This is a genomic window from Pedobacter aquatilis (genome assembly GCF_032678405.1).
In the GTDB taxonomy this organism is placed as follows: Bacteria; Bacteroidota; Bacteroidia; order Sphingobacteriales; family Sphingobacteriaceae; genus Pedobacter; species Pedobacter aquatilis_A.
Map to the genome: position 1 here is coordinate 1 of NZ_JAVTSJ010000006.1, position 446,424 is coordinate 446,424.

Sequence of the window (446,424 nt, forward strand, 5' to 3'; positions counted from 1 at the left end):
ATCATCTAAGGCATCTAAGGGCAACTAAGTGTTTGATGCCGGGGAAATTGTTAACCCGGTTTTCGGTTTCATATTATTCATCGAAGCAAGGGGCATTGAAATCTAAACCTGATGGACGCGGAAATCCTTTTTGGCCTGGCCGGGCTTGAAAAGCCGTCAAACAAGCTACCAAAAGATTGAAGCAAACAGCAGGGCTAAACTCCCCATGGAAGACTTACAACCGTTTACTAATATTTAAGGCGGTGATATCAACGATTAGTTTTTCTATAGTTATGCTTGAAAATTGAGTAAATAAAAGCTTTTAAGCTATTTAACATTTTAGTCGATACAATTAATATGTTTGTCGATACTCTTAGTGCTGTACTGTTTTAGCTCGTTTAATAAAGCTACCTTTAAAATCAGGTAAGCTCTGTATTGCCTTTGCTCTTGCTTATAAATAAAGCTTAAAGTTTGAGCGAAAAAAATTGCCAACTGAATAAAGGCTAACCAAATATTGCAAGACAGAATCACAAAAATAAATCATAAGATAAATTAATAACCTAACCAATTAGCCCATGAGAAACAGACACTAGAAACAACTAAAACCTTTTAGTAGGTTCTTAAAGGCGTAAAAAAAGCCGATGGTGTTGACGCACCAATCGGCAAAAGTTCAGCCTTAAATTCCACAAATCGATGAAAATTAATGTAATGTTAAACTAAACTTAACAAAGATATGAAATATTATAATGGGTCGGCAATAAAGCCCTGGCCACATTATTGTAAAATGATACTGCTATCAGTATTTGTTTTCGTAATTGCTTTTCCGGCGATCAATAGCGCAAGCGCCAGAACAGTTTCCAGATATAATACAGCACCTGAGCGATCGATAAATATCCTCAAACAAAAAAGAATCAGCGGAAAAATTACCGATAGTAAAGGAGAGCCACTTGTTGGTGTAAGCATAAGGGAGAAAGGTACTACCAACGGAACATCATCGGATAGTGAAGGACGCTATGCGCTTACCGTGCAGGATAAAGCTATACTCCAGTTCTCATTGATAGGATATAAACCTTTAGAACAATCGGTAGGTACATCTGCTGAATTAAATGTTCGTTTATCAGAGGAACAAAATGACCTTGTTGATGTGGTAGTAGTAGGTTATGGAACACAGCGTAAAGAGGATTTAACTTCGGCGGTTACCAATATTCAGGCGAAAGATTTCAATCAAGGAGCTAACCGTAACCCTCTGGATTTGATCCAGGGAAAAGTTGCCGGATTAACGGTTACACGTTCTGGTGGAAACAATCCTAATTCAAGCCCATCTATACAATTAAGGGGCGTTACATCTATTAATGGTGATATCAGTCCATTAATTGTTATTGATGGTATACCTGGCGGGAATATGGATTTACTTCAGCAAGATGATATAGAATCGATATCGGTTTTAAAAGATGGCTCTGCAGCTGCTATTTACGGTACAAGGGCTAATGGTGGGGTAATTATTATTACCACTAAAAAAGGGAAAAAGGGCCCCGTTCTTTACGATTATTCAACCTATTTTTCGAAAGATTTTGTAAGCCGCAGACCTGATTTTCTTACAGCTGCTGAATATCGCGAACTGATTGCCCAGGGCATTATTGATAAACAATATGATCACGGTTCATCTAATGACTTTTACGATATGTTATTAGATAAAAATAACCTGAGCCAGTATCATAACCTATCCTTATCGGGTGGTGGAGATAATTCATCTTACCGTGGAGCTGTTTTTTACAATGATTTAAATGGTATTGCTCTTCAAAATGGGCGTAAAAATTATGGGGGTAGGTTAAGCTTTAACCAGAAAGGTCTTCAGGAAAAACTTACTACACAGATTAACCTGGCAACAAACTTTAATGAAGCGAATTTATTAGGTGGTGGAACAAGCTTTGAGAGTGCATTAATCCAAAACCCAACAGACCCACTCTACAATGCTGATGGAAGTTACTATGAGGATGCAACAATCGCGAATCAAACGGCAAGGTTAAATCAGGAAAAAAGCCTAAGAGACCAGCAAACTACAGCCATTGATGGAAAGACAACTTTGGAAATCGTTAAGGGACTTAAGGCATCCATATTTGGCTCTTATCAAAGAAACGCTTACATCGACAATGTATACTATAGTCAGGATTCAAGAAGTTCTGTTAAAGGCACGCTCAATAGTACAGCAATAAACGGGACGGGTTATGCAAGTAAATCTACCTATCTGGAAAAGAATTATACGGTAGAGCCAACGCTCGAGTACAATACGGTTATTGCTAAGGATCATACAATAAGTGCAATAGCAGGATATAGCTACCAGTACAATGTAAGTGAGGCATTTAATGCAGCAACAGCAGGTTTTGCCAACGATGTTTTTGAAGAAAATAACTTAGGTGCAGGAACATTTCTAACAACTGGTAAGGCAAGTATTGGCAGTAGCAAATCGGATAACCGTTTAATTGCCTTTTTCGGCCGCATTAATTATAACTATAAAAACCGCTATCTGGCGCAATTTGTACTCCGCCATGAAGGTTCTTCAAGATTTGGTGAAAACCATAAATGGGGTAATTTCCCGGCTGTTTCCCTTGGCTGGAATATTACCAATGAGAAATTCATGGAAAATCAGAAGCTATTTCAAAGTCTTAAGATTCGTGGTGGATATGGTGTAACCGGAAATCAGGGTATTGGTAATTACAATTCAATTGTAACCTTAAGTACAGGTAATTACTATGTATTTAGTGCTGATGCCAACGGCAATGAAACCTGGAGCCAAACCTATGGCCCAAGTAAAAATCCAAATCCCGATTTACGTTGGGAAAAGAAAAAGGAGCTTAATATCGGTTTAGATTTTAGTATGCTAAAAAATCGTTTAAGTGGTTCAATTGATGTTTATGACCGAAAAACTGTTGATTTACTTGCGAGTTATAATACACAGCTTCCGGCTTATATTCAGTCGACTATTTTTACCAACGTAGGTTCTATCCAGAATAAAGGTATTGAGCTAAGTTTAACCGGAAATATTATTGAAGGCAAGGATTTTAGCTGGATTTCGACAATTACAGGAAGCCATCAACGCAACAAAATGATCAGTTTCTCTAATGATGTTTACAATATCGATTATATGGAATTTGGTTCAATTGGCGGTAATGGTGCGCTTGGTAACGCCATCCGTACAGTTGCCGGAGGAGATTTAGGTGAGTTTTATGGAAAGCGATTTGCTGGTTTCAATGCTTCAGGACAATGGTTGTTTTATAAAGCAGATGGATCGGTGGTAACCTCTGATAAAATCACGGATGCAGATAAAACCGTAATCGGAAATGCAATTCCGAAATACTATGCATCCTGGTCAAATACTTTCAGGTATAAAAAGCTTGATCTTACTATTTTCTTCAGGGGTAAGTTCGATTATGATGTACTTAATACGAGTGAAATATCTTACGGTAACCAGCGTAACTTACCAAACAACGTACTTGCCAGTGCATTTACAACCAACGCAGCACTTAAGGATACTTATCAATACTCAGATTATTACCTCGAAAAGGGCGATTTCGTTAAACTTGACAATGTAACCTTAGGCTATAACTTTAATCTTTCTACGAAGTTTATCAGAAACCTGAGAATGTATTTCAGCGCCAGAAATGTCGCTACGATTACCGGTTATAAAGGCTTAGATCCGGAAGTTGAGGATACCGGATTAGGTGGCGGTATAGAAAGCAGAAGTGTTTATCCGCGAACCAGAACATTCACTTTAGGTTTAAACATCGGTTTTTAATTAACTAGTTATGAAAAATTTAATCAACATAAAAAATATATTATTTGTGGTTTTGGTTTTATTCAGCAGTTCTTGTACAAAGCTTGATGAAACAGTATACAGCTCAATAACCTCTACCAATTTTTATAATAACCCTAATGAAGTGCTGTCTGCCGTTTTGCGTCCTTATACGCATGCAAATGCATGGGCGGCGCCTACGAGCCAAAGGAGTTATTACAGACTGAATGAACTTTCTGCCGACCAACTAGCCTGGCCAGTTAAGGGAATACATGGTTATGATAATGGCGATTGGATCAGACAACATTATCATACATGGGTAACAAGTGAAGATAACATTTGGAATCCCTGGAGTTTAATGTACACCGGAATAGGCTATTGTAACGATCCCATTAAGAACCTGCAGGAATACGATCTTGACCGAATGGGCATTACGGAAGCACAACGTAACCAGTACATTGCGGAACTAAAAGTATTACGTGCCTGGCATTACCTTAAACTAATGGATCTTTATGGGAATATTCCTGTTGTAACTGTCGTGGGCGAACCATTAAGTCCTCCTACACAATCGAGAGCCCAGGTATTCAGTTTTATTGAATCGGAGTTAAAAGAAAATGTTGGATTGCTACCGGTACTTTCCCAGCAATATGTTGGAAGAATTACCCAGGCAGCAGCTTATTCAATGCTTGCAGAACTTTATCTTAATTCATTGGTATGGACAGGAACCGAGCGCTGGGCAGATTGTATCAGTGCTTGCGATAAAATTATATCTGGTGCTGCAGGTGGTCAGGGTGGTGGCGTTGCTACACTTGATACTGATTTAACAACCACTTATAAAAACACCAATACTACGGCATCGAAGGAGAATCTTTTCGTTATTGCTTATAATTATCAGTTAACAACAACCAGGTGCGGCTGGAACAGTGATTTTTATCATTTTAGCCAGCAGTATATTTATGGTGGTGCATCGAATGGTAATGATGGTGTAGTGGTAATTCCGAGTGCTTATGATGCTTTTGCAAGTAATGATAAGCGCAAAACAACCTGGATGTTAATTGGTCCTCAGTATTATTATACCGACCCGACAAAGGCTGTTACCGGAAGCTACGAATACAAAAATCAGCAACTTGTTTTTGTAAATAATATACAACGTAACAGTGAGGGCAGCATTGTTTCCAACATGAACACCGGTGAAGAAAACAGTGGCGCCAGGTTTAATAAATACAATCCTGGCCCTTCTACCGATGCCAATTATTGGAGTAACGACTGGGTTTTATACCGTTTGACAGATATCTATTTCTACAAAGCAGAAGCACTGATGCGTCAGGCTGGAAATGTGGCTACCACAGAAGCTGTAAGTTTGATTAATGCCTGTCGGAAAAGAGCGTTTTCCGATGCTGACTGGAGCACTGCTGCTTATACAACAACATCGTTAACCATGGATGAGTTGTTAGCAGAGCGTGGCCGTGAATTTATTTTTGAAGGAAAAAGAAGAACGGATTTAATCCGTTTCGGAAAATTTACAACCGCAAGCTGGTGGGACCATACGCCAACAGGAAATGCTAATCTGAATATTTTCCCTATTCCCCAACGGCAAATAACCGCCAATAAAAACCTGGTTCAAAATCCAGGTTATTAAAATACCATCTCCATTACTTGTGCTTGCTGATAATGGAGGTTTTTATAGTGTTGCATCATTAACTTAATGATTTGCAAGCTTTCCTAAGCCTTAGCTGTTCAGCTAAGGCTTATTTATTTAGCGGTATAAAGCACTAAGGATACAATCCATTAACTGCTTTTTTAAAGCATTTATCTGTTTTAGGTATATAGGAGTAAGCTCTTCGAGAAGAATCCCTTCGTTAGAAACGGATATTTTAATAAGCGGCTCATCAAAAACCAGCGGTATGAAGTATTCAAGTGAGCAGGATTCTTTTTCTAAAACTTCAACCTGATGTTCCTTTATAAAATCTTCCGGCACCAATTCCAGATAACAGGTAGTAATGAGTGCTATATTTTGTTCGTTAGAATAACCAGCTTTCTTTGGAAATAGCCGTTTTCGGTTATTTCTGCTCAATGCCATCCGTTCTTCGATATGAAATCTTTTCCAAAACCAAAGAAAGTTTTCGAAATACAGCCTTTTAACAATTTCAGGTAATTCCGGATTTTGCGTGTACTTTGTAAATAGCATGGCAAAATGCTTTATCCAAACATGCCTTCCTTTTTCAAGCGAGCCAGAAAGTAGATTTAAATCTGATATCGCTTCGTATAATTGTACATCTTGCTGGGCCTCCCCATAAATCTCTTGTGCTATTGCCTTTAATTTATCGGCAAATTCTTCCAGCCCCGTGTTAATGTTCATTTGTGTGTGTTGTTGGTAATAAGAACGAATACCCTGATTAGCGTAAGTAAGTATTCATCTTATATGGGTGGCTAATTTATGATTTTGCAGTTAACTTTTACTGTGTTCGGAAATAAGCTTGCCAACCTCACGAATTCGTTACTTTCATCATTTTAGTTGAAACAATTTTGAAATAGAAAAACAATGTTATGCGCTTTTCATTCTTGCCCTAAACTATATGTAACTGGACTCATATATCAGATTTAGGATAAAAGCAGTAATTTTTAAAAATCGTGTAAGTGTATGATTTACACTATTATCCCGCACAACCACTTGTTTTTATTTAAATTAATTCTAAATAACTTTGTAAAACTAGCCCCTGTCTTTTATATTTGCAGAAAATTTAGGTTACGCTTTTACAGACGTTCGCCTAAACCAAACTAAATTATGATAACGACAGCCTGTTTATTATTGCTTTTTGCCTTTGAAATTTTATACCTGACATCCAAACAGTATAAGCAATCGAATTCTCCTTTTTGGGTAACTACAATTATCGCTAAACCAAAACAGTTCCGCTTAGGCGCTGCAATTCTGTTCATTATTGGGGGTGCTTTAATAATATGCAACATGGGATGGGCAAGCGGCTTCGTGGCTTTAATCGTTGCTGTTATGGCAGCGGGAAGTTTAGTAGTTGTTCTTCAACCTTTCCGATATATAGGTTTAATAAGTCTTTCTGCGCTTTATGCGGCAGTTTTGTTATTAGAAATTTTCATTTAAATTATTTATGCCCGCGAACAAGAAACACCTGACCAAATCTCCATGGCTTAGGCTAGCAAAAATCCTTACCGGAACCATTGGTGGCTATCTGGTTATGTTTACTTTTCATTTATTACTATGCAAAATCTTTCCAAAAGAGAACGTAGTAGCAACTTCTTTCATTACGGGTTATACGCTATGGGCAATCCTACTGCTCGTTGCTTTTTTAGGTAAGAAAGTTTGGAAAGTAGCCGGTATTTACCTGGTATTAACACTTATTTTTTCGGGCGCATATTTAATCGTATAAAATGGATAACAGAAAATACAATATATATTTCCATACGCATACCATCAGTGGTATCATCATTTGTGCATTACTCTACGTTATATTCTTTGCAGGCTCCTTTTCTTTCTTTAAGGAAGAGATCAGCGCCTGGCAAAAAAATACATCTTACACGCAGAACCGTAAAACTGTAAGCAGGGATTTTGACCACATTCTTGATTCGCTTTCACAAAAAAATAAATTGCAGGGTCGCGATTTTGATTTTTTCCTGCAGAAACACGATATGGGTGCTTATGTAAGTATGAGCGCTTCTAACGATACGACCTTAAAAAAGAAACCAAAAGCTAAACCTTCAGGACCAGCTAAAAAACGTGGTGGCCGTGGCAGAGGAGGTGATGAGGATTCAATGTATTTTAATTATGATTTCGCTCAACAAAAAGCTGGCGATTATGCCGATGCTTATGATATGGGTGAATTCCTTTATCGTTTACATTTTCTTGCGCAATTAAATGTTGTGCCGATCAGGCTTGGTGCACCTTTTGGCTATCTCTTAGCAGGAGTGGTTTCCTTTCTTTTCCTCTTTGCACTTATAACAGGTTTGATGCTGCATTGGGATAAGATATTTTCAAACTTTTTCACTTTTAGGCCGTGGTCTAAATGGAAAACTCTATGGACTGATTTGCATACTGCAATTGGAGTAATTGGCTTTCCCTTTCAACTTGTATTTGCTGTAACCGGTGTGGTATTGATTGCCAATGTATTTTTAATAGGTCCATACACCAAATATTTATACAAAGGAAACAGTGCAGCGATTTACCAGGATCTGGAGTATAGCGATTCTACTAAATTTGTTTACAGCTATAAGCCTCTACAAACTAAATTCAGCATTAATGATTTTGTTGCACAGACGACAAAAAAATGGCCGCACAGCAGGATTGCTTCTTTACAAATAAAGAATTATGGCGATTCGAACATGCACGTTATCCTAACAGCTAAACCACATGCTCAGGAGAGTTTCTCTGGTACAGGGAAAATCTTGTATCGTGTAAGTGACCAAAAGATTTTAAAGGAAATTTCACCGGTTAAAAGTTCTACTTATGTGGATAAGGTGAGGAGTATGATTTATCACCTTCACTTCGGAGATTTCGGAGGAAAACCACTACGCGTAATATTTTTTGTATTGGGTATTATGGGCTGCCTTGTGATTATTTCAGGTATATTAATTTGGCTGGTAGCCAGAGATAAAAATAACATCCCAAAAAAGAAAAGGGTCTTTAACTTCTGGACAGCTAATGTTTTTATGGCTTCCTGTTTAAGTATGCTGCCCGTTACAGCTTTCACCATGACGAGTTTGCTTTTCATGGAAAAACCTGGCCAGTCGGATATTTTTCATCTGTATTTTTATAGCTGGTTAATATTAGCGGTTTATTTTATCGTCAGAAGGAACCTGAGCATAACGAATCATCAAACATTGATTCTCTCTGCTTTATCTTGTATTGTATTGCCTTTGGCAGATGGGATAAAACGTAACAATTGGTTCTGGAATACCTTTAACCAGGGCAAATTTGATATTCTGTTTATTGATTTGCTATTCCTGATTTTGGGAATTATATCGATTGTTGTGCTTATTAAAATGAAGCAACATGAAAAGTTAAAAACTGTAAAAGCTTAATCCAGAAAAGAATAATTAATCAGAATATGAAATAATTTAACAAACGCATTTAAGTACCGGAAATAAATAAGTGCAAAACTGATTTGAGGTAGTAATACCAATAAAAAACCGGATGGCTGCAACCATCCGGCTAATCATTTGCTTTAAGGCAAACAAACTTCTAACGTCAATTAAAAGTAATGCAAATTAAGAAAAATTTGTTGATCGGAATATTTATTATTCTTTGCTCAACGGCTTATGCCCAAACGGGTTCCCTGGGTGGAACCGTCCTCGATGAAGCTGGCAAACCCCTGCCCGGAATCGCTGTTAAAATTAAAAACAGCAAGCTTTTTGCTCTTTCTGAAAATAATGGTAGCTATTTTATCGGAAAAATTCCGGAGGGAAAACATACCGTTCTTTTCAGCGGTGTTGGCTTAAAAAATCTCGAGAAAACAGTATCGATTCAGAATGGGGAACAAAGCACACTGGATGCTAAAATCCTTACTGATGCCCAGCAAATGGAAACGGTACAGGTTTACGGTAGGACCAAGGCTGAGGAAACTAACAGACAGGCTTTCAATGTAACCGCTATTGATGCCAAGAAACTTTACAACAGTACACTCGATATTTCAAGTGCTTTGGATCGCGTGTCGGGTGTAAGGGTTCGTGAATCTGGCGGTGTCGGGTCTAATTTTAATCTTTCTTTAAATGGTTTCTCCGGTAACCGGATCAGGTATTTTATCGATGGGATACCGATGGATAATTTTGGTTCTTCATTCCAGATTAACAACATTCCCGTAAACCTTGCCGACAGGATAGAGGTTTACAAAGGGGTAGTACCAATGTGGCTTGGCTCTGATGCACTGGGAGGTGCTATAAATATTGTAACTGCAGAACGTGCCGGAAGCTATCTTGATGCATCTTATTCTTTTGGTTCATTTAATACCCACAGAACCGTTTTAAATCTAGGTACAACGACCAAAAGTGGTTTCACGGTACAGATAAATGCTTTTCAGAATTATTCTGATAACAATTATAAGGTTAAGGTTGATGCTGCAGACATTAATACCGGCGCTTATACTGTAGATGCAATGGTAAAGCGTTTCCACGATACTTACCATAATGAAACTGTTATTGCCAATGTTGGGGTGGTAAATAAATCATATGCCGACAAACTTTTATTAGGCGTTACACTTGGACAAAACTATAAGGAAATACAAACAGCGGCCAGGATGGTGGCTGTTTATGGTGGTTTCCATACCAGGGGAAACATTATTATGCCTAGTTTAAAATATCGTAAAGCTAACCTTATAAAAGGCCTTGACCTTACCTTAAACGCCAACTACAATCTGGGCCGCGAGAAACGTATCGATACTCTTAATGGTAGGTTTGACTGGTACGGGAATTTCAAACCTATTGGTACCAACGGTGAAAACTCACGATCGTTATATAACTACCAGAATAATAATGGCCTGGTAACGGCAACCGCAAATTATGCAGTTTCCGAACGCCATAGTCTGGCTTTAAGCAATGTGTTAAACCTTTTCAACAGAAAAGGTTACGACGAGCTGAGACCATTAAATACTACTGATGAAGCCCCTAAAAGAACCAATAAAAATATTCTTGGTTTAGGCTACAGCTATGCGATAAGGGATAAGTTCAGTGCTACTGCATTTGGAAAATATATTTATCAGAATATCGTAACCACAAACACAGGCATTAATCAGCCGCCGATAGAGAAAATTGGCTATGGAACGGCCTTGACTTATTTCTTTAGCAGAAACTTCCAGGTTAAGGCATCGTACGAACTTGCAAACAGAATGCCTGAAGCAAATGATATTTTTGGTGATTTGGTGAATCAGGAAGGTAATCCAAATCTTAAGCCAGAGCAAAGCGACAACTTTAATTTAGGTTTTAGCTATGACTTTGCCCTAAATAAAATCCACCGTTTCGGTATTAATGCAAATGGAATTTATCGCTACGCAAACGATTTTATTTACACCCGTTTAAATAGCAACCAAAGTAAGTACGTTCCTGATAACAGGGATGGTGTACGTACCTATGGTGGAGATGCCGAAATACGGTACTCTTATAAAAACTGGCTTAATGCCGGTATTACAACAACCTACCAGTATTTGCAGAACATGCAAAAGGTAGAGGCTGGTTATACCGGGGTTAGTCCGCTTTACCTCGATCAGATGCCAAACATTCCCTACCTTTTTGGCAATGCCGATGTATCGGTAACACTAAAAGATTTGGGTAAAAAAGGTAATAGTTTAAACATTGGCTATAACCTCCTTTATGTACACGAGTTCTACTTGTATTGGCCAAGTTTAGGGCAGCAAAAGTATAATATTCCACAACAATGGGCACACGATGTGAACGCCGTTTACAGCATGGCAAATGGTCGCTACAACATTGGTTTGGAAGCAAAAAATATTACAGATGCCTTCCTTTACGACAACTTCAGCTTACAAAAACCTAGCAGAGCATTCTACTTAAACATCAGATATTTCTTTAATAAAAACCGTAATTAACATGAAAGTAAATTTTACAAAAGCTTTTGCTGCATTGGCATTAGCAACGACAATTGTTTCCTGCTCAAAAAAATCAGATGATGCGGTAGCAGAGAACCCAGGTAATTATATTTTAACCGTTACGCCTGTAGCTTCAACCGCTGTAGCAGATTATTTACTAACAGCAAGTAACCTGGAGAGCGGAACAATCTCAACGGCAGGTAATGGTATTGAGCAGGATGGAACATACAGGTATTATGTTACACACAATAACAAATTTTTCAGTATGTTATATGGCCAGGGTAACCCGGGTGCTGTTACCACTTACAATATTCAAGGTGGAAAATTAACTAAACTGTCAAACTTCCAAACGGAAACTGTTCAGGCATTTGCGCCTGTTAACAGCGACATTTTGTTAACTAAACTACCAAGATCTATTAATGCAACAGGTTCTACAGTTGCTACCTGGTACCAGGTTAATACCAATAGTTTATTAATCAGCAGCACAGGTACGGTTGATGCTTTGGCTCCTGGAAACAATGGAGAAATTGCTCACTTTAGCTGGTTGCAGCAAGTGGGTACAAAGGTATACGCTCCATTTTTCAGCATTAAAAACTCAAGCTTTTCAACTGATTTCCCTGATGAAGCATGGATTGCCGTTTATTCATACCCAGGTATGCAGTTGGAAAAAACCATTAAAGATAACAGAACAAGTTTTATCGGCCGTTATTTTACTAACGGATTAGGTGTTGTTGAAAACGGAGATACCTATGCCTTCTCTTCATCTGTTGCTACAAACGATTCTAAATTTACATCAACAAAACCATCAGCAATTACCAGAATTAAATCAGGTACAACTGAGTTCGATTTAACCTATTTCTTCAATTTTGAAACAGCATTGCCTGGTTATTACATCACCAACTGGATTTACTTAGGCTCAAATAATTTTGTAGCGCAGGTTCAGCCGATTGCTTCGAAAGGTGCTTATACCGCAGGTATAGAACTGGCAATTGTTAATGTTGTTGATAAAACAATTAAAAAAGTAACAGGCTTACCGGCTGATGTTAAGAGTATTACAACTAATAACTACACGCCAAAAGATGGTAAAACAGCTTATTATGGTGTAAACTTAACCAGTGGAATTGGCTATATCTATAAAATCGATGCAGCTACAGCTACTGCAAAACAAGGTTTAAAGGTTGAGGGTGGTACAGTTACTGCTGTACAACATTTAGACTAGTATATTTTATACACTCCTGTCGAAGGCAGTTAGATTTTCTAACTGCCTTTTTATTTAATAAGTATTCTGCTATTAGAGCTTATCTAGCTTAAAATAGCCCAAGTGGATTTCATCTTCCGTTTTATCCAAAGTTTCTTCAATAACAATGTGATAAATTTCCTTTTGATCAGGGGTAAGGATATCCTCGATTTTATAAATGTCATCTACATCGACGCCATATTTTTCGTCGATATGCGAATTGGCTCCTTTGATAGAATTTGTTTTAAAGAAAATGGTTTTCTTAGCATCCTTTACTGCATTTGCACGATTATCCTGAACACTTAAAACAGTGTAATGTTGCTCTTCCAGTTTACCAGATTGATAACCACCGAGATTAATGAAAAATAACTTACGCTCGGAGTGCATAGTGGCTTCATTCCTGGGAATTACTTTTACGTGATAACCATCAACATAATTTACTTCCCGCCAGCCATCGATATGGATACTGTTTCCTGCTTCGGGCCAGAAGGCTTTTATTTGAGGAACCAGTTCTTTTAAATTAGTGGCTATTGCAAAGAAATAATCATGTTGTTCTACATTTCTTCCTGGTGCTTTTGAACCTAATAAAAGCATGAAAAGCTTTTGGTTGTATTGCTGATCTATTTCCATTGCCTCTTTAACAAAATACAAACGGATCAGTTTTCAAAAATCGCTTTCGCAATTCTTGCGGATGCGGCTTCACAAAAATCGAGACCCGAATAATCAGGGTTATAGCCACCAATGTAAGGTACGGCCATCATAAAAATGCGTTCGTTCAATGCATTATACTTATCAACCACCTGAAAACTATCATTAATGGCAATGCCCGGCACATTCAGAAAGTAATCGCCCTTTTCATCTTTAACGATTTTTTTATTTGTTTTGGCGGCTACCATTCCGTTTTTATTATGCTCAAACTTTAACCTGGCTGCCGTTACGGTTTCTTCGCTAATTAAACTTTTATAAGGTAAATCATTTAATGATAAATGCGGCTGGCCAACGCAGTTAATGAACGTTTTGTAACGAATAGTTCTTCTGATGCCTGATTCATCGGTAAAATGATAAACGATTCCACCCTCAACTTTTGGTTCCTCTTCTCCGTCTTCCCCAACCGAAATAATTTCCAGAACGCCAGCTTCATGTAGTGCCAGCAATTCTTCAACAGAGCTTTGCGGTACAAAAGCTATTACAATCGATATTAATGGCATCAATGTTTTTTGCAGCCTCAACATATCCTCGGCCGAAAAGTACTTCGCAGGATAATTCATCGCGAAGCTTAAAACTGCAAGCAATTCTTTCCAGTAAACAGACTCTTCTTTATCAATCGATTCTTCAGCTTCAAAATATTCTGCCTTAAAAAGTTCAAAAGGATCACTGTTTGCCCGCTTATCCATTACAATAGCAACAAATTCTTCCATGGTAAGCGCTTTAATTATCTCGTAAAACTGAGGGCGTTTTTCTTTGAAGAGTTCCTTGAAATTCCGTTCGAAAACAAAATCGAGCGATAAAAAACCATTGTTTTCTGATTTGTTTTGTTCTACTTCCTCTTTGCTCAAAATCGAATCCTTTAAAAGATGTGGATCTTCCAGATGAAATCTCACTGCTGGCAGCATCCCGTTTCGGGAATGCATAACAAGTTTAAAATCTTCACATTCTACCGACCTTTCAAATAACAGCTTTTCATTTTCTGTCAATTTAAAATGACCATTACTGCGGGCTAAAGTCCTTATGGCATCGATGGCTGTTAGTGAAGAACCTTTTATGGCGATAGGATGATTGGCTTTAAATTCAAGCTTTGATGGTGGGTAAGGCGAGTCAAAATATCCTGGAATTTTACCTTCAAATTTTTCAGGCCAGCGGTGGCCCGTACAGATAACGGCCTTATCATATTCAAAGGAAGAATTATCACTACACTTTACAATAACCTTGTTTCTAACGGGATGATCTACAATATCCACAATCTCCTTATTGGTGTAAATCTCTATCGAAATTCCCTTGTTATCGGCTTCTTTTTTTAATAAATCAAATTGAGCCGATAAATACTGGCCGAAAAGCAAGCGAGGCATTACTTTGTAATCATTAAACTTTTCTGGATTGATGTTGAAACGATTGAGTGTTTGCGCTGGTAATGTGCCAATCCATTCTTCTACCGAAGTAACAAGTTCCGGAATTTCATTGCCCGAAACATTTGTAATATGTTCAGTGTTTGCTCCTGCCTTACTGTAGGGCATTCCTGCACCAAGTTGTGCGCTTTTTTCAAAAATATCGATACTAATATCTGTTCGGCCTGAATCTATAAGCCGTTTAAACATAAAAAGACCACTCGGACCACCTCCGATGATAACTATATTGTTGTTTTTTTTCAATGATTTAGCGTTTAATTGCTGATGAATAATTCAGATAACCTTTTCTGCAGAATAAAGTTTTCCTGAATGTAAATATCACGTTAGGCATTAAGTAAAACGTTTTATAGTAGCAGAATCGATATGATATTTGTATATATTTGTTTAAAGCCTTTTTAACCAGATAATTCTTAACCTTTTATGAAAATCAAATTATCCTTAACTGTATTATCACTTTTAGTTTCCTTTAAACTTTTCAGTGCTCCAATCGAACTTTTATCGCCCGATAAGAAAGTAAAAATAACAGTGAATTTAAAAGGTAAAATAACTTATTCGGTTAATGTTAATGGCGACAAAGTTCTTGAAAATTCGTTTCTGCAACTTGCTTTAGGGACCGAACAGTTGGGTGAAAATCCACAACTTTTAAAGAAGGTGATTTCAGCACATAACGAAGTTTCAAAACCTGTAGTTCCATTAAAGAACAGCACTGTAGAGAATAAGTATAACCTTTTGCGAATGGATTTTAAGAAGGATTACAGTGTAGAATTCAGGGCTTACAACGATGGAATAGCTTACCGTTTCATAACCAATAAAAAAGATTCAGTAATTGTTCAAAATGAGGATGTGTATATTGAATTTGCAAATGATGTTACTTCGGCATACCTGGAAACAAAGAGTTTTATGACCTCTTACGAGATTCTGTATCAGAACAAAAAATTGAATGATGTTGATGCACAGAAAATGAGTGTGCTGCCTATACTCTTCAATGATAAGAAATATAATGTTCTGCTTTCGGAAGCTGATTTATATGACTATCCGGCAATGTTTGTTAAAGTAAAGGATGGTAAATCAGTCAACTCGATTTTTCCAAAAGTACCCGAGGTTTATGCGCCAAATGGTGATAGGAATCTGAAGATTGTTAAAGAGTACGATTACATAGCAAAAACCACAGGAAAGCGTTCTTTTCCCTGGCGTTTTATGGTCATATCTGATAAAGCCGAAGCTTTACCTGAAAACCAGATGGTTTATAAGCTTTCAACAGCTAATCAGCTAAAAGACTTTTCGTGGATTAAACCTGGTCAGGTAACCTGGGAATGGTGGCATAATGCTTACGTTTATGGTGTTGATTTTAAGTCGGGTTATAATCAGGATACTTATAAATACTATATCGATTTCGCATCAAAATTTAAAATTCCTTACATCATTATGGATGAGGGCTGGGCGAAAACGACGTTAAACCCTTATGAGCCTAATCCAACCATAAACCTGCAGGAACTCATCGCCTATGGCAAGCAAAAAAACGTAAAAATTGTTTTGTGGTTTACCTGGCTCGCTGTTGAGCAAAATCCTGATGTGTTCAAAAAACTTGAAGAATGGGGAATCGCTGGAGTAAAGGTAGATTTTATGGACAGGAGCGACCAATGGATGGTGAATTATTACACAAAAGTGGCTAAGGAAGCCGCGAAGCATCATATACTGGTTGATTTTCATGGCGCTTTTAAACCTGCCGGGTTAGAAGTAGCTTATCCGAATGTACTTTCTTATGAAGGTGTAATTGGAATGGAGCAAAATATCTGGGGCGGTTTAGCAACACCGGCAAATAATCTTTTTCTGCCTTTTTTAAGAAATGCGGTTGGTCCGATGGATTATACCCCAGGTGCAATGCGTTCGGCTCACCCGAAAGATTATAAAGCTAACTGGATCAATGTAATGAGTATCGGTACGCGGGCACACCAGGTTGCCATGTACATTGTATTCGAAAGTGGTTTTCAGATGCTCGCTGATAATCCTGTTAATTACCTTCGGGAACCTGAAACAACCTCTTTTATAACCAGTATTCCGGTAACCTGGGATGAAACAAAAGTACTTAAAGCCGAAGTTGGTGAATATATAGTTACTGCAAAACGTAAAGATGAAGAATGGTTTTTAGGTGCTATGACAAACAGTACGGAACGTAAACTGGAGATTAAAACAGATTTTCTGACTAAAGGCAAAAACTATGAATTAACTTTAATTAAGGATGGTATAAATGCCGATTTTCAGGCGATGGACTTTAAAAGACTCACAATTAAACTAAAAGCTGGCGATCCGATTAGTATTGATATGGTTAAAGATGGAGGTTTTGCAGCCCGGTTAGTTCCCTTAAATTAACTTTACTGATACATATCGCTTAATTTGCTGTAGATGGAAAATATTCATTAACTTATTATAATCTAATCATTTATCTTAATCTTTATGCGCAATTCAATTATTTTATTCTTGTTGATATTTACAGGTGTAAATGCCAAAGGCCAATCTGCCAAAGACTATAAATTCGGTCACTATTACACAAAAAAAGGCGATAAAATTTCTGGATTTCTTTATTGCTCTTCCAACTTAAATTCTTTGGTGTATAAGCAAGATAGTGAAACGCCACAGCAAACTATTAATCTTGATGATGTGCAATCTGTTGTACTTGCATCAAGCAATGATAGCCTTGTAGTAAAAACACAAGATAATAAATCGGGTAAAAAATACCTGGCCACGCAGGTTGCTTCAACACCTGAGATGAACTTTTTTTGTAAATATACTGTTTATACTACTGCAGGTTCTCAGAGCATGAGTATGAGTGCAGCGCCAACAATGGCTGCTTCATCAGGCAGAGGTATTTACACGAATACCAATTCATTTTCGAGCGCTTCAGGTGTAACCGGTGTAGACGAAGCTTATTTTTATGAAGCTGGTGATACTACCTACGAATTGACAAAGAAAAACTACATTGATATCCTAAGTAAAGCCTTTGCTGATAACCCGGTACTAATTAAACAACTTCAATCTAAATATTTAGGATTTAATGATTTAGGTTTGATTTTTAAAAAGTACAACGAGAATAAAAAATCTGCTTCATCAAAATCATAAACTACAGGCGGCACCATAAATAAATAGGGTGCCGCTTGTTTTATCTACTTATTTACAAGGTTCATCTACTTTGGTTAGCCGTACAAAACAAATGTTGTTCATTTGGGTTTTATTGTTGAGTTAGGGAAATTAGCGCTTTCAAAAAATTACCTGAACTCTTTAAATTAATCATTATGAGTCAGGGAAGAACATCGGTTCAAATCGAATCAACAAATAAAATTATGGCAACATTTCTTGTTGCTCTATTGGTTTTTATCATTTTTACTTATCTTTTTGCACTAATAGAGCCACAAAGCCTCTGGATACAATATCTTGAGCAAAAACTAATTGCTAAAAACAGTTAATCTATTCCAAAATAAAAGCGGCATAAATTTCTTTATGCCGCTTTATAAATCATTTTTTAAGAGAATAACTCCTGTTCATCCCTGTTCTCTGTTGGTATTTTCTTAAGGAAATCATCAAATGATGATCCTATATTGTCTGAATAAATTCCATAGGCATCTAAAATATAGCCTATTTCTTTGTCTTCGTCCTCTGTTAAATAGAGTACAGAATTATCCGCAGGGTCAGAATCACCTTCAAAGCGGTATGTTTTAACAATCGTTAAATCTTCAGGTTTATAGATTTTACCTTTCTGGCTTTGCATTTTGCCATGATCGGTCATCTTTAACTCATTATCTTTTCCTTTCAGCCTCAATTTCTCCAGAATTTGACTCAAAGTGTTCATTGCAGTTGGCTGTTCCATTTTTTTAGATTTTTAGTAATGATTAAACAAGTAGTAACTGGAAATGGTTTTGCTGATTTTATTATATCGAAAACCAAATGAAAATCAATATGTTAATTGATAAACTAAATTTTTATAATATGAAAAAATATCTTCTAACAGTAGCCGTAGCAGGATTAGCATTTTTAAGTGCCTGTACAAAAACCGATAAAGAAATAGCTTCGGCTACATTAACTGAAACAGCTGATAATTCAAAAACAATTGGTACTGCGAAATTTTACGAGCTGAGTGATGGTAAGATTAAAATGGATCTGGAAATAAATTATGCTGCCCGTGCTGATAGTAATGTTGCTGTTCATTTTCATGAGCATGGCGATTGCGGTAATATGGGTGAAAACACACATGGTCATTGGAATCCAACAAAAGAAAATCACGGGAAATGGGGCTCTGCAGCTTACCATTCGGGCGATATTGGCAACATAATGCTGGATAGTAAGGGACATGGAGCCATTTCGGTAACAACTGACCGATGGAGTACGGCTGAAGGCGACATTAAAAATATAATTGGCAGAGGTATAATTGTTCATGGCGGAACTGATGATTATACTACTCAACCCACAGGAAATTCTGGTCCGAGGGTCGGCTGTGGTGTAATTGAAGCTATTAAATAACTGCCGAGATTGAATAAAACGAAGCGGTGAATAAAATTATCGCTTCGTTTTTATGTAATTTACTGCCCATTGTCATCATGTTTAAAAAACCTAAACATTATGGCAAATCTCGAAGTTTCCAGTAACAGCAAGGCTGTAAAGGGAAGAACTAAAAAAGAAACCCCAAAAGTGGATTTAACCGCTATGGTTGATCTGATGTTTCTGTTAACAACCTTTTTCATGTTAACGACCACGCTTTCAGAGTTAAAGGCTGCGGATGTAGCTAAACCTATTCCGGCAGATGTAAAAGATCCCTATCCGGCATCAAGGACAATGACAATTTTGTTGGGAAAAAATGGTCAGTTAGTACATTATATGGGTGAAACAAAAAGTGCAGTAATGAATGTTTGTAACTTACAGCAAATTGATAAGCAGATTACTGCAAATAAATTAAATGTTGCAAAAACCCACAATAACAGTCCGGGGAAATTTATGATCGTAATTATTAAGCCTACGAAAACAGCTACTTATAAAGATTTTGTAGATGTGGTAGATGAAATGAAGATAAATGATATAAAATCTTTCGCTATCGATGATGAGAATGTTTTAACGATGGAAGAAAGTTTTATGAAAAGAAAAGGTATATAATTTAAAAAGCCCCGATTTTTCGGGGCTTTTTAATTATAATGTTGTTATTAAATGCCGAAGGCTGCTTTAACTTTATCTACGAAATCTAATTTTTCCCATGTAAATAATTCAACGGTTACACTTTTTTCTTCACCATTCGGAGTTCTGAAAGTCTTGGTAACTGTTTCAGGTTTACGGCCCATATGGCCATAAGCTGCGGTTTCGCTATAAATTGGGTTTCTTAATTTTAAACGTTGCTCGATGAAGTAAGGACGCATATCAAAAATAGCTTCTACTTTCTTGCTGATTTCACCGTCAGTTAAATTAACCTTAGCTGTACCATAAGTAACCACATTAATTGAAGTTGGTTTTGCAACACCGATCGCATAACTTACCTGAACTAAAATTTCATCAGCTAAACCTGCAGCAACTAAGTTTTTAGCAATATGGCGTGTTGCATAAGCGGCGCTTCTGTCTACTTTACTTGGGTCTTTACCCGAGAAAGCCCCGCCACCGTGTGCACCTTTTCCACCATAAGTATCAACAATAATTTTTCTTCCTGTTAAGCCTGTATCGCCGTGTGGGCCACCAATTACAAATTTTCCTGTAGGGTTGATGTGGTATGTGATCTGGTCGTTAAACAAATGAGCATACTGCGGATATTTAGCCTTAATCCTTGGGATTAAAATAGAAATCAAGTCTGATTTAATTTTAGCAAGCATCGCGGTTTCTTCATCAAAATCATCGTGTTGAGTAGAAATTACAATCGCATCAATTCTTTGTGGCTTATTATCATCAGAGTATTCTAAAGTAACCTGCGATTTCGCATCAGGGCGTAAATAGGTGATTTCTTTATTTTCTCTTCTCAGGTTAGCTAGCTCGATTAATAAAGCGTGAGATAAATCAAGCGCCAAAGGCATGTAATTTTCAGTTTCGTTAGTAGCGTAACCGAACATCATTCCCTGGTCGCCGGCACCTTGCTCTTCTTTCGTCGTTCTGTCTACACCCTGATTAATATCCTGTGATTGCTCATGAATTGCAGATAAAATACCGCAAGAATTTGCTTCGAACATATACTCGCTTTTGGTGTAACCAATTTTCTTGATTACGTCACGGGCAATTTGTTGAACATCAAGGTAGGTTTTAGACTTTACTTCACCGGCTAAAATAACCTGTCCTGTAGTAACTAAAGTTTCGCAGGCAACCTTCGATTCTGCGTCGAAAGCTAAAAAGTTATCAATTAAAGCGTCAGAAATTTGATCGGCAATTTTATCCGGGTGACCTTCAGAAACTGATTCTGATGTAAATAAATACGACATTTACTAAATAATTAGAATGAAAATAAACAATTTAATAAGTGCTAACAACTGCCTGGAACAGGTCTTGCTTGTGTAAAGGAAGGCATTAGCAATTTTTTTAAGTGGTTGCAATCCGGTCCCGATGATGCGGGATAGCAAATCAATCCACTTTTAATGTTGCAAAATTAGCATATTTTCTTTATTTCAAAAATTATAGATTATTTTGTATTCTCATTCTAAAGCTTTGCAAGTCAAAACAAATATTCTATTCGTAATCAATCCGATATCAGGAGGAAAGGCTAAAATTCGTATTCCTGCGCTTATTGATAAATATCTGGATAAAGAAAAGTTTAATGCTAACTTCCTTTTGACAGAATATCCCGGGCATGCAACAGAGATTGTAGAAGAAGCGATCGCCAAAAATTTTGACATAATTGTGGCAGCCGGGGGAGACGGAACCATTAATGAGGTTGCTTCAAAAGTGCTTGAGCATGGTAAAATCCTTGGTATTTTACCGCTGGGTTCGGGTAATGGCCTTGCAAGGTTTTTAAATATACCTCAAAATTTAAAAGAAGCTATTTTGTTAATCAACCGGCTTAAAACCGATAGAATTGATTCAGCCTACTTCAACAATAAGTGTTTTTTCAATTTGGCGGGGATGGGTTTCGACGCCCATTTAAGTGCAGCATTTTCAAAAGATAAGAAAAGAGGCTTGGCAGGCTATGTAAAGTTAAGTTTAAAAGAGGTTTTCAGTTATAAAGATGAAGTTTACCAGATTAATATCGATGGTGTTGACTATGAAAGAAAGGCCTTCGCACTTACCATTGCCAATTCATCACAATATGGAAACAATGTTTACATCGCACCCGATGCTTCAGTAAAAGATGGTTTACTGGATGTTTGCATTATTAAACCGTTTTCGGTACTAAAATTACCAGTGCTGAGTTATGTTATGTTAAAGGGATCAGCAGAAACTTCAGATATGATTGAAATCATAAAAGGTAGAAATATTAAAATTTCAAGGGAAAAGGAAGGCCCGGTTCATGTTGATGGGGAACCTTTAAAAATGGGAAAGAAAATCGAAATAAATATAAACCCTCTTTCATTACACGTAATAGTGCCCTAACTTCCCATTCAATATTATGAAACAAAAAAAGAATAGCTTAAGCGATTTAGGTGGAATTATGTATTCTACAAATCCTGATTTCGAATATGAACAGGAAACAGATGATACGGTTACTTTACCCAACCAACAACAGGATTTAAGGGTAATGCTCGATAAGAAAAATCGTGGAGGTAAAGCCGTAACCTTAATTACAGGTTATAAAGGAAAAACGGAAGATTTAGAAGTTTTGGGCAAAATGCTTAAAAATAAATGTGGTGTTGGTGGCTCTGTAAAAGATGGTGAAATTCTTATTCAGGGTGATGTTCGGGATAAAGTAATGCTTATTCTTCAAAAAGAAGGTTTTAAAGCTAAAAAAGCTGGTGGTTAAATCGATGCCTTAGTGTATTTTTTTAATTTTTTTATCGCTTTTTAAATTGATTTAGTAATCTGATTATCAATTATTTAAATCATAGTGTATAAGCTACAATATGTAAAAAAAGCATTTAAAATATTTGATTCTTCCATAAAAATCTCTTTACATTTGCTCCACTAACTAACTTATTGTTATGAGCAAAATTGAACTGCAATCGCCAGATTTAAGCTACTTAAATCTACAGGATGAGGTATGTGTAAAATATCAGCTTTCAGCCGCTGAATTGGTTAAAGAAGCACTTCAAAATAATGAAGGGGTTTTAGCTTCTTCAGGTGCACTGGCTGTAGATACAGGCAAGTTTACCGGGCGTTCGCCTAAAGACAAGTTTATCGTTTATGACGATATTACGGCCAACAATGTTTGGTGGGGCGATATCAATATCAGATTCAGTTCGGAAAACTTTGATAATCTCTTCAATAAAATGACTGCTTGGTTTAATAACAGAACTGTTTATGTTAGAGATGCTGAAGCATGTGCAAATCCGGATTACGCTATTTCGATAAGGGTTATAACAGAAACAGCTTATCAAAATCTTTTTGCTAATAACCTTTTTATCCGTCCTGATGAAAAAAACTTAGGAAAAACACCTGAGTGGACAGTTATTGCTGCGCCAGGCTTTTTGGCCAACCCCTTGGTTGATGGAACAAGGCAGGAAAACTTTTCTATTATTAATTTCACCAGGAAAATGATCCTGATTGGAGGGACAGGCTACACCGGGGAAATCAAAAAAGGTATATTTTCAGTTTTAAACTTTTTGTTACCTATATATAAGGATACACTTTCAATGCATTGTTCGGCTAATGTTGGAATAGATGGAGATACTGCCATATTCTTTGGCCTTTCCGGAACAGGAAAAACCACGCTGTCTGCAGATCCTCAACGGGCATTAATAGGAGATGATGAACACGGTTGGAGTGAGGATACTATTTTTAATTTCGAAGGAGGCTGCTATGCAAAGTGTGTTGATTTGACGTTGGAGAAAGAACCACAGATCTATAAAGCGATAAAATTTGGCTCTTTGCTTGAGAATATAAATTTTTACCCAGATAGTCATGATGTAGATTTCTCAAACATCGGCAAAACGGAAAATACACGTGTAGCTTATCCGATAGAGTATATTGATAATGCTGTTTTACCTTCGATAGCATCGGCACCAAAAAATATATTTTTCTTAACCGCCGATGCCTTTGGTGTGCTTCCGCCAATCTCAAAACTTAGCACAGAACAAGCTATGTTTCACTTTATGAGTGGCTATACGGCTAAAGTTGCAGGTACAGAAGCTGGCATTACCGAACCACAGCTAACTTTTTCAGCATGTTTTGGTAAAGCATTTTTGCCATTGCACCCTTCGAAGTATGCTGATTTGCTGGGGAAAAAGATTAGAGAGCATAATGTTAACGTATGGCTGGTAAATACAGGCTGGACCGGCGGGCCTTATGGCATAGGTAAACGTATGAAACTGAGTTATACACGTGCCATGATCACTGCCGCAATGAACGGAGGCTTGTCTCATAATAACTATAAGCAGCACCATGTTTTTAAATTAATGATGCCTTTACATTGTCCTAACGTTCCGGATGAGATTTTAGATCCATCTAAAACGTGGAGCAACCAGGAAGAATACTTCATAAAAGCTTATGAATTGAATAATGCTTTCGCAGAAAATTTTAAACAATTTGGAGAGGTGAAAACATCAAAAGTTGCCGAAGAAGCGTTAAAATTGTGTTAAATGCACTTTAAAATGCATTTTTTGGCCAAAAAATTTGCAATTCGATTTTTTTTTAGTTTTTATTGTGCAAGAATTGCCTCCGGCTGAGGCAATTTTTTTGTTATATACCCAGGCGATAAGCGGAAAACTAAAAAGTTAAGTAACGATTTAATTGTTTATTGATTTATTAATTTGTAATTTAAAATCAATTTATAAATTTGTTTTCGCAACAAAAACAGGTAGACTTACGTTGTGTGTAATACAAAAGAAAAAAACAGCTAAAAATTAAAAACAAGAACTAAAACTAAAAATTAAAAAAAATGGCAAACGCACCAAAACCAACAACTGTTAAAACTGAAAGCTCTTCAAGTGCATCAAATGTATTTGCGACATTTGTTATTCCAATTTGTATCATCATCGGATTCATCATCTGGAGATTCGTATTGGGAGCTTCTGATAACTTCATCGGAGGAGACAACAACAACTTACCATTACCAAACAACTATCCAGGTACAGCTTTTAAAGGTGGTCCGATTGTAGCGATCTTAATCGGTTTACTTTTAGTGGTTATCGTGTTCTCTATCGAGCGTTTAATCGTTATTGGTAAAGCAAGTGGTAAATCAAGTTTAGATACTTTTATCGTTAAAGTTAAAGGTTTCTTAAATTCAGGTAACATCGAGGCTGCAAAAGCAGAATGCGATAAACAACAAGGTTCTGTTGCAGCTGTAATTAAATCAGGCTTAAAAAAATATAGCGAAGTTGAAGCTGATACTAACATGGATGTTGAGCAATCAATCGTTGCTATTCAGAAAGAAGTTGAAGAAGCAACTGCTTTAGAAATGCCAATGTTAGAGCAAAACTTAACTGTAATTGCAACTTTAGTATCGATCGGTACGTTAATCGGTTTATTAGGTACAGTAACAGGTATGATCCGTGCCTTCGCTGGTTTAGCTAACTCTGGTGCTCCAGATCAGTCAGCATTAGCGGTAGGTATCTCTGAGGCCTTAATTAATACGATGACTGGTATCGCAGTATCTACTTTGGCTATTATCATGTATAACGTATTAACTTCTAAAATTGACAAGTTAACTTACGCAATCGACGAAGCTGGATTTAGCATCGTTCAAACATACGCTAGTTCGCATAAATAAGAATTTTGAAAAAATTTTTACCGGCTTTATGGAAAACCGGAAAAAAGATCATCATTATTAAAAACTAGTAAAAATATTATGCCTAGAATAAAAGTTAAAAGAACAAGTACGATAACAGATATGACCGCCATGTGCGATGTGGCGTCATTGTTACTTACTTTCTTCATTTTGACTGCTACGGCAAGACAACCTGAGCCATTGGCTGTTTCTACACCTTCATCTACGTATGAGTTTAAGGTGCCAGTAGAAAACAACGCGATTTTAACAATTGGGCAAGGGAAAGTTTTCTTCGAAGTAGCAGGACAAAAAGTAAGAGCAAGAACATTAGAACTAATGGGCGAGCAGTACAAAATCACTTTCACGCCACAAGAGCTTAACCGTTTTTCGGGAATTTCAAGCTTTGGTGTGCCGATTCAAAGCTTAAAGGCTTTGATCGCAATGAATGGTGCTGATCGTATGAAACCTGGTGTTCAGCCTGGTATCCCTGCCGATTCAACTGATAATCAGTTAAATTCATGGGTGTTAAATGCTCGTAAAGCCACTAAAGAGCTTAATAATCAGGATATGCGTGTTAGTATCAAAGGTGATGCTAAAGAGGAATATCCTGTGGTTAAGAAGGTTATTGATGTACTTCAGAAACAAAAAGTTAACAAGTTTTTATTGGTAACTAACTCTGAAGCTAAAAAGAAGAAATAAGAAATGGCAGAATTAAACACAGGTGGGAAGAAAGCCACCCCAAGAGTTGATATGACTCCAATGGTTGATTTGATGTTTCTTTTAGTAACATTCTTTATCTTAACCACTGTAATTTCTACGCCACAGGCAATGGATATTACCAAACCGGATAAAGACGATAACTTACCGGAAAATAGGTTAGCCTTAAAAGCAACCAAAACCATGACTGTTTTGTTAGGAAAAAACAATAAGATAGCTTGGTACATGGGTGAGGCTGGAAAAAGTGCTCCAACAATTGAATCATTTTCCGGAATTGAAGAAACAATCATCAAGAACAGAAAAAATTCTAACGAAACTGAAAAAGATCCTTTTGTTGTTTTAGTTAAACCAACTTCAGGTTCAACGTTTCAGAACTTTGTAGATATGATGGATGAACTTGAGATTTTAAAGGTTAATGCCCGTCAGATTGATGACGACAATATCCTTGACAATGAAAAGGCGTTCATGAAAGAACAAGGTATTTTATAATTAAAAGTCAGGAATTATGTCGAAGTTAGATATATTTAGAAAAGAATGGCTGGAAGTCGTTTTTGCTGATAAGAATAAAGCTTACGGTGCTTACCAATTGCGTAAAGGTAGTGCCGGTAATACAACAAAGGCGCTTTTATACGGTTCGGTTGTATTCTTAATTTTGTTCTTTTCTCCAAAAATTTACAGCCTTATAAAAGGCTCTATTCCAGAGGAAGAACAGTTAAAAGCACAAGAAGTTGTGTTAAATCCACCTCCACCAGTAAACCCTGAAACACCTCCACCGCCACCGGTAGAGCCACCGCCACCAAAAGTGGATCAGGTAAAAATGCCACCTCCGATTGTAAAACCGGATATCGAAGTTCAGGATGAGCCACCTACCGTTGAGAAACTGAAAGAGGCAGACCCAGGACAAAAAGATATTAAGGGTGACCCTACTGCTGATATCGTAATCGCAGAACCTGTTGGTGAAGGGCCGAAAAAAGAAGCAGCAGTTGCTGTAGATGATAACAAAGTTTATGACTTTGTTAGTATCGAGAAAGTTCCTGAATTCCCAGGAGGTATGTCTAAGTTCTATGCATTCTTGCAGAAAACAATGAAATATCCGCCAATGGCTCAGGAGAATAACGTTCAGGGTAAAGTTTGGTTATCGTTCGTTGTAGAGCGTAACGGTGAGCTTACCGATATCGTGGTAACACGCGGTTTAGGTAGTGGTACTGATGAAGAAGCTAAACGTGTACTAAAAGCTAGTCCACGTTGGGTTCCAGGTATCCAGAACGGTAAGCCTGTACGTGTAAAGTACAACATCAACATTAACTTCACACTTCAGTAGTAGATGTTAAATTTTGATATTTTTAAGCAAAAATCGCCTAAACAGCGGTTTTTGCTCATTTTAGGCCTAATCATGTTCTTGTTTTATTTATTCATAGGCTTTACCTGCATATTCTGGAAAGACCTGCCGCTAAATATCGCACGGCCATATAAAATAGGTATCGGAATATTTTTAATAATTTATGCTTTTGTAAGATTATTAAGCCTTGGAAGGCGAGACTAATTATTAATGAGAAACATCCTTTTATTATTTATTGCATTATTTTTTTTCTCTTGCAAGCGTAAAGAAAAACAGGGCGTGGTTAAAGAAACCCGTACCAGTGGAACGTTAAAAATACTTGTAGATGAAAGTGTTGGCCCTATTGTACAACAAGAAATTGATGTATTTAAAATAGACTATCCACAAGCTAACTTTATTACCACTTACAAGCCTGAACTCAAATTACTTCCTGCATTTCTAAATGATACGGTAAGGGTAATAGTATTACCGAGATTACTTACAAAAGAAGAGGAAAAATATTATACACAAAGGAGTATAAAGGTCAATACTTCACGCTTTGCAGTGGATGGTATCGCTTTAATTAGCAATGTTAACAATATTGACAGTACAATTAACGTTAAAGACGTTGTAGATGTATTACAGGGTAAAGGCTCGGGGAAGAAATTAGTATTTGATAACGCTTATTCCAGCACGTTTCAGTATTTTAAGCAATTGGCTAATATCAGTCAATTTCCTTCAAAAGATGTTTATTCAAAAAACTCAAGCAATGAAGTAATCAAACTTATTGCTGAAGATAAAAATTTTATTGGTATTTTAGGCGTTAATTGGCTTTCTGATAAGAATGCAGAATTTTTGAAATATCGTGATAAAATCAGGATGCTTGGCGTTAAAAACCTTAAAGGTAAGCCTGGCGATGATAAATATTATCAGCCGACACAACCAAACTTAATAAATGGGGATTATCCCTTTTTAAGAAATATAAATATTATGGATTGTGAAGGCAGAGACGGTTTAGGCACGGGGTTTGCAGTATGGTTAAGAAGCCAACGGGGGCAATTAATTGTACTTAAATCGGCATTGGCACCGCATAAATTAATGCCAAGAGAATTAAATATAACAAAAAAAGAATAAATTGGACCACGATTGTTTTATACAATCAAATTAAAAAAACAGAGTATCAAATGAAGGTTGCATCTTATGTAAACTTTATAACCATTAAAAAACAGATTAAAGAACTATGAAAATTTTAAAGAAAGCAATAACCTTAAATGTAGGTTTGGTGTTGATGGGTTCTGCAGTTTTTGCTCAAAATTTAAATGACGCGAAAAAAGCCATTGATGCTGAGCAGTATCAGAAAGCATCATCAATGCTTAAAGCTTTGGTAAACTCTCAGGCGTCTAATGGTGATAATTTTTATAACCTTGGGTTGGTATACTTGAAAACAGGTTATATCGATTCGGCAAGAGCAGTTTTTAACAAAGGTATCGCGGCAGATGCAAAAAATGCTTCAAATTATGCTGGTTTGGGCGAAGCAGATTTGTTGTCGAACAATCCAACTTCAGCGAAAACAAATTTTGATAAAGCGGTAGCTGCAGCACCGAAAGATTATAAAACTTATTTAGCAATTGGTAAAGCATATTTAGCACAGGATAAACCTGGCGATGATGTGTCTAAACCTGATTTTGCAAATGCTTTAGCAAATCTTACAAAAGCAGATGAGCTTGATGCGAAAGACAAAGATGCTGAAGTGTTTATTGGCTTAGGTGATGCTTACGCCTTACAAAAGAAAAACTCTGAGGCGATTGGACCATATTTCCGCGTAGGTGATATTGACCCAACCAACAGAAGAGCTACAACGCAGGTTGGTAAAATGTACAAAGAATCTCGTGCATTCCAGGAAGGTGAAGAAGAATTGAAAAAAGTAATTGCTGCTGATGCAAATTATGGTCCGGCTTACCGTGAATTAGGAGAATTGTACTTACAGTGGAGTAGCTTTGGTACCGATAAGGAAAAAGCAGCAAAGGCGGTTGAGTTCTATAAAAAATACCTTGATTTAACAGATAAATCATTAGAATCTCAATTGCGTTATATGCAGTTCTTGTTCTATGCAAAAGATTACCAGGCATTAGAGCAGGTTGCATCATCAATTCAGGTTCCTGCTAACGATCCAAAAGGTGTTATCGTTTCAAGATTAAAAGGCTGGTCTGCTTACGAGAATAAAAACTATCCTCAGGCATTGACCAATATGACTGAATATTTCGCTAAACAAAAAGACACTACAAAAATTTTAGGTTTCGATTACCTTTATTTAGGAAAATCACAGTTAAAAGCTGGCCAGGATAGTTTAGCGTTAATCAACATTACCAAAGCTGTAGCTAAGGATTCGACTAATGCCGATGCATTATCGGAAGTTGCGAAAAGCTTATATGATGCTAAGAAATTTGCTAAAGCAGCATCGGTTTATGAAAAAGCAATTAAAGCTAATCCAAGTGGTAAAGGTTCATTGTATAACTATTACTATAATGCAATGGCAAACTATTTTGATTACGGTGCAAAATACAGCGCTAAGCAAAATCCTTCGAAAGATATTTTAGTTAAAGCTGATTCTGCAATTGCTAAAGTGACTCAGATATCTCCAGACACTTATGATGCTTACTTAACCAGAGCACGTATAAACAGTTTGCTTGATGATGATAAAGATCCTAAAGGATTAATGATTCCTTATTACGAAGAATATATCAAAAAAGTAACAGAAAAGCCAGAGTTGGCCGCTCAGCCTGCTTATGCAAAACGTCTTTCAGAGGCTTATGATACAATTGGCGGTTATTACTTCTATAAAGATAAAGCAAAAGCAAAAGAATATTTTGATAAGAGTGTAGCAGTATATCCTAGCGGTACATTTGCTGCGGCAAAATTAAAAGAGTTGGCTGCTCCTGCTCCAAAAGGAAAAACAAAATAGTTTAAATTTTAAATAATTTAGAAAAGGCAGAGTTTGGTTACTCTGCCTTTTTCTTTTACTTTTGCATCAGAAATTAATTATTATGCAAGCACAAAGTTCATCAATAGATTTTTTACCAATTATTTTTCAGGTAGTGGTTGCCCTGGGTTTTGTTGTTACAACATTAGTTGCAACGCATCTTTTAGGCCCGAAACGCAAAACAAGCGATAAACTTGAAACATTCGAAGCGGGTATCAAATCGATTGGTAATGCCCGTCAACCCTTTTCTATTAAATATTTTGTAGTAGCTATACTATTTGTACTTTTTGATGTTGAGGTTATCTTTATGTACCCTTGGGCAGTTAATTTCAGGGCTTTGAAGATGGATGGTATGATAGAAATGTTCATTTTTATGGGGACATTGCTATTAGGCTTTATCTATGTAATTAAGAAGAAAGTTTTAGACTGGAACTAGGTATTTTGTAAGTTTCACTATACGTATTAGCTATTCATTGGTGTTCAATTTAAGGTTTATATAACGTGTGTAATAACTACACTAAAGCTATTGAAATTTAATTATTTAGAAAGGTTCTAAATCAAGCGAAGCTAGTTTATTTGCCTTTAAAATATTGTAGATTTGTTGCTCATTCTGTAAAGGGATGAGCATTTTTTGTTTATAACATGAGTGAAATTAATATAGTTGATGCGCCTCCAGGAACCGAAGGACCTGGCTATTTTGCCACTTCTTTAGATAAAGTGATTGGATTGGCACGGTCAAATTCATTATGGCCGCTGCCGTTTGCTACTTCGTGCTGCGGTATTGAGTTTATGGCAACAATGGGTTCTCACTACGATCTAGGTCGTTTCGGTGCAGAACGTTTGAGCTTTTCTCCTCGTCAGGCCGATGTTTTAATGGTGATGGGTACTATTGCAAAAAAGATGGCTCCGGTATTAAAACAGGTTTATATCCAAATGGCTGAGCCACGTTGGGTAATGGCTGTAGGGGCTTGCGCAAGTAGTGGCGGTATCTTCGATACTTATTCTGTTTTACAAGGTATTGATGAAGTTATTCCTGTTGATGTTTACGTACCAGGTTGCCCACCAAGACCAGAGGCTATTCTGGATGGTTTCCAACGTATTCAGGATTTGGTTAAAAACGAATCTGGCAGAAGAAGAAACTCTGATTATTACAAACAACTTTTAGGTCAATACGGCATTAAATAATGGAAGAAACGACGCTAAATAACGACATTCACGTAAAGCTTACTGAAAAGTTTGGCGAAAAAGTTACAGCTGTTTCTGAGCCTTATGGTTTGTTAACCTTTGTAACCTATAAAGATGTTATCGTAAATGTACTTTCACATCTGAAGAATGAATTAAAGTTTAATTTCCTTACTGATATCACTGCTGTGCACTACCCAGGTAAAGACCACGGTATTGCAGTTGTGTACCATCTGCATAATATGGTAGAAAAAGTAAGGATCAGGATTAAAGTTTTTATTTCAGAGCAAAATCCAACAATCCCTACTGCAACTTCGGTATGGAAAGGTGCTAACTGGATGGAGCGTGAAACTTACGATTTGTTCGGGGTTAAATTTGAAGGCCACCCTGATTTGCGCCGTATTTTAAATATGGACGATTTAGGTGTACACCCGATGTTGAAACAATATCCATTGGAAGATCCGAACAGAGTAGATAAAAAAGACGAATTTTTTGGAAGGTAATATATATGAATCATAACCATCCGGTATTTACAGATAATGACCCGCAAAGTGAGCTGGTAACCTTAAACTTAGGTCCAACCCACCCTGCAACACACGGCGTTTTCCAAAACGTTTTGCAATTAGATGGCGAACGTATTGTTAGCGGCGTTTCTACAATAGGTTACATCCACCGTGCCTTTGAAAAAATTGCTGAACATCGCCCTTTCTATCAGATTACACCACTTACTGACCGTTTAAATTATTGTTCTTCGCCTATTAACAACATGGGCTGGCACATGACGGTTGAGAAGTTACTGAATATTAAAATCCCAAAACGCGTAGATTATCTGCGTGTTATTGTAATGGAGCTTTCCCGTATTGCTGATCATATTATTTGTAATACGATTATTGGCCAGGATACAGGAGCAACAACTACATTCCTTTATTTGTTCCAGTTTCGTGAACATATTTATGAGATTTTTGAAGAGGTTTGTGGCGCTCGTTTAACAACCAACATTGGTCGTATCGGTGGTTTTGAAAGAGATTTCAATGATATCGCTTTTGCAAAAATCAACAAGTTTTTAAAGGAATTTCCGGTTGCATTAAAAGAGTTTGAAAACCTGTTAACGCGTAACCGTATTTTTATCGACAGAACTGCTGGTGTTGCGGAAGTAACAAAAGAAACAGCCCTTGAATATAGCTGGACTGGTCCGCTCTTGCGTGCAACTGGTGTAGATTATGATGTACGTGTAAGTGATCCATATTCTTCATATCAGGATTTTGACTTTGAAGTTCCGGTAGGTACCAGCGGCGATATTTACGATAGATACCTAGTTCGTAATGAAGAGATGTGGCAAAGTGTTCGCATCATTGAACAGGCGATGACTAAGCTAAAAACAGAAGAAAAAGGCATTTTCCATGCTGATGTTCCTGATTTCTATCTTCCGCCAAAACAAGAGGTTTATAATAATATGGAAGCATTGATTTACCATTTCAAAATTGTGATGGGTGAGATTGATGCACCAAAAGCAGAAGTTTATCATGCTGTTGAAGGTGGTAATGGAGAGTTGGGTTTCTACCTGATTAATGATGGTGGCCGTACGCCTTACCGTTTACACTTCCGCAGACCAAGTTTTATAAATTACCAGATGTTTGCGCCAATGAGCGAAGGAATGTTATTGTCTGATGCCATTATCAACATGAGTAGTATGAACATTATTGCAGGAGAATTAGATGCTTAAAGTAGAAGAACAAACACCTGTAGTGTTTTCATCAGAATTGCTTGCCAAATTTGATGAAATAAAAAGCCGTTATCCGGAAGGAAAACAAAAATCAGCTTTGTTGCCATTATTACATTTGGTACAGGCAGAATTTCTTTGGGTGCCTACATCAGCCATGGATCAGGTTGCTGAATATTTAAATATCCAGCCAATTGAAGTGTATGAAGTAGCAACATTTTATACCATGTACTTTTTAAAACCACAAGGTAAATATGCTTTGGAGGTTTGCCGTACAGGACCTTGTTGTTTAGTAGGTGCTGAGAAGATACTAAGTCACTTAGAGGATAAATTAGGTGTGAAAGAAGGAGAAGTTACTGCAGATGGTTTATTCAGTTTCAGAGGAGTTGAATGTTTGGCAGCTTGTGGTTTCGGACCAGTATTACAGATTAGTCCTGAATATACTTTCTACGAAAACTTAACTACAGAGAGCGTAGATAAATTGATTGAAGATTTAAAAAATAAATAAGATTTGAGAAACCAGATTTGAGATTTGAGAACGGCAATTTGTCTAAAAACTCACATCTCACATCTCATATCTATAAGCAATGAGTCGCAAATTATTACTTGAGCATATAAACGTACCAGGCATCAATACACTTGAGGTCTATCGCCAGAAAGGCGGGTATCGTGCTGTAGAAAAAGCCCTGAAAACTTTAACACCTGAAGATATCGTTGAAGAAGTGAAGAAATCGGGCTTACGCGGTCGCGGTGGTGCGGGTTTCCCTACGGGAATGAAATGGAGTTTTTTGGCTAAACCTGAAGGCGTTGCACGTTATCTGGTGTGCAATGCGGATGAATCAGAGCCGGGAACTTTCAAAGACCGTTATCTGATGACGCACATTCCTCATGCACTAATTGAAGGCATGATTGTATCTAGTTTTGCGTTAGGTGCAAATACTTCGTACATCTATGTTCGTGGTGAAATGATGCCTCAGATCCGCATCCTGGAAAAAGCAATTGCTGAAGCCAAAGCCGCGGGTTGGTTGGGTAAAAATATTTTAGGTTCAGGTTATGATCTTGAACTATATGTTCAGCCAGGTGGTGGTGCATACATTTGTGGTGAAGAAACCGCATTGCTAGAGTCGCTTGAGGGTAAACGTGGAAATCCAAGAATTAAGCCACCATTTCCGGCAATTGCTGGTTTATACGGCTGCCCAACGGTTGTAAATAACGTAGAATCAATTGCCGCTGTTGTTCCGATTATTAACGATGGTGGTGATGAATATGCAAAAATCGGTATCGGTAGAAGTACAGGTACAAAATTAATATCTGCATCTGGAAATTTAGTTAAACCAGGTGTTTATGAAATTGAATTAGGCTTGCCAGTAGAAGAATTTATCTATTCGGATGAATATTGTGGTGGTATTGCAAACGGAAAACGTTTAAAAGCAACAGTTGCAGGTGGTTCATCTGTACCGGTATTGCCAGCTAATCTAACTTTGAAGTTAGCCAATGGTGAGCCTCGTTTAATGAGTTACGAGTCTTTATCAGAAGGTGGTTTTGCAACCGGAACAATGTTAGGTTCAGGTGGTTTCATCGCTTTTGATGAAGATCAGTGTATCGTTCGCAATACCTGGAATTTCTCTCGTTTTTATCATCATGAAAGTTGTGGCCAATGTTCGCCATGCCGTGAAGGTACTGGCTGGATGGAAAAAGTGTTACACAAAATTGAACACGGTAACGGTACAATGGAGGATGTTGACCTGCTTTGGGATATCCAACGTAAGATCGAAGGAAATACCATTTGTCCGCTTGGCGATGCGGCTGCATGGCCAGTAGCGAGTGCAATTCGTCATTTCAGAGATGAATTTGAGTGGCACATTAAAGAACCGGTTAAAAGTCAGACACAGAATTATGGTATTGCAAACTATGCAACACCAATTGAAAAAGCTCCGGTAACGGAAGAAAAATAGATTATCATTAACCATGAGTGAAAAAGTTAAGGTTACGATAGACGGGATAACAGTAGAGGTTGACAATGGTACTACCATCCTGAATGCTGCAAGGCAAATAGGTGGTGACATTGTTCCGCCAGCAATGTGCTATTATTCTAAATTACAAGGCAGTGGCGGTAAGTGCCGTACCTGTATTGTTAAGGTAACAAAAGGTTCGGAGAAAGATCCACGCCCTATGCCAAAGCTCGTAGCATCATGCCGTACAACGGTAATGGATGGTATGGAAGTGCTGAATATTACTTCGCCTGAAGTTTTGGAGGCTCGTGCAGGTGTAGTAGAGATTTTGTTGATTAATCACCCTTTGGATTGCCCGGTTTGTGACCAGGCGGGAGAGTGTGATTTACAGAATTTAGGTTACGAACATGGCTTACAAAAAACGCGTTACGAGTTTGAACGCCGTACTTTTGAGCGTATCGATATCGGCGATAAGATCCAGTTGCACATGAACCGTTGTATTTTATGCTACCGTTGTGTATTCACTGCAGATCAGATTACCAATAAACGTGTTCACGGTATCTTAAATCGTGGAGATCATTCAGAAATTTCAACCTACATCCAGCAAGCTGTTGATAACGATTTCTCAGGAAACGTAATCGATGTTTGTCCGGTAGGGGCTTTAACAGATAAAACTTTCCGTTTTAAAAACCGCGTTTGGTTTACCAAACCAGTTGATGCTCACCGTAACTGTGACCATGAAAAATGCAACGGTAAGGTAACACTTTGGTATAAGGGAGCGGATGTGATCCGTGTTACTGCACGTAAAGATCAATTTGGAGAAGTAGAAGAGTTCATTTGTAATACTTGTCGTTTTGATAAAAAGGCAACTTCTGACTGGACTATTGAACATCCAACACACATAGATGATACTTCAGTTATTGCATCTAACCACTACGAAAGATTAAAACCGCTTCCTGTAATTAACCCTAATGCGGCTTTACAGGCAGCAAATGAAGTTGAATTTCATAAAACAGCTAAGTACTAATGGATATTGCATTTATCATAGAGAAGTTTATACTGGTAGCCGTAATTTTTGGTATCAGTTTGGTAATTGCCATGTATTCTACTTACGCTGAGCGTAAGGTGGCTGCTTTTCTTCAGGATCGTTTAGGTCCTGACAGAGCTGGTCCTTTTGGGATTTTGCAACCTTTAGCCGATGGCGTGAAGATGTTTATGAAAGAGGAAATTATTCCTACCACATCAAACAGATGGTTGTTCATCCTGGGCCCTGGTTTAGCTTTACTTTGTGCCTGTATTGGTACAGCTGTTATTCCATGGGGAAGCCCAATGGAAATTGGAGGTAAAGTTGTGCCGCTGCAGGTTACTGATATCAACGTAGGTGTTTTATACATTTTTGGTGTAGTATCATTAGGTGTTTATGGTGTAATGATTGGTGGATGGGCATCAAACAACAAATACTCTTTATTGAGTGCAATCCGTGCAGCATCACAGAATATCAGTTATGAAATTGCGATGGGATTATCCATTATCGCTTTGCTTTTGATGACCAATACGCTTAGCTTAAAGGAAATTGTTGCGCAGCAACATGGCTGGCACTGGAATGTTTTATATCAGCCTTTAGGTTTTATCATTTTCATGGTATGTTCTTTTGCTGAAACTAACCGTGCACCTTTCGATTTACCTGAGTGTGAAACCGAGTTAATCGGTGGTTATCACACGGAGTATTCATCAATGAAATTAGGTTTTTACCTGTTTGCTGAATACATCAACATGTTTGTATCATCGGCGGTAATGGCAACCTTATATTTTGGTGGATATAACTATCCAGGTATGGATTATATGGCTACATTGTTAGGGCCAACCTGGGCACCACTATTTGGAACAGCAATTTTGTTTGCTAAAATATTTTTCTTCATCTTTTTCTTCATGTGGGTACGTTGGACAATCCCTCGTTTCCGTTACGATCAATTGATGAACCTGGGCTGGAAAGGCTTAATCCCCTTAGCTATAGCCAATATTATAATAACTGGAGTTGTGATTGCGATTATTGAGAAGTTTTAATTATGGAATCATTAAGTAATAAGAAAAAAGTACTCGAACAAAAGCCGTTGAGCCTTATGGAGAAAATGTACCTGCCTGCAATTGCAAAAGGTATGAAGATTACCATAAGTCACTTATTCAAAAAAGAGGCTACTGTAAGATATCCAGAAGTGGAGCGTGAATTCTCGGCAAACTTTAGGGGAATGCACTCGCTTAAGCGCGATGAGAATGGTAAAGAGCGTTGTACTGCCTGCGGTTTATGCGCTTTATCATGCCCAGCAGAAGCGATTACAATGATTGCTGCTGAACGTAAGCCAGAAGAGAAGCATTTATATCGCGAAGAGAAATATGCGGCAACTTATGAAATTAATATGTTGCGTTGTATTTTCTGCGGATTATGTGAAGAAGCTTGCCCTAAAGAGGCAATCTACTTAGATGGACCAATTGTACCTGCAGATTATTTACGTAAAGATTTTATTTACGGAAAAGATAAACTGGTAGAAGCTCCATTGGAGATGAAAAAATAATTAAACAATGCCGTCATTGCGAGGAACGAAGCAATCCTTAACGCAACGATAATTAATAAGATTGCTTCGTGCCTCGAAATGACGAGGAGTAAAAAAACAAATTAATGGGTACACAAGTATTCTATTTCGTAGCCACATTAAGTATCATCTTTTCGCTGATGGTGATTTTTGCAAAGAATCCGATCCATAGCGTATTATACTTAATTCTTACCTTTTTCACATTCACGGTACATTACGTATTGTTGAATGCCCAGTTCTTAGCCGTTGTAAACTTCATTGTTTATATGGGGGCTATTATGGTACTCTTTCTCTTTGTACTGATGTTATTGAATTTGAATAAGGACACTGAACCTGTAAAATCACCATTAATCAAAATAGTTGGTGTAATTGCAGGAGGATGTTTAATTGTAACTTTATTCGGCTCGCTTAAAGCGGCAAGCATTACAAGTCCTTTAACCTTAAAAAATCCTGGCTTAGGCTTAGTAGAAAATTTAGGTAAAGAGCTTTTTGGTCCGTTCTTATTACCATTCGAATTATCATCTCTGTTACTATTGGCGGCAATGGTTGGAGCAGTTTTATTATCTAAAAGAGATGAGGTAGAAGCATAATGGAAAATTTAACAACACAAATGGCAGGCGTTCCGCTAAATCACTACATCTATCTATGTGCGATTATTTTCACAATTGGTGTAATTGGTGTATTGACCCGTAGAAATGCAATCGTAATTTTTATGTCGGTAGAGTTAATGTTGAATGCAGTAAATCTGCTTTTAACTGCTTTCTCTGTACATAGCAACGATCCATCAGGACAGGTTTTCGTATTCTTTATCATGGCACTTGCAGCTGCAGAAGTAGCGGTTGGTTTGGCTATTATCGTTATGGTATATAGAAATACAAAATCAATAGATATTAATGTTTTAAACCGCCTTAAGTGGTAAATATATAGTAAGAATGAGCATAGAACAATTGATTTGGTTGGTTCCGTTACTTCCTTTTTTAGGATTTGTAATTAATGGACTGGGCAGAAAATCTTTATCTAAAGGACTTGTTGGTATTATTGGAAGCGGAGTAATCCTTGCAGCTTTCGCCATCAGCGTAGTCATTTTCTTTAGTTTACAAGGCGATACACAAAAATCTCACGAAGTATTTTTATTTGACTGGATTAGTGCAGGTACATTGCATATTCCTTTATCATTCCTGGTTGATCCATTAAGCTCAATCATGCTTTTGATTATTACTGGAATAGGTTTTTTAATCCATTTATATTCTACCAGCTATATGCATGATGACGAGGGTTTTGGTAAGTTTTTCGCTTATTTAAACCTGTTTGTATTCTTCATGCTTTTATTAGTATTAGGCTCAAACTACATTGTGATGTTTATCGGTTGGGAAGGTGTAGGATTATGTTCTTACTTATTAATCGGTTTCTGGTACACTAACAGTGCTTATGCATCAGCTGCTAAGAAAGCTTTTGTGATGAACCGTATTGGTGATTTAGGCTTTTTATTAGGTGTGTTTTTAATCTTCACCACTTTTGGTAGTGTTGAATTTGCTAAAGTTTTCCCTCAGGCAGCAAATATGCTACCTGGACAAAATACTTTGTTTTTAATCACAGTATTACTATTTATTGGTGCCTGCGGTAAATCGGCGCAATTGCCATTATTTACGTGGCTACCTGATGCGATGGCTGGTCCAACTCCGGTTTCGGCTTTGATCCACGCTGCAACAATGGTAACTGCAGGTATCTATATGATTGCACGTTCAAGTGTATTATTTGATTTAGCGCCATTAACGCAACACATTATTGCCATAGTGGGTATAACAACTGCATTAGTAGCTGCCATCATTGCGTTAACTCAAACAGATATCAAAAAGGTATTGGCATATTCAACTGTATCGCAATTAGGTTATATGTTTTTAGGCTTAGGTGTTGGTGCGTATACAGGTTCATTTTTCCATGTATTAACTCATGCGTTCTTCAAAGCATTATTATTCTTAGGTGCTGGATCGGTTATCCACGCCATGCACCATGAACAGGATATGCGCCACATGGGTGGATTGAGAAAAAAACTTCCTGTTACTTTCTTAACCATGATGATTGGTACAATTGCAATCGCAGGTTTACCACCTTTCTCAGGTTTCTTCTCTAAAGATGAGATTTTAGCAAATGCCTATCAGGCCAGCCCAATTCTTTGGGGAATTGGCGTGCTTACCGCATTCTTAACTTCTTTCTATATGTTCAGAATGATGTTCCTTACTTTCTCAGGAAAGTACAGGGGTACCCATCACGAAGAAAGCCATGTGCATGAGTCGCCTAAGGCGATGACCCTACCACTAATTATTTTAGCTGTTTTGGCAGCTATTGGCGGATCAATTAACATTCCGCATGTATTTGGTGGACATGAATGGTTAGCACACTGGTTATCGGGTGCTGGCGCTGCACAACACGAGCTGGAATTAAGCCATTCGACTGAATTTACATTAATGGGGGTTTCAGTAGTAGCAGCGATTGTTGCTTTACTGTATGCTTACACAAGGTATGTGAAAGGAGCCCGGGTGCCTGTTGCTGATGAGGCACCACGTTCGGCCCTTGCGAAACTATCATACAACAAGTTTTATTTAGATGAGATTTACGATTTCATCATTACAAAACCATTGGATGCTTTCTCTAAATTTTTCTACAAAATTGTAGATACGAAGATTATCGATGGCATTGTAAATGGATTAGGCTGGAGTACAAACGAGGCCAGCAAAGGCGTTCGTTTATTGCAAAGTGGAAACGTAGGTTTCTACATATTTATGATGGTTGCTGGTATCATCGCATTGCTTGCTTACACATTTTATTACATATAAAAAGGGTTCAAAATTAAATAATGGAACAACTTTTACTACTTATATTTCTTCCGCTTTTAGGTGCTATTATTACAGCATTTGCGGGTAAGTCGGCTAAAATCATTTCAACTGTCGTTTCAGTTGCATCGTTATTGCTGGCTCTGTTTATTGCATGTAACTTCATTCCGGATGCTACTACGCAGTTTGAGGCTAATTTACCATGGATTACCGATTTAGGCATACACTTCCATGCAGGCATTGATGGTATCAGTATGTTGGTCGTTTTGTTAACCAACTTATTAATTCCGATCATTATCCTATCGAGTTATAGACATGATTATAAAAATCCATCGGCTTTTTATGCGCTGATATTATTTATGCAAAGTGGATTATTGCTTGTTTTTACAGCGATGGATGCTTTCTTATTTTACATCGGATGGGAAGCAGCATTAATTCCAATCTATTTTATCTGCGCTTTCTGGGGTGGAAAAGATAGAATTCGTATTAATATGAAATTCTTCGTTTATACGATTGCAGGTTCGTTGTTTATGTTGATGGGAATTATCTATTTGTATCTACAAAACCCAGCTCATAATTTTGAGATTGCTGAATTTTACAAATTAAGTTTAGATAGCACACAACAAGGATGGATTTTCTGGGCTTTCTTTATTGCATTTGCGATAAAAATGCCGGTTTTTCCTTTCCATACATGGCAACCCGATACCTACACCGCGGCTCCAACTCAAGGAACCATGTTATTGTCTGGTATCATGCTTAAAATGGGTATTTATGGAGTGATCAGGTGGTTATTACCGATTGTACCTGCAGGTGTTCAGGACTGGTCATGCCTGGCCATGGTGCTTTCTATCATTGGTATAGTTTACGCATCGCTCATTGCATTCACACAAAAAGACGCAAAACGTTTAGTAGCCTATTCATCAATTGCGCACGTTGGCTTAATCGCCGCAGGTATATTTGCTTTGAATCAGCAGGGTATGCAAGGTGCAATGGTGCAAATGTTGAGTCATGGCATAAACGTGCTAGGTTTATTCTTTGTATTGGATATTATTTTTTCAAGAGTAAAAACAAACAAGATAGAAGAATTAGGTGGTATAGCAAAAGTTGCCCCTCAATTGGCCATCACATTCCTGATCATTGTTTTAGGAACAGTAGCTTTACCAGGTACAAATGGTTTCATTGGTGAATTTTTATTACTAATGGGCGTATATAATTATGGTATCTGGGCAGCAGCTATAGCTGGTTTAACCATCATTTTCGGAGCCGTTTATATGTTGCGTACTTACCAAAATGTTATGCTTGGCAAAACCAACGAACTTACGCTCACGTTCACCGATATTCAGGGATCTGAGAAATTAGTTCTTTACATCATTTGTGCATTAATCATTGTATTTGGTGTTTATCCAAAACCATTGTTGCACTTAACAGAGGCATCTGTACAACATTTATTAGAACAGGTAAATCAAAAATTAACATCAGTAAAATAAGCAATGAATATTATAATAACCATTAGTATAACCGCTTTTATTGTTCTTTACGCAGGTTTGTTTAAAGCAAATAAAGCATTATTACCGCTTACCGTTGTTGGCTTGCTTACTGCATTGGGTTTTACATTCTGTGCCTGGAACGGTAATGCCGTTCACTTCGGCATGATGCAGACAGATAACTTTGCCTTAGCCTTTTCTGGTGTTTGTATTGTTGGTACACTCCTTATTTTTTTACTAACGCAAAATTACTTTCATTCCAAAAGTGATAACATTGCGGAGTATTATACCTTAATTCTTTTTGCCCTTGCAGGAATGATTATGATGGTATCGTATAAAAACATGGCGATGCTGTTTGTGGGATTAGAAATTATGTCGGTAAGTTTATATATCCTTGCGGGTATACGTAAAAAGGACTTCGCATCCAATGAGGCTTCTTTAAAGTATTTTTTAATGGGGGCATTTTCAACAGGTTTCCTATTATTCGGTATTACCTTACTTTATGGTGCTACAGGTTCATTTGATTTGGATAAAATTCAGGCATACCTGGTTGATAATAGTAAGGCAATTTCTCCGATTTTTTATCCAGGTGTTATTCTGATGATGATTGGTTTATGTTTTAAAGTTGGCGCTGCACCTTTCCACTTCTGGACTCCGGATGTTTATGAAGGCGCACCAACATTAATTACTACTTTCATGAGTACTGTTGTTAAAACTGCTGGTTTTGCTGCTTTCTTAAGGTTATTTGCTGATGCCTTAGCTCCGCTTCATGATTTCTGGGTTGGTCCACTCGTTGTTATTGTTTGCCTTACTTTATTCATTGGAAACGTTACAGCTTTGTTTCAGAAAAATTTCAAGCGTATGCTGGCGTACTCGAGTATTTCTCATGCAGGTTATCTATTGTTTTCACTGGTTGTAATCGGTGCAAACTCCCAAAATAATGTATTGGTTTATGCTGCTGCCTATACCTTTGCTTCGATTATTGCATTTGCTGTATTAATTCTAGTTAAACAGAAAACAGGAAGCGATAGTTTCGATAGTTTTAATGGTTTAGGAAAGAAAAATCCTTTAGTTTCATTAGCGCTAACAATTGCTATGTTATCATTGGCTGGTATTCCTTTAACTGCAGGCTTTATTGGTAAATACCTGATGTTCCTGAATGTTATGGACGAATATCAGACACTTTTAGTGGCTTTTGCAATTCTAAATGCTTTGGTTGGTTTTTACTACTATTTTAAAGTAATTGTTGCTGTATGGTTTAAAGATGGCGCAGAAACTGAGCTTTCAACACCTGGTCAATATAAAGTAGTTTTATTGGTATCAGTAGCAATTACATTAATTCTTGGTGTTTATCCTGCAATAATTTTAAACCTGATATAGGTATACACTTGTTAGATAATTATTTGTAGTTTTACGAATAATTGAATATGCACGATTTTTGGAATAACCTGCATCACCTGATTTCTCCCGAAAAATTATTGAGGGAAGGCGGTTTCTATCTCGTTGTATTCGTGATATACGCCGAAACGGGTTTGTTTTTTGGTTTCTTCCTTCCTGGCGATTACTTGTTATTTTTAGCCGGAATGTTTGTTGCTACTGGAAAACTTGATGTTAACATCGTTATTCTTCTTGCTGGTTTATGTGTAGCCGCAATTTCAGGCAATTTTACAGGTTATTGGTTCGGACGTAGAACAGGCCCTTTATTGTATACCCGAAAGGATAGCTTCTTTTTTAAAAAACGTTATCTAAAAGCAGCAGAAGAATATTACCATAAACAAGGCGCTTTTGCATTAATTATGGGCAGATTTGTTCCAATAGTAAGAACATTTGCGCCAATTTTTGCTGGCGTGGTTAAATTAGATTTCAAACGATTTGCCTTTTACAATGTTGTAGGAGCAGTACTTTGGATTTGTTCACTAACCTTGTTAGGCTATTTTTTAGGCCGCAGTTTCGAAAAACAAATTAACGATTACTTATTATATATTATTATTGGCTTTATCCTTATCACAACTATCCCATTATTGATTACCTTTGTAAAAAGTAAAGTGAAAAGTCCTGAAGAGGAAAAGACAGATTTAAATTAAAATGGCAAAAGACGAAACTCACGCTTGGCACAGCGTATCTCCTGGTAAAAACGTACCAGAAATTGTAAATGCAATTATTGAAATTCCAAAAGGCTCAAAAGCCAAATATGAAATAGATAAAGAATCAGGATTAATTAAATTAGACAGAGTTCTTTTTTCTTCTGTAATGTACCCGGCTAATTATGGTTTTATTCCGCAAACTTATTGCGACGATAAAGACCCTTTAGATATTTTAGTACTTTGCTCGGTAGATGTTTATCCAATGACATTAATCGAAGCTAAGGTTGTTGGTGTAATGCACATGGTAGATAATGGTGAGCAAGACGATAAAATCATTGCAGTTGCCGCACATGATATGTCGGTAAACTACATTAACGATTTAGATGAATTACCTCCACACCAAATGAAAGAGATTGTTCGTTTCTTCCAGGATTATAAAGCTTTAGAAGAGAAAAACGTAACGATTGAACATTTATTAGGTGTTCGTTATGCACATAAAGTAATAAAAGAAAGTATAGAACTTTATAATACAACATTTAGAGAACTTGTTTAATGGATTTACCCACGGTCTGTTTATTTTTAAATTCTGAACTAAGCTCAATTTTACCGGCTAACGTTGTTTTAGTTGCACTACAAGAACCTGATACAGGTAGTGTTGGCTGGAGATTGTTCTTTGCACTATTTTTAGTGTTATTAAATGGTTTTTTTGTAGCAGCCGAATTTGCGATTGTAAAAGTTCGTGCTTCACAGATTGAAATTAAAGCAAAAACAGGAAGCCGTGTAGGTAAAATGGCTAAAACCATCATCCACAACCTGGATGGTTATTTAGCCGCCACACAATTGGGTATAACGCTTGCATCACTCGGTTTAGGTTGGGTAGGTGAAGGCGTTATGCATACCATCTTTAAAAATCTTTTCGATAGTTTACATTGGGGATTAAGTGATGCTACAATCCATACGGCTTCCACTATCGTTGCATTTTCACTTATTACAATTATGCATATTGTATTTGGAGAACTTGCTCCAAAATCATTTGCCATACAACGCCCCGTGGCTACAACCTTATTTGTTTCCATTCCGTTGCAAATCTTTTATGTTGTTTTCAGGCCATTCATCTGGACATTAAACAGCCTTGCCGCAGTAATTCTTAAACCCTTTGGTATCGATACCTCTGCTGGTCATGAATCTATTCATAGTACTGAAGAATTACAGTACCTGCTCGATCAGGGAAAAGAGAGCGGTGCACTTGATAATAATGAGCACGAGCTGATTAAAAATGTTTTTGATTTTAATGAACGTGTTGTAAAAAATATCATGGTGCCCCGAACCAAAATTTCGGGAATTGAATTAACTTCTGCAAAAGAAGAAGTGATAGATACCATCATTAAAGAAGGTTATTCCCGTTTACCGGTTTACGATGATATTATGGATAAAATTGTTGGTATTATCCATGCCAAGGATGTTTTACCATTAGTAGCTTCCGGTAATCAGCATTGGACTTTAAACGACATTATCCGCAAACCTTATTTTGTGACGGAAACTAAGAAGATTAACGATTTGATGAGTGAGCTGCAAAGCAACCGTATTCAGATTGCTATTGTTTTAGACGAGTTTGGTGGAACTGCGGGTATGGTTACCCTTGAGGATATTGTTGAAGAGCTTGTTGGTGAAATCCAGGACGAATATGACGAAGAGAAACCTTTGGTAGAAAAAGTATCGGAGAACGAATTTATAGTTAATGCCTTTGCTACGGTTTACGATGTAAATGAGCATTTACCGCACGATTTGCCTGAAGATGAAGATTTTGATACTGTGGGCGGATTGGTTTCCCATATTTTCGAGCGCATTCCTGAGGTTGGGGAAAGCAATGAATCTTATGGTTATCTGTTTACCATCCTTAAGAAAACAGAACAAAATATCGAAACAATTAAATTAGAATTGGTTTTAAATAAAGAAGATCAGGTTGATAATCACTAATTTCAACTATGCATATTTTTTATACGCCCGATATTACCCCCAACACCTATACACTTAATGAAGAAGAAAGTAAGCATTGTGTCAGGGTTTTACGTTTGCCTGTTGGCGCTCATGTAAACCTTGTTGATGGCAGGGGTGGCTTTTATACCGCCGAAATTATTTCTGATAATCCTAAGAAGGTAATCCTCTCTATTCTTAATACGGAACAGGAGTTTCATAAGAGAAACCACTATCTGCACATTGCTGTTGCGCCAACTAAGAATATCGATAGAATTGAATGGTTTTTGGAAAAGGCGACCGAACTCGGTATTGATGAAATTACACCGATTATTTCTGATAGGTCTGAGCGCAGAATTGTTAAGGAAGACCGGCTTAATAAAGTAATCACTTCGGCGGTTAAGCAATCCATAAAAGCATACCATCCTAAATTAAATGATGCAATTTCTTACGATGCGTTTATGAAGATGCCATTTGAAGGAGATAAATTAATTGCCGATTGCATTGAAGGTGATGAAAAAAAATACATCTCAGATCTTGTAAAACCACATCAAAAGTATTTAATTCTTATCGGACCCGAAGGAGATTTTACACCCGACGAAGTTAAATTGGCTTTGAATAAAGGCTTTAAACCATTAACTTTAGGTGAAAACAGATTGCGAACAGAAACTGCTGCACTCGCTGTTTGTTTTGAAATCAATTACCTTAACCGTTAACGAGTTTGAAGTTTTCAGTTTTTAATTTTCAGTTTCCAAGATTCCGAACATTGGCTTTAGCCTTCGTTCTTTTAGCTTTCTGCTTTGGCCTTTCTGCTTTCATTCCGCCAACCTACCGAATGGCTAAGCTTAAATACAGTGGTGGTGGCGATTGGTATGCAGATCGGACTGCGCTCCCGAACCTGATTGCTTTCTGCAATTCCAATCTCAAAACAAATTTTTATCCGGAGGAAAGCATAGTTGAAGTTGGTTCGAAGGAACTTTTTAATTATCCGTTTGTGTACATGACAGGACATGGAAATGTTATTTTCAGCGGACAAGAGATTAAAAACCTTCGACAATATTTAATCGGAGGAGGCTTTTTGCATATTGATGATAATTACGGTCTTGATAAATTTATCCGACCTCAAATGAAAAAGGTTTTTCCCGAACTTGATTTTGTAGAGTTGCCCTCCAATCACGCTTTGTATAATCAGAAGTTTAAATTTCCAAATGGTTTGCCCAAAATTCACGAGCATGATAATAAGCGCCCACAAGGATTTGCATTAATATATAAAGGAAGGATTGTGTGCTATTACACTTATGAGTGCGATTTGGGTAACGGTTGGGAAGATTTTGGAACATATCCTGAAGACACACAGGAAACGCGTTCAAAGGCGCTGAAAATGGGCGCTAATTTAGTTCAGTATGCTTTAACCCAGTAATTATGTATAAAGTAAAAGTTAATGATAAATTCCATTTTGAGGTGGATAATAAAGATTCTGGTATTTTGCTAAACAATAAGCAGCTAGATGTTGACTTAAGGGATTTGGAAGGTAATATTACCAGTGTTATTTTCGAAAATAAGTCGTTTAATACCGAGCTGGTTGAATTAAACAGGGCAGAAAAGACTTGTACAATAAAAGTTAACGGAAACATTTATAAAGTGGATATAGAAGATCAGTTCGACCAGCTATTAAAACAGCTTGGGCTTGATAACCTATCTGCAAATAAAATTGCTGAAATTAAGGCACCGATGCCTGGTTTAGTTTTAAATGTGAAGGTAAATGAGGGAGAAGAAATTAAAAAGGGTGATAATCTGCTGATATTGGAAGCCATGAAAATGGAGAATATATTAAAGTCTTCCGCCGATGGCGTAATTAAAAAGATTCTGGTTAAGCAAGGTGACAAAGTGGAAAAGAATCAGATTCTTATTCAGTTTAATTAATAGATAAAAACTTGTTCAATAAAAAAGTCCCGATTTTCGTCGGGACTTTTTTATTATTTTTTAGGATTAAAAGCCTTTGGTTTTGCTTGTTTAAAGTTTCGCTTACCAGCGGTACTTATTTCTGGAGCACCTAACATCGTCATGGCGCAACGGAAACCGACTTCTGCCGATGCTTCATCTTGCTGTAAGAACCTACGTGTTGCAGGGTTTAACCAGTAAGGCATATCGTTCCATGATCCACCTTTATAAACTCTTGATTTATCATTAACCAAAGAAACACCTTCTTCATTTAATAATTTATTTTGTTTATCACGGTAACCTCTTTCATCCGCCTGATATGAAGTTACAGCAGCACTAGGGTCTGGAGATTTAGCAATCGAATCCGCTCTTTTAGCTAAGGCTTGTTTTTCTGCCCATGTTAATTTCTTACCAGAGTAAGCATTTTCTTTAATAGGTTTACCATACTTGTCTAAGGCAATTTTACCATTCGCTGCATCAGCAAGCTGTTTATCTTGAAACTGGTTACCGCGATAAGGGTTAAAGGCTTCAGCATCGGTAAATGTACCCGTACGATAAACATCATTTACCCACTCGTTAACATTTCCGGCCATGTTGTACAAACCAAAATCATTTGGATTATAAGAAAGTACAGGAACGGTTAAATCACCTTTATCATTTAATGAACCACCAACACCCATGTAATCTCCAGGAGCTCTTTTAAAGTTGGCCTGAATTAAACCCCTTGTTTTTTTGCTGGCTGAGCTTACGCCCAAACCATTCCAAGGATAAATTTTATTCTGGTTAATGTTTTCATACTCTGTATTACCAATTAAGCCTAAAGCAGCGTATTCCCACTCAGCTTCTGTGGGTAAGCGATAAGGCTGCATAATTACACCATCCTCTAGTGTTGCATTTCTTGTTGGTACGCCACCTTTTCCACCTGCAGCACCTACAGAGGCACCGGCTTTGGCGTTATAGTCTTTTGGCGCATTCTTACCTTTATCATCATACTGGCCATTCAAATAAGCATCAGTATTAAATGGTTTATCAGGTCGGGCTGCAGCTGTTGCGCCAGTGGTTGTATTACCCCCACCAGCTTTGTTATTAGCGGCAAGCGTTTTATAATCTGTTAGAATACCTTTCTGACGTAAAATATATTCGTTAGCCTGAGAAGTTCTCCACTCACAGAAACGCGATGCCTGCTCCCAGCTTACACCTACAACAGGATAGTCTCTATATGCCGGATGTCTTAAATAGTTATCTACATAAGGCTCGTTGTATGATAAAGCACGACGCCAAACCAATGTATCAGGAAGTTCATTGTAATAATATTCACGATCTTCAGGGTAGCTAGTTCTAATCCAGTGTAAATATTCTAACCAATCGGTATTAGAAACTTCAGTTTCATCCATATAAAAAGAAGGCACTGTAACCTGTCTTTTGTAGTTATAAATATTTGGCTCAACACCTGCAACTTCAATTGCACTACCGCCAACAATCAATACACCACCTTCAATAGGAATTAAACCTGGGCCAGGTGCACGCTTGTATTTACTCGCTACGGAGAAACTGCTGTAAGTTTTGTTATTCTTATCAGCATAGGGGATTCCTGTTTTACTAGAAACACCACCTTTGTTTCCTCCACACGAAGAAAGGATGGCAGCAAATGCAAAACAAGAAAAAGAATATAGTAATAGTTTTTTCATAAAATGCTATAACATGAAATAAGGCTTATTCAAACGATAAATTTACGGAAATTTATATGATTTAGTAAAATTTGTGTTAATAAATGTTTTGAATATGTTTTTTTAAGCAAAACGTATTAATTATCAATGTATTGTGTGTGCGATGAAATACTTTTGAAAATAGAAATTTAAGGGATTTCAATGTAGATAAATTGAATAAATTCTGAAAAAAAGAACAAGAAAATCGTTTTAGAAATACTTTGAACAGAACATAGATTTAAGCGCATTACAATCCGTTTTAAATTGCGTAGTTTTAGTTAGTAAAAATTTCTAAAATCGTAAGTTTACTGTAAAATATAACTTCAGCTATTACGTTTGATAAATATATTCTACAAAAATATTAACTTACCAAAAATCTTAAACTACGTACCTTTAAGGATGAATTTCAAGTATATCAGTAAACTTGCTTTCTCTGCATTGTCTTTTGCTTTGGTTTTCGGCAAAGCAAGCGGGCAAGCCACAATTTCTGGTACCCAAACCAATGGGAGCGAGGCTAATAATATTGTTACTGCTGTACCATTTTTATTGATAACACCTGATGCCAGGGCAGGCGCTATGGGCGATGCTGGTGTTGCTGTTCCAGGTGATGTGAATTCGGCGAGTATAAATCCGGCTAAACTTGCATTTTTAGATAAGCCATACGGCTTTGCACTTTCTTATAGTCCGTGGTTAAAAAGTCTTGTGCCTGATATTAATCTTGCTTATTTAGGTGGCTTTTATAAACTCGATGACAGAAATACCATTGGTGCTTCTTTAAGATATTTTTCTTTAGGTCAGATTCAGCTAACAGATATCAATCAACAGGATTTAGGTATTTCAAACCCTAATGAACTTGCTTTTGATGTTACATTCGCCCGTAATTTTGGAAAAGAATTTTCTTTAGGAAGTTCGCTCCGATATATTTATTCTAATCTGGCTTCAGGACAATTTACCTCTACAGGTCAGGTTCGCGGTGGAAATGCGCTGGCAGTAGATATTTCTGGCTTATATAAAACATCGACAACTCTTTTCGATAAAAATGCCATCCTTTCTGCAGGCGCCAACATTTCAAATATCGGTACAAAAATGAGCTACTCTGATGGTGGACAAAGTTATTTTCTTCCTACCAATTTAAAGCTTGGAGGAGCGGGAACTATTGCAATTGACGATTTTAATACGTTTACATTAGCTTTAGATTTCAATAAGCTATTGGTGCCTACACAACCGATTTACGATTCAAATAATAACATCATAAGTGGAAAAGATCCTAACCGATCTGTTCCTGCAGCCATATTTGGTTCATTTTCTGATGCTCCAGGTGGTTTCAGTGAAGAATTAAAAGAAGTTGGCATTTCAACAGGGTTTGAATATTGGTATAACCAACAGTTTGCAATACGCGGTGGGTATAATTATCAAAGTCCGCAAAAAGGCGATAGCAGATATTTTACATTAGGAGCTGGTTTAAAGTATAATGTGTTTAATATTGATTTCGCTTATTTAATTGCAAACGCACAATCGAGTCCACTGGCAAATACTTTACGCTTTAGTCTTCTATTTAATTTCGGCGAGAAAAAGATATTAAAGTAAGCGTAGTTCAGATTATTTTGGCAATTTCGTGCCGGTAATTTAACAATCAATTTTTATGAAAATCAGAGTAGGCTTTGGATTTGATGTTCATCAGTTAAAAGATCAGCATCCTTTCGTTGTGGGTGGTGTTAAACTTGAACATCATAAAGGTGCCTTTGGCCATTCAGATGCCGATGTGTTATTGCATGCAATATGTGATGCGCTTCTGGGCGCCGCAAATCTTCGGGATATAGGTTTTCATTTCAAAAATACTGATGACAGATGGAAGGGGATCAGCAGTATAATTTTACTGAAAGAAACAGTTAAATTATTGAGCGAAAAAGGCTGGCAGGTTGGCAATATTGATGCGATGCTTTGTCTCGAAGCCCCAAAAATAAATCCCCATATTCCTGCCATGCAGGAAAATATTGCGGCAGCCATTGGAATTTCTACTGAAGAAATTTCAATCAAGGCAACAACAAACGAACTAATGGGGTTTGTTGGCCGTGAAGAAGGCGTAGTAGCCTATGCAGTTTGCCTGATCGAAAAAGTTTAATCATCTTAAATCTTATCGTCAATAATTAAGGAAGCAACACAATTACGTTGTTGCTTCCTTAACGTTTCCTGTTCTCTTCAATGTTCCCCAGGTTCCCAGTTCGCCTTTTATCGCTTTGCGGAAGGAGCGGAATAAAACAACATACATTAACTGTCTCCAGAAAAACCGCTGAGGGAATAAGTAAAGCAGGTTTTTGAATTTTTCATTCTCCATTTTAAAGGCAATGGCAGCAAAAATCATGTCAACCAGAATAAAGATCAGGTAATAAAATAAAACCTGTCCAAATCCATTATGCAAACTTAAAATCCCTGTAAAACCAGTTAATGTTAAGTTGTTAATTGCACTTAGTGAAAACAGGCCGCTTATTAATGAAATAAGCATAAAGAAATCTGCTAGTGGAGAAAATAACGGCAAAATAATCTGGTATATCAGAATATTTGGCATGCCTACCATTCCGAAATAACCATATTTTTTATTCAGCAACGTTTTTCTGTTTTTCCAGAAACTTTGTAATACACCAAAACTCCAGCGGAAACGTTGTTTTAACAACATGTTCACAGTTTCGGGAGCTTCAGTATAAGCAATTGCCGCATCGCAGTTCTTAACTTTGTATCCGGCTTTTAAAATCCGCATGGTTAAATCACAATCTTCCGCAAGGGTATCAGTTGTGAAAGCACCAACTTCTAAAACAACATCCTTACGAAATGCGCCAATTGCACCAGGAACAACAGTTATGGTATTTAGTAAATCGAAAGCACGACGGTCCATATTTTGTGCCGTAATGTATTCAATTGATTGCCATTTGGTAATAATATTGTGCGTGTTCCCAACTTTCACGGTTCCGGCTACAGCTGCAATTTTAGGGCTATAGAAATAACGCATCAGTTCGGTCACAGCATCAGTTTTTAGTTGCGTATCTGCATCGATACAAACTATATAATCTGCGCTGGCCTTAGTAATACCAAAGTTAAGGGCGGACGCTTTTCCTCCGTTTTCTTTGCGGTAAACCTTAACTTGAGGATGATTCCCAAAATGCTGACTGATAATTTCGTAGGTCTTATCTTTTGAACCATCATCTACGAAAATCAATTCAAAATTCGGATAGGTGGTTTTTAACAGACTGTTAATTGTTTGTAATGCAGTAATTTCTTCATTATAAGCAGGAATAATAATACTTACCTTTTCCGTTGGATTCTGGATTAGTTTATGGATATTTTGCTTAGCTCTTTTGCGCTGTTTTATCGCCAGATATGCAATGAAGAGTGTTCTCAGGATTGCCAAAACAATGGCTACACTAAAAATAATGTTCAGAACAAGGTTTCCGTAATAGAAAAAGCTGATGAAGAAATAATCGCCGGAGCCTAGAAAGCCACTATTAGCACTTGATTTTACTGCGGGCATTAATTCTGATCTTTTTTTGCCCATTAAATCACCTACCGTTGTAAAGGTGTATCCTTTTTGTTTAAAATATTTGATGATTCTTGGTAAAGCAGCCACTGTCGCCTCACGGTTTCCACCTGCATCGTGCAATAAAAGTATATTTCCGTTATTCTGTTGTTTAACTACATCGTTAAAAATCTGGTCGGCTGTTTTTCCAGGCTCCCAGTCTTCCGGATCGATTAATTCGCCAATGTTGATGTAGTTTTCTTTTCGGCTTTGCGCCACTGGCAAAATCTCAGAAGTGTTTTGTGGCTCTGCATCGGCATTAAATGGTGCCCTGAAAAGAATTGTACTGTGGCCGGTAACCGCTTCTATTAACCTCCGTGTTGCGTTTAATTCGAACTTTACCCGGCGAGGGCCAACTGAAGACATATCCGGATGGAAAAAAGTATGATTACCGATTTCATAACCTTCATCATATTCCTGCTTCAGCAGTTCCATGTTTTTCTCAGCCATAATACCTACAACAAAGAAACAGCCTGGAACACGCTCTTTTTTAAGTATGCTCAATACCTGTGGTGTATAAACCGGATCCGGTCCGTCATCGAAAGTCAGTGCTATTTTTTTATCAGCTTCACCAAACCTTTTAATAACATACTGCGTTGGAAGGCGCATATACTGCTGGTTAGCGATGGTAAAGTCATCTTTATTTAAGGTAAACCTAACCGCACCAGGGTTTGGCGTAGAAATTAAGTCAAGGATTTCACCATCGCCAATGTACGCAATGCCACCCATGGTTAATGGTGATATTTTGCGTAAATCCACCGGATTTTTCTTGAGCGAATCCAGGCTTAAATCTTTAGAAATAAACTGCCATAATCGCTTATCTTCCGAGCCTAAACGCCATAATGCGATTCCCGCAATATCCCAGTCATCAGCCTTGCGTATTAAATTAAAATTAGTAGCTGCATCAGTGAAATATACTTTGTGGTTGATACCACTACCATCTTTATAGCTGAAATTTAAATTTGCTGAAGCAGGATCGAAGTTTACGCGGCTTTTATAATTTACAGCCGTAGTCATTGCTGTTTCATAAGTAACAGAAGTGCCTATACTTTTTTCAGGCCAGTCGTAACCATAACAGGCTAATGCTAAAATTACCTTACTGGCATCCATTTTACTGCAGATATCATCTAATTTTTCTTCCACCCATTCCTGGTGAGAGATGTCTCCTGCATTACTGTCTTCCGAGTGCTGATCGTAAGCCATTAGAACAATATAATCATTATAGTGCTGTAAAACTTCCGGACTGTAATCATCATTTTCAGGAGAAATATCTTGCGATACAATAAGGTTTTCGGCGTGAAACTGCGCATATAAATTTTTCATGAAAGCGTTAAAGCTATCACGGTTCTGGAGGTTTAATTCTTCAAAATCTATATTGATCCCCTTATAACCATATTTCTTAGTAATGCCGATCAGGTTGTAGATCAATTTTTGCTGTGCAGGCATATCGTTTAACAACCTTCTTACTGCTTCACCATCCCAATGATCTTTGTTGAAGTTAGATACAACTGCAATGGCTGATTTTTTCCCTTCGTGAATTACGCGTAAAGCAGCTGTGTCGGCTTTATCAACAATGGAATCGCCGTTGAGGAAAAAAGATTCTGTGGCCACCATATCAAGATGGCCTATATTTCTTTTTAAATCGGGAAGTGATTTGGCAACAGTGCCTGCCCAGCTCACATAGAAGGCCATGTTAATGCGCTTGTTATTGCCATGACGGGTAAGAATTCTCTGCTCCCGATCTTTTTTTATTTTTTGCAGCTTTGATTTCTCAATAGAAAAATCTTTGTATTGTTGAGACCTTTTTAATTTTTCGAGTTGCTTTTCAGTTAGTGGTCCATTTGTATTAATGTAGGGTAAGTTCGGATATTGAACCGAAGACAGGGTAAAGGCCACGCAAATTATTGCGCCAATGAAAACTAAAAAGAAGGAACGGCTTACCCAAGTAAAAGCGTACCAACGTCTTTTGGTTTCAGTTTGAAATATTTGTTTTCCGGACATTTTTTTCGTTTCTGATTTATGTAACAAATATGATGATGCAAAATGAAGATTTTATGAAAACTAGCTTCTAACGGTAGGAGGATGACTTTTTATAATCTTCATGGTGTTAGCACAAATTTGGGGTCAAGACAAAAGATACAAAAAAGCCGGCAAATTTTAAAAAAGATGCCGGCTCAAAATATAGATTATAAACCTGTATTATTCCTCTAAATAGCCAAACTTACCTTGATTGTAATCGGCTATAGCCTGATGTATTTCAGCCTCAGTATTCATTAAAAACGGGCCGTATTGATTAATGGGTTCATCAATTGGTTTTCCACTTAAGATTAAAACAACACTGTTTTCAAGTGCTTCGACATTTATAGCTGTTCCCTCGTTTTCAAAGTAAACAAAGTTGTCAGCAATAGCTATTTCTTTACCATTGATTTTAATTGAGCCTTCAATAACCATGAAGCCGGTATTAAAATCGGCGGGGAAATTAAAATTGGCTTTTCCACCTTTATTCAATCTGGCATTATAAACCTCGATGGGTGTAAAGGTTTTTGCAATTCCATTAATACCGTTATAATTTCCAGCTATGATTTCAATTTTGCCACCATTATCAGGCAAAATGAAATTGGCCATATCAGCTTGTTTAATCGCCTGATATTTGGGCTTGCTCATTTTGTCTTTCGCAGGCAGGTTAACCCAAAGTTGCACCATCTGAAAAGGACCTCCCTGTAAGCTGTAATTCTGTTCGTGATACTCTTTATGTAAAATACCACTTGCCGCTGTCATCCATTGTACATCGCCGGGGTAAATAACGCCACTGTTTCCGGCACTATCATGATGGGCAACAGCCCCATGATAGGAAATCGTTACAGTTTCAAAACCGCGATGCGGATGAACGCCAACTCCCCTTGGTTCCTTCCTTGCTGAAAATTCTATTTTAGAACCATAATCCATCAGGAAAAACGGGCTCATTTTTATTTTATATCCCCCTGGGAAAAAATTGTGTACCCTAAAGCCATCACCAACCATGTGTGGCGCAGGTGCTTTTAATACACTGGCTACTTCTTTTGTTTCCATTACCTTTAATTTTTTAAGGCATGGGGTTAAGCGCATAGTGATTTATGCGCTTAACTCAACGCTCTATGCTTGTTTAACGAACTGTAATTCGCCTAAAATACGTACTTCTTCACTTACCATAACACCACCAGTTTCTAAAGCGGCATTCCAGGTTAAACCAAAATCAGAACGGTTAATTTTACCGCTTAAAGTAAAACCTGCTTTTGTATTTCCCCATGGATCTGTAGCAATACCGCCAAATTCTGCTGTTAATTTTACAGGTTTGGTTTCACCTTTAATGGTCAAATTACCTTTAACGATGTAGTCACTGCCATCTTTTTCAACCGAACTTGATTTGAATTCGATGTGTGCAAATTTTTCTGCATCGAAGAAATCGCCGCTTTTTAAATGATTATCGCGATCGGTATTTCCGGTGTCTATTGAATCGATATCTCCTTTGAAAGAAATTTCACCGTTTTCGAATTCATCACCTTCAGAAGTTAAATCTGCTGTGAAAGATTTTAAGCTACCTGTTACAGTAGTAATCATTAAATGTTTTACTTTAAATTGTAATTCGCTGTGGGTTGGGTCTAATACCCATTTTGTAGTTGCCATATCTTTTTGTTTTTGAGCTGTTTAATATTAACAACACAAAAGTACAGCACTAAGTTTAACCGATTATTGATGTATGATAATTAATGATGGAATCAGAAAGCGACTGAGTTACAGCGTAGGTAATTGCTCTTATGAGTTCCTCCAAAAATCAATTAGCCCTAAAATGTTTATTGGCAAGTTCTTTTCTTACGCGGCTTAAGGATTCGGGAGTAATGCCTAAGTAGGAGGCAATCATCCATTGTGGAACGCGTAAGGTAAGATTTGGATAGAGCTTTATAAAATCGAGGTATCTTTCTTCGGCAGTTGCACTTAAAAGCATATTAATTCTTTTCTGCATAAAGCGGATAGAATTGTTGAGCAAACGTGTATGCATGGGCTGCAGGCATGGAACCTGCACTGCGGCCTGCTCCATAAAATCGTTTGGCATAATAACTACCTCAGTAGCTTCAATGGCATCAATAAAGAAAATTGATGATTCATTATTCATACTGTTACGATCAGAAATAAGCCAGTTTTCAGGGGCGAACTGAAGAATGTGTTCTTTACCTTTGGCATCAACAGAATAAGCCCTTAACAAGCCTTTACAAACAAAAAAGCCATGTTTGGTAATATCGCCGGTGTATTGGATGATCTCGTTTTTATCAAATTTCCTGATTTTCAAATCGCCCGAAATACTGTCAAATTGTTCATCAGTTATTTGTATTTTTTCTTTAAGGTAGTTTTTAAACTGATCAATCATAAATACAGAAGCTTACTTTTTTGCTGGTTTGATGTCAGAAAAATCCACATCACATTTGCAATTTCCACCGCAGCCATCTTTCTTTACCTGTAAAGATTTGTAAACCAAACGGCCAACATATACCAATGCGATTGCAAAAAGTAAAAATACTAAAATCGTTTGCGTATCCATAATACAAATATAAAAGCTTTTAATGCTTAGGCTGTTCAGTTTAATGTAAATTATTGGATTACAAGCAAGAAGTTATTTCTCCATAAAACCAACAGTGCCGCCAACCCAATCAAAATCTGCATTGTAGCGTACACCTATCATTTTACCCCTGCTTAGTCTGGCTAAATTTATGCAAAGCTGTGGTTCGCCTCCATCAGGCCATAAATACATCATTCGTATTTCAGCCTTAACACCACCATCAGGCGATTGGACAGCGGGTTCATAATTTACTTTTCTTTGCAGAATCCAGTTTTCGGGATCTGAGATGTTTTTGATATCCGCTTCGGTAACATCGATTATTACGCCCATACCGGCAAAAGAGAAAAGTGGTTTTAAAACATAATTTTCTAAATCTGCCGGAATATTTTTTATTTCATTCAGGAAATTTGTTTCTGGTACAAATTCGCTTTTTAGGAAAGGCATGGTGAATTTGCTTATCCTGTAAAACCAGTTTGGGTGTGTTACCCATTCCACATCAAGTTCTTCACGGGGGTCGAAACTGTTTTTAAAGATTTCTGTATTGCCCGCAACTTCGTCAAATATGAGGCGGTTATAAATTCGCTTCAATTGAATTTTTCGGCCATTTTCCTCGTAAAATAATTGTTTCCCTTCTTTTTTAATTCCTTCGAGCGCCAGTATTTTAATGCCTAAAATTTTTTGGGTTACAAAAAAATCAATTGCCGTTTTCTGATTTGGAGCATCAACATCCATTAAGGCAACTTCATGTGGTTGGTGTTTTCCAATAATTACTTCACTGAGCAGTTTAATATAGGTTTCACGATTAAATCCTTTAAGAAAGTAATCTACTGAATCATCAATATTAAAACTTTGCTTAAATGTGTTAGCCAAATGGGATTGAAAGCCATAAAGCGATGGAAAGCCCTGCATTTCAATTAGCATTGGTGTTAATTCACCTGCTTCGTTTTTACAAATGCCAAAATCAAAAGTTAAAAAATGGGGTTGCTCATTCTCATTAGGCACATTCCAGTCTTTTGGTATTGAGTTTCTGGTTAATTCCTTGAAGTTCGGCTGTTGGATTAGTTTTATAATTTCTTCTCCTGCTGCAATTAACTTTTCTTTTAAAGCCCTTGGCACAAAAACAGGTGTTTCTGCAACGCGGAAAGGGATTTGAGGATAACCTTTTTGTAGTTCAGCCAAAAAACTATGGTACTTATCCTCAGTAAATTGCTGATTATATTTTTGACGTTGACCAGGTATCATAATATTATCTTTAAAAACTCGTCATTGCGAGGCACGAAGCAATCTAAATTGATAGAGATTGCTTTGTGCCTCGCAATGAAGAATGCATGAAATCAACTTAATAATTGTTTCTACGCTTCCTGTAAATTTCCTATCGCTTTGCTTAAAAAATTAGGAAGAATAACACTTTGAGTGAGCACTATTCTATCCGGATCATCTAAACTGTTCAGCATGTCGAAATATTTTGCTTCGCCATGTGTATCGATAATTACCTTTTTCTTCTCATCTTGTAGAAGGTACATTTTCATGCCCACCGGGTCGGCTTCGGGATGAAACTGTGTACCAATAATTTCATCAGAAAAACGAATCGACATCATGCATCTTTCCAGATTAACATGCTTGCGTTCTTTCTCTATGGCTAAAAGTTTTGCTCCTTTTGCTTCAAAGGCAGCCAAATCGGGTTCTATTACCTGCCAGTCCCTGCTATCGACTGAAAAGAAAGGATTGGTAATGCCCTGAAAAATTTCATCTTTTTCGCCATCCTCAGTTAAGGTTATTGGAAAAATTCCAAATGCATTCGAACGCCTTTCTGTTACATTTCCCAGTGCGTATTTCCGGCAAGCCAGCTGAAAAGAATGGCAGATTAGAAAAGCATATTTTTTCTGCTCATCATTCGCGGCATTAAATACCTCAATATGATCTAAAAGGTTAAAAAAATCATTTTCCCATTTTTCGCCTTTGCTTTCGATAGGGCTACCTGGACCACCACTGGAAATATAGGCATCATATTCAATGCCTGGAATTTCACCTTTTTGCCTTAAATCGAAAATATCGAAGGTAAGGTTAATGTTGTTATCGTTTTTAAACCAGGATAAAATTTCCTGAATTCCCCGCATACCTTGATTAGGTGCGCCGTTATTCATGTCAATAACGGCTACCTTTAAATCTCTTTTATCCATTGTTAAATTACTTTGCACCTATAAGTGTTTGAGTAGTAATGTAGTCTACCACCGATTCAAAGTTACCGGTTTGTTGGTAAACAGCCAACTGCCTGTCTGCACCTGTGCCATGTTCAAGTATTTTATGAACGTAATTTAAATCATTTCTACAGCCTAAATCATCAACAACATCATCCACGAAATCGAGCAGTTCGAGTACCAGGTTGCGACAGTTTACTTCCATTTCTTTCCCGAAATCGATTAAATTTCCATCAATACCATAACGGGCTGCCCGCCATTTATTTTCATTAATTAAAGCACGGGAATAACTGATAAATTCCATATTCTGCAAGCGAAGTTTGTAGAGTTTGGCACATAAAGCCTGAAACAGAGCAGTAAAAGCCATGGTTTCATCAATTAACATGGGGCAATCGCAAATGCGGAATTCAACTGTATCGAAAAAAGGATGCACACGGATATCCCACCAGATTTTCTTCGCATTATCCATACAATTGGTTTTGATGAGCAACTTTACGTAGTTGTCATAGTCTTCAATGCTGTTAAAAATATCCGGGATTCCTGTCCGAGGAAACTTATCGAAAATTTTAGTACGGAAGGATTTGTAGCCGGTGTTTCTGCCCTCCCAAAATGGAGAATTGGTTGATAAAGCAAATACGTGCGGCAGAAAATATCTTACCTGATTGGCAATGTGGATAGCCAGCTCACGAGACTGAAAGCCCACATGGACATGCAATCCGAAAATTAAATTCGAACGTGCCGCTTCCTGCAATTCGTTTACAATTTCGTTATAACGCGGATGCTCGGTAATCAATTGTTTTTCCCAGTGTGAAAACGGGTGTGTGCCTGCAGCACCGATTCTTAAACCTTGTTCGCCTGCAAGTTGAGAAACCGTAAATCGCAATTGCGAAATTTCTTTACGGGCTTCTTCGGTGGTTTTGCAGATGCCTGTTCCAACTTCTACAACAGCCTGGTGCATTTCTGCTTTTACCTGGTCTTTATGTATTTTTTGTGCGGCTTCAACAATTTTTTGGTCATGAGAAGTAAGTTCCCTGGTAACGGGATCAAGTACCATGTATTCTTCTTCTATGCCCAGCGTAAATTCATTCATTGTCGTAATATTTGGTTAAATCCCTTTTTATTTCTTTGGAGCAGCTTTTTTAGCAGCTGCAGTTTTTGGTTTTGCAGGCGCTTTCTCTGCTTTTTCTTTTGGTGCTACGGTTTTTGCTGCGGCTCTTGTTATTAAAGGTTTGCCGGCAACCGATGCCTTGATGTATTCACCCCAGGTTAAGTTGTCTTGTCCTGGTTTTTGTGCTTTTGCTCTTTCAATGGCGTAGTTAGCAGTTGTTTCTACTACCCAATCGAAATTTTCCTGACCAACACTTTTTATATCGGCATCGGGTGCAGGGTTACAGAAATCAATGGCAATAGGTACCCCATCTCTAACGGCAAACTCAACGGTATTAAAATCGTAACCTAAATACTGGCATAATTTCAATGTGTATTCCTCTACTTTTTTTAACAATTTTGGGTCTGGCGCTTTGCCATCTACTGCATAACGCAAATGATGCGGGTTACGTGGCTCGTATTGCATAAGGCGTACATGCTTACCGCCGATGCAATAGCACCTGAAATACTCATCAAAAATAATTTCTTCCTGCAATAACATTACCAGTTGCTCGGTTCCGCTATGTTTATCGAAGAAATCTTCTTTATCATGAAGTTTATAAACATCTCTCCATCCACCACCGTCATAAGGTTTCATATAGGCAGGAAAGCCAACATAATCAAAAATGGCATCCCAGTTTAAGGGCATGGCTAAGTTTGAAAACGATTCGCTGGTTGTTCCTGTTGGATGTTGACGTGATGGAATCAATGCTGTTTTAGGAACGGGAACGCCAATTTGTTCAGCAAGTGCATTGTTGAAAAACTTTTCATCTGCACTCCACCAAAAAGGGTTATTAATTACAGCCGTTCCGGTAATTGCGGCGTTTTTTAACGATGCACGGTAAAATGGTACATCCTGCGAAATGCGGTCGATAATTACTGCATAATCCAACGGACTATTTTGAAGTATCTTTTCTATTTTAACAGCTTCGGCAGATATGCCTTTTTCAGCTTTCTGGTTAATTCGTGCTACAACGGCTTCAGGAAAAGAGCGCTCCTGGCCAAATAAAATCCCTATTTTTTTCATTGGTTGTATATGTTTTAGAGGTTACGAAACTATCATGGCTTTTTTTGCTGATTGTATGAAAATCATGATTGCTTCATTAAGTTTAATTGTATAATGGGGCAAATTGTTTTAAGTAACTAAAGTTGTGCGATATAGTTCGGGAACATTTCTCTCCAGATTGGCCAGTCATGGTCGGCATTTGGCCTGATATCCAGCCAATGGTTAATTCCTTTCTGGTTCAAAATTCCTGACAACCGCTCGTTATCGGGTTTACACATATCCCTGTCGGTAGTGCCAAGAACAATTTTCATGTAATGCAATTCAGGATTGCTATTGTTCATGATGTAATCAACCGGATTATTAAAATAAACATCGTCGTTATAAAAACCATCAAGCTGGCCGGTGATATCAAATGCGCCACTCATGCTAAACATATGGCTCACCAGCCAGGGGTGCCTGAATGCAAAATTGGCGGCATGATATCCGCCGAAACTGCAGCCGGTGGTAATAATCTTACTGTGTCCCGTTTCGTGCCTGGCTAAAGGCGCAACTTCTTCTAACAGGTATTTATCGTACCAGATGTGGTTTTTAACCCTGTCGGCGGGATGGATGCTTTTGTTGTACCAGCTTTGTTTATCAATCCCATCGGGGCAATAAATCTTTATTTTCCCTTCGTTGATAAAACCTTCAACCGAGTCAATCAGTTTGAAGTCTTTGTTTTCGAAATACCGCCCCATACTTGTTGGAAACAGCAGAATAGGGATACCGCTGTGACCAAAGATGAGCATATCGATATCAGCACTTAAATTAGGGCTGTACCATCTTTTGTATTCTTCTTTAACCATATGTAAAATTGAATGTTTTAAGATAGAAATTTAATTCTACAAAATGAATTCGAATGCGGTAAAATAAAAGGTAGAATGTAAAAATTGGTAACTGATAATTAATAGTTTAACAGGATTTGTACCTTTGCCGAAATTCTGAGGCGTTGCCAGGTGATAGGGGATTTGAATATTATGTACACAACAATTTTATCAGTAAAAGTTAATACCAGTAATTTTAAGATACCATCTGCTTATTTGAAGCATGAGGTTGAAATAGATATTTATGCACCCGAGGGTATATTGGGTAATGAAAAAATAGAGCTTCTTTTATTAAACGATGGCCAGGATGTGGCTAAGATGGATTTTGTTAAAATCCTGCAAAATGCACACCACAATAAAAGAAACCACAGGTTAATTGTAATTGCCATTAGGGCATCGGCAGATCGCTTGATGGAATATGGTGTTGCAGGAGTACCTGATTTTAAAGGTCGTGGGGCCAAGGCTAATTTATATTCTGATTTCGTAATTAAAGAGCTTTTACCTTTTGTTAAAAAGAAAATTTGGATGCCTGTGTCTGGTAAAGTTGCATTTGGCGGTTTCTCTTTGGGCGGTTTATCTGCTTTTGATATTGCCTGGAATAATCCTTCTGTTTTTGATGCGATTGGCGTTTTCTCAGGCGCTTTCTGGTGGCGTAAAAAAGATCTAACGGAAGGCTATACCGATGCCGACAGGATTATGCACGCCATGATTGAGGCTTCATCTACAAAGAGGGATATGAAATTCTGGTTGATGACCGGTACCGACGATGAAAAGGCTGACCGGAATAAAAACTTTATTATCGATTCTATTGATGATACAATTGATGTGGTAAAGGCACTCCTGAAAAAAGGTTATAAGCGACCTGAAAATATTTTCTATTATGAAAAAGTGGGCGGCAAACATGATGTGTCAACCTGGGAGAATGTTATGCCTGCATTTTTAGATTGGGCTTTTGAGGTTTAATATAATCTTAAAAACACATCCTCTTTTTAGCATTTTTATTTGTTTCTCCGGAAATTTAATTTGAATGTTAAGTAGTCCAATTTGTTCTTATAAACTTATCATAGCTCAGGCAATATATTTAATCAAATAACTGAACAAAGTAAAAGGGGCATAATTTCTAATGATATCACTCTTTTAACGAACTAATGCAGTCAGTGATCCCTTTTCTAGTTAAAAATGAGATAATTGCAACATTATCATAGCATTAAATAGTTGACTATATAGTAGAAAATCAATTTTTAAACACTATCTTTGCGCCAAATTTGAGGCGCATTTTATGCAAAAGATTAGAAATATAGCTATTATAGCACACGTTGACCACGGTAAAACCACGTTGGTTGATAAGATTTTACACTCTTGTTCTATTTTTCGTGACAACGAACAAACAGGAGAGTTGATATTGGATAACAACGATTTAGAGCGTGAGCGTGGCATCACCATCGTATCTAAAAACGTATCTGTTCAATACAAAGACGTAAAAATTAACATTATCGATACACCTGGTCACGCGGATTTCGGCGGTGAGGTAGAGCGTGTTTTGAAAATGGCCGATGGTGTACTTTTACTTTGCGATGCTTTTGAAGGTGCAATGCCTCAAACACGTTTCGTAACACAAAAAGCTTTAGCATTAGGTTTAAAACCAATTGTGGTTGTAAACAAAGTTGATAAAGAAAACTGCCGCCCTGAAGAGGTTTATGAGCAAATTTTCGAATTGTTCTTTAACCTTGAAGCAACTGAAGAGCAATTGGATTTCCCGGTTATTTACGGTTCATCAAAACAAGGATGGATGAGTACTGACTGGCAAAAACCAACAACAGATATTTTTGCTTTGTTAGATGCTGTGGTAGAGAATATTCCTGCTGCACCAATTAACGAAGGTACTTTACAAATGCAGATCACTTCGTTGGATTATTCATCTTTCGTAGGTCGTATTGCAATTGGCCGTGTTCACCGTGGTACAATTAAAGAAAACCAACCGGTTACTTTAATCAAACGCGATGGCAAAATTGTTAAATCAAGAGTAAAAGAACTTTATACTTTCGAAGGTTTAGGTAAAGTAAAAACTACTGAAGTAAGCTCTGGCGATATTTGTGCCGTTGTAGGTATTGATGGTTTTGATATTGGCGATACCATTGCTGATTTCGAAAATCCGGAACAATTACCAGTAATCAGCATTGATGAGCCAACAATGAACATGTTGTTCACCATCAATAACTCTCCATTCTTTGGTAAAGAGGGTAAATTGGTAACTTCTCAGCGTATTAAAGACCGTTTAATTAAAGAAATGGAGAAAAACTTGGCGTTGAAAGTTGTTGAAACTGCCTCTCCAGATTCATGGTTAGTATATGGTCGTGGTATTCTCCATTTATCAGTATTAATCGAAACTATGCGTCGTGAAGGTTATGAATTACAGGTTGGACAACCACAGGTAATTGTTAAAGAAATCGACGGTAAAAAACATGAGCCTGTTGAAACTTTAATCGTTGATGTTCCTGCTGAAGTTTCTGGTAAAGTAATTGAATTGGTAACGCAACGTAAAGGTGAGTTATTGATAATGGAGCCAAAAGGCGATTTACAACACTTAGAATTCGAAATTCCTTCTCGTGGTATTATCGGTTTACGTAACAACGTATTAACAGCAACTGCTGGTGAGGCGATTATGGCACACCGTTTCAAAGCTTACGAGCCTTGGAAAGGTACAATTCCTGGTCGTTTGAATGGTGTATTAATCTCTATGGATAAAGGTACTACTACCGCTTATTCAATTGATAAATTACAAGATAGAGGCCGTTTCTTTGTTGATCCGGGTGTAGATATTTACGAAGGACAAATTTTAGGTGAGCACATCCGTGATAACGACTTGGTAATTAATGTTGTTAAAGGTAAAGCACTAACCAATATGCGTGCATCAGGTACTGATGATAACACACGTATTGCACCAGCTATTAAATTCTCTTTAGAGGAATCGATGGAATATATCCAGGCTGATGAATACATTGAAGTTACACCAGCAAGTATGCGTTTACGTAAAATTTTCTTAACTGAACAAGAGCGTAAAGTTAAAGGAAAGCAATTTGCTTAATCGCTAAATCCCTAATCGGGAATTTAAAATATAGAAAGCCTCCTTATAAAGGGGGCTTTTTTTGTTGGCTCGGGCCTGTAATTTAAGGTACCTGGGGTAGTCAAATTTTTGCTTATGATACTTTTGTAGCTCAAAAAAAATTAATCAATCGATTGATTTTTTGTCAGGTGTTTTTCATAAAACTTCCGGGAATAGAAAACTAACAATTACGTGGCAATTCCTTTTTGGGATGAATCTAAATTTGTATTGTTAAACTAATCAACCCTATGATTAATAAGATCTTATCTCGAATCGGGATTTTTTTATTAAATGCACTTTCTCTTTTACCACTATTTCTACTATATAGATTAGCTGATACTTTTTATTTATTGATTTTTTACGTGTTCAAATATCGTAGAAAAGTGGTTAAGGAGAATTTATATAATGCCCTGCCTGATAAGTCATCTAAAGAGCTTAATGCAATAGAAAAAGAATACTATAAATTTTTGTCATCGCTTTTTGTAGAGGTAATAAAGATGAAAAGCATCTCAAAAGCGCAATTAAATAAACGTGTAAAATTTAAGAACAAAGATTTGGTTGAAGCTTATTTGCAGAATAATGAAAGCGTGCTCTTTTGCTCATCACATTATGGCAATTACGAGTGGGTCTGTATGGCAATCGGCTTAAATTTCTCTGGTCAGCATTATCCTATTTACAAGCCATTGAGCAGCGAATTGTTCGACAACTGGTTTCTTAACATGAGGAGCAAATTTGGCAACAATATGGTTTCCATGCGCCAAACGTTAAGGGCTGTACAGGCAAGTAAAAATGCCGCAAGCATGTTTACATTTGGCAGCGATCAGGCGCCATCAAGAGAAGAATCTAACTACTGGACAAATTTTTTACATCAGGAAACTTCTGTTCAGCTAGGTGTAGAGAAGATCGCCAGAAAAACTAACCGTCCTGTATTTTATTTAAAGATAAATTATTTAAAAAGAGGCTACTATGAGGTTGATTGTGTGCCGATTTGTCTTAATCCTAAAGAAACAGCGGAGTTTGAAATAACCGAACTTCACACCCGGTTTTTAGAAGACATGATTAATGAGCAGCCAGCCTACTGGCTTTGGAGCCACCGAAGGTGGAAATACAAACCTGAAGTAAAGCTACCTAAAGTTGATTTAAGCGACTTAAATAATGAATCGCTCCTCAGTCATTCATAAGCCACATAAATCTCTTGAGTTAAATCAGGTTTAAGAATTATATTTACGGTTAAAAGGCTCCTGATGAAAGTTTTTAAAAGAATATTTTTAACTGGAATTATCTTCATTTTAATTACTGGAGCTGCGTTATTCATCTGGCATCCTTATTTGATGAGGGTTTTAAGATATCGAACGCCCGATGCAGAAACATACAAGGCTTTTCCACAGGCCGTTGTACACAAAAGTGATAGTGCATTCCATTTTGTTCGTCCTGTTAAGATGCGGAATGATATTGATACCCTTCAGGTGATGGATGGAAACAATACAGCTATTCCTTTTAATAAATATTTTGAAAACGGGAAGCTCAAAGCATTTCTTGTAATAAGGAACGATAGTGTTTTATACGAGAAATACAGCAAAGGTTATAGCGACAGCACTTTAACTACAATTTTTTCAGGTGCCAAAAGCATGGTTTCCATTATGCTGGGGAGGGCACTTGCCGATGGAAAAATTAAAAATCTGAATGATAAAGTGACGCAGTATATTCCTGAACTAAGGGCAAATGCCGCTTTTAAGGATATAAGGATCAAACATCTTTTAGATATGAAATCAGGGTTGGAATTTCAGGATGCATTGGGCGGGGTAGTAAAGGCTTTTTTTTCTGACGAGGCTAAATATTATTATACACACGATATGAAAGCGGAGCTGAAAGAGGTTAAGCTCGTTAATAAACCCGGAACAGTGTGGAAATATAAAAGTATTGACCCAATTTTACTGGGATGGGTTTTGGAAAGGGCTACAGGCAAAACAATAACACAGTATTTTGAAGAAAATATCTGGCAGAAAATTGGCTCGGCATACAACGCAAGCTGGGGTTTGGATCATCCTGATGGTTTAGCCAACACCGCAAGCCGGTTTCAGGTAACAGCCATCGATCTGGCAAAAATTGGCAGGTTATATTTACAAAAAGGTAAATTTAACGCTATCCAGGTTCTCCCTGAAAATTGGGTGAATCAATCGGTAAGCATTGGAAACGAAAAACCTGCATCAGCAAAAGGCTGGCAGCAATCAGCCCACCATTATTTATGGTGGATTCCGCAGCAAGGCGATAAAGGTGATTATGCCGTTGAAGGGATGCTTGGACAAAGGCTTTACGTTGACCCTGTAACGAATACCATTATCGTGCAGTTTGCTACACACGGTGCCGGCAATTATCCATACCGGAAAATAAGCAGGTATTTAGCAGGTTTACCCTTTAACTATCCATAACTAAAATATTAACCACCAAGTGAAAAATTTTAATAAGAAAATTAAAGTTATACCGTTTACTTTGTTCGTTTTGCGCTCAGTTTAAAAATCTTTGCTGTTAAATTTTTAAAACATTACATTGCTTCATCATGGAAAACAGTGATGTAAAAATTTCGAAAAAGAAGCCGATTTTTCCGGTTACGCCTGCCTTACAGAAATACCTCCGCCTTTACCAGCGCGAGGCAAGACTGCCAATTTCTTATAACGATTTGATGCAGTTTAACGAGGCCTTTCCACTAATGGATAAATTTGGTAAAGATTCGCTTTGGGAAGGACCAATTTATGCCCAGGATTTAATTGAAAACCTGCATAATGGCTTAAAAGAAATCTATGCTAATTTAAAAGCTTCAGGAAATCTGCGGATTGTTGAACATAAATACATCGATAAAATAGAGTATTGCACATTTGGTAATACCCATCCTTTCCGAATCAGAATCGTAAACCGGTTAAATGATGTTTACGATTATTTCTATATTAAAAAAGCTGATGCCTCACGGATTTACGGACTTGAACTGGAAGAAATTTTATCGCCCAACCAGGTAAATTATTTAGTGGATGGCGATACACTTGTAGAAGAACACATAGCTGGTATTCCGGGTGATGTTTTTACCAAAGGGCAACTTTACTCGCCTGAGTTTAACCCAACACGAATTGCAAAAGAGTTTGTAAAGTTTAATGAGCGCTGTTTAATTATGCTTTTGGGCGATATGCGGGCGTATAATTTTGTTGTTCAGATTACGCCCGATTTCGATGATATTCAGTTCAGGATAAGGGCCATAGATTTCGATCAGCAGTTTTATGAAGGAAATCTTAAAGTTTATCTGCCCCAGTTTTTTAAAGAGAACTTACCTTATGTAAAAATGAGTATGGAGCAACTTACTGAAAAAACGGTTTTGCAATACCAGCAGGAAGAGCGTTCGTCAATCGTTCATAGGGTCAGAAGTGAACGCCATAGGCTTACCGATTTGAGGGACGTATCGAATACGGATGCTTTAACTACACCCGAAAATATCGAATTACTTAAACAATCCATGTCAGATTATTTTAAAGACCAGAATTATCTGAGCTGCAAAACAATGACTGATATCATTGAGCTGAATATTAAAAACATAATCAGGCAGGTTAAGCTGTAATAAAAACGGCCGGTTTATCAGAACCAGCCGCCTTTTGAGTAATTTAGGAGAGCGCTCAAAGCGTTTTAGGCATGTTGCCCCTCATGTACACCTTCTGCAAATTCCTCCACTATTTTATCGTTAAATGCAGGTAAATCTTTCGGTGTACGACTCGTTACCAGACCCTGATCTACCACAACCTCCTCATCAAACCAATCAGCCCCAGCGTTAATCAAATCCTGCGATATATTTTTTACAGATGTAAGTTTTCTGCCCTTAACAACATCAGCATTTATTAAGGTTTGTGGGCCATGGCATATTGCTGCTACAGGTTTTCCAGCCTCGAAAAATGCTTTTACAAAAGAAATTGCTTCCTCATTTACTCGTAAATGATCGGGATTAAGCACGCCGCCAGGCAAAACCAAACCGTTATAATCATCGACATTTGCTTCTGCTATTGTTTTGTCAACCTGTACTTCAATAGACCAGTGGTCGTGGTTCCAGGCTTTAATTTTACCACTTTTTGATGAGATGATGTGGACCGTTGCTCCCTCTTCTTTTAACCTTTTTACCGGCTCTGTTAATTCTACTTCTTCAAATCCGCTTTCTGAAAGCACGGCAATATTGCGGTTACTTAATTGTCCCATAATCTTTTCTGTTTTTAATAAGTATATATTAAAGACAGTAGTTATGGGAAATTTGTTTTTGGAAAATTGTATTGGCCCCTGATTTTAGTCATTCAGAGGCACGAAGAATCTCTGGGCGATGAATGCTAAATCTTAAAATAATACAGTACAAGTATTTTGGAAAGGGGTTAATAACTGCGAATTCTTCACCTCGTCAGAATGACAATCAAGATGCTGGAAAGTATTAGCTTAGCTTCAGCACTAAAGTAATTTGCCCGTAATTCTAAAAGAATTACGGGCAAATTACTATCGCATTTCCTAGTCATTAGTTCTTCTATTCTTGAGGAAGTAAAATGTTAGGTTACCCGCAATCACAAAATGATTAAGAATATTTGGTATTAACCCATAATATTTAGTGAAAATATGAAATCTCTCTTTTAAGCTTTCACGATGTTTTTTCTTGCTCATACCGCCAACAAGGTATTTTGCTACATAACGGTGAACGTTTACAATGTTTGATGACTTTTTAGCAGCCTTTATAATCCAATCGATATCCGAACTGTATTTGTATTTTAAATTATAAGGAACAATGATGCTTCTTTTAATATATATGGCCTGGTGGCTAATGCTCATGCCGAAACGGAAGCTTCGCCAGTTAAATTCCTCAGGAGCCTCATGGCGTCTTCTACCTAAACTTTCCCAGTTGTCGTTATACATTTCTGTTTCACCGTAGTAAATATCTGCGCCTTCGGCTGATGCAAAAACATCTTCAACAGTATGTTCATCATAGATTTCATCACCAGAATTCATAAACAACACATAATCGCCCGTAGCTAAGTCCAGGCCTTTATTCATAGCATCGTAAATCCCTTTATCGGGTTCTGAAATAATTTTGCTGATAGATGATGAATAACTATTCACAATAGCCAGGGTGCCATCTGTTGATTGACCATCGATAATGATATATTCTATACTTTTATAAGTTTGATTTAAAACAGATTTTATCGTTCGCTCGATATCGCGAACATTATTATACACAATTGTGATTACAGTTAATTTAGGCAAGGTTAGCTATTTTTGGGTTACTGTAAATTTAATAAAGATTGGTTGTATTTTGGTACTTAGCCCGGAAAATGAAATTTCGTAAACACAAATTTATTTTGGCTGCAAATCAATAAGTGTTTCGTAAAGGTGAATGTGCTCTGCAGCGATAACTTCTTCTGAGAAATCGGTTAAAATACCTAAACGTGCTGCTTTATGTAATTCTTCTTTATTTGGGCGATGGTAAAGCCATTCAATGCCATTGGCAAGGTCGGCAGCATTTTTATATTCTGCTAAGTAACCGTTTTTATGGTGTTTAACCATATCCGGAATCCCACCGGTGGTAAAGGCAATTACAGGTGTAGCACAGGCAAGGCTCTCCATTACTGTATTAGGCAGGTTATCTTCTAATGATGGCGTAATAAAAGCATCGGCTGCAGAATAACATTTTGCCAGATGTTCATCTTTATTAATCGTGCCCAGAAAAGTCGTTTTGAATGGGAATTCCGGCATTTCAGCATTTTCTTTGTTCCCGAAAATAACCAGCTCTATTTTCGATTTATCAATACCTTTACGCTTCGATAAAATTTCAAGTGCTTCAATAAGGTATGGTGTTCCCTTATGCTTATCGTTCTTTGATGGCATAAATCCGCTCATTAATACGAATTTTTCAGGGTCAATTTTCAGGACTTTTTTTGCCTCTGCTTTAACATAAGGTTTAAAGATATTCGTTTCGATAGTATTTGGAATAACCGTTGTGCTGCGGGTGCCCAGTAAACTGCTGAATTTAACTGAAGCGGCCATCCAGTTACTTGGTGCTACGATATGGAAATTTAATTCGCTGTAAGCTTTTTGTTTTCGTAGCCAGGTTTTGTTCGAGATATCGTTTTTACCACTAATTTTTAAGATCGGGCAGTTACCGCATTGCTGGTGAAAGTTTTCGCAGCCATAGCGTACATGGCAGCCGCCTGTAAAAGCATTGCTGTCGTGGAAAGTCCAAACTATAGGTTTTTCAAGTTCATCAAGCTCTGCTAAAAATTTCGGTGTTAAAAAACCATGATTAACCCAGTGCAAATGAATTATATCTGCACTTTTAACATCGGGATGGTTCTTTATCGAACGTCCGAACCATTGCAGGCTAAATGGTGTTTTTACCGATTTGCTTAACAATTTGGCATAATATCTTTCTGAAAGAATATTGTAAACGGCTTTAGCTTTTTGGAAAGGCGACTTGCTGAAGGTATCAATTTTTGGGTTTTGCCCGAACTTGTAATACACCAAAACTTTCGAATCAATACCGCTGGCTTTTAAAGCATCACTCAGGCGTAAACAGGCTCTCCCTGCTCCACCGTTTCCATCATACGTATTTAGGTGTAAAATCTTCAAATCAGTTCAAAAATACATTTTATTGTTTACGAATATAAAATCTGTTGTGTAATTTCATCCTAATATTTTATTGCATTTTATTGAAGGATGGAGCCTTTGATGATTAAAATAATTATTAAGAAAAATTAATGATTATTTTAATCATTTCGGGTTCAGCTTTCCAAAGCCAAACAAACAAAATCATGATTAAAACCCTGTTAAAATCGCTCGCGGCAATAGCATTTTTGTTGCCTATTAACTCCTTTGCACAAGGTCAGACCTATTTTGCTGCTTATCCTGCTTTAACGCCCGATGCGCAAACAATAGTATTCAGTTACGATGGCGATATCTGGAAAGTTCCTGTTAAAGGTGGGCTTGCATCGAGAATTACGGCCATGCAGGGCGAAGAAATTAATCCAAAAGTATCACCTGATGGTAAATGGCTGGCTTTCTCATCTAATCAGTTTGGTAATTACGATGTGTATATCATGCCAATGGCTGGAGGTGATATTAAACAATTAACTTTTAATGATGCATCTGACGAAGTTGATAACTGGAGCTGGGACTCGAAAACCATTTATTTTACCTCGGGAAGATTTAATTCTTTTTCGAGCTATAAAGTTGGTATAAACGGCGGAACGGCAGTACGTTTGTTTGAAAACTATTTTAATACAACCCATCATATTGCAGAGGCGCCTGATGGAGAATTATTCTTTAGCGACACCTGGGAAAGCTATCGTTTTGCAAACAGAAAGCATTATAAAGGGGCTTATAATCCCGATATACAGTCGTATAATCCTAAAACAAAGGCGTATAAACAATATACTAACTACATTGGTAAGGATTTCTGGACAAGTGTAGATTCGAAAGGTAATATCTTTTTTGTTTCAGATGAAGCAAATGATGAATATAACTTATACACTTTTACAGGAGGCAAGAAAACTGGACTGACTAATTTTGATTCATCCATAAAGCGCCCGTTTGTTGCCGCAAATGGAGCAACGGTAGTTTTCGAAAAAGATTATCAGCTTTACACTTATGATGTAGCAACAAAGAAAGCTGAAAAAGTAAACATCAGTACCTCAAGAAACCAAGTTTTAACAAAAGCTCAGGAATATGATGTTAAGGGAAATATTTCGGCTTTTGACGTAGCGCCTGATGGTAAAAAAATTGCCTTTATTTCGCGGGGTGAACTGTTTGTGAGCGATGCCGACGGTAAATTTATCCGTAAAATTACCAACAGTGGCGAGCGGGCAATGCAATGTAAATGGCTTGCAGATAATAAAACTATTTTGTTTTGCCAAACCTGGAACGGTTATCAAAACTGGTTTACCATTACCGGAGACGGAAAAGGAACAATTAAACAACTTACTAAGGATAAAGCTAACGACAGGGATATTACGCTAAATAAAAGCCGTACTATGGGCGTTTATTTAAGTGGTAGAAATGAACTTAAACTTATCGATTTAAAAACATTTGAAAGCAAAACGCTGGTAACGGATGAGTTTTGGGCAATTCAGAATTCCACTCCAAATTTTTCTCCTAATGATGAGTATGTGCTATTTACTGCCTACAGGAATTTTGAACAAGACATTCTTGTTCACAGCATCAAGGGTAATAAAACAATCAATTTAACCAATACAGGTGTAACTGAAACTGCGCCGGCATGGTCGCCAGATGGAAAATACATTTACTTTACGAGCGCCCGTACGGAGCCGTTTTATCCTTCAGGAAGCGAAAATGTTCACATCTATCGTATGGCACTGAATAACTACGATGCACCTTACCGTTCAGATAAATTTGATGATTTGTTTAAGGAAACTGCTCCTGAACCAAAAGATGTAAAACCTGCGGTTGTTGATAAGAAAAGTGCAAAAGCGGCTGATACCACCAAAAAGAAAGCAGATGCTAAACCTACGCCGAAACCTGCGAGCGTGATTACCATCAATACGCAGGATATTCTGGATCGTGTTGAACTGGTGAGCCCAGGTTTTGGAAGCCAGTTCGGTACCGATGTTTTTGCAAAAGGAGATAAAACCTACGTTTTCTATTCTTCTAATCACGAGGGAGGAAAAAGCGCACTTTATCGCACAACAATAGAACCTTTTGAAGCAAATAAAACGGAGAAAGTTAGCGATGGCGGTGATTACAGCATAATTCAAGTAGGTGAGAAGTATTTTACACTAACCGCTGGCGTAATCGGAAAGTATAATCTCGATGGAAATAAGCTTGATAAAATTGACCATGCATACAAATTTGCAAGGAATTTAAATGCAGAATTTAACCAGATGTTCTACGAAACATGGGTTGGCCTTGATGAGAATTTCTATGATGAAAATTTCCACGGTGTGGATTGGGAAAAAATGAAAACCCGTTATGCTGCATACCTTCCTTATGTAAACAACAGAAGTGATTTAAGGATTTTATTAAATGATATGCTTGGCGAGTTGAATTCTTCGCACATGGGCTTTAACAGCTTTGGTGCTGAAGAGCGCAAAAATCTAAATTACATTACCAATCAAACAGGAATTATGTTTGATAATGAAAATCCCTATAAAGTTGAAAGATTAATAGCGAAAGGCAGTGCTTCGTTCAATGGTGTAAATATTCAGCCCGGCGATATTTTAAAAGCCGTAAATGGTATACAGGTAGATGATCAGGTAGATCGTGATTTTTACTTTAGCAAACCATCGTTGGATAAGGAAATGACTTTAACCTTATCTCGCGGAGGCAAGGAAATCTTTGTAAACATTCACCCTCAAAATTCGAACTCGTTAAGAAATAATCTGTATGATGAATGGATTGCTAAAAACCGTCAGAATGTGAATAAATGGGGGAACAACCGCATTGCATATTCTTACATGAAAAATATGGGTTCTGGCGAGCTTGAGCGTTTTATGCTCGATATGGTAGAACAGGAAGAAAATAAGGATGCTATCATCTTAGATTTACGCTATAATACCGGTGGAAATGTTCATGACGCAGTATTGAAATTCCTATCACAACGCCCGTATTTAAAATGGAAATACCGTGGTGGTAAAATGGCTCCTCAAAGCAATTTCGGCCCGGCCGTAAAACCGATTGTTTTATTGGTTAATGAACAGTCGTTAAGCGATGCCGAAATGACCGCTGCAGGATTTAAACAACTAAAACTTGGGAAAATTATCGGTACTGAAACTTATCGATGGATTATTTTTACTTCTGCCAAAGGTTTGGTAGATGGTTCTTCGTATCGTTTACCATCATGGGGTTGTTATACCATGGACGGAAAAAACATCGAGAAAGAAGGTGTAAAACCAGATATTTTCGTTAAAAATACATTTGAAGACCGGCTTGCTGACAAAGATCCACAATTGGAAAAAGCAGTTGCCGAAATTTTGAAAGATTTGAAATAAGCTAATTGCTCAATTGTTTGAACTGGTTAATTGTTGATGTAATCTCCACATTCACAATTAACCAATTTATCATTTTTACAGTTAACCAAATTTTCCGTTTCTTTGAGCTTTGGAATCAAATTAAAACATGGCAAATTTATTAACCGACAGGGCTTTTTGGGTAAATTATTGGGAAAGTAAAAAAGGACTTGCTGTTCAACTGCCATCAAACTACCTGTTTCATCGCCAGCTGGCGGATATTATCGAAAAAAATAAAGTTAAAAATGCAATTGAACTGGGTGGTTTCCCGGGCTATTATGCTGTTTTTTTAAAAAAATATTTCAAAATTGATGTCACGCTGCTTGATTATTTTGTTCATCCGCCAGTAGTTAAAGAACTTCTGGAAAAAAATGATTTAACTGAAAAAGATATTAATATTATTGAAACAGATTTGTTTAATTACCAACCAGCACAGCAATATGATTTGGTATTGAGCTGCGGTTTAATTGAGCATTTTAACGATACTGCTGATATTATTAACCGCCACATTGCATTTGTAAAACCTGGTGGAACACTGTTTATTACTTTGCCGAATTTCAAGGCTTTTAATGGCTGGTTCCAGAAAAACTTTGATAAAGAGAATTACGATAAGCATAACATTGATAGCATGAATCCGGATTTGCTAAAATCAATTTGCGAAAAAGCAGGTTTGAAGGATGTAAAATCAGGTTATTTTGGGAAATTCAGCGTCTGGTTAGAAAATGAGTCACAGAAATCTGCTGGTGTAAAGCTGTTTAAGAAATTAATATGGTTAAGCGGAAAGGTTTTTACAAAAATTATCCCGTTCGAAAGTCAAAGTTTATCACCTTATATTATATTAGAGGCTAAGAAAATTTAACGCTCTATGTCTATAAGTTGGGGTTACTCACCCAAAGTTGAACAGTTCATCCCATTGGCCGATTTTCCGGTTGATAAATACCTGATTATTGCAAGACAAGCCATCGAAAACCTCGGCTGGAACTTAAGTCATGTATCCGAAACAGGTGTAATCGCTTACACGCCGATATCATTTCAATCCTACAGTGAAGAAATTTCAATTCGCATTCATGGCAATTTTGCCATTGTTAAAAGTGAATGTGTAGGCATACAGATGTGGTTTAATGATTATGGGAAAAACAATCAGAATCTTGAAAAATTTTTTCATGAGTTCGAATATGTGCAGTTTCAGCTAAAGGATGTCTGGGAAGAAAGCCTGGTAAAATTCCACGAGTTTGCCGAGACACAGGATGTTGATTATTTTGAAAAGGCACCACTGGCAGCAAAGAATAAAATAAAAAATATACTTTATGTTTTTTTACCTCAAAAAGGATATTTCGTAGCACCTGTCCTGGTAATTATCAATATTCTATACTGGTTTTTTAAAAAGATAATTACCGTTATTTACGCCGGGTTTCTTTATCAACAGGCATTAAAAACCAATTCCAGGGAAAGCTTCATTTATAAAATGGATGAATTGCTGTTGACTTTTGGGGTAAACAACAGGCATTTGGTTTTGGATGGGCAGGTATGGCGTTTAATTGCACATCAGTTTGTACATTACTCTTTTGTGCATTTATTTTTTAACATGTATGCGCTGGTGTATATCGGTTTAATGATTGAAAATAAACTGGGGTGGAAAAAATTTCTATTCATTTACCTCTTCAGTGGAATTTGCGGCGGCTTAACAAGTTTGTTGTTTCACGAGGAAGGTGTTATGATGGGCGCATCAGGAGCAATTATGGGGTTATTCGGCGCATTTTTAGCTTTGTTGCTTAATAAATCATTTGAAAAGAATGCTACTAAATCTTTATTAATTAGTACCGCAATAGCGACTGCGATTATTTTATTCAATGGTGCTGTCTCAAAGCGAACGGACAATGCTGCACATATGGGCGGTATTATTTCTGGTTTTATGCTTTGTTATATTTTAATCGCTGATTTCAACTTTGAGCCATTTAAAAAACCAATATTTAAATATGGTTTTTCCGTATTGCTGATTTTAATATATAGCGTAACAATATTCCTTACCACACCCAATTACCAAACGGAAAAATATAAGCGGTTAAAGTATGACTTTAGTAAGAACCTGTTAAATTTTAATAATGTTTTATACCTTAAAATTGATTTAACAAAAAGTGAAAAAATTAGTCAGATTGAGGAATACGGAATTAAAGAAGGGCAAAAAAATATTGAGATAATAAAAAAAATGCAGCCTTTAAACCTCAAAGCGATTGATGCCTACGATAGAAAAATGAAGACCCAAATTGCAGAAAAGTCTCTTAGTGTGGCAAAACTAATGCGAAGAGATATTCATGCCGATAGTCTTACGAAATACAGTAAACAAACCACCAGGGAAATTGAAGCGCTTTTATTGTTAACCTATAAGTTAAGGGATAGCATGAATAATGCAATCAGATAATTAACCGGTTTTCTTATAAATTCCAAATTCGCTTAAGGTAACACAAACTGGCGATTTGGTGATGTTTAACCTTAATTTTGATGTAGTTACTGGTTCGTCAAGTTTGATTAACCTCTTTGCTCCAATACTGGTTCCGTCGTAAATTTTTTTCCAGGTATTATTTTCGAAAACTTCGATGTTATATTCCTCAATTCTTTGGCCCAAAGGGATGTATTCCTGTAAGCTAATAATATCAAAAGTTTTTGGCGATTTTAAATCGATTACCAAGTTGGCTGTATGTATCTTGTCGGCAGTTGCCCAATAGCTTTTGTTGTTTTGATCTAAAAGGTTAATTGCATTGAAACTTTTGCCACGGCTATTACTTGTCGTAATCTGAGCGCCTTTAGCCAGGTTATTTGCAAAAGTGTGTTTAACCATATCGCCAAAGGTTTTTAAGGCTTCCACATCATCATCATGAAGTTGCCCACGGGTGTCGGGAGCTAATCCGAGGTCTAAACCAGCTCCATGCCCCACGCTTTTTAGGTAAAGATCAAATAAATATTCCGGTGTTTTAGGTTTTTCTGAAGGGTGATAAAACCAGCCTTTTCTTAAAGGTACATCACATTCGGCCGGCATCCAGAATTTACCATTCCGAATACCTGTCGGGCTTTGCGGGTAATTTGCCTGGCCGGGAACAGCCACATTTTTTCCTTCAGGGGGTAGTGGTGTGAAAGTTGCCCAGCTGGTTTCTCCGGCAAAACCATCTTCGTTACCAACCCAACGGATATCTAAACCAATATCGCTGAAAATATTAGCCATAGGCTGCATTTTTCTTGTGATAGCCCAGGTATTATTCCAATCATAATAGGTTGTGTTGTCAATAGAGCGTTTTTCTTTGGCGCCACCATAGTAACCATCGCCACCATTTGCACCATCGTGCCAGCTCATAAAAAGCGCACCATAGTTACTGTAAAGTTCTTTAAGTTGTGCCTGGTAAATGGCCAGGTATTCTGGTGTGCCATATTTAGCATTGTTTCTATCCCAAGGCGAACAATAAACCCCAAACTTTAAACCATTTCTTCGTGCAGCCTGTTCAACTTCTTTAACCAGGTCTCCCTGGCCATTTCTAAACGGGCTTTTCGTAATGTTGTATGCTGTTGTTTTTGTTGGCCATAGTGCAAAGCCATCGTGGTGCTTGGCAACCAGAATTATACCTTTCAAACCTCCGGCTTTTGCAACTTTAATAATTTGTTCGGCGTTAAAATCTGATGGATTAAAAGATTTAGGATCAGCATCACCAAATCCCCATTCCTTATTTTCGAAGGTGGTTGGTGTAAAATGAATTAATCCATATACTTCTGTATCATGCCAGGCTAACTGTCTTGCCGATGGTACAGCTCCATAAGGCTTTGGAGCGGTTTGAGCATAAGCAAACGAAGAAATGAAAAAAAATGCAGCAAGAACAAACTTCATATTTAAATTATTTGGTAATCTAAAGTACAAAGAAAACAGATTTTAAAATTAAATCATTTTAGCTATTTATTCAGTTTTTCTATCAGGAATCGCTTAAGCCGATCCCAGAGGTTTCCTTTTCTGTTGGTGAGAAAATTTTTCACAATTTGATAAACCTGTGGATTTTCCTCAATCACCTTCGGAAATTCAGTTATTGGTTTTGGATTAATGATGACGTTGTAGATGTCGTTTATGCCGGAATGGACACCGGTTCCATCATGACCAATGTTGTTTACCAGCGACTGCGATGGATTGAGCGTTAAACCACCTTTCAAAAAAATAGATGCATACCAGCGTATTGCCCAACTGTTGTTTTTCCCGTTTTTGAATTCCATCATTTGTTTCCAGAAATTCATTGTGCCATCAATAGCAAAAGCAGCCTTTTTCTTATTGTCGAACTGATTTAAAAGGGTATCGATATTTGGCTCGAAATGGTTCCATGCCCTATCCCAGGTGGCCCATCCCCAGCTTGTTGCAGCCCTGTAAAAAAATGACTGCGGGAGGTTTTCAGCTTTTAAGGGATACATGTATGCTCCGATATGCATCACCTTTGGTTCATTCTGATAGTAATTTAAGCCTTCATTGAAATAGGTTAATGTATGTGGCGAGGTTACTAAATCATCTTCAAAAACGATAACCCTGCCATAATCTTTTATCAGTTGGGTAACACCGGCAATAACTGAATTTGCAAGCCCGGCATTTTCCAATCGCTCGATTACTTTAACGGATTTAAAGCCTTCTGTTTTGTTTATTATTGACCGTACCTCAGCAACTTTTGCTTCATCTTGTTGCGTTTTAGCTCCATCAGAAAAAATATATAACCTGCTTTCTGCCGCCAGTTCGTTTTGTTGTAAAAACTTTAAAGTACGCTCGGTATGCTGCGGGCGGTTATAAACGAAAAGTGCTATTGGAGCAAGGTTTTGCATAATGTCGTATTACTAATAAAAGATGTAGTGGCGTTAAGAATTAGATTGCTTCATCGTACCTCCTCGCAATGATGTATCTTTTATTGTCATTGCGAACCGAAGCCTTTGGAAGGTGTGGAATGGGTGAAGCAATCCCATTTTAGTAATTTAAAATATTTGTAAGTTAGAATCTGATTTTCTGGTTAAAACGGTATAAGCGTTGGCAAATTGCTCCTGTTTTTTTCTTCCCAGAAGATTTCCCAATGTTTTTTTTATTCGATATTCCAGCTCGATTTTTAGGTTTTTACTGAAAGTTTTAGGTGCTTTTTTATTAACAAACTCATTAAATTTAACTGTTTCAGTTGCGGTCATTGAAACTTTATCTTCTAAAATCTCCAGTCCCTCGCTTTGCAACAGAAATCTTAACGATGTAGGCGTATACATATTTATATGGCCGTAATCTAAGAAGTGCTTCATTCGGGTGTCAACGCCAAAACGGTAATCTTTAGGAACCTCAACTACAATGTATTTTGCAACCCTTTTTAATTCCCGAAGTAAAATGCGTTCGTGTTCTACGTGTTCAAGCACATGGGCTAAAATCACCAAATCAAAAGTATCATCCTCATAAGGGATTTTGTAGCCATCAAAAGTTTGTACTTCCTTTAAAAGTGTAAGTTTGCGATCCTTTATAATATCAACACCACTCTGGGCAATTTCCAAAGCGTAAAATTCCGGTGCAAAGTGCCAGTCGTTAAGAAAATGCAGAATGCTTCCGTCGCCTGCACCAACCTCTAAAACCTTTTTTGGCTTTATTTCTTTGCAAACATCAACAATATTCTGTGCTTTATATTTAGCGCCAAGCATGCGCCAGGCCACATCACTATTGGTATAAAAGTTATCGTAGGCTGTTTTTACTTCTTCGCTAATCATAGGTTGTAAATTCTGAAGGTTAAATGCCTAAACAGTTTTCCGATTTGTAAAATACTGAGGTTGCTTTCTCATAAAACAAGCCTGGAGAAATACCACTGAAACTAATTTCTTTAAAACCTTGCGCTTTCAATAGGGCCCTGGCTGGTTGGTAAACTTCACGTTCACTATCATCTAAAACCAAAACGCCATTTGCTGTTAAGGCTGCAACACTATATTTACAACAGTTCACCCTGTCGCGGCCGTCCACAATAATAATGTCGAATTTCTTGTCAAGCAAGGTAGCCTTTTTTGCGTATTCGCCATCTCGTTCCAGGTTGCAGAAAATCATTTCTGCATTTGCCGGACTGCTGTTTTTTACATTGTCGAACCAACCCTTATCGTGCTCAACAGAAGTGACAGATCCTGCTCTTTCCGCATAAAAAATGGTTGAACTTCCGGAGCCATACTCGAAAATATGCTGTGTTTTATTTATCCTTTCTTTGATAAAATCGATAAAGGAATAGGTTACCCATGGAAGCGCTTTACCTTGCCCGTCTACTGCCTGTTTTTTGTCGAAGGCAGTGAACCAGCCAATGCTGTTAAGGTAGCCTTTATGTCCGTATGATAATAATGCCTTAAGCCTGTTTGGCTTGGCAATTAGGTTTGTTAATGCTTTTAGAGTACTCAACGTTTAAATATTTTTTGAAATGCCGTGATCAAAAATAATGATTTTAACATCATTATACCTTGTTGGCGAAGTTTAGGAATAAATAGTACAAAGAATGCAGAAACAAAGTATGCTATAACTGTTGCAATAGCTGTCCCCATCATCCCCATTTTAGGAATTAAAATAATATTTAGAATAATGTTTACGATTGCTCCTAACCCAGTTCTTATGAATGATAAGTGGCCAAAATTTTCGGCGATCAAAAATTGACCGCTAGCGACACCAAGAAAGACAAAAATTGAACCCCAAACATGAACAGATAGAACTTTCGCTGCAGCAATATACTCAGGTTTATAGAGTTTGTAAATAAGGGGTGAAGCAAAGGTTATAAATAAAGCAAAGCTTAAACTTAGCCAAACCATTAAGTCGTAGAGATTCTGCAATCGTTTCTGGTATCGCTCTTTATCATCTCTTCTGGCATTCAAAATAGCGGGGAATAATGATGATACAATCGCAATAGGAACAAAATTTAAAGCTTCACTAAACATAACAACTGTATTATATGCTCCCGCTTCTGCAATTCCATGTTCGCCTAATATCTGTTTAAGCATAATTTGATCCACTCGCATGTATATGGAGACCATTATTCCGGAAACGATAAGTGGCCATGAGAGTGAAAGTAATTTTTTTGACAATTTCCAATCACATGTCCATGCCAAAATGCTTCTTCCTTTTTGATTGTAAGAAATGACATAACCAATTGATAATAAAACTGTATCAAATAGGTAGGCGAAGAAAAATAATGTGAGGTTTGAGTGCGTGAGAATTAAACAAACTTTTATCGCTGCGGAAACAAGATTGCCAATTATTTGAACCTGCATTATATATTTTGATTTAACCTCTGATTGAAAGTATGAATCAATCACGGTGAAGGATTGAAAAATCCCCATAAAGGATAAAAGAAATATATACCCAAATTTGATTCCTTCGAGCGGATAAATTGACCAGGAAATATATATAAGTGGAATACAGATTAGACCTGCAATTGATTTCATTGAAAAAGCAGAACCAAGAATACTATCTCTTCTTTCCGGGAACTGATGAAGCTCCTTTACGATAAACTGATCAAGCCCAAGACCAGCTAAAGCTGCAAAAAGAAATACATATGATACAGATGTCGTTAAAATCCCATTTCCATAACTGAGAAGATAATTGGCTACTGCAATACTACTAAGCATTTTAATTGCTAAACTTCCAACTTTACCAATTAAAAGCATACCGGTATTTTTAAAATACTTCTTTAGTGCTTCCTCATCAAAACCTTTTATGGTGGGTAATTTCATTAACGCAAAGATGTAAAATTTAAATGCTTTGCTGAAAACTCTTTTCTATGCGTACCAGCTGCTTTATGTGATGCTTTAAATGTACTTCGATAAACCTTAACCATTGCTTTGCGTTTAAGTAACCCAATCGCGGATGTTTGGTTTTGCTGGTCACTTTAGCATCTTTAATTAAAGGATAAGCCTCTTCCAATGCTTCTTCGAATTCGAGGATAAAATCCATCGCATCGGTTTTGCTTATTTTTTTCACCCTTGAGGCCAGTCTTTTCGGAACTTTATATTTTTGTGCTGGAGGAAGGGCGCCGAAAAACAAAATCAGTTTTACGGCAAAATGTGTAGGTTGGTTTTCGCCTTTGTCCTTTGCTGCATTTTCCAGTGCAATTAAAGAAAGCAGGCTTGAATCAAAAATATGCGAATAAACTTCGCTGTAGCTCCAGCCTTGTATGGGAGGTACCAATTGAAAAACATCATCAGCATAAGAAGAAAGTTTTGCTTTATAAGCATCAACAATCTGGTGTATGGATCTTTTAACTTTGCTGGTGTTCATTTTGCCGAAAGTTTAAAATAAAGTTAATAATTCTTCCAGGTGAATGATTTCCTTTTTAATTTCCTCGGGTTTTTCTTTTTTCATCGGATTAAAAAAGATGGCGTCCATACCAAAATTCATCGCACCATAAATGTCGGCTTCTAAACTGTCGCCGATCATTATACTTTCTTCTTTTAGTGCCCTGGCTTTATCCAGTGCATACTCGAAAATGATCGGGTTTGGCTTGTTTACCCCTACATCTTCCGAAATGATAACATTATTGAAATATGGATTTAATCCCGAAAGGTTCATTTTAGTAAGCGTAGTTTCTTTGAAACCGTTGGAAATAATATGGAGTGTATATTTTTCTTTTAGATAACCCAGTACGTTTTCTGCACCTTCAAAAAGATTGGTTTTGGTTGGTGAGATATTAACATAGTCATTTTCAAACTGCTGCGGAACAGCATCGGGATGAATGCCCATTTGAATAAAGGTTTTTCTAAATCGTTCCGATCGCAGAAAATCCTTGGTGATTTTGCCTAAATGATAATCCGCCCATAGTTGATGGTTGTTCTCCGTATATGTGGCGATAAAATCTGCGCAAGAATTTAGTCCAAGCTTATTCAGGTTATAAGTATTATAGAGTTCCTGTAAAGTTTCTTCTGCATTTCGGTCAAAATCCCAGATGGTATGATCCAGGTCGAAAAAGATGTGTTTTTTGTCGTTCAAAATCTAAATTTTCTATGGTAGGATATGAGCTGTTAAATCTTAAGGTCTCAGTTATACTTTTTCTCCGTAAGCTAAATCTCCTGCATCACCCAAGCCCGGCACGATATAAGATTTACTGGTCATTTCTTCATCAATTGCGCCAAGCCATAATTTGGCCTTAGGTAAGTTGGCTTTTACATGCGCAACACCTTCTGTGCTTGCTATTGCAGCTACAATATGCAGTTCTGAGATTTTATACCGGTTAATTAATTCTTTGCAGCACATTACTATACTTTGGCCGGTAGCTAACATCGGATCGGCCATAATTAAAACCCTGCCTTCCAAATCGGGAGTAGAAATGTAATCCATCTGGATAACGAAATCACCACTTTTTTTCACTTTCCGGTAAGCGGAAATAAAACAGCATTCGGCCTTGTCGAAAATATTGAGCAGGCCTTGTTGTAATGGTAATCCGGCACGGAGAATAGTTGCTAGCACTGGTTGTTGTTCCAGAAAATCACATTGGGAAGTACCGAGTGGTGTAATTACTTCTTTTGTGGTAAATTTTAGGGTTTTACTAATCTCATAAGCAAAAAACTCGCCGAGGCGTTCAAGGTTTTTTCTGAAGCGCATGGAGTCTTTCTGGATGTTTTCATCGCGAAGTTCGGCGATGAAGGTATTGGCAATAGATTTTGTTTTGCTTAAGTCGAATGTCATAATGTTCAGATTAGCCTGCGTATTTTAACATTTCGTTAAAAACGGCTTTCCATTTTTTAAATTTAGCATTTTCTGATAGATTTTTGAGTTGCCAGCTGCTATAAAAGTGACCATCAACGAGTTTTATGGCATCAATAACATCACTTATGGTTTTAGTGGCATCAGTAACATTTTGATAATGAACGGCCGAGTCGCTTATTGAATAGGATTTTACATTTATAGGGGTTACCTTTTCAAGTTGCAGATCGTACCAGTTAAATGGCGTGCATGTGCCGGCCCTGAAGCCAACTTTGTCTGCATAACCCATCGAATAATCTGAGGTAATACCGGCAGAGAGTAAGTGCAGGTAACAGGTTGGTAATTTTAAAACGTCTAACTGCTGACTTTTTAGGTTTATTGAACTGTTTTGAAGTTTGCCAAGTTTCACTAAACCGGCTTTTAAATAGCCAGACTTTTCTTTGCTGGAGGTACATGGCCTGAGCAAACCGATTTGTTTTTCCTTTAAAAATGCAGCGCTGTTGTCGAAAGTTAACCGGCTTTTATCGTCGATAGGGAAATCTACAAAATAAAGCGGCTGGCTTTTTAAATTCAGCCGGTCTAATCCGGCAATAACTTCTTCAGGGTTTATGCCAAGGCCGGTTACGTTGTCGAAGATGGTACTTAAAAATTTGTGTTTCCTGTTAAATACCGAACTGAAGATGAATTTTGTTTTAGGCAGAAAACCCGTTGGGATGTCGGGTTGGAGTGTGAAATTAATCGTTGGCTGGTGATGGAACCTTTTTTCATGAAATTTAAAAGATGGATGTTTCTTTTTAATCATGTTTTTTAAAATCAATGCCCATTCATCTATTATCGGTCTTTTTAAGATCTTCCATTTATGCTGAAAACTGTTTTTGGCCGTAAAATCAATATCTGATTTTGCTTTGTGAAGGTATTCCTCGTATCGGCTTAAAATAAAAAACGAGGCTGCAAAAACATCAAAGGGCAAGGCCGATTCCGCAACCGGAAATGGTGCAAGATAATCGCCAAAAGAAATCGTTTTAAGCTTAAGTTCCTCAACTTTGTTGGCTAATAGTAAAGATGTGTTTTTAAAAAACAACTCATCGCCCAAAGGCTTATCAGCATAGCTTATTCTGATGTGCTCACTTTGTGAAAAATGCTCAATATTTCCTGTAAACTCAACTTCGGCTTTTAAAATATCTTTAAAAATAAAGTTAAAAATGTACTTTATTCTTGGTGTAAGAAGCGGGGAAAAGACAATTATATGCATAACTTATTTAACAATAGGGAGCGTGTAAACTAAGATAACAAACAATTTATCCTGCCAATTATTGCCTTTTCACTTGACCTAAACAAAGGAAGGGAACTAATAAAATTAATGTATTTAAGTCCCCTTTTTTATATCTAATACAAAAATTACATTTAAAAGTTTGCGGTGAAACTTTTATCAGGATAGAGGATTTTGGTGCTTTTTCTTACCGGCCCTTTAACAATATGGACAATACTCATCTGATCGTCAAACATATCGTATAAAATCGTACTGCTTACTTCTACGGTTTTTGGTGGAGTAATTTTTTCTACTTCAAGGTAAATATTGGTGGCCTCATGGTCGATTTCATAACCGATATAGTTTAAATTTACCGGTTTGCCATTGGCTTTAACCTGTAAGTGGCTGAGCATATATTTTTTTACCAGGGCATCCATCTGGGTTTTCATGGCAGGGCTACTCAGGTCGGTTTTTTGCTTGTAAAGTTTTACCAGAATGGCTTCAAAATCGTCGCTGAAAATTCTCGAGCTAATCTCAAGCGTTTTATCTTTACCGTTTATGTTTACTTCGGTTGTACTTACATGAAGCGGATGTTTTAGCGCTTTTGTGCTTATGCCAAGTGCAAAAACTAAAAATAAGGTAACAAATTTGGTATTTAACAAATGCATTTTGCCGATTTTATCTTTTTTATAATTAAAACTTTAATTTTAAGCGTTCAAAGCTACTAAAGCTTCGCTCACAAAGCTAATTTATTATAAATGCCGATACAAGATTTCATCTTTTACTTCAAATTGGGGTGGGAACATATTATAAGTGCCGATGCTTTAGATCACCAATTGTTTATTTTAGCGCTTGTTGCTATTTATAGTTACAGAAACCTGAAACAGGTACTGATTTTGGTAACAGCTTTTACAATCGGCCATTCGCTAACCCTGTTTTTAAGTGTTACCGATGTTATCCGTTTTGAAAGCAAATGGGTGGAATTTTTAATTCCTTGTACCATTGTTTTTACGGCAATAAGTAATTTGTTCAGGAAAGATTTTTCTTTAAAATCGGTAAGGATAAATTACTACCTGGCGCTGGTTTTTGGTCTGGTACACGGAATGGGTTTTGCAAATTCCATCAGGATCATGCTGGCGAAAGACCAGAATATAGGCTGGGGGCTTTTTGGTTTTAATGTGGGTTTGGAAGCTGGACAAATTTTCGTAGTGATGATTATTTTAGCGATCACTTTATTTATTTTTAATTATACCAAGATAAAACGCCGCGATTGGGTATTGTTTTTATCGGCAGCCGTATTTAGCCTGGCTTTACAAATGGCTTTGGAGCGAATCCCTTTTTAACATAACATAAACAATGAATAAATTATTTACATTAACAGGCCTGTTGGCTTTTGCAGGCAGTTTGGCAATGGCGCAAAACATTCAAAACAACCCGGGGAGCAACCACGGGAACAAGTTTGAGCAGTTGGGTACCATTTTGCCAACACCAAATGAGCAACGTACGGCCAGCGGAGCACCAGGCGTGAAATACTGGCAGCAGCGTGCTGATTATAACATTAAGTGTTCACTTGATGAAAAAAACTTATTGCTTACAGGAAGCGAAACGGTTACCTATACTAATAATTCCCCCGATCCGCTAACTTATATCTGGCTACAGCTTGATGAAAATGAGCATAGTACTAATAAAAGTGCCAATTACCAGGATGCAACAAAAATGCCTGCAACCGGAACAACACAAAGTATCGATAACTTAAGCTCAAAAGAAAACAATGGTTTCGGTATTAACATCGTGAAGTTAACGGATGCTACTGGCAAAAAGCTAAGTTATACTGTAAACAAAACGATGATGAGAATTGATTTGCCAGTTGCTTTAAGAACAGGACAGAAATTTATTTTCAATATCGATTGGAATTATAAGATTACCGACAGAATGACTGTTGGCGGTCGCGGTGGCTATGAATTTTTCCCAGCAGATGGCAACTACCTCTTTACCATGACACAGTGGTACCCACGTCTTTGTGTATACAGCGATTTTCAGGGCTGGCAAAACCATCAGTTTACAGGAAGAGGCGAATTTGCCTTGACTTTTGGTGATTTTAAAGTGCAAATGACCGTTCCTGCAGATCATCTTGTAGGTTCTACAGGCGAATGTATTAACTACAGTGCGGTTTTAAATCCGGCGCAGTTAAGCAGATACAATTCGGCTAAAACCGCAACTGCCCCGGTAGAAATCCAAACACTTGCCGAAGCTAAAACTGCAGAGGGTAAGAAAGCGGCAGGTACTAAAACCTGGGTTTTTCAGGCCAACAATGTTCGTGATTTTGCATGGACATCTTCACGTAAGTTTATCTGGGATGCAATGCCTCAGAAAATTGCTGCAAATAATAATACTGTAATGTGTATGAGTTTTTATGGTAAAGAGGCCTATAATCTTTACAGCAAATTCTCTACACGTGCTGTAGCGCATACCATTAAAACTTATTCTGATTTTACCATTCCTTATCCTTATCCGGTTGCGCAAAGTATAGAAGCGGCAAACGGAATGGAATACCCAATGATTTGTTTTAACTACGGCCGTACAGATGCCGATGGAACATATAGTGAAAGCACTAAAAATGGTATGTTGGGCGTAATTATTCATGAAGTTGGACATAACTTCTTCCCAATGATTGTAAATAGTGATGAACGTCAGTGGACATGGATGGATGAAGGCTTAAACTCATTTGTAGAATATTTAACAGAAGAACTTTGGGATAATACTTTCCCAAGCAAAAAAGGCCCGGCATACACAATTGTAGATTACATGAAATTGCCAAAAGATGAGCTTGAACCAATTATGACCAATTCGGAAAATATTGCCCGCTTTGGCCCGAATGCTTATTCAAAACCTGCAACAGGTTTAAACATCCTTCGCGAAACCATTATGGGCAGAGAGCTTTTTGATTATGCGTTTAAAGAATATTCAAGAAGATGGGCTTTCAAACATCCGCAACCGGCAGATCTTTTCCGTACGATGGAAGATGCAAGTGGTGAAGATTTAGATTGGTTCTGGAGAGGCTGGTTTTACGGGACTGAACCTTGCGATATTTCTTTAGATACCGTAAAATTTGCTAAAGCAGATTTCCCGACAACTATTCCTGAAGCAAGAACAAGAATGGTTAAGATTGATAGACCCGCTGTAAATGCCTTTCAGGATATTTCTAAAATCAGAAACCGTGAAGATAAAAAAATCAGTTTCTACGCAGATAAAAACCCTGCAGCACAGGATTTTTACTACAAATACGACAGGGGCTTAGTTTCGGTTGATACCACTACTGCTATTAAAACACAAGCTGCTTTGCCTCTGGATGTTGTTCCTTCAAATGAACAGCAGAAATACGAGAATAAATTTTTCTATGAGCTGGATTTCAGTAATAAAGGTGGTTTAGTAATGCCGATTATCGTTGAGTTTACTTATAAAGATGGAACGAAGGAAATCGACAGAATCCCAGCGCAGATATGGAGACACAATGAATTAAAAACTTCCAAATTCTATGTGAAGGATAAAGAAGTAGAATCGATTTTAATTGATCCGCTTAGAGAAACTGCAGATATTGATACATCGAATAACACCTGGGGCGGGAAGGCTAAAGAAAGCAAATTCAAGGTTTTCAAAGCAAAGGCAGCCTCATCTGTTCGCGGCCAATCGGTTGGTTTAAACCCAATGCAGAAAGCTGCAGGTAAATAATCTTACCAAAGAAATAAAAGGAAAGGCCCGGCTATTTTAGCCGGGCCTTTCCTTTTATTATAACTTTTACTGACTTTAAGCTGTTTAGTCTTTGTTACCGAAATCGTATATTTGATACACCGATGAAATTCAAAATCACCTCCGCATATCAACCTACAGGCGATCAGCCAGGCGCAATTAAACAACTTGTAGATGGCGTAAATGCAAATGAACATTATCAAACATTGTTAGGCGTTACAGGTTCAGGAAAAACCTTTACCGTAGCCAATGTTATTGAGCAAACACAAAAACCAACCTTAATCCTGAGCCACAATAAAACACTTGCGGCCCAGCTTTACGGAGAGTTTAAAAATTTCTTCCCTGAAAACTCTGTTAACTATTTCGTTTCGTACTATGATTATTATCAGCCCGAAGCCTTTATTGCCTCAAGCAATACTTACATCGAAAAGGATTTAAGCATTAACGAAGAAATCGAAAAATTGCGGTTACGCACTACTTCTGCTTTAATGAGTGGGAGGAGGGATATTATAGTAGTTTCCTCAATTTCCTGTATTTATGGTATGGGAAATCCTGATGATTTTTCGCGAATGGTTTTCCGTTTTGGCGTAGGTTTAAGAATTTCTCGAAATGCTTTCTTACATAGCCTGGTCGAAATTCTATATTCAAGAACAACGACAGAATTTAAGCGTGGAACTTTCAGGGTAAAAGGCGATACTGTTGATATTTTTCCAGCTTATCTGGACCATGCTTACCGGATTTCTTTTTTTGGAGATGACATTGAAGAACTTTCAGCAATTGATCCTGTTTCAGGAAAAACCTTGGAAAAAATGGAAGATATGGCGATTTACCCTGCGAATCTTTTCGTTACACCAAAAGACAGGTTTAATCAATCTATCTGGGGAATACAGGAAGAACTTGAAATCCGTAAAAACCAACTCATCGCTGATAAGCACCTACTGGAAGCAAAACGCCTTGAAGAAAGGACAAACTTTGATATTGAGATGATGAAGGAATTGGGTTATTGTTCAGGTATCGAAAACTATTCGCGCTTCTTTGATGGCCGTTCTCCAGGAATGCGCCCTTTCTGTTTGTTAGATTATTTTCCCGAAGATTACTTAATGGTAATTGATGAAAGCCATGTAACGGTTCCGCAAATCAGGGCGATGTATGGTGGTGACAGATCGAGGAAATTATCGCTGGTGGAATACGGCTTCCGCCTTCCGGCTGCTTTAGATAACCGTCCGCTTAATTTCACCGAATTTGAAGCTTTGGCACCACAAACAATTTACGTGAGTGCAACCCCTGCAGAATACGAACTCGAAAAATCAGAAGGTGTTGTGGTTGAACAGGTGATTCGCCCTACAGGATTATTAGATCCAGTTATCGAAATCAGGCCGGCAATTAATCAGGTTGATGATTTACTTGAAGAAATTGATGTTACCATAAAACAAGGTGGACGCGTTCTGGTTACTACGCTTACCAAGCGAATGGCAGAAGAATTAACAAAATACCTGGACAGGTTGAATATAAAGACCCGCTATATCCATTCGGAAATTAAAACTCTTGAACGGGTAGAAATTCTGAGGGGCTTACGTTTGGGAGAATTTGATGTATTAGTAGGGATTAACCTTTTAAGAGAAGGGTTGGATTTACCTGAAGTAACTTTAGTGGCAATTTTAGATGCTGATAAGGAAGGTTTCCTGCGTTCGGAAAAATCTTTGATTCAAACTATTGGCCGGGCGGCAAGAAATGATAAAGGACGCGTAATCATGTATGCCGATGGCATAACGGAAAGTATGGAAAAAACGATTTCAGAAACAAACCGACGCCGGGATATTCAGATTGCCTATAACCTCGAAAATGGCATTACACCTTTAACTGTTGGTAAATCGCGTGAGGCAATTCTGGAACAAACGGCCGTGCTCGATTTCTCTCAAAAGGCAAGTGACAATAAAGCTAGGGCTTATATCGAAAATGCAGAAGTTAGCGTTGCAGCTGATCCTATTGTACAATATATGGGAAAAGCTGAACTTCAGAAAGCAATTGATAATACCAGAAAAGATATGCAAAAAGCTGCAAAGGAAATGGATTTCTTGCAGGCAGCAAAACTCAGGGATGAAATGTTCGCCCTGGAAAAAATGTATAACGAGAAGTTTGGTAAATAGCCGTTTATCAGTATTAACAATTATATACTTTCTGGCCATATTTTAAATTTATAAATGAAACTCATTAAAGTATTCTTTTACTTCATAGTCCTTTTGACTGTAAAAAATGTTTCGGGCCAAAATGTTATTTCGCTCCCGCTTGCCGGCAATGCCTTTAGCTCTTATCATGTAGATGAAGGAAAAACAATTACAAACGATGGTCTTGTAAACTGGACTGATCCGAAAGAATATTTTACAGCGTATATCAGAATTTCTAAACCCGGTCTGTTAATTCTTTCAATTAATGAAAAACCTTTGATTGAGGGAGAGTCGACACTTGAATTTTCGATCAATAAACAATCGAAAAAGGTTTTGTTTGAAGAAAAAAAAGCCTTTAATGGTAAAATTGGTGAGTGGCAGATTAAGGATACAGGTTACGTAGCGATTCAAATTAAAGGGCTCAAAAAAAGTAAAAAGTATTTTCCTTCAATCAAGAATTTAAGCCTTTCAGGTTCTGCTTTAGCTGGAAAAACTGCTTTTGTAAAAAACAATGAAGGTAATTTTTTCCATTGGGGAAGGAGAGGGCCATCTGTTCATTTAAATTACATTCAGCCTAAAGCAGTAAATGCAGAGTGGTTTTATAACGAAGTAACGGTTCCTGCCGGAGAAGACTTGTTGGGTTCTTATTTTATGGCCTGCGGTTTTGGCGAAGGATATTTCGGTATGCAGGTAAACGGGCCCAGTGAAAGACATATTTTGTTCTCGGTATGGAGTCCTTTTAATACTGATGATCCTAAAAGTATTCCTGAATCGCATAAAATTAAGATGTTAAAAAAAGGCGAAAATGTCCATACAGGAGAATTCGGAAATGAAGGATCAGGTGGGCAGAGCTACTTAAATTTCCCCTGGAAGGCAGGGAATACTTACAGGTTTTTGCTTCACGGCGAACCTGGAACTAAAAAGGCAAAGCCAAATGCCACAGATGGTACAGTTGATATCGTAACAGAATTAGACAGTACAACCACTTACACAGCTTATTTCTATGCGCCTGAAACAGGTAAATGGCAGCTCATCGCCAGCTTTAAACGCCCGAAAACGCAAACTTATTTAAGCCGTTTTCATTCTTTTCTGGAAAATTTTATTCCAGAGCAAGGCGATAAAACACGTAGCGTTTTTTTTAACAATCAATGGATGTGCGATGATAAAGGCAACTGGACAGCGTTGGATACAGCAAGGTTTACTACCGATAATACCGGAAATAAAGGTTATCGGATGGATTTTGCCGGGGGTGAAAAAAACAATGCATTTTATTTGAAAAACTGTGGATTCTTTAACCTTTATACCATTCCAAAAACTACTTTTGTAAGGAAATTAACCGGAAATAAACCTGAAATAGATTTCAGAAAGCTTCCTTAAGTAAATATGGACGGACAAAACAGAAAAGATATATACCCAGGCTTAGAAGTAGGGATAATCCTTAAAAAGGATCAGCGAAGTGGAAATGTTACCTATGGCATTGTTAAAAATTTATTAACTTCAGCTGATTTCCATTCAAGAGGGATAAAAGTAAGGCTCGAAGACGGGCAGATTGGAAGAGTTTGCGAGATTGTTGAAGATTAATTATTTGTAATCAAATTGCAATTAATCCGTTAAAAAGTAACAAAATAAATTTAGCTACGTCTATATTTGTACTAAACAGAAATAAGAATGCCATTAATTAAATTCCTTTTCATAGCCGTATTGGTACTGTGGGTAATCAGAATCCTGATCCGTTTATTGTTACCTATGCTTTTTAATAACCTAGCCGGTAAAATGCAGCAGCAGGCAAGCGGACAGGCACAGCAACCTAAAAGAAAACCAGAAGGATCTATATCAATTGATTATATGCCTCCAAAATCAAATCATGGAAATGCAGATAAACTCGGAGATTTTGTAGATTACGAAGAGATTAAATAATTAAAAGTCCTGATGAAAATCAGGACTTTTTTGTTTATAAAAGCTTCACTGCCAGACATATTTTCCAATAATGGGATTATGCTTTTAAACCTTCAAGCTTAAAATGTCGTGAAAAGCGTCTTCCATTTTGGCGTATTGAAAAGTAAATCCTGAATTTATTAACACAGCTGGTTTTACCCATCTGCTTTTTAAAATTAACTCTGTTTCTGTACCTATAATTTTTGCACCGATTTCGAGTAACCAGGTTGGCGTAGGTATTCCAAAAGGAATCCCATAGGCTTTTCTAAGTATTTTCATCATGGCGGTATTTTTAACGGCATTTGGAGCTGTGCAGTTTACAATTCCTTCAATTTCCTGATGGTCAGTTAACCATTCAATACTTTTAGCAACATCTTGCTCGTGTACCCAGCTTACGTATTGTTCCCCATTACCTTGTTTTCCGCCCATTCCGATTTTAACCAGGTTAAGTAGTCTCGGAAATGCGCCATCCTTTCTCCCCATAACAATGCCCATTCGTAAGGCAATTTTTCTGGTTTCTGGAATATTGGTTTCAAAAAATGTTTGCTCCCAGATTTTGCATACATCAATTGAAAAACCATAACTAATATCTCCGGTAAGTTCATCCTGAAACCTGTCTTCTGCGTGACGATAAATAGTTGCAGAAGTAACATTGATGAATAACTTTGGTGGTTTAGTCAATCCCTGCAAAACGTTATTTAACAAGCGTGTTGGCAATACCCTTGAGTCGATAATTGCAGTTCTATTCTTTTTTGTATACCGGCAGTTTACATTTTTACCACAAAGATTAACGAGTAAATCGGCGCCCTCTAATTCCTTAGCCCATAAACCTGCTGTTTTTCCATCCCAGACAAATGTTTTGATATTGGCTTCATTTGCTTTGGAATTTCTGGCCAGTATAACCACTTCATCAGCCATATGGCTGAAATGTTTTGCCAATACACCTCCCAGGTAACCATTGCCGCCTGCAAGAACTATTTTGCTGTATTTCATGTCAGTAAATAAAAATGATTCCTAAAATAACTATCCTGTAAAATACCCAGCTAATACTCATGAGTAAGCCAAGTTTTAAAATCCTGCTTCTTCGTAAGTGCTCCAGAAGCATTAAACTTGCAATCAATAAAAAATATAAGACGTAAAATGTAGGAGGTGCTTGTAGCCATTTACTTAAAACTAACGGAAGAGCCAGTAGTAAACTTCCTGCAAACGAAATAGTCATCATGTTTCCCAAGTAATCCCAAAGCTTTTCTCTTTTATAGCATGTGATGATCACACCTTGAAAAATGATTTGACCTCCGCAAATAATGTATTCACGGTATTTACTGCCTAATGGCACAAAATCTGTCAGCAGCTGTGCATAAGCAGTTAAAATGTATGCTGTTAAAAACCAGGTAAATAATAAGAAGGCAATCCGGTAATTGAGTTTAAAATCTGGCTGTATAACATCTTTTTTCACTTCAGCCGGAATAATGATTTTCCTGTTGTATGAGATAAAAGCATAAACTTTTTTCATTAACCATAGAAATGGGCCAAAACCAAACAATGGTTTAAAAAAAGGTATTGAATTGCCTATAATTTTAAACAAACTATTTATTCCATAAATTACTTCACCAGTTGCAGTATTTACCAAAGCAATTTCGTTAGCAGCCCGCTTTTTGTCGACCATCGGGCAAATGTGCGCAGGTGTATTCTGATAAGCCGCCCGCCCATTAACTGGTAGCATGTTTAACCGTGTGAATGCCTTTGTGTAAGCGTGGCACATCGGACAATCCTCATCAAAAAGTATCACATGATTTTTTAGTGTTTTCATGATATTTTATTTTTAGAATTTTCAGTAAATAATGAAATATTGTTTGAAAAAATAAGACCATTTAAGGTCTATTTGTATCTATCACCATTATATCTATTTAAACACTTTTAGTATTGAGCCCCAGAACCAGTTTTCTTCAGCTTTTAGCATAGTTTCGATCGTTTTATCAGCGTTTTTCGCTAGCTTATTAATATCTGCTACTGATTTTTGAAAAGTCTTAAATTCTGGGTCTTTTTCATCGCCGGTTACAGCAGATAGTTCCCCAAGCACTTTTAATATGGGTTCAAGTTCACGCTTTTTACGTTCTTTGGCTACCTGACGGGCAATATTCCATACATCTTTATCTGCAAAAAAATATTCTTTTCTTTCGCCGGCTTTATGCTGTTTTTCAATTAGTCCCCAACCGATTAGATCACGGAGTGTCATATTCGCGTTCCCTCTCGAAATGCTCAGCTGTTCCATTATTTCCTCGGTGGTAAGTGCCTCCGCTGAAATTAATAAAAGCGCATGAACTTGTGCCATCGTTCTGTTAATACCCCATTCAGAACCTATTTTGCCCCAGGCCTCAATAAATTTTAATTTTCCTTCAGCTAATTCCATGACCAAATATATATTAATTTTTTAAACTTTCAAAAATTATTGAAAGTTTATTCATTTTGCCTGATGTCATCTGTAAACATTTGCCAGTCTTTGCCTTTTTGATTTAAAGCGGATAACAAATTCATCTGGCTTGAATCGAAATATACGGATAGTTTAAGTACAGGTAAAGCCAGTTCTGGTTTAAACATAGTGCCGGGAGCAAAGCCTGCTTCGTTGTTTTTTGCCCTGTCTCTGTCGAATTTTACAGTTGTGTTAATATATTCTTCATGCTGTTTTTCACCTTTAATGTAAGGTATAAGCCAATCGACAGACTTTTTAATTGACGAACCCTTGGGCGATTGATAAGTATAAAAATTTTCTCCGCCCGCACGTTTTATTAACAATGCAAGGCGTAACATCGGTTCTAAATCATAGATGTGATAATGCATGGCATCACGTTCCTTAAAATCAAAACTTGTTCCATCTTCATTCAAATTTACTTCGATATGCTTTTTTAGGCGTTCAATTGTCCAGTTTATAAACTCCAGGTTGTTTAAAGCATAGCCAATTTCGCCAACTATTTTTAAACGGTGTGCATTCCAGTTATTAATACCGGTGCCCTGGTTTCTGTTCATTCGCTTACTATTAATTTCAGCTAAAGCCGTCGCTTTTAACCATGCCGTGATTAAAAATTTATCTTTTGACGGAATATCATCCTTAATCAAATCATAAGCTTCGATGGCCTTATCCAGGTTCGTATCATCAATCGGATCTCCATTTGGTGTGTTGACTCCTGCCCAGGCTATCAGAAATTCATCAGCCTTGCTCAGGTATTCTTTATTGCCGGTAATTTTGTATTGTAGCGCCAGGACATACATCTTGTTCATATCGCGTAAAGCAACTGCAGTACGTTCTTTTTTCGGGTTGCCACGCAATAAGCCTTCCGTGCGTATGGTATCAACAGGATTTGGTAATTCGCTAAGGAAATCATCAGCCGATTTAGCAAAATTCAGGTAAAGTTTTTTTGCTTCAGGATTCTGATTTATTTTTTGCTTCAGGCTTTTTATTTCGGCTGAATTTAAACTAACCAACTGTGCAAAACTGGTGCTGATCAATATTGAAAAAAGAAGGGTAATTGCAGTGAATTTCATGATGAATATTCTGGATGAACAATAGCGATTATGCAAATCTAAATTTTTAATCTAAAGGCATTCAATTTATTCCTTTAATATACCGTTCAAATTTTTATTTTTGACGTTCGTTTAAACTTAAACAAACCTTAATGAATAACTGGTTTAAAAACAATGGCACTCATATAGCCATTATTGCAATTTTCGTAGTCATTTGTTTTGCCTACTTAAGCCCTGTTTTACAGGGTAAAACGCCTACACAGAGCGATGTCATCCAATCGCAGGCTATGCAGAAGGAGATTATGGATGTAAAAGCGCAGACAGGCAAAGCACCACTCTGGACAAACCAGATGTTTGGCGGTATGCCGGCTTTTCAAATCTGGGTTCCTTATGCATACAATGGTGCAACTTATGGTATTGCTTTAATAACGAAAGCATTGCCTAATCCCGTTGGCACGGTTTTGTTACTGTTAATCGGTTCTTATTTCCTGTTTATCGTATTAAAGGTAAATCCATGGCTTGCTGCAGCAGGAGCTATCGCTTTTGCCTTTACAACCTATAACTTTGTTCTCATTTCCAGTGGGCACAGCAGTAAAGCTTTAGCAATAGGCTTTTTTGCGCCTATAATTGCCGGTATCATTTTAACAATGCGGGGCCGGTATTGGTATGGGGCCAGTTTAACGGCATTGTTTCTGGCGCTTGAAATCAGAACCAACCACGTACAGATGACATATTATCTGATGCTTTCTATCCTGATTTTTGTTGGCGTAGAATTGTTTAAGTCAATAAAAGCTAAAACTTTACCATCGCTCGCCAAATCAATAGGCTTCCTGGCGCTATCTGTTATTTTAGCTGTTATGATTAATGCTGGTTTGCTTTGGTCGACTGCAGAATATGCAAAAGAAACAAACCGTGGCAAATCAAATTTAACGGTTACTGCGGCTGCGGGTAAAGATACAGGCATGTCAAAAGAATATGCTTACCAATGGAGCCAGGGTGTTGGCGAAAGTTTTACTTTCTTAATCCCCGATTTATATGGAGGTGCAACCGGTGTTGATGAATTGGTTAAACCTGAGAGCAATATGTATAAGGCTGTTTCTGAAGTTACAGGAGGTGATCCTGGTCAAACAGATAATGCAATCCGTTCTTTGGCTCAAAACTTTAACATGCAACAATACTGGGGCGATAAACCATTTACACAGGGCGGTTACTACTTTGGTGCAATCATCTGTTTTCTTTTTGTATTTGGATTATTCATTGTTAAAAACCAGCTTAAGTGGTGGATTTTAATTACAACAATTCTTTTCATGTTGCTTTCATTCGGAAGACACCTTCCTTTTGTTAGTGATCTGTTTTTCGATTATTTCCCGCTTTACAATAAGTTCAGGGCAGTAGAATCTATTTTGGCCGTGGTAGGCCTGGTAGTGCCGATTCTGGCAATCCTCGCGGTTAAAGAAATTCAGGAAGGTAAAACTGATCAGAAAATTTTGGTTAAAAAGCTTACCTGGTCGGCGGGTATAGTTGGCGGTATTTCGTTAATTATCGCGATCGTTCCAACCTTGTTTTTCAGTTTTAAAGCGGAAAATCATGCAGAAGCTGTACAGGCCCTTACTCAAGCACTTCAGAATAATGCAGCCATCGCACAAAAAATAGCAAATGGCCTGGTTGAAGATAGAGTTTCGATAGGACGTAGCGATGCTTTCCGTTCATTTATTTTTGTAGCCATTGGTTTTGGTGTTGTGTGGGCATTCATCACCAAGAAAATGAATATGCAACTGGCATTCGGATTATTAACTTTCGCTGTTTTAATTGATATGTGGCAGGTTGATAAGCGATACCTGAACAACAAAAGCTTTGAGGCAAAACGTGATCTTTCTGATTACTTTCAGCCGCGTGATGTAGATACTTTTATTGCTGCCGATAAAGATCCTGATTTCAGGGTTTTCGATATGTCTATTGCAACATTTTCTGATGCAAGTACTTCTGCATTTCATAAAACTATTGGTGGTTACCATGCTGCCAAATTGAAGCGTTTTGACGAACTTATTCAAAACCAGTTTTCGAAAAGCATCAACCAGGATGTATTGGATATGTTGAATACAAAGTACATTATCTCACAAGACCAGAAAACTGGTTCTTATAAAATGCAGCGCAATCCAACTGCTTGTGGTAATGCCTGGTTTGTAGAAAGTGTTCAGTATGTTAAAAATTCGGATGAAGAAATGAAAGCCATAAGCAGCTTCGATGCTAAGAAAGAAGCGATTGTTGATGAGAGTTATAAAAACTTAATGAACAGTAAAATTTTAGGCACCGGACAGGAAGGTTTCATTAAATTAACAAACTATAACCCTGATCATTTAACTTACGAATACTCAACTTCTAAAGATGTAGTGGCTGTATTCTCTGAAATTTACTACAACAAAGGTTGGAAAATGTATATCGATGGTGTAGAAAAACCATATTTCAGGGCTGACTACGTTTTACGTGCTGCACAACTTGAAGCTGGTAATCACAAATTGGAATTTATTTTCCACCCAACCTCATATTATACCGGAGAGAAAATCTCTTTGGCAGGGTCAATTTTATTGGTACTGGGTTTAGGTTTCGGCTTTTATTCGGAAAACAAAAAGAAGAAAGTAGCCAAGGCATAACCTGAGCTACTTATATTTTTCTAAAATACCCTTAGCGAAAGCGCTAAGGGTATTTTTTTTGTCATTTCAGTAGAAATATTAATCGGGTGATTAAATTTAACAATGTCGTAACATTTGTTTGATATACAGAGTCTTACCTTTGTTTTAAAATCAGGTGATATGTTAGAGTCATTCTTTGCGATTTGTCTTTTAATCGTTGTTATTTACTTTTTTAGTCCTTTTGAGGTAAAACTCGATGAGGAAGAAGAATGGTAAAATAGCTTTATTGTTCTTAAACTGCTTTTTCAAAGCGGTAACAAAATCACTCCCCCTTAAAATTCTTAATTATGGATAAAAGAAATATTGATGTAGTTGTTATATCAGATGTGCATCTTGGTACATATGGTTGCCATGCTAAAGAGCTTTTGAAGTACCTTAAAAGTATTAAGCCAAAAATGCTTATCCTTAATGGCGATATAATAGACATCTGGCAGTTTAGTAAAAGCTACTGGCCAGAGTCGCACATGAAAGTTATCCGTAAGCTCATGAAATTTGTTTCGGAAGGAGTAGAGGTACATTACTTAACCGGTAACCATGATGAAATGCTTCGTAAATTTGATGGAATGGAAATGGGTTCTTTTCACCTGGCCAATAAACTTATTCTCGAGCTTGACGGGAAAAAAGCCTGGTTCTTTCATGGCGATGTTTTTGATTTTACCATGCAACATTCGAAGTGGCTTGCTAAGATGGGCGCAGTTGGCTACGACACACTGATCTTATTAAACAGTTTTGTAAACTGGGTATTAAACGCTTTTGGAAGGGAAAAAATGAGTTTCTCCAAAAAAATTAAAGCCAAGTTTAAAGATGCCGTTAAGTTTATTAATAGCTTTGAGCAGGTAGCAGCAGAACTGGCCATTGAAAAGGGTTATGAGTACGTAGTTTGCGGCCATATTCACCAGCCTGAGAAAAGGGAGATATCTGCCGAACATGGAAAGGTTACCTACCTGAACAGTGGTGATTGGGTCGAGAGTTTAACGGCATTAGAGTACAACCATAAAAACTGGACTGTTTTTAAATACGATCATAAAGATTTTATGAAGGATGAAACTGATGAGGGAATCCTTTCTGATGCTGAAGATTTGAAAAGTAAACTTGATATAAATTTACTTTTAGAGAATATTAAATATGAAATTGCCCGATAATTTTAGATATTCGGACATTATCAGATGAAAATACTTTACGCAATTCAAGGCACCGGCAACGGACATATCAGCAGGGCAAGAGAAATTATCCCATTGCTTCAAAAATATGGCGAACTCGATATATTGGTGAGTGGGACGCAGGCCGATGTAAAATTAAGCCAGCCGGTTAAGTACCAGTTGCATGGTTTTAGTTTTATCTTCGGAAAAAAAGGAGGCGTAGACCATTTTAAAACCTGGTTGAATATGAATCTCTTCCGTTTCCGGAAAGATATGAAACAGCTTCCGCTTAAAGATTATAACCTTATTGTTAACGATTTTGAACCCGTAAGTGCATGGGCCTGTAAGCTGCAGGGCATAGAATGCGTTTCATTAAGCCATCAGGCTGCATTTAAATCAAAAAAAGTTCCCCGTCCACGAACCATCGATTGGGGAAAAGTTATTCTTAGCCACTACGCACCCACTAAATACCACATAGGGTTTCATTTCGACAGGTACGACGACTTTATTTATACACCCGTTATCCGTTCGGAAATCAGAAAGCTGGAAAGTAAAAATCTCGGTCATTACACCGTTTATCTGCCCGCTATTGATGATAAACATTTGGTAAAATTACTGGTGCAGATATCCGAAGTGAAATGGCAGGTTTTCTCTAAACATAATAAAGTAGGCTATCAGGAGCAGAATGTAACTGTAGCGCCGGTAAACAACGAAAAGTTTAACCAAAGTCTCGCCACCTGCGAAGGACTTTTCACCGGAGGTGGTTTTGAAGGTCCTTCTGAAGCACTTTACCTGGGCAAAAAATTGCTGGTTGCACCAATGCGTTTCCAGTTCGAACAGCAATGTAATGCTTATGCCTTAAAACAGTTTGGTTTGCCTGTTATCTGGGGGAGCAATAAAAAGTGGTTGCCCATTATAAAACAATGGGTAGAAAACCCACAGCAGTATCAATTTAACTTTCCTGACGAAACAGAGAAGATTATCGACGATATGGTGAAAAAGTACGCCCGTCTTTAAGCATAACCCTTTCAGCTTTCAGCTTTTTATCTTTACTTTGCCAATTCTACTAAAGGCATGATTAATCAGTTCAGAAAGTTAAATCCGGTAAATCTAATATTGCTGCTGGCATATACATTTTTTATGCGCATGGTGATGTTTTATGAGCTTCCTGAACAGTTGAATTTCGACTTTCTGGAACCTTTCGCCAGGCTGCTGATCAACATCAATTTAGAAAAAGCATTCTCCCCTTCAACAAATGTTTTTTTTGCTGCGGTTTTAATTTTTGTTCAGGCCTTAATTTTTAACCGCGTTATTAATAACCATAACCTTTTGGCCAAACCAAGCTTCTTGCCAGCTTTATTGTTTGTAACCGGAGCGAGTTTGTCAAAGGAACTTATGGTACTAAATCCCGCACTGATTTGTAATTTCTTATTGATATGGCTTATTGATAAGTTTTTAAAGCTTAATAAGAGCGTTAACTCCATTACCACGGTGTTTGATATCGGTATGATAATCGCCATTGGCACTTTGATTTATTTTCCTTTCATGGCCATGCTGATCATGATTTTCCTCTCGCTGTTACTCTTCAGATCCTTCAACTGGCGGGAGTGGGTTGCCGGTGTAGTAGGGTTTTTAACTGTATTTTTCTTTCTTGCAGTATTTTATTTCTGGAAAGATAACCTGCCTTACTTTTATCAGATCTGGAAACCGCTTGGAAATAAATTCCCTTCAGTATTTAAAATAAATTACAACGACTACCTTGTGCTTATCCCCGTTGCAGTTATTATGGTGCTCGCATCGTTGCAACTCAGGGAAAACTTTTTCAGAAGTTTTATCAGTACCCGTAAAGGCTTTCAGATGTTGTTCTTTATGTTTCTGGTTGCCGCCTTAAGTTTTTACCTCAAACCAGGCTTCCGTACATGGCACTTTTTACTTTGTGTACCACCCGGAGCAGTGCTTCTTGCATATTATTTTAGCAACGCAAAAAAAAGATGGTTTTACGAAACACTCTTTCTTTTATTCGTAATTGCTGTGCAGTACTTTCTCTTTGTTTAACCTTTTTTAACAAAATGATTCCTCGAAACTTGTTAAAGATTAATAGCTTTGTGGCATGATTGTGGAGTTTCCGGACTTTTCAGCACGGTATAGTGATGTTGATTCAATTGATTCTTGTTTATATAGATGCATAATTTAAGTATTGATATTGGTAATACTTTAACCAAGATTGCAGTTTTTGCAGGCAGGGAAATTATCCATTATCACCGTTTTAATAAGCTAACGGTAAACGACTTGAAGATGCTGGTTGGAGAGTACCAGGTTACAAAATCAATTATTAGCACTGTTGATGAAGAAATTGATGCCCTCGAGTTTTTTCTAAAGGAGAAAACCAGGTATAATCGTTTTTCAGCTTTGCTTACAAATGGCGTGCAAAACAAATATAAAACGCCTGCAACCTTAGGATTAGATAGGTGGGCTGCTATTTTAGGAACCAATGCAATATTTCCTGATGTTTCAAGTTTGGTTATTGATGCCGGGACTTGCATCACATACGATTTGCTTAATGCCCGAAGAGAGTATTTCGGCGGGAGCATAAGTCCGGGGATAAACATGCGGTTTAAAGCTGTGCACGAATTTACCGGAAGATTACCATTGGTAAACTGGGATGCAGAAGCAGCTATCCCGGCAGGAAGAGATACCCAAACCGCTATTCAAAACGGTATTTTACAAGGGGTAATGAATGAAATTACAGGGTTTATAGCCCTCAATAATAAAGAGGAAAGTGCCTTAAAGGTTATTTTAACAGGTGGAGATGCTGATTTCTTGTTTAACCAGTTACAAAACAGCATCTTTGCGCCACAAATAATAAAAGATTCCTATTTGGTATTAAAAGGATTAAATGAAGCTATTGCAGATTAAAATGTACAAAAGAATAAATTATATTGCAGCCATACTCGTTCTAGTTTGTGGTTTAAGTGTTAAGGCACAGGTTACCACATCATCACCATATTCGAGATATGGACTTGGAAATGTTAAAGGTTCGTTATTGCCACAATTAAGGGCCATGGGGGGTATTTCTACTGCAGTTAGCGCCATTAACGGGTTTAATTACATTAACATGCAGAATCCGGCTTCTTATTCGAGCATTAATTTAACTACAATAGATGTAGGGATGAGCGCCAGCATTACAAGTTTATCAAGAAATAACCTGTCAGAATCTAGCTTTAACTCTACATTCAGCCATATTGCTTTTGCAGTTCCTGTAACAAAAAAATCGGCTTTAAGTTTCGGTGTACTACCATATTCAGATTTAGGCTATAACTATAAAAATACCGTTCAAGTTGATACCCTTTCTGTAGATCAGCTTTATGAAGGTGAAGGCGGTTTATCAAAAGCATATTTTGGTTATGGTTATAAGTTTGGTGATCACTTAAGTATTGGTGGTAATGTTGAGTATATTTTCGGTAATTTATTAACTACCCGTGCAACGGAATATACTGCTGCTGGTGCCGTTAATGCCAAATTGCAGAATAAAAACAGTGTTGGGGGCCTTAACTATTCTTATGGTATTCAGTATAATTTTAATTTGGCACCTAAAACATCAATGACATTGGGTTATTCTGGTAGCACTGCCGGTAATATCAGTTCAAAACAATCATTTTACGCCACACAATATACACGTGATGCCAGTGGGAATGAAAATACCGCACGCGATACCGTAAGTTATACTGTTAATGCAAAATCGAACCTTACGCTGCCTTTAACGCATAATTTCGGTATTTCCATTCAGCAAACAGATAAATGGCTAATTGGTGCCGACTTCAGAATGAGCAAATGGTCTACAGTTAGCATTAATAATGTTAATCAGGGTCTGCAAAACAGTTGGGGAGCATCTTTGGGTACACAGTTCACACCTGATATTACTTCCTATAACAGTTATTTCAAACGTGTTGATTATCGCTTAGGGCTTAGCTACGATAAAACTTACATTCAAATTGGTAGCCAGGATATTAAGCAGATGGGTGCCTCCATTGGTTTTGGCTTCCCGCTGCCTTCTGCAAACGGCTTGTCTTTCTACAAAATTAACTTTACAACAGAGGTTGGTCAGCGTGGTACTTTAACCAATAACCTTGTAAAAGAACAATACATCAACTTTCATTTAGGCTTTACGCTGAACGATAAATGGTTCCGTAAGTATAAAGTAGATTAATGGCTTCGAGGGCTTTTTTATATGGCTTAATTCTACTGTTGCCACTTTTCATAGTGTCGTGCGGAGATGATGATATGAAAAAGGCCAGTGCCGTAAGTAGCCAGAAATCAGCCATTACCAGAGACAGGACTATTGGTGTTGAAATTATCTATAGCGACTCTGCGAGGGTAAAGGCTAAAGGAAATGCCCCGATTATGGATAAGGTAACCAATGCAAACGGTACAACTTATCAGGAAATGATTAAGGGCGTTAAAATTGATTTCTTTAACGTTAACCAGCCTGGCGTAATTGATGGTACGCTCATCTGTGACTATGCTGTCAGGAAAGAATGGGAGCAAAAGACCTTTTTCAGGAAGAATGTCATCGTTAAAAATGCCAAAGGTGATACCTTTTCTTCAGAGGAACTTATATGGGACGAGGCTAAGAAACTCTTCTATTCTACACAGAATGTTACGGTAAAATCAATCGATGGAAATATTCTGAATGGTGTCGACTTCAAAGCGCCTCAGGATTTCAGTACCTACGAAATCAATACCGCTACCGGACAAGGCGTTTTAAAAGATGCAATAGTGCCTTAAAAACACTTTTTTTTAGTCTTCTATTTACTTAAAAATTAAACAGTTGATAAATAAAATTTTGTATTTTCTTTTTTAAGGCAAATTTGTATCTTGCGCCCTCTTAAAAAAACTAAATAATATAAAGTACAATATGGGATTAATGACATTTTTGCGTAACCGTGCAGGCTATATACTGGTCTTTGCTATTGGTTTTGCAATTGTTGCATTTTTAGTAGGCGATGCAATTAACGTGGGTAAGCCTTTTTGGGCCGCAAACCAGAAAACGGTGGGTTCGGTTGACGGAAAAGATATCAGTATTGATGATTTTGGCCCGAAGGTAGAGCAAAATTTAAATCAATTTAAACAACAATACGGCGGAAGTGCAAATGCACAGATGCAGGCGATGGCTGTAGATCAGGCATGGAATGCTGAATTAGCCAGTGTTTTGTTAACTAAAGAATACGATCGTTTAGGTTTACAGGTTTCTCCTGATGAACTTGTTGATTTATTGGTAGGAAAAAACCCTAGCCAGTTAATCAAACAATACTTTACAAATCCTCAAACCGGTCAAATCGACCGTATGCAGTTAAACAGCTTCTTGAAATCTAAAGATCCTCAGGCACAAAGCCAGTCTGCATTATTGCAAACTGAAGTTACTAACCAGGCTTTACAACAAAAATATTCAAACTTAATCCGTAATTCGGTTTATGTAACTTCATTAGAAGCAACAGATGAATATAACAATCGTAATAAACTGGCCAACTTTAAATATGTAAGTCTTGATTATACATCAATTCCAGATGCATCTGTTAAATTAACCGATGCAGATTACACTGAGTATTACGATGCAAACAAAGCCCGTTTTAACAATCCTATGGAATCACGTACTTTTGAGTACGTAACCTTCAGCATTAAACCAACGCAGGCTGATTCGTTAGCGGTTAAAGCACAAATAGAAAAACTTGCTGCTGATTTTAAAATAGCTAAAAGCGATTCACTTTTCGCAGCAATTAATTCTGATGTTAAAGTTCCTTTTACCTATATCACTAAAGGTAAATTAGATCCTGCGGTAGATTCAGCAGTATTCTCATTGCCTGCTGGGAGCTATTATGGCCCGGCTTTATCTGGTAATTCTTATAAAGTTGTTAAGGTTGTAGCAACCCGTTTCTCTCCTGACTCAGTAAAGGCAAGCCATATTTTAATCGACCCTGCTAAAGTTGGTGGTGAAGACAAAGCCGTTAAATTAGCCGATTCATTAAAATCAGTGGTTGCCAAAGGCGGTAACTTTGCAGAACTGGCAAAAACTTTCAGTGTTGATGGTTCGAAAGATAAAGGTGGTGAGTTGGGTACTTTTGCACGTGGTGCTATGGTTCCTGAATTTGAAAATGCTGCATTCGACGGAAGTGTTGGTGATTTGAAAGTGGTTAAATCTCAGTTCGGGATTCACCTGATTAAAATTGAAAAACAAATTGGTTCATCAAAAGTGGCAAAACTTGCTTATGTTGAAAAAGCATTAGCTGCCAGCAGCAAAACACAGGCGGCTGCTTATAAAGCTGCAAGTAATTTCCTTTCAGAAGTTAAAGGAAATGATTTTGCAAAACTTGCTGAAAAAGATAAACTGAAAATTGCTGTAGCTGATAAAATTACTGCAACACAAGGTTTTGCTCCAGGTTTAGATAACCCACGTAAATTAATCCAGGATGCTTATGGCGCTGATAAAGGTGATGTGTTACCTGAGATATATACCATGGGCGATGCTTATGTTGTAGCCCGCTTAACAGATATCAGACCAAAAGGAACCTTACCTTTAGATGCTGTTAAAAAAGAAATCCAGCCAATGGTGTTAAATGCTGCTAAAGCTAAATTGCTGAAATCTAAGTTCGAAGGAGCAGGTAAAACCAGTTTAGATCAGGTTGCTGCTAAAGTTGGCCGTTCGGTAATGCCGGTTCAGAATATCGTTTTTGCTAACCCGATTATTCCAGGTGTTTCTCAGGAAAATAAACTTGTAGGTACTGTATTTGGTGCGCAGCCAGGTAAAGTTTCTGCACCTGTTGATGGTGAGCGTGGTGTTTATGTATTCTCAGTTGATGGGTTTACAAATCCTGCCCCTATCGCCAACATGTTCAAACAAAAAGAAACAATGATGTTGAGCTTAGGTCAGCGCTCGTTAGGTGCTGCTTTCCAGGCTTTACAAGATAATGCGAAGATAAAAGACAATCGCGTGAAATTCTATTAATTAGAAATTACGTAATTTTGTAACCGTTCTGATGTTAAGTCAGAACGGTTTTTTTATTTAGAGGCTATGGAAATTCAGGAAAACTTTGTTAATAAGGTTGCTAACAGTGGTTTAATTACTTTAAACCTCGAAGATTATTATCATTCTGGCGAACGCATTGTTTATGATATCAAGGAAAATCTTTTCCATGGATTAATGCTTAGAGAAAAAGATTTTCGTGAGTTTATTAAGAACCACGACTGGTCACAATACCAGGACAAGAATGTTTCCATTATCTGTTCGGCCGATGCAATTGTCCCTACCTGGGCTTACATGCTTCTGGCTAATCGCCTAAAACCTTTTGCAAACGAAGTGGTTTTTGGAAATCTTGATACCCTGGAGGCTGTAATGTTTTCAAAGGCACTGGCAAAGATTAATCCTCAGGATTATGCAAACGAGCGTGTAGTGATTAAAGGCTGTGGTGATATCGACGTTCCCGTAGCTGCATATGTAGAAATTACAAACCTGCTTACGCCTGTGGTTAAGAGCATTATGTTTGGCGAACCTTGTTCTACAGTTCCCGTATTTAAAAGAAAAGATTAATTTTTGGTTTGCTTTTTGCATATCTTGTCTTGATAACTGCAAATAAGGTATCTTTAATGTAGTGTCGGCACAATTGAAACAGACAAAGCAAATGAAAAGGTTATTAATAATTATGGCGTGTGCTTTAAGTACACTAACGGCTTCTGCGCAGGAGTTGCCGCTCAAAAAAGAAGCGGTTTTTCAAGAAGGTGAAGTTTTGAATTATAAGTTACGCTACGGCTTCATTACCGCTGCTGAAGCAACAATTAAGGTGCAAAATTCTGATTTGAAGTTCGACAATAAGCCAACATATAAGCTTACCGTTGATGCACAGACATCGGGAACATTCGATGTTTTTTATAAAATAAGGGATCATTACGATTCTTATATCGATAAAACTGATTTACTGCCTTATTTCTATCAGGAGAATATACGTGAAGCAAGCTATAGAAGGCAGGATAAAGCCCGTTTTACACAAGATGCTAAAAAAGTAGTTTCGAACAGGGGTACATTTACGACGCCCACAACGCAAACCTTCGATTTAGTATCAGCTTATTATTTTGCCAGGAGTCTTGACATCAGCAAGCTTAAGATAGGCGATAAATTTAAATTGAATTATTTCCTTGGCGATGAAATTTCGGCGCTGGAAATTGAATATATTGGCAAGGAAACCGTAAAGAGTAAGCTCGGAAATATCCGTTGCTTGAAATTCAGTCCATCGATAAAGCCCGGAAGGATTTTTAAAAAGGATAGCCGTTTGTATCTTTGGGTAACCGATGATGGGAACCGGGTGCCCGTAAAGGCCCAGGTAGAAATTTTGGTTGGCGCTGTAACGATGGAATTAAAATCGGCCGAAGGTTTAAAATATGCATTAGCAAAAGAGTAATGATGATAGAAGTAGAACAGGTGCTGGTGCACGAAGATGTTTTAAAGGAAAATTTTGTTTGTAACCTCAGCAAGTGCAAAGGGATTTGTTGTGTTGAAGGAGATTCAGGGGCACCGTTGGATAATGATGAGAAAGTTATTCTTGAAGAAATTTATCCTAAAATAAAGCATCTTCTAAACGATAAAGGGATTAAGGCTATCGAAGAACAGGGTGTTTATGTTGTAGATGAAGATGGCGATTTAACAACCCCATGCGTTGATAAAAATAAGGAATGTGCTTATGTGCTTTTTGAAGGCGGTATTACTAAATGTGCCATTGAGAAAGCCTATGAACAGGGGATTGTAGATTGGCAGAAACCCATTTCCTGTCACTTATATCCAATCCGTATTACAAAATATCCTGAATTCGAAGTTTTAAATTACGACAGGTGGCACATTTGCCATGATGCCTGTACTTTTGGCCGCGAATTAAAGGTTCCGGTGTATAGTTTTTTAAAAGGACCACTTATCCGTAAATACGGTGAGGAATGGTATAAAGAACTTGAAAATTCTGTTAAGACACTTTAGTTTTCTAATTAAGTACGCTTAAAAAATCAGTTAACTAATAACTTTATTAAAATCAGATCAGGTTTCTGGTAATCTTTCCTTTGATGATGTAAAGGGAAGTAATGCTTGCTTTTTCGATTACTGTATCGCCTTTAAAATTTGGATTAGATGAACGGAGGATAAGTTTAGCCTTATCGCTATGTTCAAAAAGTAATTTTATACTTCTTAGCTGATTCGATTTTTCGTTAGTCATAATTACATAAGCTTCGCCCCATTGCAAAACATCGTAATTGGTAACCTCCCGAACGGCTATAATTTCACCTGAAGCATATTTTGGATACATACTATCGCCATAAACAGGCAGATATGCCGTGCAATCATTAAAAGGTTTATAATTTACAAAGTAATCTGCTTTTTCTTCTTCAAGTATTAATGTATCAATATCTGATAAACTAACATCAAAATAAGGAACGCCTTCTTTGCTTTCTGATACTACGGGACCTCGCTTATTAAAAGGCTCTCCGGTACCCGTTTCAAGCCATATTCTGTTTACATTAAATCGGAACTCCAACTTATCCTTGACACTTTCCGATATACCCATTCCCCCACGTCCCCGTAATATGTCTGAGAGTGAACCTGCTTTGATCTTCATTGCATCAGCAAAATCTTTTTGCGTTTTAAATTTTAACAGATCAATTAAAATTTTTAACCTTTGATTTTCAGTCATTTACATTTAAATAATAAGATTAATCTAATTAAAATTAGATATTCTTACTTCTTTTAGCTATATTAGTTCTGGAATACAGTTAGTCAATTTAAATAATTTTTTAAGATTATGAATAAACTAAGTACAAATTTTATCTCCAAAAAGCATAAGCGTTTTCAGGATACCTGCCCTTACCTGTTAAATGATGAGTACCTGGAAAATCCCTATCTCGAGATCGAATCATTTTTTAGTGCATTCAGCCTGGGTGAGTACAAAAGAGATTTAAAAAAATGGTTTAAAGCAGTTTTAACCGAAAAGAACCGGTTTAAAAATACAGGTGCTTTAATTTTCTTTTACGAACAGCTCATCCGTTTAATTCATGCCAGCTATGTTATTGCGCAAAGCGATTTAAAATATCCAAGGGATAAACCTTACAGCCACAAAGCCGATAGTTTTGGCAGTTGGATTTTGTTTACGCATGAAGCAAATGAATCATTGAGTATAAACACAGATGTAGCATATGTTATAACTGAACTAAATACTAAGGATAAGGCGAATCCAATGCGCTATTTAAGGACGCACCTGACATTTAAAAAAGTAAAATGGATCAGATATGGTTTAAAAGAATGGCTTCAGATTGGTTTGAGCAAAAAGAGTAGCATTGTTGATGCAGATGAACGTATCATCTATCCTTTGTATGAACAATTGGAGAAGCTGCTGGAAATATGCTTTCTTCTCTTAATGCTTGTCTCCCAAACAAATGCTGGATTAGATTTTCCTTCAGAAACTGATTGACAATTGTATCATCCGTTTCAAAGTTTAACCATAAATAAGTTACATAACTGCCAACCTAAATTGTTTATTTCCAATAACTATCTTATTTTAGCCGATTGAAAATGCATTTATCCTCATAAAGTGAAAAAAATATTAATAACCGGTGGTGCCGGATTTATCGGTTCCCATGTAGTGCGCCGTTTTGTAACCAATTATCCTCAATACGAAATCGTAAACCTTGATAAGCTGACCTATGCTGGCAATCTTGCAAATTTAACTGATATCGAAAATAAACCTAATTACAGGTTTGTAAAAGAAGATATTACGGATGCTGCTGCAATGAATGCTTTATTCAAAGCAGAAAACTTTAATGCCGTGATTCACCTGGCGGCTGAAAGCCATGTAGACCGTTCAATTACTGACCCTACAGCTTTCGTAATAACAAATGTAATTGGTACGGTTAACTTGCTAAATGCTGCCCGTGAATATTGGAAGGGCGACTATGATAAAAAACGTTTTTACCATGTAAGTACAGATGAAGTTTACGGCGCTTTGGGCGAAGAAGGTATGTTTACAGAAACAACAGCATACGATCCGCACAGTCCTTATTCAGCATCTAAAGCTAGTTCCGACCACTTTGTTAGGGCGTATCACGATACTTATGGTATGGATTGTGTAATTTCAAATTGTTCAAACAACTATGGTTCTCATCACTTTCCGGAGAAATTAATTCCTTTGGCCATAAATAATATTAAGAACAACAAACCTGTACCTGTTTATGGTAAAGGAGAAAATGTTCGCGATTGGTTATGGGTTGAAGATCATGCCCGTGCCATCGATGTTATTTTCCATAACGCTAAAACCGGTGATACTTATAATATCGGCGGCCATAACGAATGGAAAAACATCGATTTAATTAATTTACTGTGCACCATCATGGATGAGAAATTAGGTCGTGAAAAAGGTACATCGGCTAAACTAATTACTTATGTAACCGACCGTGCAGGCCATGATTTAAGGTATGCTATTGATTCTTCAAAATTACAAAACCAGTTAGATTGGGTGCCAAGTTTGCAGTTTGAGGAAGGTTTGGCAAAAACAGTTGATTGGTATCTTCAAAATGAAGATTGGTTAAATAACGTAACATCAGGTAATTATCAGTCTTATTACGAACAACAATACAGCAATAAATAATGGAAATTCAGGAAACGGGATTAAAAGATTGTGTGATTATTAAACCAAGGGTTTTTGAAGATTCGAGAGGTTACTTTTTTGAAAGTTTTAATAAAAAAACATTTGAAGAAAAAACAGGCTTATCAGGTAATTTTGTTCAGGATAACCAATCATTTTCATCATATGGCGTAATCAGGGGCCTACATGCCCAGGCTGGCGAGTTTGCGCAGGCTAAGTTGGTTCGTGTTTTAAAGGGTGAGGTTTTAGATGTTGCTGTTGATATCCGTCCGGGCTCACCAACCTATGGCAAACATATATCTGTTAAATTAAGTGCCGAGAATAAATTACAACTATATGTACCCCGTGGCTTTTTACATGGGTTTTCGGTATTAAGTGAAACGGCTGAGTTTTTTTATAAGTGTGATAACTTTTATGAAAAATCTGCTGAAATCGGCATTATGTACAACGATCAGGATTTGGCCATCGACTGGATGATTCCGGCTGAGAAAGCTGCTATTTCTGATAAGGACTTAATTTTAAATACTTTTGCTTCTTTAAATGGCTAAGATATTAGTAATAGGTGCTGGCGGTCAGCTGGGGCAATGCCTTAAAACCGTAGCAGAGCGAAAAGGGATTACAGATATTGTTTTTCCGGCAGAAAAAGATGCAAATATCTTGGATGCTGCGCTTTTAAACACTTTGTTAGAAAAGGAAAAACCTGCCTTTGTAATTAACTGTGCGGCATATACTGCAGTAGACAAAGCGGAAGATGAGCTTGATTTATCAAAAGCAATAAATGAAACTGGTGCTGCCTATCTGGCTACTGCCTGTAAGGCAAACCAGACTACTTTAATCCATATTTCTACCGATTTCGTTTTCGAAGGGAATGAAGTAAAGCTTTTAACAGAGGATGATGTAGCTAAACCTATTAATGTTTATGGTGTAACTAAGCTCGATGGAGAAAGTGCTGTTATCGCTAATGTAGATGAACATTTTATTTTGCGCACGAGCTGGTTATATTCAGAATATGCCAATAACTTCGTAAAAACAATGCTGAAGCTCGGAGCAGAACGTGATGAGCTAGGCATTATTGCCGATCAGGTGGGTACTCCAACTTATGCAATTGATCTGGCCAACGCTATTTTTGAAGTTATTGATTCGGGAAGCGAAGCTTATGGTATTTATCACTATAGCAACGAAGGCGTAACTTCCTGGTTCGATTTCGCAAAAGCTGTATTCGATATCAGTGGTACAGAGGTAAAGGCTAATCCGATTCCTGGTGCTGCATATCCAACAAAAGCAAAGCGCCCGGCGTTTTCTGTAATGGATAAAACTAAAATTAAAAAAACATTTAATCTGACCATTCCGTACTGGAGAGACAGTCTAGTTGAATGTATCGCTCAAATTAATAATCAATAATCAATCTTCAAATATGAAAGGTATAATCTTAGCTGGTGGCAGCGGAACACGTTTACATCCATTAACACTTGCATGTAGTAAGCAAATGATGCCGGTGTATGATAAACCAATGATTTATTATCCCTTATCAACCTTAATGCTGGCTGGTATCAAAGAAATTTTAATCATTTCTACGCCCCATGATTTACCAAATTTTGAGAAACTTTTAGGTGACGGTAGCTCGCTAGGTTGCAAATTCAGCTATGCCGTACAGGCTGAGCCAAACGGGCTTGCCCAGGCATTCGTGATCGGTGAAGAATTTATCGGTAAGGATAAAGTTGCCTTAGTACTTGGTGATAATATCTTCTATGGTGATGGAATGGCTAAATTGTTACAAGCCAGTTCAGATCCTGAAGGCGGTGTTGTTTTTGCTTACCAGGTTTCAGATCCTGAACGCTATGGCGTAGTAGAGTTTGATGAGAACAAAAAGGCAATTTCAATTGAAGAAAAGCCTGAAAAACCAAAATCTGATTATGCGGTACCAGGTTTATATTTTTATGATAATGATGTAGTAGAAATCGCCAAAAATATTAAACCATCTCCAAGAGGTGAATATGAAATTACTGATGTAAATAAAGTTTACCTGGAGAGAGGTACCCTAAAAGTTGGTGTTTTATCAAGAGGAACGGCCTGGTTAGATACAGGTACCTTTACTTCCTTAATGCAGGCCGGGCAATTCGTTCAGATTATCGAAGAACGTCAGGGTTTAAAAATCGGATGTATAGAGGAAATCGCCTATCGCATGGGCTTCATCAGTGGAGAGCAATTAAAGGCAATCGCAACACCGCTGGTAAAAAGTGGTTATGGTGCTTATCTGCTCAAACAGATCAAATAACGTTTAAAAAATAGTCAGCTTAAAAGGCTCCTGTAATTTACTTACAGGAGCTTTTTTTTGAAAAAAGTTCTTGAATAGGCAGTATTTTTCTGATTAATGATAAGCTTTCAGAGGGGGATAAAAGGGATTTTAGTCGGACTTTGGTCGGGTTTATGACAATTCTACCCGAGCAAACTGTTTCTCAAAACAGAATTAATTATGTATTTCATATAAAGTTTTATTAAATTAGTACTAATCATCCCATAATCTTAAAAGTTATGGCGATATTAAATGAAGGAATTAACGGTGGTTTCACCGGTAAAGTTGGAAGCGTAATCGGCTACCAGCTAAATGGAAAATGGGTAATCAGAGGCTTGCCAAAGTTTAGCCAGAAGAATAAAATCGGGACAGCGAAACAACAGGTTTGTCGTAAAAAATTCACCCTAATGCAGCATTTTCTTGCTGGCGTATTCTACTATATTAAAACTGGTTTTAACCTCGAGTCTAAACGCAGGGGTATCTCTGCGCATAACGCCGCCAAATCTTTTAACATGATCAACGCCTTTAATGAGGCAGGTGAAATTGACTATTCAAAGATTATCCTCACATATGGTGTACTGGAACAGCCAAATGTCCCAAAACATTATATTGATGATTCCGGATTACACTTTAGCTGGGAAATAAATTCAACCGGAGGTAACGGGCGTACCACCGACCAGGTAATGGTTTTAGCTTATAATAAAACGAATAAGCGGGCTGATTGCATTTTTAGTGGTAACCGGCGATACATTGGTAAGGAAACGCTGGAAATACCCAACTTAACAAAAGGCGATACCTTTCATACCTGGATTTCATTTATCAGTGATGACAGGACTTCTATATCAATAAGTGTTTATATAGGCCAGATTACATATTGATCTACACAAAATTAGAAATGAAATTAATAAACCCTTTAAGTCACTTTAAGAAAGACCTTCAAAAAGGCATTGATTTATCTATCTTTGTTATTATTTAAGCACGAATGGATAAAGTAAAACAAATTGCGGTTATTGGATTAGGTTATGTTGGTTTACCATTAGCGATCGAGTTTGCAAAGAAATATCCTGTAATTGGCTTCGATACGAGCGAAAAGCGGGTAACAGCCCTCAACGCTGGCTTAGATATTACGAAAGAGGCCAATCTCGATGAACTTAAGCTGGTATTGGAGAACACCGATAAGGGGAAAGGCTTAAAATTTAGTTCGCACCTGCCCGATATAAGCGCATGTACTGTTTTTATTGTAACCGTGCCAACGCCCATCGATCATTTAAAACGCCCGGATTTAGAACCTTTGCTAACAGCATCGAAAATGCTTGGGATTGTTCTAAAGAAAGGAGATATCGTTATTTATGAGTCAACGGTGTATCCGGGCTGTACAGAGGAAGATTGTGTGCCTGTTTTGGAAAAAATATCCGGTCTGGTTTACAATAAAGATTTCTTTTGTGGATATTCTCCTGAAAGGATTAATCCCGGAGATAAGATCAATACACTCACTAAAATTAAAAAGGTTACTTCGGGTTCAACACCTGAAATAGCCCTAACCATAAACGAATTATATGCAAGTATAATCACTGCCGGCACACACCTGGCGCCCAACATTAAAGTTGCCGAAGCTTCGAAGGCCATAGAAAATGCGCAACGTGATGTTAATATTTCGTTTGTTAACGAGCTGGCCGTAATTTTTGATAAAATGGGGATCGATACAGCAGATGTACTTGCTGCAGCTTCAACAAAATGGAATTTTCTAAATTATAAACCCGGACTGGTTGGTGGCCATTGTATCGGTGTGGATCCATACTACCTGGCCCATAAATCAGAGGCGCTAGGCTATAAACCCGAAGTTATTTTATCCGGCAGGCGGGTAAATGACAATATGGGCATGTTTGTTGCTAATAAGGTGATCAAGATGATGGTGGCACAAGATAAAACGATCAAGAACTCGAGGGTGCTTATACTAGGCTTTGCCTTTAAAGAGAACTGTCCGGATGTGCGCAATACACGCGTGATTGATATTTATAAGGAGTTTAAGTCTTTTTCAATTGAGGTGGATGTTTATGATCCCTGGGCCGACCCTTTTATTGTAAAAGAGGAGTATAATATTTCGCTCTTAACCGAAAAGCCAGCGGCAGTATATGATGCAGTGGTTCTGGCTGTTGCCCATCAGAAGTTGCTTGAACTTGATTTTGCCTCTTTTAAAGCAAATGGTGCTATTATTTTTGATACAAAATCTTTTATTGATCGGAAATTAACAGACGCAAGGCTATAATAAATATATTTTATATGCCGGTTTGTATTTTAACAGGCAAAAATTATTCAGTATGTTTGTTGGCTTAAAATCTATGAATTAATATATGAAAGTTGCTCTTATTACTGGTGTTACCGGGCAAGATGGCGCTTATTTAGCTGAATTTTTGTTAAAAAAGGGTTACTTCGTTCATGGAATTAAACGGAGAACTTCACTTTTTAATACAGATCGGATTGATCATCTTTATCAGGATCAGCATGAAAGTAACGTCCGTTTTAAATTGCATTACGGCGATTTAACGGATTCAACTAATTTAATCAGGATTATTCAGGAAACACAACCTGACGAAATTTATAACCTGGCTGCTATGAGCCATGTTCATGTAAGTTTTGAAATGCCAGAATATACTGCAAATGCTGATGGCATTGGAACTTTGCGCTTACTTGAAGCCATCAGGATTTTAGGGCTAACGCAGAAGACTAAAATTTATCAGGCCTCTACTTCAGAATTATATGGGCTGGTTCAGGCTGTCCCACAAAGTGAAAACACACCTTTTTATCCCCGCTCGCCTTATGCGGTTGCAAAAATTTATGGTTATTGGATTACAGTAAATTACCGTGAAGCCTATGGTATGTTTGCCTGTAATGGTATTTTATTTAATCACGAGAGTCCCTTACGTGGAGAAACCTTTGTAACCCGTAAAATTAGCAGGGCAGCCAGTAAAATTGCCTTGGGACTTCAAAATTGTCTGTATTTAGGAAATCTTTCAGCACAAAGAGATTGGGGCCATGCAAAAGATTATATAGAGGCGATGTGGCTAATCCTTCAACAGGAAAAACCTGAAGATTTCGTTATCGCAACAGGGATTACGACTACCGTAAGAGATTTTGTAAGAATGAGTTTTGCCGAACTGGGAATCGAAATCGAATTCTCGGGTAAAGAGGAAAATGAAAAAGGCGTAATTATCAATGTGGAAGAAGAAAGAGCCATTGTTTTAGGTTTGAATTTGGATAACCTGAAACCAGGACAAACGGTAGTTCGGGTTGACCCAAAATATTACCGGCCAACAGAGGTTGATTTGCTTTTAGGTGACCCAACCAAATCAAAAACACAATTGGGCTGGCAACCTAAATATGATTTGCCTGCTTTGGTAAGTGATATGGTGATTTCCGACCTCCATTTGATGAAGAAAGATGAGCACCTGAAGTCGGGAGGTTTTAAAACTTTAAATTATTTTGAATAATAAAGTGATGCTAAATGCATTACATACAATATCTATGAAACAAAAAATATTCCTCTTATTATCCTTCTTTTTTTTAACGTTATTCACTGCCTCTACAGCGCTTGCACAGAGCAATTATGCTAACCAGAAGGTAGACGAATTATCTGATGCGCAGATTAAACAATTGATGCAGAGGGCCGAATCACTAGGTTATTCTGATGCACAACTGGAGCAGATTGCTGCGGCTCAGGGTATGAAGCAGGAAGAAGTTACCAAGTTGCGTGCAAGGGTTGAAAAAATCAGGAAACAAGGTGCCTCTTCAAGCCCTGTTAAAACGGCTACAAATAATAATACATCTTCTGGTGGTACGGACAGGCAATATGTTGGTGGGGTTGATACAACCTCGACTGGACAGCCTACAAAGCAGGAATTAATTGATAAAGCCTTTAATGATTTAAAACCCAAGGTATTTGGTTCAGAATTATTTAAAAATACCAATATCACCTTCGAACCTAATTTACGAATGGCCACACCGGCAGGTTATGTTATTGGTCCTGATGATCAGCTATTGATTGACATAACCGGTGATAATGAAGCGAATTATGATCTTAAGGTTAGCCCGGATGGCTCAATCAGAATTGAATATGTTGGCCTGGTTAAAGTTGGTGGCTTAAGCATTGAAGAAGCCCGTTCCAAGATAAAAAGTCTGATGTCTGGAACCTATCCTGCATTACGTTCAGGCAGAACAAAACTGGCCATTAACCTTGGCAATATACGAGGGATTAAAGTGGTGCTGAATGGACAGGTGACAAAACCAGGTACTTATACCTTATCATCTTTATCGAGCGTGTTTAATGCACTTTATGCCGCCGGTGGGCCAAATGAAAATGGTTCTTACCGAAAAGTACAGGTAGTAAGAAATAACAAAATTGTAGCGACAGTCGATTTTTACGATTTAATCATCAATGGAATGCAAAAGGGAAATATTCGTTTGCAGGACCAGGATGTGATTAATGTGCCGGTATATGAAAACCGAGTTGAAGTGGTTGGTGAAGTTAAAAACCCGGCAATTTTTGAAACCATAAAAGGCGAAACCTTTCAAAATGTTTTAAATTTTGCAGGTGGTTTCTCAAATGTCGCTTATCAGTCGGCGGTAAAGGTTTTTCAAAATACAACACGTGAACGAAAAATATCAGATATTTTTGCGGCTGATTTTAATACCTATATTCCCAAAAACGGTGATAAGTTTTTTGTGGAGCCGATTCTGGATAGGTTCGAAAACAGGGTAGAGATTAGTGGTGCTGTATTCAGACCAGGTTATTTCGAACTGGAAAAAGGTATGACTTTAAAACAGTTAATTCAAAAGGCTGATGGTTTAAAAGAAGATGCATTCATGAGCAGGGGCTATATTTCCAGATTAAATCCTGATAATACTTTAGCGCTAGAATCCTTTGATGTTGCTGCCATTATGAATGGAAGCCAAACCGATATTTCACTTAAAAGAGAAGATAAGATTACCATTTCATCGATTTTTGATTTAAGGGAGGAATACAAAATTACCGTACAGGGAGAGGTGAGACAACCTGATCAGTTTCCTTATGCAGTTAACATGAGCCTGGAAGATGCAATACAAATGGCAGGTGGTTTTAAAGAAGGCGCCTCACCAAACCGCATCGAGATCTCAAGAAGGGTTAGAAACAGCGATCTTTTATCAACCGCTGCCAGTACGGCCGATGTTTTTACGATTAATATTGATAAAAACTTGAAACTGGTATCGGATACTACTTTCAGGTTACAACCATTTGATATCGTATCGGTAAGAAATGCCGAAGGCTATGTGGTGCAAAAACAGGTTAAAATAGAAGGAGAAGTATTGTATCCGGGTACTTATACCATTAAAAGTAAGGATGAAAAAATATCTGATTTAGTAAAAAGGGCAGGAGGTTTAACAGCGCTCGCTTATACGGATGGCGCATCTTTAAAAAGATCGGGTAAGGATACTTCTTTATTCAGGAGTCAGAAAGATTCCCTTAATAAGGAGTTACAACTAAAGCGTGCCAGGTATGGAAATAGCTACACAGATAAAGATGATAATCAGGAAGATAGGGCTTCTTTGGAAAAAAAATCTGAGGATAGGGCCAGAATTATGAATTTGCAGCGACTCACCCAGTCAGGTGTCGATACCACTTCTTTTAGCAAGCAACCACAGGTTGTTGCTTCTGATATGGTGGGAATTGATTTAACCAGAATTCTGGAATCTCCAGGAAAAAGGTACGATTTACTGTTAGAAGACGGCGATGTGATTAAGGTGCCCAAACAATTGCAAACCGTTAGGGTGAGCGGAGAAGTACTAAACCCAAATAACATTGTATTCAAATCCGGTAGAAGTTTTAAAAGCTACGTAAATGGTGCTGGTGGTTTTACAGCCAATGCCTTGAAAGGCAGTGCCTATGTGAAATATGCTAATGGTTCTGTAGAAGGCGCCAGAAGTTTCCTGTTTTTTAACAACTATCCAAAGATTAAACCTGGAGCTGAAATCTTAGTGCCAAAACGTGCAGAAAGAGAACGTATCTCTGCGCAAGCCTGGATAGGAATTGGTACTGGTTTGGCTTCTTTAGGGGCTATTATTGTAAGTTTACTACGTTAATTAATTCATTTAATATAAAATGACAACAGAGATTCAGGAGAATAATGTGAATGAAAAAAGCGAAGAAATTTCTCTCAAAGAACTTATTTTGAAATTTTTACAATGGTGGCGTTATCTCTTATCAAAATGGCTGCTTATCGTATGCTTTGGTTTGTTAGGCGCTATTTTGGGTTTTTACTATGCGTATTCAAAAAAGAGAGTCTATGTTGCAACAACAACTTTTGTATTGGAAGATGAGAAAAGTGGTGGTGGATTATCTAACTTGGCCGGCCTAGCATCTTTGGCGGGTTTAGATTTAGCAAGTAGCGGCGGGGGTATTTTTCAAGGAGATAATATTCTAGGGCTTTATAAATCTAGAACTATGATCGAAAGAACTTTATTAGCAATTGTTTACGTAAACGGAAAGAAAGAATCATTAGTGGAACACTACGTCCATTTTAATGGTTTAAGAAAAAAATGGACAAGTAATCAAAATTTAGAGAAATTGAATTTTTTTCCTGACAGTTCGCAAGCTGAGGTTGGCTTACTTAAGCAAAATAGATTAAGAGATAGTATTATTTCGGTGATAGTGTTTGATATTAATAAAAATTATCTATCTGTAACCAGGCCTGATAAGAAGTTAAGTACTATTCAAGTTGATGTAAAAGCAACGGATGAGTTTTTTGCCAAAACATTTAATGATGAACTGGTTAAAAATGTAAATGAATTTTACGTAGCCACTAAAACAAAAAAAAATTTGCAAAATGTTAAAATTCTACAGCATAAAACCGATTCGGTGAGATCTGTAATGAATGGTGCTATCTACTCTTCTGTGGCGATTTCTGATGCCACACCCAACTTAAACCCAACCCGACAAATTCAAAGGTTAGCTCCATCACAAAAATCTCAGTTTTCGGCTGAAACAAATAAAGCCGTTTTGGGTGAAATGGTTAAGAATCTAGAACTGACAAAACTGGCACTGTTAAAAGAAACGCCGTTAATACAGGTAATAGATAAACCTATTTATCCACTTATAAGTGAAAAGTTTGGAAAATTAAAGGGAGCAGTTTTAGGTGGAATTATATTGGGATTGTTAACTTGTGCAGCCCTCATCTTTAGGCGCATAATAAGTAATTCGCTCGTTTAGATAACGGATTTATTTGTGCCTATACACTAACCAGAATGGTTCATTAAATTTAATACTTCAAAAAAAATCAAAATATTGAAACGGAGATCCAGCTTACTCTTTTTAGTAAGAATAATCAAACTATTAGTTGGTATTATGAGTCTATCATTAACAGCAAAATATTTTGGGGTTAGCATTGATAAAGATGTATGGCTACTTTCCTTATCTGCAGTACTGTTTCTAGATATGGCTGTCTGGGGGCCCATCAATGAGACTTTTAGGTCAAAATTTATTTTTTTAAGAGGCGAAGTTGGTGAAGAGCTTGCACTCCAAAAAACGCGATCATTATTATTTTTTAGTTTTATTATATCAATTGGATTAGTCTGCTTAATACTTATATTTCCAGAATTTTTAGCTAAAATCATAGCACCAACTTATTCTGGTGAGAAATATCATAAATTAATTAATATGATAGTAACAGCAGCACCAATTCTTCTTATTACACAGATGTCTGCCATATATGTTAGCATATTGAATGCATATGAATCATTTTTTATTCCAGAAATTACTGGTTTTGCAACATCTATTCTTAATTTGATTTTGTTAATTTTGTTGGCACCTAAAATAGGTATTTATTCGATAGTGATTTCTTACTATATAGGGTCAATTCTGTTGCTTATTTTGTTATTTATTCAAATAAGAAGAATGAAAATTCCTATTTGGGTAGGTTATAATGTTAAGTTCGCTGATTTCAAGATTTTTTTCATGTTTGCATTACCATTTTTTCTCCCATACTCATTTGGACAAATTTCAGGTGTTTTGGAGAAAACTCTTGTGAGTACAATTGGAATTGGTAATGTCTCTGCATTGGATTATTCCAGAAAGTTTACTGACATATTTGTGAGTGTATTAACAAGTGTTTTGGTAACAATGCTGATTCCTGTTTTGTCCTCTAAATTCGTTGAAAGTAAGCCAAGAGAATTTTCAGCTAACTTCATGCAGATATTTCAGCTGGGAATTCTTTTATTATCTATTATTATTCCAATATTCACATCAGCATCCCCATTTATTGTAGATATTTTTTTTAATAAAGGCAAAATTTCATCTGACACGTTGACAGAGATCAGTAAATTAACAATGTTATATAGCTGGAGCACGTTTCCGGTATTTGTATATTTAATTTTTGGGATGGCTTTGTTGGCATCTGGACGTGGTAAGAAATATGCATTTTATGGTATGTTGGCGCAGATTTTTTCAATTTTTATAAACTTGGCATTTGTGAAAGTAGTGGGGATTTTTATATTTCCTATTTCACTTTTGATCTCCCATATGATTTCAGGAATGATTATGGCCTATAAATTTCCTTTTAAAAATAGAGCTATAGTAAAACTGTTTTTTAAATATATTATAATATTAATATTAAATACTGTAGCCGTATACTTTTGTAGTAAAATCATCCAATTTGGAAACGGGCAGTTTTTACAAATTGTAATTAATTCGGCAATTACTTTTATACTACTACTATCATTTATATATCTTCTTAATTTGGAAGAAAAGAATACAATTAATTTGTATTCCTCAAAACTCATAAGCAAATGGAAAAATTTTTAACTCTCTTCCCGAATGCAGAAAATGTGCATTTGACAAAAGATGTAGGAATGATTCCATTTGTCTTGAATAGAGAATATAAATACGATGCATCAATAGCTTGTTTCGAGAATGGTGATTACCCATACTTAACAACAGATGTTAACGGATTAAAACAAATTTTCATAAAACAAATTTTCAAAAGTGAGTTATTAAATGTCGGTTGGTTTTTAATACGAAATTTTAGGAAATTCAATGTGTTGCAATGCTATCATATTTCTAAGAATAGCATTTTTTACCTTTTACTCTTTAAAATTTTACATTTAATCTCTATTTCTAAAAGCTCAACTTACTTAAAGTTTGACTTAGATGATTCTATTAAAAGCAAAAAGTTAAGTAGAATGTCAATTTTTTTGTTAAAACGAATTGATCTTTTAAGCGTGGAAACCAAGGATTTATGTGATTATTTAAATACCAAAGCCTTATTTAATGGTAGAGTAAAATATGTGCCTAATGGTTATTTTGACTCAAAAGCGAGGAATGTTATTGAGTTTAATTCAAAGGATGATACAATTATAACAGTTGGGAGAATTGGTAGTGAGCAAAAAAATAATGAACTTTTATTAGAGGCGTTTAAAGTTTTTTCGAGAGAAAATGAGAACTGGAAATTGGAATTAATTGGGCCGATTGAAAAAAACTTTCAACCCTACATCAAAGTTTTTTTTGAAGAAAACCCTTCCTTAGTTTCAAGAGTTTTTTTTATTGGTAATATATCGGATAGAGAGATTTTACAAGCTAAATATGATAAAGCAAAAATATTCATATTAACATCTCGCTGGGAGGGCTTTCCTTTAGTGTTTTTAGAGGCAATTAAGTCCGGGTGCAGCTTGATCTCGCCAAGATTTTCATGCGCAATAGATGTTACAGACAACGAAGCTTACGGTTCATTATTTAGCCGTGATGAAAACCCTAGGCTTTTAGCAAATAGGATTTTAGACTTGGTAAACGATTCAAATAAACTAGAGACTGATTGCTTGAAAATTCAGGAATTTGCACAAAAGAAATTTTCTTGGTTAAAAATTTGTGCTCACATAAATATGTTGCTTAATCACTTAGCTAAAAATTAAAGGTTATGGACATATCAATTATAATTGTTAACTATAATACAAAAGATTTACTTAAAAATTGTATCGACTCAATTTATACTCATACCCATGGTGTAGAATTTGAAATCATTGTAGTTGATAATGCTTCATCTGATGGTTCGCAAGAATACATTAAAAATAACTTTTCTGATATAGTTTTAATTTGCTCAGATAATAATTTAGGTTTTGGCCGGGCTAATAATTTAGGTGTTAAATATGCGAAAGGTGAATTCTTATTTCTTTTGAATTCTGATACTCTATTAGTGGAGAATTCGATAGAGAAATTGCTGTCTTTTTTTATTAAACATCAACATAAATTAAATATTGGTGTAGTAGGAACTATATTAGTTGATGAGCATTTAAAAAATAATGGATTTGGTAGTGATTTTCCAACTTGTGCAAAAGAACACAAAAAAAATTTACTTACGGTTCCATTTTTGAAGCACTTTGTTAAAAATTCTCCAGAAAGAGTTTACGATTTTGGTAATGAATATTTTGAAATTGATTATGTAATTGGTGCAGATATGTTATTAAAGAAAAGCTTATTTGAAGAAATGGGAGGTTTTTCTGCTGAGTTTTTTATGTATTTTGAAGAGTCTGACTTACAAAAGAGAATCAGTAAATTAGGATATCATCAATATATTTTTACAAAAACTAAAATTATACATCTTGAGGAAGGAAGTGGAAAGGCAATTAATAATTATTCTAATAAAAAGAGAATAATCACAAATCAAAGTCGAATTATTTATTTAAAGAGAAATGATGCACAAAATTTTTATAAGTGCAGCTTAAGTTTTACAATTATTTTATTTTTAAATTTTTTTAATCATAAATATACCTTTAAAGAGAACATTCTATATTTTAAACAAGTGTTAAAAGTGCTATTGAAGTAGATAATTTTTTATGAATATTTTAATTTTAGGTTCATCTGGTTTTATAGGAAAAAACCTAGTTACTAATTTGTCGTGCGATAATGATGTTTATATTGCGAAGATCGACGAGGATGATTTACTTTTGATTGAAAAAATACAAAAGGCAGATGTTATTATAAATGCGGCTGGTGTTTCTCGCTCAGAATTTGAAGATGACTTTTTTCGATACAATATATACCACTCTCAAAGACTTTTTTCAATCATAAATAAATTTGAGAATAAAATGTATATATATTTTTCATCAATTCATTTCGGTGTAGATAGTTTGTACGGTTTTAGTAAAAGATATAATGAATTTTTACTCAGAGAATCAGATTCTAAGCATAAAAATCAATTTCTATGCTTAAGAATTCCAAGTATATTTGGACCTGGCGTTAAGCCAGATTATGTTTCGGTTGTGGCAACTTTTTGCAATAATGTTGCAACGAAAAGGAAAAGTGAAGTTATTGATGGTAATAAAATTCTTAGTTTATTATATATTGATGACTTAATAAATTTTATAAAGGAAAAGATAAACAATAGATCCATTGGTTTTGAATTAGTTGATTTTTTCCCCTTTACAGTAGAGATAACCGTTAATGCTTTGTTTGAAACAATAAACGCCATTGGTATTAACAAAACAGATACTATAAAAGAAAATAAATTCTTAAATAATTTATCTAAAACATATAACTTCTATAAATAGATATGAATACAGCTTTTTTGAAAGATAAAACAATTACTATTACCGGCGGAACAGGATCATTTGGTTCTACCCTGTTAGATTTTCTAAGCGATAGTGAGGTCAAGAAGATAAAAATAGTTTCTAGAGATGAAACTAAACAAGATATTTTAAGAAAGAAATTCCCAAGCGACAAAGTTGAGTTTATTATCGGCGATATTAAAGATCGAGAATCACTTTTTGGTTCTTTTGAAAACTCTGATTATGTTTTTCATGCAGCCGCTTTAAAGTATGTGCCTTCTTGTGAGTTTTTTCCATATGAGGCTGTTAAAACCAATATTATTGGCTCAAATAATGTTTTGGAGGTAGCTCGACTTGTAGATGTTAAAAAGGTTGTAATGTTGAGCACGGATAAAGCAGTGCAACCAATAAATGCAATGGGTATGTCGAAGGCAATGATGGAAAAACTGACTTTTACATATGGTTTGAACCACAAAAACACTGTTAAAACAATTTATAATGTTACTAGATATGGTAATGTTATGGGATCCAGAGGGTCCGTTATACCGCTTTTTATAGATCTTCTTCTGAAAGATAAAGAATTAACCGTTACCGACATGAATATGACGAGATTCATGATGTCGTTACAGGAATCTGTTAATTTAGTTCTTTATGCTTTAGAACATGGTACTCAAGGTGAATTGTTTGTGCAAAAGGCACCAAGCGCTACAATTGAATGTCTAGTTGGCGCTTTGGAATTAATTTTTAATAAAAAGGCTAAAATAAAAACAATAGGCTTTAGACATAGCGAAAAACTTCATGAAACATTGTTGTCAGCTGAAGAAGCTACAAGATCTTCAAGTCATGATGAATACTTTAGGGTAAAACCAGATTTAAGAGATTTAAACTACTCTAATAATAATGCTATTGAAAGTTCATCTTTAGTTCCATTTGATTCAAGTAATACTAAAATACTGAACGTAGATGAATTAGCTAGATTATTACTTAAACAGGATTTCATCAGCAAGTTTTTAAACTAAGTATTTTCAAACTTATCGTAATAGATTTTTTTGCCTGTTAACATAAATGATAAGAACTATCTAAGTGCGAAAGTAAATATTGTCTTATATCTGATAATATTTTTATTTAAAAACGTAAATTGAATATGAAAAAAATATTTATTATAGGTTCCGATAGCCAGTACGGAATGGAAAGGAGCTATAAGTCAGCATTAGAAAAATTGAACTTTGATGTTGAAATTCTAGATTTTAATAAAATTTGCAACTCTTTTATTCCAATAAAATTTTTAAAAAAGATAGGACTCTATCTTAATATTATTCCAGCGATAACTAGAGCAAATCATGTTGTTTCAAAACGAGTATTTTCAGAAAGGCCACATGCGATAATTGTATTTACGCATGTGAGGATTAATCCTGGGTCTATAGAATATTTTAAAGATTGGTGTGATAATGTTTTTTTCTATTGGCCAGATTCCATCGTTAATATGTCAAGTTCAATATTCTCCAATTTAAAACATTATCATAAGGTTTACACACATTCCGAAAGAAACGTTGAAATTTTTAAAAAATATGATATAACTTCTTATTGGTTACCTTTCGCTGGAGATACTTTAATCTCTGAACAATATAGTCCAAATACTGAACTCAAGAAAGAATATGATTTTTCCTTTATTGGAGCATATAGACCAGAAAGATTTGAAGCCGTTAATACATTATTAAGTAATTTTGAAAATAGTAAGTTTTTAGTTGTGGGACTTGGTTGGGAAAAATTAGATTTTATCAATCGAAAAAACCTCATAATTGTTAATAAAATGGTGAACCTAAATGAGTTCTTAAATTACTCTTCAAAAAGTAAAGTTGCTTTAAATGCTATAGATCACTTGAATTTTCCGTCATCAAATTTAAGGTTTTTTGAAATTGCACTTTCCTCTGTGCCTCAAATTTCGACCCACATCCCTGAGTTTGATGATAAATTTAAACATGGAATACACGTTTATTACTACAAAAATCAAAGAGAATTAGTTGAAGTAGCAGAATACATTTTAAATAATTATGATGAAGCTCTAAATACTGCCAGAGAATTCAGGAAAAGTATAGATTTTGAGAATAATTATCTTACCAGATCATCATATTTGGCTAATCATTTTTTATAAATCCTTGCCATATTTTTTTGTGGTAATTCACAAGTTAAAATTTATAAATCAACCTCAAAATAAATTATTTTCAATTTCAAATAATCATTTAATAATTAGTAGTGGCTGTTTATATTTTTACTTTTATTTTATTCAGCGTCTTTTCTTACTTAGAAGTGCGTGTTAATTTGACTGAAAGTAGTAAGAAAGCATTATATTTTACAGCATTTTTCTTGATCGTAGCTCAAGTGGGATTAAGATGGGAAACCGGCACTGATTGGGTTCCTTACTATAAACATTTCGAGGCTGCAATTTCAATAGATAAAGTTTTATTAGATGTTTTATTAGGTTTTGAAATTGGTTATGGATACTCAGTTTTTTTAATTCGTTTTTTAACAGATAGTTATACTGTTTTTTTATTATTGCATGCTTTAGTCTATTATCTCCTGGTATTCAAAGCTAATAAATTACTCAGTCCGTATCCGCTTATTTCTATTTTTATATTTTATACGTCAACAATGGGCATTTTAGGCTCAAACAGACAATTAATAGCTTTATCTATTTGTCTGTATTCCTTAAAATTTGTTCTAGACAAGAAGCCTTTAAAATTTCTATTTTCAATTGCAATAGCATTTTCTTTTCATACTTCAGCACTTTTCTTCCTCATATATTATTTTTTAAATAGGGATTACAAAAAGTATTTAGTGGTTTTATTTTTGTTATCGGCAATAGTAATTGGAAAGTCAAGCATACCGACCTACGTTTTCTCTAATTTTGCTAATTTTTTAGGGGGAGCAGCCTCTGTAAAAGCAGAAGCGTATAGTGATAATGAATTGTCCGCAACATCATTAAGTTTAACAGGATTAATAAGAAGATTATTATTTTTTGCCTTATTCTTATTTAATTATGATGCAATAGTTAAGAAATGGAGTGCTTATAAAATATTATTTAATGGTTATTTATTTGGATTGGGTATATATTTTTTGTTTAAGGATACATTCATAATTTTAGTGGGAAGAGGAAGTTTCTACTTTAATGTAATGGAATGTTTCTTGCTTGCAAGTCAGTTATTAATATTTAGATATAAAAAAGATAAGAGTTACATTTTAATAATTCTTATAATGTACGCAATTCTTATTTTTTTTCAGTCAATATCTGAATTTCCAAATCTATTTCTTCCATACAAGGGTATATTTATCAATGAAGATTTTCGACGTGAGGGGCTCTAGTAGTCAGTTAAATATACAATATCCATAATTTAAGCAATTCAACTTTATAAATTTAATGTATGATTAAAAATAAAGAACTTATTATTTTTTCATTTGACTTTCCTCCTTCAAACGGTGGTATTGCAAGACTATGTCAAGAAATCGCTGCTGGTATGAAACCATATTATGAGAGAGTCCGCGTTTTAACACGAGAAAAGGAAGGTGTCAATATTCCATATAACATTGAGCAAGTTGAAATAATTACCTTACCTCATAGACGATTTTTATGCGAAATCAAGGCGATAATATTTTTATCTAAATTAAAAAATAAATACAACTGTGATATTTTATGTGGAACATGGCATCCCGAAGCAATATTATCTTTGGTTTCTGGCTTTAAAAATGTTTTCATTTTGGGACATGGAGCAGAATTTACAAGTGGAAGTTCATTATTCAGAAAAACAATTTGGCTACCACTGTACTCCAAAATAATTCTGAGCCAAGCAAAATTAATAATCGCAAACAGTAGATACACCAAGAAATTAGTTCATAAAATAGCCCACTCTGCAAGTTGTGAGTCATTGCCACTAGGTGTAAACCACAATTTTTTTAAGCCCGATTTTACCTTACATAAGGATAATAAATGTTTAAGGATTTGCACAGTTTCTAGAATTGAAAAATTTAAAGGTCATGATTTTGTTGCACGTGTATTATCGAAAATAAATGAAAGCCATCCTAATATGGTTATATGGAATGTGGCTGGTACTGGAGGTTATCTAAATGAGATAGTAAAAATAACTCATGGTTTAGGTATTGATGAAATAGTTAAATTTCATGGGTATGTAAAAGATGTAGATTTACCCAAATTTTACAATGAAAATGATTTATTTCTTCTTTGTACTAGAGAGAGTGTTAACGATGTTAATGTGGAAGGCTTTGGGTTAGTTTTTTTAGAAGCCCAGGCATCCGGGATTCCTGCTATTGGAACTAAAACTGGAGGCATTGCTGATGCGATACATGTGGACAATGGAGGGTGGTTAATAAGTCAGGATAATGAATTAGAACTGTATAACCTTTTAATAAATCTGTTAAATAGTAAGGCTATTGTAAATGAGGAAGGATTTAAGGCTAGAAAACGAATTGAAGAAATGTGCACTTGGGAAATCTACTGTAGGGATTTGGCAAAATTGATGAATTAGTGTTAATCTTATTCATGTTATATTTTGATTGATAAAAAAATAAAGTTATAATGGAACGAATTAATAGGTCGTTAATCAGTGTAGTTATACCTGTCTACAATGCATCTAAAACTATCCTTAACACTTTAGAGTCTGTTAAAAATCAGACATTTAAAGATTTTGATATAGTTGTTGTAAATGATGGCAGTACTGATAACTCTGACAGTATTGTAAATGATTTCATATTAAACAATCCAATGCTTGAAATTAACTACATTGTTCAAGAAAATGCCGGCGTTTCTGCTGCAAGAAATTGTGGTTTGAAGTTCGCAAGCGGCAGTTGGATAGCACTGTTAGATAGTGATGACCAGTGGTTACCAACTAAGCTGGAGCGTCAAATGGAAGTGATCAAAGCAAATTCGGATATTGAATTTCTTGGTACTAGTAGAAATGGAGAAATTATTAAAAGTAATGTCCTAAACAAAGAATCAACTTTGACCAAAATTGATGCAAAATATTTATTGCTAAGAATGCTCTTTATTACACCAACAATAATTTTTAAAAGGGAAATTTTGAATGATGTAAGCGGTTTTCCATCGCATCAGAATTTCTGTGAAGATGGAAATTTTTACATCAGGATATGTAAAAGAGGTCATAGCTATTTTTTAAATGAAAGTTTAGTCATAACTGGAGGTGGAAAAGCCCACTTTGGGGAAAAAGGACTTTCCAGTAATCTTTGGGGGATGGAAATTGGTGAGCTTCAAAATATTAAACTAGCATGTGAGCTAGGGATAATTAACAATATTCAATATCCATTTTTTGTAAGCTTCTCATTATTGAAATACCTCAGACGTGTAGTCATTGTAGCAAAAAATAGTATGTCTAAACCTTCAAAATAATAATTTAGTCTTGGAAAAAAAAATAAAAATATTGAGGGTTGTTACCCAAGCTGAAGTTGTTCCCTGGCATCTAAAAAATTTTTTAGATAGATCTGTTAACGATTACACGATTTATGTTGCAGGTAATAACGTGTCTCGTTATAAAGCAGAATACCCTTTGATAAACTTTATTGACGTAAAAATAATCAGAAAGTCTTCACCCTTTCACGATCTTATAGCCCTCATCAAACTTATTCAAATTTGCATCAAAATACGGCCAGATATTGTTCATTCTATAATGCCAAAATCTGGTTTTTTGACTGCATTAGCTGGTTTCTTTACATTAATTCCTATTCGAGTCCACACATTTACTGGTCAGGTTTGGGCAACGAAATCAGGTATTGCTAAAACCTTATTAAAGTTTATGGATAAGGTAATTTTCTATCTTAATACAAGATGTTTAACGGATAGTCCATCCCAATCTACATTTTTGGCTAACTCAGCCTTTTTGCGAAAAGGTCAACAAATACATTGTTTAGGTAAGGGTTCATTATCTGGTGTAGATTTGGACAGATTTAAACCTGCATCATCTGATGACAAAATAAATTTTAGGCAAAGTATTGGTTTAAAGCCAAATGACTTTGTATTTGTATTCTTGGCAAGAAAATCAGTTGTCAAAGGAATCGTTGAGTTATTTGCAAGCTTTGAAGTCTTTCATTCAACAAAAGATGTGAAGCTTCTGTTTATAGGCCCAGATGAGTCTAATGGAGTATTAAAGGAATTATATGATAAGTATCAAAATATTTCTGATCAAATTATTAGTTTAGACATCGTTAAAGAACACGAAAATTACTTAAATGCCAGCGACGTGTTATGTTTACCAAGTAGCAGTGAAGGATTTGGAACAATTGTTATAGAGGCTGCTGCACTCAAAGTACCTACTATAGGTTTTGATATTGTAGGACTAAGCGATGCTATTGAAAATAATCAAACTGGCATATTAGTACAATTTAAAAATGTTACTGCTTTTTCTGATGCGATGAAAATGTTATACGAGAATCAAACGAAATTTCATGAGTTGAGAGAGAATGCACGAGCAAGAATTTTAAAGGATTTTTCAGCCGATGCCATTTATAATTTACAAAAAAAATTTTATCAATCTTTATCCAAATAGAATATATGATTATCGCAATTACCGGGGCAACAGGTTTTATAGGAAAAAGGTTAGTGAATCATCATTTAGAGCTTGGTCATGAGGTTAGAATTTTAAGTAGGAAAAAAATAAACAGTCTATCCCCCAAGGTCAAACTTTATAATGGACATCTTCTAAGCGATGGAGAAACTCTTAAAAAATTCACTCACAAAGTTGATGTATTATATCATTGTGCAGCAGAGATTAAAAATAATAGTTTGATGTATGAGGTAAATGTGTTAGGAACAAAAAATCTTTTACTCGCTGCAAAATCTGAAGTAAAACATTGGGTCCAATTAAGTAGCACAGGTGTCTATGGACCTTTGTATAATGGCATTATTGATGAAAAGCAAATTCCTAATCCTAAAAACGACTATGAAGGCTCTAAATTAGAGTCAGACAAGTTGGTCATGAAGGCCGGTAAGGAAAAATGGTTCACTTATACTATAATCAGGCCCTCTAATGTTTTTGGCCCAGATATGACCAATCAATCCTTATTTCAATTAATAAAAGCTATTGACAACGGTAGATATTTTTATATTGGTAAAACTGGAGCTAATGCTAATTATGTTTCGGTTGAAAATGTAATCGAAATACTATATCAAGCGGCAACAAATAAATTGGCTATAGGAAAGATTTACAATATTTCAGACCAATTGCCTTTAGAAAAATTTATTGAAGCAATAGCAGATTTTCTAGGTAAGCCCAAGCCAAAACTTAGGATGCCAAATTTTTTCATGAGACTCATTGGTTTTATAGGCGATGCTATTCCTAGTAGCCCTATTACAACCTCAAGAGTAAGAGCGCTAACAAATAGGGTTTCGTATAGTAATGATTTGGTTGTACATGAACTAGGTTATCTGCCGAAAGTTGATATTTTAAGCACATTAAAAAAGATGGTAGAAGTATATAAAGAAAACAAAATTTAACAATCTTATAATACCAAATTATGAATGCTTACATAACTGGTTCAACTGGCTTCGTTGGGAAGCACTTATCAAAATACCTTAATGATTATGGCTTAGATGTTAAGGCTATTAACAGGCAAGAATTGAATGAAGCGGATAAACTATTTTTCACAAAGGATTCTAGCATAATACATTTGGCTGGTAAAGCTCATGATCTAAAAAGAACCGCGAAAATAGAAGAATATTATGAAGTTAATTTTGAGTTAACTAAAACGTTATATGATGCGTTTTTGAAATCAGAAGCAACTATGTTTATATTTGTTAGTTCTGTTAAAGCTGTTGCCGACTCACTCAATAGCCCATTAACAGAGGAGGTTATAGCCAATCCAAAAACACCTTATGGGAAATCTAAGCATATGGCTGAAAATTATATAATTAATCAGCCATTGCCAAATGGTAAGACCTACTATATTTTGCGACCTTGCATGATTCATGGACCTGGTAATAAAGGGAATTTAAATCTTCTATATAAATTTGTTAAAAAAAGTGTTCCCTATCCATTGGCATCCTTTGTAAATCAAAGATCGTTTTTAAGCATTGAAAATCTATGTTTTGTAATTGCTAATATGTTAAAAAAAAATATTCCCTCAGGTGTTTTTAATGTTGCAGATGATGTAGCATTGTCCACTAATCAAGTAGTTGAAATTTTAGCAAATTCAATGAATAAAAAACCTAAACTATTGGCAATCCCTCAAAGTTATATTCGCCTTTTGGCGAGAATAGGCGATATATTTAGATTACCATTAAACAGTGAAAGATTGTATAAGCTAACAGAAAATTATGTAGTCAGCAACAAAAAAATTAAACAAGCCCTTAATTTGGAATTGCCCATCTCAGTCGAACACGGCTTAGCAATCACTGCTAAATCATTCGAAGCTTAATCTATGATTCTAACTAATAATAATATCCTCATTATGGCAGGCGGAGTTGGCTCACGCTTTTGGCCTAGAAGCCGTGACCACTTTCCTAAACAATTTATTGATATTTTAGGTTTAGGAAAATCATTGTTGCAACTCACTTATGAACGCTTTCTAAAAATTTGCCCAAATGAGCAGATTTACATTTTAACCAATGCAGACTATGCTGGCTTGGTAGAAGAACAACTTCCTGAAGCTCTACAAAAAAATATATTGTTAGAGCCAAGTAGAAATAATACGGCACCTTGTATCGCTTATGCCAGTTATAAAATAGCAAGGACTAATCCAAATGCAAATATAATCGTTGCACCTTCCGATCATCTGATCTTAAAAGAAGAAGAATTTTTAATTAAAGTTATCCAAGGATTGGCTTTTACTGAAGAGAATGATGCATTATTAACCTTAGGTATAAGTCCAACACGTCCTGATACTGGTTATGGATACATAAAGTATTGTGATGAGCAAGGAGCAATGAACAAGGTGCAAGGAATAAAGAGCAAGGTGCAAAGAGAAGAAATAAAGAAAGTAACGGCTTTTATGGAGAAGCCTTCGCTTGAAAAAGCACAGGCATATTTGCAAAGTGGCGATTACGTTTGGAATGCAGGTATCTTCATTTGGTCGGCAAGTGCGATTAAAAATGCTTTTGAAAAATATGCTCCAGAAATCGCATCTATATTTGAGAAAGGGAATGAATTATACAATACAGATGAAGAAGTAGCATTTGTTTTAGAAAATTACCCAACAACTCCGAACATTTCAATCGATTATGCTATATTGGAAAAAGCGGATAATGTTTACACAATTCCTGCTGATATTGGATGGTCAGATTTAGGTACCTGGGCATCTTTACATAGTGTTGCCCAGAAAGACGAACAGAATAATGCCATCAGTTGTGCACATTTAAATATCTCAGAAACTGCAGATTGTTTAATCCAGCTCCCTGCCGGGAAAGCCGCAGTAATTAAGGGCTTGTCGAACTTTATCGTGGTAGACGATGGAAAAGTATTGTTAATTTATCCTAAGTCTGATGAGCAGGAAATCAAACAAGTTGCCTCAGCAATGGTGAAAGCATTTGGAGATGAGTACAAATAATTACTATCGAAATCTTATTTATTGTTTTGGGTTAAGTAAATAATTTAAGCTATTAGGATTTGAATTCTTTATCTTCGCGGTTTTAAGAAACTATGACATCAACCTTTGCTTTTATGATTCTTGCCGGGCTTTTTCTCCTGGAGGTGACTTATTTCAAGATTGCTGATCGTTTCAATATCATAGATAAACCAAATGAAAGGAGTTCCCATAAAAACATTACTTTAAGAGGTGGCGGAATTATCTTTTGTTTGGCCGGATTAATTTACTTTTGTCTATCTGATTTTCAGTACCCATATTTTATAGCCGGTTTGTTTGCAATAGCAACAATTAGTTTTATAGATGATATACTAACCTTAAATAACAAGGTACGGCTTAGCATTCATCTTATAGCTGTTTTACTTATGTTTTATCAATGGAATCTTTTTGAACTTAACTGGTATTGGATTCCTGTAGCTTTGGTTTTTGTGATCGGAACCATTAATGCATACAATTTTATGGATGGGATTAATGGTATTACAGGTGCTTACAGTTTATTGGCCATAGCTTCTCTGTATTTTATCAATAAGAAAATTGTACAATTTACTTCTTCAGATTTATTGATTGTTGTTGGTTTATCTTTATTAGTTTTTAACTTCTTCAATTTCAGGAAAAAGGCAAAATGTTTTGCAGGAGATGTAGGGAGTGTAAGTATCGCGTTTATCATCATTTTTTTAACCGGACAATTGATTTTAAAAACAGGAAATTTCAATTATATACTACTTTTGCTGGTTTATGGTCTGGATGCTGTAATCACAATTATTTTTAGGGTAATTCGTAGAGAGAATATTTTTGAAGCACATAGAAGCCATTACTATCAATATCTGGCTAATGAAAGAAAATGGCCACATCTACTGGTTTCGGGGTTATACTTTTTAGTACAACTGGGGACAAATATCCTACTATTTATGGTAGTAAAAGATTCTGCTCTCCTCGTCATTTCTTTAGCTATTATTTCCGGTATACTGTTCGTTTCTATACGTTTCTTATCAGAAGGAAAGGTGAAGCTTCTTGGTATTTAGTGTATTATTTCACAATCAAATCAAAATCTACCCTGATTTTTTAAAGGTTAATTTTACATTTTATTTGTTTTATGGCATCTTAATTGCGAGTTGTAATAAAGTAAAGAAATATAAATTTAGCAGTAAAAATATTATATTTATCTTTACGTGAAATATAGCCTATTGAATTTTGTTTACTCAAATTAATATTGTTCCACGCTGGATTATTTTTCTCTTAGATCTGGCGATTTGTACAGCTTCAATGATTTTTGCCTATACTTTAAGGCATAATCTTGATCTTACTTCTGTAGATATTCCTGAACTGGCAAGGAATCTGCTAATTTTTGGTGTTATTAACTGTGCTGTATTCCTGCATATAAAAACTTTCGCCGGAATTATCAGGTATACCAGTGCCCAGGATTCTTTTAGGATATTGGTTGCAGTAGTCATAGGAAACGGAACTTTTTTTGTGCTCAATCTTATTGCGATTACGTTTTTTAAGTTTCCAATAATTTCCCATATTATTCTCATCACAACCGGCCTTTGTAGTTTTTTGTTTCTGATTGTTTACCGGGTTTTAATCAAATACTTCTTCATGTATATCAAAAACCTTAAACTGGATAAGGTGAAGGTAATTATCTACGGTGCAGGTGAAGCGGGTTTAGCAGCAAAAAGAACTTTTGATCATGATGGCATGGTTAACAAAACAATTGTTGCCTTTATTGATGATGATGAGCGTAAGGTTGGTAAAACCATTGATGGTGTAAAAATACTGGATGCGAATAAATTAGGTAGCCTGATTGCTGAACACGAACTAGACGAAATTATCTTTGCTTCTTATACCATTCCCGAAGAACGCAAAGACTTGGTGATCGATATGTGCCTGGAGAATGATATCAAGATATTAAATATTCCTCCCCGCGATGTATGGACAAATGGTAAGCTGCAATCAACACAAATACAAAAGTTAAACATCGAAGATTTGCTGAACCGGAAATCAATAGAGATTGATATTGAAGGTATAGGCAATATGCTTGATAATAAACGCATTTTAATTACCGGTGCAGCGGGTTCCATCGGAAGTGAAATTGTGAGGCAGCTTTCTAAATTCGGTGTAGGTTTAATCATTATTTGCGACCAGGCTGAATCGGCTCTACATGAACTTTATCTTGAATTGGAAGAAAATAATAAAAATAAAAACTTTCATGCCTTTATTGGCGATGTAAGAGATGAACAAAGAATGGAGGTACTGTTTAATACTTACAAGCCACATTATGTTTACCATGCTGCTGCTTATAAACATGTACCATTGATGGAGGATAATCCTGCGGAAGCCATCAAAGCAAATGTTTTAGGTACTAAAACAATTGCAGATAAGGCTGTTAAATATGGGGTTCAAAAATTCGTTATGATTTCTACTGATAAAGCAGTAAATCCTACGAACGTAATGGGTGCTTCAAAAAGAATTGCAGAAATTTATGTGCAGGCCCTGAGTAATTCATTAAGCCAGGAGAATTTTATATTTAGCAATGGTTTGAGTTATATCAATGAGCTTGAAGTAAAACCAATTACAAAATTCATCACCACACGTTTTGGTAACGTTTTGGGGTCAAATGGCTCAGTTATCCCAAGGTTTAAACAACAGATAGAAAAGGGTGGACCAGTTACAGTAACTCATCCGGAAATTACCCGTTATTTCATGACCATTCCTGAAGCGTGTCGGTTAGTGCTGGAAGCTGGTTGCATGGGTAAAGGTGGCGAAATTTTTGTCTTTGATATGGGGAAATCTGTCAAGATTGTAGAGTTGGCAAAAAAAATGATCCGTTTGGCAGGCCTTGAGCCTAATGTAGATGTCAAAATTGAATATTCAGGATTACGTCCCGGAGAAAAATTGTATGAAGAACTACTGAATGATAATGAAAACACTATGCCAACACATCATCAGAAAATAATGATCGGTAAGGTTAGACAGTATGTTTTTGACGATGTAGTTAGTCAGATCAGTGCACTTATTTTATCTGCAAAAAATAATAACGATCGCCAGGTGGTGATCAATATGAAAAAGCTGGTTCCAGAGTTTAAGAGCAAAAATTCAGTTTTCGAAGAACTAGACCATATCTCTTAAACGAAAATACTTTATGAGAAAATTAATTGGGGTTGTATTGGTTTGCCTTTTGTTTTGGGGTTGTGCCAAAGAAGTTAAAAATGAGCAGGAGGTTTATTTCAATGATTTTGAAACCAGTAACCTCACCGGCTTATTGTATGGGCAAATAGAAACCTATAATGGTACTAAAGTATTAGGCCGATACAATTCATCGGGGTTTGATTTAAACTTATCTGATCTTCCGAAGCACAAATTGGTGGAAATTTCTTTCGATTTATATATTCACGACAGCTGGGATGGCAATAAAACCAGCAATGGAATAGATGGGCCTGATATCTGGAAATTTATGGTAGATGGAGGACTTTATATAAATACCACATTCTCGAACACGGATTGTAATACCCCGGGTTTATGCCAGCCACAATCATATCCGTCAGATTATCCAAATGCTAATAATAACCCAAAGTCAGGTGCATCAAACATTACTTTACCGGGTGTTTGTAATTTGTCAGGCAAAATTGGAGGTACTACACTTTATAAGATTACTAAAGTGATAGAGCACAATAAGTCCTCATTATTAATGCAATGCCGCGATCAACTTGTTCAGACGAATGCTTCAGACCCTAAATGTGATGAAAGCTGGTCGGTGGATAATATCAGGGTTAAAGTAATCAATTTATGAGAAAACTAATTTACCTTTTTATATCAGGTTTATGCCTAACTGTAATTAAAAGCTATGGGCAATCCATTCCTGTAGGTTCGGTTGCTTTGGAAGATTATTACAGAAGAGCACAGCTGGCAGGCAAGTTAGATTCAACAGTATCATTTACCGTTCGTCCGATTTTACCTAAAATTGCCTTTCGAACAAAGGATGCTGAATATCCGGATTCGACGGAAAACAGGTATAATCTTTTAGATGCTGACCATTCGGGTGTTTCAAAAGATGGAAAATTTAAGTGGCAGCTGTTGCCGATGGGGATACTTTTGCAGGCAAATTCGCACCACCCATACGGCTGGAATGATGGCGCAATGATTCCTGCGAAAGGTATCCAGACTTTACTTACTGGTGGCATTTATGCTGAATACGGGTTATTATCTGTTCAGTTTAAGCCTGAAATAGTAATGGCTGCAAATAGCAGTTTTGATACATTTGATAAAGATCATTATCCAATTATCACAGCCCGTTATTACGACTTCTACAATAATATTGATTTACCTGCACGCTTTGGTAACGCAGGTGTAACAAAAGCCTACTGGGGGCAAAGTAGCATTCGTTTAAATTACAAGGCATTGTCTTTTGGTTTATCAACCGAAAATTTATGGTGGGGGCCGGGGATGAGAAACTCGTTGTTAATGAGTAATACTGCGCCTGGATTTAAGCATTTAACCTTAAACACCAGAAAACCCATAGCAACACCAATCGGCTCATTCGAAGGTCAAATTATAGCAGGAAGACTTGAAAATTCTGGATATGGGGTCTTAGAGCCTGAAAGCGAATATTTAGGGCAACCACTTTATGTAGCGAAACCGAATGATTGGCGTTATTTAAGTGGTATGGTTTTTACCTGGCAACCAAAATGGGTACCAGGATTATTTCTGGGCTTGACACGCAGTGCCCAGCAGTATGGCAATAGTTTAAATAGTTTTGGCGACTATCTTCCGTTTTTTGGATCTAAAAGTCAGTCGGCAGCTACCGAAGCAATTAATAAACGCGATCAGCGAAACTCATATTTTATGCGCTGGTTATGGGCTGAGGAAAATGCAGAAGTTTACTTTGAGTATGGTAGGAATAATTACTCAGGCGATTTAAATGATTTAATACTCGAGCCAAATGTTTCAAGAGCATATATTTTTGGTGTCCGTAAATTATTTCCCTTTGGATCGCGAAAAGATGAGAACCTGCTGTTAAGTGCTGAAGTTACGCAAATGCAGGAAACAAACATTTCAAAAGTGATGAACCTTGATAGCTGGTATACGAGTAAAAACATCCGGCAGGGTTATACCAATCGTGGGGAGGTTTTAGGTGCCGGTATAGGCCCGGGCGCTAATCACCAATCAGTTGAAGTGAGCTGGGTAAAAGGATTAAAAAGAATTGGCTTGCAGTTGGAACGCTATGTACATAATAATGATTTTTATTATTACGCTTATGTAGATTCGCAAGACTGGCGCAGGCACTGGACAGATTTAAGTATAGCTGCCAGTGGAGAATGGAATTACAAAAACTTTATTTTCAACGCTAAACTTCAGGGCATTCAATCCTTAAATTATCAGTGGTATTTATTTCAGGCACCTGATCAACCTTATATGACACCAGGTAAGGATGTTTTTAATTTACAGGTACAGATAGGGCTTACCTACCGTTTCTAAACAAGCTTAACGATGCGAAAAATATTAAATATAATATTGCTGTTTATTTTTGTATTTACCTCGAATAAGGGTTTTTCACAAACAATTCCTGTAGGTAGCACTGTTATTGAAGATTATTACAGAAGATTGCAGCTATTGGGTAAGCTGGATTCCAGTATCTCTTTTAGTAACCGGCCGCTATCTACCGAAGCTTTAAATCAAGCAGATATTTTTAATCCTGATGCTGAGGAAACTTTGATAAAATCATCAGGTCCAATCAAATTTGCCAATGGAAGGGGGCTTTTTCAAATTCTTCCATTCTCCTGGCAGCAACAAATTAATAGCCATCATCCATATGGCTGGAATGATGGGCCAATGATTCCTGCAAAAGGGTATCAAACAATGATTAGTGGTGGTTTTTTTGTGAAATTTGGTCCTTTAAGTATTCAACTTAAACCGGAATATGTTTATGCACAAAATGCGGCCTTTGAAAGTTATGGCGATAACAGATCAGATACTGAGCTTTCATCATATTATTTAAACAACTATAATCTAATTGATGCTCCTGAGCGTTTCGGAAATCGCAGCTATAGCAAATTAGGTTGGGGACAAAGTAGTATCCGTTTAACTGTAGGGCCTGCTTCTTTAGGTTTGTCAAATGAAAATTTATGGTGGGGGCCAGGTATTAAAAACAGCCTGATGATGAGTAATAATGCCAAGGGATTTAAACACGTTACCTTAAATACGGTAAGACCTGTCAAAACTTATATCGGTTCTTTTGAAGCGCAAATCATTGGCGGGCGATTAGAAGCTTCAGGGTTTTCTCCTTTGGAAAATACAAAATTATCAGATGGTAGTTTAGTCTATTCAAAACCAAGAGATGACTGGCGCTATCTTGCAGGTTTAAACATCAATTATCAGCCTAAATGGGTTCCAGGCTTATTTTTAGGTTTTACACGAACATTCATGTCCTATGGCCCGGATTTGCAGGGATTGGATGATTATATTCCATTTTTTATTCCTTTTCAAAAAAATCAGATTGGCAATGGAGCAGGAGATGATGGCAATGCAAGAGATCAGCGTACATCGCTTTATGCCCGATGGTTATTTACTAAAGCGCATGCAGAAGTTTATTTTGAATACGGCTTGAATGATAATTCCTATAATTTCCGGGATTTTATTGGTTCACCAGATCACTCCAGGTCTTATCTGTTCGGCTTGCGAAAGATGGTGCCGCTGAAAGAGAGAGAAGATGAATTCATTCTCTTTGGTGCAGAACTCACTCAAATGTCGCAAACTATCGACGGACTTTTATTAAGGAATGCATCTGGTTTCTATTACCATAGTGAAGTTCAACAAGGCTATACAAATAATGGTGAAGTTATCGGTGCTGGTAGTGGTACCGGAGGGAATTTGCAGTCATTTGAAGTGAGTTGGGTGAAAGGGATGAAAAAGTTGGGGTTTTCTTTTGATCGATTGGAACACAATCGGGATTTCTATGATAGTGCTGGTTTTGGTAGCGCAAAAGGAGGTAGTCGTAATTGGGTTGATTTAGCTCTTGCTGCTGAAGGAACCTGGAATTATAAAAACTTATTATTTAATGCTAAAATTCAAGGTATTAAATCGCTAAATTACCAATGGCGGCAGAAAGATTACACCGAATCACAATATTACATTCCGCACAATACGGTATATAATTTTCATGGTGAACTAGGAGTGGCCTTTAGATTTTAGCCGCTCAATTGTAAGATCAGGCAGGATTCTTTAATTTTCCTCGTCTTGTGTGATTCTTAGCGTAGTGAAGAATCCGCAAGCAATAAAAATTGCCGTTAAAATGCTACATAATAATGAGGTGGCAGTTACAGCGACTGTAATAGTAGTTTATAGATCATTCGTGTATCAGAATGGCAGTTTGAATAATAAGGCTAATCTTTTCTCTTAACAAGCAAGAACAGGCAATAAAAGGCACCTATAAATAAGCCGCCAATCGCAATGCCCATAACCTTACTCATTTTATTTTTCTTTAAGGGCATTTCAGGTTCATCTACAATCTGAAAAGTAGGCGTTTCTTGCATGAGCATGGTTCTGCTTACTTCGAGGTTTTTAATAATCTCTGAATAAATGGTTTGAAGTACACGTTTGTCACGCTCCTGAAGCTCTGAACTAACGCCTATGGTTGCATAAGCTGGGTTTGCATCTAACATTACGGCATTTGCTCCGGCAGCGGAATAAGTCTTTTTATTTAAGAGTTTTCCTATACTATCTGCACGGCTTTGTAGCCGGTCAACGTTTGTTCTTAACCTTTTTGTTTTAGTCTGGATATAAAAGAGCGTGGCCTCATCAATTAACCTTGTACATACCAAACTGGCAAGTTGTTCATTTTTTAATGTTGCTGTTAAAGCAAAGAAGCCTAGTTTTTTATCAGGCTTACTTACCGAAAGTTCTTTTTCGGTTAATTTCTTCATTATTTCATGAAGCAAACTATCCTGCAATCTCGTGTATTTTCTGGTGTCGGGCGGAAACATGATGGTTTCCTTTTTTGTGTTCGCCTTAATATCTTTCCAATCTTCTTTCAGCTTGTAAGCATCGGCATATTTATCAGCCAGGGTGTAGGTTCCATTGCTGTCTAAAGGTGTGAGAATAGTTTGTTTAACCATTTTTTCACTCATCAGAAGCTGAAGAACATTATCACCTGCGAGTACACCACTGGTTCCTCCGGTTAAGCCGCCTATATCAATACCCATCTGGCCTGCCAGTGAAGATAATATACCGCCTCCACTAGATTTGCCTTCTTCCACAACGAATGTGAGTTTGGCTGTATAAGTAACAGGCCAAAAATAAGCAGCTACTAGCCCTAATATACCTCCAATTAATCCAATAATTAAAATCCTGATTTTGAATTTCCAAAGATAATCTAAGTCCTTTTTTCGGGCCGCGATCATTTTTGCGAAAGAAAACTCTTCCTCAATATTGGTATATTTTGTTTTATTTTCAGCAGGCTGCATAATTATTTGAATAGAATGGCTATTAAACTCACTAAGCCGGTAAGTGCCGAAGCAATTGTGGTAATCTCTGCAAAACCAAGTTTGTTTTTTCCTGATTTTTCAGGTACAACAATCTGGCTTCCTGCTGTTACCTTAGGATAGTTTTTAATGAAAAGAAAACTTTTAACCGGTGCATTAATTCCATTTGCATATTTAATGTAAGCTCCTCTTAACCGGGCATTCTCCGTTATCCCTCCGGCAGCATCTACATAATATTTGAAATTCGAATTCGCATATCTCAAAAGTTGTGGGTTGTTAACAGAGCCGGTAACTTCTACAAAAGGAACATTTTTAGGTATAAATAAGCTATCACCTGGCATTAATACCGTAGCGTCTTTTGCTTGCCGCTTACGTTTACCCGTTAAATCCATGTCAACCCTTAAACCATTACGATACACCTGTGTGTTTTCTAATGAGCCCATAGGTGTTATGCCTCCAGCCCGTTTGATAAATTCAATGCCGGTTTCGTCTCTTCGTTGTTGTGCGTAATCGCCAGGAAATAAAACTTCTCCCCTGATTTTAACATTTCCTATGGTTCTGTAGTTAACCAATCGCGGAACGTAGATGTAATCAAGCGGTTCAAGTAAAAAGTTGCCAGTAGAAGATGCTAAAGCAGAATCGAGATTAAGTGTAATAATGGTTACCAGCTTATTAGAAAGTGTATCAGTGGTGTCTTTTATCAGTCTTGAAATTTCAATACGATGGTTTGCCGCATCATTCTGAAAGCCTTTAGCCATGCTTACCACATCAGCTACACTCATGCCTTTTCTATATTGGAATGTTCCGGGCGCCCTAACATATCCGCCAATGCTAATAGATGATTCATCCCTTAAGTCTTTGGTTGACATGATAAAAACAGAATCTTCCCGAACTAAGGCAATATCCTGATCCGTACCTGACATGATATTTCCTAAATTGAAGGAGATCATTTCCTTCTCCAGATCGGGTTTAATTCTTTTGATGTATCCGTTACCAAGTACGGCATCGTCTCTTAAGCCATCAGCTTTTGCTATAAGTGATTTTAAGCTTATTCCCGGGCTTAACTCAAAAGTTCCGGGCCTGTAAACTGCACCATCGATTACAACTCTGTTTGCAAAGCGTTCTAATACGGCTCCAAAATATACAGAATCTGCATTTTTTAGGGTATACCTGTCGAACATATCGGCAGGTATATCTTTTACACTTCTTTCTTTTTCTCCAACTTGTGTCACTTTCGCGATGCCCTTATAAGCCAGGTCGCCAAAGCCTCCAGCATAAGTTATCAGATCGCTTAAAGTTTCTGCCGGTTTTAATTCATAAATACCAGGTCTTTTTACCGCACCATCAATTGCTACGCGGGTAGTATAAACAGGTATTCTGATAACATCCTGATCGCGTAAGCTAACGTTATCACTTTGGATTCCTTTTTGCAGAAAATTGTATAAATCAACAACCTGAATAACTTTATTATTTCTAATGAGTTCAATTTTTCTTAACGAACCGCGAGGCGATGGTCCGCCGCTTTGATATAATGCATTAAATAATGTAGATAATGACGATACCGTGTAAGTTCCAGGGGTTGCAACATCACCTATTATGGTTACCCTGATACTTCTCACTGTTCCTAAATTGATGTTCAATTTTGTTTGCCCTGAAGCTAAAGCCGGATAAGCTTTAACCATCTTTGATCTGATTTGTGATGTCGCCTGATCTATACTTAATCCATTAACATATACTAAACCTGCATATGGGATTTTTACATTCCCATCGGGAGAAACCTTGGCATTGGTTGTACTTTCGTTTAAACCTGTTAACATGATGGTTAACTCATCATCAGGGCCTAAAACATAACTTTTTGGCGTTGCTATCCTGATGTTTGGTTCGAATTTTAAATTAGGATTACTGAAAAATTCATATCCGTAAACTGGGTTATTCTTTCTTGCTGGTTTAGGATCAGGAGACCTTGTGGTATCGCGGTTAGCCGGTGCTTGTGGTTTGGCTGCCTGAGTTGTTGTCGTATTTTTCGCGGTTTTTCCTCCGGCCTGAACCTGAGCAAGGCGCTCCTTATATTTATCAACTTCTGCAGGGTCCATTCCCTTGGCGACTAAAATTTTAACAGCTTCAGCTTCTGTTATACCTGATGCTTCGAATCTTTTAGAGATTTCGAGTATTTGGGCATCAGAGAGTTGTTCTACCTTAACTTTACTCAAATTATCAGTAGAAATAGTTTGAGCCGACAATTTTGCATTAAATAGGGAGAAACCTAAAAGTAAGGTACAGAGGATAAATTTAAAGCGCATGAATCGAATTTTAGTTTTAATATAACTGCAAATATAAGTTAAAATTTAAATGCATCCTTTATGGCTTAACGCTTATTTATTGTTAAATCATACCGAACGTATCAGCTTAATTTGATGTATAAGTTTTCTCAAAAATATGGAGGATGGCTTTTGTAAAGCTGTTCAGCGAAAATAAAGTGTCTATTCTTATTTTACCTTGCTTACCCATCGCCAGGATTTTTTCTTTATCATCCAGTAATTTCAACATTAGTTGTGAAGAAACTTTATCATCGTTGTAAGGAATCAGAATCCCGGTTTCTCCATTGGCAATCATTTCGGTAGCACCACCGTGATTTGTTGCAATTACAGGCTTGGCGCTTGCCATTGCTTCTAAAATTACCGTTGGAAAAGGATCTGGTAAAATGGAGGGCAAGACAAAAATATCAACAGCATGTAATAGCTGTGGGATATCTGTTCTGTAACCCAGATAAAAAACCGAGTCTGATAGTTTTTCATCACTGATTCGGTTGATGAGTTTATCAACAAGCGGTTCGTAACCCGGGAAAGCATCTCCTGCAATAATAAATTTGGTTTCGGGCTTTTCTTGAAGTATTTGTTTGGCAATATCCAGAAAATAATCCTGACCTTTCCAGTGATTTACCCGGCCAATCATTCCGATGAGCATTTCATCGGGACTAATATTAATTTCTTCACGCAAAGAACTGTTAACCTGCTCGTAAACAGTAGTGTCGATACCATTGTAGATTCTTGTGATTACTTTATTAGCGATATATTTTTCCCAATGATTTTTAACTGCATCAGATACAACGATAATACTATGACTGTATTTACCAAGCATAATACCTAAAATCCTGGTAAATAGCTTAGGTTTGGTAATAATCTCGTGAATGTGCCAGATGTGCTTCAGTTTTTTCTTTTTAGCCAGAAAAGCCCCGATTAACACACCTGTTGTATTTGAATAAACCATATCAATTTGGTTCTCATCTATAAGTTTACTCAAAGATTTCCAGGCTTTGCGGATTACTGAAATGCGGTTTATAATGCCTGAAAAGGAAAGGTATTTTCTACGCAAGATACCCAAACGTATAATACGGACTTCTACACCTAATCTGTTAAGTTCGCCGACCAATGGACCATTTTCAGAAATTACTACGATTGGTTTGTGTTTGCCGTCTGCTAAAATCCGGGCAACAATAGAAAGAATTTTGCTGCCGCCATAAAGGTCTGATGAAGCACCAAGTATTAGTATATTCATCAGTTTATATTGTTTTTATAAATTTTATCACTCCGCTCCGGTTTTTACACTCAATTTTCAAAAATATGTCTTTTGCCTTTAATAACCGCTATATCAGCGCATTTTATTAAGTACATGACTGTTTCTGCCCTTTTGAATTATATTATTGCCTTTCTGAAGATTTCACATAACTCATCAGCCGTTTTATCCCAGGAGAAAAACTTCAGACGCTCCTTACCTTTTTCGATCATTTCTGACTTAGCGTTTGGGTTAACGAAAAAGTATTTGATTTTTTTCGCCAGATCTTCAGGGTTATAAGGATCGAATGTTATTACGGCATTGCCACCAACTTCTGGTAAGCAGGTGTTATTGGCCACTAATACAGGTAAATTATGCTGAAAAGCCTCCAGAATAGGCAAGCCAAAACCTTCGTTTATCGATGGGAAAAGATATAATTCTGCATTTTGATAGTAAGCTGCCAAATCCTCATCTTTTACGTAACCCGGCATAATTACATACTCTTTAAGCTTATATTCTTCGATGGTTTCAAATAGTTTACGGCTTCCATCCATATCGTTTTTGGGGCTTATCTGGCCACATAATATCAGCGAATAATCGGTAAAACCCTGTGTTCTTAAACGGTATAAAGTTTCGACCAGATAAGTAAGGTTTTTTCTTTTTTCAAAAGTCCCGATGTGTAAGAAGTACTTATTGGTTTTCAGGTTACCATCCTGGCCTTTAGTAGGGAAATTGTTTTTAACAAAAGTTTTCGGAGCTTCTCCAATGACAACAATTTTATCTGGATTAATTCCTGAGAAATGTATTACCCGCTCTCTGGCGTAAGCAGTAGGCGTAACGATATAGGCCGATTTATTTGCAGCTTTGACACCGGTTTTATGGAAAATTTTGAGCCAGTATCTATTATAATGTTCAGGATATTCCCAAAAAAAAGCATCATGAAATACCGGAATGGTTTTATAGCCAAGATTGAGATAAGGGACAAAAAAGTCGGTACAAAAAACGATATCACAGCCATTTATTAATGCCAGGATTGGGAGTGAAACCTGTTTCCAAAGCAAAAAACGCAAATGCTCGGTTATTTTAAGTATTTTATTTCGACCCCGGTATACCGGAAAAGGGCTATCGAAAAAGCGAAATTCAAAACCTTCTTTCCCCTTTTTAAATGCTTTGCAAATTTCTTCCAGATAGGTTTTTGTTCCTGTTTTGGCAATTTTTAAGTCCCGTATATCAATACCGACTATGATAGGTTTTGCCATTTCACTTCTTTTTTAACAGTTTAAGCATTTCATCTTTGTATGCGAGGGTTATGCTGTCCCAGTTGTATTTTTGCGTTAAACCCAAATTAACGGTTTCTTTTAATCTCTTTACTGTTTCCGGATGGTTTTCGAGATTTTCTAAAACCCGGACTACATCATGTTCATCTTCATTGAAGAATAAACCGAATTTACCATCGCTTAACATTTCCCGGTTAAAAACTGTATCCAGGGCAAGAATTGCACAATTATTTGACATGGCTTTGAGCATAGCAGGATTCGTGCCACCATATTTATGGCCATGGATATAAGCATACGCATGCTGATAAATTGCCATTAGCTCTTCCTGATCTTTTATATAACCCGGAAAAATTAATCGTTCGTTTTGCATGGCTTTTAAATCAGAAGCATATTTATCGCTATAAGGTACATCACCAACCACTAATAATTTCTTCTTTGAGTTTGATTTAAGGAAACCTTTAATAATGAGGTCGGCATTATTATCGGGTATCAGGCGCCCAACGATCAGGTAATATCCGGCAGATGTTAAGCCTAGTCTTTGTAACCTGTTTTCATTTGCCTGATTGAATTTTGGTGCACCGTAGGCAATCACCTTAGAATCCTGATTAAATTCTTTAAGGTATACCTGCCTCATGGCTTCGGCATCGGTAATAATTTTATCGTAAAGTTTGGTTGCCAGTTTAGCGGCCCAATAAAAATACTTTGCACCCAGGCCTTTCCATTTTGGGCGGAGCCACTCCAGTCCATCCACATTGATCATGGTTTTCTTACCCCTTAGTTTAGGGATCCAGCCCATTGGTCCTGCAGCCAGGTTAACAACCAGTAATACATCAGCTTTGCTAAACGATGCGTGTAGTATCGACAGAAATGAATGGATAATTTGATTTAAAGATTTTTGAGGCAATGTTGGTATATAATGAAGTTTAATTCCATTTACCTCTTTTGGGCGCTCGGCAAAAAGGTTTTTCTGGCAATAAACATGCACTTCAACGTTTTGGTTTACCAGGCGTTCGCTTAATTCTTTAACGAAGGTCTCAAATCCTCCATAAACATATGGATATCCTCTCGAACCAATAATTGCAACTCTCATCTAAACTTATTTCTACAATGCAAGGATAATTTTTCTTAAATCATTGCAGGTTTAATCACCATCAAAAGTAAAAAGAAATTCCTTTCCTCAAAACAATCATTGAATTGCTATCCGCTTAAATTGGTTCAGAAAAGGACAGGTTATATCAGTTTTTTAATGCATAATACCTGATTATGCCACCTTTGTTAAATGCTGCCGCTATTAACTCAAGAAAAATGGCAAGTGGTAAGGCAAATAATAAACCTAACATTAAAGGAATAGTCTTCTTCCTTTTTAAATCGGCAATTAGAAAACCCTTGTAGCCGAACCACGTAAAAATAGTTTGCACCATGCCAATAATCCCTAAATGAAGTGAAAAGTATGAAGATGATTTTATCGTGCAATCATATCCTTCGATGAGGGTTTTTAAAATGGGAGGTGTAAAGTGGCTTATATGGCGTGGAACATCTAAATGAAGCCATTTATTCCCAGCCCATTTAGACTGCCAGCTGTCAAAATTCGGCACTTCTATTATGAGTAAGCCTCCGTCCTTTAAATTATCACTGATCAGGTTGCCGAGAAAATTTTCGGAGAGATGAATGTGTTCCAGTACATGGAACATGGTAAGTGTATCAAACTTTGTATTGAAAACGGAACCTGATTTATAGTAGTCGGTATTAATATCAAGCCCAAATTGGGTTCTTGCGTAATTTGCTCTTGGCACCGAACTTTCAACTCCTTTAACACTAAAGCCCTGTTGTTTTGCAAATTGTAGAAAAAGGCCTTTGCCAGAACCAAAATCGAGGATAGTGGAAGGAATTGGCTTATATTTTTTAATTTTATTTAAAACCTGGTTATACTCTAGCTCTTGTATTTTGTAGAATATGGTCTTTTTAGTATCCTGAACAGCATAATCCTTGTCATCATAATAGCTTTGTATATCAATCTCATGATCAAACCAGGTGAAAGCATGCCCGCAATTGTGACATTGCTTAATCTGGTATTCCCCGTCTGTGCTGTTATTTATCATAAAAAGCACAGGGCTTATCTGTGTTTGATTATTTAAACAAAGCGGACAAGTTTTATTAATCATAATAAGTTGAAGATGCCTAAATTGGGTTCAGCCGACAAACTTATAAAAAATATACCAGCAAATTTGCTAAAAGCTCAGGCCTTTTCAGGAGCCTGGATATAAGCCTGGGATTCTTCAGAATCGATAACTGGAACTTTGGTTGAGATTATACTAACAAATAAACCCGAGAGAAACCACATTAAATAAGAGGTATAAGCAGATGATTCTATCTCAGATGTTAAGGAAGGGATTATAAAGCCAATTTTTATGAGCAGTATGGCAAGGCAAATTTTCTTTTCTTTTCCATCTAACCTGTAAAACCATTTAATACTTTCTTTAATAATACAGAAGTAAATGGAAAGGTACAGCAGCAAGGCAATTATACCTGCCTGGACACCAATAATGATGTACTGATTTTCACCTCCGATATTCTCACCCAGTGTGCCTCCAATGCGTCCTGACGAACCCAGGCCCAACCCCAAAGGATTTGATGCAATAGCCAAAGCACCCTGAACCCACTCTACCACGTGCCCAACACTGGAAGGATTACTGAAATTAATGGTGTTTATAATTACCATTTGTAATCCATCGTTTTGATCTTGTTCTTTGGTAAGCAGGTAGATAATATAAATTGTAATTATTGCCCCAATAAGATGAATGCTATGATAGATATATTTTCTTCCCGTAAATATTGAGTAGACGTAGAACAGGATAAAATAACTGATAAATGCTGAACGTGAAAATGCAAAGATGATGCAGGTTAGGGTTGCGGCAAGGGAGAGATAACCATAGTTGTCAAGTTTTAACTTATTGTTTTCAGTGGTATACAATGCAGCAAGTACGGCCAGTGCAATTACCGTTGCAGATGCAAATTCAAGAGGGTTGGCAAAAAAACTTGCAAAACGCTTGTAACCTCCCTCTGATTCGAAAGTCCAGGTAAGTCCGTAATTTCCGCTAGGCTCAAAATTGAAGAAATAAAAATTGTAATCTGCATAGCCTGTAATGGTTTGCAGGTGTCGGTCGGCAGCTACTTCAGTTAATAAAACTGCCGCTGCGGCTATCGAAAGTAATAATATATAGTGAAAGTATTTGCTGATGTAAATCTCGCCTGGTTTAAATAATCGGCCACAGAAATATACCAAAACAAAAAAAGATAAGGTTTTGAAAGCCATTATTTTCTCGCCAATGCCCTGTTCGCCTACAGGCAGAAAAACGTATAACAGTGTGTACCCGAAAAATGTCAGTATCAGGTAATCAATATAATGAAACCTTATTTTCCGTTTTAAATTCCAGATGCTTAGCCCGAGTACGATAATTACAAATACCTCTTTCAAAGACTGCAAAAAAGGGATAAGGCTTTTGAAACCAAGTAGAAAGGTTACTGAAAGTACTGTTGTGTAGATGGATAAGCCGAAAATGAGAAATAGAATAAACCCATCCTTTTTACCTTGAATGATATCAGATAAGGCAAGAATAAACGCAAAAATATATACCAGGGGAAATATAGCTATCATACCCAAACCTGATTTAACGGTGTAAATAAGCCTTCTCTTACACCTTTAAATAAAAATTGTGCTTTCTTTTTTCTTCGTCTTATTAAAAAATAAATATATAAGGCGATATAATAAGGTGCATTATATGCGAAATTTAGTAAATAAAAAAAAGGATTTGCATAACGACGTAAAAACCAGATTTTATTCCTTGAAACATAATAGTGGATAATGGGGCTTAAAATACCTTCACTGTTTTTTTTCTGCTTACCAGAAACACCAGCCTCGTGGTAAATTTTAGATAAAGGAAAATAATCAAGGTTGCCAGCTTGTTTAAGGCGAAAGGACAGGTCTACATCCTCATAATATAGAAAGAACCTGTTGTTAAATAAACCGTATTGTTTTAATGCACTATTCCGAACAAGAAAACAACAACCTGTAAGCCATTCTACCTTTTCTGGCAGTTGTAGTTGCCTGCGTTTTTGCTGGTTTTTAGAATAGGTAAAACCAAAAACCTGATTAAAAAATGATCCGCCGTTCCATAATCTTGTTTTATCAGCAAGGTAATAAATAGCTGGCTGTACGGCTACCGTTTGATGATTTTTCTCCAAATGGCTAATGAGCGGGCTCAAGAAATCTTCATCAGTTTCAGTATCATTATTTAATAAGAGCGAAAAAGTATAACCTTCCTGTATACTGTACTCCAGAGCCTTATTATTGCCTTCTGCAAAACCCAGGTTGGTTTTGTTATCGATATAAATAAGGGAAGGGAAACGTTTTTTTAATATAGCCAGCGAGTCATCAGTTGAACCATTATCAGCAATAATTAAATCATAATCAGTCCCATTACAATACTTCATAACTGATGAAATACAACTGCTAGTATATTCATAAGTATTCCAGTTTAATAAAATAATGGCTACTTTTTTAGGCATCTTGCTTAGTCGATTTTCTTAACACATACTCGTACATGATTAATGCCATACCATCAATCAATACGGTATAAATTCCAAACCATTTAAACAGGCCTTGAGTAACCAGAAACCAGGCTGTAAACGCCGATATTACGAGGAGTAAAATGGCTATCCTGAATATGGATAAGGTATCATTTTTTAAGAGTAACTCGAGTACATTTAATACATTCAGTGCTGCAAGAAAAGGTACAAAAGCCATTATCCGCAGAAAGTTTATTGCGTCCTGGTTGTGATCACCGGAAAGAAGTTGCACAACAAATCCAGGCATTAAAAATAAAACCAGCGATAATAACAGAAACATAAACGAAATCAGTTTTCCCATTTTAACCTTATAATCTTTCCAGGAAGAAAAACTCTCTTTATACAGGTGAGCGGCCTTCGGATAAATGGCATTGGAAACAGAAATGATTAATATTCTTGATGATCCGATAACTTTATCGCACAATGAATATGCACCAAGCCATAAAGGACTTCCCCATTTGGCAAGTGAAAAAATCATTAACGATTGCTGCAAGTGAACCGAGATATTATTAATGGTTAGAAAGAAATTATCGCGTGTAATTTTTAATATTTCTTTTTGCTGCGGGAACTGAAAGTTGAGCTTATATTTTATGATAACTAATACCAAAAGACTTCCATAAGCGATTGAACTTGCCATACCAATTATGAAATTAACCCATTCAGAATCTTCAGGCCCTTTAATCAGGATTACCACAGCCAGTATGACAGCCACTTTGGAAAACAAATTAGCAATATTGTATAATTTTAACTTTTCGGTACCAAGAAAAAAGAATAAGGGGTTTAATACTTCAGCCAGCACAATTGGTGTAGAGAGCAGGATATAGGTATAATAACGAATGTTTGCCCAATGCAGAAAAAATAATAGTGCACAATATCCGGCGAAGATCATTATCCTTATCCATAATGTATTGCTAAATATCCTGTTTAAATTCTTATAATCGTCTGAAAATGTGGCAATGTCCCTTATTCCAGATTGATTTGTTCCGTAATTGATTACTATCGATGAAAGGCCCGAGAAAGTATTTGCCAGCATTACCATTCCAAAATCTTCTATACCAATTATCCGGGTAATAATCGGATAGATCAAAAGTATAAGCAATGTATTGGAAATCTGAATACTACTCAAATTCAGGAAATTTGATATTATTCTTGTTTCTTTTAAACCGCTGATGAAATTTGATAGAACTTGCTTCAAAATTTATTGGAAGATGTTTGGCAAATTTATAATAATTTAAGAACATTCCGCCCAATTAAAAAGTTTTGCTTTTAGGCAGCTAGATTGGCTTGTTTTTTGTTGTAAGGCGGATGAATTGCTGCAATGCCCATTTGCATCAGCTCCTGAACAGGCAAATTATCGGTATTCTAAACAAGCTGGCTATATTTGGCAAAATTTTACATAGTTAATGATTGAAAGTAACAGTACTTATTTTAAGACGATAAGTATTCTAATAGACCTTCTTCTGGTAAACCTTTCCGGCTACCTTGGTTATGTGCTTACTTATGGCACTTTTGGCATGTCGGATGGGCGGGGAATTAATTTTATACACATCCTTCTCATTAATTTTGTGTGGTTTAATGTTACCCAGATAACGAAATTGTATCAGGATATGTTTGTTAAAGATGCTATCCCTACCATTAAACAATCATTATGGAGCTTGTTTTTTTTCGGTGTGATCATTTTTCTGTTAGTTGTTTATCTTAAAGATTTCAGTGTTTCTTACCGTTTATTAATTTATACCGGGGTGATTTTTTCCCCAATCTTTTTAGCCGGCAAAATTGTGTTTCTACTGTTGAGACGTTCGAGCAGGGCAAAACTCATCAATTATAAGAAAGTTGTTATCGTTGGGGCTGGTCCTTTAGGCCTAGATCTGAAAAACCACCTGGAGAAAAATACGCATTTAGGTTATAAGGTTGTTGGTTTTTTTGATGATGATCCTGCTAAACTTAATCAAAATCATGTAATTGGAAAGGTTGATGAATGTATTGACTATGTTAAAGATAGCAGTGTAAATGAAATATATTGTGCTTTACCTGACAGGGCTTTAGCTAAAATTGATGTGCTGATGCGCCAGGCTGATAAGGCTATGATCCGTTTTAAACTGGTGCCTGATGTTAAAGATTATTTTAAAAAGAACGTTATGGTACAGTTATATGGGCACCTGCCTGTACTAAGTCCGAGAACTGAACCATTGGAAATTTTTAGTAACCAGGTTATTAAGCGTATTTTTGATGTCTTATTTTCGCTTTTGATTATTGTATTTATTATGAGCTGGCTGCTGCCAATAATGGCAATTCTGATTAAGCTCGAATCAAAAGGCCCCATATTTTTTAAGCAGCTCCGTTCAGGAAAAGACAACCGCTCTTTTTATTGTTTGAAGTTCCGGAGTATGTACGTAAACAGCGAAGCTGATACAAAACAGGCTATACCAAACGATGAACGTGTAACTAAAATTGGTGCTTTTATGCGGAGAAAAAGCATTGATGAAATGCCACAGTTCTTTAACGTATTGTTTGGTGAAATGTCGGTAGTTGGCCCTAGGCCACATATGCTGCAGCATACTGCTGAATATTCTGCATTGATAGATCAGTTTATGGTACGCCATTTTCTCCTGCCTGGAATTACAGGTTGGGCACAGGTGAATGGTTTGCGTGGTGAAACAAAGGAAGATGGCTCAATGGAAGAGCGTGTTAAGGCAGATATCTGGTATTTAGAAAACTGGTCTTTATTACTCGATTTAAAAATAACTTTTTTAACAATCTGGCAGGTGGTAGTTGGGCATAAAAATGCGAATTAATGTCAGGTAATTGCTGTCTTTAAGAAGATGGGTTAATTAAATTAACAGAAACGAATTATTTTCCGTCCTTTGCGGAAGTATTTAATGTGAAAACTATGATGATGAAGAAAATTTTACTCTTTTTACTATTCTTGAGTGCTGTTGGCCAATTAAGGGCACAATCGCAATATCAGCCTTATTCGTACCAGTTCTATCAGAAACTTAACAGAGAAGTTTATAATCCTGAAACCCGTTTTCACAGTAGCTTAAAGCCTTTTTTTATCGATGATAGTTTATTGGTTGAGCATGGCAAGCAATTGTTAAGTGTTGGAATAGACTCAACAAGGCATTCTTGGGTTAGCCGAAAAATCTTTAATGAGCATTTAATCAATATCGAAAAACCTGAATACACTTTTTATGCAGATTTCCTGCCTGATTTTCAAATTGGGAAAGATTTTTCAGGCAAGCAGAATTTGTGGTTAAACACTAGAGGTTATCAGGTGGGGGGAACGGTTGGTAAGAAATTCTCTTTCTACACCAGCGGATTTGAAAATCAGGGTCAATTTGCTAAATATTATACGAATTATGCCAAAAGTATAAATATTGTGCCTGGACAATCATATAATAGAGATTATGGTTCGAATGCAGGTAAAACTTCTTTAGATTGGTCTTACGTAACCGCTTCAATCTCTTATACTCCTGTAAAATATCTTAATGTTACTGCAGGATATGATAAAAACTTTATCGGCGATGGTTATCGCTCTTTGCTTTTATCAGATGTTTCCTCGCCATATCCTTTTTTGAAACTTACCGGAAATCTAGGAAATGTACAATATATGGCACTTTGGGCTGCAATGCAAGATCCGAACATTCCTAAATTATCTTATGAAGCAGGCAATCGTAAAAAAGGTGGTGTTTTTCATTATTTAGACTGGAATGTAAACAACAGGTTGTCGATTGGTTTTTTTGATGCAATTATCTGGGGGCAGACTGATGATCTTGGAAACAGCAGGGGTTTTGACTGGGGATACGCTAATCCGATAATCTTTTTAAGACCTGTTGAAGCTTCAAGCGGCTCGCCTGATAACTCAATGATTGGTTTAACGGCTAAGTATAAGTTATCAAAAGAGATTGTTGCCTATGGTCAATTCTCCCTTGATGAATTTGAGGCAAAAAATTTCTTATCAAGTAACGGAAGTTCGAGAAATAAATATGGCTGGCAATTAGGTATAAGAGGAGGTGACATTTTTAAAATTGAAAGCCTTAACTATTTGCTCGAATATAATACAGCAAAGCCTTATACTTATACCGGGCGTACCCCAATTGTGAGTTATACAAATTATGCAGAGCCACTTGCGCACAGGCTAGGTACCAATTTCAGGGAGTTAGTTAGTATTTTGAATTACTCATGGAAAAGATTTGACTTTACCGGACAGCTGCAATATGCAAAATATGGTTTGGCATTAAACGGGCAGGATTATGGAACAGATTTAAGGCTTCCTTATTCAACCGCTATAAAGCAACTTGGTAACTATACAACACAAGGGCTACGTACTGATTTATATTATGCTGAAGGCCGCGTTGCTTACATTATAAATCCAAAGTACAACCTGCGCCTCGAGCTTGGTGGTATTTACAGAAGAGAAAGTAACTCAGTAGGGACAAATAATACGGGTTTAATCACCTTTGGATTAAGAAGCTCATTCAGAAATTTATATACAGATTTCTAAAACAGTGTTTTAGGAAAATAAAAACCCCATCAGTATTAATTGATGGGGTTTTTGCTTATTATATAAACCAGGTTTTATCCAACCATGGTATTTGTTGTTCTTTTTACGCCAACTTTTTTTACGGTTTCGATTATCGCGGCTTTATCATAACCACATTCAGCCCAAAGTTCAGGCTGCTCTCCATGTTCAATAAACTGATCAGGAATACCGAGGCGTGTAACATTGGCTTTGTAGCCATGGTCAGCCATAAATTCAAGTATTGCAGCACCAACACCTCCCGGTAATGAACCATCCTCAACGGTAACTATTTGATTGTATTTAGCAAACACTTCGTGAAGCATTTGTTCATCAAGTGGTTTTACAAAACGTAAATCGTAATGTGCAGGATAATAGCCTTCGCTGTTTAATTCTGCTCTTGCCTCTACAGCAAAATTACCAACATGGCCAATCGTTAATAAGGCTACTTCTTCACCATCACAAATCTTTCTGCCTTTTCCAATTTCCAAAGCCTTAAAAGGTCTTTTCCAGTCGGGCATAACACCATTTCCTCGTGGATAGCGAATTACGAACGGCCCAACGTTTTCCTGCTGGGCAGTATACATCAGGTTACGCAATTCTTCTTCATTCATTGGCGATGATATGATAAGATTTGGAATACACCTCATGTAAGAAATATCGTAAGCACCATGATGTGTTGCACCATCAGCACCAGCTAAACCAGCTCTATCTAAGCAGAAAACAACATTGAGCTTTTGTATTGCAACATCATGTATTACCTGATCGTAAGCCCTTTGCATAAAGCTTGAGTAGATATTACAGAAAGGCACGAGTCCTTGAGCAGCTAAACCGGCAGAGAAAGTAACTGCATGTTGTTCCGCTATACCAACATCGAAAGCCCGCGTTGGCATGGCTTTCATCATAATATTTAACGATGAGCCTGAAGGCATTGCGGGTGTTATACCTACAATTTTATCATTTGCTTCAGCAAGTTCGACCATGGTATGTCCAAAAACATCCTGGTATTTTGGTGGCTGAGGCTTATCAGGAATACTTTTCTTAATTTCTCCTGTTATTTTATCAAACAAACCCGGGGCATGCCATTTGGTCTGGTCTTTTTCGGCTAATGCAAATCCCTTACCTTTTACGGTAACACAATGCAACAGCTTAGGTCCGGGGATATCTTTTAAATCTTTAATAATTGCTGCTAAACGCTTCACGTCGTGGCCATCAACCGGTCCAAAATACCTGAAGTTAAGCGATTCAAATAAGTTACTTTGTTTTAATAAAGTTCCTTTTATGCTTTTTTCAATCTTTTTAACATATTTATGTGCATTCGGGCCAAGTTTAGAAAGGCCGGTTAGCACATGAGAAATGTCATCGCGAAAGCGGTTGTAAGATTTTGAAGTGGTAATGTTTGTTAAGTATTCTTTTAGTGCACCAACATTCGGATCGATTGACATGCAGTTATCATTAAGGATAACCAGTACATTGCTGTTCTCAATTCCGGCATGGTTTAAGCCTTCAAAAGCCAAACCTGCTGTCATTGCCCCATCACCGATAACGGCAACGTGTTGTCTGTCGGTTTCTCCCTTAATCTGAGAAGCCACAGCCATACCTAAAGCGGCCGATATAGAAGTTGAGGAGTGCCCTACACCAAAAGTGTCGTACTCGCTTTCACTAATTTTAGGGAACCCACTAATACCTTTGTAAATACGGTTGGTATGAAAAAGTTCGCGGCGGCCAGTTAATATTTTATGCCCATAAGCCTGATGGCCTACATCCCAGACCAGCTTGTCATATGGGGTATTCAGTGCGTAATGTAAAGCTACGGTTAGCTCTACAACACCTAAACTGGCACCAAAGTGGCCACCATTTACACTCACAATATCAATAATGTATTGACGTAATTCCTGGCTTATTTGTTCTAAGTCAGCTTCGCTAAACTGCTTTAAATCAGCAGGGTAGTTAATTTTAGATAATAGTGGACCAGCCTTTACTTGCATTCGGTATTTTGGGTAAAAAACAAGATACAAAGTAAGGTATTTTTGTTCTAATATTTAAGAAAAAAAGTTCAATATGCACAACTGGTATTTATTGCGCCGAAAAAACCGTTATTCTTTATAAATCAATCGGGAAGCTTAGAATTTAAGCCGGCAAACAATAATTGGTATTTGATATTTTGCTATGTTTGTTTCCAGAGATGCAAGAAGAAAATTTTGAAATAAAACTTCCCGTTTTTGAGGGGCCATTCGATTTGTTGCTTTTTTTTATTGAACGCGACGAACTGAATATTCAAGATATCGAAATTGCGAAAATTACTAATGATTTTCTTGCCTATATTCATCAGCTACTTGCTTTGAATGTTGAAGTTGCCAGCGAATTTATCCTTGTTGCGGCAACGTTAATGCGGATTAAATCGAAAATGTTGCTGCCACGTATTGAAGTTGATGAGGCAGGAAATGAAATTAACCCTGAGCAGGATTTAATCGCCAGGCTTATCGCCTATAAGCAATTTAAGTCTGCTGCTGAAGAAATGAAAGTTTTTGAGGAGGCAAGGATGCAGCAGGAGCGGAGAGGAAATATTGAATATGATTTAACATTAGCCGCTGAGTCGTCTACGCATCAGGATGAATTATTATCGCTTGATTTGTATAAACTATTGATGGTTTACCATAAAACCATGCAGAAATATGAGTTACGCAGTCAGGAAGTGAAACATACTGTAGTACAATATCCTTACACGATTGAACAGCAAAAACATTTTATAGCTAACCTTCTTGATATAAACAAGCAGATTGATTTTGCACTTGTGCTCAAAAACTCTGAAAACAAAGTACATTTTGTGTATAATTTCCTGGCTATTTTAGAAATGCTGCAACAGCAAATCGTGCAGATTACCATTGGTAGCGGCTTTAACAACTTTAATGTAAAAGCAATGGCTTAATACGGCCTTATTTAACTTCTAATTTCTTACTTTTGCCAAAAAAATAACAAACCTAAATATAAGGATGAAACGCGACAGCCAAATTTTTGAACTTATCGATAAGGAATTAAACCGTCAGGAACACGGTTTAGAGCTTATTGCATCAGAAAACTTTGTAAGCAAGCAGGTTATGGAAGCCGCTGGCTCAGTATTAACCAATAAATATGCGGAAGGCTTACCGGGAAAGCGCTATTATGGCGGTTGCCAGGTTGTTGATGTTGTAGAGCAAATTGCTATTGATAGGGCTAAAGAATTGTTTGGCGCTGCATGGGTTAACGTTCAGCCGCACTCAGGTGCACAGGCTAACGCTGCGGTAATGCTTGCCGTTATTCAGCCGGGTGATAAAATCTTAGGTTTTGATCTTTCGCATGGCGGTCACTTAACGCACGGTTCTCCGGTGAATTTCTCTGGTAAATTATACCAGCCCTTATTTTATGGTGTAGATAAGGAAACGGGATTAATTGATTATAAAAAGTTAGAAGAAGTTGCATTAGCAGAAAAGCCTAAATTAATTATTTGTGGTGCTTCAGCCTATTCACGTGAGTGGGATTATGCTTTCATCCGTTCAGTGGCCGATAAAATTGGTGCTTTGGTGTTAGCTGATATTTCTCACCCGGCGGGTCTTATCGCAAAAGGATTGCTTGCTAACCCACTTCCACATTGCCATATTGTAACTACAACCACTCATAAAACTTTACGTGGTCCGCGTGGTGGTATGATTATGATGGGGCAGGATTTTGAAAACCCATGGGGATTAACAACGCCAAAAGGTGAGCCTCGTATGATGAGTAACTTGCTTGATATGGCCGTTTTCCCAGGAACTCAGGGTGGACCGCTAGAGCACATTATTGCTGCTAAAGCGATTGCTTTTGGTGAGGCATTAAGCGATGAGTACGGTACCTACATTAAACAGGTTGCTGCGAATGCGCAAGCTATGGCTAAAGCATTTGTTGCCAAGGGTTATGGAATTATTTCAGGCGGAACGGATAATCACCTGATGTTAATCGACCTGCGTAATAAAAACATTACTGGTAAATTGGCTGAGAATGTTTTGGAAAAAGCAGAAATAACAGTTAACAAAAACATGGTTCCTTTCGATGATAAATCACCATTTATAACTTCGGGTATCCGTGTTGGTACTGCGGCTGTTACAACACGTGGATTGAAAGAGGCGGAAATGGAAAAAATCGTTGATTTAATTGACAGGGTGTTAACCAATCCTGAAGATGAGGCTAACTTAAATACTGTTAAGGCAGAGGTTATAGCATTGGTAAGTGCTTTTCCACTTTACAAATAAGATAATAAGCTTAAGGTTTTATATAAAAACGCCTTACATTAATTTGTAAGGCGTTTTTGTTTTAAGTATGATTTGAAAGTCATCCTGAATTCCTGTCCAAAAAGTAAAGGGCCGATATTCTTTTGAAGAAATATCGACCCTTACCATCTAAATTAACGCTCTCGAATATATAAACGCAAGCATTTATAAAATGTTTTAGAAAAAATTAAAAAAATTAATAATTCTCATAACAACCTAAAGATGAGGGGAAAAATCTTGTTTTATTTTTTAAATCTTTGTTCAGGTAATTATTGAAATAAGTATCATTGCTCAAATCAGCACCTTTTTTTATAGCAGAACTGTTGTTGGAAAGTGTAAAGTTTTCATTCGCTACAGAAACAAATAACGGGTCAATATTAATGATATTTGCTGTATTATAATTTGAGCTCGATGTTTTAATCAGGTTGGCCGTTAGGTTATTTTGAACTGATGCCGAGGTTTTTTTCTGTATATCCAATTCATTTGTTAAGCTTCCTGAAATAATGTTGTTGGTTAATTCGAGGGTTAGCTTGTTATAAGCTTTCGCCGATAAATAATCTGAGAAGGTTAATGCAGCAGTTTTACGAGGAAAATCGGGATTATAGCCGGCAAAAGTATTTTGTTTGAGGTTATAATTTCCGCCACCTACACCGTAAATGAGGTAATTTCCACAATTATAGATAAGGTTATTAAACGCCAGTAACTCGGAATGGTAACCAATATATGCTGCAACCTGCATGTTTTTAATGGTGCTATTACTAATAATTAATTTCGGACTGGCATTCGTTGATAAAGAATCGGAAGTTATGCCTACAGAAGCATTTTTTATGGTTGCATTTTTAATAATCCCCGTGCCGGTTTGTTTGAAATAGATACCTTTCCATTGTCCGGGTTCATCACTATAAAGTGCCTCTTTTCTATCGCTGCAGAACTCTATAGGCTCATCAAAAGTACCATTCGCGTTTAAGGTACCTTCTACATTCATGGTAGCATCTTTATGGAAATAAACTTTTGTGCCCGGCTGTATCGATAAATTTGCTCCCATTTTAACACTAACTGCACCATTAATAATGTAAGGGAGGTTTTTTGTCCAGTTGGTATTCGTATTTATAACCCCATTATTTATGAATACAGCATTTTGGCCATAAGCAAGTAGCTGAATCGATTGCCGGTTTCCGTTAGCTGTTATAATTATAGAATCCTGCACCAGAAACGGATTGTTATTCGCACTCGGATTGATCGTAACTTTAACAAAAACATTTAGAGAGTCTTTCCCATTTAAGATTATACCTGTTTTGCCTGAGGTATTTTCACCGTTGATGTTGATACTAAAAGCAGATGTTGTTCCTCCTGAAAGCTTGATTTCGGAAATTTTTAATGCATCATTATTCTTATTTAATAGCTTTACTTTTCTTACTGTCGAACCAATGCTTGTGAAAATGGTATCGAACAGAATACTGTCTTTCGATAAAGTGAGCTTTGCGTTTGCATCTGTGGTAACGCGTTCGTCTTTTCGGCAAGCCGAACAAAGAATGATTAGCATCAGGAAAACACATGGGATGTTACGCATAAATCAAATATCAGAAAATTATTCTGCGAATGCCAAAGCTGCAATACTAACTTTTGCAGCACCATTTTCGAGTAAAATATTGGAACACGCCTCAAGTGTAGCACCAGTTGTTATAACATCATCAATAAGCAGTAAGTGCTTTCCTTTAGTTTTTTCCAAGTTAACAACTTTAAATACAGCTTTCATATTTTCGTAGCGGCTATACCTGCTTTTTTTGGTTTGGCTTTCGGTAGATATATTCCGGATGAGTATTTCTTCATTATAAGGAACAGCCATTTTAGTTGAAACACCCTCCGCAATGAAAGAACTTTGGTTATATCCTCTTAAACGAAGTTTTTTATGGTGTAATGGGACAGGAACTATAAAGTCGATATTCTGATAAAGCACACTGTTTTTTAATCGTTCTCCTAATAATGTTCCTAATAAGATACCGATATCCGTTTTGCCGTTATATTTTAAATTATGAAGCAGGTTCTGAACTTTTGCTCCTTTTCTGAAATAAAGCATGGCCATTGCTGCATTTAAGGGTAATCTTCCCCAAAGTTGTTTTGCTACACGGTTTTCAGCATGGAGGTGGTAATCTGTATAGGGTAAATCGAAAAGGCATTTTGTACAAATGAGGTCTTCGCTTTTGAATAAAGGTATGCCACAAGCATTACATAAATCAGGAAATAAAAGACTGAGCAAATCATTGCGCCAATTTTTGAAGAGTAAAGAACCTGATTTCAGAATTTCCATCGCAATCATATTTAGTTGGGCAATTGAAGAAAATCACTCCACTAAATATAATGCTTTAGTTTTTTATTTGAAAATTGAAAGTTTATCAGGCTTTAGCTTCTTCTTTTACTGCAAGCTGGCCACAAGCCGCATCAATATCTTTACCACGGCTGCGACGAATATTTGTGTTTATGCCCTGACTTTTTAAATAGTTTGAAAAGGCATCTATTTTATCACCTTCGGCATTAGTGAAATCAGCAAAAGAAATGGGGTTGTATTCAATAAGATTAACCTTACATGGAATATGCTTGCAGAATTTTGCCAAGGCCATTGCATCGGAAATCTCGTCATTAAAGTGATTAAACACGATGTACTCGTAAGTAACTGGATTTTTAGTTTTAGCGAAGTAATATTTCAAAGCATCGGCTAATGATTTTAATGAATTCGCCTCATTAATGGGCATAATTTCATTTCGTTTTTCATCATCTGCAGCATGCAGCGAAAGCGCAAGGTTAAATTTTGCGCCATCATCGCCAAGCTTTTTAATCATTTTCGCAATACCCGCAGTAGAAACTGTAATTCGCTTATAACTCATGTTTAAACCATCAGGCGCAGTTATGCGCTCAATTGATTTAAGCACATTGGAGTAGTTCAAAAGTGGCTCGCCCATACCCATATATACAATATTGGTTAAGGGGTTATTATAATTTTCCTTTGCCTGTTTATCAATCAGCACTACCTGGTCGTAAATTTCGTCGGCATTTAAGTTGCGTTTCCGGTCCATATAGCCCGTTGCACAAAATTTACAAGTTAAGCTACAACCAACCTGCGAGCTCACGCAAGCTGTCATACGATCTTCCAAAGGAATTAAAACACCCTCAACAATGTTTCCATCAGCTAAGCGAAAAGTGTTTTTAATGGTATGGTCGTTACTAAACTGAGAGTTGTTAACCTGAACAGCATTTATAGTGAAACTTTCATCTAATGCTTTGCGCAAATCTTTAGATAGATTGCTCATATCATCAAAGTTAGTTGCCGATTTTTCCCATAACCACTGATAAATTTGCTTTGCCCTAAAAGCAGGTTGCTGCATAGCGGTTAAATGCTGCTGCAACTGAGGCAAATCTAATGAGCGGATATCGATTTTTTTTGCTGTTACCATTTGCTGCAAAGGTACTTAAAAAGCTTTTAAGCTGAAAGATTAAAAGCATCGGCAATACTTTGAAGTTCAGAATTTTACAATCTGTTGGCTTATCTGCCTCTTTGCCTGCCGTTTGGCTTTCCTGAAGTTTTACCTTTGGCAGGTCTCGAATTTCTATTGGCAGAAGAACTTTTCTGCGCAGGCTTAGCTGATGAATGACCTGAAGATTTTCTACCTCCTGTTTTTTGTGTTGATTTAGCAGTCTTGAAAGACTTCTTCGGTTGTTCTTGTTTTAATTCAGGGATTTCTTCCCAGGAATTGTTTTTTTTCTTGGTACTTTTTGGTTTCGCAGTGGCTTCTGATGAAGATTTTTCTACACTCTTCATGATAACACTCATTTCATCTTCCGATAGCTCCCTGAATTCTCCTGTCGGAATACCTTTTAGGTTGATATTCATAATTCGGGTGCGTTCCAATTTGGTCACTTCATAGCCAAAATGCTCGCACATTCTACGGATTTGCCTGTTTAAGCCTTGAATTAAAATAATATTGAAAACAAAAGTGCTGATTTGACGAACCTTACACTTACGTGTATTTACACCCAGAATCGGAACACCATTGGCCATTTCAAAAATGAATTCTTCGATTATTGGTTTGTTTACGGTTACAATATATTCCTTTTCGTGCTTGTTACCCGCCCTTAGTATCTTGTTAACGATATCGCCATTATTGGTAAGGAAAATTAAACCTGACGAATCTTTATCTAAGCGGCCTATTGGGAATATTCTTTCACTATAATTAACATAATCAACAATGTTATCTCTAACACTGGATTCGGTTGTACTCGTAATGCCAACGGGTTTATTAAAGGCCAATAAGATGAAATTCGATTCTTCTTTGGGTTCAATGTTATGTCCATTAACCATTACCCTGTCGCCTGCAAAAACCTGATCACCAATTTTAGCCCTTTTACCATTGATAAAAACCGTTCCCTTTTCGATAAACCGATCGGCTTCTCTACGCGAACACAATCCGCTTTCGCTGATAAATTTATTTAAACGGGTTGCAGACGAGTTTTGCATATGTTAAATTTTATGCAAAGATATACAAAAGCCTAAATGGAAGTGGGTCTTTCTATTTGATTAATAAACTTTGAAACATTTGCCTGTGTGGTTTCCAATGTTTCGGTATCTGTAATTTCATTTTGCAGGTTAACCTTACTTCGTACAAATGGGATGAGCTGCATGATTGGGTCTACCTCTAGAACAGTAAGGATTTTTGCCAGCGAATCGAATGCCATTTCGCCTTGCGATGAAGCAATGATAGCAAAAACAGGCTTTTTTGAAAGCGATGCAGTAGTTACGGTCCAGTCGATGGCGTTTTTAAAAGTGCCGGGTAGACCCATCGCATACTCGGGTGTACAAAATAAAATCCCATCTGCTTTGGTGATATTTTGCCGAAAAGCTGAAACCAAGTCTGGTGTCAACTCATTATCCAAATCGGGATTAAAGTGAGGAAGTAATGAAATGTTTTCAAATAGCGTTAGCGAATAATCGCCCGGGAGGAGATTTTCAATTGCTTTTATTACCTGAAGATTGCTGGATTGGCTACGCGTACTGCCACAGATTGCAAAGATTGTTTTCATCAAAACAAATATATGTGCAGTTTGTGCTACGGCCTGTCATATTTGAAACAGAATTTTCCTGGCCAGCGGTTCACTTACCAGGAAAATCTATTGATTTAAAAGTTCTGGTCATCCGCACTCGGGCCATAGCTTCCGGGAATGGGAATATTCAATAGCCTTAAATAAACACCAAGTTGTGCCCTGTGGTGAGTAGTTTGGCTAAAAGCATGACGAATTGTTTCATATCTGGTGTAATCGGCAAGGATGTGGTCACCATTTCTTAATGTCCACTTTTCATCAAAACTTTCTTCACTTGCTTTCTCCAGTTCGGCTTTGCCACTTTTATAGCTGTCTTCTAAAAGTTTTAATAAATCTCCTGCACTTTCAATGTGTTTTTCTTCATATGGTGCTGTGGCGAAATCGAGTCCATCAGTAGTTAAAGCCATACTTACCCATTCTGGAAGCTCTGCAATATGGCTTGCAAGCGATTTCAACTTCATACTTTTTTCGTGAGGAGCCCAGTCAAATTTATCTGCCGGTACAATTGCCATGAATTTTTTTGTTGTGTTAAATTCGGCCTCAAATTCTTTCAATAATGCTTTAATGATATCCATATTTTTTTGTTTTGTTCTTTCAATTGTATTCAATTCCATTAATAACAAGTCTGCAATGCTCATAGTTTTTTGGGTTTGTTTATACAAAGAAAATACAGCACACTGTCAACCCTATGGCAGTGTAAAAATTAAAATTTATTTTTTTGAGGATCTGCTAAAAATTAACGGGTAACATGCTCATGTAATCGCTCAAAGGCATGTGTTTAGTCTTCAGGAAAGATTTTTCAAGATTTTTGAGGCAAATAATTCTGGTTAAATTAAAGTCGCGATATTGGTTTCTGAAATGACACCAGCCAATTAAATGCCAGCTAAATGCGTAGAAAATTAAGCCAATGGGTTCAACTTCCCGCTTACTTGACTCATCTTTTGCGTTTTTATATTCCAATTCAATAATATATTTCTCGGAAATTGCCTGTTGTATAAGAGAAAGGTATTCGTAATTAAAAGTTAATCGCTCAGGGACCTGTAACCTGATATGTTGGTTCATGGTTTCCAGTTTCTCTTTCTGGCTATTCTTTAAAACAGCCTTAACCTTTGTTAATGCGGTAGAATAATGAGAACGGATAGAATTATCGGCAAAGCCATTTACCAGACTTTCGACCAGAAGCAGTGCATTTGCTTCATCCATATTAAATGATACCGGAGGCAGAAAATAACCCTGCACAAGAAAATAGCCTTTATGCTGCTCAAAACCAACAGGGATTCCTTGTTCCTGTAAAGCTTTCACATCGCGGTAAACTGTGCGTACGCTTATGCTAAACCGCTCTGAAATTTTATCAGCAGAGATGTATTTTCTCGATTGAAGCAATGTTAAAATCCCGAAAAGGCGGTCGATGCGGTTCATGGTTATAGGCTTGGTTAAAATTAAATAAATTGCGTTGTAAATCTGGAATTTGTAATGATTTATATGGTATAAATCGGTTTTTTCTCTTGAAAAAATTATTCTAGCTAAAGCATTAAAGGTATAAAACTAGCTCATTCCCATATTCGAGACTAAAAAAATCAAAACTTCTTATGCTTGTTATTTGTATTATTTAGTTAAATGTGTCTTTTGAGCGAAAATTTCGTTTAATAAGAAAAGGAAATCTATAATTAATGGCAGCCGCAATACAAAAACGTTTTTTCAGGGCAGTAAAGAGTAAAGTAATCATCGGGTTTTTATTTGCCTGCTTTGCATTACTTCTGGCATGGGGAATCAGCAAATTTGCCTTTACGCGGATGCTTAATACCGTTGAAGAAATTTCGGCTCCGAATGATCGGCTCCGTATTGTAAACGACCTGTCACACAAAATTGCAAGGCTTGACCAACTGCAGCGGGATGAAGCGTTTAATAAGCAAGGGAACTCAAGCTTTTTAAAAGAATCGAGAAAGCTACGTTCGAGCCTGGATACCCTTCGGAAACTTTACACCGGCGATTCTTTACAAATTGCCAGGATTAAATCTATTAAAAATCTACTCGTGGAGCGTGATAAACAATTTGTCTCCTACCTGCAGGTTCGTGAAACGCTGGTGAATACAAAATCTTTTTCTGATGAGGTTCAGAAACTAAATGAACTGGTGGCTATCCGGGCAAGGCAAACGGATAGTGCGGTTTTAACTACTGAAACAACAACTTCTACAACTACTGTTGCACCTGAAGAAGAAGAAAAATCGAGGGGCTTCTTAAGTAAACTTTTCGGTAAAAAGAAAGCCGATGTTTATAAAATTATCAACGAAGAATTTAAGGTAAAACGTGATACGCTGAATGCCAAGGCTGAAGATAGTATCATGAAAAGCATGACTGGTTCACTTAAGAATATTGAAGTAGAACAAAGACAGAAAAGTCAGAAGTTTTTAAAACGCGAAGCGGATTTATCAACAGCAAGTAATGCACTTACTAACCAGATTCTACAGATTTTAAGAGAAGTAGAAGGACAGGCCGTTGCTCAGGTAGACCTTAATGGTATACAGGCAAAGGAAGTTGTAAATGATGGCATTACACAAATAACTACGATAATTATTGCTTTCTTTTTGCTTACCGTTGTTCTTTTATATTTGATTTTAACCGATATAACAAAAAGTAATCGTTATCGTAAAGCCTTAGAACAGGCGAAAGACGAGGCCGAATACCATGGAAAGGCAAAACAACGATTTCTTTCCAATATGAGTCACGAAATCCGGACACCTTTGCAATCGATATTGGGTTATGCAGAACTCATTTCCCAGCAGGATACGCCAAAGAAAAAAGATGTGGATGCGATTTACCAATCGTCGATTCACTTACTTCAAATTGTTAATGAGGTGCTCGATTATAACCGGATTATTTCGGGAGAGTTTAGTTTTAACAACCAGGTTTTTGATATTAAAAAAGTACTGGCCGAGGTTACCTCAGTAGTTCGTCCGCTTGCTGAGCAAAAATCGCTTAACCTGGTTACTGATTTAGATTTAGGGGCTATTGAGTTTGTTAAAGGTGATGCTTTCCGGCTGAAACAAATCCTTTTTAACCTTTTAGGTAATGCAGTTAAGTTTACGCTTAAAGGAGAAATCAATCTACGGGTTTCCTGTAAAAAACAAGCCGATAACCTGCACTTCCATTTCACAATTAAAGATACCGGAATTGGTTTTGAAGAGAAAGACATCTCAAGGATATTTAATGAATTCGAGCAGATTGAATCTCCTGAAAAATATGTTCTTAATCAAACGGGTACAGGATTAGGTCTGCCGATTGTTAAATCTCTGATTGAGGCACAAGGCGGACGTATTCATGTAAAAAGTAAACCTGGAATCGGAACCACATTTAACATTTACCTTACATATGCTGAAACCAGCGAGCGTATAAACGATGCGCTGGATTTAGAAAATTATGCTATAGTGAATCCGGGAATGGTTTGGGTTATTGATGATGATAAACTTATTCTCGACCTCTGCGGATTAATTTTTGAGAAAAATAACATACCGTACAAAAGTTTTGGCGAGGTTGCAGATATTCTGCATCAGGAGCCTGATACAAACCTGAAATATGTGCTTGTAGATATGCGCCTTCCTGAAATGACTGGCGTAGAATTATGTCACTTGTTAAAGAAAAAATTACCTGCAACTGTTAAATTTTATGCGATCACCGCACAGGTTTTGCCTGAAGAGCGTGAAATTGTTTTAAGTGAAGGATTTGATGGATTGATTATGAAGCCATTTCAAACGAAGGATTTGTTAGCCATTTTTGATAAAAGTGAAATTTTGGCCGAACAGCCTGAGTTTGATTTTTCCTCAATAGAAAAAATGACTTTCGGCGACCAGCAGATGCTGGAAAAAATTCTTAACCGCTTTAAACAAGATTGTATTGATGATGCTGCCGAGCTTAAAGTTAAGCTGCAGGAAAATAATCAGGATAAAAGCCGTTTAATTGTGCATCGTTTGGCAGGAAGAACAGCACAAATGGGTGCAAAAACTTTGGCGCAATCTTTCAGAGTGCTTGAAATTGAGATTGCAGAAAAAGGATTAGATAAGAGTATTGAGGCAGAAATATTAAACCAGCTGAAAAAGCTGGATGCCTTGATTGCAGTAATGGAAGAAATGGACTATTTAGTGTAATAGCTGCTAAGCTTACATCATGTTAGTACTTGCCAGAAACGAATCCTCGGAAGCGAATTCAACGAGAAAAAATGTTAGTCAATTCCGTATTTCTCCATTTTGGCATAGAGTGTTTTCCGATCAATGTTTAACATTTTTGCGGCTTTGGATTTGTTATGCTTTGCTTTGATTAAGGTTTCAGCAATCAGCGTTTTTTCATTCTGCTCATTTACGGCTTTTAAATCAGATGAACTTCCAGGTAAGGTTTGCTGGTTTACAGAAATCATCATCTCATCAGGTAAGGCGTTAATTTGTGCAATATCGCCTGGAGTTAACAAAACCATGCGCTTAATTACGTTGCTCAGTTCACGTAAATTTCCTGGCCAATCGTAATTTAATAATAACGATTTAGCTTCGGCTGAAATACTTTTCACATTCCGGTCTAAATCGCGGTTCGATAAACCAATAAAATGATTGATGAATAATTCCAGGTCGCTACCTCGATCCCTCAAAGGAGGCAGTTGAATCTTAAATTCATTTAAGCGATGGTATAAATCTTCCCTGAATTCTCCTCCGGAAATACTGTTTAGCAAATCATCATTTGTAGCCGTAATAATGCGCACATCTACAGCAATTTGTTTTGTACTGCCCAAAGGTTGGATAACCCTTTCCTGCAAAGCCCTGAGTAACTTAATCTGTACTTCGTAACTCAGGTTTCCCACTTCATCTAAAAATAAAGTTCCGCCATTTGCCGCTTCAAACTGGCCTTTTTTATCGTTTAAAGCTCCGGTAAATGCGCCTTTGGTATGACCAAATAATTCGCTTGCAGCCAGATCTTTCGATAAAGCGCCACAGTCGATGGCAACGAAAGGTTTATCAGCCCGTTTGCTTTGCTGGTGTAGTGTTCGGGCAGCAAATTCTTTTCCTGTTCCGCTTTCACCCTGAATAATAACCGACATGTCGGTTGGTGCAACCAAAGCTATATGCTCATAAAGCCTGTCGGCAATAGCACTCTTACCTTTTATAAAATCGGTGTCTGCAGGCTCAATATTGGTTTCTTTCAAATCCTTTTTAGTCAAAGAATTCTTAATTACCATTAAAAGTTCATCAGGGTTAACCGGTTTTGTAATATAATCGAAAGCACCCATTTGCATGGACTTTACAGCAGTCCTCACATCATTAAAACTCGTCATGATAATGATTGGGGTGTTTAATCCAAGATTCCGTGAATGTGTAATTACTTCAAAGCCAATTCCGTCGGGAAGGCGGTAATCAATAAGAAATAAATCGAATTCCTGATTTTCGATTAATTTAAAAGATTGCTTAATATGGGTTACAAGCATAACCGTATGACCATTTTTGGTTAAAAAACCGTCTAGTAATTGGGCAAATGTTGTATCGTCTTCTAAAATCAGGATGCTCGCCATACAACAAAAATAAGAAAAGCCAGTTAAAAACTGGCTTTTCTTGTACTAGGTAGATGTAATATTTGGGATTATTGAACCGGTTTACCGTCTTTGTCAATTTTCACAGAACCTGTTTCTGCTTCTTTTTTAACATTAATCAGGTAATATTCTTTTGTACCTTCTTTAACAGACCAAGCTTCGGTTGCTGTCCAGCCTTTATAAGCATCAGATTTTAATGCTGTTGTAACTGGCTCAGGTAATTCTTCCAGTTTAACCGGAGTTTTCACTGCGCTATCTTGAACTGCAACAATTGCAGCATTTTTCATTGTATTTATTTCACTCGCTTGTACTGCTGAGAATCCCGCAAATGCTAAGAACGCAGCTGATAAAATTAACTTTTTCATCTTTTTCTAATTTAAATGTGATGAAACTGCCGAAACAGTTTCGTGGTTCTAGTTTAATTATGCGTAGCCCGAAAGCTACGCTTGAGTTGATTATGCCCGGTTAAGGCAAATATTATTGAACTGGTTTACCGTCTTTATCGATTTTTACTGAACCAGTTTCTGCTTCTTTTTTAACGTTGATTAAATAGTACTCTTTTGTACCTTCTTTAACCGACCATGCTTCTGTAGCTGTCCAACCTTTATAAGCATCAGATTTCAATGCGGTTGTTACCGGCTCTGGCAATTCTTCTAATTTAACTGGTGTTTTTACTGCACTATCCTGAACTGCAACAATAGCTGTAGTTTTGAAATCTTTTACTTCACTTGCCTGAACTGCTGAGAAACCTGCGAAAGCTAAAAATGTAGCTGATAAAATGAACTTTTTCATAGTATGATTTTTAAAAATTTAATATTTGTAACAATACTTGCTAATGTTTCATAATGGTGCCAAAACTGGCATAATGCCTTAATCAGTTGTATTACAGTTGTTTGTGTTTGTGCCAGAAATAAAGTGTTGTGGAGTTTCTCCACACTTTGGGGGGAATGACTACAAATTTTACCGTAATTTCTTATTGATAAATGCCTGAGATTGCCATACTACTTGTTTAACACGAGAAAGAGCGGGTAATATTGATGTTGTTCCAAACCAATCTGCTTGTTTCGTGTGTAGTTGCTAAAAATTTAAAAATATTTTCCCAAAAGAATATTTTTTTCTATACTTGCAGCCCGAAAGAAAGCCTCCTTAGCTCAGCTGGTAGAGCAACTGACTTGTAATCAGTAGGTCATTGGTTCGATTCCGATAGGAGGCTCTTTTTTTATTATCAATTTTAGATTTTGGTCAAAATTTAAAATTTCCCCTAAGCATTTTACTTCTTCGCTACATTACAAATCGTCATTGGTAAATCAAAAATCTTAAATTAGCTGCATGCTAAAATATTTTTCTGCCGATTGGGTTTTTCCTGTAAATACATCGCCAATAAAAAACGGTGCTATAGCAGTTGATCAGGAAGGCGAAATAAAAGATTTGCTAACTGAAGATGTCGTTCAAAAATTTAAGTTAGAAACTGAGAAACATAAGGGGGCTATTGTTCCGGGTTTTATAAATACACATTGTCATCTGGAGTTATCGCATATGATAGGCCAGATTCCTGAGAAGACCGGTTTAGTTGATTTTGTTCAAAACATCATTAAAAACAGACAGGCAGATCCCCACACTATTGAAGTGGCCATGCAGCATGCAGATAAGCAACTTTATGATAATGGCATTGCTGCTGTAGGTGATATTTCCAACCAGATTATTTCAAAGGAAATTAAGCAAAAGAGTAAAATTTATTACCACACTTTTGTTGAAGCCATGGGGTTTAATCCCGAGCGGGCACAAGTCATAATGGATTATGCTACAGGTATTAAAAATGAATTTGCTCCACTTCCTGCATCGGTCGTTCCGCATGCACCCTATTCCGTTTCGCCCGAACTTTTTGGCCTGATCAATCAGACTGCGGTAGGAGATGATACTTTTTTGAGTATCCACAATCAGGAAACAACAGCTGAAAATGATTTCTTTAAATTCAAAACAGGCGATTTTTTAAAGCTTTATCAGTTTCTGGGCCTGGATATCTCTTTCTTCAAACCATCAGGAAAAACGTCATTACAAACCTGGTTACCTTATATTAAAGCGCAAAAAACACTTTTGGTTCATAATACGGTTTCAGCAAAAGAAGATATTGATTTTGCAAAGCAGCAACAGGCAGATTTATATTGGTGCCTTTGCCCTCAAGCTAATTTGTACATTGAAAATAAATTACCCGATACGGAATTACTTATCAGCGAAAAGGTAAAAATAACCCTTGGTACCGATAGTTTGGCAAGTAACCGTCAACTCAATATTTTAGGCGAGATGAAAACTTTGCAAATGCATAAGGAAGTGCCATTTGAAAAACTTTTAGAATGGGGAACCCTTAATGGTGCTGAATTTTTAGGCTTAAGCGATCAGTTTGGTAGCATTGAGGTAGGAAAAAAACCCGGTTTAAATCTGATTCAGCTATCGGGGGATTTTAAAATTGAAAGTGACCAGGTTACCAAACTTATTTAAGAATATGAATTCAATCTGCAAACTTTTCAATATTAGATACCCGATTATCCAGGCCGGAATGATTTGGTGCAGTGGCTGGAAATTGGCATCTGCTGTATCCAATGCTGGTGGCCTGGGTATTATTGGCGCCGGTTCTATGTATCCTGATGTTTTGCAGGAACATATTCAAAAATGCAAAAAGGCCACCAATAAACCTTTCGCAGTAAACATCCCGCTTTTATATCCGAATATTCAGGAAATCATCAATATTGTAATTGAAGAAGGGGTTAAGATTGTGTTTTCATCAGCTGGGAATCCTGCAACCTGGACCAGTACCTTAAAAGAAAAAGGTATAACCGTTGTTCATGTTATTGCGAATACAAAATTTGCTTTAAAGGCACAGGAAGCTGGTGTTGATGCAATTGTTGCGGAAGGTTTTGAGGCTGGGGGGCACAATGGTCGCGAAGAAACCACAACTTTATGTTTAATTCCGATGATTAAAGATGCCGTTAGCATTCCTGTTATCGCAGCCGGAGGAATTGCCAGTGGTAAATCGATGTTAGCAGCATTTGCCCTGGGTGCTGATGCTGTTCAAATTGGTTCTGCTTTTGCCCTGGCCGAAGAATCGTCGGCCCATCCGGCATTTAAAGCTAAAATTATCGCTGCAACGGAAGGCGATACTAAACTGGCGATGAAAAAACTTGTCCCGGTACGGCTTTTAAAAAATGAATTTGCCGATGCCGTTGCTCAGGCCGAAGCCGAAGGCGCAGACAGGGCTAAGTTAATGGAGTTGTTAGGTAGGGCGAGGGCAAAGCTTGGTATGTTTGAAGGTGATATGGAAAATGGTGAACTTGAAATCGGGCAAATAGCAGCCATGCTTAAAGAAATAAAACCGGCTAAACAGATTGTGGAGGAAATCTGGCAGGAGTACCTTAGGGGATTAAAAAGATTTAAGAATTTGCTTGAAGAAACAACCGAATGAACCAGCGTTTGCTAACTTTGTGCTCTTATACATCAATATTTAACTTGGATGAAACATCTCGATATAAAAGTAACAGGTAAAGTACAAGGCGTATTTTTTAGGGCCAGCACAAAAGCTGTTGCCGACCAAATGGGTATTAAAGGCTTTGTAAAGAATGAAAAAGATGGTTCGGTATATATCGAAGCTGAGGCAGAAGCATTTATCCTTGATGCCTTTATCGACTGGTGTAAAGAAGGTCCGGAGAAATCGGTAGTGGAACATGTTGAGGTAAATGAGGGCGAACCTAAGAACTTTCGTAATTTCGAGGTGGTTAAAAAGAATTTGCTCTGGTAAATTACATCCAAGCAATACTTAAAAAATAATTAATTCGGTTTCAGTATTGAGAGATGCATACATTAGCTCAAACTAAATCAAAAAATAAAAATCAAATTGTCGGTATATAAAAAATTTCTTGGGCAAACAATGGTTTATGGTATCAGTACCGTTTTCTCAAGATTGTTCAATTTTATTCTAACACCAATTTATACTTCTGTCTATAAAAAAGGTGTTTATGGTATTTTTACTAATATGTATGCCAATGCCTCGCTAATTAATGCGATTCTGGCTTTTGGTATGGAAAGTACTTATTTCAGGTATCTAAATAAATTTGAGGATAAGAAACAGGAGGTTTATAATAATTCTTTTTTATGTATTGCCTTTATTTCAACATTATTCCTGATTACGGGCTTAATCTTTTCCAATCAACTAGCATCATATTTAGCCGCTAAGGCTTCTGAAGTTCCTGACTATAAGCAATATGTTAGTTTTTTCCTATGGATTTTATATGTCGATGCCATTTGTGTAATTCCATTTGCCAGACTACGTGCTGATGGAAGGCCATTTAAATATAGTCTAGTGAAATTTCTGAATATTGGATGTTTTGTTGGATTCAATCTAATCTTCATTTTTGTTGTACCAGCTATAATAAAACACAATTGGGTTGGTACTTCCTGGCTACAGTCTTGGTATAGGTATCAATGGATAGGTTATGTTTTTGTAGCTAACCTTATTGCAAGTTTGGCTACATTAATTGCCTTAATTCCAGAATTTCTTAAACTTAAATTGAAATTCGATAGAGCTTTATTCATTAATATGTTTTCTTACAGTTGGCCTATTCTTGTTGCCAACTTGTCGTTTATCGTAAATGAAAATTTAGACAAGATTGTTTTAAAGGATTTGTTGCCCGCAAACATTGCTAATGACGAGGTTGGTATATATGGAGCTGTTTGCAAAATTGCAATTTTTCTAAGTATTTTTATTACTGCATTTCGTCTTGGTGCAGAACCCTTTTTTTTTAGCCATGCGAAGAACGAAAACGCTAAACAAACATATGCCACTATATTACAGTATTTCGTAATAGCACTAGCCGTCCTTTTTGTTGCGCTAATAGCAAATATTGAAATTCTGAAATTTTTTATTCGCAAGGAAGAATATTGGGTTGGATTACCAGCTGTTCCCTATCTCTTGCTCGGGTATGTTTTCTTAGGAATATACATGAACCTTTCTATATGGTATCGACTTTCAGATCAAACCCGATACGGCTTGTACATTTCGGTTATAGGGGCAATAATAACAATTGTATTAAACATTGTTTTGATACCGAGGTTTAGTTATATGGGCTCGGCGTGGGTGTCAATGGCAGCTTATGCAAAAATGACAATTATTTCGTACATACTTGGTCAGAAATATTACCCGATTCCTTATAACCTTAAAAAAATTCTGGCTTACATTGTTGTTTCAACAGTCATTGTATTCGCTTCATTCTTTATCTTTAACAGAAATATCTATATCGGTAATGCATTACTTTTTGCCTTTATCGCAGGTATCGCCTATTTTGAAAAGAAAGATTTGATGAAGATTTTAAAACGATAATTTGATTAAATCATCCAAAATTTAATTTATGATTAGCAGGTATGTTTTTCTTTCTGTGATTGCGATAAGCCTTAATGCTAAAGCACAGGTAAATCCTGTAGCTGCAACAAATCGTGATAGCAACATGGTGAAGCAATTGTTTTTTGCCGGTTTGAAAGAAAAAATGTCTGATAATTATGTTGTGGCTTCTACGAGTTTTACCAAAGTTGTAAGTATCGACCCTACTAATCATGCAGCTTATTTTGAACTGGCAAATGCAAATCTTCGCTTAGATAAACTTAGCGAAGCTGAGTTAAACATTAAGAAAGCCATTCAGTTAAGTCCGGATAATAAATGGTACCTCCGGTTGCAGGCTGAGGTTTATAAAAGAACCAACAAAATGCCCGAGTTAATAGGTGTTTTTGATCAGTTAATCAAAATCGACCCTGATAACGATGCTTATTATTTCGATAAGGCGAATGCACAGTTTCTTTCAAACCAACCTGACGAGGCAAAAAAGACCTATGAGGTTATTGAGCAGAAGTTTGGTGAATCAAGGGAGTTAACCAATGCCAAGAGGCGTTTTCAACAAAATGGTGCGGCGAGCGATAGTGATATTGTTAAACTGCTTGAAGGGAATCAGGCTGATGTGAAAAATTACCTTTACGCTGTGGGCCTTCTTTTGCAAAAAAACAATGATGCAGAAGCGCTGAAAGTATTGCTTAAAGCACAAACGCTGGAACCCAATAATTTCGAAGTTAATTTAGGTTTGGCAGATATTTATCGCAAACAGAAAAATGATGATGCCGCCTTTGCAGCATTGAAACTGGCTTTCGAGAGCTCAGAAATGCCATTAACCGAAAAAGTGAAAATAGTTGCTGCGTTATTTCCGAAAATGAACCAGCCGGTTGTTGCTAAAAATGTAAGCGACTTAAGTAAACTGCTTGCCGAGAAAAATCCCAATGATGCGAAAACGCTCGCACTTTATGGCGATGTTTTATATCAGCAAAATAAATTAAAAGAGGCTTTAACCCAATACCAGGCAGCATTAAAACTAAACGAGCAGGTTTATGCCATTTGGGAACAGGTAATAAATATCCAGACTTTACTTGGGCATTATGATGATGCAGTAAAAGTTGGCGATGAAGCGTTGACTATTTATCCTAATCAGGCAAGCCTTTATTATTACATGGCTTATGCCTTATATAAAACAGGTAAGTATGATATCGCCCAAAGTAATTTAAAAAATGCCCTTCAACTTGATGTAGATAACAAGAGTTTACAAGCGCAGGTTTACGCGTTACAAGGTGACATTTACATTAATCAGAATAATTTCTCGCTGGCAAAAACCGCATTCGAAAAGGCAATAGCCATTGAGCCTGATAATTATCTCATCATGAACAATTATGCCTATTATCTGGCGTTAAAGAATGATGATTTAGCTAAAGCTGCAAAATTTGCCGAAACAGCAGCCAATGCAATGCCTGAAAATTCGTCGGTAACAGATACCTATGCGTTTATATTATTTAAGCAACAAAAATACGATCTGGCAAAAACCTGGATCGAAAAAGCACTGCAAAACAATACCAATAAGAATGGTGTTTATCTGGAGCGTTATGGCGATATTCTTTACATGAAAGGCGATAAAGATGCTGCCTTAATTCAATGGCAAAAAGCAAAAGAAGCTGGAAACGGCTCGGAAGTATTAAATAAGAAGATAAATGAAAAAAAATATTTTAAATAGCCTGTTTATTTTAGCAGCAGTAATCTTTGTAACAGCTTGTAAGCCTAAAAAAGAAATTGTTGTCGCCCCTCCGGCAAAGCCCGAAACTAAAGTTGATAATACCAAAGCAGAGGCTTTAACGCTATTAAACAGCAAACAACTAAAATTTAATACTCTTTCTTTAAAAGCAAAAGCTACGCTCGACATTAATGGTGATGCCAATGATGTTACCATGAATTTCCGCATGAAGGATAAGGAAACCATTTGGGTGAGTATTACTGCCTTGGGGGGACTTGCAGAAGTAGCAAGAGCTTTGATTACGCCTGACAGCATAAAAATCCAGAATAAGCTTAAGAGCGAATACCTTAAAAAACCTTTCAGCTATATTTACAATTTTACCAATAAACAGGTTAATTTTAGTACCCTTCAGGCAGTTTTGACAGGGAATGCCATGGGCGAATTTCTGACAGATAAATCTGATGTGAAACAGGAAAATGGTGCCTGGGTTGTTTCAGGCTCAAAAGAAAACCTCGATTATAAATTGTTTTTCAATACGCTTTTCAAAGTTTCGGAAACTAACCTTAACGATGCGAAGAGCGGACAGGCATTAAAGGTAACTTATACAGATTACCAGAAACTAAACGAATTTTTATTTCCCGGCGCTTTAAAAGTAAATACACTTTCTGGTGCTAAGAAAATTAACATCGATTTACAATATGTTAAAATTGATGGCAATGTTCCTGTCGATTTTCCGTTTACAGTACCGAAGCGATATACCCTTGTAGATAAGTAGATTCAATGTTCTTCGTGAAGTTTCGGTGAAGAAGCCTCCTCAACAGCCTTTTGTGCCTTTGGTATATCAATTTTAATATATTTTACTGCAAAATTTTTATACTTTTGGCTTAATGAAGCTACACAAACTTGTATTTATTCTGTTTTTTAGTGTGTTTGCCTTGTCGGTTTCGGCTCAAACGGCTAATGAACTTAGAAGAAAAAAAGAGGCAATCGAACGCGATATTGAGCAACTTCAAAAAAGCCTGAACAAAGCGGCAAGTGGTAAAAAACTTACTTTACAACAGATTAATGCTATAAATGCACAAATCCGCTTACGTCAGGAAAAAATCGGAACCATAAATTCCGAAATAAAAAATCTTGATAACCAAATCTCTCAGAATACAAATACCGTACATACGTTGCAGGGTCAGTTAGGCGACCTTAAAAAAGAATATGCCGGAATGATTCGTTTTGCCCAGCGAAACAGAAACTCATACGATAAAATGATGTTTATTTTTGCTGCGAAAGACTTTAATCAGGCTTATAAAAGGATAAAGTATTTACAGCAATTTAGTCAATACCGTAAAAAACAGGCTGGTTACATCGAGAGTACGCAGCAGGATTTAAATGGTAAAATCAAAGTTCTGGATAAAACTTTGAGAGAAAAAAGTGATTTATTGAAGGAGCAGGAGCGAGAAAGAGAGCGTCTTGGTAAAGATAAAAACCAGCAATCTGCGGTTTTAAATAACCTAAGCAAACAGGAACGGACTTTTAAACAGGACATCGCTTCAAAGCAGAGACAAAGGGCACAGTACGATCGAATGATCAGGGCAGCTATTCAACGTGCAATTGAAGAGGAGGCAAGAAGGGAAGCTGCAAGGAAAAAAGCCGCTGAAGAAGCCAGGTTAGCTGCTGCTGCAAAAGCGAAGGCGGAAAATAAACCGGTGCCAACAACTACAGCACCTGTTGCAAAGGCAAAAAGTACGGGCGAATTATTAACAGCAACTCCAGAAGCAGCAAAACTATCTGAAGGATTTGAAAATAACCGTGGCCGTTTACCTTGGCCTGTTGCAACCGGCCAGATTACAGAAAGATTTGGTATGCATAAGGTAGACCAGGCAACTTATACCAATGATGGGGTTGATATTACAACATCAGAAGGTGCAACGGTTAGAGCAGTATTTAGCGGAACTGTTAAACTGGTTCAGAATTATTTAGGTAAGAACCTGGTTTTAATTAGCCATGGCGAATACTTTACAGTTTACCAGAATTTGAAATCGGTAAATGTAAGTGTGGGTACTAAAGTAGATACTAAAGATGCGATTGGAACGGTGGCAAATACCGAAGGTGTTCCGCTGCTTAACTTCCAGATCAGAAGGGTTTCAACGCCTTTAAATCCTGAAGCATGGATTAGTAAATAAACTTTAGGCAATTAAATGTTTATATTTGTATAAAATAGATTAGTGATGTATCAAGGCACGTTATTGGAGTTTTTAAATATGGGTGGATCAGAGATTGTACTCATATTAGTGGTTGTACTTTTGTTATTTGGAGGTAAAAAATTACCTGAATTAGCAAGAGGATTAGGAAAAGGAATCAGAGAGTTTAAGGATGCCTCTGAGGGTGTTAAAAGAGAAATTCATAGAAATATAAACGCTATGGATTTAGATAAAGAGGATGCTGAGCAAACTGTTGCGAATAACAATAATGAGCGCCATCATCCTGCTGAAGAAGGGTCAAATGTTCCTTATCCTTCAGAAAGTACCCCTATTGATGAGAAAATAGTAACTGACAGTCAAAAAGTTTAAATAAAAATATCATGTTAAATACAACAATAGCAGCAATGCTTGGCACACCAGAAATTATCATTATTGCAGTAGTGGTATTGTTATTATTCGGTGGTAAAAAAATTCCTGAACTTATGCGTGGTTTAGGTAAAGGTGTAAAAGAATTTAAAGATGGTAAAGATGGTATTGATGGCGATCAGGTAGATCCTTCGAACCGCGATAAAACTGTTTAATATCAATTTTTTTAGTTTTGAAGAAATACAGCTCTCTTAAAGAGATACAAGCGCTCATTTCGCAAAAGCAATTAACTTTACCCGAATTATTAGCTTATTATTTTAAGCAAATTAAAGAAAATGAACACCTCAATGCATTCAACGAGGTGTTTTTTTATTCGGCAGAAGTTCAGGCAAATGCGGTACAACAAAAGATAGAAAAAGGAACTGCGGGTAAACTTGCAGGAATGGTAATCGGTATTAAAGATAATATCTGTTACAAAGACCACGTAGTAACAGCATCTTCAAAAATGCTCGATGGTTTTGTGTCGCCTTATTCATCTACCGTTGTGCAACGTTTATTGCAGGAAGATGCCGTAATTATCGGCCGCTTAAACTGTGATGAATTTGCAATGGGTGGCTCTAACGAAACTTCTTATTTCGGAGCTGTAAAAAATGCTGTAAATCCTGAGCTTGTTCCAGGTGGCTCATCAGGCGGTTCGGCGGTAGCCGTTCAGGCAGATATGTGTTTAGCTTCATTAGGAACAGATACTGGTGGCTCAGTTCGTCAACCAGCAGCTTTTTGCGGTCAAATTGGTTTGAAACCTACTTATGGCCGTATATCAAGATATGGTGTAATTGCTTACGCATCATCATTCGATCAGGTTGGTCCGATTACCTCTTCAGTAGAAGATGCCGCATTACTTTTGGCAGTTTTAGCTGGTGCTGATGATAATGATTCGACCGTTTCTCCGCTGGAGGTTCCTGATTATTCGGTTTATTTGAACAAAAAATCACCAAAAAAAATAGCGGTTTTAAAAGAAACTATCGAGAGCGAGGCTCTTGATCCGGAAATTAAATCGGCGATATTGCAATCGATAGCGGGTTTAAAAAGTCAAGGGCATACAGTTGAATATGTTTCTTTTGATTTGCTCGATTACCTCGTTCCCGCTTATTATATTTTAACAACTGCAGAAGCATCGTCAAACCTCTCCCGTTACGATGGTGTGCATTACGGCCATCGCAATACCGACGCTAAATCCTTAACTGAACTTTATAAGTTATCACGTTCCGAAGGCTTTGGAGAAGAGGTTAAACGAAGAATCCTTTTAGGTACTTTCGTATTAAGTGCCGGTTATTATGATGCTTATTATCAGAAAGCGCAACAGGTGCGTCGTCTGATCAGGGAAAAGCTTGATGTTTTATTTCAGGATTACGACTTAATATTATCGCCTGTGGCACCAACACCACCCTTTAAAATAGGAGATAACATGCAAGATCCTTTAGTAATGTATATGGCCGATATTTTTACTGTTTTACCATCGTTAAGTGGTAATCCTGCCATAGCACTGCCATTGGGCAATAATAAGGCCGGTTTGCCGTTAAGTATTCAATTTATAGCCAAACATTTTGAAGAAAAACAGCTGCTCTCTTTTTCTCAGGCTTTTTTATCATAACTCGTTATTTCAATCTTTTAAAGCATTGCGTTATCAAAAGACACCCGCAAATAGGATTTGAAATTATGGTTTGTAGCTATCCAAATCAGGTCGAGTAAAAGGACTAATGCTAATAATTAAACCAAATAGCCCATGATTAAAAAATTACTTTTTACAACTATTTGTGCTTTAACCGGATTTATCTCTACTTCCTTTGCGCAGCAAATTCTAAAAGTTGACAGCCTCTACAAAAAATCGAACAATATTTTCGTAAATAACGATACGGTAACTGTACCGCTTGCTAACGAAAATCAATTACTACTCAGCCAAAATTACATTTATAAACTCCGTTTAGATTCTATTGCTAAATCGGTGCCTTTGCCTCATAACGAATATGTACAGCAATACATCGATATTTATGCAAAGCGAAAGGATATGTTTGGCAAAATGCTTGGGCTATCCAACTACTATTTCCCGATTTTCGAAAAAGCCTTAAAGGATTATAATATCCCCCAGGAGATAAAATATTTAACCATAGTGGAATCCCAGATGAATCCGCATGCGGTTTCAAGAGTTGGTGCAACAGGTATCTGGCAATTCATGTTCGGAACCGGAAAAGCCTACGGTTTAAAGATGGATAATTTTGTTGATGAACGTAAGGACCCGGTACAGGCTAGTTATGCTGCGGCGGCTTACTTTCGAGATGCGTTTGAAGAACTGGGCGATTGGTTATTGGCTATTGCTGCATATAACTGTGGTAAAGGTAATGTAACCAGGGCGATGGATAAAGCTGATTCGAGAGACTTCTGGGTGATCAGACAATATTTGCCAAAGGAAACTAGAAATTATGTGCCGGCTTTTATTGCTGCTGTTTATGTAATGAATTATGCCAGTAAACATCAGATTTCGGAACAGGCCTGCAATATGTTTCTAAAAACCGATACCATGCAGGTTAATCACTTTGTATCCTTATCTGCACTTGCAAAAGTTTTAAATATAGAAGATGAATCCCTTTTTGCTTTAAACCCATCATACAAAAAAAGAATAGTTAACGGAACTGCTGATTTGCCTAAACGGCTGGTATTGCCAAAAATTAAGGGCGCAGACCTGGCTGGTATTTATGATGTACTCAATAATGAGGAACTTGATAATAAGATGGAAGTGATCCAGGCAAGTACTGATGATGTTCGAGAGCTGAGAAAAAAGAAGCAGGTAGCCATTGCATCAACAGGTGTGGTTTATCATAAGGTTGCTTCCGGGCAAAATTTAACGATAGTTGCAGATAAGTATGGTGTCGAAGTTCAGGATTTAAAAGTTTGGAATAACCTGAAAAGTAAAACCATCGTGCCTGGACAAAAACTAAAAATCTATACCAGCAAGCGGACGATATTAAAAGCACCGGCTTCATTCTTAAGTTATACCGTAAAACGTGGCGATACACTTTCAGAAATTGCTGAAAAATTTGATGGTGCTACCGTTCAGAATATTAAACGCGATAACAAATTAGCCAGAGCTGGTTTGCAACCCGGTATGATTTTGAAAATCAGTAAGGGTTAGCACACCATTCCCAGTTTATTCATTTTGCGATTTGCTTCCTGATTTATTTTAGCCCTCATAAAAAGAATTGTACCTTTGCACGGTCACTAGTTAGTTACAATTAATGAGCAATATAAACAGAAAGCAAGATGCGCTTGATTACCACTCGCAAGGGCGGCCGGGAAAGATACAGGTAGTACCAACAAAACCAACAACTTCACAACGCGATTTAACGCTGGCTTATTCGCCAGGAGTTGCTGAACCTTGTTTAAAAATAGCTGAAAACACAGACGATGTTTACAAATACACAGCAAAAGGAAACCTTGTTGCTGTAATCAGTAACGGAACTGCCGTTTTAGGGCTGGGTGATATTGGCCCGGAAGCGGGTAAGCCCGTAATGGAGGGTAAAGGCCTGCTTTTCAAAATATTTGCAGATATCGATGTTTTCGATTTGGAATTAGATACCAAAAATGTAGATGATTTTGTGAAAATCGTTAAAGCCCTCGAGCCTACCTTTGGCGGTGTTAACCTTGAAGACATTAAAGCACCTGAGTGCTTCGAAATCGAACGTCGTTTAAAAGAGGAAATGAATATTCCTGTAATGCACGATGACCAACATGGAACAGCAATTATTTCAGGCGCAGCATTACTCAATGCCTGCGAAATCCAGAAAAAGAAAATAGATAAAATTAAGGTTGTGGTTAGCGGTGCAGGCGCAGCAGCGGTATCATGCTCTAAGATGTACCTGTCGTTGGGTGTAAAGCGGGAGAATCTGGTAATGTTCGATATTAACGGGCTTATCGATAATAATCGTACCGACCTGGATGAGATGCGGATGAGTTTTGCAACCTTCCGTACAGATATAAAAACCATTGGCGAAGCGATGAAAGGTGCTGATGTTTTCATTGGTTTATCTGCCGGAAATGTGATTCAGCCGGAAATGTTAATGGGCATGGCTAAAAACCCGATTGTGTTTGCTATGGCAAATCCAAATCCTGAAATAGCCTACGATTTAGCAATAAAAACCCGTAAGGATCTAATTATGGCAACAGGCCGTTCTGATTATCCTAACCAGGTTAATAATGTTTTAGGTTTCCCTTATATTTTCCGCGGTGCTTTGGATGTTCGTGCAACAACCATTAACGAAGCCATGAAAATTGCTGCGGTAAGAGCTATAGCAGAACTCGCTAAAAAATCTGTTCCTGAAGCTGTTAACTTAGCGTATAATGCCCGTAACTTAAAGTTTGGTAAAGATTATATTATTCCAAAACCTGTTGATTTCAGGTTAATTACTGAGGTTTCCATCGCTGTAGCGAAAGCTGCCATCGAAAGTGGCGTAGCCCGCAAGGCGATAACAGATTGGGATGCCTACAGCGAGGAATTAAGAAAGCGCCTTGGGCTTGATGATGCAATTATGCGTGCCATCACCAATAAGGCTAAGTCGGCGCCTAAACGCGTTGTCTTTGCTGAGGCAGATAACTATAAGATTTTAAAAGCAGCACAGATTGTTAAAGATGAGCAGATTGCTATTCCTATCCTTTTAGGGAATAAAGAAAAGATTCAGGCCATCATTGATGGGCATGCCTTAGAGTTGGAAGGTGTTCAAATCATCGACCAGATGCAGGAACCTGAAAAGACTAAAAAATATGCAAATGCCTTGTATCAAAAACGTCAGCGTAAAGGGATTTCTGAAAGAGATGCGATAAAATTATTAAGAGATCGTAACTACTTTGGTGCTTCGATGGTTGAGTTTGGCGAAGCCGATGCAATGATTTCGGGTTTAACTAAAGATTATGGTTCTACAGTAAAACCGGCTTTACATGTTATTGGCGCAGATCCGATGGTTAAGCGTGTAGCAGGTATGTACATGATGATGACCAAAAAAGGTCCGGTGTTTTTTGGCGATACAACGGTAAATGTCGATCCTTCGGCAGAAGAACTGGTTGATATTACTTTGCTTGTTGAGAAGTCAGTAAAGCAATTTAACATTAAACCTCGTGTAGCACTTTTATCTTATTCAAATTTTGGTTCGAATGATGGTGTAGTGCCAGAAAAAGTTAGGAAAGCCGTAAGTATTTTGCATAAGCAACACCCTGAAATAGTGGTAGATGGTGAAATGCAGGGTAACTTTGCCATTAATAACGAGCTGTTGAAAGATAATTTTCCATTCAGTACTTTGGTAAATGCACCCGCAAATACCTTAATTTTTCCTAACTTGGAATCGGGTAACATTGCTTACAAGCTGCTGCAGGAATTAGGTGGTGCTGAAGCTGTTGGGCCAATTTTATTGGGCTTAAACAAACCAGTACACATTGTACAGCTGGGAAGCTCTGTTCGCGAAATTGTAAACATGGTAACGATTGCCGTTGTAGATGTTCAGGCTAAAGAAGAATTGGCCGGCACTAAACGTAAAGGTTTGTTTGGGAAAACTGCAGTAAAAAAATAAACTTATTTTTAGGCTAAAATCTAAAAACATAAATCTAAAAACATAAATCTAAAAACATAAATCTGATGTACGCCTATATCGATGGTAAATTAACTTTCAAAAACCCTGCTTATGTGGTGGTCGAAGCCGGAGGTATAGGCTATCATATTAATATTTCACTTAATACTTACAGTAACCTAGCTGATGCCGAACGATGCAAATTATATACCTGGCTACATGTAAAAGAAGATGCCCATACCTTATATGGTTTTGCCGACGAAGGTGAGCGCAGGTTGTTTTTACATCTAATTTCGGTTTCAGGTATAGGTCCGAATACTGGTAGAATGATTTTATCGTCTATCACACCAACAGAAATACAAGCAGCAATTGTTAAGGCTGATTACCCACTCATTCAGCGAATTAAAGGATTGGGTGCAAAAACAGCTCAGCGTTTAGTTTTGGAGTTACAGGATAAATTAAAAAAGGAAGGTGTAGATTCATTAATTTCTATGCCTCAACACAATACCGTTAAAGATGAAGCGTTATCAGCATTAGTAATGCTCGGTTTCGCCAAACAAACAGCCGAAAAAACTATCGATCAGATTTTAAAAGTAACAGAAAGAACGCTATCGGTAGAGCAGCTAATTAAACAAGCGTTGAAAAACTTATAGATCTAACCGCCTTTGAAGAGAATATCTACCTATTTAATTCTCATCTTAATTCTATTTGCCGTTAAAAACGCCTCCGCTCAGGTTGTTACGGGCAAAGCGGATACTTCTTTGTTAAAAAATAACTTCAGCTTACGCGAGAAGCAATTGCTTGGATTAAGCCCAACCACCAACCCTTTTTACCCGCTGCCAAATGGCATAAAAAGAACGGTTGAGTATGATGCAAAAAACAAACGCTACATTGTTAAAGATATTGTTGGTGAAAAGTACGTTACCAATACACAGTACCTGACCATTGATGAATACCAGCGATTGGTAAACAGTGAAATAAAAAGAGGTAACTGGAGAAGCATTTCAAATGCTGAGGTTAGCGATTATCGCAGTACCGGTATCATTCCTAAAATTCAGGTAAACAGTAAAGCGTTCGAAAAATTATTTGGTGGTACAACCATTGATATTCAACCCAGAGGAGAAGCAGAGCTTACGTTTTTAGGCAGAGTGAATAAAAATGAAAACCCACTTTTTAACGAAAGGCAGCGTGTTCAGACTAATTTCGATTTCAATCAACGAATTCAAATGGATCTGATTGGTAACATTGGTACGAAGTTAAAAATCAAGAGTAATTATAACACCGAAGCACAGTTCGATTTTGAAAATCAGATTAAGCTAGACTACACTGGTGGACCAGATGATATCATTAAAAAAATTGAAGCTGGTAATGTGAGTTTGCCACTAAATACAAGCTTAATTACCGGAACTCAGGCACTTTTTGGTTTGAAAACACAGTTGCAGTTTGGGAAACTGAATGTAACGAGTGTTTACACACAGCAAAAATCTCAATCGCGGGAAATAAAAATTACGAATGGCGCCCAATCAAACGAATTCCGTTTAAGTGCCGATAATTATGAAGCAAACCGCCACTACTTTTTATCTCAGTATTTCAGAAATAATTATAACAAAAACCTTGCAAATGCGCCGGTTATTACTTCCCCAATCCAAATTACAAAAGTTGAAGTCTGGATCACCAATAAATCAGGTAGTACAGTTGATTCTCGTGATGTATTGGGCTTTCTCGATTTAGGAGAAAATGTACCCTATAATACTGCTCAGATTACCGGAGGTGGTTCTGCCTTACCTGCCGGAACAACTGCAACTGGTTTTACACAGCAATCGAATAACTTGTTGCAAAACCTGCCTCCGGGAGCGAGGTTAACCAATTCAAATGATGTAATTTCTTACTTTGCGGCAAACGGGGCAACAGATAACTTTGCAAAACTTACCTACGCCCGAAAACTTACCGACAGAGAGTTTACTTTCCAGCCGCAATTGGGGTATATTTCACTAAATAATGCGCTAAATTCTGATGAAGTGTTAGCTGTGGCTTACCGTTACACTTATAATGGTGTTGAATACCAGGTGGGTGAATTTTCAACCGATGTAACTTTTGATGCAGCCAATCCGAAAGTATTGTATGCTAAATTACTGAAGAACGAAACGACTAAAATTAATCTGCCAACATGGGATTTGATGATGAAAAACATCTATTCAATAGGTGGTTATCAAATCAGTAGTCAGAATTTTAGGCTTGATGTTTACCGCATTGATAATGAAACAGGCGTCGAAAATCCGCTGATGACGGAAGGGCAGAACACAGCAAATAAACAATGGATAAACCTCATCGAATTTGACCGGCTGAACCAACAAAATGAAAGAAAATCGGATGGCGTTTTCGACTTTGTGCCTGCAAATAATGCTTTTGGATCAGCTACAAATGCTTATTCGGCTAACAATTCGGGTACTTTTGGTTCAAATCTTTCGGCCTCAGGATTGTCTTCCTTAATCTCGAATACAAATACAGGTTATATTACTATAGATCCGGCTAACGGCCGTATTATTTTCCCGATTATCGAACCTTTTGGTAAGGATTTGGCCGCGAAATTTCTACCGTCAGAGCAGGCCTTAATTGATAAATATACTTTTACGGCTTTATACGATTCCACGCAAAATATCGCTAAACAACTCTTCCAAAATAAGAACAGGTATATTATCAAAGGTAACTATCAGTCAGATGTTTCGTCAGAGTTTAGTTTAAATGCCATTAATGTTCCAGAAGGATCAGTAAAAGTTTTTGCCGGAACTATGCCTTTAACAGAAGGCGTAGACTTTACGGTCGATTATCAGGGTGGGCGGGTAAGCATTATTAATCAGGCCCTTTTAATTTCTGGGCAACCGATTAGAATTACAACTGAAAATAATGAGCTTTTTGGTTTACAACAACGATCGTTATTTGGAACCCGGTTAGATTACAAGGTTAATAACAAGCTGAACCTTGGTGGAACAATTATGAATCTGACTGAGAAACCACTTACCCAAAAAGTAAATATCGGCGAAGAGCCGATATCAAACACCATTTGGGGAGCAGATATTAACTACAGTTCATCATCGAGGTTTTTAACGAAGCTTGTCGATAAAATTCCATTGATTTCTACCAAGGTACCCTCTAGTGTTACTTTTTATGGCGAGTTCGCCCAGTTAATTCCAGGACATCCGAATGCACTTAACTTTGCAGGTAGCAAGAATGGTGTAAGTTACCTGGATGATTTTGAAGCTTCGAGATCAGTGATTGATTTAAAAAGTGCTATTTCATGGCAGTTATCAGGTACACCGCAATTATTCAGCGAATCGCAACTGGTTAATGATTTAGCTTATGGTTATAACAGGGCGAGGGTTGCATTCTATAATATCGATCCCACTTTTTATAATTCTGCGGCATCTACAACGCCAGCAAACATCCGTAATAACCGAAACGAGCTTTCTAATCACTATGTTCGTGAAGTAATCGAGCAGGAGGTTTTTCCGTTTAAGCAAACTGCAACCGGACAGGCGCTGAACATTACAACACTCGACGTTGCTTATTACCCAACAGTTCGTGGTCCGTACAATTTCAGAACAACGGGTTTCAACCGTGATGGTGCACTGTTAAATCCACGTAATAACTGGGCTGGTTTCCAGCGCAAAATCGAAACAAACGATTTTGAAGCATTAAATATTGGTTTTATAGAGTTTTGGGTGATGGACCCGTTTATTTATAAGCCAAATTCAACGGGTGGGGATTTATATTTCAATCTAGGAAATATATCTGAAGATATTTTGAAAGACGGGCGTAAGTCATTAGAGAATGGTCTTCCGGCAACAGATGATCCGACAAAATACGATGAAACAAACTGGGGGCGTGTTCCGAAATTGCAGCCGGTTGTACAGGCTTTTGACAATAGCCCGGATGCACGTAAAGCGCAGGACGTTGGTTTAGATGGTTTATCAAATGAAAATGAGCGGGCAAAGTTCGCTGCTGCAATTAATGTAATTAAGGGTCAGTTAAGTCCGGCCGCTGCCGCACAAATTGATGCCGATCCATCTTCGGATGATTATACTTATTTCAGAGGCCCGGCGCTCGACCAGATTAATGCTGGTATTTTAAAACGTTACGAAAAATATAACGGGCCGGAAGGAAACTCAAAAACAGCACAACAATCGCAGGAAGAATTGGGCATTGAAAACTCTGCTTCAACCTCGCTACCCGATGGGGAAGATATTAACCGCGATAACAACATGACGCAAAGCGATGAATATTTTCAATATAAATTCTCGATGCGTCCGGCTGATTTAGTGGTTGGCCAAAACTTTATTACTGATAAAGTAACCTCGCAGGTTAAACTGGCAAATGGAAATACTCAAGCCGTTTCCTGGTACCAGGTTCGTATTCCGATTGGTGAATACCAGCAACGTGTTGGGGGGATTCAGGATTTTAAATCCATCCGTTTCTTTAGAATGTTCATGACGAACTTTGCAGATACCGCTGTTATGCGTTTTGCAAAACTTCAGCTAATAAGAGGTGAATGGAGAGAATTTAATGCTTCGAATACAGCAGAACAGGTAATTGTTGACCCGGCCTCAACGGTGTTAACACCAGATAATTCTACGGTTGAAGTTTCGACTGTAAATATCGAGGAAAACGGTAAACGCTCACCAATTCCTTATGTAACGCCACCGGGTATTGTTAGGGAAAGAGATTATAGCAACTATAGAGGCGATACGCGTTTGAATGAACAATCGCTTTCGGTAACGGTTAAAACTTTACGCGATGGCTATGGCAGGGCGGCATTTAAAACAGCTTACAGCGATTTTCGTTCATATAAACACCTCGAAATGTTTATCCATGCTGAGGCGGTAAACAATCAGCTGCTAAACGATGGTGATGTAGCAGCCTTTTTACGGATCGGAACTGATAATCAGGATAACTACTATGAATACGTTCTCCCTTTGAAAATTACAACGCCCGGAACAAGCGATCCTGACGCGATATGGCCAGCTGCTAACCAGATGGATATCGATTTAACCTTATTCCAGAATGCAAAGCTTGCCAGAAATACTGCCAAACAGGCAAACGGACAACCATGGCCAACAAACGTTCCTTTTACTTATTCTGATGGCGTAAGAACCATTATTGTTAAAGGGCAACCTGATATGAGTAAGGTTCGTGTTTACATGCTGGGCGTTAAAAATCCGTTAAGAAGTCAGGCAAATCCTGAAAGTGATGACGGTCTTGATAAAAGTGTATTGGTTTGGTTTAATGAGTTAAGGTTAACAGAGTTTGATGAGCGTGGCGGTTGGGCGGCAACGGGCAGGTTAAACCTTAAACTTGCCGACTTTGCGGATGTAAATATTTCAGGAAGTAAATCAACAATTGGTTTTGGTTCCATCGATTCGAAAGTTAGTGAACGTAACCGTGCAGACAATACACTTTTAGATGTATCATCGGCTGTAGAACTTGGTAAATTTCTTCCTCAAAAATCAGGTGTTAAAATACCGATGTTCGTTAGCTATTCTAAGCAGGTGGCAACACCTCAGTATAATCCCAGAACACCTGATATTGAACTGAAAAATGCACTTGAAAATGCAACGAAAGCTGAAAAGGATTCGATTTTAAACTTTGCCCAGGATTATACCGTTAGGCGGGGAATCAACTTTACCAATGTGCGTAAAGAGCGTACCAATAATAGTAAACCGGTTAGGCTCTGGGATATCGAAAATTTTTCGGCAAGTTATGCTTATACGCAGTACGATCACCGCGATTTTATCAATCAAAGCAGTATTCAGAATACTTACCGGGGCTCATTACAGTATAGTTATTCGAAAGAACAGAAAAGCTATGCGCCATTTGAAAAGATTATTAAGTCGAATATGCTGGCCATACTGCGTGATTTTAACTTCAGTATTTTACCTAGTGCAATTAATTTCAGGATTGATGTAGACCGCCTTTATTCGGAAAATACTTTGCGAAATAACGATCCAAATAATACCATTCCGTTATTGCAAAGTGGTTACGGAACTACCTTTAACAAGAATTTCCGTATGAGCCGTATCTATGGAATTGCATGGAATTTAACGCGTTCGTTACAACTTGATTTTAATGCTACAAATTATTCGATTATCGACGAACCTGACGGTCGGATTGAAGGTCTGAAACGCGATACGGTTTGGGAAAATCTTAAGCGTTTGGGCCGTACAACGGACTACAACCACAATTTAAACGTAACCTATGCCGTACCGATTAATAAAATTCCGGGTTTAAACTGGATTACTTTGTTAACTAAATACGGAACTAACTTTAACTGGCAAACCGAGCCTTTGGCAACCCTGATTGATCCAAATATCAACCTGGGTAATACCATTCAAAATAGCCGAAACATTCAGGTTAATCCAACTTTAAATCTGGTAACACTTTATAATAAATTCGGGTTTATCCGTAATGCAATGAATAATCAGGAAGGTGGTAAAACCAAAAATTTCCTCGTTAACCTGCTTACGAGTTTAAAAAATGTAAACATAAATTATGTGCAAACAAAAGGCACATTCCTGCCAGGCTATTTGCCCAAAACAAAATATTTCGGTATCGATAATGTAAGCGGTGCACCGGGTTTGGGCTTTGTTTTTGGTAGCCAGCGAGACATCAGGGATATGGCTTTGAATAATGGCTGGTTAACAACCGATACCTTGCAAACCCAAATGTATGTGAATACACTTCGTGAAGATTTCCAGTTAACCGGGCAACTCGAGCCGATAAAAGATTTGAGGATAACGATAAGGGCGAACCGGGCACAAACGCGAAATTTCTCAACCAATTTCAGGTATGTGGCGAGTGTTTCTTCTTTCGAAAACCTGAGTGCAATTACAACTGGCGATTACAGTATTTCTTACATCACAATCGGTACAGCATTTAAAGAGAGCAATGCGAATACAATATCTACTTTGTACAATAGGTTTATGGCGAATAGGGTTATTATTTCGCAACGTTTAGGTGCACAGAACCCGAACTCTTCAGGGCAGACAAATGGCTTCGCAGATGGATATGGCAAAGAAAGTCAGGATGTAATTATCTCTGCATTTCTTGCCGCTTATTCGGGTAAAGACGCCGGAAGCTCATCTATGAATTCTTTTCCTAAAATACCTTTGCCAAACTGGAGTTTAACCTACAGCGGCTTACCCAGTATTCCGTTTATTGCCGATCGGTTTTCGTCAGTTGATATCAGGCATGGTTATCGCTCTGCGTATAATATTAACGGTTACAACTCTTTATTACGTTACCAGGAAAATAATGGTTTTGTAAGCAGCAGGGATGCTAATAATAACTTCTTACCGCAGTATCAGTTCGCCCAGATTACCGTGTCGGAATACTTCTCTCCATTGATTGGTGTTGATACCCGGTTGAAAAATAACCTTACTGCAAATTTTGAACTGAACCGCTCACGTTTACTTGGGTTGAGTTTATCCAATAGTCAGCTGGCACAGTTATCCGAAAATAATGTTGTATTGGGTTTGGGCTATCGTACCAATAAATTCAGGTTCCCGTTTGGTTTATTTAAAAGCCTAAAAATGGATAATAACATGGATTTTAAACTCGATCTGGCTATCCGCGATATGAAAACCGTAATTTATCGGGCCGATGTAACCGAAGCAGAAGTTTCTTCAGGCTCGAAAAATATTACCTTAAGGCCAAGTGTAGATTATGTTTTAAACCAGCAGTTTAACATTAAGCTCTTTTACGATTCAAATATTACCAAACCTTACACATCGCAAACCTTTAATACATCATTCAGTAATTTTGGCTTTAGTTTAAGGTTTACTTTGAATTAGAAGTAACTTTTATGCTTCAAAAGCAGTTAACATATAAATTTTGATTTTAAAGAACTAAAATCTTGAAAATCCTGATTAACTTTGGCACAAACTAATTTAAAACAAATGAATTTTCCATCAGAATTAAAATATACTAAAGACCACGAATGGGTTAAGGTAGAAGGCAATGAAGCAATAATCGGTATTACTGATTTCGCACAACGCGAATTAGGCGATATTGTTTATGTAGACATTAATAGTGTTGGTTCAGAAGTAGCAAAAGAAGAAGTTTTCGGTACTGTTGAAGCGGTGAAAACTGTTTCTGACTTGTTCATGCCTGTAACCGGAACGGTTTTAGAAATTAATGCTGAATTGAATGATAACCCTGAATTAGTAAATTCTGACCCGTATGGCCAAGGCTGGATGGTAAAAGTTTCTTTATCTGATTTAGCAGAAGTAGAAGAGTTATTATCTGCTGAAGCTTACCAATCATTAGTAGGCGCTTAATTTTGACCACATTGTTCAAAGCACTAAAACATCAGAAGTGGGCCGTTTTCTGGACCATCATAATTTTAGTGCTTTGTAACATGCGAATGCCCGAAACAAAAGGCGGAGGCTTTTTCTTCGAAGGTTTCGATAAAATGACCCACATGGGTTTTTTCTTTGTCTTATCCGTATTGTTGTTTTACGGAAAGATAAAATACCAGCACACCTTTGCATTCAGAACTCTTACCATTTTTAAAATTATACTCATCAGCGCAATAATTGGCGGTGGTATTGAGTTATTGCAATGGAAAGTATTTACTTACCGGTCAGCTGAATGGTGGGATTTCGGATGTGATATGCTTGGCTGCTTTATGGCCGTATTTAGTTATGTTCTATTGCATAAATTAAATTTCAATGAAAAGAAAAATTAGTTTAATTGGTTTAATAGCACTTGTAAGCTTAAGCGGTTGCGGTATTTTTAAAAAGAACTGCAATTGCCCAAAGGTTTACTATCAATCTTACCCTTCTACACATAAATAGCATTTTTACACCTATGTAAATGCATTTTAACCTCGCATTTGTTGCTGTATTTAAAATGTTACCTAACTTTTAACACCTCTTAACAAACCTTTCAGCATTCTCATAGTCTGATAGCTTAGTTTAGTAATACTTATATTTATATTTTGATGAAAATTTACGTTCAAAGAGCAATATTTCTTGTTCTTCTTTTTTGTGGATACTTCGCACAAGCGCAAAATACAGGCTCAGTTAACGGGCGTGTAATCAATGCTAAGGATAATAAACCTGTTGATTATGCTACCGTAGCCGTTAAAAGCTTGAAAGATTCTAGCATCGTAGCTTCTGGTCAGTCTAATCCTGATGGAACATTCTCGTTCAAAAACATCCCGGCAGGTAATTATAGAATTATTGCAGCTTTTTTAGGTTTAAAAACAACCAATAAAAATGTTACCGTAGCGAAAGCTGCCGTTAATGTGGGTGATATTTCGATGGCCGATGATGGTTTAAACCTGAATGATGTAAATGTTGTTGCACAGGTGCCAACAGTCGTAGTTAAAAAAGATACCTTGGAATACGATGCAAAATCGGTTAAGGTACGTGAGAATGCAGTTGTGGAAGATGTTTTAAAGAAACTTCCTGGTGTGGAAGTTGCAAAGGATGGTAGTATAAAAGCCGGTGGAGAAACCGTTACCAAAGTAAAGGTAGATGGTAAAGAATTCTTCGGTAGCGACCCGTTATTGGCTACTAAAAACCTTCCTGCCGACATGGTAGATAAGATTCAGGTTATTGATGAACTTTCAGAACAGGCTCAGTTTACTGGTGTAGATGACGGTACAAGAAATAAAATATTAAACATTACCACCAAAAGTGGTATGAAAAAAGGCTATTTCGGCAACAGTACATTAGGTTATGGAACAAACGACAGGTACGATGCAAGCTTAAACGTAAATAAGTTTGATAACGATCAGCAATTTAGTTTTATCGGACAGTTTAATAACGTTAACAAACAAAATTTCGGTGGTGGTAATGGACAGGGGAATGGTTTTGGTGGTGGAAACCGTGGTGGCGGCGGAGGAGGTAACTCTTCATCGACTGGTGGGATTACAACAACCAACGCGGCGGGTTTAAACTTTGGCGATACTTATAAAGACGGAACACAGATTCAGGGGAGTTATTTCTTCAATAAATCTTCAGTATTTAACGAGCAAACCAGTAATACACAAACGCTTTTAGGTAATACAACGCAAAATGTAAATAATTACTTAAACAGCAACAGCGATAAAACCAATCATAGATTCAACTTTATGATTGATACTAAACTGGATTCGAGCACAAGTATTAAAATTCAACCAAATATTGCATATACTGAAAATGATGGATTGAGCTTAAATAATTATGTTAGAAATAACGTAATTGCCTCAGGAACATCAAATACAGTTGGTAACCAAAGTTACACCACAAGCAATTCTACTCCTGTAATTAGCAACAATATTTTGGTCCGTAAAAAGTTTCAGCGTAGAGGCCGTACCTTATCATTAAACATTAATACGGCTATTAACGATAGCGATTCAGATAACATCAACTATATTCTTGATAATAACACGGTAAATGGTGTAACCACACAAAAGTTAACCAACCAGCTTAACGATTTAAACAGCCATAATATTACCAATACAACAAGGGTGGTTTACACTGAACCTTTATCAAAAACAACCAGTTTAGAGTTAAACTATCAAAATGGAATAAACAATAGTACATCTGATCGTAACGTTTTAAACTTTAATACAGCAACAGGTAATTTTGATATCGTTGATAATACTTATTCAAATCACTACGAAAATCAAACGCTTACAAATGCTGCGGGTTTAAGTTATACCGTAAATCAAAAAAAATACAACTGGAATATTGGTGTGGCCGGACAGCAAACGCACAGGGAAAACACAAACCTTTCAACAGGTGTTGTATTTACTCAAAACTTTGTGAACTTAACGCCATCAGCACAATTCAGATACAATTTCAGCAATAGTAAAAGGTTAATAGTAAACTACAGAGGTACAACGCAACAGCCAACTATCGATCAGATTCAGCCAATTCCAGATAATACAAATACCCAATCTGTAATTGTTGGTAATCCAAATTTGAAACCTGCTTTTAACAATACTTTAAGTGTTCGTTACAACAACTTTGCTTTTGCAAAAATGCGTTTCTTCGCAGTGTTTTTAAACTTGACTCAAACATTTAATGCATTCGCTTCAAGTCAGTCGGCAGTAACAGATCCAAACGATGTGAACTATGGTAAAATCGCTTCACAATATATTAACGTTGATGGTAACTATAGCGGTAATGCAAATATCGTTTTAGGACAACCGATCATACCAAATAATAAATTAAACCTGAATGCGAATTTAAATACCACCTATTCAAGAGGAACTAACATTACCAGCGGAGTAGAAAATATAACAAATGTTTTCACAGTAGGTAATACTTATAGATTTGTTACCAATTTAGATAAGTGGGACATTACAGCAGGTATCGGTGGAACTTATAGCAGGGCAACATATTCTGCAACACCTAATTCAAACACAAACTTCTATACTTTCAATCCAAGTTTTGATATTTCTTATGTTCTGCCTTTAAACATCCGTATAGCTGTAGATTTAGATTACTTAAGCAATACTGGTCGTGGTGCTGCTTACAACACCAGTTATACTTTGGTTAATTCTTACATCAGCCGTCAATTCTTCAAAAACAGAGGAACATTCAAAGTTGCGGTAAATGATGCGCTAAACCAGAACCAGGGCATTAGCCGTACTGCAACAGCCAATACCATTACCGATTTAAATTATAATGTATTAAAACGTTACTACATGTTTTCATTCACTTATTCTTTAACCCGTATCGGTGGCCGTAACATAGGTAACGATGTACAAATGCCAGGTATGGGTGGTCAAGGCGGAGGCCGCATGAGGTTTTAATCTGGCTTAGAAAAATAATATACTGGCCTGCTTGTAATTCAAGCAGGCCTTTTCTTTTTTACAGCTTTTGTATTCCAATTGTTACTTCCTTTCAAACAAACTTTTCAGCGGCGATTAAGTCTTATCTACCAAGACTACATTATTAACCAAATGAGAATATTTTTTACCTGCCTTTTACTCTTTTCTTTTTCCTTTATTTATGCCCAGCAGAAAACCGCTTCCATTAGTGGTCGGATAATTCAATCAAAAGATAAAAAACCGATCGATTACGCCTCTATCGCGATAAAAAACCTTAAGGATTCTAGTGTTGTAGGCTCTGCAACTACCCTTGCCGATGGTAAGTTCATTTTTAAAAACCTTCAGCCTGGTTCTTACAGGTTATATGCAGCTTTTTTGGGTTTGAAGAATGCAACTAAAGATTTTACGATAACCGGTGATCAAACAGCTATTGCTTTAGGAGATATAGCACTGGAATCTGGTAGTATCGATTTACAAACGGTTGAAATAAAAGCGGAGGTACCCCCAATTGTAGTGAAAAAAGACACCCTTGAATTCAACGCAAGTTCTTTTAAAACGGTAGAAAATGCTGTTGTTGAAGATTTATTGAAAAAACTACCAGGCGTAGAAGTAGATAAGGCTGGAACGGTAAAAGCCCAGGGTGAAACAATTACCAAAGTTAAGGTTGATGGTAAAGAATTTTTTGGCAACGACCCACTATTGGCAACTAAAAACCTTCCTGCTGATATGATTGATAAAATTCAGATTATTGATGAACTATCAGACCAGGCGCAGTTTACTGGAATTGATGATGGAACGAGAACTAAAATTATTAACATCACCACAAGAAAAGATAAAAAGAACGGCTATTTCGGTAACAGTAGCATAGGTTATGGCTCCGACGACAGGTATGATATCAATGCCAATGTCAACCGCTTTAACAAAGATCAGCAAATGAGCGTTGTTGCACAGTTTAATAATGTTAATAAACAGAACTTTGGGGGTGGTTTAGGAGGTAATGGCGGTGCTGGCGGACGTAGTACCGGTATAACCAATACGAATGCACTGGGGTTTAACTTTGCCGACACTTATTCGGATCAGACACAGATTAATGCCAGTTACTTTTTTAATAAAACAGAGAACCTGATCCTCAGAAATAGTGTTACTCAAAACTTATTGGGAGATATCACAACAGTTTTTAATAATAACCAGAACAATACTTCCAACAGGTTAAACCATCGGCTAACCTTTATGGTCGATACCAAAATCGATTCATTAACTTCGCTGCGTGTTCAGCCTACATTAAGTTATACGGATAATGAAAGTTTAAATAATAGTATCTACACAAGGGATTACAGCACTTACACCACTAATGGATCACAAGTGCTCAATAACCATAACACAGCACCATCAATAAACAATAATATTCTTTTTCGCCGAAAATTCATGCGTCGCGGAAGAACTTTATCGTTGAATTTTAATACGAGCATTAATAATAACGATGCTGATAATTATAATAATATTACTGATAACACAGTAAACGCAGGTGTTACAACCCAGAAAATTACCAATCAGTATAACGATCAGCAATCTGAATCACTCAATCAAACCACACGGTTGGTTTATACTGAACCATTATCACGGATGTTGAGCCTGGAATTTAACTATCAGAATGGCTATAACCACAATACATCAGATCGGTTTACCTACAACTATAATCCAGCAACTTTGAAATACGATTTACTTGATTTAACTTATACTAACTCATACGAGAATACTATTTTAACCAACACTGCAGGTTTCAGTTTTAATGGAAATGGGAAGAAATATAATTGGAATATTGGCATGGCCGTTCAAAATACCGATCGTAAGAATAATAATTTGACACAAAATTACATACTGAAGCAGAATGTATTTAACTACACGCCTTCTGCCATGTACCGTTATAATTTCAGTAACAGTAAACGATTAGTTATTAACTATCGTGGAAGTACAAATCAACCCACCATACAACAGTTGCAACCAATTCCAAATAATACGAATACACAAAGTATTCCGGTCGGAAACCCTGATTTAAAACCAGAGTTTAATAATAACTTAAGAATTGCCTACAATACGTTTACGGTAGGTAAAAACCGTTCATTGTTTATCAACCTTAACCTTACACAAACATCAAACAAAATTGCCAACAGCAGCAGTTTAATACAAAGCGGGATTAACCAAGGTAAACTTGCCGTGCTTCCAGTAAACGTAAACGGAACTTATGCCGGTTCAGTTTCATCATCATTAAGTTTACCACTCATGTCCGAAAATAAGTTAAACTTTCATATTAATGTAAATGGAAGCTACGATAGAGATGTCAACTTTACCAACTCATTAAAAAATATAACAAATAGCTGGTCCGTAACGAACGGTTATCGCCTGGTTTCAAATCTCGAGAAGCTAGATTTAACCGCGGGTGTGAATGGTTCTATTAACCGCTCTACTTATTCGGTTCAGCCAAATTCCAATACAAGATATTACACTTTTAGCCCGAATATCAGTGTAAGTTACATGTTTCCGGGTGAAATCAGATGGTCGGTAGACGCAGATTACAACCAGAACACTGGTCGGGGTGAAGGATTTGATACACATTTTACATTGGTTAATTCTTACATCAGTAAACAGTTTTTTAAAAACCGCGGAACTTTTAAAGCTGCGGTAAACGATTTACTGAACCAAAACCAGGGTATTACGAGAACTGCAAATAATAATACCATTCAGGATGTGAGCTATAATGTTCTAAAACGTTATTTTATGTTTTCATTTACTTATGCTCTGAACAGGATGGGAGGTAAAAACAGAATTAATATGCGTGGTGAAGGCATGGGACAAGGAAACAGGGGCGGTGGTTTCGGTGGTGGCGGAAGAAGAAATTAAGATCTAATCGTATCAGTTAAATTACGGCAATAATTGCTGCTTATTTGGAATAAATCTAAAGAAAGGGTAACTTGCAGCCAAAATTTAGCACATGAAGCTTTCGCACCTAAAAGTTGGAGAAAAAGGAACAATCGTTGCATTTACCGATTTAGATTTATCCGTAAAACTAATGGAAATGGGCTGTTTGCCAGGCGAAGTTGTGGAAGTTGAACGCTTTGCTCCGCTTGGAGATCCAATGGCTATTCGTGTTGCTGGTTATCAGCTTTGCTTACGTAAAAGTGAGGCCGATGTCATTATCATTCAATAAATAAGTTAGTTTGGATATTAAAGTTGCATTAGTTGGTAATCCCAATACAGGTAAATCTACTTTGTTTAACCGTTTAACCGGATTAAACCAAAAAATAGGAAATTTTCCAGGTATCACAGTCGATAAGAAAACAGGCCATACAAAGCTTGCCAATGGTAAAGCGGCTGAAATTATCGATTTACCGGGTACCTATAGCTTATATCCAAAAAGTAATGATGAAAGTATCGTTTTTCAGGTATTGGCCGATAAAGAAAACAAAAGCCACCCTGATGTAATTGTACTTATTGCCGATGCCACCAATCTAAAGAGAAATCTGCTTTTGTATTCGCAGGTAGCAGATTTGGGTATTCCAATGATTCTTGCTTTAAACATGACTGATCTTTCGGAAAAGCAAGGGATAAATATCGATTTAAATAAATTGGCAGAAAAATTAGGGGTTCAGGTAGTTTCTATATCAGCCCGAAATAATATCGGTATTGATAAGCTAAAACAGGCAATTGCTAATACCAATAAAGTAGCAACACAACTCCAGGATGTTGATGTTAACGTATTGGCCCCTGAAGCCATAAATGCTATTAAAGCAAAAATTAACTCGGATAACGATTACTATGCCTTGCAGGTTTTACACCAGCACGAGCATTTAACTTTCTTTACTGAAAAAGAACAGGAAGAAATTGAGCAGATAGAGGTATCAAATCATTTCGAGTCTTCAAAAGTTCAGGCTGCAGAAACCATTGCCCGTTATAAACACCTCGGTACAATTTTAACTGGTGTAGTTACCGATAGAGGTGTAGAAAAGAAATTCACTTTCAGTGATAAACTTGATGCCGTTTTAACACATAAAGTATGGGGCTTTGCTATCTTTCTCTTCATACTCTTTGTAATCTTTAATGCAATTTTTGCATGGTCCTCATATCCTATGGATTGGATTGAAGGCGGTTTTGGTTTTATAACAGAGATGGGGCATGAATACCTTCCTGCCGGTATGCTTACCGATTTGGTTTTGGATGGCGTAATTGCCGGATTAGGCGGAATATTCGTTTTTATACCGCAGATAGCCATTTTGTTTGCCTTTATATCAATACTCGAAGATACAGGTTACATGGCCAGGGTTACTTTTATGATGGATAAAATCATGAGTAAAGTGGGCCTTAACGGTAAGTCTGTAGTACCGATGATAGGTGGTTTAGCTTGTGCCGTACCATCAATTATGGCAGCAAGAAACATCGAAAACTGGAAAGACCGAATGATTACTATTTTGGTAACTCCATTGGTGAGTTGTTCTGCAAGGCTACCAGTTTATATTTTAATTATTTCGCTTATTATTCCTTCTAAAACCATTTTGGGCGTGTTTAACCTTCAGGGGCTTGCCTTAATGGTAATGTATCTTGTGGGGATAATTGCAGCGGTACTGGTTGCCTGGGTAATGAAATTCATTATCAAAACTAAAGAGCGTGCTTACTTCATTATGGAACTTCCTGTTTATCGCATGCCACGGTGGAAAAATGTGCTTTATACCATGTACGAGAAATCTAAAACCTTTGTTTTCGAAGCTGGTAAGGTAATTATTGCCATTTCCATTATTCTTTGGGTAATGGCTTCTTTTGGCCCGGGAAATCGTTTCGAAAATATAGATAAGAAATACGAATCGGCACTTGCTGACAGTACCAAAAATACAACACACGTAGAAACACTCATTGCTACTGAGAAATTAGAAAACTCCTATGTAGGGCTTCTTGGCCAGTGGATTGAACCTGTAATCCGCCCGTTAGGTTACGATTGGAAAATAGGTATTGGCTTAATTACATCTTTTGCTGCCCGCGAAGCCTTTGTGGGCACAATGGCAACCATATATAGCGTAGATGGGGGAGATGAAGATACTTCGACAATCAGGGAAAGAATGGCGGCATCTGTTAACAGTAAAACAGGCTTACCTGTGTATACTTTCGCTGCGGGAATTTCCTTGATGCTTTTTTATGCCTTTGCTATGCAATGCATGAGTACCGTCGCCGTTGTTTACCGCGAAACAAAAGGCTGGAAATGGCCGGTTATTCAACTCGCGTATATGACGGCCATGGCTTATATCGCAGCCTTAATCGCTTATCAACTGTTAAAATAAAATTGATTAGAAGAGCAGTTATAGTATCATTTTTAAGCATGCTCACGCTTTCTGTTTTACTCATCCACAGCTTAAAAAGCTGTGGCTTCATGTTCACGCCAATCGGGTCTGAATGGCTAATGTTTTAATACTATTTTCGGCTGGGTGCCTATAACTTAGCTATCCAAACACACTGCTATCCATCGCTCAAACCATAGCTGCTTAAACACTGCATATTAGCCCAGCTCAATTTGTCTTTTAATACTCTCTTCCAATGATATTAAAGTTTCAGTACGTTGTATGCCATTCACTGCCTGAATTTCTTCGTTTAGAACATGGCGAAGATGGTTCGTGTCCCGACAAATAATCTTCGCAAACATACTGTAAGCACCTGTTGTATAATGTAACTCTACAACCTCTTTTATTTTGCTCAGTTGTGCTACCGCATCTTTATATTGTATACCTTTTTCCAGATAAATACCTAAAAAGGCACAGATATCATAACCTGCCTTTTGCGGGTCGATGATTAAATGAGAGCCTTTAATGATGCCCATTTCCTGTAATTTCTTCATCCTGACATGAATAGTTCCGCCCGAAACAATTAAGTCTTTAGCAATTTCAGTATATGGTTTTGTGGCATCCTGCATCAATTGCTTCAATATATCAATGTCGAGGTTGTCAATTTCTAAATTGGAATTGTCTTTTTTAAGCATATTTTTGAATTTTGATAAGCGAATTTAATAAAAATTAACAATATCACAAAAATAAAATTAAATGATTAAAATATTTGCAAGGTATTTACACATCCATTACATTTGTATTAAGCAAATAACAAAAAGAAACGTTCTTTAACAAATTGCTTAACATACTGTAGGGTGGTGAAACAGGCAGACACACCTCCTTGTCTCGGTGGCGGAGAATAATGGGAAAACCAGCAATGGCTAACCACTCCTTGAAGGTTCGATTCCTTCCCCTACAGCTGTTTCAGTTTGCAGTAGCCAATATACAGTTAGCGTTAACTGAGAATTGAAAACTGCTTACTGAATACTTAACAATGTTGGGTGGTGAAATTGGCAGACACGCCTCCTTGTCTCGGTGGTGGGGAATAATGGGACAAACGCAGTTTATTGGGTTGACCACAAATTAATTTTTTGAACTGTAGCTAACTACCCCTTGAAGGTTCGACTCCTTCCCCAACAGCATTTTTTATGAATAATAAGTTAGTTAATTGAGCAATCCTGGATAGGTTGCTCTTTTTCTTTTTAATGCTTTTTAAACAAAAAAGGAGCAAAAATTTTGCCCCCTTTCTGAATAATATCTCTATGACCATTAAACAGTCATTACATCTTTTTCTTTTGCTTCGGCGTGTTTATCAACTTTAACAATGTATGCATCAGTTAATTTTTGTACTTCACCTTCGCCGGTTTTAATCTCATCATCAGAAACGCCTTCGCCTTTTAATTTCTGGATTTTAGTGTTGGCATCCTTACGAATGTTACGTACAGTAATACGACCGCGTTCAGCCTCTTCCTTTACTTTTTTAACCAACTCTTTCCTGCGTTCTTCAGTTAACGGTGGTACAACCAAACGGATAACGATACCATCATTTTGTGGATTGATGCCAATGTTTGCAACCTGAATTGCTTTCTCGATTACCGTTAAAAGCGATTTCTCCCATGGCTGTATTACAATAGTTCTGGCATCAGGAGTATTAATGCTTGCTACCTGAGCTAAAGCAGTTTGTGCGCCGTAATAATCTACAAAAATTCCATCAAGCATTCCTGCAGATGCTTTACCAGCTCTTATTTTAGTTAATTCAGCTTCGCAATGATCGATGGCCTTATCCATTGAAGATTGGGCATCCATTAATTGCAACTGTATGAGTTCGTTCATAATTGTGTGTATTTCTACAAAAATAATAATTTTAAATGCTATTTTACTAAAGTACCAATCGCTTCGCCATTGGCAATTTTCATGAAGTTACCATGTTTATTCATATCAAACACAATAATCGGAACCTTGTTTTCTTCGCAAAGCGTAAAGGCAGTCATGTCCATTACATTTAAACCTTTGGCATAAACTTCTTTGAAAGTAATTTCTTCGTACTTAGTAGCCGAAGGGTCTTTCTCCGGATCGGCAGTATAAATCCCATCTACACGTGTTCCTTTTAACACTGCATCGGCTTTAATTTCAATTGCTCTTAAGGCTGCGGCCGAATCAGTAGTAAAATAAGGATTACCTGTACCAGCACCAAAAATAACAACACGGCCTTTTTCCAGGTGGCGAACAGCTCTTCTGCGAATAAAAGGCTCACAAATTTGCTCCATTTTAATGGCTGTAAGCAAACGTGTTTTTAAGCCAACTTTCTCAAGGGCATCTTGTAATGCCATTGAATTAATAACTGTTGCTAACATGCCCATATAATCTGCCTGGGCTCTGTCCATCCCACTTTTTTCGGCGCTTAGGCCTCTAAAGATATTTCCTCCTCCAATTACGATGGCTATTTCTAATCCTTTATCGTGCACTGCTTTAATATCTTCAGCATATTGTTTAACACGTTCATTATCAATACCGTATTGTTTGTCGCCCATTAGCGATTCGCCGCTAAGCTTTAGTAGGATGCGTTTGTATTTCATGACCTCAAAAATATTAACATTTTTTTAATACTTGACTATGCTTTTTCATAATTGATGTAAATATTTAGATTGATATTTTTTCACCTCTGAATATTACCTCTAAGAGATTTAAGTTTTCATCGAGTACCAGTAAGTCTGCAGCTTTATTAATGGCAATTTCTCCGGTCAGTTTTTCTATTCCAATTAGTTGCGATGGATATTTTGTAGCCATGTTTAAAGCTTCAGCTAAAGAAATATCACAATGTTGCACACAATTTTTAACAGCCTGTAACATGGTTAACGAGGAGCCTGATAAAGTTCCATCAGGCATAACGAACTTATCTCCGCTTTTTATATGCTGATAAGGCCCTTTTGAACATGCTGTCACGGCATCTGTAATTAAAAACAGTCGGTCGCCTAATAACTTCTTTGCAAATTTTACCACTTCAAAATCAACATGTTGTCCGTCTGCAATAATACTGGCAACTGCTTTATCATGATTGAACAAAGCAGTTAGTATCCCAGGTTCGCGGTGATGAATCGGGCTCATGGCATTGAAAAGATGGGTGGTAGTTTGGATGCCCTTGTTATAAGCAGCTGTGGCCTCATCAAAAGTAGCATTACTATGCCCAAGCGAAACGACAATACCATTATCCAGTAAATAAGTAATTACTTCATCATCTTGCAATTCCGGAGCAATAGTCATCATTTTAATTACACCATCAGCAAAATCCAGTAAAGCTTTAATCTCATCTAAAGAAGCCTTTCTGACAAATTCCGGAACATGTGCACCCAAGCGTTTAGGGTTTAAAAAAGGGCCTTCAAGGTGTAGACCTAAGCAGTTTTTTGCAGTTGAACGGTGTTCCTTTGCTGCTTTAATACATTCGCTAAAAACCTCGGGGGTATTAGTTGCCATACAAGCCAAAAAACCGGTTGTACCTTTTTTAAGTAAATCATTTTCGATGATCGTTAACGATTCTACAGTAGGTTGAGCAGAGAACAACCTGCCACCTGCACCGTAAATTTGTAAATCGATAAAACCTGGAACAACTAGTGATTCAGTGGTGCTGTTAGCTTCAGAGTTTTGAATTGACACAATTTTACCACCCTGGATATTTATACTTTTTCCTTCTTGTAAATTATCGTTCTGGTAAAATTTTATATTGGATAGGTTTAGCATAGATGTATTTTTTAAAAGTATCTAATTTACTAAGTTGATAATGAATTTTTTGCTTTTATGTCGAAGCTTTAACAATAATCCCGAGTATGTGGAAATGCTTTTTGTTGCATTGATCCCAAATACACTGTCGTGCTGAGGCACGAAGCATCTGCAACCGATGAAACAGATTCTTCTTTCCTTAGAATGACAAAAGTTTAGAAAAAGATTAATAGCGTCACTGCAGTTCCAAAGTTTTACATCTCATCCGTTTCCTAAAAAACAGGCAAAAAAAAACCGTCCTGATTTGCATCGGGACGGTTTCTATAATTTTAATAATGCTTATGCACCTAATTGAACGCGTTTGAAAGCAGTTACTGTTAAACCTTTAGCTGTGTTATCTAAAAATTTACGAACATCTATTGAACCGTCTTTAACAAACTCCTGGTTTAATAAAGTACTGTCTTTGTAGAATTTATTTAATTTACCAGCAGCGATTTTTTCAACCATTTCTTCTGGTTTGCCTTCCTGACGGATAACGTCTTTAGCAATTTCGATTTCACGCTCAACAGTAGCAGGATCAACACCGTCTTTATCAACAGCAACCGGGTTCATAGCTGCAATCTGCATTGCAACATCTTTACCAGCTTCAGTGATATCTGCACCGTTAGCACCAGCAAATACTACTAAAACGCCCATTTTGCCATTAGAGTGGATATAAGAAACGATTTTCTCACCAGAGATATTTGCATATTCCTGGATAACGATTTTCTCTCCAATTTTACCTGTTAATTCAGTGATAGTTTCAGCAACTGAACGTCCATCTTCTAAAGCAATCGCTGATAATTCTTCAACAGTAGCAGGGTTGTTAGCAACAGCTGCAGCTAAAATAGACTGAGCTAAATTACGGAAATCCTCAACTTTAGAAACTGGCTCAGTTTCGCAAGCTAGAGCAACTAATTTACCATTTGTACCGTCAGCTGAAACATTGATTGATACCAAGCCTTCAGAAGTAGCATTACCAGAACGAGCGGCTGATACTTTTTGACCTTTTTTACGCAATAAATCAACAGCAGCTTCGAAATCGCCATTTGATTCTACTAATGCTTTTTTGCAATCCATCATACCAGCGCCAGTTTGTTGGCGTAGTTTATTTACATCTGCGGCAGTAATTTGTACTGTAGACATTTTATTTCCTTTTTTAAATTTATAATCTTGTTATAACAATTACAGGTTACAAGTTACAAGCGCCAAGTTAAACTCATGTTAAGCCAACTTAAAACCTGAAACCAGTAACCTGCAATTAAAAAATATTACTATTCTTCTGTTTTAGTTTCTTCTGATGAAGATGCTTCAACTTCTGCCTCAGCAGCTTTTTTACGTCTTGGCTCTTTTGCTTCCGGAGCATCAGCTGCAGCTTTAACAGCTACTGCTTCTTTTTCTGCCTCATCGTCTTTTTCGCGTTTACGTTCTTCTAAACCTTCTTCGATCGCTTTGATAATTACATCAGTAATTAAAGAGATTGATTTTGTAGCATCATCATTCGCAGGGATTGGGAAATCGATGTTAGAAGGATCAGAGTTCGTATCAACCATCGCAAAAGTTGGGATGTTTAATTTTAACGCTTCAGTAACTGCAATGTGCTCTTTCTTAACATCAATTAAGAATAAAGCTGCTGGTAAACGGTTTAAATCAGCAATACCACCTAAAAGTGATTCTAATTTAATACGCTCACGCTGAATCATTAAACGCTCTTTTTTAGATAAAATAGCATAAGTACCGTCTTTAGTCATTTTATCGATGTTAGACATCTTTTTGATTGACTTACGTACTGTAGCAAAGTTAGTTAACATACCACCTAACCAACGCTCGGTTACGAAAGGCATGTTTACTTTTTTAGCTTGCTCAGCTACGATTCCTTTTGCTTGTTTTTTTGTTGATACAAATAAAACTTTACGTCCTGATTTTACGATTTGTTTAATCGCAGCCGCAGCTTCTTCAGTTTTAGTTAAAGTTTTGTTTAAATCTATAATGTGGATTCCATTACGCTCCATGAAAATGTAAGGAGCCATTTTTGGATTCCATTTACGGGTAAGGTGACCAAAGTGTACACCTGCATCCAATAAGTCTTGATAAGTTGTTCTTGCCATTGTTCTTGCCTCCTGTGATTAACGTTTACTGAATTGGAATTTCTTACGGGCTTTAGCACGTCCTGGTTTCTTACGCTCAACCATACGCATATCACGCGTCATTAGGCCTTTAGCACGTAAAGCAGGTTTTTTCTCCGCATCTAGTTCAACAATCGCTTTAGCAATAGCTAAACGAACAGCTTCTGCTTGTCCTTTTACTCCACCGCCTTGAACATTTACAGTGATATCATAACGACCAGCAAGTTCAGCAACTTCTAAACTTTGGTTTACGATATATTGTAAAGGTAAAGTAGGGAAATATTCTTTGTGATCTTTACCGTTAACGGTAATTGCGCCAGCACCATCTTTTAAGTAGATACGTGCTACAGCTGTTTTTCTTCTTCCTGAAGTGTTAGTAACTGACATTTCTTAAAGTTTAATGGTTTTTGGAGATTGAGCTGCATGAGGGTGGTTTGCACCAGCATACACAAAAAGATTAGTGTATAATTTTTTACCCAATTTAGTTTTCGGTAACATACCACGTACCGCTTTCTCGATTACACGTTGAGGGTGTTTCGCCATTAACTCTTTTGGAGAGATAAAACGTTGACCACCTGGATAACCAGTATATGAAACATATTCTTTTTCGCTGAATTTGTTTCCTGTCAATTTAACCTTGTCCGCATTGATAACAATTACGTTATCACCGCAGTCTACGTGTGGGGTGTACTCAGGCTTGTTTTTACCACGGATGATCATTGCGATCTTCGATGACAAGCGCCCCAAAATCTCGCCTTCCGCATCAACAACAACCCACTGCTTGTTTACAGTTTTAGCATTGGCCGAGACAGTTTTGTAACTTAACGTATTCACTTGCTTGTATTTAATTTATTAAACAATTTATTATTCCCATTAAAATTGGGACTGCAAAGATAGATAGAATACTTTTATTATCAAATAGTTGGTGAGAAAAATTTTGATATTGATTTATTAAAGATAACCGTCATGCTGAATTTATTTCAGCATCTGCTTTAATGAAAAGATATTTACAGAATATGTAAAGCAATTCCAGTAATTCTTCGGTTAGCTTCGGCCGGGCTTTCCGCTAAATCTTTTAAATGACTCCTGCAATGCTGTGGAACGAAGGATCTGTTTCATAGGCTGTAGATGCTTCGTACCTCAGCATGACATTGTGAACGAAGAATCTGCAAATTTAAAAGGATATCGCTGCAATCCCGTTTAGGAAACTTTGGTTTATCATACTATTATCTGCTGGGCGCAAAAGCCTACAAATCATCGGGCTTAAATCCAATCCTCTTTCTCGGCTCCATTAGCCATTGGTGTAATCTCGTAAATATTCTTACAATCCGAATCGCCCGCTGGCTGTTTAAACACTTGGAAGCATCAGAGCACCGTATGCTGTAAATGCATATCGAATCTTTCTTCTTCCATCGGCAACTTGAAGCCGCAATTTGCCACTTCAAACAATAAACAATACCTGTTGTTAAATTAATATCCCTTAACCAACAAATTTGTTTATGCAGTACCTTGATACTTTTTTCGGCTATCCCATTCCTATATTTTTTAAAAATCTGATTATCGGTGTCATTGCTATATTGCTAGGTACTTTAGTCAGGTTCATCATTCACAAAATATTTATTTTACTTTCCCGCTGGTGGGATTTTATCATCATAAAATCAACAATTAAACATTTACATGGACCAGTAGCGGTTTTTATTCCATTGCTATTTCTTAATTTTTCGCTCGATTTAATGGTAATGCCAGCTGCAATCCGAATTCCTTTAGCTAAATGTCTGGAAATTGCACTCACAATCACCTTTGCCTTAATCTTAGTCAGGTTAATAAATGTGCTCGAAGACTTTTTCTACCTTAAATATGACCTTAACAAAGAGAATAATTTAAAGGAGCGAAAAATAAGGACTCAACTTCAGTTTGTAAGGAAGTTTATCGTATCCTTAATCATTCTTATTACTGCAGCCATTATTTTATTGAGTTTCGATAGTATGCGTAAAATAGGTGCAGGTTTGCTAACTGGTGTAGGTATTGGTGGAATTATTATTGGTTTTGCCGCACAGAAATCGCTGGGGAATTTACTCGCAGGTTTCCAAATCGCTTTTACTCAACCTATACGGATTGATGATGTACTAATTGTTGAGGGGGAATGGGGTAAAGTTGAAGAAATTACTCTGACCTATGTAGTGGTAAATATATGGGATCAAAGGAGGTTAATTCTTCCGATTACTTATTTTATAGAAAAGCCATTTCAAAACTGGACAAGGGTTTCGGCAGATTTATTAGGCACAGTTTTCTTATATCTTGATTACACGATTCCAATAGAACCCTTACGTCAGGAAATGACAAGGCTTTTAAATTTAAATCCACTTTGGGATAAAAGGGTAAATGTGGTACAGGTTACAGATAGTACTAAAGATGGGGCGATAGAGGTGCGTTTTCTGATGAGTGCCTCTAACTCTTCACGGGCTTTTGATTTACGCTGCAATATCCGGGAGGCAATGATTACTTTCATCCAAACGGATTATCCGGAAAGCTTACCAAAGAAAAGGCTGGAGTTTAAAGATAAACCTGAAAATATATGATTTCACCACCTTAGACACCTCAGCTAAGGCGCCTAAGGTGGTGAAAAATTATTTAAACATGCCTTTCAGTTTTGCCAGTTTCTCCTGCAAATCACCATCAGCATCTTTTTGTTCATGCTTAGGCTTAAAATTAGGTTTTGAATTGTTCTGTTTATAATCTTGCCTTGGCTTCTGTTCTTTATATTTCGGATTTCCACCTCCCGACTTCGGACTAACTTCAGTTTTCATCGATAAAGAAATTCTTTTGCGAGCAACATCAACTTCCATCACGGTAACCTCTACTTTTTGGTGAACTTTAACCACATCATTCGGGTTTGCCACAAAACGATTGGCCAGTTGACTGGTGTGAACCAAACCATCCTGATGAACGCCGATATCGACAAAGGCACCAAAGTTGGTAATGTTGGTTACTATGCCTGGCAATTTCATGCCTGTTCTCAAATCCGATATTTCATTAACACCCTCAGTAAAACTGAAAGCTTCGAACTGTTCACGCGGGTCGCGACCTGGCTTAGCCAACTCTTTTAAAATATCGGTTAACGTAGGTAAACCAATTTCATCAGTTACATATTGCTGTAGCTTTATTTGTTTCTGTAGTTGAGTATCTTTCATCAATGAAGAAACAGTCGTACCCAAATCTTTAGCCATTTTATCAACTACAGCATAACGCTCAGGGTGAACACCACTGGTATCCAGAACATTCTCAGCGTTTCGGATACGCAAGAAACCAGCTGCCTGCTCATAGGCTTTATCGCCTAAACGGGGAACTTTTTTCAGGCTTTCACGGTTTTTAAAGGCTCCGTTGGTATTTCTGTAATCAACAATGTTTTGGGCTAAGGTTGGGCCCAAACCTGAAACATAAGCTAGAATTTGTTTCGAAGCGGTGTTTAGCTCTACGCCAACGGCATTTACCGCACTAATTACCGTATCATCCAAACTTGCCTGTAATTTATTCTGATCAACATCATGTTGATATTGGCCTACACCAATAGATTTTGGATCGATTTTAACCAGCTCTGCTAGTGGATCCATTAAGCGGCGACCGATTGATACTGCCCCACGAACGGTAATATCCTGTGTAGGGAATTCTTCACGGGCAACTTCGGAAGCAGAATAAATTGATGCACCACTTTCGTTAACCATTACGATGGTAATGTTCGGTATATTTAAACCACGAACAAAAGCTTCAGTTTCCCTACCGGCAGTTCCATTACCTATGGCGATGGCCTCCACATCATGTTTTTCGCAAAGCTGCTGAATCAAGAATGCCGCATTTTTCTCATTTCCTTGTCCGGTATGTGGATAAATGGCCGTATTTTCCAATAACTGGCCTTGCTTATCTAAACAAACCACTTTACAACCTGTACGGAAACCAGGGTCGATAGCCAGCACATTTTTTTGCCCCATTGGAGCCGCAAGCAACAATTGGCGGGCGTTTTCTGCAAAAACTCGAATCGCTTCTTCATCGGCTTTCTGTTTGGTGAAAACACGAAGCTCAGTTTCCATGGCCGGTTCTAGTAAGCGCTTATAACCATCTTCAAGTGCTTGCTGTACTTGTTTTGATGCTGCATTGTTAGCCAGGATAAACTGGTTCTCTAAAATGGTAAGTGCATCTTCAGCAGGAGGAAGTGCATCTAAGCGTAAAATTAGTTCCTTTTCGCCACGGCGCATGGCCAACACGCGGTGCGAAGCCGCTGTTTTTACGGGTTCATTCCATTCGAAGTAATCTTTATATTTAATGCCTTCTTCTTCTTTCCCTTTAATTACTTCTGATTTAAACTCAGCTTTTTCCTGAAAGTATGTACGCATTTTGGTTCGGGCCTCGGCATTTTCCGAAATCATTTCGGCAATAATATCACGGGCACCGGCTAAAGCCTCATCGAGTGAGTTTACACCTTTTTCAGTATCAATAAATTTATCAGCAGAAGCTTCTAAATCGAAATTTTGTTGCTCGAAAATCTGTAAAGCCAGAGGTTCTAAACCTTTTTCTTTTGCCATTGAAGCACGGGTCTTACGTTTCGGTTTGTAAGGCAGGTAAATATCTTCCAGTAAAGAAATAGTTTCGGCTTCGTTAATTTGTTTTTCAAGCGCTGGCGTTAATTTTCCAAGCTCGGTCATCGATTTTAAAATCGCTTCCCTACGTTTGTCTAAATCGCGTAATTGCGTAACCCGATCGCGGATGGCAGCAACTTCAACTTCGTCCAAACTACCTGTTGCTTCTTTACGGTAGCGCGAAATAAACGGAACAGTTGCACCTTCATCCAATAAGTTTATGGTGGCGGTTACTTGTTTTTCTGCAACGTTTAATTCTGCAGCAATTATTTTATGGTGAGTTAACATATTCAAAAATTAATGTGGCAAAGCTAATCAGGATTTGCTGGATTTAAAGTTTTTTAAGGTGAAGTTTTCCACCAGAAAGTGTGAGTAAAATTATTACTTGATTTATAAGATTTCGTGATCTTTTAGGTTGTTGAGGAACTATAGAAGTTTAATCGATTAATTTATGGAAAGCAAAAACAGAAGATTTTTTTAAACGTTAGTTGGGCTTTATGCTATATCTTTTTTGTCTGTCCTTCAACTACGCTCAGGATGACAAACAAAAAAGTATACCGCTTCAATCCCGTTTAACTAACACGGGTTTTTGCAAATACTGAGATTTGCATAGCGTATCATAAATGAGATGGTGTTATTTCTTTTCTGCTATTTTTCGTGAATCTCGTTCGGCTTTAAATTTTGTGATCCTCGTAATTAAGTCTAATGGCATTGGTTTATTTAATGGAAACTGAACGGCACCTTTGCTCCATTTGTAATCACCGAATTCATGTTTAAAGGCTTCAATTCCGGAGCCTGTGGGATAGAAGCCTATATGCTTTTCGTATGCTGCAAAATAAACTAAAACACCATTTTGCTTAAAAGCTGGCATTTTATAACTGATTACTTCTTTTGCATTAGGTACAGCTTTATGAATGGTTTCACGAATCTGTTGCAAAAGCTGCTGTGTTTTTGCAGGGAATAAAGCAATGTATTCATCAATGGTTTGTGGCGTTATATTTTCCATAACTTTAAATTAGGAAAAATATAGGTCGATTTAGTCGCTGATTACAATATCGTATTTGTGCAATAAACCTGCTAAACCCGATATGGAGAATCGTGCCTTTTTAATGCGGTTTCGATCTGGATCAATAGCGTAATTGTATGCAGTTCTGAAATCAGCCTTTTCAAGGATTGTTCTCTCAAAGGTTGTTTTCAGCAAATCGCAATTGTCAAAAATTGAGTTAGCAAGGTCGGTCTCCGTAAAATCTACCTCTTGCAATTGTGAATCCTTGAAAGAAGTCTTCTTCAGCTTCAATTTATAGAAAGAAGAATGATCAAGTTTACAGTTTTCGAAGTTGAAAGCCAAACCAAAATCGTTACAGTTTTCAAAGCGTAAGCCCAGCATTTTACAATCGCTAAAGTTTACATCGATAAACGAGGTTTTGGTTAGGCCTGCTAAGCTCAGGTTGCAGGAAATAAATGTACAATCGAGAAATTTTATTCCACTTAAATCGGAGCTGGAAAAATTACAACTAATGAATTTGCAGTTTTCGTATTCGGCTTTTGGTAAGGTTCTTAAGGTAAAATCTTCCTTATCAAATGTTTGTTCAACAATATAACTCTCAGACATTTATTCGTTTTTTTGTCGAGCTAAGATAAAAAATATAGATTGTTTTATGGGGTTTGGTAGGAAGCAAAACCGGGTTTTTTGAACAGGTTTGGGTAAAATAAACCCGACAGAAATGGAAATACTTTTTTGTGGTAGCAACCCTGAATATACTGTCATGCTGAGGAACGAAGCATCTGCAACCTATGAAACGGATGCTTCGTTCCTCAGCATGACAGACGTTTAAAAAAGATTGGAATGTATGGCGGGGCTGCTATTAACTAAGAATTACCAGGCATAGATTTTCATATTATTTTCCAATTATGAAATCTTAATTCATATAAGCTTAAATGTTCTTAAATGACTTATATGGTGGAGAAGATTGTGTTGAAGCGAGATTGCTTCATGTTTCGCAATGACTTATAATGCAAAAATCCCCCAAATTGCTTTGGAGGATTTATATCTGATGAGATTCTAAGCTGCGCTCAGAATGACAATTTATTTTGTTGCGTACATTACTTCTTTAACCGCTTTAATTACTCTTTCAGCATTTGGTAAGCTGGCAGCAATTAAAGTTGGAGAATATGGAAGCGGAACATCTGCACAAGTGATACGTAATACTGGTGCGTCTAAATAATCGAAAGCATTTTTTTGAACGTTGAAAGCAATTTCTGATGAAATTGAAGCCAATGGCCATGCTTCTTCAACAACAACTAAACGGTTGGTTTTCTTAACCGACTCAATGATTGTTGCGTAATCGATAGGACGTACAGTACGTAAATCGATTACCTCAACGTTGATTCCTTCTTTAGTTAATTCTTCAACAGCAGGGTTAACAACACGGGTTAACATTTTACCGAAAGTTACAATAGTTACATCGGTACCTTGTTTCGTGATGTTAGCCTTACCGAATTCGATATAATATTCTTCAGCAGGAACATCGCCTTTATCGCCGTACATTACCTCAGATTCCATGAAAATTACCGGATCTGGATCAATGATAGCTTGTTTTAATAAACCTTTTGCATCGTAAGGAGTTGATGGAACAACTACTTTTAAACCTGGTGTATTTGCATACCAGTTTTCGAAGTTTTGAGAGTGTTGTGCACCTAATTGTCCGGCGTTACCTGTTGGGCCACGGAAAACCATAGGGCATGAAAACTGACCACCACTCATTGATAAAATTTTAGCAGCACCGTTGATGATTTGGTCGATAGCTACTAATGAGAAGTTAAATGTCATGAACTCCACAATTGGAATAAGGCCTGCTGTTGCAGCACCCGTTGCAATACCTGCGAAACCTAATTCGGCAATCGGGGTATCGATAATGCGTTTAGCACCAAATTCCGCAAGCATGCCTTGACTAACTTTGTATGCTCCGTTATATTCTGCTACTTCTTCACCTAATAAAAAAACGCGGTCATCTTTACGCATTTCTTCGCTCATGGCTTCGCGTAGTGCTTCTCTAAATTGGATTTCTCTCATTGTAAATTTTAATAACGGTGGCAAATATAATTATTAATCGCATTGAAACCAAAGGCAATAATGCCTGTATTTTGTAATAATTATGGTTGATTATTGAGAATTTAGGTGCTTTTGAAACTTAATTTCAGGCATTATTTTTAGTTAGCTGAAATATTATTTTGCTTTGCTATGGTCAATCTTGTTTTTGTATTAAGATTTAAGGATTTCCCGAAATTTCTTCTCCAAAATGGATGATATTCCCATTGTTATCCAAAATAGAAAACTGCCGCATCTCCCAGGGCATATCTTTTAGTGCACCTTCGGGATGAATAATATCATGAACACTATATTCTGCATAAAGCTGATCAACTTCGGTAACGTTAATATAGCAGCCGGTGTTTTTTGGGTATTCAGTGTTATCTGTGGTCCAGAAATGTAAATCCATACCGTCACGACTGAAAATCAGGTAGCCATCCCAATCAGAATGAAAAGTAAAGCCTAACTTTTCTGTATAGAATTTCACTGTATCTTCAGTATTAAGTGAAGCTAAAATTGGTACTGCTGCTTTGAACATGGTAACTTATATCTTATTATTACTTTGAATTTAATGATTTGGATTCAACAATCCGTAAATCTCGCTATCTAAAAACTGCCCGTTGAAATAATAATTTTGCTTAAAGCATGCTTCTTTTACAAAACCATGTTTGCGCAACATTTGCCGTGATGCATCATTTTTAACATTAATATTTGCGCTGATGGTATGCAGGTTAATATCGGTAAAGCCAAAGTCAATGGTTCTTTTTAGGGCTTCGGATATAATTCCTTGGCGCCAAAAATCGGGGTGAAGCATGTAACCGATTTCAGCACGATGGTTTGCAAAATCTGTTCGCCAATAGCCAATTGAACCAATCATTTGATTTGGATTTTCTTTCAAGGCAATTACCCAGGCTAAGTTATCGCCAGTTTCAAAGCCCTCATTAAATTTGGTAATAAAGGTTTTAATCTCCATCAAATCTTTTGGTCTTTCACGGTCGATGAATTGCATAACCGCCTCATTGGTGCGCATGGCATACAGCGTTTCAGCATCTGAAAGGGCATGCTCGCGAAGGATTAATCTTTCTGTTTCGAGTACAGGAAATTTGGTGAAGTTTAGGCTAAGCATTTTTAAATTTAAGCGATTAACCGCAAAGTGCACAAAGTTTTTCGCAAAGAAATGAGGTTTTTAGCTTTGAACAGCTCGTCATTGCGAGGCACGAAGCAATCTTGCTACTATTAGTTAATAAATGCGCCTTAAGATTGCTTCGTGTTTCGCAATAGCGGAAACCAATGGCTTACGGTAAACCCTTACTTCCCGAATAAGGTTTTATAAATCGAATATTTATAATTATCAGGAATTTCGCTTGCTTTAAAATAAGGTGAACCAAATAATTCAGCAAGCTTTTCTTTCAGTTTGGCGAGGAATAAAGGCTTAATTTCTTCGAGAAAATCACCACGTAAAACCTGCCGGTTAGATTTAAACCAAACACCACCGTACATTGGGTCGTTCATTGTTTTTACGATATACAGATTTGGTTCTACACAAGTCTTTCCTGCCGATTGTTCATAAGCATAAGTATAAAGTAATGTCTGAATCAGTGCCTTATTAATGTGTTTTCCATCGGAGTTAAAGAGTTCATCAACGTCTTTGAAGGCCAATTTATCGCTCCCTGTTTTATAATCCACAATTTTGGTGATGCCATCTTTAACATCAACACGGTCTATGTAACCAAATATTTTAATGCTTTCCTCTTTTCCATTTAAAGGAAAGCTGATTTCGGCTTCTACCTTTTGCTCCAGACTGATAATTGTAAAAGGCGTTTGGGAAATATCTTGGTTCAGAATAATATTTACATAAGCTTCAACAATGGCAAGAATTACTTTTTGCATGCCTTTGTATTCCATTACCTTGTCGGGATGATTAAACATTACTGCATTAAAACCCTTTTGAATCAGTTTTGGAATTAATTTTTGCCTTTCTTTAATCCTTTCTGCGGTAATTTCAGCACTCCTCAACTCTTCATAGAAATATTCCATCACTTTGTGCAAAATCGAACCAATTTCATTGGCTTCTACAACTGCACTGATTTCTTTTGGTTCTTTAATACCCGCGATATAATTGAAGAAAAAATCTATCGGATTGGAAATGTATTGTGTTAGGGCCGATGGCGAGAGTATTTTCTTTTTAGCTAAATACTTTTGAAGTGTTTCCTGAATAAAGGCATTTCCGGTTTTTTCAATCTGTACTTCTCTAAATGATTCGGTTTTTACCTCCAGGTTTAACTCATTGTATTTGAAGCTGAAACCACTCTCGTACTCCAGTTGCTTTAAAATTCTGCTGGCTTCGCCTGATGTAGATTCATCAGTTAAGCTGTTGTAAACAAAGTTGATATTACTTGCTCTTTGCATCAGCCGATAAACCATGTATGATGAAATAGCATCTAAATTCTCTAAAACGGGTAAGCCATAAACCCGGCGGATGGAATCGGGTATGAAACTATTTCCGATAGAAGATTTTGGAATAATTCCCTCATTGAAACCTAAAATAACTACCTTATCAAAGTTCAGGTTACGGGTTTCGAGTAATCCCATTACCTGGATTCCATTCAAGGGATCTCCCGAAAGTGGAACTGCAATAGCTTGCAGCGATTTCTGCACGAGATAAATTACAAACGGAATCTCCTCCTTGCCAATATGGCTGTTAAAAGTATCATGTAGCCGGTTTAATTCCTGAATGGTTTTAACAAAAAGCTCGGCATCAATTTTCTTTAAGGTTTTCGCGTTCGATAACCGGGTTAAAACAAAATCCAAAACCTCGAGCAGGTTGGTTACCACAATTTGAGGTTGTTCAATTTTTTTATAGAAGACCTCAAATAATCCGTTTTGTCGTAAAAGTCGCTTATGATCTATTTCAACCTGATTTTCCTCCAGCAAAGCCGTAAGGATTTTGTCACGCATTTTTTGTGTTAAACCTGTTAAAGGGTGAGTCAGAAACGCTTCGACATTTTTGTAGCTAACTTTATCGCCTTGTAAAACTTCAAGCTGAGAAGCTAACCATAAATCGACCAAACCAAAGATGCTTGAAGTAGATAGCGCAAAACCCATGGTTACATTCAGGTTAACATCTTTATTGTTAAATGTAGTAGGGATGGTTTGTAAAGTCGGAATCAACAAACTTTCATCAGCTAAAACCACCACTGTTCTACCTAGGGTTTCTGCATCGGTATAGTCATCCTCCAAAATATTATTAAGGATTTTTGCCTGGGCTGATTGCCCCTGAACCTTAAAAACATTTACATGGTGTTCGGCAGTTTTCATTAAACTTTCCTTTTCAGAAAATTCATTTTTTAAACGAAGAAGATTAAGGTTTTTTCTTAAAAATAAACCTGCTTCCTGCGAAACATCTTCTAAATAATAACGGTCGGCATCGAAATAAAAGAGCGCCTTTTCCGCTTCCTGTAATTGGGTGAAAATTTTTGCTTCAGCACTGCTAAGGGCATTGAAGCCAACAAATATGATTTTTCCTTTATCGAAATTGGATATAAACTCCTGATGACTTGTAATATCATCCGCCAGGTGGCGATATACTGAACCATTGGTTAAATAGCCCTGGGCTTTTAAAGTAGTATGGAATTTGTTATAAAGTTTTGGCATTCTTCGCCACATTTTTATAAATAACTCCTGCTGTTTCTTATGTTTTCCTTCCGAGTAAGAAGTCCAAAATTGAGCAAGAAACTGGTATTGTTCCGGGCTTAGGTAAGCAAAGTCCTGATTAATCACCGAGATATCTTCCAAATCCCGGTACAGCTTTTCTGCATCCACCAAATCAGCATCAATCTGGTTAAAATCACTTAAAATGATTTTAGCTAAAGGAAAAAACTTATGACTTGATATTGTTTCCAGCTTTTCTTCAACCAGCAGCTCGTTATAGATTTTATGGAGCGTAAAAAACTGCAAATAGAAATCAGCAATTTTATAATCGGTAGCGCTTGCAAAAAACTCCTGGATAGTAAAAACCGAAGGGCTGAAAAAAGGCTTACCAATAATATCTGCAAAGTGTTTTTGTAAATAAGCAGATGGTCTTTTATTGTTAAAAACAATAGCACAATTTTCGAGTTGATTTCCAAACCTGGTAACTAAATCTTCGGCAACTTCCTGTAAAAATGCTTTCATCTTTTTATTGTACTAATTTCAATTTGCCTTTAATCGCGTAAAATAAGTAGGTTTTAATATTTTCATATCCCATCTGAGATAACAAATTTTTATAACTATCCACCTGTTCAATGTGCTTGTCACTTTCTTCCAAAGTAAATTTATAATCCAAAATAATCACTTCGTCAGCCGTTAGCAATACCCGGTCGGGCCGGTGCAGTTTTCCATTCGCATCAACAATATTTTTTTCGGTAATGCTTTCTGTGGCTTTATTTAAAAGTAATTTAAGTTCTGTATGGTTTAATACTTCCATAGCGGATTCAACCAGCTTTTGTTTCTCCTCTTCCTTGATAATACCTTGCAAAATAAGATTCGAGGCATAATCTTCAACTCCTTTTTGAGTAGTAGCGTTTGCTAAAATATCATGAAGCAATGAGCCTTTTCTTCCCGATTTTTCGATGTTTACCAGATGCTTCAAATGCTTGTCTTCGGATGGAATATAGAGTTCAGATAATCGTGTGGTAGTTGGATAATGACTTAAATTTATGGAATTCGAAGCCTCCGTTTTGGTTTCTGTTTGCACATAATCTACAATTTCGTACACGCCATTTTCATCAAAATCATTTTCAAATGTGTGGTTAATCACATCACCCATATTTGAAAGATTAATTTCTTTATTGCCTTTGGGCTCAGCCTTGCCCATAGTAGCGATATACAGATAATCTTTTGAACGCGTAGTTGCCACATAAAGCATGTTCAACGCATCCATGTTATTGTAAAGCAATTCTTCGTAATAAGCCTTTGCAATGGCAGAATCGGCTAAATCTTTATTGTACTTTAAAGGAATCCCCCGAAGCTCCTTGTAAACGGTATCCGCTGAAGAAACCCAGAATGTTGAGTTCGCTTTACCTTTTACCTCCCAATTGCAAAAAGGTACAAAAACTGCTCTGAATGCAAGCCCTTTTGATTTGTGAATAGTAATAATTTGAATTGCATCAGCACCTTCAGGCGATGGAAGCGATTTTTTTACGCCATCTTCATCCCACCAGGTTAAGAAAGAAATAATGCCCTTTTCACCAAGTTTCCCTGCGCTGGCAGTTAAATCTCTAAAAGCTAACAGGTAAGGCAGGTGTTGTGTGCATTTTTTTAAATCATAAGCTTCTATCAAAATTTCAATCAATTCTGCCAGTGGAAGCTGAAGCCAGGATTGCCAGTTTTCGCACAGCGATTTCGGTAAAACATGACTTAACGTACTTAATGAAATATTATTAAGGTTTACATAATGGTTAGCATTTGCTTCTTGCCCATGCAATGAATGATAAAGTGCAATGCAGTTCGCTTTATACAAAGCCGTTTGTGTATCTAAGCCGATTAAAACCTTTAACGTATTAATGATGAGCTGAATCGCTGAGTTATTGGAAATCAGCAAAGCATCTCCAGAAAGTACAGGGAGTTTTTGCTCCATCAACTTTTGAACCGTTAGCATGGCCTCACTGTTAGAACGAACCAGCACGGCAATATCCTTCAATGCATAATGCTGTTCATTTTTCAGGTAAAGGATTTCTTCAATAACATCGTTCAGGGCTAAATCCCGAAAAATGGTTTCTGAAAAACGGGTCTCTTCAGGCGCATGTTCTTTACTGAATTTCTTGATTTTTATAGTGCCGCCTTTTAATGTACCGGCAGCGAAATTTTGAGATGAACCTGCATAAATATCGGTAATAATTGAGCGGTAATGCTGTGCATCCCACCAGGCAGTAAGCTCCTCTGGTTTACCTGTCAAACTCTGGTTTAACTCATTTTGCAAGGTTATGGGAATTTGCCGGTATAGAAAATTGTTAAAGGTGATGATGTTCTCTGTACTGCGGTAATTCTCTGCTAAACTCTCTTCAATAACATTATGCGGGCCTACATCCAGCTTTGCATGTTTGTGTAAAATATTCCAGTCGCCATTTCGCCAGCGATAGATGGATTGTTTGGTGTCGCCAACAATTAAATGGTCGGTTAAGGCCAAGCTCGGAGTGGCAATGGCATTGGTTAAAAGTGATTTAAAACTTCCCCACTGACTGGTAGAAGTGTCCTGAAACTCATCAAACAGAAAGTTCCGATAGCGGTTGCCCACTTTTTCCCAGATGAAAGATGGATTGTCGCCAGCATCTTCTGTAATTCCTGATATTAACTTTTGCGCATCACTAATCAAAAGGTTATCATTTTCTGCACGATATTCTTTCAACAATACAGCAATTTCCTGCATCAACCGCAGGTAATATAGGTTCTTGTTAAAAGCTATGGCCAGCTGATAATTTGGTAAATGATTTATGTAATGGGTTTTTATCTTTTGTAAAATCGGGTTAACAGTAGCGTAAGCTTCCGGATTATCAGCATTTTTCTGAAACCATTCCTCTGGTTCATCAATGAGGTTGAATATGGATTCTATTTTTGAGAAATCACCGCGGGCAATAACAATTAATTTGGTTAAAGGACTTCTTGATTTTCCTTTCAAATCCTCATTTTCTACACCCAGAACTTCCAATGCTTCACGGGCATCAGTTGCTAACTGTATAATTTCACTTTCGAAGTTTTTAATCTCATCCTTAGTAACACTGATGTATTTTTTAAAAAGCTCGTCAATATTTTCAAGCCCAAGCGCTTCAACTGCCGATTCAAAAACCTGAAAACGTTCGGAGAAGATCTCTCCGATAAGGTTGTAAAGTTCAATTTTATAATTCCAGCTTTTATTATCGCTGATGCGCTCAATAGCTAAATCAATAATCCATTGTAAAAGCTGTTTGTTTTCGTTTAGTGCTTCATCAAGTTTGTTCACTAAGTCGTCTTTAACCTTGTCATAATTCATTTCTAAATTATAATCAGCATTTAAACCGAGCTCGAAAGCAAAACCCCTGATTACTTTTTGAACGAAGCCATCAATTGTACTTACCGAAAAACGACTGTAATCATGAAGAATTTTGCGATAAATTTTATCGGCTTTAAGCTGTAAATTTTCAGCTTTCAGCTCAGGATAAGCAAGTAAAACGAGTTTACGGTAATCATCAATTTTCTTCGAAGGATTTCCCTGCGCTAAACCAACTAACACTTCTAAAATCCTGCTTTTCATTTCTTCTGTAGCCTTATTGGTAAAGGTTACGGCTAAGATTTCACGGTATTTATTTTCTCCTGAAAAAAGCAAGGTCAGGTAATGTGCAGTTAGGCTGAACGTTTTACCAGAACCGGCAGAAGCCTGAAGAATTTTAAGAGGTTGCGGCATAGGTTTTATTCCCCTCCTGAGGGGTGCCCGCAGGGCGGGGTGGTTTTTAAATTTGATGTTCTATTTCCTAATATTTTTGCAGTTTCCATCTGAAAGAGGGTGGATATGTAGCAAATGGGCTGTTATCATGTTGGTACACCATAATTTTTAATTATATATTCTTCCAATCCCATTTTAACAAAATCCATGTTTTTCATGACATCATCAACAGTGATTCTGTAAACTTTTAAACCCAGTAACATAAAATACTGTTCCCGGTTTTTATCGTACAATTCTTTGTCATCATGGCTTGAACCATCTATTTCTATGATTAATCCAAGAGATTTAACATAGAAATCTACAATATAATTTCCGATAATTTTTTGTCTATCAAAATCAATTTTATGAAAATTACCTTTGGTAACCTGCATCCAAAACAATACTTCGGGTAAATTTCGAGCTTGCCTAAGCTGTTTTGCTCTTTCTTTTAATCTCAATTGATAAGGCAAATTATCAATTGATTTTAGTGTTAAAAGTGTGCCATTAACATACAACTCGTTTTTTAACACCCCGTCCTGCGGACACCCCTCTGAAAGAGGGGAATTGTGTGAAGCAAAACCCGCAGTACCGAAATTTTTCATTTTGTTAACCGTTAAGGCACTTTGTAAATCCTTTTTGAGGAGTACCCGACGACTGGGTGGTTCCTTATAACACCTAACTTACAACATTTTAAAATTTTCACGAAATCAGGATATCCACAATTAGCTGGGGATTATTTTGATTTCTTCTTCCGTTTGGCTAAAACCTTGTGGCTTATTCTTGCCGGACGTTCTGCCATTGCAATTTTAACGCCTAATAAATCGCGGATAACGACTGATGCACAAGTGCCTCCAAAAGCCGCAGGAAGATAAGATATTGTTCCATAAGCCGAACGCTTAAAATTACTGCCATCGGTCATAATCATTGAATTTTTGTCCATTTCTTCTGTTGAGAAAACGGCTTTAATCTTCGAAGCACCTACAAGCTTATTAAGTCTTTTGCGTACATAACTGGCAAAAACGCACTGATAAGTATCCGGTAGTAAGGCAACTCTTAATTGGGTCGGATCCATTTTACCACCAGCACCCATAGAACTCACTATTGGGATATTTTTTTCTAATGCAGTGGAAAGTAAGGTGATTTTAGGCATCACACTGTCAATGCAGTCCATAATATAATCGAATTTCGACTCCAGGATTTCGCGGCATTTTTCTGGTGTGAGGAAGGTGTTTACGACATGCAGCTTTAATTCCGGATTGATTGCCAATAAACGCTCCTCCATAATTGCAGCTTTGCTTACACCATGATTGGTGGCTAAGGCCGGTAGTTGCCTGTTCCGGTTTGTGGGGTCAACCACATCGCCATCTACAATGGTCATTTCACCTATGCCTGAACGGCAAATAAATTCAGCTGCGAAAGAACCAACACCACCTAAACCAATAACCAAAACATGTTTCGATTGTAATTTTTCAATCCCATCGTTTCCCACCAGTAGGGCAGAGCGTGAAAGCCAGCTTGTATCAGACATATTAGTTTCTTTTGTCAGTGAAATACGATTTGGCAGCATATAAATTTCTCATCGCTTACCATGACTTCTGAATTTCGCCGGCAATTATTTAATTAAGTTTAACTTATTCCAGTTGGCAAAAATAAGGGCTTTTAGCTCATCAACAGAACATTTTTTTAAATTGGCTACCGCCTGATAAACTTCTTCAATAGCGACAGCCGAATCATCAGTTTCCAGGAAAAACAAATCACATTGCCTGGCAAGTCTGGCAGCACCTGAGTTTTCTTTCAAAACAGCACTTCCAAAAGATAATAAAAAACCTTTAGCGAGCATTTGTTGACCCAATTCTTCGTTTTTATTAAAGCCATGTATAATCATTGGCACTTTAACATTCAACCTTTCTTTAATTTCGATTAATTCCGCAAATGCCTTTACACAATGTATTATTAAAGGTTTGTTAAGCGCTTCGGCAATTAACAGCTGTTGTTCTAAAATATAAATTTGGTTTTCTATGCTTTCGCCTTTTAGCTTATCCAGGCCACATTCGCCAATTAATTTAACATTTTTTTGTTTTGCTAAAACCTTAAGGTAGGCTAACTGGATTTCGAGCTTATCCAACGTTGCATACCAGGGGTGAAGTCCTATCGAAATGGGTTTCGTTTTAGGCATTGCCAGAAAAATATCGCTGGTTAACGATAAGCTCTGAATGCTCGTTACACCTCTTTTCTGGCCTGTCTTGTGGGTATGTATGTCTAAAAAATCCATTATCCTTCAAAGATAAGCTTTTGCTAAAACAGCCCGATATGTATTTCTTCTGTAAATAATTTGCTAATAATCTATTGAATTAGTAGGCTTTATTATTTTTGTATCATTATACTAACAAATCATGAAAAGAGTATTAATCTTATTGGCTGTTGTTTTTATTTCAACAGCGGCTTTCAGCCAAAGTAAAACTGAAGGCGTTCATATTTATAATCCTGAGGCAAATGCACTGGCAGATATAAAAGCGGCAACCGAAAAAGCTGCTAAAGCGAATAAGCATGTTTTGGTGCAGGTTGGCGGAAACTGGTGTTCGTGGTGTATTGCCTTTCATAACCTCGTAGATACCACTGCGGTTTTAAAGCAAACCATTAACGATAATTACGAATATGTTTTGGTTAACTGGGATAAAGATCATCATAACGACGAAGCGATGAAATATTTAGGCTTCCCTAACCGTTTCGGCTACCCGGTATTTGTAGTTTTAGATGGCAAAGGAAAAGTATTGCATATTGAAAATTCAGCATACCTGGAAAGTGATGAAATTGGCGCCAACGGCAGAAGAAAAGTTGGGCATGATGTTAAAAAGACCATTTCGTTTTTAAAAGGATGGACAGTTGCCGCCGTGAATCCTGAAACGTATAAGCCTAAGGCAAAGTGAGCTGAAAGGTAAAAATTATAGCTTAAGTAAAAAGCCGCAAGTTTCTGATTGATGAAAATTGCGGCTTTTTTTTAATCATCAAGATCATCGTCTTCTTCAAAATCATCTAAATCTAATTCGTAAGATGACCTCGATGCTTCATCGGCTTGCGCTAACAAATCTTTGTCGTGCTCAATACTGGTATCATCACCTTCTAATTCATCCATAAACTCCGTATCGTCTTCTCTGCGCAGCGCATCATTTGGGTCGTTCGAATAATCTTCGTCTTCTGGGTCTATCATAACTTTATTTTTTATTAAATAGATAATGATTTAGACCAAAGAATTGTTTTAGCTTTTTTATAAAGCTAAAAAATTACCGCAGAAAGCCGGTTTTATAAGCAATTCTACAAATACTACGCTTGCGGATAAATTCACTGAAACAAAAAATGTCTGAAGAATTCATCAGACATTTCTTAATGTTATTTGCTGCTATAATTTACAGTCCATCGCCAAACTTATAATTAGGTAAAATACTTACCGGCAATTTACCACTTGGTACCAAACGGTTATTAATTACTGCTGCGGCAGAAATTTGCATATAATCTTCTTTCTGGTAACCCACAACCAATCCTTTACTGTTTTCTAAGCCAGGTAATCCAGCAAGGTTATAAGGATTGGCAAAAAGAGCGAAAACAGCATCTTTAGCCGATAAATCCTTAATGAAATTTTTAACTCCTGCATTCAGGGGAATGTTGTTTCCCGGTCTTGAACGGCTATCGTGGATACCAACAATTACCTGATCGAAGGCACCAATTTCGCGGGCGATATTCGAAATTTGTGCCGCTGACGCATCCTTATCTAAAACATAGTAAACAGAATTATAGAAGCCTTTTGAAATCTCTTTCTGGAAGCGGGTAACCGTCGGAACCCCTATGCTGATTATGGCTGTTCTTCTAATCGGAATCAGGTTTTTAATATAATCTTTTCCTTTTAAAAGGGTAACTGAAGCATTAGCCAGTTCCTGAACCAATGCATTACTGGCATTGCGGTTAACACCTGCAACAATACCCTGGGTAACCACAGTATCGCGTTTATTCAGGCCTGCCCAGTATTTTGCAGTTAAAATTTTACGAACGCTGGCATCAACATCACTCATGTTTATTCTTCCCTGACGAATGGCTTTCCTGATTAACTTAACAGCCCTGTCACTGTTTTCCGAAAGCTCTAAAATATCGTTGCCGGCAACAATTCCCATAACATCCGCTTCACCGTCTTTAAAGAATTTTACAACACCTTTCATGTCCATTGCATCTGAGATGACCAGGCCTTTGAAACCTAATTTTTCTTTAAGGATACCCGTTACAATTGGTTTTGATAAAGTAGATGGCAGATTTGGCGTATTATCTAACGAAGGGATATTCATGTGCGCAATCATAATGCCTGATGCCCCTTGTTTTATCAGTTCCTTAAAAGGATACATCTCCAAACTATCTAATCTGGCCGCACTAAAAGTAAGTTGCGGTAAATCATAGTGTGAGTCTACATCCGTATCGCCATGGCCCGGAAAATGCTTTAGTGTTGTTAATAAACCACCATCTTGCATGCCTTTCATGTAAGTGGCAGTCTTGGTTGCTACATTAAATTTATTTTCGCCAAAAGAACGGTAATTAATCACCGGATTTTTCGGGTTATTATTAATATCGGCATCAGGAGCGAGGTTCATCTGCATGCCCATGCGTTTAAAGTCTTTGGCAACTTCAAGCCCCATTTTGTAAATCAGTTCTTTATTCTGAATGGCCCCTAAAGTCATCTGGTAAGGGTAAGAAATGGTACTGTCCAAACGCATTCCCAAACCCCATTCGCCATCGTTGGCAACAATTAAAGGCACATGACTAACTTTCTGATAAGCATTGGTTGCCATTGCCTGCCTAACCGGGCCTCCCTGAAAGAAGATTACACCACCTAGCTGCTCTTTTTTAATGACCATCCCTACCGAGTCGATGTATTTCTGACCTAAGTTGGTATGCGCCCTCACGAAAAACATTTGTGCGATTTTTTCCCTCCGGTTCAATTTTTTAAAAACAGAATCAACCCATTTTGGCTGATTAGCAAGCATTTCTAAATAGGATTGTTTTTGTGCATTTGCCGAAAAAATGGCAAGGCAAAATATAATAAGCAGTAGTGTATTCTTTTTCACAGTGTTTTGTTGTATTCGGTACGGCTAAATTAATAAGTAATAACCGAATTAAACAAAAACCAATCCAAGTAATCGATTTAATACAATAGGTTGTACATCCATTAAACAATTTAAGCACGATCGGGGGAAGGTTGTTTTGAAAATGGGTGTTCAGTGCTTCTTGGCCAATGCAGCCCCGCTGTACGCTGTAGCCCCGATGAAAAATCGGGAGCTGCCGCTGCCATCGGGTTTATTGAACAAAAACGTGCACTTCGTTTGCACCAAAACCTTTGGTGGTGGGAAAATTAAAACATATTCTAAAATCAGAAGTTATATTCATAGCGCTCTGCAAGAATGTTTAACTAAATTTTACAACCATGAAAAACATGAGCACACCAAAAAACAACCCTACCGTTCAGGGAAGTTCGATAGCCGACAGGGCAAATCACGATGTTAAAATCGACAAGAAAATTCAGGGTATTACAAATGGTGGTGGCCAGCGGTCAGACCAAACCTCGAATCGTGATAACCAGCGTAAATACGATAATAGGAAATAGTAATGATGTATAATGGAAGATGTAAGATGGTTGAGGGGGTAAGAATTCACTTTTTTAAATCTTACATCTTCCATTTTACCTTTTCCATCTTATGATGGTTCATTAGCCAGGGCAATAATCGCTTTTCCTTCCAACACTTTACGCTCGTTGTTATGGCTCAAAGTATTAATCATGGCATCGCCAAGTTCCGTCATTTTACAAAACCCATTCGGAAATAATGTTCTGCCAATAGGAAACATCCAGTTGATGTATTTATAGAATTTGTGCGCAAATTTTTGCCCCTTTATGGGTTTTATAAAACCAGGCCTGAAATTAAAAACCTGTGCAAAAGGCAATTTCATTAAATCGTTCTCTGTTTTCCCTTTCACTTTTTGCCAGTTTAGACGGCCTTGTTCATTTGTGCCGCTTCCCGAAACATAGCAGAAAGTCATGTCTTGGTTTAGTTTCGATAATGTTGTTGCAACATGCATGGTCAGCGTGTAAGTCATCTTGTAATAAACCTCTTCGCTGGCGCCAACAGAAGTAATCCCCAGGCAAAAGAAACAGGCATTATAGCCGGTTAATTGGTTTTCGATAGGGGAGAAATCAAAAAAGTCCTGATGGATAATCTCTTTTAGCTTGGGATGTACATAACCGCATGACTTACGGTTAATGACCAAAACCGAATTAATTTCAGGGCTATTCAGGCACTGAATTAACACACCTTCACCAACCATTCCGGTCGAGCCGGTAATGATTACGTTGTTTTCTGCTCTCGTTTTTCCCATCGTTTGAATTTTATAGCTTATTTAACTATTTAAAGTTAATCTTTGTTTGGCTTAATAAATTCATTATAGCTTTTCTTTACGTACATCAGGATCTGGTAATCATTCATTTTCCTGATTTCAGTACCCGAAGGGCGATATTTTTGAATGAAACGCTGCAGTGAATCACCCTCAAGTCCCGTAATCGAAGTAATTTTTTCAGCATCGAAACGATGGTTAATGTAATTGCTTTCCTCTTCCTTTAGCTGCACTTTTTGTAGTTTGGATAGCGATGATTTGTTTTTGGTAAACAGGCCGATTGTTTTTAAAACATCTAAACTTACAACGGATGAGGTGGAATTTGAAACGAGGTTTGAACCAAAAGTTGGATAACGCCAGCCTTTTTCTACTACAACATCTTTTATGGTTGGCGCTTTATAGGCAAAAACGTTTGCAAAATCATTTCGCATTTTTAACGAATCGGCAAGGTAATCACGTTTCGAGAGGATTAAAACATCATTTAAATCGATGGCAGATTGTTTTAAGTATATGGTAACATCTTTAAAGCTGCTGTTTAGATTCAATGTATAGTTTTCGTAGCCCAGCTTTTTCAACAAAACGGTATCTGTTATGCCATTTTTAGTTAAGGTGAATTTTCCGGTGCTGCTGGTAATGAAAGCTTGCGTACCATAAGTAACAATTACATTTTCTACAGGTAATTTCGAGCTATAATCCAATACCACGCCATTAATTTGCTGGGCATATATTTTTGTCGATACAATGATTAGTAAAAAGAAGAAAAAGATTCTCATACTCCGATTAGCTTAAAGCTAAAATAGCAGATATGAGTGAGGCATCTAAAAGTTTAACAGAACTTAACTATTCTCTTTTTCCTGTTACAAAAAAAGGTTCCGGTACAAACCAGAACCTTTTTCGTTGTATTTAAACTACCTTAATGTTGCAGGCTTCATCTGGTAATCGTATGGGGGCTGCACACCCAGTAAGTTTTGTACAAAGTAATCCCATCTTCTTCTCATCATGTAAGGCGAATAAGCACCATAGCCATGCGCACTATTCGGGAATATGACCAAATCGAACGATTTGTTGGCTTTCTCTAATGCTTCTACAACCAGCAAAGTATTGTATGGTGGAACATTATCGTCCATCATACCATGAACCAACATTAATTTTCCTTTCAGGTTTTTTGCATAATTCTGATTGGCTTGTGCTTCGTAATTTGAGTTTTCAACCAAACCATTGTAACGTTCGCCCCAGTCATCCTCGTAGTTTCTGTTTTCATGGTTTCCTGATTCAGAAATACCAACTTTAAAGAAATCAGGATAACGGAACATGGCAGCGGCAGTAGCGAAACCACCACCTGAATGGCCCCAAATACCAACTTTGGTAGTATCGATAGGGTATTTTGCCGATAACTGCTTAATTGCGGTAATTTGATCAGGCAAGGTATTTTCGGCCATGTTGCCATAGCTCATATCGTGGAAACTTTTCGAGCGGTTAGGATTGCTCGTTCCTTCCATTACAACAACGATAAAACCTAATTCTGCCAGGCATTGGTTATCGCCACGCGAAGCGGCAAAAGACCAGCTACCTACACTTCCGCCCTGCGGGCCCGGATAAATGTAATCGATAACTGGATATTTTTTGTTCGCATCCATTTTGGTTGGCGTAAATACCAGTCCATAAATGTCTGTTTTACCATCAGCAGCTTTTACCGATACGGGCGTTGGTGCTTTCCAGCCAGTAGCTGCTAAGCGGGAAACATCGGTTTTTTCCAGCTGGGTAATCAGTTTACCATCCATGCTGCGGAAAACACTAACCGCAGGAACATCAGGTTGCGAATACGTATCGATAAAATTATTGCCCGATGGCGCAATGTTAACCGAGTGATTTCCTGCTTCAGGCGTTAAATCAACCAGTTTTTTTCCATCAAAACCTATCTTATAAAAATGGCCGAAATAAGGATTTACCTTATCCTGTCCGTTAGCCATAAAATACAAGGTTCTGGTTTTCTCATCAACCTTTAACAAGCGGGTAACTACCCAGTTGCCTTTGGTAATCTGATTTTTTACCTTTCCAGTTGTGGCATCGTATAAGTATAAATGCCCCCAGTTATCTCTTTCTGAGTACCATAAAATTTCTTTTGTTGCGGGTAAGTATCTCCAGTTAATAGCGCCCTGGCCTGATTCAAACTGAGTTTTAACCGTTTCTTCAAAAACTTCGCGTACAGCACCGGTTTCAGCATTGGCGATACGAAATTTCTCGTTTTTATGGTCGCGGGAGGTTGATACAAAAGCCACTTCCGAACCATCGGCCTTCCAGTCGATATCATCAAAAGTTCCACTGCTCGAAATGTCATCGCTTAAAGTAGCACGGTGCGGATCAGCTGGGATGTTTAAGGAAACAACCTTTGCTTTTTCAACATCGATAATAACTCTTCTGATGGTTGCAATTTCTTTATCACCTGGCAGCGGGTATTTCCAGGCGCTAAGTTTAGGTGAACCAACATTCGTACTTACCAGGTACATATCTTTCGAATTACGCTGGTCTTGTTGAAAAGTTGCAATTTTTTTTGAATCAGGCGACCACCTTAAAATAGCACCGTCACTGTGTTTCCAGCCGGCATTATCTGTTGCGTAACCATAATCTTTCACACCATCAGTAGTTAATTGTGTTAGCTTCCCCGAAGCAATATCCTTAACATATAGGTTGTAATTCTGAATTAATATCGATTTCTTTCCATCGGGCGATACCACTTCTCCGCGACCGCCACGGCGGAAGTTTTGCGCCCCGCCACCAGTACTTTTATATTCGGTGGTTAAGGTTTTGGTTTTTTTTACGGGATCAACCAGGTAAGTTTGTTCGCCATCTGCAGTTCTTGTGGTGTACCAGAATTTATCGCCTTCCAGCCAGTTGGGCATGGAAAATGTATGGTCGATATACTTTGCAGTATTGTAGCTTAAAAAGCTTTCCGCATGCTCATAATCTTTAGCGGTTAACGAGCCGCCTTGCTGAGCATTGGCTGTAATTGCTAATGCACAGGCAGTTACAGATAATAAATATTTATTCATAATTCTAGTTAGTTCTTTGCGATAAAATTAAAACTGTTTTAGCATTTGAAATTATTTTATCAATAATAATACATTCAAATTAACATAAACATGTTAAACAAAGACCTAACTTATTATGAAACAGCTGACGAATTCAAAAATACTGTTGATTAAACCAGGGCACTTTCTTCTGCCGATTCTCAGGCTAAGTTATTGTCTTACGAATTTATAACCACATCCTTCGAAGCAGGGTGGGTTAAGCACAAGTGTATTCGCAGTAGCCTTATACCGGTATGGTAAAACTCTGTTGTAAGTTTTAGAGGTTACCTCCATGGTTACACTATCCACAATCTTAAAGGCAGAGAGATCGGGTAATGCATCACCTTCCATTTTCCCTTCTTTATACATGGTCAGGTATTTATCTTCCTTCACTTTTGTGTATTTGCCACTGCCATCACCCGGATCGAAAAGCGTTTCTGTAAGCTTCCATTTTCCGTAAACTTCACCGGGGCCATCGCTAATACTGCTTTTTTTGCATGCGGTATAGGAGATAAAGGCTAGAATAATCACTAAAGGTGTTAGAATCTTTTTCATATGTAGGTTTTTTGATAGATACGAGACTGATGCTCAGAACGCTACAAAGTAAAAAGGAAATACTTGAACATTAGTAATTAACAGCCTTTATTTTTGTTCAAATCGCGTTTGAAAAGTACCGTATTGTTTTGCCTGATATAATCAGCTGATATAATCAAATAAGGATGGTTAGGCGAATAACCTGCACTGCGACTTCTTATAACTATTTTGTCGTTAACTTTAAGTCTGTTTAATTGCTGAAATTCTTTTGCAATAAATTGCATCATATACTCTTCACCATCAATCCTCACTATAAGCCATTTTGGCCCTGATGAGTTCGCATTTGCACGCTTAAAAGTGACAGAAGTTACCACAGCTTCCATATTGGTAAAGTCCTTTATATATTTTCTTATTTTATCATGACTGGCACGTACTCTTTTGCCTGCTGCAGAAGCCTCCCATTCTTTATACCTTACACCATCGGGAGAAGCTTCCCATTTTTTTCTTTCATCCAGAATGGCTTTTCTTTCATTGATAGATAATGGTTTTAGAGAGCGCTTAGTTTCGCGATTAGCAAATACTAACCCGCTTACCACAACTAGCGGTAAAATCAGTGTATAGACAATCTTTTTTCTATTTTTCATATCTTTTAAATTGATGCATCAAATCTATGCTTACATTTTCCGGATTGCTCAATTTAGATTGTAAATAAAAATGTAAAATTTGTAAAAAAGCAGAAAACGATAGTTGAATCGGCGTTTCTGGGAAGATTTGCCAAAAATAATGGGCATAAAAAAAGCATCAACCATATTGATTGATGCTAATCAGCGTAGCCCGTAGGGGAATCGAACCCCTGTTTCCAGAATGAAAATCTGGCGTCCTCACCCCTAGACGAACGGGCCATTAATATTAGAGTGTCTTTCAACTCTTTGGTAGCGGGGACACGACTCGAACGTGCGACCTTCGGGTTATGAGCCCGACGAGCTACCAACTGCTCCACCCCGCACTCTATCTGTATTTTTGAGGATATACCAACCTTTATTTTTTGGATAAAAAAACCGCTAAACTTTTGTAAAGCGGTTTTGTAGCCCGTAGGGGAATCGAACCCCTGTTTCCAGAATGAAAATCTGGCGTCCTCACCCCTAGACGAACGGGCCATTAATATTAGAGTGTCTTTCAACTCTTTGGTAGCGGGGACACGACTCGAACGTGCGACCTTCGGGTTATGAGCCCGACGAGCTACCAACTGCTCCACCCCGCACTCTATACAACCCGGTTTTTCTCATGAATTAAATCCTTAACTCTGTTTCCGAATTGGAATGCAAAGATATAATTCGTTTCTTTGTACTGCAAATTTTTTTTAAAAAATATTTTAATGGCGCATAAAGCAGGTTTTGTTAGTATAATCGGTAAACCAAATGTAGGTAAATCAACCCTCATGAATGTGCTTGTAGGCGAGCGACTTAGCATCATAACGCCTAAGGCACAAACCACAAGGCATCGTATTCTGGGTATCGTAAATGAAGAAGAATATCAGATCGTTTTCTCTGATACTCCGGGAATTATTAAGCCAAAATACAGTTTGCAAGAGAGTATGATGAGCTTTGTAAACGGATCTTTAACCGATGCAGATGTACTTTTATTTGTAACTGATATTAATGAAGAACATGATGAAGATGATGTTCTGGAAAAAATACTGAATAAAAATATCCCTACAATTGTACTCATAAACAAGATTGATCAGGCAACACAAGAACAGGTTGATGAAAAAATAGCCTACTGGCAGGCGAAATTAAATCCAGTTGCTATTTATGCAATTTCTGCTTTGCATAAACATAATGTAAATGGATTGCTGGATCGCGTGTTGGAGATGCTTCCGGAACATCCGCCATATTATGATAAAGAAGATTTAACTGATCGTTCTGAGCGTTTCTTTGTGTCAGAAATTATCCGCGAGAAAATCTTTTTAAACTACCAGAAAGAAATTCCATACAGTACCGAAGTAATTGTGAAAAGCTTTAAGGAAGAAGAAATGAGGAATGGCAATGGAACAATGATTCGTATTACCGCCGAAATTGTGGTTGAAAGGGATTCTCAGAAAAATATCCTTATAGGTAAAGGTGGAAGTATGCTAAAAAAAGTTGGTACCGAAGCACGTATCGAAACAGAAAAATTTCTCGATGCAAAAGTCTTTCTGGAACTGTTTGTAAAAGTAATTCCCGATTGGAGAAGTAAAAAGAACTATTTAAAAAGCTTTGGTTACGATAATTAACCGTACCTTTGCAGCCCGAAATAATTCGGTTAGTAGTTGATAGTCAATGGCTGATAGCCAGATAGTTTAAGCAGCTTGCTGAACACACAGACCATTAACTATAAGCCATTAACTATCAATAAGACACAAAATGAGTAACATTATAGCCATTGTAGGCAGGCCTAACGTAGGTAAGAGCACACTTTTTAACAGGTTAACCGAAAGCCGTAAGGCAATTGTTGATGACTTAAGCGGTGTAACCCGCGACAGGCACTACGGTACTGCCGAATGGATTGATAAACAGTTTACAGTTATCGATACTGGTGGCTATGTGGCAAACTCTGAAGATGTTTATGAAGCTGCCATTCGCGAGCAGGTACTAATCGCCATCGAAGAAGCCAGCGTGCTTATTTTTATGGTTGATGTTACAACAGGCATTACCGATTTGGATGATGATATTGCACAGGTTCTCCGTCGCAGTAACAAACCTGTTTTCGTAACTGCAAATAAAGTAGATAACACAGCGCTATATAGTGAAATAAGTACATTTTACAGCTTTGGTTTAGGCGAGGTTTACCCACTTTCATCAATGACTGGTTCAGGAACCGGAGAGTTGCTTGATGAAGTGATTAAACACTTCGAAGATATTCCTGAAGAAGAAAATCTATTGCCAAAAATTACCATTGCTGGCCGTCCGAATGTTGGTAAATCATCGCTGGTTAATGCTTTAATAGGCAAGGAGCGTAATATTGTTACGGCAAACGCAGGTACAACCCGCGATTCGATTAAAATTCATTATAACCAGTTTGGTCACGAGTTTATGTTAATCGATACGGCTGGTTTACGTAAAAAAACAAAGGTTAAAGAAAACCTTGAGTTTTATTCGGTTATGCGTACCATAAAAGCTTTGGAAGAAGCTGATGTGGTGGTTTTAATGATTGATGCGCAGGAAGGTATTGAAAGTCAGGATATTAATATTTTTCACCTTGCCGAAAAAAATAAAAAAGGTATCGTAATTCTTGTTAACAAATGGGATTTGATTGAGAAGAATACACAAACCATGAAGGCCTTTGAAGAACAGATTCAGGAGCGAATCCGTCCTTTTACCGATGTGCCAATCATCTTTACCTCCGTACTAAATAAGCAGCGTATTTTCAAAGCAATCGAAGCAGCGCTCGATGTTTACAAAAACCGCAGTAAAAAAATCCCTACATCGAAATTAAATGATGTAATGTTGCCTTTAATTGAGAAATATCCGCCGCCGGCATTAAAAGGCAAGCACATTAAAATCAAATACATTACGCAGATTAACGGAACCTCGCCAATGTTTGCTTTCTTCTGTAATTTGCCACAGTATATCAAAGATCCGTACAAACGTTTTATCGAAAATAAATTAAGGGAGAACTTCGATTTTTCGGGCGCCCCAATCCAGATTTATTTCAGACAGAAGTAAAATAGCAGGCTTACAAATGTTTTAGAAAAGCAGGGTTCGCTTTCCATCGGAAAAAGCAGCCCTGCTTTTTGCTGCAATCTTTTTGGGCAATGCTTGCTTTCCACATTATCGCATTTGCCTGAATTTCCGTTGCAGCAACCTGGCGAATGAATTGCCCAAAAAGTATTTCCGCTACAATCAGGTTTAGTTAACTCAAGGTAGAAATCCTTAACTTTGCACCATGCAAATCCAGGTTCTAAACAGCAAAATTTCCGATATCGATACCATCTTTGAATTTTACGATATAGCAATTGCATACCAGAAAAAAGTTTTTAATAAACACTGGCAAGGTTTCAGCAAAACATTAATTGAAACAGAAATTGCTGAAAACAGACAGTATAAAATTTTGGTCGATGGCGTAGTTGCATGCATTTTTGCAGTAACCTTTGAAGATCAGCTCATCTGGGGCGATAAGGACAGAGACTCAATTTATATTCATCGTATTGTAACACACCACGGATACCGCGGATATTCGTTTGTAAAGGAAATCATTAAATGGGCCCGGGAGTTTTCAAAAAGTAGGGGAATAAAATTTATCCGAATGGATACCTGGGCAGATAACGAGAAACTTTTAACATATTATACAGGCTGTGGTTTTGATTATGTAGGCGTAGTTAAAATGGATAAAACCGAGGGCTTGCCTAAACATTACGAAGGCATTAGTTTAAGTCTTTTTGAAATTAAGGTTTAATCATAGCAGTTCTAGCTTCCAGGTAAACATTCCTTCACCCTCAGCAATCTTTACGAAATCGTTTTTCTCTAAAATAGAATAAGAAGCAACATTATCTATTTCGGTTGATGCGGTGATTGATTTTACCCCGGATTGCTGGCTAGCCCATTTAATAATGCGGCCAACTGCCTCGGTCATATAGCCTTTATTCCTGAATTCTTCGTAAGTGCCATAACCAATTTCAATTTCACCATTTATATCTGGCTCGCCAACAAAACATAAATCGCCAATCATTTTATTGTCCTCCTTCGAAATTAAAGTCCAGAGTGTGTTGTACAAATAATTTTTATCCTTGTTATGTACATTCGGTAAAATAGTTTGTTCCAATGCTTCTTTAAGTTCGGGCGAAATTTCTTTACTTGTTGGGTTTAACCTTAATTCTCTTTCCAAAGAGTTATCATTCTTAATGTATTTTAAGAGCTGATTGTGTGTAAGTGGTTGCAGAATAAGTCGTTCAGTTTCGATCATTTTTGAGATTTTAGATATACGAATATAGGTCTTTGCGGTTTTACTATTTATTTCCAGCTGTTAATCTATTGTTAAGTAAACCTGATTTCAAACTAAACATCATTTTATACCAAGATTATTCCATTTAAAACTTTTTTTGGCAAAGTGCGCTCGATTTCATTGGTGGATGCTCCAAGTTAACAGGTATCTGTTTTAGTTTTTAGTTCAAAAAATATGGCTATTTCATCTAATTAAACGTTTTATTAAAAAATTTTCAAATATTTTTCAAAATTGTTTGCGATTAAAAAAAATAATCCGCTACTTTACAGTGTACAAAATACACCAAGAGAAATGACTTTTAGCACTTCAATTATTACAACGATTATTATTACCACCGGCGAAAACCAGAGGGGCTAATTTGTTGTAAATTGAATTAACATAAAATACACAGAAAGCGCCCCGCAAAACGGGGCGCTTTTTTTTTAAAACCAAAAACCATTGAAACTGCATAAAAACCAAAATTAACAAGCAAAGAAATGCAGCTTCATTAAAACCAAAAAAAATGAAAGTACTCAAATTCGGCGGCACATCCGTAGGTTCGGCCGAGAACATTAAAACGCTGCTGAGCATAGTGGCCAAAGAAAAATTACAAAGCAACCCGGTAGTTGTATTATCGGCAATGAGTGGCGTAACCAATTTGCTAACCGATATGGCCGAAAGGGCAGAACGTGGCGAAGATTACGACACCGGTTTAAAGGAAATTGAAGCGAAGCACTTCGCTGTAATCCGTTCGCTTTTGCCTGCAGCGGCTCAAAATCCGGTATTCACACGCTTAAAAATTTTCTTCAACGAGCTTGAAGATTTATTACAGGCGGTTACCAATCTCCGCGAACTTAGTCTTCAAACCAAAGACCAGATTTTAAGTTACGGCGAACGTTGTTCATCTTTTATGATTGCACATATCGCCTCACAACAACTTCCTGAAGCCACTTATGTAAACGGATCGGAATTGATAAAAACCGATAGCAATTTCGGACAGGCTAAAGTAGATACCGATTTAACCGAAATGTTAATTAACGATTTCTACCAGGCTAATAAAAGCAAAGTATTATTTGTTACGGGTTTTATTGCCAGCAATGCTGCAGGTAGGGTAACTACGCTAGGTCGAGGCGGTTCTGATTATACCGCAGCAGTTTGGGGTGCAGCTTTAAATGCTGAGGAAATCGAAATCTGGACAGACGTAAATGGTATGATGACTGCTGATCCACGCATCGTAAAAAAGGCTTTCTCTTTACCTGAATTGAGCTATACAGAAGCAATGGAACTCAGTTATTTCGGAGCGAAAGTGATTTATCCGCCAACGATGATTCCTGCTTTCATGAAGAAGATTCCAATTGTAATTAAAAATACTTTCGAGCCTGATTTCGCAGGAACCTACATTAAAAGCGATGTTAAAGCATCAAGCCTGCCAATAAAAGGCATTTCATCAATAGACCATATCAGTATCATTAACCTAACCGGTAGCGGGATGGTTGGCAAAGCGGGGTTTAGCGGTCGTTTGTTCTCTTTACTTTCACGCGAACAGATTAATGTAGTATTGATTACACAATCATCATCAGAACATAGTATCACTTTTGCAGTTAAACCTACCGATGCAGGTCAGGCAATTGCTTTGATCAAAAAGGAATTTGAACTGGAGTTGGATGCCAACAAACTGGCCTTGCCGGAAGTAGAAAATAACCTTGCAGTATTGGCTATTGTTGGTGAAAATATGAAACGTACACCAGGCATGAGTGGAAGATTATTCAGCGCCTTGGGTAGAAACGGGATAAATGTAAGGGCTATTGCACAAGGTTCATCAGAATATAATATCTCTGTAATCATAAGCGCATCTGATTTATCGAAAGCGGTTAATGCTGTGCATGATGCCTTTTTCACCGACCTAAAACGCACGCTCAATATATTTTGTTTGGGCACTGGAAATATCGGCAAAACCTTGTTCAACCAGTTAAAAGAACAAATGCCATTCCTCGCAGCAAATAACGATTTGCAGGTTAAGGTTGCTGGAATCAGCAATACCCGGAAAATGATTTTTAATCCTGATGGTTTATCATTGGAAAATTGGGAAAATGAATTAAACGAAAAAGGCGAACAAGCTGACTTAGCAGGTTTTGTAGAACGCATGAAAGCCCTAAATTTACCGAATTGCGTTTTTGTAGATAATACCGCCGCAGAAGCACCAATTGCTTTTTATCAGGGTGTGTTTGAAAGTAGCATTTCTGTAGTTACCTGCAACAAAAAAGGAAACTCAGCCGATTTTGCTCAATATAAATCGTTTAAAGATACTGCCCGTAAATTTGGTGTCGATTTTTATTATGAAACCAATGTTGGTGCAGGCCTACCTATCATCCGAACTTTAAAAGAATTGATGATGAGTGGTGATAAAGTAGCCCGAATCGAAGCTATTTTATCGGGAACTATTTCGTACATCTTCAATAATTTTAAGGGGGAAGCCGGATTTTACGAAACGGTTAAAGAGGCACAAGAGTTGGGTTACACCGAACCTGATCCACGCGATGATTTGAACGGTAAAGATTTCATGCGCAAAATGTTAATTCTAGCCCGCGATGCCGGTTATCCTTTAGAAGCGGATGATGTTAAAATCGATAATATTTTACCCGATGCTTGTCTGAATGCCACATCTGTTGAAGATTTTTACAGTGAATTGCAAAAAAACGCAACTTATTTCGAGAACCTTAAAAATGAAGCAGCCGATTCAGGAAAGGTACTCCGTTATATTGGAAAACTGGAAGATGGAAGTGTAGAAATCAGCCTGCAAATGGTTGATGACAGTCACCCTTTTTACATGCTTTCGGGAAGCGATAACATCATCTCATTCACAACCGACAGATATAAATCTCGTCCATTAGTTGTAAAAGGTCCTGGCGCTGGTGCAGAAGTAACAGCCGCAGGTGTTTTTGCTGATATTATAAACGTAGGTACCTTAAGTTAAGAAATTAAACATTTTAAAAACATTACATCTCGATAATTAAAAATGAAAGATAGTATAAAGGTTTTCGCTCCTGCTACTGTAGCTAATGTAGTTTGCGGTTTCGATGTGTTGGGCTTTGCCGTTAATGAGCCTGGAGATGAAGTTGAAATCCGCCTTACCGATACGCCTGGAGTGGTAATTAAAAAAATTACCGGCGATGACGGACGCTTGCCCCTGGATGCCGCAAAAAATACGGTGAGCGCAAGTGTACAACACTATTTGCAACACGTTAACAGGTTGGACGTTGGCGTTGAAATTGAGTTACACAAAAAAATGCCAATTGGCAGCGGATTAGGTTCTAGCTCTGCAAGTACAGTGGCAGGTTTATATGCCATTAATAAACTAATGGGCGATTTACTAAGCCCTAAAGAACTGGTTCCATTTGCTATGAAAGGTGAAGAACTCGCCTGTGGATATGGTCATGCCGATAACGTTGCACCTGCAATTTTAGGCGGTTTTGTTCTGGTGAGGAGTTATGAACCACTGGATGTAATTTCATTGCCTACACCAGCCGGAATGTTTGCTGCAATTGTTTATCCTGAAGTTGATGTACCCACAAAAGATGCCCGCCAAATGATTCGCAGTAAGGTATTTTTAAAAGATGCGGTTACGCAGTGGGGCAATGTAGCAGGCCTGGTTAGCGGTTTATTCATGAACGATTTTGACTTAATTGGGCGTAGTATGAAAGATGTGCTTGTAGAACCAACTCGTTCTATTCTAATCCCTGGTTTTGAAGAAATGCGTGCAATAGCAATGGAAAATGGTGCAATTGGTTTTGGGATTTCGGGTTCAGGTCCATCCGTTTTTTCCCTAACTAAAGATGAAGAAACCGCAAGAAAAATAACCAAAGCCCAACAGCAACACTTACACAAAATTAATATCAACAGCAAAGCTTACGTTTCTTCCGTTAATGCCGAAGGGCCGAGGGTAATGTAAATATGTAAAATGGGAGATGGAGCATGAACAATGTAAAAGTACATTATCCATGCTCCATCTTACCACTTCCTTTTTCAAAATGAAACTATACTCAACAAACGATAAAGATTTGCGAGTTTCTTTTAAAGAAGCCGTTTTTAATAGTATGCCGCAGGATAAGGGCTTATATATGCCTGTAAATATTCCTCAGCTTGATACTGATTTCATTCATAATATTGAAAAATATTCTTTACCGGAAATTGCTTTTAAGGTTGCTTCTGCGCTGTTGAAAGATGAAATACCCGCTGAGGATTTAAAGGTATTAGTTGATGACGCCATCAACTTCGATGCTCCAGCGGTAAAACTTGATGATAAAACATTTGTGCTTGAACTTTTCCATGGGCCTTCATTGGCTTTTAAAGATTTTGGTGCACGTTTTATGAGCCGTGTGATGGCTTATTTCCTTAAGGATGGCGAGCAACTACTTGATGTTTTAGTGGCTACGTCGGGCGATACAGGAGGAGCTGTTGCGCTGGGCTTTTTAGGTGTACCAAACACCAGGGTTACCATTCTGTATCCCGAAGGTAAAGTAAGTCCGATACAGGAATTGCAATTAACCACTAACGGACAAAATATCCGGGCTATTGAGGTTAAGGGTACTTTTGATGATTGCCAGGCTTTGGTTAAACAAGCATTTGCAAATGATGAACTGAATGCAAAATTCCGTCTCACTTCCGCTAACTCGATTAATATTTCGAGGTTAATTCCACAAACGTTCTACTATTTCAACACTTATGCTCAACTGAAAAAACAGGGCTTTAGTGATGTGATTTTCTCTGTTCCTAGCGGAAACTTCGGAAACATTGGCGCAGGCTTGCTGGCTTATAAATTAGGCTTGCCCGTTAAGCAATTTATCGCTGCAACAAATGTTAATGATACTGTTCCGCGTTTTCTGGAAACCGGTATTTACGAAACCAAACCATCTACACAAACTTATTCTAATGCAATGGATGTTGGTGCGCCAAGCAATTGGGTTCGCATCATGGATTTGTTTAATGGTGATGTGGAAGCAGTGAAAAAAGTAGTTACCGCTTACCGTTTCAATGATGAGGAAACTTTGGCTGGCATCAAGGAAATCGATCGTAAATTTGACTATGTTGCTTGTCCGCATACTGCAATTGCCTATTTAGCGATTGAGCAATTTAGAAAAGAAAACCCATCAGATGGAAGTGCGGCTGTTTTTTTGTCAACGGCCCATGCCTGCAAATTCCCAGATATTTTCCCTGAAGAGATTGCGGTGAAAATCAAGATACCTGAACAAGTTTCTGAACTGGAAAATAAACCAAAACAAGCAGACCAGTTAGGTATTGATTTCGAAGGTTTTAAAAGATATCTGCTGACAAAAAAATAGTTTACATTAAGCGAGCTGGGAGGCTGTTATGCTCCAGCTTGCTTAAGCTCAATTTAATGTCCTGCTTTTACATTGGATTGTTCAATATCTTTTAAATGCTTTGAACAATATATCCCAAAATATAATATAAAAAAGTAGCAAAGCAGTGGAAGAATAAAGGAATGATGAACGCCGATTTTATCGGCAACAGCTCCCTGAATTACCGGCATAACTGCGCCGCCTAAAATAGCCATTACCAATAATGATGAGCCCTGGCTGGTGTAAATACCCAGTTTTGCTATTGAAAGGGTATAGATGTTTGAAAACATAATCGAGTTAAAAATTCCAATACCAAGGATACTGTACATGGCAAAGTTTCCTGTATTAGCCATTGCCGAAATCAATAACAGAATATTAACGGTAGAGAAAATAGCTAAAGTTCGTGCCGGAGCTGATTTACCGGTTAAGAAACCTGCAAAATTTAAGCAGATGAAGACAAGAAAAAAACTAATCTGCGCAAAGCTTAAATCTACAATTCCATAAATGAGCGCAAAAACCAGAATGGCTGAGCCGAGCAAGTAAAGAACTTTTTTACTTTGATTTAAGGTGTGATTTAGTGAGATAGCACCTAAGAACCGGCCAATCATTGCTCCGCCCCAGTAAAGTGCCAGGTAATTTTTACTCACCACTTCTTCTAAACCTGTAATTTCCGGAAGCCGCAAAAAACTGATTATAAAACTGCCAACGGCAACCTCGGCACCTACGTAACAAAACAGGGCTATAATGCCACGTTTTAAGTGAGGAAAATTCAATACACCAAAGCCTTTTACCTGCTCTTCTTCTTCGGCTTTAAACGAAGGAAGCTTCACATAAAAAATCAATACACCTACCAAAATGAGTATACCGGCAAAAATTAAATAAGGAATTCGTGTTGCCGCAGCACTGAAGCTTCCATCAGCCTCTGAGAAAAACTCAAAAATTAAGTGCCCGCCTAAAATGGGTGCTATTGTTGTACCAAAAGCATTAAAGGCTTGTGTTAAGTTTAATCTGCTCGAGGCGCTGTCTTCAGAGCCGAGCAATGAAACATAGGCGTTTGCTGTAATTTGCAACACCGTAAAACCTAATCCCAAAACAAATAAAGCACCCAGAAAAAGCGGGTAAACAGCAAATGTGGCTGCCGGATAAAATAACAGGCACCCAAGGGCCGCAACCCCAATTCCGAAAAGTATTCCTTTTTTATAACCTACCTTATTAATTGGGTCGCCTTTAGTATAAGAAATGACGAAATAGATCAATGAACCGACAAAATAGGCACCAAAGAAACAAAATTGCACCAGCATAGACTCAAAAAAACTTAATTTAAAAAGCTGCTTCAAATAAGGAATCAGAATGTCGTTCATGCAGGTTATAAAACCCCACATAAAAAACAGTAATGTTATCGTAACTAAAGGAACGGCATAGTTTGGTCTAGACTGGCTTTGGGCAATTTTGTTATTCATTGTGTGTATGAATTATTTAAAAATCTTATTTGCTTTTTAATTCATTTATCGGAGTAGTTAATACAAAAGCTTTATGTACTTTTTCTACTTCTCTTGTTTTCGCTAAAGTAAATGTTGCACTGGTTTTAATATTAGCTGATGATGCTCCGATCGAAACTTTGTATGTTCCATCTTCAGCTATCCAGGCACTTTTGCTTTCGATAAATGAGGCTAAATCTTTAGGTGTAAGGGTAAGTACAACCGTTTCTGATTCACCTGGTTTAAGTGCTTTGGTTTTCGCAAAAGCTTTTAACTCGGCCTTTGGTTTGTCGATACTTTGATGTGGTGCAGAAAGATACAATTGAGCGATTTCCTTGCCCGCAACCTTGCCTGTATTTTTTACTGTTACTGTAGCTGTTAATTTTCCGTTAAACGAATTTTCACTTAGCTTAACAGCTGAATATTCAAAGTTTGTGTAAGATAAACCATAACCAAACTCATAAGAAGGTTTAACACCAAAAGTATCGAAATAGCGGTAACCAACATATACACCCTCTTCGTAAATTACATCTTTAGGATTTTCAACAGGAGTGCCAGGGAAATTTTTGGCAGATGGCATATCAGAATATTTCAAAGGGAATGTCATTGTTAATTTGCCCGAAGGATTTACTTTACCAGCAATCACGTCTGCGACAGAGTGTCCGCCTTCCTGGCCGGGTTGCCAGGCTAATAAAATAGCGTCTACCTCGTTTTTCCATGATGCTGTTTCAATTGCGCCTCCAATATTTAAAATAACAACTACTTTTTTACCCTTAGCATGGAAGGCTTTAGCGATGTTATGCAACATTTCAATTTCTTCAGCTGCTAAATTAAAATCATTATCTACAACGCGGTCTCCACCTTCTCCTGAATTTCTGCCTAAAGTAATGAAAGCTATTTCCGATGTTTCTGCCTTTTTTGCTAAAAATGCTTCATCCATTTTCATTTCGGCCAATCTTCCAGGGAGTGCTAAAATACCTCTAGCTTTTCTACTTTCCTTTTCTGAAGCCGATTCTTTTTCTGCAAATGGCTGGTACAAATCAACCAATTCTTTATCTAACTTATATCCTGCCAAATTTAGTCCTTCCAGTAAAGAAACGGTGTGCTTATTGTTTACACTTCCACTCCCTGTTCCACCAGTAATCCAGGCATACGAAGTAACGCCAAATAAAGAAACTTCCTTATCCTTATTGGCAAAAGGTAAAGTTTGGTTTTCATTCTTTAGCAACACCATTCCTTCTGCCGCTGCATTTCTGGTTATCTCGGCATTTTTTGTCAAAGATGGCTGATTACTGTATTTATAATGTTGAAAAGTTGGTGTAAGGAAAATATACTTCAAAATTCTCTTTACGTTCGCATTAGCCACTTCCTGAGGTAATTTGCCTGAATTAAGCGCAGCAAGTAACTCTTTTTTCTGCGCTGGTATTCCTGGCATTAAAAGATCGTTACCTGCAACCATTTGCTTTACAACATCAGAAATCCCCCCTTTTTGGATGGATTCAAAACCAGGAAAACCACCAAACCAGTCAGTCATAACAATTCCTTTAAAACCCCATTCGTTTCTCAAAACCTGAGTCAGCAAATCTTTACTAGCTGAAGTATATTCTCCGTTAATTAAATTGTAAGATGACATTACGGTCCAGGGTTGCGCTTCTTTCACCGCGATTTCAAAACCTTTAAGATAGATTTCTCTTAATGCACGTTCTGAAACATGTACATTCATCGTTAAACGGTTGGTTTCTTCATTATTTGCGGCAAAATGTTTAATAGAAGTTCCAACACCTTGCGATTGAATTCCATTAACAATTGAAGCAGCGGTTTTCCCCGAAATTAGCGGATCTTCGGAATAGTATTCGAAGTTTCTACCGTTTAAAGGGTTTCTTTGAATGTTTAAAGCCGGTGCTAATAAAACATCTACACCATACTCTTTCACCTCATTTCCCATCGCCTTGCCAACCTGGTTTAATAAATCCTTATTCCAGGTTGATGCTAAAGCTGTTCCAACCGGAAAAGCAGTGGCATAATATGTTTTAGTGTCGTTTTCTCTTGTTGGAGCAATTCTTAAACCCGCAGGGCCATCTGCTACTACGGTTGCAGGAATACCAAACCTTGGATAATCGGCCGTTCCGCCGGCAGCTCCCGGCACTAGACCCTGCTTAGAATCGCCGACCGGTCCTGTTAAAACTTCAATGCCAGGCATGCCTGTTCCAATTAACAGATCAACTTTTTCGGCATTGGTCATTTCCTTGATAATGGCCTCAATTCTTTTATCAACAGAAAGACGCGTATCTTCCCAAACATCTAATTTTCCATTTTTATTGGTGTCATTAAATGTTAATCCGCCAATGGTAATGGTTGCCGGCTTATTTTGAGCTTTTGCAGCTGGTAATGCTGCTGTTAAAGCTAAGATCAGGCTTGCATATTTTGCCCTTTTCGATAAACCAATAAGGCTATAAAAGTTCTTATTCATTTTTTTATATATTTTGATTCTTAGTTGAGGATAAAAATTATTTACGATTACGACCTACATAGCTATTTAGCATTAAAAAGATCCAGCTTGGCAAAGAAATCCTCGAACATTAAGCGGGTATCCAACCTATTGTAAACCCTTATGTTTCTGCCGGAAGTATTTACTTCGTACAAGCCAGCATCGTTAATCTTTGGAGCCTGTTTTATCAGGTAATCGCTTGAAGAAGGGTCGGCTTCGAAAGAAGATTGCAAGGCGGTAAGTAAAACAAGCGGACTATCACCCATAATGTAGGTTTCACCAATATGAAAATTCAGGCTTTGGGTTCTTTTCATCAGGCTTTCTATCTGACCCGACAAGAATTTACCAACCTCACCTTTTGGCTTTATTTTAGAAAACAATTCGGCATAAGAAAGCAAAGTTTGCCGGTAAGCATTTCTGGGCACCTGCCAGATTGAAATATTGGAAATGTTGAAGATTACCTGAGCAGCAATTTTATCGATGCCGAGGTTATATTCCAAAGGTGTATATCCAGGTGGAGGGGTTGCAATATCAGTATATTCAGGTCCGCCAATCCACACCAGGGTTAAGCGGCTGGCAATTTTTGGTTCCATTAAATATGCACTCGCCAAATCCGTTAAACCCGCACCACAAACCACATAAAGCGGAAGTTTAGTATCGTCACGCATAGCTTCTTTTATAATCAGTTTTGCAGCTTCAGAAACCTGAGGTGTTTTCACATCCGTAAGACCTTTGTTCGAGCCTTCTGTAACAGGATATTTCTCATCGAGTTTCATCGTTTTCAAAAGCTGAATGGCCTTGTTTTTAGCATTCGTTGCTGTTACGTCCGATTTATCAAATGGATCTCCAGGTTTCAGATGCGAACCAATAATTCCTCTAATATCAGCCGAAGGTGAAAGTGCCTGATGAGTCAATTGAAATAGTCCGTCGGGGTCGCCACCAAAATCATTATCAACAATAACCCGCATTCGCGGTTTTACATTTCCACTTTCAAAGAATGGACCTGTTTGTGCGCTCGCAACAACAGTTGTAAACAGACCTAAACTAAATAGAATAGATTTTAACGTTTTCATAAGTTACTTTTTATATTTCTGTGTTCTGGCATCATTGATAATACCTTTCCAGTTTAATCCAAAACCAAAATCATAAGTATTTCCTTCGCTGTCTTTATGCGGGGTTAAATCGAACGGAACATCTTCCTGTTGTAATTCAACAGTTTTCATATTAGCCGGCATCTGAACTGGCAGCAAACCTGATGGCTCCGTTTTACCTGAAATAATATCGAGAACAGCCTGCGTTGATACACCGAAATTGAGTACGATACCATTCACCTGTTTTTCAAACTCATTAAAAATCATCGGTTTTGATGCCGTTACAGAAACGATTACAGGCTTACCTTTCATCATTTCCCTGGTATCGAGAATTGTTCTTAAATCCATTGTATTCGCAGCCGTAACTGTTTTGCCTTTGTACGAACGGTCTTTAATCGTTGGGTCGATAACCGGGTCGCCAGCTGCAATGCTCTTTTCCCTGGCATTTTCTGCAGTGTATGTGCCATATTGCAAAGAAATCGGTACATAACCATTACTTCCGGCAGTTCTGTCATTAATGTCGTAACCACCTTCGGTACTTTGCGGGCTCGATACAAAAACCAAAGCAAAATCTGCCTGATCAGGATTTTCGGTTACGTTATAATATTTTTTAACCAACTCGATATTAACGGGGTAATCTAATTTAGCAGCCGAATAAACTCCCCACCAGTCTTTTGTTGGTGCAGAATATATTTTTGGCACATAAACCGTTTGCTTCTCTTTGAGCGGAAGAACGTTAGCCTTGTTTTTAAGCAAAACAACTGATTTTAACTGAGCATCGTAACCCGCTTTCATAAACTCTGCATTCCCTACAATTGCCTTAGTTTCCTCTACATTTAAGTAAGGATTTTCGAAAAGGCCGACCCGAAAAATATTTTTAAGCAGGCGAACTGCTGATCGTTCAAAACGTGCCCGCATAAACTTTTCACCAAATTCTTTTACACCCATCTGGTAAGCTTCGAGAACTGGTTTTTTATCGTTATTCCCACCAAACTGATCAACACCGGCCATCAAAACTTTGTAATGCCTTTCTGCAATCGTTAATGCTTCAGCACCCCAGGGTTTACCTGCAAAAAGATTGGGTGTTTTGCCCTCATCACCGGTAACCAGCCAATCTGTACATACCACGCCATCATAACCATACTTATCACGGAGCAAATCGGTAATAATATATTTGCTATAACCATTAGCTAAATTTTCATTATATTTTTTATCCTGATCGAATGTGATGGTGTAATAAGGCATAACCGCTGATGCCTTACCCGTTTTTCCAGCCAGTTTGAATGCTCCATTTACAAACGGATTGATGTGCTGTTGAAGGTTATTGCCTGGGTAAACAGTAAACTTTCCATAAGCCCAGTGTCCGTCTCTTCCGCCTTCTTCGGCACCACCACTCGGCCAGTGCTTAACCATGGCATTAACACTTTTATAGCCCCAGCCATCTTTAATTTCGTCTTTTCCGTAGGATGTTTGAAAACCATCGATATAGGCACGACCCATATCAGTTGTTAATAAAGGACTTTCCCCAAAGGTCATCGAAATGCGGTACCAGCGTGGCTCACTTCCTAAATCAATCTGGGGCGATAGTGCCGTTGCAATACCTAAGGCCCTGTATTCTTTGGCTGCAATTTGCCCAAATTGTTCTACAATTTTAGGGTCAAATGTAGCGGCCATCGCCAATCCATCGGGCCACATTGAAATTTTACCTCCTGCGCCAGCATTAAATTCGCTGGTTGCCAAAGCAGTATGGCGAGGATCGGAACTGTTATTTGCCGGAATACCCAAACCAATTCCTTCTACAAAAGCTTGTGCATTATTATTCCATATTGCGGCAATTTCCGGACTTTCGACACTTGTAATTAGTACGTGACGGAGATTATCATCCTTTAAAAATAATTTCTGCTGGTCGGTTAAATCGGAGGCTTTAGCCTTGCTTTCGGGAAAGACTTTACCATCGTATGTACCCATGTTATATCCTGCGACACCTGCCGGTAAAGCCTGGTGTCGGCTGTAAAGCATTAAGCCTGCAATTTGTTCAACCGACATTTTTGTGGCTAAATCTTTGGCTCTTTCATCAGCTGATAAGCGCCAGTCTTCGTATTTGTCCAGCTTACCATTTTTGTTTAAATCTTTAAATTTTAAGCCACTAACCGTTAAAATTTTTACACCAGAAGCTGATGAATAACCAAGCGATGCGCCATGGTTATTCTTTACTATAGTGAATTGTTGTGCACTTAAAGTAAAACTTCCCAAAAGGGTAAGGGCAAGGGTTGTTGTAATTTTCTTCATTTTATTTGGTTAGAATTTGAAATTCAGAGAAGCTTCAACCGTAAATGGGCGGATATAAGAGCCCACTAAAAGCTGATTGTAATAAGCAGATGCATCAGTGATTAGCTCAGCGCCATTAATCGTTCCTTTTGCACCGGTTTGATTAAGAAAGTTTACTGCAGTTAAACCAATATCGAAATGTTTATTGATTTTATAATTAACGCCACCAAAAGTTTCCCAACGGGCTGCGAAATAAAGTGCATTTGTCAGATTGGCAAATTGCTTGCTGAAATAACGGAAGCTCGCCCATACTTTAAAGTCTTTGTAAGTATAACTAGGGTCAATTTCCATCAACACTTTGGAAATTTCAAGTACATTTTTGTTATCATAAGAGTAACTATTACCAAAATCATTGAAGTTATAATTCTTGTAAATCGGATTCTGAAAGGTAACCAGGTAGTGCAGGTTAAAACCTTTAAACGGATTGGTTACGATATCAGTTGTCCAGCCCAGCGTTTGGATATCGTAATTAACAGTTGTTACTTCTGCCTCACTGGCGTTATTCGGGTTTACCAGGTTTAAACGCGAAAAATAGTTGTTCCGGGTTAGATAGGTAGCCTGAGAAACGATGCTAAACTTATCGTGGTTATAATAAACACCAAAAGCAGCTAAAGGGCTTCTGGTTTTTCCCAAGTTTGGAACTGTTGCCGCTGAATAGCTTTCCAGTTGTCCGTTATTTTCGGCATAGGTAAAATCGGCAAGTAAGCCTAGTTTATTGGTAATTTTGTAAACAGCATTTACCGAACCGCCTAAATGAAACCAGTTATTTGTAAAGTAAGTCTTCTGACTTGGGTCGAAAACAAAGCCATCTGTTCTGGCAGTTTGATAATAACTTCCATCAACACGATGATACCTCAGGTTAATGCCATAATTTAAAGAGAAATTCTTTGATACTTCCCAGTTATCAGAAAAGTAGGTCGAAATTTTATTTTCATAGCCATCGTGATATTCACCGCCAACATTGTAATTGTAAAAACCATCTGCATCGGTATTTGAAGTTCCTCCCGGTGTATTACGAACCAGTTTTTCAGGATTCGCAGAAACCGTTTGATAATAAAAAGAACGGCTTGAAGTATAGTTATCTACATTGTAGTAATATTCGGTAAGACCAACTCTTAAATCATGCTTATTTACTTTTTTTGTCAATTCGAATCTCGAAAGTATAGTCGTGGTAGGTACTTTAGGCGTAGATAAGGCCAGCATCGAATTTACGTTTCCGGTATAAGCCTGTCCGGTTGATGCATAAGAAAATCCATCGGCGGCACCTGCCTGTAGAATGCCAATAGGAATGTTGGTGAGTAAAGTTGCCTCTGCACGGCGGAATCGGGTAGAAAAATTAAATTTCCAGTCGTTCTTTAACTGATAGTTACCTAAAACGTCAAAACTATGTGATGTGGAAGCGGCATCGTTATTACCTTCATTTTTATAAGAATATTGTCCGGTTTGAATATCCTTGAACTTAAGGATACCATCGTTTATGATGTACGAATCACGACCAATCCGGAAGTTATCCAGTTCCTGGACCTGTCCGTTTTCTTTGTATTGAAAAACCGCATAATTGGTTAAAGAAATCGACTTGGCATATTTATAAAGGAAACTGATTTCCCCTTTGTTGTTGTTGAAACGTTTTGTTAGGCCAGCCCGATAAATCTGCGTTTTGTCTGAGTAATTTGAAAACTGAACATCAAAAGAGTTTGGGTCATAGTTCTGGTAAACTCCTGCCACATAAGACCATCCTTTTGCAATCGGGCCCGAAACATTAATATCGGCTTTTAGCCAACCATAGTGACTGCCTGATAAGTTACCCACAGCCTCAAATTTTTCCGTTCCTAGTTTAGTATAAGAGTTAACTGCAAAGCCTAAATCACCTGTGGTAATTACAGATTCGCCAATTTTTAACAAGCCGGTTTTCGCCAGACTTACACTTTGTCTCCAGGTTCTGTTTGGCAGTTCTGGCCAGAAAAAATAAACCACGGGTAAATTGTTTTCCTGTATTGTTATTCCACCCACAGTAGATGGCAAACCGATATTTACATCTCTTGGGCCTGTATTATTTGCTGCATTCAGCATTACATTACGGTTATCTTCTTCTTTTTTTTCTGCAACTTTTTTTTGAGGGATAGAATCTCTTTTAACGGGCTCCTGGGCAATAGCAGGAATACTAAACGCTGTAATAATTGCCAGCAAAATCTTTTTTTGGATGCTCATAACGAATAATTAGGTATCGGATTATTAAAAATTAATGGAAGCATAGAAATTTTACCTGCAAAATGATTGGTTAGAAATTCCGGCAATTTTTTCATTGCTTCTTTATGAAGCAATATTAAGATGTTTAAATAAGAAAAACAAATTATTAATTTAGGTGTCCTAAAAACATTACCTTAAGAAGATGATTATTCAAGAGATTCAAGATGCCAGTTCGGAGTTATGGAGTAAGGCTTTGCCTCATATATCTATTGATTGTGTTGTTTTTGGTTTCCATAAAAACAGTTTAAATGTTTTAATGCTAAAACTAAAAGGAGAAGAAAACTGGATGCTTCCGGGTGGTTACGTGAATAAAAACGAATCACTTGATGCCGCCGCGGAACGTATTTTATTTGAAAGGAGCGGTGCCGATAAGATTTTCTTAAATGTTTTTGGTGTATTTGGAAATACCAACCGCTCGGAAGGTTATTTTGTAGATTACCCTGATGATTTGTGGCACAAACAGCGTTTTATAACACTTGGCTATTATGCCCTTGTCGATCATACACAGGTTACTCCTGTAGCAGATGCTTATTCCGATTCCTGTGAGTGGATTTCAATTGATAACATTCCGAACACAGTGATGGACCATGCAGAAATATTAAAAAAGGCCCTTGCAACGCTTCGCGAACAAATCAGCTACAAACCAATAGGTTACAACCTCCTTCCCGAAACTTTTACCATGCCCGAGCTACAGGCTTTGTATGAGACTATATTGGGGCAGAAATTAAATAGAGGTAATTTTTATCGTAAGATAATGCGTTACAACATTCTGGTTAAGCTCGATGAATCAAGAAAAGGGGGGGCACATAAAGCGCCCAACCTATATCGTTTTGATGAAACTAATTATAAAAAAGCACTGAATGAATTTAGCTGGTAGCTATCAGTTAATAAGATTGATAATTTCTAATGTGCTTTCATTTCCTGTCCGGTCAATAGCGCTTACAGCTATAGCTTGTAAGTCTTGTTTAATTGTTTTTGCCGCATCAGCAAAATTAGATTTTGGGACTTGCAAAAACCTGCTTTTATAGTTAAGGATGTTGTAATTCCATTTGCCGCCATAATTGGTATAAACGATATATTTAAAATCATCACGTTTATTTACCGGTTTCCATTTTATGTATAAATCGGTATCTCTGTTTTCTGTTTCTACCTTCGGCGATAAAGGTTTTTCGTTATCAAGCCATGGCGATGCCGGAACAAGAGCTTCATCTTTATAAGGTCCTTTCAATAAATCGTTACGCAGGCTTTCGTGTGTTAACAGGGCCGCAATGCTCCAATGTGCTGCACCTGGCGATTTTGGTAAAATACCACGGGTAATCATTATTTGATTGATAATTTCATCGCTGTTTTTTTCACCTCCGCCAATACCACTGTTCATGCCTGGCCAAAGATGTCGTTGCTTGGTATTTTCAGATTGCCACCAGCCCAGTAAAACCGGAAAACTCTGCGGAATATTGTTCACCTGCCAATATAACTGCGGCATAAAATAGTCTATCCAGCCTTCGTTTAACCATAGTTTTGCATCGGCATAAAGTTTATCATACTGGTCGAAGCCTTTAATCGATTCTGGAAAACCTGGCCTCCATATCCCAAAAGGACTGATTCCAAATTTAACATACTTTTTTTCAGCTTTAATGGTTTGGTAAATCCGTTGGATGAATACATTAACCTGTTCCCTTCGCCAATCGCCTTTGGCTAATTTACCACCCGTTTTCTGGTAATCGGCATAGCTTGTTGAGTCCGGGAAATCTTCACCTCCATTATACTCCGCATAAGGATAGAAATAATCGTCGAAATGAACACCATCAATATCATATCGTTTAACAATATCTTTAACAACTTCTGCAGATAAATCCTGGGTTCCTTTTTTTGACGGGTCGAGCCACCAGTAACCCTGTTTTAGTTTATAAACCAATTCCGGATGTTTTTTTACCACAGATAAATCAGACGGTTGACCGCCAGAAATGTGGTGCGCCCGGTAGGGGTTAAGCCAAACATGTAGCTCCAGCCCACGTTCGTGAGCAGCCTCAATCCAAAATTCCAAGGGGTCGTAATAGGGTTTTGGGGCCTGGCCCTGTACACCTGTTAAAAAATAAGACCATGGTTCCAGGCTACTTTTGTATAAAGCATCGGCCTGCGGTCTTATCTGAAAAATTACTGCATTAAAATTGTTTTTCTTAAGCATGTCAAGTAAAGCAATTGCTTCATCCTGTTGTTGTTGGGTAGATAAACCTGGTTTACTTGGCCAGTTAATATTGGCAACACTGGCAACCCATGCAGCCCTGAATTCACGCTGCGGTTTAGGGATTTCTGGCAGAATACTTTGCTGGGCGCTAAGCTTAAAGGTTAAACAAATTAATAATAAGGGCAGTAATATTTTATATTTCATGGTGTACAATGTTAAATAAACTTAAACCATTTGTATTTTAATAATGCGAATATTTTAAAATTTTTACAGCTTAATAAAAAAGGCCGGAACACCACATTCCGGCCTAACCAAACTAAAAACTAAAAATTTACTTTGTATTTCTCGATTTTAATGTTTCTATTTCACGTTTTAATTGTTCTATTTGCTGTTGTTGCTCTTTAATACTGCCAACTAAAAGCGGGATTAAGCTTTCATAATCAAAAGTAGCTATTGTAGCAGATCTGAATGCATTTTTACCACTAGGATAATCTTTTGCCTGTTGTTTAACCAGAGATGGCAGAACTTTTTGCACATCTGCGGCCACAAAACCCATTTGAGGCTTGTTTGATAATTTTAATTTTTCAGCCCATTTTTCATCATAATTAAAACTTACTGGTTGTAGTTGAGATACCAGGGAAATCGAATTATTTATTGGTTGGACATTTGTTTGCGCCACTTCCTGGGCATTGATTTTTAATGATGCGGATATTAAAAATACCGCAAATGTTAATGAAATTGCTCGTTTCATATGATTATAGAATTATAAAGTACAAATGATGTTTTCGGTTATTACCGAAAAAAATGATTTAGAAGGGATATTATGCTTCTAAAGCGGGAGGAGGTGTTAAAACTTCGGGAAAATAAGATGATAAAAAGTTATGCTCAGGTAGCACTATCTTTTTATCCAACTGAACAGGTGTTTTTAAAACAGCAGAAATTATTGAAACAGTATTAAAATATTCATGTTCAATTTTCTTTTCTTCTTTTTCAGTAGAATCCTGGTTATCGATGCTATAGGCTATATTTTTAACCGAATTTATAACTACAGATATTACCCCACTTGTTTTGAACAATAGTGCTATTGCAAAACAATATAAAAGGACATATTTTAAAATACCTGCTTTCATTGTTCTCAAATATACAGCTCTTTTTATGGAAACTGCAGATTGTCAGTTATATTTCTGTCAGAATTCGCTCCATTTCTGTTGTAACAATCGCGATATCCGCAGCGCTTGTTCTCCAGTTTACGAAAGCTGCACGAATACCTTTTTTTCCATTGTAAAAAGTTGGCGTCATGAATACCTTTCCTGTTGAATTTAAACTGTTAAGGAAGCCGGTAGCCAAAGTTTCGTCTTTTAAGGAAAAACAAACGGTGTTTAGCCTGACTGGTGCAAGCAACTCAAAAGTCTCACTGGAGTTTATAAAATCGGCAAAAAGTAGTGCCATTTCAACATTGCTGTTTACAATTTCTTCGTAGCCAGATTTACCATAACTCTTTAAAGTAAACCATGCTGGCAAGGCTTTTAACCTGCGGGAGTTTTCAGGCAGGAAATTCAGGTAGCTGAAATTTTCCATCGGATTACCCAAATAAGCAGCGTTGGCATTTTGAAAGGTTTCAACCTCTAAGGTTACGTGTTTCTCTTTAACAAAAAACACTGCACTTTCATACGGAACATTTAACCACTTATGGCAATCAACCGTAATGCTGTCGGCATTTTCCCATCCTTTAACTAAATGGTTATATTTTGAAGAGCACGCAGCGAAACCGCCAAATGCAGCATCGATGTGCCACCAGAAATTATGTTTTTCTTTCAATTTGTTAATGGCTTCAAAATCATCAAAATCGACCGTATTCACCGTTCCGGCACTTGAGATTAAAATGAACGGCTCGCCATTGAGTGCTTTTATTTTTGCTGTCAAATCTTCAATATCCAAGGCTTCGCGATTACCCTGAAGTACATTAACCTGGATAAAATTTTTACTGCCCAAACCCAGCATCGAAAGCGATTTTATTGCCGAGGAATGCGGCGTGGCAGAAAGAATATTTACATTTCCGCTAATCCCCTCCCGGGCAAAGTCCTTTCCCGATTGTTTGCCAATCCACTGCCTTGCAATAGCTAAACAGGTGAAATTTGATAAGGTAGCGCCTGTAACAAAACCTCCAAAAAAGTCTTTCGGCAAGTTAAAAAGCGACAATAATAACTGAATGGTTTCCAGTTCTATTAATGCCGAAACATCGCCGTTCCCTTTCGAAGATTGTGTGTTCTGGTCATAAATGCTTGCCAACCAATCGCCTGCAATGGCTGCGGGTGTGGTTCCACCTGTAACAAAGCCCCAATACCTTGGCCCTGATGATGCTACTATTAAAGGCTCGAACCGGGTATTGAATTGTGCCAGTGCCTCGGATGTACCTAAACCTGCTTCATTTAAAACCCCATTGATTTCATTGTCATTTTGATTTGAGGTAGGTCTTTCATGAATATTATTTAAATAATCAATTCCCTGGTTTTTTACTTTTTCAAGTATTTCTTCAAGATTGCGGTTATCGTTATTTAAATGGTTCATGATTATTTATTAACTGAGTAAAAGCTAAAACTGACTTGATTAAAATATTGCCTTTGCAATTGTTTTGGTTTGCTCGGGTTTGCCCATGGTGTAAAAGTGTAATACAGGAACTCCAAAATCCATAAGCTCTTTACATTGCTTAATCATGGCTTCGGTACCAATTTCTTTTGCTTCAGCATTATTTTTTGCATGCGACAAGGCATCGGTTAATTCTTCAGGTAAATCGATATGAAAAATTTTAGGGAGTACGTTTAGCTGGCTAAGTGTACTGATGGGTTTCAAGCCGGGGATAATCGGAACATGAATATCATTTTCGCGGCACTTTTTAACGAAATCGAAATATTTCTGGTTATCAAAAAACATTTGTGTTACAATAAACTCAGCACCCATATCTACCTTTTTCTTCAAATATTTAAAATCGGCATTCAGGTTTGGTGCTTCGAAATGTTTTTCCGGGTATCCGGCAACGCCGATACAGAAATCGCTTTTGAAAGTTTCTATATCCTCATGAAGGAATTTTCCGTTATTATGATTCTTGATGTGTTCGATTAAGTCAGTTGCATAACTATGACCGCCTTTGGTTGGAACAAATGAGTTATCTGCTGCACGGGCATCGCCTCTCAAAGCCAGCACATTATCAATTCCTAGAAACTGTAAATCAATTAATGCATTTTCCGTTTCTTCTTTGGTAAATCCACCACAAATTAAATGCGGAACGGCATCAATTTTATATTTATGAATAATTGCAGCACAAATGGCAATTGTACCCGGACGTTTACGATAAGAAACTTTTTGTAATAATCCGTTTTCCTGTTCTTTGTAAATGTAATCTTCTCTTAAGGAGGTTACGTCAATAAAAGGGGGATTAAATTCCAGCAAAGGGTCAATTGCATCGTAAATCCATTGAATACTTTGCCCTTTTATTGGCGGTAAAAGTTCGAATGAGAATAAGGTTTTACCCTTGGCGTTTTTAATATGGTCTGTTATTTTCATAACCCAAAAGGGGCTTTTAGTTTGGTTCGTTAAATATTAATATGCAAGATTAGGACTCAGCCAGCGTTCTGCTTCCTCAATGCTCATACCTTTTCTATTTGCATAATCTTCAATCTGGTCTTTTGTAATTTTGCCTAAACCAAAGTATCTTGATTCAGGATGTGCAAAATAAAAACCACTTACAGCTGCTGTTGGGTACATCGCATAACTTTCGGTAAGGTGTAAACCAATCTGGTTTTCTGCATCAAGTAAATTAAACAGCGTACCTTTCTCGGTATGTTCCGGGCATGCAGGGTAACCTGGAGCCGGACGGATTCCTGCATATTCTTCTTTGATTAGTTCCTGGTTACTTAAGTTTTCATCTTTAGCATATCCCCAGTATTCTTTTCGAACACGCTCATGCATGCGTTCCGCAAAGGCTTCAGCAAGCCTGTCGGCAAGGGCTTTAGCCATAATGCTATTGTAATCATCATGGTTTTTTTCAAACTCATCAACAAGCTCATCAATCCCAATCCCTGCAGTTACAGCGAAACCACCGAAATAATCCTGAATACCTGATGCTGTCGGTGCAATAAAATCCGATAACGCATAATAAGGCTGTCCATCAACTTTTTCTGCCTGCTGGCGAAGCGTATGAATAACAGTTTGCGATTGTAGATTCGAAACCGAAGAGGAACTTTCTGGTCCATTTTCCATTTTACCTTTTACATTCAAAACGATATCATCGCCAACACTGTTAGCAGGCCAGAAACCAATTACACCTCTTGCGGTTAATAACTTTTCATCAAGGATACGCTTCAGTAATGCTTGTGCGTCATCAAAAAGTTTTCTGGCTTCATCACCAACATTTTTATCATCGAATATTTTAGGATAACTACCACGAAGTTCCCAGGTATGGAAAAATGGTGTCCAGTCGATATAAGGAACCAGTTCTTCTAATGGATAGTTGTCGAAAACCTTTGTTCCGGTAAACTCAGGAACAGGAAGATGCTTATCAAAATCTATTTTAAATTTATTTGCCCTTGCTTCTTCAATTGTTTTAAAGCGCTTATCTGAGCGTTTGTTTAAGTGCGCTTCACGTGCTTTTTCATATTCAGCCTTAATGCCTGCAATATATTCATCCCTTGTTTCTGGGTTCATTAAAGTACTGCATACGGTAACACTTCGAGAAGCATCCAAAACATGTATTGCGGCACCAGAATAGTTAGGTGCAACTTTAACGGCAGCGTGAATTCGCGACGTGGTAGCACCACCAATAATTAAGGGAATAGTAAAACCTTCGCGTTCCATTTCTTTGGCAAAGTGTACCATTTCATCAAGCGATGGAGTAATAAGGCCACTTAAACCAATTATATCGGCATTGATTTCTTTTGCTTTTTTAATGATGTCCTGGGCAGGAACCATAACACCCATATCAACAATTTCGAAATTGTTGCAAGCCAAAACCACGCCAACAATATTTTTTCCGATGTCATGAACATCACCCTTAACCGTTGCCATTAAAACTTTGCCTGCCGAAGAATTCTGATCCTGGTCTGGGTTATCCAGTTTTTCCTGTTCAATAAATGGTAAAAGATATGCAACGGCTTTTTTCATTACCCTGGCCGATTTAACAACCTGGGGAAGGAACATTTTCCCGGCACCAAATAAATCGCCCACGATATTCATACCGTCCATTAATGGCCCTTCAATTACCTGAATGGGCCTTGCATATTTCTGACGGGCTTCTTCAACATCGTCATCTAAATACTCAACAAGGCCTTTAACTAATGAATGAGATAAACGTTCTTCAACTGTACCTTTTCGCCATTCTTCATCTTTTACAACCTCTTTTCCTTTCGATTTTACGGTATCAGCATATTCAACCAGGCGTTCGGTTGCATCATCGCGACGGTTGAGCAATACATCTTCAACACGTTCTAAAAGTTCGGGCGGGATTTCCTGGTAAACTTCCAGCATACCTGCATTTACGATTCCCATATCCAAACCCGCACCAATTGCATGGTAAAGGAATGCCGAGTGCATCGCTTCGCGAACAACATTATTTCCCCTGAAAGAGAAGGAAATATTAGAAACACCACCGCTTACTTTAGCATGCGGGAGGTTTTCTTTAATCCAGCGTGTTGCATTTATAAAATCAACAGCATAATTATTATGCTCCTCCAATCCGGTAGCTACGGTTAGTATATTTGGGTCGAAAATAATATCTTCTGCAGGGAAACCTATTTCATGAACCAGTATGTCGTAACTTCTTTTACAAATTTCTATTCTGCGTTCGTAATTGTCAGCTTGTCCATGTTCATCAAAAGCCATTACCACAACCGCTGCGCCATACTGCATAATTTTACGGGCGCTTTCGCGAAACTTATCTTCACCTTCCTTAAGGGATATGGAGTTTACAATACCCTTTCCCTGAAGACACTTTAAGCCATTTTCGATAACCGACCATTTCGACGAATCGACCATGATTGGAAGTTTTGCGATATCTGGTTCGGAAGCGATAAGGTTTAAGAATTTGGTCATTGCAGCTTCTGAGTCAAGCATTCCCTCATCCATGTTTACATCGATTACCTGGGCACCGCCTTCAACCTGTTGCAAGGCCACGGCAAGCGCAGCTTCATAATCGCCGCCAAGAATTAGTTTTGAGAATTTTGGCGAACCTGTAATATTCGTTCTTTCACCAACGTTTACGAAAATACTTTCAGGGGTAATGGTAACAGGCTCCAGTCCGCTCAGGCGCATGTAAGGTTCTATTTTTGGCAGTTTCCTTGGTGCAGCTTTCCTGGCATTTTTAGCAATACAACCAATATGATCTGGTGTGGTACCACAACAACCACCAACAATATTTACAAAACCCGAAGCAATAAAATCATCAACAAGGTGGGCTGTTTCGTGCGGTTGCTCATCGTAAGCCCCAAACTCGTTAGGTAAACCTGCATTTGGATAGGCAGAAACATAACAACCTGCTTTTGCTGCAAGTTCCTCGATATGTGGCCTCATTTCTTTGGCGCCTAGAGCACAATTAAAACCAATACTTAGAGGTTTTGCATGCATTACAGAATTTAAAAAAGCCTCTGCTGTTTGACCAGATAATGTTCTCCCTGAAGCATCGGTAATGGTTCCCGAAATCATGATTTCGAGTTTACGGCCAATTACTTCTTCATATTTTTTTATGGCAACAATAGCCACTTTAGCATTTAAAGTATCGAAAATGGTTTCAATCAGTAAAACATCCGAACCACCATCAACAAGGCCTCTTACCTGTTCGTAATAAGCAGTTTCCAGCTCATCAAAATATACAGCCCTGAAACCAGGGTCGTTTACATTTGGCGACATTGAAAGCGTACGGTTGGTTGGGCCAATTGCACCGGCAACAAAGCATTTCCTGTCGGGATTAGCAGCCATAAATTCATTTACAGCCTCTTTTGCTACACGGGCACCTTCAAAGCTCAGCTCATAGGAAAGATCTTCCATCTGGTAATCGGCCATCGAGATGCGTTGCGTACTAAAGGTATTGGTTTCGATGATATCGGCACCAGAATTCAGGTATTCTAAATGTATAGCCTTAATAATATCGGGACGTATGATGTTCAGCAAATCATTATTGCCTTTAACATCACAAGGGTGATTTTTAAAACGCTCTCCTCTAAAATCCTCTTCGGTTAATGTATAGCGCTGAATCATAGTGCCCATCGCACCATCAATCACCAAAATACGTTTTTCTAATTCTTCTCTAATGCTCATTTGACATGGAAAATGTGAGATGCAAAATGGAATTAAAAGACATGTTTTACATCTTCCATTAAACATTTTACATCTAAAAAATAGCTTATTTTAAAAGTTGGCACAGATTGTACACTTCAAACTTATCTTCTCTCGCCACTGCTGAGATTAGAATTTAGCACCTTGTGTGAGCACAGGTTGCTAAGACATCGTTGGGTCTAATCCCTCCGTCTTTCTTAATAAGCATACAAAAATGCAACAAAGCTACATCAATTCCAAAAAATATCGCTTTGTGCCAAATAAAATTACAAAGGCCACGCAAAACTGCATGGCCTTAAAAATATTGTTCTGTTTAGCGGTTATTTTCTGCTTCCGAAAATACGCAGTAAATAAAGGAAAATATTGATGAAATCAAGGTATAATGACAAAGCAGCCATTATAGCCAGCTTCTTTGTATCTGTCGCTTGCATTTGTTCGCCGCTTTCTTCGATACCCATACCAATACGCTTTATCTTTTGTACATCATAAGCTGTTAGTGCCGTAAAAACTGCAATACCGATAAATGCCATAATTAAACTGAATTGTTCGCTTTTGATAAACATATTAAGGATGCCTGCAATGAATAAACCTGCTACGCCTACCATTAGTATCGGCCCAAACTTACTTAAATCTACATCGGTTGTATAACCTAAAAATGCCATGATTCCGAAGATACCTGCTGCTGCTGCGAAACATGTAATAACCGAAGCACCAGTATAAATAAGCAATACGAAGCTTAAACTAACACCAAGTAGTAACGAGAAAAGAACAAATACACCTAATAAGGCTCCATAAGAAAGTTTATTAAAACCTGCACCTATTAGCAATACAAGACCTAGTGGTGCAAACATTGCTACATAACCTAATCCTGTTCTTTGTCCGGTCTCAAAATTAATTAACGATCTTAATGCTTCTTCGCTTGTAGAAATATAGTATGCTGCGAAGGTTGATAAACTCAATGCCACAAACATCCATAAGAATACATTGGCGAAGAATTTTTTAGAAACAGAGCCTTGCTGTACAAAAACACTGTTATCCTGATATTGATAATTTTGTTGTTCCATTTTTTTGTTGTGTATTTAAATAATATAAAAATAACGTTTTTAATTTAATCTTTTTGTCAGCTGCTCTTCAACTTTTTTAAAGAATTGCAGGGGCTTTAATGTTCTCCAGGGCATTTCATCAAAAGCACCACCAAAATTGATATAATAATCGATATTGTTTGCTTTAAATTCACTGACTACATGTTCCTGGAAATTTACGCCTACTATCCAGCCCTCTTCAACTTCCTGAAACCACTCTTCATAATAGCTGTCATCAGAAGCATGGAAATTTAATACATTTTCGCCAATTAGTATAAATTTATTAATGCCTTCATCCATCATCAATTCTAAAACATCTCGTTTTAATAACATGATATCGTTGTTGATGGCATCATTCCATTCGCCGATGAATTCGATAATTGCATAACTTCTGTCGTAATCGGCAAAGAGTACCTTGAGGTAAAGTGTTCCCGAGCCAAATTCATCCCACTGCGGATGTAGCAGGAAATTATAAATCTGCTTATCGAAATATAGCTCAGAATATTCTGTGTTGTAAAAAGGAGAACGCTCATCTTCTGCCGAAATATATTCATCTCTCCACTGGTAATACGGCTCTATCTCGTGCATTAGGTAATTTAAGGTTTAAAGATTTACGATTTTAGATTGAACGGTTACAAATGTGATTTATTTGATTCCAAAATTTTTAAAGTCGTAATTCAAAATCTACTATCGCAAATTCAATTGCCCGGCTTCAACAGCTTTTCGAACGCTGCCATGTTGGTTCAGTAAATCTGCGGCTTCATCATAACCAATGTTTAATTCATCAGCAACCATTTGTGTTCCACGGTCTACCAGTTTATTATTGGTAAGCTGCATATCGACCATTTTATTGCCTACTACGCGGCCAAGCTGAACCATTACCGTAGTACTCAGCATGTTTAAAACAAGTTTTTGCGCTGTTCCTGATTTCATTCTTGTTGAACCTGTAACAAATTCAGGTCCCACCACCACCTCAACCGGAAAATCAGATTCTGCCGCAATTGGGCCTCCGGTATTGCAAACAATGCAGCCGGTTAGAACACCCATTTTACGGGCAGTATTTAAACCTCCTATTACGTAAGGCGTAGTGCCTGAAGCAGCTAAACCAACAAGGCAGTCTTTTTCATTGATGTTGAATTCTGATAAGTCTTTCCAGGCCTGTTCAGCATCATCTTCAGCAAACTCTACGGCCTTTCTTATCGCTGTGTCGCCACCTGCAATTATACCCACAACCCAATCGAACGGGACACCATAAGTAGGGGGGCATTCAGATGCATCTACAACGCCCAAACGGCCACTTGTGCCTGCTCCAATATAAAAAAGGCGACCACCTTTTTTCATCCTTTCAGCAACTGCCGAAGTTAATTTTTCTATTTGAGGCAAAGACTGCTCAACTGCAAAGGCCACAGTTTTGTCTTCATTATTAATGCCCTGCAGCACCTCCATTACCGACATTTTTTCGATATGGTGGTATTTTGATTCCTGCTCGGTAACTCTGTCCATAAATTTAATTTTGATAAAATTCGGTAAATTCTTTTTAAAAACTATCGTAAAAAGCTAAAAATATATCAGCCTTGGCTAATACGGCGTTAATTATTGTTAAAAATTATAAACAAAAGACGATAAAATGCAGTTAAAAAATTAATCAACCCGCTAATTTTCATAAATTTGCATAACGCCAATGAAAAAGAATACCCGTAATAATATCCTAATCGCTTTAAGCTATTCTGTAATTTTAATAGTTGGGATGTTTTTGGGCATTAAATTCATTAAAGACCAGGGTTATGGTGTTCAGAAGAGCCCGGCTTTAACGGCAAAAAATTCCGAAAAGCTTGATGAAATTCTCCACATCATCAATGGAAATTATGTAGATGATATCAATACCGATTCTTTACAAAATCTACCGATAGACAGTGTTTTACATCAGTTAGATCCGCATAGTGTTTATCTTCCTCCAACCAATGCCCAGAATATGCAGGATGATCTGGAAGGTAATTTTGAGGGTGTTGGGATAGAATATTACATGCTGAATGATACCATGATGGTTACCGGCGTGATAAAAGACGGGCCGGCTTATCAGGCAGGGATTAAACTTGGTGATAAAATCTTAAGCATTGATTCGACAACGGTGAGTGGCAAAAACCTCCCGAAAGACCAGCTTACAGGCCGCTTTAGGGGCAAAGCCGGTAGCGGTGTAAATGTACTTTTAATGCATAGCGGAAGCCAGCTGCCAAACCGGGTAATGGTAACCAGGGGAAAAGTTAATGTAAGCAGCATTGATGCGGCCTACATGATTAACAACGAAACCGGTTATGTGCGTATCAGCAAATTTGGCGCAAATACCGATAGCGACTTTTCTGCTGCTGCAGCTAACCTGAAGGCAAAAGGCATGAAGAAACTGATTTTAGACTTACGTGATAACGGCGGCGGTTATTTTAGTGCTGCCACAGGTCTTGCCGATCAGTTTTTGCCGGAAAATAAATTAATTGTTTATACCGAAGGTAAGCATGAACCACGTACGGATTACTTCTCTACTGGCACAGGTGCTTTTCAGCAAGGGAAATTAGCCATTCTGATTAATGAAAATACGGCTTCGGCAAGTGAAATTGTTGCCGGTGCAATTCAGGATTTAGGCCGTGGTATTATTGTTGGCCGCCGGTCGTTCGGTAAAGGTTTGGTTCAGGAGCAGTTTGCTTTTAATGATGGTTCGGCTTTAAACCTGACCATCGCCAGGTATTACACCCCTTCTGGCAAGAGCATTCAGAAATCATACAAGAAAGGTTATGATGCTTACAAACATGAGCTTGATGAGCGTATGACAGATGGTGAGCTGACTGGCGATTTAACCTCATTTAAAGATTCTGTAGAGAAAAATGGCGGTGTAAACTTATCTCAACCTCGCAGGCCTAAAACAGTTGGGGGCATACAGCCAGATATTTTTGTGAAATTAGATACAACTGGTTATAATAAATTTTATAGCTCGCTGGTCAGTAAAAAAGTGCTTTCTGATTACGTTTTTAACGTATTAACCAATAAATATAGCAACACCTACATCGAACAGAATATAAATGCATTTAGTCTGAACGATACCGATTTCAGGGATTTTATTGGTTTTTTACAGCGTAAAAATGTGCCCATTGATCGTTTTCAGCTATACAATTCGCGAACGGTTATTCTTAATGATTTAAAAGCACTGCTTTGTCGTTATTACCTTGGCGATGTTGGTTATTACAAAGCGGCAAACCAGAATGATAATGCAGTTAAACAGGCATTAGCCAATCTTCAATAAAAATAGTTATGAAAATTATTATTGTTGGTGCAACAGGCACTTTAGGCAAAAAAGTATCGAATGCATTTGCTCAAAAACATGAACTTATTCGTGTTGGCAGGTCAAGTGGTGATGTTCAGGTAGATATTACAAATGAATCGTCGATTAAGGCGATGTTTGATAAGATTGGCAATTTCGATGCCTTGGTTAGCACAACTGGCAGTGGCCCCTTTGCACCACTAAACCAGATGACTGGTGAAAATTTTAAAACCGGTTTGCTCGATAAACTTTTAGGGCAGATAAACCTGGTATTAATTGGGCAGCATTACATCAACAATAATGGCTCATTTACACTTACTTCGGGTATTCTTTCTGAGCATCCTGTTGCAGCAGGAAGTGCCTTAAGTACCATTAACGGCGGCTTAAATGCTTTCGTTTATGCTGCTTCAGCCGAACTTAATAATGGCGTCAGGATTAATGCTGTGAGTCCGAATGTTGTTGAAGATTCACCTTCTTACTTTGATGCTTTTCCGGGAGAAATCCCTGTACCCATGGATAAAGTAGTTAAAGCTTTCGAGAAAAGTGTTTTAGGTATTGTATCAGGACAGGTGATTAAAGTCTTTTAAGTAGCGTTATCTCACACCAAGATAAATTTCTACTTCCGAATTTTCACCAAGCTGCGATTTTGCACCATAGACCTCAAAATCGGCATTATAAGTCCGGTACAATGCAATATTGTTTGCCCAGATATCCTGCCATATATCAACAACTGATTTTGGTAGTTCTCCTTTGGCCGTATACTTTAATAGTTTGTTATTGCTAATTTCCCTGCCAACGAAACCTTCAGGAATGTTGTCCAGTGAATTTACACGCTGGCCTATAATTGTGGTGTATTTACCGGTATAATCGCTTTCATAATCGGTATAAACGGCGTAAACATCCTCACTTTCCTTATTCGGGATTTTATTAAAAATTTCTTCGCCGTAGAACCGTTGCCAGAGCTTACCAAGATCGGTTGCTGCCTGGTTATTTTTATTCGTTGTTTCTGTTGAGATACCGATAATTTTAAAGTTTTCCATAGCTTGGTTTTTAAACGAAGATAATGCTCTTTTTGTTTTAGTTTGCCAGGAATGGATAAATTTATACACGCCTGTTTGTGCAGTGTTTGTTTATAGCAGCATATTTTGTTTTTAAACCTGATGGGAGCGGGCATCCCGATTTTTCATCGGGATAAAGCGGACAGCAGGACTAATGATGGAATGAAATACAGGCATTGCTTTCCAAATCCTGATTACACTTATCTTCTATTTTTTACCCTTACATCTTGCATCCTTTTTATACCTTTGTTGCAAATATGCAGGGATTAGTTATTAAATCTACAGGTAGTTGGTACAGCGTTTTAGCCGATAACGGCGAACGTTACGACTGTCGTATTGTAGGTAAATTCAGGATTAAAGGAATTAAAACCACAAATCCTATTGCTGTTGGCGACCGTGTGAAATTCGACATGGAAAAAGGTAGCAACCAGGGCCTGATTAATGAGTTAATGCCCCGCAAGAATTATATTATCCGCAAATCCATTAACCTAAGTAAGCAGGCACAGATTTTAGCTGCCAATCTTGATATGGCTATCCTGTTGGTTACGCTTGCCTCGCCAAGAACATCATTAGGGTTTATTGACAGGTTTTTGGTTACAGCCGAAGCTTACGATGTTCCTGCAGTTTTAGTGTTTAATAAACTCGATTTATTTAGCAAAGAAGGCCTGGAAATATTGCAGGAGTTTAAAGATATTTACGAAAATATCGGTTATCCCTGCTACGAAGTTTCTGCATTAAAAGGTATTAACATCCCAATTATTCAGGATCTAATAACTGATAAAATTACACTCATTTCCGGTCATTCAGGTGTTGGAAAATCGAGTTTGATTAATGCTTTACTACCTGACCGTGAACTACGCACAGGCGAGGTTTCTGACTGGAGCGATAAGGGGCAGCATACCACAACTTTTGCCGAAATGTTCGAACTACCGCAAGGTGGTTTTATTGTTGATACGCCCGGGATACGGGAATTGGGCATTATCGACATTGAAAAAGAAGAATTAAGTCATTTCTTCCCTGAAATATTTAAAACTTCTCACGATTGTCGCTTTAATAACTGCAGACATGTAAACGAACCTGGCTGTGCCGTTATTGAGGCTGTTAATGAAGGTAGTATAGCCATTTCACGCTACGAAAGCTACCTGAGTATATATCATAATAACGATACAAGGCATTAGCGAAAACTAAAGCAGAAAGTAGTCCTAAAGTTCGGGGCGTCTCTTATTTTTGGTGTCCTCTAAAATATAAATAGTATAAAATGCGAGCAGTTTTACAAAGAGTTACGCAGGCTAGCTGTGTTGTTGATGGAAAAATTACCGGCGAAATTGAAGCTGGGTTTTTGGTTTTACTTGGCATTGAAGATGCAGATACAATAGAAGACCTGGACTGGCTGGCACAAAAAATTGTTGCTATGCGTGTTTTTTCAGACGAAAATGGTTTAATGAACAAAGCCTTAGCTGATATTGGCGGAAGCATTCTTTTAGTTAGCCAGTTTACACTCTTTGCATCAACAAAAAAGGGTAACCGCCCCGGTTTTACCAAAGCCGCAAGACCGGATATTGCCATTCCACTTTATGAGAAAATGATTGAAAAGCTTTCAGCTTTACTGGGGAAAAAAGTTGAAACCGGCATTTTTGGCGCTGATATGAAAATTAGTTTGCTTAACGACGGACCGGTAACCATTTTAGTTGATACTAAAAATAAAGAATGATGAAAAACAGGGATACCAGATCAATTGAAATCATTTCGCTGGCAGGATTTATCCTGCTGAAAATTATTTTAAGTTATGTTTTGGTAAACGATGTTTATGAGCTTCACCGCGATGAATTTCTGCACCTCGACCAGGCCAACCATCTTGCCGCTGGCTTTACCTCTGTACCACCACTAACGTCCTTGTTCTCGCTCATTATAAAATTTCTGGGTAATGGCGTTTTCTGGGTGAAATTCTTTCCGGCATTATTCGGCGCCTTAACAATGGTTTTTGCCTGGTTAATCGTTGGCCGGTTAAAGGGAAATTTATATGCAAAATGCCTGGTTGCAGTCGCGTACATCTGCTCAGTTTACATCAGGCTTAATATATTGTACCAGCCAAATTCATTTGATGTACTGGCATGGACAGCCATATTCTATTTCCTCATTTGCTATTTTGAAGGTAATAAACCGCTTTATTTGTACCATTTAGCATTTTGGATAGCCTTAGGTTTTCTAAACAAATATAATGTGCTTTTTCTGGTATTGGGTATTGTACCTGCCGTGCTAATTACATCCGAAAGAAAAATTTTCACAAACAGGCACCTGTATCTTGCTATAATCTTTGCCTTGCTGCTCATTTCTCCCAATGTAATCTGGCAAATTGAACATAATTTTCCGGTAATCAGCCACATGCATGAGCTTGCTGCAACACAGCTAGTAAATGTAAAACATTTAGATTTTTTTAAAGACCAGCTGTTATCTTTTGTTAACGATATTTTTGTGCTGTTGGCTGCCTTTGTCGGATTTGCAGTTTACAAACCTTTCCGGAAATACCTTTGGATAATATTAGCTTATGTATTTACCTTAATTATTTTCAGCTATTTTAATGCAAAAGGCTATTATGCCTTAGGTTTGTACCCGGTTTTACTTTCCTTTGGAAGTGTTTACTTAAGACAGCTTATTGGTAAAAGGCTTTGGCTCGCAACTTTATTAATGGTTTTCATTATTGGTTCTTTTGCTTACATCATTCCGATTTTAATGCCGGTTTACACACCTGAGAAAATAATGACTAAGCGCAAACGATATGAGCGTGTTGGCGCATTGCGTTGGGAAGATGGAAAAAATCATGATTTACCTCAGGACTATGCCGATATGCAGGGCTGGAAAGAGCTTGCAGCACTTGTTGATATTGCTTACGCAAAAGTTAAGGACAAATCTGTACTCCTGGTTAGGGCCGACAATTATGGCCAGGCAGGTGCAATTAACTATTACTCAAAATATAAAAACATCAATGCGGTTGCTTATAATGCCGACTATCTTTATTGGTTTAAAATGGATAAACCCATTAAAGATCTAATTTTGGTTAGTGGTGTTTATCAGGATGATCCGGAAAGAAAAAAAGAACAACCACTTTTTGATAAAATTACAAAGATTGGGACATTGAAAAACCCTTATGCAAGGGAAAAAGGAATTGCTGTTTTCTTGCTCGAAGGCGCAAAGATTGATGTGAACCGTATAATAAAATCTGAAATAGAAGAAGAAAAACATGACCATTAACGAAGCACAGGAGACTGTAGATAACTGGATTAATACTACTGGCATAAGGTACTTTAACGAACTAACCAATACCGCTATTTTAATGGAAGAGGTTGGGGAGGTGGCCCGAATTATGGCCCGGAAGTATGGCGAGCAATCGTTTAAGAAAAGCGATGAAGATGTAAATCTGGCAGATGAAATGGCCGACGTAATGTTTGTATTAATTTGTCTGGCTAATCAAACGGGCATTAATTTAACCGAAGCGCTCGAAAAAAACCTGCAAAAGAAAACCATCCGCGATGCGGAAAGACATAAAAATAACGAGAAGCTGAAGTAATTTTTGTTTGAAAGTAGAAACTACCCAACAAACTCCATTAAGGTTCGGTAAGCTACAAAGCGGTTCTCGTACCTGTCGTTTAGTGTTTGCTGTAAAGCGGGCGCATGCACATCTTTATATGTATTATAGTTTTCCAGATTTTCAGCTACATATTGTGCACAATACGTAACGCCTTCATTTGGCGAATCCAGAACTTTTAACAATCTGTGTGATACAAACATACCTGTAGCCATTACCTCGGGAATATGGGTTTCATTCATCCATTGCAACCATTCGTCGGCAATTGCACTATCTAAAATTAAAGTAACGTTGTATAATAACATGTTACAAAGATAATAAATAAGCCAATTGTGTTTTAAAATAAGGATATTTAATTTAGTCCGATGATTACAATAACAACTTCATCAACTGTTAACGATTTACAAGGAATATTAGCCCTTCAAAAAAGCAATCTCTCATCAGATTTATCAGCAGAAGAAAAACAGAAGCAAGGTTTTGTTACTGTTGCACATAGCCTGGCCGATTTAGAAAAAATGCAATCGTACGAACAAAATATAGTTGCCAAAGATGGCGATCGGATTATAGCATATGTGTTGGCGATGACTGCTAAATCAAGCGATGACATTCCTGTTCTGGTACCAATGTTCGAAGGATTTAATCATATGAAATACTTGGGGAAACCCATCGCAGATTATAATTATATGGTAGTAGGGCAGGTTTGTGTAGATAAAGCATATCGTGGCCAGGGTTTATTTGATAAGTGTTATCAGGCGTACCTGGAATATTTTCAGCAAGATTATGATTTTGCAATTACGGAAGTGGCAACCAGCAACCTCCGCTCCATAAATGCCCACAAGCGGGTAGGTTTTACCGAAATTCATACTACAAAAGATCCGAATGGCCTCGAGTGGAGTATTGTATTATGGGATTGGAAAAGAAAATGTAAATGTTAAAAAGCTATTTATTTTTCAGATAACGACAAATTTTTCGAACTTAGGGGATTAACAAAATTAATACTTTCATCTCTTCATGAAAAATTTTCGCCCGTATAGATTCTTCAAAGCCTTTATTATTGTTGGTTTCTTAACCATGGTTTGTTTCTTTGCTTTTGCTTCAGAAGATAGGGGGGTATTTGCGAGTAACCTCTTTTTAAGAACTTTATCAGATTTGTATTCTGTTTTTCAGTTCCCTACACACACATTTTTTCTTAACATTCTAGGTTCTCACCTTTGGTTATACTTTTTAGGATTGGTGTTTAATTCAGCCCTATATGCGTTTATAATAGAACTCGGCCTTTCAACTGAAGCCACTTATCGCCAGAATAAAAAGGAGAAAGAAAAAGTAGAAAGTTAAATCCCGTCGCCGCGTAAATTCCTAAATCTTTTCCTGGCTTCTGCACTAAACATACTGCCGGGGTAATCAGTTATTAACTGTTGAAAATAGATTTTTGCCTGTGCAATATCATTTAGTTTTTTCTCATAAAGATCGGCAAGCGTAAATAATGCGTCATCTGTCCATATACCATCTTTAAATTCTATTGTTATATTCTTTAAAATCTCGGTAGCTTTCTGGTAATCATCAGATTTAATGAAGATTTTCGCCTTACTCATCATAATGGCATCGGCTAGAGAATTTTGAGGGTAGGCAATTGCTATACTGTCGAGTTTCTTAACAGATTGTGCCGGTAAATTTCTGAAGAGCAACATTTCAGCATCGGCATACATCTTTAAGGCGCTGCTATCACTGGAGCTTTGTGTATTATCAGATATTAGCAAACTTAAATTTAAAGCATCGTTTGCAATCAACTGTGAAGTTGCAGCCTTTAACACCTGACATTGTCCATTACTATACTCGAAATTGCCCTGATAAAAAGATAGTTTAGCACTTCTGAAACGTGCTTCATTACCTACGGGCTGCCCTTCAAACTGTTTGCTTACCTGCTCGTAAACTAAAAATGCTTCCCATGGTTGATTTGTGAGGATGTAAATGTCGCCGAGGTCTAATTTAAGCTGTCCGATTTCCAGTGTATTTACACCAGGCATTTTAATGGCATCTTCAAGGGCCGTTTCTGCCTTAGCAGGCTGATTTAAATAATAAGCTTGTAATGTTGCCCATTTTTTTATGGCAAACAGTGTAGTTTTATTTTTACCGTTCTCATCAATTAGAACCTGGTAATCTTTAGCCAGTAAATCTAAATCTGCGATGTTATATTTTCCTTTGGTTTGAATGTTGTATTTGGTATTAAGCATTTCGATTTTAGATTGCAGGTAATATTGGTTTTCCTTGCCTTTGGTTAATAAATATTCATAAGCTTTAATTGCAGTTTCGTAGGCGCCGTTATCAACGAAAGTATAAATTGCATTAAACAAGGTTCCGCCGTCTGCTTTGGTTCGTTTATCAAAGGCAATTAACTGGCGTAAAGCCATATCGTATTCCTGTTGTTGAATATAATTCCAGGTGAGTAGCTGGATATAAACTTCAGCATCCGGCTCTTTCTGAATCTTTTTTAAAATGCCTGCCTGAAAGGTTTGATAATCTGTCTTATCCTCAAAAATCATTGATAATACGGCTTCAGCCTGCGGCAATAACTGCGGTGTCGATGGTAAAATATCAAGATATTCCTGCATCAGCATAGGCTTATCTTTCTTAAAGCGGTAAATGTTAAGCAGTTCAAAAGCAAAAGCTTTATCGTTGTTTATTATTTTCCGACCCTGTTTAAAGGTTTGAATAGCGTAATCGTAGTTTTCAAAGCGATAAAAATTATTGGCTAGCATTCTTATTTTAAACTCATCACCGCTTAACTTATTAATGATGCCGTTAAAAATCTTACTCGCTGCATTTACATCTCCTTTTTCCTGATAAAGCTTGCCCAAAGCTATTTCGTAAATTTCTGTCTGCGACGACTGTTTAATCTGTTTTTTAACAATCTTTTCTGCAACATCATATTTTTTAAGCTTTAATAATGTGTTGAAATAGATGTCGAAATAACCCTCGTTATTCGGGCTGGCGAAAATCTTTTCGAACAATACTGCGGCTTTTTCATAGTCGCCATCCTGATAATATTGTATGGCCAGGTCGCTATCGTTTGGCATTAGTTGCCTGTTCGGGCGAAGGTTCTGTGCGCTTGCCTGAAAACAGAAAAAGAAAAGTACAACTACAATAAAGCGGTTCATAACATCCGGAAATATTCGATTTAAATGTAACATTTTAATACCTTTTTCTTAGCAGTGTAAGCATATATAAAACGTATTTTAAATGTTACCTGTATTTTATTTTGTGTATTTGTTTTAAATCCTAAATTGGAATCAATCCCTCGTTTAGCGTAGCCTTGGTAACATTCTTACTGTATTTGGTGCTTAACACAGCAGGTTATTATATTTTTGTCGTCCTGAAAGAAATTTATTTATGATAAAAAGGATTTTTCTATTGGTTTTGGTGGCTTTTATTTGCGCTTGTAAGGGCAGCAAAGAAGAGAAAATAATACCTGTAGATAACTTTTTCAGAACACAGGATAAGGCTTATTACCATGTTTCTCCTGATGGTAAATGCCTTTCTTACCTCAAACTTCAGGACAAGAAACTAGACCTTTTTGTTGAAGATATTGCAACAGGTAATGTAAAACAGCTTACGCATCTTGCCGAAAAGAGCATTAGCTTTTACTTCTGGACCAGTAACAACGAATTGATTTATTATACAGAAGACGAATCGAAAGAACGTAAATCAGATTTATTCGTTGTGAGCAAGGATGGTAGCAGCCAGAAACAGCTGAGTGCCAATGAAAAGAATCGCCTTAGGGTTATTGAAGACCAGTTAATTGACGATAAGTATATTATTGTTGCTTCAAATAAAAGAGATTCGACAGTTTTTGACGTTTACCGATTGAACGTTAGGACTGGTAAAATGGATATTGCAGCCAAAAACCCTGGAAACATTACCGATTGGGTTACCGATAATAAAGGGATCTTAAAAATCGCTGTAGCGAGTGATGGCGTAAATGAGACTTTATTATACCGCGAGAATGAACAATTGCCTTTTAAACCCGTTACAACCAATAATTTCGAAACAACTTTACAACCAGTTGCTTTCGCCGAAAATGAATCGGATGTGTTGTTTGCCATTTCTAATATTAACAGGGATAAAAATGCACTTGTGGCGCTGGATTTAAAAAACGGAACCGAAAAACAGGTGCTTTTTGGTAATGATACCCTGAACGTAATTGATGCCAAGTATTCGAAAACAAAAAAGAAAATGATTTTTGTGACCTGCGAAACCTGGAAGAAAGAGAAATATTATCTCGACGACAGTACACGGGTTCGTTATTCAAAAATTGAAAAGCTTTTGCCAAATACCGAATGGCGCATTATGGATAAGGATAAAGGCGATAATGTTTTTGTGGTAAGAACTTATACCGATAGAAATCCAGGATCTTATTATTTATATGTTTCTGCTCAGAATAAATTAAAAAAACTAGCAGACATTAATCCTTCTATTAGCGAAAAGGATATGAGTGAAATGAAGCCCATTAGCTATAAAAGTAGTGATGGACTTACCATAAATGGTTATTTAACTTTACCAAAAGGAAAGAATCCGGTAAATTTACCAGTAGTGGTTTTGCCGCATAACGGTCCGGGTGGTAGAAATACATGGGGCTATAATGCTGATGTTCAGTTTTTTGCCAACAGGGGATACGCTGTTTTACAGGTTAACTATCGGGGGTCGGTAGGTTATGGCAAGTCTTTTTATACCGCAGGCTTTAAAGAGTGGAGCGATAAAATCCAGGAAGATGTTAACGATGGTGTAAAATGGCTGATTGCGAAAAATATTGCCAACCCTAAAAAAGTGGCAATTTATGGTAATGGCTTAGGTGGTTTTATTGCATTAAATTGTTTGTATAAAAATCCTGATATTTACAGTTGTGGAGGTGCTAATTCGGGTGTGATTAGTTTATTTAGTTATTTAACAACAATACCTCCTTTCCTAAAATCAAATTTGCAGATGTACTACGAAATTTTTGGAAACCCTGAAACAGATACCGATTATACCCGTTTTGCTTCACCTGTTTTTCATGCCGACAGGTTTAAAGCGCCGGTATTTATCGCCCAGAACCCTAAAGATCCACGTGTAAACGTAGCACAAGGTGTACAGTTTGTTAAGGAATTAAAAAAACGTAATGTGCCTGTAACTTATATCGAGAAAGAAGAAGGACCTAACCCGGTTTTGCGCCAGCAAGGCAGAACAGCACTGTATAAAGCACTTGAAGGTTTTCTTGCCGAAAACCTGAATAAAAAGTAAGTTATGCCGCTGGAAAAAAAGAGTGGTTACCGGAAAAATTTCTCGCTGAGTGTTACATTTATTGCACTCATTTCCATTCTATTTATCCTGTCGCTGTTCCTGGCTTTCAATTACAGCAAGAAATCTATAGAAAATGAATTCGTATCTGAGAAGGTTAACGTTTTAGAACAAAGTATAAAGCCTTACAATGAGTTTTTTCAGAATAAAATGCCCGAAGTATCTTATTATGAAGGCTTTTTAGATTCTGCGACAGCTTCTAAATTTGTAGATACAATAACATTAAAGTATCCTTTCGTATCAAAAGTAAAATTTTACGATTCGGAAGTTAAAAATATCCCTGTACGAGACGGAATTAACGTCGGGCACCTTTCTATCGGGCCAAAATCAATATTTCAGTTTGGCAGAACAGTAAAGCCTGATTCAGTGAAATTGTTTTCTGAGTCTGATACGCGGTCTTTCCGCGTTGATGATGATTTCAATAGCATGGCGCTGAAATTAGTCCGGTTTATCGATCAGCTTGATACCGCTTCAGTTCCTAGCCAGGAAGAACTTTTTACTAATTTTTCTGTCGTTCTTTCCAATAAGATAACGTATTTGAATATTCCACGTCGTGAAGATTTAAAAATCTATAAGCAAATGCTGCAAAGTAAATTAGTGCCTGCACCAGTTTATCAGCAAGACATCCTTGTTTTTCAGCTCGATCCGAATAAAATAAAGATTATTAATACCCGGCCACTTTTGTATCAGAATATCCGTGTACAGCCTTTAACTTACGATCCGATTGATACATCGGAAGAAAACATCACTACAGAGATCGCTCTTCCGGGGGCATTTTCTGATTTTAAACTCTACTTCACCTCCTCAAAATCATACATCAAAAAAGAAACTTTTATCTATTTTATGCCAATAGCGCTGGTATTACTGCTTGTTTATGGTGTTTTGTTGCTGGTTGCCTTTTTAATTTACCGTAACCTGAATATCAACAGCAAGATGTTTAAGCTGCAGTACGATTTTGTAAACAACCTTACGCATGAGTTTAAAACGCCTGTTAGTGTAATCAAAATTGCCGGTAATAACATTAAAAGTGCAAGTACCCTCAGCCAAAAAGAGCAGCAGTTATATGGTAAAATACTCGATGAAGAAGCCGATAAACTAAACGGGTTAATGAATAAGTTGCTGGCTTTTACGCAAATCGAAAATAAAGCCATTAAGCTTAATCAGGAAGAAGTAAACATTGAAGACTTTATTGAAAGCACTATAGAATCGCACACACTTAAACACCCCGATTTTAAGATAAACTATGAGGTTTCTGGCTTTAAAACCTTCATAACCGACCCGGTTTTGCTGGGCAGTTTATTTGATAACCTGGCCGAAAATGCATACAAATACTCTAACCCGGGTAATAAAAAACTTAATATCAGTGCAAAACTCATTAAAGGTGTTCTGGTATTCCGCTTTACGGATAAGGGGATCGGTATTCCATCATCAGAATTAAATAATATATTTAAAAAGTTTTTCAGGATACAGAATGAATATAACCAGATGGGAAGTGTAGGACTGGGTTTGGCATTCTGCAAAGAACTGGTTAACTTTATGCAGGGCGAGATTACGGTTAAAAGTAAAGTTGGAGCTGGTACAGAATTTAAAATTGTACTTCCTTATAACCAGTCGATAAATTAAATTAAAACAAAGCTTATTAAATCAACAACCTAAGCTTAAATCAAATTATACACAACACAAATGTCTAAAGAAGTAAAAATATTAATTGTAGAAGATGATGAAAATCTTCGCTTTCTTGTGGCTCACCGTTTAAAAGCCGAAGGATATACAGTTCTGGAAGCCAATGACGGAGAAGCGGGCGAGAGAATGATTATTGCAGATCAACCTGATATTGTTTTGTTAGACTGGATGATGCCGGGAAAACAAGGCGCCGAGGTTTGCGAGAGCGTTCGTAAGCAAGGTTTTGAAAATCTGGTTATTATGATGACTGCAAAAGCGCAGGATGTAGATAAAATTGATGCTTACAATTTTGGTGCTTCAGATTATATCACCAAACCATTTAACATGGATGTGCTGGTAGCGATGCTGGAAAGTAAGGTAAAGTTTATCGTAAATAAAGATACCGCAGAAATTCATCGCTTTGGCAGTATGGAGCACCATCCGAACATACATACTTTGTTCAGGGATGGAAAGAAAATCGAGCTTACGATTTTAGAAAACCGTATCCTGCTTTACTTCCTTCGTAATCCGGGGAAAGTAATTAACCGTGATGAGCTAATGCTGGTTGTATGGGGTTATAACTCTGATGTAAACACACGCACCCTGGATATGCACATTGTTCGTTTACGTAAAAAGATTGAATTGAATCCTGATAATCCGCAATTGTTACAAACTGTTCGCGGTGTGGGTTACCGCTTTAATGCCGGATAAGTTTATTTCGTTATTGCGTTGCACGAAGCAGGTTTAGTTTGCTTTGTGCATCGCAACGATGGGAATAGCACAGACCATTATCCGCTCATGAAAGCGGTCTTCAAAATCGCCTAAGCTCTTTTAAGCGTAAAAATTGTAATCTCTGGTAATATGCCAACCCTGCCCGGATAGCCTAAGAAACCATAGCCAACATTAACATAAAGTTGTTGTTGTTGCTCCCTGTATAATCCAGCCCATTCCTTGTAAATGTACTGAATCGGGCTCCATTGATATTCCTTTAAACGTACACCAAACTGCATGCCGTGTGTATGTCCGCTAAACATCGCATCTATTTGCGGGTACTTTTGTAGTACTTCACCACGCCAGTGTGAAGGATCGTGGCTTAACAGGAGTTTTACAGGTAAATCATCAGTATTTTGAACAGCAAGCTCCATTTTTCCATATTTAGGAAAACGCCCCATTCCCCAGTTTTCGATACCAAGGATTCCGATTTCTTCACCGTCGACCTTTAAGCGGCGGTTTTCGTTCATCAACAAATCGTAGCCCATAATTTTATGTACATCAACCATATCCTTTAGGTTTTTTACTTTAGCCGGCGATGACTCCCTGCCAAAATAATAGTCGCCATAATCATGGTTTCCCAATGATGAATAGACACCCAAAGGAGCTTTAACCTTTGAAAAAATATCCTGATAATCCCTTACTTCGTTGGTTAGGTTATTTACCAAATCACCGGTAAAGAAAATGAAATCAGGCTTTTCTGCCAATAACATTTCTACCCCACCTTTCACAGCCGTTTTATTGTAAAAACTTCCCGAGTGGATATCAGAAATTTGCCCAAGTATGATGCCGTCGAATGCTTTTGGCAGGTTGGGTAAAATTAAATTAACCCTTCTCACCTGATAATCATAAGCCCCTGAAATAATACCCCAGCTTAAGGACGTTAAGGGAACTGCAGCGGCCACTAAACCTGCCTTAACCAAAAACTCCGATCGGGATATCGGCGCAGCTTCACTTATTGGCTCGTTTTTTATTTCCTTCTTTTGTTTAAAAAGCTTAATGTATAATCTTCTTAAATCATCTAAAACCAGGAAAGGAAGCATAGCAAGTTTACAGGCTACAGTTAAGAAGAATGCAACTAGGATAACAGCCCTTAAGGTTAAAAAAAGATTTAGATAAATTCCCGCAAAAACACCAATAATCAGTAAAATACTATAACTCCAATATACAAAAGCAAAGATTTTTCTGGTTCGGGCTTTCCACTTAAAAACAGCTAAAATGGCATTAAAAAAATAAAAATCAAATGCGGTAATAAGTATACAGGCAGCAATAATAAAAGGTAGTCTTCCCATAGGATAGGGTTATTCTGTTTAAATTAAAAAATAAGGCAGGCCTTTTTGAAGGGGCTAAATTAAGTATTTGCGCTAAATAAATTATTTAAAATTCGCTTAGGGTTATCTAAAAAGGATTTATAAACCCTGTAAATTTCTGTTTCCTCGTACTTCATTTTAGTTATTTTACCATCAGCCATTTCGTAAATTAAGGCATCAGGGTAGGCTAACAAAATAGGTGAGTGGGTGGTAATAATAAATTGAGCATTCTTATCTACCAGGCTATTGATTTTTGCTAACATGGCAATTTGCTTTGTTGCCGATAGTGCAGATTCCGGCTCATCTAAAATATAGACCCCATTTCCACCAAAACGATTCATAAATAATGCCCAGAAAGATTGGCCATGCGATTGCTGATGCAAAGAGACACCACCATATGCGTCTATTATTTTTGGTATGTTTGGATATTCCTCATCAAGTTTATCAATCTCGCTGGCAACATTGTAAAAGCTTTCGCCCCTTAAGAAAAAACCATCTTTTGCTTTTCTGAAACTTTTGCTTATGGTTAGATAGTTATGCAACACCGAATGAGAGTCAGTACTCTTAAAATTAAAGTTCTTACCACCACCTTCAGCATTAAAACCTAAACTAATGGCAATCGCTTCAATTAGTGTAGATTTTCCTACACCATTTTCGCCGGTAAGAAACGTTACGTTTGGATGGAAGCTTAATTCTTTAAAAGACTTTATACAAGGAATGTTAAACGGATATCCTTCAGGAAGCCTTTCCTGATTTAATCGCATCGATAAAAGATATCCGTTAAACTCCATTGTTAATGTACAGCAGCGTTAATCTCTACCTGAAATCTTCTTCATCTTCTTCCTCATCAAATTCGGCATTAAACAAGCTGCCAAACATGTCAGAGAAGCCGAACCCTCCATTTAAGAAATTCTTGCTCAACTGCGAATATTCTGCCAACCCGTGTAAAACAAATTCCATTAAAAGCAGTGTCTGGTTTTCACTTAGTTTGGGATGGAATTTTTTAACGGTATCGTATAAACCCGGCACCAGCATCAGGGCTTTTTTGTACTGTGCATTTGTTAAGGTATCGGTAACATCAACATTATTTCCATCAGTAAACCATTCTGTAATTTCGGTATAAGGGTTTGCAGCTTTGGTTTTCTTAGCCTTTTCAGGATCAGGGAAATAACGGGCAAATAAAGTTTTAACGGCTTTACCAATTAAAGTTGTGGCTACGTGTGCAGGGCCTTCCAGCTCCCCCTCATAAACCAGTTCTATTTTACCGGTTATTGCAGGGATAATTCCAGCCAAATCCGACAAACGGACGAATGTATTTTTTTCTCCTGAAATTAACATCCGGCGTTCTGCAGTGCTAATCAGGTTTTCATAGGCAGATATGGTTAGCCTCGCCGAAACACCTGATTTCTGATCGATATATTCGCTCTTACGTGCTTCAAAAGCAATCTGCTCTATCAGGTCTTTAACCAGACCGTCGGCTTCAATAGCAGAACGCTGTTCGGCCGTAAGTTTAGCTTCCTGAAAAGTAATTTTACGCGAAATCTCGATACTTTTCGGGTAATGTGTTAAAATCTGGCTTTCAATTCTGTCTTTTAAAGGGGTAACAATGCTTCCACGGTTCGTATAATCCTCCGGATTTGCGGTAAACACGAACTGAATATCCAAAGGTAAACGGAGTTTGAAACCACGAATCTGTATGTCTTTTTCCTGCAGCATGTTAAATAAGGCTACCTGTATACGTGCCTGTAAATCCGGAAGCTCATTAATGACAAAAATACTCCGGTGTGCACGTGGAATTAAGCCAAAATGGATAACACGTTCATCATTATAGGTAAGTTTCAGAGTCGCGGCCTTAATCGGGTCAACATCACCAATTAAATCGGCTACCGTAACATCAGGCGTGGCCAGCTTTTCGGTATAGCGCTCGCTGCGGTGCAGCCAGGCAATTTCAGTTGCATCGCCTTTGGTGGCAATTTCATTTTTTGCATACCACGAGATTGGATTGAGGGGGTCGTCGAATATTTCACTTCCGGCCACATAGGGCACATACTCATCCAAAAGATTTACCATTAAACGGGCAATGCGGGTTTTAGCTTGTCCGCGTAAACCCAAAAGCAAAATGTTATGGCGTGAAAGTATTGCCGTCTGCAACTCCGGAATTACCGTTTCGTCATAACCAATAATACCTTCAAACTCTGTTTTTTTATCCCTAAGCACTTTAATCAGGTTTTCCCTGAGCTCTTCTTTAACGCTTCTTGATTTATAATTTGTTGCCTTTAACTGGCCTAATGTTGTGTTTTGCATATTGATTTGTTTAGTCTGAAAGTCTGAAAAGTCCGAGATCCGAAGTTGGGATGATTAATGTTTACACTAAATCTTCCAACTTCGAACTAAAAACTTCTGACTACTTTACTGTTTTTCTTCTGTTCTTAATGTAATCCTCAAAAATGTATTCACCTAATCCGGTTAGCGAACTATAAAAAGCCCTGCCGCCATTTATTTCGGTAAACTGCCTTACAAACTGCTGCAGGTAAGGGTCTTTGGCAATCATAAATGTGGTAATAGGAATTTTCAACCGCTTACATTGTGCCGCCATATTCAGGGTTTTATTAATCACCTTTCTATCCAGCCCCATACTGTTTTTATAATACTTTCCGTTTTCTTTCAGGCAGGTAGGCTTTCCATCAGTAATCATGAAAATTTGCTTGTTGTGTGTTTTCCGTCTGCGCAGCAAATCTGTGGCAAGCTCAAGGCCTGCAAAAGTATTGGTATGGTAAGGGCCAACCTGTAAATAGGGTAGGTCTTTAACAGTAATTGGCCATGCATCGTTCCCAAAAACAACAATATCGAGTGTATCTTTCGGGTATTTGGTTTTAATAAGCTCAGCCAAAGCCATCGCTACCTTTTTGGCGGGTGTAATCCGGTCTTCGCCATATAAAATCATGGAGTGCGATATATCAATCATCAGCACTGTTGAAGTTAAAGTCTTGAAATCTTTTTCTTCAACTTCCAGGTCGCGATCGGTAAGTGTAAAATCACCAATACCATGATTGATTTGCGCATTCTGTATAGACGCAGTCATGTCTATCTGGTCTAAACTATCGCCAAAATTGTACTCACGCCTGTCGGCATTTTTCTCTTCGCCAATACCCGACTGGTTGCTGTTGTGATTACCCCGGCCCGATTTTTTCAGCTTTCCGAAAATCTCATCAAGTGCCGACTTACGTATCGTCTGCTCTGTTTTTGCTGTAATTTTAAATTCGCCCGATTGATTATCCTCTGTTAGGTAACCTTTATCTTTCAGGTCGTCAATAAAATTGCCGATACCATAATCGTTGGTAGTTAATTTATATTGTTTATCAAGCTCGTTAAGCCAGCTCAATGCCTCTGCCGCATCGCCTGCCGTATAATTCAGCAGTTCGCTGAATAATTTCAGCAACTCATCAAACCCACCTTTTGGCGTTTCGCCAGGCTTATAATCAGAAAAACGAAAACCTCTCATGTAATTGTATTAACGGATAATTAAAGATAAAGGTTTCGCTTAGTAGTAATTTAAGCAGGATGTCATAATTTGAGCGGAAGTCGCCATCCTGAGGAGGTATGAGGAAGCAATCTATGTTTGAAGAGATTGCTTCGTTGGCTGAAAAAGCCACCTCGCAATGATGGAATTAGATAGGATTTGCCTACCCCAGAGCCATATGGTAAATTTTCTTGTTATATTCCGGGTTTGCTCCAGGCTGTGAGGCAACAAAGGCACCAACTTTGCAGGCGTTATCCAGAATGGTTTCTGCCGGATAGCCTTGTAAATAGCAGGCAATAAAGGTAGCTAAGAAGGCATCGCCTGCCCCAACTGTATCTGCAACCTGAACTTTGTAACCAGCATGTTTAAATAATTTTCCGTCTTTTAAAACGCACGCACCTTTATCACCAAGCGTTAAACAAATTATTTCGATGTTATATTTAGCCGATAGCTGCTTAAGCAATTGCTCATTGGTATTGCCTGTTAAACCAAAACTGTCGCGAACCCATATAATTTCATCTTCATTAATTTTAAGAATATCTGCCTTTGCTAACAGTTCGCCAATTAATTCCTTTTCGAAAAACGGGGCACGCAGGTTAATATCAAATATTTTTGTTTTAGCATGCTCCAGCAAAGAAAAGATGGTTTCCCTTGACTTTTCTTCCCTGCAGGTGAGGCTGCAATAAACCATCGCATCGGCCTGCCTAACGGCTTCGAGGTTTTGTTCGTTAAGTTTTATATCATCCCAGGCTACAGGCTGTTTAATCGTATAGGTCGCCTGATGGTTTTCATCAAGCTGTACCACCACGGTGCTGGTTGGTAAAGCGGTATTCACCTGAATAAGGCTGGTAGGGAAATGTGCCTCCTCCAGAAAGCTCAAAAGCTCCCTGCCATTATCGTCATCGCCCACGGCACTAATAAAGTTACCCCCGATACTTTGTTTATGTAAATTCAAGGCAACGTTCATGCTCGAGCCGCCTGCTTTTTTACCATCCGGGAAAACATCCCAGAGTATTTCGCCAATGGTGATTACTTTATTTTGCATGGATGAAGATTGATTATGTAAAGAAACAATTTTTATGCATTGAACGAAATATTTTGTTTTATATCTTTACCTCAAGACCTAAAAATTATGAAAAAACTACTAGTTATTGCTTTAATGCTTGTTTCGGCAGCAATCTTTGCTCAAACAGCAAAAGACCGTCAGGCTATTTTAAATGTGCTCGAAAAACAACGCTTAAACTGGAATAAGGGCGATTTGGAAGCTTTTATGCAAGGCTATGTGAAAAGTGACAGTTTGCTTTTTGTTGGGCAAAGCGGGCCGACTTACGGCTATCAGAAAACGCTGGATAACTATAAAAAAACATATCCTGGTAAAGCCGGAATGGGTATTTTAACCTTCGGTATTAAAAAGGTAGATTTTCTGAATAAAGATGTAGCCTTCGTATTGGGAAGCTGGCATTTAAAACGCGAAAAAGATGAGCCTAAAGGCTATTATACCCTTTTGTTTAAAAAGATTCAGGGGGAGTGGAAAATATTTGTAGATCACTCGAGTTAGATCAAACTACATTTCCATAGCGGAGAAATCTTTAAAGCGCATCCGCTTTAAAGATTTCTCTTTTATATTACCTTAATCGAAGCGATTCGGGCATGCTTATACTGGATTATTCACCCAGTTTAAAATTCTTATAATAATAGTCCTTATCCTCATCTGTAATTGCCCTGATTACCCTGCAAGGATTTCCTGCAGCAAAAACATTATCCGGCACATCTCGGGTTACTACACTACCCGAACCAATTACCACGTTCGAGCCAATTTTAACGCCGGGGTTTATAACTACGTTTCCGCCAATCCACACACTGTTGCCAATGGTAATTTCCTGCGCCCACTCATGCTCTTGGTCGCGGAGGTGTGCATGTATCGGATGCCCTGCCGTATAGATTGCCACATTAGGGGCTATGAAAACACTGTTTCCTATGCTCACTTTTGCACAGTCTAATATCACAAGGTTAAAATTTGCATAGAAATTATCGCCAATTTCAATGTTGTAGCCATAATCGCAACGGAAAGGAGGTTCTATGTAAAACATCTTTTCAGTTTTACCAAACAGTTTTTTTAAAAGTTCTTTACGCTGTTTGATGAATTTGGGTGCCAGGTTATTGAATTCGTAAACAATTTCACGTGCCTTTAACCTTTCTTTAGCCAGTTCGGCATCGCCAGCCTGATAGGCTTTTCCGGCCAGCATTTTTTGTTTTTCGGTAAGTGTTTCGTTTTGCATGTACCGAAGTTAGAAAAGATTATGTATTTTTTACCTATACAGGTATTTTGTAATGAGGTTGCTTTAGCCTCGATGAGGCCAGGCCTTATAACGTTTGCTAAATTCGTTAAACAAAAAACGGGGCTACCGATACATCGATTCCCCGTTGAAATTGCTTTCCCCAAAAACCAATTAACGGCTTTTGCTGTGGTTTATTTTAAGGCTTCCCTTTAGCCAATGCTTTTTCTGCAATTTTAACCGCTTGCTTCTCCCGCCAGTTAGCATACTTTTCTTTGAAAGTCATTTTTATTAAACTGTCGATAGCGCCATGGGTAAATAAACTCCACACACTTGCCACTTTGCGGCTGATGGATTGATCCCAGGCACGTAAGCTTAATGAGAATGAACCATCAACATATTTCATCCAGTGCCACATGCCGGTAGGCATAAATAAGGTATCGCCATGCTCTAAGAAAACTTCGTAACCTTCTACACCTTTCAATGCCGGGAATTTCTCAAAATCAGGGTTATCAACTTTATAATCTTCTAAAGCATAAGTTGCGTTTGGCAGGCAATATAACCTGTCTTTCCACTTATAATCGAAAAGGATAATATGTTTTCTTCCACCGAAGTGTGTATGGAAAATATGTGGTAAATCGATATCGTAGTGTAAAAAAGTTACCGAGTTCGAGCCGCCAAAAAACATGGCAGGCATACTCTCGATAAAGCCGCCCATTAAATCTTTCGGAATTTTAATGTCGTTAATTAAGCTTGGTACCTTTTTAAAAAGGTTAAAGAAAAATATTCTTAACTCCGTTGGTTCACGCTTTATTAAATCCAGGTAATCGCCAAACTTCATGTGCGCAGTTGCAGCATTAATTGGCTTTGACGGATCGGCCTTTGAGTTATCATACAATGGAACTTCTAAGTCGCCGCCAATTTCCTTTAAATATTCAGTAGTCCATTTTTCTCTTGCAGGCCAGTCTTTCGTTAACCCTCTGATTACTAGTGGTTTCTTGGTTTTCAAATAATTTTTCTTGAAATCTTCGGGAGTAATATTCTCGACGATATCTACAGGCTTTAATATGAAACTCATGCTTTTAAATCGGTTATTTGTTGCCGAACAACAAATGTGGAAATTTTATTTTACAATTCAGACAGCTTTAAAGAAATGTGACGCAAATTACTTAATTGTAGCTTTGCATTTAGTTAATCATTTGTTAACCTAAGCTAAAACGCTCTTATTTATAATTTCGGTATAAGCAGCATCCCATAAATCGATGCGGTTTTGTAAGGCTTTTTTCGCAGTTTCCTCGGCCTCTGCCCAGAAATTCTCTTCCTTTTCACAAAGCTTTTCGGTCATGGATAGTGCAAGGTGACTGTGACTGTCGCCATCAACTTCTATATGGCGATCCAGATAGTATTTAAAAATTGATACCTGGTTAGCTTGTGTGCTGTTTAAATCGTTTACGATGCTGAAAAACATGTTTGGGATTAAATCTTCACGGCCGAAGGTAAAGCTTGCCGCCTGCAAATGCGGTTTTTCGCTGTAAATGGTTTCAAAAGTATCCTTTACAAATGCCCGTGCTGCCTGCGGTACGTTGGCCAGCTCAAAAGCCATATCAAAATCGCGGCCCTTTTGCAAGGAATGTAAAAACTGGTTTATCGGTTTAACATTTGCCCCGCACTGTATCATGGCATCTAAATAGAGTTCGAAATGGCTTTTAATGTTTCCTTCAGCATCTATGTCGCTTTCCTCTCCGGCTACAATTTCGTTAATCAGTTGCCTTGTTACTGCATCGCCAACCGGGAACCACGGTAAAGTGGTGCAGGTTAAATTTATTTGTAAGGCTTTTAATAGCGACATAAAATCCCATACCGCATAAATATGGTGCTCCATGAATATGCGGAGGTCTTCAAGCTCATTAATTGCCGAATAAACTTTGTGGTTGATGATCTGCTGCCTTAAAGGCTCAATCCTTTCCTGGATTTTTAAAATATTGGGATGCATTGTTGTGATGGTTAATAACCGGAATTAAATTTTATTAGGCTTAATCCCCATTTTGCGGCAAAAATAAATACTTATTAATAGTATAGGCTACAAAATCTAAAACCTGAACCAGCGCTGACAAATAATGCTGTTCGTGATTGATTTAACAACAAAAAAAACGCTCCCGCTTTGGCAGGAACGTTTTAATTGTTGTACTGGGGATGATAATATTATTTAGGCATTAAAACGGTATCAACCACGTGGATCACACCATTTTTCTGGTATACATCAGCAATCGTTACGGTGCTCATGCCGCCTTTTTCATCTTTTAATACTAATTTTTTTCCTTCCATCCATGCCCATAGCTTGCCGCCTTCAACAGTTGTTAATTCAGCTTTGCCACCACCAGCTTTAATGGCAGCTGCAATTGCTTTGCTATCCATTTTACCGGCAACAACATGGTAGGTTAAAATTTTTGTAAGGGTAGCCTTGTTTTCCGGTTTCACCAGCATATCAACTGTTCCGGCAGGTAATTTATCAAATGCGGCATTGGTAGGGGCAAACACGGTAAACGGACCGGCGCCTTTTAAAGTTTCAACCAAACCTGCTGCTTTTACAGCTGCAACAAGGGTAGTGTGGTCTTTTGAGTTTACCGCATTATCAACAATATCTTTCGTTGCATACATGGCGGCACCACCAACCATCGGATTTTTTTGAGCGTAAACCTGAGTAGTAATTGCCATAGTAAATACAGCAAAGGCTGATAAGATTAATTTTTTCATTATTTCTAATTTTTAAGTTTCTGTTATTTGAATCCATTTACGACAGCTTACTGATGTCTGGTTTTTTAGAAATAAAATTTAATTGTAATGTGTTGTTTGTCAGCTGTTTATTTTTTTTATTTAAAATGTGATTCAACAATACTTAGGGTATTTCAGCACATCTTTCCGCTAAATCTTTTAAATAATTCAGGTCAGCCTAAGGCATAAGTAGCTGCATATTTAAATTATGCCACTGCATACGGTTTAAATAAAAAAACCTGTGCATGGTACACAGGTTTCGTTTATGTTGTTAAAAAATGAGCTGATTTAAACGACTCAGGTAACCTTAGCTTCCCTTATTTTCTTCGAAAAAAAGTTTGGGAAAAAACGTTTCATCCAAATGGCTTTGGTTTCTTTGCCACCAATGTAAACCTCTTCTTTTTTCATGTTAATGGCTTTAATAATTTCAAATGCACAATCTTTTGCCTCCATGCCGTTAGCCTGTGCATCATCCATTGTGCCCTGGCTGTTGCCACTTGCCGTAAGGGCGTTAACTGATACATTGGTTTTAATAAAACCCGGGCAAACAATTGTTATACTGATATTTTTGTTGTAAACCTCCGAGCGTAATGAATCGAAATAACCATGCAGTGCATGTTTTGAAGCCGCGTAGGCAGAACGTAATTTTGTTCCGAATTTACCAACTAAACTACTTACCACTACAATTTGTCCACCACCGTTTTTAATCATCGATGGCAGAACAGCTTTGCTCAGCACCACCGTTCCCCAGAAATTGGTGTCCATTATTTTTTGTTCGGTATCAAGTCCTGTTTCCAGTGCCAGTCCCCGCTGGCTTACCCCACCACTGTTAATAAGCAGGTCTATCTTTCCGAATATCTTTACTGCATCATTAGCCTTATCTGCTAAGATTTCAGTTTCACTTAAATCGAAAGGTAAAACATGAACATTAAAGGAGTTTTGGCAGTTGCCTTTCACCCTAAAAAGCTCATCTCGGTTACGGGCAGAAATAATCAGTTTATTTCCGGCCTTAAAATATTCATATACCAGGGCTTCTCCAATACCTGAAGATGCACCTGTAATCCATACAATTTTTGACATGTATTTTTAAATTTTTGTATAATTGGATTACTGAATTAATAAACGAATTAGTGAGTGGTGAGGTGATTGAATTATCAATTGATACACACATTCTCTTATTTTAAAATCACTAATACCTAATCAACAATAAACAATTCTGCAGCAATATGGTCGGCAAAAAGCTTCCCGTTCTCACTTAATTTTATAATATCACCTTCATAAATTAACCAGTCTTTATCTTCAAAGCTCCGCAGGTTATGTCTGGTTTCTTCAAGAAAATCTTTCCCAAAATCGGTATTTATTTTGTTTAAATCAGTACCCCACATTGTTCTTAACGAAGTCATCATGTATTCATTAAAGCGGTCTTGTAAGGTTAACTCTTCAACCGTTTCAGGTAAACTGTTTTTGGACAGTTTTTCCATATACAAAGCATTATTTGCAGGGTTCATATAACGGTTTCTTCCATCAAAACCATGTGCCGAAGGGCCAATGCCAATATAGGGTATTCCTTTCCAGTAATTTGTATTGTGCACAGCATAGCAGCCTGGCTTGGCAAAGTTCGAAATCTCGTAATGTTCAAAACCGGCAGTTTTTAATTTATCCATGAGCATTACAAATTGGGCCGCACTCTGCGTATCATTAACTGGAGGCTGCTTTTTGTTTTTAATGGCATGTGCCAAAGCTGTTTTAGGTTCGACAGTTAAGGCATAGGCCGAAATATGGGGTACACTTAATTCGATTGCATGATTAATATTCGTAAGCCATTTCGTATCGGTAAGTAGCGGGTAGCCGTAAATCAAATCGAGGGTAAGGTTTTCAAAACCGGCATCCTGACTTCTTTTTATACAGCTTTCTGCTTCCTCAGCATTGTGCGCCCGGTTCATCCAGATCAAGTCTTCGTTATAAAAAGATTGGATACCTATACTAAAGCGGTTAACAGGCAGTTGTTTAAGTGCTTTTAGTTTCGCTGCGGTTAAATCATCCGGATTGGTTTCAATCGTAATTTCAGCATTGGCATTAACCGAAAAGGTACTGTTAATGGCGTCAAAAATTTTCTGTAAGGCTGGTAGCGATAATATTGATGGCGTTCCGCCACCGAAGTAGATCGAACCAACCTGACCGGAAATTCTATCTTTCTTCATTTTTATTTCTTTGCATATAGCCTCAACCATTTCATCTGCATATTTTAACGAGGTGCTGAAATGAAAATCGCAATAATGACAAGCCTTTTTGCAAAAAGGAATATGAATGTAAATTCCGGACATTTAATGATTTTGGATGTTTTGAATGTTGCTCCAGCAAAAAATTGAAGAAGCAAAAGTAAGAAATTACTTATTCAAAAATTGAACTGCCCTAAAGTTAGGTTATGCATAAAGTAAAGTTTGCCAGAAAAACCTTAAATAAAAATAAAGGCTTATTTAATAGCGGGAATTCCCATGACAAATTCAACCTGGAATTTTCGGGTTCTGCATTGAATTTAATACTTTCGGGCAGGAATTAGCTGCTTGTTAATTTTTATCAGACTTAAGGAATAAGCCACAAAAACCATCTAAAAATGAAAATTCGTTTCATGTTACTGCTCTTGTTGTTTTCAAACCTTCTTGCTGCCCAGCAGGTAGACCAGGGAAAGCTCGATGAGTTTTTAAACCATATTAGTCGTAATAATCTGGGGGCCGGTAGTCTATCCGTCTTTAAGGATGGCAAACAGGTGTACAATAAAGACTTTGGACAGGAAAACATTAGCAGTAATTTACCTGAAACATATAAATACCAGGTAGGTTCGGTAACCAAACTGGTTACTGCGACTTTGATTTTTAAGCTAGTGGAGGCTGGGAAATTAAGCCTGGATGATAAACTATCTAACCTATTTCCAAAAGTGCCGAATGCAGCGAAAATCAGCATTGGCCATTTATTGGCACATACCAGCGGGCTTGGTAGTTATGTTGTAAAAGACGGTGAGGTATGGGTAACAGAAAATGTTACTGAAAAGGAGATCTTTGACCTGATCGCTGAACAGGGTGTGAGTTTCCAGCCAGGTGAAAAGGTGAGTTATTCCAATACTGCTTACTATTTGCTGGCGAAAATAGTAGAAGCGAAATACAAAATGCCCTACCACAAAGTTGTGGAACAGGAAATTATTAAACCCCTGAAATTGAAAAGCCTTGCTTCGATAAAATCAGGCCCGGAAAATGTGTTGAAACCTTATCAGTTTAAGGATGCTAACTGGACAATGGTGAAGGATATTAATTTTGTAAATGTTATTGGTGTGGGCGACATCTGTGCTACACCAGAAGAACTTAATATTTTTATGGAGAACCTTTTCCGGTATAAGCTTATTAATAAATCATCACTGGAAAAAATGTTGCCTGTTATAGGGCGGGAAAGCTGGGGTCGTGGTATTGCAGAATGGGATTTTGAGGGACTGAAGTTTTATGGACACGGAGGAGATACACTTGGTTCACATGCTATACTCATTTATGATCCTAAAACCAGGCTTTCCATCGCATATACAACCAACGCTGAGCGGATAAAAAAGGAAGAATTTATGGCCTTTATCGTCAAGGCTTTACAAGGAAAAGCTTTTGATTATCCAACGAAAGGCTAAGGCTTAAGAGCCGGTTTCGCACCATGCCAGTAGTTTTGATTTAAATATACAGGTTATTACCCTCCGGATTTATGAAATCACACTATTGCTCCATAAAAGCTTTAAAACGATTCAAAACCGACTGTGTGAAATTTTGCTGAATAGCTACCGGCGTTGTATTTTCAGGCTCAAAAGTTTCACGGATAATCGTGTTATTCTCTTTGGTATAGAATTCCACTAAACTTTTTCTGCCATCATCGCAGGTACTTTCAATTGATTTTAGTGGAATTACCCTGTCGTAAACCCCGCTATAATCAAAGCCTTCCATTGCATCTTTTCTTTCCATTCGGTAAAAGAAAGTGCCGCCATCTTTTAGGTTGTTGATTGCTTTCGGACAATGCCAATCTTCGAAGGGAATATTCCAGATTTTTATAGCCTCTATCGCGGTCCAGTGCTTCCAGACTTCATGTATAGGTTTCTCTATAGATACGCTTACAACTAATGGATTTTTCATGTATTTGTTTTTTCTATACGGGTAAATCGCCAGACTGTTAATCGTTTGCTGTATGGCATCAAATAATCCATGTATCGGCAAATTAACGCTCATTATGCCCGGATTTATTTTCTCCTCACCAGTGATGTATCAAAAAGCGATTATATCACAAAGTTGGAATTAATCTGTTACTTTTTTGATGGGCAGATCGGCCAACTTAAGGGTTGAATATTCAGAAATTGAACTGAGGTAAAGTTAGTTTTTAAGAAACTTCAGGCGTTGAAAACCTTCCGTGGTTTAAGTGTTCGCTTTTCAACGCTCGATGAAACCTAGTAATGTATCTAAATGAAAAAATGGGATAATTTTTCAAAAATCCCGTTCAGCGGAGAGGGCGGGATTCGAACCCGCGGTACCTTGCAGTACACACGCTTTCCAAGCGTGCTCGATCGACCACTCTGACACCTCTCCATGTTGGAGTGCAAAAATATATTTTTTATTGATATTATCAGCAAATAAGAACAGCATTCAACTGCTTTAAAACTGAAATGCTATTTGCAGTTTTTTCGCTTATTACCCTAACCGACTAATGCAAGTATATCTCTATAAAATGATTTACAAAACGCTATGGTTAAGGCGGGGTTAAGATACATTTTAGTCGGGGTTTGGTCGGGCTTGTGACAATTCTACCCGACTGAAACCTGTTTTATGGCTGATGCAAACCCAATCAAAAAACGAACTTCATAAAAGCCTGGCTCAGGCTTTATATATTTTCAGCATTGCGAATAATGAGACAAAAAAAATGCTCCGGATTATTCATCCGAAGCACCTTTTATTATTGTTTTTTTGGTGATTAATCGATAACCGTAATTTTTAACATATTGGTTTTGCCTTTTGCTTCCATAGGGATTGCAGCAGTGTTAATTACAATATCGCCTTGTTTAACCAGTTTTTTGCTTTTTAAGAACTCATTAACTTCGATAATGGTATTGTCAGTACTTTCCCACTTATCGTAGTAAAAACCCCTAACACCCCAAAGCAAGCTCACTGCATTTAACAATGCCCTGTTGCTGGTAAAGATGAATGTTAAAGCTTCTGGTCTGTGGCTCGAAATTTCGAAAGCCGTGTAACCACTCAAAGTCATCGATACGATACCCACAGCATTGGTTTGTTTAGCTAAGAAACAAGCCGAATCGCAAATCGCATCGCTTAAGAAAGAAGGTGATTTTGGTTTTAAGAACTTATCAGGGTTGAAAGGGTAGTTGTTTTCTTCAATGTTCTGGATAATTTTCTGCATCGTTTCAATAACGATTAACGGAAACTCACCAACTGAAGTTTCGCCACTTAACATTACTGCATCAGCACCATCAAGTACCGAGTTAGCTACGTCGTTTACCTCAGCACGTGTTGGGCGAGGTGTGGTAATCATGCTTTCGAGCATCTGTGTAGCCACAATTACAGGTTTTGAAGCGGCCCTACATTTGGCAACAATCATTTTTTGTAATAAAGGAACTTCTTCCATCGGACATTCAACACCCAAATCTCCACGGGCAACCATAATACCATCTGTTGCCGCGATGATTTCATCGATGTTAGCAATTGCTTCCGGTTTTTCTATTTTAGCAATAACGCGGGCAGTTTTACCTCGCTCAGCAATTATTTTTTTAAGCTCTACAATATCTTCAGCCTTACGAACAAAAGATAAACCAATCCATTCTACATCATTTTGTAAAACAAATTCTAAGTTTTCGCGGTCTTCAGGGGTTAAAGAAGGAATAGAAACTTTTGTATTCGGAAGGTTAACGCCTTTTCTTGAAGTTAAAATACCACCGTGAACGATTTCGCAAACTACTTCATCCTTTAAGTTCGTCGAAATAACTTTCATCTGAAGTTTTCCGTCGTCGAGCAAAATAATTTCACCAGCCTGAACATCCTGCGGGAAATTCTGGTAAGTGATATAAATACGCTCCTCATTACCAACACATTCGTTTGTTGTAATAATCGTTTTAGTGCCGTTAATCAGGTTAATACCACCTTCTTTAACTAAACCGATACGGATTTTTGGTCCCTGCAAATCGGCCAGGATACCTACATTATAATCGTATTTTTTATTCAGATCGCGAATGGTATCTAAAACAGCCTGATGGTCTGCCTGAGAACCATGAGAGAAGTTTAAACGACAAACATCTAAACCGGCATTAAACATACTATATAATACATCTGGTTTAGCTGAAGCTGGGCCGAGTGTGGCTACGATTTTTGTTCGGGAATGAAAAGGTTTCATTTAATAATTTGATTTAGCAATGCAGTTTTGTGTTCTTAATTAATTACCTAAATTAATCAAACCGCATTAAATTTTATATATAATTTTGTTTTGTACAGTTTTATTATAACCCTCAAATATAGTGTATTTAATACACCAAGTATATAATTTTTATATTACCAAATTCTCTTTCGATTTTAATTTGGTAGGATCTATTTTTGCAGCTACCTGTATATCAGGTAGTTTGTTTAGTCCGGTTATTAAATAATTTAAATCTTCCTTGTCAATAAATTCTTTAATGATGATGAAAAAATCAACTTTATTCATTTCTGGTACGAGAATCCCATCGCTGCTTTTATTACTGATCAGGTAATATTCTACCTCACCCTGCTCTACAAAAAAGTAATATTTAGAGAAAGACCAGGCCGGTTCATCAATGTTAAAAAAAATTTCATGGTCCTCAACTTTAGCAAATTGTGTGTTTAAACGCGTATTAATTTTGTGGCATAAAACGTAATCTTTTAGCGGTGCAGTTATCGCAATTAGTATGAAATCAAGGTCTAAGGTTAATTTTAGGTAAGTTTTGTTCAAGTGGAAATAAATTATTTACAGAACGAAATTAAAAAACTAATTCTATATTCGCTTGTTATTTGAGAGCCAAAATTTCGGTTCGAAATAAAAACATTTGAAAATTGTAAGAATTTATTTTTCTTTGCACAGAATTATTTAACCATTAAATTATAAAATTATGTCTGATATTGCTTCAAGAGTTAAGGCTATTATCGTAGAAAAACTAGGTGTTGACGAAAGCGAAGTTACGCCAGAGGCTTCATTCACCAACGATTTGGGTGCAGATTCTTTAGATACCGTAGAGTTAATTATGGAATTTGAAAAAGAATTCAATGTAGCTATTCCTGATGATCAGGCTGAAACCATCGGTACAGTTGGTCAAGCAATTGCTTATTTGGAAAAAAACGTTAAGTAGAATTACGCTTTTTCAGTATAAATGGAATTAAAAAGAGTAGTAGTAACAGGGTTGGGTGCGCTCACTCCTATAGGCAATAATGTTCCTGATTTTTGGGAAGGATTGACTAACGGGGTGAGTGGCGCTGCTCCTATTGTGGGTTTTGATACTGAGAAGTTTAAAACCAAATTCGCTTGTGAAGTAAAAAACTTTAACCCGGAAGATTTTCTGGAGAAAAAGGAAGCACGCAAGCTAGATCCGTTTGTACAGTATGCGCTGGTAGCTACAGATGAGGCAGTGAAAGATGGTGGTTTTGATTTTGAGAAATTAGATACCAACAGAATCGGCGTTATCTGGGGTGCAGGCATCGGTGGATTGAAAACCTTCCTTGATGAGATTTCTAATTTCGCCAAAGGAGATGGTACCCCAAGGTACAATCCATTTTTTATCCCTAAAATGATTATTGATATTGCTCCAGGGCATATCTCTATCAAATATGGCCTGCGTGGGCCAAACTTTGCAACTGTTTCGGCATGTGCTTCTTCTACAAATGCAATGATCGATGCATTTAACTATATCCGTTTGGGTATGGCCGATGTAATCATCAGCGGTGGTTCTGAAGCCATCATTAACGAGGCAGGAATGGGTGGCTTTAACGCCATGCATGCATTGTCTACACGCAACGACGATCCGCAAACAGCATCACGCCCTTTCGATAAAGACAGGGATGGTTTTGTAGCTGGTGAAGGCGCTGGAACAATTATCTTAGAAGAACTTGAACACGCTAAAGCAAGAGGTGCTAAAATTTATGCAGAACTTGTTGGCGGTGGTATGAGTGCCGATGCTAATCACATCACCGCACCACACCCTGAAGGTTTGGGCGCACGAATGGTAATGACTAATGCCTTAAGAGATGCAGGTTTAACTACTGCCGATATCGATTATATCAATGTGCATGGTACTTCTACGCCACTGGGCGATATTAGTGAAACCAAAGCTATTGGTGATTTATTCGGAGAAGATGCCTATCGCTTAAATATCAGTTCAACAAAATCGATGACTGGCCACCTTTTAGGTGCTGCCGGAGCTGTTGAGTCAATCGCTGCAATTCTTGCTGTTAAAAATGATATTGTACCTCCTACAATTAATCACTTTACAGATGATCCTGCTTTCGATCCAAAGCTAAACTTTACTTTTAATAAAGCGCAAAAACGTGTAGTTAGGGCTGCTTTAAGTAATACATTCGGTTTTGGTGGTCACAACGCATCCGTTATTTTCAAGAAATACGAAGATTAACAAAAAGCTGGGCTATATAATTTTGTATGCTAATTAAAAATAGATAACTTAGTTAAATATGCTGATTAGCCGTTAATTGTGTTATTTATTTAATGCCGATATTAAAATTATATAAACTTTATCTTTCTCCGGAAAAGGAGTTTGTTAAAAAGCTGAAAAATATTCTTGGTTTCATCCCTGGGAATGTAACGCTTTATAAAATGGCGTTCAGGCACCGTTCTGTGGCCAAAGTTTTGAAAAACGGAACCCGCAGCAGTAATGAACGACTGGAATTTTTGGGTGATGCGGTTTTAGGCTCGGTAATAGCAGAATTACTCTTTAAGCATTATCCTTACAAGGAAGAAGGTTTCTTAACGGAAATGCGCTCTAAAATTGTAAACCGGGCAAACCTGAACCAACTGGCAAAGAAAATGGGCTTTGATAAACTGATTCAGTTCGATCAGCGTTCAGTGAGCATCCAGACTAAACATAATTCTATGCTTGGTGATGCCTTTGAAGCTATAGTTGGTGCAATTTACATGGATAAAGGCTACAATTTTACCAAAGAGTTTTTACTCCGGAGGATTGTAAAACCGCACATCGATATTCATACCCTTGAACTTACTGAAACCAATTTTAAAAGTAAACTCATTGAGTGGTGTCAGCGGCATGGCAAAGATGTAATGTTTGAACTTGCCGAAAATGGTGAGGGTGAAAGCACGAAATTATTTACCATTAGTGCCATGGTTGAGGGTGAAAAAGTTGGGACTGGAAGGGATTATAACAAGAAAAACGCTGAAAAACTGGCCGCCGAAAAGGCCTGCGAAACGCTTAGTATCTAGAAGTTCATTCTCATTGGTTCATTAGTCATTGGTGACTAGTTCATTGGTAATTGATTCATTAGGAACTGCGAACTGAAAACTGCCAACTACTTCCCTTTACCCAATGTATCCGTAAATTTCTTCGACGATTCTTTAATGTATTTAATGTAGTCGTAACTGTTCCAGTGTTCTGCTTTTTGATATTCCGGGCGGTAATCAAGCATATACCTTTCTAAGGTGTCGCCTCGCAAGGTGGTGTTGTTCTTGATTATTGTCTGGTTAAAATAAGTGTCAATCTGCGATTGTTTTATTTCATTATCAGCATAGCGGCTAAACCTTCTTGCATTTTTAGGTTCTTTTCCAACCAGATTGTATAAGCCATTTAAGGGATTAAAGATTGCCGACAGGAATGATGATTTTCCACCATTATAAACCCCTTTGTTTTGATATTCTCTTTTTATATCGGCTAAGTCTTGCTTTTTTGTATTACCAATGATGGTTACTTCATTTAAAGTGGTACTGCTTCTAACCAGATAAATAAGGATATCCTGCTGTGCCCTGATTACAATTCGCTGGTCGTTAAGATAGGTTTTGGCAATTAAAAGGGTATCGCCAACTGCTACTTTAAGCTGAAACATGCCCAGGTCGTTGCTGGTAACCCCAATTTTTGTACGTTGATTGCTAATATTTGCCAAGGCCACCCTAACATTTGCACCTTTTTCAAAAACGACTCCTTTAACAATAAATTCCTGTGCGCTGGAAACCATTGAAATACCCGACAAGCAAATTATAAGAAAGAAAATGAGGTAGCGGAATTTCATCTTGTGTGCGATATTTTTTGTAAAATTAACAATTGTTAGCCAAGTAAACTGTTAAAAAAACGTTAAGAACCATGGGAAAGTTTGCCGGAATGTTGTATTTATTGTATTCGGCAGCAATATTTTTTGTGTTAATGGTAGTGGTTTGTCCGTTCATTATGCTGGCAATGGCGGTGTTTAACGAAAAAACGGGTAAACGTTTTTCTTTTTTCTTTCTGAAATGTTGGGCATGGGGTTTCAGCATGCTTACCTGCCTTTGGTTTACAGCTCAGGGGAAAAGCCATATTGATACTTCCAGATCTTACATCTACATCGGTAATCACGGATCGTTCCTGGATGCTGTAGCTATAGTAATTTGCATTCCACAGGCTTTTAGTCCGCTGGGTAAAATAGAGATGCTTAAAATTCCGGTTTTTGGCTGGATTTATAAGAGGCTTGTCGTGATGATTGACAGGAGTAGCCGCGAAAGCCGCGATCATTCTGTTGCAGAACTTAAAAAAGATCTTGCTGAAGGACAATCTATTCTCATTTTTCCGGAAGGTACCATGAACCAAACTGTATATCCGTTAAATCCATTTTTTGACGGGGCTTTCCGTCTTGCCATTGAAACGCAAACACCTCTTTTACCTTTTGCCATTTTGAACAGTAAAGAACATTTACCACGTAAAAACCCATTATTAATTAAGCCCGGATTAATAAAAACACATTTTGGCGAAGCTATTCAGGTAGACGGCATGACCGCCGATGATGTAGAAAAACTGAAACAAAAGGCATTTAATGCCATACTTACACTTTTACAGAAATAGCTGTTTTATGTAAACTCTTAGTTGCCGCTAATAAGTCTTCACTATTTTTCTTACCTTTGCGCATGATAAAATCCATGACAGGATACGGCTTGGCATCAGCCGATTATGCGAACGCAAAATATAGTGTCGAAATCAAATCGCTCAACAGCAAATTTCTCGAGCTTAATTTAAAATATCCTAAAGCCTTTTCTGATAAAGAGTTAATTCTGCGCAATGTTTGCAGTAAAGATATCGAACGCGGAAAAGTTAGCCTGAATATAACCGTAGAGCGTAGTTCAGGTGAAGTTACCGGCGCTACTATTAACGCAGAATTGCTGGCGCATTATTATAATCAACTGGTTACGGTAAACGAACAGCTAAAAGCCAACAGTAGTAATTTATTACAAACTGCCCTGACGTTTCCTGAGGTAATCAGCTACAAAGAAGAAAGTGTTAGTGAAGATGAATGGAACGAATTATACAAAATCTTTACTGATGCCATAATTAATTTCAATAAATTCAGGGAGGATGAAGGTGCAGTTTTAAAAACTGATTTAGCGCTGAGGATTAAAAATATTCTTTCTTATTTTAAATCGGTTGAAGAACTGGAGCCCAGAAGAATTTCTGCCATCCGCGATAAATTCAACCAGTTTTTAGATGACGCTGTTGGTAAAGTTAATATCGATCAGAACCGTTTTGAGCAGGAGTTGATCTATTACATCGATAAAATAGATATTACGGAAGAAAAAACCCGTTTAAAAAGCCATTGCGATTATTTTCTGCAAACCTTAAATGGTAAGGAAGCAAACGGTAAGAAACTGGGATTCATTTCTCAGGAAATTGGGCGTGAAATTAATACCATGGGCGCAAAAGCTAATGATGCGCAAATACAACAGTTTGTTGTGGGTATGAAAGAAGAGTTAGAGAAAATTAAAGAACAGTTATTAAACGTTTTATAAAAAGCTTAAAGCTTAAAGACTAAGGCTTAAAGCTTTGGACTTTGCGCTTTCGGCTTTCCGCTTACAAAATGAAACAAGGCAAATTAATTATATTTTCAGCACCATCAGGAGCAGGTAAAACTACCATAGTACACCATTTACTTAAAAAGTTTCCTGAGTTAAGTTTTTCTATTTCTGCTACCACACGCGAATCTAGAGGTGCTGAACAACACGAAAACGATTATTATTTTATATCAAAAGAAGAGTTTCTTCATAAAGTTGCACACCAGGAATTTGTAGAGTTTGAAGAAGTTTATAACGGGACTTTCTATGGAACATTAAGATCTGAAATCGAAAGGATCTGGAATGATGATAAGCATGTTATTTTTGATATTGACGTGGAAGGCGGGCTTCGTTTAAAACGAAAATACGAACAAGACGCACTGGCTATTTTTGTGCAGCCACCATCGCTTGAAGTTTTAAAAGAGCGTTTGAGTGGTCGCGGTACTGATAGTGCTGAAAAGCTGCAGGAACGTTTTATTAAAGCAGAGAAAGAATTGCTTTATGCCGATAAATTCGATGTAATTTTAAAAAACTATGATCTGGAAACTGCCTGTGCCGAAGCGGAGCAATTGGTAGGGGATTTTTTAAAGAAATAATCTTACGTCATTGCGAGGCACGAAGCAATCTGATTAACAAAGGCTAATTTAAAGGATTGCTTCGTGCCTCGCAATGACGATAACATAAATAAGAAATAACTGTAAATTGAAAACTGGTCTTTTCTTCGGTTCATACAACCCCATACACACCGGGCATTTAATTATTGCCAACTATATGGCTAACCATACCGGGCTTGACGAAGTTTGGCTGGTTGTTTCGCCACATAATCCGCTAAAAGATAAAAGCGGTTTAACCAATATGTACGACCGCCTGGAAATGGCAAAGCTTGCCACAGAAAATGCTGAGCATATCCGTGTAAGTGACATCGAATTTGCATTGCCCCAGCCATCATACACCATTGATACTTTAACCTACCTGCACGAAAAATATCCGGAAAAGGAATTTGTGTTGATCATGGGGGCCGATAACCTGGTGTCTTTCAAAAAATGGAAAAACTATGAGGTACTATTAAAAAATTACCAGATTTATGTTTATCCCCGTCCAGGTGCAGACGTATCTGAATGGGAAAACCATCCCTCAATAACCTTTACCAATACGCCGCTAATGGAAATCTCTTCTACATTTATCCGTAAGGCGATAAAAGAGCATAAAAATATTCAATATTTCCTGCCGGATAAAGTAATCGACTTTATCGATGGTAAGGGGATGTACAAATAATCAAGCCCCTTTTCAAAAAACAAACAGCTTAAATATTGCTGTAAAGCCAGTTTTTAAACTCTTCGATGTTATAAAATATTTCATCGGGTTTCAGGGGGATTAGCTTTTCAGGCTCAGCGGTTTCGGCCCACGCGGCGGCTACCACCGGAATACCAACTTTTCTGCTCGCTTCAATATCGCTGGGGGCATCACCTACATAGATAACTTCTTCGGGCTTTAATTCGGGTAAAGCCGATAAAACAGCCTTAATTCCATCTACTTTTCTTGGGCCGGAAGGGGCACCTGTTTCTATAATTTCGAAGAAATTACTGAGTTTAAAATGTTTTAAAGAAATTGCTGTACTGTATTTACCTTTACCGGTCACCATTGAAACATGGATGCCTTTTTCTTTCAGGTGATTCAATAAATCTTCAATACCATCAAAAGTAGCCGGGCACATTTTATGAAGCTGTTCGTAGTAATGAAGGTAGCTTTTTACGCCTTCATCATATGCTAATGGCGCTAATGCTTTTATAGTACCTTCTTCTGAGGGGCCAAAGGTTGCAATGATTTCCTCATCAGTAAGCGTACGGTTAATTAAGGGTTCTATCGATTGTCTGAAAGCCTGGATGCATAACGGAAGTGTGTTTGCAATGGTGCCATCTAAATCGAACATTACGGCTTTTATTTTTGACATTGGTTTTGCTTAATACAATAAAAATATTGCTGGTTGCTTGTGTAAATCTACTTTTTCTTTCCGCCAGTTATAAATACTCTGTGTTTTAATGTATTCATCAGCTCCCGTTAAATTGCAGGCTATACAAAGCTGGGTATTCGGCTTACAGCTTTTTAAGATTTCCTCGAGCATCTGGTTATTGCGAAAAGGGGTTTCAATAAAAATCTGTGTTTGCTTGTACCTGCTTGCGGATAAGTCCAGGTCTTTAATGCGTTTGGTGCGGTGTTCCTTATCAATCGGCAGGTAGCCCCAGAAAGCGAAGCTCTGCCCGTTAAAACCAGAAGCCATTAACGCTAAAAGTATAGAGCTGGGTCCAACTAAAGGAACAACTTTAATTCCTCTTTTGTGCGCCTCGGCTACAATATCAGCACCAGGGTCGGCTATACCTGGGCAACCTGCCTCGCTCATGAGGCCAACATCTTTTCCGGCTTTAAGCTCTGTAAAAAACTGTCCTAAGTCTGTCCGGTTATGTTTGCCATAATCATGAACAATTAAGTCCTTTTGTGGCGTTTTCAGCCCTGCCTCTTTCAAAAACTTTCGGGCAGTTTTACTATTTTCAACAATATAGGTGTCAATCTGGTTAATGGTATCTACCAGGTATGGGGTAAAAGTTTTATGTGCTGCCTCTTCTGCAAGAGGAACAGGGATCAGGTATAAAGTGCCGTTTTGCATGCTACAAAAATACTCACAATAAACAGGATTTAAGTTTTAAAGTTTCGGGTTGGGGCAATATAATCTCTTTTGTAAACAAAGGTGTAGCAAATTTTATTTCTGGCTGACTTATTTTCAGCACAATTATATGGCATACAAAACGTTAAATATTAGTTAAATATGCCCTGTGGAGCAATATTTCGCAGAAAACATAAAAAACTATGCTTGCATATTAAACCAGTAACATTTTTGGTTCTCTAATTGATACACACACATTAGGTTATTAAAATATAAACACACAAATGAAAACACTGAAAACTACGGCACTTGTGCTGGGGCTATTTGGGCTCCTTGCCGGAACAACCACCCTTGCCAGGGCACAAGGCTATGAAGAAAACTACCAGGATGATGGTTACAGTACTGGTAATATTTCGCTTCAAACCTTTTACGATGAACTTTCGCCTTATGGCACCTGGATTCAGGACCCTCAATATGGTTATGTATGGCGTCCGGATGTAGACCAGAATGAATTTCGCCCTTATTATACCAACGGGCGTTGGGCCATGACCGAATATGGTAATACCTGGGTTTCCAATTATGATTGGGGCTGGGCGCCATTTCACTACGGGCGTTGGGTAATTAATGGCTACAGACAATGGATCTGGTTACCTGATACTACCTGGGGACCTGCATGGGTTGATTGGAGAAGTGGTGATGGGTATTATGGCTGGGCTCCAATGGCACCAAGCATCAGCATTAACCTGAGCTTTGGCCGCCGGTATGTAGTACCTGATTTTTGCTGGAACTTTATCCCTCAGGCAAGTATTTATATCAATACTTTTCCAAGGTATGACTATGGCCGTAACAACGTGTACATACGCAATACCACCATTATCAATAACACTTATGTTTATAACAGAAGAACTTATTATGGGGGTCCAAGAATAGAAGATATCAGACGTGCAACCAACCGGGATGTAAGGGTTTACAGATTTGATCAGGGAAGCAGACCTGGTGCCGGCAGGGTAGATAGCAGATCAGTCTCTATTTACAGACCAAGACCTGAGCGTGGCGCTGTAGATAACCGAAATGCTGCACCAAGGAAATTTGAGCAGGGTAATGCGGGTTTCAACAGAAACGGAAGAGGCGATAACAGCTATTCAAACCGTGATCAGCGGGGTGGAAATGACAATAGATTTGGTCAGCGAAATGATAACAGAGGGGATAATGGTAATGCCGATAATCGTAGGGACAATAATAACCAGCCTTATAACAGAGGTGGCGTTTTTAACCGCGATGCTAACGGAAGAACAGACAGGGCGAACCAGAATTTTGGGGATGCAGATCAGCGAAACAGGCAGGCAATGGAGCGTACGCAAGAACAGGGTAACCGCGATCAGCAACGAATCCAGCAAATGCAGCAAAGAAATCAGCAGGACAGGATGAGCCAGGACCAGCAGCGTGCGCAAAGAGATATGCAGGCACAGCAACAACGTGCACAGCAAGATCAGCAACGCCAGCAAATGCAGCAGCGTAATGAGCAGATGCAGCAACAACGTTCTGCTCAAATGGAACAGCAAAGAGCACAACGCGATCAACAGATGCAACAACAACAACAACAACGTGCACAGCAAGATCAGCAACGTCAGCAAATGCAACAGCGCAATGAACAAATGCAGCAACAACGTTCAGCCCAGATGGAACAGCAAAGGGCACAACGCGATCAGCAGCAACAACAACAACGTGCACAGCAAGATCAGCAACGCCAGCAAATGCAACAACGTAACGAGCAAATGCAGCAACAACGTTCTCAACAGGCAGAGCAACAGCGTCAGCAGCAAAGCCGTGGTAACGAAAGAAGCTCAGAAGGGGGTGGACGACCTACGAGAGGTGGAAGAGGATAAGGCTTAATATTAAAATTCCCGGTGTTAGACCGGGAATTTTTCGTTTATAAAGGATTTTGCAGATTAAACTTGTCCTGCTGCCTCATGCAATTTACTCAGGTCAATGCCTCTAAATGTTGTCCGTGCATCCGGATGTACATTTTCAGGATCTAGTAAGAAAGTCGTTAAACCTAACTCCAAACCAAATTTAATCTCCGATTCGGCATCGTCGCCAATTACCAGAATGTCTTCATGATTTAACTGGTGCTTTTTAATTAATGCTTCAAAGGCATCTTTCTTATTCTGATTTGACTTGGTAATATCAACAATATATAGCTCCTCAAAGTCATCTGCTATGCCCAGCATTTGTACTTTTGTGGTTTGCTTTCTGGTAAAACCTGCGGTTACAATAAATTTACGGCCTTTAAGCGATTTAATCAGGTGATAATCTTCTCCCGGCGTTAAGGGCGAGGTAACTTCTCCTGTAACCAGGTATTTTATGGCATTTTCGATTGCTTCCTGCTTAAAACCATATTTATTGGCAACCTTTTGAAAAGGTGTTCTCAGCATTTCCTTTTTGGCTAACTGATATTGTTCATCCGATACACCTAAGTCTTCATTATCAAGTACATCATATAAGCCCCTCATCAGTTGTTCCTCATTAGGTTTGGTAAAATAGATGGTGTTATCTAAATCGATAAAGAAAATACTTTTCATTATGGTTTGGTTTTTGTGTAAAAAATAAAAACAGCAGAAGCTAATTTATGTTTAATAATTAAAGAATTAAGATTATGACAAAAGAAACAAAAATTATCGTAGGTGTATTAGCCGGAGCAGCTTTAGGCGCAACAATAGCATTAGCTTTATCATCTGATTCTTCAGGAGATTTAAAAGGAAAAGTATCTGACTGGTTTACCGACCTTTTAGATTCATCAAAAGATAAACTTGCAGGCCTTGCTGATAAAGCTTCTGGCGTTGCAGATAAGGTTAAAGATAAAATAGCCGATATAAAAGCTTAAAATAATTGGAGATGCCGGATAATTCCGGCATTTTTATTCAATTATAATTTCCAGCCATCAACAATGAAAATAACCTTTCATGGTGCTGCCCGTACAGTTACAGGTAGCAAACACCTTATTACGCTCAAAAATAACACGCAAATATTATTGGATTGTGGCCTTTTTCAAGGCATGGGAGAAGTAACAGACAAGCTGAACGGCTATTTTGGATTTGATCCCAAGCAAATAAAATACATGGTGTTATCGCATGCACATATCGATCATTGTGGTTTATTGCCTCGGTTGGTTGGCGAAGGGTTTGAAGGGAAAATCTTCTGTACATCGGCCACAATGGATTTAGCAAGGATTTTAATGATGGATTCTGCAAAAATACAAATGCAGGATGCTGAATTTGCTAACCGCCATTTAAAGCCGGGGCAGGAAAAAGAAGAACCCTTATACACCGATGAGGATGTAACCAGGGCTGTTGGCCAGATGAAAATTGTGGAGTATGAGGAAGACTTTGAAATAGAACCTGGTATTCGATTGAAATTTACCGATGCTGGCCATATATTGGGTAGTGCAGCAGTACATTTAACCATAACCGAAGATGGTAAAGCAAACCGGATTACCTTTAGCGGTGATGTTGGCCGTTACGGCGATTTACTGTTAAAAAGCCCGCAGCAGTTTGACCAGGCTGATTACATTTTAATGGAATCTACCTACGGCGATTCGCTTCATAAAGACCTCGAGCCGATAGAAAATATGCTTTATGAGGTAATTAACAATACCTGCAACATTAAAAAGGGTAAAGTAATAATCCCTGCATTTAGTGTTGGCCGTACTCAGGAACTTTTATATGCACTGAACGGACTTGAACTCAAAAATACATTACCAGATGTGCGTTATTATGTTGATAGCCCCTTATCATCAAAAGCAACTGAAATTTTAAAAAACCACCCTGAAGTTTACAATAACGGGGTAAAGGAAACCTTAAAGATAGATCACGATGTTTTTGCCTTTAAGGGTTTGCGCTTTATTGAAACGGTAGAAGAATCAAAGGCATTAAATCAGGACCCAAGACCTTGTGTAATTATTTCAGCATCGGGAATGGCCGAAGCAGGAAGGGTTAAGCACCACATCAGAAATAATATCAGTAACCCGAAAAATACTATTTTAATGGTTGGGTATTGCGAACCTTCATCTTTAGGCGGTCGCTTAATTGCCGGACAAAAGGTTGTCGATATTTTTCACGATGACTATGAAGTAAAGGCTGAAATTCAGTCGATAAAGTCGATGAGTGCGCATGGCGATTATGAAGATTTACTTCAGTTTCTATCCGGACAAGATCCTTCAAAGGTTAAACAATTATTTCTGGTGCATGGCGAATACGAGGTGCAGCAGAAATTTGCTATAAGGTTAAAAGACCATGGCTTCAAACACGTAGCCATTCCTGAATATCATCAGGTATTTGAGTTGTAATTAGGTTTAGAGAGGAGTGTTTAGGGTTAGTATATCACCTAAGCTTTATTCTTTATGCCCTAAACCTTACTACTTCTTGTTTTCAGCTTTCCTTTTTATCTTTACCCAATGGATGTTTTTGGAAAAGCGCTAACTGATTTCTATAAATCAGGCGAAGCCGATGTACTTTGGCTGCATAACTCTTACGATGAGCCAGAGGAAATGCCTGTCGATTTTTTCTTCCGTGATGATGAAGATATGCCAGTGCTGGAACTTCAGGCTTTACAAATGTGCGAGGGAAAAGTACTCGATATTGGTGCAGGTGTTGGAAGCCACGCTTTGGTTTTACAGGCTTTTAATATTGATGTTACTGCGATCGATATATCTGAAGCAGCGGTAAATATAATGAAAGACCGTGGTGTTAAGAAAGCCCTTTTAGCCGATATTTTTACTTACGAAGGTAAGTTCGATACCATTTTAATGCTAATGAATGGTATTGGCTTAACAGGTACATTACCGGGATTTAAAGATTTTCTGCTTAAGCTGAAAACACTAATTAATCCTGATGGACAAGTTCTATTTGATACTTCTGATATTGCCTACCTATACGAAGAACTGCCGAAACCTCAGAACCAATATTACGGAGAAGTTTCTTACCAGTATGAATATCAGGGCGAAAAAGGAAACTGGTTTAATTGGTTGTATATTGATGAACAGACCTTAAAAATGATAGCTGATGAAACAGGATGGTACAGCGAAATTATTTTTGACTACAATGAAGATCAGTATTTAGTCAAATTAACTTTAGCGCAATAATTTTAAAGTCATAAAGCTTTATATGCTACTTTTTTAATTAGGCGGGCTTATATTTTTGTCCGTACAGATCGTATGGAAACAAAAATAAAATTAAGCGTATTAGATCAATCGCCGGTGCGTAAAGGCGTTACAGCCCGCAGGGCCATTGAAGAAACCACATTACTGGCGCAGGAAGCAGAGCGGTTAGGTTATCATCGTTTCTGGGTTTCGGAACATCATAATACAACGAGCCTGGCAGGTTCTACACCTGAGATATTGATCGCCCACCTGGCTAATCATACCAAAACATTACGCATTGGATCTGGTGGTATAATGCTGCCCAATCATAGTGCATTAAAAGTTGCGGAGAGTTTCCGCCTGCTTGAAGTGCTGCATCCGAACAGGATTGATTTAGGCATGGGCCGGGCACCGGGTACTGACAGGATTACGGCATCTATGCTAAATCCATCAAATAACTGGAGCGAGCAGGATTTCGTTGTTCAGTTGCAGGATCTACAAAACTACCTTCACGATACACCTGAACCAGGCACAATTCAAACCAAGATAAAGGCCATTCCGGTTTCTGAAACGTTACCACAACAGTGGATGCTGAGTAGCAGTGGGCAGAGTGCTTTATTTGCGGCACATTTCGGAATGGGATTTTCTTTTGCTCATTTTATTAATCCGAAAGGTGGGCCTGAAGCTGTTCAGTATTACAGGACACATTTTAAGCCTTCGGCTGATTTACAAAAACCTGTTGATAATGTTGCTTTATTCATTTTCTGTTCGGAAGATGAATAAAGCAACAGGAGGTATTGATGAGTTATCGCTTCTTACAACTCGAAAAGGGTGGAGGGTTAACGTCGACAGGTTATGAAGACATCAAAGACATTACTTATAATTCAGCAGAAATTGAGCGGATGAAGGCAAACCGATCCCGCATGGTTTATGGAACACCTGATGAGGTAAAAACAAAACTTACCAAATTAGCTGCTGAATATGATGTAGATGAATTAATGGCTGTTACCATTACCGAGCATTTTGAAGATCGGATTAAATCTTATCAGTTGCTTGCCGATTTGTTTCTGTAAACGCGGTTTAAGCTTCCAAGTTTGCTTTTAAGAAACCTTTGAACTTTGGGGTTCCAGGTTCAAAGGTTTCCTATATTCTTCTTTAATTAAAACCTGAAAAAAGTGTCTTTTCCGCCCACTTTTCCACCGAAGTTTTGAATGTTATAGGTGAAGGTTAACAGTGCATAACGGCCAAGGTTATTGTATCGCGAATCGCGGATAGAATTTTCAGTAATACTTACATAACGTCGCGTATTCGTATTCAGGATATCATTAACCGAGAATTTCAATTGTGCCCTATCGTTTTTCATGAAAAGATAGGTTAAAGCTGCATTCCAGATCTGGATTTTATTGTTAAACCCGGCTACGGTTTGCGTGTTGTAATTTATGCGATAAGTTGTTTCCCAAACCAACTTTTTAGGTAAACGTACAATCAGCTCACTTTCGCTCATGTGCGTAAAGTAATTGATGTTGGTAAAATAAGTATCATCATACCTGCTGCTGTTAATCCCGAAATTATAGCTCGTAGAAAGCTCAAATACATCATTAAGATTAATCTTTCCGTTAACCCTGGGCGTTATACTCAATATTTTGGCATAACTGGTAATGGCATTAACCTGCACCAGATTTCTGGTAAAGTTGGTATAAAAGCCTGTTCCCAGGGTAAACTGTCTTTTATCTTTTTTAATATCCTTGCTAAAATTTAACCCGGCATTAAGCCTGATAATTCCATCAACATTTATTGGTGTGGCGGTTTGTAGTCCACTTGCTGAAATTGTCCTGGCCATAATTACCGCATCGTTATCAAAGCTGGCATTACCGTAGGCATTATAGTTCAATGAGTGCTGAACATCGTACTTATAAAGGTTTAAATAAACCTGATGTGTTTTGGTCGGTACCAGGTTCGGGTTTCCGTTCTGTACGTAAAGAGGATTGGTATTATTGGCTACCGGTTGTATATAACTCACATCAGGCTCACGAAATGATGGGGTATAGTCGATACTGAAATCCTTAAAGCGGATATTTGCCGATGGTGCAAAAAAAGTAAAGTTTTGCCTGAAGGATGGATAACTGGTAAAGCTGTTCTCGAGATTTATCGTGTTAAAAACTATACCCGGCTGTATGGTTAAATTTTTAGTTGCTTTCCATCTTAACGACGCACGGTTATTGGTTTTATAACCTTCCTGGTTAACCGTTTGAGAAAGTGTTGGTACTGCAATATCATATGCCTGGTTTGAAGGGTCTTTATAAAAAGTAGCCAGTGCATTTTCGTTATCCAGGTAATTTGCATTGGTTGCAATTGTCAGGCTTAACTTTTTAGTAATCGTTTTGTTGAAGTTTACATTCAGGTTAACACCTTGATTCCTGATGTTATTATCGCGTAACTGATCGAGCACCAGACTCGAATTAGGATTGTAAAAGTTACTTATGCTGTTGTTGTAGTAATCTATTAAATTATTTTTCTTGGTGAGGTTTAGCGTCATGTTCAGGCTTCCCTTACTTTTCCTTAAATCTTTCCAAAGGTTTGCCGACAACTGATAGTCCGTATTATCGCCTACCGTTCTCGATTCATTATAACCATTGTTTAACTGTACATTATTGATGTCGCGGGTTTGAGTTAACAGTAATCCGTTATTTCTGGTGCTGTTAATGGTTACTGATGGTGTAATGATGAGTTGTGTTAAGCTATCGATTTTAAAATCCCCACGTCCGCTGATGTTGTGGCTATAAGTTTTGTTCAGCTGGTTCTGGTTGGTTGATGAAAGTAAATCACCCGTCCCTAAACTCTGCCTGCTATCGGTAAGGGTAATGTTCTCCTGATTGCTTAATCCGAAGAAATATTTGAGGTTTAATTTTGCCCCTTTTTTGGTGAGTGTATTGAAATTTGCACCTGCACCGGCCGATTTTTGAATACCACTTGCGGCACCGCCAAAGCTTAGGCCATTTAGTGCATAGCCACCGTCGCTGTTCACCATCATTGAATTTACACCAGTTCTTTGCATTCCGCCAATCCGCATAATATCGCTTATCGAGAAACCCGGTTTGTTTACGTTATTACCGTAACCCAATATACTTACCTGCGTTGTGTCTCTGAAAAAGTTCATGATACCTCCTGCTTCAAAACGGCCATTAGGTAGACCGCCTCCTCCGTATAACTTACCAAAAGCACCTTGTTTAATGGCTTTTTTAAGCTTCAGGTTAATTACTTGTGGTGTGTTTACAGCAAGCAGGTCAGGGTCGGCACGCTTTGCTTCCTTGTCGTCCATTACCTGTATTTTATCGATAATATTGGCTGGTAAATTTTTAGTTGCAATTTGCTGATCGCCTCCAAAAAACTCTTTGCCATCAACCAGTATTTTGCTTACTGTTTTTCCATTTACCTGTATTGATCCGTCGGAAGCGATGGCAACGCCTGGTAATTTTTTCAATAAATCTTCTACAACGGCAGATGGCAATGTTTTAAACGATTCGGCATTAAATTCAATGGTGTCTTTACGCACAATTACCGGTGGTCTTTCGGCTACAATGTTTACTTCGTTTAAATCATTTGCCTTGGTAGATAAGTAAAGTGAGCCTAAATTAACTAAAGGATTTTCTGCTGTTAGCTGAACTTCTTTACGATATATGGCGTACTGCCAGGCCGTAATTACTAATCGATATTTTATGCCTGTTTGCAAGCCATTGATCTTGAAAACCCCTTTATCGTCAGATAGTTTATAAGTAGTTAAAACGCTATCGCCAGCTTTATAAACAGAAACTGTAGCATAATTCAACGTAGTTTTATGGTTAGCACTATCGGCCAGAATTCCGGTTATGCTGCCATTTTTCTGTGCAAATAATGCGCTTGTAAGTAATAGAAAAGATAATGAGAGTAAGAGTTTCTTCATGTTACGGTGGTTGAACTGCCGTTAATTTTTCGGGCCTGATTAATTTTTGTTTGATATTTAGCTTATAGACACAAGAACTGATCAGATGTTGCATCATTTTAAAAATAAACTAAGTTTTTAGGTAAAGATAGTTTCAGGACTGATTAATTTCAAATGCAAACAAGAAAATTACAAAACAGGATCTAAAAAAATATCCTGAAGCAACTTGTTAACTTATTAGTTAAGTATCACAAGCGCCTCAGGATAACATTGAGTGAATTTGCTGGCGGTTTTATTACTTAATGCAAATCGTTATAGCTGATAATTTTAACAGATGCATTTTTTGCTAAAATTTCTTCCATTATCTTGCGATGTGCAGCACCAACGCCAACCACAACTCTTTTTGCTTTTTTGACTTTTGCCTGCTCGATGATGTTTTTGCACATGCCTTCATTTCTTAAAGCCCATTGCGCCATCATTTCTTTAACCGATTCTGTTGGGAAACCTGCGTATCCATAAAATTTCCGACCGCCGTAAAAATTCCAGGCATCGTTAAGTTCTGAATATTTATCGGTGTTCATGCCTGCATATTCATCAGCTATAAACTTTTTCTCTTCCTCATCAGCATATCTAGAATATTGTTCGATAGCTTTTAATGTTTTTGCTTCGGATGAAAGGCTGTCTTTTTTTGCTTTTGCAGCTAAGATTTTAAAGAGCGAATCCGTTTTGGCCCATGCTACACTCCAGGGTTTATCATAGGTCTGGCAGTCCATATTGTAGATCTGGTTTTGTCCGAGCTGATAAATCAGCGGGAAAAATATTTTATGGTATTCGCTTCCTGGCCGGATAACACCTAATTTTTTTAAGGAATCTACACGCCCGAACATCCTTGCGTATTCGGCTTTTTCTTCTTTGCCAAATTTATCTTTCATGTAATTTTCCAATACAAACAACTGGTAATCGAAATTGCCTCTGTCCCAGGTTTTAGCGTATTCAACAGCAAGGTTCATCCTCGTTTTATGGTAATATTGGAAGGATGTTAATGCTTTTTGGTTCTTTTTAATTAATACAGAAAGATTTTTTGGTGTTTCAGGGTTTAATTTATTGATATAATCGACTTTGGTTTTAAAACCTTTTTTAGCCCAGTTATCGTTTTCCAATGTGGCATAATCTTCAGCAGGTAAATATTCACCAAAAACCATATCCGGCTTAAAGTTTTTGAGCTTGTCGATAATTGCCTGGAAGTTTTGGGTAGACCTGGCGTTATCATGACTTGAACCTACAATTACAATTTCGATTTGATTTTGCGCCTGTAATTTTATGGCGATACAGATTAATAGTAAAAATGTAAGGCTGCTTTGTTTTATCTTTTTCATAATGAATCTTGTTTTTGATTTGTTGATTCAAAAATGAAAAGATACCATCAGGATGGAAATTTAATTATCCGAACGGATTAAAACATTATCCCAACAGGTTATTTCAGGTCAAGATATATTTCTTATTGCATTATTTTCCTGTTAAAAGAAACGATGAGTTTAAACAAGTCATTATACTCCGTTAAGGGTAAGTTTTGTGCTACATCGTAAACATCATGGTATGCGCTTGGGCCGCCTTGCGTATAAAAAAAGAATGCCGGAACACCTTTTTCGGTGAAGAAATAATGGTCGCTGTTTGCAGCTTTTCCCCTGGCGTTTATTTTCGAAATCAAGTTTTGTTCAGCATTAATTTCGTTTAACAGTTTAAAAGCTTGCGGGTAAACACTGGCATTTACAACCGTCATTCCGCCCTCGCCAGTTCCAACTAAATCAAGGTTTATTAAAAACTTAATTTTGTTAAGCGGGATTAAGGGATTTTCAGTAAAATACCTTGAGCCAAGCAGTCCTGCCTCTTCAGCTGCAAAGCAAATAAAGCCAACAGAATAGGATTGAGGGTTTGCAGTATAATATTTAGCAAGGCTTAACAAGGTTGCTACGCCGGCCGCATTATCGTTAGCGCCTGGAAAATAAGTGTCTGCACCCATTCCACCAAGATGGTCGTAATGAGCCGTAATCATTACGATAGAATCGGGGTACTTGATGCCTTTTACGTAACCTGCAATATTGAAGGCTTTAAAATCAGGGATAAACTCATTTTCAATATCAACATTTATTGTTTTGGGCTCGCTTGTTAAGGCTTTCTTATTAATTTCTATTTTTACCGGTTCAGTTACTTCAGTGGCAACTGACCAGGTTAATTTATCTTTTACGTTTACCTGAAGCCTATTGCCGGCATTATATTTTGCTTCATCAGCTTTTTCGAGCGTTGCTTTTTCCTTTATCGATTGACTCTCATTAGTGATAATAAAATCCTTGCCGGGAATAAGCTTTTTTCCATTAACCTCAACGATCATTTTACCGGGAAAAGTGTTAACAGGGAAAGAAAACGACTGTTTAAAGTCTTCGGACATGGGCGTTAACCCTATTTTTTTATAGGCCGCCGATAAAAAGTCTGCGGCTTTTGCCATCCCGTTCTTCGTGTAACCCCGTCCCCAGAATTCTTTTGATGTTAATGTATTGATTGTTTTACGCACATAAACTGAATCCTGAGCAAAGGTACTCAAAGAGGAGATAAGGAGCAGGGAGGTTATAAGCTTTTTGGCTAATGAAACTTGCATATCAACAATTTGCAAATAAATAACCGTTTAAAAGAAAAGCCAGACAATTTTATGCTGTCTGGCTTTTCTAAGAATTGTAATTTGGCTTTTCTATTTAGCTAAATAAGGCTGTAAGGCTGCTTTCACTTTCTCTTTATTCTGTGCTGCAGTCCATTTTTCTTTAATCGATTGGTCGCCCAATGAGAAGAGTGTTTCGTAAAGTAATTTGCCATTGGCCATTGTTTTTACTTTCAACGTGTCGTTAGTACCAATAACGTCGGCCCAAACACTACGAACATCAGCCCAATAAGTTTGCTGGCCAGTCCACCATTTCTGTGCGTAATCAAAAGTTTTAGGGTCAATTTTAGTAAATTCTTCATAACCTTTTTCAACGGCTAATAATTTATCACCCTGTGGCGAACGTACAATTTTTTTATTGTCCTGTTCAAACATCCATCCATCTTTGGTGATGGTGATTCTGCTGCCACGATTTAAAACATTATAATCTTTACGCACAGTTGATTCCCTTCTTGGAAGAGGTGAATCCGTTTCGCTCGACCAGGCATCGTGCCCACCAACATGGCTCCAGGTTCCAATCCCCTGATAACGTGGGCTGTCATCAACCTGGTAAACTTTTTGTGTCCATTTTCCTTTTACATCGGCTGCAGTTAGCTTGCCTTTTTTCCAGGCGTTATCCTGCGTATAAAGAATAATATCGGTGTCTTCGTAAGTCCAATCCTGACGCCAGTGTTTAATTACGGTCGAATCATCAATGGCCAGCATATGCTGAATAACGATTTTTTTGGGTTCATCAACAATAATTTCTGCCCATTCGTTTCCGTGGCTGCGGTAGGGTTTGCTGAACTGATAATTCGCATCGGGAGCCGTTACCTCTGCGTAGTTGAAGTTTACTTTGTAAAATCCGGCTAAGGATTTGATTGCTTTTCGGTCTTGCTCTAATTTGTCTTGAGCGCTAGCACTAAGCACTGAAATTGCTGCAAGTACTAAAATCAGGTTTACAATTTTCATATTATATTTAATTTATTATGGTATTTATTGAACCGCTAATGCGGGATTTTTCTTCTTTTTCTTTTTGCCCCACCAAATGATGAAGCCTGTAACCGGTAGGCTTGCTGCAATAAGACTTGCAAAAAAAGCTAATATTTTTCCGGGTAAACCCAATATTGCACCAACGTGTATATCATAATTCATCCCGATTAATGCTTCGCCGGCATTTTTTTCTGATTGATTTTTCCGGTGAAGCAATTTTCCTGTATACTGGTCAAATTGTATAACGTCGTAATTCCAGTAGGTTTCTTCACCTTTATAACCTGTAGCATAAATTGTAGCTGTTCCACCTTCCGCCGGCGACATGCCAATTCTATCTTTCTCTTTAAACTTTAACTTGGCCTGTTCAAATGCGACATCAAAAGGAACAGCCGATATGGTTTTCGTTGAGTCTGATTTAACATCGGCAAAGGAAGGAGCTGTTGTACTCCTTGAGGCGACAACATATACGGTCGTTTCAAACCATTTGAAAGCCCAGACCATACCTGTTAAGGCCAGTACCAAACAAATCAGCATTGCGTAAAAACCTAATACATTGTGCAAATCGTAGTTTATCCGTTTTAATTTCGCCGACCATTTAATTTTAAAACTCTTATCGAAATTTGATTTTTTGAGGTTTTTAGGCCACCACATAATGATGCCTGAAATAAGCAGAAATACGAAAATAAATGTAGACCAGCCAATAATTTGCTGCCCGATAGGGTGATTAATCAGGAAGCTCCAATGAAGCATTTTAATAATGCCAAAAAATTCATATTTCTGGTCGGCAACGAGGTTTACTTTACCCGTATAGGGATTTACATAAACCACATCATAATAATCAATAGAATCGAAATACCAGAATGCTTTTGGGTTGCCGGCTTTATAAACACCAAATTCCCACGAACGTTCAGGCGATTTATAGCTTGATATGAAGGTGATTTTTTTATGATTGCCCAGGGCATTTTCTGCATTTGTTTTTAATACACTTAATGGCAGGGTTTTCGCTTCTGCGGGTACATTAACAAAGAACTCTTTCCTGTGGATAAAATCTGTAATTTCTTTTTGAAAGGCGAAAATACAACCCGTTATTCCGAGGTGAAGAACAACCAGGCCCGAAACAATTCCCAGCCATAAGTGTAACCAATCACTGATTCTTCTTAATCGCGATTTTTTTGGTTTCTTCTGCGCTGGTTTTGTTAGTGCCATTATGCTTTTTAATAAAAGAACCAACTGGCCGTTTTAGCTACCAGTTGGCAATAAAATTTATTTAAGTTTTTACTATTTAACTTCTGCTGTGTAAGTTACTAAATGCCATACTTTTTCGTAGTCTTTGCCATTAAGTTTCCCTGGCGTTTTATCTTCAGTAAAGGCTTCGAAGAAATAACTTCCTTTTTGTTCAGGCTTGAAAACAAATTTTCCTTCTGCATCTGTTTCGGTTTCCTGTGGTTTTCTTTCTGTATTTACAACCGTTAGTTTTTGTTTTGCATAAGGTGCTTTATTGTAAATTACCTGGTGCTTTGCCGATTCCCCAACTTTTAGTACATTCTTTTCAGGTCTGATTGTTAATGCTGCTTCAGCAGGGTACGCTGCATTAATTTTTGCTTTTCCTACGGCAACATCAGCAAATGCATAATATTGTAATTTACCTTTTTCGTAAATGTCTGCCACTTCGTGTACCACAGAAAGTTTATAAGTACCATCCTGGTCTGGCGTGAAGGTGGTTTTATAAAAATGAACGTCCTGAGTGGTTGCTAAAACTTTCGTGCTGCCATTTGGTGCTGTTAAAACCAGTTTAAATTCTTTCAGGTTGCTGAACCATTTTTTTGCGGAATCCGGTTCGTTCGCTTCGTATTCACCGAAGAATACTTTCACTTCCTGCGCTTGTCCTTTTTTTCCTGTTGAAGAGGTTTCGATCCATAAAGCATGGGCAAAAGTACTTGTTACGCTAAACGCTAAAAAGAAAAGGATTAATGATAATTTAGTTTTCATAATTTTTCGGAATTGATAAAGGCCGGTAAAAACTATCTGACAAATTTCCACCGGCCTGGTTAATTAAAATTTATATGCTATGCTAATTCTGTAATTTCTTGGTGCTTCTGCCTGCCATGAATACACCCCAAGGTCATAATTCGGGGCATTGAAATATCCGGTGTAGTATGCACCTGTATAAAGGTATTTGTTTAAAATATTCGACACATTGGCTGTTATTTTAACTTTTTTAAGTCCCCAGAATAATCCACCATCGAGCTTAAAATAGTCTGGCAGGTTTTGATTGGCATTATCGGCGCTGTAAGTTTGTGTAGCCCTGTCTACCAGATAGGTAAAACCAGTGGTAATTCCGGCACCTTTTAATGTTCCATTTTGTATGGTGTAAGTAAGCCATGCATTACTGGTATGTTTAGCAAAACCAGGTACCACCTGACCAACAACCATGCTGGTAACACCATCAGCAACTGCTGTTACCTTACCATCGGTGTAAGCATAGTTAGCAATTAAATTAAGGCCTTTGGCAAGTTCACCACGGAGGTCGAATTCTATACCTTGTGCTCTTTTTTCACCTACAACAATACTATAGCTTTCGCCCGCTTTATTTGCAGGGTCGGCGGCAAGCTCATTTTCTTTCATTATCCGATAAACAGATAGTGTGGTATTCCATCGACCATCCAACCAGTCTTTCTTAATTCCAAATTCCTTGTTGTTTCCGGTAATTGGTTTCGGGTTACTGCCATTACGCAATAAGCCAGATTGTGGCGTAAAGGCTTCATCGTAAACGGCATAAAGAGATGTGTTTTTGTTTACAGATACACTTAAGCCAACGCGTGGGGTAACATGTTTGGCTTTATCAGGAGCACCACCCCATGAAGACTGACTAACATAGGTATAGCGGCCCGCTAAAGTTAAACGAACTACGTTGTTGAAAAAGCCCAGTTCATCCTGAACATATCCGCTTAAATATTTTTGGTCCATTAAGCCACCGATAGCAGTTGCCCTTTGTTCAATTGAAGTTGAACGGTCAAACTGAGGATAGCCGTTTGACGGGAAGCCATAATTTGGATTGTTTACATTAAATGGCGATGAAGCAAGGTCAAGATCATGGTACTGTCCCCAGTCAGCGAAATAGTTTTTCTTTCCGCCGTCAAAACCTGCTAAAATGCGATGAACAATACCACCGGTTTTTGCAGTTCCGTTTACAAATAATTGAGCGAGTTTCATGGTGCTTTTCGCATCCCAAATCGCTACATTACGGATGATGGTTCCATCGGTATAAACTGCCGATGGCCATGAACTTGAACCAATCTGCAGGTATTTATAATAAGCTGCCTGGGCTGTCAACTTCCAATCCTGGCCTAAATGCTGGGTTAAATTTAGGGTTAAACTATTATCATTTATCCTGGTTGGATCAACTCCTGGTTGTGTTAGAGTAAAATCCTGCGGTTTAGTAGCGTAGCCATCTGTACTAAAAATATAATAAGAGCCAACCTCAGTCATTTTTGCATTCTGCAAAACATATTCTGCTGTTAATTTGGTACTCGGTGTAATCTGATAGCTTAATACCGGTGCAAAACTGTAACGGTCATTTTTCTCAAACTGTCTGAAAGAACCTTTGTTTTGAGCAGCTGCGTTCAGGCGAAAAAGAAACTTGCCATCTGAAGTAAGCTTATGGTCAAAATCAATGCTTGTGCGGAATAAATCGTAACTGCCGGTTGTAAACGAAACCTCACCCTGATTTAATCCTGTAGGTTTTTTGGTAACTACATTATACATTCCACTCGGATCGCCGTTGCCCAGCATGAAACCTGCAGGCCCTTTTACGAATTCAACATGATCTACAAAACTCATGTCTTCGGTTAATGGCCCCCAGTATGATGAAACAACATTGAAACCATTTCGCATGGCTTGTATCTGCGAACCTCTCATCTGTATATTGGTGTACAAATCGCCCCAGTGCTCCAAGCGTACGGCACCGCTTACATTTCTGATCAGGCCGTCGCTCATGCTGATGATCTGCTGATCCTTCAAGGCCTGGTTACTAACAATCTGTATGTTTTGTGGTGCTTCGAGCAAGGGCTCATTTAGTCTTAAAGTTGCTGAAGGTAAACTCACTTTGTACTTTTCGTTTATACCCGCTACAGTTACTTCTTCTAAAGCCTGATCGTTTTCAGACAAGACAAAATCCACTGTTTTATTTTCGCCGGCGGCAACAGTAACCGATTTTTCAGCAGCATTAATACCTACGGCAGATGCTTTAATGGTATAAGTTCCGGGCTTAACACGGTGGATAGTAAATTTACCATTATCATCAGTTAATGTACCGTTTCCGGCGCCTTTTAACCCAACCGATATGTAAGCCGCTGGTTTTCCGTTAGAAGTTGTAATTGTACCCTTAACAGTGGCAAACTGTTGTGAAAAAGCAATTATGTTTATGAGCAGCATCCCTGCTGTTAAAAGAACGAGTCTTATTTTGTTCATCTTATATATTTTTTAGACTTAGAATTTTAAGCTGATGTTTGCTGTGAAGTTTCTTGGTAATTGAGGTTCAACGGTAGTCCAGCCTTTGTAATATCTTACATCGCCGATGTTATTAACTTTAACACCTAATCTGAATCGTTTCTGGTCGTAAAATGCCGATGCATCAAAAATGGTGTAGGCTGGTAAAACAAACATGCCGGTTGTAGTGGTATTCGTGATGATGTTATCACCATTGTAATTAACACCTGTCCCGAAACCTAAACCTGACAATTTTCCGGTTGTTAAAGTGTAGCTTAACCAGGCATTGAAACTATCTTCAGGACCTGAACCTACCGGACGTAAACCTAATACCGATGCTGCAGACTTAGTCATTTTGCTGTTGTTGTGGCTGTAACCTGTAGTAAAGTTTAAACCTTGAATAGGGTTGGTGCTTAAGCTGATATCGACACCTCTGCTTACCTGGGTGCCATCTTGAACAGTAATGTTATAAGTTGTTCCATCACGAACAATTGATTCACTTCTGGTTGTATTATTAACCTTTATATCGTAATAGCTTGCAGTAAAGCTTAGTTTATTATCGAATAAATCTCCTTTAATACCACCTTCAATCTGGTTCGCTTGCTGTGGTTTAAATACGCCAGAAATATCTGCCAATGGCTGTGTAACGGTAGCCACATTTCTGAAACCATTCATATAATTTCCGAATACGGAAAGCTTATCTTTAATAATTCCGTATACCAGACCAAACTTTGGAGAAACTGCTGTCTGAAGGTAATCGCCTGAGTTTGTTCCGGTAAACTGATTATAAGTTCCCTTGTTATCAAAACGATCGATTCGTAAGCTCAACATCGCTGATAATGCATCTGTTATATTGATTACATCAGAGGCGTAGGCACTGTAAACTTTATTTCTTGTGCTGTTTTTTGTAGCAGCAGCAGTACTGGCGGCAATTTTGGCCTCGACACCGCTTTTTGAAATGTTCGGCACAATACCAGCTGTATTAATCCCAGTAGCATCATACAAGATGTATGGAGAATTACTGTTGTTAGTGTATTGGTTCAAATAGTCGAGGCCTACAATCATACGGTTGCGAACAGAACCTATTTTGAAATCGCCAATAAAATTCTGCTGAATATCGGCGGATGTACTTACGGAGTTAAGGTTGGCAATGTAACGCGATAAAACATTGTCGTTAGCGCCCAAAAACATTACATATTGATAATAACCATCTGATTTACGGTTGCTTTGAGAAAAGTTTGTTTGAGAAGTCCATTGGTCTGAAATTTTGTAGCTTAACTGGCCATGAACATTTGAAGTTGGTGTTTTTACGGTAATGTCGTTACTCGTATAAGATTTACCCCAATCGAAATTTAACTCATCAGGTGTACGGGCAATTAACTGTCTCGAACGGTTTAAAAATACCATAAGCGGGTTAGTGCCTTCGTAGCTGTAAAATTCAGCACCAATGTTTAGTTTTAATTTTTCACTGATGCGGTATTCCAGCGCAGGTGCTAAAAATGTCGATTTACTGAAACCTGCATCTTGCCAGCTGTTTTGCTTTGTATTGGCAACGTTTAAACGGAATGATAGATTTTTAGTTAAAGGACCATAAATATCACCTGTAACACGACTTAATCCGAAACTACCGGTGTTATAAGATAGATTCCCACCCAGGGTATCGATTGGTTTTTTTGTTACTATATTTATTAAACCTCCGAAATTGGTTATAGAACCACCATACAATGTGCCTGAAGGGCCTTTGATTACTTCGATGGTTTCGATGTTTGCAGGATCTAAATCGCCATTGGTTAAGCCTGCAATACCATCAACCAAAGAAACCTGGGTAGAAAAACCACGTAAGGTATAATATGCGGCACCATCTCCGCCACGGCCGGTTGAAGTCCATAACTTATCTAAACCAGCTACATAAGTTAATGCACTGCTAAAGTTTGTAACTAATTGTTCAGTCATTAACTCTTTACTCACAGTATTATAAACCTGCGGATTTTCGAGATTTTTTAGTGGTAACTTGGCAACATAATTGCTTGATTTAGTGCCAAATCGATTTGTTTTCTGTGAGATGATATTAACCTCTTTCAACTGATCCTCATTTTCTGCTAAAGAAAAATTGATGGTCAGGTCTTGTCCTGCAACAACAGTAACAGTTTTTTCTTCAGGCTTTAAGCCAACAGCAGATGTTTTAATAATGTAGTTGCCTGCCTTAACACGACCAATACTGTATTTACCATTTTCATCTGTAATGTAGCTTAGGCCTTTGCCTTTTAAGCCAACAGTAATAAATGGCGCTGGTTTACCATCAGATGTGGTTACAATTCCAGAGATGGAGGATAACTGCTGGGCAAAGGTTGTAAAAGTTAAAATTATGAGGATGAGCGTTATACAAAATGGTAAGAGTTTTTTCATTATTATTTATTTGGATTAATTCTAAACAATCGCAAAATAACGGCAGAAAAAACTATTATCCAAATTAATTTTGACTAATTCTAAATAAGAAAGTGTTAGTTGTACAATAAGTTAGTGTTTAACTAATTGATATACAGGTTTAAATAGCTAATGTTAAAGGCTGAGATTTAACATTTGCTGGTCAGTAACGTGGTATTGATAAACAAAAAAGGTTGTCTTAATTTAAGACAACCTCTGATTGTATTCCTACATTTTTGGATTAATAGGGATTATTTAACTGTAATAACTTGTAAGCTTAATGGTCGTTCGGTATCATTTGCAGGTGTTACTAATCCTCCACAAATTACATCATAATGATATCCGGCAGCAAAAGTTGCATCTGTTTTAGTTGTTTTCACTAAGCCCGATGAGGTTTCTTTTGCGTCTAATGAATATGTTCCTGCATCAACAGCAACAAAGCTACCAGCTGTTTTGTATGTTCTGCTTGTTCCGTAAGAAGTTGTTGTTCCTGTTTTTACTAAATCTAATGCAGGTGCATCGACTGCCAGGTTAATAAAGCGGATATAAGCCTTATCTGTAGAGCCAGCCGTTAAATCTTCACTGATCAGTAAGCCATCCAGCTGTCCTGGTTTATTTACCAGATAGTATGAATAACTTGCACCTGCGCTTAAGGTAATATCTTTTGAATAAAGGCTTTCTACAGAACTTCCGCTGGTAAATTTAAGTCCGTATGTACCTGCTGTTCGTGAAGTATATGCTATTGAACCTGCAAATGGTAGTGCTGCGGAATTAATTTTGCTTCCGCTCAAATAAACATTATAAGTTGCTAATGCCGGCGATGCATTAATCACCCTCAAATAAGCTATTGTTGTATCGGTACTGTCAGATTTAACACAAGAACTTAAAGCAACTGCACTCAATAGCAAAAGAAACAAATAAGTTCTGGTTTTTTTAAAATAATTAATTGTAGAAGTATTCATAAATATTTTGGTATAAGATTTTATGTTAAAACGTTTAAGCAGCTAAATTTGCTACAAGCATACAAATATCGGCTTTAAATATCAATAAAGGATGTTAAAACTTGTTAATCGGATGTTAAAATTTCAGAGGGCAATTCAGGCCTCTAAAACAAAAAAATAAATTAGCTGTTCATATAAAGTTTACCTAATCGTTTAATAATCTTAACGTTAAAAAGCTTTAATAACAATAATTTTGATTAACCCTTAAACCTTTGAAAAATGATAAAAAACATCTCGAAATTGACCATCATGGCAGTAAGCGTAATTGCTTTTTCATCTTGCAGTAACTCATCAAAAGATAAACCTGCTGATACAACGATCACCAAAACTGAAACCACAGTAACTGTACCGGCAAAAACTGAGAACGGACCTCAAATGGTTGAATATAATGCTGTTCCGGATAGTGCAATTTTAGGAAAAACTAAAGAGGCGCTGATTAAAGTTACGTCTGCATCATCTGTTGATTTAACAGATGCCGATGGCAAAGCTACAGGTTCAGAGTTAACCTTAAATTTGCAGTTTACAAACAAAAGTACTTTAGAGGCTAAGAAATATTTTTCAGTGTCGAGCTCAGATGCCAGGTTAGAGCTGGATAATGGTACTTCTATAGCGGGAAAAGAAAACTCAGGAAGTAATAGTCCTGAGCCTGAAGCCTCATCACAAGCCGTTTGGTCTTTCCAGTTACCCGCAGGTGCCACTCCGAAAAAGCTAAACTTTTTTCTCGATGGTACCCGGGTATCCGTTGGCTTAAGTAAAAAATAAAACTAAGGCTCCGAATTATCGGGGCCTTTTGTTTTTATAATCATTATAAAAATGTAAAAAAGTTAAAAAATATTGTGTAACTCAATAATTATTTAAACCTTTGCACCTCAATAGAGTTAAAGCCGTTTTAATACGCAGAAAATGATTAAAAATTTTTTACATAAACTTTCAGGTTTCACAGCACAATTAGTGTCTGTTGAGAGTTTATTTATTAATCATTTTCAGCCCGTATTTCATTATCCCAAAAGCCGGCAAAATTTCACTCCACGCATTTAGTACTCAACTAAACGTAACGAGGAATTGATCCTCTCTAAAAACCCAATTAACAAGAATACTTATAATTTTTCGTTAGAAAACGAATGGATATTAACGAATTTATAGTGCAGGTTGCACTTCCTGAACATCGTGTATTTGCAGAACAAATCGTAACCGAGATGGCCGAATCTGCTAAAGCACGCGGTACGGGTATTGCAAAACGTTCGCCTGACTATGTTGCAAATAAAATGCAAGAGGGCAAAGCCGTTATTGCGTTCCACAAAGATGGGCGCTGGGCTGGTTTTTGCTATATCGAAACCTGGAGCCACGGCCAGTTTGTGGCAAACTCAGGCCTCATTGTTTCTCCTGAATTCAGAAAAGCAGGCCTGGCACATGCCATTAAAGAAAAGGTTTTCGAACTTTCCAGAACTTTATACCCTAAGGCAAAGATTTTTGGTTTAACCACTGGTTTGGCGGTAATGAAAATCAATTCTGATTTAGGTTACGAACCCGTTACCTATTCTGAGCTTACACAGGATGAAGAATTCTGGAAAGGTTGCCAAAGCTGTGTAAACTTTGAGATTTTGAAAATGAAGGAGCGTAAAAACTGCATGTGCACGGCCATGCTCTACGATCCGGCGACTCAAAAGCACGATGCAGCCAAAAAATTTGCTGAAGAATTGCAAAAGAAACCTAAGCTATACGAACGCTTTATGCGTATAAAGCAGCGTTTAGTTGTTAAACCTAAGCCTAAATCGGGCTTAAAAGTATTGATGTTTTTATTTACCCTGTTATTTAATAAGTAATGAAAAAAGTAGTTTTAGCTTTTAGCGGAGGTTTAGATACCTCATTTTGTTGTATTTACCTTGCTCAGGACCGTGGTCTTGAAGTTCATTCAGTTATTGTAAATACAGGTGGCTTTTCGGAAGAAGAATTGCAGGAAATTGAGAAAAGAGCTTATGCTTTGGGCGTAAAATCTCATGCCGTGGTAGATGAAACTGAAAGTTATTATGAGGATTGCATCAAATATTTAATTTTCGGTAACGTATTAAAGAATGCTACTTATCCGCTATCTGTTAGCGCAGAACGCGTAAGTCAGGCTACAGCCATTGCGAATTATGTTAAAAAAATCGGTGCTGATTATGTAGCACACGGTAGTACCGGTGCAGGAAACGACCAGGTTCGTTTCGACATGATTTTTAACATCTTAATCCCGAATGTTGAAATCATCACACCGATCAGAGATTTAAAATTATCCCGCGAAGCGGAAATCGAATATTTAGCCGAGCACGGCGTTGAGTATAGTGCTGCAAAAGCAACTTACTCTATCAATAAAGGTTTATGGGGAACATCAGTAGGTGGTAAAGAAACTTTAACTTCACACGATACCCTTCCTGAAAGTGCATGGCCTACCCAGGTTACTGAAACTGAATCACGCAAAGTTGAATTAACTTTTGAAAAAGGTGAGTTAGTAGCTATTGATGGTGAAAAACTAGCACCAGTTAGGGCTATTCAAAAATTACAGGCCATTGCTCAACCTTTCGGTATCGGTCGTGATATCCATGTTGGCGATACCATTATTGGTATTAAAGGTCGCGTAGGTTTCGAAGCAGCGGCCCCGGTTTTAATAATCAAAGCACACCATACTTTAGAAAAACATACTTTAACCAAATGGCAGCTAAGCTGGAAAGAACAATTGTCTTCTTTCTATGGTAACTGGTTGCACGAAGGTCAGTTCCACGATCCGATTATGCGGAACATTGAGGCTTTCCTTGCCGATACTCAAAAAATGGTGAGCGGTAAAGTATTCGTTGAGTTATTGCCTTACCGTTTCCAGATTATTGGTATCGAATCAAACCATGATTTAATGAGCAATAAATTCGGTAGCTACGGCGAAATGAACAACGCCTGGAGTGGTGAAGACGTAAAAGGCTTCTCTAAAATCTTCGGAAACCAGGTGATGATTTGGCATAAAGTTAACGGAGAAGAAGCGTAAAGACTAAAGCTGAAAGCTTAAAGCAAGGATGTAAAACCTTTCAAATCTTTCGTCTTTTGTCTCAAATCTAACTTGATACTTACTACTTGATACTAAAATGAGCGAAATCCTTTCAAAAAAGAATTGTTTAAGTCACTATAAGTGGGGCGAAAACTGTGATGGATGGAATTTCATCAGCAAACTAGAGGCTGTAATTAAACAAGAGTTAATGCCGCCCCACACTGCTGAAAAATTACACTTTCATCATTTTGCGGAACAGTTTTTCTACATTTTGAAAGGGGAGGCAACATTTTTAATTGAAGATAAAGCTTTAACTGTTCATGAAAATAGCGGCTTACAGATTAAAGCAGGTTTGAAACATAAAATCATGAATCAGGCGGTTAATGATTTAGAATTTATACTTTTTTCATATCCAGGTACAGAAAATGACAGAACAGATTGTGAATAATTTTAACATTAGACAAATTGATGCTAGCGAATCGCATTTGGTGGTTGGTTTGTTCAATCAGTATAGGATTTTCTACAATCAATTTTCTGATTTGGGTATGGCTAAGGCTTTTATTGATGCCCGTTTAGAAAATAATGAATCCATAATTTTTGTAGCGATGGCTGGAGATAAACCTGTAGGGTTTACACAACTTTACCCAAAATATTCTTCTGCCAGGCTTTCAAAAAACTGGATTTTAAATGATCTGTTTGTAGATGCAGGCCATCGAAAGGAGGGTATAGGCGCTGCTTTAATTAAGACAGCAATGGCCTTTGCCAAAAACCAGGGTAGTACATTTGTGCAGCTGGAAACTGCTGTAGATAATTTCAACGCTCAAAATTTATATGAATCTATTGGGTTCATTAAACAAGAAGAAGACAAAGAATTTTTTCTTTATAAAATTTCCTTAAACCAATAATGATGGATAAAATCAAAGCAGGAATAATTGGAGGTGCAGGTTACACGGGAGGCGAAATGCTCCGTATTCTGGTAAACCACCCTCACGTAGAAATTACTTTTGTAAAAAGCACCAGTAATGCTGGCAACCTGATTTCTGATGTACATACCGATTTAATAGGCGATACTGATTTACGTTTTGTGAATGAAATCTCTCAGGACATTGATGTATTGTTTTTGTGCGTTGGACACGGCGATGCAAAGAAATTCTTAGCTGCTCATCCTATAAATGAAAACATTAAAATTATCGATCTATCACAGGATTTCAGGTTAAATCAAAATTCGTCATTCGAAAATCGCCAGTTCGTTTACGGACTTCCAGAACTAAACCACGAAAAAATAAAGTCGGCTAAAAATATCGCTAACCCTGGTTGTTTTGCAACCTGTATTCAGTTAGGTTTATTGCCCTTGGCAGCAAAAGGTTTAATTAATAATGAAGTACATATTAACGCTACAACCGGTTCCACAGGAGCTGGTCAAAGCTTAGCGGCAACCTCTCATTTTAGCTGGAGAAACAATAACCTTTCAGTTTACAAAGCCTTTGAGCATCAACATTTAAATGAAATAGGCGAAAGTTTATTACAACTCCAACCGTCACTTACCGATGTCTTAAGTTTCGTCCCTCAAAGGGGGGCATTTACCAGAGGTATTTTAGCGGCAATGTATCTGGAAAGTGATTTAACCCTGGAAGAAGCACAAAGTATTTACGAAGAGTATTTCAGCGCTCATCCTTTTACGCATGTGAGCCGGCGAAATATTGATTTAAAACAGGTGGTGAATACCAATAAAGCCTTAGTGCATTTAGAAAAACACGGAAACAAATTGTTTATCATCAGCATTATCGACAACCTGTTGAAAGGCGCCAGCGGGCAAGCAGTTCAGAATATGAACTTAATGTTCGGCCTTGATGAAACAGCAGGCTTAAAACTGAAAGCAGCGAACTTTTAATAACCTGTCATGCTGAGGAACGAAGCATCTGTTTCATCAGTTGCAGATCCTTCGTTCCTCAGGATGACAAAAACCTCAAAATATGAACTTATTCGACGTTTATCCTCTTAACGATATAGAAATTACAAAAGCATCTGGCAGCAATGTATGGGATGCTAATGAACAAAAATATTTAGATTTATATGGTGGTCACGCAGTGATTTCCATTGGTCATACCCATCCACATTATGTTGCCCGATTAACAGATCAGTTGGGTAAAGTTGGCTTCTATTCCAACTCTGTTAAAATTCCTTTGCAAACGCAACTGGCTGAGAAACTAGGTCAGGTTTCAGGGAAAAAAGATTACCAGCTATTTCTGGTTAACTCCGGAGCCGAGGCAAATGAGAATGCCTTAAAATTAGCTTCATTTTACAACGGAAGAAAGAAAGTAATTGCCTTTACCGGTGCTTTCCACGGCCGTACATCTTTAGCGGTTGCCGTTACCGATAACCCTAAAATTGTTGCCCCGGTTAATCAAACTGAAAACGTAATCTTCCTGCCGTTTAATAACGAGGTGGCTTTAGAAGAAACTTTCAAATCGCAGGCGAATGAAATTTCTGCTGTAATTATTGAAGGTATCCAGGGTGTTGGAGGAATTAAAGAAGCTTCAAAAAGCTTTTTACAAAAAATCCGTTCACTCTGTGATGAATATAATGCCGTTTACATTGCCGATTCAGTTCAGTGCGGATATGGTCGAACAGGAGTATTTTATTCTCACGACTATGCCGGAGTTGAAGCCGATGTTTACACCATGGCTAAAGGAATGGGTAACGGATTTCCTATCGCAGGGATTTCGATTGCACCTAAATTCAAACCATGGCATGGCGAATTGGGCACCACCTTTGGCGGTAACCATTTAGCCTGTGCGGCAGCTTTAGCTGTGTTAGAAGTAATTGAAAAAGATAATTTACTTAAAAACGCTGAAGAAATTGGAAGTTACCTGATTACCGAGTTGAAGAAATTTGAGCAGGTAAAAGAAGTTCGCGGTCGTGGTTTAATGATTGGAATCGAGTTGCCGGAAGAATTGGCACATGTGAAAAAAGAATTGCTGTTTAAACACTTAATTTTCACTGGTGAGGCAAAACCAAATGTAATCCGTTTACTTCCTGCATTAAATTTAACCAAAGCCCATGCCGATGAATTTTTAGCAGCATTTGGGAAGCTGGTGAAGTAGGCTGAGGGCGGGAAGGCGGAAGGTTGAAAGGCCTGGAAGCAAAGCCAAATGTTGTAATTAGAATATTAAATTAAGCGGTAGCAATCGCATTTTGTAAATTTTGAGTGTTGTAGGGTTGTTGATCCTAAAGCTTCAACCTTCCAGCCCTCAACCTTTAACCTCAAAAAAAATGAAGTTATTCACTTCCGTACATGATGTTCCGAGCATCAAACAATTTGTAAAAGATGCGCTTGAGTTAAAAGCAAATCCTTATGCACACCAGAGTTTAGGTAAAAACAAAACTTTAGGCCTGGTTTTTATGAACCCAAGCTTGCGCACCCGTTTAAGCACGCAAAAAGCTGCTTTAAACCTGGGTATGAATGTGATGGTGATGAACATGGATAAAGAGGGCTGGGCTTTAGAAACTCAGGATGGTGTAGTAATGAACGGCACTACCGTTGAGCATATTCGCGAGGCTGCTGCCGTAATGGGGCAGTATTGCGATATCTTAGGTTTACGTTCATTTCCGAAACTGACCAATCGGGAAGAAGACTACAGCGAAGATTTCTTCAATAAGTTCGTTAAATATTGTGCGGTACCGGTGGTAAGTCTGGAGAGCGCAACCCGTCATCCCTTACAAAGTTTTGCCGATATCATTACCATTCACGAAACCTGGACAAAGCAACCAGATGGCCGTAAACCAAAAGTAGTTTTGGCTTGGGCGCCTCACGTTAAGGCTTTACCACAGGCTGTTCCGAACTCGTTTGCAGAATGGATGAGCAAAGCACAGGCAGAAGGCATGATCGATTTTACCATCGCTCAACCAGAAGGTTATGAACTGGCAGAAGAGTTTACACCTGGTGCAGATATTCAGTATAATATAGAAGAAGCTTTAGCTGGTGCAGATTACGTTTATGTAAAAAACTGGAGCAGCTACAAGGAATACGGCAAAGTTCTCACCTATCCTGATGGATGGATGATGAACAACGAGAAGCTTAAATTTACTAACGACGCGAAAGTAATGCATTGTTTACCAGTACGCCGTGATCTGGAATTATCTTCTGAAATTTTAGATGGTCCAAACTCACTCGTTATTCACGAAGCAGGAAATCGCTTATGGGCAGCACAGGCTGTAATTAAAGCGATGCTGGAAGAATTGTAATCAGTAATCCGTCATTGCGAGGCACGAAGCAATCTGTCTGATTAGATTGCTTCGTGCCTCGCAATGACGAAACAGCAAAAAAATATGAACCAACTCACCATCATAAAAATCGGCGGCAACGTCATTGATAATTCGGAAAACCTACATCAGTTTTTATTGGATTTTACAGCTTTACCAGGAGATAAAATCCTGATTCATGGAGGGGGGAAAATCGCTACAGAATTAGGTCAAAGCCTGGGTGTTGAAGCTAAAATGGTAGAAGGCCGCCGGATTACAGATATCGAAACACTTCGGGTAGTAACCATGGTTTACGCCGGATTAATCAATAAAAATATAGTTGCGCAATTACAGGCAAAAGGCAGCAATGCTATTGGCTTAACCGGTGCTGATGGAAATGTAATCAAAGCAAAGAAACGCCCTGTTAAAGAAATCGATTACGGTTATGTAGGTGATTTAGATGAGCAATCGGTTTCGATCTCTACACTTGACAGTTTACTAAAGTCAGGTTTAGTACCTGTGTTATGTGCCATTACACATGATGGCGAAACACAACTGTTGAATACCAATGCCGATACCATTGCTTCTTCAGTTGCAGTAGCCATGTCTGAACTGTACGAAACCCAATTGGTATATTGCTTTGAGAAAAAAGGTGTTCTGAAAGATGTTAATGATGATGCATCAGTAGTGAAGGAAATCAGAGCTAATGAATTTGAAGGATTAAAAGCTGACGGAACAGTGCAAGGTGGAATGATACCAAAACTGCACAATGCTTTTGAAGCCATAAAAAAAGGGGTATCAGCAGTGTACATTGGCAAAGCCGACGAATTGAACGAACTTGCTGACGGAACCTTTGGGACAAAGATGAAGCCCTGAATAAGCTGTCATGCTTCGTACCTCAGCATGACAGAGCGTGCTTTTTCAAAAAATAAATCTGTGAAATGAAATAATCGGTGTAATCAATCCGAAGGAAAATAAAAAGAACCACATGAAAAAAATAGCCATCATTGGTAGCGGAAATATCGGATTATCATTAGCAAAAGGATTGGTAAAAGCCAACTTTGCCGAAGCCAGTCATATTATCCTTACCCGTAGAAATATCGATCACCTGAAATCTTTCGCCGAAGCAGGTTTTACAGTAAGTAATAATAACAAACAGGCAGTAGCTGATGCTGATGTGGTTATTCTAGCTGTTTTACCTCAGCAATTAAATACGGTTCTAGACGAAATCAATGCTGCCATTGATCCGAAAAGACATCTTGTAATTTCTGTTATTTCTGGCGTAAGCTGTGCTGCAGTTCGTGAAAAGCTTGGCGATAACGTAGAAGTTGTTCGCGTAATGCCCAATACAGCTATTGCCATTGGCCAATCCATGACTTGTATGGCCAGTGATAATGCATCGGCAGAAAACATTGCCGAGGTGACCAAAATGTTTGAAACAGTTGGGTCTGTGGTAAAAATTAATGAAGACCTCATGACTTCTGCTACGGCACTTTGCGCTTGTGGCATTGCATTTTTTCTGAGAGCAATCAGGGCTGCATCACAAGGAGGTGTGGAGATTGGCTTTCATGCAGATGAAGCATTGAAAATGGCCGTACAAACGGCAAAAGGAGCGGCCGATTTACTTTTATTACACGGAACACACCCGGAATCAGAAATAGATAAAGTAACTTCGCCGAAAGGTTGTACCATTGCGGGTTTAAACGAAATGGAACACAATGGCTTTAGTTCATCTTTAATAAAAGGTATTAAACTTTCAGCTTTAAAAGCAGGAAATTTGTACACTAAAGAAAGTTGATCCTGAAAAGGTAGAAGGAGGCAAGCAGAAAGGTGGAAGGTCTGGGTACTCAACCTTAATGGAGCTGAAAGACTAAAGCCACGCTGTACAGCATCTGGTGTCTCAAATCTTGATACCTGATACTAGTACTTGATACTAAAAATATAAAGTAAAAAGTATAAGATGTGTTTCGTCTTGATACCTGATACTAACTACTCGATACTATGTTATTAGAAAATATAAAAAAGGAAAGCTTGGATTTATTGCGACAGTTAATTCGCATCCAATCTTTTAGCAAGGAAGAAGACAGAACAGCGAACTTAATTGCGCAGTTTTTAGAAGAGCGAGGTATTCCAACACAGCGCAAAATGAATAACGTGTGGGCTTATAACAAATATTTCGATGCGAGTAAGCCTACCGTATTATTAAACTCTCATCACGATACGGTTAAACCAAATTCTGGTTATACCCGCGATCCTTACGATGCTGCCATTGAGGGCGATAAGCTATTTGGATTAGGCAGTAACGATGCCGGAGGTTGTTTGGTTTCTTTAATCGGAACGTTTTTATATTATTACGAGCAGGAGAATTTAAAATATAACATCTGTTTAGCTGCTACAGCAGAAGAAGAAATTTCAGGAAACAATGGTCTAGAACTTGTTTTACCTGATTTAGGCGTGCTGGAATTCGGAATTGTGGGCGAACCTACAGAAATGAATTTAGCCATAGCCGAAAGAGGCTTACTTGTATTAGATTGTGTATCGCACGGTAAGGCGGGACATGCGGCAAGAGAAGAGGGTGAAAACGCCATTTACAAAGCCTTAAAAGATATCGAATGGTTCAGAAACTATCAGTTCCCTAAAGTATCTGAAGTTTTTGGTCCACTGAAAATGACAGTTACAATTATCAATGCAGGTTCGCAACACAACGTTGTACCAGCTAACTGCACTTTCACGGTAGATGTACGCGTTACTGATGCTTACACCAATGAAGAAGTTTTAGAGATTATCCGTGCAAATGTTGATTGCGATGTTACACCCCGCTCTATTCGTTTAAAACCATCATCTATAGATAAAAACCATCCAGTGGTTCAGGCAGGGGTTGCTTTAGGAAAAACCACCTACGGTTCTCCAACCACCTCGGATCAGGCACTATTAGATATCCCATCGGTAAAATGTGGCCCTGGCTTTTCTGGACGCTCGCACATGGCAGATGAATTTTTATATGTGAGGGAAGTTGCTGAAGGTGTTGAAGGTTATGTAAATATGTTAAAACCTGTTATACTATAAACAGTTATTGTAACATACAAAGTTGAATAAATGGCTTAGTGTTCTTTGCGAAAAAACTTAGCGCCCTTTGCGGTTAAATAAAATTTAAAATGAAGATTTGGCAAAAAAATATCGATGTAAATAAATTTGTAGAAAGCTTTACGGTTGGAAAAGATCGTGAACTGGATTTACAAATGGCAAAGTTTGATGTATTGGGTTCTTTGGCCCATACTCAAATGCTCGAAACCATTAATTTGCTTACAGCTGATGAACTGAAAACCGTTCAACAAGAACTCAAAAATATTTACGCTGAAATCGAAGCCGGAAACTTCACCATCGAAGATACTGTTGAAGATGTACATTCTCAGGTAGAGTGGTTGTTAACCCAACGCATTGGCGAGGCTGGAAAGAAAATTCATAGCGGTCGTTCGCGTAATGATCAGGTATTGGTTGATTTAAAACTCTTCTTCAGGGCTTGTATCGAAGATATGGTTAACCAGACCTCAACATTATTTAACCAGTTAATTGAGTTAAGTAATACTCATAAAGATAAATTGATGCCTGGCTACACACATTTGCAGATCGCCATGCCATCATCTTTTGGCTTATGGTTTGGTGCTTATGCAGAAAGCCTTGCCGATGATATGGAATTGATGCTTGCGGCCTGGAAAATCACCAATAAAAATCCTTTAGGTTCTGCTGCGGGTTATGGTTCATCTTTTCCTTTAAACAGAACGTTAACTACAGAGTTATTAGGATTTGAAAGCTTAAACTACAATGTGATTTATGCACAAATGGGACGTGGTAAAACCGAAAGAATCCTGGCGCAAGCCATGAGTGCTGTAGCGGCAACCTTAGCTAAAATGGCTATGGATGTTTGTTTATTTATCAACCAGAATTTTGGTTTTATCAGCTTCCCGGCAGAGTTAACCACTGGTTCGAGTATTATGCCACACAAAAAGAACCCGGATGTATTCGAATTGATTCGTTCGCGTTGCAATAAAATTCAGGCACTGCCTAATGAAATTGCCATGATGATAACCAATCTTCCTTCAGGCTATCACCGTGATTTACAATTATTAAAAGAAAATCTTTTTCCTGCCATTACTTCGTTAAATGAGTGTCTGGAAATCGCCACTTTTATGTTTCAGAACATCACCATAAAAGATGAGATTCTAAAAGATAAAAAATACGATTACTTATTTAGTGTTGAGGTGGTTAATGACTTAGCTTTACAAGGGGTTCCATTCCGTGAAGCTTACAAGATTGTTGGTGAGCAGATAGAAAATGGTACTTTTGCTCCATCGAGCCAAATACATCATACACACGAGGGAAGCATTGGTAACCTTTGCAACGAACAAATTGCAGATGCCATGCAAAGTGTTTTAGCCCAATTTGGCTTCGACAAAGTAAATAAAGCAATAGAAAATTTAGTACGTTAAAGCGTAGTAACGACAAAAATAAATAACTATGAAAGTTTCAGTATTAGCCAGCTCATTGATTGGCTCAGAAATTATAAAAATTGGTAACGAGGTTAATGAAATGAAGCGTAAGGGAGCTTCTATCGCTAACCTAACTATAGGTGATTTTGATGCAAATATCTATCCAATTCCGACAGAATTAAAAGCAGGAATAGTTGAAGCTTATCATGCAAATCAGACGAATTACCCACCTGCAGATGGTGTGTTACCATTAAGAGAAACCGTTTCTGAATTGTTAAAGGACAGGTTTGGATTGGAGTACAATACCAATAGTATTTTAGTTTCCGGTGGTTCTCGTCCTTTAATTTATGCAACTTATTTAGCTTTGATTGATCCGGGAGACACTGTTGTTTTCCCTGCTCCATCATGGAACAACAATCACTATTGCCATTTAACATCGGCAAATGCCATCGCAGTTGAAACCGATGCTGCAACTAATTTTATGCCAACCGCCGCACAGCTGAAACCGCACTTAAAAGGTGCAACTTTATTGGCTCTATGCTCTCCATTAAACCCAACAGGTACAATGTTCGACGCTGAATCTTTAGCTGAGATATGTGATGCTGTATTAGAAGAAAATGCATCGCGTGCTGCGGATGAAAAGCCATTATACTTAATGTACGATCAGATTTACTCACTTTTAACTTTTGGTAAAGAGCACGTAAATCCGGTTTCATTGCGTCCGGCGATGCGTGAGTTTACTGTTTTTGTTGATGGTAGTTCTAAGTGTCTGGCTGCAACAGGTGTGCGTGTAGGATGGGGTTTTGGTCCGGAGGATATTGTAAACAGAATGAAGGCGCTGGTTGGTCATATGGGTGCATGGGCACCAAAGGCCGAGCAGGTTGCCATGTCTAATTACTTTAACGATAAAGTACAGGTTGATACATTTTTAACCAGCTTTAAAGCACAGATTCAGGATAGTTTAAATGCGCTTTACAATGGCTTTAGCGAATTGAAAAGCGAAGGCTTTAATGTTGATGCAGTTGAACCAATGGGTGCAATTTATCTGACTATTAAAATTGATTATATCGGAAAAACAACGGAAGATGGTCAGCTTTTAAAAGATAGTGCTGATGTTAATTTCTACCTGATTAAAGAAGCGGGTGCTGCGTTGGTTCCGTTCTCTGCTTTTGGAAATGAAGCTGATATGCCTTGGTTCAGGGCATCGGTAGGTGCATGTACACTTCAGGATATCAAAGATATGTTGCCGCGAATTAAAACAGCTTTGAGCAAGTTGAAATAGATCATTATTTACAACATATAAAACCCCTCTACAATTTGTTTTGAAGAGGGGTTTTGTTTTGAATGTAAATTCTATAAAGTGTCATTGTTTCTTCCCTAAATGACAATTTTATTCAGACTATAGATTTTGAACCCAGCACGCTCAATTAATCCTCTCTGCTTCCATCATCAGCCATTCGTACCATTCTAGGCTCAAGCCTGGCGATTACATCAACTAATTCTGTTTGTGCAGCCATTACCTTATTGATGTCTTTATAGGCCATTGGTGCCTCATCTAAACATAGTATACTATTCATGGTTGAATCCGAACGGTGTTTTGTAAGAATAGCAAGCAGTCGTTAACATAAAAATGAAAAAACAATTATCTTTAAATCAACTATGCGCTTAACCAAACCCTATGAAAATTTTTAAAATTATCCTGACCGTTTTATTTCTAAGCTCAATTAATGCCTTTGCCCAACAGCCAACACCTCAATGGCGACCGGTTTATCACTTCACTTCGCCAACAAACTGGTTAAATGATCCTAACGGATTAATTTACCTTAACGGAGAATATCATTTGTATTTTCAATATAACCCTTTCGAAAATAAATGGGGGCACATGAGCTGGGGGCATGCAACCAGTAAAGATTTGATAAACTGGAAAAATCTGCCTGTAGCCATTCCCGAAAAAATTACAAAAGATACCACCACGATGATTTTTTCAGGTTCTGCTGTCCTGGATAAATATAATGTTAGCGGTTTTGGAAAAGGTAAGACACCAATCGTAGCTTTTTATACGGCAGATTTGCCTAAACAGCGCAACGAATCGCAGTATATGGCCTACAGTAACGATGGCGGTTTAACTTTTACCAACTATGCAAAAAATCCGATTATCGATTTAAATAAAAAAGACTTCCGTGATCCGAATGTATGGTGGCACGAGGCTTCAAAACAGTGGATTATGACCGTTGCAATGGTTGATGAGCACCAGGTAAGGTTTTACGGCTCAACAAACCTGAAAGATTGGACCATGTTAAGCGATTTCGGAAAACAAGGTAACCAGGGAAGTGGTTGGGAATGTCCTTTTATTATTCCCCTGGCTGTTGATGGAAATAAAAACAATGTAAAATGGGTTTTAGCTGTCTCTTTATTTGGACCGAAAGGGCCAACTATGCAATATTTTATAGGCGATTTTGACGGAAAGACTTTTAAGAACGATAATGACGGTAAACTTGCTTTACTGGTAGATGATGGTGATGCCTTCTACGCGGCTATTCCATGGAATGATGCTCCAAAAAATGAAAGGATTTTGTTAGGTTGGATACAGCCCGGGGGGAAAGAAACTTTTCCCTGGAAAGGTCAAATGTCTATTCCCCGCGATTTATTCTTGAAAACCACACCAGAAGGAGTGAGGTTGTTTCAGCAGCCTGCAGCTATAATCGCCGATAACCTTAAAAAACACTCGGCAGGAAAGGTGGTAACTAATCAGAATATTACGATTGATGGAAACCTGGATCTGGGTAAAAGCCAGAATGCTTACTGGATTGATGCGGAGTTTTCGGTTAATGAAGCAAAAAAAGTTGGCTTCAAAATCGCTCAGCTAAAAGATGAAAAGGGTAATGTGCTTAAGGAAATTGAAATAGGCTATAATGGAACTGAAAAAAGTATTTACATCGATTGTTCACTTGCTGAAAAGGGTGTGAAAAATGAAAAGAATATTATCCAGATGGCCCACATCAACCCCGAAAATGGTAAAATTAGCTTACAGGTTTTAGTAGATAAATCTTCTTTGGAAGTTTTCGGGAATGGTGGTGAAAAAGTAATTACCACCATGATTTTTCCAGAAGAGAATGCGACTGGTTTTTCTGCTTTTACTGTTGATGGAAAAGCAAACTTAAACAAACTGAAAGTTTGGGATTTGAGTAAGAAATAGTTGCAATCTTCATCACAATAACGCTAGTACATTATACATAAAAAGCCTTTTCTAAACACTTACAAAAGGCTTTTTGCATTGTAAACTTCCGAACTGAAAGCTGCTCCAGGCGATAGATTAGCTCTTAAACTCGCTGGTTTTATGGAAATCAATATCCGGGTAATCCTGTTTAGTTAAGTTAATCATGTATTCGCTATCTGATAAATAAACAGGCTGTTCCTCTTTATCGAAACCAATATGTTGTTGTTTACGTTTAACAAATTCATCTAATTTTTTCCTGTCGGATGAGGTTACCCAGCTCGAACGCGTATAACTTAAGGTTCTGAAACGACACTTGGCACCGTACTCATGCTCTAAACGGAAGTTGATTACCTCAAACTGAAGCTCTCCAACTGCACCAATTACTTTCCTGTTCCCCGGTTGCATTACAAACAGTTGTGCTACACCTTCATCCGTTAACTGGTTAATGCCTTTTTCCAGTTGTTTGGTGCGCATAGGATCAAGGTTTTCAACCTCTTTAAAAATAGAGGGTGAGAAACTCGGAATTCCTTTAAACTGCAATTTCTCGCCTTCAGTTAGCGTATCGCCAATTTTAAAGTTTCCGCTATCGTATAAACCAACTACGTCGCCTGGCCATGCTTCTTCCAATAAATTCTTTTCATTTGCCATGAAATCCATTGGGTTGGCAAATTTCATTTTCTTATCCTGACGGGTATGGTAATAAAATTTATTGCGTTCAAATTTTCCGGAGCAAATACGTAAAAACGCAATTCTATCACGGTGCTTAGGGTCTAAATTGGCATGGATTTTAAAAACAAAACCCGAAAAGTTTTTTTCCTCAACCAATACATCTCTTTCTTCCGCTTCGCGATGCTTAGGGCTTGGTGCAATCTCAATAAATGTGTCTAAAATCTCCTTTATACCAAAATTATTAATTGCCGAACCAAAAAATACAGGGGCCAATAAGCCTTCTTTATACAAGGAAATATCTAAATCGCCATAAACGCCATGCACCAATTCTGTTTCACTTTGTAAAGATTCAACCTCTTTTTTCTGTAAATAATCCAGCAACGCCGGATCGGTTAAATCATTAACCTTAACAACCGAATCGGTAACCTTGGTTTTATCAGAGTGAAATAAATTTAATTGTTTATGATAAATGCTGTAAACGCCTTTAAACGTATGTCCCTGGCCAATAGGCCAACTTTGAGGGCATAGGCTAATGTTTAACTTTTGCTCAATTTCATCCAGTACATCAAAAGCCTCTTTACCTTCACGATCCATTTTATTTACGAAAATGATTACCGGCGTATTGCGCATACGGCAAACCGACATCAGTTTCTCTGTTTGTTCCTCCACACCCTTCACACAGTCTACCACCAGGATTACACTATCCACAGCTGATAAAGTACGGTAAGTATCTTCGGCGAAATCCTTGTGACCCGGTGTATCCAGAATATTAATGCGTTTTCCACTGTATTCAAAACCCATTACCGATGTTGCAACGGAGATACCACGCTGCTTCTCAATTTCCATGAAATCGGAAGTATTACTTTGGTTAGCCTTGTTACGTTTTACTGCTCCGGCCGTGTTAATCGCACCTCCAAATAACAGAAATTTCTCTGTTAAAGTGGTTTTCCCCGCATCGGGGTGACTAATAATGGCAAAGGTTTTACGTTTTTCTATTTCAGGGTTAAGCATAATAAAATTTTGGATAAAAAGAGGAGATGAAACCCGGTTAAAGGAATTTAACTGCAATAAGATTTGAATAGCTTTGTTTCATCAGGCTGCAAAGATAAGAATTTTGGTTAACTGTTTGAACTGGTTGGTTAATCTTTAGGTAGATATGCTGTTAATCCTAAAATTTTAGCATCATATTAAGAAAAGCAATTACAGTAGTTCATCGGTTTTACAGTCCCGCCATTCATTTCAATCTTTTTGTTAACTGTAGTAAATAAACCTCACAGGTTTTAAAAACCTGTGAGGTTTGAAAGGATATCCGACAAAAAGTATTTCCATTTCTGTCGGATTTACCTACTAATAAACCCCACCTTGTTTTGCCAGGCCAAAGCCGCTTTTTAAAAAGTCTTTTTGGGCATGATTATCCCAAAGCAGTTTATTGGTATGGTTTAAATGGATGAGCTGGATTTTTGATTTAACAGATGTAGTTTCATTTTCGAATAGTTTTACAGTTTCAATAACCAATGGATGCGGTACTTCACTTATTGGTCTGTTGCCGAGTTCTTCTGCGCTGTAAAATGTGGCATCTAAAAAGGCAAAATCTACCGCTTTTACTCTTTCATTTATGTTCTTTTCCCACTTACCCCATTTATCGATATCGGGTATGAAAAGGTATTTTTTTGATTTTGTATCAATTTGGAAGCCTGCAGTTTCCGAATATTCATCCCGATGCGGCACCGTAAAAGCCGTTACATTTATTTCATCTATCCGAAAAGGTTTATCAGCTTCAAGCTGCGTAATTTTAATGTTTTTTAAATTTACCAACTGGCTCCATGGGCCATTTTCTTCCAGGAAAGATTTAAGCTTTGGCAAAACATAAACGTTAAGGCTTTTAGTATTCATTACTTCCCGGCCAAATTCCATTAAGCCTGTATAATGGCCAATATGTGCATGTGTAATGAAAATGCCTTCGGGCAGGTACGGATAAGTATTCTTAGTTTGGTCGGCAAAAGCTTTCAGTTGCTTCTTAATGTCAGGTGTGGCGTCAAATAAATACCATTTCTTCGTGATAGGATCAACGAGAGCTAATGAGGCTACAGATTTTTGCAGTTTCGGGTTTTTCCAGGCAGATGTACAGCATATTTTGTTGCAGCCCATGTGCGGGTAGCCACCATCCTGAGCAACCCCTAAAACTAAAATATATGGCTTATCTGTAGTTTGAGAAAATCCCGAAAAGTTAAATAAGAAAAGCAGACTAAAGAAAAATGAAAACCTTAAGTGCATAGAATATTAAGCAATTGCTCACGAATTTAGCAAAGTATTACGTTACTTTGTCGAAAAAAATGGCTAAATTTAGTTTATCCCTTCAGCTAAAGCCACCAAAATATTTTATTATAAATGCCACAACCTGAAGAAACCTCTATGCCTGCAGAAATCGCTGCAAAGTTTGTTAATTATACCTCCAAACACGTTTTCCTAACCGGGAAAGCGGGCACTGGTAAAACAACTTTTCTGCGTAAGCTAATCCAGCTAACCCATAAAAAGGCTATGATTTGTGCGCCAACTGGTATCGCTGCCATTAATGCATCAGGAGTTACCATTCATTCACTTTTTCAGCTACCCTTCGGGGCCTTTTTCCCTGATGCAGCTGCAGGTTTAATTAATCAGAACATTACTTTTAATTTTAACACCCCCAGAACTATTGTGAAGCATTTAAATATGCAAGGCAATAAAAGGCGAATGATACAGGAACTGGAGTTATTGGTAATTGATGAGGTGAGTATGCTCCGTGCGGATATGCTTGATGCCATTGATTTCTCTTTAAGGTATATCAGAAGGAACAGGAATGTGCCTTTTGGCGGTGTACAGCTATTGTTTATCGGCGATTTACACCAGTTACCTCCGGTAGTTAAAAATGACGAGTGGCGTATAATGGCTGGTTTTTATAAGAGTATTTACTTTTTTGATGCACTTGCGTTACAGAATAATCCACCCGTTTATATCGAGCTGGATAAAATTTATCGTCAGGATGATGCTGTTTTTATCGATTTACTCAATCACTTAAGGAATAACCAAATTACACCCAAAGATACGGCTTTACTAAGACAGCATTTTAAGGCAGATTTCAAACCCGCTGCAGAGGAGAATTATATTACTTTAACCACACATAATAATAAAGCTGATGCAATTAACCGTGAAAGGTTAACAGAACTGAATGGCAGGTCGTATTTTTTTGAAGCGAAAATCACGGGTGAGTTTAGTGAGCATTCTTATCCCAATGAAAAAAGCTTAGAGCTTAAAGTTGGTGCCCAGGTAATGTTTATTAAAAATGATATGACTGCCGAGAAGCGTTATTATAATGGTAAAATCGGTGTTGTGCATCACATCGAAAAAGACACGATTGAAATTGAATTGCCAGATGATAAAGTGGTTATTTCTGTTTCGCCATACACCTGGGAAAACGTAAAATATAAACTGAACGAGGCCACAAATGAGATTGCCGAAAGCGTTGCCGGTTCATTTGTTCAATACCCAATTAAGCTCGCCTGGGCTATTACGGTACATAAAAGCCAGGGTTTAACCTTCGATAAAGCAATTATTGATATTGGTGATGCTTTTGCACCCGGGCAGGCCTACGTGGCACTTTCTCGTCTGCGCTCGCTAAGAGGTCTGGTTTTAACTTCCCACCTTAGGGATAGTGGTTTGCAACAAGACCAGAATATCCATTATTTTTCGAGTACGAAACAAACTGCTGATGCTTTAACACAGCGGATCAGTGTGGAGAGTTTTGATTTTATAAGAAGCTACCTCATCTCAGCATTCGATTTGAATATGGTGAGGTATTACATGAAAGAGCATGTAGAAACTTTCGATAAGAGTGAAGCTAGATCGACCAAGCAACATTATGATGGCTGGACGATGGATTTATATAAAGATTTTCAAAAGATCACTGCAACAGCTGATACATTTGTTAACCAGCTTAAAAATCTTTTTGCACAGCAGCATGAACATACTTTATTTAATGTTTCAAAAAGGGTAGAGGCTGCCTTAAAATATTTCAACCCGCTGATTAAAGAAGTTTCCGATAAATTCCTGGCGCAGATAGAAGCCATTAAAGAAGAGAAGGGGATTAAAACTTATTTAACGGAATTGCTCGAATTAGAGATTCTGGTTTATGAGCAGTTAAAAAAAATGCACAAAAGTAAGGCGCTTTTATTGGCAATTATTGATGGGAAAGAATTTAGTAAGGCTGATACGGAAGCATTGCTGAATACCGAAGAACGCAACAAGCAATTACAGCAAGCTATACAATTAAAAGGCGTTGCACTTAAAGTGAAATCGGCAGCTGAGAAAAAAAAGAAGGAGCCAAAAGTTGATACGAAACTCGTCAGTTTTGAGCTTTATGAGCAGGGTAAAAACGTAGCAGAAATTGCTAAAGAACGTGGTTTATCCGTGGGAACGGTAGAAGGTCATTTGGCTTATTTCGTTTCAACGCAACAACTGGATGTGGCTAAATTGGTAAAAGCTAATAAAATCAAAAACATTAGTGCCGCTGTCGAAAGCCAGAAAACGAAATCAATGGCGAGCATTAGGGAGTTTTTGGGTAAAGATTATTCTTTTGGAGAGATTAAACTGGTATTGGCTTCATTGTTTCCATCGGATGAGTAGTTTTCATAAGTTATCGTCATTGCGAGGCACGAAGCAATCCAACAGAAAAGAGATTACTTCGTGCCTCGCAATGACGTCAAAAAGATAGAACTTTTAAAGTTAGTATGTGCAGCAGTTAAATTCGTGTAAATCTTAACAGCTGTTTTAGTTAAATATTTGGCAAATCCCTATCTTAGCATTTGTGGAGAAAGTTAACGTTTTAGCACAGTATATGCCTGCAGAGGCAGCGCCGCTAATAGCAAAGTGGATAGATTATTTCCAGTGTGAGTTTAAAATAGCCAAAACCCGTTCTACTAAACTTGGCGATTACCGCCATCCATACCGCGATAAGGGACACCGGATTTCAGTTAATTTTAACCTGAATCATTATGCTTTTCTTGTAACCACTGTGCATGAATTTGCCCATCTTTTAACCTGGAACGATTTCAAAAACAAAGTGAAACCTCATGGTTCGGAGTGGAAAAAAAACTTTCAGCGCATGATGGTTCCGTTTTTTGAAATGAATATTTTTCCAGCAGATATTCATCGGGCAATTGATAATTATATGTCTAATCCGGCTGCTTCAAGCTGTTCGGATTTGCATTTATCGAGAGCATTAAAAAAATACGATTCGGCCCAGACGGAAACATTACATTTAGAGCAGCTTCCTGTTAATACGACATTCAAAATTAAAGATGGCCGCAGGTTTACCAAAGGCGAACGGATTAGAAAACGTTATCGTTGTGTTTGCCTTGACGATAAGCGAATCTACCTCTTTAACCCACTTGCCGAAGTTTTTGTGATGGATTAGTTTTAGGTTATTTCACGAAGTAATCTTAAACAAATTCGAAGGTGTCGCCATCAAATAAGCCTTTATCACTTAATTTCAAATGCGGGATTACCAGTAAAGCCATAAATGAAAGGGTCATAAAGGGAGCAACCAGCGTAGAACCTAATTCTTTAGCAAAATTATCAATAGCCGTATAATGCTCTGCAACTTCATAACCGTTATGATTGCTCATTAAACCGGCAACAGGTAAACCAAGGATTACTTCTTTTTCGTTATTAACAGCTGTCACACCCCCTGTTTCTTTTATCACCAGATTAACTGCTTCGCAAATACTTTTATCATCGACACCTACAGCAATAATATTATGGCTGTCGTGTGCTACGCTTGATGCAATTGCACCGCTTTTTAATCCAAAATTTTTGACAAACGAGATGGCAACCGGTGCATCATGATAGCGGTTTACCACCACGATTTTCAAAATATCGTTAGCCGTATCTGAGATTATATTGCCATTCAAAACTTTAGGTTTTGCTTCACAGCGATTTGTTATCAGCTGACCATCCAAAGCTTCAATAACCGGAATTTCTTCCTGACCAGTAGAAGCAAAAATGAAATCTTCTTCAGTTTTTAAACTACAGTCAAAATGATTTACAGATTCTTTATCTTTTTCATGTTTAATCCAGTCTCCAACAGTTTTACCATTTTCAGCCAACAAAACACCATCTATATAAGTCTTTTTTACTTTAAAAGAGTTTAAATCCCCAACAACGATAAAGTCTGCGTAGTCGCCAATTTGAAGGGCTCCTACATCTAGTTTGTAATGAATGATGGGGTTGATACAGGCCGCTTGCAGAATATTGAAAACATCAATTCCCTTGGCTACAGCTCTTGCACAAAGTTCGTTAATATGATTTTCTACCAGGCTATCAGGATGTTTATCGTCGCTACAAAACATCATCATTTCCGGCCAATCATTTAACAAATCAATCAATGCTTCGAAATTTTTGGCAGCACTTCCTTCGCGGATAAGAATCTTCATGCCTCGCTGCAACTTATCCAAAGCTTCTTCAGCAGTAAAACATTCGTGATCGGTTGAAATGCCGGCATCTATGTATTGCTGAACAGCAGTTCCCCGTAAACCAGGCGCATGGCCATCAACGGGTTTTCCAAGTGCGTGTGCTGCGGCAATCTTTTTGAGTACTTCTTCGTCATTATTTAACACGCCAGGAAAGTTCATCATTTCGCTGAGGTATTTAACTTCGGGGCGTTCTAAAAGCAGTTTAACATCATTGTGGTTTAATTCAGCACCAGCAGTTTCGAAAATCGTAGCCGGAATACAGCTTGGGGCACCGAAATTAAATTTAAAGGGAACGGTTTTTCCATTCTCTATCATAAATTCAACGCCTTCCATGCCACAAACATTTGCTATTTCGTGCGGGTCACTAATGGTAGCTACTGTTCCATGAACAACAGCCAGCCTGGCAAATTCACTCGGAATAAGCATACTGCTTTCAATATGAACATGGCTGTCGATAAATCCCGGTAAAATAAAATCCCTTTCCGCTTTCTGTCCGGAAATTTTATTGATGGATTTTATTCTTCCTCCCTCAACCTCAATTTCGCCAAAGAAAATATTTCGCTTTGTGATATCTATAATGTTTCCTTCGACTGTAAAATTGTTCATTTAGTGTTTAACTGTTTAAGTTGTATAAATTGGTTAATTGATTATGTTGCTGCTGTAAAAAGATTAATCAGTTTTAACAATTAACCGAACTCAATATTTTAATAATTTATCAATGGTAGCCGCTAGTCTGGCCTTCGCCAAAAAATCTTCTTCCAATATTTTACTCATCGGAATAGCGGTGTCTAAGCTGGCACAACGCATCACGGGTGCATCTAAATCCTGAAAGCAATGTTCGCCAATCCATGCAGAAATTTCAGCTCCAAAACCATTGGTAAGCGTATCTTCATGTAGAACTAACACCCTTCCGGTAGCTTTTACAGCTATTTCAACTGCATTTTTATCCCAAGGTTGCAAAGTCCTTAAATCTATAATTGTAGCGCCACAATCCGGATTATTGGACAGATATTCTAAGGCCCAATGTACACCCAAACCATAAGTAATAATGGCGAATTTTTTTCCATTTGCCAGTGTTGCGGCTTTGCCAATGGCTATGGTATAATAATCGTCAGGAACAGGTGCTGTTAAACTCCTGTATAGATATTTATGTTCAAAATATAATACCGGATTAGGGTCTTCGATTGCGGCCAATAGCAAACCTTTTGCATCATTAGGGAAAGCCGGATAAACGATTTTTAAACCAGGGGTCTTCGTAAACCATGCTTCATTACTTTGCGAATGAAAGGGCCCTGCGCCTGTGCCTGCACCCGTGGGCATCCGAACCACAACGTCGGCTTTTTCGCCCCATCGGTAATGGGTTTTCGCCAGATTATTAACGATTTGATTAAAGCCAACGCTAACAAAATCGGCAAATTGCATTTCTACAACCGCCTTAAAGCCATTAATCGATAAGCCTAATCCTGCACCAACAATCGCCGATTCGCAAATAGGCGTATTACGCACCCTCCCTTTACCATATTTAGCCGTAAAACCATCAGTGATTTTAAACGCTCCTCCGTAATCAGCAATATCTTGCCCCATTAACACCAGATTAGGGTATTTCTGCATTGCTAAATCAAGCCCTTCGCTTATTGCATCGAGGTATCTCTTTTCAGTTGAAGGCTGTTGAGGTTCAATTACTTCCTGCGTATAGGGAAAGTACATGTCCAGTTCTTCCTGCCTGGCATTTGCGCTTGGTTCGGATTCATCAAAAGCTTCTTCAACTTCCAATTCGATAGCCCGTTTAATTTCTGTTTTTATGTTAGTAACCGATTCAATGGTTAATACTTTCTGTTCGATTAAGTAAGCCTCATAATTGCTCAACGGGTCTTTCTTCTCCCACTCATCGAATAATTCTTGGGGGACATATTTGGTGCCCGAAGCTTCCTCATGGCCACGCATTCTAAAGGTTAAGCATTCCAATAAAACAGGGCGGGGATTCTGGCGAATGTCTTTTGCAATATTATCAATGGTATCATAAACTTCCAGGATATTATTTCCATCAATTTGTATACCTTCGATACCGTAACCAACCGCCTTATCAACCAGGTTTTTGCATTTAAATTGCTCTGATATTGGAGTTGAAAGGCCATAGCCGTTATTCTCGATGAGGAAAATAACCGGTAAATTCCAAACGGCAGCTACATTTGCAGCTTCATGAAAATCGCCCTCACTCGTTGCACCTTCGCCAGTGTAAACCAGGGTAGCTTTAGGCTTCTCAGCCAAAATATCAGCGAGCGCTATACCATCGGCCAGAGCCATCTGCGGACCGAGATGAGAAATCATTCCAATTATTTTATAGGCTTGTGTACCGAAATGAAAAGACCGGTCGCGGCCTTTGGTAAAGCCACTAATTTTACCCTGCCACTGCGCCATTAATTTTTTTAGTGGAATATCCCTTGATGTGAATACCCCAAGATTGCGATGCATTGGTAGGATATATTCATCGCTTTGCATGGCTAAGGTAGAGCCCACGGCAATTGCTTCTTGCCCAATGCCCGAAAACCATTTGCCAATTCTGCCCTGACGAAGTAGTTTAAGCATCTTTTCCTCAACCATGCGTGGATAAAGTAATCTTTCATATAAATTCAATAAGAATTTGTCGTCTTTATTACCACGGTTGAAATGCATTTCAATTCTTTGTTTTGGTTAGCAATTTTTAAATCTGGCTCTACTCTTCCTTATTTTTCTTTAAATCTTCCCATTGTTTTGCAAAAGATTTATCAGCAATTTCAGGCATTTCACGATATTTCCCCCAACTTTTCCTGAAGAATTTTTTAAGCATGAAATTCTTGAACTTACCGCCAAAAAAGTCCATCCATTTACGTTTCTGCATCATTTTGTTAAACATGCTCCAGCCAATTTCTTCAACCTTTCCGTTTTCATGGGCTGCGGCTGCATCTCTACGGTTTAGCAACAACATTTTGTGGATATCAATTTTCACCGGACAAACTTCTGAGCATTTTCCGCAGAGGCTTGAAGCATAACTTAAATGCTTAAACTCTTCCATACCCTTTAGGTGTGGGGTAATTACAGAGCCAATAGGACCACTGTAAGTAGTGTTGTACGTATGGCCGCCAATGTTTTTGTAAACAGGACAGGCATTTAAACATGCACCACAACGGATGCAATATAAACCCTGACGCTGATCTTTTTGCGCCAAAAGATTGGTACGTCCATTATCTAAAAGGATTACATACATTTCTTCGGGGCCATCGGTTTCGTTGGGTTGGCGTGGACCACTCAAAATGCTGTTGTAAACGGTTAAATTCTGTCCGGTGCCATGCGAAGCCAGTAGTGGCCAGAATAAATCTAAATCAGCCATCGAAGGAATAACCTTCTCTATACCAACAATAGCAATATGGATTTTTGGAAATGTAGTGCTTAACCTTGCGTTTCCTTCATTTTCGGTAATGGCAATGCTTCCGGTATCGGCGATCAGAAAGTTGCCTCCACTGATACCAATATCTGCATTGAGGTATTTTTCACGGAGTAATTCCCTTGCCTTTTGTACCAGTTGTGGCGGAGTTGCGTCAATTGGTGTTCCGAATTTATCGTGAAATAACTGTGCAATGTCGGTTGCACTGAGGTGCATTGCCGGAGTAACAATATGATAGGGGGCTTGCCCCAGTAACTGAACGATGTATTCGCCCAAATCACTTTCTAAAGATTCGATTTGATTACTTTCCAGAAAATCATTTAAATGGATTTCTTCAGTAGTCATCGATTTAGATTTGATTACTGTTTTTCCATTGTTTTTTTTAATGATGTTGAGGATTTCGCGTTGGGCTTCTGCGGCATCATTTGCCCAGATAACTTTTCCGCCCCTGCGTTGAAAATTTGATTCGAATTCTGGCAAAAACTTATCCAGGTTTTCCATTACACGCCATTTAATAACGTGCGCTTTTTTCTTCGATGCTTCGAGGTTTTCAAATTTTGATAATCCACGGGCTACTGCCGTATTGTATTTACCAATATTGTAGTTGATGGTTTTACGATGTGGTAAATCGAACGCCTTCTCATCAGATTTCTCTAAAAATTCCTCCGCAGTTTTCATCATATTTCAAAGATAGGAATTTCTGTTACCGCCAAAAGTAATGTGTATAAAAAAGCCCCGATTGTAAGATCGGGGCTTAAAATTTTGACTTTATTATTTCTTTGGATTTCCTTTTCCGTCCATATCAACAACTGGTCGTTTTGCTTGATTAGCTAATTCCCAGGCTATATAATAAGTTAAATGTGCTCTTTTTGCCAACAAAGGAAAGTTAATTTTACTTACCTCATCACCAGGTCTGTGATAATCTTGTTCCAGCATCCCATCGTAAAAGAAAATAATTGGAATACCTAACTTAGCAAAGTTGTAGTGATCTGAACGGTAATAGATTTGTTCAGGATCTTTCGGATCATCATATTTAAAATCCAGCTTCATTTTAGTATATGTTGCATTAACTCTATCCTGCAACTTTGCTAAATCGCTGCTTAACATTTTTGAACCTACTGAGTAAATGTAGTTTGCAGAATCTGGTTTACCCAGATACTCTTCGCCAATACGACCAATCATATCTGTATTTAAATCGGCAATTGTGTTTGCAACAGGGAATACCGGGTGTTCAGAATACCAGTCAGAACCCCATAATCCTTTTTCTTCACCAACAACTGTCATAAACAGGATGCTGCGTTTTGGACCTTTACCAGCTTTTTTAGCATCCATAAATGCTTTTGCCATTAATAAAACCCCTGTTGTTCCTGAACCATCGTCATCAGCACCATTATTAACTTTATCCTTAGCGTTCGGATCGTTAACTAAACCAATATGGTCATAGTGGCCTGTAAGTATCAATACTTCTTTTTTAAGAACCGGGTCAGAACCTTCCAGGTAACCCAGAACATTTTCACATCTAACAGGCGTATCTTGTTTAGCTGCACTTGCAGAAAAAGCGACGTTCAATACCTGCGATGCAGGTGCCTGGCTGTCGATTATTTTCTTTTGTAAATCAGCAACAGTTGTATTCGAAGCTTTCAATAATTCGTTGGCAACAGCAGTAGATATCGAAATACGTGGCGCACCATTTTGAGCTTCTAATGCAGCGCTCGATCTCACCAAAACTCTTCCTTTATTTTGTGCCTGTTTTGTGTTTTCGGTAATTCTATCAACCATCGGATCGATTAGAATGATCGCTTTAACACCATTTGCAGCAAAATATTTAGCTCTTTCTTCTAAAATAGCTCTATAGGTAGCTCTGTCCATTCTGGTACCAGCTTTAACTGTCGGGTCGCCAGCGCTGAACATCATTACAACCTTACCTTTAATATCGGTGCCGGCAAAATCATTGTAGCCCTCTTTTTTAATGGCATATCCTACAAAAACGATTTCGTCGGTAGAGAAAGTAAAACCTTTATCGCTAATTAAGCTCGGCGTTACCACATAATCTTTCTGGTATTCTTTCGGCTGACCATTAACCGTAACATGGCTTTCTTTTAGTGTTACGTTAACTAAATCAATTTTCTGGAAATATTCGCCATTTACAGGGCCTTTTAATCCGATAGACTTGAAATAATTACGAATATAATCTGCAGCCATCCATGCACCTTTGGTACCGGTTTCACGGCCTTCATATTCATCAGAAGCTAATACCGAAAGGTGTTTAAATCCTTCAGCCGGATTAATAGCTTTGCCAAACCGTATTGCATCCTTATTAGGAGCAAGTGGTTTTACTTGAGCGAAGCAGCTTATACTAAGTACTGATGCCAGGCCAAGGGTTAGAAATCTTTTATTCATTATGTAGTAAAAGTTAGTTGTTCAATATTAACAAGATATTTTATCAACCCTGTTCTGGTGTCGTCCACCTTCAAACTCGGTATTTAAAAAAGTTGTTGTAATTTCTTTTGCAAGTGTTTCGGAAACAAATCTTGCCGGGATACACAGCACATTCGCATCATTGTGTTTTCTTACTAATGATGCTACTTCGTTTTCCCAGCATAAACCAGCTCTGATATGCTGATGTTTATTTGCAGTTATCGCAACACCATTTGCCGAACCACAAAGTAAAATGCCATATTTAAAATCACCACTTTCTACTGCAGATGCAACAGGATGTGCAAAATCAGGATAATCCACTGAATCCAGCGAGTGGGTTCCAAAATCTTCAACCTCGTAATCAGAAAGGAAGGTTTTTAAAACTTCTTTGTATTCAAAACCTGCATGATCTGAACCTATTGCGATTTTAATTTTAGTGTTTGGCATCAGTCAAATTTATAGAGAATTATGAAATGTATTCGTAATGTTTTTGTTATTTGGCATAGAACGCTGCTTCGGCTTTTTTCTTTTTTCTTTCGATGTAGGCTGAAACGAAAATACTTAATTCATACAACAAGAATAATGGAGTAGCCACAATCAACATCGTCATAATATCAGGTGTTGGTGTTACAATCGCTGCAATAATTAAAATGATAACTGTTGCATAACGCCTGCTGGCACGCATCAATTTAGGTGTCATTAAACCTAATTTTGATAAAATGAATATCACTATTGGTAATTCGAAAATAATACCGGTACCAAGGGTTAAGGTAGCTACAGATGAAAGGTAAGAATCAACTGTAAATGTATTTTTAATTTCTTCACTTACCGTATAACCTGTTAAGAAGTTTACTGATAGAGGGCAAACAACAAAATAGCCGAAAAGAATACCTATGATAAATAATAATGATGCAGAAAATACAAACCCACTTGCCGATTTGCGCTCGTTATCGTGTAAGGCAGGTTTTACAAATCGCCATATTTCCCACAACAAATAAGGGAAACCAACAACGATGCCGCACATAACACATACATTTAATTGCAGGTTAAACTGCCCAGCCATTTCCGTGTTAATGATTTCGCCATTAATTTTGGTAATACACATATCCTTACCTAAGGATGGAAATGCCTCAACAAGTTTACACATCATTCTGTATGTCCAGAAGTCAGGTTTTTTGGGGCCGAAAATTATTTTATCAAGAATTTCTTCGTTGAAATAAAAGGCAATGCCTGTAAAAACCGCGATTGCAATAACCGCCCTGATTAAATGTTTACGCAATACATCGAGATGATCGAAAAAAGACATTTCTGCCTCTAAATTTGCGCCTTTATTACTGATTGCTTTTATAAGTGATTTTTCTCTGCTGTCGCTCATGTTGAAACAAAAATACCATTCTATTTGAATAGAATGGTATTTACGGGTTAAATATAAAAATAGTTTATATTATTATGAGAATTGACTTCAATTTTGAATGATAATGCGGTTTGAAGCCTATGCAAGCCCTTAAATTAGTTTACAAAATAAACGACTAGCAATTAAATCTGTACTTTAATTACACTTAACTGTTTTAAACTTGCGGGATTACTGTAGTTAAACTGATAAACACCGTCTTCTCCGGTTACGATTAAAGTTTTTGGGCCAGCAATAACATCGTAGCTTTTAATCATATTTAGTTGTTGTAAAAGGTTTTTACCAATCGCAGTTTTATCAGCGATATTAAAACTCTTAATTCCATAAACACCCTCACAAAGAAATAGATTATCGCCATTTACACTCAACCCATGAGGATTTTGCATTGGATAAACGGCAACTTGTTTAGGTTTCGTAGGGTCTTCAATATCTACTACCTCCAGCTGGTTAGTAGCTTGCATACACATGTTTCCGGTTCGAAGGGTTACATAGGCATATTTCCCTTGAACAACTACCGGATCGCAAGCAAATATGTGGCTGTAGGTTGAAAGCTTAACAGGATTTACAGGGTCTGCTGCACTGAAGATATGCATACCTGTATTAGTGCCGATAAATAATTTGTTCTCATAAGGGAATATAGTTTCTACGCCCCATCCTAAGTTAATTGATTTTACAAATGTTGGGTTAGCTGCCGTTTTTACATCAAATAGACTTAAATCCATTAAGCCTACTGTGTAAAGATAGTTGTTTAATAGGGTAAATCTGGCCATAGAGCCTCCTTGTCCGGATGAAGACGAGGAAGTACTGTAGCTCGAAGAAGCATAGAACATTTCTTTACTATAAGCCTGTTTATTTACAAGTGTATCTTTAAATGTAACTACATACTGCTGAGGGCCTGTAGCACTGGTATAAAACTGTTTAAAAACATCATTTACCCTTTTTATTTGCCTGATATTGTTTATCGAGGAAATATCAAATGCTAGCAAATCGACATAGCTGTCGGCATAAAGAACATTATTCTGAACAGCAATATCTATGTTTCCCGGAATTTGCAGAAAAGCTATGTTTACAGGGGCATTTGGATTGGCGTTATTAAAGATATGGATGCCTTTGTAAGGTTCGTTAATAAACAGAAAATCGTTGTAAATGTAAATTTTTCCGGTTTTCTTAGCTTTCACAGGTTTGGTAATGCCTACCGAAAGCGCTCTCATTTGCTGAACGGGAATCACCTTGGCTATTTGTATAAGCTCATAATCTCCGCTGTTGTCTTTTTTGCATTGGGTTAATAGCGCAATGGTCGATAGCAGCAATAACCCTTTGAGTAAATTTTTTTTCATGTTTCATGGTTTTTACACAAAACGAACATAAATGTATAAATGCTACATTGTCAGTGAATTAATTTTGTTTTTCGAATAAAAAAAACCGAGTATAAAAAAAGAGGCTGCACATTGTGTTACAGCCCCTCTTGTATTTTGAAATAAAATATTTAGAAATTATTCAGAAAACTCAAACGTTTCCATAAATTTTGTGGTGAAATTTCCAGCCCTGAAGTTAGGGTCTTTCATCAATTGTAAGTGGAAAGGAATTGTAGTTTTTATTCCTTCGATTACAAATTCACTTAAAGCACGTTCCATTGTGCAAATTGCCTCTTCGCGTGTTTGTGCCACGCAAATTAGCTTCGCAATCATCGAATCGTAGTTTGGTGGAATTTGATATCCTGCGTAAACATGCGTATCTACACGTACACCATGTCCGCCCGGTGAATGGAAGTTCGTGATTTTTCCAGGAGATGGACGGAAGTTATTTGCCGGATCTTCTGCATTGATACGACATTCAATTGCATGCATTTCCGGGGTATAGTTTTTACCCGAAATCGGAATACCTGCAGCAACTTTTATCTGCTCCTTAATTAAATCGAAATTGATTACTTCTTCTGTAACAGGGTGCTCTACCTGGATACGCGTATTCATTTCCATGAAATAGAAGTTACGGTGTTTATCAACCAAAAATTCGATTGTACCTGCGCCTTCATAATTTACTGCTTGTGCACCTTTAATAGCTGCTTCTCCCATTCTTAAACGAAGTTCTTCCGTCATAAATGGTGATGGAGATTCTTCAACTAATTTCTGGTGACGGCGTTGAATTGAGCAATCGCGTTCTGATAAGTGACATGCTTTACCAAACTGATCGCCAATAACCTGGATTTCAATATGGCGAGGGTCTTCGATATATTTTTCTAAATATAATCCATCGTTACCAAAAGCTGCTCCTGATTCCTGACGGGCACTGTCCCATGCATTTTCAAAATCTTCATCTTTCCAAACTACACGCATACCACGGCCACCACCACCGGCAGTTGCTTTCAGGATAACCGGGTAGCCCATGTCGTTAGCAATTGCAATACCTTCCTTAACGCTGGTAAGCAAACCATCAGAACCTGGAATAGTAGGGACACCTGCATTTTTCATCGTCTCTTTAGCCGATGCTTTGTCGCCCATACCATTAATTTGTTCAGGTGTTGCACCGATAAATTTAATTCCGTATTCGCGGCAGATGTTCGAAAATTTAGCATTTTCAGATAAAAACCCATATCCAGGATGGATAGCATCGGCATTGGTTAACTCTGCTGCCGAAATAATATTTGGAATATTTAGATATGAATCTTTACTTGGCGGCGGACCAATACACACAGCCTCATCAGCAAAACGTACGTGTAAACTCTCTCTATCTGCAGTAGAATAAACAGCAACAGTTTTGATGCCCATTTCTTTACAGGTACGAATGATACGCAAAGCGATTTCGCCCCTGTTGGCAATTAGTATTTTTTTAAACATAATTTTAATTTAGGATTACCCCGATTTAAAAGATTACACCGTTTAAGCGGTATAAGTAAAAATCTGTGAAATCAAATTAATCTGTGAAATCTATTTCTAAATAGGTTCTACTAAAAATAACGGTTGGTCGTACTCAACTGGTGATGCGTTTTCAACCAGGATTTTAACAATACGGCCAGAAACTTCACTTTCAATTTCGTTGAAAAGTTTCATCGCTTCAATAATGCAAACTACTTTACCAGTACCAACCTCATCACCAACATTTACAAACATTGGTTTATCAGGGCTCGATGAACGGTAGAAAGTACCAATCATTGGCGATTTAATGGTAATGTATTTAGAAGTATCTTCTGCTGCCGGAACAGCCGGAGTAGATGCAACTGGTGCTGTAGGAGCTGTGGCAACTGGTGCCGCTGCCTGCACAAGCGGTGCTTGTGGTACAGTAGCGTGTACAACGGTTGGTGCCTGGTTTGTTTTAATGGTGATTTTAAAATTCTCTTGCTCGATTGCAACTTCATTTACACCAGAACGGGAAACAAATTTGATCAGTTCCTGTATTTGTTTGATATCCATTTTTTAAGCTAGTTATTGTAAAAAATAGTGTTTATTGAATTAACTAAGTTATACTTTTTTTGTTTTAAATTTTATAAGTTCTTCAGTTGATTATTAATAGCTTACCGGTAAAATCATTGACCGGTAAATTAAAAATAAGTTCTCCTCAAACTAATTTGAATCGTAAGCCCATTTAAGGTATATAGAGCCCCATGTGAAACCACCACCAAATGCGGCAAGTACAATGTTATCGCCCTTTTTTAACTTACTTTCCCATTCCCATAAACATAATGGAATAGTTCCGTTAGTGGTATTGCCATAACGCTCAATGTTGATCATGACCTTATCTGTAGTAACACCCATACGGTTAGCAGTAGCATCGATAATACGTTTATTTGCCTGGTGAGGTACTAACCATGCAACATCATCTGATGTTAAATTGTTACGTTCCATAATTTCGGCCGCAACATCAGCCATATTGGTTACTGCAAATTTGAATACTGTTGGGCCTTCCTGGTGTGCAAAATGCTCTCTTGCATCAACAGTTTCATGCGAAGCAGGCTTAACTGAACCTCCGGCTTTCATGCCTAGGAAATCTCTTCCAGAACCATCTGTTCTTAAAATAGAATCCATAACACCTAAGCCTTCTTCATTCGGTTCAAGTAAAGCGCAACCGCAACCATCACCAAAAATAATACAGGTGGTACGGTCTTCATAGTTGATGATTGACGACATTTTATCGCCACCAACTACTAAAACTTTTTTATGTCTTCCTGATTCGATGAATGAAGCACCTGTTGATAAGCCAAAAATAAAGCCCGAACAAGCAGCCTGTAAATCGTAACCCCATGCATTTGTTGCACCAATTTTATCAGCTAAAACGTTTGCTGTTGCAGGGAAAGTAAAATCGGGTGTAGTGGTGCAGAAGATAATCAACTCGATTTCCTTTGCATCAATCCCCCTCTTTTTAAGTAAGCCATTTACAGCATGAACAGCCATATCTGAAGTACCTAAACCTTCGCCTTTTAAAATTCTGCGTTCTTTAATTCCCGTTCTGCTGGTAATCCATTCATCCGAAGTGTCAACAATGGTTTCTAACTCTGCGTTTGTAAGCACATAGTCGGGGACGTAACCATTTACTGCTGTGATAGCAGCGTGAATTTTACTCATTTTAAAAATTTTAATAAATTATTTAAATGCCGTTCTAATTTTGTCTACCAATCCGGTGGTAATCATTTCCCTGGATTGAAGAATCATATTTTTTACTGCCAGCGGACTGGAAATTCCATGTCCGATAACAACGGGAGCGTTAACACCTAACACCGGACTTCCACCATACTGTTCGTAATTAAAACGATCGAAAAACTCATCTTTCATTCCTTTTTTAACGGTAAGTACATAGAAAGATTCGGCTAATTTAAGCACCACGTTTCCAGTAAAACCATCACAAACAATAACATCAGCTTTATCGTTAAATAAATCTCTTCCTTCTACGTTACCAACAAAGTTAAATAGGTTTGTATCCTTCATTAAAGGGAAAGTAGCCATGCTTAGCATATTTCCTTTTTCATCTTCTTCGCCTATATTTAATAACGCAACTTTAGGTGCATTTATTTGCAATAAATTTTCGGCATATAAACTGCCTAAAACGCCAAATTGCAAAAGAATGTCGGGCTTGCAATCTGCATTAGCGCCAACATCAAGCAATAAGCCTGTGCCGCCTTTAATTTTTGGAAGAATGGTACATAAACATGGGCGGATAATGCCCGGAATAGTTTTAACGCTAAAAACTGCGCCAACCAGCATTGCCCCCGAATTACCTGCACTTGCAAACGAATCGATTTTACCTTCTTTTAAAAGGTTAAAGCCAACTGCTATGCTCGAATTAGGTTTCTGAACAATTGCTTTTGTGGGATGTTCGCCCATACCAATAACCTCATCAGTATGAACGTATTCAAAATGATCCGGATTAAAACCTTCTTCTGCGAGAATTGGTTTTATCTGTTCGGTATCGCCGATTAGAACCAGGTGTTCTCCGGCGTTTAGCGATTGATGAGCTGCTATTGCTCCTAAAACAATTGCTTTAGGAGCATAGTCTCCGCCCATTATGTCGAGGCCTATTTTCATAGAAAAAATCTGTCTGTGTTAGTTTTAGGTAAATCCTAAAATTTTCAGTTGACTAAGGTATGACTAAAGCCGCTGAAAACACAAACAATTTTTTAAGAAAATTACCCGATTTGAGTATTTTCGATAACCAATTTACCGTTATAGTATAGGTTACCATCAACGTTATATGCACGGTGAGGTACGTGGATAGCACCTGTTGCTGCGCAAGTTGCTAAAGAAGGAAGCTCAGCTTTATAGTGCGTTCTTCTTTTATTTTTTCTCTGTTTCGAGATTTTCCGTTTTGGATGTGCCATTGGTGTATAATCTAATTATTTTTTTAACTTATTAAGTGCTTCCCAACGCGGGTCGCTTATTTGTTCATTTTCTTCAGCCTGGTTGTCGATAGATAATTGTGTTAATCTAGCAATCATTTCCTGATCACATTCTTTACCAGCCTGATCACAATTTTTGATATAGGGCACGGCTACATTAATCATTTCGTATAGCGGCCTCGATATATCAATTTCGGTTTCTTTTCTGCTTAGCGAGATAATTTCATCATCATCACTCTCCAAATCATCACCTGCAAATTTTACAATTTGTCGTTCGTACAAATTAATTGGTAAAGGAAATTCAGATAAACATTTGTCGCAATCTAAATTTACGGTTCCAATTACTTTAAATCTTAAAAGTAACATGGTTTCCTGCTTCTCAAGCTCCAGGTTAACTTTTAAATCCCCCGTTTTAATCAACGAATACTCGAAAGCATTAAAAAAGGCATCATCAAGCTCATATTCAAACTGATGGCTTCCCAATTTTAATCCGGTAAACGGTACTGAAAATTGTTTTAGCGGGTTCAAAGTACTGTAAAATTTTAGCCTGCAAATGTAGGGATAAAATACTTAGATAAAAAATGTTTTTTAAAAATTGTTGGCTATTAAAAAACCCGAGAGGTTTTTAAAACCTCTCAGGTTTAGTTTTTTAAAACCATTTCTTTGTTATTTCTACTCCATTCGCTCCACGAGCCAACGTAAAGTTTTGGAATTGGTAAGCCAGCATAATCTAGGGCTAATAATGTATGACATGCCGTAATGCCAGAGCCGCAATGAACAATAACATTTTCTGGCTTAACTGTAGAAAGTGCCGAAGTATATTTTTCTTTTAAAATTTCAGGTGATAAAAACCTTCCATCAATATCTAAATTTTCGGTGAAAGGAATGTTTACAGCGCCCGGAATATGGCCTGCAATTAAGTCGATAGGTTCGGTTAAACCAGCGTAACGGTTGGCATCGCGAACATCAATAACAATATATTGGTCGGATCTGGACACCTTTTCTACTTCTTCGATATTCGATAAGGGCAGGTTCCAGTTTTCTATTTCATATTTTTCTACAGATTTTGGCACTTCAGTTTTACTTGTTGTTGGAAATCCAGCTTTCACAGCAGCCTGGAAGCCACCATCTATCACCTGAACTTTTTCATGACCGATGGCCTTTAACATCCACCATAACCTGGCTGCCGCATTTCCACCATTTTTATCATCGTAAACAATTACGTGTGTGTTTTTAGTAATGCCGAATTTCTGTAAAACATCCGAAAATTGTTCATAGGTTGGTAGGGGATGCCTGCCACCTTTTTCAAAACCGCCAATATTGGCCAAATCTTCATTTACATCGGCAAATAAAGCGCCAGCTAAATGCTGTTCATCGTAACGGGTTTTTGAGCCGGCATTTGCATCGATAATTACAATTTCGTCATCCTGATTTAACCAAGTTAATTCTTCGGGTTTTATGATTGGGGGTAATGATTTCATGTTTTGAATTTAATAATTTTTGAACTATTACGACGGTAATTACTGAAATTAAAGCAGGGAGGCTTGATAAGTTTAAGTTTCCAATGAACAATATTAAGAATATGCAAAAAGAGAAACAGAAATGCTGTTAATGTGATATATTATCAACAGGTCGATCCATGGTATGACTACTATTTTCTGAGTGCCAATAACCCTAAAATTGGACCAATTGCTAATACCGTATAAAGGTAATGTGAATTTATCTCTTTTGATAATAGATTGATTACCTGAATGCTGATAATTGTAATAGCAAAGCCAATGCAATTTACCAGGGTAAGCGAGGTACCTTTTAAAGTTTCGGGTGCATTTTTGGCTACCAATGATGAAAATAATGGGGAATCGGCTGTACCGGATAAGCCCCAGGTAAAAAGAAACGCTAAGAAAATATAAACCGAACTTGTGAAAAGAAATAAGGGCGATAGCAAACAACACATCCCCGAAATGGAAAGCGCTATCATGGCTATTCGTTTCGCACCATATTTTTGAGAAAGTAATCCACCAATCATACATGATATTCCGCCGGAGGCGATAACGAGAAAAGAAAATAGTGAAATATTTAAAGCTACATTTTGGTGCGTGTTATTGTATAATAAAATCATTCCTGGTAGAAATGCCCAGAATGTGTATAGTTCCCACATGTGCCCGAAATAGCCCAATGCTGCCGAACGGAAACCAGTATTCTTAAATCCACTTAAGCAGGCACGGAAATCGAATTTTTGCCCAGGCTTTCTAAATGGTCCGTTCGGTACAGATAAAAATACGCTCACCGCTCCAATCAATGATAATATTGAGGTTGCGTAGATTACATATTTCCATGGAAAATCTGCAGTAACGGTTTTTAACAAATGAGGAAAAGCAGTCCCTAAAACCAAAGCACCCACCAAAAAGCCCAAAGATTTTCCTAAACCATCCTGAAAATAGTCGGAGGCAATCTTCATCCCAACTGGATAAATCCCTGCCAGCATAAAGCCAGTTAAAAATCTGAATAATAATAAAAAGTTAACATTATGCAATTCGAGGCACATCCCTAGGTTAAAGAGTGCTGCTGCAATACCACAGGTGAAGAAAACTTTTGAAGGTGGAAAAATATCTGATATGGTAAAAACAGCGAATACCAATGTTCCGCTAATAAAGCCAAATTGCACCATGCTGGTTAAATTGGCCAGGAGATTAATTTCACCGGGAAAATTTTTTATGATATCGGATAGAACGGCATTGCCTGCAAACCATAATGATGTGCATAAAAACTGCGAAACAACAATTATTGGTAAGATTTTTTTAGTGCTACTCATTTTTATTTGTTGCACAATTTTAACTAAAATAAACCTGATAGCAGTGGAAATACTTTTTTTTCGGTTCTTGCGGAAAAGATTGCTACGCCATTGCTCCTCGCAATAACGACAAGGTGAGAAATGGCAGGAGTTTAAAAAGGATTGTAACGAATAGCAGGACTACCGAAGCCGATAAAAAACTGAAATTGCTTTTCTATAAACAAACTTTGCTTTCGTCTTTTAGCTTTCAGCTTTAAGAAGCATCATCCTTAATATCGAATTGTGTTTCTACAACTTTTCCGCCAGTACGCAGCTGGTTGCTAAGCATTTCTTCCTGCTCACGGCGATTTTTAACAATGTGGATAGCTGAAAATAGTGCCTCCGTGAACGAGGTTGAATCGGCAAGATCTTTACCTGCAATATCATAACCAGTACCATGATCGGGAGAGGTGCGGACAAAATTCAATCCTGCAGTGTAGTTTACGCCGTTATGGAATGCCAGCGTTTTGAAAGGAATTAATCCCTGGTCGTGGTACATGGCTAAAACCGCGTCGAATTTTTTATAGCTGCCATTGCCAAAAAATCCATCGGCCGGATATGGACCGAAACACATGATACCTTTATCGTAGGCTTCCTGTATTGCAGGTGTAATTACCTCAGCTTCTTCAGTGCCTAATAAACCATTATCGCTGGCGTGAGGATTTAAGCCTAAAACTGCAATTTTTGGTTTCTCAATCCAGAAATCTTTTTTTAAGCTCTCATTAATCAGCTTTATCTTATTAAGAATTTTTTCTTTTGTAATTGCCGTTGGTACGTCTTTAACTGGGATATGTCCCGTAACAACGCCGACCCGCAGTTGCTCGCTGATTAAGAACATCAGCACATCTTTGCTGCCACTCTTTTCCTGTAGGTACTCGGTGTGGCCTGGGAAGGCGAAGGTTTCCGACTGGATATTATGTTTATTAATTGGTGCTGTAACCAATGCATCAATATCGCCACTTACCAAATCTGCAGTTGCCCGTTCTAAAGATAAGAGTGCATATTTTCCACCTGTTTCAGTAACCTGTCCCAGCTCAATTTTTACATCTTCTTCCCAGCAGTTAATCATATTCGCTTTTTTAAGCTGCGCCTGATTGGCATGGTTAATCACGTTAAAACTGAAATCGCCAAGGTTATTTGCCTTTCTGTGGAAGGACGAAATCTTAGTGTGGCCATAAACAATTGGAGTACAATAATTTAAAATGGCAGGATTAGATAATGTTTTAATAATTACCTCTAAACCTATACCGTTTATATCGCCTATACTAATACCAATTTTAAGTTTATTGCTCATAATTACTGGAAAATTTAGCGCAAAATACTGATTTTCGGTTAAAGACTTTAAAAAAAATGAAACCACGGAGCGCCCGAAGTGATTCGCAAAGAAATAATAAGCCTATCTTTGCATACTTAGCGTCGAATCTTTATACGCTGTGTGGTTAAGATATCCGACAAAATTTTAGGTATGAGTTTAGTAAAAGCAAAGAAACATTTAGGTCAGCATTTTTTAACTGATAAAGGCATAGCCAACAGGATTGTAGAGAGTCTGGTTAGTACCGATAAATACAATCAGGTTTTAGAAGTTGGACCAGGGATGGGTATTCTTTCTGATTTTTTGTTACAGCGCAAAGATTTACAAACTTATTTAATTGATATCGACACGGAATCTTTCCATTTTTTAAATGAAAAATACCCGCAGTTGGGCGATCGCTTAATTAACGGCGATTTTCTTAAGCTTAATTTCGATGATATCTTTCCTGGTCAGTTTGCTATTATTGGTAATTTTCCATACAATATTTCTTCACAGATTTTATTTAAAATTTTAGACAACCGGAATAAAGTTGTGGAAATGGTTGGTATGTTTCAGAAAGAGGTTGCCCTGCGTTGTGCTGCACCTGCAGGGAGTAAAGAGTATGGAATTTTAAGTGTTTTTCTGCAGGCCTATTATAAAATTGAATACCTGTTTACCGTTAAGCCAGGTACTTTTAATCCACCACCCAAGGTGCATTCGGCGGTAATCAGGTTAACCAGAAATGATGTAGAGGCTTTGGACTGCGATGAAAAATTATTCTGGCGTGTGGTAAAAGCGGGTTTCAACCAACGACGCAAAACATTACGCAACGCGGTTTCGGCAGTAATGCCAAAAGATAAAATGGATGATCATATTTATTTTGAAAAACGGGCTGAACAATTAACTGTGGCTGATTTTGTAGCGTTAACGCAGCATGTAGCCAAATTGATGCAAGCTTGATATTAGAATTGATTTGCGAAGTATTTTCTTGCAAAGCAATGATTATTTTCGTTGAATTTCTCCTTTCCTTTGCAGCACAATTCTAAAATATCATGGTTAATTACAGCGAAATTTTCAACGAACAGGGAATGGATTATCAAACCTACAGGGCCTTGATCGATCAACTTTTATTGGAAGGAAAAGCTACAGGCGATGTTACTTACGATTTGCATTACACCAAAATGAATGTGCAGCGCATGAGCCGTGTTGATAAGACAATTAGCCTGAACGATGAATTAATATCGACAATAAATCATCTTAAAGGAAACTATAAGTTTTTGGTAATTACTGAGGGTTGGTGCGGCGATGCTGCCCAGATTGTCCCTGTTTTTAATAAAATTGCGGTAGCCTCTTTAGGTAAAATCGATTTAAAATTTGTGTTAAGAGATAAAAACCTGCCTCTAATAGATGCGCATTTAACCAATGGTGGAAGGGCAATCCCGGTTTTAATTATTCTTAACGAAAATGCAGATGAAGTTTTGGCAACATGGGCGCCAAGGCCACAAGTTTTGCAGGGCCTTTTGAAAGCCTGGAAACAAGAAACTACAGAGATGACTATTCTGGCAGAAAAACTTCACGGTTGGTACGCAAAGGATAAAACCCAAACCACGCAAGCCGAACTGAATGAACTTTTAAAAGGGGTGTAGATTAAACTGATTTTAGTACGGCTTCTAAATCTTTATCAGAAATAGATTCTTTATCTGCTTTATCGTAAATTGATAATAAGTAGATAACTTTATTAATAATCCGAATATTTGTAATTAACCTGGCTCCTGCAGACTTTCCTTTCCCTTTGCTTTTAATCGCTAAGCGAATTTTATAACAATTATCGCCAATTGGTGTGCCTTGATTAGGGTTTTTCTTTAATTTCTCTACGAGTGCTATTACATCACTTTTCGCAGATTTGTGTTTTTTGCAGATTTTTTTGAATTCTTTATCGAAGAGGGATGAGGTTAAGACATTAAAGCTCATCAATAAGTTCGTTGAACGTTTTTAGTTTAATTTTCCCCTCTTCAGCCAATTGTGTTTCTTGGAAAGCTTTCGCTAAATCCTTTAATTGTTTTTCTTTTAATTTATCAATGCTTTTAATCGTTACACCTTTCATGCTTTTCAAAGTTTCCAGAATTGAAAGTGCTTTATCTTCTTTTATTTCTAATGTAACTTCCATGTTGGTAAAATCTTATAACATAAATATACGATTTTCTACTTGAGAATGCTAGTCAACAGAAACGGTTAATCCTTCTTGCTGTAAAATTTTACGGTAAATTTCCATTTCGGTAAATGAACCTTCAAGAACAGGGCATTTTCCTTCATTATGCACCTTCCAGGCAATTTTTTCAGATTGAGATTCGTTATAATCTAAATATTTCATCATGCAGTAAATTACATGATCGAAAGTATTTACATCATCATTCCACAAAATAAGGCGGTGTACGGTTTTTAGAGAAGTTAGAATTTCTTCGAGCGTAAAGGTCTCTTCTTTGGTTTCTGTAGACATGTTGCAAAAATAACTATTTTTATGGAAGATGTAATATGTTAAATGGAAGATGGTTGCGATTATTTTAGCAGTGGAAAAACGGATTTTTGCATTTGTATTACATTTCCCATCATACTTGATACATCTTTCATCCATTTTAATACATTTGTTAACCAAATAATAAGAGTATGCATCAATCTAAAATTGCAGGAATCGGCTATTATGTTCCGAAGAATGTTTATACCAATGATGATTTAAGTCGTTTTATGGAAACAAGTGATGAATGGATTCAGGAACGTACCGGGATTCAGGAACGCCGATTTGCCGACAGGTATGAGGAAACCACTACCACCATGGGTATTGAAGCAGCAAAGATTGCAATTGAAAGAGCAGGTATTACTGCTAACGATGTAGATTTTATCATTTTCGCAACTTTAAGCCCTGATTATTATTTTCCGGGTTGCGGAGTTTTGTTACAACGTGAAATGGGCATGGGCGAAATAGGTGCCCTCGATATCCGTAATCAGTGTTCAGGCTTTGTTTATGCACTTTCGGTTGCTGACCAGTTTGTAAAAACAGGGATGTATAAAAATATTTTGGTTGTAGGTAGCGAAAAACATTCTTTTGCAATGGATTTTGAAACCCGAAGCCGAAATGTTTCGGTAATTTTTGGCGATGGTGCAGGCGCCGTGGTTTTACAGCCAACCAATGAGCCGGGCAAGGGCATTTTAAGTACGCATTTACACAGTGATGGTGCTGATGCGGAGATTCTGGCCATGCATTACCCTGGAGCACATGCGAATAAATGGCTAAAAGATAAGCCTTCATTCCCTGACCAAGAGTTAGGCGGTTTATTTATGACGAAGGAAATATTTGATAGCGGTGCTGCGCTGCCCTATATGGATGGGCCATCTGTATTTAAAAAAGCGGTTGTAAAATTTCCAGAAGTAATTAAAGAAGCGCTTGCTGCCAACAATTTAACAGAAAAAGATATTAATATGCTGGTACCTCACCAGGCAAATTTAAGAATAAGCCAGTACGTTCAGCAATTGCTTGGTTTAAAAGAAGAACAGGTTTTTAATAATATTCAAAAATACGGTAATACGACAGCGGCATCGGTACCTATCGCTTTGTGCGAAGCTTGGGAAGCAGGTAAAATAAAGGATGGCGATTTAGTATGCCTTGCTGCATTTGGTTCGGGTTTTACCTGGGCAAGTGCGCTAATTCGGTGGTAATTCAAGGTTTCGTAACTAAATTTTGACATTTCGTGTAAAATAACTGAAATTCAGGGATATAATGAGTAGCTTTATCATGTCCCGGTTTTTGTTTTATGGCATTAGATGTTTACACAGGAAGTTTCGGATCAAAAGAACTAAATCATTTACTAAAGCGAACCCTGTTTGGTGCTAAAAGAAGTGAACTAATTTCGCTTGCAGGTCAGTCTGTATCTCAGGTTGTCGATTTGCTGCTGAAAGATCTTTCACTTCCAAATCCACCAGTTAATAATTACAATGATACGGGTTATACCGATGCAAATGTGCCGGCCGGGCAAACCTGGGTAAATGCGCTTTATACCGATGGAACTGCAAACAGCCGTCGTGTGTCGTCATTTAAATCGTGGTGGGTAACCCAAATGATTAATCAACCCGTTTCACTACGCGAAAAGATGACGCTTTTTTTGCACAATCATTTTTCTACAGAAGCTGATACGGTTGATGATGCCCGGTACATCTACAAACACAATAATTTATTACGAAGTTTCGCTTTTGGTAATTTTAAAAGCCTCGTAAAACAGGTAACGATTGATCCGGCAATGGTTCGGTACTTAAATGGTTATGCCAGCACCAAAACGGCTCCTGATGAAAATTACAGCAGAGAGCTGCAGGAACTCTTTACCGTTGGAAAGGGACCCGACTCGAAATACACGGAAGCAGATGTTAAGGCCGCCGCAAAACTATTAACCGGTTACACATTAGATGGAATTAATATTACCTCTGTTTTTAATGCTTCGAGGCACGATACAACCGATAAACAGTTTTCATCATTTTATGGGAATAAATTAATTAAAGGAAGAACGGGTACTGATGGAGCAAAGGAAGTAGATGATTTACTCGACATGATTTTTGCCCAGGTAGAAGTAAGTAAATACGTTTGCCGAAGATTGTATCGCTTCTTTGTTTATTACGATATTACTGCCGATGCAGAAGCAAATGTTATAAGCCCACTCGCCGAGATTTTCAGGAATGCCAATTATGAAATAAAACCTGTACTAAAGGCATTATTTACGAGTAATCACTTTTTTCTACCGCAAAACCGTTCGTGTAACATTAAATCGCCGGTTGATTTTGTAGTTGGCCTTGCCAGGGAATTTGAAATTGTTTTCCCCGATGCCAGCGATTATGTAAATGTTTATTACATCAGCGATTACCTGAGAAGCACGGCCGCGAACCTGCAGCAAAACCTGGGTGATCCGCCAAATGTTTCTGGATGGCCAGCCTATTACCAGGTTCCGCAGTTTTATGAGCTTTGGATTAACTCTGATACTTTGCCAAAACGAAATGTTTTTACCGATAGGTTTATCAGTACAGGTTATACCAGAAACAATAAAAAAATTGTTATCGATCCAATCGCTTACACCTCAAAGTTAAGCAAGCCTGAAGATCCGAATGTGGTTGTAGATGAAGCCATCGCACATTTATATACCATTGAGGTTAGTGCAGAGGTAAAGAAATTTTTAAAGAGCATTTTACTCAGTAATCAAGTTACTGATGGCTACTGGACAACTGCCTGGCTCGATTATAAAGCAGCCCCAACAACAGCAAAAACAACTATCATTCAAACACGGTTACAAGAGTTTTATAAATACATCATGAATCTTGAAGAATATCAGCTATCATGAAAAGACGTGAATTTATAACAAAGGCCATGCCGGCGGGAGTAGTAATTCCTTCCTTAATCGGTGGGTTTTCGCTGAAGGCTTTCGGTGCATCAAGTTTACTGTCTGCCCTGACCTCTGCAAATCAGGAAACCGATCATGTTTTAGTTATTATTCAGTTAAACGGAGGTAATGATGGTTTGAATATGGTTATTCCTTTGGATCAATATGATAACCTTGCACTTGCCCGTCCGAATATTATTCTTCCAAAAAATAAAATTATTAAGCTTTCCGGTTATAATACGGGGATCCATCCGGCAATGTCAGGACTTGCAGGTTTATACGATGACGGCCGGGTACAGGTTGTGCAGTCAGTTGGCTATCCGCAACCAAATTTCAGCCATTTCAGGGCGACTGATATCTGGCTGTCAGCATCAGATTCTGATCAGGTGGTTGATAGTGGTTGGGCCGGAAGGTATCTTTCTGAAGAATACACCAATTTTCCGATAGGTTATCCAAATACGGTAATGCCCGATCCACTGGCCATACAAATAGGTTCATTTATTTCGCCTGCTTTTCAGGGACCATCGGTAAACATGGGAATGGCGATTTCAGACCCTGTAAATTTTTACAACCTGATAAACGGCATCCAGTCTCCGGCCCCAAACAGTAACGCCGGAAAAGAATTAACTTATGTACGCCAGGTAGCCCAGCAAACACAACAATATGCATCGGTAATAAAAAGTGCTGCAGCAAAAATAACCAAGCAAGGTACATACCCATCAAATAATTCACTTGCCGACCAGTTAAAAGTGGTTGCCCGCCTGGTAGGAGGCGGCTTGAAAACCAGGCTGTATATGGTTAATATTGGCTCTTTCGATACACATGCTTCGCAGGTGAATACCGGTGCTAACGAAACAGGCACACACGCGGTACTGCTTCAAAAAGTTAGCGATGCAATTAAAGCTTTTATGGACGATTTGAAAGGTCTTGGTGCTGCGAAAAGAGTGGCCGGAATGACTTTCTCCGAATTCGGCCGCCGTATAAAATCTAACGCAAGTAATGGAACTGACCACGGTGCAGCAGCGCCGCTAATTGTTTTTGGCGAGGCTATTCAGGGCGGTGTTTTAGGTAAAAATCCAACCATATCGGCAACTACCTCTGTTAACGATAACATTCCGATGCAGTACGATTTCAGGTCGGTTTACGCAACATTACTTGAAAAGTGGTTTTGTGTTGATAAGGCAACTTTATCCAATGTAATGTTAAAAGATTTCCAGTCTTTACCATTAATTCAGCCGGGTATTAATTGTATGTCGACCAGTCTGGCGCAAGCCAACCGACTGAGCGGAGAAAGTTTAATCTCGAATTATCCTAACCCTTTTACGTCTTCAACAACCATAAAATATACTTCAAAAGGTGGACATGTACTTATTCAGGTTTTTAATACCATGGGTAAATTAATGTCGACAGTTGTTGATGCGGTCAAGGATGAAGGCACTTATAATATTAATTTCGAAAACCAGCATTATGCACCTGGTGTGTATTATGCAAGGTTACAAAACGGCGAATTGCAACAGGTACGGAACATGCTCATCGTAGCCTAAGCTAAAAATTGATACCTTTACCGGCATTATTTCCTGTATTCTTTACAGAAGGTGATTTTTTACCGTTCAATTTTAAGAAATGAAATTTAAGTTAGGCGATTTTGTGCGTTTTATTGATGAAAAACGTGAAGGTTATGTAACCCGGATAATCGATGCACAAACACTTGGAGTTACCGATGATGACGGTTTTGAAATCCCCGTGGCCATCAGTAATTTAACATCGGTTCATGGACATGGTGTTGTTGCCGAAGAAATAGATACCCCTAAACCAATTCATGTTAACGTACCTGAAGTTAATAAGCTGGAGAACGGAGTTTATATAGCTGTAGCAACCGATGACAAGGCCGGAAATGTTGTCCATTTTCATTTGCTCAACCATTCAGTAAATGTACTCCTGGTAACTTTAACAACCGAGCGCAAAGAAAAATATGCAGGTGCTTTCTATGGCGTTCTGGAAGCAAACCAATCAAAACTTGTTTATTCGGCATCGCTGGCCGATTTAGATATATGGCCAGAATTTACCTTTCAGGTTTTATTGTTCAGTCAGGCGGATGTAAAGCCCGTTACACCTTTGGTCATTAAGAAGAAGTTCAGGGCAAAGGATTTTTCACTAGAGCAGAAGGATTTGCCTCAGCTAAAAATTAAAGGATGGTTAATCCGCTTGGATGAACTTCCATCAGTTCCCATTGATGCTCAAAAACTAAAGGAAAGCTTTTTCAAAACGGCCGAAGAGAAAAAAACGGTGGCTGTACCTGCAAAAGAAATAGACCTACACATAGAGCAGTTAAGAAACGATCATCATTTTTTAGCTCCTGATGAAATCCTGCAGATTCAGTTAACGCATTTTCAACAGGCCCTTGATGCAGCTATAGTGCATCACTTCGATAAAATGATTTTTATTCATGGTTCTGGAAATGGTACTTTAAGGGATAAAATCCACAAACTGATTAGTAAGAACCCGCATATTAAAACCTATATGGATGCCCGAAAAGAAAAGTTTGGTTATGGGGCAACGGAGGTTGTTTTTAAGTAAATTTATGATTGAATAAAGCTCCATTAACTTCATTTCGAGGAACGAAGTAATCCTGTTTCAAATGAAATATATTTTCGGATTAAGAGTACTTCGTGCCTCGCAGTGACAGCGCAGATACTTTAAAAGTTTGAATAGAACATCTCTAAAACTACCACAATCGCATTGTTACTCAAGGCTTCCAGTTCTGCCTGTTCAATATCCCAAAGCGCCAGGCCGTCTCTTGCATGCATTAATCGTCCTTCAATTTCAAATGCACCATCAATAACCAGGCAAAAAAACTTATTCTGTTTGCTTTGCATTTTGTAAATGGCTTCCGTTCTGCCTGCAAAAATTCCTGCACTTAGTTTAAAAGGTAATTTTAGGTGTGAAACAATTTCAATAAGCTGGTTTTTCTGCTGTTCGAAGTCGAAATTAAACAGCATGTCATTTGCCCGCAGTAAAAACAAATCTGTACTTATTCCAATCTGGATATAGCTGATTGTATCATTTGGATAGGGGTTGCTGATTTCTAAAACTTCGCCTTTACCTAAATTAAGCACTTGTACCTGTCCGGTATCAACAGAATATTCTTTGCCACCCTGAATAATGTCAAGTCCGCCGGTTATGGGGAAGAAAATCTGATATGAATCTTGTTTTGAAAGAAAGAAGGTAAGTTTTCCGCCAGCTATCGATTCATCATTACATAAGAATAAATCACCAAACGGGCTTTTGTGTTCATTATAATATTTTTCGAAATTGAAGGTGCTATATCTTCTTAAAACAGCCGTTTCAATCAACCCACGTTGGTCTGCTAAATATATTTTTCCCGGCGATTCCATTATCCGATAGTTTTAACTGAATGAATACTTAAAAATGGCTGTAGCTGAAACAGATTGGTGAAAACTTCTTCTTCCTGATTTTCTTTAAACTGTGAAACCAAGAGATGGCTTCCAATGGTATCGTGCCAAACCAAAGGTTTTGAGAAAAAGTTCAGCGCAATTTTATGTTTTTCAATGGTGTTGATGTCTGAATTGATCAGTTCAAATTTAAAATTGTCAAAGCTTAAAAAACGTCGTCCAAGATTGTCTAAAATATCTGGTATAACATTTTTAAGCTGCTGAAGGTAACCAATTATGGCTCCACCAACCAGAAAATGCAGTTTTTCTGCACCCTGAACATTTAACATCAACTCTGCGAAAGAATTATATTTCTGCTCCTGATTGTAAAACTGCGCTTGCATTTTAAATTCGGCAAAGCTATCTTCATGTACAAACTTATCCCACGGATTGGTATTTGTACTATCGATTATTTTCCGGTAACAGAGTGTAATGATTTTTTCGGCCATGGCATAAAATTAAAAAAGACGTTAAGAAATCCTAACGCCTTTTAAAAATAAAACAATAACGGGACGTTACGCTTTTACATTTAATTTGAAAGTCAGTTCGAATCCTGCAGCAAGTGTTCCGGTTACGGTTGCAATCTGAACGCCTGTGGTATCATCGCTGAATACGTTATCGGCATTATTATAAGTATAGCCTGTCATCCCTTTAGCATAACCATTTACTAAAGCTAATGATGTGCCTGAGCCTTCGGGAAATGCAATTTGTGTTACATTTAGTGAAGTGCCGGCTGAATTGTATACATGTACGTGAATATGTGTGGCACGACCACTATACCAGCCCGGAAAAATAGAAGTAAAGGTTACCAGGCCATTTGAATCGGTAGTTTGCCTGCCCCTTAAAAAATGTACCGACTGGTAATTTGTACTTTGCATGCTTGTTCCGCCATATTCAGAATAATTTCCTTCAGCATCGCAGTGCCATATATCTACTATTGCTCCGGCCAGTGCCGCACAGCTGTTGTTTATATTGCCAATGGTAATTTTTGCAGTCATTTTATAACCTGTTCTTCCATCGGTTATGTCGCTTCGAACATACGATGCTGGAACTTTAGTTGGGAAGGGCCCTTCGGTTTCAGTAGGGGCAACCGTACAGGTTCCATTAGTACTGGCAGTAGTTCCTGCACTTCCTGATCCCGATGTGGTAGTTGTTCCATCGGTAATGCTGCTTTTTTTGCAGGCTTCGATAATTACGGGAGTTGAGATTGCTCCAATCATTAAACTCCTGATAAAATTTTTTCTTTCCATAGTCAGACCTGTTTTGCTTCGTTGATATAAAAGTATCCAAAGCCTTAAATGGTAACGACTATGTGACGATATACAAGAGATTTGTATCGTTAAATGTTAAAATTACCCCCGATTTTGAGCAAATCCCCTACTGAATTTGAAATGAATAATTACATGTTAAAGATTGAGGAACAGTTTTTGAGCTAATCGGATTTCTTTTTATAAAAGAATAAAATTAGCTTTGCCGCAATTAATGAGACACCTGGTTACCATATCACTTGTATTTTTTAGCTTAACACATTTGGCCAAGGCCGAACGTGTTGAAGGCCTAAGAATATTAAATGAATATTGTAATGAGCACAAAATCAGTACTAACGTAACAGATAGAAGTGCTGTACAGCTAAATGATTACGATAATCCTTACTTATTATCGAACAACAGTCTTGCACTTATCGGAACCCAGGCACCCGTTAAAGTTTCTAAATATGTAAGCACAAATCAGGTTATTACCGATTTAACCATAAGGAAACAGCCAAGGAATAACAGCCCCTAACACGCATTTCTACATAAATCTTTTTTAAGATTTTATGCCTCAATTATACCAATAACTGCCAAACTGACTTAAGGAAGACAGTGGCTTAGTTGTTGTAACACACCATTTTTTAATAAAGTAAATACCAATAAATATAATGTTAGGATTTTTAGCGAAGATTTTCGGAAGTAAATCGGAAAGAGATATAAAGAGCATCCAGCCACTGGTTGTTAAAATAAATGAAGAGTACGCAAAGTTATCTTCAATAAGTAATGATGAATTACGGGCAAAAACAATAGAATTTAAAGAGCGTATTTCAGTTTTTTTAGCTGATATTGATGGCAAAATTTCGACCCTTAAGGCTGATGCTGAAGGCGAAGATGTAGATCTTCACCAAAAAACAGCACTTTATGATCAGGTTGATGCCTTAAGCAAAGACCGTGATGCGGAATTAGAAAAAGTGCTTTTGGAAATCCTTCCTGAAGCCTTTGCAGTGGTGAAAGAAACCTCTCGCCGTTTAAGTGAAAACGATTACCTTGAAGTTACAGCTACCCAGTTCGACAGGGATTATGCTGCAAGAAAAAGCAATGTTAAAATTGTAGGCGATAAAGCACAATGGGCTAACCGTTGGGATGCTGCCGGAACTGAAGTGGTATGGAACATGGTTCACTACGATGTACAGTTAATTGGTGGTATAGTTTTACACAGCGGTAAAATTGCGGAGATGGCTACCGGTGAAGGTAAAACCCTTGTGAGTACATTGCCAGCTTATTTAAACGCACTTGCCGGACAAGGTGTTCACGTAGTTACGGTGAATGATTACCTTGCCCGTCGTGATAGTGAATGGAATGGTCCTTTATTTGAGTTCCACGGAATAAGCGTTGATTGTATAGACAAACATGAGCCTAATTCGGAAGAAAGAAGAAAAGCTTATGCTGCGGATATCACTTACGGAACAAATAACGAATTTGGTTTTGATTACCTGCGTGACAATATGTCGCAAACGCCTGATCAGCTGGTACAGCGTAAACTGCACTTCGCAATGGTAGATGAGGTCGATTCAGTTTTAATTGATGATGCCCGTACACCATTAATTATATCAGGACCGATTCCACGTGGTGATGAACACGAATTCTATGAGTTGAAACCACGTATCGAGCGTTTGGTTAATGCACAAAAAGCATATGTAACTACAGCTTTAAACGAAGCCAAAAAATTAATTAATGCCGGAAATACCGGTACCGAAGAAGGTGAAGGTGGTTTAGCATTATTGCGTGCTTACCGTGGTTTACCTAAAAATAAAGCTTTAATTAAATTCTTAAGCGAAAGCGGTGTACGTACTTTATTGTTAAAAACAGAAAATTACTACATGGCCGATCAGTCTAAGAATATGCCTAAAGTAGATTCTGAATTGTATTTCTACATTGATGAGAAAAATAACCAGGTAGAATTAACGGAAAAAGGTATTGAGTTAATTACCAAATCGGGTGAAGACCCTAACTTTTTTATCTTACCTGATGTAGGTACAGAAATCGCTGAGCTGGAGAAATCTGATTTACCTTTAGATGAAAAGGTGGTTACGAAAGATGCTTTAATGCGTGATTACTCTGTAAAAGCAGAGCGTATTCACTCGGTTAACCAATTGTTAAAGGCTTATACTTTATTCGAAATTGATGTTGAATACATTATCGATGAAGGCAAGATTAAAATTGTAGATGAGCAAACCGGTCGTATTATGGATGGCCGCCGTTACTCAGATGGTTTACACCAGGCAATCGAGGCAAAGGAAAATGTGAAGGTTGAAGACGCAACGCAAACTTATGCTACCGTAACCTTGCAAAACTATTTCCGTATGTACCACAAACTTTGCGGTATGACGGGTACAGCAACTACAGAAGCAGGTGAGTTCTGGTCGATTTATAAATTAGATGTTGTTGAAATCCCGACGAACAGAAGTATTTCACGTCAGGACCAGCAGGATTATGTTTACCGCACCGTTCGCGAAAAATACAATGCAGTTGCAGATGAAATCGTAAAATTAACGGAAGCTGGCCGCCCGGTATTGGTAGGTACAACATCTGTTGAGATTTCGGAATTATTAAGCCGTATGCTTAAGCTTCGCGGAATTAAACACAATGTATTAAACGCAAAAATGCACCAGAAAGAGGCCGATATCGTTGCCGAAGCTGGTCAGGCTGGTACCGTTACCATCGCTACCAACATGGCTGGTCGTGGTACGGATATTAAATTAGGCCCGGGTGTTAAAGATGCTGGTGGTTTAGCGATTGTTGGTACCGAGCGCCATGAATCGCGTCGTGTAGACAGGCAGTTACGTGGTCGTGCAGGGCGTCAGGGCGATCCGGGTTCATCTCAGTTCTTCGTTTCATTGGAAGATAACCTAATGCGTTTATTCGGTTCTGAAAGAATCTCGAGCATTATGGTTCGTATGGGTATTGAAGATGGAGAGGTAATTCAGCACTCGATGATTACAAAATCAATTGAGCGTGCGCAGAAAAAAGTAGAAGAAAATAACTTTGGTATCCGTAAACGTTTATTGGAGTATGATGATGTGATGAACTCACAGCGTACTGTAATTTATGCAAAACGTAAAAATGCCTTGTTTGGCGAACGTTTGGATGTGGACATGAACAACATGGTTTTCGATGTTGCCGAAGATATTGTAAACGAATACAAACAGGAAGCAAATTACGATGGTTTCAAACTTGAGGTAATTAAAAACTTCTCGTTAGATACACAAATTACGGAGAAAGAGTTTGCTTCATCAAGTGCTGTACAGCTTACTGAAAAACTTTTTGAAGAAGCTGAGGCTTTCTATGCACGTAAATCAGATTCGATAATTCAACAATCATTACCGGTTTTAACACAGGTTTACGAAGAACGTGGTCAGCATATCGAACAGATTGTTGTTCCTTTTACGGATGGTATCCGTGGTATTCAGGTTGCTGTTGATTTGAAAAAAGCGATCGAAAATAAAGGTAAAGAAGTTGTACGTTCGTTCGAAAAAACAATTGTACTTGCTTTAATTGATGATAGCTGGAAAGAGCATTTACGCGAAATGGACGATTTAAAACAATCGGTTCAGAATGCAGTTTATGAGCAAAAAGACCCATTGGTAATTTATAAAATGGAGGCTTTCAGCTTATTTAAAAACATGCTTAATGCGGTAAATAAAGAAGTGGTAAGTTTCTTATATAAAGGTGGTATTCCGGTTCAGCAAGATGCTGATGAAGTAAGAGAAGCACCTGCGCCAAAAAAACAACCTAAGTTACAAACAACCAAACAAGAGTTTGGCCGTGAAGAACCTGGGATAGAATTTGGTGATACCCGCGAAGCTGTTCCACAACAGCCAATCCGCAAGGAAGCTACCGTTGGACGCAATGAGCCATGCCCTTGCGGAAGTGGTAAAAAATACAAAAATTGCCATGGGGCGAATTTGTAAATGAATTAAATCCATAAAAAAAAGCCTTTCTGACTAACTCAGAAAGGCCTTTTTTAGTATAACCATTGAATTTAAATAATTCGTTATTACGAGACACGAAACAATAGTTTTTAGATTGCTTCGTGTCTTTATTAATTCTGATAAACATTTAATAGCAGCGAATCTCTGCTGATGGCTGTAAAAATCCCCAAGCCGTTTTTAATATTTGTAGGCGGATTAGTTAAGTTTAATGAGCTGGTCGAACTGCTGTTAACAATGTTATTGTATTCTGCATTAATATGGCATAGATAAACATCATAAAATCCTGAGAATTGAAATGTCATTCTTTGTGTTTTAAATGAGGATACCTGACCGAGATATTCCTCAATATCCTCGTAACCGTTTCTGCGGCCAAATCCGCTCCCTATACGATTTGGCGTACTACTCTGGTTTTTAAAAATCATCATATAATATCCCTTTTCAGCATTGTTCCAGGTAAAATTAACGGCATTGAATGTGGTCGTACTCGAGTCGGGATCAGGACTTGGAACAGCCTGCTCCAAAGATGAAGCCGCGAAGGAAACAGGTTTGGAAGGCACCACAGTTTCACCAGAAATTGTCTGGCCATTATAGGTAAAGCTGAAAGAACAGGTATTTCCAGCGATGATCAGATCGGACTCCGTACTGGTATAAACCCCGGCTGCTGATTCTTTCAAAGTAATGGTTTTGCTCCCGTTATTGAATGATACACTTAAACCAGATATGGCCGCTCCATAGCTTGTCGTATCTAATAAACCTTTTTGCTGATATACTTTTAAGGTAACCACCTTACCGTTCGTGAGGTATGATTCAATTACCGGTCTATCAGCAATAGAGCTATCTCCGCCATCTTTTTTACAGGCAAGGTAACCTATTGCGGTTAAGAGTATGATGCAGGTTTTTTTGAGTAAATTTTTTATTTCCATTTTAAGCTTAGCGTAATGTTCGGTGTAAAACCCAGATAATTTACATTCGTTGTAATTACCTGGTTGTTATAGATTGTATATTCTTTATACCAAACGTTGGTTCGGTTATAAACATTAAACAGTGAAAAACTAATGCTTCCTGTTTTCCTGTTATCAATCTTAATTAAATCGAGTGTGGCAGCAAGGTCTAATCGATGGTAGGCGGGCATTCTTTCCGTGTTTTTACCACTAATGGTTAAATAGGTTTTACTGTTTCCGCTGGCATTATCGATAGTATAACTCGCAATAGGAGCAGTATAAGGCTTGCCGGTGGCGAAAATCCATGTCGCAGAGAAAGTCCAGTTTCCTAATTTGTACATGTTAACCGATTTAAATTCATTTCTAGCATCTTGGTTTGCTGAATAATAATTTACACCATAATCGTCAAACTGGTTGCGGGCAATTGCCATTGTATAACTCAGCCAACCAGTATATTTACCGGCTTTCTTTTGTGCCAGAAACTCAACCCCCGAAGTATAGCCGTGCCCGTTATAAAAGTGTTCTTCCAATGTTGACGACATCCTGTTACCCGATAATCGTTGCGAATATTCAGTTAAACCATTAAGGGTTTTATAATAACCTTCTACATCGAAAAGGTATTTATCTGTTTCATAACTGAAACCCGCAATGTAATGATTTGCACTACCAACCGGAATACTGCTTCCATTGGCAAGAACCCAAAAATCCCGGCTTCCCGATAAGATGTCTTCTCGTACAACACGGTTAATAAACTGATAGAATTTACCCGTTGCAGCTTTTAGTGTAAATCTGTCGGTTAAGGTATAAGTACCGGAAAACCTAGGCTCGAAATATGTTTTTCCGGTTGGCGAATAATAAGTTTCCCTTACACCTCCTTTGAACTGTAGTTTTTCCCAGGGACTAAATTCTCCTTCAGCGTATACGGCAAGTGTTTTAGCATCTTTCGATTGGTCGATTAAAGTACTGGTGTCGTTCTGGCTGTATTTATAAATTACATTTTGCGCCGAACCATAACCACCAAATAAAAACTTAACCTTATTACTAACCTGATACTCCCAGTCTGATTTTATACTCCAGTCCTTTAATCGGTTCCGTTCTATCGTTCCGGTACTTACTGATGTTTCTGTACCATCGGTATTGGTAACCCCAACGGTATTGGTTCTGTCTCTGTCGCTGTGGTAGCTGGAATAACTTACCAATGTATTTGAATAAACTTCATCGTTCCATCTCCTCGACCACTTCATGCTCGAACCCAGGTTGCCGTAGGTTGTTTTATCGGTAATAGATGGACTGATTGCTGAACTGCTTGTGGTTAAAAATGAAGGGATGCTTATGGTCCGGCTGTTATCTAGGTCATCATCACCCTGATAAATACTCCAGGCCAGCAAATCCTTCTTCCCTAAATTGAGTGTATATTTCGCATTCAAATCATAAAAATATGAGGTCGGTGTAGTCGAAGCCTGTCCGCCACCACCAAAGCCACCGCCGCCTCCCGGCCCGGCAGTAACCGTACTCGTTTTATTGAACTGACTAAAAATCTTATTGTATAAAGGGCCCTGGTATGATTTTCTGAGCGCAAGCAAAAAGGAACCATTCTTTTTTACAGGTGTTTCCAGGTAAACATTGGCTGATAATAAACTGATGTCGCCACCAACATTCCAGTCTTTCTTTGTTCCCTCTTTTCCTATTATTTCCGTAACACTTGATAAACGTCCGCCATATTTGGCAGAAAACCCGCCTTTAAATAATTGTACGTCTTTTACCGCATTGCTGTTGAAAGCACTGAAAAATCCATATAAATGATCGACCTGATAAACGGTGAAACCATCAAATAATACCAGGTTCTGGTCGGGCGTTCCACCACGTACATATGCTCCTGATGACGATTCATTACTTGCACTTACACCTGGCATAAGCTGGAAAGAACGTAAGATATCTTTTTCGCCAAGGTTGGGTAGTTCTGCTAATTTGGCCGGAGAAATCTGAAGGACACTAACCTTGCGCTTATCAGTACTCATTATACCATCATTCTTTTTACCTTTAATACTTACTTCCTCCAGGTTATTTCTGGCAACACTTAAAGCAATAGATAATACCTGGTTTGGCTTAACCGCATTTAAGGCAAGCCTGTCAGAAAGATAACCAACATACGACGTGGAAAGTACGCAGGTATCGGCAGGCACATCTATCAAAGTGAAAAAACCGTCAGCATTAGTGGTTGCTCTTAATGCAGTATTTTCAATACTTACAACTGCACCGGGTAATGATTCGCCACTCAGCTGATCGATTACTTTTCCGCTTAGTTTAAAGTGCTGAGCTGTAATTTTTCCACCTCCTTTTCTTATCGTATCCGTTCTTTCCTCAGTAATCATCCTGATGCTTTGATTGTTTGTCGATTGGGCTATCCGCTGAGCCCTTTGCAAGGCACGTACTTCTTCAGGTGTTCTTACCACGTATATGGTTCCATCGGGTTCTACCCAGTAATGCAGCTCTGCAGATTTACACAATATCTTTAGCGCAAGGTTTAGTGGGGTATCATCAAACCTTTCTGAAATTAATTTGTGTTCGGCCAGCTCCCTGTCGAAAACAATTTTTAGCTGATGCTTCTTCACCAGCGAATCTAAAACGGCATCCAGGGTTGTTGTATAAAATCCGTTAACGGTTACTTTACTTAGAAGTTTTTGCTGAGCATGAGAAGTATGAATAGTAACGAAAGCAACTAGCAGGACAATAAGTATCTTTTTTATCATAATTGGCGATAAATTTAATCTCCTTAATGCTGTGGATTTTAAAATATCGATGGATCGGCTTTTTGTGTCGACAGTTTTTTATTGTATGGTCTGATGAGTGAATAAGTCTTAACTATTGCTCGTTTTTTTTGTAAAAAATCTTTTAATGAATGCATAAAGGCAATAATTTGCACAACCCATAAAGAATGCCGAATTTTGCAGAAAGTCCGGCATTCTTGTTTAAAAACATTTTTACCGCTAGCGATGTCATAACATCATGAAAATATTTTACATAATAATCTTATTTCTGTTTACCTGCACTGTTTCTTTTGCCCAAAAAGGAGAGGTAACAGTTATAAAAGATCCTTTAATAGATAGTTTAATCGCGAAACGGATTGAGGTTTACAGAACCGGAGGAGATGTTACGCTAAAACCAAATAAACCCGTTGTTTCCGATTATGGTTACCGCGTGCAGGTTTTTTATGGTTCCGACCGGCGTGAAATGTTTAACCAGCAGGCTCGTTTTAAAAGCAGTTATCCTAAAATAAACACTTATATCGTTTATAAGGAACCAAATTATTATTTACGCGTTGGCGATTTCAGAACACGATTGGAAGCCCAGCGTTTAATGAGCGAACTAAGAGCAACTTTTCCAACGTTGTTTATCTTCAGGGAAAAAATCAATGCACCAACTTTAGAAACTACAGATGATCAAGAATAAAATTAAAGAACTGGCCGAAAATATTTTTAACGATGTTGTAGGGTACCGTCGTCATATACACGCTAATCCAGAATTATCGTTTAAAGAATTTGAAACCTCATTGTACATTAAGGATAAGCTTACAAAATGGGGAATAGAATATACCGATTGTGCCAATACAGGTGTTGTTGGATTAATAAAAGGAAACTTACCATCCGACAATGTAATTGCCTTAAGGGCTGATATGGATGCGTTGCCAATTCATGAAGCAAACGATAAACCCTATCGTTCAAAAAATCAAGGCGTAATGCATGCCTGTGGTCATGATGTACATACTTCATCGCTTTTAGGTACGGCCTTTATTCTTAACCAGCTGAAAGATGAGTTTGGTGGTACCATTAAACTGATTTTCCAGCCAGCAGAAGAATTACTTCCGGGCGGAGCAAGCATTATGATTAAAGAGGGTGTGCTTGAAAATCCTAAGCCGCAGTCAATTGTGGGTCAGCATGTAATGCCATTAATTGATGCCGGTAAAGTAGGTTTTCGTTCGGGGATTTACATGGCTTCGACAGATGAACTTTATGTAACCGTAACCGGAAAAGGCGGCCATGGCGCACAGCCACATCAAAATATCGATCCGGTTTTAATCGCTTCGCATATGATTATCGCACTACAACAAATCGTTAGCCGTAATGCCGATCCGCGTTTACCCTCTGTTTTATCATTTGGAAAAGTAATCGCCAATGGCGCAACCAATATTATTCCTAACGAAGTTAAGATTGAAGGAACCTTCAGAACTTTAGATGAAGACTGGAGAGATGAGGCGCATAAGCGCATGAAGAAAATGGCTGAAGGTATTGCCGAGAGCATGGGCGGAAGCTGCGATTTTGATATTCACCGCGGTTATCCTTTCTTAATTAATGAGGAAAAGCTAACAGCCAATGCCAGAGGTTTTGCTGAGGACTTCTTAGGTAAGGAAAATGTTGTCGATTTAGATATCTGGATGGCTGCCGAAGATTTTTCTTTCTACTCACAGGTAACAGATGCTTGTTTTTATCGTTTAGGAACAGGGAATGCTGCAAAGGATACCAGCTATTCAGTACATACCCCGAGATTTGATATCGATGAAGATGCCCTTAAATTATCGACCGGTTTAATGGCTTACATCGCTGTTAAACAGCTGGGTAATTAAAAAAATGTAAAATGTAAGAAGTAAGATGTTTGATGGATGGGCGGAGAGAAGTTATCAATTTCTTTATACATACAAACACATCATCCATTTCACATCTTCCATTCTACCCTCCTAAAAAGGCATCATTTTTGACTACAAAGAGTTGCATGAAAAAAATACTTCTTTTAATAACCTTATCATTATTCTATTTTAAAGGATTTAGTCAGGTTATCGACAGGTTTAATCCGGATACAGTTAAAACAATTACTTTAGATTCTACTGTTAATATTAAGGCCGAACGTTTAAATGTTGAAACCTTTATCAAAGCGGTAATGAACGATACAAGTTTTTATCAGGCATTCCGCGATATGAAACGTTATAGTTTTATTGCTGAAAACAGGATTTACAGCTATGACAAAAAGAACAAGGTTGATGGCAGAATTTACCGCAAAATAAAACATAATAACAGTGGCCCATATAAAATGGAATACCTTGTTAAAGAGGACGAAGGAAAAATGTACAAGAAAAACGGCAAATATCAGCTATATACGGTCGAAATGTTCGATTACATTTTTATGAATGCCTATAATACAGATTTCGTTGCCAACGCACCATCAGGCGATGGCAAAGGTGGTTCGAACGAAAGCTACAAGAACAAACTCAAAACCTTAATATTTAATCCGGGCCGGCCGGTTAAAGTGCCTTTTATTGGTAGTAAAACCGAAATATTTTCGGCTAATATGCGCCAATATTATGATTATGCTTTTACCAGCGGCACCTATCTCGATTCCATTCCGGTTTATCGTTTCAAGGTTTCCGTTAAACCCGATTTAAGCAGCTGGACCAAAGACGGCTTAATGATTAAGGATTTGGTAACCATTTTTGATAAAAGGAATTTCAATATTCTTGGGCGTTATGTAGATATGAAATACAGCAATATGCTTTTCGATTTTGATGTTCAGATGAATATTGAAATGGGCTACTTTGGTGATGATAAACTACCTACAAAAATTACCTATCAGGGTAACTGGGATTATCCCTTTAAAAAGGAAGAACGGGCAAGTTTCTTAATTCTTCACAAAGATTACAAGCTGGAAAAGGGTAAATAGTAAGGGCTGCCGGAAAAAAAGATTTACTATCTTTAACCTTTAAAAACAGCCAATAAAATGCAGTTCACCTTTTCGCCCAAATTTAAATCTTTACTTCTTATAATAGCGCTTGCTGTTGCTACAGCTCAAGCGCAGGTTTTAACTTCTAAGCAAATTGATAGCGTAGTAGAGAAAACGCTCAGCACTTTTAATGTACCGGGAATTGCGGTTTCGGTAATTAAGGATGGTAAAATTGTACATCTTAAAGGTTACGGTGTCCGTTCGATAAAAACCAATAAAAAAGTTGATGAAAACACCCTATTCGGTGTAGCCTCTAATACCAAAGCATTCACTGCGGCTGCTTTAGGTATGCTGGTTGATGAAAAGAAGATAACCTGGGATACTAAAGTGACCGATGTTATTCCTGAGTTTAAGATGTACGATGCATACGTAACCTCAGAATTTACTATCCGTGATTTATTAACCCATAGAAGTGGCTTAGGATTGGGAGCGGGCGATTTAATGATCTGGCCGGATTCATCAACAGTGGATAAAAAACAGCTTATCCATAATCTGCGCTACTTAAAACCTGTATCATCTTTCCGTACCAAATACGATTACGATAACCTGATGTATATTGTCGCAGGTGATGTAGTGGCCAGGGTTTCGGGAATCCCTTACGAAGACTTTATCGAAACCCGGTTTTTCAAACCACTTGGAATGACAAAAACCGCTGCTTCATGGTACAGGCTTAAAGATAAATCGAATGTTATTGATGGCCATGCACCTTATGAAGGAAAGTTGCTTCCTGTAGGTTTAAGTTTTGGCGAAGTGGCAAATGCCGCGGGCGGGATTTATTCGAGCGTTACCGACATGAGTAAATGGGTTACTGCAATGATTAACGGTGGTAAGTTTGGAGAGAACCTGGAAAATAAATTATTCAGTCCGGCGGTGCACAGAGAACTGTGGACACCACAAACCATTATCGCCGGTGGCAATCCTGCAAGTTTTAGCAGCTATGGTTTAGGCTGGTTTTTAAGCAATGTAAACGGTAACTTCCAGGCTACACATACTGGTGGCTTATCCGGTATTGTTACTCAGGTTACCATTTTGCCCGATTTAAAGCTAGGGATAATTGTATTGACAAATCAGCAATCGGGCGCTGCATTTAATGCCATAACCAATTCAATTAAAGATGGCTACCTCGGCATTAAAGGGCAAGACAGAATTAAAACATATAATGATAGCAGGCTGAAAAATGAAAAACAAGCCGCTGAAATGGTGTCAAAAGTATGGGCCGATATTGAAGCCCAACAAAAGGCTTCAACGGTAAAACCCGAACAAAAAAATTACTTCGGAACTTTTAACGATGCCTGGTTTGGCGATGTTACCATAAGCGAAGTTAACGGGAAAATGCACTTTCAGGCTAAAAATGCACCAAAACTTAAAGGAGATATGACCTTTTACAAAGGCAATACGTTTATAGTTAAATGGTACGACAGAAGTTTGGATGCCGATGCTTTTGTAAACTTTACACTTGATAACAATGCTTCGGCCGATGGCTTTAAAATGAGTGCCATTTCGCCCTTAACCGATTTTAGTTTTGACTTCCAGGATTTAGATTTTAAAAAAACCATAAAAAAATAATACGATGAGAACCACATTAAAAATCACCTTATTCTTTTCAGTTTGCATACTATTTTTAACATCAATGACCTTTAAACCGAAACGGATTATCTTTTTTGGCGATTCAATTACACAACAAGGTGTATCCGCCAACGGCTATGTTACCCTAATTAAAAAAGCGCTCGATTCAACCAAATATACGGTTATGGGTGCTGGTATTGGTGGTAACAAAGTGTATGATTTATACCTCCGCCTGGAAGATGATGTGTTGAATAAAAAACCTGACCTGGTTGTAATATATGTTGGTATAAATGATGTGTGGCACAAACAATCATCGCACACCGGTACCGATTACGATAAATACCTGAAGTTTTATCAGGCATTAATTAACAAAATTCAGGGTGCAGGGAGTAAGGTTGTTTTGGTAACACCATCAGTTGTTGGCGAGAAAAAAGACGGTACAAATGAACTCGATGCTGATTTAAATAAATATGCCGAAGGTATCCGCCAGCTGGCCGCTAAAAATAATTTACCGGTTTGCGATTTAAGAAAGGTATTTGCCGATTACGAGGCAAAAAACAACCCTGAAGACAAGGAAAAAGGAATTTTAACCGTCGATAGGGTACACTTGAACGAAACAGGTAATAAGCTTGTGGCCGACCAGTTGCTGCCATTGGTAAAATAGATTTTCAAATCACCAAGTTCTCAAAGCACACAAAGAAATTTTCGTTGTGTGCTTTGCATTTTTTCTCTGTTATCTTTGTAGTTAATCAGCCCATTCGTAATTGCGAGTTGAAGAAAAGAGTTGTTTTGAGGTGTGACGCAGTCTTTTCTATATAACAGTAAATAAATAACAAATACAAAAAAGATTGCTTCGTTTTGCCTCCTCGCAAGAACGGACAATAGTAAATATGATAAACCGCGAAACTATAGATAAGATAATGGATACCGCCCGCATTGAGGAGGTAGTAGGGGATTTTGTGCACTTAAAAAAACGCGGAACCAGTTTAATTGGCAATTGTCCTTTTCATGGCGAAAAGACACCTTCTTTTCACGTATCGGTAACCAAAGGGATTTATAAATGCTTTGGTTGTGGCAAGGGTGGCGATTCTGTCCGTTTCATAATGGATCATGAAAAGTACAGTTATCCTGAAGCACTTAAATTTTTAGCAAATAAATATAATATTGAGGTTGAGGAAACCGAACTCTCTCCTCAGGATACCGAGGCACAAAATGCTAAAGAAAGTTTATATGTAGTTTCTCAGTTTGCTTCAGCTTTTTTTGTTAAGCAATTATGGGAAACCGATGAAGGCCGTGGCATTGGTCTCAGTTACTTCAAAGAGCGTGGCTTCAGGGAAGATATTTTAAAGAAATTTGAGGTGGGTTATTCCCCTGATGTTTGGGATGCAATGACGCAAAGTTCCATTCATGCCGGGCATAAGCTTGAATTTCTGGAGCAAACAGGTTTATCGATAAAAAATGATAACGGAAAAATATACGATCGTTTCCGCGGTCGTGTAATGTTTCCTATTCATAACTTTACCGGTAGGATTATTGGTTTTGGTGGCCGTACGCTCAAAACTGATAAAAACGTACCCAAGTATGTAAACTCACCCGAAAGCGATATTTACCATAAATCGAATGTGCTTTATGGTTTGTTTCATGCAAAAAAGGCTATACGCGATTTAGATAACTGTTACCTGGCCGAAGGCTATGCAGATGTTTTATCCGTTCACCAGGCCGGAATTGAAAATGTGGTGGCTTCTTCGGGTACTTCATTAACCGTAGAACAGATTAAACTTATTGGGCGCTTTACGCAAAATATAACTATTCTTTTTGATGGTGATGCTGCGGGGATAAAAGCTTCCCTTCGTGGTTTGGATATGATTCTCGAGGAGGGGCTGAATGTTAAAATCGTTTCTTTCCCAGATGGGCACGATCCTGATTCTTACATGCACCATGTTGGTGCAGGCGCTTTTAAAACCTATGTTGAAGAGAATCGTAAGGATTTTATTCTCTACAAAGCCAATGTATTGCTTAAAGAAGCAGGCAACGACCCAATAAAAAGAGCCGGAATTATCCGCGATATTGTAGAAAGTATTGCCAAAATTCCCGACCCGATTAAAGCTTCGGTCTTTATTCGCGAAAGCAGTAGTATTCTCGAAATTGAAGAAAGAATTCTCCTTACCGAACTGAATAAGATGCGTTCGGCGAAGAGCAAAAAAGCTTTTGAAAGCAATCAGCGGCCAAATAATAGTGCTGCAAACCCTTATTTCTCTGGCCCGCCTGAGCCGCTTGGTCCTCCTGATGATTTATGGGATGATACAGCGACACCTTCTGCACAGAAAACAGAAAATGATGAGCACCAGGAAAAGGAAATTGTCAGGTTATTATTGGCTTACGGGCATGAATTTGTAAACTGGGATAACATAGATGATATGGTTATTGGCTCTTTTGTTATGCAGAACCTTGCTGATGTGGAGTTTGAAAATCCCTTGTGTAAAAGAATCATCGATTATTATAAATCGGAAATTGATAACGGCCGATTGCCAACGGCAAATCACTTTATTAAACACGAAGACCGCGATATTGCTGATTTAGCCATTACCTTATCAACCTCAGAATATGCTTTGAGCGAAAACTGGCTGAATAAACACCTGATTTACGTTAAAGATGAAAGCATGAATTTAAAAGCAACCATCTTAGGCGGCATATTTCATTTAAAAAAACGTAAAGTCGATCGTATTCTAACTAATCTGCTCAAGGAAATAAAAGAAGAAAAGGATAGTGATAACCAGATGATCCTGATGCAACGTTATGGCGTAATTAAAGGTGTAGAAAGAGAAATTTCAAAATTCTTAGGTTCTGTTATTGTTAAATAAATACACCAGGCATTCGAATTCGTTTGCCAGATTTAAAATTAAGATGGTATATTCAGTCATTCATTAATTCAATCCTTAAAAAAATGGCAAGCCACAATGATTTGGGGAGAGAAGGGGAAAGGGTTGCAAAAGCATACCTCGAAGAAAAAGGATATGAAATTCTTGATGAAAACTGGGTTTACGGAAAGTCTGAGATTGACCTGATTGCCTATAAAAAAAGCATCATGGTTTTCGTGGAGGTAAAAGCTCGAACATCAGTCGCTTTTGGCCAGCCTGAAGAATTTGTACAAAAAGCGAAGCAGAAACAAATGGATATGGCTTCGTTGAAATATATTGAACTAATGAATCACCAGCACGATATCCGTTTTGATATTATTGCAATAACATTTAATAAAGATAATACTTACACTTTAAACCACATTGAAGATGCTTTTTGGCCTGAAGATCAATCATTATAAAATTCTGTTTTTTATTGCTGTTGCCATCAATTTTGCCAGCTCATGTAAAGATGACCCCTCAGCAGCCTACAGTACCTTCATTGCTCCATCTGCTGGTGCAGGAATTGCTTTAGGTAAAGAAATTGAGGTTAAAATTGATTTCGCAAAAGGGGAAAAAATCGATTCAGTAGTTTATTTACTTGATTCGGCCAAAGTGATGCTGGCTAAAGATACGCTAGGCGTTAAGATTAAAACGCAGGGCCTTAAACTTGGCAACCATCTGTTAACAGCAAAGGTTTATAATGGTGATATGTCAAATGATATCACAGCAAATGTTATTTTTTTGGCATCTAAATCGCCAGACTTATATACCTACAAGGTGATTGCAAAATTGCCTCATGATACGACTGCTTATGTAGAGGGTTTGGAATATCATGATGGTTTTTTCTATGAAGGCACTGGTGAAAAAGGAAAGTCCGATTTGCGCAAAGTTAATATTCAAACCGGTAAAGTGCTGCAAAGGGCAAAGCTCGATACTGCTTATTTTGGTGAAGGGATAACAGTAGTGGATAATAAGATTTTGCAACTAACCTGGCAGGAAAAAACAGCGCTGGTTTTCGATAAGGATAGTTTCAAACTGCTTAAAAAGCTGCCATATCCGAGAGATGGCTGGGGAATGACTTTCGATGGCCAGAAAATATATGCTTCAGATGGCTCGAATACCATTTATTTTCTCGATAAAAACACTTACCAGACAATTGGCTCAATAGATGTTTTTGATGACAAGGCTTCTCGAGATAATATCAATGAACTGGAATACATTGATGGTAAGATTTATGCAAATGTTTATACAACTAACAATATCATCATCATCAATTCCGAAACCGGTGCTATAGAAGGAAAAATTGATTTGTCGGGTTTACTGCCAGCCGATTATTATAAAACCGATTGGGATAAAAGTAATAATGTGCTGAACGGAATCGCTTATGATAAAGTAGGAAAGAGACTTTTTGTTGCAGGCAAGAAATGGCCTTACATCTACGAGATAAAAGTTTTAAAAAAATAATATAGGACATTGTTTTAAGCAATATCCTACGTTATTCTTAAATCTTAATTTGAAGCCTATTTTTGTTTTGCTTCTGCTAAAACGCCATTAAAGTTTATCGGCTGTTTATTATTGCTGTTCACCATTAATGTTGAATAGCCATTTTCAGATATGTTTAAAACCAGCTGATAGTTCTCTGTTTTTAGATCTTTGGTTCGGATATTTATGGTATATGTCCCTTTTTTATTTTTCGATTCAGTATAAGAAAAATCTTTCGATTTAAATTTTATACCACCTTCTGAAGGGTTGTACGGTGCAGAAAAGGATCTGCCATAATAGGGCAAATAAGCAACTACACTATCAGCTGTAACTCGAAGGTCGTATTGTGAACCTGAAAGGTTGATCATTCCGCCACCTTGTGAACCTGGCATATTTCTCAAAACCTGGCTAACCTCCTGATTAGCCATTGGAATTGCTGTATTAGCGGAGAAAACGTAATTTTTATCGGCAACTATTTTAGCTGTAGTGGCTTTATCTGTTTGTGCGAATGTTTGAGCAATTGTCGTGAAAAACAAAATACCCAATAATTTTAAATTTTTCATTTGTGTGTTTTTGAATGTATAACAACTTAATGATGTTTAAGATTTAGTATTTCCATAAACTAAATTGATTTTTCCAAACAAACTATATAAAGATAACTAAATAAAGCCATTAAAAAAGCGGCACCAAAACCTGGTGCCGCCTAACCCTAAATCAACAAAATACTAAATTATACAGTAACTGAAAGTGTGCTGCCCGAAACATTAGGCGTGTAAACTCTTAATGCCGATGTTGAACCACCATCATTTGGTTGAGCTAAGATGGCGCCTGCGGCCGTATATCTTGAAGCATGCAAAGAACATTGAATGTAATTGCTGGCCTGAATCCAGTTCAGCGCACCACCCTGATGCGGGCAGGCTGCCTGCGTGGCTGCAAAAGAGCTTGCTGCATTGCCTGTAGCTGTACGGATGAATAAAATGCCGTTCACCGTTAATGATGAGCCAACAGTTAATAGCTGGCTGTTTAAGTCAACACTGGCCGTTGTACCCGGTGTGGGGCCGCCACCACCTGGGTTATTGGGTTGTGGGTCGCTGCCTTTACTTCCGCAGCCAGAAAGGCATGAACCTGTGCATACTAATGCAATCCCTAGTCCTAATGACTTTATAAAATCGTTACGTTCCATAGTTTTTAGTTTTAGTAAATTTTAGATTGGATATCTTTATTTTTTGATTTAAAAAGTGTGAAGTTTCTTGAAATGGTGAATCCAAAACGAACACCCCCATGTTTCCATGATTTATGTGTATTGGCTATGAAGCTGTTTTCTGAGATGTATTCGGAATTCATGAAATTAAGAGAGAAAACGTGTCCGCCGGTTTCTATTTCGAGGCCTACACCAAGCGGATTGTAATATTGAGGAGATAAATCTGTAGGTCGGTTTAGGCCATTAATTAACGTGTAATCAGCAATAAACGATAAGCGTTTGGTTAATTTAAATCGTCCTGCAAAACCAATACTGAATAAATTTTCAGGATCGCGGAGGTCAGTAACATTTTTCCTGAATAGTACCGAAGGTGCTACCTGAAGTGATAGCCTTTGCGAAAATCTCCTCGAAAAGATAGGTTGCAAAAAGTAACTGAAGCGGTTGGCATAATCTGCAAATTCTGTTGTGGTAAAAGGAGCTCTGGTAATCCAGCCCATTTGGCCCAATACAGTTATATTTAATGGGATATTACCATTTTTGCCGCCACCTTGCTCTATCAGCTTATATTTTAAATAGCCGTTAAATAATTCATCATGCTTACTCCGGCCAATACTTACGGTTAATTTATCGGTAATTCCATAATCGAACCCGATGAATAAATCAGTCGCAACATCTAATCCGTACAAGGTGTGTGCGCCACCAAATTCACCACCAATATCACCAAAGTGATGTCTTATTCTTAAATCCAGGTCATGTTTTTTCTCCGTTTCGGTAGATTGAGACAGCACAATATGTGTTGACTTAAAGGTTGGCGTTACCGAATGGATTTTTGCTGTATCTGTCATCGATTTCATTAAAGAATCTGCCGATGATTGCGCATGTAAGCTGCCAGTTATCATAACAGCTAGTGTAAACAGGGTAGTTATTTTTATCATATGTTTAGTTTTTAGGGTTTAGGTTTCCACTGATTTTCACATTGATCACTTTGGCAATTTTTGCAAATACTAGTGTTGGTATTTCGATATTGTGATCAGTACAGGCAACATCAAAGCTGGTATAAATTGAAACCAAACCATTTTTGATGGTGATTTTACCAGGAATGGTTCGTGCTTTACTCACACCGTGAACCGTTAGTGTTCCTTTTGCGTTGACAGTATATTCACCATCTTTCGCCCAGTTAATATTGTTTTCCAGTGTGCCTTTAAATGTTGCAGTAGGATATTTGTCGCTCTCCATGTAGTTTTCGTTAAAATGTTCCTGCATCAGTTTCTTTTCGAATTCGAAACTTTTTATGGGCAACTGAAAGGCGACTTCGCCTGTTTTGGAAATAATTACCGCATTGGTTTTATTGCTCTGGGCTTTAATGTCTTCAACTGGCGTAGATGAAAACAGGTTGGCCTTTACATCACTGGCAACATAATTTTGCGCATGTAAGGAAAATGGATTGGAGAAAATTGCTGTAAATGCCAGCAAACAGATGATTTGTTTCAGCTTATTCATGATAATGATCTTTGTTAGTTTCAGCTATTCCCATTCCTCCGTTTTACTGTTCTGATCAGTTCGTTCTGGCTGGACAAAGCTGGTTTCTTTTGAAATCATAGTCATTACGGCAGCTAAAGCGTTTGGGTTGCTTAACCACCAGAAAAAAGATCACAAAAAAAACCGCTTCATAAATAAATATGAAGCGGTTTAAAATATTCCTCAGTGAGGATTATTTAATTACTGCGCTGCCACAGGATTTGCATAATTATCAAACTGTTTTACCGTGAAACCTGATTTGGTTAAACCTGGAATAAAAGCCTCGGTTTTACCAACGACTACAACACGGGTATTGTCGTGGTTGAAATATTTTTTAGCAACACGTAAAATATCATCAGTTGTTACTGCATTTAATTTCTGAAGGTAAGTACGGTAGAAATCCTTTGGTAGATTGTTAATTAAAATGCTACTGGCAAAACCAGCTGTACGCGCAGGGTTTTCCAAGCCTAATGCAAACGATCCGTTATAAAGATTTTTGGCATTTTGTAATTCCTCTGCCGAAACCTTAACGGTGCGGATAATGTTTATTTCCCTCAAAAACTCTACGACGGCGCTGTCTACTTTCTCATTTCTAACAGCAGCTGTTGCCGAAAATTTAGATTGGAAACGTCCTGAACCTGTACTTGCATAAGCACCATAGGTGAAGCCATGTTTCTCACGTAAGTTCATGAATAACCTCGATTCTGCACCACCACCTAAAATCTGGTTTGCCAATAATACCGCGAAGTAATCAGGGCTGCTTAGTGGTAAATCGATAAGGTTGGTAACGGTAATTTCCGATTGAACAGCATTACCTACGTTAACTACATCTACTTCCGTTTTAGCAGGATTGCTAACCTTGGTTAATACAGGTAAAGTTAATACACTTCCTTTCCAGTCGCCGAAGGCTTTTTCTGCAAGTGCCTTTGCAGCTTCTGGTTTAATATCACCAACAAAGGTTAAGTAACCTCTTGATGGTGTTACATATTTTTTATAGGCTGCCTTAACATCATCCAGTGTAAGTTCATTAATCGAAGCCTCGGTAGAAAACTCACCGCTTGGATGGTCTTTGCCGTACGATAATGCATTAACTACACGGGCAGATATGGCTTTTGCACTTTTTTCATTCGATTTTAAACCGGTAATGGTTTGCGATTTAAGCTTTTCGAAAGAAGCAGCAGGAAAGGCTGGCTGGCGGATACTTTCGGCCATTAAAGCAAAAGCCTGACTGAAATAACGCGTTAGAGCAGATACCGAACCGCCATAAGCACCGGCACTAACATTTGCACCCAGCTGATCTACAGCTTCATCAAATTGTGCCTTAGTTTTGGTTGTTGTGCCTTCGTTTAACATACTTCCCATTAAATTCACCACACCTGCTTTGGCGCCCTCGGTAATAGGCCCTGCATCAATGCTGTAACTTGCCGATACTTTTGGAAGTTTATGGTTTTCTACAACCAGTACAGTAATGCCGTTTGAAAGTTTGTAAATAACCGGATCGCCAATGGTAATTACTGGAGCAGGCCCCGGTTTTGGCTTGTGGCTACGATCTATAGTTTGTGCTGAAATACCTTGAGCCAGTAAGGAAACTGCAGCTATTATGAATAATTTTTTCATGTCTTTAAAATATTGTAAAATGAAAAGCGCTTATTTTTTTGGTAAGTAATACAAAACAACCCTTTGGTTTTTGTTCAGGTATTTTTTAGCAACATCTCTGATTTCCTCACGGGTAATCGATTTAATCACGGTTAACTCTTCGTTAATGTCATTTGTATCCTTATTATGAAAGGTATAACCGTTGGCTAAATTCTCAGCAATACCAAGCATCCTGCTGTTTGTACTTACATAGCTGTTTTCAAATTGGTTTTGCAGTTTTTTATAATCGCTTTCGCTGATTAAATCTGTTTGTAAACGCAAAACTTCTTCATCAATATCTTTTAATAAATCGTTTAGTGGAGTATTTCTGTTCGGAAGTGCCAGGGTTATATAAGCGCCATAATCTTCCAGCGAATAGTTAAAAGCGGCAACCTGTAAGGCTGTTTTCTTTTCATCAACCATTTTGGTGCTTAACCTCGAACTACCGCCGCCCGATAAAATTGAGCTGATCATACCTAAAACTTTACTCTCCCTGCTTTTCATGCCCGGAACGCGGTATGCTGCAAAAATAGCCGGAATCTGGATGTTCGCATCATAAGCCGTGTCGATGATTTCTTTTGTTATTTCAGGCAATTTGTATTCTTTACGAACGATAGGGGCGCCTTTAGGAACTTCAGCAAAATACTGTTTAACGAGTGTTTTCGTTTTTTCGATATCCAGATCACCTGCAATGGTTAAAACAGCATTGTTAGGGATATAATATTTTTTATTAAAGGCGATAAACTCATCTAACCTAGCAGCATCTAAGTGTGCCATTGAGCCAATAGGTTGCCATCTGTAAGGATGACCCGCAAACAGGTGTGAAAAGATTTTCTCAGTAAATTTACCATATGGTGAGTTATCAACACGAAGGCGTTTTTCTTCTTTAACCACTTCATTTTGTGTTTTTACACCACTCTCGTTAATAACCGGCTGCAACATGCGCTCACTCTCTAACCACAGCCCCAGTTCAAGCTGGTTTGAAGGGAAAACTTCATAATAAAACGTACGGTCTTGTGAAGTATTGGCATTGTTTTGTCCGCCATTACTACTTACAAGCTTCATAAATTCACCCTTCTTAATGTTTTTTGAACCTTCAAAAAGCAGGTGCTCAAAAAAGTGGGCAAATCCTGTGCGGGTGGTGTCTTCGTCTTTAGAACCAACATGGTACATTACCGAAACGGCAACTACCGGAGCTGTTTTATCCTGGTGCAGGATAACATGAAGACCATTGTCGAGATCGTACTCTGTAAACTGCACTTTTTGGGCAGATGCACTTAAGCACAGACCTGATATGGCCAGAGCAAAAAGAATTCTTTTTTTCATTAGATAATTTGTTTGGTTTAAAATCAGTAATTAATACCGGATTCTATTTAATAATAAGTTAATTGCTTTGCTGTAATTAAACAGCTAGGGGATAATGCTAAAGTATATATTTCAAATAAAAAAAGCGAGTATTAGACTCGCTTTTTTTATTATTTTAAGTTATCTCCAGGCCTTATACTGGTTAATCAATCCATTGGTAGAACTATCGTGACTGGAAACCTTTCCATCGCCCGCTAATTCAGGAAGAATCTTCTTGGCAAGTTGCTTACCTAATTCTACACCCCACTGGTCGAAACTAAAAATGTTCCAGATTACACCCTGAACAAATATTTTATGCTCATACATCGCTACCAGGCTACCTAAGGTATATGGTGTTACTTTTTTCAATAAAATTGAATTTGTAGGTCGGTTGCCTTCAAAAACTTTAAAGGGTGTAAGTTTCGCTATTGCATCTGCCGATTTGCCTTCTTTTTGTAACTCTGAAGAAACCTCTTCTTCTGTTTTGCCGTTCATTAAAGCCTCAGTTTGTGCAAAGAAGTTAGATAATAGAATCGGATGGTGTTCGCCAAGCGGATTTAAGCTTTGTGCAGGCGCAATAAAATCGGCAGGAATAATTCTTGTTCCCTGGTGAATGAGCTGATAAAAAGCATGTTGTCCATTTGTTCCAGGCTCACCCCAGATAATTGGCCCGGTTTCGTAATCAACCTCATTTCCGTTTCTGTCAACATGTTTACCATTACTTTCCATATCACCCTGCTGGAAATAAGCAGCAAAACGATGCATGTATTGGTCGTAAGGTAAAATAACCTGCGTTTCCGCATTATAGAAGTTAATATACCAAACACCCAACAAGCCTAAAATAACAGGTAAATTATTTTCAAATTCTGCTGTTTTAAAGTGATTATCCGTAGCATGGGCTCCGGCAAGTAATTGTTTAAAATTATCAAAACCGATACTTAATGAAATAGATAAGCCAATTGCACTCCACAAAGAGTAACGACCGCCAACCCAATCCCAAAACTCAAACATGTTCGCTGTATCGATACCAAATGCTGCTACATCCTTTGCGTTGGTAGAAAGTGCGGCAAAATGCTTGGCAATATCTTCTTCTTTACCTCCTTTTTCTAAAAACCACGAGCGTGCAGAATGTGCATTGGTCATGGTTTCCTGTGTGGTAAAGGTTTTCGATGCAACTAAAAATAGTGTGGTTTCAGCATTTAACCCGAAAAGTGTTTCAGCGATATGTGTTCCATCAATATTTGAAACAAAATGGATGTTCAGGTGATTTTTATAGTGTTTTAACGCTTCCGTAACCATTACCGGGCCTAAATCAGAACCTCCAATGCCGATATTAACAACATCTGTAATTGCTTTTCCGGTGTAACCTTTCCATTCGCCGCTGATAATGCTGTTGCTGAATTTCTCCATTTTGGCCAATACTGCATTTACTTCTGGCATCACGTCTTTGCCATCAACCAGAATTGGCGTATTGCTTAAATTACGCAGGGCGATATGCAATACAGAACGGTCTTCGGTTTCATTAATTTTATCACCGGCATACATTGCTTTTATTGCTTCATCCAGCTTACACTCACGGGCCAGTTGCATTAATAAAGCCAGGGTTTCATCGTTAATTCTGTTTTTACTGTAATCCAGTAAGATATCTTCAAAAAATACCGAAAACTTGCTAAAACGATCAGCATCACCATCGAAAAGATCTTTAATGCTCTTTTGATTTATATCTATAAAATGATCGGCCAAATACTTGTAGGCAGCTGTTTCAGTAAAATTTATTTTTGGTAACATAATTCTTTGTTTTCTGTAAAAGTAATAAAGCAAATAGTTAAAACTGTCTTTTTAATGTTCAAAAAATAACATTTCATTATTTATTATAAACAAAGTAACTTAGGGATAACATTCCGTGAGTTTCCGTACAACTTATTTTATATCCATTAATTTTAAAACATTATGCTAGAAAATTTAAGTGAATTGGTACGCGAAAACGTACAGGAAAGTGTTGTTAATAATAGCGACATTCCAAACGAACACAATGAGGCAGTAATTCAGGCAGCGTCGGGTTCTATTTTCGACAGTTTGAAAGATCAGCTCTCATCAGGCAACATCGGTGGCCTTGCCGAAATCTTTAACACTGGTAATGCTGAAGGTGCCGCCGTTACACAACAAGCAGCAGGCAGCTTTACCGATAAACTGGCAGGATTGGGTATCAATGCTGAAACCGCTAAAGGACTTGCCGCTTCAGTTATTCCGGCTATTTTAGGTAAGTTAACGCAAAAAACTGCTGACCCGAATGATAGTTCTTTTAACATCAGGGATATCCTTGGAAATTTAGCAGGTGGTGCTGATGGAAAATTCGATGTGAGCGACGTGATAGGTATGTTTAATGGTAATAACCAGGGGCAGGCCGGTGGCGCTACAGAATCAGGCGGGATAATGGATAAGCTGAAAGGAATGTTTAATTAAGATAAATTAGATACGAAATTAAAGCTATACAAATGTATGTATAGCTTTTTTTATAAAACTTTAAAATCCCTGTTTACCTTCCCTATGATAAAAAAAACATTTATTGTGCTCCTTGTCGCACTATTTTCGCAGGTTATTGCTTCATGTGTTAATTGCCATTGTGATCCACCCCAGACCATCAGTTACACACATAAGAGTATATCCCTTAGAAACCTGGATATGGGGCTGCCGACACCTAAAATCTCCAGCTCAGGTGTGATTTCTGCTATTAATTATGGTGTCAATATTCAGGTGGTTACAGATCGCTTAAGCTTGCTAAAACAGCAGTTTTCGTGGGGATTAATCCAATCTGCTTATGCCTGTAGCTGTATGGAGAATACATATATCCCTAAAGAAAGTGTTACATCAATAAAAATATTCTCTGCCTACGATTTTGATGATGCCCACCCAAGCGGTACCGATCTTGGTTTATACTTTAAGGCAAAAGGAAATAATAATAATCTGGTTGGATTAGCCGACTACCTTAAATCATTTAATGACTTTTATCATATTCCGCAAACCATTTTTTATGAAGGTATATTTTTACAAGTGCCACCAAAAAACAGTAAAAGGCATAAATTTAAGATAGCCATAACTTTATCAGATGGGAGGGTTTTAACATCCGAAACCACAGAAATAGAATTAACCTGATCGCGTGTTTGAAAAATCGGGTTATCATTCATGATTTGGCTTTTCTGCCGATATTCCATTTAATCTGTCTTCAAAAATAACTAGATTAGGGAATCATTTTTCTCCAAACTAAACGTATTATGAAAAAAATCTACTTGTTCCTTTTTTCGCTGGTCTCCTTTAGTGCTTTCGGCCAGAAATCACCTTTGAATGCATTAGTTGTTAAAAAAGCCGATGCCATTGAGCAAAAAGTCATTACCTGGCGAAGGGATTTTCACCAGCATCCTGAACTAGGTAACAATGAAGTAAGAACAGCAGGAATTATAGCCAAACATTTAGAATCATTAGGCATAAAAGTGACTACCGGTGTTGCGAAAACAGGGGTAGTTGGCATTTTAAAAGGAGGAAAACCTGGACCTGTTGTAGCTTTACGTGCCGATATGGATGGATTGCCTGTTACTGAAAGGGTAGATGTACCATTTGCTTCGAAGGTTAAAACACAATATAACGGACAGGAAGTTGGTGTAATGCATGCCTGTGGACATGACAGTCATGTGGCCATATTAATGGGCGTTGCGGAGGTCTTGGCTTCGATGCAAAAAGATATTGCCGGTACCGTAAAATTCATTTTTCAACCCGCGGAAGAAGGTGTATCTGCCGGGGAAGAGGGTGGTGCTGCGCTCATGATTAAAGAAGGTGTTTTGGAAAATCCTAAAGTTGATGTCATTTTTGGACTGCACATTAATTCGCAAACCGAAGCTGGCGACGTTACTTATAAACCGGGTGGTACTATGGCTGCTGTAAACGATATGAAAATTACCGTAACTGGCAGGCAGGCACATGGTGCATATCCCTGGAGCAGTATCGACCCCGTAGTTATATCTGCCCAGATTGTAAATAACCTTCAAACCATTGTAAGCAGAAACTTAAATGTAACGGAAAATCCAGGGGTGGTCACCATTGGAGCAATTAATGGAGGTGTTCGTTCTAATATCATCCCCGAAAAGGTAGAAATGCTCGGTACGATACGTAATTTCAGTAAAGAAGACGAAGCGATGTTCATCGAACGGATAAAAACCATTGCAACAAAAACAGCCGAAGCCGGAGGCGGAAAAGCTGAAGTTAAAATTCCGTACAGCAACCACTACCCGGTTACTTTCAATAATGTGGCACTAACAGAAAAAATGCTACCTAGCATGCAGGCAACAGCAGGCGCTGCACATGTGAAATTAAGACCCCCTGTTACCGGTGCCGAAGATTTTTCTTTTTTCCAGGAAAAAGTGCCTGGATTATTTGTTTTTTTAGGAGGAATGCCAAAAGGTAAAGATCCGCTGAAAGCCCCTTCTCATCATACTCCTGATTTTTATCTCGATGAAAGTGGATTTGTTTTAGGTGTTAAGCTGCTATCCAACTTAACCCTCGACTATATGGCAATGAAGAAATAAAAAAGAAGCTATCCATTACGGATAGCTTCTTTTGGTTTAAACTCTTTTTCTGGCGTTATGCTTTTTAGCATAAATATTTTTACTTAATCTGGCTTCTTCTTTGGCTATATTTTTCTTTTCGCCAATAGTAATGCTACCATCCGCTTTTGCTGCTTTTACATCAGTTTTTAGCTTCTTATTTTCAGCCCTTAACGCCTTGGCTTCTGCTTTTGTAAGTTCACCACTTTTAACTCCCGCTTTAACCCTTTTTCTGTCCCATTTATGAACTTCTTTGGGCGTTATCGCAGTTGTTGTAGCCGCTGGTGTTTGAGCGAATGATACTGAGCCATATGCAAATACTGCAATAATTAAAGCTCCTGCCAATTTAATTTTCATAATGTTTGTGTTTATGTTCATCAACATAGATGTATATAAATGTAAAAAGTTTAATACAAAGAATAAAAATTTTAATTAACTACATTTGCGATTATGACCAAAGAACAAATACAGGATTTAAGAGACAGGGTAACGTCTCTGAGGAGGCATCTTTGACGTTGATGAGCTACATTATGCCATACGTGAAGAAGAGAAACGCACAATGGCGCCCGATTTCTGGGACGACCCCAAAAAAGCAGAAAAAATTCTTGCCGATATAAGTTCAAAGAAAAAATGGACGGACGGATTTGAGAAAACAAATAATGCCGTAGAAGACGCAGCAGTAATGTTCGATTTTTTTCAGTCGGGCGATGCTGCCGAAGAAGAATTACAGGAACAATTCGATATCAGCAAGCAAGCTGTTGCAGATCTGGAACTTAAAAATATGCTTCGCAATAAGGAAGATCAGCTTTCGGCCGTAATGCAGATTACCGCAGGAGCTGGTGGAACGGAAAGTTGCGACTGGGCGTATATGCTTATGCGCATGTACATCATGTGGGGGGAGAAAAATGGTTACAAAATTACCGAGCAAGATAGTCAGGAAGGTGATGTTGCCGGAATAAAATCGGTTACACTCCAGTTTGATGGTGATTTTTCTTACGGCTACCTGAAAGGGGAAAACGGCGTACACCGCTTGGTGCGTATTTCACCATTCGATTCAAATGCCCGCAGGCATACATCCTTTGCCTCAGTGTATGTTTATCCCCTGGTTGATGAAACTATTGAAATATATATCAACCCTGCCGATGTAGAGTTTGAAACTTTCAGGGCCGGTGGTGCCGGTGGGCAAAATGTAAACAAGGTAGAAACTGCCGTTCGTTTGTACCATAAGCCTTCAGGTATTATTATTAAAAACCAGGAATCCAGATCGCAGCTACAGAATAAAGAAAATGCCATGCGTTTACTGAAATCGCAGCTTTATGAAATTGAGCAGCGTAAACGTAATGAAGAAATTGCAGCGATTGAAGGTTCTAAGAAGAAAATTGAATGGGGCTCGCAAATCAGAAGTTACGTTTTGGACGATAGAAGAGTGAAAGACCATCGTACAAACTACCAGACTTCCAATCCACAGGCGGTGCTTGATGGTGATATCAATGAGTTCTTAAAAGCATATTTAATGGAGTTTTAAATTAGTATTATGAAAAAATCATCTTTATTCTTAATCGTATTCGCTATGGTATCCTTTTTAGCAAAAGCCCAGGAAGTAATTCCACTTTATTCGGGTGAAATACCAGGTGCAAAACCAGCGCCTGCTACTTACGCAGAAAATACGGAAGTAAGGAGTAACGGCACTTTAAGCATTACAAAGGTAACGGTACCAACCTTAACGGTTTTCGAAGCACCAAAAGATAAAGCCACCGGAACTGCTGTAATCATTTGCCCGGGTGGGGGCTATGCAGCACTGGCATTTAGCCATGAAGGTATTGATGTTGCAAAACGCTTTAATGAAATCGGTATAACGGCTTTTGTGTTGAAATACCGTTTGCCAAGTGATGAAATTATGGTTGATAAAACCTATGCGCTGTTGCAGGATATTCAACAAGCGATTTACCTGGTGAGAAAAGATGTAAAAAAGTACAATATCAAAACCAATAAAATTGGGGTTATGGGTTTTTCTGCAGGAGGTCACCTTGCATCAACCTTGTTAACACACTACAATGATATAAAAATCACTGATGCTGAAAAAATAAGCTTAAAACCTGATTTTGCAGCATTAATTTATCCGGTTATCAGTTTCGAGGAGTCTGTTCATACCGGTACGATGAAAAATTTACTCGGACCAAACCCTGCCGAAAACATGAAGCAATACTTTTCTGCAAATAAAAATATCACAAAGAAAACTTCACCAACTTTTCTGGTTCATGCAAAAGACGATAAAACAGTTCCTGTTGAAAATAGTATACTGTTAAATGATGCATTAAAGAAAAACAAAGTTGATACGGAGCTCTATTTATTTGAAAAAGGTGGTCATGGCTTTGGCCTGATCAACAAAACTTCGGATGTAGATTGGTTTGGACTCCTGGCAGATTGGATGAAGAAAGAAAAGTTTTAATATCTTTGTACGTTATTGAATGCTCTTAATCAGATAACTAAATGAACGGAAGAATTAAAATTGCACTTGTAGCAGTAGTTGCGGTAATGGCTATGCTTAGTTGCAAAAAGGAAATTGACTGGAATGCTTTTCCTGATCCAAACGGAAATAAAAACGGTTGCCAGTTAACCAGTCTCAAAATGGATATTGGCGTTTTAGGTAAGTATGAAATTAGTTTTACTTACGATGCAAGCGGAAAACTGGCCAGATCAACTAATGGGAACCTATCAAATACATACACTTATACCCCAAATAAAATTGTTTCTAAAGATCAGGATGGCGAAACAGCAGAAATAGTCCTGTCAAATGGAAAGGCAATATCAAGCGGAACTGAAGGCTATGTTACTGTAAATGGCATAAGTTATAGTATGAAAAAAGAATATACCTATAACGCCGAAGGTTATTTGGTAGGGGTTAAAACTTATTTGGATGGAAAAATAAACAGTACCGATGTACTAACCTATACGAACGGCAATTTATCCAGCTCAACTTCTGAATTAGCCATCGATGGAAGCATTCAGAAAAATACTTACCAGTATTCAGGCGAACTTGCTTACAATACCTATGAAATAGCTGATCCATTGCTTTATCATGTAGATTATTTCCCGGGAGGTTACTACGGCAAACAATCTAAAAATGTATTGTTAAATACTGTGAGTACAATTAGGGATAAGGATGGTGAGATCATTGGTGAACTAAAAATTAATTACACATATAAATTTGATGCTAAAGGGAATGCTTCATCTATAAATATGGAGCAGATATCAAATCTTTACAGCGCTGGAAGTATTGTAAATACTGATACCTCTCAGTCTAAGTTTGATTTAATATACTCATGTAAATAATATTAAGTAAATAAAAAAACCGCAATCAGAATTGCGGTTTTTTTATTTATGTCCAGTTGTTAAACAAAGTTATTATTGCTGAATCGTTTTATGTATTACGCCAAGCAATCCGTCTGAATAGGCATCATCTGTTAACTCCCAGAACATGATTCCGTTAAGTTTATGGTCGATAACATATTTCGTTTTTAATGTTATTGATTTTGGATCATCGAATGTTACCAGGCTTTTGCTGCTTTGATTATAATAATATGGCGCCATTGCCTGCTCATCCCAGTAATAAGTATAGCCTTTTTCTTCAGTGAGCTCTGTTTTATAATTTTTAAAAGAAACACCTTTTAAAAACCTGGTCGGTTGATAGAGTCCGTTATTCGCATCGGTCGTATTGGCAAAAACCCTGGCATAAAAAGCGGCACCCAAAGCAATCTTGCTTTTTGGAACGCCATAAGCTTCCATGGCTTTTATAGCGTAATCGGCAGAAAGTTCTTGTTGGTTGTTTGAATAAAGCGGAGTGTGATGGCCACTGGTTGTTGCATAACCACCTACCAGGTCGTAGCTCATTAAATTTACGCGGTTAACTAAAGGGATTACCTTGCGCCATTCGAAACAGGAGTCGATACAATTTTTTGTACCGCCGGCAGCAAAGCTGATTTCGGCTTTTTTACCCAATGTTTTCCTCAGCTGTTTAATAAGCAATGTAAAATTATGTTTGTCGTTTTCGGTATATAGATGTCCTGGATAACCCACTACTGCCGGATACTCCCAGTCGATATCAATACCATCGGCATGGAAAAAATCGAGCAATTCCCTGGTGGTTTTAGCAAAGGTTTTCCGGCCGTTTTTCCGGCTAAAAACTTCCGAACAATTAGGGCAGGCACTCCACCCACCCATGGCCATCATTACTTTTAAATCAGGATTGCGTTTTTTTAAACTAACCATTTTTGCAATCAAAGCCGAATCTTTAGCTGCATGGATGTTCATGCTGTCGCCCTTCAAATGGCCAAAGCTATAAATCAAATGACTTATCTTTTCAATTGGAAAGCTGTCGATAACGGTACCTCCACCACCGGTGTAATAGGCAATAACATTTGGCTTATATTTCTCCTGGGCACTTAAATCAGTCACATATAATGAAAGGAATGTAATCGAGATACATAACTTAAAAATTATGCAAAACCCCTGAGAAAGCTTTCTGATCATTAGCTGGTTGTTGAATCTGTTTCAGATATAATTTGCTGTAATTCGTTTAGTTCTGCAACTTTTTCTGTTGCACCTGCATTTTCATATGCCGAAATCAGGTTCCGGATAACTCTCCGTATAATGTCGGTATTGCTGCATGGGTGGTAATATTCTGGTAGTGCCTCTAAATTAAGCTGACGCAGAAACTGATCAACATCGTGCTTGCCAAAAATATTGCCACGGTTAAAGGCATTAATGTAAAACAAAACCCCATATTCGGTACTTTCCTGCTTGCTCTCATCAATAAAACCCAGGATAAAATGCTGCGGTAAATTAATGCCATAAATGGGCATATCCAATTTTTGGGCAAGCGTAGAATAAATAATTGCCAGCGAAATCTGGTTCCCCTTTTTACTTTCCAGTACCTGGTTTAAGTAAGAATTTTGCGGGTCGTGATGGTTTTTGGTATTCCCCCCAAATCCATATTGCTGGTATAAAACATGGTTAATCAGTTTTACTTTTTCAACAGAGCTCATTTCATACTGAAGGCCTAACCAGATTTCACGCTTAATTTCCTCGAGCTGGTTAATTACTTTCTGTTCATCTAGATCAGGATATTGGTAGCGGTTAATGATTAAAGCACCCTGCAATAAATCAAATGCACCGCTCAGGTACCAGAGGCTTAAATCCTCTTTTACAATTTTAAACTGAATCTGATGGACAATGTTTTCAATACGTTCCTGTAAAAGGCCGTCGAAAGATTGTTCCCATGCATTTTCAAGAAAATGAATCACCTCGCCACCATATTCCAGTAGCTTTTGCTCAACATGCTGATAAATTTCTTCATCAGGGTCATCAAGCAATTTTACTAAAGCACTTATCTCTGCGTTATTTTCCATAAAACATACATACGTTTGCGGCGTTTAATTACTTTTGCAACAGATATGATAATTCAATTTATTACCGATTACCTCAAACACCGTTTAACTGCTAAAACCAGACATGGAACGCATTCGCCATTTGTTTATAAGTTAGCAGACGAGGTAATTTACGATTTTAGCGACAAATCTGAATACAAAAGTATAGAAGCCCAGCGAAAAAAACTTTTTAATGACGATTCAATAATCACGGTTACCGACCTCGGTGCGGGTTCTCATCTTAATAAAAACCGAACAAAAAAGGTAAGCCAGATTGCAAAAAATGCGCTTAAAAGTCCGCGGTTGGCAAAACTGATTTATCGCCTTGCGCAAAACACAAAACCCCGAACAGCAATTGAACTGGGTACTTGCCTGGGTATCACCTCAGCGTATTTATCAAAATCGAACCCTCAAGCAGAAATTATTACCATAGAGGGCTGCCCTGAAACAGCCAACGTTGCAAGGAAAAATTTCGATGATTTGAATTTAAATAATATCGAATTGCACGTAGGTAATTTCGATCTGATTTTGCCTGATATTATTGCAAAGCAGCCCACGCTTGATTTTGTTTACATTGATGGCAACCACCGTAAAGATGCTACACTTAATTATTTTAAGTGGTGTCTTCCAAAAGTTACCGAAAATTCTTTGTTAATTTTTGATGATATTTACTGGAGCGAGGGGATGAAAGAAGCCTGGACTGAAATTAAAAACCATCCTGACGTAACTGTTACGGTCGATTTGTTCTGGATTGGTTTAGTTTATTTTAAAAAAGGCCAGGCAAAAGAGCACTTCAAGCTGAAATTTAAACAGTAAAATAATGGCCACACCAAAGTTAAAAGGCATTCAGAAGTTATCCGCATTATACATTTTGCTGCTAAGTTTCTTTGCGGGTCTTTTAATTTACATGGCTTCTTTATTTATTCAAACCAGCGTGTTAACCAGACTAATGTTAGGCTGGGATTTTTTCTGCATCGTACTCATTTCGCTGCATTGGTACATGTTTTACAACACCTCGGCTGCCGAAACCCACCTGAAAGCCAAAATGCAGGATGAAACCCGCGGGGAGATATTTGCTGTTGTTGTGGTATCAACTTTTGCCGGGCTGCTGGCAGTTGTGTTACTTTTAATTGAAAAGGAAATTGAAACCCTTGATCTGGTAACCGCAATTTCAGGAATGTTCCTTTCATGGGTGTTGGTGCATACAACCTTTACGATGCGCTACGCACACCTTTTTTATGGTGATACCAAGAATAAAAACGGCGGCCTGGATTTTCCCGGGGATGAAGAGCCTGATTTCATCGATTTTGCTTACTTCGCTTTCGTTATCGGTATGACTTTCCAGGTTTCTGATGTCGAAATCTCCTCACGCAAAATACGACGCCTTACCTTGCTGCACAGCATTATTTCTTTCATCTTTAATACCGTAATCGTTGCATTAACCATAAATGCACTGGCGGGTTTAAGTAAATAACGTTATTTAAACAAGCATTTTAGCCGTTTTTCCACCCTTTGAATACAGACTTGAAATGCTGAGCTTACAAAGTTCTTCTTTGAAAAACATTCGCTTTGTTCCAATACTTATAAACTTAATTTAAAATTAATTAACTGGTATTCAGTTTTTTATAGTTTAAAACTGAATTTTCAGGCGTATAACTTATTTTATAGTTGTATAACTGAAAAATAAGTTATAAGTTTGGGTATGGAAGAATTAACTAAAACGGAAGAGCGTATTATGCAGGTTTTATGGAAACTGCACAAGGCATTTGTAAAAGACATTATAGATGAGCTTGACGATGAACCTAAGCCACCATATAACACCATTTCTTCAATTGTAAGGTTGCTTGAGAAGAAGGGCTATGTAAATTATAAAGCTTATGGAAAAACTTACGAGTACTTCCCTGCAATTACGAAAGAAGCTTACACCAAAACAACTTTTTCCAAAATGTTTTCGGGTTATTTCGATAGTTCGCCGGCAAACCTTTTATCCTTTATGGTAAAAGAAGAAAAATTAAGTGAAAAGGATATAGAAGAAATCAAAAAGCTCATTAATGCTAATTCAAGGTCATGATATTAATTTATTTTTTAAAGGTTTCGCTATGCTTGCTGGTATTTTTTACCGCTTACAAATTGTTGTTAGCTAAACTCACTTTTTTTAAGCTCAACAGGGCGTACCTGCTGGCGGCATTGATGATTAGCTTTATCATTCCGGCGCTTACGGTTGAACACAAAAGAGAGGTTATTGTACAGCAGGCTGCCGCCGAATCAAAAATCCAATACAGTACTGACACTGCTTATGAAGCAGATTATGCCGCCAGCAGCACTTCGGTAGTAAGGTTTAACTGGCCGCTGGTGGCTAGCTATGCTTATGGTTTTGTTGCCCTGTTCTTGCTTTTACGCACCATTTACCTGATGGGCTGCATCAAGCATAGCTTAAGGAAATCCACCTTATCAAACAACGGTTCGCTTATTCTGGTTGCCGCCGATTCGAAAATCAAGAATTGCTCATTTTTCAATCAGATAATCATTGATGCTTCCCTCCTTAATCATGAAAAAGAGCTCGTCGTTAAGCATGAATCTGTACATGTTAAGCAGCGGCACATGATTGATAAACTTATCGTTAACCTGGCGGCCTGTATATTATGGATTAATCCGGTTATTTACTTATGGCGCAATGAAATAGATAACAACCATGAGTTCCTGGCAGATGAAGAAACTGCCGGAAGTACCGATAAAGGCCATTATGCCTCATTATTGCTAAACCTTGCTTTACCTTCCAACAATTTAATGGCAAATAACTTTAGTAAGCTTCCTTTAAAAAACAGGATTATGATGATATATAAAAAGCCCGATGCTAATTTCTCGAAATTTACTTACCTGATTGTTATTCCGATTATATCGGTTTGTTGTTTTGCTTTTGTAAATCAAAAAGATATCATCATTACAAAAATGGTAAAGACACCAGGCACAGTAAATGAAGAACAGGCCTCTTTGTTACCTTTAAGTCCTATTTTATCACCGGCAGAGATAACAACTGATTCAGTTTTTAAAGGAACTGCTGATCAGGGTGCTAAAACCATTCCGGCAATTTTAGATGCAAATGCAATCAGCAGTAATAAACTTGAATTGGATGAGGTGCCAGAAAATACAGCCATAAATACGGAAATAAAAAAAGTGCTAACCGGCAAGGAACTGCTTCTGGTTATTGATGCCGGACATGGTGGTAAGGATGGTGCCTCTAAAAGTCAATCCGGCATTGCCGAAAAAGACCTTAACCTCAGGGCCGCAAAAATGCTCAGGGAAGAGGCGGAAAAACGGAATATCAAGGTGGTATTAACAAGAGAAAAGGATGAGTTTATTCCTTTAAGAGATCGCTTGCCTGCCGAAAATGCAACAGCTTTTATTTCCATCCACCATAATAATATGCCAAAGCCGAATACAAAAGTACCTTTCGAAGGCATAGAAGTTTTTGTTTCCCAGCTCAATTCGAACATTAAAAATGCAGAACAGTTTGGCGCAGGTGTTTTAAAAAGCCTGAACCAGATTAAAGGAATTGAAGTAAGGGATTCATTGAAAAATGCAAATCTGCTGGTGCTGCGTGAATCGAAAGTGCCCGCTATAGTGATTGAATTGGGAAATTTAAGCAGCGAACGGAGCCTTGCCTATGTAAGTGATGACAAGAACCTGCGTGCCATTTGCAACCTGATTTTAGATGGTTTTTTAACCTACACCAAATCTTAGAAAGAACTGATTATGGAATTGCTAACCTACCTGCTTAAAGTAAGTGCCTGCACGGCTTTATTCTTTGCCTTTTACCTTTTGGTTTTAAGAAGGCTTACATTTTTCACCATCAACAGGTTTTATTTACTGAGTACTTTACTGCTGAGTTTTGTAATTCCGGCATTGCAGTTTAGGATAGAGCGGGAGCTAAGGCTACCTGAAGTTGAAGTTCCGGTAACCACAACCTATGTACAGCAATATACAATCGAACAACCACAGGCCGTTCAGGTAATGGAAATGCCTGTAGAGCAAATGGGAATAGATTGGTTGGCTTTAATTCCGTTCGTGTACCTGGCTATTGTTGCAATTCTACTGGCCGTTTTTACCTGGCAGTTGCTTCAGCTTTTACGTCATGCCAGCAAGTACGCTTCGCATAAAAACGGATTAAAGCTTGTTCATAAAGTTGAAGGATTTACCAATTGCTCTTTCTTTAACTATGTTTTTGTAAGTGAAAGTACACTTAGTGAAGAAGACATGGTTGTGCTGCTTAAACACGAAGCGGTACACGCTGCAAAATACCATTCAATCGATAAGATAGTATTGATGATTAGCAAAGCATTTCTTTGGTTTAACCCGGTGATTTATTTTTTTGATAAAGCCCTGGAGCAAACGCACGAATATGAAGCCGATGAACTAACCTCACAGCAATTTGGTACCAATGCTTATGCTAAACTGATTTTAAGGCTTGCCATCAGTAAAAGTGAGGTGCCATTGATACACAACTTTGTTAAAAGTCCGGTTAAGCAACGGATTAAAATGTTATTCAACTCAAAATCTGCCAATATGAAAAAGTTAGTTTATTTACTTGCCCTGCCAGTGGCTTTGAGCCTTTTCTGGGTATTTTCTGTCGCCTTTGTTTATGCACAAACGAAACCTGCAACTGGAATTGTACAGCAAGACACTTCAAAGGTTAAACCTTCAAAGAACAAAGAACTGGCCTTACCAAATGTAAAACAGACCGATCCTTATTTTACATCCGAAGATTATTATGAAAAACAGGCTTTATCCCGTTCAGTATCCGGTAAAACAATTATTGGTATTGTAAAAGGTGACTATAAATCAAAGTTAAATCACAGTTTTGATGATGGTAAGCTATTCGAATCAGCTGGCAAGACATTTATTATTCCTGCGATGTATTTAGGCGAAGAAAACATGAAACGCTTAAAAGCTAACGACGAGTTAAAGATAGTAAGCCACGTCTCTTTCTTCAATAAAGGTGGGGATTATGTTTATATCCAGCCTAAGCAGATTTTCTCAGGTGATAAGTTAATCTATCAAATGCCAAAAACTCAGGTTCAACCCTTCGCTTATGAGGCAAACAAAGTGCGCTTTAACGATGGAATAATTACGGAGGTAGCAGCTAACGGTGATAAGAAAATTATTAATGTGGAAGCAAATGACTTCAATTTCAAGGTAACCGTTAATAAATCGCAAACGGATTTAAGTTACCTGAACGACTATAAAAAAGGTGACAATGTTCGGTTGAGATTCATTCACGAAGTAAAAACAGGTGCAAAATCTTATGCAATTAAAGATTGGGTATCGATTTCTAAAAATATCATGACATTTGGTGTGCAGAATAAAGTCTTATTTAGTCGCTTCTACCAGGAGGATGGCCGTCAGAAATTTGCTGAAATTAAAAAAACAGTAATAAATCTTTCACAAGATACATTGAGGCCTAAATTTTTATCTTCTGCTAAAATAACAGGGAATGTTAAAGAGAAAATATCTTATTTAGAAAATGCTGTTGTACTTATCGCTCAGGATTTGTTACGGGCTAAATATGTCGAATACAATGATAAGAGCAATATTTTGGTTGCTAAAGATGCAAGCTTAGAAATCAATGCCAAGAGTAAAATTTTTGCGAGCCAAATCGTTTTTGATTTTAATAAAAGGACATATACCGCTAATACCTCAGATGGCGAAAAAATCGAAGCTAATTTTGGAGTTTACAATCAGTCTCAAAAAAAACTGAGCAATGAATACATTCAATACTCTGCTTCGGATTCGGTTCGTTTTAGCAAAGACAAATCAATAATTTCGCTATACGGAAAGGCGAATATCATTTTCAATGATATGAAAATAGAAGCTGATGAAATTATTTATAATGATCATACGAAAAGTGGAACAGCTAAAAATTTACTGGTTACAACAAATAAGGGCATGAAAATGAAAGGCAAGACCGGTAAATTCAATATGAAAGGAGAAATTGAAATTTGGCAAGTTGATGGGAGTTATACACCAGTTGAGCGATAGTGATGATTTTTATTAAATGCTTTATTCTTTAATCAGCCATCTTAGTTCATTCCCAAGTATTTTCGATGGTAAGAAATTTAATTTTACTTTTGCTTTTAAGCATTACATTATCTGCTAAAGCCCAGGTTAACGTCTCAGGGCAGGTAATTGATTATAAAGCAAAGGGAATCGCATTCGTTTCCATAAAAATTACTGATAGCACCAACAAAATATTTCCGGCTAAAAGCGATAGCCTTGGCTATTATTTCCTTAAGGGGCTGCGGCCGGGGAAATGTAACCTCACCGTTTCCGCTTTAGGTTATAAAAACAGCGAAACCCTTATCCGGTTAACTGCCGATACTTCCCTTACAACTATACTTGAAACTGCATCAAATCATCTTGCTGAAGTTCAGGTTAGTGCCAGGAAGCCTTTAATGGAGCACCGTGTAGACCGGATAATTTTTAACGCCGAAAACAGTATTTCAGGCATTGGAAACGACGCCATAGAATTACTTTCCAAAGTACCTGGTGTCAGGGTGTTGAATGACAGGGTATCGCTGGTTGGAAAGGGCGCTGTAAATGTTATGGTAAATGATAAGCTCATTGCTTTAACAGATGATGACTTAGCAAACTACCTGAAATCGATTCCTGCGGCTAATATTTCAAAGATAGAGGTGATTACCAATCCGCCTGCAAAGTACGATGCACAGGGTAATAACGGTTTAATCAACATTGTATTGAAGAAAAATACAGCCGAAGGATTTAAGGCTTCCTTAAATTCAACATTTGCGCAAGCCAATTTCCCTACAGTTTCCCTGGGCGGGAATTTAAGTTTCAGAAAGGATAAAATAACCTTATTTGCAAATTTCAATGTCCGCAAAGGCTCACTGGTTCCTTTCGAGCAAAGCAATACCTTTTACCCAAATCAAACCTGGAACATTGTAAACAAAGACCGCAATTACAGAACCGTTCCGGGAGGGCAGTTAGGTATCGACTATCAGCTTTCGGAAAAAACACTTGTAGGTTTGTCATACAGCGGTGGTTTAACTAGCCTTCATTCTGAAGAAAACATAAAAACAACGGTTTATGCTATTGGTGGAAGCCTGGACTCAATATTGAATTCAGATGCAAACGCAAGGATTAAATCGCATTACCATGCTGTTAATTTTTATTTGAAACAAAGTCTTGGGGCAATGGGCAAACAAATTACCTTCACCGGCGACTGGTTTAAATATGATGATGATAAAAACCGCTTTTTTAACAATACGAGTTATCTTCAAAACGGGCAACAGCTTGCAGGTTCATTTGCCGAATATTTATCGTCGGGTAAACAGGGTATAGATTTATATACCATTAAGGCCGACGTGGACTTGCCTTATAAACCTTTTACACTCTCCTTTGGAACCAAGCTTACTTTTATCGGGAATGAAAGCGATTTGTTTTTTTACCAGAAACTGGACGGGGTTTACCTGGCCAATCCCCGCCAGACCAATAAGTTTAATTACAAGGAGCAAACACAGGCTTTGTATGCCAACTTAAATAAGCGGTTTAAACACTTTGAGTTTCAGGCGGGGCTAAGGGCTGAGTTTTCAGAAATTCGGGGTGTAGCGGTTAACGAAACAAATGATAGCCATTATTTTCAGCTTTTTCCTACATTATTTGCAACTTACCATGCAAATGAGAATAGCGAATTTTCCTTAAACTACGGACGAAGAATTAATCGGCCAGCCTATAAAAAGCTAAACCCGTTTCGCTGGTACAGTAACCAGTATGTTTATGCCGAAGGAAATCCATTCCTTAAGCCTTCGTATAATAATAATGTGTCTTTTTCACACCTATATAAGCAGGTTTTTACCACAACATTTTCTTTCAGTAAGCTAAGCGATGGCTATAAGGATGTGAATTTCATTGAGGGAAGTTCAGCCATTCAGGTGTCAAAACCTGTAAATTTCATCACCGGATATAACTTCCAGTTCAGTAATTCATTTGTTTTTAACCGCCTTAAATGGTTCGAAAGTATTAACCAGGTTGATGTGTATTATAATGTCGCTAAATCCAGCTTGCAACAAACGTTAACTAATTTAAGCGGTTTTAGTGCTTATCTTTCTACGGTTAATCAGTTTATTTTAAACCGAAAGAAAACCATTTTAAGCGATGTAAGTTTCTGGTACCAGTTTCCTTCGGTTGAGGGTTTAAACAACAATCAGCACCAGTATAATCTTGATGTAGGTTTGAAAACCTTGTTGCTCAATAAAAAACTACAGCTGGCAATTAATGCAACCGATGTTTTAAAAACTAACCGGTACAGGTTCAGCAGCCTCGTTAATCATATCCGGCAGGAATACGATAATTATTACGATAGCCGACAGCTGCGTTTAAGCATCCGGTTTAATTTCGGGAATGAAAAAATTAAACAAGCTGAAAGAAAAGCAGGGAATGAAGAAGAACGCAGAAGAACCAACTAAGAGGTGTAAAGCCGAATCCCTGAAATAAACAGTTTAAAACTATCAGGAAAACTAATGTTAATTCGGATATTAGTCGGGGTTTGGTCGGGCTTCAGACGGAGCTGTGACAATTCTATCCGACTAAACCCTGAGTAAATTCTGTTTAAAGGCCGGTTTGAAGCGGAATAATTAGACATGATGATTCAGACAATGCTTTTATACATCATCTATCATATATTATCTCTTATTTATTTTTAAAATGCTTCGGCAAGGCTGATATAAAAGCCACTCTGGCGTTTTTCATTAGCCAGCTTTTCACCTACGCCGTAATCTATACGTACGCTTAAGCCCTTAGCTGTGTCGAAAAAGTACCTGCCGCCTAGGCCATAGTTCGGTTTTAAGCCATTAAGATTAACATTCTGATTGTCGAAAACTTTTCCTGCGCCTGCAAAGGCCACAATTCCAAAGCGGTTCATGAAGCGGTAACGAAGTTCAACCTGCGATGCAATAAGGTTTTCATCACGGTAACGGCCACCGTAATAGCCTCGCATAATCTGGTCGTTACCCAGTTGCTGTAACATGTAAAAAGGTGTCGATGCGCCTTGAATGGAATAGTAAATCCCCTGAACGCCTAATACAACCTTTTTGCTGATCGGCCAAAAGTTTCTTAAGTCGAGCTTAATCTGGCTGCCCGTAAAATTCTCGCCGCCAAAAAAATCAGGTGCATACTGATAAGTTACCCGTCCAAAAATGCCTTTCGAAGGATAATTGTTCGAATTTCTGGTATCATAACTCTGGCTCAAACCCACAAAAACAACCGAGCCGCCATCTTTATCTAAAATGTTGGGGTTATTCGTAAATATGCCTCCTGCTACCTGATCCGTGAAAGTATAGTTTTCAAAACCTAAAGAAACACCAGTATAAGCATGCCTGATGAAGCTCTTTTCAGCATCGAAAAGTGCCTTAAGCTGGTTCATTACCAGTTTATCTTCATCTGTTTTTTGTGTATTGTTTCCAATGCCATAAAAATTAAAAGGCATCTTTTTGAAACGCACATCGCCGATAAAGTGATACTTATTGCCCGGCGACCAGGCATCGCCTTTTAAAGTAATGTTATATGTTTTTTTTGTAGAATAGGTTGCGTTCAAAGAGAAGTTCGAACTTCTGGTTAGGGTATCTTTCCTGTCGGTATAGTAAGAATAAATGGCACCAACACCAAATTCAAGACCTGTTTCCTGCGAGTAACCAAAAGAAGGGATAGGCAAAAAGCTGGCTTTTCTGGTGGTATCCTTTTCGTTGGAAAGCATTTTCTTTATGAGTTTCATCTGCGCCATGCCCGATGTCGAAACCAACAATAAAGAAAATAATAAAAACGATATTCTTTTCATGCCGCAAAGAAAAGCAAAATATTTTAGTTCGTTGGTTTAATCGTTCATTGGTCATTAGTCAATAGTTCATTAGTCATTAGTCCATTGGTATTACAAACTACAAACTGCCAACTATTCATCAACTAACCGATTAAACAATTCATCAACTAACCCCTCTAACTAATCAGATACCCAAACAATCAGCCCGAATTGCAAATTGCAAACAGTTTAGCTATTTTTGCGGCAAATAAGACAAAACACGATGAGCAATACAAGAGGACCAATATCTCAGTTTATGGAGCGTAATTACCTCCATTTCAATGCTGCGGCGATGATGGATGCAGCTAAAGGATATGAGACACATTTAGATGAAGGCGGTAAAATGATGATTACCCTGGCTGGCGCAATGAGTACAGCTGAATTGGGAATATCACTTGCAGAAATGATTCGTCAGGATAAAGTAGCCATTATTTCTTGTACTGGTGCCAACCTTGAAGAGGATATTATGAACCTTGTTGCACATTCTCATTATAAACGTGTACCTAACTACCGCGACTTAAGTCCACAGGATGAGTGGGATTTATTAGAGAACCACTACAACCGCGTTACCGATACCTGTATTCCAGAAGAAGAAGCTTTCCGTCGTTTACAAAAACACATTCATAAAATCTGGAAAGATGCTGATGAGGCAGGGCAGCGTTATTTCCCGCATGAGTTTATGTATAAAATGCTTTTAAGCGGCGATTTGGAACAATACTATGAAATCGATCCTAAAAACTCATGGATGTTAGCGGCGGCAGAAAAGAATTTGCCAATCGTGGTTCCGGGATGGGAAGATTCTACAATGGGTAACATCTTTGCTTCTTATGTAATGAAAAGCGAACTGAAAGCAACAACCATGAAAAGTGGTATTGAATATATGGGCTGGTTAGCCGACTGGTATATTGCAAACAGTGGTGGTAAAGGTATTGGTTTCTTCCAGATTGGTGGGGGTATTGCAGGTGATTTCCCGATTTGCGTAGTACCTATGCTTTATCAGGATATGGAGATGGAAAACATTCCTTTCTGGAGTTATTTCTGTCAGATTTCAGATTCGACTACTTCATATGGCTCTTATTCAGGTGCAGTTCCGAACGAAAAGATAACCTGGGGTAAATTAGATATCCATACACCGAAATTTATTGTAGAAAGTGATGCAACAATTGTTGCACCATTAATGTTTGCCTGGATATTAAAACAATAACCAGAAAATTTTATAAAACCAAACTGGTTTTTTTATGCCCATTGGAGAAAAACTTCGAAAATGGGCATTTTTATTGACTGATTGGCTTGAAACCGCATTTGTTTAGAATGATTATAAATTGTATTTCACGTCAGTATTATGTCATGGGATTTATTAATAAGTTATACTTTTGTTCAAGTTTTGATGGGGGTATATCATCCCAGGCATCAATTTCACAACAAAAAGTAAATTAAATAAGTATAAAGTGTTCATTATGAGAGATATCTCGATGATTTTAAAAAGCGTTTGGAAATCGTTATTCGTGTTTTCAGCAATTTCCGTTATGGCGGTTTCTACCGTTAATGCGCAAGATGCTGCAGAAGGAAGGACGCTTTTCAAGGCTAAGTGTACCGCATGTCACGCGTTAGATGCAAAAATGATTGGTCCTGCTTTAACAGGCGTGAGCGATCGTCATTCGGAAGCATTCCTTTTAAAGTGGATTCCAAACTCACAAGGCTTGGTTGCATCCGGAGATCCTGATGCGGTAAAACTTTTTAACGAGAATGGTAAAATTGCCATGACTTCTTTCCCTGAGTTAGATGAGGAAAAAGTTAAAAGCATTTTAGCATACATTAAAGAAGGAGAGCCGAAACCAAAAGCTGGTGCTGAAGGTGCTGCTGTTCCGAAAGATGAAACCACTTCTGGTTTATCAATTGCAGGTATTGTTGCTATTGTTGCCGTTGCTATTGTAATTTTAGTAATCTTAGGCCGTGCTTCTAAATTATTAGAGCGCTTAATTTTACAGAAACAAGGCATCGAGATTGAAGAAGATGTGCCTTTAAAGGTGGGTATTCGCAAGATGTTCAAGAACAAGAAATTTGTAATGTTCTTTATCTTGTGTTTAATTATCTGTTTAGGTTCATTTGGTTGGATGGGTATGTGGAATACCGGTGTTCACACTGGTTATCAGCCGGTACAACCAATTAAATTCTCTCACGAGTTGCACGCTGGTATCAATCAGATCGATTGTCAGTATTGCCACAACGGAGCGTTTAAATCTAAAAATGCTACAATCCCATCATTAAACGTTTGTATGAACTGCCACAAAGCAGTACAGGCAAGGGGAGAAGATGGTCAGATTTCGCCAGAAATCAAAAAAATATATAACGCTTTAGGTTACGATCCTGAAACGCAGAAATACGATAAGAGTAAAGAAAAACCAATGGAGTGGGTACGTGTACACAACCTTCCTGATTTTGCTTACTTCAACCACTCTCAGCACGTAGTTGTTGCAGAAGATGCAATTCGTAAAGCAAAAGGATTACAGCCAACTGAACCAGTATGTTTCGCTTGTCACGGTCCGGTTAATACAATGGAAGAAATTTATCAGTATTCTCCTTTAACCATGAAATGGTGTATTAACTGCCATAAAGAAACAGATATTTCTGGTCAGAAAAACAATGCTTTCTACGCTAAGGTTATCGAGGCGCACGAAAAAATTAAAAAAGGCGAGAAAATCACTCCAGCTTTATTGGGTGGTTTAGAGTGTGGTAAATGCCACTATTAATAGATTAGAGTTTTAGTAAGAACGTTCGATAAACAGTAATATAGCTTAAATGGAAAGCAATAAAAAATACTGGAAAGGCTTAGAAGAGTATAACAATACGCCCGATTTTGTTAAAAACAACAAAAACGAATTCGCCGAGCCACTTCCAATAGAAGATGTTTTAAATGAAGCAGGGTTAAGTACCGTTACCCCACGCCGCGACTTTTTAAAGGCGTTAGGTTTTGGTTTAGGTGCAGTTACTTTGGCAGCATGTCAAACCGCCCCGGTTCATAAATCTATTCCTTACCTGGTAAAACCTGAAGAGGTTACACCGGGTATACCTAACTACTATACTTCGAGCTTTAACGGCCAGAGTATTTTAGTTAAAACCAGAGAAGGCCGTCCAATCAAAATTGAACCAAATCCTAATGCAGGTGAGTTCAATTGCGGTACAGATGCAAGAGCACAGGCTTCAGTTTTAGATTTATATGATGTATCTAAATTAAAAGCGCCGGTTCTTAAAAATGAAGAAACTACCTGGGCAAAAATCGACAGCTTTGTAAAAGGCGAGTTGGCTAAAGCACAGGCTGGCGGTAAAAAAATCCGTTTAGTTGCTTCAACAGTTAACAGCCCGTCAACAAACGCAGTTATTGCACAGTTTATTGCTAAGTATCCTGCTGCTAAATTGGTTCAGTACGATGCTGTTTCTTACACTGGTATTATTCAGGCTAATCAAAATAGCTTTGGTAAAGCTGTTTTACCAAAATATAACTTCGATAAAGCTGATTTAATTGTAAGTTTCAGTGCCGATTTCTTAGGTACATGGATTAGCGGAGAAGAGTTTACTTCTCAGTATACTGCTAACCGTAACTACAAATCGTTAGAAAACAAAAAAATGAGCCGCCACATTCAGTTCGAAAGTGGTATGAGCTTAACAGGTACTAATGCAGATACGCGTGTTCCGGTTAAATTATCGGAAGAAGGTCCTGCGTTAATCGCTTTATACAATGCAATTACTGGTCAGTCTTTAGCTGGTGGTTCATTAGCTAATAATGCAACTGCTGATAAAGTAATCAAATTAGCTGCTAAAGAATTATTACAAAACAAAGGTAAAGCGCTTGTAGTTTGTGGTTCAAACGATGTTTCTACACAGATTTTAGTAAACGCTATTAATGCTGCGATCGGCAGTTATGGTACTACTATCGATTTAGATAACCCTTGTTATTTATATGCAGGTAACGACGCTGAATTCAATGGCTTCGTTTCTGAAATGGGACGTGGCGAAGTAGGTGCTGTTTTATTCTTAAACAGTAACCCGGTTTACGATACTGTTGACGGAAAGAAATTTGCAGATGCTTTAGCTAAAGTTCCGGCAAAAATTTCATTCGCTGACAGGGCTGATGAAACCGCTTCACTATGTGATGCTATTGCCATTAACAATAACTATTTAGAATCATGGGGTGATGCAAATACTTACGAAGGATATTATTCAATCGTTCAGCCAACAATCAACCCTGTTTTCAATAGCCGTCAGGCAGAAGAAAGCTTATTAACCTGGGCAGATGCTCCGGTTAAAGATTACTACCAGTTTGTTCGCAATAACTGGGAAACTAAAATGCTTCCTGCACTTGGTATTAAGTGGAATGATGTTTTAGAAAAAGGTGTGGTAACTGTAGCAGCTAAACCTGCAGCAGCTTATTCATTCAGCTTATCTTTGGCAGCTGTAGCTACTTCAATTGTAAACAGCAGCAAAGCTTTAAGTAAAGATGTTCAGTTACAGGTTTATGAAAACATCCCTATGCGTGATGGTAAAAATGCAAACAATGCATTCTTACAGGAATTACCTGATCCGGTATCGAAAGTAACTTGGGATAACTATGTTGCTGTTGCACCTAAATTTGCTGAAACGTTAAAAGTTAAAGAATTTGATGTTGTTACGGTTAAAGGAAGCAACGGATATTCAGTTGACTTACCTGTTCTTATCCAGCCAGGACAAGCACAAGGTACCGCTTCAATTGCTTTAGGTTATGGCCGTGAAAAAGCTGGTAAAGCAGGTAATGGTGTTGGTAAAAATGCTTTCCCTTTCGTTTCTTTTGTAAACGGAACATTGCAGTATGCTACAACGGTAACCATTACACCAACAGGTGGCTATTATGAATTAGCACAAACACAAACGCACCACTCTTTCGAGGGACGTAACGTAATCCGCGAAGCTACTTTCAAAGAATACTTAAAAAACCCTGCAGCGGGTACTGGTAAAGGCGAAGAAGGCCATAAAAACTATGACCTTTGGGATAAATACGAGCAACCAGGCAACAGCTGGGTTATGGCTATCGATTTAAATGCCTGTACAGGTTGTGGTTCATGTATTGTTGCTTGTAACGTTGAAAATAACATTCCTGTAGTAGGTCGTGATGAGGTTCGCCGTCGTCGTGAGATGCACTGGATTCGTATCGACCGTTACTATAGCTACGAAACACCTAATGGTGATGTAACTAAAGAAAAGGAAATTGCTAAGTTAGAAGACTTAGATCATGTTTCTGTTGTTCACCAACCAATGTTATGTCAGCATTGTGACCACGCTCCATGCGAAACAGTTTGTCCGGTATTGGCAACAGTACACTCATCAGATGGTTTAAACCAAATGGCTTATAACCGTTGTGTAGGTACACGTTACTGTGCAAACAACTGTCCGTATAAAGTTCGTCGTTTTAACTGGTTCAACTACTGGAACGATTCACGTTTCGACAACTATTTAAATAACGAGTTTACTCAATTAGTATTAAATCCTGATGTTACTACACGTTCTCGTGGGGTAATGGAAAAATGCTCAATGTGCGTTCAACGTATCCAGGCTGGAAAATTACATGCTAAAATTGAGAAACGTCCATTAAAAGATGGCGATATTAAAATGGCTTGTCAGGAAGCTTGTTCAGCAAATGCAATCATCTTTGGTGATGCTAATGATCCAAATTCTGAGGTTTCAAAAGCTTTACGTTCTGAGCGTATCTACTACGTATTAGAGGAAATCAACGTGAAACCAGGTATCGGATATATGACAAAAATTAGAAATACAGATACAACAGTACAAGCGTAAGCTTTAGTATAAAGAAAATATAAATTATGTCAGGACATAACGAATCAATACTTAGAGAACCATTAATTACCGGCGATAACATCACGTATGCAAAGATTACGGATGATATTTTAGGCCCGGTAGAAAATAAGCCAAATAAAGCCTGGTGGATTGGTTTCATCTTTGCCGCAATGGGTGCCTTACTTTGGGTTGTAGCGGTAAGCTATACCTTCTGGAACGGTATCGGATCTTGGGGTTTAAATAAAACAGTTGGATGGGCTTGGGATATCACCGGTTTCGTATGGTGGGTTGGTATTGGTCACGCAGGAACACTTATTTCTGCAGTACTATTACTTTTCCGTCAGAACTGGCGTAACTCAATCAACCGTTCTGCAGAGGCGATGACGATCTTTGCGGTAATCTGTGCGGCAACTTATGTTGTATCACACATGGGCCGTCCTTGGTTGGCATACTGGGTTTTACCTTTACCAAACCAGTTTGGTTCACTTTGGGTAAACTTTAACTCGCCTTTAGTATGGGATATGTTTGCCATCTCAACTTACTTCTCCGTATCATTATTATTCTGGTACACAGGTTTATTACCTGATATTGCTACCATCCGCGACCGTGCTGTTGGTACACGCAGAAAAATCTATTCGATATTCTCTTTCGGATGGAGTGGAAGTGTTAAAACATGGCAACGTTTCGAAGCGGTATCATTAATTTTAGCAGGTATCTCTACACCACTTGTACTTTCGGTACACACAATTGTATCGATGGACTTTGCAACTTCGGTAATCCCGGGATGGCACACGACCATTTTCCCTCCTTACTTCGTTGCCGGTGCGATTTTCTCAGGTTTTGCGATGGTATTAACCTTATTATTGGTTGCACGTAAAGTATTAGGCCTTGAGAACTACATCACCATGTTCCACATTGAGTCGATGAATAAAATCATCATCTTAACAGGTTCAATCGTAGGTGTTGCTTATTTAACTGAGTTTTTCATTGCCTGGTATTCAGGTTCTGAATATGAATCGTACGCATTCGTTAACCGTTCTACTGGTCCTTACTGGTGGTCGTACTGGATGATGATGACTTGTAACGTAATCTCTCCACAGTTGTTATGGTTCAAGAAAATCCGTTTAAGCATTAAAGCTACCTGGATTTTATCAATCGTAGTAAACGTGGGTATGTGGTTCGAGCGTTTCGTAATTATCGTTACTTCATTACACCGCGATTATATTCCTTCGAGCTGGGCGATGTTCTATCCAACCTGGGTTGATGTAAGTGTATTCGTAGGTTCAATCGGTTTGTTCTTTACTTTATTCTTATTGTTCTTAAGAGTATTGCCATCTATCGCTATAGCAGAGGTTAAATTATTATTAAAATCTGCAAGTGAGCAAGCTAAAATGAAACAGATTAAAGAAGGACATGAGAATAAAGAATATGTAGCTGAATACATAGAGTCTTTAGAGAAATTTGATAGTGTTAAACAAGAAGATTACGCAAAAATATAACAATGAGTGATATCAAATATATTTTAGGCAGCTTTGGTGATCCTGATGAAATGATGCACGGCATCGAAAAGCTTCAGGAAAATAACGTAAGTATTTACGATGTATATACGCCAATGCCTATACACGGAATAGAAGCCAAATTAGGTGTTAAAAGATCAAGAATCGATATCGCGGCATTTTGCTTCGGTATTACAGGAACATGCTGTGCATTTGCTTTGATTTATTTTTGTGCAGTGATCGACTGGAGAGTAAACATTGGTGGTAAGCCATCATTTGCATTACCGGATTTTATTCCGATAATGTTCGAATTAACAGTTTTATTCTGTGCTTTCGGAATGGTGTTATCTTATTATGCCTCTACCCATTTATTTCCTGGAAGAGCTCCAAGAGTAATGGACCTTCGCGCAACAGATGATCGTTTTGTTATCGCGATTGATGCGCATGAAAATGCATCACACACCGTAATTGATGGTTTATTAAAAGATGCCGGTGCTTTAGAAGTAAAGTATAATGAAAGGAAGTACATTAGCTATGAATAAGAATAAATTTGTTTATGCCGCGTTTTTAGCTATCGCTTTTGCAGCTACTTTTTCGGCTTGTAAAGATAAACGCAGTACAGGATTAGAGTACGCAAGGAACATGTATGATCCGATTGCTTACAACCCTGATCAGCCAAATAAAAATTTTAAGGATGGTAAAACAGCACAGTTACCTCCTGCAAATACAAAACCAGTAGGTTTTGAAGAATATGATGTATATCCTAACACTTTAGAAGGCTATAACGAAGCTGGTGCTAAAATGGTAAACCCATTACCTGTAGACAGCACTAACTTAGCTGAAGGTAAACACTCATTTGTTGTTTTCTGTGCACCATGCCATGGTGAAAAAGGAGACGGACAAGGTCATCTTGTTAAAATAGAGAAATTTACAGGAGTTCCTTCATATTCATCTGGTGCTTCATCAAGAGGTGGTAACATGGCAGATTTAACCCCGGGTAAAATCTATCATACCATTACATATGGTGTAAATAACATGGGCTCGCATGCTTCACAAATCTTACCAACTGACCGTTGGAAAATTGTGATGTATGTTCAACAATTACAAAAAGGACAATAAGTAAAGCAGAATATAAATGGGAACTCACAATATTAATTTTAGTGAACAATTTGAGTTTACAGGAAAAGTAAAAACTTTAAGTATAGTTGGTATCGTTTTAGGTATTGCTGCTATTGCTTATGGTTTCTTGGCCGGCGATAAAGTAATGCACGAGCGTACTTTTGCCAACCTGTTACTTATGGGATACTACTTTGCATGCGTTTGTATGTCTGGTACATTTTTCCTTGCTGTTCAGTATGTAGCTCAGGCAGGATGGTCTGCTTCAATTCTACGTGTACCGCAGGCAATGGCAAAAACATTGCCGATTGCAGCAGTAATACTTGTTGTAATTATTTCTGCAGGTTTATTTTCACATAACTTATACCATCACTGGCATGCCGATGGATTAACAGATAAGAATAGCCCTAACTATGATGCAATCATTGCAGGTAAATCAGTATTCTTAAATGTACCTTTCTTTTTAGGTCGTCAGGTATTGTTTTTAGGCGTTTATAGTATATTTTCAATCATGTTTGTTAAATTTTCTTATAACGAAGATTTGGCTGGTGGTTTGAATTCATACAGAAAGAGTTTTAAAAATGCCTGTATCTTCCTGGTAATTTACGGTTTTACAACACCTGTATTTGCTTTCGATACGGTAATGTCATTAGAGGCGCACTGGTTCTCAACCATGTTTGGTTGGTATAACTTTGCAGCCATGTGGGTAAGTAGCCTCGCAACAATTGCAATTATCCTCATCTTATTAAGAAGAGCTGGTTATATGCAATGGGTTAATAATAGTCACTTACACAACTTAGGTCAGTTTATCTTTGGTTTCTCTATCTTCTGGACTTATGTATGGTTCGCACAGTTTTTATTAATCTACTATGCAAACATGCCGGAAGAAACTGTTTATTTCTACAAACGCTTTGAGTATTATAAATTCTGGTTTTTCTTAAACTTAGCAATGAACTTCTTGGCGCCAGTATTATTATTAATGGACAGGGATAACAAAAGAACAGATGTTAGATTATTATTTGTTTCGATCGTAGTGTTGCTAGGTCACTGGGTAGATTACTATCAAATGATTATGCCAGGAGCAGTTGAAGACGGACATAATGGTTTTGGTATTATCGAAATTGGTACAGCTGCAGGTTTTGTAGGTTTGTTTACCTTTACGGTTCTAAGTGCATTAAGCAAGAAACCTTTAATAGCCAAGAATCACCCTTTATTACAAGAAAGTTTGCATCATCAGCTTTAATTGATGATTTTATAAAAGCGAATATTTAATTATTATTATAGAAGTACAGCGTACTACTTTTAAGAAAATGAGTTTAAGAAAGTTTATCACGAATAAAACGACCGCAGCTTTAGCAGTATTACTTACTGTTTTTGCAAACACGAGCGTATTTGCGCAAGATGCAGCTGCAGGCGCTGCCGCGGCAACGAAAGTTGATATGGGCGAGGTTTATAAATCAGTAATATTTTATGTACTGGTATTCCTTGCTATATGTTTATTCATAGCTATTGTTGGTAAGGCCATCAGGGTATATGAGTTAAGCCGCGAAGCACAAGGTAAACCAGTAGGTATTAACTGGAACAGGGTACATGCAAGTTTATTTGCATTATTCCTGGTTTTAGGATTATATGGTGTTTACTGGGAATATACCGTACACGGTTCAATGTTATTGCCTGATGCGGCTTCGGTACACGGAGAGCGTATCGACAAAATGTTTAATTTAACATTAATCATCACTACAATTGTTTTCGTTGTAACGCATATTTTATTATTTGGATTTTCTTATATCTACAAATATTCAGCAAAAAGAAAAGCATATTACTACCCTCATAACAATACAATTGAGAAAATCTGGACTTTAGTTCCGGCAGCAGTTTTAACTGTATTGGTATTGATGGGTTTCTTAACCTGGAGATCAATTTTCTTTAAAGTTGATGATCCTAAAAACATGCCAATTCAGATCGAGGTAACTTCAGAGCAGTTTAAATGGTCTATCCGTTACCCTGGAGCTGATGGTGTTGTGGGGCATAAAAACTATAAGTTAACTACAGCTACAAATACTTTGGGTATCGATTTTAAAGATTTAAAATCACGTGATGACCAAATGGCTGATGAGATGGTAATTCCTGTAGGTAAACCAATCAAACTTATCTTAACCAGTAAAGATGTAATTCACAGTTTTTACATGCCGCACTTCAGAGTACAGTTAAACACTGTACCGGGTATGCAAACGATATTCGAGTTTACACCAACAATCACAACTGCAGAGATGCAGCAAAAAACAAACGATCCTAACTTCAAATATTTATTCTATTGTGCTAAGATTTGCGGTTCAGGTCACTACAACATGCAGAAAACTGTTCGTGTAGTATCTATGGAAGAATATAAAACATGGATTGCTGAACAAAAAACTTACTTAAACGACGATTTAAGAAAACAATTTAATTTGCCAGTGGCACCTGCAGCAGCAACTGAGGCAGGAACAGATTCGGCAGCTACAGATTCTGCAGCTGTGAAAACAAACCAAATGGCTTTAAATAAATAATATACCGAAGAGCGAAAAGAATTATGTCAACAATAGCATTACACGACGAACACAATCACGATCACGCTGATCACGGGCACCATAAGGAGACTTTGATTTCAAAGTATATCTTCAGTATGGACCATAAAATGATTGCGAAGCAATTTTTAGTAACCGGTATCATTATGGCGGTTATTGCAATGGGTTTATCCATTTTATTCCGTATTCAGTTAGCATGGCCTGATAAAAACTTCCCTTTCTTAGAAACTTTTTTAGGTAAATGGGCTGAAGGTGGTCGCATTAAATCTGATTTCTATCTTGCATTAGTTACCATTCACGGTACCATCATGGTATTCTTCGTGTTAACTGCAGGATTAAGTGGTACATTCAGTAACTTATTAATTCCATTACAGGTAGGCGCAAGAGATATGGCATCGCCATTTCTTAACATGCTTTCATACTGGTTTTTCTTTACCGCTTGTGTGGTAATGATGGCTTCATTCTTTATCCAGACAGGTCCTGCATCTGGTGGTTGGACGGTTTACCCACCGTTATCAGCTATTCCTACTGCAATTCCAGGATCTGGTACAGGTATGACCATGTGGTTAATAAGTATGGTACTTTTCGTAGCATCATCATTAATGGGTGGTATAAACTATGTAAGTACAATCTTAAACATGCGTACTAAAGGCATGGATCTTTGGAAAATGCCTTTAACTATCTGGGCTTTCTTCTTAACAGCTATTCTGGGTATTTTATCATTCCCTGTATTAGTTGCGGGAGTGGTATTATTAGTATTCGACAGAAGTTTCGGAACAAGTTTTTACCTTTCTGATATCGTTATGGGTACTAATATTTTACCTAACGAAGGTGGTTCACCAATTTTATGGCAACACTTATTCTGGTTCTTAGGTCACCCAGAGGTATATATTGTAATTATGCCAGCATTGGGTATCTCATCAGAAGTTATCTCAGTAAATTCACGTAAACCAATTTTCGGTTACCATGCAATGGTTTATTCATTAATTGGTATTACTGTACTTTCATTCATCGTATGGGGTCACCACATGTTTGTAACAGGTATGAACCCATTATTGGGTGGTGTATTTATGATCACGACTTTGATTATTGCAGTTCCATCAGCAGTAAAAACCTTTAACTACTTGGCAACACTTTGGAGAGGTAATATTCGTTTTACCCCTGCAATGCTTTTCGCTATCGGTTTAGTTTCATTCTTCATTTCAGGTGGTTTAACCGGTATCTTCTTAGGTAACGCATCTTTAGATATTAACTTACACGATACTTATTTTGTAGTTGCTCACTTCCACTTGGTAATGGGTTCTGCTGCAATTTTCGGTATGCTTGCGGGTGTTTATCACTGGTATCCTAAAATGTTCGGCAGAATGATGAACGCAAAATTAGGTTACCTGCATTTCTGGTTAACATTTATTGCGGCTTATTTAGTTTTCTTCCCATTACACTTTTTAGGTTTAGATGGTGTTCCACGTCGTTATTATGCTTTCACTGAATTCGAATTCATGAAGAAATGGTTAACGGTTAACGTATTTGTAACATGGGCTGCTATTATGGCTGCATTGGCTCAGGTAGCGTTCTTGTTTAACTTCTTCTATTCAATTTATAAAGGAAAAGTTGCACCTCAAAACCCTTGGGAATCGAATACATTAGAGTGGACTGCACCAGTAGAGCACTTGCATGGAAACTGGCCTGGAGAAATTCCAACAGTTTACAGATGGCCATATGATTATAGCAAACCTGGTCATGAGGCAGACTTTATTCCTCAAACGGTTCCATTCTCTCAAACCATGAGCTCTAACTTACCTCATGACTTTGAAGGAAATGCAGCAGCAGAAAAAATTCAGCAAGATTGGGAAGCTGCCAATCCTGTGACAGAAAATAAGGGCTAGTTAGGTAGCTTTAACAAAATTTTAAAGGGTATCTGATTAAGTTTCTGCTTATCCGGATACCCTTTTCATCTTAAAAGATATATGATCAGCAGATCAGAAAAACGTTTTATCAGCATTAACTTTATAACCATTATCGTAACGTTATTGGTTATACTTGCCGGCGGAATCGTACGTAGTACGGGCTCAGGCATGGGTTGTCCTGATTGGCCGAAATGTTTCGATCAGTATATCCCGCCTACCGATGTATCGCAACTGCCTAAAAATTATAAAGAAAAGTATGTTGCAGGCAGGCTTAAAAAGAATGAAAAATTTGCCAAATACCTCGAAAGTATGGGCAAAAAAGAACTGGCAGATAGCATCAGGCATGATAAGTCGATTACAGTTCCGGAGGAATTTAACCCTGCAAAAACCTGGACTGAATACCTTAACCGTTTAGCGGGCGTATTGGCCGGTATATTTTTGTTATTAAGTGCTATTTACTCTTTTTCCTACAAGAAGACTGCAAAACGGATAATTTTGCTGAGTATACTTAACATTTTTGTAGTAGGTTATCAGGCATGGCTGGGTTCGATAGTGGTATCAACCAATCTGGCTCAATGGGTAGTTACTGTGCATATGCTTTTAGCATTGGTTATCCTGGCGATATCAATCTATACTTACAATTACGCTAAACAGCTACATAAAGAACCATCGGTTATTATGTACCGTATTTTATGGTTAAAAGGATTTTTATTCTTTACGCTGTTAGTAAGTATTGCACAGGTTATATTGGGCACCGAAGTTAGGGAAGCAATAGATGTAATTGCCAAATCGCTTTCCTTTGGTGGTAGAAATACGTGGATTGGCAAGGCAGGAACAATTTTTAATTACCATAGGGATATGGCAATTTTAGTAGTGATTTGTAATGCGATAATTTATAAAATGGTAATAGATAGGTTTAGCGGAAAGGCAGCGCCTTTGTTAACGGCCAGATTTATTTTACTTACCTTGTTGATTCAGTTAGTAAGTGGTTTTGCATTAGCTTATATCTCATTACCACCAGTTGCACAGGCGTTGCATATTCTGTTTTCGACAGTGCTGTTTAGTTTACAGTTTTATTTGTACTTGCTGGTTTACCGGACAAGGACATACAAACAACAATAATAATTAAGAGAATTGAAACAATTTTTTTCAGACTTTTCAAAGCTAATTAAATTCCGACTGTCCTTTACAGTTGTGTTTTCTGCATCAATTTCTTTTTTAATTGGTCAGAAGATGCAGGTTGGAAGAGGGCATATTCCATCTATTGACTGGGGGAACTGGCTGATCTTAATTGCTGGTGGATTCCTGGTAACTGCAGCTGCGAATTGTTTTAATGAAATTATAGAGGTTGATCTTGATAAGTTAATGAGCAGAACAAAAGACAGGCCTATGCCAGCAGGTAGAATGACTACCGGACAGGGCTTGGTTCTTGGCGTTTTCATGGCTTTTTTAGGTACCTGGCTTTTAGGTCAATTAAACCTTGAAACAGGTTTATTATCCGTATTTTCGATATTATTATATGCATTTGCATACACACCACTAAAGCGAAAATCGCCAATAGCCGTTTTTGTAGGTGCCATTCCTGGTGCATTGCCTCCACTTATTGGTTATCTGGCCGCATTTGGCAGTTTAAAATCCGATTTGTTTTTAGATATCGATTACAAAATCGCTGTTATTCTTTTCCTTATTCAGTTTGTATGGCAATTTCCGCACTTCTGGGCAATTGCTTGGGTTTTGGATGAAGATTATAAAAAGGCAGGTTTCAGGCTTTTACCTACCAGAAAAAGAGATAAGGCATCAGCACTGTTTACTTTTGTAAGTACACTGATATTAATACCTGTTAGCTTGTTACCCATTTTCTATGGTTTCGGAGGTTATTTTATTGGTGCTGTATCAATTGTAGCCGGTGCCATTTTTAGCTGGCTGGCTTTTAAATTATTAAAGAACATGGAACTTGCAGATGCGAAGAAAGTGATGTTTTGTTCTTTTTTTTACATACCTGCTGTACAGCTGGTATTATTGTTTGATTTTATTGCAAAATAATTATTTATGGTTTTAACAATGGAAAATACACAAGATATATTCGATCCAAGGCCAAAGAAGTTTATCGTTTGGCTGTTCGTTGTATCATCAACCATTATGTTTGGCGGCTTTACCAGCTATTACCTGGTATTTGCAGCATCAAAAGGTAAAGGGCATGGCTTAGTATTGCCCGATGCTTTTATTTACAGTACTTTATTAATCATCGCAAGCAGTGTAACCTTAACACTTGCGTCGAGAGCGTTAAGAAAGCTAAACTTTAGCTTACAACGCAAAATGCTTTGGTTAACCATCCTTTTAGCCTTTGGCTTTGGCTTTATGCAGTTCGCAGCATGGGGAAGTATGGTTAAAACCGGTGCTACTTTAGTTGGAAACAATGCAGCCATATCATTTATATATGTTGTGCCTTTAATGCACTTGTTTCACATTATTGCGGGTTTAGGCTTTATTACCAGCAGTTTAGTTGGTAGCTATAAAAATATTACCCTGGCAAAAAATAAGTTCCGTATGGAAATAACCTCTATTTTTTGGCATTTTATAGATATATTATGGATATATCTGTATGTTTTTTTACTTTTGAACCGTTAAATTTGTTAACAAACTATTATACTATTTCCAAATGAATTCAGTATCACAATTAGATCAAGTTAAAACCGGACCATGGAGTGGCGGTCGTTCTCCCTGGTCGGTAGAATATGGTAAAATCATGATGTGGTTTTTCCTTTTATCAGATGCTTTTACATTCTCATCTTTGTTGATCTATTATGGCGCTCAGCGCTTTTCTAAATCAGCCTGGCCTGATCCGGATTTGGTTTTCCAATCTATCCCGGGCTTAAAAGATTCAGGTGCACCACTTGTTTTCGTGGGTATCATGACTTTTATCCTGATTTTAAGTTCAGTAACCATGGTAATGGCGGTTGAAGCTGGCCATCGTCGTGCGAAAAAAGAAGTAATCTGGTGGATGGTTGCTACTATTATCGGTGGTTTTATGTTCTTAGGCTGTCAGGCTTTAGAGTGGAGTCACTTACACCATGAAGGTTTTTGGTGGGGTCAAATTCCAAGTGCTGAAGAATTAAAACATTTGTTCACCGGAGATGTATCATTAGTTGCTGCACAACAATTTGCTAACTTATTCTTTACCATTACTGGTTTCCACGGTTTCCACGTATTTAGTGGGGTAATGATTAATATTATCATTTTAATAATGACGATTAACGGAACTTTCGAAAAAAGAGGTCATTATTTAATGGTAGAAAAAGTTGGTTTATACTGGCACTTCGTAGATTTAGTATGGGTGTTCGTATTTACATTCTTCTATTTGGTTTAATTTTAATACATAAAAATATTTAACATGTCAGAACATTCACATACAGCAGAAGGTCACGAGCACGATGACCACGCAGGAATGAATAAAGCTAAAATCTGGAAAGTAGCCGGTATTTTATCTTTAATTACAGCTATCGAATTTATCATTGCATTATGGGCAATTCCTGGCGGTCATATTCCTCAGCATGTAGGTAACTATATTTATATCGCTTTAACATTAGTAAAAGCATTTTACATTGTTGCTTATTTTATGCACTTAAAATTTGAGAAACTGGGTTTACAGTTAGCCTTAACAGTATCGTTCATTTTTATTATTTACTTTATTGTATTAATGTTAATTGAAGGCGGATTTTTACATCTGCACATGACTACCCATTCATGAGATCTTTCTCAATAAAAAAATCTTTAATCCTGGTAAGCATATTGGCTATACCAGGATTTTTGTTTTTTTACATATTACCACACTTCGCAAAAAACAGGTACAAAAGCCTTCCGATTTTCGGTGAGAAGGTAGTTGCCAAAACTTTTCACACTGTTAAAGGCAAAAAGATTCCTGATACCATTTATCATGTTGTTCCCGATTTTAGTTTTGTCAATCAGGCAAATGAAACGCTTAACTGGTCGGCACTTAAAGGTAATATCGTTGTGCTGAATTTGTTTTATAAATCAAGTTCGTTGAAAGATGTTAACCTGAATGTTCAGAAAATCGCTGAATCGTATGAGCGTAATCCACTTATTCGTTTCCTAAGTCTTTCTGTAGATCCGAGTGATTATCCTTATAACCTTAAGTCTTTAACAGATTCTTTAGGTGCCAAAGCGGGGAAGTGGGACTTCTTAAGTGGTGATACTTTAAAAGTATACCCATTTATCAGAAAGGGCTTATTATTGGATATTATACATCACGAAGAAAAAGGAAAAACCAAATTCATATACGGAAACCAGATTGTTTTACTTGATAACCAACATCGCATAAGAGGATACTATGAAGCCACCAATGCAGATGCCCTTGCAAAACTCGACGATGAAATTAAGGTTTTAGTTGCCGAAGATCTTAGAAATATTAAAGATGGCAGATAATTAAATATAGACGTTAAAAATGAACGACAACTCTGTAGAGAAAAAATATAATAAGTGGATTATTGTTTTATCAGTTGCAATACCACTGGTAGTAGCCCTTTTGTTTGGTGTTAATTTACGAAAACTCGGGTATGATGTTAAACCACTTGGTTTTCTCCCTCCGATATATGCTGCATTAAACGGATTAACGGCGATTGTTTTAGTTGCTGCTGTAGCCGCGATTAAGAACGGTAAACGTAAACACCATGAAAACCTGATGAAGTTTGCCATCTGCTTATCGGTAGCGTTTCTGGCAATGTATGTGGCTTACCACATGACTGCAGACAGTACAAAGTTTGGAGGAACAGGAGCAATTAAATACGTTTATTATTTCATTCTGATTACCCACATCTGTTTATCGGTAATTATTATTCCTTTTGTATTATTTACCTATGTTAGGGCTTTGGCCGAGAAGTTTGACAAGCATAGAAAGCTGGCAAGGATAACTTATCCAATGTGGCTTTATGTTGCGGTAACGGGTGTAATCGTCTACCTGATGATATCGCCTTATTATCACTATTAGCAATAACAATATTTAAAGGTTCAGCCACATCAGCTGAACCTTTTTTATGACACAATTTTTAATTGTCTCATGGCGTTTATCCTTATATTTGTTGTGATGAAGAAAAAAGCATTTTTAATTTTAGTTCTGATCTCTTTAACCCTTGCATTAACTTCTGATGTGATGGCGCAATGTGCAATGTGTACAATTAATGCCGAGCAAGGTGTTAAGAATGGTAATACACAGGCAGCTGGCTTAAATACAGGTGTAATTTATCTTTTAGTAATTCCTTACATACTAGCCACTGTAGTAGGCATTATATGGTATAAAAAATACCGCAAGAAAAGTGTTCACCTCGATATGAAAGCAGGTCCTATAAATCTGAATTAGGATGTCGGGAAAAACTTCAAAGCTTTATGCAATAGTTCATGCAAAATGTGCGCATTGCCGGAGGGGAGATATTTTTACCGGTAGTATGTATGGCTGGAATATTCAACATACCAAAGAAGTTTGCGGGCACTGCGGACAACGTGTTGAAATAGAACCTGGTTATTTTTATGCCGCGATGTATGTTAGTTATGCAATGAATGTTCTGGAGATGCTCATGACTACTTTTCTGGCCTATTTGCTGGTAGGGCCTTTAGAAGATAACACTTTCTGGCACTATCTGCTCATCATTTTTGGAGGATGCCTTATCCTTTATCCCGTAAATTATAAGTATTCCAGGGTTATACTTCTTCATGTACTTTCGCCGAATATAAAATATAAGGCCTGGTACGATCAGTAATTAGTGTTTAGCTGGTTAACTGTTTAAATCGCTCACCTGATTTCAATAAAAGGTAAACAATAAATTATGTTTTTTATTTAATCTCTTAACGGCAATAAGTAATCTATGTTAAAAAAAGATACCCTTGTTTTTATTAAAAACGTAGCAGAAAATAATAACAGAGAGTGGTTTGCAGAAAATAAACCAAAATATGAAGAGGCAAAGGCCGATGTTCTTGAGCTTGTAGCCTCGATAATTCCTGAGCTTGCTAAAATAGATCCTTTGATTTCGGCTGACCTTGATCCTAAAAAATGCCTGATGCGGATCTACCGTGATATACGTTTTAGTAAAAATAAAGATCCTTATAAAAATAATTTCGGTATGTGGTTTTCATCCAAAAGTAAAGGTGGAAATGAACCCGGCTATTATTTACATATCCAACCCGGGAAAAGTTTTATTGCCGGAGGTTACTGGATGCCGGAAGCACCACATGTTAAACTCATCCGCCAGGAAATAGATTATAATATTGATGAATTTAAAGAAATTATAGAAGAAAAGGATTTTAAGAAAAACTTTAAACTCGGCACTGCGGGAGCACTTAAGAATGCCCCAAAAGGTTATGACCCTGCCGATCCGAATATAGAATACCTGAAACTGAAAAGCTTTGAAGCCTCAATGGCTTTAGCCGATGAAGAATTTTTTAAACCTACACTCGTTAATAAGTTGATAAGTTCTTTTAAAACTATTAGTCCTTTAGTTGCATTTTTACGAAATGCCATTGAAGTTTAATGGACCCAGACCTTAAAGCGCTTACTATTAACCCAAACAAAAAATATGAAAAACACTTTTCTTGCATTTGCCCTGTTTTTATTTGCTACATCCTTTACTTCGTGTGTTGTACTGTCTCCAAAAAAATATAAAGCTTTATTGGGTACAAAAGATTCACTGTATACCGCCTTTAATGAGAGTCAGATAAAAATCGAAAACCTCGAAAGTGAAATAAAAAAGCTGAAAAAAGATACGGCCATGATGGGTGAGGATCTTCGTGATTTACAAAGCAGGTTTAATGATGTAAATGCGAATTTTAGTAAACTTAAAAATAACAGCTCAAGTGAAATATCTAAGCTATCGGGCGATCTTGCTGCCAGGGAAAAGCGTTTAAAAGAAGTAGAAGAAGTATTACGTAAACGCGATGAAGCAACCAATCAGCTTAAGGAGAAACTACAGCAGGCTTTACTTGGCTTTACTAAAAGCGGTTTAACCGTTGAAATTAAAAATGGTAAGGTTTACGTTTCGCTTATGGATAAACTCCTGTTCCCATCGGGTAGTATTATTATTGATGAAAATGGTAAGAAGGCGCTTGCCCAGCTGGCAAAAGTTTTGAAAGAACAACCTGAAATTAATATAGCGGTTGAGGGACATACTGATAACCAGAAAGTAAATAACCTGGGACAGATTAAAGATAACTGGGATTTAAGTGTATTACGCTCAACCTCTGTTGTACGCTATTTAACGGAAACCGAAAAGGTTGAAAGTGTACGTATGACGGCTACAGGTAAAGGTGAATTCCAACCGCTTGGGCCAAATACCAGTACCGATGGCAGAAGTAAAAACAGAAGAATTGAAATTGTACTATCACCAAAACTGGATGAATTGTATAACCTGATTAAATAGTCATACTTAAAAATAATAAAGCCTTGCAGGTCGGTTCTTGCAAGGCTTTTTTTTGTGCCAATTGGTTAATAACCTTTAATTTTGTGCTTTGTTAAAGATTTACACTAAAATCTTTGTAATTTTCGCTTAGCAATTCTCCTCATGAAAGTAAATATATACCCAGACGTCATTTTCAGAACACCCCGATTTTCGTATAAAACTGAACTTATTGATTGTTGGGAGGAGCTTAAATCAGCGATTGCAATTTCTTCTGATGCTTTTTATCAGACCATAAAGGATGTAAAAGCTGAAGAACTCGAAACCTTAAATCCTAAGGTTTTATTTACCGTCTGGAAGTATTTTAACCGGGCTAAATTTCGTTCAACACCTTATGGAACCTTTGCCGGATTCAGTATTATCAGCGAAGCTTTAAGCGCTACAGCACAGCAGATAGTTGTTGAAGAAAAGCAAGAGGTACATGAATTTATCGACTGGCCGTTTAAGAATAACCTGCATTTTTCATTGGCCGAACAGTTACAAAATAACTGCCTGTTATTTTCAAATAGCAGCTATTATTTCACCACCACCAGTATCAGATACATTGCCTGTACTGATGGTTTGTTCGAACTGGCCGAAATAGATAATGATGCTTTCGTTGTGGAAATTCTGAAGAATTGCCTGCAACCAATACGGGTAAATGATTTGCTACAGAAACTTGATATTACAGGCGAAGCGAAAGCCGATGTGTTTTCTTTGCTTGAAGATATGTTGTCTGTGCAACTGTTGTTATGTGATATCGACCCTAATATTATCGGCGAGGATTATTTTAACCGGATAAATATCAAGTCTTCACCTGAGCTACCCAAGTACCTGATTTCAGAACGGGCTAGCTTATCTGGAGGCATTGATGAAAAGTTATTTCAGTCAATCCCAGGATTAATAAACTTAATGCAACATATTTTACCTGTTGATGAAAGGGACGCATTAAAGCAGTTTATCAATAAATTCAGGAGAAAATTTGAACAAAAAGAAGTCCCGCTTTCTATGGCCTTAGACCCTGAAATGGGAATTGGCTATGATGAACTTGAGCAGGCTGGCCAGGGAGATGATTTCATAGCGCAGTTTCACGGCAAGCAAAATAAAAAGGCCGATGATCCGAACGATAAATTAAAAGATAATTTTAAAAAGCTGATCAATGCGCAGTCATTTGGCAATGAAGAAGTGATCAGGCTGGAAAAACTTGGTATACAAATAAGTAGTAAAGCGGCTGTATTGCCAAATTCATTCAGTATGCTCATGTCGGTTGCTGATGATTTAATATGTGTTGACCAGACTGGTGGAAGTACCGCAAATGCACTTGCCGGCCGTTTTACAATGGCTAATACGAAAGTTTATGAACATTGCAAAAAAATTGCGCAGCTGGAGCAATCGGCAAATCCCGATGTTTTGCTTTTTGATGTGGCTTACATGGTTGAAACCAATGTAGATAATATTAACCGGAGAAAGCTTGTTTATGAAAACCAGCTTTCAATTTTAAATTTCGATACCTCATCAAATCCAATTACCCTTGATGATGTAATGCTCTCTGTGCAAGGAAATGAGGTTATATTGCGTTCCAAAAAACTTAATAAGCGTATTGTACCCAGAATGGCTTCGGCGTACAATTATTCTAGATCCGATTTATCTGTTTTCAGGTTGCTCTGCGATTTACAACACCAGCATATCCAAACCAACCTTACGCTTTTTTTAGAGAATTTGTATCCTGAGTTAACTTATTACCCAAGGTTACAATACCATAATATTGTGCTTTCACAACGCAAATGGCAACTTAAAAAAGCTGAAATTCCATTGCAAAACATAGCTGGATTACGAACATATCTAGATAAAATAGGTGTTAGCGATTATTTTAAAGCAGGCCTATCTGATCAGACTTTGTGTTTTTATAAGCACAGTGATGCTGATTTGGCTGCATTTATTCAATACCTGCAGAAGCAGGATAAATTTTATGTGGAGGAGGTAATTATCCCTCAATCAAGTGCGGTTATCGATCAGGAAGGCAATCCTTACTTGGCACAGTTTATCCTGAATATTTACCATGAGGATAAAATTTATAATGGTTTTACTAAACCTGTATCCGATGAAAGGCTGGTGAAACAGTTTTTCCCGCCAGGAAAGGAGTGGTTGTATTTTGAAATTTATTGCCATCAACAGCGTTCTGATTCACTATTAGCGGGGCCAATAGCTCATTTTCTGGACAGTTTCCATGCTAAAATCAAATCATGGTTTTTTATCAGGTATAACGAGAATGGTTACCACTTAAGGTTGAGAATTTTATTGCATGATGAAAATGATGGCCAGGCACTAACAGCGGCCTTTTCAGCATATCTGGAAGAAGATCTTGCCATAGGCCTGGTTTCTGATTTGCAATTAAGAACTTATAAAAGGGAAACGCAACGTTACGGGAATGATCTGATAGAAGCCATAGAACAGCACTTTTCTACGGATAGCCATTTTGTTTTGTCGCTGTTTGAAACTTACCCTGATGCCATCAGCAAGTATAAGTATTGTGCTGATTTGGTTGAATATATCCAGAATAAGGTTTTATTTAATGATAAGCAATTTGCAGAAATAATTGGCATGATGTCGGATTCCTTTAATATAGAACATCATCTGGAACCTTCAGATTTCAAAAAGCTTAATGCTCAATATCAGGTTTATCGAAAATCAGCGTATACTGAACTTAGTGAACAACAGCAACTGGCTTTTCAGCGGTTTTCTGAATCATTTGCAGGTATTTTACAAGGTTGCAATCCCAACCGAAGCGTACAGCTGTTCAGCGATTTACTGCATATGCATGTAAACCGCCTTTTTAATAAAGACCAGCGCACCCATGAAATGGTTGTGTACTACTTTTTATTAAAAGATGTACAGCGAAGGAATGCTATGAAATAACTGTAAAACGCTAATTTAAACCAGCCATTGGGTTTTCTACATCAACTTTAATTTCTGTAAAGTACCTGTTAAGCGGGTCTTTATAGAATTTAAATGAATACTTGTCTTTATAGAAGTTATTCAATCGTTTATCGATGTTTTCCAGACCAACATGATGGCTCTCTACTTCTTTTTTCTTCACTTCATTAATCATATTAATGGTTGTAAGTGATAAAGTTTTCCGGTCGTAATCAATCTGAACGATAGAAGGTTGTGTAGAATGCGCAATATTACCGTGCTTAAACATGTTTTCTACCAATGTAAGCATGATAAGCGGAGGAAAGCGAAGACCGAACAGGTCGCCATTAACAATCAAGTCGAAATTAATGGTATTGGCCGTACGTAACTTATGCAGGTTAATTAAGTGTTCTATTTGCTCAACTTCTTCGCTTAAAGGCACTAATTCGGATGCCTCAGGCCTTTTTAAAGCATAACGCATCATTTCAGAAAGGTTCATAATGGCATCAGCTGCCAATGGGGCTTTCTTTCTGGCATCGTTATATATAAAGTTTAAGGTATTAAATAAGAAGTGTGGGTTAATCTGGCTACGTAAAAAGTTATTCTGCGATTGTACCAGATCATTCTCTAAAGCCTGTTTTTCAATTGTATTAACAAGATTCTGGCGTTCAAGCTTTTGCACCCTTCGGCGTTCTTTTAATGAGTTAAGCAGGAATACATAACCAGTACTGAAACCAATAAAGTATAATGCCCTCCATAATGCTCTTAACACGTATACTTCGTTAAAAACTAATTCGGATTTAAAACCTGTACCTACTGTCTTCGATATTAAATAGTCGATTGGGTAAGCTAGTGCTAAATATGCGATTAGTTCTATGAGTACAAAAGGAATAATCAACCATGCATTAAATCTTAAGTTACTTCTGAGGATTTTTTGTACGCCGTATGCATGTAAATAAAATAAAGAGATGTTCAATGCATAATGGAAAAGATGGTTTCCGAAAGTACTCCAGATCCCAAAGATTAAGCCGGTAATAAATACCTCATATATGATGAAAAAAGCCCAGGCTTTTATGTGAATATGGTTTCTACTATACCAGTTTTTAATTTTAAGAATGTTCATTTAAGTGGTTTTTATCTACTAAAACAGGGGTTTTATCTGTAAAAATAGTGGGTTTGTGTAAAAATTTCTTAGTGCCTCCGTTTTCGCCGCACCTTTACACCAGTTAATCAAAACAACAATATTTAATAAAAATAATAAGATAATCTACAATAATATGAAAACACAACACACAACAAAATTGAAAAAAAATACAGCTTTTGTTTATAAAAATGTAAAAGGTCAAAACAAT

At 37.7% G+C, this 446,424-nt stretch carries 386 protein-coding genes, 8 tRNA genes and 1 riboswitch; of the genes, 225 read left to right on the plus strand and 169 right to left on the minus strand.

Annotated features, from left to right (window positions below):
• The first annotated feature begins 712 nt into the window (after positions 1-712).
• Positions 713-3,772, plus strand: a complete 3,060-nt coding sequence (locus R2R71_RS15970; RefSeq protein ID WP_316832278.1) for a TonB-dependent receptor — start codon at positions 713-715, stop codon at positions 3,770-3,772.
• Between the two features lie 10 nt (positions 3,773-3,782).
• Complete coding sequence (locus tag R2R71_RS15975; RefSeq protein ID WP_316832279.1) at positions 3,783-5,408, plus strand: RagB/SusD family nutrient uptake outer membrane protein; 1,626 nt, start codon at positions 3,783-3,785, stop codon at positions 5,406-5,408.
• 117 nt (positions 5,409-5,525) lie between these two features.
• Here the strand turns inward: R2R71_RS15975 and R2R71_RS15980 are convergent, their stop codons facing one another.
• Complete coding sequence (locus R2R71_RS15980; protein ID WP_316832280.1) at positions 5,526-6,128, minus strand: hypothetical protein; 603 nt, start codon at positions 6,126-6,128, stop codon at positions 5,526-5,528.
• Between the two features lie 426 nt (positions 6,129-6,554).
• Here R2R71_RS15980 and R2R71_RS15985 point away from each other — a divergent pair, with 426 nt between their 5' ends.
• The 5 genes from R2R71_RS15985 (at position 6,555) to R2R71_RS16005 (ending at position 12,553) form a co-directional block, all read left to right on the plus strand.
• Positions 6,555-6,884, plus strand: coding sequence for a hypothetical protein (locus tag R2R71_RS15985; RefSeq protein ID WP_316832281.1), 330 nt, complete (start codon positions 6,555-6,557; stop codon positions 6,882-6,884).
• Positions 6,885-6,891: 7 nt separating this feature from the next.
• Positions 6,892-7,170: a hypothetical protein gene (locus R2R71_RS15990; RefSeq protein ID WP_316832282.1), complete on the plus strand. Its 279-nt coding sequence runs from the start codon at positions 6,892-6,894 to the stop codon at positions 7,168-7,170.
• Between the two features lies 1 nt (position 7,171).
• The gene (locus R2R71_RS15995) at positions 7,172-8,818 is read left to right on the plus strand and encodes a PepSY-associated TM helix domain-containing protein (RefSeq protein ID WP_316832283.1); all 1,647 of its coding nucleotides are present in this window, start codon (positions 7,172-7,174) and stop codon (positions 8,816-8,818) included.
• 179 nt (positions 8,819-8,997) lie between these two features.
• Positions 8,998-11,334, plus strand: a complete 2,337-nt coding sequence (locus R2R71_RS16000) for a TonB-dependent receptor (protein WP_316832284.1) — start codon at positions 8,998-9,000, stop codon at positions 11,332-11,334.
• Between the two features lies 1 nt (position 11,335).
• A complete protein-coding gene (locus R2R71_RS16005; protein WP_316832285.1) occupies positions 11,336-12,553 on the plus strand; it encodes a DUF4374 domain-containing protein in 1,218 nt (405 codons plus the stop codon).
• A 72-nt stretch (positions 12,554-12,625) separates the two neighbouring features.
• Here R2R71_RS16005 and R2R71_RS16010 read toward each other — a convergent pair whose 3' ends face one another.
• Together R2R71_RS16010 and R2R71_RS16015 are read right to left on the minus strand one after the other, a co-directional pair.
• The gene (locus R2R71_RS16010; RefSeq protein WP_316832286.1) at positions 12,626-13,201 is read right to left on the minus strand and encodes a DUF1543 domain-containing protein; all 576 of its coding nucleotides are present in this window, start codon (positions 13,199-13,201) and stop codon (positions 12,626-12,628) included.
• A gap of 26 nt (positions 13,202-13,227) precedes the next feature.
• Positions 13,228-14,937: an FAD/NAD(P)-binding protein gene (locus R2R71_RS16015; RefSeq protein WP_316832287.1), complete on the minus strand. Its 1,710-nt coding sequence runs from the start codon at positions 14,935-14,937 to the stop codon at positions 13,228-13,230.
• A 177-nt stretch (positions 14,938-15,114) separates the two neighbouring features.
• Here R2R71_RS16015 and R2R71_RS16020 point away from each other — a divergent pair, with 177 nt between their 5' ends.
• From R2R71_RS16020 to R2R71_RS16030, 3 genes are all read left to right on the plus strand, one after another.
• Positions 15,115-17,064, plus strand: coding sequence for a glycoside hydrolase family 97 protein (locus tag R2R71_RS16020; RefSeq protein WP_316832288.1), 1,950 nt, complete (start codon positions 15,115-15,117; stop codon positions 17,062-17,064).
• An 84-nt stretch (positions 17,065-17,148) separates the two neighbouring features.
• Positions 17,149-17,811 (plus strand): hypothetical protein, encoded by a 663-nt coding sequence (locus R2R71_RS16025; RefSeq protein WP_316832289.1) that lies wholly within the window; start codon positions 17,149-17,151, stop codon positions 17,809-17,811.
• A 173-nt stretch (positions 17,812-17,984) separates the two neighbouring features.
• Positions 17,985-18,155 (plus strand): hypothetical protein, encoded by a 171-nt coding sequence (locus R2R71_RS16030; RefSeq protein WP_316832290.1) that lies wholly within the window; start codon positions 17,985-17,987, stop codon positions 18,153-18,155.
• A gap of 56 nt (positions 18,156-18,211) precedes the next feature.
• On the opposite strand, the gene R2R71_RS16035 is transcribed toward R2R71_RS16030, so the two are convergent.
• Positions 18,212-18,556 (minus strand): hypothetical protein, encoded by a 345-nt coding sequence (locus tag R2R71_RS16035; RefSeq protein WP_316832291.1) that lies wholly within the window; start codon positions 18,554-18,556, stop codon positions 18,212-18,214.
• A gap of 119 nt (positions 18,557-18,675) precedes the next feature.
• Between R2R71_RS16035 and R2R71_RS16040 the strand changes: the two genes are divergently transcribed.
• Entirely contained in the window at positions 18,676-19,206 is a 531-nt protein-coding gene (locus R2R71_RS16040) for a superoxide dismutase family protein (protein ID WP_316832292.1), read from the plus strand.
• Between the two features lie 99 nt (positions 19,207-19,305).
• A complete protein-coding gene (locus R2R71_RS16045) occupies positions 19,306-19,833 on the plus strand; it encodes a biopolymer transporter ExbD (RefSeq protein WP_316832293.1) in 528 nt (175 codons plus the stop codon).
• A gap of 47 nt (positions 19,834-19,880) precedes the next feature.
• On the opposite strand, the gene metK is transcribed toward R2R71_RS16045, so the two are convergent.
• Positions 19,881-21,131 (minus strand): methionine adenosyltransferase, encoded by a 1,251-nt coding sequence (gene metK, locus R2R71_RS16050; protein WP_316832294.1) that lies wholly within the window; start codon positions 21,129-21,131, stop codon positions 19,881-19,883.
• Between the two features lie 223 nt (positions 21,132-21,354).
• Here metK and R2R71_RS16055 point away from each other — a divergent pair, with 223 nt between their 5' ends.
• The 29 genes from R2R71_RS16055 to R2R71_RS16195 all read left to right on the plus strand — a co-directional run bounded on the left by R2R71_RS16055 (position 21,355) and on the right by R2R71_RS16195 (position 48,257).
• Positions 21,355-22,236: a diacylglycerol kinase family lipid kinase gene (locus R2R71_RS16055; protein WP_316832295.1), complete on the plus strand. Its 882-nt coding sequence runs from the start codon at positions 21,355-21,357 to the stop codon at positions 22,234-22,236.
• Positions 22,237-22,252: 16 nt separating this feature from the next.
• Positions 22,253-22,603, plus strand: coding sequence for a translation initiation factor (locus R2R71_RS16060; protein ID WP_316832296.1), 351 nt, complete (start codon positions 22,253-22,255; stop codon positions 22,601-22,603).
• A 178-nt stretch (positions 22,604-22,781) separates the two neighbouring features.
• Complete coding sequence (gene pckA, locus R2R71_RS16065; RefSeq protein WP_316832297.1) at positions 22,782-24,377, plus strand: phosphoenolpyruvate carboxykinase (ATP); 1,596 nt, start codon at positions 22,782-22,784, stop codon at positions 24,375-24,377.
• 299 nt (positions 24,378-24,676) lie between these two features.
• The gene (locus R2R71_RS16070) at positions 24,677-25,507 is read left to right on the plus strand and encodes a MotA/TolQ/ExbB proton channel family protein (RefSeq protein ID WP_316832298.1); all 831 of its coding nucleotides are present in this window, start codon (positions 24,677-24,679) and stop codon (positions 25,505-25,507) included.
• A gap of 78 nt (positions 25,508-25,585) precedes the next feature.
• A complete protein-coding gene (locus tag R2R71_RS16075) occupies positions 25,586-26,203 on the plus strand; it encodes an ExbD/TolR family protein (RefSeq protein WP_316832299.1) in 618 nt (205 codons plus the stop codon).
• Positions 26,204-26,206: 3 nt separating this feature from the next.
• Positions 26,207-26,710, plus strand: coding sequence for a biopolymer transporter ExbD (locus R2R71_RS16080; protein ID WP_316832300.1), 504 nt, complete (start codon positions 26,207-26,209; stop codon positions 26,708-26,710).
• Between the two features lie 16 nt (positions 26,711-26,726).
• A complete protein-coding gene (locus R2R71_RS16085; protein ID WP_316832301.1) occupies positions 26,727-27,542 on the plus strand; it encodes a TonB family protein in 816 nt (271 codons plus the stop codon).
• A gap of 228 nt (positions 27,543-27,770) precedes the next feature.
• Positions 27,771-28,673 (plus strand): substrate-binding domain-containing protein, encoded by a 903-nt coding sequence (locus R2R71_RS16090; RefSeq protein WP_316832302.1) that lies wholly within the window; start codon positions 27,771-27,773, stop codon positions 28,671-28,673.
• Between the two features lie 106 nt (positions 28,674-28,779).
• Positions 28,780-30,501: a tetratricopeptide repeat protein gene (locus R2R71_RS16095; RefSeq protein ID WP_316832303.1), complete on the plus strand. Its 1,722-nt coding sequence runs from the start codon at positions 28,780-28,782 to the stop codon at positions 30,499-30,501.
• A gap of 82 nt (positions 30,502-30,583) precedes the next feature.
• The gene (locus tag R2R71_RS16100) at positions 30,584-30,955 is read left to right on the plus strand and encodes an NADH-quinone oxidoreductase subunit A (RefSeq protein WP_316832304.1); all 372 of its coding nucleotides are present in this window, start codon (positions 30,584-30,586) and stop codon (positions 30,953-30,955) included.
• Positions 30,956-31,161: 206 nt separating this feature from the next.
• Positions 31,162-31,704: an NADH-quinone oxidoreductase subunit B gene (locus tag R2R71_RS16105; RefSeq protein WP_183765736.1), complete on the plus strand. Its 543-nt coding sequence runs from the start codon at positions 31,162-31,164 to the stop codon at positions 31,702-31,704.
• A complete protein-coding gene (locus tag R2R71_RS16110) occupies positions 31,704-32,204 on the plus strand; it encodes an NADH-quinone oxidoreductase subunit C (protein WP_316832305.1) in 501 nt (166 codons plus the stop codon). Before R2R71_RS16105 ends, R2R71_RS16110 begins: the two co-directional genes overlap by 1 nt.
• A 5-nt stretch (positions 32,205-32,209) precedes the next feature.
• Positions 32,210-33,424, plus strand: coding sequence for an NADH-quinone oxidoreductase subunit D (locus R2R71_RS16115; RefSeq protein ID WP_316832306.1), 1,215 nt, complete (start codon positions 32,210-32,212; stop codon positions 33,422-33,424).
• A complete protein-coding gene (locus R2R71_RS16120; protein ID WP_316832307.1) occupies positions 33,417-33,929 on the plus strand; it encodes an NAD(P)H-dependent oxidoreductase subunit E in 513 nt (170 codons plus the stop codon). The genes R2R71_RS16115 and R2R71_RS16120 overlap by 8 nt, the downstream gene beginning before the upstream one ends.
• Positions 33,930-34,008: 79 nt before the next feature.
• Positions 34,009-35,376, plus strand: a complete 1,368-nt coding sequence (nuoF, locus tag R2R71_RS16125) for an NADH-quinone oxidoreductase subunit NuoF (RefSeq protein ID WP_316832308.1) — start codon at positions 34,009-34,011, stop codon at positions 35,374-35,376.
• 13 nt (positions 35,377-35,389) lie between these two features.
• On the plus strand, positions 35,390-36,400 hold the full coding sequence (locus R2R71_RS16130) for a 2Fe-2S iron-sulfur cluster-binding protein (RefSeq protein ID WP_316832309.1): 1,011 nt from the start codon (positions 35,390-35,392) through the stop codon (positions 36,398-36,400).
• A complete protein-coding gene (gene nuoH, locus R2R71_RS16135) occupies positions 36,400-37,437 on the plus strand; it encodes an NADH-quinone oxidoreductase subunit NuoH (protein ID WP_316832310.1) in 1,038 nt (345 codons plus the stop codon). The genes R2R71_RS16130 and nuoH overlap by 1 nt, the downstream gene beginning before the upstream one ends.
• Before the next feature lie 2 nt (positions 37,438-37,439).
• A complete protein-coding gene (locus R2R71_RS16140; protein ID WP_316832311.1) occupies positions 37,440-37,943 on the plus strand; it encodes an NADH-quinone oxidoreductase subunit I in 504 nt (167 codons plus the stop codon).
• Positions 37,944-38,047: 104 nt separating this feature from the next.
• Positions 38,048-38,551, plus strand: a complete 504-nt coding sequence (locus R2R71_RS16145) for an NADH-quinone oxidoreductase subunit J (protein WP_316832312.1) — start codon at positions 38,048-38,050, stop codon at positions 38,549-38,551.
• Positions 38,551-38,880 carry an NADH-quinone oxidoreductase subunit NuoK gene (gene nuoK / locus R2R71_RS16150; protein WP_010601897.1) on the plus strand — a complete coding sequence of 110 codons (330 nt, stop codon included), beginning with the start codon at positions 38,551-38,553 and terminating at the stop codon, positions 38,878-38,880. The genes R2R71_RS16145 and nuoK overlap by 1 nt, the downstream gene beginning before the upstream one ends.
• Positions 38,881-38,893: 13 nt before the next feature.
• Positions 38,894-40,795, plus strand: a complete 1,902-nt coding sequence (gene nuoL, locus R2R71_RS16155) for an NADH-quinone oxidoreductase subunit L (protein WP_410478237.1) — start codon at positions 38,894-38,896, stop codon at positions 40,793-40,795.
• Between the two features lie 20 nt (positions 40,796-40,815).
• Positions 40,816-42,279, plus strand: a complete 1,464-nt coding sequence (locus tag R2R71_RS16160) for an NADH-quinone oxidoreductase subunit M (protein WP_316832313.1) — start codon at positions 40,816-40,818, stop codon at positions 42,277-42,279.
• A 3-nt stretch (positions 42,280-42,282) separates the two neighbouring features.
• Positions 42,283-43,656, plus strand: coding sequence for an NADH-quinone oxidoreductase subunit N (locus tag R2R71_RS16165; protein ID WP_316832314.1), 1,374 nt, complete (start codon positions 42,283-42,285; stop codon positions 43,654-43,656).
• A 47-nt stretch (positions 43,657-43,703) separates the two neighbouring features.
• Positions 43,704-44,360, plus strand: a complete 657-nt coding sequence (locus tag R2R71_RS16170) for a DedA family protein (RefSeq protein WP_316832315.1) — start codon at positions 43,704-43,706, stop codon at positions 44,358-44,360.
• A gap of 1 nt (position 44,361) precedes the next feature.
• Positions 44,362-44,913 (plus strand): inorganic diphosphatase, encoded by a 552-nt coding sequence (locus R2R71_RS16175; RefSeq protein ID WP_316832316.1) that lies wholly within the window; start codon positions 44,362-44,364, stop codon positions 44,911-44,913.
• Positions 44,913-46,337 carry a hemolysin family protein gene (locus tag R2R71_RS16180; protein ID WP_316832317.1) on the plus strand — a complete coding sequence of 475 codons (1,425 nt, stop codon included), beginning with the start codon at positions 44,913-44,915 and terminating at the stop codon, positions 46,335-46,337. Before R2R71_RS16175 ends, R2R71_RS16180 begins: the two co-directional genes overlap by 1 nt.
• An 8-nt stretch (positions 46,338-46,345) precedes the next feature.
• A complete protein-coding gene (locus tag R2R71_RS16185; protein ID WP_316832318.1) occupies positions 46,346-47,050 on the plus strand; it encodes a 16S rRNA (uracil(1498)-N(3))-methyltransferase in 705 nt (234 codons plus the stop codon).
• 119 nt (positions 47,051-47,169) lie between these two features.
• Complete coding sequence (locus R2R71_RS16190; RefSeq protein ID WP_316832319.1) at positions 47,170-47,754, plus strand: DUF4159 domain-containing protein; 585 nt, start codon at positions 47,170-47,172, stop codon at positions 47,752-47,754.
• A gap of 2 nt (positions 47,755-47,756) precedes the next feature.
• The gene (locus R2R71_RS16195) at positions 47,757-48,257 is read left to right on the plus strand and encodes an acetyl-CoA carboxylase biotin carboxyl carrier protein subunit (RefSeq protein ID WP_316832320.1); all 501 of its coding nucleotides are present in this window, start codon (positions 47,757-47,759) and stop codon (positions 48,255-48,257) included.
• A 53-nt stretch (positions 48,258-48,310) separates the two neighbouring features.
• On the opposite strand, the gene R2R71_RS16200 is transcribed toward R2R71_RS16195, so the two are convergent.
• The gene (locus R2R71_RS16200) at positions 48,311-49,963 is read right to left on the minus strand and encodes an SUMF1/EgtB/PvdO family nonheme iron enzyme (RefSeq protein WP_316832321.1); all 1,653 of its coding nucleotides are present in this window, start codon (positions 49,961-49,963) and stop codon (positions 48,311-48,313) included.
• 417 nt (positions 49,964-50,380) lie between these two features.
• On the opposite strand from R2R71_RS16200, the gene porV reads away from it, so the two are divergent.
• A complete protein-coding gene (porV, locus tag R2R71_RS16205; RefSeq protein WP_316832322.1) occupies positions 50,381-51,568 on the plus strand; it encodes a type IX secretion system outer membrane channel protein PorV in 1,188 nt (395 codons plus the stop codon).
• Positions 51,569-51,623: 55 nt separating this feature from the next.
• Positions 51,624-52,103, plus strand: a complete 480-nt coding sequence (ispF, locus tag R2R71_RS16210) for a 2-C-methyl-D-erythritol 2,4-cyclodiphosphate synthase (RefSeq protein WP_316832323.1) — start codon at positions 51,624-51,626, stop codon at positions 52,101-52,103.
• A 42-nt stretch (positions 52,104-52,145) separates the two neighbouring features.
• Here the strand turns inward: ispF and R2R71_RS16215 are convergent, their stop codons facing one another.
• From R2R71_RS16215 to R2R71_RS16260, 10 genes are all read right to left on the minus strand, one after another.
• Positions 52,146-55,550 carry a glycosyltransferase gene (locus R2R71_RS16215; RefSeq protein WP_316832324.1) on the minus strand — a complete coding sequence of 1,135 codons (3,405 nt, stop codon included), beginning with the start codon at positions 55,548-55,550 and terminating at the stop codon, positions 52,146-52,148.
• A 198-nt stretch (positions 55,551-55,748) separates the two neighbouring features.
• Positions 55,749-56,618, minus strand: coding sequence for a pirin family protein (locus tag R2R71_RS16220; RefSeq protein WP_316832325.1), 870 nt, complete (start codon positions 56,616-56,618; stop codon positions 55,749-55,751).
• A 63-nt stretch (positions 56,619-56,681) separates the two neighbouring features.
• The gene (locus R2R71_RS16225; RefSeq protein ID WP_316832326.1) at positions 56,682-57,212 is read right to left on the minus strand and encodes a YceI family protein; all 531 of its coding nucleotides are present in this window, start codon (positions 57,210-57,212) and stop codon (positions 56,682-56,684) included.
• Between the two features lie 148 nt (positions 57,213-57,360).
• Complete coding sequence (locus R2R71_RS16230; protein WP_316832327.1) at positions 57,361-57,951, minus strand: Crp/Fnr family transcriptional regulator; 591 nt, start codon at positions 57,949-57,951, stop codon at positions 57,361-57,363.
• 12 nt (positions 57,952-57,963) lie between these two features.
• Positions 57,964-58,122: a FeoB-associated Cys-rich membrane protein gene (locus R2R71_RS16235; protein WP_316832328.1), complete on the minus strand. Its 159-nt coding sequence runs from the start codon at positions 58,120-58,122 to the stop codon at positions 57,964-57,966.
• Positions 58,123-58,194: 72 nt separating this feature from the next.
• Entirely contained in the window at positions 58,195-59,382 is a 1,188-nt protein-coding gene (locus R2R71_RS16240; protein ID WP_316832329.1) for a hypothetical protein, read from the minus strand.
• Positions 59,383-59,492: 110 nt separating this feature from the next.
• Positions 59,493-60,320, minus strand: coding sequence for a glutamine amidotransferase-related protein (locus tag R2R71_RS16245; protein ID WP_316832330.1), 828 nt, complete (start codon positions 60,318-60,320; stop codon positions 59,493-59,495).
• A 7-nt stretch (positions 60,321-60,327) separates the two neighbouring features.
• Positions 60,328-61,428 carry a carboxylate-amine ligase gene (locus R2R71_RS16250; RefSeq protein WP_316832331.1) on the minus strand — a complete coding sequence of 367 codons (1,101 nt, stop codon included), beginning with the start codon at positions 61,426-61,428 and terminating at the stop codon, positions 60,328-60,330.
• Positions 61,429-61,455: 27 nt separating this feature from the next.
• Positions 61,456-62,511, minus strand: coding sequence for a hypothetical protein (locus R2R71_RS16255; RefSeq protein WP_316832332.1), 1,056 nt, complete (start codon positions 62,509-62,511; stop codon positions 61,456-61,458).
• A 116-nt stretch (positions 62,512-62,627) separates the two neighbouring features.
• On the minus strand, positions 62,628-63,335 hold the full coding sequence (locus R2R71_RS16260; protein ID WP_316832333.1) for an esterase family protein: 708 nt from the start codon (positions 63,333-63,335) through the stop codon (positions 62,628-62,630).
• 171 nt (positions 63,336-63,506) lie between these two features.
• On the opposite strand from R2R71_RS16260, the gene R2R71_RS16265 reads away from it, so the two are divergent.
• The 5 genes from R2R71_RS16265 to R2R71_RS16285 all read left to right on the plus strand — a co-directional run bounded on the left by R2R71_RS16265 (position 63,507) and on the right by R2R71_RS16285 (position 70,057).
• Positions 63,507-64,316: an alpha/beta hydrolase gene (locus tag R2R71_RS16265; protein ID WP_316832334.1), complete on the plus strand. Its 810-nt coding sequence runs from the start codon at positions 63,507-63,509 to the stop codon at positions 64,314-64,316.
• 316 nt (positions 64,317-64,632) lie between these two features.
• Positions 64,633-66,438, plus strand: a complete 1,806-nt coding sequence (typA, locus tag R2R71_RS16270; RefSeq protein WP_316832335.1) for a translational GTPase TypA — start codon at positions 64,633-64,635, stop codon at positions 66,436-66,438.
• Positions 66,439-66,704: 266 nt separating this feature from the next.
• A complete protein-coding gene (locus R2R71_RS16275) occupies positions 66,705-67,637 on the plus strand; it encodes a lysophospholipid acyltransferase family protein (protein ID WP_316832336.1) in 933 nt (310 codons plus the stop codon).
• Positions 67,638-67,700: 63 nt separating this feature from the next.
• Complete coding sequence (locus R2R71_RS16280; RefSeq protein WP_316832337.1) at positions 67,701-68,885, plus strand: serine hydrolase; 1,185 nt, start codon at positions 67,701-67,703, stop codon at positions 68,883-68,885.
• Positions 68,886-69,013: 128 nt separating this feature from the next.
• Positions 69,014-70,057 (plus strand): hypothetical protein, encoded by a 1,044-nt coding sequence (locus R2R71_RS16285; RefSeq protein ID WP_316832338.1) that lies wholly within the window; start codon positions 69,014-69,016, stop codon positions 70,055-70,057.
• 65 nt (positions 70,058-70,122) lie between these two features.
• Here R2R71_RS16285 and R2R71_RS16290 read toward each other — a convergent pair whose 3' ends face one another.
• From R2R71_RS16290 to R2R71_RS16300, 3 genes are all read right to left on the minus strand, one after another.
• Positions 70,123-70,683 (minus strand): type 1 glutamine amidotransferase domain-containing protein, encoded by a 561-nt coding sequence (locus R2R71_RS16290; RefSeq protein WP_316832339.1) that lies wholly within the window; start codon positions 70,681-70,683, stop codon positions 70,123-70,125.
• A gap of 297 nt (positions 70,684-70,980) precedes the next feature.
• Positions 70,981-71,727 carry a glycosyltransferase family 2 protein gene (locus R2R71_RS16295; RefSeq protein WP_316832340.1) on the minus strand — a complete coding sequence of 249 codons (747 nt, stop codon included), beginning with the start codon at positions 71,725-71,727 and terminating at the stop codon, positions 70,981-70,983.
• A 90-nt stretch (positions 71,728-71,817) separates the two neighbouring features.
• Positions 71,818-73,089, minus strand: coding sequence for a glycosyltransferase (locus tag R2R71_RS16300; RefSeq protein WP_316832341.1), 1,272 nt, complete (start codon positions 73,087-73,089; stop codon positions 71,818-71,820).
• A 182-nt stretch (positions 73,090-73,271) separates the two neighbouring features.
• Here R2R71_RS16300 and R2R71_RS16305 point away from each other — a divergent pair, with 182 nt between their 5' ends.
• The 3 genes from R2R71_RS16305 to R2R71_RS16315 all read left to right on the plus strand — a co-directional run bounded on the left by R2R71_RS16305 (position 73,272) and on the right by R2R71_RS16315 (position 78,900).
• Positions 73,272-76,463: a S41 family peptidase gene (locus tag R2R71_RS16305; protein ID WP_316832342.1), complete on the plus strand. Its 3,192-nt coding sequence runs from the start codon at positions 73,272-73,274 to the stop codon at positions 76,461-76,463.
• Positions 76,464-76,590: 127 nt separating this feature from the next.
• Positions 76,591-77,340, plus strand: a complete 750-nt coding sequence (locus R2R71_RS16310; protein ID WP_316832343.1) for a class I SAM-dependent methyltransferase — start codon at positions 76,591-76,593, stop codon at positions 77,338-77,340.
• A 6-nt stretch (positions 77,341-77,346) separates the two neighbouring features.
• Positions 77,347-78,900, plus strand: coding sequence for a rhomboid family intramembrane serine protease (locus tag R2R71_RS16315; protein WP_316832344.1), 1,554 nt, complete (start codon positions 77,347-77,349; stop codon positions 78,898-78,900).
• On the opposite strand, the gene R2R71_RS16320 is transcribed toward R2R71_RS16315, so the two are convergent.
• The 10 genes from R2R71_RS16320 to R2R71_RS16365 all read right to left on the minus strand — a co-directional run bounded on the left by R2R71_RS16320 (position 78,901) and on the right by R2R71_RS16365 (position 88,098).
• Positions 78,901-80,352, minus strand: coding sequence for an alpha-L-fucosidase (locus tag R2R71_RS16320; protein WP_316832345.1), 1,452 nt, complete (start codon positions 80,350-80,352; stop codon positions 78,901-78,903). It lies immediately after the preceding gene.
• 62 nt (positions 80,353-80,414) lie between these two features.
• Positions 80,415-81,317, minus strand: coding sequence for a sugar transferase (locus R2R71_RS16325; RefSeq protein ID WP_316832346.1), 903 nt, complete (start codon positions 81,315-81,317; stop codon positions 80,415-80,417).
• A gap of 147 nt (positions 81,318-81,464) precedes the next feature.
• Positions 81,465-82,226 (minus strand): class I SAM-dependent methyltransferase, encoded by a 762-nt coding sequence (locus tag R2R71_RS16330; protein ID WP_316832347.1) that lies wholly within the window; start codon positions 82,224-82,226, stop codon positions 81,465-81,467.
• A 19-nt stretch (positions 82,227-82,245) separates the two neighbouring features.
• Positions 82,246-82,893 carry an FkbM family methyltransferase gene (locus tag R2R71_RS16335; protein WP_316832348.1) on the minus strand — a complete coding sequence of 216 codons (648 nt, stop codon included), beginning with the start codon at positions 82,891-82,893 and terminating at the stop codon, positions 82,246-82,248.
• Positions 82,890-84,215, minus strand: a complete 1,326-nt coding sequence (locus tag R2R71_RS16340; protein ID WP_316832349.1) for a flippase — start codon at positions 84,213-84,215, stop codon at positions 82,890-82,892. Before R2R71_RS16340 ends, R2R71_RS16335 begins: the two co-directional genes overlap by 4 nt.
• 19 nt (positions 84,216-84,234) lie before the next feature.
• A complete protein-coding gene (locus R2R71_RS16345) occupies positions 84,235-84,759 on the minus strand; it encodes a DinB family protein (protein WP_316832350.1) in 525 nt (174 codons plus the stop codon).
• 12 nt (positions 84,760-84,771) lie between these two features.
• Positions 84,772-85,470 (minus strand): YjjG family noncanonical pyrimidine nucleotidase, encoded by a 699-nt coding sequence (locus R2R71_RS16350; protein ID WP_316832653.1) that lies wholly within the window; start codon positions 85,468-85,470, stop codon positions 84,772-84,774.
• Between the two features lie 48 nt (positions 85,471-85,518).
• Positions 85,519-86,163 (minus strand): uracil phosphoribosyltransferase, encoded by a 645-nt coding sequence (gene upp / locus R2R71_RS16355; protein WP_316832351.1) that lies wholly within the window; start codon positions 86,161-86,163, stop codon positions 85,519-85,521.
• Between the two features lie 10 nt (positions 86,164-86,173).
• Positions 86,174-87,433 carry a DUF7033 domain-containing protein gene (locus R2R71_RS16360; RefSeq protein WP_316832352.1) on the minus strand — a complete coding sequence of 420 codons (1,260 nt, stop codon included), beginning with the start codon at positions 87,431-87,433 and terminating at the stop codon, positions 86,174-86,176.
• 152 nt (positions 87,434-87,585) lie between these two features.
• Entirely contained in the window at positions 87,586-88,098 is a 513-nt protein-coding gene (locus tag R2R71_RS16365; RefSeq protein WP_316832353.1) for a DUF6702 family protein, read from the minus strand.
• 90 nt (positions 88,099-88,188) lie between these two features.
• On the opposite strand from R2R71_RS16365, the gene R2R71_RS16370 reads away from it, so the two are divergent.
• From R2R71_RS16370 to R2R71_RS16395, 6 genes are all read left to right on the plus strand, one after another.
• Positions 88,189-88,773, plus strand: coding sequence for a HupE/UreJ family protein (locus R2R71_RS16370; protein ID WP_316832354.1), 585 nt, complete (start codon positions 88,189-88,191; stop codon positions 88,771-88,773).
• A gap of 13 nt (positions 88,774-88,786) precedes the next feature.
• Positions 88,787-91,159: a M1 family metallopeptidase gene (locus tag R2R71_RS16375; protein WP_316832355.1), complete on the plus strand. Its 2,373-nt coding sequence runs from the start codon at positions 88,787-88,789 to the stop codon at positions 91,157-91,159.
• Positions 91,160-91,281: 122 nt separating this feature from the next.
• Positions 91,282-93,324 (plus strand): excinuclease ABC subunit UvrB, encoded by a 2,043-nt coding sequence (gene uvrB, locus R2R71_RS16380; RefSeq protein WP_316832356.1) that lies wholly within the window; start codon positions 91,282-91,284, stop codon positions 93,322-93,324.
• A 54-nt stretch (positions 93,325-93,378) separates the two neighbouring features.
• The gene (locus R2R71_RS16385; protein WP_316832357.1) at positions 93,379-94,719 is read left to right on the plus strand and encodes a DUF3472 domain-containing protein; all 1,341 of its coding nucleotides are present in this window, start codon (positions 93,379-93,381) and stop codon (positions 94,717-94,719) included.
• Between the two features lie 6 nt (positions 94,720-94,725).
• Positions 94,726-94,923 (plus strand): YwbE family protein, encoded by a 198-nt coding sequence (locus tag R2R71_RS16390; RefSeq protein ID WP_316832358.1) that lies wholly within the window; start codon positions 94,726-94,728, stop codon positions 94,921-94,923.
• Between the two features lie 87 nt (positions 94,924-95,010).
• The gene (locus R2R71_RS16395) at positions 95,011-95,259 is read left to right on the plus strand and encodes a DUF4834 domain-containing protein (protein ID WP_316832359.1); all 249 of its coding nucleotides are present in this window, start codon (positions 95,011-95,013) and stop codon (positions 95,257-95,259) included.
• Between the two features lie 84 nt (positions 95,260-95,343).
• Here the strand turns inward: R2R71_RS16395 and R2R71_RS16400 are convergent, their stop codons facing one another.
• From R2R71_RS16400 to R2R71_RS16415, 4 genes are all read right to left on the minus strand, one after another.
• On the minus strand, positions 95,344-96,270 hold the full coding sequence (locus R2R71_RS16400) for a TIGR01777 family oxidoreductase (protein WP_316832360.1): 927 nt from the start codon (positions 96,268-96,270) through the stop codon (positions 95,344-95,346).
• Position 96,271: 1 nt separating this feature from the next.
• The gene (locus R2R71_RS16405; protein ID WP_316832361.1) at positions 96,272-97,087 is read right to left on the minus strand and encodes a DUF393 domain-containing protein; all 816 of its coding nucleotides are present in this window, start codon (positions 97,085-97,087) and stop codon (positions 96,272-96,274) included.
• A 93-nt stretch (positions 97,088-97,180) separates the two neighbouring features.
• The gene (locus R2R71_RS16410) at positions 97,181-97,687 is read right to left on the minus strand and encodes a GbsR/MarR family transcriptional regulator (protein WP_316832362.1); all 507 of its coding nucleotides are present in this window, start codon (positions 97,685-97,687) and stop codon (positions 97,181-97,183) included.
• Between the two features lie 47 nt (positions 97,688-97,734).
• On the minus strand, positions 97,735-98,817 hold the full coding sequence (locus R2R71_RS16415; RefSeq protein WP_316832363.1) for an alginate lyase family protein: 1,083 nt from the start codon (positions 98,815-98,817) through the stop codon (positions 97,735-97,737).
• A gap of 131 nt (positions 98,818-98,948) precedes the next feature.
• On the opposite strand from R2R71_RS16415, the gene R2R71_RS16420 reads away from it, so the two are divergent.
• From R2R71_RS16420 to R2R71_RS16470, 11 genes are all read left to right on the plus strand, one after another.
• A complete protein-coding gene (locus tag R2R71_RS16420) occupies positions 98,949-101,447 on the plus strand; it encodes a YfhO family protein (RefSeq protein WP_316832364.1) in 2,499 nt (832 codons plus the stop codon).
• 326 nt (positions 101,448-101,773) lie between these two features.
• The gene (locus R2R71_RS16425; RefSeq protein ID WP_316832365.1) at positions 101,774-102,628 is read left to right on the plus strand and encodes a UDP-2,3-diacylglucosamine diphosphatase; all 855 of its coding nucleotides are present in this window, start codon (positions 101,774-101,776) and stop codon (positions 102,626-102,628) included.
• A 24-nt stretch (positions 102,629-102,652) separates the two neighbouring features.
• Positions 102,653-103,642, plus strand: coding sequence for a glycosyltransferase family protein (locus R2R71_RS16430; RefSeq protein ID WP_316832366.1), 990 nt, complete (start codon positions 102,653-102,655; stop codon positions 103,640-103,642).
• A 57-nt stretch (positions 103,643-103,699) separates the two neighbouring features.
• Positions 103,700-104,680 carry a DUF6427 family protein gene (locus tag R2R71_RS16435; RefSeq protein WP_316832367.1) on the plus strand — a complete coding sequence of 327 codons (981 nt, stop codon included), beginning with the start codon at positions 103,700-103,702 and terminating at the stop codon, positions 104,678-104,680.
• A 126-nt stretch (positions 104,681-104,806) separates the two neighbouring features.
• Positions 104,807-105,541, plus strand: coding sequence for a type III pantothenate kinase (locus tag R2R71_RS16440; RefSeq protein WP_316832368.1), 735 nt, complete (start codon positions 104,807-104,809; stop codon positions 105,539-105,541).
• 1 nt (position 105,542) lies between these two features.
• Positions 105,543-106,832: a hypothetical protein gene (locus R2R71_RS16445; protein ID WP_316832369.1), complete on the plus strand. Its 1,290-nt coding sequence runs from the start codon at positions 105,543-105,545 to the stop codon at positions 106,830-106,832.
• 74 nt (positions 106,833-106,906) lie between these two features.
• Positions 106,907-107,410 (plus strand): hypothetical protein, encoded by a 504-nt coding sequence (locus R2R71_RS16450; RefSeq protein WP_316832370.1) that lies wholly within the window; start codon positions 106,907-106,909, stop codon positions 107,408-107,410.
• A 130-nt stretch (positions 107,411-107,540) separates the two neighbouring features.
• Positions 107,541-109,625: a SurA N-terminal domain-containing protein gene (locus R2R71_RS16455; protein ID WP_316832371.1), complete on the plus strand. Its 2,085-nt coding sequence runs from the start codon at positions 107,541-107,543 to the stop codon at positions 109,623-109,625.
• A 66-nt stretch (positions 109,626-109,691) separates the two neighbouring features.
• Complete coding sequence (locus R2R71_RS16460; RefSeq protein ID WP_316832372.1) at positions 109,692-110,207, plus strand: DUF2480 family protein; 516 nt, start codon at positions 109,692-109,694, stop codon at positions 110,205-110,207.
• Between the two features lie 91 nt (positions 110,208-110,298).
• Positions 110,299-111,072 carry a DUF3108 domain-containing protein gene (locus tag R2R71_RS16465; protein WP_316832373.1) on the plus strand — a complete coding sequence of 258 codons (774 nt, stop codon included), beginning with the start codon at positions 110,299-110,301 and terminating at the stop codon, positions 111,070-111,072.
• Positions 111,073-111,074: 2 nt separating this feature from the next.
• The gene (locus R2R71_RS16470) at positions 111,075-111,638 is read left to right on the plus strand and encodes a DUF3109 family protein (RefSeq protein ID WP_316832654.1); all 564 of its coding nucleotides are present in this window, start codon (positions 111,075-111,077) and stop codon (positions 111,636-111,638) included.
• 52 nt (positions 111,639-111,690) lie between these two features.
• Here R2R71_RS16470 and R2R71_RS16475 read toward each other — a convergent pair whose 3' ends face one another.
• Positions 111,691-112,344 carry a helix-turn-helix transcriptional regulator gene (locus R2R71_RS16475; protein WP_316832374.1) on the minus strand — a complete coding sequence of 218 codons (654 nt, stop codon included), beginning with the start codon at positions 112,342-112,344 and terminating at the stop codon, positions 111,691-111,693.
• A 108-nt stretch (positions 112,345-112,452) separates the two neighbouring features.
• Here R2R71_RS16475 and R2R71_RS16480 point away from each other — a divergent pair, with 108 nt between their 5' ends.
• The 28 genes from R2R71_RS16480 (at position 112,453) to R2R71_RS16615 (ending at position 144,931) form a co-directional block, all read left to right on the plus strand.
• The gene (locus tag R2R71_RS16480; RefSeq protein ID WP_316832375.1) at positions 112,453-113,118 is read left to right on the plus strand and encodes a hypothetical protein; all 666 of its coding nucleotides are present in this window, start codon (positions 112,453-112,455) and stop codon (positions 113,116-113,118) included.
• A gap of 120 nt (positions 113,119-113,238) precedes the next feature.
• Entirely contained in the window at positions 113,239-114,291 is a 1,053-nt protein-coding gene (gene rfbB / locus R2R71_RS16485; protein ID WP_316832376.1) for a dTDP-glucose 4,6-dehydratase, read from the plus strand.
• A complete protein-coding gene (gene rfbC / locus R2R71_RS16490; RefSeq protein WP_316832377.1) occupies positions 114,291-114,836 on the plus strand; it encodes a dTDP-4-dehydrorhamnose 3,5-epimerase in 546 nt (181 codons plus the stop codon). The genes rfbB and rfbC overlap by 1 nt, the downstream gene beginning before the upstream one ends.
• Complete coding sequence (gene rfbD / locus R2R71_RS16495) at positions 114,829-115,689, plus strand: dTDP-4-dehydrorhamnose reductase (RefSeq protein ID WP_316832378.1); 861 nt, start codon at positions 114,829-114,831, stop codon at positions 115,687-115,689. Before rfbC ends, rfbD begins: the two co-directional genes overlap by 8 nt.
• Before the next feature lie 13 nt (positions 115,690-115,702).
• Entirely contained in the window at positions 115,703-116,563 is an 861-nt protein-coding gene (rfbA, locus tag R2R71_RS16500; protein WP_316832379.1) for a glucose-1-phosphate thymidylyltransferase RfbA, read from the plus strand.
• A 257-nt stretch (positions 116,564-116,820) separates the two neighbouring features.
• On the plus strand, positions 116,821-117,459 hold the full coding sequence (locus tag R2R71_RS16505; protein ID WP_316832380.1) for a DUF6266 family protein: 639 nt from the start codon (positions 116,821-116,823) through the stop codon (positions 117,457-117,459).
• Between the two features lie 104 nt (positions 117,460-117,563).
• A complete protein-coding gene (locus R2R71_RS16510) occupies positions 117,564-118,847 on the plus strand; it encodes a nucleotide sugar dehydrogenase (RefSeq protein WP_316832381.1) in 1,284 nt (427 codons plus the stop codon).
• 85 nt (positions 118,848-118,932) lie between these two features.
• Positions 118,933-120,069, plus strand: coding sequence for a GDP-mannose 4,6-dehydratase (gmd, locus tag R2R71_RS16515; RefSeq protein WP_316832382.1), 1,137 nt, complete (start codon positions 118,933-118,935; stop codon positions 120,067-120,069).
• 34 nt (positions 120,070-120,103) lie between these two features.
• Positions 120,104-122,695 (plus strand): SLBB domain-containing protein, encoded by a 2,592-nt coding sequence (locus R2R71_RS16520; RefSeq protein ID WP_316832383.1) that lies wholly within the window; start codon positions 120,104-120,106, stop codon positions 122,693-122,695.
• Positions 122,696-122,714: 19 nt separating this feature from the next.
• Positions 122,715-123,821: a lipopolysaccharide biosynthesis protein gene (locus R2R71_RS16525; protein WP_316832384.1), complete on the plus strand. Its 1,107-nt coding sequence runs from the start codon at positions 122,715-122,717 to the stop codon at positions 123,819-123,821.
• 135 nt (positions 123,822-123,956) lie between these two features.
• Positions 123,957-125,411 (plus strand): lipid II flippase MurJ, encoded by a 1,455-nt coding sequence (locus tag R2R71_RS16530; protein WP_316832385.1) that lies wholly within the window; start codon positions 123,957-123,959, stop codon positions 125,409-125,411.
• Positions 125,396-126,514 carry a glycosyltransferase family 4 protein gene (locus tag R2R71_RS16535; RefSeq protein ID WP_316832386.1) on the plus strand — a complete coding sequence of 373 codons (1,119 nt, stop codon included), beginning with the start codon at positions 125,396-125,398 and terminating at the stop codon, positions 126,512-126,514. The genes R2R71_RS16530 and R2R71_RS16535 overlap by 16 nt, the downstream gene beginning before the upstream one ends.
• A 5-nt stretch (positions 126,515-126,519) precedes the next feature.
• On the plus strand, positions 126,520-127,425 hold the full coding sequence (locus R2R71_RS16540) for a glycosyltransferase family 2 protein (protein ID WP_316832387.1): 906 nt from the start codon (positions 126,520-126,522) through the stop codon (positions 127,423-127,425).
• A 10-nt stretch (positions 127,426-127,435) separates the two neighbouring features.
• A complete protein-coding gene (locus R2R71_RS16545) occupies positions 127,436-128,149 on the plus strand; it encodes an NAD-dependent epimerase/dehydratase family protein (protein ID WP_316832388.1) in 714 nt (237 codons plus the stop codon).
• Positions 128,150-128,151: 2 nt separating this feature from the next.
• A complete protein-coding gene (locus R2R71_RS16550; protein ID WP_316832389.1) occupies positions 128,152-129,165 on the plus strand; it encodes a polysaccharide biosynthesis protein in 1,014 nt (337 codons plus the stop codon).
• Between the two features lie 125 nt (positions 129,166-129,290).
• Positions 129,291-130,298 (plus strand): glycosyltransferase, encoded by a 1,008-nt coding sequence (locus R2R71_RS16555; protein WP_316832390.1) that lies wholly within the window; start codon positions 129,291-129,293, stop codon positions 130,296-130,298.
• Positions 130,299-130,399: 101 nt separating this feature from the next.
• Positions 130,400-131,506, plus strand: a complete 1,107-nt coding sequence (locus tag R2R71_RS16560) for an EpsG family protein (RefSeq protein WP_316832391.1) — start codon at positions 130,400-130,402, stop codon at positions 131,504-131,506.
• Between the two features lie 59 nt (positions 131,507-131,565).
• On the plus strand, positions 131,566-132,684 hold the full coding sequence (locus tag R2R71_RS16565) for a glycosyltransferase family 4 protein (protein WP_316832392.1): 1,119 nt from the start codon (positions 131,566-131,568) through the stop codon (positions 132,682-132,684).
• A gap of 50 nt (positions 132,685-132,734) precedes the next feature.
• On the plus strand, positions 132,735-133,562 hold the full coding sequence (locus tag R2R71_RS16570; RefSeq protein ID WP_316832393.1) for a glycosyltransferase family A protein: 828 nt from the start codon (positions 132,735-132,737) through the stop codon (positions 133,560-133,562).
• 10 nt (positions 133,563-133,572) lie between these two features.
• Positions 133,573-134,715, plus strand: coding sequence for a glycosyltransferase (locus tag R2R71_RS16575; protein ID WP_316832394.1), 1,143 nt, complete (start codon positions 133,573-133,575; stop codon positions 134,713-134,715).
• Positions 134,716-134,720: 5 nt separating this feature from the next.
• Positions 134,721-135,662: an NAD-dependent epimerase/dehydratase family protein gene (locus R2R71_RS16580; RefSeq protein ID WP_316832395.1), complete on the plus strand. Its 942-nt coding sequence runs from the start codon at positions 134,721-134,723 to the stop codon at positions 135,660-135,662.
• 20 nt (positions 135,663-135,682) lie between these two features.
• Positions 135,683-136,582, plus strand: a complete 900-nt coding sequence (locus tag R2R71_RS16585) for an NAD-dependent epimerase/dehydratase family protein (RefSeq protein WP_316832396.1) — start codon at positions 135,683-135,685, stop codon at positions 136,580-136,582.
• A 33-nt stretch (positions 136,583-136,615) separates the two neighbouring features.
• The gene (locus R2R71_RS16590) at positions 136,616-137,710 is read left to right on the plus strand and encodes a mannose-1-phosphate guanylyltransferase (protein WP_316832397.1); all 1,095 of its coding nucleotides are present in this window, start codon (positions 136,616-136,618) and stop codon (positions 137,708-137,710) included.
• 92 nt (positions 137,711-137,802) lie between these two features.
• Complete coding sequence (locus R2R71_RS16595) at positions 137,803-138,768, plus strand: glycosyltransferase family 4 protein (protein ID WP_316832398.1); 966 nt, start codon at positions 137,803-137,805, stop codon at positions 138,766-138,768.
• A 169-nt stretch (positions 138,769-138,937) separates the two neighbouring features.
• Positions 138,938-140,872: a nucleoside-diphosphate sugar epimerase/dehydratase gene (locus tag R2R71_RS16600; RefSeq protein WP_316832399.1), complete on the plus strand. Its 1,935-nt coding sequence runs from the start codon at positions 138,938-138,940 to the stop codon at positions 140,870-140,872.
• 13 nt (positions 140,873-140,885) lie between these two features.
• Positions 140,886-141,533, plus strand: a complete 648-nt coding sequence (locus R2R71_RS16605; RefSeq protein WP_316832400.1) for a hypothetical protein — start codon at positions 140,886-140,888, stop codon at positions 141,531-141,533.
• Positions 141,530-143,218, plus strand: a complete 1,689-nt coding sequence (locus tag R2R71_RS16610) for a capsule assembly Wzi family protein (RefSeq protein WP_316832401.1) — start codon at positions 141,530-141,532, stop codon at positions 143,216-143,218. Before R2R71_RS16605 ends, R2R71_RS16610 begins: the two co-directional genes overlap by 4 nt.
• 12 nt (positions 143,219-143,230) lie before the next feature.
• Positions 143,231-144,931 (plus strand): capsule assembly Wzi family protein, encoded by a 1,701-nt coding sequence (locus R2R71_RS16615; RefSeq protein WP_316832402.1) that lies wholly within the window; start codon positions 143,231-143,233, stop codon positions 144,929-144,931.
• Positions 144,932-145,122: 191 nt separating this feature from the next.
• Here the strand turns inward: R2R71_RS16615 and R2R71_RS16620 are convergent, their stop codons facing one another.
• From R2R71_RS16620 to R2R71_RS16660, 9 genes are all read right to left on the minus strand, one after another.
• The gene (locus R2R71_RS16620; RefSeq protein WP_316832403.1) at positions 145,123-146,202 is read right to left on the minus strand and encodes a hypothetical protein; all 1,080 of its coding nucleotides are present in this window, start codon (positions 146,200-146,202) and stop codon (positions 145,123-145,125) included.
• A 2-nt stretch (positions 146,203-146,204) separates the two neighbouring features.
• A complete protein-coding gene (locus tag R2R71_RS16625; protein ID WP_316832404.1) occupies positions 146,205-148,520 on the minus strand; it encodes an SLBB domain-containing protein in 2,316 nt (771 codons plus the stop codon).
• A 106-nt stretch (positions 148,521-148,626) separates the two neighbouring features.
• Positions 148,627-149,775 carry a glycosyltransferase family 4 protein gene (locus R2R71_RS16630; protein WP_316832405.1) on the minus strand — a complete coding sequence of 383 codons (1,149 nt, stop codon included), beginning with the start codon at positions 149,773-149,775 and terminating at the stop codon, positions 148,627-148,629.
• 137 nt (positions 149,776-149,912) lie between these two features.
• Positions 149,913-151,031 (minus strand): glycosyltransferase family 1 protein, encoded by a 1,119-nt coding sequence (locus tag R2R71_RS16635; protein WP_316832406.1) that lies wholly within the window; start codon positions 151,029-151,031, stop codon positions 149,913-149,915.
• A 1-nt stretch (position 151,032) separates the two neighbouring features.
• Positions 151,033-152,139: a DUF1972 domain-containing protein gene (locus R2R71_RS16640; RefSeq protein WP_316832407.1), complete on the minus strand. Its 1,107-nt coding sequence runs from the start codon at positions 152,137-152,139 to the stop codon at positions 151,033-151,035.
• A 145-nt stretch (positions 152,140-152,284) separates the two neighbouring features.
• Entirely contained in the window at positions 152,285-153,148 is an 864-nt protein-coding gene (locus tag R2R71_RS16645; RefSeq protein WP_316832408.1) for a class I SAM-dependent methyltransferase, read from the minus strand.
• A gap of 137 nt (positions 153,149-153,285) precedes the next feature.
• Entirely contained in the window at positions 153,286-154,704 is a 1,419-nt protein-coding gene (locus R2R71_RS16650; RefSeq protein WP_316832409.1) for a hypothetical protein, read from the minus strand.
• Positions 154,701-155,615 (minus strand): glycosyltransferase family 2 protein, encoded by a 915-nt coding sequence (locus tag R2R71_RS16655; RefSeq protein ID WP_316832410.1) that lies wholly within the window; start codon positions 155,613-155,615, stop codon positions 154,701-154,703. Before R2R71_RS16655 ends, R2R71_RS16650 begins: the two co-directional genes overlap by 4 nt.
• A complete protein-coding gene (locus tag R2R71_RS16660; RefSeq protein WP_316832411.1) occupies positions 155,608-156,870 on the minus strand; it encodes an oligosaccharide flippase family protein in 1,263 nt (420 codons plus the stop codon). The genes R2R71_RS16655 and R2R71_RS16660 overlap by 8 nt, the downstream gene beginning before the upstream one ends.
• Positions 156,871-157,078: 208 nt before the next feature.
• On the opposite strand from R2R71_RS16660, the gene R2R71_RS16665 reads away from it, so the two are divergent.
• Positions 157,079-158,470, plus strand: coding sequence for an undecaprenyl-phosphate glucose phosphotransferase (locus tag R2R71_RS16665; protein ID WP_316832412.1), 1,392 nt, complete (start codon positions 157,079-157,081; stop codon positions 158,468-158,470).
• 95 nt (positions 158,471-158,565) lie between these two features.
• Entirely contained in the window at positions 158,566-160,179 is a 1,614-nt protein-coding gene (locus tag R2R71_RS16670; RefSeq protein ID WP_316832413.1) for a gliding motility protein RemB, read from the plus strand.
• Positions 160,180-160,253: 74 nt separating this feature from the next.
• Here R2R71_RS16670 and dxs read toward each other — a convergent pair whose 3' ends face one another.
• Entirely contained in the window at positions 160,254-162,182 is a 1,929-nt protein-coding gene (dxs, locus tag R2R71_RS16675) for a 1-deoxy-D-xylulose-5-phosphate synthase (protein ID WP_316832414.1), read from the minus strand.
• Positions 162,183-162,379: 197 nt separating this feature from the next.
• On the opposite strand from dxs, the gene R2R71_RS16680 reads away from it, so the two are divergent.
• Complete coding sequence (locus R2R71_RS16680; protein ID WP_316832415.1) at positions 162,380-163,123, plus strand: segregation and condensation protein A; 744 nt, start codon at positions 162,380-162,382, stop codon at positions 163,121-163,123.
• 64 nt (positions 163,124-163,187) lie between these two features.
• Complete coding sequence (gene glyA, locus R2R71_RS16685; protein WP_316832416.1) at positions 163,188-164,459, plus strand: serine hydroxymethyltransferase; 1,272 nt, start codon at positions 163,188-163,190, stop codon at positions 164,457-164,459.
• Between the two features lie 214 nt (positions 164,460-164,673).
• On the opposite strand, the gene R2R71_RS16690 is transcribed toward glyA, so the two are convergent.
• The 7 genes from R2R71_RS16690 to R2R71_RS16720 form a co-directional block, all read right to left on the minus strand.
• Positions 164,674-166,047, minus strand: coding sequence for a hypothetical protein (locus tag R2R71_RS16690; RefSeq protein ID WP_316832417.1), 1,374 nt, complete (start codon positions 166,045-166,047; stop codon positions 164,674-164,676).
• Positions 166,048-166,065: 18 nt separating this feature from the next.
• Entirely contained in the window at positions 166,066-166,785 is a 720-nt protein-coding gene (locus R2R71_RS16695; RefSeq protein ID WP_316832418.1) for a ComF family protein, read from the minus strand.
• A gap of 85 nt (positions 166,786-166,870) precedes the next feature.
• Entirely contained in the window at positions 166,871-167,926 is a 1,056-nt protein-coding gene (gene rlmN, locus R2R71_RS16700; RefSeq protein WP_316832419.1) for a 23S rRNA (adenine(2503)-C(2))-methyltransferase RlmN, read from the minus strand.
• 89 nt (positions 167,927-168,015) lie between these two features.
• Positions 168,016-168,987, minus strand: a complete 972-nt coding sequence (rluF, locus tag R2R71_RS16705) for a 23S rRNA pseudouridine(2604) synthase RluF (RefSeq protein WP_316832420.1) — start codon at positions 168,985-168,987, stop codon at positions 168,016-168,018.
• 32 nt (positions 168,988-169,019) lie between these two features.
• Complete coding sequence (locus tag R2R71_RS16710; RefSeq protein ID WP_316832421.1) at positions 169,020-169,550, minus strand: NADPH-dependent FMN reductase; 531 nt, start codon at positions 169,548-169,550, stop codon at positions 169,020-169,022.
• A 95-nt stretch (positions 169,551-169,645) separates the two neighbouring features.
• A complete protein-coding gene (locus R2R71_RS16715; protein WP_316832422.1) occupies positions 169,646-170,206 on the minus strand; it encodes a DinB family protein in 561 nt (186 codons plus the stop codon).
• A gap of 91 nt (positions 170,207-170,297) precedes the next feature.
• Entirely contained in the window at positions 170,298-170,987 is a 690-nt protein-coding gene (locus R2R71_RS16720) for a YafY family protein (protein ID WP_316832423.1), read from the minus strand.
• A gap of 251 nt (positions 170,988-171,238) precedes the next feature.
• Between R2R71_RS16720 and R2R71_RS16725 the strand changes: the two genes are divergently transcribed.
• Positions 171,239-173,710 carry a hybrid sensor histidine kinase/response regulator gene (locus R2R71_RS16725; protein WP_316832424.1) on the plus strand — a complete coding sequence of 824 codons (2,472 nt, stop codon included), beginning with the start codon at positions 171,239-171,241 and terminating at the stop codon, positions 173,708-173,710.
• Between the two features lie 74 nt (positions 173,711-173,784).
• Here R2R71_RS16725 and R2R71_RS16730 read toward each other — a convergent pair whose 3' ends face one another.
• The 3 genes from R2R71_RS16730 to R2R71_RS16740 all read right to left on the minus strand — a co-directional run bounded on the left by R2R71_RS16730 (position 173,785) and on the right by R2R71_RS16740 (position 175,926).
• Positions 173,785-175,116 carry a sigma-54 dependent transcriptional regulator gene (locus tag R2R71_RS16730; protein ID WP_316832426.1) on the minus strand — a complete coding sequence of 444 codons (1,332 nt, stop codon included), beginning with the start codon at positions 175,114-175,116 and terminating at the stop codon, positions 173,785-173,787.
• A gap of 68 nt (positions 175,117-175,184) precedes the next feature.
• The gene (locus R2R71_RS16735; RefSeq protein WP_316832427.1) at positions 175,185-175,499 is read right to left on the minus strand and encodes a hypothetical protein; all 315 of its coding nucleotides are present in this window, start codon (positions 175,497-175,499) and stop codon (positions 175,185-175,187) included.
• A 112-nt stretch (positions 175,500-175,611) separates the two neighbouring features.
• Positions 175,612-175,926, minus strand: a complete 315-nt coding sequence (locus tag R2R71_RS16740) for a hypothetical protein (RefSeq protein WP_056872056.1) — start codon at positions 175,924-175,926, stop codon at positions 175,612-175,614.
• A 348-nt stretch (positions 175,927-176,274) separates the two neighbouring features.
• Between R2R71_RS16740 and R2R71_RS16745 the strand changes: the two genes are divergently transcribed.
• The 21 genes from R2R71_RS16745 to feoB all read left to right on the plus strand — a co-directional run bounded on the left by R2R71_RS16745 (position 176,275) and on the right by feoB (position 207,537).
• Positions 176,275-176,347, plus strand: a tRNA-Thr gene (locus R2R71_RS16745).
• Positions 176,348-176,463: 116 nt separating this feature from the next.
• Positions 176,464-177,630 (plus strand): amidohydrolase family protein, encoded by a 1,167-nt coding sequence (locus R2R71_RS16750; protein WP_316832428.1) that lies wholly within the window; start codon positions 176,464-176,466, stop codon positions 177,628-177,630.
• Positions 177,631-177,634: 4 nt separating this feature from the next.
• Positions 177,635-178,591 (plus strand): NAD(P)H-dependent flavin oxidoreductase, encoded by a 957-nt coding sequence (locus R2R71_RS16755; protein ID WP_316832429.1) that lies wholly within the window; start codon positions 177,635-177,637, stop codon positions 178,589-178,591.
• A gap of 48 nt (positions 178,592-178,639) precedes the next feature.
• A complete protein-coding gene (locus tag R2R71_RS16760; RefSeq protein ID WP_316832430.1) occupies positions 178,640-178,924 on the plus strand; it encodes an acylphosphatase in 285 nt (94 codons plus the stop codon).
• A gap of 96 nt (positions 178,925-179,020) precedes the next feature.
• Positions 179,021-180,502 carry a lipopolysaccharide biosynthesis protein gene (locus R2R71_RS16765; RefSeq protein ID WP_316832431.1) on the plus strand — a complete coding sequence of 494 codons (1,482 nt, stop codon included), beginning with the start codon at positions 179,021-179,023 and terminating at the stop codon, positions 180,500-180,502.
• A 28-nt stretch (positions 180,503-180,530) separates the two neighbouring features.
• On the plus strand, positions 180,531-182,225 hold the full coding sequence (locus R2R71_RS16770) for a tetratricopeptide repeat protein (RefSeq protein WP_316832432.1): 1,695 nt from the start codon (positions 180,531-180,533) through the stop codon (positions 182,223-182,225).
• Entirely contained in the window at positions 182,203-182,997 is a 795-nt protein-coding gene (locus tag R2R71_RS16775) for a DUF4292 domain-containing protein (protein ID WP_316832433.1), read from the plus strand. The genes R2R71_RS16770 and R2R71_RS16775 overlap by 23 nt, the downstream gene beginning before the upstream one ends.
• Before the next feature lie 112 nt (positions 182,998-183,109).
• Positions 183,110-184,399: a murein hydrolase activator EnvC family protein gene (locus R2R71_RS16780; RefSeq protein ID WP_316832434.1), complete on the plus strand. Its 1,290-nt coding sequence runs from the start codon at positions 183,110-183,112 to the stop codon at positions 184,397-184,399.
• A gap of 45 nt (positions 184,400-184,444) precedes the next feature.
• A complete protein-coding gene (locus R2R71_RS16785; RefSeq protein WP_316832435.1) occupies positions 184,445-184,786 on the plus strand; it encodes a twin-arginine translocase TatA/TatE family subunit in 342 nt (113 codons plus the stop codon).
• Positions 184,787-184,797: 11 nt separating this feature from the next.
• A complete protein-coding gene (locus tag R2R71_RS16790) occupies positions 184,798-184,998 on the plus strand; it encodes a twin-arginine translocase TatA/TatE family subunit (RefSeq protein WP_316832436.1) in 201 nt (66 codons plus the stop codon).
• Between the two features lie 17 nt (positions 184,999-185,015).
• Complete coding sequence (gene gatA, locus R2R71_RS16795; RefSeq protein ID WP_316832437.1) at positions 185,016-186,434, plus strand: Asp-tRNA(Asn)/Glu-tRNA(Gln) amidotransferase subunit GatA; 1,419 nt, start codon at positions 185,016-185,018, stop codon at positions 186,432-186,434.
• A 132-nt stretch (positions 186,435-186,566) separates the two neighbouring features.
• A complete protein-coding gene (locus R2R71_RS16800) occupies positions 186,567-187,970 on the plus strand; it encodes a lytic transglycosylase domain-containing protein (protein ID WP_316832438.1) in 1,404 nt (467 codons plus the stop codon).
• 103 nt (positions 187,971-188,073) lie between these two features.
• A complete protein-coding gene (locus R2R71_RS16805; RefSeq protein ID WP_316832439.1) occupies positions 188,074-190,395 on the plus strand; it encodes an NADP-dependent malic enzyme in 2,322 nt (773 codons plus the stop codon).
• A 65-nt stretch (positions 190,396-190,460) separates the two neighbouring features.
• Entirely contained in the window at positions 190,461-191,045 is a 585-nt protein-coding gene (gene ruvA, locus R2R71_RS16810) for a Holliday junction branch migration protein RuvA (RefSeq protein ID WP_316832440.1), read from the plus strand.
• Between the two features lie 12 nt (positions 191,046-191,057).
• Complete coding sequence (gene sprA / locus R2R71_RS16815; RefSeq protein ID WP_316832441.1) at positions 191,058-198,236, plus strand: cell surface protein SprA; 7,179 nt, start codon at positions 191,058-191,060, stop codon at positions 198,234-198,236.
• A 105-nt stretch (positions 198,237-198,341) separates the two neighbouring features.
• Positions 198,342-198,722 carry a glycine cleavage system protein GcvH gene (gene gcvH / locus R2R71_RS16820; RefSeq protein ID WP_316832442.1) on the plus strand — a complete coding sequence of 127 codons (381 nt, stop codon included), beginning with the start codon at positions 198,342-198,344 and terminating at the stop codon, positions 198,720-198,722.
• 86 nt (positions 198,723-198,808) lie between these two features.
• Entirely contained in the window at positions 198,809-199,132 is a 324-nt protein-coding gene (locus R2R71_RS16825; RefSeq protein ID WP_316832443.1) for a VanZ family protein, read from the plus strand.
• Positions 199,133-199,387: 255 nt separating this feature from the next.
• Positions 199,388-202,195: an outer membrane beta-barrel family protein gene (locus R2R71_RS16830; protein ID WP_316832444.1), complete on the plus strand. Its 2,808-nt coding sequence runs from the start codon at positions 199,388-199,390 to the stop codon at positions 202,193-202,195.
• 150 nt (positions 202,196-202,345) lie between these two features.
• Positions 202,346-205,111 carry an outer membrane beta-barrel family protein gene (locus R2R71_RS16835; protein ID WP_316832445.1) on the plus strand — a complete coding sequence of 922 codons (2,766 nt, stop codon included), beginning with the start codon at positions 202,346-202,348 and terminating at the stop codon, positions 205,109-205,111.
• Positions 205,112-205,202: 91 nt separating this feature from the next.
• Positions 205,203-205,418 (plus strand): FeoA family protein, encoded by a 216-nt coding sequence (locus tag R2R71_RS16840; RefSeq protein WP_316755335.1) that lies wholly within the window; start codon positions 205,203-205,205, stop codon positions 205,416-205,418.
• Positions 205,419-205,428: 10 nt separating this feature from the next.
• On the plus strand, positions 205,429-207,537 hold the full coding sequence (gene feoB / locus R2R71_RS16845; protein WP_316832446.1) for a ferrous iron transport protein B: 2,109 nt from the start codon (positions 205,429-205,431) through the stop codon (positions 207,535-207,537).
• A gap of 215 nt (positions 207,538-207,752) precedes the next feature.
• Here the strand turns inward: feoB and R2R71_RS16850 are convergent, their stop codons facing one another.
• On the minus strand, positions 207,753-208,229 hold the full coding sequence (locus tag R2R71_RS16850; protein ID WP_025145395.1) for an Lrp/AsnC ligand binding domain-containing protein: 477 nt from the start codon (positions 208,227-208,229) through the stop codon (positions 207,753-207,755).
• A gap of 156 nt (positions 208,230-208,385) precedes the next feature.
• Here R2R71_RS16850 and R2R71_RS16855 point away from each other — a divergent pair.
• Positions 208,386-208,495, plus strand: a tRNA-Asp gene (locus tag R2R71_RS16855).
• 76 nt (positions 208,496-208,571) lie between these two features.
• A tRNA-Asp gene (locus R2R71_RS16860) sits at positions 208,572-208,716 on the plus strand.
• A gap of 129 nt (positions 208,717-208,845) precedes the next feature.
• Here R2R71_RS16860 and frr read toward each other — a convergent pair.
• The 7 genes from frr to rplM all read right to left on the minus strand — a co-directional run bounded on the left by frr (position 208,846) and on the right by rplM (position 214,289).
• Positions 208,846-209,409 (minus strand): ribosome recycling factor, encoded by a 564-nt coding sequence (gene frr, locus R2R71_RS16865; protein ID WP_316832447.1) that lies wholly within the window; start codon positions 209,407-209,409, stop codon positions 208,846-208,848.
• Between the two features lie 38 nt (positions 209,410-209,447).
• A complete protein-coding gene (gene pyrH / locus R2R71_RS16870) occupies positions 209,448-210,152 on the minus strand; it encodes a UMP kinase (RefSeq protein ID WP_316832448.1) in 705 nt (234 codons plus the stop codon).
• A gap of 64 nt (positions 210,153-210,216) precedes the next feature.
• Positions 210,217-211,311 carry an N-acetylglucosamine-6-phosphate deacetylase gene (gene nagA, locus R2R71_RS16875; RefSeq protein WP_316832449.1) on the minus strand — a complete coding sequence of 365 codons (1,095 nt, stop codon included), beginning with the start codon at positions 211,309-211,311 and terminating at the stop codon, positions 210,217-210,219.
• A gap of 318 nt (positions 211,312-211,629) precedes the next feature.
• Entirely contained in the window at positions 211,630-212,475 is an 846-nt protein-coding gene (gene tsf / locus R2R71_RS16880; RefSeq protein ID WP_316832450.1) for a translation elongation factor Ts, read from the minus strand.
• 128 nt (positions 212,476-212,603) lie between these two features.
• Complete coding sequence (gene rpsB, locus R2R71_RS16885; protein WP_316832451.1) at positions 212,604-213,437, minus strand: 30S ribosomal protein S2; 834 nt, start codon at positions 213,435-213,437, stop codon at positions 212,604-212,606.
• Positions 213,438-213,455: 18 nt separating this feature from the next.
• On the minus strand, positions 213,456-213,842 hold the full coding sequence (gene rpsI, locus R2R71_RS16890; RefSeq protein WP_039481187.1) for a 30S ribosomal protein S9: 387 nt from the start codon (positions 213,840-213,842) through the stop codon (positions 213,456-213,458).
• A gap of 3 nt (positions 213,843-213,845) precedes the next feature.
• Positions 213,846-214,289 (minus strand): 50S ribosomal protein L13, encoded by a 444-nt coding sequence (rplM, locus tag R2R71_RS16895; protein ID WP_316832452.1) that lies wholly within the window; start codon positions 214,287-214,289, stop codon positions 213,846-213,848.
• Positions 214,290-214,954: 665 nt separating this feature from the next.
• On the opposite strand from rplM, the gene R2R71_RS16900 reads away from it, so the two are divergent.
• Positions 214,955-216,034 (plus strand): mechanosensitive ion channel family protein, encoded by a 1,080-nt coding sequence (locus R2R71_RS16900; RefSeq protein WP_316832453.1) that lies wholly within the window; start codon positions 214,955-214,957, stop codon positions 216,032-216,034.
• 48 nt (positions 216,035-216,082) lie between these two features.
• Here R2R71_RS16900 and R2R71_RS16905 read toward each other — a convergent pair whose 3' ends face one another.
• The 11 genes from R2R71_RS16905 to R2R71_RS16955 all read right to left on the minus strand — a co-directional run bounded on the left by R2R71_RS16905 (position 216,083) and on the right by R2R71_RS16955 (position 230,881).
• Entirely contained in the window at positions 216,083-218,374 is a 2,292-nt protein-coding gene (locus R2R71_RS16905) for a Tex family protein (RefSeq protein ID WP_316832454.1), read from the minus strand.
• A 346-nt stretch (positions 218,375-218,720) separates the two neighbouring features.
• Positions 218,721-219,092, minus strand: a complete 372-nt coding sequence (locus R2R71_RS16910) for an iron chaperone (RefSeq protein ID WP_316832455.1) — start codon at positions 219,090-219,092, stop codon at positions 218,721-218,723.
• Between the two features lie 30 nt (positions 219,093-219,122).
• A complete protein-coding gene (locus tag R2R71_RS16915) occupies positions 219,123-219,698 on the minus strand; it encodes a pentapeptide repeat-containing protein (protein WP_316832456.1) in 576 nt (191 codons plus the stop codon).
• A 474-nt stretch (positions 219,699-220,172) separates the two neighbouring features.
• The gene (locus tag R2R71_RS16920; RefSeq protein ID WP_316832457.1) at positions 220,173-221,159 is read right to left on the minus strand and encodes a pyruvate dehydrogenase complex E1 component subunit beta; all 987 of its coding nucleotides are present in this window, start codon (positions 221,157-221,159) and stop codon (positions 220,173-220,175) included.
• Positions 221,160-221,355: 196 nt separating this feature from the next.
• Positions 221,356-221,712 carry a VOC family protein gene (locus R2R71_RS16925; RefSeq protein WP_316832458.1) on the minus strand — a complete coding sequence of 119 codons (357 nt, stop codon included), beginning with the start codon at positions 221,710-221,712 and terminating at the stop codon, positions 221,356-221,358.
• A gap of 30 nt (positions 221,713-221,742) precedes the next feature.
• Positions 221,743-222,300 carry a GNAT family N-acetyltransferase gene (locus R2R71_RS16930; RefSeq protein WP_316832459.1) on the minus strand — a complete coding sequence of 186 codons (558 nt, stop codon included), beginning with the start codon at positions 222,298-222,300 and terminating at the stop codon, positions 221,743-221,745.
• Between the two features lie 182 nt (positions 222,301-222,482).
• A complete protein-coding gene (locus R2R71_RS16935) occupies positions 222,483-225,347 on the minus strand; it encodes a PD-(D/E)XK nuclease family protein (protein WP_316832460.1) in 2,865 nt (954 codons plus the stop codon).
• A gap of 4 nt (positions 225,348-225,351) precedes the next feature.
• Positions 225,352-228,591: a UvrD-helicase domain-containing protein gene (locus R2R71_RS16940; protein WP_316832461.1), complete on the minus strand. Its 3,240-nt coding sequence runs from the start codon at positions 228,589-228,591 to the stop codon at positions 225,352-225,354.
• 125 nt (positions 228,592-228,716) lie between these two features.
• Complete coding sequence (locus R2R71_RS16945; RefSeq protein WP_316832462.1) at positions 228,717-229,211, minus strand: endonuclease domain-containing protein; 495 nt, start codon at positions 229,209-229,211, stop codon at positions 228,717-228,719.
• A gap of 131 nt (positions 229,212-229,342) precedes the next feature.
• Complete coding sequence (locus R2R71_RS16950) at positions 229,343-230,137, minus strand: tRNA threonylcarbamoyladenosine dehydratase (RefSeq protein WP_316832463.1); 795 nt, start codon at positions 230,135-230,137, stop codon at positions 229,343-229,345.
• Positions 230,138-230,221: 84 nt separating this feature from the next.
• Positions 230,222-230,881, minus strand: coding sequence for a TatD family hydrolase (locus R2R71_RS16955; protein WP_316832464.1), 660 nt, complete (start codon positions 230,879-230,881; stop codon positions 230,222-230,224).
• Positions 230,882-231,002: 121 nt separating this feature from the next.
• Here R2R71_RS16955 and R2R71_RS16960 point away from each other — a divergent pair, with 121 nt between their 5' ends.
• The gene (locus R2R71_RS16960; RefSeq protein WP_316832465.1) at positions 231,003-231,536 is read left to right on the plus strand and encodes a thioredoxin family protein; all 534 of its coding nucleotides are present in this window, start codon (positions 231,003-231,005) and stop codon (positions 231,534-231,536) included.
• Between the two features lie 71 nt (positions 231,537-231,607).
• Here the strand turns inward: R2R71_RS16960 and R2R71_RS16965 are convergent, their stop codons facing one another.
• Together R2R71_RS16965 and R2R71_RS16970 are read right to left on the minus strand one after the other, a co-directional pair.
• Positions 231,608-231,817, minus strand: a complete 210-nt coding sequence (locus R2R71_RS16965) for a hypothetical protein (protein WP_316832466.1) — start codon at positions 231,815-231,817, stop codon at positions 231,608-231,610.
• Between the two features lie 196 nt (positions 231,818-232,013).
• Positions 232,014-233,714: a glycoside hydrolase family 3 protein gene (locus R2R71_RS16970; RefSeq protein ID WP_316832467.1), complete on the minus strand. Its 1,701-nt coding sequence runs from the start codon at positions 233,712-233,714 to the stop codon at positions 232,014-232,016.
• 365 nt (positions 233,715-234,079) lie between these two features.
• On the opposite strand from R2R71_RS16970, the gene R2R71_RS16975 reads away from it, so the two are divergent.
• A complete protein-coding gene (locus R2R71_RS16975) occupies positions 234,080-234,250 on the plus strand; it encodes a hypothetical protein (RefSeq protein WP_316832468.1) in 171 nt (56 codons plus the stop codon).
• 89 nt (positions 234,251-234,339) lie between these two features.
• Here R2R71_RS16975 and R2R71_RS16980 read toward each other — a convergent pair whose 3' ends face one another.
• The 9 genes from R2R71_RS16980 to R2R71_RS17020 all read right to left on the minus strand — a co-directional run bounded on the left by R2R71_RS16980 (position 234,340) and on the right by R2R71_RS17020 (position 239,895).
• A complete protein-coding gene (locus tag R2R71_RS16980) occupies positions 234,340-235,017 on the minus strand; it encodes an epimerase (RefSeq protein WP_316832469.1) in 678 nt (225 codons plus the stop codon).
• Between the two features lie 35 nt (positions 235,018-235,052).
• On the minus strand, positions 235,053-235,805 hold the full coding sequence (locus tag R2R71_RS16985; protein ID WP_316832470.1) for a hypothetical protein: 753 nt from the start codon (positions 235,803-235,805) through the stop codon (positions 235,053-235,055).
• Between the two features lie 135 nt (positions 235,806-235,940).
• Positions 235,941-238,082: a S9 family peptidase gene (locus tag R2R71_RS16990; protein ID WP_316832471.1), complete on the minus strand. Its 2,142-nt coding sequence runs from the start codon at positions 238,080-238,082 to the stop codon at positions 235,941-235,943.
• A gap of 189 nt (positions 238,083-238,271) precedes the next feature.
• On the minus strand, positions 238,272-238,655 hold the full coding sequence (locus R2R71_RS16995) for a hypothetical protein (protein WP_316832472.1): 384 nt from the start codon (positions 238,653-238,655) through the stop codon (positions 238,272-238,274).
• Between the two features lie 77 nt (positions 238,656-238,732).
• The gene (locus R2R71_RS17000; RefSeq protein WP_316832473.1) at positions 238,733-239,278 is read right to left on the minus strand and encodes a hypothetical protein; all 546 of its coding nucleotides are present in this window, start codon (positions 239,276-239,278) and stop codon (positions 238,733-238,735) included.
• Positions 239,279-239,464: 186 nt separating this feature from the next.
• Positions 239,465-239,536, minus strand: a tRNA-Glu gene (locus R2R71_RS17005).
• Positions 239,537-239,564: 28 nt separating this feature from the next.
• Positions 239,565-239,640 (minus strand) — tRNA-Met (locus R2R71_RS17010).
• A 79-nt stretch (positions 239,641-239,719) separates the two neighbouring features.
• Positions 239,720-239,791: transfer RNA gene (locus R2R71_RS17015), tRNA-Glu, on the minus strand.
• 28 nt (positions 239,792-239,819) lie between these two features.
• Positions 239,820-239,895, minus strand: a tRNA-Met gene (locus R2R71_RS17020).
• Between the two features lie 114 nt (positions 239,896-240,009).
• Here R2R71_RS17020 and era point away from each other — a divergent pair.
• From era to R2R71_RS17035, 3 genes are all read left to right on the plus strand, one after another.
• Positions 240,010-240,906, plus strand: coding sequence for a GTPase Era (era, locus tag R2R71_RS17025; protein WP_316832474.1), 897 nt, complete (start codon positions 240,010-240,012; stop codon positions 240,904-240,906).
• A gap of 130 nt (positions 240,907-241,036) precedes the next feature.
• Positions 241,037-242,338: a ribosome biogenesis GTPase Der gene (gene der / locus R2R71_RS17030; protein WP_316832475.1), complete on the plus strand. Its 1,302-nt coding sequence runs from the start codon at positions 241,037-241,039 to the stop codon at positions 242,336-242,338.
• A 220-nt stretch (positions 242,339-242,558) separates the two neighbouring features.
• On the plus strand, positions 242,559-243,068 hold the full coding sequence (locus R2R71_RS17035; RefSeq protein WP_316832476.1) for a GNAT family N-acetyltransferase: 510 nt from the start codon (positions 242,559-242,561) through the stop codon (positions 243,066-243,068).
• On the opposite strand, the gene R2R71_RS17040 is transcribed toward R2R71_RS17035, so the two are convergent.
• Positions 243,069-243,575 carry a GNAT family N-acetyltransferase gene (locus R2R71_RS17040; RefSeq protein WP_316832477.1) on the minus strand — a complete coding sequence of 169 codons (507 nt, stop codon included), beginning with the start codon at positions 243,573-243,575 and terminating at the stop codon, positions 243,069-243,071. It lies immediately after the preceding gene.
• A 541-nt stretch (positions 243,576-244,116) separates the two neighbouring features.
• On the opposite strand from R2R71_RS17040, the gene thrA reads away from it, so the two are divergent.
• The 3 genes from thrA (at position 244,117) to thrC (ending at position 248,932) form a co-directional block, all read left to right on the plus strand.
• Complete coding sequence (gene thrA / locus R2R71_RS17045) at positions 244,117-246,567, plus strand: bifunctional aspartate kinase/homoserine dehydrogenase I (RefSeq protein WP_316832478.1); 2,451 nt, start codon at positions 244,117-244,119, stop codon at positions 246,565-246,567.
• A gap of 42 nt (positions 246,568-246,609) precedes the next feature.
• A complete protein-coding gene (locus R2R71_RS17050) occupies positions 246,610-247,542 on the plus strand; it encodes a homoserine kinase (protein WP_316832479.1) in 933 nt (310 codons plus the stop codon).
• Between the two features lie 79 nt (positions 247,543-247,621).
• Entirely contained in the window at positions 247,622-248,932 is a 1,311-nt protein-coding gene (gene thrC / locus R2R71_RS17055) for a threonine synthase (protein WP_316832480.1), read from the plus strand.
• A gap of 53 nt (positions 248,933-248,985) precedes the next feature.
• Here the strand turns inward: thrC and R2R71_RS17060 are convergent, their stop codons facing one another.
• The 5 genes from R2R71_RS17060 to R2R71_RS17080 all read right to left on the minus strand — a co-directional run bounded on the left by R2R71_RS17060 (position 248,986) and on the right by R2R71_RS17080 (position 258,543).
• The gene (locus tag R2R71_RS17060; protein ID WP_316832481.1) at positions 248,986-250,410 is read right to left on the minus strand and encodes a sugar MFS transporter; all 1,425 of its coding nucleotides are present in this window, start codon (positions 250,408-250,410) and stop codon (positions 248,986-248,988) included.
• A gap of 25 nt (positions 250,411-250,435) precedes the next feature.
• Entirely contained in the window at positions 250,436-252,898 is a 2,463-nt protein-coding gene (locus R2R71_RS17065) for a glycoside hydrolase family 3 N-terminal domain-containing protein (protein WP_316832482.1), read from the minus strand.
• Positions 252,899-252,960: 62 nt separating this feature from the next.
• Positions 252,961-253,989 (minus strand): nucleoside hydrolase, encoded by a 1,029-nt coding sequence (locus R2R71_RS17070; protein ID WP_316832483.1) that lies wholly within the window; start codon positions 253,987-253,989, stop codon positions 252,961-252,963.
• A gap of 3 nt (positions 253,990-253,992) precedes the next feature.
• The gene (locus tag R2R71_RS17075) at positions 253,993-256,296 is read right to left on the minus strand and encodes a glycoside hydrolase family 3 protein (protein ID WP_316832484.1); all 2,304 of its coding nucleotides are present in this window, start codon (positions 256,294-256,296) and stop codon (positions 253,993-253,995) included.
• A gap of 9 nt (positions 256,297-256,305) precedes the next feature.
• Entirely contained in the window at positions 256,306-258,543 is a 2,238-nt protein-coding gene (locus tag R2R71_RS17080; RefSeq protein WP_316832485.1) for a hypothetical protein, read from the minus strand.
• Positions 258,544-258,724: 181 nt separating this feature from the next.
• On the opposite strand from R2R71_RS17080, the gene R2R71_RS17085 reads away from it, so the two are divergent.
• Positions 258,725-259,459 carry an NUDIX hydrolase gene (locus tag R2R71_RS17085; protein ID WP_316832486.1) on the plus strand — a complete coding sequence of 245 codons (735 nt, stop codon included), beginning with the start codon at positions 258,725-258,727 and terminating at the stop codon, positions 259,457-259,459.
• Between the two features lie 3 nt (positions 259,460-259,462).
• Here the strand turns inward: R2R71_RS17085 and R2R71_RS17090 are convergent, their stop codons facing one another.
• The 9 genes from R2R71_RS17090 to murQ all read right to left on the minus strand — a co-directional run bounded on the left by R2R71_RS17090 (position 259,463) and on the right by murQ (position 270,675).
• Complete coding sequence (locus R2R71_RS17090) at positions 259,463-260,971, minus strand: glycoside hydrolase family 10 protein (protein WP_316832487.1); 1,509 nt, start codon at positions 260,969-260,971, stop codon at positions 259,463-259,465.
• Positions 260,972-261,098: 127 nt separating this feature from the next.
• Positions 261,099-261,518, minus strand: a complete 420-nt coding sequence (locus R2R71_RS17095) for a tail fiber domain-containing protein (protein ID WP_316832488.1) — start codon at positions 261,516-261,518, stop codon at positions 261,099-261,101.
• A gap of 70 nt (positions 261,519-261,588) precedes the next feature.
• Positions 261,589-261,897, minus strand: a complete 309-nt coding sequence (locus tag R2R71_RS17100) for a hypothetical protein (protein ID WP_316832489.1) — start codon at positions 261,895-261,897, stop codon at positions 261,589-261,591.
• A 46-nt stretch (positions 261,898-261,943) separates the two neighbouring features.
• Positions 261,944-263,335, minus strand: a complete 1,392-nt coding sequence (locus tag R2R71_RS17105; RefSeq protein ID WP_316832490.1) for a pyridoxal phosphate-dependent decarboxylase family protein — start codon at positions 263,333-263,335, stop codon at positions 261,944-261,946.
• Positions 263,336-263,374: 39 nt separating this feature from the next.
• Positions 263,375-264,328: a methylenetetrahydrofolate reductase [NAD(P)H] gene (gene metF, locus R2R71_RS17110; RefSeq protein WP_316832491.1), complete on the minus strand. Its 954-nt coding sequence runs from the start codon at positions 264,326-264,328 to the stop codon at positions 263,375-263,377.
• A gap of 36 nt (positions 264,329-264,364) precedes the next feature.
• Complete coding sequence (gene metH, locus R2R71_RS17115) at positions 264,365-268,072, minus strand: methionine synthase (RefSeq protein WP_316832492.1); 3,708 nt, start codon at positions 268,070-268,072, stop codon at positions 264,365-264,367.
• 119 nt (positions 268,073-268,191) lie between these two features.
• A riboswitch (SAM riboswitch) is annotated at positions 268,192-268,297 on the minus strand.
• 113 nt (positions 268,298-268,410) lie between these two features.
• Positions 268,411-269,154 carry a Bax inhibitor-1/YccA family protein gene (locus R2R71_RS17120; protein WP_316832493.1) on the minus strand — a complete coding sequence of 248 codons (744 nt, stop codon included), beginning with the start codon at positions 269,152-269,154 and terminating at the stop codon, positions 268,411-268,413.
• 39 nt (positions 269,155-269,193) lie between these two features.
• A complete protein-coding gene (locus R2R71_RS17125; protein ID WP_316832494.1) occupies positions 269,194-269,760 on the minus strand; it encodes a hypothetical protein in 567 nt (188 codons plus the stop codon).
• Positions 269,761-269,859: 99 nt separating this feature from the next.
• Positions 269,860-270,675 (minus strand): N-acetylmuramic acid 6-phosphate etherase, encoded by an 816-nt coding sequence (gene murQ / locus R2R71_RS17130; protein WP_316832495.1) that lies wholly within the window; start codon positions 270,673-270,675, stop codon positions 269,860-269,862.
• A gap of 178 nt (positions 270,676-270,853) precedes the next feature.
• Between murQ and R2R71_RS17135 the strand changes: the two genes are divergently transcribed.
• Positions 270,854-272,461, plus strand: a complete 1,608-nt coding sequence (locus tag R2R71_RS17135; RefSeq protein ID WP_316832496.1) for a S41 family peptidase — start codon at positions 270,854-270,856, stop codon at positions 272,459-272,461.
• An 8-nt stretch (positions 272,462-272,469) separates the two neighbouring features.
• Positions 272,470-273,066 carry a short chain dehydrogenase gene (locus R2R71_RS17140; protein WP_316832497.1) on the plus strand — a complete coding sequence of 199 codons (597 nt, stop codon included), beginning with the start codon at positions 272,470-272,472 and terminating at the stop codon, positions 273,064-273,066.
• A 6-nt stretch (positions 273,067-273,072) separates the two neighbouring features.
• Here R2R71_RS17140 and R2R71_RS17145 read toward each other — a convergent pair whose 3' ends face one another.
• A complete protein-coding gene (locus R2R71_RS17145) occupies positions 273,073-273,519 on the minus strand; it encodes a GyrI-like domain-containing protein (RefSeq protein ID WP_316832498.1) in 447 nt (148 codons plus the stop codon).
• Between the two features lie 275 nt (positions 273,520-273,794).
• Between R2R71_RS17145 and rsgA the strand changes: the two genes are divergently transcribed.
• The 4 genes from rsgA to R2R71_RS17165 all read left to right on the plus strand — a co-directional run bounded on the left by rsgA (position 273,795) and on the right by R2R71_RS17165 (position 277,102).
• On the plus strand, positions 273,795-274,715 hold the full coding sequence (gene rsgA, locus R2R71_RS17150; RefSeq protein ID WP_316832499.1) for a ribosome small subunit-dependent GTPase A: 921 nt from the start codon (positions 273,795-273,797) through the stop codon (positions 274,713-274,715).
• 80 nt (positions 274,716-274,795) lie between these two features.
• A complete protein-coding gene (gene dtd, locus R2R71_RS17155; RefSeq protein WP_316832500.1) occupies positions 274,796-275,248 on the plus strand; it encodes a D-aminoacyl-tRNA deacylase in 453 nt (150 codons plus the stop codon).
• Complete coding sequence (locus R2R71_RS17160) at positions 275,245-276,786, plus strand: glycosyltransferase family 39 protein (protein WP_316832501.1); 1,542 nt, start codon at positions 275,245-275,247, stop codon at positions 276,784-276,786. The genes dtd and R2R71_RS17160 overlap by 4 nt, the downstream gene beginning before the upstream one ends.
• The gene (locus tag R2R71_RS17165; RefSeq protein WP_316832502.1) at positions 276,776-277,102 is read left to right on the plus strand and encodes a nucleotide pyrophosphohydrolase; all 327 of its coding nucleotides are present in this window, start codon (positions 276,776-276,778) and stop codon (positions 277,100-277,102) included. Before R2R71_RS17160 ends, R2R71_RS17165 begins: the two co-directional genes overlap by 11 nt.
• A 20-nt stretch (positions 277,103-277,122) precedes the next feature.
• Here the strand turns inward: R2R71_RS17165 and R2R71_RS17170 are convergent, their stop codons facing one another.
• Positions 277,123-277,425: a DUF4286 family protein gene (locus tag R2R71_RS17170; protein WP_316832503.1), complete on the minus strand. Its 303-nt coding sequence runs from the start codon at positions 277,423-277,425 to the stop codon at positions 277,123-277,125.
• A 60-nt stretch (positions 277,426-277,485) separates the two neighbouring features.
• Between R2R71_RS17170 and R2R71_RS17175 the strand changes: the two genes are divergently transcribed.
• Complete coding sequence (locus R2R71_RS17175) at positions 277,486-278,055, plus strand: GNAT family N-acetyltransferase (RefSeq protein ID WP_316832504.1); 570 nt, start codon at positions 277,486-277,488, stop codon at positions 278,053-278,055.
• Positions 278,056-278,131: 76 nt separating this feature from the next.
• Positions 278,132-278,455, plus strand: a complete 324-nt coding sequence (locus R2R71_RS17180; RefSeq protein WP_316832505.1) for a hypothetical protein — start codon at positions 278,132-278,134, stop codon at positions 278,453-278,455.
• Here the strand turns inward: R2R71_RS17180 and R2R71_RS17185 are convergent.
• Complete coding sequence (locus tag R2R71_RS17185) at positions 278,452-280,308, minus strand: tetratricopeptide repeat protein (RefSeq protein ID WP_316832506.1); 1,857 nt, start codon at positions 280,306-280,308, stop codon at positions 278,452-278,454. The genes R2R71_RS17180 and R2R71_RS17185 overlap by 4 nt on opposite strands.
• Positions 280,309-280,507: 199 nt before the next feature.
• On the opposite strand from R2R71_RS17185, the gene R2R71_RS17190 reads away from it, so the two are divergent.
• Genes R2R71_RS17190 through R2R71_RS17200 form a run of 3 tightly spaced genes read left to right on the plus strand, consistent with a single transcriptional unit; the run spans position 280,508 to position 284,824 of the window.
• On the plus strand, positions 280,508-282,394 hold the full coding sequence (locus R2R71_RS17190; RefSeq protein ID WP_316832507.1) for a S9 family peptidase: 1,887 nt from the start codon (positions 280,508-280,510) through the stop codon (positions 282,392-282,394).
• 3 nt (positions 282,395-282,397) lie between these two features.
• On the plus strand, positions 282,398-284,074 hold the full coding sequence (locus R2R71_RS17195; protein ID WP_316832508.1) for a HAMP domain-containing sensor histidine kinase: 1,677 nt from the start codon (positions 282,398-282,400) through the stop codon (positions 284,072-284,074).
• Between the two features lie 60 nt (positions 284,075-284,134).
• The gene (locus R2R71_RS17200) at positions 284,135-284,824 is read left to right on the plus strand and encodes a response regulator transcription factor (RefSeq protein WP_316832509.1); all 690 of its coding nucleotides are present in this window, start codon (positions 284,135-284,137) and stop codon (positions 284,822-284,824) included.
• A 110-nt stretch (positions 284,825-284,934) separates the two neighbouring features.
• Here R2R71_RS17200 and R2R71_RS17205 read toward each other — a convergent pair whose 3' ends face one another.
• The 5 genes from R2R71_RS17205 to R2R71_RS17225 all read right to left on the minus strand — a co-directional run bounded on the left by R2R71_RS17205 (position 284,935) and on the right by R2R71_RS17225 (position 290,759).
• Positions 284,935-286,176 carry a metallophosphoesterase gene (locus R2R71_RS17205; RefSeq protein WP_316832510.1) on the minus strand — a complete coding sequence of 414 codons (1,242 nt, stop codon included), beginning with the start codon at positions 286,174-286,176 and terminating at the stop codon, positions 284,935-284,937.
• Positions 286,177-286,235: 59 nt separating this feature from the next.
• Positions 286,236-286,985, minus strand: coding sequence for an AAA family ATPase (locus R2R71_RS17210; RefSeq protein ID WP_316832511.1), 750 nt, complete (start codon positions 286,983-286,985; stop codon positions 286,236-286,238).
• A 25-nt stretch (positions 286,986-287,010) separates the two neighbouring features.
• Positions 287,011-288,498, minus strand: a complete 1,488-nt coding sequence (locus tag R2R71_RS17215) for a sigma 54-interacting transcriptional regulator (protein WP_316832512.1) — start codon at positions 288,496-288,498, stop codon at positions 287,011-287,013.
• 100 nt (positions 288,499-288,598) lie between these two features.
• Positions 288,599-289,696 carry a vWA domain-containing protein gene (locus tag R2R71_RS17220; RefSeq protein ID WP_316832513.1) on the minus strand — a complete coding sequence of 366 codons (1,098 nt, stop codon included), beginning with the start codon at positions 289,694-289,696 and terminating at the stop codon, positions 288,599-288,601.
• 181 nt (positions 289,697-289,877) lie between these two features.
• Positions 289,878-290,759: a carbohydrate kinase gene (locus R2R71_RS17225; protein ID WP_316832514.1), complete on the minus strand. Its 882-nt coding sequence runs from the start codon at positions 290,757-290,759 to the stop codon at positions 289,878-289,880.
• Positions 290,760-290,846: 87 nt separating this feature from the next.
• Between R2R71_RS17225 and R2R71_RS17230 the strand changes: the two genes are divergently transcribed.
• Complete coding sequence (locus R2R71_RS17230) at positions 290,847-291,272, plus strand: YybH family protein (RefSeq protein ID WP_316832515.1); 426 nt, start codon at positions 290,847-290,849, stop codon at positions 291,270-291,272.
• Positions 291,273-291,378: 106 nt separating this feature from the next.
• Here R2R71_RS17230 and R2R71_RS17235 read toward each other — a convergent pair whose 3' ends face one another.
• The 6 genes from R2R71_RS17235 to hemW all read right to left on the minus strand — a co-directional run bounded on the left by R2R71_RS17235 (position 291,379) and on the right by hemW (position 297,086).
• A complete protein-coding gene (locus R2R71_RS17235) occupies positions 291,379-291,993 on the minus strand; it encodes a sugar O-acetyltransferase (RefSeq protein ID WP_316832516.1) in 615 nt (204 codons plus the stop codon).
• A 196-nt stretch (positions 291,994-292,189) separates the two neighbouring features.
• Entirely contained in the window at positions 292,190-293,068 is an 879-nt protein-coding gene (locus tag R2R71_RS17240; protein ID WP_316832517.1) for a cupin-like domain-containing protein, read from the minus strand.
• A 129-nt stretch (positions 293,069-293,197) separates the two neighbouring features.
• Positions 293,198-293,983, minus strand: a complete 786-nt coding sequence (locus tag R2R71_RS17245) for a DUF3050 domain-containing protein (RefSeq protein ID WP_316832518.1) — start codon at positions 293,981-293,983, stop codon at positions 293,198-293,200.
• A 209-nt stretch (positions 293,984-294,192) separates the two neighbouring features.
• Entirely contained in the window at positions 294,193-294,744 is a 552-nt protein-coding gene (locus R2R71_RS17250; RefSeq protein ID WP_316832519.1) for a fasciclin domain-containing protein, read from the minus strand.
• Between the two features lie 315 nt (positions 294,745-295,059).
• Complete coding sequence (locus R2R71_RS17255) at positions 295,060-295,842, minus strand: SDR family oxidoreductase (protein WP_316832520.1); 783 nt, start codon at positions 295,840-295,842, stop codon at positions 295,060-295,062.
• Positions 295,843-295,958: 116 nt separating this feature from the next.
• Positions 295,959-297,086 carry a radical SAM family heme chaperone HemW gene (gene hemW, locus R2R71_RS17260; RefSeq protein ID WP_316832521.1) on the minus strand — a complete coding sequence of 376 codons (1,128 nt, stop codon included), beginning with the start codon at positions 297,084-297,086 and terminating at the stop codon, positions 295,959-295,961.
• Positions 297,087-297,376: 290 nt separating this feature from the next.
• On the opposite strand from hemW, the gene R2R71_RS17265 reads away from it, so the two are divergent.
• Positions 297,377-298,426, plus strand: coding sequence for a serine hydrolase domain-containing protein (locus R2R71_RS17265; protein ID WP_316832522.1), 1,050 nt, complete (start codon positions 297,377-297,379; stop codon positions 298,424-298,426).
• Positions 298,427-298,508: 82 nt separating this feature from the next.
• Here the strand turns inward: R2R71_RS17265 and R2R71_RS17270 are convergent, their stop codons facing one another.
• The 4 genes from R2R71_RS17270 to R2R71_RS17285 form a co-directional block, all read right to left on the minus strand.
• Positions 298,509-299,012: an SRPBCC domain-containing protein gene (locus R2R71_RS17270; RefSeq protein ID WP_316832523.1), complete on the minus strand. Its 504-nt coding sequence runs from the start codon at positions 299,010-299,012 to the stop codon at positions 298,509-298,511.
• A gap of 269 nt (positions 299,013-299,281) precedes the next feature.
• A tRNA-Ser gene (locus tag R2R71_RS17275) sits at positions 299,282-299,366 on the minus strand.
• 382 nt (positions 299,367-299,748) lie between these two features.
• Positions 299,749-301,179 carry a pyruvate kinase gene (gene pyk / locus R2R71_RS17280; RefSeq protein ID WP_316832524.1) on the minus strand — a complete coding sequence of 477 codons (1,431 nt, stop codon included), beginning with the start codon at positions 301,177-301,179 and terminating at the stop codon, positions 299,749-299,751.
• 150 nt (positions 301,180-301,329) lie between these two features.
• Entirely contained in the window at positions 301,330-301,749 is a 420-nt protein-coding gene (locus tag R2R71_RS17285) for an IPExxxVDY family protein (RefSeq protein WP_316832525.1), read from the minus strand.
• 157 nt (positions 301,750-301,906) lie between these two features.
• Here R2R71_RS17285 and R2R71_RS17290 point away from each other — a divergent pair, with 157 nt between their 5' ends.
• From R2R71_RS17290 to rnc, 3 genes are all read left to right on the plus strand, one after another.
• The gene (locus R2R71_RS17290) at positions 301,907-302,143 is read left to right on the plus strand and encodes an acyl carrier protein (protein ID WP_008508386.1); all 237 of its coding nucleotides are present in this window, start codon (positions 301,907-301,909) and stop codon (positions 302,141-302,143) included.
• A 21-nt stretch (positions 302,144-302,164) separates the two neighbouring features.
• Positions 302,165-303,418 (plus strand): beta-ketoacyl-ACP synthase II, encoded by a 1,254-nt coding sequence (fabF, locus tag R2R71_RS17295; protein ID WP_316832526.1) that lies wholly within the window; start codon positions 302,165-302,167, stop codon positions 303,416-303,418.
• Positions 303,419-303,510: 92 nt separating this feature from the next.
• Positions 303,511-304,239 (plus strand): ribonuclease III, encoded by a 729-nt coding sequence (rnc, locus tag R2R71_RS17300; protein ID WP_316832527.1) that lies wholly within the window; start codon positions 303,511-303,513, stop codon positions 304,237-304,239.
• 86 nt (positions 304,240-304,325) lie between these two features.
• Here the strand turns inward: rnc and R2R71_RS17305 are convergent, their stop codons facing one another.
• The gene (locus R2R71_RS17305; protein WP_316832528.1) at positions 304,326-305,039 is read right to left on the minus strand and encodes a hypothetical protein; all 714 of its coding nucleotides are present in this window, start codon (positions 305,037-305,039) and stop codon (positions 304,326-304,328) included.
• Between the two features lie 71 nt (positions 305,040-305,110).
• Between R2R71_RS17305 and R2R71_RS17310 the strand changes: the two genes are divergently transcribed.
• From R2R71_RS17310 to nadD, 4 genes are all read left to right on the plus strand, one after another.
• Entirely contained in the window at positions 305,111-305,842 is a 732-nt protein-coding gene (locus R2R71_RS17310) for a lysophospholipid acyltransferase family protein (RefSeq protein ID WP_316832529.1), read from the plus strand.
• Between the two features lie 74 nt (positions 305,843-305,916).
• Positions 305,917-306,780 carry a YicC/YloC family endoribonuclease gene (locus R2R71_RS17315; RefSeq protein ID WP_316832530.1) on the plus strand — a complete coding sequence of 288 codons (864 nt, stop codon included), beginning with the start codon at positions 305,917-305,919 and terminating at the stop codon, positions 306,778-306,780.
• 68 nt (positions 306,781-306,848) lie between these two features.
• Positions 306,849-307,418 (plus strand): guanylate kinase, encoded by a 570-nt coding sequence (gene gmk / locus R2R71_RS17320; RefSeq protein ID WP_316832531.1) that lies wholly within the window; start codon positions 306,849-306,851, stop codon positions 307,416-307,418.
• A gap of 106 nt (positions 307,419-307,524) precedes the next feature.
• The gene (gene nadD / locus R2R71_RS17325) at positions 307,525-308,097 is read left to right on the plus strand and encodes a nicotinate (nicotinamide) nucleotide adenylyltransferase (protein WP_316832532.1); all 573 of its coding nucleotides are present in this window, start codon (positions 307,525-307,527) and stop codon (positions 308,095-308,097) included.
• 28 nt (positions 308,098-308,125) lie between these two features.
• Here nadD and R2R71_RS17330 read toward each other — a convergent pair whose 3' ends face one another.
• On the minus strand, positions 308,126-308,773 hold the full coding sequence (locus tag R2R71_RS17330; protein WP_316832533.1) for an HAD family hydrolase: 648 nt from the start codon (positions 308,771-308,773) through the stop codon (positions 308,126-308,128).
• 9 nt (positions 308,774-308,782) lie between these two features.
• Positions 308,783-309,484 (minus strand): SAM-dependent methyltransferase, encoded by a 702-nt coding sequence (locus R2R71_RS17335; RefSeq protein WP_316832534.1) that lies wholly within the window; start codon positions 309,482-309,484, stop codon positions 308,783-308,785.
• Between the two features lie 281 nt (positions 309,485-309,765).
• On the opposite strand from R2R71_RS17335, the gene R2R71_RS17340 reads away from it, so the two are divergent.
• On the plus strand, positions 309,766-311,367 hold the full coding sequence (locus R2R71_RS17340) for a DUF6600 domain-containing protein (RefSeq protein WP_316832535.1): 1,602 nt from the start codon (positions 309,766-309,768) through the stop codon (positions 311,365-311,367).
• A gap of 63 nt (positions 311,368-311,430) precedes the next feature.
• On the opposite strand, the gene R2R71_RS17345 is transcribed toward R2R71_RS17340, so the two are convergent.
• Entirely contained in the window at positions 311,431-312,063 is a 633-nt protein-coding gene (locus R2R71_RS17345; protein WP_316832536.1) for an HAD family hydrolase, read from the minus strand.
• 74 nt (positions 312,064-312,137) lie between these two features.
• On the opposite strand from R2R71_RS17345, the gene R2R71_RS17350 reads away from it, so the two are divergent.
• The 5 genes from R2R71_RS17350 to R2R71_RS17370 all read left to right on the plus strand — a co-directional run bounded on the left by R2R71_RS17350 (position 312,138) and on the right by R2R71_RS17370 (position 315,691).
• A complete protein-coding gene (locus tag R2R71_RS17350) occupies positions 312,138-312,365 on the plus strand; it encodes a YtxH domain-containing protein (protein ID WP_316832537.1) in 228 nt (75 codons plus the stop codon).
• 63 nt (positions 312,366-312,428) lie between these two features.
• On the plus strand, positions 312,429-313,826 hold the full coding sequence (locus R2R71_RS17355; RefSeq protein WP_316832538.1) for an MBL fold metallo-hydrolase: 1,398 nt from the start codon (positions 312,429-312,431) through the stop codon (positions 313,824-313,826).
• Positions 313,827-313,934: 108 nt separating this feature from the next.
• Complete coding sequence (locus tag R2R71_RS17360; RefSeq protein ID WP_316832539.1) at positions 313,935-314,621, plus strand: class I SAM-dependent methyltransferase; 687 nt, start codon at positions 313,935-313,937, stop codon at positions 314,619-314,621.
• A gap of 72 nt (positions 314,622-314,693) precedes the next feature.
• Positions 314,694-315,401 carry an LLM class flavin-dependent oxidoreductase gene (locus R2R71_RS17365; RefSeq protein WP_316832540.1) on the plus strand — a complete coding sequence of 236 codons (708 nt, stop codon included), beginning with the start codon at positions 314,694-314,696 and terminating at the stop codon, positions 315,399-315,401.
• A gap of 17 nt (positions 315,402-315,418) precedes the next feature.
• Positions 315,419-315,691, plus strand: coding sequence for a hypothetical protein (locus R2R71_RS17370; RefSeq protein WP_316832541.1), 273 nt, complete (start codon positions 315,419-315,421; stop codon positions 315,689-315,691).
• An 86-nt stretch (positions 315,692-315,777) separates the two neighbouring features.
• On the opposite strand, the gene R2R71_RS17375 is transcribed toward R2R71_RS17370, so the two are convergent.
• The 9 genes from R2R71_RS17375 to R2R71_RS17415 form a co-directional block, all read right to left on the minus strand.
• On the minus strand, positions 315,778-318,558 hold the full coding sequence (locus tag R2R71_RS17375) for an outer membrane beta-barrel protein (RefSeq protein ID WP_316832542.1): 2,781 nt from the start codon (positions 318,556-318,558) through the stop codon (positions 315,778-315,780).
• A 278-nt stretch (positions 318,559-318,836) separates the two neighbouring features.
• Positions 318,837-319,913: a DUF5694 domain-containing protein gene (locus R2R71_RS17380; protein ID WP_316832543.1), complete on the minus strand. Its 1,077-nt coding sequence runs from the start codon at positions 319,911-319,913 to the stop codon at positions 318,837-318,839.
• Between the two features lie 122 nt (positions 319,914-320,035).
• On the minus strand, positions 320,036-321,190 hold the full coding sequence (locus R2R71_RS17385; RefSeq protein WP_316832544.1) for a M28 family metallopeptidase: 1,155 nt from the start codon (positions 321,188-321,190) through the stop codon (positions 320,036-320,038).
• A gap of 90 nt (positions 321,191-321,280) precedes the next feature.
• Positions 321,281-322,198 carry a DUF6607 family protein gene (locus R2R71_RS17390; RefSeq protein ID WP_316832545.1) on the minus strand — a complete coding sequence of 306 codons (918 nt, stop codon included), beginning with the start codon at positions 322,196-322,198 and terminating at the stop codon, positions 321,281-321,283.
• A gap of 24 nt (positions 322,199-322,222) precedes the next feature.
• Entirely contained in the window at positions 322,223-323,425 is a 1,203-nt protein-coding gene (locus R2R71_RS17395) for a PepSY-associated TM helix domain-containing protein (RefSeq protein WP_316832546.1), read from the minus strand.
• 72 nt (positions 323,426-323,497) lie between these two features.
• The gene (locus tag R2R71_RS17400; RefSeq protein WP_316832547.1) at positions 323,498-324,208 is read right to left on the minus strand and encodes a DUF4198 domain-containing protein; all 711 of its coding nucleotides are present in this window, start codon (positions 324,206-324,208) and stop codon (positions 323,498-323,500) included.
• 63 nt (positions 324,209-324,271) lie between these two features.
• The gene (locus R2R71_RS17405; protein WP_316832548.1) at positions 324,272-326,689 is read right to left on the minus strand and encodes a TonB-dependent receptor; all 2,418 of its coding nucleotides are present in this window, start codon (positions 326,687-326,689) and stop codon (positions 324,272-324,274) included.
• An 18-nt stretch (positions 326,690-326,707) separates the two neighbouring features.
• Positions 326,708-329,113, minus strand: a complete 2,406-nt coding sequence (locus tag R2R71_RS17410) for a TonB-dependent receptor (RefSeq protein ID WP_316832549.1) — start codon at positions 329,111-329,113, stop codon at positions 326,708-326,710.
• 269 nt (positions 329,114-329,382) lie between these two features.
• Positions 329,383-330,093 carry a DUF4397 domain-containing protein gene (locus tag R2R71_RS17415; RefSeq protein WP_316832550.1) on the minus strand — a complete coding sequence of 237 codons (711 nt, stop codon included), beginning with the start codon at positions 330,091-330,093 and terminating at the stop codon, positions 329,383-329,385.
• 258 nt (positions 330,094-330,351) lie between these two features.
• Between R2R71_RS17415 and R2R71_RS17420 the strand changes: the two genes are divergently transcribed.
• The 13 genes from R2R71_RS17420 (at position 330,352) to R2R71_RS17480 (ending at position 343,156) form a co-directional block, all read left to right on the plus strand.
• The gene (locus R2R71_RS17420; RefSeq protein ID WP_316832551.1) at positions 330,352-330,894 is read left to right on the plus strand and encodes a hypothetical protein; all 543 of its coding nucleotides are present in this window, start codon (positions 330,352-330,354) and stop codon (positions 330,892-330,894) included.
• Positions 330,895-331,253: 359 nt separating this feature from the next.
• Positions 331,254-331,955: a GNAT family N-acetyltransferase gene (locus R2R71_RS17425; protein WP_316832552.1), complete on the plus strand. Its 702-nt coding sequence runs from the start codon at positions 331,254-331,256 to the stop codon at positions 331,953-331,955.
• Positions 331,955-333,145 carry an argininosuccinate synthase gene (gene argG, locus R2R71_RS17430; protein WP_316832553.1) on the plus strand — a complete coding sequence of 397 codons (1,191 nt, stop codon included), beginning with the start codon at positions 331,955-331,957 and terminating at the stop codon, positions 333,143-333,145. Before R2R71_RS17425 ends, argG begins: the two co-directional genes overlap by 1 nt.
• A 97-nt stretch (positions 333,146-333,242) precedes the next feature.
• A complete protein-coding gene (locus R2R71_RS17435) occupies positions 333,243-333,593 on the plus strand; it encodes a cupin domain-containing protein (RefSeq protein WP_316832554.1) in 351 nt (116 codons plus the stop codon).
• Positions 333,571-334,050: a GNAT family N-acetyltransferase gene (locus R2R71_RS17440; protein WP_316832555.1), complete on the plus strand. Its 480-nt coding sequence runs from the start codon at positions 333,571-333,573 to the stop codon at positions 334,048-334,050. The genes R2R71_RS17435 and R2R71_RS17440 overlap by 23 nt, the downstream gene beginning before the upstream one ends.
• A gap of 2 nt (positions 334,051-334,052) precedes the next feature.
• Positions 334,053-335,036 carry an N-acetyl-gamma-glutamyl-phosphate reductase gene (argC, locus tag R2R71_RS17445; RefSeq protein ID WP_316832655.1) on the plus strand — a complete coding sequence of 328 codons (984 nt, stop codon included), beginning with the start codon at positions 334,053-334,055 and terminating at the stop codon, positions 335,034-335,036.
• Positions 335,037-335,118: 82 nt separating this feature from the next.
• On the plus strand, positions 335,119-336,249 hold the full coding sequence (locus R2R71_RS17450; RefSeq protein WP_316832556.1) for an aspartate aminotransferase family protein: 1,131 nt from the start codon (positions 335,119-335,121) through the stop codon (positions 336,247-336,249).
• 169 nt (positions 336,250-336,418) lie between these two features.
• Entirely contained in the window at positions 336,419-337,390 is a 972-nt protein-coding gene (locus R2R71_RS17455) for an acetylornithine carbamoyltransferase (protein WP_316832557.1), read from the plus strand.
• Between the two features lie 84 nt (positions 337,391-337,474).
• Positions 337,475-338,263, plus strand: a complete 789-nt coding sequence (argB, locus tag R2R71_RS17460; protein ID WP_316832558.1) for an acetylglutamate kinase — start codon at positions 337,475-337,477, stop codon at positions 338,261-338,263.
• 112 nt (positions 338,264-338,375) lie between these two features.
• Positions 338,376-339,185, plus strand: a complete 810-nt coding sequence (gene proC, locus R2R71_RS17465; protein WP_316832559.1) for a pyrroline-5-carboxylate reductase — start codon at positions 338,376-338,378, stop codon at positions 339,183-339,185.
• Between the two features lie 203 nt (positions 339,186-339,388).
• Positions 339,389-340,453, plus strand: a complete 1,065-nt coding sequence (locus R2R71_RS17470; protein WP_316832560.1) for a M20 family metallo-hydrolase — start codon at positions 339,389-339,391, stop codon at positions 340,451-340,453.
• An 89-nt stretch (positions 340,454-340,542) separates the two neighbouring features.
• Positions 340,543-341,874 carry an argininosuccinate lyase gene (argH, locus tag R2R71_RS17475; protein ID WP_316832561.1) on the plus strand — a complete coding sequence of 444 codons (1,332 nt, stop codon included), beginning with the start codon at positions 340,543-340,545 and terminating at the stop codon, positions 341,872-341,874.
• 28 nt (positions 341,875-341,902) lie between these two features.
• On the plus strand, positions 341,903-343,156 hold the full coding sequence (locus R2R71_RS17480; protein WP_316832562.1) for a pyridoxal phosphate-dependent aminotransferase: 1,254 nt from the start codon (positions 341,903-341,905) through the stop codon (positions 343,154-343,156).
• Positions 343,157-343,301: 145 nt separating this feature from the next.
• On the opposite strand, the gene R2R71_RS17485 is transcribed toward R2R71_RS17480, so the two are convergent.
• Positions 343,302-343,451, minus strand: coding sequence for an RtcB family protein (locus R2R71_RS17485; protein WP_316832563.1), 150 nt, complete (start codon positions 343,449-343,451; stop codon positions 343,302-343,304).
• 101 nt (positions 343,452-343,552) lie between these two features.
• Here R2R71_RS17485 and R2R71_RS17490 point away from each other — a divergent pair, with 101 nt between their 5' ends.
• Positions 343,553-345,070: a glycoside hydrolase family 32 protein gene (locus R2R71_RS17490; protein WP_316832564.1), complete on the plus strand. Its 1,518-nt coding sequence runs from the start codon at positions 343,553-343,555 to the stop codon at positions 345,068-345,070.
• A gap of 117 nt (positions 345,071-345,187) precedes the next feature.
• On the opposite strand, the gene R2R71_RS17495 is transcribed toward R2R71_RS17490, so the two are convergent.
• Entirely contained in the window at positions 345,188-346,771 is a 1,584-nt protein-coding gene (locus R2R71_RS17495) for a peptide chain release factor 3 (protein ID WP_316832565.1), read from the minus strand.
• 336 nt (positions 346,772-347,107) lie between these two features.
• On the minus strand, positions 347,108-348,034 hold the full coding sequence (locus R2R71_RS17500) for an MBL fold metallo-hydrolase (protein ID WP_316832566.1): 927 nt from the start codon (positions 348,032-348,034) through the stop codon (positions 347,108-347,110).
• 114 nt (positions 348,035-348,148) lie between these two features.
• Here R2R71_RS17500 and R2R71_RS17505 point away from each other — a divergent pair, with 114 nt between their 5' ends.
• Both R2R71_RS17505 and R2R71_RS17510 read left to right on the plus strand, forming a co-directional pair.
• A complete protein-coding gene (locus tag R2R71_RS17505; RefSeq protein WP_316832567.1) occupies positions 348,149-350,419 on the plus strand; it encodes a helix-turn-helix domain-containing protein in 2,271 nt (756 codons plus the stop codon).
• Between the two features lie 181 nt (positions 350,420-350,600).
• The gene (locus tag R2R71_RS17510; protein WP_316832568.1) at positions 350,601-351,209 is read left to right on the plus strand and encodes a SprT-like domain-containing protein; all 609 of its coding nucleotides are present in this window, start codon (positions 350,601-350,603) and stop codon (positions 351,207-351,209) included.
• A 25-nt stretch (positions 351,210-351,234) separates the two neighbouring features.
• Here the strand turns inward: R2R71_RS17510 and ade are convergent, their stop codons facing one another.
• The 16 genes from ade to pdxA all read right to left on the minus strand — a co-directional run bounded on the left by ade (position 351,235) and on the right by pdxA (position 369,464).
• Entirely contained in the window at positions 351,235-352,872 is a 1,638-nt protein-coding gene (gene ade / locus R2R71_RS17515) for an adenine deaminase (RefSeq protein WP_316832569.1), read from the minus strand.
• 90 nt (positions 352,873-352,962) lie between these two features.
• The gene (locus R2R71_RS17520; protein WP_316832570.1) at positions 352,963-354,939 is read right to left on the minus strand and encodes a thiamine pyrophosphate-dependent enzyme; all 1,977 of its coding nucleotides are present in this window, start codon (positions 354,937-354,939) and stop codon (positions 352,963-352,965) included.
• Positions 354,940-354,979: 40 nt separating this feature from the next.
• A complete protein-coding gene (locus R2R71_RS17525; RefSeq protein ID WP_316832571.1) occupies positions 354,980-356,368 on the minus strand; it encodes a LutB/LldF family L-lactate oxidation iron-sulfur protein in 1,389 nt (462 codons plus the stop codon).
• Positions 356,369-356,458: 90 nt separating this feature from the next.
• Positions 356,459-358,087 (minus strand): M28 family peptidase, encoded by a 1,629-nt coding sequence (locus R2R71_RS17530; protein WP_316832572.1) that lies wholly within the window; start codon positions 358,085-358,087, stop codon positions 356,459-356,461.
• 27 nt (positions 358,088-358,114) lie between these two features.
• On the minus strand, positions 358,115-358,552 hold the full coding sequence (gene rpiB, locus R2R71_RS17535; protein WP_316832573.1) for a ribose 5-phosphate isomerase B: 438 nt from the start codon (positions 358,550-358,552) through the stop codon (positions 358,115-358,117).
• 46 nt (positions 358,553-358,598) lie between these two features.
• Positions 358,599-359,480 carry a twin-arginine translocase subunit TatC gene (tatC, locus tag R2R71_RS17540; protein ID WP_316832574.1) on the minus strand — a complete coding sequence of 294 codons (882 nt, stop codon included), beginning with the start codon at positions 359,478-359,480 and terminating at the stop codon, positions 358,599-358,601.
• A 161-nt stretch (positions 359,481-359,641) separates the two neighbouring features.
• Complete coding sequence (locus R2R71_RS17545) at positions 359,642-360,853, minus strand: hypothetical protein (RefSeq protein ID WP_316832575.1); 1,212 nt, start codon at positions 360,851-360,853, stop codon at positions 359,642-359,644.
• Between the two features lie 156 nt (positions 360,854-361,009).
• Positions 361,010-362,350, minus strand: coding sequence for an acetyl-CoA carboxylase biotin carboxylase subunit (gene accC, locus R2R71_RS17550; protein WP_316832576.1), 1,341 nt, complete (start codon positions 362,348-362,350; stop codon positions 361,010-361,012).
• A 96-nt stretch (positions 362,351-362,446) separates the two neighbouring features.
• A complete protein-coding gene (accB, locus tag R2R71_RS17555) occupies positions 362,447-362,923 on the minus strand; it encodes an acetyl-CoA carboxylase biotin carboxyl carrier protein (RefSeq protein WP_316832577.1) in 477 nt (158 codons plus the stop codon).
• Between the two features lie 150 nt (positions 362,924-363,073).
• Entirely contained in the window at positions 363,074-364,072 is a 999-nt protein-coding gene (locus R2R71_RS17560; protein WP_316832578.1) for a beta-ketoacyl-ACP synthase III, read from the minus strand.
• 18 nt (positions 364,073-364,090) lie between these two features.
• The gene (plsX, locus tag R2R71_RS17565) at positions 364,091-365,029 is read right to left on the minus strand and encodes a phosphate acyltransferase PlsX (RefSeq protein WP_316832579.1); all 939 of its coding nucleotides are present in this window, start codon (positions 365,027-365,029) and stop codon (positions 364,091-364,093) included.
• Positions 365,030-365,130: 101 nt separating this feature from the next.
• Positions 365,131-365,322, minus strand: coding sequence for a 50S ribosomal protein L32 (gene rpmF, locus R2R71_RS17570; protein ID WP_196096996.1), 192 nt, complete (start codon positions 365,320-365,322; stop codon positions 365,131-365,133).
• A gap of 15 nt (positions 365,323-365,337) precedes the next feature.
• Positions 365,338-365,868, minus strand: coding sequence for a DUF177 domain-containing protein (locus tag R2R71_RS17575; protein ID WP_316832580.1), 531 nt, complete (start codon positions 365,866-365,868; stop codon positions 365,338-365,340).
• A 113-nt stretch (positions 365,869-365,981) separates the two neighbouring features.
• Positions 365,982-366,821: a sulfurtransferase gene (locus tag R2R71_RS17580; protein WP_316832581.1), complete on the minus strand. Its 840-nt coding sequence runs from the start codon at positions 366,819-366,821 to the stop codon at positions 365,982-365,984.
• 170 nt (positions 366,822-366,991) lie between these two features.
• A complete protein-coding gene (locus R2R71_RS17585) occupies positions 366,992-368,152 on the minus strand; it encodes an MFS transporter (protein ID WP_316832582.1) in 1,161 nt (386 codons plus the stop codon).
• Between the two features lie 232 nt (positions 368,153-368,384).
• On the minus strand, positions 368,385-369,464 hold the full coding sequence (gene pdxA / locus R2R71_RS17590; RefSeq protein WP_316832583.1) for a 4-hydroxythreonine-4-phosphate dehydrogenase PdxA: 1,080 nt from the start codon (positions 369,462-369,464) through the stop codon (positions 368,385-368,387).
• Between the two features lie 171 nt (positions 369,465-369,635).
• Here pdxA and rsmA point away from each other — a divergent pair, with 171 nt between their 5' ends.
• Both rsmA and R2R71_RS17600 read left to right on the plus strand, forming a co-directional pair.
• Positions 369,636-370,421, plus strand: a complete 786-nt coding sequence (rsmA, locus tag R2R71_RS17595; RefSeq protein ID WP_316832584.1) for a 16S rRNA (adenine(1518)-N(6)/adenine(1519)-N(6))-dimethyltransferase RsmA — start codon at positions 369,636-369,638, stop codon at positions 370,419-370,421.
• Between the two features lie 92 nt (positions 370,422-370,513).
• Positions 370,514-371,107 (plus strand): thioredoxin family protein, encoded by a 594-nt coding sequence (locus tag R2R71_RS17600; protein WP_316832585.1) that lies wholly within the window; start codon positions 370,514-370,516, stop codon positions 371,105-371,107.
• Position 371,108: 1 nt separating this feature from the next.
• Here R2R71_RS17600 and R2R71_RS17605 read toward each other — a convergent pair whose 3' ends face one another.
• Genes R2R71_RS17605 through R2R71_RS17615 form a run of 3 tightly spaced genes read right to left on the minus strand, consistent with a single transcriptional unit; the run spans position 371,109 to position 371,958 of the window.
• Complete coding sequence (locus R2R71_RS17605; RefSeq protein WP_316832656.1) at positions 371,109-371,432, minus strand: type II toxin-antitoxin system RelE/ParE family toxin; 324 nt, start codon at positions 371,430-371,432, stop codon at positions 371,109-371,111.
• Positions 371,422-371,628 (minus strand): hypothetical protein, encoded by a 207-nt coding sequence (locus tag R2R71_RS17610; protein WP_316832586.1) that lies wholly within the window; start codon positions 371,626-371,628, stop codon positions 371,422-371,424. The genes R2R71_RS17605 and R2R71_RS17610 overlap by 11 nt, the downstream gene beginning before the upstream one ends.
• 48 nt (positions 371,629-371,676) lie before the next feature.
• Positions 371,677-371,958: an ATP-dependent Clp protease adaptor ClpS gene (locus tag R2R71_RS17615; RefSeq protein WP_316832587.1), complete on the minus strand. Its 282-nt coding sequence runs from the start codon at positions 371,956-371,958 to the stop codon at positions 371,677-371,679.
• Positions 371,959-372,125: 167 nt separating this feature from the next.
• On the opposite strand from R2R71_RS17615, the gene R2R71_RS17620 reads away from it, so the two are divergent.
• The 4 genes from R2R71_RS17620 to R2R71_RS17635 all read left to right on the plus strand — a co-directional run bounded on the left by R2R71_RS17620 (position 372,126) and on the right by R2R71_RS17635 (position 377,452).
• Entirely contained in the window at positions 372,126-373,172 is a 1,047-nt protein-coding gene (locus tag R2R71_RS17620) for a beta-ketoacyl-ACP synthase III (RefSeq protein WP_316832588.1), read from the plus strand.
• A gap of 95 nt (positions 373,173-373,267) precedes the next feature.
• Positions 373,268-374,836, plus strand: a complete 1,569-nt coding sequence (locus tag R2R71_RS17625) for a DUF1800 domain-containing protein (RefSeq protein ID WP_316832589.1) — start codon at positions 373,268-373,270, stop codon at positions 374,834-374,836.
• Positions 374,833-376,419 carry a DUF1501 domain-containing protein gene (locus R2R71_RS17630; RefSeq protein ID WP_316832590.1) on the plus strand — a complete coding sequence of 529 codons (1,587 nt, stop codon included), beginning with the start codon at positions 374,833-374,835 and terminating at the stop codon, positions 376,417-376,419. Before R2R71_RS17625 ends, R2R71_RS17630 begins: the two co-directional genes overlap by 4 nt.
• 79 nt (positions 376,420-376,498) lie before the next feature.
• Positions 376,499-377,452 (plus strand): Smr/MutS family protein, encoded by a 954-nt coding sequence (locus tag R2R71_RS17635; RefSeq protein ID WP_316832591.1) that lies wholly within the window; start codon positions 376,499-376,501, stop codon positions 377,450-377,452.
• 119 nt (positions 377,453-377,571) lie between these two features.
• Here the strand turns inward: R2R71_RS17635 and R2R71_RS17640 are convergent, their stop codons facing one another.
• From R2R71_RS17640 to R2R71_RS17650, 3 genes are all read right to left on the minus strand, one after another.
• Entirely contained in the window at positions 377,572-378,270 is a 699-nt protein-coding gene (locus tag R2R71_RS17640) for a hypothetical protein (RefSeq protein WP_316832592.1), read from the minus strand.
• Positions 378,270-378,776 carry a hypothetical protein gene (locus R2R71_RS17645; RefSeq protein ID WP_316832593.1) on the minus strand — a complete coding sequence of 169 codons (507 nt, stop codon included), beginning with the start codon at positions 378,774-378,776 and terminating at the stop codon, positions 378,270-378,272. Before R2R71_RS17645 ends, R2R71_RS17640 begins: the two co-directional genes overlap by 1 nt.
• A gap of 66 nt (positions 378,777-378,842) precedes the next feature.
• On the minus strand, positions 378,843-379,577 hold the full coding sequence (locus R2R71_RS17650) for an intradiol ring-cleavage dioxygenase (RefSeq protein ID WP_316832594.1): 735 nt from the start codon (positions 379,575-379,577) through the stop codon (positions 378,843-378,845).
• Between the two features lie 232 nt (positions 379,578-379,809).
• Between R2R71_RS17650 and R2R71_RS17655 the strand changes: the two genes are divergently transcribed.
• Positions 379,810-380,109 carry a hypothetical protein gene (locus tag R2R71_RS17655; RefSeq protein WP_316832595.1) on the plus strand — a complete coding sequence of 100 codons (300 nt, stop codon included), beginning with the start codon at positions 379,810-379,812 and terminating at the stop codon, positions 380,107-380,109.
• Between the two features lie 136 nt (positions 380,110-380,245).
• The gene (gene secA, locus R2R71_RS17660) at positions 380,246-383,548 is read left to right on the plus strand and encodes a preprotein translocase subunit SecA (RefSeq protein WP_316832596.1); all 3,303 of its coding nucleotides are present in this window, start codon (positions 380,246-380,248) and stop codon (positions 383,546-383,548) included.
• A gap of 131 nt (positions 383,549-383,679) precedes the next feature.
• Here secA and R2R71_RS17665 read toward each other — a convergent pair whose 3' ends face one another.
• Positions 383,680-384,492, minus strand: coding sequence for a DUF4249 family protein (locus R2R71_RS17665; RefSeq protein WP_316832597.1), 813 nt, complete (start codon positions 384,490-384,492; stop codon positions 383,680-383,682).
• A complete protein-coding gene (locus R2R71_RS17670) occupies positions 384,483-387,260 on the minus strand; it encodes a TonB-dependent receptor (RefSeq protein ID WP_316832598.1) in 2,778 nt (925 codons plus the stop codon). Before R2R71_RS17670 ends, R2R71_RS17665 begins: the two co-directional genes overlap by 10 nt.
• 256 nt (positions 387,261-387,516) lie before the next feature.
• Between R2R71_RS17670 and R2R71_RS17675 the strand changes: the two genes are divergently transcribed.
• The 8 genes from R2R71_RS17675 (at position 387,517) to R2R71_RS17710 (ending at position 396,209) form a co-directional block, all read left to right on the plus strand.
• On the plus strand, positions 387,517-387,960 hold the full coding sequence (locus R2R71_RS17675) for an SPOR domain-containing protein (protein ID WP_316832599.1): 444 nt from the start codon (positions 387,517-387,519) through the stop codon (positions 387,958-387,960).
• Positions 387,947-389,131, plus strand: coding sequence for a M20 family metallopeptidase (locus tag R2R71_RS17680; RefSeq protein WP_316832600.1), 1,185 nt, complete (start codon positions 387,947-387,949; stop codon positions 389,129-389,131). Before R2R71_RS17675 ends, R2R71_RS17680 begins: the two co-directional genes overlap by 14 nt.
• Positions 389,132-389,277: 146 nt before the next feature.
• Positions 389,278-390,219, plus strand: coding sequence for a hypothetical protein (locus R2R71_RS17685; RefSeq protein WP_316832601.1), 942 nt, complete (start codon positions 389,278-389,280; stop codon positions 390,217-390,219).
• A gap of 57 nt (positions 390,220-390,276) precedes the next feature.
• Entirely contained in the window at positions 390,277-391,845 is a 1,569-nt protein-coding gene (locus R2R71_RS17690; protein WP_316832602.1) for a serine hydrolase, read from the plus strand.
• A 4-nt stretch (positions 391,846-391,849) separates the two neighbouring features.
• Positions 391,850-392,509 carry an SGNH/GDSL hydrolase family protein gene (locus tag R2R71_RS17695; protein WP_316832603.1) on the plus strand — a complete coding sequence of 220 codons (660 nt, stop codon included), beginning with the start codon at positions 391,850-391,852 and terminating at the stop codon, positions 392,507-392,509.
• Positions 392,510-392,735: 226 nt separating this feature from the next.
• Positions 392,736-394,706, plus strand: coding sequence for a DNA primase (dnaG, locus tag R2R71_RS17700; RefSeq protein WP_316832604.1), 1,971 nt, complete (start codon positions 392,736-392,738; stop codon positions 394,704-394,706).
• A gap of 83 nt (positions 394,707-394,789) precedes the next feature.
• Entirely contained in the window at positions 394,790-395,164 is a 375-nt protein-coding gene (locus R2R71_RS17705) for a YraN family protein (protein ID WP_316832605.1), read from the plus strand.
• A complete protein-coding gene (locus R2R71_RS17710; RefSeq protein ID WP_316832606.1) occupies positions 395,133-396,209 on the plus strand; it encodes a glutaminyl-peptide cyclotransferase in 1,077 nt (358 codons plus the stop codon). The genes R2R71_RS17705 and R2R71_RS17710 overlap by 32 nt, the downstream gene beginning before the upstream one ends.
• Positions 396,210-396,265: 56 nt before the next feature.
• Here the strand turns inward: R2R71_RS17710 and R2R71_RS17715 are convergent, their stop codons facing one another.
• The 7 genes from R2R71_RS17715 to pgi form a co-directional block, all read right to left on the minus strand.
• Positions 396,266-396,790, minus strand: a complete 525-nt coding sequence (locus R2R71_RS17715) for a DUF4251 domain-containing protein (RefSeq protein WP_316832607.1) — start codon at positions 396,788-396,790, stop codon at positions 396,266-396,268.
• Between the two features lie 167 nt (positions 396,791-396,957).
• Entirely contained in the window at positions 396,958-397,410 is a 453-nt protein-coding gene (locus R2R71_RS17720; protein ID WP_316832608.1) for a ubiquinol-cytochrome c reductase iron-sulfur subunit, read from the minus strand.
• An 11-nt stretch (positions 397,411-397,421) separates the two neighbouring features.
• Entirely contained in the window at positions 397,422-398,363 is a 942-nt protein-coding gene (locus tag R2R71_RS17725) for a DUF5777 family beta-barrel protein (protein ID WP_316832609.1), read from the minus strand.
• A 4-nt stretch (positions 398,364-398,367) separates the two neighbouring features.
• Positions 398,368-398,928: a YceI family protein gene (locus tag R2R71_RS17730; RefSeq protein WP_316832610.1), complete on the minus strand. Its 561-nt coding sequence runs from the start codon at positions 398,926-398,928 to the stop codon at positions 398,368-398,370.
• 219 nt (positions 398,929-399,147) lie between these two features.
• On the minus strand, positions 399,148-400,563 hold the full coding sequence (locus R2R71_RS17735) for a pitrilysin family protein (RefSeq protein ID WP_316832611.1): 1,416 nt from the start codon (positions 400,561-400,563) through the stop codon (positions 399,148-399,150).
• Between the two features lie 30 nt (positions 400,564-400,593).
• On the minus strand, positions 400,594-401,907 hold the full coding sequence (locus tag R2R71_RS17740) for a pitrilysin family protein (protein WP_316832612.1): 1,314 nt from the start codon (positions 401,905-401,907) through the stop codon (positions 400,594-400,596).
• A 159-nt stretch (positions 401,908-402,066) separates the two neighbouring features.
• Positions 402,067-403,713 (minus strand): glucose-6-phosphate isomerase, encoded by a 1,647-nt coding sequence (gene pgi, locus R2R71_RS17745; RefSeq protein WP_316832613.1) that lies wholly within the window; start codon positions 403,711-403,713, stop codon positions 402,067-402,069.
• A 162-nt stretch (positions 403,714-403,875) separates the two neighbouring features.
• On the opposite strand from pgi, the gene R2R71_RS17750 reads away from it, so the two are divergent.
• From R2R71_RS17750 to R2R71_RS17760, 3 genes are all read left to right on the plus strand, one after another.
• A complete protein-coding gene (locus R2R71_RS17750; protein ID WP_316832614.1) occupies positions 403,876-404,388 on the plus strand; it encodes a hypothetical protein in 513 nt (170 codons plus the stop codon).
• 84 nt (positions 404,389-404,472) lie between these two features.
• The gene (locus R2R71_RS17755; RefSeq protein WP_316832615.1) at positions 404,473-405,078 is read left to right on the plus strand and encodes a DUF5034 domain-containing protein; all 606 of its coding nucleotides are present in this window, start codon (positions 404,473-404,475) and stop codon (positions 405,076-405,078) included.
• Positions 405,079-405,197: 119 nt separating this feature from the next.
• Positions 405,198-406,502: an amidohydrolase gene (locus R2R71_RS17760; protein WP_316832616.1), complete on the plus strand. Its 1,305-nt coding sequence runs from the start codon at positions 405,198-405,200 to the stop codon at positions 406,500-406,502.
• A 36-nt stretch (positions 406,503-406,538) separates the two neighbouring features.
• On the opposite strand, the gene R2R71_RS17765 is transcribed toward R2R71_RS17760, so the two are convergent.
• Positions 406,539-406,877, minus strand: a complete 339-nt coding sequence (locus R2R71_RS17765; protein ID WP_316832617.1) for a hypothetical protein — start codon at positions 406,875-406,877, stop codon at positions 406,539-406,541.
• A gap of 93 nt (positions 406,878-406,970) precedes the next feature.
• Between R2R71_RS17765 and prfB the strand changes: the two genes are divergently transcribed.
• From prfB to R2R71_RS17780, 3 genes are all read left to right on the plus strand, one after another.
• A protein-coding gene (gene prfB / locus R2R71_RS17770) for a peptide chain release factor 2 (protein ID WP_316832618.1) occupies positions 406,971-408,045 on the plus strand; the annotation gives its coding sequence in 2 pieces (ribosomal slippage) (positions 406,971-407,030 and positions 407,032-408,045; 1,074 coding nt in all).
• 9 nt (positions 408,046-408,054) lie between these two features.
• Complete coding sequence (locus R2R71_RS17775) at positions 408,055-408,969, plus strand: alpha/beta hydrolase (protein WP_316832619.1); 915 nt, start codon at positions 408,055-408,057, stop codon at positions 408,967-408,969.
• 41 nt (positions 408,970-409,010) lie between these two features.
• Positions 409,011-409,853, plus strand: a complete 843-nt coding sequence (locus R2R71_RS17780; protein WP_316832620.1) for a hypothetical protein — start codon at positions 409,011-409,013, stop codon at positions 409,851-409,853.
• Between the two features lie 72 nt (positions 409,854-409,925).
• On the opposite strand, the gene R2R71_RS17785 is transcribed toward R2R71_RS17780, so the two are convergent.
• Positions 409,926-410,975, minus strand: coding sequence for a glycoside hydrolase family 18 protein (locus R2R71_RS17785; RefSeq protein WP_316832621.1), 1,050 nt, complete (start codon positions 410,973-410,975; stop codon positions 409,926-409,928).
• Positions 410,976-411,049: 74 nt separating this feature from the next.
• Positions 411,050-411,928: a transglutaminase-like domain-containing protein gene (locus R2R71_RS17790; RefSeq protein WP_316832622.1), complete on the minus strand. Its 879-nt coding sequence runs from the start codon at positions 411,926-411,928 to the stop codon at positions 411,050-411,052.
• A 45-nt stretch (positions 411,929-411,973) separates the two neighbouring features.
• On the opposite strand from R2R71_RS17790, the gene R2R71_RS17795 reads away from it, so the two are divergent.
• From R2R71_RS17795 to R2R71_RS17820, 6 genes are all read left to right on the plus strand, one after another.
• On the plus strand, positions 411,974-412,762 hold the full coding sequence (locus tag R2R71_RS17795) for a class I SAM-dependent methyltransferase (RefSeq protein WP_316832623.1): 789 nt from the start codon (positions 411,974-411,976) through the stop codon (positions 412,760-412,762).
• A 4-nt stretch (positions 412,763-412,766) separates the two neighbouring features.
• The gene (locus R2R71_RS17800) at positions 412,767-413,420 is read left to right on the plus strand and encodes a DUF1345 domain-containing protein (protein ID WP_316832624.1); all 654 of its coding nucleotides are present in this window, start codon (positions 412,767-412,769) and stop codon (positions 413,418-413,420) included.
• Positions 413,421-413,648: 228 nt separating this feature from the next.
• Positions 413,649-414,017, plus strand: coding sequence for a BlaI/MecI/CopY family transcriptional regulator (locus R2R71_RS17805; protein ID WP_316832625.1), 369 nt, complete (start codon positions 413,649-413,651; stop codon positions 414,015-414,017).
• On the plus strand, positions 414,014-415,687 hold the full coding sequence (locus tag R2R71_RS17810; RefSeq protein WP_316832626.1) for a M56/M15 family metallopeptidase: 1,674 nt from the start codon (positions 414,014-414,016) through the stop codon (positions 415,685-415,687). The genes R2R71_RS17805 and R2R71_RS17810 overlap by 4 nt, the downstream gene beginning before the upstream one ends.
• Positions 415,688-415,699: 12 nt before the next feature.
• Positions 415,700-417,982, plus strand: coding sequence for a M56 family metallopeptidase (locus tag R2R71_RS17815; protein ID WP_316832627.1), 2,283 nt, complete (start codon positions 415,700-415,702; stop codon positions 417,980-417,982).
• A gap of 65 nt (positions 417,983-418,047) precedes the next feature.
• Entirely contained in the window at positions 418,048-420,426 is a 2,379-nt protein-coding gene (locus R2R71_RS17820; protein ID WP_316832628.1) for an outer membrane beta-barrel protein, read from the plus strand.
• Between the two features lie 233 nt (positions 420,427-420,659).
• Here R2R71_RS17820 and R2R71_RS17825 read toward each other — a convergent pair whose 3' ends face one another.
• Positions 420,660-421,793, minus strand: coding sequence for a polymerase (locus tag R2R71_RS17825; RefSeq protein ID WP_316832629.1), 1,134 nt, complete (start codon positions 421,791-421,793; stop codon positions 420,660-420,662).
• Positions 421,794-422,034: 241 nt separating this feature from the next.
• On the opposite strand from R2R71_RS17825, the gene R2R71_RS17830 reads away from it, so the two are divergent.
• From R2R71_RS17830 to R2R71_RS17930, 21 genes are all read left to right on the plus strand, one after another.
• A complete protein-coding gene (locus R2R71_RS17830; protein WP_316832630.1) occupies positions 422,035-423,015 on the plus strand; it encodes a deoxyhypusine synthase family protein in 981 nt (326 codons plus the stop codon).
• 253 nt (positions 423,016-423,268) lie between these two features.
• Entirely contained in the window at positions 423,269-424,561 is a 1,293-nt protein-coding gene (locus R2R71_RS17835; protein ID WP_316832631.1) for a c-type cytochrome, read from the plus strand.
• A 49-nt stretch (positions 424,562-424,610) separates the two neighbouring features.
• Positions 424,611-427,637, plus strand: coding sequence for a TAT-variant-translocated molybdopterin oxidoreductase (locus tag R2R71_RS17840; protein WP_316832632.1), 3,027 nt, complete (start codon positions 424,611-424,613; stop codon positions 427,635-427,637).
• A 26-nt stretch (positions 427,638-427,663) separates the two neighbouring features.
• Positions 427,664-429,136 (plus strand): NrfD/PsrC family molybdoenzyme membrane anchor subunit, encoded by a 1,473-nt coding sequence (gene nrfD / locus R2R71_RS17845; RefSeq protein WP_316832633.1) that lies wholly within the window; start codon positions 427,664-427,666, stop codon positions 429,134-429,136.
• Between the two features lie 2 nt (positions 429,137-429,138).
• The gene (locus R2R71_RS17850) at positions 429,139-429,675 is read left to right on the plus strand and encodes a DUF3341 domain-containing protein (RefSeq protein ID WP_316832634.1); all 537 of its coding nucleotides are present in this window, start codon (positions 429,139-429,141) and stop codon (positions 429,673-429,675) included.
• Entirely contained in the window at positions 429,647-430,252 is a 606-nt protein-coding gene (locus tag R2R71_RS17855) for a cytochrome c (RefSeq protein WP_316832635.1), read from the plus strand. The genes R2R71_RS17850 and R2R71_RS17855 overlap by 29 nt, the downstream gene beginning before the upstream one ends.
• Positions 430,253-430,268: 16 nt before the next feature.
• Positions 430,269-431,492, plus strand: a complete 1,224-nt coding sequence (locus R2R71_RS17860; RefSeq protein ID WP_316832636.1) for a quinol:cytochrome C oxidoreductase — start codon at positions 430,269-430,271, stop codon at positions 431,490-431,492.
• Between the two features lie 67 nt (positions 431,493-431,559).
• Positions 431,560-432,795, plus strand: coding sequence for a cytochrome c oxidase subunit II transmembrane domain-containing protein (locus R2R71_RS17865; protein ID WP_316832637.1), 1,236 nt, complete (start codon positions 431,560-431,562; stop codon positions 432,793-432,795).
• Between the two features lie 23 nt (positions 432,796-432,818).
• Positions 432,819-434,699, plus strand: a complete 1,881-nt coding sequence (locus tag R2R71_RS17870; protein ID WP_316832638.1) for a cbb3-type cytochrome c oxidase subunit I — start codon at positions 432,819-432,821, stop codon at positions 434,697-434,699.
• 81 nt (positions 434,700-434,780) lie between these two features.
• The gene (locus tag R2R71_RS17875; protein ID WP_316832639.1) at positions 434,781-435,842 is read left to right on the plus strand and encodes a COX15/CtaA family protein; all 1,062 of its coding nucleotides are present in this window, start codon (positions 434,781-434,783) and stop codon (positions 435,840-435,842) included.
• Between the two features lie 12 nt (positions 435,843-435,854).
• Complete coding sequence (gene cyoE, locus R2R71_RS17880) at positions 435,855-436,763, plus strand: heme o synthase (RefSeq protein WP_316832640.1); 909 nt, start codon at positions 435,855-435,857, stop codon at positions 436,761-436,763.
• 18 nt (positions 436,764-436,781) lie between these two features.
• Positions 436,782-437,348: a cytochrome c oxidase subunit 3 gene (locus tag R2R71_RS17885; RefSeq protein WP_316832641.1), complete on the plus strand. Its 567-nt coding sequence runs from the start codon at positions 436,782-436,784 to the stop codon at positions 437,346-437,348.
• Between the two features lie 31 nt (positions 437,349-437,379).
• Positions 437,380-438,087, plus strand: coding sequence for a cytochrome c oxidase subunit 3 (locus R2R71_RS17890; RefSeq protein WP_316832642.1), 708 nt, complete (start codon positions 437,380-437,382; stop codon positions 438,085-438,087).
• A gap of 24 nt (positions 438,088-438,111) precedes the next feature.
• Entirely contained in the window at positions 438,112-438,468 is a 357-nt protein-coding gene (locus tag R2R71_RS17895; RefSeq protein WP_316832643.1) for a cytochrome C oxidase subunit IV family protein, read from the plus strand.
• The gene (locus R2R71_RS17900) at positions 438,465-439,163 is read left to right on the plus strand and encodes an SCO family protein (protein WP_316832644.1); all 699 of its coding nucleotides are present in this window, start codon (positions 438,465-438,467) and stop codon (positions 439,161-439,163) included. Before R2R71_RS17895 ends, R2R71_RS17900 begins: the two co-directional genes overlap by 4 nt.
• Positions 439,164-439,182: 19 nt before the next feature.
• On the plus strand, positions 439,183-439,725 hold the full coding sequence (locus R2R71_RS17905) for a DUF420 domain-containing protein (protein ID WP_316832645.1): 543 nt from the start codon (positions 439,183-439,185) through the stop codon (positions 439,723-439,725).
• A 69-nt stretch (positions 439,726-439,794) separates the two neighbouring features.
• Positions 439,795-440,094, plus strand: a complete 300-nt coding sequence (locus tag R2R71_RS17910) for a hypothetical protein (protein WP_316832646.1) — start codon at positions 439,795-439,797, stop codon at positions 440,092-440,094.
• Between the two features lies 1 nt (position 440,095).
• Positions 440,096-440,491, plus strand: a complete 396-nt coding sequence (locus R2R71_RS17915) for a DUF983 domain-containing protein (RefSeq protein ID WP_316832647.1) — start codon at positions 440,096-440,098, stop codon at positions 440,489-440,491.
• Between the two features lie 105 nt (positions 440,492-440,596).
• Positions 440,597-441,259 (plus strand): DUF2461 domain-containing protein, encoded by a 663-nt coding sequence (locus R2R71_RS17920; RefSeq protein ID WP_316832648.1) that lies wholly within the window; start codon positions 440,597-440,599, stop codon positions 441,257-441,259.
• Positions 441,260-441,304: 45 nt separating this feature from the next.
• The gene (locus R2R71_RS17925) at positions 441,305-442,144 is read left to right on the plus strand and encodes an OmpA family protein (RefSeq protein WP_316832649.1); all 840 of its coding nucleotides are present in this window, start codon (positions 441,305-441,307) and stop codon (positions 442,142-442,144) included.
• 141 nt (positions 442,145-442,285) lie between these two features.
• Positions 442,286-445,075: a thiopeptide-type bacteriocin biosynthesis protein gene (locus tag R2R71_RS17930; RefSeq protein ID WP_316832650.1), complete on the plus strand. Its 2,790-nt coding sequence runs from the start codon at positions 442,286-442,288 to the stop codon at positions 445,073-445,075.
• A 10-nt stretch (positions 445,076-445,085) separates the two neighbouring features.
• Here the strand turns inward: R2R71_RS17930 and R2R71_RS17935 are convergent, their stop codons facing one another.
• Positions 445,086-446,195, minus strand: coding sequence for a sensor histidine kinase (locus R2R71_RS17935; protein ID WP_316832651.1), 1,110 nt, complete (start codon positions 446,193-446,195; stop codon positions 445,086-445,088).
• Positions 446,196-446,424 lie beyond the last annotated feature (229 nt).

Bases quoted from the DNA above. Each gene is read 5' to 3' on its own strand.
- R2R71_RS15970 (WP_316832278.1), top strand. From the start codon at position 713: ATGAAATATTATAATGGGTCGGCAATAAAGCCCTGGCCACATTATTGT.
- R2R71_RS15975 (WP_316832279.1), top strand. From the start codon at position 3,783: ATGAAAAATTTAATCAACATAAAAAATATATTATTTGTGGTTTTGGTT.
- R2R71_RS15980 (WP_316832280.1), bottom strand. From the start codon at position 6,128: ATGAACATTAACACGGGGCTGGAAGAATTTGCCGATAAATTAAAGGCA.
- R2R71_RS15985 (WP_316832281.1), top strand. From the start codon at position 6,555: ATGATAACGACAGCCTGTTTATTATTGCTTTTTGCCTTTGAAATTTTA.
- R2R71_RS15990 (WP_316832282.1), top strand. From the start codon at position 6,892: ATGCCCGCGAACAAGAAACACCTGACCAAATCTCCATGGCTTAGGCTA.
- R2R71_RS15995 (WP_316832283.1), top strand. From the start codon at position 7,172: ATGGATAACAGAAAATACAATATATATTTCCATACGCATACCATCAGT.
- R2R71_RS16000 (WP_316832284.1), top strand. From the start codon at position 8,998: ATGCAAATTAAGAAAAATTTGTTGATCGGAATATTTATTATTCTTTGC.
- R2R71_RS16005 (WP_316832285.1), top strand. From the start codon at position 11,336: ATGAAAGTAAATTTTACAAAAGCTTTTGCTGCATTGGCATTAGCAACG.
- R2R71_RS16010 (WP_316832286.1), bottom strand. From the start codon at position 13,201: ATGGAAATAGATCAGCAATACAACCAAAAGCTTTTCATGCTTTTATTA.
- R2R71_RS16020 (WP_316832288.1), top strand. From the start codon at position 15,115: ATGAAAATCAAATTATCCTTAACTGTATTATCACTTTTAGTTTCCTTT.
- R2R71_RS16025 (WP_316832289.1), top strand. From the start codon at position 17,149: ATGCGCAATTCAATTATTTTATTCTTGTTGATATTTACAGGTGTAAAT.
- R2R71_RS16030 (WP_316832290.1), top strand. From the start codon at position 17,985: ATGAGTCAGGGAAGAACATCGGTTCAAATCGAATCAACAAATAAAATT.
- R2R71_RS16035 (WP_316832291.1), bottom strand. From the start codon at position 18,556: ATGGAACAGCCAACTGCAATGAACACTTTGAGTCAAATTCTGGAGAAA.
- R2R71_RS16040 (WP_316832292.1), top strand. From the start codon at position 18,676: ATGAAAAAATATCTTCTAACAGTAGCCGTAGCAGGATTAGCATTTTTA.
- R2R71_RS16045 (WP_316832293.1), top strand. From the start codon at position 19,306: ATGGCAAATCTCGAAGTTTCCAGTAACAGCAAGGCTGTAAAGGGAAGA.
- metK (WP_316832294.1), bottom strand. From the start codon at position 21,131: ATGTCGTATTTATTTACATCAGAATCAGTTTCTGAAGGTCACCCGGAT.
- R2R71_RS16060 (WP_316832296.1), top strand. From the start codon at position 22,253: ATGAAACAAAAAAAGAATAGCTTAAGCGATTTAGGTGGAATTATGTAT.
- pckA (WP_316832297.1), top strand. From the start codon at position 22,782: ATGAGCAAAATTGAACTGCAATCGCCAGATTTAAGCTACTTAAATCTA.
- R2R71_RS16070 (WP_316832298.1), top strand. From the start codon at position 24,677: ATGGCAAACGCACCAAAACCAACAACTGTTAAAACTGAAAGCTCTTCA.
- R2R71_RS16075 (WP_316832299.1), top strand. From the start codon at position 25,586: ATGCCTAGAATAAAAGTTAAAAGAACAAGTACGATAACAGATATGACC.
- R2R71_RS16080 (WP_316832300.1), top strand. From the start codon at position 26,207: ATGGCAGAATTAAACACAGGTGGGAAGAAAGCCACCCCAAGAGTTGAT.
- R2R71_RS16085 (WP_316832301.1), top strand. From the start codon at position 26,727: ATGTCGAAGTTAGATATATTTAGAAAAGAATGGCTGGAAGTCGTTTTT.
- R2R71_RS16090 (WP_316832302.1), top strand. From the start codon at position 27,771: ATGAGAAACATCCTTTTATTATTTATTGCATTATTTTTTTTCTCTTGC.
- R2R71_RS16095 (WP_316832303.1), top strand. From the start codon at position 28,780: ATGAAAATTTTAAAGAAAGCAATAACCTTAAATGTAGGTTTGGTGTTG.
- R2R71_RS16100 (WP_316832304.1), top strand. From the start codon at position 30,584: ATGCAAGCACAAAGTTCATCAATAGATTTTTTACCAATTATTTTTCAG.
- R2R71_RS16105 (WP_183765736.1), top strand. From the start codon at position 31,162: ATGAGTGAAATTAATATAGTTGATGCGCCTCCAGGAACCGAAGGACCT.
- R2R71_RS16110 (WP_316832305.1), top strand. From the start codon at position 31,704: ATGGAAGAAACGACGCTAAATAACGACATTCACGTAAAGCTTACTGAA.
- R2R71_RS16115 (WP_316832306.1), top strand. From the start codon at position 32,210: ATGAATCATAACCATCCGGTATTTACAGATAATGACCCGCAAAGTGAG.
- R2R71_RS16120 (WP_316832307.1), top strand. From the start codon at position 33,417: ATGCTTAAAGTAGAAGAACAAACACCTGTAGTGTTTTCATCAGAATTG.
- nuoF (WP_316832308.1), top strand. From the start codon at position 34,009: ATGAGTCGCAAATTATTACTTGAGCATATAAACGTACCAGGCATCAAT.
- R2R71_RS16130 (WP_316832309.1), top strand. From the start codon at position 35,390: ATGAGTGAAAAAGTTAAGGTTACGATAGACGGGATAACAGTAGAGGTT.
- nuoH (WP_316832310.1), top strand. From the start codon at position 36,400: ATGGATATTGCATTTATCATAGAGAAGTTTATACTGGTAGCCGTAATT.
- R2R71_RS16140 (WP_316832311.1), top strand. From the start codon at position 37,440: ATGGAATCATTAAGTAATAAGAAAAAAGTACTCGAACAAAAGCCGTTG.
- R2R71_RS16145 (WP_316832312.1), top strand. From the start codon at position 38,048: ATGGGTACACAAGTATTCTATTTCGTAGCCACATTAAGTATCATCTTT.
- nuoK (WP_010601897.1), top strand. From the start codon at position 38,551: ATGGAAAATTTAACAACACAAATGGCAGGCGTTCCGCTAAATCACTAC.
- nuoL (WP_410478237.1), top strand. From the start codon at position 38,894: ATGAGCATAGAACAATTGATTTGGTTGGTTCCGTTACTTCCTTTTTTA.
- R2R71_RS16160 (WP_316832313.1), top strand. From the start codon at position 40,816: ATGGAACAACTTTTACTACTTATATTTCTTCCGCTTTTAGGTGCTATT.
- R2R71_RS16165 (WP_316832314.1), top strand. From the start codon at position 42,283: ATGAATATTATAATAACCATTAGTATAACCGCTTTTATTGTTCTTTAC.
- R2R71_RS16170 (WP_316832315.1), top strand. From the start codon at position 43,704: ATGCACGATTTTTGGAATAACCTGCATCACCTGATTTCTCCCGAAAAA.
- R2R71_RS16175 (WP_316832316.1), top strand. From the start codon at position 44,362: ATGGCAAAAGACGAAACTCACGCTTGGCACAGCGTATCTCCTGGTAAA.
- R2R71_RS16180 (WP_316832317.1), top strand. From the start codon at position 44,913: ATGGATTTACCCACGGTCTGTTTATTTTTAAATTCTGAACTAAGCTCA.
- R2R71_RS16185 (WP_316832318.1), top strand. From the start codon at position 46,346: ATGCATATTTTTTATACGCCCGATATTACCCCCAACACCTATACACTT.
- R2R71_RS16190 (WP_316832319.1), top strand. From the start codon at position 47,170: ATGGCTAAGCTTAAATACAGTGGTGGTGGCGATTGGTATGCAGATCGG.
- R2R71_RS16195 (WP_316832320.1), top strand. From the start codon at position 47,757: ATGTATAAAGTAAAAGTTAATGATAAATTCCATTTTGAGGTGGATAAT.
- R2R71_RS16200 (WP_316832321.1), bottom strand. From the start codon at position 49,963: ATGAAAAAACTATTACTATATTCTTTTTCTTGTTTTGCATTTGCTGCC.
- porV (WP_316832322.1), top strand. From the start codon at position 50,381: ATGAATTTCAAGTATATCAGTAAACTTGCTTTCTCTGCATTGTCTTTT.
- ispF (WP_316832323.1), top strand. From the start codon at position 51,624: ATGAAAATCAGAGTAGGCTTTGGATTTGATGTTCATCAGTTAAAAGAT.
- R2R71_RS16215 (WP_316832324.1), bottom strand. From the start codon at position 55,550: ATGTCCGGAAAACAAATATTTCAAACTGAAACCAAAAGACGTTGGTAC.
- R2R71_RS16220 (WP_316832325.1), bottom strand. From the start codon at position 56,618: ATGGAAACAAAAGAAGTAGCCAGTGTATTAAAAGCACCTGCGCCACAC.
- R2R71_RS16225 (WP_316832326.1), bottom strand. From the start codon at position 57,212: ATGGCAACTACAAAATGGGTATTAGACCCAACCCACAGCGAATTACAA.
- R2R71_RS16230 (WP_316832327.1), bottom strand. From the start codon at position 57,951: ATGATTGATCAGTTTAAAAACTACCTTAAAGAAAAAATACAAATAACT.
- R2R71_RS16235 (WP_316832328.1), bottom strand. From the start codon at position 58,122: ATGGATACGCAAACGATTTTAGTATTTTTACTTTTTGCAATCGCATTG.
- R2R71_RS16240 (WP_316832329.1), bottom strand. From the start codon at position 59,382: ATGATACCTGGTCAACGTCAAAAATATAATCAGCAATTTACTGAGGAT.
- R2R71_RS16245 (WP_316832330.1), bottom strand. From the start codon at position 60,320: ATGGATAAAAGAGATTTAAAGGTAGCCGTTATTGACATGAATAACGGC.
- R2R71_RS16250 (WP_316832331.1), bottom strand. From the start codon at position 61,428: ATGAATGAATTTACGCTGGGCATAGAAGAAGAATACATGGTACTTGAT.
- R2R71_RS16255 (WP_316832332.1), bottom strand. From the start codon at position 62,511: ATGAAAAAAATAGGGATTTTATTTGGCCAGGAGCGCTCTTTTCCTGAA.
- R2R71_RS16260 (WP_316832333.1), bottom strand. From the start codon at position 63,335: ATGGTTAAAGAAGAATACAAAAGATGGTACAGCCCTAATTTAAGTGCT.
- R2R71_RS16265 (WP_316832334.1), top strand. From the start codon at position 63,507: ATGTACACAACAATTTTATCAGTAAAAGTTAATACCAGTAATTTTAAG.
- typA (WP_316832335.1), top strand. From the start codon at position 64,633: ATGCAAAAGATTAGAAATATAGCTATTATAGCACACGTTGACCACGGT.
- R2R71_RS16275 (WP_316832336.1), top strand. From the start codon at position 66,705: ATGATTAATAAGATCTTATCTCGAATCGGGATTTTTTTATTAAATGCA.
- R2R71_RS16280 (WP_316832337.1), top strand. From the start codon at position 67,701: ATGAAAGTTTTTAAAAGAATATTTTTAACTGGAATTATCTTCATTTTA.
- R2R71_RS16285 (WP_316832338.1), top strand. From the start codon at position 69,014: ATGGAAAACAGTGATGTAAAAATTTCGAAAAAGAAGCCGATTTTTCCG.
- R2R71_RS16290 (WP_316832339.1), bottom strand. From the start codon at position 70,683: ATGGGACAATTAAGTAACCGCAATATTGCCGTGCTTTCAGAAAGCGGA.
- R2R71_RS16305 (WP_316832342.1), top strand. From the start codon at position 73,272: ATGATTAAAACCCTGTTAAAATCGCTCGCGGCAATAGCATTTTTGTTG.
- R2R71_RS16310 (WP_316832343.1), top strand. From the start codon at position 76,591: ATGGCAAATTTATTAACCGACAGGGCTTTTTGGGTAAATTATTGGGAA.
- R2R71_RS16315 (WP_316832344.1), top strand. From the start codon at position 77,347: ATGTCTATAAGTTGGGGTTACTCACCCAAAGTTGAACAGTTCATCCCA.
- R2R71_RS16320 (WP_316832345.1), bottom strand. From the start codon at position 80,352: ATGAAGTTTGTTCTTGCTGCATTTTTTTTCATTTCTTCGTTTGCTTAT.
- R2R71_RS16325 (WP_316832346.1), bottom strand. From the start codon at position 81,317: ATGCAAAACCTTGCTCCAATAGCACTTTTCGTTTATAACCGCCCGCAG.
- R2R71_RS16330 (WP_316832347.1), bottom strand. From the start codon at position 82,226: ATGATTAGCGAAGAAGTAAAAACAGCCTACGATAACTTTTATACCAAT.
- R2R71_RS16340 (WP_316832349.1), bottom strand. From the start codon at position 84,215: ATGAAATTACCCACCATAAAAGGTTTTGATGAGGAAGCACTAAAGAAG.
- R2R71_RS16345 (WP_316832350.1), bottom strand. From the start codon at position 84,759: ATGAACACCAGCAAAGTTAAAAGATCCATACACCAGATTGTTGATGCT.
- upp (WP_316832351.1), bottom strand. From the start codon at position 86,163: ATGACATTCGACTTAAGCAAAACAAAATCTATTGCCAATACCTTCATC.
- R2R71_RS16360 (WP_316832352.1), bottom strand. From the start codon at position 87,433: ATGCATATAATTGTCTTTTCCCCGCTTCTTACACCAAGAATAAAGTAC.
- R2R71_RS16365 (WP_316832353.1), bottom strand. From the start codon at position 88,098: ATGCATTTGTTAAATACCAAATTTGTTACCTTATTTTTAGTTTTTGCA.
- R2R71_RS16370 (WP_316832354.1), top strand. From the start codon at position 88,189: ATGCCGATACAAGATTTCATCTTTTACTTCAAATTGGGGTGGGAACAT.
- R2R71_RS16375 (WP_316832355.1), top strand. From the start codon at position 88,787: ATGAATAAATTATTTACATTAACAGGCCTGTTGGCTTTTGCAGGCAGT.
- uvrB (WP_316832356.1), top strand. From the start codon at position 91,282: ATGAAATTCAAAATCACCTCCGCATATCAACCTACAGGCGATCAGCCA.
- R2R71_RS16385 (WP_316832357.1), top strand. From the start codon at position 93,379: ATGAAACTCATTAAAGTATTCTTTTACTTCATAGTCCTTTTGACTGTA.
- R2R71_RS16390 (WP_316832358.1), top strand. From the start codon at position 94,726: ATGGACGGACAAAACAGAAAAGATATATACCCAGGCTTAGAAGTAGGG.
- R2R71_RS16395 (WP_316832359.1), top strand. From the start codon at position 95,011: ATGCCATTAATTAAATTCCTTTTCATAGCCGTATTGGTACTGTGGGTA.
- R2R71_RS16400 (WP_316832360.1), bottom strand. From the start codon at position 96,270: ATGAAATACAGCAAAATAGTTCTTGCAGGCGGCAATGGTTACCTGGGA.
- R2R71_RS16405 (WP_316832361.1), bottom strand. From the start codon at position 97,087: ATGAAAACACTAAAAAATCATGTGATACTTTTTGATGAGGATTGTCCG.
- R2R71_RS16410 (WP_316832362.1), bottom strand. From the start codon at position 97,687: ATGGAATTAGCTGAAGGAAAATTAAAATTTATTGAGGCCTGGGGCAAA.
- R2R71_RS16415 (WP_316832363.1), bottom strand. From the start codon at position 98,817: ATGAAATTCACTGCAATTACCCTTCTTTTTTCAATATTGATCAGCACC.
- R2R71_RS16420 (WP_316832364.1), top strand. From the start codon at position 98,949: ATGAATAACTGGTTTAAAAACAATGGCACTCATATAGCCATTATTGCA.
- R2R71_RS16425 (WP_316832365.1), top strand. From the start codon at position 101,774: ATGGATAAAAGAAATATTGATGTAGTTGTTATATCAGATGTGCATCTT.
- R2R71_RS16430 (WP_316832366.1), top strand. From the start codon at position 102,653: ATGAAAATACTTTACGCAATTCAAGGCACCGGCAACGGACATATCAGC.
- R2R71_RS16435 (WP_316832367.1), top strand. From the start codon at position 103,700: ATGATTAATCAGTTCAGAAAGTTAAATCCGGTAAATCTAATATTGCTG.
- R2R71_RS16440 (WP_316832368.1), top strand. From the start codon at position 104,807: ATGCATAATTTAAGTATTGATATTGGTAATACTTTAACCAAGATTGCA.
- R2R71_RS16445 (WP_316832369.1), top strand. From the start codon at position 105,543: ATGTACAAAAGAATAAATTATATTGCAGCCATACTCGTTCTAGTTTGT.
- R2R71_RS16450 (WP_316832370.1), top strand. From the start codon at position 106,907: ATGAAAAAGGCCAGTGCCGTAAGTAGCCAGAAATCAGCCATTACCAGA.
- R2R71_RS16455 (WP_316832371.1), top strand. From the start codon at position 107,541: ATGGGATTAATGACATTTTTGCGTAACCGTGCAGGCTATATACTGGTC.
- R2R71_RS16460 (WP_316832372.1), top strand. From the start codon at position 109,692: ATGGAAATTCAGGAAAACTTTGTTAATAAGGTTGCTAACAGTGGTTTA.
- R2R71_RS16465 (WP_316832373.1), top strand. From the start codon at position 110,299: ATGAAAAGGTTATTAATAATTATGGCGTGTGCTTTAAGTACACTAACG.
- R2R71_RS16470 (WP_316832654.1), top strand. From the start codon at position 111,075: ATGATAGAAGTAGAACAGGTGCTGGTGCACGAAGATGTTTTAAAGGAA.
- R2R71_RS16475 (WP_316832374.1), bottom strand. From the start codon at position 112,344: ATGACTGAAAATCAAAGGTTAAAAATTTTAATTGATCTGTTAAAATTT.
- R2R71_RS16480 (WP_316832375.1), top strand. From the start codon at position 112,453: ATGAATAAACTAAGTACAAATTTTATCTCCAAAAAGCATAAGCGTTTT.
- rfbC (WP_316832377.1), top strand. From the start codon at position 114,291: ATGGAAATTCAGGAAACGGGATTAAAAGATTGTGTGATTATTAAACCA.
- rfbD (WP_316832378.1), top strand. From the start codon at position 114,829: ATGGCTAAGATATTAGTAATAGGTGCTGGCGGTCAGCTGGGGCAATGC.
- rfbA (WP_316832379.1), top strand. From the start codon at position 115,703: ATGAAAGGTATAATCTTAGCTGGTGGCAGCGGAACACGTTTACATCCA.
- R2R71_RS16505 (WP_316832380.1), top strand. From the start codon at position 116,821: ATGGCGATATTAAATGAAGGAATTAACGGTGGTTTCACCGGTAAAGTT.
- R2R71_RS16510 (WP_316832381.1), top strand. From the start codon at position 117,564: ATGGATAAAGTAAAACAAATTGCGGTTATTGGATTAGGTTATGTTGGT.
- gmd (WP_316832382.1), top strand. From the start codon at position 118,933: ATGAAAGTTGCTCTTATTACTGGTGTTACCGGGCAAGATGGCGCTTAT.
- R2R71_RS16520 (WP_316832383.1), top strand. From the start codon at position 120,104: ATGAAACAAAAAATATTCCTCTTATTATCCTTCTTTTTTTTAACGTTA.
- R2R71_RS16525 (WP_316832384.1), top strand. From the start codon at position 122,715: ATGACAACAGAGATTCAGGAGAATAATGTGAATGAAAAAAGCGAAGAA.
- R2R71_RS16530 (WP_316832385.1), top strand. From the start codon at position 123,957: ATGAGTCTATCATTAACAGCAAAATATTTTGGGGTTAGCATTGATAAA.
- R2R71_RS16535 (WP_316832386.1), top strand. From the start codon at position 125,396: ATGGAAAAATTTTTAACTCTCTTCCCGAATGCAGAAAATGTGCATTTG.
- R2R71_RS16540 (WP_316832387.1), top strand. From the start codon at position 126,520: ATGGACATATCAATTATAATTGTTAACTATAATACAAAAGATTTACTT.
- R2R71_RS16545 (WP_316832388.1), top strand. From the start codon at position 127,436: ATGAATATTTTAATTTTAGGTTCATCTGGTTTTATAGGAAAAAACCTA.
- R2R71_RS16550 (WP_316832389.1), top strand. From the start codon at position 128,152: ATGAATACAGCTTTTTTGAAAGATAAAACAATTACTATTACCGGCGGA.
- R2R71_RS16555 (WP_316832390.1), top strand. From the start codon at position 129,291: ATGAAAAAAATATTTATTATAGGTTCCGATAGCCAGTACGGAATGGAA.
- R2R71_RS16565 (WP_316832392.1), top strand. From the start codon at position 131,566: ATGATTAAAAATAAAGAACTTATTATTTTTTCATTTGACTTTCCTCCT.
- R2R71_RS16570 (WP_316832393.1), top strand. From the start codon at position 132,735: ATGGAACGAATTAATAGGTCGTTAATCAGTGTAGTTATACCTGTCTAC.
- R2R71_RS16580 (WP_316832395.1), top strand. From the start codon at position 134,721: ATGATTATCGCAATTACCGGGGCAACAGGTTTTATAGGAAAAAGGTTA.
- R2R71_RS16585 (WP_316832396.1), top strand. From the start codon at position 135,683: ATGAATGCTTACATAACTGGTTCAACTGGCTTCGTTGGGAAGCACTTA.
- R2R71_RS16590 (WP_316832397.1), top strand. From the start codon at position 136,616: ATGGCAGGCGGAGTTGGCTCACGCTTTTGGCCTAGAAGCCGTGACCAC.
- R2R71_RS16595 (WP_316832398.1), top strand. From the start codon at position 137,803: ATGACATCAACCTTTGCTTTTATGATTCTTGCCGGGCTTTTTCTCCTG.
- R2R71_RS16605 (WP_316832400.1), top strand. From the start codon at position 140,886: ATGAGAAAATTAATTGGGGTTGTATTGGTTTGCCTTTTGTTTTGGGGT.
- R2R71_RS16610 (WP_316832401.1), top strand. From the start codon at position 141,530: ATGAGAAAACTAATTTACCTTTTTATATCAGGTTTATGCCTAACTGTA.
- R2R71_RS16615 (WP_316832402.1), top strand. From the start codon at position 143,231: ATGCGAAAAATATTAAATATAATATTGCTGTTTATTTTTGTATTTACC.
- R2R71_RS16620 (WP_316832403.1), bottom strand. From the start codon at position 146,202: ATGCAGCCTGCTGAAAATAAAACAAAATATACCAATATTGAGGAAGAG.
- R2R71_RS16625 (WP_316832404.1), bottom strand. From the start codon at position 148,520: ATGCGCTTTAAATTTATCCTCTGTACCTTACTTTTAGGTTTCTCCCTA.
- R2R71_RS16630 (WP_316832405.1), bottom strand. From the start codon at position 149,775: ATGAATATACTAATACTTGGTGCTTCATCAGACCTTTATGGCGGCAGC.
- R2R71_RS16635 (WP_316832406.1), bottom strand. From the start codon at position 151,031: ATGGCAAAACCTATCATAGTCGGTATTGATATACGGGACTTAAAAATT.
- R2R71_RS16640 (WP_316832407.1), bottom strand. From the start codon at position 152,139: ATGAGAGTTGCAATTATTGGTTCGAGAGGATATCCATATGTTTATGGA.
- R2R71_RS16645 (WP_316832408.1), bottom strand. From the start codon at position 153,148: ATGATAAATAACAGCACAGACGGGGAATACCAGATTAAGCAATGTCAC.
- R2R71_RS16650 (WP_316832409.1), bottom strand. From the start codon at position 154,704: ATGATAGCTATATTTCCCCTGGTATATATTTTTGCGTTTATTCTTGCC.
- R2R71_RS16655 (WP_316832410.1), bottom strand. From the start codon at position 155,615: ATGCCTAAAAAAGTAGCCATTATTTTATTAAACTGGAATACTTATGAA.
- R2R71_RS16665 (WP_316832412.1), top strand. From the start codon at position 157,079: ATGATTGAAAGTAACAGTACTTATTTTAAGACGATAAGTATTCTAATA.
- R2R71_RS16670 (WP_316832413.1), top strand. From the start codon at position 158,566: ATGATGATGAAGAAAATTTTACTCTTTTTACTATTCTTGAGTGCTGTT.
- dxs (WP_316832414.1), bottom strand. From the start codon at position 162,182: ATGCAAGTAAAGGCTGGTCCACTATTATCTAAAATTAACTACCCTGCT.
- R2R71_RS16680 (WP_316832415.1), top strand. From the start codon at position 162,380: ATGCAAGAAGAAAATTTTGAAATAAAACTTCCCGTTTTTGAGGGGCCA.
- glyA (WP_316832416.1), top strand. From the start codon at position 163,188: ATGAAACGCGACAGCCAAATTTTTGAACTTATCGATAAGGAATTAAAC.
- R2R71_RS16690 (WP_316832417.1), bottom strand. From the start codon at position 166,047: ATGCGTAACATCCCATGTGTTTTCCTGATGCTAATCATTCTTTGTTCG.
- R2R71_RS16695 (WP_316832418.1), bottom strand. From the start codon at position 166,785: ATGGAAATTCTGAAATCAGGTTCTTTACTCTTCAAAAATTGGCGCAAT.
- rlmN (WP_316832419.1), bottom strand. From the start codon at position 167,926: ATGGTAACAGCAAAAAAAATCGATATCCGCTCATTAGATTTGCCTCAG.
- rluF (WP_316832420.1), bottom strand. From the start codon at position 168,987: ATGCAAAACTCGTCTGCAACCCGTTTAAATAAATTTATCAGCGAAAGC.
- R2R71_RS16710 (WP_316832421.1), bottom strand. From the start codon at position 169,550: ATGAAAACAATCTTTGCAATCTGTGGCAGTACGCGTAGCCAATCCAGC.
- R2R71_RS16715 (WP_316832422.1), bottom strand. From the start codon at position 170,206: ATGAGCATTGCAGACTTGTTATTAATGGAATTGAATACAATTGAAAGA.
- R2R71_RS16720 (WP_316832423.1), bottom strand. From the start codon at position 170,987: ATGAACCGCATCGACCGCCTTTTCGGGATTTTAACATTGCTTCAATCG.
- R2R71_RS16725 (WP_316832424.1), top strand. From the start codon at position 171,239: ATGGCAGCCGCAATACAAAAACGTTTTTTCAGGGCAGTAAAGAGTAAA.
- R2R71_RS16730 (WP_316832426.1), bottom strand. From the start codon at position 175,116: ATGGCGAGCATCCTGATTTTAGAAGACGATACAACATTTGCCCAATTA.
- R2R71_RS16735 (WP_316832427.1), bottom strand. From the start codon at position 175,499: ATGAAAAAGTTAATTTTATCAGCTGCGTTCTTAGCATTTGCGGGATTC.
- R2R71_RS16740 (WP_056872056.1), bottom strand. From the start codon at position 175,926: ATGAAAAAGTTCATTTTATCAGCTACATTTTTAGCTTTCGCAGGTTTC.
- R2R71_RS16750 (WP_316832428.1), top strand. From the start codon at position 176,464: ATGCTAAAATATTTTTCTGCCGATTGGGTTTTTCCTGTAAATACATCG.
- R2R71_RS16755 (WP_316832429.1), top strand. From the start codon at position 177,635: ATGAATTCAATCTGCAAACTTTTCAATATTAGATACCCGATTATCCAG.
- R2R71_RS16760 (WP_316832430.1), top strand. From the start codon at position 178,640: ATGAAACATCTCGATATAAAAGTAACAGGTAAAGTACAAGGCGTATTT.
- R2R71_RS16770 (WP_316832432.1), top strand. From the start codon at position 180,531: ATGATTAGCAGGTATGTTTTTCTTTCTGTGATTGCGATAAGCCTTAAT.
- R2R71_RS16775 (WP_316832433.1), top strand. From the start codon at position 182,203: ATGAAAAAAAATATTTTAAATAGCCTGTTTATTTTAGCAGCAGTAATC.
- R2R71_RS16780 (WP_316832434.1), top strand. From the start codon at position 183,110: ATGAAGCTACACAAACTTGTATTTATTCTGTTTTTTAGTGTGTTTGCC.
- R2R71_RS16785 (WP_316832435.1), top strand. From the start codon at position 184,445: ATGTATCAAGGCACGTTATTGGAGTTTTTAAATATGGGTGGATCAGAG.
- R2R71_RS16790 (WP_316832436.1), top strand. From the start codon at position 184,798: ATGTTAAATACAACAATAGCAGCAATGCTTGGCACACCAGAAATTATC.
- R2R71_RS16800 (WP_316832438.1), top strand. From the start codon at position 186,567: ATGATTAAAAAATTACTTTTTACAACTATTTGTGCTTTAACCGGATTT.
- R2R71_RS16805 (WP_316832439.1), top strand. From the start codon at position 188,074: ATGAGCAATATAAACAGAAAGCAAGATGCGCTTGATTACCACTCGCAA.
- ruvA (WP_316832440.1), top strand. From the start codon at position 190,461: ATGTACGCCTATATCGATGGTAAATTAACTTTCAAAAACCCTGCTTAT.
- gcvH (WP_316832442.1), top strand. From the start codon at position 198,342: ATGAATTTTCCATCAGAATTAAAATATACTAAAGACCACGAATGGGTT.
- R2R71_RS16825 (WP_316832443.1), top strand. From the start codon at position 198,809: ATGCCCGAAACAAAAGGCGGAGGCTTTTTCTTCGAAGGTTTCGATAAA.
- R2R71_RS16830 (WP_316832444.1), top strand. From the start codon at position 199,388: ATGAAAATTTACGTTCAAAGAGCAATATTTCTTGTTCTTCTTTTTTGT.
- R2R71_RS16835 (WP_316832445.1), top strand. From the start codon at position 202,346: ATGAGAATATTTTTTACCTGCCTTTTACTCTTTTCTTTTTCCTTTATT.
- R2R71_RS16840 (WP_316755335.1), top strand. From the start codon at position 205,203: ATGAAGCTTTCGCACCTAAAAGTTGGAGAAAAAGGAACAATCGTTGCA.
- R2R71_RS16850 (WP_025145395.1), bottom strand. From the start codon at position 208,229: ATGCTTAAAAAAGACAATTCCAATTTAGAAATTGACAACCTCGACATT.
- frr (WP_316832447.1), bottom strand. From the start codon at position 209,409: ATGAACGAACTCATACAGTTGCAATTAATGGATGCCCAATCTTCAATG.
- pyrH (WP_316832448.1), bottom strand. From the start codon at position 210,152: ATGAAATACAAACGCATCCTACTAAAGCTTAGCGGCGAATCGCTAATG.
- nagA (WP_316832449.1), bottom strand. From the start codon at position 211,311: ATGCTAAACCTATCCAATATAAAATTTTACCAGAACGATAATTTACAA.
- tsf (WP_316832450.1), bottom strand. From the start codon at position 212,475: ATGTCTACAGTACAAATTACTGCCGCAGATGTAAATAAACTACGCCAA.
- rpsB (WP_316832451.1), bottom strand. From the start codon at position 213,437: ATGGCAAGAACAACTTATCAAGACTTATTGGATGCAGGTGTACACTTT.
- rpsI (WP_039481187.1), bottom strand. From the start codon at position 213,842: ATGTCAGTTACTAACACTTCAGGAAGAAGAAAAACAGCTGTAGCACGT.
- R2R71_RS16900 (WP_316832453.1), top strand. From the start codon at position 214,955: ATGCAGTACCTTGATACTTTTTTCGGCTATCCCATTCCTATATTTTTT.
- R2R71_RS16905 (WP_316832454.1), bottom strand. From the start codon at position 218,374: ATGTTAACTCACCATAAAATAATTGCTGCAGAATTAAACGTTGCAGAA.
- R2R71_RS16910 (WP_316832455.1), bottom strand. From the start codon at position 219,092: ATGGAAAATATAACGCCACAAACCATTGATGAATACATTGCTTTATTC.
- R2R71_RS16915 (WP_316832456.1), bottom strand. From the start codon at position 219,698: ATGTCTGAGAGTTATATTGTTGAACAAACATTTGATAAGGAAGATTTT.
- R2R71_RS16920 (WP_316832457.1), bottom strand. From the start codon at position 221,159: ATGAGAGAAATCCAATTTAGAGAAGCACTACGCGAAGCCATGAGCGAA.
- R2R71_RS16925 (WP_316832458.1), bottom strand. From the start codon at position 221,712: ATGTTCAAAGCAGCAGTACCAATTTTAGCTTCACTTAATACTGAAGAT.
- R2R71_RS16930 (WP_316832459.1), bottom strand. From the start codon at position 222,300: ATGCTTAGCCTAAACTTCACCAAATTTCCTGTACTCGAAACAGAAAGA.
- R2R71_RS16935 (WP_316832460.1), bottom strand. From the start codon at position 225,347: ATGAAAGCATTTTTACAGGAAGTTGCCGAAGATTTAGTTACCAGGTTT.
- R2R71_RS16940 (WP_316832461.1), bottom strand. From the start codon at position 228,591: ATGCCGCAACCTCTTAAAATTCTTCAGGCTTCTGCCGGTTCTGGTAAA.
- R2R71_RS16945 (WP_316832462.1), bottom strand. From the start codon at position 229,211: ATGAAAAATTTCGGTACTGCGGGTTTTGCTTCACACAATTCCCCTCTT.
- R2R71_RS16950 (WP_316832463.1), bottom strand. From the start codon at position 230,137: ATGTCTGATACAAGCTGGCTTTCACGCTCTGCCCTACTGGTGGGAAAC.
- R2R71_RS16955 (WP_316832464.1), bottom strand. From the start codon at position 230,881: ATGGATTTTTTAGACATACATACCCACAAGACAGGCCAGAAAAGAGGT.
- R2R71_RS16960 (WP_316832465.1), top strand. From the start codon at position 231,003: ATGAAAAGAGTATTAATCTTATTGGCTGTTGTTTTTATTTCAACAGCG.
- R2R71_RS16965 (WP_316832466.1), bottom strand. From the start codon at position 231,817: ATGATAGACCCAGAAGACGAAGATTATTCGAACGACCCAAATGATGCG.
- R2R71_RS16975 (WP_316832468.1), top strand. From the start codon at position 234,080: ATGAGCACACCAAAAAACAACCCTACCGTTCAGGGAAGTTCGATAGCC.
- R2R71_RS16980 (WP_316832469.1), bottom strand. From the start codon at position 235,017: ATGGGAAAAACGAGAGCAGAAAACAACGTAATCATTACCGGCTCGACC.
- R2R71_RS16985 (WP_316832470.1), bottom strand. From the start codon at position 235,805: ATGAGAATCTTTTTCTTCTTTTTACTAATCATTGTATCGACAAAAATA.
- R2R71_RS16990 (WP_316832471.1), bottom strand. From the start codon at position 238,082: ATGAATAAATATTTATTATCTGTAACTGCCTGTGCATTAGCAATTACA.
- R2R71_RS16995 (WP_316832472.1), bottom strand. From the start codon at position 238,655: ATGAAAAAGATTCTAACACCTTTAGTGATTATTCTAGCCTTTATCTCC.
- R2R71_RS17000 (WP_316832473.1), bottom strand. From the start codon at position 239,278: ATGAAAAATAGAAAAAAGATTGTCTATACACTGATTTTACCGCTAGTT.
- era (WP_316832474.1), top strand. From the start codon at position 240,010: ATGGCGCATAAAGCAGGTTTTGTTAGTATAATCGGTAAACCAAATGTA.
- der (WP_316832475.1), top strand. From the start codon at position 241,037: ATGAGTAACATTATAGCCATTGTAGGCAGGCCTAACGTAGGTAAGAGC.
- R2R71_RS17035 (WP_316832476.1), top strand. From the start codon at position 242,559: ATGCAAATCCAGGTTCTAAACAGCAAAATTTCCGATATCGATACCATC.
- R2R71_RS17040 (WP_316832477.1), bottom strand. From the start codon at position 243,575: ATGATCGAAACTGAACGACTTATTCTGCAACCACTTACACACAATCAG.
- thrA (WP_316832478.1), top strand. From the start codon at position 244,117: ATGAAAGTACTCAAATTCGGCGGCACATCCGTAGGTTCGGCCGAGAAC.
- R2R71_RS17050 (WP_316832479.1), top strand. From the start codon at position 246,610: ATGAAAGATAGTATAAAGGTTTTCGCTCCTGCTACTGTAGCTAATGTA.
- thrC (WP_316832480.1), top strand. From the start codon at position 247,622: ATGAAACTATACTCAACAAACGATAAAGATTTGCGAGTTTCTTTTAAA.
- R2R71_RS17060 (WP_316832481.1), bottom strand. From the start codon at position 250,410: ATGAATAACAAAATTGCCCAAAGCCAGTCTAGACCAAACTATGCCGTT.
- R2R71_RS17065 (WP_316832482.1), bottom strand. From the start codon at position 252,898: ATGAATAAGAACTTTTATAGCCTTATTGGTTTATCGAAAAGGGCAAAA.
- R2R71_RS17070 (WP_316832483.1), bottom strand. From the start codon at position 253,989: ATGAAAACGTTAAAATCTATTCTATTTAGTTTAGGTCTGTTTACAACT.
- R2R71_RS17075 (WP_316832484.1), bottom strand. From the start codon at position 256,296: ATGAAGAAAATTACAACAACCCTTGCCCTTACCCTTTTGGGAAGTTTT.
- R2R71_RS17080 (WP_316832485.1), bottom strand. From the start codon at position 258,543: ATGAGCATCCAAAAAAAGATTTTGCTGGCAATTATTACAGCGTTTAGT.
- R2R71_RS17085 (WP_316832486.1), top strand. From the start codon at position 258,725: ATGATTATTCAAGAGATTCAAGATGCCAGTTCGGAGTTATGGAGTAAG.
- R2R71_RS17090 (WP_316832487.1), bottom strand. From the start codon at position 260,971: ATGAAATATAAAATATTACTGCCCTTATTATTAATTTGTTTAACCTTT.
- R2R71_RS17095 (WP_316832488.1), bottom strand. From the start codon at position 261,518: ATGAAACGAGCAATTTCATTAACATTTGCGGTATTTTTAATATCCGCA.
- R2R71_RS17100 (WP_316832489.1), bottom strand. From the start codon at position 261,897: ATGAAAGCAGGTATTTTAAAATATGTCCTTTTATATTGTTTTGCAATA.
- R2R71_RS17105 (WP_316832490.1), bottom strand. From the start codon at position 263,335: ATGAACCATTTAAATAACGATAACCGCAATCTTGAAGAAATACTTGAA.
- metF (WP_316832491.1), bottom strand. From the start codon at position 264,328: ATGAAAATAACAGACCATATTAAAAACGCCAAGGGTAAAACCTTATTC.
- metH (WP_316832492.1), bottom strand. From the start codon at position 268,072: ATGAGCATTAGAGAAGAATTAGAAAAACGTATTTTGGTGATTGATGGT.
- R2R71_RS17120 (WP_316832493.1), bottom strand. From the start codon at position 269,154: ATGGAACAACAAAATTATCAATATCAGGATAACAGTGTTTTTGTACAG.
- R2R71_RS17125 (WP_316832494.1), bottom strand. From the start codon at position 269,760: ATGCACGAGATAGAGCCGTATTACCAGTGGAGAGATGAATATATTTCG.
- murQ (WP_316832495.1), bottom strand. From the start codon at position 270,675: ATGGACAGAGTTACCGAGCAGGAATCAAAATACCACCATATCGAAAAA.
- R2R71_RS17135 (WP_316832496.1), top strand. From the start codon at position 270,854: ATGAAAAAGAATACCCGTAATAATATCCTAATCGCTTTAAGCTATTCT.
- R2R71_RS17140 (WP_316832497.1), top strand. From the start codon at position 272,470: ATGAAAATTATTATTGTTGGTGCAACAGGCACTTTAGGCAAAAAAGTA.
- R2R71_RS17145 (WP_316832498.1), bottom strand. From the start codon at position 273,519: ATGGAAAACTTTAAAATTATCGGTATCTCAACAGAAACAACGAATAAA.
- rsgA (WP_316832499.1), top strand. From the start codon at position 273,795: ATGCAGGGATTAGTTATTAAATCTACAGGTAGTTGGTACAGCGTTTTA.
- dtd (WP_316832500.1), top strand. From the start codon at position 274,796: ATGCGAGCAGTTTTACAAAGAGTTACGCAGGCTAGCTGTGTTGTTGAT.
- R2R71_RS17160 (WP_316832501.1), top strand. From the start codon at position 275,245: ATGATGAAAAACAGGGATACCAGATCAATTGAAATCATTTCGCTGGCA.
- R2R71_RS17165 (WP_316832502.1), top strand. From the start codon at position 276,776: ATGACCATTAACGAAGCACAGGAGACTGTAGATAACTGGATTAATACT.
- R2R71_RS17170 (WP_316832503.1), bottom strand. From the start codon at position 277,425: ATGTTATTATACAACGTTACTTTAATTTTAGATAGTGCAATTGCCGAC.
- R2R71_RS17175 (WP_316832504.1), top strand. From the start codon at position 277,486: ATGATTACAATAACAACTTCATCAACTGTTAACGATTTACAAGGAATA.
- R2R71_RS17180 (WP_316832505.1), top strand. From the start codon at position 278,132: ATGAAAAATTTTCGCCCGTATAGATTCTTCAAAGCCTTTATTATTGTT.
- R2R71_RS17185 (WP_316832506.1), bottom strand. From the start codon at position 280,308: ATGTTACATTTAAATCGAATATTTCCGGATGTTATGAACCGCTTTATT.
- R2R71_RS17190 (WP_316832507.1), top strand. From the start codon at position 280,508: ATGATAAAAAGGATTTTTCTATTGGTTTTGGTGGCTTTTATTTGCGCT.
- R2R71_RS17195 (WP_316832508.1), top strand. From the start codon at position 282,398: ATGCCGCTGGAAAAAAAGAGTGGTTACCGGAAAAATTTCTCGCTGAGT.
- R2R71_RS17200 (WP_316832509.1), top strand. From the start codon at position 284,135: ATGTCTAAAGAAGTAAAAATATTAATTGTAGAAGATGATGAAAATCTT.
- R2R71_RS17205 (WP_316832510.1), bottom strand. From the start codon at position 286,176: ATGGGAAGACTACCTTTTATTATTGCTGCCTGTATACTTATTACCGCA.
- R2R71_RS17210 (WP_316832511.1), bottom strand. From the start codon at position 286,985: ATGGAGTTTAACGGATATCTTTTATCGATGCGATTAAATCAGGAAAGG.
- R2R71_RS17215 (WP_316832512.1), bottom strand. From the start codon at position 288,498: ATGCAAAACACAACATTAGGCCAGTTAAAGGCAACAAATTATAAATCA.
- R2R71_RS17220 (WP_316832513.1), bottom strand. From the start codon at position 289,696: ATGAGAGGTTTTCGTTTTTCTGATTATAAGCCTGGCGAAACGCCAAAA.
- R2R71_RS17225 (WP_316832514.1), bottom strand. From the start codon at position 290,759: ATGCAAAATAAAGTAATCACCATTGGCGAAATACTCTGGGATGTTTTC.
- R2R71_RS17230 (WP_316832515.1), top strand. From the start codon at position 290,847: ATGAAAAAACTACTAGTTATTGCTTTAATGCTTGTTTCGGCAGCAATC.
- R2R71_RS17235 (WP_316832516.1), bottom strand. From the start codon at position 291,993: ATGCAAAACGAAACACTTACCGAAAAACAAAAAATGCTGGCCGGAAAA.
- R2R71_RS17240 (WP_316832517.1), bottom strand. From the start codon at position 293,068: ATGAGTTTCATATTAAAGCCTGTAGATATCGTCGAGAATATTACTCCC.
- R2R71_RS17245 (WP_316832518.1), bottom strand. From the start codon at position 293,983: ATGCATCCCAATATTTTAAAAATCCAGGAAAGGATTGAGCCTTTAAGG.
- R2R71_RS17250 (WP_316832519.1), bottom strand. From the start codon at position 294,744: ATGAAAAAATTAATCTTATCAGCCTTTGCTGTATTTACTATGGCAATT.
- R2R71_RS17255 (WP_316832520.1), bottom strand. From the start codon at position 295,842: ATGTCAAAAATTGTATGGATTACAGGTGCATCTTCAGGTATTGGAGAA.
- hemW (WP_316832521.1), bottom strand. From the start codon at position 297,086: ATGTCCGGAATTTACATTCATATTCCTTTTTGCAAAAAGGCTTGTCAT.
- R2R71_RS17265 (WP_316832522.1), top strand. From the start codon at position 297,377: ATGAAAATTCGTTTCATGTTACTGCTCTTGTTGTTTTCAAACCTTCTT.
- R2R71_RS17270 (WP_316832523.1), bottom strand. From the start codon at position 299,012: ATGAGCGTTAATTTGCCGATACATGGATTATTTGATGCCATACAGCAA.
- pyk (WP_316832524.1), bottom strand. From the start codon at position 301,179: ATGAAACCTTTTCATTCCCGAACAAAAATCGTAGCCACACTCGGCCCA.
- R2R71_RS17290 (WP_008508386.1), top strand. From the start codon at position 301,907: ATGTCTGATATTGCTTCAAGAGTTAAGGCTATTATCGTAGAAAAACTA.
- fabF (WP_316832526.1), top strand. From the start codon at position 302,165: ATGGAATTAAAAAGAGTAGTAGTAACAGGGTTGGGTGCGCTCACTCCT.
- rnc (WP_316832527.1), top strand. From the start codon at position 303,511: ATGCCGATATTAAAATTATATAAACTTTATCTTTCTCCGGAAAAGGAG.
- R2R71_RS17305 (WP_316832528.1), bottom strand. From the start codon at position 305,039: ATGAAATTCCGCTACCTCATTTTCTTTCTTATAATTTGCTTGTCGGGT.
- R2R71_RS17310 (WP_316832529.1), top strand. From the start codon at position 305,111: ATGGGAAAGTTTGCCGGAATGTTGTATTTATTGTATTCGGCAGCAATA.
- R2R71_RS17315 (WP_316832530.1), top strand. From the start codon at position 305,917: ATGACAGGATACGGCTTGGCATCAGCCGATTATGCGAACGCAAAATAT.
- gmk (WP_316832531.1), top strand. From the start codon at position 306,849: ATGAAACAAGGCAAATTAATTATATTTTCAGCACCATCAGGAGCAGGT.
- R2R71_RS17330 (WP_316832533.1), bottom strand. From the start codon at position 308,773: ATGTCAAAAATAAAAGCCGTAATGTTCGATTTAGATGGCACCATTGCA.
- R2R71_RS17335 (WP_316832534.1), bottom strand. From the start codon at position 309,484: ATGCAAAACGGCACTTTATACCTGATCCCTGTTCCTCTTGCAGAAGAG.
- R2R71_RS17340 (WP_316832535.1), top strand. From the start codon at position 309,766: ATGAAAACACTGAAAACTACGGCACTTGTGCTGGGGCTATTTGGGCTC.
- R2R71_RS17345 (WP_316832536.1), bottom strand. From the start codon at position 312,063: ATGAAAAGTATTTTCTTTATCGATTTAGATAACACCATCTATTTTACC.
- R2R71_RS17350 (WP_316832537.1), top strand. From the start codon at position 312,138: ATGACAAAAGAAACAAAAATTATCGTAGGTGTATTAGCCGGAGCAGCT.
- R2R71_RS17355 (WP_316832538.1), top strand. From the start codon at position 312,429: ATGAAAATAACCTTTCATGGTGCTGCCCGTACAGTTACAGGTAGCAAA.
- R2R71_RS17360 (WP_316832539.1), top strand. From the start codon at position 313,935: ATGGATGTTTTTGGAAAAGCGCTAACTGATTTCTATAAATCAGGCGAA.
- R2R71_RS17365 (WP_316832540.1), top strand. From the start codon at position 314,694: ATGGAAACAAAAATAAAATTAAGCGTATTAGATCAATCGCCGGTGCGT.
- R2R71_RS17370 (WP_316832541.1), top strand. From the start codon at position 315,419: ATGAGTTATCGCTTCTTACAACTCGAAAAGGGTGGAGGGTTAACGTCG.
- R2R71_RS17375 (WP_316832542.1), bottom strand. From the start codon at position 318,558: ATGAAGAAACTCTTACTCTCATTATCTTTTCTATTACTTACAAGCGCA.
- R2R71_RS17380 (WP_316832543.1), bottom strand. From the start codon at position 319,913: ATGAAAAAGATAAAACAAAGCAGCCTTACATTTTTACTATTAATCTGT.
- R2R71_RS17385 (WP_316832544.1), bottom strand. From the start codon at position 321,190: ATGCAAGTTTCATTAGCCAAAAAGCTTATAACCTCCCTGCTCCTTATC.
- R2R71_RS17390 (WP_316832545.1), bottom strand. From the start codon at position 322,198: ATGAAAATTGTAAACCTGATTTTAGTACTTGCAGCAATTTCAGTGCTT.
- R2R71_RS17395 (WP_316832546.1), bottom strand. From the start codon at position 323,425: ATGGCACTAACAAAACCAGCGCAGAAGAAACCAAAAAAATCGCGATTA.
- R2R71_RS17400 (WP_316832547.1), bottom strand. From the start codon at position 324,208: ATGAAAACTAAATTATCATTAATCCTTTTCTTTTTAGCGTTTAGCGTA.
- R2R71_RS17405 (WP_316832548.1), bottom strand. From the start codon at position 326,689: ATGAACAAAATAAGACTCGTTCTTTTAACAGCAGGGATGCTGCTCATA.
- R2R71_RS17410 (WP_316832549.1), bottom strand. From the start codon at position 329,113: ATGAAAAAACTCTTACCATTTTGTATAACGCTCATCCTCATAATTTTA.
- R2R71_RS17415 (WP_316832550.1), bottom strand. From the start codon at position 330,093: ATGAATACTTCTACAATTAATTATTTTAAAAAAACCAGAACTTATTTG.
- R2R71_RS17420 (WP_316832551.1), top strand. From the start codon at position 330,352: ATGATAAAAAACATCTCGAAATTGACCATCATGGCAGTAAGCGTAATT.
- R2R71_RS17425 (WP_316832552.1), top strand. From the start codon at position 331,254: ATGGATATTAACGAATTTATAGTGCAGGTTGCACTTCCTGAACATCGT.
- argG (WP_316832553.1), top strand. From the start codon at position 331,955: ATGAAAAAAGTAGTTTTAGCTTTTAGCGGAGGTTTAGATACCTCATTT.
- R2R71_RS17435 (WP_316832554.1), top strand. From the start codon at position 333,243: ATGAGCGAAATCCTTTCAAAAAAGAATTGTTTAAGTCACTATAAGTGG.
- R2R71_RS17440 (WP_316832555.1), top strand. From the start codon at position 333,571: ATGACAGAACAGATTGTGAATAATTTTAACATTAGACAAATTGATGCT.
- argC (WP_316832655.1), top strand. From the start codon at position 334,053: ATGGATAAAATCAAAGCAGGAATAATTGGAGGTGCAGGTTACACGGGA.
- R2R71_RS17450 (WP_316832556.1), top strand. From the start codon at position 335,119: ATGAACTTATTCGACGTTTATCCTCTTAACGATATAGAAATTACAAAA.
- R2R71_RS17455 (WP_316832557.1), top strand. From the start codon at position 336,419: ATGAAGTTATTCACTTCCGTACATGATGTTCCGAGCATCAAACAATTT.
- argB (WP_316832558.1), top strand. From the start codon at position 337,475: ATGAACCAACTCACCATCATAAAAATCGGCGGCAACGTCATTGATAAT.
- proC (WP_316832559.1), top strand. From the start codon at position 338,376: ATGAAAAAAATAGCCATCATTGGTAGCGGAAATATCGGATTATCATTA.
- R2R71_RS17470 (WP_316832560.1), top strand. From the start codon at position 339,389: ATGTTATTAGAAAATATAAAAAAGGAAAGCTTGGATTTATTGCGACAG.
- argH (WP_316832561.1), top strand. From the start codon at position 340,543: ATGAAGATTTGGCAAAAAAATATCGATGTAAATAAATTTGTAGAAAGC.
- R2R71_RS17480 (WP_316832562.1), top strand. From the start codon at position 341,903: ATGAAAGTTTCAGTATTAGCCAGCTCATTGATTGGCTCAGAAATTATA.
- R2R71_RS17485 (WP_316832563.1), bottom strand. From the start codon at position 343,451: ATGAATAGTATACTATGTTTAGATGAGGCACCAATGGCCTATAAAGAC.
- R2R71_RS17490 (WP_316832564.1), top strand. From the start codon at position 343,553: ATGAAAATTTTTAAAATTATCCTGACCGTTTTATTTCTAAGCTCAATT.
- R2R71_RS17495 (WP_316832565.1), bottom strand. From the start codon at position 346,771: ATGCTTAACCCTGAAATAGAAAAACGTAAAACCTTTGCCATTATTAGT.
- R2R71_RS17500 (WP_316832566.1), bottom strand. From the start codon at position 348,034: ATGCACTTAAGGTTTTCATTTTTCTTTAGTCTGCTTTTCTTATTTAAC.
- R2R71_RS17505 (WP_316832567.1), top strand. From the start codon at position 348,149: ATGCCACAACCTGAAGAAACCTCTATGCCTGCAGAAATCGCTGCAAAG.
- ade (WP_316832569.1), bottom strand. From the start codon at position 352,872: ATGAACAATTTTACAGTCGAAGGAAACATTATAGATATCACAAAGCGA.
- R2R71_RS17520 (WP_316832570.1), bottom strand. From the start codon at position 354,939: ATGCATTTCAACCGTGGTAATAAAGACGACAAATTCTTATTGAATTTA.
- R2R71_RS17525 (WP_316832571.1), bottom strand. From the start codon at position 356,368: ATGATGAAAACTGCGGAGGAATTTTTAGAGAAATCTGATGAGAAGGCG.
- R2R71_RS17530 (WP_316832572.1), bottom strand. From the start codon at position 358,087: ATGAATAAAAGATTTCTAACCCTTGGCCTGGCATCAGTACTTAGTATA.
- rpiB (WP_316832573.1), bottom strand. From the start codon at position 358,552: ATGCCAAACACTAAAATTAAAATCGCAATAGGTTCAGATCATGCAGGT.
- tatC (WP_316832574.1), bottom strand. From the start codon at position 359,480: ATGAGCGACAGCAGAGAAAAATCACTTATAAAAGCAATCAGTAATAAA.
- R2R71_RS17545 (WP_316832575.1), bottom strand. From the start codon at position 360,853: ATGAAAAAAAATTTACTCAAAGGGTTATTGCTGCTATCGACCATTGCG.
- accC (WP_316832576.1), bottom strand. From the start codon at position 362,350: ATGTTTAAAAAAATACTAATTGCCAACAGGGGCGAAATCGCTTTGCGT.
- accB (WP_316832577.1), bottom strand. From the start codon at position 362,923: ATGGATATCAAACAAATACAGGAACTGATCAAATTTGTTTCCCGTTCT.
- R2R71_RS17560 (WP_316832578.1), bottom strand. From the start codon at position 364,072: ATGAGTAAAATTCACGCTGCTATCACAGCAGTAAATGGTTACGTCCCC.
- plsX (WP_316832579.1), bottom strand. From the start codon at position 365,029: ATGAAAATAGGCCTCGACATAATGGGCGGAGACTATGCTCCTAAAGCA.
- rpmF (WP_196096996.1), bottom strand. From the start codon at position 365,322: ATGGCACATCCAAAACGGAAAATCTCGAAACAGAGAAAAAATAAAAGA.
- R2R71_RS17580 (WP_316832581.1), bottom strand. From the start codon at position 366,821: ATGAAATCATTACCCCCAATCATAAAACCCGAAGAATTAACTTGGTTA.
- R2R71_RS17585 (WP_316832582.1), bottom strand. From the start codon at position 368,152: ATGAGTAGCACTAAAAAAATCTTACCAATAATTGTTGTTTCGCAGTTT.
- pdxA (WP_316832583.1), bottom strand. From the start codon at position 369,464: ATGAGCAATAAACTTAAAATTGGTATTAGTATAGGCGATATAAACGGT.
- rsmA (WP_316832584.1), top strand. From the start codon at position 369,636: ATGAGTTTAGTAAAAGCAAAGAAACATTTAGGTCAGCATTTTTTAACT.
- R2R71_RS17600 (WP_316832585.1), top strand. From the start codon at position 370,514: ATGGTTAATTACAGCGAAATTTTCAACGAACAGGGAATGGATTATCAA.
- R2R71_RS17605 (WP_316832656.1), bottom strand. From the start codon at position 371,432: ATGAGCTTTAATGTCTTAACCTCATCCCTCTTCGATAAAGAATTCAAA.
- R2R71_RS17610 (WP_316832586.1), bottom strand. From the start codon at position 371,628: ATGGAAGTTACATTAGAAATAAAAGAAGATAAAGCACTTTCAATTCTG.
- R2R71_RS17615 (WP_316832587.1), bottom strand. From the start codon at position 371,958: ATGTCTACAGAAACCAAAGAAGAGACCTTTACGCTCGAAGAAATTCTA.
- R2R71_RS17620 (WP_316832588.1), top strand. From the start codon at position 372,126: ATGCATCAATCTAAAATTGCAGGAATCGGCTATTATGTTCCGAAGAAT.
- R2R71_RS17625 (WP_316832589.1), top strand. From the start codon at position 373,268: ATGGCATTAGATGTTTACACAGGAAGTTTCGGATCAAAAGAACTAAAT.
- R2R71_RS17630 (WP_316832590.1), top strand. From the start codon at position 374,833: ATGAAAAGACGTGAATTTATAACAAAGGCCATGCCGGCGGGAGTAGTA.
- R2R71_RS17635 (WP_316832591.1), top strand. From the start codon at position 376,499: ATGAAATTTAAGTTAGGCGATTTTGTGCGTTTTATTGATGAAAAACGT.
- R2R71_RS17640 (WP_316832592.1), bottom strand. From the start codon at position 378,270: ATGGAATCGCCGGGAAAAATATATTTAGCAGACCAACGTGGGTTGATT.
- R2R71_RS17645 (WP_316832593.1), bottom strand. From the start codon at position 378,776: ATGGCCGAAAAAATCATTACACTCTGTTACCGGAAAATAATCGATAGT.
- R2R71_RS17650 (WP_316832594.1), bottom strand. From the start codon at position 379,577: ATGGAAAGAAAAAATTTTATCAGGAGTTTAATGATTGGAGCAATCTCA.
- R2R71_RS17655 (WP_316832595.1), top strand. From the start codon at position 379,810: ATGAGACACCTGGTTACCATATCACTTGTATTTTTTAGCTTAACACAT.
- secA (WP_316832596.1), top strand. From the start codon at position 380,246: ATGTTAGGATTTTTAGCGAAGATTTTCGGAAGTAAATCGGAAAGAGAT.
- R2R71_RS17665 (WP_316832597.1), bottom strand. From the start codon at position 384,492: ATGGAAATAAAAAATTTACTCAAAAAAACCTGCATCATACTCTTAACC.
- R2R71_RS17670 (WP_316832598.1), bottom strand. From the start codon at position 387,260: ATGATAAAAAAGATACTTATTGTCCTGCTAGTTGCTTTCGTTACTATT.
- R2R71_RS17675 (WP_316832599.1), top strand. From the start codon at position 387,517: ATGAAAATATTTTACATAATAATCTTATTTCTGTTTACCTGCACTGTT.
- R2R71_RS17680 (WP_316832600.1), top strand. From the start codon at position 387,947: ATGATCAAGAATAAAATTAAAGAACTGGCCGAAAATATTTTTAACGAT.
- R2R71_RS17685 (WP_316832601.1), top strand. From the start codon at position 389,278: ATGAAAAAAATACTTCTTTTAATAACCTTATCATTATTCTATTTTAAA.
- R2R71_RS17690 (WP_316832602.1), top strand. From the start codon at position 390,277: ATGCAGTTCACCTTTTCGCCCAAATTTAAATCTTTACTTCTTATAATA.
- R2R71_RS17695 (WP_316832603.1), top strand. From the start codon at position 391,850: ATGAGAACCACATTAAAAATCACCTTATTCTTTTCAGTTTGCATACTA.
- dnaG (WP_316832604.1), top strand. From the start codon at position 392,736: ATGATAAACCGCGAAACTATAGATAAGATAATGGATACCGCCCGCATT.
- R2R71_RS17705 (WP_316832605.1), top strand. From the start codon at position 394,790: ATGGCAAGCCACAATGATTTGGGGAGAGAAGGGGAAAGGGTTGCAAAA.
- R2R71_RS17710 (WP_316832606.1), top strand. From the start codon at position 395,133: ATGCTTTTTGGCCTGAAGATCAATCATTATAAAATTCTGTTTTTTATT.
- R2R71_RS17715 (WP_316832607.1), bottom strand. From the start codon at position 396,790: ATGAAAAATTTAAAATTATTGGGTATTTTGTTTTTCACGACAATTGCT.
- R2R71_RS17720 (WP_316832608.1), bottom strand. From the start codon at position 397,410: ATGGAACGTAACGATTTTATAAAGTCATTAGGACTAGGGATTGCATTA.
- R2R71_RS17725 (WP_316832609.1), bottom strand. From the start codon at position 398,363: ATGATAAAAATAACTACCCTGTTTACACTAGCTGTTATGATAACTGGC.
- R2R71_RS17730 (WP_316832610.1), bottom strand. From the start codon at position 398,928: ATGAATAAGCTGAAACAAATCATCTGTTTGCTGGCATTTACAGCAATT.
- R2R71_RS17735 (WP_316832611.1), bottom strand. From the start codon at position 400,563: ATGAAAAAATTATTCATAATAGCTGCAGTTTCCTTACTGGCTCAAGGT.
- R2R71_RS17740 (WP_316832612.1), bottom strand. From the start codon at position 401,907: ATGAAAAAAAGAATTCTTTTTGCTCTGGCCATATCAGGTCTGTGCTTA.
- pgi (WP_316832613.1), bottom strand. From the start codon at position 403,713: ATGTTACCAAAAATAAATTTTACTGAAACAGCTGCCTACAAGTATTTG.
- R2R71_RS17750 (WP_316832614.1), top strand. From the start codon at position 403,876: ATGCTAGAAAATTTAAGTGAATTGGTACGCGAAAACGTACAGGAAAGT.
- R2R71_RS17755 (WP_316832615.1), top strand. From the start codon at position 404,473: ATGATAAAAAAAACATTTATTGTGCTCCTTGTCGCACTATTTTCGCAG.
- R2R71_RS17760 (WP_316832616.1), top strand. From the start codon at position 405,198: ATGAAAAAAATCTACTTGTTCCTTTTTTCGCTGGTCTCCTTTAGTGCT.
- R2R71_RS17765 (WP_316832617.1), bottom strand. From the start codon at position 406,877: ATGAAAATTAAATTGGCAGGAGCTTTAATTATTGCAGTATTTGCATAT.
- R2R71_RS17775 (WP_316832619.1), top strand. From the start codon at position 408,055: ATGAAAAAATCATCTTTATTCTTAATCGTATTCGCTATGGTATCCTTT.
- R2R71_RS17780 (WP_316832620.1), top strand. From the start codon at position 409,011: ATGAACGGAAGAATTAAAATTGCACTTGTAGCAGTAGTTGCGGTAATG.
- R2R71_RS17790 (WP_316832622.1), bottom strand. From the start codon at position 411,928: ATGGAAAATAACGCAGAGATAAGTGCTTTAGTAAAATTGCTTGATGAC.
- R2R71_RS17795 (WP_316832623.1), top strand. From the start codon at position 411,974: ATGATAATTCAATTTATTACCGATTACCTCAAACACCGTTTAACTGCT.
- R2R71_RS17800 (WP_316832624.1), top strand. From the start codon at position 412,767: ATGGCCACACCAAAGTTAAAAGGCATTCAGAAGTTATCCGCATTATAC.
- R2R71_RS17805 (WP_316832625.1), top strand. From the start codon at position 413,649: ATGGAAGAATTAACTAAAACGGAAGAGCGTATTATGCAGGTTTTATGG.
- R2R71_RS17810 (WP_316832626.1), top strand. From the start codon at position 414,014: ATGATATTAATTTATTTTTTAAAGGTTTCGCTATGCTTGCTGGTATTT.
- R2R71_RS17815 (WP_316832627.1), top strand. From the start codon at position 415,700: ATGGAATTGCTAACCTACCTGCTTAAAGTAAGTGCCTGCACGGCTTTA.
- R2R71_RS17820 (WP_316832628.1), top strand. From the start codon at position 418,048: ATGGTAAGAAATTTAATTTTACTTTTGCTTTTAAGCATTACATTATCT.
- R2R71_RS17825 (WP_316832629.1), bottom strand. From the start codon at position 421,793: ATGAAAAGAATATCGTTTTTATTATTTTCTTTATTGTTGGTTTCGACA.
- R2R71_RS17830 (WP_316832630.1), top strand. From the start codon at position 422,035: ATGAGCAATACAAGAGGACCAATATCTCAGTTTATGGAGCGTAATTAC.
- R2R71_RS17835 (WP_316832631.1), top strand. From the start codon at position 423,269: ATGAGAGATATCTCGATGATTTTAAAAAGCGTTTGGAAATCGTTATTC.
- R2R71_RS17840 (WP_316832632.1), top strand. From the start codon at position 424,611: ATGGAAAGCAATAAAAAATACTGGAAAGGCTTAGAAGAGTATAACAAT.
- nrfD (WP_316832633.1), top strand. From the start codon at position 427,664: ATGTCAGGACATAACGAATCAATACTTAGAGAACCATTAATTACCGGC.
- R2R71_RS17850 (WP_316832634.1), top strand. From the start codon at position 429,139: ATGAGTGATATCAAATATATTTTAGGCAGCTTTGGTGATCCTGATGAA.
- R2R71_RS17855 (WP_316832635.1), top strand. From the start codon at position 429,647: ATGAAAGGAAGTACATTAGCTATGAATAAGAATAAATTTGTTTATGCC.
- R2R71_RS17860 (WP_316832636.1), top strand. From the start codon at position 430,269: ATGGGAACTCACAATATTAATTTTAGTGAACAATTTGAGTTTACAGGA.
- R2R71_RS17865 (WP_316832637.1), top strand. From the start codon at position 431,560: ATGAGTTTAAGAAAGTTTATCACGAATAAAACGACCGCAGCTTTAGCA.
- R2R71_RS17870 (WP_316832638.1), top strand. From the start codon at position 432,819: ATGTCAACAATAGCATTACACGACGAACACAATCACGATCACGCTGAT.
- R2R71_RS17875 (WP_316832639.1), top strand. From the start codon at position 434,781: ATGATCAGCAGATCAGAAAAACGTTTTATCAGCATTAACTTTATAACC.
- R2R71_RS17885 (WP_316832641.1), top strand. From the start codon at position 436,782: ATGGAAAATACACAAGATATATTCGATCCAAGGCCAAAGAAGTTTATC.
- R2R71_RS17890 (WP_316832642.1), top strand. From the start codon at position 437,380: ATGAATTCAGTATCACAATTAGATCAAGTTAAAACCGGACCATGGAGT.
- R2R71_RS17895 (WP_316832643.1), top strand. From the start codon at position 438,112: ATGTCAGAACATTCACATACAGCAGAAGGTCACGAGCACGATGACCAC.
- R2R71_RS17900 (WP_316832644.1), top strand. From the start codon at position 438,465: ATGAGATCTTTCTCAATAAAAAAATCTTTAATCCTGGTAAGCATATTG.
- R2R71_RS17905 (WP_316832645.1), top strand. From the start codon at position 439,183: ATGAACGACAACTCTGTAGAGAAAAAATATAATAAGTGGATTATTGTT.
- R2R71_RS17910 (WP_316832646.1), top strand. From the start codon at position 439,795: ATGGCGTTTATCCTTATATTTGTTGTGATGAAGAAAAAAGCATTTTTA.
- R2R71_RS17915 (WP_316832647.1), top strand. From the start codon at position 440,096: ATGTCGGGAAAAACTTCAAAGCTTTATGCAATAGTTCATGCAAAATGT.
- R2R71_RS17920 (WP_316832648.1), top strand. From the start codon at position 440,597: ATGTTAAAAAAAGATACCCTTGTTTTTATTAAAAACGTAGCAGAAAAT.
- R2R71_RS17925 (WP_316832649.1), top strand. From the start codon at position 441,305: ATGAAAAACACTTTTCTTGCATTTGCCCTGTTTTTATTTGCTACATCC.
- R2R71_RS17930 (WP_316832650.1), top strand. From the start codon at position 442,286: ATGAAAGTAAATATATACCCAGACGTCATTTTCAGAACACCCCGATTT.
- R2R71_RS17935 (WP_316832651.1), bottom strand. From the start codon at position 446,195: ATGAACATTCTTAAAATTAAAAACTGGTATAGTAGAAACCATATTCAC.